General features: G+C 41.7%; 389 protein-coding genes, 1 tRNA gene, 4 pseudogenes and 1 riboswitch (2 of these 395 only partly in view). Of the genes and pseudogenes, 305 read left to right on the top strand and 89 right to left on the bottom strand.

Annotated features, from left to right (window positions below; all coding sequences use genetic code 11):
* The 4 genes from IMZ31_RS17740 to IMZ31_RS17725 all read left to right on the top strand — a co-directional run.
* On the top strand, positions 1-36 hold the 3' portion of the coding sequence (locus tag IMZ31_RS17740; protein ID WP_207528568.1) for an AimR family lysis-lysogeny pheromone receptor. Its footprint begins 987 nt before the window's first position; only the last 36 of its 1,023 coding nucleotides appear in the window; the start codon falls outside the window, past its left edge; its stop codon occupies positions 34-36.
* Between the two features lie 982 nt (positions 37-1,018).
* Complete coding sequence (locus IMZ31_RS17735) at positions 1,019-1,462, top strand: YwiB family protein (protein WP_207528567.1); 444 nt, start codon at positions 1,019-1,021, stop codon at positions 1,460-1,462.
* Positions 1,459-3,129, top strand: a complete 1,671-nt coding sequence (argS, locus tag IMZ31_RS17730; protein WP_207528566.1) for an arginine--tRNA ligase — start codon at positions 1,459-1,461, stop codon at positions 3,127-3,129. Before IMZ31_RS17735 ends, argS begins: the two co-directional genes overlap by 4 nt.
* A gap of 134 nt (positions 3,130-3,263) precedes the next feature.
* The gene (locus IMZ31_RS17725) at positions 3,264-3,443 is read left to right on the top strand and encodes a XapX domain-containing protein (protein WP_207528565.1); all 180 of its coding nucleotides are present in this window, start codon (positions 3,264-3,266) and stop codon (positions 3,441-3,443) included.
* Here IMZ31_RS17725 and uvsE read toward each other — a convergent pair whose 3' ends face one another.
* Together uvsE and cls are read right to left on the bottom strand one after the other, a co-directional pair.
* Positions 3,444-4,397 carry a UV DNA damage repair endonuclease UvsE gene (uvsE, locus tag IMZ31_RS17720; protein ID WP_207528564.1) on the bottom strand — a complete coding sequence of 318 codons (954 nt, stop codon included), beginning with the start codon at positions 4,395-4,397 and terminating at the stop codon, positions 3,444-3,446. It lies immediately after the preceding gene.
* Between the two features lie 15 nt (positions 4,398-4,412).
* Positions 4,413-5,603, bottom strand: a complete 1,191-nt coding sequence (gene cls, locus IMZ31_RS17715) for a cardiolipin synthase (protein WP_207528563.1) — start codon at positions 5,601-5,603, stop codon at positions 4,413-4,415.
* Positions 5,604-5,838: 235 nt separating this feature from the next.
* Here cls and IMZ31_RS17710 point away from each other — a divergent pair, with 235 nt between their 5' ends.
* From IMZ31_RS17710 to IMZ31_RS17665, 10 genes are all read left to right on the top strand, one after another.
* Positions 5,839-7,965 carry a (Fe-S)-binding protein gene (locus IMZ31_RS17710; RefSeq protein WP_207528562.1) on the top strand — a complete coding sequence of 709 codons (2,127 nt, stop codon included), beginning with the start codon at positions 5,839-5,841 and terminating at the stop codon, positions 7,963-7,965.
* A 244-nt stretch (positions 7,966-8,209) separates the two neighbouring features.
* Entirely contained in the window at positions 8,210-9,397 is a 1,188-nt protein-coding gene (locus IMZ31_RS17705; protein ID WP_207528561.1) for an acetyl-CoA C-acetyltransferase, read from the top strand.
* Positions 9,398-9,417: 20 nt separating this feature from the next.
* Positions 9,418-10,269 (top strand): 3-hydroxybutyryl-CoA dehydrogenase, encoded by an 852-nt coding sequence (locus tag IMZ31_RS17700; RefSeq protein WP_207528560.1) that lies wholly within the window; start codon positions 9,418-9,420, stop codon positions 10,267-10,269.
* An 11-nt stretch (positions 10,270-10,280) separates the two neighbouring features.
* Positions 10,281-11,423 (top strand): acyl-CoA dehydrogenase, encoded by a 1,143-nt coding sequence (locus IMZ31_RS17695; protein WP_207528559.1) that lies wholly within the window; start codon positions 10,281-10,283, stop codon positions 11,421-11,423.
* 15 nt (positions 11,424-11,438) lie between these two features.
* Positions 11,439-12,581 carry an acyl-CoA dehydrogenase gene (locus IMZ31_RS17690; protein ID WP_207528558.1) on the top strand — a complete coding sequence of 381 codons (1,143 nt, stop codon included), beginning with the start codon at positions 11,439-11,441 and terminating at the stop codon, positions 12,579-12,581.
* 13 nt (positions 12,582-12,594) lie between these two features.
* Positions 12,595-13,548 (top strand): methylmalonyl Co-A mutase-associated GTPase MeaB, encoded by a 954-nt coding sequence (gene meaB, locus IMZ31_RS17685; RefSeq protein WP_207528557.1) that lies wholly within the window; start codon positions 12,595-12,597, stop codon positions 13,546-13,548.
* Positions 13,512-14,165: a TetR/AcrR family transcriptional regulator gene (locus IMZ31_RS17680; RefSeq protein WP_207528556.1), complete on the top strand. Its 654-nt coding sequence runs from the start codon at positions 13,512-13,514 to the stop codon at positions 14,163-14,165. The genes meaB and IMZ31_RS17680 overlap by 37 nt, the downstream gene beginning before the upstream one ends.
* 16 nt (positions 14,166-14,181) lie before the next feature.
* Positions 14,182-17,424 carry a fused isobutyryl-CoA mutase/GTPase IcmF gene (icmF, locus tag IMZ31_RS17675; protein WP_207528555.1) on the top strand — a complete coding sequence of 1,081 codons (3,243 nt, stop codon included), beginning with the start codon at positions 14,182-14,184 and terminating at the stop codon, positions 17,422-17,424.
* A gap of 289 nt (positions 17,425-17,713) precedes the next feature.
* Positions 17,714-18,292, top strand: coding sequence for a DNA-directed RNA polymerase subunit delta (gene rpoE / locus IMZ31_RS17670; RefSeq protein WP_207528554.1), 579 nt, complete (start codon positions 17,714-17,716; stop codon positions 18,290-18,292).
* Between the two features lie 189 nt (positions 18,293-18,481).
* The gene (locus tag IMZ31_RS17665; protein ID WP_207528553.1) at positions 18,482-20,080 is read left to right on the top strand and encodes a CTP synthase; all 1,599 of its coding nucleotides are present in this window, start codon (positions 18,482-18,484) and stop codon (positions 20,078-20,080) included.
* A 163-nt stretch (positions 20,081-20,243) separates the two neighbouring features.
* Here the strand turns inward: IMZ31_RS17665 and IMZ31_RS17660 are convergent, their stop codons facing one another.
* Entirely contained in the window at positions 20,244-20,756 is a 513-nt protein-coding gene (locus IMZ31_RS17660) for a DUF2529 family protein (protein WP_242705730.1), read from the bottom strand.
* 201 nt (positions 20,757-20,957) lie between these two features.
* Between IMZ31_RS17660 and IMZ31_RS17655 the strand changes: the two genes are divergently transcribed.
* The 13 genes from IMZ31_RS17655 (at position 20,958) to IMZ31_RS17595 (ending at position 32,803) form a co-directional block, all read left to right on the top strand.
* On the top strand, positions 20,958-21,317 hold the full coding sequence (locus tag IMZ31_RS17655) for a response regulator (RefSeq protein ID WP_207528551.1): 360 nt from the start codon (positions 20,958-20,960) through the stop codon (positions 21,315-21,317).
* Positions 21,318-21,505: 188 nt separating this feature from the next.
* Positions 21,506-22,369 carry a class II fructose-1,6-bisphosphate aldolase gene (gene fba, locus IMZ31_RS17650; RefSeq protein ID WP_036780048.1) on the top strand — a complete coding sequence of 288 codons (864 nt, stop codon included), beginning with the start codon at positions 21,506-21,508 and terminating at the stop codon, positions 22,367-22,369.
* Positions 22,370-22,540: 171 nt separating this feature from the next.
* Positions 22,541-23,179 (top strand): fructose-6-phosphate aldolase, encoded by a 639-nt coding sequence (fsa, locus tag IMZ31_RS17645; RefSeq protein ID WP_188650594.1) that lies wholly within the window; start codon positions 22,541-22,543, stop codon positions 23,177-23,179.
* Between the two features lie 77 nt (positions 23,180-23,256).
* Positions 23,257-24,543, top strand: coding sequence for a UDP-N-acetylglucosamine 1-carboxyvinyltransferase (locus IMZ31_RS17640; RefSeq protein WP_188650592.1), 1,287 nt, complete (start codon positions 23,257-23,259; stop codon positions 24,541-24,543).
* Positions 24,544-24,655: 112 nt separating this feature from the next.
* Positions 24,656-25,624, top strand: a complete 969-nt coding sequence (gene glpX / locus IMZ31_RS17635) for a class II fructose-bisphosphatase (protein ID WP_207528550.1) — start codon at positions 24,656-24,658, stop codon at positions 25,622-25,624.
* Between the two features lie 361 nt (positions 25,625-25,985).
* Complete coding sequence (gene rho / locus IMZ31_RS17630; protein WP_207528549.1) at positions 25,986-27,278, top strand: transcription termination factor Rho; 1,293 nt, start codon at positions 25,986-25,988, stop codon at positions 27,276-27,278.
* Between the two features lie 187 nt (positions 27,279-27,465).
* On the top strand, positions 27,466-27,711 hold the full coding sequence (locus IMZ31_RS17625) for a type B 50S ribosomal protein L31 (RefSeq protein WP_036780038.1): 246 nt from the start codon (positions 27,466-27,468) through the stop codon (positions 27,709-27,711).
* A 209-nt stretch (positions 27,712-27,920) separates the two neighbouring features.
* A complete protein-coding gene (locus IMZ31_RS17620) occupies positions 27,921-28,538 on the top strand; it encodes a thymidine kinase (protein ID WP_036780035.1) in 618 nt (205 codons plus the stop codon).
* Positions 28,539-28,772: 234 nt separating this feature from the next.
* Positions 28,773-29,198 carry a putative periplasmic lipoprotein gene (locus tag IMZ31_RS17615; RefSeq protein WP_207528548.1) on the top strand — a complete coding sequence of 142 codons (426 nt, stop codon included), beginning with the start codon at positions 28,773-28,775 and terminating at the stop codon, positions 29,196-29,198.
* Positions 29,199-29,413: 215 nt separating this feature from the next.
* Positions 29,414-30,484: a peptide chain release factor 1 gene (prfA, locus tag IMZ31_RS17610; protein ID WP_207528547.1), complete on the top strand. Its 1,071-nt coding sequence runs from the start codon at positions 29,414-29,416 to the stop codon at positions 30,482-30,484.
* Position 30,485: 1 nt separating this feature from the next.
* Positions 30,486-31,349, top strand: coding sequence for a peptide chain release factor N(5)-glutamine methyltransferase (gene prmC, locus IMZ31_RS17605; RefSeq protein ID WP_207528546.1), 864 nt, complete (start codon positions 30,486-30,488; stop codon positions 31,347-31,349).
* Positions 31,350-31,603: 254 nt separating this feature from the next.
* Entirely contained in the window at positions 31,604-32,308 is a 705-nt protein-coding gene (spoIIR, locus tag IMZ31_RS17600) for a stage II sporulation protein R (protein WP_242705604.1), read from the top strand.
* Between the two features lie 66 nt (positions 32,309-32,374).
* Entirely contained in the window at positions 32,375-32,803 is a 429-nt protein-coding gene (locus IMZ31_RS17595; RefSeq protein WP_207528545.1) for a GNAT family N-acetyltransferase, read from the top strand.
* Between the two features lie 135 nt (positions 32,804-32,938).
* On the opposite strand, the gene IMZ31_RS17590 is transcribed toward IMZ31_RS17595, so the two are convergent.
* On the bottom strand, positions 32,939-33,355 hold the full coding sequence (locus IMZ31_RS17590; protein ID WP_305849397.1) for an organic hydroperoxide resistance protein: 417 nt from the start codon (positions 33,353-33,355) through the stop codon (positions 32,939-32,941).
* A 157-nt stretch (positions 33,356-33,512) separates the two neighbouring features.
* Here IMZ31_RS17590 and IMZ31_RS17585 point away from each other — a divergent pair, with 157 nt between their 5' ends.
* The 11 genes from IMZ31_RS17585 to IMZ31_RS17535 all read left to right on the top strand — a co-directional run bounded on the left by IMZ31_RS17585 (position 33,513) and on the right by IMZ31_RS17535 (position 45,182).
* Complete coding sequence (locus IMZ31_RS17585; protein ID WP_242705603.1) at positions 33,513-34,556, top strand: L-threonylcarbamoyladenylate synthase; 1,044 nt, start codon at positions 33,513-33,515, stop codon at positions 34,554-34,556.
* A gap of 64 nt (positions 34,557-34,620) precedes the next feature.
* Positions 34,621-35,175: a manganese efflux pump MntP gene (locus IMZ31_RS17580; protein ID WP_207528544.1), complete on the top strand. Its 555-nt coding sequence runs from the start codon at positions 34,621-34,623 to the stop codon at positions 35,173-35,175.
* Between the two features lie 236 nt (positions 35,176-35,411).
* The gene (locus tag IMZ31_RS17575; protein WP_207528543.1) at positions 35,412-36,188 is read left to right on the top strand and encodes a sulfite exporter TauE/SafE family protein; all 777 of its coding nucleotides are present in this window, start codon (positions 35,412-35,414) and stop codon (positions 36,186-36,188) included.
* Positions 36,189-36,210: 22 nt separating this feature from the next.
* Positions 36,211-37,332, top strand: a complete 1,122-nt coding sequence (locus IMZ31_RS17570; protein ID WP_207528542.1) for an MBL fold metallo-hydrolase — start codon at positions 36,211-36,213, stop codon at positions 37,330-37,332.
* A 105-nt stretch (positions 37,333-37,437) separates the two neighbouring features.
* Positions 37,438-38,838: a WG repeat-containing protein gene (locus tag IMZ31_RS17565; RefSeq protein ID WP_207528541.1), complete on the top strand. Its 1,401-nt coding sequence runs from the start codon at positions 37,438-37,440 to the stop codon at positions 38,836-38,838.
* Positions 38,839-38,964: 126 nt separating this feature from the next.
* On the top strand, positions 38,965-39,579 hold the full coding sequence (locus IMZ31_RS17560) for a low molecular weight protein arginine phosphatase (protein WP_207528540.1): 615 nt from the start codon (positions 38,965-38,967) through the stop codon (positions 39,577-39,579).
* Between the two features lie 20 nt (positions 39,580-39,599).
* The gene (locus IMZ31_RS17555) at positions 39,600-40,922 is read left to right on the top strand and encodes a methyl-accepting chemotaxis protein (protein ID WP_207528539.1); all 1,323 of its coding nucleotides are present in this window, start codon (positions 39,600-39,602) and stop codon (positions 40,920-40,922) included.
* Positions 40,923-40,927: 5 nt separating this feature from the next.
* A complete protein-coding gene (gene rpiB / locus IMZ31_RS17550; protein WP_036780007.1) occupies positions 40,928-41,365 on the top strand; it encodes a ribose 5-phosphate isomerase B in 438 nt (145 codons plus the stop codon).
* Positions 41,366-41,450: 85 nt separating this feature from the next.
* Positions 41,451-42,020, top strand: coding sequence for a TIGR01440 family protein (locus IMZ31_RS17545; RefSeq protein ID WP_207528538.1), 570 nt, complete (start codon positions 41,451-41,453; stop codon positions 42,018-42,020).
* Positions 42,021-42,054: 34 nt separating this feature from the next.
* Positions 42,055-43,290, top strand: coding sequence for a serine hydroxymethyltransferase (gene glyA / locus IMZ31_RS17540; RefSeq protein WP_207528537.1), 1,236 nt, complete (start codon positions 42,055-42,057; stop codon positions 43,288-43,290).
* 593 nt (positions 43,291-43,883) lie between these two features.
* Entirely contained in the window at positions 43,884-45,182 is a 1,299-nt protein-coding gene (locus tag IMZ31_RS17535) for a globin-coupled sensor protein (protein ID WP_207528536.1), read from the top strand.
* Positions 45,183-45,298: 116 nt separating this feature from the next.
* Here IMZ31_RS17535 and IMZ31_RS17530 read toward each other — a convergent pair whose 3' ends face one another.
* Positions 45,299-45,745, bottom strand: coding sequence for a GNAT family N-acetyltransferase (locus IMZ31_RS17530; protein ID WP_207528535.1), 447 nt, complete (start codon positions 45,743-45,745; stop codon positions 45,299-45,301).
* Between the two features lie 263 nt (positions 45,746-46,008).
* Between IMZ31_RS17530 and upp the strand changes: the two genes are divergently transcribed.
* From upp to IMZ31_RS17400, 26 genes are all read left to right on the top strand, one after another.
* Complete coding sequence (gene upp, locus IMZ31_RS17525) at positions 46,009-46,638, top strand: uracil phosphoribosyltransferase (protein ID WP_207528534.1); 630 nt, start codon at positions 46,009-46,011, stop codon at positions 46,636-46,638.
* A gap of 22 nt (positions 46,639-46,660) precedes the next feature.
* Positions 46,661-47,815, top strand: a complete 1,155-nt coding sequence (wecB, locus tag IMZ31_RS17520; RefSeq protein WP_207528533.1) for a non-hydrolyzing UDP-N-acetylglucosamine 2-epimerase — start codon at positions 46,661-46,663, stop codon at positions 47,813-47,815.
* Positions 47,816-48,043: 228 nt separating this feature from the next.
* Positions 48,044-50,227 carry a S8 family serine peptidase gene (locus IMZ31_RS17515; protein ID WP_305849396.1) on the top strand — a complete coding sequence of 728 codons (2,184 nt, stop codon included), beginning with the start codon at positions 48,044-48,046 and terminating at the stop codon, positions 50,225-50,227.
* A gap of 633 nt (positions 50,228-50,860) precedes the next feature.
* Entirely contained in the window at positions 50,861-51,079 is a 219-nt protein-coding gene (locus IMZ31_RS17510; RefSeq protein ID WP_036779991.1) for an AtpZ/AtpI family protein, read from the top strand.
* Between the two features lie 2 nt (positions 51,080-51,081).
* The gene (locus IMZ31_RS17505; RefSeq protein ID WP_207528532.1) at positions 51,082-51,462 is read left to right on the top strand and encodes an ATP synthase subunit I; all 381 of its coding nucleotides are present in this window, start codon (positions 51,082-51,084) and stop codon (positions 51,460-51,462) included.
* Positions 51,463-51,485: 23 nt separating this feature from the next.
* Complete coding sequence (gene atpB, locus IMZ31_RS17500; protein WP_207528531.1) at positions 51,486-52,208, top strand: F0F1 ATP synthase subunit A; 723 nt, start codon at positions 51,486-51,488, stop codon at positions 52,206-52,208.
* A gap of 53 nt (positions 52,209-52,261) precedes the next feature.
* Positions 52,262-52,474, top strand: a complete 213-nt coding sequence (gene atpE / locus IMZ31_RS17495) for a F0F1 ATP synthase subunit C (protein WP_188650544.1) — start codon at positions 52,262-52,264, stop codon at positions 52,472-52,474.
* Between the two features lie 183 nt (positions 52,475-52,657).
* Positions 52,658-53,191, top strand: a complete 534-nt coding sequence (locus IMZ31_RS17490; RefSeq protein WP_207528530.1) for a F0F1 ATP synthase subunit B — start codon at positions 52,658-52,660, stop codon at positions 53,189-53,191.
* On the top strand, positions 53,188-53,733 hold the full coding sequence (locus IMZ31_RS17485) for a F0F1 ATP synthase subunit delta (RefSeq protein WP_207528529.1): 546 nt from the start codon (positions 53,188-53,190) through the stop codon (positions 53,731-53,733). The genes IMZ31_RS17490 and IMZ31_RS17485 overlap by 4 nt, the downstream gene beginning before the upstream one ends.
* An 18-nt stretch (positions 53,734-53,751) precedes the next feature.
* Complete coding sequence (gene atpA / locus IMZ31_RS17480; protein ID WP_207528528.1) at positions 53,752-55,260, top strand: F0F1 ATP synthase subunit alpha; 1,509 nt, start codon at positions 53,752-53,754, stop codon at positions 55,258-55,260.
* Between the two features lie 84 nt (positions 55,261-55,344).
* Positions 55,345-56,205: a F0F1 ATP synthase subunit gamma gene (locus IMZ31_RS17475; RefSeq protein WP_207528527.1), complete on the top strand. Its 861-nt coding sequence runs from the start codon at positions 55,345-55,347 to the stop codon at positions 56,203-56,205.
* A gap of 42 nt (positions 56,206-56,247) precedes the next feature.
* Positions 56,248-57,663, top strand: coding sequence for a F0F1 ATP synthase subunit beta (gene atpD / locus IMZ31_RS17470; protein ID WP_207528526.1), 1,416 nt, complete (start codon positions 56,248-56,250; stop codon positions 57,661-57,663).
* Positions 57,664-57,726: 63 nt separating this feature from the next.
* Positions 57,727-58,128: a F0F1 ATP synthase subunit epsilon gene (locus IMZ31_RS17465; RefSeq protein WP_207528525.1), complete on the top strand. Its 402-nt coding sequence runs from the start codon at positions 57,727-57,729 to the stop codon at positions 58,126-58,128.
* 485 nt (positions 58,129-58,613) lie between these two features.
* Positions 58,614-58,844: a DUF1146 family protein gene (locus tag IMZ31_RS17460; RefSeq protein WP_036779967.1), complete on the top strand. Its 231-nt coding sequence runs from the start codon at positions 58,614-58,616 to the stop codon at positions 58,842-58,844.
* Between the two features lie 270 nt (positions 58,845-59,114).
* Positions 59,115-59,702, top strand: coding sequence for a YwmB family TATA-box binding protein (locus IMZ31_RS17455; protein ID WP_207528524.1), 588 nt, complete (start codon positions 59,115-59,117; stop codon positions 59,700-59,702).
* A gap of 32 nt (positions 59,703-59,734) precedes the next feature.
* Positions 59,735-61,051, top strand: a complete 1,317-nt coding sequence (gene murA / locus IMZ31_RS17450; RefSeq protein WP_207528523.1) for a UDP-N-acetylglucosamine 1-carboxyvinyltransferase — start codon at positions 59,735-59,737, stop codon at positions 61,049-61,051.
* Positions 61,052-61,366: 315 nt separating this feature from the next.
* On the top strand, positions 61,367-62,392 hold the full coding sequence (gene spoIID, locus IMZ31_RS17445) for a stage II sporulation protein D (RefSeq protein ID WP_371825461.1): 1,026 nt from the start codon (positions 61,367-61,369) through the stop codon (positions 62,390-62,392).
* A gap of 112 nt (positions 62,393-62,504) precedes the next feature.
* Positions 62,505-63,437: a stage II sporulation protein SpoIIQ gene (locus IMZ31_RS17440; RefSeq protein WP_207528522.1), complete on the top strand. Its 933-nt coding sequence runs from the start codon at positions 62,505-62,507 to the stop codon at positions 63,435-63,437.
* A gap of 289 nt (positions 63,438-63,726) precedes the next feature.
* Positions 63,727-64,755, top strand: coding sequence for an AimR family lysis-lysogeny pheromone receptor (locus IMZ31_RS17435; protein WP_207528521.1), 1,029 nt, complete (start codon positions 63,727-63,729; stop codon positions 64,753-64,755).
* A 408-nt stretch (positions 64,756-65,163) separates the two neighbouring features.
* Complete coding sequence (gene spoIIID / locus IMZ31_RS17430; protein WP_188650521.1) at positions 65,164-65,445, top strand: sporulation transcriptional regulator SpoIIID; 282 nt, start codon at positions 65,164-65,166, stop codon at positions 65,443-65,445.
* 149 nt (positions 65,446-65,594) lie between these two features.
* A complete protein-coding gene (locus IMZ31_RS17425; RefSeq protein ID WP_207528520.1) occupies positions 65,595-66,596 on the top strand; it encodes a rod shape-determining protein in 1,002 nt (333 codons plus the stop codon).
* 21 nt (positions 66,597-66,617) lie between these two features.
* Complete coding sequence (locus tag IMZ31_RS17420; RefSeq protein ID WP_207528519.1) at positions 66,618-67,448, top strand: flagellar hook-basal body protein; 831 nt, start codon at positions 66,618-66,620, stop codon at positions 67,446-67,448.
* Positions 67,449-67,462: 14 nt separating this feature from the next.
* A complete protein-coding gene (locus IMZ31_RS17415) occupies positions 67,463-68,290 on the top strand; it encodes a flagellar hook-basal body protein (protein ID WP_207528518.1) in 828 nt (275 codons plus the stop codon).
* A 42-nt stretch (positions 68,291-68,332) separates the two neighbouring features.
* Positions 68,333-68,665 (top strand): DNA-directed RNA polymerase subunit beta, encoded by a 333-nt coding sequence (locus IMZ31_RS17410; RefSeq protein WP_207528517.1) that lies wholly within the window; start codon positions 68,333-68,335, stop codon positions 68,663-68,665.
* Between the two features lie 14 nt (positions 68,666-68,679).
* Positions 68,680-69,117 (top strand): 3-hydroxyacyl-ACP dehydratase FabZ, encoded by a 438-nt coding sequence (gene fabZ / locus IMZ31_RS17405; protein WP_207528516.1) that lies wholly within the window; start codon positions 68,680-68,682, stop codon positions 69,115-69,117.
* Between the two features lie 617 nt (positions 69,118-69,734).
* The gene (locus tag IMZ31_RS17400; protein ID WP_207528515.1) at positions 69,735-70,034 is read left to right on the top strand and encodes a hypothetical protein; all 300 of its coding nucleotides are present in this window, start codon (positions 69,735-69,737) and stop codon (positions 70,032-70,034) included.
* 170 nt (positions 70,035-70,204) lie between these two features.
* Here the strand turns inward: IMZ31_RS17400 and IMZ31_RS17395 are convergent, their stop codons facing one another.
* Entirely contained in the window at positions 70,205-70,387 is a 183-nt protein-coding gene (locus tag IMZ31_RS17395; RefSeq protein ID WP_207528514.1) for a hypothetical protein, read from the bottom strand.
* A 190-nt stretch (positions 70,388-70,577) separates the two neighbouring features.
* Between IMZ31_RS17395 and IMZ31_RS17390 the strand changes: the two genes are divergently transcribed.
* The 4 genes from IMZ31_RS17390 to IMZ31_RS17375 all read left to right on the top strand — a co-directional run bounded on the left by IMZ31_RS17390 (position 70,578) and on the right by IMZ31_RS17375 (position 76,891).
* Positions 70,578-71,057: a competence protein ComK gene (locus tag IMZ31_RS17390; RefSeq protein WP_207528513.1), complete on the top strand. Its 480-nt coding sequence runs from the start codon at positions 70,578-70,580 to the stop codon at positions 71,055-71,057.
* 657 nt (positions 71,058-71,714) lie between these two features.
* A complete protein-coding gene (locus IMZ31_RS17385) occupies positions 71,715-72,593 on the top strand; it encodes a TetR/AcrR family transcriptional regulator (RefSeq protein WP_207528512.1) in 879 nt (292 codons plus the stop codon).
* A gap of 27 nt (positions 72,594-72,620) precedes the next feature.
* Complete coding sequence (locus IMZ31_RS17380) at positions 72,621-73,802, top strand: efflux RND transporter periplasmic adaptor subunit (protein ID WP_207528511.1); 1,182 nt, start codon at positions 72,621-72,623, stop codon at positions 73,800-73,802.
* On the top strand, positions 73,802-76,891 hold the full coding sequence (locus tag IMZ31_RS17375; protein WP_207528510.1) for an efflux RND transporter permease subunit: 3,090 nt from the start codon (positions 73,802-73,804) through the stop codon (positions 76,889-76,891). The genes IMZ31_RS17380 and IMZ31_RS17375 overlap by 1 nt, the downstream gene beginning before the upstream one ends.
* A 724-nt stretch (positions 76,892-77,615) precedes the next feature.
* On the opposite strand, the gene murJ is transcribed toward IMZ31_RS17375, so the two are convergent.
* The 3 genes from murJ to csaB form a co-directional block, all read right to left on the bottom strand.
* Entirely contained in the window at positions 77,616-79,145 is a 1,530-nt protein-coding gene (gene murJ / locus IMZ31_RS17370) for a murein biosynthesis integral membrane protein MurJ (protein ID WP_207528509.1), read from the bottom strand.
* 483 nt (positions 79,146-79,628) lie between these two features.
* Positions 79,629-80,807, bottom strand: a complete 1,179-nt coding sequence (locus tag IMZ31_RS17365) for a glycosyltransferase family 4 protein (RefSeq protein WP_207528508.1) — start codon at positions 80,805-80,807, stop codon at positions 79,629-79,631.
* A gap of 194 nt (positions 80,808-81,001) precedes the next feature.
* Positions 81,002-82,153: a polysaccharide pyruvyl transferase CsaB gene (csaB, locus tag IMZ31_RS17360; protein ID WP_242705602.1), complete on the bottom strand. Its 1,152-nt coding sequence runs from the start codon at positions 82,151-82,153 to the stop codon at positions 81,002-81,004.
* Between the two features lie 123 nt (positions 82,154-82,276).
* Between csaB and IMZ31_RS17355 the strand changes: the two genes are divergently transcribed.
* The 11 genes from IMZ31_RS17355 (at position 82,277) to IMZ31_RS17305 (ending at position 96,951) form a co-directional block, all read left to right on the top strand.
* Positions 82,277-83,554, top strand: coding sequence for a nucleotide sugar dehydrogenase (locus tag IMZ31_RS17355; protein WP_207528507.1), 1,278 nt, complete (start codon positions 82,277-82,279; stop codon positions 83,552-83,554).
* A 12-nt stretch (positions 83,555-83,566) separates the two neighbouring features.
* Positions 83,567-84,280, top strand: a complete 714-nt coding sequence (locus tag IMZ31_RS17350) for a WecB/TagA/CpsF family glycosyltransferase (protein ID WP_207528506.1) — start codon at positions 83,567-83,569, stop codon at positions 84,278-84,280.
* Between the two features lie 58 nt (positions 84,281-84,338).
* Positions 84,339-85,358 (top strand): GNAT family N-acetyltransferase, encoded by a 1,020-nt coding sequence (locus IMZ31_RS17345; protein ID WP_207528505.1) that lies wholly within the window; start codon positions 84,339-84,341, stop codon positions 85,356-85,358.
* 19 nt (positions 85,359-85,377) lie between these two features.
* Entirely contained in the window at positions 85,378-86,268 is an 891-nt protein-coding gene (locus tag IMZ31_RS17340; RefSeq protein ID WP_207528504.1) for a PIG-L deacetylase family protein, read from the top strand.
* Positions 86,265-87,365, top strand: coding sequence for a glycosyltransferase (locus IMZ31_RS17335; RefSeq protein ID WP_207528503.1), 1,101 nt, complete (start codon positions 86,265-86,267; stop codon positions 87,363-87,365). Before IMZ31_RS17340 ends, IMZ31_RS17335 begins: the two co-directional genes overlap by 4 nt.
* 106 nt (positions 87,366-87,471) lie before the next feature.
* Complete coding sequence (locus IMZ31_RS17330; protein WP_207528502.1) at positions 87,472-88,863, top strand: O-antigen ligase family protein; 1,392 nt, start codon at positions 87,472-87,474, stop codon at positions 88,861-88,863.
* Positions 88,864-89,262: 399 nt separating this feature from the next.
* Positions 89,263-90,402, top strand: coding sequence for an S-layer homology domain-containing protein (locus IMZ31_RS17325; protein ID WP_207528501.1), 1,140 nt, complete (start codon positions 89,263-89,265; stop codon positions 90,400-90,402).
* Between the two features lie 14 nt (positions 90,403-90,416).
* Complete coding sequence (locus IMZ31_RS17320; protein ID WP_207528500.1) at positions 90,417-90,872, top strand: hypothetical protein; 456 nt, start codon at positions 90,417-90,419, stop codon at positions 90,870-90,872.
* 32 nt (positions 90,873-90,904) lie between these two features.
* Positions 90,905-94,339 carry an immunoglobulin-like domain-containing protein gene (locus IMZ31_RS17315; RefSeq protein WP_207528499.1) on the top strand — a complete coding sequence of 1,145 codons (3,435 nt, stop codon included), beginning with the start codon at positions 90,905-90,907 and terminating at the stop codon, positions 94,337-94,339.
* A 127-nt stretch (positions 94,340-94,466) separates the two neighbouring features.
* Complete coding sequence (locus tag IMZ31_RS17310) at positions 94,467-95,222, top strand: hypothetical protein (protein WP_207528498.1); 756 nt, start codon at positions 94,467-94,469, stop codon at positions 95,220-95,222.
* A 328-nt stretch (positions 95,223-95,550) separates the two neighbouring features.
* Positions 95,551-96,951, top strand: coding sequence for a CAP domain-containing protein (locus IMZ31_RS17305; RefSeq protein ID WP_207528497.1), 1,401 nt, complete (start codon positions 95,551-95,553; stop codon positions 96,949-96,951).
* A gap of 118 nt (positions 96,952-97,069) precedes the next feature.
* Here IMZ31_RS17305 and IMZ31_RS17300 read toward each other — a convergent pair whose 3' ends face one another.
* Together IMZ31_RS17300 and IMZ31_RS17295 are read right to left on the bottom strand one after the other, a co-directional pair.
* Positions 97,070-98,881 (bottom strand): NPCBM/NEW2 domain-containing protein, encoded by a 1,812-nt coding sequence (locus tag IMZ31_RS17300; RefSeq protein ID WP_207528496.1) that lies wholly within the window; start codon positions 98,879-98,881, stop codon positions 97,070-97,072.
* 314 nt (positions 98,882-99,195) lie between these two features.
* Positions 99,196-101,013, bottom strand: a complete 1,818-nt coding sequence (locus tag IMZ31_RS17295) for an NPCBM/NEW2 domain-containing protein (protein WP_207528495.1) — start codon at positions 101,011-101,013, stop codon at positions 99,196-99,198.
* 325 nt (positions 101,014-101,338) lie between these two features.
* On the opposite strand from IMZ31_RS17295, the gene IMZ31_RS17290 reads away from it, so the two are divergent.
* The 3 genes from IMZ31_RS17290 (at position 101,339) to katG (ending at position 105,008) form a co-directional block, all read left to right on the top strand.
* Positions 101,339-102,049 carry a hypothetical protein gene (locus IMZ31_RS17290; protein ID WP_207528494.1) on the top strand — a complete coding sequence of 237 codons (711 nt, stop codon included), beginning with the start codon at positions 101,339-101,341 and terminating at the stop codon, positions 102,047-102,049.
* A 72-nt stretch (positions 102,050-102,121) separates the two neighbouring features.
* Entirely contained in the window at positions 102,122-102,388 is a 267-nt protein-coding gene (locus tag IMZ31_RS17285) for a hypothetical protein (RefSeq protein WP_207528493.1), read from the top strand.
* Between the two features lie 403 nt (positions 102,389-102,791).
* On the top strand, positions 102,792-105,008 hold the full coding sequence (gene katG, locus IMZ31_RS17280; protein WP_207528492.1) for a catalase/peroxidase HPI: 2,217 nt from the start codon (positions 102,792-102,794) through the stop codon (positions 105,006-105,008).
* Positions 105,009-105,175: 167 nt separating this feature from the next.
* Here the strand turns inward: katG and IMZ31_RS17275 are convergent, their stop codons facing one another.
* A complete protein-coding gene (locus tag IMZ31_RS17275; protein WP_207528491.1) occupies positions 105,176-105,661 on the bottom strand; it encodes a competence protein ComK in 486 nt (161 codons plus the stop codon).
* Positions 105,662-106,110: 449 nt separating this feature from the next.
* Here IMZ31_RS17275 and IMZ31_RS17270 point away from each other — a divergent pair, with 449 nt between their 5' ends.
* The 16 genes from IMZ31_RS17270 (at position 106,111) to IMZ31_RS17195 (ending at position 123,991) form a co-directional block, all read left to right on the top strand.
* Complete coding sequence (locus IMZ31_RS17270) at positions 106,111-106,629, top strand: sigma-70 family RNA polymerase sigma factor (RefSeq protein ID WP_207528490.1); 519 nt, start codon at positions 106,111-106,113, stop codon at positions 106,627-106,629.
* Between the two features lie 208 nt (positions 106,630-106,837).
* Complete coding sequence (locus tag IMZ31_RS17265; protein WP_207528489.1) at positions 106,838-107,593, top strand: YveK family protein; 756 nt, start codon at positions 106,838-106,840, stop codon at positions 107,591-107,593.
* Complete coding sequence (locus IMZ31_RS17260; RefSeq protein WP_207528488.1) at positions 107,583-108,281, top strand: CpsD/CapB family tyrosine-protein kinase; 699 nt, start codon at positions 107,583-107,585, stop codon at positions 108,279-108,281. The genes IMZ31_RS17265 and IMZ31_RS17260 overlap by 11 nt, the downstream gene beginning before the upstream one ends.
* A gap of 206 nt (positions 108,282-108,487) precedes the next feature.
* Entirely contained in the window at positions 108,488-109,264 is a 777-nt protein-coding gene (locus IMZ31_RS17255) for a tyrosine-protein phosphatase (RefSeq protein ID WP_207528487.1), read from the top strand.
* Positions 109,265-109,696: 432 nt separating this feature from the next.
* A complete protein-coding gene (locus tag IMZ31_RS17250; protein ID WP_207528486.1) occupies positions 109,697-111,559 on the top strand; it encodes a polysaccharide biosynthesis protein in 1,863 nt (620 codons plus the stop codon).
* 140 nt (positions 111,560-111,699) lie between these two features.
* Positions 111,700-112,815, top strand: a complete 1,116-nt coding sequence (locus IMZ31_RS17245) for a DegT/DnrJ/EryC1/StrS family aminotransferase (RefSeq protein ID WP_207528485.1) — start codon at positions 111,700-111,702, stop codon at positions 112,813-112,815.
* Entirely contained in the window at positions 112,815-113,450 is a 636-nt protein-coding gene (locus tag IMZ31_RS17240) for a sugar transferase (protein WP_207528484.1), read from the top strand. The genes IMZ31_RS17245 and IMZ31_RS17240 overlap by 1 nt, the downstream gene beginning before the upstream one ends.
* Complete coding sequence (locus IMZ31_RS17235; protein WP_207528483.1) at positions 113,443-114,426, top strand: ATP-grasp domain-containing protein; 984 nt, start codon at positions 113,443-113,445, stop codon at positions 114,424-114,426. The genes IMZ31_RS17240 and IMZ31_RS17235 overlap by 8 nt, the downstream gene beginning before the upstream one ends.
* Positions 114,419-115,090, top strand: a complete 672-nt coding sequence (locus IMZ31_RS17230; RefSeq protein ID WP_207528482.1) for an HAD family hydrolase — start codon at positions 114,419-114,421, stop codon at positions 115,088-115,090. Before IMZ31_RS17235 ends, IMZ31_RS17230 begins: the two co-directional genes overlap by 8 nt.
* 27 nt (positions 115,091-115,117) lie before the next feature.
* Positions 115,118-116,290 carry a glycosyltransferase gene (locus IMZ31_RS17225; RefSeq protein ID WP_242705601.1) on the top strand — a complete coding sequence of 391 codons (1,173 nt, stop codon included), beginning with the start codon at positions 115,118-115,120 and terminating at the stop codon, positions 116,288-116,290.
* A gap of 40 nt (positions 116,291-116,330) precedes the next feature.
* The gene (locus IMZ31_RS17220; protein ID WP_207528481.1) at positions 116,331-117,488 is read left to right on the top strand and encodes a glycosyltransferase family 4 protein; all 1,158 of its coding nucleotides are present in this window, start codon (positions 116,331-116,333) and stop codon (positions 117,486-117,488) included.
* Between the two features lie 62 nt (positions 117,489-117,550).
* Positions 117,551-118,663 carry a glycosyltransferase family 4 protein gene (locus tag IMZ31_RS17215; RefSeq protein ID WP_207528480.1) on the top strand — a complete coding sequence of 371 codons (1,113 nt, stop codon included), beginning with the start codon at positions 117,551-117,553 and terminating at the stop codon, positions 118,661-118,663.
* Between the two features lie 47 nt (positions 118,664-118,710).
* Positions 118,711-119,976, top strand: coding sequence for a hypothetical protein (locus tag IMZ31_RS17210; RefSeq protein WP_207528479.1), 1,266 nt, complete (start codon positions 118,711-118,713; stop codon positions 119,974-119,976).
* Between the two features lie 84 nt (positions 119,977-120,060).
* On the top strand, positions 120,061-121,263 hold the full coding sequence (locus IMZ31_RS17205) for a lipopolysaccharide biosynthesis protein (protein ID WP_207528478.1): 1,203 nt from the start codon (positions 120,061-120,063) through the stop codon (positions 121,261-121,263).
* 74 nt (positions 121,264-121,337) lie between these two features.
* Entirely contained in the window at positions 121,338-122,342 is a 1,005-nt protein-coding gene (gene galE / locus IMZ31_RS17200) for a UDP-glucose 4-epimerase GalE (RefSeq protein WP_207528477.1), read from the top strand.
* A 263-nt stretch (positions 122,343-122,605) separates the two neighbouring features.
* Entirely contained in the window at positions 122,606-123,991 is a 1,386-nt protein-coding gene (locus IMZ31_RS17195) for a UDP-glucose dehydrogenase family protein (protein WP_207528476.1), read from the top strand.
* 1,047 nt (positions 123,992-125,038) lie between these two features.
* On the opposite strand, the gene IMZ31_RS17190 is transcribed toward IMZ31_RS17195, so the two are convergent.
* Positions 125,039-125,548: an acyltransferase gene (locus IMZ31_RS17190; protein ID WP_242705600.1), complete on the bottom strand. Its 510-nt coding sequence runs from the start codon at positions 125,546-125,548 to the stop codon at positions 125,039-125,041.
* 232 nt (positions 125,549-125,780) lie between these two features.
* On the opposite strand from IMZ31_RS17190, the gene galU (IMZ31_RS17185) reads away from it, so the two are divergent.
* The 7 genes and pseudogenes from galU (IMZ31_RS17185) to IMZ31_RS17160 all read left to right on the top strand — a co-directional run bounded on the left by galU (IMZ31_RS17185) (position 125,781) and on the right by IMZ31_RS17160 (position 136,003).
* On the top strand, positions 125,781-126,665 hold the full coding sequence (gene galU, locus IMZ31_RS17185) for a UTP--glucose-1-phosphate uridylyltransferase GalU (RefSeq protein WP_207528475.1): 885 nt from the start codon (positions 125,781-125,783) through the stop codon (positions 126,663-126,665).
* A 327-nt stretch (positions 126,666-126,992) separates the two neighbouring features.
* On the top strand, positions 126,993-128,228 hold the full coding sequence (gene istA, locus IMZ31_RS17180) for an IS21 family transposase (RefSeq protein WP_207528474.1): 1,236 nt from the start codon (positions 126,993-126,995) through the stop codon (positions 128,226-128,228).
* Positions 128,225-128,983 (top strand): IS21-like element helper ATPase IstB, encoded by a 759-nt coding sequence (istB, locus tag IMZ31_RS17175; protein WP_207528473.1) that lies wholly within the window; start codon positions 128,225-128,227, stop codon positions 128,981-128,983. Before istA ends, istB begins: the two co-directional genes overlap by 4 nt.
* Positions 128,984-129,143: 160 nt before the next feature.
* Positions 129,144-129,293: pseudogene (locus tag IMZ31_RS24500) on the top strand (MerR family DNA-binding transcriptional regulator); the annotation flags it as partial.
* Positions 129,294-129,341: 48 nt separating this feature from the next.
* Positions 129,342-130,460 carry a restriction endonuclease-related protein gene (locus IMZ31_RS24785; protein ID WP_371825511.1) on the top strand — a complete coding sequence of 373 codons (1,119 nt, stop codon included), beginning with the start codon at positions 129,342-129,344 and terminating at the stop codon, positions 130,458-130,460.
* Entirely contained in the window at positions 130,444-133,716 is a 3,273-nt protein-coding gene (locus IMZ31_RS17165; protein ID WP_207528471.1) for a hypothetical protein, read from the top strand. Before IMZ31_RS24785 ends, IMZ31_RS17165 begins: the two co-directional genes overlap by 17 nt.
* Positions 133,670-136,003, top strand: a complete 2,334-nt coding sequence (locus tag IMZ31_RS17160; RefSeq protein WP_207528470.1) for a pPIWI_RE module domain-containing protein — start codon at positions 133,670-133,672, stop codon at positions 136,001-136,003. Before IMZ31_RS17165 ends, IMZ31_RS17160 begins: the two co-directional genes overlap by 47 nt.
* 273 nt (positions 136,004-136,276) lie before the next feature.
* Here IMZ31_RS17160 and IMZ31_RS17155 read toward each other — a convergent pair whose 3' ends face one another.
* Positions 136,277-137,083 (bottom strand): hypothetical protein, encoded by an 807-nt coding sequence (locus tag IMZ31_RS17155; RefSeq protein WP_207528469.1) that lies wholly within the window; start codon positions 137,081-137,083, stop codon positions 136,277-136,279.
* Positions 137,084-137,360: 277 nt separating this feature from the next.
* On the opposite strand from IMZ31_RS17155, the gene IMZ31_RS17150 reads away from it, so the two are divergent.
* The 10 genes and pseudogenes from IMZ31_RS17150 to IMZ31_RS17105 all read left to right on the top strand — a co-directional run bounded on the left by IMZ31_RS17150 (position 137,361) and on the right by IMZ31_RS17105 (position 144,262).
* A complete protein-coding gene (locus IMZ31_RS17150) occupies positions 137,361-138,191 on the top strand; it encodes a hypothetical protein (RefSeq protein ID WP_207528468.1) in 831 nt (276 codons plus the stop codon).
* Positions 138,192-138,215: 24 nt separating this feature from the next.
* Positions 138,216-139,469: an Ig-like domain-containing domain gene (locus tag IMZ31_RS17145; RefSeq protein ID WP_207528467.1), complete on the top strand. Its 1,254-nt coding sequence runs from the start codon at positions 138,216-138,218 to the stop codon at positions 139,467-139,469.
* Between the two features lie 196 nt (positions 139,470-139,665).
* Positions 139,666-140,190, top strand: a complete 525-nt coding sequence (locus tag IMZ31_RS17140; RefSeq protein ID WP_207528466.1) for a hypothetical protein — start codon at positions 139,666-139,668, stop codon at positions 140,188-140,190.
* Between the two features lie 18 nt (positions 140,191-140,208).
* Complete coding sequence (locus IMZ31_RS17135; protein WP_207528465.1) at positions 140,209-140,403, top strand: hypothetical protein; 195 nt, start codon at positions 140,209-140,211, stop codon at positions 140,401-140,403.
* A 124-nt stretch (positions 140,404-140,527) separates the two neighbouring features.
* Positions 140,528-140,716, top strand: a pseudogene (locus IMZ31_RS17130) (IS21 family transposase); the annotation flags it as partial.
* Positions 140,717-140,996: 280 nt separating this feature from the next.
* Positions 140,997-141,707: a hypothetical protein gene (locus IMZ31_RS17125; RefSeq protein ID WP_207528464.1), complete on the top strand. Its 711-nt coding sequence runs from the start codon at positions 140,997-140,999 to the stop codon at positions 141,705-141,707.
* A gap of 205 nt (positions 141,708-141,912) precedes the next feature.
* Positions 141,913-142,113: a cold-shock protein gene (locus IMZ31_RS17120; RefSeq protein WP_026801633.1), complete on the top strand. Its 201-nt coding sequence runs from the start codon at positions 141,913-141,915 to the stop codon at positions 142,111-142,113.
* A 686-nt stretch (positions 142,114-142,799) separates the two neighbouring features.
* A complete protein-coding gene (locus tag IMZ31_RS17115) occupies positions 142,800-143,360 on the top strand; it encodes a DUF7686 domain-containing protein (protein ID WP_207528463.1) in 561 nt (186 codons plus the stop codon).
* Between the two features lie 196 nt (positions 143,361-143,556).
* Positions 143,557-143,718: a hypothetical protein gene (locus tag IMZ31_RS17110; protein WP_207528462.1), complete on the top strand. Its 162-nt coding sequence runs from the start codon at positions 143,557-143,559 to the stop codon at positions 143,716-143,718.
* Between the two features lie 34 nt (positions 143,719-143,752).
* Positions 143,753-144,262 (top strand): GNAT family N-acetyltransferase, encoded by a 510-nt coding sequence (locus tag IMZ31_RS17105; RefSeq protein WP_207528461.1) that lies wholly within the window; start codon positions 143,753-143,755, stop codon positions 144,260-144,262.
* A gap of 345 nt (positions 144,263-144,607) precedes the next feature.
* On the opposite strand, the gene IMZ31_RS17100 is transcribed toward IMZ31_RS17105, so the two are convergent.
* Entirely contained in the window at positions 144,608-144,835 is a 228-nt protein-coding gene (locus IMZ31_RS17100; RefSeq protein ID WP_207528460.1) for a hypothetical protein, read from the bottom strand.
* Between the two features lie 461 nt (positions 144,836-145,296).
* Here IMZ31_RS17100 and IMZ31_RS17095 point away from each other — a divergent pair, with 461 nt between their 5' ends.
* From IMZ31_RS17095 to IMZ31_RS17080, 4 genes are all read left to right on the top strand, one after another.
* Positions 145,297-146,076, top strand: coding sequence for a transposase (locus IMZ31_RS17095; RefSeq protein ID WP_207528459.1), 780 nt, complete (start codon positions 145,297-145,299; stop codon positions 146,074-146,076).
* Between the two features lie 161 nt (positions 146,077-146,237).
* Positions 146,238-147,707, top strand: coding sequence for a YifB family Mg chelatase-like AAA ATPase (locus IMZ31_RS17090; protein WP_207528458.1), 1,470 nt, complete (start codon positions 146,238-146,240; stop codon positions 147,705-147,707).
* 120 nt (positions 147,708-147,827) lie between these two features.
* Entirely contained in the window at positions 147,828-148,091 is a 264-nt protein-coding gene (locus IMZ31_RS17085; protein WP_207528457.1) for a DUF4160 domain-containing protein, read from the top strand.
* A gap of 15 nt (positions 148,092-148,106) precedes the next feature.
* On the top strand, positions 148,107-148,406 hold the full coding sequence (locus IMZ31_RS17080; RefSeq protein WP_207528456.1) for a DUF2442 domain-containing protein: 300 nt from the start codon (positions 148,107-148,109) through the stop codon (positions 148,404-148,406).
* 695 nt (positions 148,407-149,101) lie between these two features.
* On the opposite strand, the gene IMZ31_RS17075 is transcribed toward IMZ31_RS17080, so the two are convergent.
* Positions 149,102-149,440, bottom strand: coding sequence for a hypothetical protein (locus IMZ31_RS17075; RefSeq protein ID WP_207528455.1), 339 nt, complete (start codon positions 149,438-149,440; stop codon positions 149,102-149,104).
* Between the two features lie 579 nt (positions 149,441-150,019).
* Here IMZ31_RS17075 and IMZ31_RS17070 point away from each other — a divergent pair.
* The 4 genes from IMZ31_RS17070 to IMZ31_RS17055 all read left to right on the top strand — a co-directional run bounded on the left by IMZ31_RS17070 (position 150,020) and on the right by IMZ31_RS17055 (position 153,933).
* Positions 150,020-150,445, top strand: coding sequence for a hypothetical protein (locus tag IMZ31_RS17070; RefSeq protein ID WP_207528454.1), 426 nt, complete (start codon positions 150,020-150,022; stop codon positions 150,443-150,445).
* Positions 150,446-150,608: 163 nt separating this feature from the next.
* Complete coding sequence (locus tag IMZ31_RS17065; RefSeq protein WP_207528453.1) at positions 150,609-151,166, top strand: metal-dependent hydrolase; 558 nt, start codon at positions 150,609-150,611, stop codon at positions 151,164-151,166.
* A gap of 12 nt (positions 151,167-151,178) precedes the next feature.
* Positions 151,179-152,819, top strand: coding sequence for a helicase-associated domain-containing protein (locus IMZ31_RS17060; protein ID WP_207528452.1), 1,641 nt, complete (start codon positions 151,179-151,181; stop codon positions 152,817-152,819).
* Positions 152,809-153,933: a hypothetical protein gene (locus IMZ31_RS17055; RefSeq protein ID WP_207528451.1), complete on the top strand. Its 1,125-nt coding sequence runs from the start codon at positions 152,809-152,811 to the stop codon at positions 153,931-153,933. The genes IMZ31_RS17060 and IMZ31_RS17055 overlap by 11 nt, the downstream gene beginning before the upstream one ends.
* Positions 153,934-154,023: 90 nt before the next feature.
* Here the strand turns inward: IMZ31_RS17055 and IMZ31_RS17050 are convergent, their stop codons facing one another.
* From IMZ31_RS17050 to IMZ31_RS17035, 4 genes are all read right to left on the bottom strand, one after another.
* Complete coding sequence (locus IMZ31_RS17050; protein ID WP_098353075.1) at positions 154,024-154,260, bottom strand: DUF2188 domain-containing protein; 237 nt, start codon at positions 154,258-154,260, stop codon at positions 154,024-154,026.
* 287 nt (positions 154,261-154,547) lie between these two features.
* Positions 154,548-155,003: a hypothetical protein gene (locus IMZ31_RS17045; RefSeq protein ID WP_207528450.1), complete on the bottom strand. Its 456-nt coding sequence runs from the start codon at positions 155,001-155,003 to the stop codon at positions 154,548-154,550.
* The gene (locus tag IMZ31_RS17040; protein WP_207528449.1) at positions 155,004-156,059 is read right to left on the bottom strand and encodes a hypothetical protein; all 1,056 of its coding nucleotides are present in this window, start codon (positions 156,057-156,059) and stop codon (positions 155,004-155,006) included.
* On the bottom strand, positions 156,046-156,981 hold the full coding sequence (locus IMZ31_RS17035) for an MvdC/MvdD family ATP grasp protein (RefSeq protein ID WP_242705599.1): 936 nt from the start codon (positions 156,979-156,981) through the stop codon (positions 156,046-156,048). The genes IMZ31_RS17040 and IMZ31_RS17035 overlap by 14 nt, the downstream gene beginning before the upstream one ends.
* Positions 156,982-157,283: 302 nt before the next feature.
* Here IMZ31_RS17035 and IMZ31_RS17030 point away from each other — a divergent pair, with 302 nt between their 5' ends.
* From IMZ31_RS17030 to IMZ31_RS17000, 7 genes are all read left to right on the top strand, one after another.
* A complete protein-coding gene (locus tag IMZ31_RS17030; protein ID WP_207528448.1) occupies positions 157,284-157,664 on the top strand; it encodes a hypothetical protein in 381 nt (126 codons plus the stop codon).
* A 24-nt stretch (positions 157,665-157,688) separates the two neighbouring features.
* Positions 157,689-158,804: a Wadjet anti-phage system protein JetD domain-containing protein gene (locus IMZ31_RS17025; RefSeq protein WP_207528447.1), complete on the top strand. Its 1,116-nt coding sequence runs from the start codon at positions 157,689-157,691 to the stop codon at positions 158,802-158,804.
* Positions 158,797-160,275, top strand: coding sequence for a hypothetical protein (locus IMZ31_RS17020; protein ID WP_207528446.1), 1,479 nt, complete (start codon positions 158,797-158,799; stop codon positions 160,273-160,275). Before IMZ31_RS17025 ends, IMZ31_RS17020 begins: the two co-directional genes overlap by 8 nt.
* A 3-nt stretch (positions 160,276-160,278) precedes the next feature.
* Entirely contained in the window at positions 160,279-161,034 is a 756-nt protein-coding gene (locus IMZ31_RS17015) for a DUF6063 family protein (protein ID WP_207528445.1), read from the top strand.
* On the top strand, positions 161,018-165,517 hold the full coding sequence (locus IMZ31_RS17010) for a hypothetical protein (protein ID WP_207528444.1): 4,500 nt from the start codon (positions 161,018-161,020) through the stop codon (positions 165,515-165,517). The genes IMZ31_RS17015 and IMZ31_RS17010 overlap by 17 nt, the downstream gene beginning before the upstream one ends.
* A gap of 135 nt (positions 165,518-165,652) precedes the next feature.
* Positions 165,653-165,931 carry an ATP-binding protein gene (locus IMZ31_RS24780; protein ID WP_371825460.1) on the top strand — a complete coding sequence of 93 codons (279 nt, stop codon included), beginning with the start codon at positions 165,653-165,655 and terminating at the stop codon, positions 165,929-165,931.
* Positions 165,816-166,250, top strand: coding sequence for a magnesium chelatase subunit ChlI family protein (locus IMZ31_RS17000; protein WP_371825459.1), 435 nt, complete (start codon positions 165,816-165,818; stop codon positions 166,248-166,250). Before IMZ31_RS24780 ends, IMZ31_RS17000 begins: the two co-directional genes overlap by 116 nt.
* A gap of 522 nt (positions 166,251-166,772) precedes the next feature.
* Here IMZ31_RS17000 and IMZ31_RS16995 read toward each other — a convergent pair.
* Positions 166,773-167,897, bottom strand: a complete 1,125-nt coding sequence (locus IMZ31_RS16995; RefSeq protein WP_207528441.1) for a L,D-transpeptidase — start codon at positions 167,895-167,897, stop codon at positions 166,773-166,775.
* Positions 167,898-168,186: 289 nt separating this feature from the next.
* Between IMZ31_RS16995 and IMZ31_RS16990 the strand changes: the two genes are divergently transcribed.
* Positions 168,187-168,966 (top strand): SMI1/KNR4 family protein, encoded by a 780-nt coding sequence (locus IMZ31_RS16990; RefSeq protein ID WP_207528440.1) that lies wholly within the window; start codon positions 168,187-168,189, stop codon positions 168,964-168,966.
* Between the two features lie 93 nt (positions 168,967-169,059).
* Here IMZ31_RS16990 and IMZ31_RS16985 read toward each other — a convergent pair whose 3' ends face one another.
* Both IMZ31_RS16985 and IMZ31_RS16980 read right to left on the bottom strand, forming a co-directional pair.
* On the bottom strand, positions 169,060-169,380 hold the full coding sequence (locus IMZ31_RS16985) for a hypothetical protein (RefSeq protein WP_207528439.1): 321 nt from the start codon (positions 169,378-169,380) through the stop codon (positions 169,060-169,062).
* A gap of 16 nt (positions 169,381-169,396) precedes the next feature.
* Complete coding sequence (locus IMZ31_RS16980) at positions 169,397-171,466, bottom strand: hypothetical protein (protein ID WP_207528438.1); 2,070 nt, start codon at positions 171,464-171,466, stop codon at positions 169,397-169,399.
* 334 nt (positions 171,467-171,800) lie between these two features.
* Between IMZ31_RS16980 and IMZ31_RS16975 the strand changes: the two genes are divergently transcribed.
* The 3 genes from IMZ31_RS16975 to IMZ31_RS24775 all read left to right on the top strand — a co-directional run bounded on the left by IMZ31_RS16975 (position 171,801) and on the right by IMZ31_RS24775 (position 174,498).
* Positions 171,801-172,580 (top strand): transposase, encoded by a 780-nt coding sequence (locus IMZ31_RS16975; RefSeq protein WP_207528437.1) that lies wholly within the window; start codon positions 171,801-171,803, stop codon positions 172,578-172,580.
* 163 nt (positions 172,581-172,743) lie between these two features.
* Entirely contained in the window at positions 172,744-174,273 is a 1,530-nt protein-coding gene (locus IMZ31_RS16970) for a YifB family Mg chelatase-like AAA ATPase (RefSeq protein WP_207528436.1), read from the top strand.
* Positions 174,274-174,333: 60 nt separating this feature from the next.
* Entirely contained in the window at positions 174,334-174,498 is a 165-nt protein-coding gene (locus IMZ31_RS24775; protein WP_207528435.1) for a DUF4160 domain-containing protein, read from the top strand.
* A gap of 204 nt (positions 174,499-174,702) precedes the next feature.
* On the opposite strand, the gene IMZ31_RS16960 is transcribed toward IMZ31_RS24775, so the two are convergent.
* Positions 174,703-176,261, bottom strand: a protein-coding gene (locus tag IMZ31_RS16960; RefSeq protein ID WP_207528434.1) for an IS3 family transposase whose coding sequence is annotated in 2 segments (ribosomal slippage) — positions 174,703-175,628 and positions 175,628-176,261 — 1,560 coding nt in all. Because the reading frame shifts where the segments join, the coding sequence is not laid out codon by codon here.
* 461 nt (positions 176,262-176,722) lie between these two features.
* On the opposite strand from IMZ31_RS16960, the gene IMZ31_RS16955 reads away from it, so the two are divergent.
* The 3 genes from IMZ31_RS16955 (at position 176,723) to IMZ31_RS16945 (ending at position 182,612) form a co-directional block, all read left to right on the top strand.
* A complete protein-coding gene (locus IMZ31_RS16955) occupies positions 176,723-181,006 on the top strand; it encodes a S8 family serine peptidase (RefSeq protein ID WP_207528433.1) in 4,284 nt (1,427 codons plus the stop codon).
* Between the two features lie 137 nt (positions 181,007-181,143).
* Entirely contained in the window at positions 181,144-182,208 is a 1,065-nt protein-coding gene (locus IMZ31_RS16950) for an Ig-like domain-containing protein (protein ID WP_207528432.1), read from the top strand.
* Between the two features lie 203 nt (positions 182,209-182,411).
* The gene (locus IMZ31_RS16945) at positions 182,412-182,612 is read left to right on the top strand and encodes a cold-shock protein (RefSeq protein WP_026801633.1); all 201 of its coding nucleotides are present in this window, start codon (positions 182,412-182,414) and stop codon (positions 182,610-182,612) included.
* A gap of 176 nt (positions 182,613-182,788) precedes the next feature.
* Here the strand turns inward: IMZ31_RS16945 and IMZ31_RS16940 are convergent, their stop codons facing one another.
* The 3 genes from IMZ31_RS16940 to IMZ31_RS16930 form a co-directional block, all read right to left on the bottom strand.
* The gene (locus IMZ31_RS16940; protein WP_207528431.1) at positions 182,789-184,504 is read right to left on the bottom strand and encodes a hypothetical protein; all 1,716 of its coding nucleotides are present in this window, start codon (positions 184,502-184,504) and stop codon (positions 182,789-182,791) included.
* 128 nt (positions 184,505-184,632) lie between these two features.
* A complete protein-coding gene (locus tag IMZ31_RS16935; protein ID WP_207528430.1) occupies positions 184,633-185,514 on the bottom strand; it encodes an MORN repeat-containing protein in 882 nt (293 codons plus the stop codon).
* 231 nt (positions 185,515-185,745) lie between these two features.
* Positions 185,746-186,462, bottom strand: coding sequence for a DUF6904 family protein (locus IMZ31_RS16930; protein WP_371825510.1), 717 nt, complete (start codon positions 186,460-186,462; stop codon positions 185,746-185,748).
* 180 nt (positions 186,463-186,642) lie between these two features.
* Between IMZ31_RS16930 and IMZ31_RS16925 the strand changes: the two genes are divergently transcribed.
* The 3 genes from IMZ31_RS16925 (at position 186,643) to IMZ31_RS16915 (ending at position 189,510) form a co-directional block, all read left to right on the top strand.
* The gene (locus IMZ31_RS16925; RefSeq protein WP_207528428.1) at positions 186,643-188,046 is read left to right on the top strand and encodes a trypsin-like peptidase domain-containing protein; all 1,404 of its coding nucleotides are present in this window, start codon (positions 186,643-186,645) and stop codon (positions 188,044-188,046) included.
* A 298-nt stretch (positions 188,047-188,344) separates the two neighbouring features.
* Complete coding sequence (locus IMZ31_RS16920; protein ID WP_207528427.1) at positions 188,345-188,506, top strand: hypothetical protein; 162 nt, start codon at positions 188,345-188,347, stop codon at positions 188,504-188,506.
* A 284-nt stretch (positions 188,507-188,790) separates the two neighbouring features.
* Positions 188,791-189,510, top strand: a complete 720-nt coding sequence (locus tag IMZ31_RS16915; RefSeq protein WP_207528426.1) for a hypothetical protein — start codon at positions 188,791-188,793, stop codon at positions 189,508-189,510.
* A 197-nt stretch (positions 189,511-189,707) separates the two neighbouring features.
* Here the strand turns inward: IMZ31_RS16915 and IMZ31_RS16910 are convergent, their stop codons facing one another.
* On the bottom strand, positions 189,708-190,853 hold the full coding sequence (locus tag IMZ31_RS16910; protein ID WP_207528425.1) for an amidohydrolase: 1,146 nt from the start codon (positions 190,851-190,853) through the stop codon (positions 189,708-189,710).
* 199 nt (positions 190,854-191,052) lie between these two features.
* Here IMZ31_RS16910 and IMZ31_RS16905 point away from each other — a divergent pair, with 199 nt between their 5' ends.
* From IMZ31_RS16905 to IMZ31_RS16855, 11 genes are all read left to right on the top strand, one after another.
* Positions 191,053-191,514, top strand: a complete 462-nt coding sequence (locus IMZ31_RS16905; protein WP_207528424.1) for an Lrp/AsnC family transcriptional regulator — start codon at positions 191,053-191,055, stop codon at positions 191,512-191,514.
* 166 nt (positions 191,515-191,680) lie between these two features.
* Positions 191,681-192,529: a M55 family metallopeptidase gene (locus IMZ31_RS16900; RefSeq protein ID WP_207528423.1), complete on the top strand. Its 849-nt coding sequence runs from the start codon at positions 191,681-191,683 to the stop codon at positions 192,527-192,529.
* 21 nt (positions 192,530-192,550) lie between these two features.
* Positions 192,551-193,477, top strand: a complete 927-nt coding sequence (locus tag IMZ31_RS16895) for an ABC transporter permease (protein WP_207528422.1) — start codon at positions 192,551-192,553, stop codon at positions 193,475-193,477.
* Positions 193,478-193,479: 2 nt separating this feature from the next.
* Complete coding sequence (locus IMZ31_RS16890; protein WP_207528421.1) at positions 193,480-194,424, top strand: ABC transporter permease; 945 nt, start codon at positions 193,480-193,482, stop codon at positions 194,422-194,424.
* Between the two features lie 12 nt (positions 194,425-194,436).
* On the top strand, positions 194,437-195,456 hold the full coding sequence (locus IMZ31_RS16885; protein WP_207528420.1) for an ABC transporter ATP-binding protein: 1,020 nt from the start codon (positions 194,437-194,439) through the stop codon (positions 195,454-195,456).
* Positions 195,456-196,415, top strand: coding sequence for an ABC transporter ATP-binding protein (locus IMZ31_RS16880; RefSeq protein WP_207528419.1), 960 nt, complete (start codon positions 195,456-195,458; stop codon positions 196,413-196,415). Before IMZ31_RS16885 ends, IMZ31_RS16880 begins: the two co-directional genes overlap by 1 nt.
* A gap of 13 nt (positions 196,416-196,428) precedes the next feature.
* The gene (locus IMZ31_RS16875; protein WP_207528418.1) at positions 196,429-198,033 is read left to right on the top strand and encodes a peptide ABC transporter substrate-binding protein; all 1,605 of its coding nucleotides are present in this window, start codon (positions 196,429-196,431) and stop codon (positions 198,031-198,033) included.
* Between the two features lie 61 nt (positions 198,034-198,094).
* A complete protein-coding gene (locus tag IMZ31_RS16870) occupies positions 198,095-198,448 on the top strand; it encodes a DUF3899 domain-containing protein (protein ID WP_207528417.1) in 354 nt (117 codons plus the stop codon).
* Positions 198,449-198,531: 83 nt separating this feature from the next.
* Positions 198,532-199,074 carry a 3-dehydroquinate synthase II domain-containing protein gene (locus IMZ31_RS16865; protein ID WP_207528416.1) on the top strand — a complete coding sequence of 181 codons (543 nt, stop codon included), beginning with the start codon at positions 198,532-198,534 and terminating at the stop codon, positions 199,072-199,074.
* A 252-nt stretch (positions 199,075-199,326) separates the two neighbouring features.
* A complete protein-coding gene (locus IMZ31_RS16860; protein WP_207528415.1) occupies positions 199,327-200,550 on the top strand; it encodes an Ig-like domain-containing protein in 1,224 nt (407 codons plus the stop codon).
* Positions 200,551-201,053: 503 nt separating this feature from the next.
* Positions 201,054-201,527: a Pycsar system effector family protein gene (locus IMZ31_RS16855; protein ID WP_207528414.1), complete on the top strand. Its 474-nt coding sequence runs from the start codon at positions 201,054-201,056 to the stop codon at positions 201,525-201,527.
* A 230-nt stretch (positions 201,528-201,757) separates the two neighbouring features.
* Here IMZ31_RS16855 and IMZ31_RS16850 read toward each other — a convergent pair whose 3' ends face one another.
* The gene (locus tag IMZ31_RS16850; RefSeq protein WP_207528413.1) at positions 201,758-202,243 is read right to left on the bottom strand and encodes a hypothetical protein; all 486 of its coding nucleotides are present in this window, start codon (positions 202,241-202,243) and stop codon (positions 201,758-201,760) included.
* Between the two features lie 592 nt (positions 202,244-202,835).
* Between IMZ31_RS16850 and grpE the strand changes: the two genes are divergently transcribed.
* The 10 genes from grpE (at position 202,836) to IMZ31_RS16800 (ending at position 220,267) form a co-directional block, all read left to right on the top strand.
* Positions 202,836-203,876, top strand: a complete 1,041-nt coding sequence (gene grpE, locus IMZ31_RS16845) for a nucleotide exchange factor GrpE (protein WP_207528412.1) — start codon at positions 202,836-202,838, stop codon at positions 203,874-203,876.
* A gap of 53 nt (positions 203,877-203,929) precedes the next feature.
* Positions 203,930-205,597 (top strand): Hsp70 family protein, encoded by a 1,668-nt coding sequence (locus IMZ31_RS16840; RefSeq protein ID WP_207528411.1) that lies wholly within the window; start codon positions 203,930-203,932, stop codon positions 205,595-205,597.
* Positions 205,598-205,615: 18 nt separating this feature from the next.
* Positions 205,616-207,706: an Hsp70 family protein gene (locus tag IMZ31_RS16835; RefSeq protein ID WP_207528410.1), complete on the top strand. Its 2,091-nt coding sequence runs from the start codon at positions 205,616-205,618 to the stop codon at positions 207,704-207,706.
* Between the two features lie 101 nt (positions 207,707-207,807).
* Positions 207,808-210,813 (top strand): zinc ribbon domain-containing protein, encoded by a 3,006-nt coding sequence (locus tag IMZ31_RS16830; protein WP_207528409.1) that lies wholly within the window; start codon positions 207,808-207,810, stop codon positions 210,811-210,813.
* 72 nt (positions 210,814-210,885) lie between these two features.
* On the top strand, positions 210,886-212,100 hold the full coding sequence (locus IMZ31_RS16825; protein WP_207528408.1) for a TRAFAC clade GTPase domain-containing protein: 1,215 nt from the start codon (positions 210,886-210,888) through the stop codon (positions 212,098-212,100).
* A gap of 8 nt (positions 212,101-212,108) precedes the next feature.
* Complete coding sequence (locus IMZ31_RS16820) at positions 212,109-214,712, top strand: GAP1-N2 domain-containing protein (protein ID WP_207528407.1); 2,604 nt, start codon at positions 212,109-212,111, stop codon at positions 214,710-214,712.
* A gap of 32 nt (positions 214,713-214,744) precedes the next feature.
* Positions 214,745-216,853 (top strand): TRAFAC clade GTPase domain-containing protein, encoded by a 2,109-nt coding sequence (locus IMZ31_RS16815; RefSeq protein WP_207528406.1) that lies wholly within the window; start codon positions 214,745-214,747, stop codon positions 216,851-216,853.
* Between the two features lie 39 nt (positions 216,854-216,892).
* Entirely contained in the window at positions 216,893-217,333 is a 441-nt protein-coding gene (locus IMZ31_RS16810; protein ID WP_207528405.1) for a hypothetical protein, read from the top strand.
* A gap of 360 nt (positions 217,334-217,693) precedes the next feature.
* Complete coding sequence (locus IMZ31_RS16805; protein ID WP_207528404.1) at positions 217,694-218,590, top strand: HNH endonuclease; 897 nt, start codon at positions 217,694-217,696, stop codon at positions 218,588-218,590.
* Positions 218,591-218,680: 90 nt separating this feature from the next.
* Positions 218,681-220,267 (top strand): WD40 repeat domain-containing protein, encoded by a 1,587-nt coding sequence (locus tag IMZ31_RS16800; protein ID WP_207528403.1) that lies wholly within the window; start codon positions 218,681-218,683, stop codon positions 220,265-220,267.
* Positions 220,268-220,957: 690 nt separating this feature from the next.
* Here the strand turns inward: IMZ31_RS16800 and IMZ31_RS16795 are convergent.
* Positions 220,958-222,358 (bottom strand): Ig-like domain-containing protein, encoded by a 1,401-nt coding sequence (locus IMZ31_RS16795; protein WP_207528402.1) that lies wholly within the window; start codon positions 222,356-222,358, stop codon positions 220,958-220,960.
* A gap of 514 nt (positions 222,359-222,872) precedes the next feature.
* On the opposite strand from IMZ31_RS16795, the gene IMZ31_RS16790 reads away from it, so the two are divergent.
* The gene (locus IMZ31_RS16790) at positions 222,873-223,763 is read left to right on the top strand and encodes a hypothetical protein (RefSeq protein ID WP_207528401.1); all 891 of its coding nucleotides are present in this window, start codon (positions 222,873-222,875) and stop codon (positions 223,761-223,763) included.
* A 202-nt stretch (positions 223,764-223,965) separates the two neighbouring features.
* On the opposite strand, the gene IMZ31_RS16785 is transcribed toward IMZ31_RS16790, so the two are convergent.
* Together IMZ31_RS16785 and IMZ31_RS16780 are read right to left on the bottom strand one after the other, a co-directional pair.
* Entirely contained in the window at positions 223,966-224,142 is a 177-nt protein-coding gene (locus IMZ31_RS16785) for an SE1832 family protein (RefSeq protein ID WP_207528400.1), read from the bottom strand.
* A gap of 100 nt (positions 224,143-224,242) precedes the next feature.
* Positions 224,243-225,652, bottom strand: coding sequence for an outer membrane protein assembly factor BamB family protein (locus IMZ31_RS16780; protein WP_207528399.1), 1,410 nt, complete (start codon positions 225,650-225,652; stop codon positions 224,243-224,245).
* A gap of 332 nt (positions 225,653-225,984) precedes the next feature.
* Between IMZ31_RS16780 and IMZ31_RS16775 the strand changes: the two genes are divergently transcribed.
* From IMZ31_RS16775 to IMZ31_RS16755, 5 genes are all read left to right on the top strand, one after another.
* Positions 225,985-227,745: a polysaccharide deacetylase family protein gene (locus IMZ31_RS16775; RefSeq protein WP_207528398.1), complete on the top strand. Its 1,761-nt coding sequence runs from the start codon at positions 225,985-225,987 to the stop codon at positions 227,743-227,745.
* Positions 227,732-229,015, top strand: a complete 1,284-nt coding sequence (locus IMZ31_RS16770; RefSeq protein ID WP_207528397.1) for a glycosyltransferase family 2 protein — start codon at positions 227,732-227,734, stop codon at positions 229,013-229,015. Before IMZ31_RS16775 ends, IMZ31_RS16770 begins: the two co-directional genes overlap by 14 nt.
* A 361-nt stretch (positions 229,016-229,376) precedes the next feature.
* Positions 229,377-230,363: a glycosyltransferase family 2 protein gene (locus tag IMZ31_RS16765; RefSeq protein ID WP_242705597.1), complete on the top strand. Its 987-nt coding sequence runs from the start codon at positions 229,377-229,379 to the stop codon at positions 230,361-230,363.
* A gap of 4 nt (positions 230,364-230,367) precedes the next feature.
* A complete protein-coding gene (locus tag IMZ31_RS16760) occupies positions 230,368-230,781 on the top strand; it encodes a GtrA family protein (RefSeq protein ID WP_207528396.1) in 414 nt (137 codons plus the stop codon).
* Positions 230,778-232,244 (top strand): ArnT family glycosyltransferase, encoded by a 1,467-nt coding sequence (locus IMZ31_RS16755; protein WP_207528395.1) that lies wholly within the window; start codon positions 230,778-230,780, stop codon positions 232,242-232,244. Before IMZ31_RS16760 ends, IMZ31_RS16755 begins: the two co-directional genes overlap by 4 nt.
* 99 nt (positions 232,245-232,343) lie before the next feature.
* Here the strand turns inward: IMZ31_RS16755 and IMZ31_RS16750 are convergent, their stop codons facing one another.
* Positions 232,344-233,969, bottom strand: a complete 1,626-nt coding sequence (locus tag IMZ31_RS16750; RefSeq protein ID WP_207528394.1) for an L-lactate permease — start codon at positions 233,967-233,969, stop codon at positions 232,344-232,346.
* A gap of 33 nt (positions 233,970-234,002) precedes the next feature.
* The gene (locus tag IMZ31_RS16745) at positions 234,003-234,956 is read right to left on the bottom strand and encodes an L-lactate dehydrogenase (protein ID WP_207528393.1); all 954 of its coding nucleotides are present in this window, start codon (positions 234,954-234,956) and stop codon (positions 234,003-234,005) included.
* 610 nt (positions 234,957-235,566) lie between these two features.
* On the opposite strand from IMZ31_RS16745, the gene IMZ31_RS16740 reads away from it, so the two are divergent.
* From IMZ31_RS16740 to IMZ31_RS16705, 8 genes are all read left to right on the top strand, one after another.
* On the top strand, positions 235,567-237,051 hold the full coding sequence (locus IMZ31_RS16740) for a methyl-accepting chemotaxis protein (RefSeq protein ID WP_207528392.1): 1,485 nt from the start codon (positions 235,567-235,569) through the stop codon (positions 237,049-237,051).
* Between the two features lie 367 nt (positions 237,052-237,418).
* Positions 237,419-237,796, top strand: coding sequence for a YbaN family protein (locus tag IMZ31_RS16735; RefSeq protein ID WP_242705596.1), 378 nt, complete (start codon positions 237,419-237,421; stop codon positions 237,794-237,796).
* 417 nt (positions 237,797-238,213) lie between these two features.
* Entirely contained in the window at positions 238,214-239,422 is a 1,209-nt protein-coding gene (locus IMZ31_RS16730) for a M20 metallopeptidase family protein (protein WP_207528391.1), read from the top strand.
* Complete coding sequence (locus IMZ31_RS16725; protein ID WP_207528390.1) at positions 239,415-240,716, top strand: amidohydrolase; 1,302 nt, start codon at positions 239,415-239,417, stop codon at positions 240,714-240,716. The genes IMZ31_RS16730 and IMZ31_RS16725 overlap by 8 nt, the downstream gene beginning before the upstream one ends.
* A complete protein-coding gene (locus IMZ31_RS16720) occupies positions 240,697-241,980 on the top strand; it encodes a M20 family metallo-hydrolase (RefSeq protein ID WP_207528389.1) in 1,284 nt (427 codons plus the stop codon). The genes IMZ31_RS16725 and IMZ31_RS16720 overlap by 20 nt, the downstream gene beginning before the upstream one ends.
* Positions 241,931-243,244 (top strand): hypothetical protein, encoded by a 1,314-nt coding sequence (locus IMZ31_RS16715; protein ID WP_242705595.1) that lies wholly within the window; start codon positions 241,931-241,933, stop codon positions 243,242-243,244. Before IMZ31_RS16720 ends, IMZ31_RS16715 begins: the two co-directional genes overlap by 50 nt.
* Before the next feature lie 88 nt (positions 243,245-243,332).
* Complete coding sequence (locus tag IMZ31_RS16710) at positions 243,333-244,874, top strand: AbgT family transporter (RefSeq protein ID WP_207528388.1); 1,542 nt, start codon at positions 243,333-243,335, stop codon at positions 244,872-244,874.
* Positions 244,875-245,346: 472 nt separating this feature from the next.
* A complete protein-coding gene (locus IMZ31_RS16705; protein WP_207528387.1) occupies positions 245,347-245,682 on the top strand; it encodes a hypothetical protein in 336 nt (111 codons plus the stop codon).
* A 27-nt stretch (positions 245,683-245,709) separates the two neighbouring features.
* Here the strand turns inward: IMZ31_RS16705 and IMZ31_RS16700 are convergent, their stop codons facing one another.
* On the bottom strand, positions 245,710-245,904 hold the full coding sequence (locus tag IMZ31_RS16700) for an aspartyl-phosphate phosphatase Spo0E family protein (RefSeq protein ID WP_207528386.1): 195 nt from the start codon (positions 245,902-245,904) through the stop codon (positions 245,710-245,712).
* Between the two features lie 248 nt (positions 245,905-246,152).
* Between IMZ31_RS16700 and IMZ31_RS16695 the strand changes: the two genes are divergently transcribed.
* Both IMZ31_RS16695 and IMZ31_RS16690 read left to right on the top strand, forming a co-directional pair.
* Positions 246,153-247,763 carry an ATP-binding protein gene (locus tag IMZ31_RS16695; RefSeq protein WP_207528385.1) on the top strand — a complete coding sequence of 537 codons (1,611 nt, stop codon included), beginning with the start codon at positions 246,153-246,155 and terminating at the stop codon, positions 247,761-247,763.
* A gap of 21 nt (positions 247,764-247,784) precedes the next feature.
* On the top strand, positions 247,785-248,993 hold the full coding sequence (locus IMZ31_RS16690) for an alanyl-tRNA editing protein (protein ID WP_207528384.1): 1,209 nt from the start codon (positions 247,785-247,787) through the stop codon (positions 248,991-248,993).
* Between the two features lie 124 nt (positions 248,994-249,117).
* Here IMZ31_RS16690 and IMZ31_RS16685 read toward each other — a convergent pair whose 3' ends face one another.
* A complete protein-coding gene (locus IMZ31_RS16685; RefSeq protein ID WP_207528383.1) occupies positions 249,118-249,576 on the bottom strand; it encodes a DinB family protein in 459 nt (152 codons plus the stop codon).
* 237 nt (positions 249,577-249,813) lie between these two features.
* Here IMZ31_RS16685 and IMZ31_RS16680 point away from each other — a divergent pair, with 237 nt between their 5' ends.
* The 5 genes from IMZ31_RS16680 (at position 249,814) to IMZ31_RS16660 (ending at position 254,860) form a co-directional block, all read left to right on the top strand.
* A complete protein-coding gene (locus IMZ31_RS16680; RefSeq protein WP_242705725.1) occupies positions 249,814-250,590 on the top strand; it encodes an SDR family oxidoreductase in 777 nt (258 codons plus the stop codon).
* Positions 250,591-250,631: 41 nt separating this feature from the next.
* Positions 250,632-252,116, top strand: coding sequence for an FAD-binding oxidoreductase (locus IMZ31_RS16675; RefSeq protein ID WP_207528381.1), 1,485 nt, complete (start codon positions 250,632-250,634; stop codon positions 252,114-252,116).
* 5 nt (positions 252,117-252,121) lie between these two features.
* The gene (locus IMZ31_RS16670; protein WP_207528380.1) at positions 252,122-253,555 is read left to right on the top strand and encodes an FGGY-family carbohydrate kinase; all 1,434 of its coding nucleotides are present in this window, start codon (positions 252,122-252,124) and stop codon (positions 253,553-253,555) included.
* A gap of 147 nt (positions 253,556-253,702) precedes the next feature.
* Positions 253,703-254,410, top strand: coding sequence for a MurR/RpiR family transcriptional regulator (locus tag IMZ31_RS16665; protein WP_207528379.1), 708 nt, complete (start codon positions 253,703-253,705; stop codon positions 254,408-254,410).
* 120 nt (positions 254,411-254,530) lie between these two features.
* Positions 254,531-254,860, top strand: coding sequence for a DUF2628 domain-containing protein (locus IMZ31_RS16660; protein ID WP_207528378.1), 330 nt, complete (start codon positions 254,531-254,533; stop codon positions 254,858-254,860).
* A gap of 175 nt (positions 254,861-255,035) precedes the next feature.
* Here the strand turns inward: IMZ31_RS16660 and IMZ31_RS16655 are convergent, their stop codons facing one another.
* The 4 genes from IMZ31_RS16655 to IMZ31_RS16640 form a co-directional block, all read right to left on the bottom strand.
* Complete coding sequence (locus IMZ31_RS16655; protein WP_207528377.1) at positions 255,036-255,443, bottom strand: hypothetical protein; 408 nt, start codon at positions 255,441-255,443, stop codon at positions 255,036-255,038.
* Between the two features lie 73 nt (positions 255,444-255,516).
* Positions 255,517-256,320, bottom strand: coding sequence for an Ig-like domain-containing domain (locus IMZ31_RS16650; RefSeq protein ID WP_207528376.1), 804 nt, complete (start codon positions 256,318-256,320; stop codon positions 255,517-255,519).
* Between the two features lie 161 nt (positions 256,321-256,481).
* Positions 256,482-257,930, bottom strand: a complete 1,449-nt coding sequence (locus IMZ31_RS16645) for an Ig-like domain-containing domain (protein WP_207528375.1) — start codon at positions 257,928-257,930, stop codon at positions 256,482-256,484.
* 214 nt (positions 257,931-258,144) lie between these two features.
* Positions 258,145-260,139, bottom strand: coding sequence for a S9 family peptidase (locus IMZ31_RS16640; RefSeq protein WP_207528374.1), 1,995 nt, complete (start codon positions 260,137-260,139; stop codon positions 258,145-258,147).
* 607 nt (positions 260,140-260,746) lie between these two features.
* Between IMZ31_RS16640 and IMZ31_RS16635 the strand changes: the two genes are divergently transcribed.
* Positions 260,747-261,724, top strand: a complete 978-nt coding sequence (locus IMZ31_RS16635) for a nuclease-related domain-containing protein (RefSeq protein WP_207528373.1) — start codon at positions 260,747-260,749, stop codon at positions 261,722-261,724.
* 584 nt (positions 261,725-262,308) lie between these two features.
* On the opposite strand, the gene IMZ31_RS16630 is transcribed toward IMZ31_RS16635, so the two are convergent.
* The 8 genes from IMZ31_RS16630 to IMZ31_RS16595 all read right to left on the bottom strand — a co-directional run bounded on the left by IMZ31_RS16630 (position 262,309) and on the right by IMZ31_RS16595 (position 270,670).
* The gene (locus tag IMZ31_RS16630) at positions 262,309-263,142 is read right to left on the bottom strand and encodes a CHY zinc finger protein (protein ID WP_207528372.1); all 834 of its coding nucleotides are present in this window, start codon (positions 263,140-263,142) and stop codon (positions 262,309-262,311) included.
* A 22-nt stretch (positions 263,143-263,164) separates the two neighbouring features.
* A complete protein-coding gene (locus tag IMZ31_RS16625; RefSeq protein WP_207528371.1) occupies positions 263,165-264,571 on the bottom strand; it encodes a TcaA NTF2-like domain-containing protein in 1,407 nt (468 codons plus the stop codon).
* Between the two features lie 443 nt (positions 264,572-265,014).
* Positions 265,015-265,344 (bottom strand): EamA family transporter, encoded by a 330-nt coding sequence (locus IMZ31_RS16620; protein ID WP_207528370.1) that lies wholly within the window; start codon positions 265,342-265,344, stop codon positions 265,015-265,017.
* On the bottom strand, positions 265,334-265,681 hold the full coding sequence (locus tag IMZ31_RS16615) for an EamA/RhaT family transporter (RefSeq protein ID WP_207528369.1): 348 nt from the start codon (positions 265,679-265,681) through the stop codon (positions 265,334-265,336). Before IMZ31_RS16615 ends, IMZ31_RS16620 begins: the two co-directional genes overlap by 11 nt.
* Positions 265,674-267,410, bottom strand: coding sequence for a DUF6020 family protein (locus IMZ31_RS16610; protein ID WP_207528368.1), 1,737 nt, complete (start codon positions 267,408-267,410; stop codon positions 265,674-265,676). Before IMZ31_RS16610 ends, IMZ31_RS16615 begins: the two co-directional genes overlap by 8 nt.
* Complete coding sequence (locus IMZ31_RS16605) at positions 267,403-268,347, bottom strand: glycosyltransferase family 2 protein (protein WP_207528367.1); 945 nt, start codon at positions 268,345-268,347, stop codon at positions 267,403-267,405. The genes IMZ31_RS16610 and IMZ31_RS16605 overlap by 8 nt, the downstream gene beginning before the upstream one ends.
* A gap of 214 nt (positions 268,348-268,561) precedes the next feature.
* Complete coding sequence (gene galU, locus IMZ31_RS16600; RefSeq protein WP_207528366.1) at positions 268,562-269,443, bottom strand: UTP--glucose-1-phosphate uridylyltransferase GalU; 882 nt, start codon at positions 269,441-269,443, stop codon at positions 268,562-268,564.
* 102 nt (positions 269,444-269,545) lie between these two features.
* The gene (locus tag IMZ31_RS16595; protein WP_207528365.1) at positions 269,546-270,670 is read right to left on the bottom strand and encodes an acyltransferase; all 1,125 of its coding nucleotides are present in this window, start codon (positions 270,668-270,670) and stop codon (positions 269,546-269,548) included.
* 235 nt (positions 270,671-270,905) lie between these two features.
* On the opposite strand from IMZ31_RS16595, the gene IMZ31_RS24675 reads away from it, so the two are divergent.
* The gene (locus IMZ31_RS24675; protein WP_256438012.1) at positions 270,906-271,040 is read left to right on the top strand and encodes a hypothetical protein; all 135 of its coding nucleotides are present in this window, start codon (positions 270,906-270,908) and stop codon (positions 271,038-271,040) included.
* 203 nt (positions 271,041-271,243) lie between these two features.
* On the opposite strand, the gene IMZ31_RS16590 is transcribed toward IMZ31_RS24675, so the two are convergent.
* Both IMZ31_RS16590 and IMZ31_RS16585 read right to left on the bottom strand, forming a co-directional pair.
* Entirely contained in the window at positions 271,244-272,068 is an 825-nt protein-coding gene (locus IMZ31_RS16590) for an alpha/beta fold hydrolase (RefSeq protein WP_207528364.1), read from the bottom strand.
* A gap of 17 nt (positions 272,069-272,085) precedes the next feature.
* Positions 272,086-273,129, bottom strand: coding sequence for an SDR family oxidoreductase (locus tag IMZ31_RS16585; protein ID WP_207528363.1), 1,044 nt, complete (start codon positions 273,127-273,129; stop codon positions 272,086-272,088).
* Positions 273,130-273,425: 296 nt separating this feature from the next.
* Here IMZ31_RS16585 and IMZ31_RS16580 point away from each other — a divergent pair, with 296 nt between their 5' ends.
* The 7 genes from IMZ31_RS16580 to IMZ31_RS16550 all read left to right on the top strand — a co-directional run bounded on the left by IMZ31_RS16580 (position 273,426) and on the right by IMZ31_RS16550 (position 284,414).
* Positions 273,426-273,791 carry a hypothetical protein gene (locus IMZ31_RS16580; RefSeq protein WP_207528362.1) on the top strand — a complete coding sequence of 122 codons (366 nt, stop codon included), beginning with the start codon at positions 273,426-273,428 and terminating at the stop codon, positions 273,789-273,791.
* A gap of 283 nt (positions 273,792-274,074) precedes the next feature.
* The gene (locus IMZ31_RS16575) at positions 274,075-275,706 is read left to right on the top strand and encodes a M4 family metallopeptidase (RefSeq protein ID WP_207528361.1); all 1,632 of its coding nucleotides are present in this window, start codon (positions 274,075-274,077) and stop codon (positions 275,704-275,706) included.
* Positions 275,707-275,964: 258 nt separating this feature from the next.
* Positions 275,965-279,558, top strand: a complete 3,594-nt coding sequence (locus tag IMZ31_RS16570) for a chitobiase/beta-hexosaminidase C-terminal domain-containing protein (RefSeq protein WP_207528360.1) — start codon at positions 275,965-275,967, stop codon at positions 279,556-279,558.
* Between the two features lie 156 nt (positions 279,559-279,714).
* Positions 279,715-280,650 carry a VanW family protein gene (locus IMZ31_RS16565; RefSeq protein WP_207530443.1) on the top strand — a complete coding sequence of 312 codons (936 nt, stop codon included), beginning with the start codon at positions 279,715-279,717 and terminating at the stop codon, positions 280,648-280,650.
* Positions 280,651-280,877: 227 nt separating this feature from the next.
* Positions 280,878-281,534 (top strand): hypothetical protein, encoded by a 657-nt coding sequence (locus IMZ31_RS16560; protein WP_207528359.1) that lies wholly within the window; start codon positions 280,878-280,880, stop codon positions 281,532-281,534.
* Positions 281,535-281,557: 23 nt separating this feature from the next.
* Positions 281,558-282,898, top strand: coding sequence for an efflux RND transporter periplasmic adaptor subunit (locus tag IMZ31_RS16555; protein ID WP_207528358.1), 1,341 nt, complete (start codon positions 281,558-281,560; stop codon positions 282,896-282,898).
* Positions 282,899-283,445: 547 nt separating this feature from the next.
* Complete coding sequence (locus IMZ31_RS16550; protein ID WP_305849395.1) at positions 283,446-284,414, top strand: LCP family glycopolymer transferase; 969 nt, start codon at positions 283,446-283,448, stop codon at positions 284,412-284,414.
* A gap of 182 nt (positions 284,415-284,596) precedes the next feature.
* Here the strand turns inward: IMZ31_RS16550 and IMZ31_RS16545 are convergent, their stop codons facing one another.
* The 11 genes from IMZ31_RS16545 to IMZ31_RS16495 all read right to left on the bottom strand — a co-directional run bounded on the left by IMZ31_RS16545 (position 284,597) and on the right by IMZ31_RS16495 (position 297,841).
* On the bottom strand, positions 284,597-286,621 hold the full coding sequence (locus IMZ31_RS16545; RefSeq protein WP_207528356.1) for a methyl-accepting chemotaxis protein: 2,025 nt from the start codon (positions 286,619-286,621) through the stop codon (positions 284,597-284,599).
* Positions 286,622-287,065: 444 nt separating this feature from the next.
* On the bottom strand, positions 287,066-288,091 hold the full coding sequence (locus IMZ31_RS16540) for an ABC transporter ATP-binding protein (RefSeq protein ID WP_207528355.1): 1,026 nt from the start codon (positions 288,089-288,091) through the stop codon (positions 287,066-287,068).
* Complete coding sequence (locus tag IMZ31_RS16535; protein ID WP_207528354.1) at positions 288,088-289,035, bottom strand: C40 family peptidase; 948 nt, start codon at positions 289,033-289,035, stop codon at positions 288,088-288,090. Before IMZ31_RS16535 ends, IMZ31_RS16540 begins: the two co-directional genes overlap by 4 nt.
* Positions 289,036-289,056: 21 nt before the next feature.
* On the bottom strand, positions 289,057-290,151 hold the full coding sequence (locus IMZ31_RS16530; protein WP_207528353.1) for a mandelate racemase/muconate lactonizing enzyme family protein: 1,095 nt from the start codon (positions 290,149-290,151) through the stop codon (positions 289,057-289,059).
* A 24-nt stretch (positions 290,152-290,175) separates the two neighbouring features.
* On the bottom strand, positions 290,176-291,093 hold the full coding sequence (locus IMZ31_RS16525) for a S66 peptidase family protein (RefSeq protein WP_207528352.1): 918 nt from the start codon (positions 291,091-291,093) through the stop codon (positions 290,176-290,178).
* A 90-nt stretch (positions 291,094-291,183) separates the two neighbouring features.
* Entirely contained in the window at positions 291,184-292,848 is a 1,665-nt protein-coding gene (locus IMZ31_RS16520) for a peptide ABC transporter substrate-binding protein (RefSeq protein WP_207528351.1), read from the bottom strand.
* A 21-nt stretch (positions 292,849-292,869) separates the two neighbouring features.
* Positions 292,870-293,862 carry an ABC transporter ATP-binding protein gene (locus IMZ31_RS16515; protein ID WP_207528350.1) on the bottom strand — a complete coding sequence of 331 codons (993 nt, stop codon included), beginning with the start codon at positions 293,860-293,862 and terminating at the stop codon, positions 292,870-292,872.
* Between the two features lie 6 nt (positions 293,863-293,868).
* Positions 293,869-294,837, bottom strand: coding sequence for an ABC transporter permease (locus IMZ31_RS16510; RefSeq protein WP_036783077.1), 969 nt, complete (start codon positions 294,835-294,837; stop codon positions 293,869-293,871).
* A gap of 1 nt (position 294,838) precedes the next feature.
* Positions 294,839-295,771 (bottom strand): ABC transporter permease, encoded by a 933-nt coding sequence (locus IMZ31_RS16505; protein WP_207528349.1) that lies wholly within the window; start codon positions 295,769-295,771, stop codon positions 294,839-294,841.
* Positions 295,772-295,784: 13 nt separating this feature from the next.
* A complete protein-coding gene (locus IMZ31_RS16500; protein ID WP_207528348.1) occupies positions 295,785-296,609 on the bottom strand; it encodes a M55 family metallopeptidase in 825 nt (274 codons plus the stop codon).
* Between the two features lie 269 nt (positions 296,610-296,878).
* A complete protein-coding gene (locus IMZ31_RS16495) occupies positions 296,879-297,841 on the bottom strand; it encodes a bile acid:sodium symporter family protein (RefSeq protein ID WP_207528347.1) in 963 nt (320 codons plus the stop codon).
* A 248-nt stretch (positions 297,842-298,089) separates the two neighbouring features.
* On the opposite strand from IMZ31_RS16495, the gene IMZ31_RS16490 reads away from it, so the two are divergent.
* The gene (locus IMZ31_RS16490) at positions 298,090-298,938 is read left to right on the top strand and encodes a fumarylacetoacetate hydrolase family protein (RefSeq protein WP_207530442.1); all 849 of its coding nucleotides are present in this window, start codon (positions 298,090-298,092) and stop codon (positions 298,936-298,938) included.
* 95 nt (positions 298,939-299,033) lie between these two features.
* Here IMZ31_RS16490 and IMZ31_RS16485 read toward each other — a convergent pair whose 3' ends face one another.
* The 3 genes from IMZ31_RS16485 to IMZ31_RS16475 form a co-directional block, all read right to left on the bottom strand.
* Complete coding sequence (locus IMZ31_RS16485) at positions 299,034-300,083, bottom strand: SEC-C metal-binding domain-containing protein (RefSeq protein ID WP_207528346.1); 1,050 nt, start codon at positions 300,081-300,083, stop codon at positions 299,034-299,036.
* A gap of 260 nt (positions 300,084-300,343) precedes the next feature.
* Entirely contained in the window at positions 300,344-301,174 is an 831-nt protein-coding gene (locus IMZ31_RS16480) for a FixH family protein (protein WP_207528345.1), read from the bottom strand.
* A 37-nt stretch (positions 301,175-301,211) separates the two neighbouring features.
* Positions 301,212-301,775: a DeoR family transcriptional regulator gene (locus IMZ31_RS16475; RefSeq protein ID WP_207528344.1), complete on the bottom strand. Its 564-nt coding sequence runs from the start codon at positions 301,773-301,775 to the stop codon at positions 301,212-301,214.
* A gap of 299 nt (positions 301,776-302,074) precedes the next feature.
* On the opposite strand from IMZ31_RS16475, the gene IMZ31_RS16470 reads away from it, so the two are divergent.
* The gene (locus IMZ31_RS16470) at positions 302,075-302,620 is read left to right on the top strand and encodes a transposase (protein WP_207528343.1); all 546 of its coding nucleotides are present in this window, start codon (positions 302,075-302,077) and stop codon (positions 302,618-302,620) included.
* Positions 302,621-302,742: 122 nt separating this feature from the next.
* A complete protein-coding gene (locus tag IMZ31_RS16465; protein ID WP_207528342.1) occupies positions 302,743-304,089 on the top strand; it encodes a DUF2252 domain-containing protein in 1,347 nt (448 codons plus the stop codon).
* Between the two features lie 148 nt (positions 304,090-304,237).
* Here IMZ31_RS16465 and IMZ31_RS16460 read toward each other — a convergent pair whose 3' ends face one another.
* Positions 304,238-307,513, bottom strand: coding sequence for a DEAD/DEAH box helicase (locus IMZ31_RS16460; protein WP_207528341.1), 3,276 nt, complete (start codon positions 307,511-307,513; stop codon positions 304,238-304,240).
* 273 nt (positions 307,514-307,786) lie between these two features.
* Between IMZ31_RS16460 and IMZ31_RS16455 the strand changes: the two genes are divergently transcribed.
* Positions 307,787-308,536, top strand: a complete 750-nt coding sequence (locus tag IMZ31_RS16455; protein ID WP_207528340.1) for a hypothetical protein — start codon at positions 307,787-307,789, stop codon at positions 308,534-308,536.
* Positions 308,537-308,655: 119 nt separating this feature from the next.
* Here IMZ31_RS16455 and IMZ31_RS16450 read toward each other — a convergent pair whose 3' ends face one another.
* From IMZ31_RS16450 to galU (IMZ31_RS16435), 4 genes are all read right to left on the bottom strand, one after another.
* The gene (locus IMZ31_RS16450) at positions 308,656-310,449 is read right to left on the bottom strand and encodes a glycoside hydrolase family 66 protein (RefSeq protein ID WP_207528339.1); all 1,794 of its coding nucleotides are present in this window, start codon (positions 310,447-310,449) and stop codon (positions 308,656-308,658) included.
* A gap of 193 nt (positions 310,450-310,642) precedes the next feature.
* Entirely contained in the window at positions 310,643-313,681 is a 3,039-nt protein-coding gene (locus IMZ31_RS16445; RefSeq protein WP_242705592.1) for a glycoside hydrolase family 31 protein, read from the bottom strand.
* 441 nt (positions 313,682-314,122) lie between these two features.
* Positions 314,123-315,541, bottom strand: coding sequence for an APC family permease (locus IMZ31_RS16440; RefSeq protein ID WP_207528338.1), 1,419 nt, complete (start codon positions 315,539-315,541; stop codon positions 314,123-314,125).
* Between the two features lie 251 nt (positions 315,542-315,792).
* Complete coding sequence (gene galU, locus IMZ31_RS16435) at positions 315,793-316,674, bottom strand: UTP--glucose-1-phosphate uridylyltransferase GalU (RefSeq protein WP_207528337.1); 882 nt, start codon at positions 316,672-316,674, stop codon at positions 315,793-315,795.
* Positions 316,675-316,980: 306 nt separating this feature from the next.
* Between galU (IMZ31_RS16435) and IMZ31_RS16430 the strand changes: the two genes are divergently transcribed.
* The 3 genes from IMZ31_RS16430 to IMZ31_RS16420 all read left to right on the top strand — a co-directional run bounded on the left by IMZ31_RS16430 (position 316,981) and on the right by IMZ31_RS16420 (position 320,466).
* Positions 316,981-317,463, top strand: a complete 483-nt coding sequence (locus tag IMZ31_RS16430) for a VanZ family protein (RefSeq protein WP_242705591.1) — start codon at positions 316,981-316,983, stop codon at positions 317,461-317,463.
* Between the two features lie 70 nt (positions 317,464-317,533).
* Entirely contained in the window at positions 317,534-317,674 is a 141-nt protein-coding gene (locus tag IMZ31_RS16425) for a hypothetical protein (protein WP_207528336.1), read from the top strand.
* 197 nt (positions 317,675-317,871) lie between these two features.
* Positions 317,872-320,466, top strand: coding sequence for a phosphodiester glycosidase family protein (locus IMZ31_RS16420; protein WP_207528335.1), 2,595 nt, complete (start codon positions 317,872-317,874; stop codon positions 320,464-320,466).
* Positions 320,467-320,566: 100 nt separating this feature from the next.
* Here IMZ31_RS16420 and IMZ31_RS16415 read toward each other — a convergent pair whose 3' ends face one another.
* Positions 320,567-321,928, bottom strand: coding sequence for a S41 family peptidase (locus IMZ31_RS16415; protein ID WP_207528334.1), 1,362 nt, complete (start codon positions 321,926-321,928; stop codon positions 320,567-320,569).
* Positions 321,929-322,067: 139 nt separating this feature from the next.
* Here IMZ31_RS16415 and IMZ31_RS16410 point away from each other — a divergent pair, with 139 nt between their 5' ends.
* On the top strand, positions 322,068-322,313 hold the full coding sequence (locus IMZ31_RS16410) for a hypothetical protein (protein ID WP_036783037.1): 246 nt from the start codon (positions 322,068-322,070) through the stop codon (positions 322,311-322,313).
* A 68-nt stretch (positions 322,314-322,381) separates the two neighbouring features.
* Here the strand turns inward: IMZ31_RS16410 and IMZ31_RS16405 are convergent, their stop codons facing one another.
* Together IMZ31_RS16405 and secA2 are read right to left on the bottom strand one after the other, a co-directional pair.
* The gene (locus tag IMZ31_RS16405; protein WP_207528333.1) at positions 322,382-323,305 is read right to left on the bottom strand and encodes an accessory Sec system S-layer assembly protein; all 924 of its coding nucleotides are present in this window, start codon (positions 323,303-323,305) and stop codon (positions 322,382-322,384) included.
* A 24-nt stretch (positions 323,306-323,329) separates the two neighbouring features.
* The gene (gene secA2, locus IMZ31_RS16400; RefSeq protein ID WP_207528332.1) at positions 323,330-325,699 is read right to left on the bottom strand and encodes an accessory Sec system translocase SecA2; all 2,370 of its coding nucleotides are present in this window, start codon (positions 325,697-325,699) and stop codon (positions 323,330-323,332) included.
* Between the two features lie 272 nt (positions 325,700-325,971).
* Here secA2 and IMZ31_RS16395 point away from each other — a divergent pair, with 272 nt between their 5' ends.
* From IMZ31_RS16395 to IMZ31_RS16380, 4 genes are all read left to right on the top strand, one after another.
* Positions 325,972-327,147 carry an N-acetylmuramoyl-L-alanine amidase family protein gene (locus IMZ31_RS16395; RefSeq protein ID WP_207528331.1) on the top strand — a complete coding sequence of 392 codons (1,176 nt, stop codon included), beginning with the start codon at positions 325,972-325,974 and terminating at the stop codon, positions 327,145-327,147.
* 380 nt (positions 327,148-327,527) lie between these two features.
* Entirely contained in the window at positions 327,528-328,577 is a 1,050-nt protein-coding gene (locus IMZ31_RS16390; protein WP_036783028.1) for a glycosyltransferase family 4 protein, read from the top strand.
* Between the two features lie 122 nt (positions 328,578-328,699).
* Positions 328,700-330,262, top strand: coding sequence for a phytoene desaturase family protein (locus IMZ31_RS16385; protein ID WP_207528330.1), 1,563 nt, complete (start codon positions 328,700-328,702; stop codon positions 330,260-330,262).
* 201 nt (positions 330,263-330,463) lie between these two features.
* Positions 330,464-331,963 carry an N-acetylglucosaminidase gene (locus IMZ31_RS16380; protein ID WP_207528329.1) on the top strand — a complete coding sequence of 500 codons (1,500 nt, stop codon included), beginning with the start codon at positions 330,464-330,466 and terminating at the stop codon, positions 331,961-331,963.
* A 57-nt stretch (positions 331,964-332,020) separates the two neighbouring features.
* Here IMZ31_RS16380 and IMZ31_RS16375 read toward each other — a convergent pair whose 3' ends face one another.
* Entirely contained in the window at positions 332,021-333,067 is a 1,047-nt protein-coding gene (locus IMZ31_RS16375) for an LCP family protein (protein ID WP_207528328.1), read from the bottom strand.
* Between the two features lie 4 nt (positions 333,068-333,071).
* The gene (locus IMZ31_RS16370) at positions 333,072-333,722 is read right to left on the bottom strand and encodes a YigZ family protein (RefSeq protein ID WP_036783021.1); all 651 of its coding nucleotides are present in this window, start codon (positions 333,720-333,722) and stop codon (positions 333,072-333,074) included.
* A gap of 172 nt (positions 333,723-333,894) precedes the next feature.
* Between IMZ31_RS16370 and IMZ31_RS16365 the strand changes: the two genes are divergently transcribed.
* From IMZ31_RS16365 to IMZ31_RS16295, 15 genes and pseudogenes are all read left to right on the top strand, one after another.
* A complete protein-coding gene (locus tag IMZ31_RS16365) occupies positions 333,895-335,031 on the top strand; it encodes a sensor histidine kinase (protein ID WP_207528327.1) in 1,137 nt (378 codons plus the stop codon).
* Between the two features lie 176 nt (positions 335,032-335,207).
* Entirely contained in the window at positions 335,208-335,903 is a 696-nt protein-coding gene (locus IMZ31_RS16360; protein ID WP_207528326.1) for a response regulator, read from the top strand.
* A gap of 311 nt (positions 335,904-336,214) precedes the next feature.
* Positions 336,215-337,057 (top strand): DegV family protein, encoded by an 843-nt coding sequence (locus IMZ31_RS16355; protein ID WP_207528325.1) that lies wholly within the window; start codon positions 336,215-336,217, stop codon positions 337,055-337,057.
* A gap of 335 nt (positions 337,058-337,392) precedes the next feature.
* Positions 337,393-338,811: an ATP-dependent helicase ComFA gene (locus IMZ31_RS16350; protein WP_242705590.1), complete on the top strand. Its 1,419-nt coding sequence runs from the start codon at positions 337,393-337,395 to the stop codon at positions 338,809-338,811.
* Positions 338,812-339,477: a ComFC family protein gene (locus IMZ31_RS16345; RefSeq protein WP_207528324.1), complete on the top strand. Its 666-nt coding sequence runs from the start codon at positions 338,812-338,814 to the stop codon at positions 339,475-339,477.
* A 77-nt stretch (positions 339,478-339,554) separates the two neighbouring features.
* Entirely contained in the window at positions 339,555-339,956 is a 402-nt protein-coding gene (locus tag IMZ31_RS16340; RefSeq protein ID WP_207528323.1) for a TIGR03826 family flagellar region protein, read from the top strand.
* Between the two features lie 82 nt (positions 339,957-340,038).
* Positions 340,039-340,302, top strand: a complete 264-nt coding sequence (gene flgM / locus IMZ31_RS16335; RefSeq protein WP_207528322.1) for a flagellar biosynthesis anti-sigma factor FlgM — start codon at positions 340,039-340,041, stop codon at positions 340,300-340,302.
* A 16-nt stretch (positions 340,303-340,318) separates the two neighbouring features.
* A complete protein-coding gene (locus IMZ31_RS16330; protein WP_207528321.1) occupies positions 340,319-340,816 on the top strand; it encodes a flagellar protein FlgN in 498 nt (165 codons plus the stop codon).
* A gap of 18 nt (positions 340,817-340,834) precedes the next feature.
* A complete protein-coding gene (gene flgK, locus IMZ31_RS16325) occupies positions 340,835-342,373 on the top strand; it encodes a flagellar hook-associated protein FlgK (protein WP_207528320.1) in 1,539 nt (512 codons plus the stop codon).
* Positions 342,374-342,390: 17 nt separating this feature from the next.
* A complete protein-coding gene (flgL, locus tag IMZ31_RS16320) occupies positions 342,391-343,269 on the top strand; it encodes a flagellar hook-associated protein FlgL (protein ID WP_207530438.1) in 879 nt (292 codons plus the stop codon).
* A gap of 49 nt (positions 343,270-343,318) precedes the next feature.
* Positions 343,319-343,876 (top strand): DUF6470 family protein, encoded by a 558-nt coding sequence (locus tag IMZ31_RS16315; protein WP_207528319.1) that lies wholly within the window; start codon positions 343,319-343,321, stop codon positions 343,874-343,876.
* Between the two features lie 53 nt (positions 343,877-343,929).
* The gene (gene fliW, locus IMZ31_RS16310) at positions 343,930-344,379 is read left to right on the top strand and encodes a flagellar assembly protein FliW (protein ID WP_207528318.1); all 450 of its coding nucleotides are present in this window, start codon (positions 343,930-343,932) and stop codon (positions 344,377-344,379) included.
* Positions 344,363-344,590, top strand: coding sequence for a carbon storage regulator CsrA (gene csrA / locus IMZ31_RS16305; protein ID WP_207528317.1), 228 nt, complete (start codon positions 344,363-344,365; stop codon positions 344,588-344,590). Before fliW ends, csrA begins: the two co-directional genes overlap by 17 nt.
* A 133-nt stretch (positions 344,591-344,723) precedes the next feature.
* Complete coding sequence (locus tag IMZ31_RS16300; RefSeq protein ID WP_207528316.1) at positions 344,724-346,154, top strand: flagellin N-terminal helical domain-containing protein; 1,431 nt, start codon at positions 344,724-344,726, stop codon at positions 346,152-346,154.
* A gap of 319 nt (positions 346,155-346,473) precedes the next feature.
* A pseudogene (locus IMZ31_RS16295) lies at positions 346,474-346,587 on the top strand (flagellin); the annotation flags it as partial.
* Here IMZ31_RS16295 and IMZ31_RS16290 read toward each other — a convergent pair.
* Positions 346,579-347,547 (bottom strand): hypothetical protein, encoded by a 969-nt coding sequence (locus IMZ31_RS16290; protein ID WP_207528315.1) that lies wholly within the window; start codon positions 347,545-347,547, stop codon positions 346,579-346,581. The pseudogene IMZ31_RS16295 and the gene IMZ31_RS16290 sit on opposite strands and share 9 nt — an antisense overlap.
* Before the next feature lie 172 nt (positions 347,548-347,719).
* Between IMZ31_RS16290 and flaG the strand changes: the two genes are divergently transcribed.
* The 22 genes from flaG (at position 347,720) to IMZ31_RS16180 (ending at position 372,706) form a co-directional block, all read left to right on the top strand.
* Entirely contained in the window at positions 347,720-348,082 is a 363-nt protein-coding gene (gene flaG / locus IMZ31_RS16285; RefSeq protein ID WP_242705589.1) for a flagellar protein FlaG, read from the top strand.
* A 15-nt stretch (positions 348,083-348,097) separates the two neighbouring features.
* Positions 348,098-349,645 carry a flagellar hook-associated protein 2 gene (locus tag IMZ31_RS16280; protein WP_207528314.1) on the top strand — a complete coding sequence of 516 codons (1,548 nt, stop codon included), beginning with the start codon at positions 348,098-348,100 and terminating at the stop codon, positions 349,643-349,645.
* Between the two features lie 20 nt (positions 349,646-349,665).
* Positions 349,666-350,064, top strand: coding sequence for a flagellar export chaperone FliS (fliS, locus tag IMZ31_RS16275; RefSeq protein WP_207528313.1), 399 nt, complete (start codon positions 349,666-349,668; stop codon positions 350,062-350,064).
* Positions 350,064-350,417 (top strand): flagellar protein FliT, encoded by a 354-nt coding sequence (locus tag IMZ31_RS16270; protein WP_207528312.1) that lies wholly within the window; start codon positions 350,064-350,066, stop codon positions 350,415-350,417. The genes fliS and IMZ31_RS16270 overlap by 1 nt, the downstream gene beginning before the upstream one ends.
* An 8-nt stretch (positions 350,418-350,425) precedes the next feature.
* Positions 350,426-350,809 (top strand): DUF8042 domain-containing protein, encoded by a 384-nt coding sequence (locus IMZ31_RS16265; RefSeq protein ID WP_207528311.1) that lies wholly within the window; start codon positions 350,426-350,428, stop codon positions 350,807-350,809.
* A 726-nt stretch (positions 350,810-351,535) separates the two neighbouring features.
* Entirely contained in the window at positions 351,536-352,087 is a 552-nt protein-coding gene (gene hpf, locus IMZ31_RS16260) for a ribosome hibernation-promoting factor, HPF/YfiA family (protein WP_036782956.1), read from the top strand.
* 676 nt (positions 352,088-352,763) lie between these two features.
* A complete protein-coding gene (locus IMZ31_RS16255; protein ID WP_156969129.1) occupies positions 352,764-352,925 on the top strand; it encodes a hypothetical protein in 162 nt (53 codons plus the stop codon).
* 327 nt (positions 352,926-353,252) lie between these two features.
* The gene (gene secA / locus IMZ31_RS16250) at positions 353,253-355,775 is read left to right on the top strand and encodes a preprotein translocase subunit SecA (protein WP_207528310.1); all 2,523 of its coding nucleotides are present in this window, start codon (positions 353,253-353,255) and stop codon (positions 355,773-355,775) included.
* Positions 355,776-355,851: 76 nt separating this feature from the next.
* A protein-coding gene (gene prfB, locus IMZ31_RS16245) for a peptide chain release factor 2 (protein WP_207528309.1) occupies positions 355,852-356,953 on the top strand; the annotation gives its coding sequence in 2 pieces (ribosomal slippage) (positions 355,852-355,923 and positions 355,925-356,953; 1,101 coding nt in all).
* A gap of 399 nt (positions 356,954-357,352) precedes the next feature.
* Complete coding sequence (locus IMZ31_RS16240) at positions 357,353-358,216, top strand: YitT family protein (protein WP_207530436.1); 864 nt, start codon at positions 357,353-357,355, stop codon at positions 358,214-358,216.
* Between the two features lie 54 nt (positions 358,217-358,270).
* Entirely contained in the window at positions 358,271-358,690 is a 420-nt protein-coding gene (locus tag IMZ31_RS16235; RefSeq protein ID WP_188652984.1) for a c-type cytochrome, read from the top strand.
* 286 nt (positions 358,691-358,976) lie between these two features.
* Positions 358,977-359,663, top strand: a complete 687-nt coding sequence (ftsE, locus tag IMZ31_RS16230) for a cell division ATP-binding protein FtsE (protein ID WP_036782944.1) — start codon at positions 358,977-358,979, stop codon at positions 359,661-359,663.
* Complete coding sequence (ftsX, locus tag IMZ31_RS16225) at positions 359,653-360,546, top strand: permease-like cell division protein FtsX (RefSeq protein ID WP_207528308.1); 894 nt, start codon at positions 359,653-359,655, stop codon at positions 360,544-360,546. Before ftsE ends, ftsX begins: the two co-directional genes overlap by 11 nt.
* 35 nt (positions 360,547-360,581) lie before the next feature.
* Complete coding sequence (locus IMZ31_RS16220) at positions 360,582-362,036, top strand: murein hydrolase activator EnvC family protein (RefSeq protein ID WP_207528307.1); 1,455 nt, start codon at positions 360,582-360,584, stop codon at positions 362,034-362,036.
* Between the two features lie 272 nt (positions 362,037-362,308).
* On the top strand, positions 362,309-362,983 hold the full coding sequence (locus IMZ31_RS16215) for a haloacid dehalogenase type II (RefSeq protein ID WP_207528306.1): 675 nt from the start codon (positions 362,309-362,311) through the stop codon (positions 362,981-362,983).
* Between the two features lie 272 nt (positions 362,984-363,255).
* Entirely contained in the window at positions 363,256-364,770 is a 1,515-nt protein-coding gene (locus IMZ31_RS16210; protein ID WP_207528305.1) for a S41 family peptidase, read from the top strand.
* A 621-nt stretch (positions 364,771-365,391) separates the two neighbouring features.
* Positions 365,392-366,582: a PDZ domain-containing protein gene (locus IMZ31_RS16205; protein WP_207528304.1), complete on the top strand. Its 1,191-nt coding sequence runs from the start codon at positions 365,392-365,394 to the stop codon at positions 366,580-366,582.
* Between the two features lie 521 nt (positions 366,583-367,103).
* Positions 367,104-369,014: an N-acetylglucosamine-specific PTS transporter subunit IIBC gene (gene nagE / locus IMZ31_RS16200; protein WP_207528303.1), complete on the top strand. Its 1,911-nt coding sequence runs from the start codon at positions 367,104-367,106 to the stop codon at positions 369,012-369,014.
* Between the two features lie 51 nt (positions 369,015-369,065).
* Positions 369,066-370,250 (top strand): N-acetylglucosamine-6-phosphate deacetylase, encoded by a 1,185-nt coding sequence (nagA, locus tag IMZ31_RS16195; RefSeq protein WP_207528302.1) that lies wholly within the window; start codon positions 369,066-369,068, stop codon positions 370,248-370,250.
* Positions 370,247-370,972, top strand: coding sequence for a glucosamine-6-phosphate deaminase (gene nagB, locus IMZ31_RS16190; protein ID WP_207528301.1), 726 nt, complete (start codon positions 370,247-370,249; stop codon positions 370,970-370,972). The genes nagA and nagB overlap by 4 nt, the downstream gene beginning before the upstream one ends.
* Before the next feature lie 21 nt (positions 370,973-370,993).
* Positions 370,994-371,719, top strand: a complete 726-nt coding sequence (gene phnF / locus IMZ31_RS16185; RefSeq protein ID WP_207528300.1) for a phosphonate metabolism transcriptional regulator PhnF — start codon at positions 370,994-370,996, stop codon at positions 371,717-371,719.
* A gap of 153 nt (positions 371,720-371,872) precedes the next feature.
* On the top strand, positions 371,873-372,706 hold the full coding sequence (locus IMZ31_RS16180; RefSeq protein ID WP_371825509.1) for an aldo/keto reductase: 834 nt from the start codon (positions 371,873-371,875) through the stop codon (positions 372,704-372,706).
* Between the two features lie 137 nt (positions 372,707-372,843).
* Here the strand turns inward: IMZ31_RS16180 and IMZ31_RS24670 are convergent, their stop codons facing one another.
* Positions 372,844-372,978 (bottom strand): hypothetical protein, encoded by a 135-nt coding sequence (locus IMZ31_RS24670; protein ID WP_256438011.1) that lies wholly within the window; start codon positions 372,976-372,978, stop codon positions 372,844-372,846.
* 96 nt (positions 372,979-373,074) lie between these two features.
* On the opposite strand from IMZ31_RS24670, the gene IMZ31_RS16175 reads away from it, so the two are divergent.
* The 3 genes from IMZ31_RS16175 (at position 373,075) to IMZ31_RS16165 (ending at position 376,561) form a co-directional block, all read left to right on the top strand.
* Positions 373,075-374,034 carry a LacI family DNA-binding transcriptional regulator gene (locus tag IMZ31_RS16175; protein ID WP_207528299.1) on the top strand — a complete coding sequence of 320 codons (960 nt, stop codon included), beginning with the start codon at positions 373,075-373,077 and terminating at the stop codon, positions 374,032-374,034.
* A 65-nt stretch (positions 374,035-374,099) separates the two neighbouring features.
* A complete protein-coding gene (locus IMZ31_RS16170; RefSeq protein ID WP_207528298.1) occupies positions 374,100-375,155 on the top strand; it encodes a HEAT repeat domain-containing protein in 1,056 nt (351 codons plus the stop codon).
* The gene (locus IMZ31_RS16165; RefSeq protein WP_371825458.1) at positions 375,143-376,561 is read left to right on the top strand and encodes a glycosyltransferase family 2 protein; all 1,419 of its coding nucleotides are present in this window, start codon (positions 375,143-375,145) and stop codon (positions 376,559-376,561) included. The genes IMZ31_RS16170 and IMZ31_RS16165 overlap by 13 nt, the downstream gene beginning before the upstream one ends.
* A 336-nt stretch (positions 376,562-376,897) precedes the next feature.
* On the opposite strand, the gene IMZ31_RS16160 is transcribed toward IMZ31_RS16165, so the two are convergent.
* Positions 376,898-380,083: a hypothetical protein gene (locus IMZ31_RS16160; RefSeq protein ID WP_207528297.1), complete on the bottom strand. Its 3,186-nt coding sequence runs from the start codon at positions 380,081-380,083 to the stop codon at positions 376,898-376,900.
* 286 nt (positions 380,084-380,369) lie between these two features.
* Here IMZ31_RS16160 and IMZ31_RS16155 point away from each other — a divergent pair, with 286 nt between their 5' ends.
* The 41 genes from IMZ31_RS16155 to IMZ31_RS15955 all read left to right on the top strand — a co-directional run bounded on the left by IMZ31_RS16155 (position 380,370) and on the right by IMZ31_RS15955 (position 427,002).
* The gene (locus tag IMZ31_RS16155) at positions 380,370-382,757 is read left to right on the top strand and encodes an immune inhibitor A domain-containing protein (RefSeq protein ID WP_207528296.1); all 2,388 of its coding nucleotides are present in this window, start codon (positions 380,370-380,372) and stop codon (positions 382,755-382,757) included.
* A 149-nt stretch (positions 382,758-382,906) separates the two neighbouring features.
* Positions 382,907-384,526, top strand: coding sequence for a GGDEF domain-containing response regulator (locus IMZ31_RS16150; protein ID WP_207528295.1), 1,620 nt, complete (start codon positions 382,907-382,909; stop codon positions 384,524-384,526).
* A 12-nt stretch (positions 384,527-384,538) separates the two neighbouring features.
* Positions 384,539-384,913 carry a response regulator gene (locus IMZ31_RS16145; RefSeq protein ID WP_207528294.1) on the top strand — a complete coding sequence of 125 codons (375 nt, stop codon included), beginning with the start codon at positions 384,539-384,541 and terminating at the stop codon, positions 384,911-384,913.
* Complete coding sequence (locus IMZ31_RS16140) at positions 384,906-388,145, top strand: ATP-binding protein (RefSeq protein WP_207528293.1); 3,240 nt, start codon at positions 384,906-384,908, stop codon at positions 388,143-388,145. Before IMZ31_RS16145 ends, IMZ31_RS16140 begins: the two co-directional genes overlap by 8 nt.
* A 141-nt stretch (positions 388,146-388,286) precedes the next feature.
* Positions 388,287-389,861: a peptide chain release factor 3 gene (locus tag IMZ31_RS16135; protein ID WP_207528292.1), complete on the top strand. Its 1,575-nt coding sequence runs from the start codon at positions 388,287-388,289 to the stop codon at positions 389,859-389,861.
* A gap of 295 nt (positions 389,862-390,156) precedes the next feature.
* Positions 390,157-392,136, top strand: a complete 1,980-nt coding sequence (uvrB, locus tag IMZ31_RS16130; RefSeq protein WP_207528291.1) for an excinuclease ABC subunit UvrB — start codon at positions 390,157-390,159, stop codon at positions 392,134-392,136.
* 8 nt (positions 392,137-392,144) lie between these two features.
* On the top strand, positions 392,145-395,021 hold the full coding sequence (uvrA, locus tag IMZ31_RS16125; RefSeq protein ID WP_207528290.1) for an excinuclease ABC subunit UvrA: 2,877 nt from the start codon (positions 392,145-392,147) through the stop codon (positions 395,019-395,021).
* Positions 395,022-395,189: 168 nt separating this feature from the next.
* Positions 395,190-396,740 (top strand): hypothetical protein, encoded by a 1,551-nt coding sequence (locus tag IMZ31_RS16120; RefSeq protein ID WP_207528289.1) that lies wholly within the window; start codon positions 395,190-395,192, stop codon positions 396,738-396,740.
* Positions 396,741-396,861: 121 nt separating this feature from the next.
* Positions 396,862-397,209 carry a YojF family protein gene (locus IMZ31_RS16115; protein WP_036782888.1) on the top strand — a complete coding sequence of 116 codons (348 nt, stop codon included), beginning with the start codon at positions 396,862-396,864 and terminating at the stop codon, positions 397,207-397,209.
* Positions 397,210-397,233: 24 nt separating this feature from the next.
* Complete coding sequence (bshB2, locus tag IMZ31_RS16110) at positions 397,234-397,896, top strand: bacillithiol biosynthesis deacetylase BshB2 (protein ID WP_207528288.1); 663 nt, start codon at positions 397,234-397,236, stop codon at positions 397,894-397,896.
* A 184-nt stretch (positions 397,897-398,080) separates the two neighbouring features.
* Entirely contained in the window at positions 398,081-399,193 is a 1,113-nt protein-coding gene (locus IMZ31_RS16105) for a DUF4097 family beta strand repeat-containing protein (RefSeq protein ID WP_207528287.1), read from the top strand.
* Between the two features lie 15 nt (positions 399,194-399,208).
* A complete protein-coding gene (locus tag IMZ31_RS16100; protein WP_036782880.1) occupies positions 399,209-399,559 on the top strand; it encodes a phage holin family protein in 351 nt (116 codons plus the stop codon).
* 253 nt (positions 399,560-399,812) lie between these two features.
* A complete protein-coding gene (hprK, locus tag IMZ31_RS16095; protein ID WP_207528286.1) occupies positions 399,813-400,775 on the top strand; it encodes an HPr(Ser) kinase/phosphatase in 963 nt (320 codons plus the stop codon).
* On the top strand, positions 400,762-401,598 hold the full coding sequence (gene lgt, locus IMZ31_RS16090) for a prolipoprotein diacylglyceryl transferase (protein ID WP_207528285.1): 837 nt from the start codon (positions 400,762-400,764) through the stop codon (positions 401,596-401,598). Before hprK ends, lgt begins: the two co-directional genes overlap by 14 nt.
* Before the next feature lie 12 nt (positions 401,599-401,610).
* Entirely contained in the window at positions 401,611-402,564 is a 954-nt protein-coding gene (locus tag IMZ31_RS16085) for a nucleoside recognition domain-containing protein (RefSeq protein ID WP_207528284.1), read from the top strand.
* The gene (gene ppaX, locus IMZ31_RS16080) at positions 402,539-403,180 is read left to right on the top strand and encodes a pyrophosphatase PpaX (RefSeq protein WP_036782868.1); all 642 of its coding nucleotides are present in this window, start codon (positions 402,539-402,541) and stop codon (positions 403,178-403,180) included. Before IMZ31_RS16085 ends, ppaX begins: the two co-directional genes overlap by 26 nt.
* A gap of 4 nt (positions 403,181-403,184) precedes the next feature.
* Positions 403,185-403,712, top strand: coding sequence for an acyltransferase (locus IMZ31_RS16075; protein WP_207528283.1), 528 nt, complete (start codon positions 403,185-403,187; stop codon positions 403,710-403,712).
* 141 nt (positions 403,713-403,853) lie between these two features.
* Entirely contained in the window at positions 403,854-404,402 is a 549-nt protein-coding gene (locus IMZ31_RS16070; protein WP_207528282.1) for a glycerol-3-phosphate responsive antiterminator, read from the top strand.
* 190 nt (positions 404,403-404,592) lie between these two features.
* Complete coding sequence (locus IMZ31_RS16065; RefSeq protein WP_207528281.1) at positions 404,593-405,432, top strand: MIP/aquaporin family protein; 840 nt, start codon at positions 404,593-404,595, stop codon at positions 405,430-405,432.
* 25 nt (positions 405,433-405,457) lie between these two features.
* Entirely contained in the window at positions 405,458-406,948 is a 1,491-nt protein-coding gene (gene glpK / locus IMZ31_RS16060; RefSeq protein WP_207528280.1) for a glycerol kinase GlpK, read from the top strand.
* A gap of 310 nt (positions 406,949-407,258) precedes the next feature.
* The gene (locus IMZ31_RS16055; protein ID WP_207528279.1) at positions 407,259-408,923 is read left to right on the top strand and encodes a glycerol-3-phosphate dehydrogenase/oxidase; all 1,665 of its coding nucleotides are present in this window, start codon (positions 407,259-407,261) and stop codon (positions 408,921-408,923) included.
* 71 nt (positions 408,924-408,994) lie between these two features.
* Complete coding sequence (locus tag IMZ31_RS16050) at positions 408,995-409,801, top strand: hypothetical protein (protein WP_207528278.1); 807 nt, start codon at positions 408,995-408,997, stop codon at positions 409,799-409,801.
* 622 nt (positions 409,802-410,423) lie between these two features.
* On the top strand, positions 410,424-411,056 hold the full coding sequence (locus IMZ31_RS16045) for a biotin transporter BioY (protein ID WP_207530433.1): 633 nt from the start codon (positions 410,424-410,426) through the stop codon (positions 411,054-411,056).
* 257 nt (positions 411,057-411,313) lie between these two features.
* Positions 411,314-412,486, top strand: a complete 1,173-nt coding sequence (locus tag IMZ31_RS16040; protein ID WP_207528277.1) for an ATP phosphoribosyltransferase regulatory subunit — start codon at positions 411,314-411,316, stop codon at positions 412,484-412,486.
* The gene (gene hisG, locus IMZ31_RS16035) at positions 412,479-413,099 is read left to right on the top strand and encodes an ATP phosphoribosyltransferase (protein ID WP_207528276.1); all 621 of its coding nucleotides are present in this window, start codon (positions 412,479-412,481) and stop codon (positions 413,097-413,099) included. Before IMZ31_RS16040 ends, hisG begins: the two co-directional genes overlap by 8 nt.
* Positions 413,100-413,112: 13 nt before the next feature.
* Positions 413,113-414,390 carry a histidinol dehydrogenase gene (gene hisD / locus IMZ31_RS16030; RefSeq protein WP_207528275.1) on the top strand — a complete coding sequence of 426 codons (1,278 nt, stop codon included), beginning with the start codon at positions 413,113-413,115 and terminating at the stop codon, positions 414,388-414,390.
* Positions 414,387-414,980, top strand: a complete 594-nt coding sequence (gene hisB, locus IMZ31_RS16025; RefSeq protein ID WP_207528274.1) for an imidazoleglycerol-phosphate dehydratase HisB — start codon at positions 414,387-414,389, stop codon at positions 414,978-414,980. Before hisD ends, hisB begins: the two co-directional genes overlap by 4 nt.
* On the top strand, positions 414,981-415,622 hold the full coding sequence (gene hisH / locus IMZ31_RS16020; protein ID WP_207528273.1) for an imidazole glycerol phosphate synthase subunit HisH: 642 nt from the start codon (positions 414,981-414,983) through the stop codon (positions 415,620-415,622).
* Entirely contained in the window at positions 415,619-416,353 is a 735-nt protein-coding gene (gene hisA, locus IMZ31_RS16015; protein WP_207528272.1) for a 1-(5-phosphoribosyl)-5-[(5-phosphoribosylamino)methylideneamino]imidazole-4-carboxamide isomerase, read from the top strand. Before hisH ends, hisA begins: the two co-directional genes overlap by 4 nt.
* A complete protein-coding gene (gene hisF / locus IMZ31_RS16010; protein ID WP_207528271.1) occupies positions 416,353-417,111 on the top strand; it encodes an imidazole glycerol phosphate synthase subunit HisF in 759 nt (252 codons plus the stop codon). The genes hisA and hisF overlap by 1 nt, the downstream gene beginning before the upstream one ends.
* Entirely contained in the window at positions 417,108-417,737 is a 630-nt protein-coding gene (hisIE, locus tag IMZ31_RS16005; protein WP_207528270.1) for a bifunctional phosphoribosyl-AMP cyclohydrolase/phosphoribosyl-ATP diphosphatase HisIE, read from the top strand. Before hisF ends, hisIE begins: the two co-directional genes overlap by 4 nt.
* Positions 417,738-417,833: 96 nt before the next feature.
* Entirely contained in the window at positions 417,834-418,850 is a 1,017-nt protein-coding gene (locus IMZ31_RS16000; protein WP_207528269.1) for a tetratricopeptide repeat protein, read from the top strand.
* Between the two features lie 91 nt (positions 418,851-418,941).
* Entirely contained in the window at positions 418,942-419,889 is a 948-nt protein-coding gene (gene trxB / locus IMZ31_RS15995) for a thioredoxin-disulfide reductase (RefSeq protein ID WP_207528268.1), read from the top strand.
* Between the two features lie 532 nt (positions 419,890-420,421).
* The gene (locus IMZ31_RS15990; RefSeq protein ID WP_207528267.1) at positions 420,422-420,886 is read left to right on the top strand and encodes an 8-oxo-dGTP diphosphatase; all 465 of its coding nucleotides are present in this window, start codon (positions 420,422-420,424) and stop codon (positions 420,884-420,886) included.
* Positions 420,887-420,904: 18 nt separating this feature from the next.
* Positions 420,905-421,789, top strand: coding sequence for an RNase adapter RapZ (rapZ, locus tag IMZ31_RS15985; protein ID WP_207528266.1), 885 nt, complete (start codon positions 420,905-420,907; stop codon positions 421,787-421,789).
* Between the two features lie 3 nt (positions 421,790-421,792).
* A complete protein-coding gene (yvcK, locus tag IMZ31_RS15980) occupies positions 421,793-422,749 on the top strand; it encodes a gluconeogenesis factor YvcK family protein (protein ID WP_207528265.1) in 957 nt (318 codons plus the stop codon).
* A gap of 43 nt (positions 422,750-422,792) precedes the next feature.
* A complete protein-coding gene (whiA, locus tag IMZ31_RS15975; protein ID WP_207528264.1) occupies positions 422,793-423,737 on the top strand; it encodes a DNA-binding protein WhiA in 945 nt (314 codons plus the stop codon).
* 153 nt (positions 423,738-423,890) lie between these two features.
* Positions 423,891-424,145 (top strand): HPr family phosphocarrier protein, encoded by a 255-nt coding sequence (locus IMZ31_RS15970; RefSeq protein ID WP_036782278.1) that lies wholly within the window; start codon positions 423,891-423,893, stop codon positions 424,143-424,145.
* A gap of 232 nt (positions 424,146-424,377) precedes the next feature.
* A complete protein-coding gene (locus tag IMZ31_RS15965; protein WP_207528263.1) occupies positions 424,378-425,331 on the top strand; it encodes an ABC transporter ATP-binding protein in 954 nt (317 codons plus the stop codon).
* Positions 425,328-426,104, top strand: coding sequence for an ABC transporter permease (locus tag IMZ31_RS15960; RefSeq protein WP_207528262.1), 777 nt, complete (start codon positions 425,328-425,330; stop codon positions 426,102-426,104). Before IMZ31_RS15965 ends, IMZ31_RS15960 begins: the two co-directional genes overlap by 4 nt.
* Before the next feature lie 511 nt (positions 426,105-426,615).
* Positions 426,616-427,002, top strand: a complete 387-nt coding sequence (locus IMZ31_RS15955) for a UPF0715 family protein (protein WP_207528261.1) — start codon at positions 426,616-426,618, stop codon at positions 427,000-427,002.
* 47 nt (positions 427,003-427,049) lie between these two features.
* Here IMZ31_RS15955 and clpP read toward each other — a convergent pair whose 3' ends face one another.
* Together clpP and IMZ31_RS15945 are read right to left on the bottom strand one after the other, a co-directional pair.
* Positions 427,050-427,637 carry an ATP-dependent Clp endopeptidase proteolytic subunit ClpP gene (gene clpP / locus IMZ31_RS15950; protein WP_036782288.1) on the bottom strand — a complete coding sequence of 196 codons (588 nt, stop codon included), beginning with the start codon at positions 427,635-427,637 and terminating at the stop codon, positions 427,050-427,052.
* Positions 427,638-427,849: 212 nt separating this feature from the next.
* Positions 427,850-428,260 (bottom strand): hypothetical protein, encoded by a 411-nt coding sequence (locus tag IMZ31_RS15945; RefSeq protein WP_207528260.1) that lies wholly within the window; start codon positions 428,258-428,260, stop codon positions 427,850-427,852.
* 119 nt (positions 428,261-428,379) lie between these two features.
* On the opposite strand from IMZ31_RS15945, the gene IMZ31_RS15940 reads away from it, so the two are divergent.
* Together IMZ31_RS15940 and IMZ31_RS15935 are read left to right on the top strand one after the other, a co-directional pair.
* Positions 428,380-428,455: transfer RNA gene (locus tag IMZ31_RS15940), tRNA-Arg, on the top strand.
* Between the two features lie 202 nt (positions 428,456-428,657).
* Positions 428,658-428,804, top strand: a complete 147-nt coding sequence (locus tag IMZ31_RS15935; RefSeq protein WP_207528259.1) for a hypothetical protein — start codon at positions 428,658-428,660, stop codon at positions 428,802-428,804.
* A gap of 510 nt (positions 428,805-429,314) precedes the next feature.
* Here the strand turns inward: IMZ31_RS15935 and IMZ31_RS15930 are convergent.
* Positions 429,315-430,454: an SIR2 family protein gene (locus tag IMZ31_RS15930; protein ID WP_207528258.1), complete on the bottom strand. Its 1,140-nt coding sequence runs from the start codon at positions 430,452-430,454 to the stop codon at positions 429,315-429,317.
* A gap of 252 nt (positions 430,455-430,706) precedes the next feature.
* Between IMZ31_RS15930 and IMZ31_RS15925 the strand changes: the two genes are divergently transcribed.
* From IMZ31_RS15925 to eno, 10 genes are all read left to right on the top strand, one after another.
* Positions 430,707-431,792, top strand: coding sequence for an SAP domain-containing protein (locus IMZ31_RS15925; protein ID WP_207528257.1), 1,086 nt, complete (start codon positions 430,707-430,709; stop codon positions 431,790-431,792).
* Between the two features lie 777 nt (positions 431,793-432,569).
* Positions 432,570-432,716: a hypothetical protein gene (locus IMZ31_RS15920; RefSeq protein WP_207528256.1), complete on the top strand. Its 147-nt coding sequence runs from the start codon at positions 432,570-432,572 to the stop codon at positions 432,714-432,716.
* Positions 432,717-432,882: 166 nt separating this feature from the next.
* Positions 432,883-434,157 carry an RNA polymerase factor sigma-54 gene (rpoN, locus tag IMZ31_RS15915; RefSeq protein WP_207528255.1) on the top strand — a complete coding sequence of 425 codons (1,275 nt, stop codon included), beginning with the start codon at positions 432,883-432,885 and terminating at the stop codon, positions 434,155-434,157.
* A gap of 6 nt (positions 434,158-434,163) precedes the next feature.
* Positions 434,164-434,412 carry a glutaredoxin family protein gene (locus tag IMZ31_RS15910; RefSeq protein ID WP_207528254.1) on the top strand — a complete coding sequence of 83 codons (249 nt, stop codon included), beginning with the start codon at positions 434,164-434,166 and terminating at the stop codon, positions 434,410-434,412.
* 149 nt (positions 434,413-434,561) lie between these two features.
* Positions 434,562-435,590, top strand: a complete 1,029-nt coding sequence (locus IMZ31_RS15905) for a sugar-binding transcriptional regulator (RefSeq protein ID WP_207528253.1) — start codon at positions 434,562-434,564, stop codon at positions 435,588-435,590.
* Positions 435,591-435,631: 41 nt separating this feature from the next.
* Positions 435,632-436,639 (top strand): type I glyceraldehyde-3-phosphate dehydrogenase, encoded by a 1,008-nt coding sequence (gene gap, locus IMZ31_RS15900; protein WP_036782300.1) that lies wholly within the window; start codon positions 435,632-435,634, stop codon positions 436,637-436,639.
* A gap of 280 nt (positions 436,640-436,919) precedes the next feature.
* Positions 436,920-438,104, top strand: a complete 1,185-nt coding sequence (gene pgk / locus IMZ31_RS15895; protein ID WP_207530432.1) for a phosphoglycerate kinase — start codon at positions 436,920-436,922, stop codon at positions 438,102-438,104.
* Between the two features lie 16 nt (positions 438,105-438,120).
* Complete coding sequence (gene tpiA / locus IMZ31_RS15890; protein WP_207528252.1) at positions 438,121-438,882, top strand: triose-phosphate isomerase; 762 nt, start codon at positions 438,121-438,123, stop codon at positions 438,880-438,882.
* The gene (gpmI, locus tag IMZ31_RS15885) at positions 438,875-440,422 is read left to right on the top strand and encodes a 2,3-bisphosphoglycerate-independent phosphoglycerate mutase (RefSeq protein ID WP_207528251.1); all 1,548 of its coding nucleotides are present in this window, start codon (positions 438,875-438,877) and stop codon (positions 440,420-440,422) included. Before tpiA ends, gpmI begins: the two co-directional genes overlap by 8 nt.
* Before the next feature lie 17 nt (positions 440,423-440,439).
* Complete coding sequence (gene eno, locus IMZ31_RS15880) at positions 440,440-441,726, top strand: phosphopyruvate hydratase (protein ID WP_207528250.1); 1,287 nt, start codon at positions 440,440-440,442, stop codon at positions 441,724-441,726.
* Between the two features lie 261 nt (positions 441,727-441,987).
* Here eno and IMZ31_RS15875 read toward each other — a convergent pair whose 3' ends face one another.
* The 3 genes from IMZ31_RS15875 to IMZ31_RS15865 form a co-directional block, all read right to left on the bottom strand.
* Complete coding sequence (locus tag IMZ31_RS15875) at positions 441,988-443,109, bottom strand: NADH-dependent flavin oxidoreductase (RefSeq protein ID WP_207528249.1); 1,122 nt, start codon at positions 443,107-443,109, stop codon at positions 441,988-441,990.
* A gap of 130 nt (positions 443,110-443,239) precedes the next feature.
* Positions 443,240-444,250 (bottom strand): oxidoreductase, encoded by a 1,011-nt coding sequence (locus IMZ31_RS15870; protein WP_207528248.1) that lies wholly within the window; start codon positions 444,248-444,250, stop codon positions 443,240-443,242.
* Positions 444,251-444,359: 109 nt separating this feature from the next.
* A complete protein-coding gene (locus tag IMZ31_RS15865; RefSeq protein WP_207528247.1) occupies positions 444,360-445,016 on the bottom strand; it encodes a CPBP family intramembrane glutamic endopeptidase in 657 nt (218 codons plus the stop codon).
* 68 nt (positions 445,017-445,084) lie between these two features.
* Here IMZ31_RS15865 and IMZ31_RS24770 point away from each other — a divergent pair.
* A pseudogene (locus IMZ31_RS24770) lies at positions 445,085-445,875 on the top strand (alpha/beta hydrolase).
* 67 nt (positions 445,876-445,942) lie between these two features.
* Here the strand turns inward: IMZ31_RS24770 and IMZ31_RS15855 are convergent.
* Positions 445,943-446,380 (bottom strand): hypothetical protein, encoded by a 438-nt coding sequence (locus IMZ31_RS15855; RefSeq protein ID WP_207528246.1) that lies wholly within the window; start codon positions 446,378-446,380, stop codon positions 445,943-445,945.
* Positions 446,381-446,938: 558 nt separating this feature from the next.
* Positions 446,939-447,310 carry a thiol-disulfide oxidoreductase DCC family protein gene (locus IMZ31_RS15850; RefSeq protein WP_207528245.1) on the bottom strand — a complete coding sequence of 124 codons (372 nt, stop codon included), beginning with the start codon at positions 447,308-447,310 and terminating at the stop codon, positions 446,939-446,941.
* Positions 447,311-447,503: 193 nt separating this feature from the next.
* Between IMZ31_RS15850 and treP the strand changes: the two genes are divergently transcribed.
* The 3 genes from treP (at position 447,504) to treR (ending at position 451,386) form a co-directional block, all read left to right on the top strand.
* Positions 447,504-448,907, top strand: coding sequence for a PTS system trehalose-specific EIIBC component (gene treP, locus IMZ31_RS15845; RefSeq protein ID WP_207528244.1), 1,404 nt, complete (start codon positions 447,504-447,506; stop codon positions 448,905-448,907).
* An 83-nt stretch (positions 448,908-448,990) separates the two neighbouring features.
* A complete protein-coding gene (gene treC / locus IMZ31_RS15840) occupies positions 448,991-450,661 on the top strand; it encodes an alpha,alpha-phosphotrehalase (protein ID WP_207528243.1) in 1,671 nt (556 codons plus the stop codon).
* Between the two features lie 32 nt (positions 450,662-450,693).
* Complete coding sequence (gene treR, locus IMZ31_RS15835) at positions 450,694-451,386, top strand: trehalose operon repressor (protein WP_207530431.1); 693 nt, start codon at positions 450,694-450,696, stop codon at positions 451,384-451,386.
* A 558-nt stretch (positions 451,387-451,944) separates the two neighbouring features.
* Here treR and IMZ31_RS15830 read toward each other — a convergent pair.
* Positions 451,945-453,255, bottom strand: a complete 1,311-nt coding sequence (locus IMZ31_RS15830; RefSeq protein ID WP_207528242.1) for an aspartate aminotransferase family protein — start codon at positions 453,253-453,255, stop codon at positions 451,945-451,947.
* Between the two features lie 223 nt (positions 453,256-453,478).
* Between IMZ31_RS15830 and IMZ31_RS15825 the strand changes: the two genes are divergently transcribed.
* Both IMZ31_RS15825 and IMZ31_RS24485 read left to right on the top strand, forming a co-directional pair.
* Complete coding sequence (locus tag IMZ31_RS15825) at positions 453,479-454,099, top strand: YdcF family protein (protein ID WP_207528241.1); 621 nt, start codon at positions 453,479-453,481, stop codon at positions 454,097-454,099.
* A 229-nt stretch (positions 454,100-454,328) separates the two neighbouring features.
* Positions 454,329-454,583, top strand: coding sequence for an aspartyl-phosphate phosphatase Spo0E family protein (locus IMZ31_RS24485; protein ID WP_242705585.1), 255 nt, complete (start codon positions 454,329-454,331; stop codon positions 454,581-454,583).
* Positions 454,584-454,622: 39 nt separating this feature from the next.
* Here IMZ31_RS24485 and IMZ31_RS15815 read toward each other — a convergent pair whose 3' ends face one another.
* The gene (locus IMZ31_RS15815; protein ID WP_207528240.1) at positions 454,623-455,816 is read right to left on the bottom strand and encodes a NupC/NupG family nucleoside CNT transporter; all 1,194 of its coding nucleotides are present in this window, start codon (positions 455,814-455,816) and stop codon (positions 454,623-454,625) included.
* Between the two features lie 170 nt (positions 455,817-455,986).
* Positions 455,987-456,088: riboswitch (purine riboswitch) on the bottom strand.
* 523 nt (positions 456,089-456,611) lie between these two features.
* On the opposite strand from IMZ31_RS15815, the gene IMZ31_RS15810 reads away from it, so the two are divergent.
* The 3 genes from IMZ31_RS15810 to IMZ31_RS15800 all read left to right on the top strand — a co-directional run bounded on the left by IMZ31_RS15810 (position 456,612) and on the right by IMZ31_RS15800 (position 459,967).
* Entirely contained in the window at positions 456,612-458,540 is a 1,929-nt protein-coding gene (locus IMZ31_RS15810) for an endonuclease MutS2 (RefSeq protein WP_207528239.1), read from the top strand.
* A gap of 91 nt (positions 458,541-458,631) precedes the next feature.
* Positions 458,632-459,381 (top strand): (S)-benzoin forming benzil reductase, encoded by a 750-nt coding sequence (locus IMZ31_RS15805; protein WP_207528238.1) that lies wholly within the window; start codon positions 458,632-458,634, stop codon positions 459,379-459,381.
* Positions 459,382-459,391: 10 nt separating this feature from the next.
* Positions 459,392-459,967, top strand: coding sequence for a thioredoxin family protein (locus tag IMZ31_RS15800; RefSeq protein WP_371825457.1), 576 nt, complete (start codon positions 459,392-459,394; stop codon positions 459,965-459,967).
* 104 nt (positions 459,968-460,071) lie between these two features.
* Here the strand turns inward: IMZ31_RS15800 and alr are convergent, their stop codons facing one another.
* The gene (gene alr / locus IMZ31_RS15795; RefSeq protein ID WP_371825456.1) at positions 460,072-461,235 is read right to left on the bottom strand and encodes an alanine racemase; all 1,164 of its coding nucleotides are present in this window, start codon (positions 461,233-461,235) and stop codon (positions 460,072-460,074) included.
* A gap of 133 nt (positions 461,236-461,368) precedes the next feature.
* Positions 461,369-461,373, bottom strand: the final stretch of a protein-coding gene (gene ald / locus IMZ31_RS15790; protein WP_207528236.1) for an alanine dehydrogenase. 1,126 nt of this gene lie beyond the right edge of the window; 5 of the gene's 1,131 nt are visible here — the last part of the coding sequence; its start codon lies beyond the right edge, outside the window; its stop codon occupies positions 461,369-461,371.

Here is a 461,373-nt window from a genome sequence, read left to right as displayed (position 1 = left end):
GCTAGAATTCCGTTAAGTGAACTGAAGAGATTATAATATGCAACTTTTACTGTGGAAGACTCGCTGATGCCGGGTCTTTTTTTATTGAACAGTTTTCTTGTGGGGAGAGCGTCGAGACGCTGGGGGAAAGTGTCTCGACGGTAGCGCAGAGTGTCTGGAGGCGAGGAGATTGCGTCAGGACAAGATGTGAAAGTGTCAGGATGCGCGTGGATAGTGGCCGGACAAAAGGCGGAAGTGTCGGAACGGGAGTAGGTAGTGTCTGGACAAAAGGCGAAAATGTCAGGACGTGCGACAAAAGTGTCCAGACTCCGTCCCCCTGCGCTTTTCTGGATCCAGCTCCGGCGGGGAGGGCCTAGCGAGATAAGCAATCTACTTCCAGTCTGCTACGCAGACCTACAGTAGCTCGCTTATCCGTACGGCCCTAACCACCCCGCCTGCGCTTTTCTAGATCTAGCTCCGGGGGCTAGAGGCTAGCGAGATAAGTCATCTTTTTTCCAAAGGCTAACGCCTTTTCCAAAAAGCTGTCTTATCCGTACGCCTCTGGGCAAGCCCCCTGCGCTTTTCTAGCTAGATCTAGCTCCGGCGGGGAAGGGCTAGCGTGATAAGCAATCTACTTCCAGTCTGCTGCGCAGACTTCCAGTAGCTCGCTTATCCGTACGCCCTTGACCACCCCGCCTGCGCTTTTCTGGATCCAGCTCCGGCAGGGAAGGGCTAGCGTGATAAGCAATCTACTTCCAGTCTGCTGCGCAGACTTCCAGTAGCTTGCTTATCCGTACGCCCTTGACCACCCCGCCTGCGCTTTTCTGGATCTAGCTCCGGGGGCTAGAGGCTAGCGAGATAAGTCATCTTTTATCCAAAGGCTAACGCCTTTTCCAAAAAGCTGTCTTATCCGTACGCCTCTGGGCAAGCCCCCTGCGCTTTTCTAGTAATCATCTATTGAGTTTTTCGTCTGGAATTCTTATAATGGTTAAGTTAAGAAGATCGGGATTGACGACTGGTTAGAAAGAAGAGGTGACGTATGATGGCGGAGGATCGTACTCTTGTACGTGTTCGACTAGAGACAGAGATTAAAGATGAAGATCAGAAGCAAAACATTGTTGTAGACGAGCCCGGGGATTATGTTCAGAAAGGGGATACTCACATTATTCGTTTCACAGAGAAGACAGAGGATGAGACGAAAGTGGATAACCTTGTAACGATTCACCCGGACAAAGTCATCATTCGTCGGACGGGTCCTGTACGAATGAATCAGGTATTCCGTGAGAAACAAAGTACCGAAAGTGTGTATCACCACCAGTACGGAAAGTTTCATCTGCAAACGACAACGAAAACGATATCCTTCCAAGAATCTAAAGACGTCTTGAAGGGCATGCTGAAAATAAATTACGACTTAGAAGTGAACGGACAACAGAAACAACGTCATCGTTTATCCTTACGATTCAAAGAGGAGGGCCAATCATGAATATTGTTGAACAGACGGAACAAAAGTTAAAGAATGAGATTATTCAAGCCGTATTGAAAGCCGAATTAGCAAGTGAAAGTGAATTACCCCCTGTTGTATTAGAAACGCCAAAAGATAAGAGTCACGGCGACTATGCGACGAACATGGCGATGCAGCTAGCTCGTGTTGCACGTAAAGCGCCACGTCAAATCGCGGAAGATATTGTGGCGAATTTTGACCAATCGAAAGCATCCATTAAACAAATGGAGATTGCAGGTCCTGGTTTCATAAACTTCTTTATGGACAATCAGTACCTGACAGACCTTGTCCCAACCATCCTGAAAGCAGGCGAAAGCTATGGTTCTAGTCAGGTTGGCAACGGCCACAAGATTCAAGTTGAGTTTGTATCAGCAAACCCAACAGGTGACCTTCACCTTGGCCACGCGCGTGGCGCATCTGTAGGGGACACGCTTTGCAACATCTTAGACAAAGCAGGATACAACGTGACTCGTGAATACTATATTAACGACGCCGGTAACCAGATCAACAACCTGGCTACATCCATGGAAGCGCGCTACATGCAGGCGCTTGGCGAAGATTTCCCAATGCCTGAAGACGGGTACAACGGGAAAGACATCATCGAGCTTGGTAATAGCCTTGTAGAGGAATATGGTGACAAGTGGAAGCACACATCAGAAGAAGAGCGTCTGAAGTTCTTCCGCGAATACGGGTTAAAATATGAACTAAAGAAAATCGAAGACGACTTAGCGATGTACCGCGTTCCGTTCGATGAGTGGTTCTCTGAAACATCTCTATACGATTCTGGAAAAGTCCAACAAGCTGTTGAGACACTAAAGGAAAAAGGCTACGTTTACGAACAAGACGGTGCTACGTGGTTCCGCACCACTGACTTTGGTGATGATAAAGACCGCGTTCTTATTAAAAATGACGGCAGTTACACGTACCTGACGCCAGACATCGCTTACCACCAAAACAAATTAGAGCGTGGCTACGAAACGCTCATTAACATTTGGGGAGCAGACCACCATGGATATATCCCGCGTATGAAAGCGGCGATCCAAGCGCTTGGTAATGATGAGGGTACACTTGAAGTGGAAATCATCCAAATGGTGAACCTGTTCCAAAATGGTGAGAAAGTGAAGATGAGTAAGCGTACAGGTAAAGCTGTCACACTACGTGAACTTATGGATGAAGTCGGAATCGACGCCATGCGTTACTTCTTCAGCATGCGTTCTAGTGATTCTCACCTTGACTTTGATATGGACTTAGCGAAGTCTGAATCAAACGACAACCCAGTTTACTACGTTCAGTACGCGCACGCACGTATTTGCAGCATGCTTCGTTCTGCAAAAGAGAAAGGCTTCGAATTCACACAAGAAATCGATGGCACCCATCTTTCTTCAGAAAAAGAAGAAGCATTATTGAAGCGTCTGGGTGACTTCCCACAACTAGTGGCTGATTCTGCTGAGAAGCGCATGCCTCACCGCGTGACGCAGTATGTATTCGACTTAGCATCTGACTTACACAGCTTCTACAACGCTGAGAAAGTGTTAGATACAGAGCAAGTAGAGCGCACACAAGCACGTATGGCGCTTATGGAAGCGACTCGTCAAACAATCGAAAACGCACTGAAACTAATTGGGGTATCCGCTCCAGAAAGAATGTAAGTGTATAGAAAAAGGGATCTTCTCCATGAAGATCCCTTTTTTAACATACATGACGATACATAAATCATCTTGATAACAAACTTAAAAAAAGACTATACTAAAACCAACCTATAACAACAAAGGGGCACATCTTTATGAAAGTAATTCTTCTTTCCATTATTACAGGATTTTTAGTTGGCTTTATATTTGCTCTTTTTAAACTACCCATTCCAGCGCCACCGGCTTTAGCAGGTGTAACGGGTATTGTAGGCATTTACCTGGGCTTTAAAGCCTACGAGCAGGTAAGTCCATTAATTGAATCTTGGTTCAAATAATTAAAACTCAATTTCACCACCACGCACACGTTTCACACCACGGATCGCGCTTAAATCCTCCACAATCTGGAGGAGGGCGCGATCTTTTTCTTTTGCTTCAATCATTACATCAAGAACGTCGGTTTCTTTCTTACATGCTTTTAAAAACGGAAGCGCATATTCTGGATCAACGAAGTCCGCATGAGCCCGGTACTTCTCAGTTGATTTAGGTGAAGAAATGTGAACTTTAGGCGGATAGCCAGTACCTGACCAGGTCTGAAACAAACGAGGGAGGAGAGATTCATAATCCTCCGCACCAGGGTTCGCCATTTCATGGTGGTAGTCAAACATAACAGGAAGACCAGCTTGCTCAGCAGCTTCGAGCGTCTCTGAGGTCGTATACGTTTTATCGTCATTTTCAATTGTCATCCGTTTACGGACTTCATCTGGCATCTCATAAATGTTTTGGTGGAATCGGTCTAAAGCAGACGTTTTATCCCCGTAGGCTCCGCCAATATGGATGTTGATGAACCCTTCTTCTTCAAGACCCATCGCTTTGAGCATCTTATAGTGGTATACCATGTCAGTTACTGCATTTTCTGTAATGTGTGGCTTATCACTTGTGAATACCGTAAATTGATTTGGGTGAAAGCTAATCCGCTGACCACCCGCTCTTACAAGATCACCGATCTCTTTCCAATCTTTTTTAAAAGGGGTGACGAAATCCCAGGCTACTTTAGGATGAGTGGCCAAAGGCACAATTGATGAAGAGAATCGGTAGAGCGGAATTTCAGCTGCCCTGCTAAACCAGAGTGCACGCTTCGTATGGTATAAATTTTTAGCTGTAACCTCTAATAGTTTATCCTTGCGCTCATCCTGTGTCATGGCGGAATAGCGTTTAAATGTTAAAGTCTTAGCAGGGACCGCCTCCCACAGAGACAACGTGTGGGAAACAAATCCAAAGCGTATGCGCATGAATGTCATCCTTTCTTAAAGTAGGGGGCGGAACAAGCGAGCGATTCCTATTTTGATTTTTGTTCGAATGGTAAAGAGCTGGATCAGGTGATCGTTGAGGGGTTGGCTGTCCTGTACGTCTCTTAAAAAGGCCAAACGCAGATCCATCACAAAACGCGGGTTATGAATAATTGTGTTGACTTCTTTATTTAAAAACAGACTTCTACGGTCAAAGTTAGCTGTTCCAATATCACATAATTGTTGATCCACAATAACCACTTTGGCGTGATAGAAACCTTGATCAAACATATACACCTCGCCACCTGCATCGATGAGACGCATCATATAAGGAAGACCTGCTTCTTTCACAAGCGGATGATCGGCCTTCATAGGCACGATTACTTTTACATTGACCCCGCGCTCTAGAGCATCAGTCAGGCATTTAAACAAACGTTCGCTCGGAATGAAATAAGGTGTACCGATGAATATTTCCTCTTTCGCCTGACAGATTAAGCTTTCAAAGACATCTTCAAGTTGCACACCATCTGTTGCGGCTATTTCAATCCATTTTTCTCCTTCCGTTTCAGTAGGGACCGGCTCTTCATCATGGTGACCCGTCGCTAGGTACCAGTCATCGAAAAACGTAGATTGAAGGTGCTGTACAATATCTCCGAGTAATCGAAGGTGATAATCTCGCCATTTGCCAAGCTCAGCATCCTTACCTAAGTATTCTCGTCCTACATTAAAGCCTCCTATGTATCCTACATCACCATCAATAATTGTAATCTTGCGGTGGTTACGCCGTTGTGACCGGTAGAAGAAATAAGGGAATTTTGGTTTTTCGCTATAGGCAAACTCGATTCCTGATTGGTTTAAATCCTTAATGACTTTTGAATTAATGCGATAGCTGCCAATCCGATCAACGAGTAAGCGAACTTGTAAACCTTCTTCTGCCTTTTGTTTTAAGATCTCCAACAATTCTTGGCTAATCTCATCGGTCTTGATGATAAAGAACATCATATCGATCTTCTTCTTAGCGTGCCTTAGGTCTTGGAAGAGGTCTTCGAACAAAGGGTCACCGTTTGTGTAAATTTGATAATCACCTGTTGTACTTTGGAAATCGAGAAAGCGTACGTTTTTTCTGTGATGTTTTTTTCCTAATGAGAAATCTAATAATAGTAGACCGATTAATATAGCAATGGCTGCAATAATATATATAAAGATCATAAACGGAGATAAGCTCCTTTCAAGGCTTTCAAATAAGTAAGCATACTTCTATCTTTCCCTGAATTATATAAAATTGAACATAAATAAGAAGGAAAGATGTTGACTGAATGTTCATTCATTCTGTAATATAAGGATATAGATGTCAGAATATTTTTGTTGTTTTCTTGTTTATGTCCAAAAGGGGTTATGGAGAAGGTAGAAGAAAACACGCATATAAACAAAGGGGGCGCAGTGAATGGATTTACTGTTATTAAATTGGATTATGTTTTTAATTGTAACCGCTTACGGTTTGTATTTGTTTGTACGAGTTGTTAGAACGCGTATTGCCTACATTCAACTTGGCAAGAAAATGGATTTTGATCTGCAGTTAAAAGAACGTCTGAAGGATATTTGGGTCTATGTGTTCGGCCAGAAGAAATTATTGAAAGATAAGAAATCGGGCGCCATTCACGTCATGATGTTTTATGGCTTCATCTTAGTTCAATTTGGTGCCATTGATTTTATTATTAAAGGTCTTAGTGAGGAGGGTCATTTACCGCTAGGTCCGCTCTATCCTGGGTTCACATTTTTCCAGGAACTTGTGACCTTAACGATTATTACAGCCGTGGTTTGGGCGTTTTATCGTCGTTACATCGAGAAGCTCGTTCGTCTGAAACGTGGCTTGAAAGCTGGTCTAGTCCTAATCTTTATCGGTACATTAATGGTGTCTGTTTTACTTGGAAACGGGATGGAGATTATTTGGCACGGGGAAGAGTTAACATGGTCTGAGCCAGTGGCTTCAGGGATTGCCTTTCTATTTAGCTGGATTGGCGAAACGGCAGCTGCCGCCATATTCTTTATCTCTTGGTGGGTCCACTTATTGATTTTACTTACATTCCTTGTTTACGTACCACAATCCAAGCACGCTCACTTACTCGCAGGTCCTGTGAACGTGTTTATGGCGCAGGATAAACGTGCAGGGAAGCTTGAAAAGATCGACTTCGACATCGAAGGGGAAGATGAAGAAGAAGTAACATTTGGAGCAGGCAAGATCGAAGACTTTACTTATCTGCAAATGATTGATCTATATGCTTGTGTAGAATGTGGACGTTGTACAAACGCTTGTCCGGCTTCAGGTACAGGCAAGATGCTAAGTCCTATGGATTTAATCATTAAACTACGTGATCATCTAACAGAAAAAGGAGCCGCCGTAACAGGTCAGTCACCCTGGGTACCAACTTATGCATTCTCAAACACAAACGGGAATCAACTGGCTCAAATGGCGAAAGCTTCTCAAAATGAAACAGCGGCAAGCTTAGAGAATGTTGAAACATCTAGCTTAATCGGAGACGTCATTACAGAAGAAGAGATCTGGGCTTGTACGACGTGCCGTAACTGTGAAGACCAGTGTCCGGTTATGAATGAACACGTTGATAAGATTATCGACCTTCGTCGTTACCTCGTGCTAACGGAAGGGAAGATGGACCAAGATGCTCAACGTGCCATGATGAACATTGAACGCCAAGGGAACCCTTGGGGGCTTTCTAAGAAAGAGCGTGAGAACTGGAAGAAAGAGAACGAATCTGTTCGCATTCCAACCGTTAAGGAGCTTCAAAAAGACGGAGAAGAATTTGAGTATCTGTTCTGGGTAAGTTCAATGGGCTCTTACGACAATCGTTCACAGAAGATTGCAATGTCATTTGCTCGCTTGTTAAATGAAGCGGGTGTGAAGTTTGCGATACTTGGTAACAAAGAGCGAAACTCAGGGGATACAGCCCGCCGTCTAGGAAACGAATTCTTATTCCAGGATCTTGCCGAGAAGAACATTAAAGAATTTGAAAAAGCGGAAGTGAAGAAGATTGTCACGATCGATCCGCACGCTTATAACGTATTCAAACAGGAGTATCCGGACTTTGGTTTTGAAGCTGAAGTGTATCATCATACGGAGCTATTAGCCGAGCTTGTGAAAGATGGTCGCTTACAGCCGAGTCACGAAGTAAAAGAAAAGATTACGTACCATGATTCTTGTTACCTTGGTCGTTATAACGAAGTGTACGAACCACCTCGCGATATCCTGAAGCAAATTCCTGGGGTTGAGGTCGTTGAAATGCAGCGTAATCGCCAAAACGGAATGTGCTGCGGAGCCGGTGGAGGCTTAATGTGGTCAGAAGAGAAAACAGGGAACCGCGTGAACGTAGCCCGAACAGAGCAGGCGTTAAAAGTAGAGCCAACGACAATCTCTAGTGGCTGTCCGTTCTGCTTAACAATGCTTAGTGACGGAACAAAAGCGAAAGAAGTAGAAGAAGATGTGGCAACAGAAGATGTAGCAGAAATCTTAGCTCGTTCCATTTTCGGTTCAGAAAAAGAGGAACAAACGGCTTAATTGTCGAAATAGAGTGACTATAAAGGATGTGTGGCGTCCACTGATTTGGACGCCTCCTCATTCTGTTCAAAGAAAGCCTTGATTAGTGGTTCATAAGGGACAGGTTCATTTTGGTTGGAATCCTGATAAGTTCTTTTATGCATGTATGTTGAACGAGCGTTCAATCAGGGTGGAGTAACGTTGTCGAAAGAAGAAAAGTTGTTGGGAATTTTGAAAGCGTTATCAAATAAGGGAGGAATAAAGTATGGCGAAGACAGTGATTGTAGCAGGAGCAAGAACACCTTTTGGTAAATTGGGAGGATCAATTAGTTCGTTAACGGCATCACAACTTGGTGGTACGGCGATTAAAGCGACACTAGAGCGAGCGAATTTTAAACCAGAAGACGTGGGCGAAGTCATTATGGGAACCGTTCTACAAGGTGGGCAAGGGCAGATCCCTTCCAGGCAGGCTGCTCGTCACGCTGGCATTCCGTGGGAAGTAAAGACAGAAACCATTAACAAGGTATGTGCATCTGGTATGCGCTCCGTCACGCTTGGCGACCAACTTATTCGCTTAGGAGATGAACAAGTCATTGTGGCCGGAGGTATGGAAAGCATGTCGAACGCACCGTATTTCCTACCGAAAGCACGTTGGGGCTTCCGGATGGGCGACCAGCAAGTGAAAGATATGATGGTGCATGACGGTCTGACGTGTTCATTTGAGGGCGTTCATATGGGGAACTACGGCAACAATACAGCAACGAAGTATGAGGTGAGCAGAGAAGCACAGGATGAATGGGCTTATCGCTCCCATCAGAGAGCCGTTAAAGCAATGGAAGAGGGCAAATTGGCTGATGAAATTACCAAAGTTGAAGTCCCACAGCGCAAAGGCGACCCAGTTGTTGTCGAGCAAGATGAAGCGCCTCGTAAAGACACATCCGTTGAAGCTCTAGCGAAATTACGTCCGGTATTTGATCCGACCGGAACGATCACAGCAGGAAACGCACCTGGTGTGAATGACGGTGCAGGTGCCATGCTTCTGATGTCAGATGAGTATGCAAACGAGAACGGATACACACCACTTGCTACGGTAATCGGTCATGCAGAAGTGGCAGTTGAAGCGCAGGATTTCCCAGAAACACCGGGACGCGTCATCAACGCCATCTTGAAGAAAACGGGCAAATCCATTGATGAAATTGATCTATTTGAAGTGAATGAAGCATTTGCTGCTGTGTCCCTTGCGAGTGGGAAGATTGCTGGATTAGATGAAGAGAAAGTAAACGTAAATGGCGGTGCTGTAGCTTTAGGTCACCCGATTGGCGCGAGTGGAGCACGCATTATTTTGACCCTTATGTATGAGTTAAAACGTCGTGGAGGCGGAACGGGAATTGCGGCAATTTGTAGCGGTGGCGGTCAAGGCGATGCCATCATGATTGAAGTACCGAAACAGTAACACGGGGGAGGACACGAGATATGAATGTGAAAACAATGATGGTCATTGGTGCTGGACAAATGGGAGCCGGCATCGCTCAGGTCTTTGCACAGGCTGGGTTTCAAGTGAAATTGAACGACCTTTCAGAAGACGCTCTTGAGAAAGGGAGAAGCGGGATTGAGAAGCGACTCTCCCGAGCTGTTGAGAAAGAACGGATATCTGAAGGGGAAAAAGCAGCAACATTAGAGCGTCTTCAAACAACGACAAAGCTTGAAGATAGCTATGACTGTGACCTTGTGATCGAAGCGGTAGTAGAGAATATGGACGTTAAAACGAAAGTATTTCAAACACTAGACGAACATGCACCATCTCATGCCATTTTAGCTTCTAACACATCTTCTTTACCGATTACTGAAATCGCGGTAGTGACCGAGCGGCCATCTCAAGTGATTGGGATGCACTTTATGAATCCTGTCCCGGTGATGAAGCTTGTTGAGATCATTCGTGCACTGCAAACGAGTGATGAAACCTATGAAGCGATTGAGACAATTACGAAGCAGTTAAGTAAAACACCTGTAGAGGTTAATGACTTCCCGGGCTTTGTCTCGAATCGAGTACTGATGCCGATGATTAACGAAGCGATTTATACCGTGTATGAAGGCGTGGCAACACCTGAAGCGGTTGATGAAGTGATGAAACTTGGTATGAATCATCCGATGGGGCCGCTTACGCTTGCTGATTTTATCGGTCTAGATACGTGTTTATACATTATGGAAGTCCTTCATGAAGGATTCGGTGACAGCAAATACCGACCATGTCCGCTTCTCCGTCAGTATGTGAAAGCAGGATGGCTTGGTAAGAAGTCCGGACGAGGGTTTTACCAGTACAGCTAGGAGGTTAAATCATGAACCTACAATTTACAGAAGAACAAGAAATGATGCGCAAAATGGTCCGTGACTTTGCCGAACGTGAAGTGGCTCCTGCTGTGGAGCGAATGGAACGAGAAGATCGTTTCCCGACAGAACTCATTGAGAAAATGGGAGAACTGGGGTTGATGGGAGTTCCGATACCTGAGCAATATGGCGGTGCAGGAATGGATTTTACTTCTTACATCATTGCCATTCATGAACTGTCCCGGGTAAGTGGCTCCGTTGGTGTCATATTATCCGTCCACACGTCAGTCGGGACAAATCCAATTCTTTATTTCGGAACAGAAGAGCAAAAGAAAACCTATATTCCAAAGCTAGCTAGCGGTGAATACATCGGCGCATTCGCTTTAACAGAACCAGGCGCAGGTTCTGATGCCGGTGGACTTCGCACGCGAGCCAAGAAAGATGGCGATCACTACGTGCTGAATGGGTCCAAAGTGTTTATTACAAACGGAACGGATGCCAACACATTTATCGTATTCGCAAGAACTGATCCTGAAGCCGGGTCTAAAGGAATCTCAGCCTTTATCGTCGAGCGAGGAACGCCTGGATTTGAGGTAGGAAAGAAAGAGAAGAAAATGGGCATGCACGGGTCAGGTACGGTGCAGCTTAATTTCGACCAGTGCCATATTCCTGCAGGGCAGCTTTTAGGGCAAGAAGGAGAAGGGTTTAAGATTGCCATGGCCAACCTCGATGTTGGACGAATCGGCATTGCAGCTCAATCTCTCGGCATTTTAGAAGCAGCGGTTGAGCAATCTGTTGCCTACGCGAAAGAGCGCGAGCAATTTGGTAAGCCAATCGCACAGCAACAAGGTGTTTCGTTTAAATTGGCGGATATGGCAACGTCCCTTGAAGCTTCAAAACTATTAACCTATCATGCCGCATCTCTTAGATCCATTGGTATTTCTTGTGGCAAAGAGGCCTCTATGGCAAAACGCTATGCGTCAAAAGCAGCCATGGATGCAGCCATTGAGGCTGTGCAGATTCATGGGGGTTATGGATACACAGAAGATTACGACGCAGAGCGCTTATTCCGCGATGCGAAGGTATGTGAGATTTACGAAGGTACGAACGAGATTCAGCGTATGGTCATTAGCAAACATTTACTAGCTAAGTAACGGAGGGGAACGAGGATGAATTTTCAATTAACAGAAGAACAAGAAATGCTTCGTAAAATGGTACGTGACTTTGCGAAGAACGAAGTTGAACCAACAGCAGCGGAGCGAGATGAAGAGGAACGTTTTGACCGTGAAATTTTCGATAAGATGGCGGAACTTGGACTAACGGGGATTCCGTGGCCGGAAGAATACGGAGGGATCGGATCTGATTACGTTAGCTATGTAATTGCGGTAGAAGAACTCTCGCGCGTTTGTGCTTCAACAGGGGTAACACTCTCTGCTCACATTTCCCTTGCAAGCTGGCCGCTATATAAATACGGAAACGAAGAACAGAAGAAAACATACTTAGCCGAACTAGCACGAGGAGAGAAGCTTGGTGCCTATGCGCTCTCTGAACCAGGGGCAGGGTCTGATGTGGCGTCCATGCGTACGACGGCGAAGAAAGACGGAGACCACTACGTATTAAACGGAAGCAAGGTATGGATTACAAATGGCGGCGTCGCTGATACGTATATTGTCTTCGCCAAAACGGATGTAGACGCAAAACATAGAGGGATAAGTGCCTTTATCGTAGAGAAAGGAACACCTGGATTTACTTTCGGTAAGAAGGAGAAAAAGTTAGGCATTCGTTCCTCTCCTACAACAGAGTTAATTTTTGAAGAGTGTAAAGTTCCGGCGAAAAATAGGCTTGGAGCTGAAGGAGAAGGGTTCAAGATTGCGATGACTACGCTTGATGGTGGTCGTAATGGGATTGCCGCGCAAGCACTTGGAATTGCGCAAGGAGCGCTTGATGCATCCGTCGGTTACGCCAAGGAACGAGAACAGTTCGGTAAACCGATCGCCCAGAACCAGGGAATTTCTTTCAAACTAGCCGATATGGCAACAGAAGTAGAAGCAGCGAGACTTCTTACATATCAGGCGGCGTGGCTTGAATCAGAAGGAAAGCCTTACGGGAAAGCATCCGCGATGTCGAAACTATTCGCAGGGGACGCGGCCATGCGTATAACTGTTGAAGCGGTGCAGGTCTATGGAGGCTATGGGTATACGAAGGATTATCCGGTCGAGCGCTACATGCGTGACGCGAAGATTACGCAAATCTATGAAGGCACCAACGAGATTCAGCGTCTCGTTATTGGACGGATGTTGACGAAGGAATAGAAAGGAAGGTTCGATGCACGAGCTAGCTGAACGCATTCAGGCAGGAGACATCAGGGCGATGGCGAGGGCCATTACGTTAGTCGAAAATAACCATCCTGACAAGTTGGCCCTCCTTAGTGATGTATTTTCGATAAAGAAACAGGCTCATTATATTGGCATTACAGGCTCACCTGGTGCGGGGAAGAGCTCGCTCGTTAATCGTCTGTTAACGCATTTACGGGAGCTTGGGTTAACAGTAGCGGTCATTGCTGTTGACCCAACAAGTCCGTTTAGCGGAGGGGCCCTTCTTGGAGATCGAATCCGCATGCAGCAGCACTTTACAGACCCGGGTATCTTTATTCGGAGTATGGCAACGCGTGGCAGTCTTGGAGGGTTATCAAGGGCTACGAAAGATTCCATACGCATTTGCGATGCATACGGATTCGATGTCGTCCTCGTTGAAACAGTAGGAGTTGGCCAGTCGGAACTCGATATTATGAAAGTGGTCGATACGACGGCTGTTGTGCTCACACCGAACAGTGGAGATGTCTTGCAGATTTTTAAAGCAGGCATTATGGAAATAGCGGATCTATTCGTGTTGAATAAGGCGGATCTTCCTGGTGTCCGGAAGCTGAAGGTGCAACTTGAAGAATTGTTGATGATTGCAGGACACACCGAATGGGTGAATCCGATCATTGAGACGATTTCAACGGAGAACAAAGGAATTAACGCGCTTTGGCAAGAGTTCGTTCAGCATCGCACGTATTTAGATGAAACCGAAGCGGGCAGGAAAAAGCGGAAGGACCAGCTTGAGCTTGAGGTCTATGACCTGATGCGAGAGGAATTGTGGAAAGACGTGCAGACATTCGTAGAAGCGGATGAGGCAAAGCAGGAACAATTAAAAGAAGACAATCTTGATCCGTATGAACAGGCAAGTGCCTGGCTGGAAGAATGGAAGAAGCAGCGGGGAAGGATGGGGAGTTCGTGACGAAGAAGGTGCCATCATCCATTAAAGATGAACGATTGATTAAGAAGCGGCGCGACCAGATGATCAAAGGTGCCGTTGCCTTGTTTAAAGAGAAAGGCTTTCATAAGACAACAACACGAGAACTGGCCAAAGCATCTGGCTTCAGCATCGGAACGCTTTATGAATACATCCGAACGAAGGAAGATGTATTGTTCCTCGTTTGTGACTTCATCTATGAACATGTTAAAGAACGAATGGAAGCTGTCATTGATATGAATGAAACGGGGATGGACAGTCTTGAGCGCGCGATCCGATCTTATTTTCAACTGATGGATGACATGCAGGATGAGGTCGTCGTGATGTATCAGGAAGTAAAGTCTCTTCCAAAAGATGCACAAGATTATGTTTTGCAAAAGGAGCGGGACATGCTCCATATGATTGAATGCGTCATCGAGAACTGCCTTCCGGAACCGATTCATGAGAAAGACCGCAAGCTTTTGGCCAATAACATCTTCGTTCAGGGACAGATGTGGGGATTCAGGCGCTGGGTGCTCCAGAAGGAATTTACCCTGCAATCGTACACAGAACGACAGATGCATTTTTTGTTTCAAGGATTATCACTGTCAGAGCCTATCTAAGTAGGAGGGAAATGAAATGGAACAAGCACAAATCTATCAGCCGAAGAACGCCGTTCGTTTTGTAACGGCTTCTAGTTTGTTCGATGGTCACGACGCATCGATTAATATTATGCGCCGGATCCTTCAGGCGAGCGGGGCTGAGGTTATTCACCTCGGACATAATCGTTCAGTAGAAGAAGTGGTAAATGCGGCCATTCACGAAGATGCGCAAGGGATTGCCATCTCATCTTATCAAGGTGGTCACGTCGAGTATTTTAAATATATGGTGGATTTACTGCAGGAAAAAGGGGCCGGTCATATCCGCGTTTACGGAGGCGGGGGTGGGGTTATTATCCCACGAGAGATTAAAGAACTTCATGAATACGGCGTTTCAAGGATTTTCTCACCGGAAGACGGCCGCCAATATGGACTCCAAGGTATGATTAATAGAATGCTTGAAGATTGTGATTATGTCACACCTCTTGAATTAGATGAAGGGCTTGCGAGTTTAAAAGATGGCAGTCCTCAGGCCATCGCCCGGTTTATTACGTATGTGGAGAACACCGACAACGCAAATGAGGAAGTGGCTTCAGCTGTTGAGCAATTGTTGGCCGAGAAACCTTCACAGGCGCCGATTCTTGGAATTACAGGAACAGGAGGAGCAGGAAAGAGTTCTCTTACGGATGAATTAATCCGTCGTTTCTTAAATGAGATTCCGGACAAAAAGATAGCGATTCTTTCCGTCGACCCCACAAAGAAAAAGACCGGCGGGGCGCTGCTCGGAGACCGCATACGTATGAATGCGATCTTCTCGGACCGGGTATACATGCGTTCACTTGCAACACGTGACTCTAGAAGTGAACTGTCGAAATCGATTAAAGAAGCGATCGATGTTGTGAAAGTGGCTGGTTTTGACCTGATTATTGTTGAGACGAGCGGCATTGGTCAGGGAGATGCGGCGATTACGGATGTAACGGACCTTTCCATGTACGTCATGACAGCAGAGTTCGGCGCGCCGTCTCAACTTGAGAAAATCGACATGATTGATTTTGCTGACTTTATCGTCATTAATAAATTTGAACAAAAAGGATCCGCTGATGCGTTAAGGCAGGTCCGGAAGCAGTATGAACGAAGTCACGGTTTGTTCCACCAGGACCCATCAGCATTTCCAGTGTATGGGACGATTGCGAGTCAGTTTAATGACCCAGGCACGAATACGTTGTTTGCTGCGATGGTTGATAAGCTTAATGAAACGCATCATTGGCAGGAAAGCACATCTTTTGAACGGGTAACAGATGTTGAGAAGCAAAATCTGATCATCCCACCAGAGCGACGCCAATACTTACGTGATATTGTGCAATCTGTTAGAGGGTACCACGAAGAGGCTCACAAACAGAGTGAAGTGGCCAGGAAGTGGTATCAGCTAAAAGGTGCCGTAAGTGTCTTAGAGAATGAAGACTTAAGGGAACAAGTGGATGAAATGGCAGCCTTCTATGAGAAAAAGCTTGAACCAGATTTCAAGAAGATGCTAGAAGATTGGGATGAGACGAAGGAACGCTATGCCCAGGATAATATGACATTTAAAGTCCGTAACAAGGAAATTACGATGGACTTAAATACAGAAACTTTGTCAGGATTAAAGATCCCGAAAGTCGCGCTCCCTCATTATCAAGACTGGGGCGACCGGTTATTGTGGATGCTAAAGGAAAACGTGCCAGGCGCTTTCCCATTTACAGCCGGAGTGTTTCCATTTAAGCGTAAAGGGGAAGATCCGACTCGTCAGTTTGCTGGAGAAGGAACGCCAGAGCGCACAAATCGCCGCTTCCACTACTTATCAGAAGGCGAGCCAGCTAAGCGTTTAAGTACAGCTTTTGACTCGGTGACGTTGTACGGGGAAGACCCGGATGAGCGTCCGGATATTTACGGGAAGGTCGGCGAGAGTGGCGTTTCCATCTGTACGCTTGAGGATATGAAGAAGCTGTATGACGGGTTTGATTTATGTCAGCCGACAACGTCTGTGTCCATGACCATTAACGGACCTGCTCCAATTATTCTGGCCATGTTCTTTAATACAGCGATCGATCAGCAGCTAGAGCAGTTTAAGGAGCGCGAAGGTCGACAGCCATCCGTTGAAGAACGTGAGAGGATCAGGGAAGAGACGCTATCAGTCGTCCGCGGAACCGTTCAGGCAGATATTTTAAAAGAAGACCAGGGACAGAATACGTGCATCTTCTCGACAGAATTTGCTCTTCGGATGATGGGGGATATTCAGCAGTACTTTATCGATCATGAGGTGCGAAACTACTATTCTGTTTCTATATCTGGGTACCATATTGCAGAAGCTGGAGCGAACCCGATTTCGCAGCTTGCCTTTACTCTGGCTAATGGATTTACGTATGTGGAGTATTACTTAAGTCGTGGCATGGATATTAATAAGTTTGCTCCGAATCTATCCTTCTTCTTCTCAAATGGACTGGATCCGGAATACACCGTTATTGGGCGAGTCGCCCGTCGCATCTGGGCCATTGTTATGCGAGATAAATACGGGGCAAATGAACGAAGTCAGAAGCTGAAATATCATATTCAAACGTCAGGTCGCTCCTTGCATGCGCAGGAGATTGACTTTAACGATATTCGTACAACGCTTCAGGCGTTAATCGCCATTCAGGATAACTGTAACTCGCTTCATACGAACTCATATGATGAAGCCATTACAACACCGACTGAGGAATCGGTCCGCCGGGCAATGGCGATTCAGATGATCATTAATAAAGAATTCGGCCTTACGAAGAACGAGAATTCCTTGCAGGGATCATTCGTTGTGGAAGAGCTAACCGATTTAGTTGAAGAAGCGGTTATGCAAGAGTTTGAACGGATAAACGACCGCGGCGGGGTACTTGGCGCGATGGAGCGTCAGTATCAGCGTGGTAAGATTCAGGAGGAATCACTCTACTATGAAGGGAAGAAACATAGTGGTGAGTTACCGATCGTCGGCGTCAATACGTACCTGAACCCGAATCCATCATCAGAGGATGACATCAACTCTATGCAGCTTGCCCGAGCGGCGAAGGAAGAGAAGATGCATCAGATTACGTCTCTACGGGAATTCCAGGGAAAACATCAAGGGGTTACAGAAGAAGCACTGAAGCAACTGAAGGAAGTCGCCGCAAGCGGTGGCAACATCTTCGAAGAGCTCATGAACACCGTAAGAGTCGCAAGTCTCGGCCAAATCACCAACGCCCTATACGAAGTCGGTGGCCAATACCGCCGCAACATGTAACAAAAAGGGGAACCTATGTGGTTCCCCTTTCTCGCGCTCTGATGAGGTAGAGAGATAAAGCGTGCCAGACACGCTGTAGTGCAGTAGAGGGGTGAAGGGTGTCTGACACCCTGTTGTGCTGTAGTGTGTTAAAGGGGATCAGTGGGTTCTTGTGAAAAAACTCGGCGAAACTCTAGCATAAACAATATTCAATTGTTTATAATGTATGATATGGTTGAAAGCGAGCAACGTAGAATTTATACTATTATGTTATGATGAGTAAATATTTGATATAAAGGGAGTGCTGTACGTGAGCTTTAAAAACTATAGCCACGACGAAATTGCTGAAATGTCTATGCTAGAAATCGCGCATGAGATCCTACTTGACGAAAAGCAAGCGCTAGATTTTCAAGACCTATTTAATAAAATTAGCGAGATTAAAGGACTTTCAAAAGAAGAGAAAACGGACCGTATTGCACAATTCTATACGGATTTAAATACAGATGGCCGTTTCCTTACCATTGGTTCTAACATGTGGGGACTAAAGCGTTGGTACCCAGTAGAACAAGCAGAAGAAGAAATTCAAGCTCCAGTTAAGAAGAAAAAGAAAGCTGCTCCTAAGAAGAAAAAAGCAGCAGCAGCTCCTGTTGAAGAAGAGGAAGACATCGAAGAGGAAGAAATTGAAGACGATCTTGACCTTGACGACGAAGAACTTGACCTCGACGAAGATGGAGAAGAGAATAGTGGCTTAGATGAAGACTTCGACTTAGCAGAAGACGAAGACACAGATCCAAGCTATGATGACGATGAGGAAAAGAATGTTTATGATGGCGACGATGAAGAAGATGATGATGAGGAAGAGGAAGAAGAAGAGAACAAAGATTTATAAGCGTTCTTGACTTTCTTACCCTGAGTCAGTATTATTTTATTTGGGCTCTCTAAAAGAGATCGGAATTAATAAGCGCTCCCGTTAGATTTAACGGGAGCGCTTTTCTATTTTATAAAAAGATAATGAAATGTGTAGCATATAAGTATCGAAGACCTCCTAAGGATTAAATAAAGGAAGAGGGATGACGAAATGGCAGAAACGAAATATATCTTTGTAACAGGTGGGGTTGTTTCTTCGCTTGGTAAAGGGATTACAGCAGCATCACTTGGTCGTTTATTAAAGAACCGTGGAATGAAGGTAACGATTCAAAAGTTTGATCCATACATTAACGTAGACCCAGGGACGATGAGCCCATATCAGCACGGTGAAGTTTTCGTAACAGAAGACGGAGCTGAAACGGACTTAGACCTTGGTCACTATGAGCGTTTTATCGATATTAACCTTAGCCAATACAGCAACGTTACAACAGGTAAAATTTATTCTACTGTCATCAAGAAAGAGCGTCGCGGTGATTACTTAGGAGGAACGGTACAGGTTATTCCTCACATCACAAACGAAATTAAAGAGCGCGTTTTCCGTGCTGGTAAAGAAACGAACGCAGACGTAGTCATCACAGAGATCGGCGGAACAGTAGGGGACATTGAGTCTCTTCCATTCTTAGAAGCCATTCGTCAGATCAAGAGTGACATCGGCAAAGAAAACGTGATGTACCTACACTGTACGCTTGTGCCATACATTAAAGCCGCAGGAGAAATGAAAACAAAACCGACGCAACACTCTGTAAAAGAACTGCGTTCACTTGGAATTCAGCCAGACGTGATTGTTCTTCGTACAGAGAGCGCAATCAGCCAAGATATGAAAAACAAAATTGCACTATTCTGCGATATTAATGAGAACTCAGTTATTGAAGCTGGAGATGCAGAGACACTTTACGACGTACCACTTATGCTTCAAGAACAGCGTCTTGACCAAATTACGTGTGATCACTTCGGATTAAACTGCGGTGAAGCGAATATGACAGAGTGGAACGGACTTGTAGACCGCGTGAAGAACTTAAAAGCGGAAACGACAATTGCACTAGTTGGTAAATATGTTGAACTTCCGGATGCATATATTTCAGTTGTTGAAGCACTAAAACACGCAGGTTATGCCTTTGATAGCGATATTAAAATTGACTGGGTGAACTCTGAAGAAGTGACACCTTCAAACGTTGAGGAAAAACTTTCTCACGCTGACGGTATTTTAGTGCCAGGCGGATTCGGTGACCGCGGCATTGAAGGAAAAATCGAAGCCATCCGCTACGCTCGTGAAAAGAAAGTACCATTCCTTGGTATCTGCTTAGGTATGCAACTAGCAACAGTAGAATTTGCCCGTAACGTACTTGGTTACACGGGTGCACACTCTGCTGAAATCGACCCAACAACGGCTCACCCAATCATTGACCTTCTTCCTGAACAAAAGGACGTAGAAGATATGGGCGGAACGCTTCGTTTAGGCGTATACCCTGCGAAGTTAACGGCAGGTACTCGTACAAAAGAAGCATACGGCGAAGAAGTGATTTATGAGCGTCACCGTCACCGCTACGAATTTAACAATCAGTACCGTGAAGAAATGGAAAACCAAGGCTTCCTATTCTCTGGTACAAGCCCAGACGGTCGCCTTGTTGAGATCATTGAACTTCAAGATCACCCTTGGTTCGTCGCATCTCAGTTCCACCCAGAATTCAAATCACGCCCGACAAACCCACAAAGCCTATTCCACGGCTTCATCGGAGCATGTCAGAAATAAGCAAAAAACGATACCAAAAAAGCCTGCCAGACCCCTGGCAGGCTTTTTCTATAGCACTAGCTTTAACACAGTAAAAGAACAAAGGGTGTCAGACACCCTGCACTGCGGTAGAGCACTAAACGGTGTCTGGCACGCGCCATTACTTTATAGTGGTAAAGCGCTGTTAGTCGATGTCGTACTCGTCTGTGATTTCTTTGACGGTGACGAAGAGGGCTTGGTGGACGTACAACATTGCGATGGTGCTCGGGAATCCGACGCGGTCCATTTCAAATGGAAGAAGCGGTCCGTTTGCTTTCGTGTCGATAAAGAAATCAGCCTGGTCTTTCGCTGGATTCTTTTCCTTCGTTGCTGCAGCGATCAGGATCACTTCTGCACCCTCATTTTGCACCTTTTGAATATAGGATAGAGCCGCTTCATCATCTGCAAAACGAGCCGCAACAATAACCCGGTCTAAGTGGCTTAACTGCACAGATGGTTCGTACACATATTGTTTCGGTAACGGTTCAGGACCCGAGCGCACTTCTGACTCAATGGCTTCCATCTCCCCGAATCCCTTCACATAAATGGATCCATCTCCAACAATAGCTTGAGAGAGGGAACGTGCGACATCTTCTATTTGAAACTCTTCCTTTTCATGAATACCTCTGAAAAGGCCGGTAATTTGAGTAGCTAACATTTTAAGCACCGGCATGCCCTCCTTTTGCGTGAACTCGCTCATATTGTAACGAGTTTTTCGCCTTGGGTAAAATAATTGGTAAAAAGGGAATATAAGGGTTTTCTAGAAAAGAGGGAGGAATTAACCATACTATGGGCGAATGTACATAACGTAGAGGCCGTACATATAAAAATAGATGAAAGATTCGGATGGAGGGGTACTATGACGAAAACAGTATTGGTGGTTGATGACCAACCTGGAATACGCATGCTATTACGAGAAGTCATTAAAACACTAGAATATAACGTAGGTGAAGCTAAAACTGGGCAAGAAGCAATCGATTTCGTCAAAGAACAACATCCAGATCTTATGTTACTGGACTATAAATTGCCGATAAAAGATGGTCTTGAAGTACTAAATGAATTACAGTCGGAAGACTATCAAGTTCCAGCAGTACTTATGAGCGGTTTAGCAGAGGATGACCTGCAGGGGGCTCACACCCATTCTCTTGTAAAATCAGTTGTTGGAAAGCCTTTTGATGTACAAAAGATTAGAGAGATTATTTTGAATATTTTGCGATAAACAAGAGGTTGCGGGAAATTTTTATATGTAAGCGTTAACGTTTGATTGTGTTGTTGCACCAGTGGTACGGACTTGGTATGCTATACATGGAAAAGGTGTTAAATTCCTATATCAGAGAATCGGAACGTATGTGGGTGTATACACTATACGTTGAGATTCTGTGAAAGTATATAAAGGAGGACTAGTCCATGCCGCTAGTATCAATGAAAGAAATGTTAGAAACGGCTAAAGAAAACCGTTATGGTGTTGGCCAATTTAACCTAAACAACTTGGAGTACGCTCAAGCGATTCTTCAGGCTGCTGAAGAGGAGAAATCTCCAGTAATCTTAGGTGTATCTGAAGGCGCAGCACGTTACATGGGTGGCTTCAAAGTTGTTGTATCAATGGTAGAGGCACTTATGGAATCTTACGGTACTACAGTTCCAGTTGCGATTCACTTAGACCACGGTTCTAGCTTTGAAAAATGTGCGGAAGCGATCCACGCTGGTTTCACATCTGTAATGATCGATGCTTCTCATGATCCTTTAGAAGAAAACATCGCTGTTACGAAAAAAGTTGTTGAATTAGCTCACATTCACGGAGTATCTGTTGAAGCAGAACTTGGCCGTGTTGGTGGTCAAGAAGACGATATTATCGTTGACGATGCTGAAGCAGCATACGCAATCCCATCTGAGTGTAAACAACTTGTTGATGAAACAAACGTTGACGTATTCGCTCCAGCACTAGGTTCTGTTCACGGCCCTTACAAAGGCGAACCAAACCTAGGCTTCGACCGTATGGAAGAAATCATGGGTCTTGTAGACAAGCCTCTAGTTCTTCACGGTGGTACTGGAATCCCAACTGATGACATCAAAAAAGCAATCTCCTTCGGTACTGCTAAAATTAACGTAAACACTGAGAACCAAGTATCCCAAGGTAAAGCGATTCGCGAAGTTCTTGCTGAAAAGCCAGACCTTTACGACCCTCGTAAATACATGGGCCCTGGTCGCGATGCGATTAAAGCAACTGTAATCGGTAAAATGCGCGAATTCGGTTCTTCTCAGAAGGCATAGTAAACAAAAGAGTAACCGCCGTGTAAATCGGCGGTTTCCTTTTATATACAATGAAAACGTTTTATCGTTCGAAAGTACTAGTTCATTCGAGCTAAAAGAAAGACCTTTTCCACGAAATGGCGCGTGGACAAGGAAAAAACAATGCACACATCATTAGGGGAGGAAATCGACATGAAATTTTTTATTGATACAGCAAACATTGACGAAATCCGTGAGGCAAACGCATTAGGAATCCTAGCAGGAGTTACAACAAATCCTTCACTAGTTGCCAAAGAGAAAAACGTTTCGTTTCATGACCGTTTAAAAGAGATTACAGACGAAGTAGAAGGCTCTGTTAGCGCAGAAGTAATGGCAGAAGATGCAGAAGGAATGTTGCGCGAGGCAGAGGAATTAGTGAAGATTGCAAAGAATATTACCATTAAGGTTCCAATGACGCTTGAAGGGTTAAAAGCTGTTAAAAAATTATCAGAAAAGGGCGTCAAAACAAACGTCACGCTGATCTTTAATGCCAATCAAGCGCTTTTAGCTGCGCGTGCGGGTGCAACATACGTATCACCATTCTTAGGTCGCTTAGATGATATCGGTCAAAACGGCATGGACTTAATCGCGCAAATCGCAGAAATTTTCGACCGCCACAGCATTGATTCAGAAATTATTGCTGCCTCTGTACGTCATCCAATGCACGTAACAGAAGCCGCTTTACATGGGGCTCATATTGCCACCATTCCATTGAAAGTCATTAATCAATTAGTGAAACATCCATTAACTGATCAAGGTATTGAAAAGTTCAACAACGACTGGAATAAATAATTCTTGCATGAACTTGGAAATATTGTGCAAAATAAGCCTATTAAAAATTAGGCTTTACTGAAAGAAGGGAGTCCGTCATGGAAAAATTACTTGTTGAAGGAGGTCACTCGCTCAAGGGCCAGGTACGTGTCAGCGGTGCAAAAAATAGTGCAGTAGCTTTATTACCTGCAGCTATATTAGCTGAATCGCCTGTTACCATTGAGGGGTTACCGAATATATCTGATGTTGACACTCTAAGCCACTTGCTGCAAGAAATCGGAGGACGCGTTTCTAAGCGTGGCCAAGATATCTATATTGATCCTTCAGACATGATCTCTATGCCCCTGCCAAACGGACGAGTAAAGAAGCTTCGTGCTTCTTACTACTTTATGGGGGCGATGTTAGGTCGCTTTAAGAAAGCTGTTATCGGTTTACCTGGGGGATGTCACTTAGGCCCTCGTCCAATTGATCAGCATATTAAAGGATTTGAAGCACTCGGAGCTCAAGTGACAAATGAGCAAGGTGCGATTTACCTGAGAGCAGAGGAATTACGTGGAGCACGCATTTACCTCGATGTCGTAAGTGTAGGAGCTACCATAAACATCATGCTTGCTGCTGTAAAGGCAAAAGGACGAACCGTTATTGAAAACGCGGCAAAAGAGCCGGAAATTATAGATGTCGCGACCCTGTTAACGAGCATGGGTGCAAAGATTAAAGGTGCAGGTACAGACGTTATTCGTATTGAAGGCGTAGACCATTTAAATGGTTGCCAGCATACAATTATTCCGGACCGAATTGAAGCAGGTACTTACACAATTATGGCTGCTGCTAAAGGTGAAGAAGTCATTATTGATAATGTCATACCGCTTCACTTGGAGTCCTTGATTGCCAAGTTAAGAGAAATGGGCATAGTGGTTGAAACGCGTGATGACCAGCTGCTTGTCAGGCGTTCAAACCCTCTTAAAAGTGTGGATATTAAAACGCTTGTCTATCCTGGTTTTCCGACGGATCTCCAACAGCCGTTTACTTCACTGTTAACACAGGCAACTGGGACAGGCGTTGTAACCGATACGATTTATCAAGCACGATTTAAACACATTGATGAACTGCGTCGTATGAACGCAGACATTAAAGTCGAAGGTAGTTCGGCCATTGTGAATGGACCGATTACCCTTCAAGGGGCAAAGGTAAAAGCTAGTGACTTACGAGCAGGCGCTGCTTTAGTCGCAGCTGGTTTAATGGCGAACGGCGTAACAGAAATTACAGGTCTTGAGCACATTGACCGAGGTTATGAGAATTTAGTTGAGAAGCTATCTGATCTTGGCGCTGTGATCTGGCGTGAAAAAATGACTGAAGCCGAAATCGAACAATTTCAAAATTCATAAAGTGTGTTCCATGGAGATGTGGGAAATAAGCATCGCATAAACGTGAAGGAGGAGCTCTTGTGGGAGGGAGCTTCTTCGCCGCTCACGTTTACAAACAAGGGGAGGAATTACCATGGAAAGAAGTTTAACAATGGAATTAGTACGCGTAACGGAGGCTGCTGCCCTAGCATCAGCTCGTTGGATGGGAAGAGGAAAGAAAGACGAAGCGGATGACGCGGCAACAAGTGCCATGCGTGACGTCTTTGACACGATTCCCATGAAAGGTACTGTCGTAATTGGCGAAGGGGAAATGGACGAGGCTCCGATGCTTTATATTGGAGAGAAACTCGGAAATGGATACGGACCACGTGTTGATGTAGCGGTCGATCCTCTAGAAGGAACGAACATTGTTGCTCAAGGAACGTGGAATGCTCTATCCGTACTCGCCGTTGCAGATCATAGTAAACTTCTTCACGCACCAGATATGTATATGGAAAAGCTAGCCGTAGGTCCAGAAGCTGTCGGCTCTGTCGATATAAATGCTTCTGTAGAAGAGAATTTAAAAGCTGTCGCAAAAGCGAAGAACAAAGATGTAGAAGATGTTGTGGCCATTGTGCTAAATCGTAAGCGACATGAAGGTCTGATCGAGGAGATTAGACAAGCTGGCGCGCGCATCAAGCTTATATCAGATGGAGACGTAGCAGCTGCAATCAATACGGCATTTGATCATACAGGCGTTGATATTTTGTTCGGAAGCGGAGGAGCACCTGAAGGCGTTTTAGCAGCAGCCGCTCTAAAATGTTTAGGTGGAGAAATTCAAGGGAAATTACTCCCGGAGAATAGAGAACAAGAAGAGCGTTGTATGAAGATGGGTATCGATAACATTCACAAAGTGTTACATATGGATGACTTTTGTGGTGGAGACGACGCCATATTCGCCGCAACAGGCGTAACGGATGGGGAGTTGCTCAGAGGTGTGCAGTTCAAAGGTGTACACGCAACGACTCAAACGATTGTTATGCGAGCGAAGTCTGGAACGGTTCGTTTCATTGACGGTGATCATTCTCTGAAGAAGAAACCAAATCTAGTGATTAAGCCATAAATCAAACCAGTAAATGAGGATAGAATGAGCGACTGCTTCATCAAGTATGGGTAGTCGCTTACCTATTCATGATCCCTTCTTTAGATCCTCTTACATCAAAATCATTTTGCTCCTAAAAAGGGTGCAGTCATTTTTTTTAATCTAGAGTTGAATAAACAGATGGATTAGGGTTAAAATGATAGTTGTTTAAAAAGCATCCATAGTTTATTCGTTTTTTAAACCCCGTTGGCAAACTTCTATTCTAGCTTCTAAAGACTTCCTTCATTTAAAAAGATCCATTTATTACCCATTACAGAAGCTATATTCGAACTGTTTCCTTTCATAGATTATAAAAATAAATAAACGTAGGTGTGGTGATATTGTGTCCGTTTCACTATCCATATCGCATCTAGAGACATTGAATCTTAAGGAATTATACTCCTTAGCTCGTGAATACAAAGTCTCTTATTATGCGAAGTTAACGAAACGAGAATTAATCTTTGCGATCTTAAAGGCGCAAGCCGAAAAAGATGGCTTCCTATTCATGGACGGAATTTTAGAAATTATTCCTTCTGAAGGCTTTGGTTTCTTGCGTCCAATTAATTATTCTCCAAGTGCAGAAGATATTTATATTTCAGCGTCACAAATCCGTCGCTTTGATCTTAGAAATGGCGATAAAGTATCTGGTAAAGTACGTCCACCAAAGGAAAATGAACGATACTATGGCCTTCTTCACGTTGATGCGGTAAATGGGGAAGACCCAGATTCAGCAAAAGAGCGTGTGCACTTCCCGGCCTTGACGCCTTTATATCCTGATCGTATGATGGGGCTTGAAACTGAGACTAAAAAGCTATCAACTAGAATCATTGATCTCATGACACCGGTTGGCTTTGGGCAGCGTGGCCTTGTTGTGGCACCACCAAAAGCCGGTAAGACAATGCTTTTAAAGCAAATTGCAAACAGCATTTCTAAAAATCATCCTGATTCGAAATTGATTATTCTTCTTGTGGATGAGCGTCCTGAAGAAGTAACAGATATTGAGCGTTCTGTGCAGCCTGATGTGGATGTTGTAAGTTCAACGTTCGACGAAGTGCCAGAAAATCATATCAAAGTATCAGAGCTTGTATTAGAGCGTGCGATGCGCCTTGTAGAACACAAGAAAGACGTTATTATCTTAATGGATAGTATCACGCGTCTCGCTCGTGCGTATAACCTAGTCATCCCACCAAGCGGTCGTACACTTTCTGGTGGTATTGACCCTGCTGCGTTCCACCGTCCGAAACGCTTCTTCGGGGCGGCTCGTAACATTGAAGAGGGTGGCAGCTTAACAATCTTAGCGACAGCACTTGTCGATACAGGGTCTCGTATGGATGATGTTATTTACGAAGAGTTCAAAGGTACTGGTAATATGGAACTTCACTTGGATCGTTCCCTTGCAGAACGCCGTATCTTCCCTGCAATCGACATCAAACGTTCAGGTACGCGTAAAGAAGAACTGCTATTGCCGAAATCACACCTTGAGAAGATCTGGGCAATCCGGAAAACGATGGGTGATCAACACGATTTCGTTGACCGTTTCTTACGTCGCTTAAAATCTTCTAAGAATAACGACGAATTTTTCCAACTCATGGATGAAGAGATGAAAGGGAAGACAAGCTCACGTCGTTCCAACTAGGATTTTTAGCTATTTTAAAGAAAAAAAGCAGCCGTTTTAAGTATTTTAATGGCTGTTGCATTTACCAAGGGCTACTGTTATAATCTTTTTATGTGAGTTTAAGTTCGGCTGGGTCGATCCAGCCAATTAAAAGCTCTTGGAATAACTCTGTTTCCAAAGGATTCAGGGCAAAAAGGAGTGGAAAAGCATGAAGGAAGGAATTCATCCGAATTACCGTAAGGTCGTATTCTTAGATACGAGCTCTGACTACAAATTCCTAACGGGTTCAACGTTACATTCCGATGAAACAGTTGAATGGGAAGATGGCAACACTTACCCACTAATCCGTGTGGAAATTAGCTCAGCTTCACACCCATTCTACACAGGTAAGCAAAAAGCTGACAAAGCTGGTGGCCGTGTAGATCGCTTTAAGAAAAAATACAACCTTGGCTAAGTTACGATTCGTCGCTTAGTTTTTGGAGATAAAAAACAGGCAAATTGTCTAACCTTTTGCCTGTTTTTTTATGCCATGAATAGCTGTAAGGGTGAATATTCGACCAAATTATAGGCGATTTCCCCCTTTTGACCATAGAGTTTTAATAGTACACACGAAAGTGGTACAAGATAAAAAAGGAACGAGGAAGAGAAGGGAGAGACCGGCTTGTGCATGTGATGAAACACAGCGGGTGGATTGAAGTGATTTGTGGGAGTATGTTTTCAGGGAAATCAGAAGAACTAATCCGCCGCGTCCGCCGTGCTACATACGGAAACCTTTCCGTAAAAGTATTTAAACCAGCGATTGATAACCGTTATGCAGAGGATTCCATCGTAAGTCACAATGGAACGTCTGTCTTAGCTCGACCACTGGAACATTCAACGGATATTCTTGATGTTGTGGATGAAAATGTAGATGTTGTAGGTATTGATGAAGTGCAGTTCTTTGATGAGCATGTAGTTGAGGTTGCTCAAACCCTTGCTGATCGAGGTCACCGCGTCATCGTAGCCGGTTTGGATCTAGATTTTCGTGGAGAACCGTTTGGATGTATGCCAACCTTTATGGCAGTCAGTGAATCCGTTACAAAATTATCAGCGATCTGCCCAGTATGTGGCTCCCCCGCAACTCGGACGCAGCGCTTAATTGATGGACGCCCAGCTTCATATGACGAACCGATTATTCTAGTCGGAGCTTCCGAATCATATGAACCTCGTTGCCGTCATCACCATGAAGTACCCAACAAACCCAGGCACGTCGTAAAAGCGACCCAAACCCAAAAATCCTAACCAAAAGCCCTTTCCTGCTGTGCAGGAAAGGGCTTTTTAGCTTTAGCACTGCAGAACAATGAAGGGTGTCTGACACGCTTTCGCGCGGTAGAGCAGTACAGGGTGTCTGACACCCTTCAGTACGTTAATAAAGAAAAGTTACCTTTTCTTCCTCGATTTACCTACTGGAGATGTATCATAGTCTTTTTGCTTATGGAGAAGCTAAGAGAAACAAGCCGAGAAGGAGGTTTCTCCATGAGAGCAGCTTTAGTGTCAGTAGGTTTAGCCGCAGCAACGTTGTTAAGTGCTTGTGCCTCAAACCCACAAGGAACAGATGAAGTGCGTGATGTTCAGTTCTTTGCAAAGAATACGGATTCATTAATGGAACACGAGCCCAAACGCTCCCGTAATTTACAATCCGACAATCCAATGCAGATCAACCAAGTAGGCGAAACTTGGGGACTTAAGAAAGATAAGGAAAAAGTTTTTGAAGCAGTAGATACACTAGAAGGCGTAACGGTTCGGCGTGTTACATTCAACAAAGATGTTGTCCGCGTTCGAGTTACAGTTGAAGAGGAGATCAAGAGCAACGATGAACGAATGGTAAAAGCTAAGAAAATCAAAACCGCCATTCAACGTGCACTCCCTCGATACAACATTCGCGTCAAGATCGTCGATTAACTTTAGTAAACTAAAGGGTGTCAGACACCGTGTAGTACTTTAGAGTGGTAAAGCGGATTATGGAAGATCAGCTGTTTTGTGGCTGATCTTTTTACATAGTAAGAGGAAGGCAAATAGGGGAGGATTAAAAAAATGTGCGTTTATGACTTCTTTTGACTCCCATTATCGCCTATACTATAATTAGAATGTTATGGACAAAAAAGAGGTGGATGCAAGTGTTAGATAGACTTCAAACCTTAGAAGATCGGTATGAAAAACTAAATGAATTGCTTAGCGACCCGGAAATCGTGAGCGATTCAAACAAACTACGTGAATACTCGAAAGAGCAAGCGGGACTTGAAGAAACGGTTCAAGTTTACCGTGAATACAAAGATACTTCAGAGCAGCTTGATGAAGCTAAAGCCATGTTAGAAGAAGATCTTGATGAAGAAATGAAAGAAATGACAAAAGAAGAGATCTCTGAGCTCTCCGATGAGAAAGAGAAGATGGAAGAGCGCCTGAAAATTCTTCTTATTCCTAAGGATCCAAATGACGAGAAGAACGTTATTATGGAAGTCCGCGGTGCTGCAGGTGGAGACGAAGCTGCTTTATTCGCTGGCGACTTATACCGCATGTACTCTCGTTATGCGGAAGCACATGGATGGAAGACAGAAGTCATTGAAGCTCATGAAAGTGAAGTAGGCGGTTATAAAGAGATTATCTTTATGATCAACGGAAGTGGCGCATTCTCAAAGCTTAAATTTGAGAACGGTGCACACCGTGTACAACGTGTTCCTCAGACGGAATCTGGGGGTCGAATTCACACATCTACAGCGACTGTTGCCTGCTTGCCAGAAGCAGAAGAAGTAGAAGTGGATATCAATGAAAAAGAAATCCGCGTTGATACGTTCGCATCAAGTGGACCAGGAGGACAGAGTGTAAACACCACTATGTCTGCTGTTCGTCTAACGCACGAACCAACTGGAATTGTTGCTTCTTGTCAGGATGAAAAATCCCAGATTAAGAACAAAGAGAAAGCGATGAAGATTTTGCGTGCTCGTATTTATGAGAAATTCCAACAGGAAGAACAAGCGAAATACGATGAAAACCGTAAATCCGCTGTTGGTTCTGGTGACCGCTCAGAGCGTATTCGTACGTACAACTTCCCGCAAAACCGCGTGACGGACCACCGCATCGGTTTAACGATTCAGAAGCTTGATAAAATTCTCGAAGGAAACTTAAACGAGATTACAGAAGCGCTTATTTTAGAAGAACAGACAAAAGCGCTTGCTTCGATCGGAGAATAAAATGGCGAAACACACTATTTGGGAAGCCCGTCGATGGGCTTCCTCTTTTTTAACGGAATACAAGCGAGAAAAGAATGTAGCGGACTTGTTACTGATGCATTATTTAGAGTGCGGTCGAGCTCAGCTTTTAGCTAATGCGAAGGATGTGGTAGACGAAGAGATCTTTAATCAGTTTCAGCGAGACATCCATATTCACGCTGAAAAAGGCGTTCCCGTTCAGCATTTGATTGGACTCGAGGAGTTTTACGGACGTGATTTTAAAGTGAATCATCACGTCTTAATTCCGCGCCCTGAAACGGAAGAACTGATTGTCGCTGTCACCGAGCAATTGAGAAAAAAAGCTTGGCACGATCGAAACTTGAACATGGTGGACGTAGGGACAGGCAGTGGAATTATCGCCATTACATTAGCACTTGAGCTAACAAATGTAGAAATGCGAGCTGTCGATCTGTCCCCAGATGCATTGCACGTTGCAAAGCAAAACGCAGCAACACATAAAGCTGATATCGGATTCTATGAAGGGAGCTTTCTTGAACCGATTATGAAAGCCGGGGACAAGATGGATGTGATCGTCTCCAATCCTCCTTACATTCCAGAGTCAGATCGCTCATCCCTATCAGATGTAGTCGTAAACCACGACCCTGAATTAGCGCTGTTCGCAGAAGATAACGGCTTAGCCGCTTATCGTACCATTGTAAGTCAAGTGCCACACGTGAAAGCGGAAGAAGCTCTCCTTGCTTTTGAAATCGGCCATAACCAAGGAGAAGCAGTATCGACTATCATTGCCGACACCTTCCCAAATGCAACAATTCATGTCCTACAAGACATCAATCAAAAAGACCGAATCATCCTAGCCTGGCTCTAAACGAGCCAGGCTTTTTCTATCTCCCCATGCTTTAAAGCACCACAGCGTGCCAGACACCCTTCACTTTAGCACAGCACCAAAGCGTGTCAGACACGCTTCACTCTAGCACAGCACCAAAGCGTGTCAGACACGCTTCAGTTTGCTAAAGTAATAGTTTTTATTTTTAGTAGATTTGTGTGTATAGGGTTGGGGCCCGTTGTTCATACTGTTTGTAAGAGAAAAGGACGAAGCAAAACGAAAAGGGGACGGGGGATATGAATATGTTGAAGAAGGTGAACGTGAAGAAGGCAATTGGCGTTGTGTTGTTGGTGGTCCTTTGTGCAGTGTTATTTCCTTACACGCTTGAAGGATATAATGAAGCACCAGATCGTGGGACAGATATTCAAGTCATTCCAGATCAAGCGATTCGTTTACGCATTCTAGCAAATAGTGACGGGGATAAAGATCAGGCGATTAAGCGTAAAGTAAGAGATGCTGTGAACGCTGAAATCACTGTATGGGTAGAAGAGTTAACATCTATTGAAGCAGCTCGTGAGCTAATCCAAAGTCGTTTAGGTGAATTAGAAGAAATTGTGGATAACGTGTTGAAAGAAGAGGGCATTAAGCAAAGCTACACTGTGGATTATGGAAAACAAGTGAAGTTCCCAGCTAAACTATACGGAACTTATTTATACCCTGCTGGTGAGTATGAAGCCATTCTTATATCGCTAGGAAAGGGAGATGGCGCGAACTGGTGGTGTGTTCTATTCCCGCCGCTTTGCTTCCTTGATTTCAACAACGGTACATCAGTAGCTGCAGAGGCAACGGACCAACCAGAGCAGTCACAACAGCCAGCCCAACCTGAAGAGTCTAGCGATCCGGAAGAAATCGAAGAGACTGAAGTAGAATCAAGTGCAGAAGCTGAGCGAGAAGAAGTGGAAGTGAAGTTCTTCTTGAGTAAATGGTTCAACTTTTTATAGAAATCTATCATAACCTCTCTAGTACTTCATATAGATGGTAATAAGAACGCTAGGGAGGGAATTAAAATGATTGAACTAACTCATATAAAAGATTATGAACAATCCACAATGGAAGACTTCTTTGGGGATAAAATGGAGGAACTTACCGACCGGGAAAGACTAATGGAACATGGCCATATCGTAACATTGAATGGAGAACAGCAAGGATTTGTAGCTCTTGTTCCTGTTGAAGAAGGCTCGATTTGGCTAAGGTCACTCTACTTTCAGTCTGGTGTACGACCAGAGCTTGTCCTGACGCTTTTTGAAGTGCTTCAGCAGCATGTAGAAGAACAAGGACTTGGTAAACTCTTTGTGTTCAGTCACCAAAGGACGCTCGAGCCTTTGCTTGAAACGTATCAATATCAACAGATCGACTCATCCGACGTCCCCGTAAAAGATGAAGATCGACCAGCCCAAACAGGGAACTGGTGGTGTTATACATCAAAAGCTATTTAGTTATTCACACCTGTGGATAAATGTTGTTAATAACTTGTGCAAATATGTGGATGAACCCCCCTTTTATTCACATTTGCTATATAAAAAGAGGCTATCCAAAAGGATAGCCTCTTCCTGCGTTCCTTAAAGCCTGCTTTACACAGCCTTCGTTTCTAGTGATACTTCAATGTTGCCGCGTGTCGCACGTGAATAAGGGCATACATCGTGTGCTTTATTCACAAGCTCTTCTGCTTTAGACTGATCCACACCGCTGATCTCAACATGGATTTGCACCCCAAGACCTAATCCGTCATTGCCTTTACCAATGTCGACTTTCGCTGTTACCGTGGATTCAATGTTTTCACCAGACTGGTCCGCAACAAGATTTAACGCACCATCGAAGCACGCTGAATAACCACAAGCAAATAGTTGCTCAGGGTTCGTACCTTCTCCACCTGGGCCGCCAAGACCTTCAGGGGTAGACAGGTTATGTTCAACTTTATTATCTGACGTGGAGACCGAACCTTCACGGCCACCTTTTGCTGTTGCTTCTGCTGTATAAAGTACTTTCATGAAAAATCCCTCCATACATTTGTTTTGCTTCACAATTACACTCTACCCGTTTAATCTAGATCTTACTCATAAGAATAGGTAGAGGACTTGCGGAAATGGGCTAAGAAAGCTCATAATAAGAGAATAATGTTGGCAAACAAGAAAGGATGCTCGACAATTGAGTACAACCGAAACGAAATTTTGGACAATCGACCCCAGTAACGTCGATTCATTACAAATAGAAGAAGCAGCGGCACTTCTGCGAGATAACCAAGCGGTAGCTTTTCCGACAGAAACCGTTTATGGGCTTGGAGCGAATGCGCTGAACGAACAAGCGGTTCAAGGGATTTTTGCTGCTAAAGGCCGTCCCGCGGACAATCCTCTTATTGTTCACGTGGCGAATAAAGAGCAGATTGAAGAAGTAGTAACACATATTCCAAAAATGGCTCACAAGTTAATCGATGCCTTCACGCCAGGCCCATTGACCCTTATTTTGGAAAGTAACGGTTCGTGTGCCTCTAATGTAACGGCTGGTTTATCCTCAGTTGGTGTCCGTATTCCTGATCACCCAGTAGCGCGCGCCTTGTTACAAACTTGTCGTCTGCCCCTCGCTGCACCGAGTGCAAACCGGTCAGGTCGTCCGAGTCCAACTTCAGCTGAGCACGTTTATAAAGATTTAAATGGCCGTGTAGCTGGAATTGTAGATGGTGGCCCTACAGGTGTTGGTGTGGAGTCGACTGTAGTTGACTGCACAGGTGATCGCCCGGTGATTTTAAGACCAGGCGGAATTACGAAAGAGGACCTTGAGGAAGTTGTAGGGCCGACGGATTTTGATCCAGCTTTAATCAATCAAGAGGAAAAGCCGAAGTCACCAGGGATGAAATATACCCACTATGCCCCAGAAGCTCCTCTGTGGTTAGTGGAAGGCGACCTAGCTTTTCTGCAGCGCCAGATTGATCAACTTCAGCAAAATGATAAGCGTGTTGGGGTGATTGTAAGCCAAGAACACGCAGGTCATATACAAGCAGATGAAATTCAAATCTGTGGTTCCCGTGACCATCTAAATGAAGTGGCCGTCCACTTATATGGCGCGCTCCGTTCGTTCTCAACCGATACGATTGATGTCATACTATGTGAGAGTTTCCCCGAATACGGAATGGGCTATGCGGTCATGAACCGACTCAAGAAAGCGGCGACACAAGTGATCACTCAAGATGAATAGATTCTTCTAAACTCCTCCTCAGTCGCATATGCTGAACTAGCATGTCCCGAGGGGGAGTTTTTATATGGATTCGGTATCGATTATGGGGGAAATGATTACCCTCGCCATGATGGCGATCGCACTAGGAATGGATGCTTTTTCAATAGGACTTGGCATGGGAATGATCCCGCTTCGCCTTCGTAAAATAGGGACCATTGGGCTCACAGTAGGCATGTTTCACGTGATTATGCCTTTTGGTGGAATGGTGCTCGGGCGATTCTTATCTGCTCAACTAGGTTCAGTAGCCACGGTGGCCGGTGGCGTTTTGCTTCTCATATTAGGCGCTCAGATGTTTTATTCTTCTTTCACCAAAGACGAAACTCCTGCCTTCACACCTGTTGGCTTTGGCCTCATTATATTCTCCTTAAGCGTTAGTTTAGACAGCTTCTCAGTCGGGCTAAGCCTTGGTATGTCCGGGGCCCGAACGCTCGTTACGTTAATTCTATTTGGTCTTGCAAGCACCGTACTGACATGGGGCGGACTCTTATTAGGTAAGAAAGTACAAGGCCTCCTCGGTACATACTCCGAAATGTTCGGAGGCAGCATCCTCTGCGCATTCGGACTCCAACTCATCCTATAAAGCTGCGCGCTTCTTTAGCACTGTAAAGACCCACAGCGTGCCAGACACCCTGCACTGCTCTAAAGCAAAGAAGCGTGTCAGACACCCTTCATTGCTCTAAAGCGGTGGAGGGTATTTTTAGGTTTTGTGAGTACATGTGGTGGTATAGGTATTGTGATCGTAATTTTAAGGATAAAAAGTGGATAGGGATTGCAGACTAAGAGAGAAGCTGTGGCAGGTAAAGAGGTGCTAGTTGTATGGAATGGTCATTATTGATCACGGTTTTTGTTATTGGACTTGTAGGTTCTTTCGTGTCTGGTTTAGTTGGTATTGGCGGCGCCATTGTCAACTATCCTATGGTGCTTTATATCCCGCCACTTCTCGGTTTTGCAGCATTTAGCGCTCATGCGGCTGCTGGCATAGTGGCTGTTCAGGTTTTCGTGGCTTCATTTGGAGGCGTATGGGGGTACCGAAAAGGGAACTACCTTCACAAGAAGTTAATTCTCTACATGGGTATAAGCATTCTCCTCGGTAGCTTATTAGGAGGATTTGGTGCCTCTTACTTATCTGAAAAAGTCGTTAATATTGTCTACGGCATCCTTGCCCTCATAGCCGTGGCGATGATGTTTATCCCTACTCACGAAGAAGAAGTGGGGAGCGATCATCCGGACTTCAACAAATGGGTCGCCTCTATTTCCGCCTTTCTTGTCGGAATTGGAGCCGGGATTGTCGGAGCAGGTGGGGCATTTTTGCTCGTCCCGATTATGCTAAGCATCCTTCACATACCGACCCGGATGACGATCGCTTCCTCACTGGCAATCACATTTATCTCATCCATCGGTGCTGTGACGGGCAAACTGTTCTCTGGTGATGTCCCGGTCTTGCCTGCGTTGGCAATTGGGATCGCGAGCATCATCACCTCACAACTTGGAGCGGAAGCTGGGAAAAAAGCCAATACGAAAGTGCTACAAACGATTCTTGCAGTACTCATTATCGGTACAGCCATCAAAATCTGGTGGGACATTCTTTTCTAAATTATGAACAGGAGGGGTTTAAATGGCACTACAACCATTAACAGTTGATGTATTAGCTAAGAAGATCTTAAACAATGAAGAAGTGTTTTTATTAGATATTCGGAAAGAAGAAGATTACGAAGGGTGGGCCGTTGAAGGCCGCAATGTTCGAAGTCTGAATATCCCTTTCAAACAGCTCGAGAGCGACCCAGGTGATGTGAAAGAAAAGCTACCAAACGATCAGCCTGTATACGTAGTTTGTGCGCGTGGCATTTCTTCACAAAAAGCAGTCGACCTTCTAAAAGAAGCAGGTCTTGAAGAAGTAACGTATCTTGAAGGAGGCATGACTTCTTGGAGTGAACACCTTGAACCCGTCAAAATTGGCGACCTAAATGGAAAAGGTGAACTGTATCAATTCCTTCGCCTAGGTAAAGGTTGCTTGTCCTATATGATTATCGCAAATGGAGAGGCTGCTGTAGTAGATGCGAACCGCATGACGGGTCAATATGAAGACTTCGCTAAGAAGCAAAATGTCACCATCAAACATGTACTTGATACACACTTGCACGCTGACCATATCTCAGGCGGTAAAGAGCTTGCTGATCAAAACGGAGCCACGTATTGGTTCCCGAAACAGGATGATGTCGGAGTTGAGTTCTCTTATAGCGCTCTAGAAGATGGCAAGGAAATCTCAGTCGGCGATGTAACGATTGCGGCATTTTATTCTCCGGGCCACACAATCGGAAGCACAAGCTTCATCGTCGACCAGGAATACCTGTTAACGGGAGACATTTTGTTCGTTCAATCCATCGGACGTCCTGACCTTGCAGGGAAAGCGGAAGACTGGGTAGAAGACCTTCGCCAAACGCTTTACAGCCGCTATAAAGAGGTTTCCCAGAACCTAACCGTGCTCCCGGCTCACTTTGGCAAGATGGAAGAAATCAATGAACAAGGTACCGTTCAAGCTAAGCTTGAAGACCTTTATAAGAAAAATGATCGTCTCCAAGTTGAGGACGAAAGTGAATTTCGTCATCTCGTAACGGATAATCTACCGCCTCAGCCGAACAGTCACGAAGAAATTCGTAAAACGAACATGGGTAAAAAACAACCAGACGCAGACGAACGACGCGAAATGGAAGTCGGTCCAAACCGCTGCGCAGTATAATGTATGAAGCCGTCCGAACTAGTTTCGGGCGGCTTTTTTATCGAAAAAACACCCCACTTCCTGCTACAATAGTAATAGATATAGGAAAATTGTGGAGGTGAAGTGGTGGGAGAATGCAAGAACTGTGGCGCCCCGATTGAGAAGGGGGAGTCGTGCGAGAAATGTACACAGCACCAAGAATACATACAAAACAAAAACGAAGAATCGATGTTCGATTTTGAACCGCAACAGCATACATACGAAACACCTAAAAAGGGGCAGGAAGAAACAAGTCCAGAACCATCACACGAAACAACGGTAGAGAGTGTGCCCACTATCCCTGTTCGGCAAGAAGCGGAGTCAGAAGACCCGTTTTTATTTTCGGAGAAAACGGAACGAAAAAGCTTCAAACGGCCAAAGATAACATGGCTCATAGCCGGAATTCTCATTGTTCTTATGAGCGCTGCATTTTTCATTTATAGTCAGATTACTTCAAAGGACACGCTTTATTTTACAGTCGGTAACAAGATTGAGTTAGGCTTTATTAACGGGGTAGGCGAGATGGTTCTTGAAACCGATTATGATAGTTTCTATCCGTTATATAATATTCAACAAGAGTCAGGTATAAATGGTCGGGGGCCGCATCATATTGTGAAAGGGTATCACTTCACAGAAGACCTGTATCCAATTATGCAGGGAGACGCAGGTGAAACGCAGCAATATGGATTTATCAATAAGAGCGGAGAGTGGGTTATTGAGCCAACCTATGAACAAGCCCGTGCTTTTTATGGCGAACGTGCTCTTGTAGTCAAGAATGGGGCTGCTGGGTTTATTAATTATGAAGGAGAGCTGGTCATCCCCGCTCAATATCCTTCTGCTAAAGATTTTAAAGAAGGCTTCGCTCCTGTTTACCAAGATAATCAATGGGGCTTTATTGATATAAATGGTGACATGCTAATTGATCCTGCTTTTGATGAAGCTTTTCATTTTAATGAGGGCATTGCTCTTGTCGTTAAAGATAGGGAATACCAATATATTAATACCAATGGAGAGCAAGTAATGGACAGAACATTTGAGAAAGGGTATGCCTTCTCTGAGGGACTGGCTCCTGTCGAAGTTGATGGGAAATTTGGCTTTATCGATAAAGAAGGCAACATGAAAATTGATCCTCAATATAAGCGTGCTTATCCATTCCACGAGGGCGTTGCTACGGTTTGCCTGGATGAGAAATGTGGGGTTATTAACAAAGGGGGCCACATGGTGGTTGATGCCGAATTTGAAAAAATTGGCTGGTATGTGGATGGATTGGCATATGCCATTACAAGTGAGAAATCCGGTTATATTGATACAAAAGGAGACTGGAAAATCGGTTTTGAAGGGCGTACCGAGTATGCGTTTCCTTTTTATGAAGGGCTGGGCCTCACTGTTAGAAGAGTAGAGAATCCTTCTCGAGGAGATGGACTCACCAATATATTTGAATACCGAAATAAAAACGGAGAGATTATTCATCAATTTAAGCCTTTTTAACAAACCAACACTCCTTTACTCAACAAGAGTAAAGGAGTGTTATTTATAAGATTTCTCTCACCGACGAGAGCCGGATGGATATGTTATAATGCAGGTAAGATAAGCACAAGTAGTGGAGGATTGAGAATGAAGCATATTTTGTTTGTGTGCACAGGGAATACGTGCAGAAGTCCGATGGCAGAGGCATTGTTAAGAGAAAAGCATGAAGACATTGAAGTGAGATCTGCTGGGATCTTCGCTCATAAGGGCTCGAAAGCTTCGAAAGGTACAGAAGAGGTGTTGAAGAAGAAAGGAATTTCTTTAAATCATGAATCGCAGCCTCTTTCTGAAGACCTAATGAGATGGGCAAATATTGTCCTGACGATGACAGCTCAGCACAAGCAAAGCGTCGTGATGGAATATCCACGCTATGAAGATAACGTGTTCACGTTAAAGGAATATGTTCTTCAAAATGATCATAACCAATGGCAGCAACTGAAAGAAGCCTATTCTACGTTAGAAGATAGAAAGGCCGTCTTTTTACAAAAAAATCGTGAAAAATATAACTCACCACAAGAGCTTGAACAAGCCCTTATCCAACATTTAAATGAAGAGATTTCACTTATTCGTGAAATCGAAGCCAACCTCCCAAATTCAGACATCTCTGATCCATTTGGAGGAGACCTAGATACGTATGAAAAAACGCTTACAGAAATTGAAAAACATGTTGAACTTCTTATCAAAAAATTAGACAATAAGTAGGACAAAGGATTTGTAAGGGGATGGCAGGTTTGGAGGAGAAAAAGAGGTATCGGTTTAGTCTTCGGTTAAAGCTCGTTGTATTCATTACAACGCTTGCGGTGATTACGTATTCAACGAGTGCTTGGTTTATCTATGTACTCTATGATCGGATCAAGGATACAATCGGCATTTCTGTCGTTCCTTTTACGTTGATCACCTTCGCGTTAGGCATTCTCTGGTCAGGCATCCTTGCCTATGTGGCGGCAGGATTTATCACAAAGCCTCTCCTTAAATTGGAACAGACTGCAGCCAAAGCAGCTCTTGGGGATATCACGGACGAAGTCGCTGTATCTAAATCAGACGATGAAATCCGCTCCCTTGGTACGGCTTTTGGAACAATGATGACCAATTTGAGAGGCATGGTACATAATATCGATCACAATTTTGGCGAAACGAACAAGTCTGTCACAGCCATTAAAGAGGCGACCGAGCAAGCGACGAACCAAGCGCGGCTCATTTCGGAGACGATCGATGAAATCTCTGAAGGCTCTGAGAGCTCTTCTGTCGCGATTCAGCAAACCGCTGAAGCGATCGAAGAAACAACAGAACTTGCAACCAAGGTACAGCACAAGGCCAAGCTCTCTCAAGATATGTCCACTCACATGATTACGACATTGAATGATAGCGAGAAGGTCGTGTATTCTCTTGTTGAAGGCATTCAGTCGATTGCAGAGGAACAAGAACTGTCATTAGAAGCGGTTGAACGTATGGAGACGAACGCGAAGAAAGTAGAGGACATTATATCCCTTGTTGGAAACCTCGCCGAGCAGACGAACTTACTCGCTTTAAACGCTTCAATCGAAGCAGCACGAGCAGGAGAACATGGGAAAGGTTTTGCTGTTGTAGCAGAAGAAGTAAGGAAACTCGCAGATGAGAGTGGAAAAGCAGTCAAAGGGATATCAGACCTCATTCAAACGATGCAAAAAGACGTCTCCAAGGTCGTTCATAAAATAAACGATCAGGTTCAATTCGCTCGCCAGGAAGCAAACAGAGGCGAGGAAACAAACAAGACGATCGCGGATATGTCTACGTCTGTAAATGAAGTAGCACTAGCAGTTCAAGAGATTTCTGCTCTTGTTGATCAACAGCTCGCATCGCTCCAATCGACAGCCATTCAATCTCAGGAAGTCTCAGCCATAGCAGAAGAAACCTCAGCCGGAACGCTTCAAGCCAGCTCCACCGTACAGCATCAGACGGAGCTTATAGAATCAATTGACCAGATCGCTCATGCACTGGGCGAACAAGCGGATGGATTAAGACAACAAATCCACCGATTTCGAATTAGAGATATTGAGAAGGGATGATCACCATGAAAGTAATCGTAGCATCAGATCACGGAGGCGTGAACATTCGTAAAGAAGTAACGAATCTATTAGAAGAAATGAACATTGAATTTGAAGATATCGGCTGTGACTGTGAAGGTTCTGTTGACTATCCAGACTACGGAATCCCAGCAGCCGAGCGCGTAGCAAATGGCGAATTTGATCGTGCGATTTTAATTTGCGGAACAGGCATTGGTATGTCCATTTCTGCCAACAAAGTAAAAGGCGTACGCTGTGCACTTGTTCATGACTTATTTACGGCTAAAGTAACGCGTGAACACAATGATTCTAACGTGCTAGCAATGGGTGAGCGTGTCATTGGGCCAGGCCTTGCGCGCGAGATTGCAAAGACTTGGTTAAGTGCAGAATTTGAAGGGGGACGCCACGCAAACCGCGTCTCTAAAATTAGTGAATACGAAGCATAATTGAGAAAAGGGGGAAGAAAAGCATACGTGTTTTTACTTCTCCTTTTTGTGCTTCTGATATCCTACTAAAGGGAGTGATTCTTCCATGGCTACAACTGTTAAAGAGGACATAAAGCATATTGTCGATGAGTGGATCGACAGTTCATACTTAAACCAGTGCGACATGTTCGTTGTGGGCTGTTCCACAAGCGAAGTCGCAGGAGAACATATCGGAACAAGCGGAAGCGCACGTATTGCTGAGGACCTTTTCGAAGAACTCATGCGTCTGAAGGAACAATGCGGGATTCACATAGCTTTTCAGTGCTGTGAGCATCTCAATCGAGCGCTCGTTCTAGAACGAGAGGTCATGCGCGAACACCGCTTAGAGGAGGTGTCTGTCATACCGGTCCGTTCTGCAGGCGGTTCGATGGCGACACATGCGTATCATCACCTAAATGACCCGGTCGTTGTTGAAGAGATCACAGCCAACGCCGGCATCGACATTGGAGACACATTCATTGGCATGCACATTAAGAAAGTGGCTGTACCTGTCAGGTTTAAGCAAAAGAAGATCGGAGAGGCTCACGTAACATCCGTGAGGTCACGTCCGAAGTTAATTGGTGGCAACCGGGCAGTTTACACAATAGAACAACAATCGTCCGTAACCTGTGATTAGGAAGGGCGAAACGAATTTAAAGGGGGACGTACACATGAAGCACGTAAAACAAGTTGATCCAGAGATTATGGAGGCCATTCAACTCGAAAAAACGCGTCAGCAGGAGAAAATCGAACTGATTGCATCAGAAAACTTTGTTTCTGAAGCCGTTATGGAAGCACAAGGGTCTGTATTAACGAACAAATATGCAGAAGGTTATCCTGGTAAACGCTACTACGGTGGATGTGAACACGTAGATATCGCCGAGAATCTTGCCCGCGACCGCGCGAAGAAATTGTTCGGAGCAGACCATGCCAATGTTCAGCCACACTCTGGTGCTCAGGCTAACATGACTGTCTACTTTGCAGTATTAGAACCAGGCGATACAGTCCTTGGGATGAATCTAAATCACGGCGGCCATTTAACACACGGCAGCCCTGTCAACTTCAGCGGCAAACTGTACAACTTTGTGGACTACGGCGTTGACCAAGAAACAGAACAAATCGACTACGAAGCGGTACGTGAGAAAGCGCGGGAAGTACAACCAAAGCTAATCGTAGCCGGTGCTTCTGCGTACCCTCGATCCATTGAATTTAAGAAATTCCGTGAAATCGCAGACGAAGTAGGAGCTTACCTGCTTGTAGATATGGCGCACGTAGCTGGACTAGTGGCAACAGGCCACCATCCGAATCCTGTTCCATATGCCGATTTCGTTACAACCACAACGCACAAAACCCTTCGCGGCCCACGCGGTGGAATGGTGCTTTGTAAAGAAGAGTACGCTAAGAAAATCGACAAATCTTTATTCCCAGGCATGCAAGGTGGCCCGCTAATGCACGTCATCGCAGCCAAAGCCGTTAGCTTCCAAGAAGCGCTCCAAGATGATTTCAAGGACTACTCCGAGAAAATCATCAGCAATGCCAAGCGTCTCGGCGAATCCCTGCAAAAAGAAGGCGTTCGTCTAGTATCAGGTGGAACAGACAACCACTTGCTTTTACTAGACCTGCGTCCATTAAACCTAACTGGAAAAGTCGCTGAAAAAGCTCTTGATGACATCGGTATTACCGTAAACAAAAACACAATCCCGTTCGATCCTGAGAGCCCATTCGTCACAAGCGGCATCCGTATCGGAACAGCAGCCGTTACGTCCCGTGGCTTCAAAGAAGAAGAAATGGATGAGATCGCATCCATCATCGCCTTCACCCTGAACAACCACGAAGACGAAGGCAAACTAGCCGAAGCCCGCGAACGCGTGCTTGCCTTAACATCTCGTTTTGAACTATATGCTTAATTTATTGAACCGCCTCTTCCTTTTGGGAGAGGCGGTTTTTTTAGTATTGGAGAGTTACAGGGTCTTCAAGTTACTGAAGAGGATGGAGCAGTAACGAAAGCAGGGGGGAGAACTTGCTAAAGGGAGGTTGGAGTTACTAAAGAGGTGATAGAAGTTACTAAAACGAGATAGAATTTTCTAAAGAGGTCCTGGAAGTTATGAAAGGGTTGAGAGAAGTTACGAAAGTTCTTATAGAAGTTACCAACACCTCAAGAGGAGTTACTAAACAGACGTAGCACTTACTAAAGCGAGTGCGGATTTCCTAAATAGGACCTCGAAGTTACCAAAAGTCGAGAGAAGTTACGAAATCTCTCATAGAAGTTACCAAAACCTCAAGAGAAGTTACTAAACCAGGAGAAGAACTTACCAAAGCGAGAGCGAAGTTACGAAAGAGCTCCCCGAATTACCAAAAATCAAAATACTTATCATCAAAAACCTCAACCCACTTTCACAAAAATGCCCAGACGCAGGTACAACAAACCAAATGTGCAACGATGATTAAGATTCGCCTCCCTAAAGCCGATATAAGAAGAAGGAATAAAGGGGGAATCACGATGAGTATTTTTACAAAAAAGAGACAACTGCCAAGGTTTGAAGCGGTTCATGCCTATTCAGAAATGGGCGAGACCGTAAAAGTAGATGATCAAGATTTAACTGGGCGTTTAAGTTATATGAGCTTAACAGATAAACAACTTGCTACGTTGAAGGAAGTAAAACCAAGTGTATTAGCACTCAGTGATCAGCTTTTAGATAAGGTGTTGGAGCATTTGTATGCCCATCCTCGGCTTAATGCGATTGCTACGAATCATAGTTCTCACGATAAGCTAAAGCAAGTATTCGTTGAGTATTTTGACAGTGCCTTTTCCGGAAACATTGATGAAGCGTATTTGAACATGAGAAAGCGGATCGGGCGTACTCATGGTGGGGTCGAACTTCCGGTGGCGTGGTTTTTGGCTACCTATTCGGCACTGAGCAATCTACTTATTCCAAAAGTGGTTGAGTCGTATCAGGACCAGCCTCATAAACTTTCTGATATCCTAGTGGCCGTAACAAACATTATGAACCTAGACAGTCAACTCGTCGTAGATCATTACCTGGCTGTAAAAGCGGTAGAAGCGAATGAAGCGAACGATCGAAATGAACTTCTTCGCAGAGAACTCGTTGCGATCAGCCAGGAAGTAGCTGCTTCTGTGGAACAGACAGACGCATCGATGAATGAAACCTCTGAGAAAGCAGACCGTATTCGTAAGGACACAGAGAATACACAGAAGAGTAGTCAGAACCTGATCTCGTTAACGGAAATGAACGACAATAAAGTCAATGAAATGCTTGCTTCGTTCCAAACTGTTTTGGAGCAGTTTAATAACAGCATGGCAACGATGGAGAAGCTGGATCATCTTTCCCAACAGATCACGTCGATTACGAACCAAATAGAGGGCATTGCCGATCAGACTAATCTCCTTGCCTTAAACGCTTCAATTGAAGCAGCTCGTGCTGGAGAGAGTGGGAAAGGGTTTGCTGTCGTAGCCGAAGAAGTACGCAAATTAGCTGAGAACTCCAAGCAAATGAGTAATCAAATTAATACGATTACGAACGAAAGCAACGAAAACATTCAAACGCTCCAAGCTTCCATGCAAGAGATGAACGCCTCTACGAAACAATCTCAAACAGACATGAAGCAAGTAACGAATGGCTTGGCGACTGTGAAGATGGAAATGAACCAGTACGTGGACATGTTCAATCGAAATAAAGAAGACCTCGATCAGATTGTCGATGCCATCCAAGATATCCATGGCACAACCGACAACCTATCAGGCCTGGCGCAGAAACTATTAAACAAAACAGAAGAATAAAAAACGAGAAGCACTCCAATTCCTGTAGAGTTGGAGTGTTTTTAGTTGCTCATTATGAGAAAGGGGAGGGTGTTGATGTCATTCCCTTAAGCGCTTGGTATTTTCTTGAGCGTTATCTACTTCCTCATAAATAAAAAGACAGTTTCTTCTCGTGGAAGCTTTTCTTCTTTATAACCTACATAGCCAAGCCTTTCATAGAACGTAATATTCTCACGGCTCTTACTTCCTGTGAACAGTTCGAAAGTGCAGCCTGCAAACAGACGTTCAATCTCGTTCATAAGCGCACGTCCGATGCCCTGTTTTTGGTAATCAGGGTGAACCATGACTTTTCCAATGTGACACGTTCCTCCCTCTTTCTTAGCGCGAGCAGAACCAATCACTTGATTGTTATGTACGTACTTGAGAATAAAAGCCTCGTCAAAATCGGCCCTTACTTGATCAAGCGTTTGAGTAAGGGGTTGTATAGTGTAGTCGTTATACCGTTTGGCCTCTTGAAGATAGGCTTCTTTTTGTAAACGTAAAATGGCTTCTGCATCTTGAGGATTAGCTTGAGTAATTGACATCCATTTCTCTCCTTTTTATTCCTAATTCTATTACAAAATTATAGAGGAACCTTTTCGCTCATGAAACAGTAAACCTTGTGGTAAACTAAAAAGGGATATGTATCGCCTATATAATAGAAGAAAAAATTCACAAAACCGTCACAAATGCCAAATGACTTTTAGAATATTTTGTCGAGAGATTGTATGATTCACCTTGAAACGCATCCCATAATTCAGTACAATTTTAAGGATGCAAACTATTCATTTAAAGGAGAGATCGGCTCATGGGTAAGGTATATGTATTTGATCATCCTCTTATTCAGCACAAACTAACGTACATACGGAAGACAGAAACAGGAACGAAGGAATTCCGTGAACTTGTCGATGAAGTAGCAGCTTTAATGGCGTTTGAAATAACACGTGATTTACCACTAGAAGAAGTAACCATTCAAACACCCGTTTCAGAAGCGAAATCTCAAGTGATTTCAGGTAAGAAGATTGCTATCATCCCAATTCTCCGCGCAGGACTAGGAATGGTAGACGGTATTTTAGACCTTATTCCAGCGGCGAAGGTAGGACACGTAGGACTATATCGTGATCCGGAAACACTGAAGCCAGTTGAATATTACGTGAAGCTTCCAAGCGACGTTCAAGAACGTGAAATGATCGTTGTAGACCCAATGCTTGCTACAGGTGGTTCTGCGATCGAAGCCATCCACTCTCTTAAGAAGCGTGGCGCTAAACAAATCCGCCTGATGTGTCTAGTAGGCGCGCCTGAAGGTGTAGAAGAAATTCATGCAGCACACCCTGATGTAGACATCTATCTTGCAGCAATGGACGAGAAACTGAACGAAAAAGGTTACATCGTACCAGGTTTAGGTGACGCAGGAGACCGTCTGTTCGGAACGAAATAAAGTTTTGTTTGGAGTGAACGACATGAGCCAACGAATTAAGGTAATGACGATTTTTGGGACAAGACCAGAAGCGATTAAAATGGCGCCTCTTGTTTTGGAACTAAAAAAACGTTCAGACCAATTTGAACCAATTGTAACCGTGACAGCCCAGCATCGCGAAATGCTTGACCAAGTGATGAATATCTTTGGTATTGCCCCTGATTATGATCTAAACATCATGAAATCGCGTCAGACTCTAGCAGAGATTACAACGCGTGCGCTTGAAGGTTTAGACAACGTGATGAAGGAAACAAAGCCAGATGTGGTGCTTGTGCATGGTGATACAACAACAACATTTGCAGCAAGCCTTGCCGCTTACTACAACCAGATTCCAGTCGGGCACGTAGAAGCAGGCCTGCGTACGTGGAATAAATACTCTCCATTCCCAGAAGAAATGAATCGCCAGCTAACAGGCGTTATGGCCGATCTTCATTTCACGCCAACGAATCAATCCAAGCAGAATCTATTGGATGAAAATAAATCTGAAGACAGCTTGTTTGTTACAGGAAATACAGCGATTGATGCGCTTAAAACAACCGTTAAAGATGATTATGCACACGAGATCTTAGAGAAGACGAGAGATAAGCGTCTTGTCCTCGTGACGGCTCACCGTCGTGAAAACTTAGGTGACAAAATGCGCGGCATGTTCAAAGCCATCAAGCGTTTAGTTGATACACATGAAGATGTTGAAGTGGTTTACCCGGTTCACTTAAACCCAGCGGTTCAGGAAGCAGCCAACGAAATCTTAGGCAGCGATGACCGTATTCATTTAATTGAACCACTAGACGTCATTGACTTCCACAACTTCGCGTCAAGATCTCACCTGATCATGACAGACAGTGGTGGCGTTCAAGAAGAAGCGCCTTCTCTTGGTGTACCGGTTCTTGTCCTTCGTGACACAACCGAGCGTCCTGAAGGAATTAAAGCAGGAACATTGAAGCTTGCCGGAACAGATGAAGAGAACATCTTCTCCATGGCAAACGAATTGCTATCAGACGATACAGCATACGAAGCAATGGCCAAAGCCTCCAACCCATACGGAGACGGCCAAGCATCCGCTCGCATCGCCGAAGCCATGCGCTACTTCTTCAACTACCAAGAAGAAAAACCACAACCATTCACAACCAAAGACGACTAACTCAAAAAAGCAAGAGGCCCCCGCGCCCCTTGCTTTTTTCTTTACCCCAATAAAGCGTGCCAGACACCCGGCGTCACTGTACAGCGCTAAAGCGTGTCAGACACCCAGCGTCACTGTACAGCACTAAAGGGTGTCAGACACCCAGCACTACTGCACAGCATAAAAGTGTTTTTGTATGTATGAAGGGGAGGGTTCTTTCAGAAGATAGGGTAAAAGGGTGGTGGTTTTGTGAAGAAGGTTGTTGTGGTTTTAATGCTTGTGGGGCTTTTTATTATAAATGTTCCAGGCGAGGTTGCTTCAGGAAAGCGCGAGCTGGAATCGATTATTATAGAGGTCGAAGATGATGCACACAAGTGGAAAGAGTATATTGAAAAGTACCACCCTCGTGTTGAAGTCATTCATGTGTACGATACGCTTCTTCAAGGATTAGCACTTAAAGGAACAGTCCGTGATTTAGAACGGGTAGAGAAGTCGGATTTCGTGGAGCATTCTTTCCCTGAGCAAACGTATCAGGTACATATAAATGAAAGTGTCCCTTTCGTTTTAGAAGATAAGGATCCATTTCGATCAACGCCATACACCGGTAAAGGGGTTAAAGTTGGGGTGATTGATACTGGCATTGATTACACGCATCCTGACCTGAAGAAGAATTATAAGGGGGGCTATGATGTTGTGGATCTTGATGAAGATCCGATGGAAACACTAGAAACGCAAGGGGAGCCAACGCTTCATGGCTCGCATGTTGCAGGTATTATTGCAGCCGATGGAAAGCTTAAAGGAATGGCCCCAGATGCTGAACTGTATGGGTACCGCGCACTTGGGCCGGGTGGAGTTGGTTCATCTGTTCAAGTCATTGCAGCGATCGAGCAGGCTGTTGAAGATGGAATGGATATTATCAACCTCTCCTTAGGAAGTTCTGTGAACGGTCCAGACTGGCCTACAAGTATTGCCGTTAATCAAGCTGTAGATATGGGAGTGGCCATGGTCATTTCAAACGGCAATTCAGGTCCTGGCGAATGGACGGTCGGTTCTCCCGCGACAGCAGTTAAGTCCATTGCAGTCGGAGCTTCGACGCCTCCCATTCAAATCCCCTACCTGTACGATTCTCTTTCTCGTAAAGCGATACCCGTTTCACCGATGATGGGCTCAGTTCCGTGGGATCTTAGAAAAACGTACTCCGTTGCTTCAGCCGGTATCGGCAAGCAAATCTCAACCAGTGTTCGTGGCAAGATTGCCTTACTTGAACGCGGAGAGATCACGTTTACTGAAAAAGCCATGATGGCTCAAAAAGCCGGAGCCGTAGCAGCTCTCATCTATAACAATGAAGACGGGAAACTACAAGGGGCAATCGAAGGAGAAGTTAACATCCCTGTCGCTTCCCTAACACAGCAACAAGGCAAATGGCTGAAGAAGCAAATTGCAGATACGAAAAACTGGTTAGAAACGAAGTACCAGACGCACCAGGATACAATGGCAAGCTTTAGTTCAAAAGGACCTGTGACATGGAATTGGGACATTAAACCTGACATCGTTGCGCCAGGAGTCGCCATTAAAAGCACAGTGCCTGGAGGCTATCGTGACCTTCAAGGAACGAGTATGGCATCTCCTCATGTCGCTGGAGCGCTAGCATTACTTAAAGAGGCGCACCCTGAATGGGGCCCTGAAAAACTAAAAGCAGCACTCCTTTCTACTGCTACTGTTTTAAAAAAAGAGAACGGAGAAAACGTTCAGCCGATTTCACAAGGGATGGGTCGCATTGAACCACTAGAAGCCATAAAGCCTTCATCGATTTTGTACAATAGTCGTTTAGCTTTCGGCCGAATACTCGATGATACAGAAACGCGGGAAACCACAATCACCGTGGAAAATGCTAGTGACGAAACACAAGATTACCGATTCACCATTCCGAAACAAGAACGAGGCGTGCGTTTCCAGCTGCCTATGAGTTTTGTACTTCAACCTGGTGAAAAAAAAACCGTCCCCATATCATTAGCCATCCACCAGCGAAATTTACAAACGGAAGAATCATTTGTTCAAGGATGGCTTGAGTTAAGGGATAATTACAAAACCTATCAACTCCCTTACTTAGCTCTAACAAAAGAAGCAACGTTTCCACGCGCCATGGGACTAGAGTTCTCACTTAAGCCATTCTCAGATGAGGAGTATCAGTACAAACTCTATCTCCCATTAGCAGCAGACGTACTAGAAGTGGACTTGTATGACCCAGAAACGCTTCGCTACATTAGAACGCTATTTACAAACGAAGATGTTGAACGAGGCGTAGTAGAAGGAACGCTTAATAAAAAAGAAGTCGGGCAAGACGGAACCTACCTCGCCGTTGTAACAGTTAAAAAAGACGGAGTAACACAGTCATTCGAAACACCGATCACGATTGGCCAAACCATTCCTTAAAAAGAGGGGAGGGGAAGTTCTTCTTTAGTTAAGAAGGCCTGAATTCTGACTGAACGGCTCTTACCTAGTTGAGCACGGCTTAAAAGCAAGGCGTGACGGCCTAAGTCCAGTCAGGCACGGCACAAAATCACGCGTCGACAGCCTAAAAGGCCCAAAAGCCCATCAAGCATGTCCGACCAATATGCTTTCTTGTTACAAAAAGAACTAAGTGAGATTTCACAACAAAATTCGCCTGATTCTGACGTGTTTTAACAGAAAGACATAGGTCCTATAAAAAGAGGCTGTTCTAAAAGTTTGTAACGTAACTTTTAGAACAGCCTCTATTAAAAAAATTCACAAAAACTTCATAATTGAAACGAAGTTGAATGATTTAAGTGAGTAAGCGTTTAATAACCAAAAAATACTTTTGATTTCCGCAAGGGATTTGTGTACAATACGGGTGCACTTGTGAAATAATGAATTTGTGATATTAAGAATTATGTTCTCACATATTTTTACAGCGATGACTTTTCTTCACAAACGGATTGACAATAGAAAACCCCTATTGTATGCTAATTTAAGCGGAATGATAAGGTTTTCATAAATCGACAAAATTTTTAAGATTTCTATGAAAACTTGGTGGGAGCTGTTTTCATGGCCTCGAACGATAATCCATTTAAAGCAATGGCATTAACGAGTGGGATCTTATCCCAACTATCCGGATGCACATTAGTAGGAATTTTTTTTGGACGTTGGCTTGATAACCAGTTTACCACATCACCACTCTTTTTAATCCTAGGTCTTTTCACCGGACTAGCCGCAGGTACATATGGCACGATCTATTTAGTGCGAAAATACACGGGAGAAGATTAAACATGCCACAACAATTCCAACAGATGATTACCCGCCAAAGAAAATGGATGTTATACCTTCTCGCATTGATTGTACTCGGTGCTGGGTTTACGGACTACCAGGTCATTTTTTTGAGCTTGCTCCTTGGAGCTGTTATTAGTTTTTTTAACCTCTGGCTAATGCAGCGTAAGATTAATCATATGGGACAAGCTGCTTCAGAGAACCGAACTAGTCGGGCTTTAGGAACCTTTTCAAGGTTTGCTGCTGCAGGTCTAGCCATTCTTATCGCACTTCAATATTCACAACATTTCCACTTAATTGCAGTCGTTATTGGATTAATGACAACGTACGTTGTTATTATGATAGAATTTTTATTCTCTAGATTTAGAGATACACAAGATTAGCCCAAGGAAGAGAGGTGAAGAATTTGGATCACAAACAACCTATGGTTACAGATGTACTTGGCATATCCTGGCTGGATTTCAACATGTCCAACGTGCTAATGATTATTGTCAGCGCTGTTATTGTTTTCATTTTGGCTGTGTCAGCAACGTCCAGCTTAAAACGGAAGCCAACAGGGATGCAGAACTTTATGGAATGGGTTATTGATTTCGTGAAGGGGATCATTGGAAGCAACATGGACTGGAAGACAGGGAAGCAATTTTTACCTTTGGGATTAACTTTGCTACTGTTCATCTTTGTTTCAAACATGCTTGGGGTTATAACAATGATTAGTGTGGATCACACGATTTATTGGAAATCTCCAACTGCGGATCCTGGATTAGCACTTACACTAGCCACAATGGTAGTTGTGCTTACACACTACTACGGGATCAAGATCAAAGGGGTGAAAGAGTACGGGAAAGACTTTCTCCGTCCAATGCCTTTCTTGGCCCCACTCAAGGTTATTGAGGAGTTTGCTAACACCTTAACACTTGGACTCCGTTTATTTGGTAACATTTATGCTGGTGAAATTCTTTTAGGTTTACTAGCAGGATTGATGACCTCTGGTATAGGAGGATTCTTTGGCGGACTCATTCCGATGATTGCTTGGCAAGGATTCAGTGTGTTCGTCGGCGCAATTCAGGCCTTTATTTTTGTTATGTTAACAATGGTTTATATGTCTCACAAAGTGAGTCACGACCATTAATTTATAAAATTTAAGTAATGCATTATTTAATATCTTAGAGGAGGAATTTTCAAATGGGAGCTTTAGCAGCTGCAATCGCAGTAGGTCTAGCAGCACTTGGTGCTGGTATTGGTAACGGATTAATCGTAAGTCGTACGGTAGAGGGGATCGCTCGTCAACCAGAACTACGTAGTGCCCTTCAAACAACAATGTTCATCGGTGTTGCACTAGTAGAGGCGATTCCAATCATCGGCGTTGTTATCGCATTTATCGTAATGGGAAGCTAATAGTCTTTGAATCAAATGGCGGAGTACGACCAGTATTGTCTTCGCCATTCCTTATACCTTTAAAAAAATGAATAGAATAAAAGATACATAGAAAACTCCGACTTTTCACCCTTACGGGGAGTGAAAAGCCGAGTTTTTCTAATGTAATGCCTGTTACAGATAAGTGTGAAAGGAGTGAATGGTGTGCAGTCATTAACTGGATTTTTAATTCTAGGCGCTGAGGCAGAAGCTACCGGCGTTGCATGGGGAGATATGGCCACGCTTCTTTTCACGTTCATTATCCTTTTAGTCCTTCTTCGCATATTTGCTTGGGGACCTTTAATGAACGTTATGAAAGAACGCCAAGATCACATTTCCAATGAAATTGATACGGCTGAAAAGAACCGCCAAGATGCTGAGCGTATGTCGAATGAAGCTCAAGAAGAGCTTAAGAAAACGCGTCAAGAAGCACATCAAATTATCGAAGATGCTAAGAAAACTGCCAAAGAGCAGGAACAAGATATTATTACAGCTGCCCGCACTGAGGGTGAGCGTATTAAAGAATCAGCTCGTCAAGAAATCGAGACTGAGAAAGAAAAAGCGATTCAAGCCCTTCAAGACCAAGTGGCTTCCTTGTCCGTACGTATTGCAAGCAAGGTAATTGAGAAAGAATTATCTGAGCAAGACCAAGAGAAACTAATCAATGAGTACATTAAAGAAGTAGGAGAAGAGCGATGAGTAACGAAGTAGTGGCAAAACGCTATGCAACGGCTCTTTTTCAACTCGGACAAGATAAATCGAAACTCGAAACATTTGAAGAAGAACTTCGTACGATTCGAGAAGTTTTTCGTAACAATAAGCAACTAAATTCTTTCCTGAAGCATCCGCGTATTAAGAAGGACAAGAAGAAACAGCTTCTTAGCGAAGTGTTTCAAGGGTACTCCGAAGAAGTGACGAACACGCTTGAGATGTCAATCGATCGTCACCGTGAGGAAATGATTCCGGCTATGGTTGATGCGTTTATTGAGCGAACCAACGAAGCGCGCGGGATTGCAGAAGCGGAAGTCTATTCAGTTCGAGCGTTAGGTCCAGATGAAGAGAAAATGGTTCAAGACGTTTTCTCTAAAAAACTTAACAAACAGTCTCTACGCATCCACAACGTGATCGATCCTTCCTTACTTGGTGGCATAAAGCTACGCATTGGGAACCGTATCTATGACGGAAGTGTGAGCGGCAAGTTAGAGCGAATCGAGCGGAAATTGGTTTCTGCGCACAAATGATGATAGGGGTGAAATTGCATGAGCATCAAAGCTGAAGAGATCAGTGCGCTGATTAAGCAGCAAATTGAAAATTATGATTCTGAAATTGAAGTCAACGATGTAGGTACAGTCATCCAGGTTGGTGACGGTATTGCTCGTGCCCATGGCCTTGATAACGTCATGTCTGGTGAGCTCGTTGAATTCGCAAACGGCGTTATGGGTATGGCCCAGAACCTTGAGGAAAACAACGTCGGTATCGTTATTCTTGGTGAATTCACAGAAATTCGTGAAGGTGACGAAGTTCGTCGTACTGGACGTATCATGCAGGTACCAGTAGGGGAGGAACTACTAGGACGTGTTGTTAACCCACTTGGACAACCTGTAGACGGTAAAGGACCAGTTGAAACAAGCAAAACTCGTCCAATCGAATCTCCAGCACCAGGTGTTATGGACCGTAAATCCGTTGACGAACCACTTCAAACAGGTATCAAAGCGATTGACGCTCTTGTACCAATCGGTCGTGGTCAGCGTGAGTTAATTATCGGAGACCGTCAAACGGGTAAAACAACGGTTGCCGTTGACTCCATTATTAACCAAAAAGATCAGGATATGATCTGTATTTATGTAGCGATTGGTCAGAAGGAATCAACAGTACGTGGTACGGTTGAAACACTTCGCAAGCACGGAGCGCTAGATTACACAATTGTTGTAACAGCAAGTGCTTCACAACCAGCTCCACTTCTTTACCTTGCTCCATATGCGGGTGTATCTATGGGTGAAGAATTCATGTACAACGGTAAGAACGTTCTTGTTGTATATGATGACCTTTCTAAACAAGCGGCTGCATACCGTGAACTTTCCTTGCTACTTCGTCGTCCTCCAGGTCGTGAAGCATTCCCTGGTGACGTATTCTACCTTCACTCTCGTTTACTTGAGCGTGCAGCGAAGCTTAGTGACGCAAAAGGTGGCGGTTCATTAACAGCCCTTCCATTTATCGAAACACAAGCAGGCGATATCTCAGCTTATATCCCTACAAACGTAATTTCCATCACAGATGGACAGATCTTCTTGCAATCTGATTTGTTCTTCTCAGGTGTACGCCCAGCCATTAACGCTGGTCAGTCCGTATCCCGAGTTGGTGGTTCTGCCCAGATTAAAGCGATGAAGAAAGTTGCAGGAACCCTTCGTCTGGATCTTGCATCCTTCCGTGAGCTTGAAGCATTCGCCCAGTTTGGTTCTGACCTTGATAAAGCAACACAAGCCAAACTGAACCGTGGTGAGCGTACGGTAGAAGTACTGAAGCAGGGTCTTCATAAACCGCTTGTTGTTGAGAAGCAGGTTGCGATTATTTACGCACTTGTTAATGGTTATCTTGATGATATCCCAGTAGACAACATCCAGCGTTTTGAAGATGAACTTCAAACTTGGATCGGCAAGAACAATCCAGAACTTTATGAGCATATCCGCACAACAGGAAAACTTCCTGAAAAAGAAGACTTCAACAGCGCGATCGAAGGCTTTAAAAAGACATTCGTCGTATCTGAATAATATTTTAATCGGTCTTTAAAGTGGCCTATGAGGCTGCTTTAAAGATCAGATAAGCAACCTTTGAAGAAAGGGTGGTGAAACAGCGTGGCATCCCTTAGAGATATAAAGAATCGGATCAGTTCTACGAAGAAAACGAAGCAGATCACAAAAGCAATGGAGATGGTTTCAGCTTCTAAATTGAATCGGGCTGAGCAAAACGCAAGGTCGTTCAATCCTTATATGGATAAGATTCAAGAAGTTGTGGCTTCGATTGCAAATGGTGGTGGTGATGTGAGTCACCCGATGTTAAACACACGTCCTGTTAAGAAGACAGGTTACCTTGTGATTACATCAGACCGTGGTCTTGCAGGAGCTTACAACAGTAGCGTGCTTCGTAAGGTGTATCAAAAGGTTCAAGATACACATAGCTCAAAGGATGAATATACAGTCATTCCAATGGGACGTGTTGGTCGTGATTTCTTCACAAAACGCGATATGCCGATTGAGCGTGAGATTACAGGAGTTGCGGATCAGCCAGCGTTTGCTGACATTAAAGATGTTGCAAGCGAAGCAGTCCAGCTTTATACCGACGGTGTTATTGATGAACTGTATATTTACTACAACCATTATGTAAGTGCAATTACGCAGGAAGTACAAGAAACGAAATTACTTCCATTAACAGATATCTCAACAGAAGGTAAGAAGCTAAGCTCATATGAGTATGAGCCAGACCAGGATCAAATCTTGAAGTCACTTCTTCCTCAATACGCTGAAAGTTTAATCTTCGGAGCCTTGTTAGACGGTAAAGCCAGTGAACATGCTGCTCGTATGACAGCCATGAAAGCTGCAACAGATAATGCGGACGATCTTATCGGAGATCTTACATTATCCTACAACCGTGCACGTCAGGCATCCATAACCCAGGAGATCACCGAAATTGTCGGTGGAGCTGCAGCCTTAGAATAGGCGAGCCCTGGATGAACGTGAAAGTAAGTTAGGAGGGAAATCATGAGTAAAGGACGCATTACACAGGTAATGGGACCCGTTGTAGACGTTCAGTTCGAAGATGGCCATTTGCCTGAGATCTATAACGCCTTAACGGTCCATCACGAAGCAAAAGATGAATCCGAAAGTAGCGTAGACCTTACGCTAGAAGTAGCACTTCACCTTGGAGATAATGCGGTTCGTACAGTAGCGATGGCTTCTACAGAAGGTCTGACTCGTGGACTAGGAGTCGTTGATACAGGTGCGCCAATCTCCGTTCCAGTAGGTGACGTTACACTTGGACGTGTCTTTAACGTATTAGGTGACAAAATTGATTTAGACGAACCACTTCAAGAAGGTATTCGTCGTGACCCAATTCACCGCGCGGCACCAACATTTGATCAACTATCTACAGAAACTGAAATTCTTGAAACAGGAATTAAAGTTGTAGACTTACTAGCTCCTTACATCAAGGGTGGTAAGATCGGTCTATTCGGTGGTGCCGGTGTAGGTAAAACCGTATTAATTCAGGAGTTAATCAACAACATCGCTCAGGAGCACGGTGGTATTTCCGTATTCGCAGGTGTTGGAGAGCGTACTCGTGAAGGGAACGACCTTTACTACGAAATGACAGATTCAGGAGTTATCAAGAAGACAGCCATGGTATTCGGTCAGATGAACGAGCCACCAGGTGCACGTATGCGTGTTGCGCTTTCTGGTCTTACAATGGCGGAATACTTCCGTGATGAACAAGGTCAGGACGTACTATTCTTCATCGATAACATCTTCCGCTTTACACAAGGTGGTCTTGAGGTATCCGCCCTACTTGGTCGTATGCCATCAGCCGTAGGTTACCAGCCAACTCTAGCAACAGAGATGGGTCAACTTCAGGAGCGTATCACATCAACTGAAAAAGGTTCCGTAACCTCTATTCAGGCGATTTACGTACCTGCCGATGACTACACGGACCCGGCACCAGCCACAACGTTCGCACACTTAGATGCGACAACAAACCTTGAGCGTAAGCTTTCTGAGCAAGGTATCTACCCAGCCGTAGACCCACTTGCTTCGACATCTCGTGCCCTTGACCCAGCTGTTGTTGGTGAAGAGCACTATGAAGTAGCACGCCAAGTACAAAGTACATTACAGCGTTACAAAGAGCTTCAGGATATTATCGCGATCCTTGGTATGGACGAATTATCTGATGAAGATAAGATGACTGTATCCCGCGCGCGTCGTATTCAGTTCTTCTTGTCTCAGAACTTCCACGTTGCTGAGCAGTTCACAGGTCAGAAAGGTTCTTACGTGCCAGTTGCTGAGACTGTTACAGGATTCAAAGAAATCCTAGAAGGTAAGTATGATGACCTTCCAGAGGACGCATTCCGCCTAGTTGGACGCATTGAAGATGTAGTTGAAAAAGCAAAATCAATGGAACAATAATAAAAAAGCGGCATTCTGTTACCAACAAATGCCGCTTCATTCCAGCCCAAAGGGGGGGTAATCTTGAACACACTAACTGTGAGTGTTGTCACTCCTGATGGCCCGGTTTTAGAAGACTCATTTGAGATGGTAAGTTGTAAGGCGGAAAGTGGCGAGTTAGGGATTATGCCAGGGCACATACCACTAGTTGCACCATTAGCAATCAGTGCAGTACGCCTAAAAGGTAGCAAATCCACTGAGATGATTGCCGTAAGCGGAGGTTTTGTAGAGGTTCGTCCTGATAAGGTAACAATCCTTGCCCAATCAGCGGAAACTCCAACAGACATCGACGTAGACCGTGCTCGCAAAGCGAAAGAACGTGCTGAACGCCGTAAGAACTCCAAACAAGATGACGTCGATCTAGTCCGAGCCGAGTTAGCACTAAAACGTGCCCTCAACCGATTAGATCTATTAGAAAAGTCTTAAGCTGACAAGATGTTAGCTTAAGACTTTTTTTGTGCTCCCTGGTCCTTAACTATAAAAGTGGTAGGGCAGGCTTGGGGACAACTCGCTTTCCTGCGGGGAGCTGGGAAGCCTCCTCAATCGCTACGCGCTTTCCGGGGTCTCCCCTAGGCTCCTTATCCCGCGGGAGTCTCGCAGTCCCCAAGCCTGCCCTCGCGTAAATTAGGTGAACGGACCTCGTAGTATAGGTGCTCTGAAGCCCTTACCTCCAACCCATACACCAAAAAATGCATAAGTCCTTTAAAGTAAAAGCTCCCATAAACTTCAAAATCTTAACATAACACCCGATAGTAAAAAAAGGAATTAACTTTTCTTGAGCCTAATAGGTTTAGTGGGCTTCAGAAAGAGGAATGGTATACCTAGTCGCGCCCCTGGATTGACAATTTTCATTGCGAATGTCACAGTTTAAATGACAAAGCATTGAATGGTCTTGAAAGGTGTGACGACAGATGGATTTAGTAGGATATCAATCGCTTACGAACATGATTTCTCATATTGTTTTTATTTTGATTACTTGGCGTCTTTTACAAGCAATTAACTTAGATGGCATAATCAAGAAGGGAAGGATATTCGAAGCGCGAGTGCTTCTTATGTTTCTTACGATTACGATTGGAACAGCTGTAAGTAACTTCTTCTTAGATTACTTGCAATGGTCTCAGAATTTAAAGTTTTTATTATAAGAAGAACTGCCGCATTAGGCAGTTTTTCTCTCGAGAACTGTCGAAGGGTTTCAAGTATGTTTTCCCCCTCTCCTGTTGATACTGGGAATACGATTTTTTCCAAGGGGAGAGGTAGAAATGCTAAACAAAACGAAACCATTTTTTATTGTGATATTATTGGCAGTTACACTGAACTCATATGTTTCTCAAATAAGTGCTGGCGGGAGACCCCAGACGCCATTGCAACCACTCCATGATATATCCACATTCATTTCTGAAGAAGGGCTTTCTATGACACATTGGGAAATTGTCATGAAGGAACAAATTCAGGAGAAGAACCTTCCTACGCTTATGAAACAACTAAAAGAAACAGAACCTAATTTTACAATTTCAAAAGAAGACACGGAGACTGCAAAGAAAACAGTCGTAAAGAACCATCAAAAAACAATGGTTGAATCCGAACAGTTTATAGTGATTGTATCTAAAGAGGCAGCCCCATATGCGGAGATCATTTATAAAATGAGTGGCCATACATGGGACGAAGACACAGCTGAATTCGTAAAACGTCGACTAAATCAGACTAAAACGGCCTATTTTCAAGAAAATACCACAATTTTCACTTGTGTGAAAGCGGATAAAAATGATAAAATGAATGGTGTTTTACTGCTTGAAAAATTTAGTACAAGACTAGAAATCGAGAAATTACAAACAATAACAGAACCAGGTTTTATTTCAGTAACCGGATTTACAAATGAATGGAATCAGGCGCTTCCTTACTCGGACAATGGGGCGATGAATGTTCAGTATGCCCTTCGGCAAGGAATGGGCGCAAAGACAACCCTCATATTTGGAACGCCGATAATAACGAGTGAATATTAATATAGAGAAAATGGACGCGGAGGGGAATGACCTTGGAAAAAATCATCGTCCGCGGTGGCAGCAAGTTAACAGGCACTGTAAAAGTTGAAGGTGCAAAGAATGCTGTTCTGCCTGTCATCGCAGCAGGTTTAATCGCTAGTGAAGGAAAAAGCATCTTAAAAGACGTACCCGCTCTTGCTGATGTTCATACAATTAGTGAAGTTTTACGATATATGAATGCTGACGTAAACGTAGAAAACAACACTGTTACAATTGATGCATCAAGAGAGCTGACAACAGAAGCGCCGTTTGAGTATGTTCGCAAGATGAGAGCTTCTGTCCTTGTATTAGGCCCATTATTAGCACGCTATGGGCATGCAAAAGTAGCACTACCAGGAGGGTGTGCAATTGGTTCTCGACCAATTGATCAGCACCTAAAAGGGTTCGAAGCTATGGGAGCAAAAGTAAATGTCGGAAACGGCTTCATTGAAGCATATACCGAAGGTCGCCTACAAGGCGCTCGTATTTACTTTGATGTTCCTAGTGTTGGTGCAACGGAGAACGTTATGATGGCCGCTGCTTTAGCAGAAGGCAAAACCGTTCTTGAAAACTGCGCCAAAGAGCCAGAAATCGTTGACTTAGCTAACTACCTGAATAAGATGGGAGCTAAAGTTATCGGTGCAGGTACAGAAACGATCCGCATTACAGGTGTTGATAAGCTTGTAGGCGCGGAGCACAACATTATTCCTGACCGTATTGAAGCAGGAACATTTATGGTTGCTGCTGCGATTACGAAAGGTAACGTACTCGTAAAAGGTGCTGAACAAGAGCATCTAAGGTCCCTTGTGGCCAAAATGGAAGAAATGGGTGTCATTATCGAAGAGGAAGACGAAGGTCTGCGTGTTATTGGACCTGAGAAGCTAAAAGCCGTTGACCTTAAGACAATGCCGCATCCAGGCTTCCCAACAGATATGCAGTCACAAATGATGGCCCTTATGCTGCAAGCAGAAGGCACAAGTGTCATTACAGAAACTGTCTTTGAGAACCGTTTCATGCATGTGGAAGAATTTCGTCGCATGAACGCGAACCTGAAGATTGAAGGCCGTTCTGTTATTGTAGAAGGCCCTTCATCCTTGCAAGGTGCAGAAGTATCTGCTACAGATCTTCGCGCAGCCGCTGCTCTTATCGTAGCTGGTTTAGTAGCGGACGGTCACACACGCGTTACCGACTTGAAGCACTTAGACCGCGGCTATGTCGACTTTGAAGGCAAATTAGCAGCACTTGGTGCAGATGTTGAACGCATTGATGACGAAATTGATGAAGAAGAAGAGCATCCAGAAACTGACGTTAAATCATCATTATCTTCTTAATTAGATATCAAATCGCTAAGAGACTACCTCACTTGTTGAGGTAGTCTCTTTTTATTGTGATGAGTTCTATGCTCTGGTGGCTTTCTGGCGTGCCCGCATGCAATTCGGCAGTGATAATCCATAAACTTTCCGAGACCGCTCGTAATTCAGCCACCCCTCTCGAAAATCAATCCATGCCAACATCATTGCTTCACCTTATTCAACCTTAGCTCAATTCACCACATAAACTTGTAGCTTTTTTTATAGGTGTTGTTCTACTAAAGGCAAAATGTGTATAGATTAGATAGTAGAGTAACTAGAAAAGGGGGCTTCTTAATGAAGATGTGGAAGGGGCCGAGTTTTTTATTCATAAGTGCATTAATTCTTATGATCCTCGTACTCCCGACGTTAATTGTCGTACCATTTATCCAACATGAACCTATGGAAGTAGCCACAGACCAAACTGCGTCGACAGAAGTAGTAGACGAGTACAATTTGGAGGGTAACCCGGCCTTCGTCGTATCGGTCCTTCGCAATCAAGCCAATCAAGTTGAAGAGGTACCGCTCGAACTGTATGTTTCGCGAGTAGTAGCCTCTGAAATGCCAGCAGACTTTGAACTTGAAGCATTGAAGGCACAAGCCCTGGCGGCACGAACCTATATTGTACGTTACCTTGTGGAAGGTGAAGAGAAGCTACAGGGCGGAGCGGACGTCACAGACACCGTCCAGCATCAGGTTTATAAGAATGATGCAGAATTGCGCCAAGTATGGGGAGCAGACTACGACTGGAAGATGTCTAAGATTCGTCAAGCAGTAGGAGAAACGATGGGCGAGATCTTAACATTTGAAGGAGATCCAATTTTTGCTGCGTTCTTCTCAACTTCTAACGGGCAAACGGAAAACTCTGAAGATTACTGGCAAAATGAAATCCCTTATTTACGGAGTGTTGCAAGTCCGTGGGATGAAACATCACCGAAGTATCTAGATCAGAAGGTGTTCTCAGAAGCACAAATGGAGCAGCTGTTAGCCGTAACAATCGATTCTTCACAGCCTGTCTTAGCAAATGTTGAGAAAACAGAAAGTAATCGCATTTCAAAAGCAACGATTGGTGACAAAACCCTCACTGGCAGAGAGATCAGAGAATCCCTTGATCTTCAATCCTCTGATTTCACTGTTGAACATAAAGATGGTCACTTCGTCTTCACGACAAAAGGCTATGGCCATGGTGTAGGCATGAGCCAATTCGGAGCAAACGGTATGGCGCAAGAAGGCAAGTCATATAAAGAGATTGTAACCCACTTTTACAAAGGCGTAGCCATAGAAGAAGTGGATTCTTATTTGCCTAAAATGGCTTCCAAATAAAAAAAGCGTATAAGATTTTCAGTTTGTCGAAAAATAAGTTTAAAAAATTTTTTATAAAAAATGTATAGTTCTTCCTCTTTCTGATCAGAATGATTCCTGAGGTGATGATGAAATGAGAGAGGAAGAAAACAAAAACGTTTCAAAAAACAATTGGAAACGTGTTTTCCGCAAAAAATGGTTTTTCCCAAGTGTTTATCTAGTTGCTGCAGCTTTGATTTTGACAGGTGTACTTGTTTTCCAAAGTATGAACACAGATGTTGATAACGTACAACCTGAAGAAGGCCAACAAGAAGGTGGCATTGAGTACTCTTACGAGGATGACAATTCCGTACCAGTAATGGATCTGAAAGAGAACTTAAACATGCCAGTTCTAAACCAGGACCAAGCTGTCATCAAAACAAAGTTCTACGATCATGACAGCAGCAGCGAAGAGAAAGAACAGGCCATCATTCAATTCAACAACAAATTTTACCAAAGTAACGGAATTGACATTGCAAGAGAAGATGGCGAATCTTTTGATGTAGTCGCTTCTGCAACTGGAACTGTAACGGAAGTAAAAGAAGATGCACTATATGGCAAATACATCGAAATCACTCACGAAGATGACATTAAAACTCGTTACATGAGTCTTGGTGATGTGCTTGTAGAAGTAGGCGCCAAAGTTAATCAAGACGATGTTATCGGAACATCTGGACGTAGTCTAGCAGGACAGGCAAGTGGCCTACACGTACACTTTGAAGTACGTAACGGCGACCAAGCTCTTAACCCAGAAGATTACTTCTTCCAACCACTAAGCAAACTTAAAGATAGCGACCAAACGGACGCTGATGCTGAAGCGGACAAAGAAGAAGGTGCTGAGGTTGAAGGCGAAGGCCAAGAGCAAGGTGAGGACCTAGAGCAAGTCGAAGAGCCAGGTCAAACTGAAGACGGTTCTGAAGGTGAAGAGGATGGAGAATCCACTGACACTGACGAAGACAAACAACCTGAAACAGAACAACCAAACCAAGACGACGAAGAATCCTCAATCTCTATGACAAACGCATAAAGAACACAAAAAACCACCATTACATGGTGGTTTTTTTGCATTACCGCACTAAAGGGTGTCAGACACGCGCTGATGCAGTAGAAGACTAAAGGGTGTCAGACACGCTCTAGTGCAGCAGAGAGCTAAAGGCAGCCTGTTATATCAGCCAAAAGGGGTGGTTGAAATGGAGGTTTTGTCGATTTAGTACTTGTTTTGTAGAAAGGGTATTAATTAATCTGAAATTTTGGTAATTTTAGTTTGACCTTGTTTGAGTGTGTCGTAATCTGTACAGAATGGAGGGGGTATATCAGTGACTGCTAAAGTGATTATCAATGAATTGTCTTCACAAAATGTTTCCTTACATATGTTAAAGAATACGTTGTATAGGATTCATGGTAGAGATTCTGCACTACATATCCTTAAAGAAATTTGTTTGGAAAGGAAAACCCCTGAAACTCGCCAACATGGGATGGAATTTTTGTTCGTTAACGACTTGATTACTGAGCTAAAATGGTTAATCAACGAAAATAAGCATTCTACCGATATTATGGATCGATCATGGGGGCAGCTGTATGATGTTTACCTCAACTATAAACTACAGAAAATAAACGTTTCCCAAGCTTTTGAACATTTAAAGTCAGTTGTACTGGTTACAGGGGAACAGGAGTGTTATGTCGATTTAATTCAATCGATTCTTTATTTTGATTCTCATCGTTTTAGTATGTTTGCTGTATACATAGACCGCTTTAAAGACAAATTGAGTGAGTTAGAACCTTCTCTTTTGAAAGATTACCTGGATGTACGCCATAAATATCTGTTATTCCGTTATCACTGGAGGAATAACGAGTTAATCATCGCCCGTAAATATGCCTTTAAAATTCTACAAGAAGACCTTTCGCCGGAACGAATAGGGAAAATTCATTCATCCCTATCCCTTACCTACCTCTTTGAAGGGTATGACGCCGCATTTTATCACATTGCCGAAGCGCAAGCGGTTGCAGAAAAATATAATATTAGTGCACTCAAATTTGCATTAGAGAATAATAATATCCCATTCATAGCAGCAGAAAACGGAAGAGTTGAAGGGATCTCTACACTAGACTCCTCAGAAATAGCTCATCTGGCAATAGCTCGAGGTGAGAAGGATAAAGCTATTAGTATTTTAGAACGTATTCAAGACCCTTCTCCTTTTCAGCAGTATTACCTTGGACTTGCGAAAGAGGACAAGTCTATATTGTTAGATTCATATTTTAGATTTGTAAATGAACAGAGTCATTACTTCTTCGCAAGACTTCCTCTCAGAGCAATGAGTGATCTTGATATGGAAATTGTACAATAGTTCATCTACTAAACCGAACATCGGTGGTTTCGCCACCGATGTTCGGTTTCGTTTTGTCTTCAACACTTTAACAAACAGCAGGGTGCCAGACACGCGTTAGCACATTACCGCATGAAAGCGTGTCAGACACGCTTTTGTGCTTTAAAGGGGTGGTTTTGGGTGATTTGTGAAAGAAATGTGGCTAAAGTCCTTGTCCGTTGTGATGTTTTAAGCATAAAGGGTTTTTGTGAAACATATTCTGTTACAAACCGAGTTATAGAAAGGTTTGGGGTGAGAGTCTTTAGAGGTTTATCTTAACGGACATAGAAGAGCCTGCATCTTAGAAGCTGCATACTAAACATATACTTATAACCTAGTGCCTTGTCTCATTTCACACCTTTGACATCCAATCATCAGGAGGCGAGTGGTGTGCACGATTACATCAAAGAGCGAACAATCAAGATTGGGAAATATATCGTGGAGACGAAGAAAACCGTCCGTGTCATTGCTAAGGAATTTGGAGTGTCTAAGAGTACTGTACACAAAGATTTGACGGAGCGGTTGCCGGAGATTAATCCTGAATTAGCTAGTGAGGTTAAGGGGATTTTGGATTATCATAAAGCAATTCGTCACCTTCGTGGAGGGGAAGCGACGAAGAAGAAGTATAAAACGAAATCAAGTCAGGAAGAACCGGCAAATACGGCCGGATAAAAGTGTGGTCCTCCCAAAGTCCTATTTCTTTTGGTATGGAAACTTTTTTCTCTAATTTTGACTAAAAATGTGGAAATTTGTGATAAAATATATCATTAGAAGAAATCTGTTTTCGGAAGTATCAGAAGAGCAGGGAGGATCAATATCTCATGTTTGCAAGAGATATCGGAATAGACTTGGGTACGGCAAACGTACTCATACACGTAAAAGGTAAAGGTATCGTACTTAATGAACCATCCGTTGTAGCGATGGATCGCAATAGTGGAAGAGTGTTAGAAGTTGGGGATGAAGCCCGTCGTATGGTTGGGCGTACTCCTGGAAATATAGAAGCGATTCGCCCGTTGAAAGACGGGGTTATTGCTGATTTTGACGTAACAGAAGCAATGCTTAAGCACTTTATCAATAAGATTAATGTACGAGGATTCTTGTCTAAGCCTCGTATGCTCATTTGCTGTCCGACGAACATAACGAAAGTGGAGCAAAAAGCCATTAAAGAAGCGGCTGAAAAGAGTGGCGGAAAGCGTGTTCTTCTTGAAGAAGAGCCGAAAGTCGCTGCAATAGGGGCCGGCATGGACATCTTCCAACCAAGCGGTAATATGGTAGTAGATATCGGCGGTGGGACCACAGATATCGCAGTTCTATCTATGGGCGACATTGTCACCGCCTCATCTATTAAAATGGCCGGAGATAAATTTGATCATGAGATCCTTCAATACATCAAGCGAAACTACAAACTCCTCATTGGTGAGCGTACGGCAGAAGATATTAAAGTGAATATCGCAACGGTCTTCTCTGGATCCCGTAAAGAACAGATCGACATTCGTGGCCGTGATATGGTTTCTGGTCTGCCACGCACCATTACGGTGTACTCAGAAGAAATCGAAGGGGCGCTGAAAGAATCGGTTACAGTCATCGTTCAATCAGCTAAACAAGTGCTAGAACGTACTCCTCCTGAACTATCTGCGGATATTATCGACCGTGGTGTTATTCTAACAGGCGGTGGAGCTTTACTTCACGGACTGGACCAACTGCTAGCTGAAGAGCTTAAAGTTCCTGTTCTTGTGGCAGAAGAGCCAATGAACTGTGTAGCTAAAGGCACAGGCATTATGCTTGAGAACATCGATAAATTACCGAAAAACAGCATTGTCTAAACCTAAAGGAGGACAAGTCTCGTGTTAAGAGGATTCTATTCAGCAGCTTCAGGCATGATCGCTCTCAAGCGTCAGCAAGAAGCGCTCTCCAATAATCTAGCCAACTCGACAACACCTGGATATAAGGCCGATCAGTCAACGATGCGTGCTTTCCCAGAACTATTAATGCAAAAGATGGGCAGCAAAGAGATCCCTACGCAATCTGGTGGTCTCAATCTACCTATGAACCAGGATATCGGAAGTATGAACACTGGCGTTTACGTTCAAGAAGAGATTCCGAATTTTGCTCAGGGCGATATTAGAGAAACAGGAATCCTCTCCGACATGGCGCTTGTAAACGGGGACCTCCCTGATGAGACTGGGGCGCTATTCTTTACCGTTCAAGGTTCAGACGGTGAACAGCGCTACACTCGGAACGGGAATTTTACCGTGGATGGACAAGGCTTCCTGACTACTCAGTCGGGAAACTACGTGCTCGATTCTAACAGTAACAGAATCCAGACTGGCGGTATGGATTTCAATGTTACTGAAGATGGCGTGCTAGAAGCGGGTGGACAAGTTACACCACTCGGTATTACATATACGAGAGATATGAACCAAATGGTCAAAGATGGCGGCAACTTATTCCGGTTTGAAGGAGAAGAGGGTCAGGTTGTTCAAAATGCACGAACAACAAATGGCGTTACCTTCTCTATTCAACAAAACTTCCTGGAGCGGTCCAACGTGGATACCTCCGAAACGATGGTGGAGATGATGAATTCCTACCGTCTATTCGAAACGAATCAGAAAGTACTGAAAGCCTATGACCAAAGCATGGACAAGGCTGTGAATGAAATTGCGAGAGTTCGTTAGGGGGATCTCAAGATATGCTAAGATCGTCAATGCAAGCGGCTGTCACGATGGGACAACTTCAGCAGAAGCTTGATTTAATCGGAAATAACTTAGCCAATATGGAAACACCAGGGTACAAAACACGAAACTCCGAGTTTGCCTCCCTTCTCTATCAACAGATCGATAACATTGAAGATGAAGGTGAAAATCCGAATCGTTTAACACCAGATGGACTGCGCATGGGTTCAGGTGCTAAACTGGCACATACGGATATTGATCTGTCGCAAGGTTCCATTAAAGAAACAGACCGGGCGTTAGATATAGCTCTGCAAGATGAGAAGCATCTATTTCAAGTTCAAGTAACCGTTAACGGACAGACGGAGACCCGTTATACTCGTGACGGTTCATTCGCATTCTCTCCAGCAAACGACGGTGAAGTCATGCTTGTGACGTCAAATGGGAATCCTGTTCTTGGTGAAGATGGTCCCATTGTGATGGACGATACATTTGAAGACATGACGATACGAAAAGACGGTTCCATTGTCCTTACTCAAAACGGTGAGCAAAATGAAGCAGGACGTTTAGCGATTGTAAACGCAGAACGTCCCCGTTTATTAGAAGCTGCCGGTCAAAATGTGTTTCGGATTCCGCAAGAGGGAATAGAAGATATAACAGTAGATGAAATCGTCGCAGCAGTCGCTCCTGAAAACACGAATACAAGACAAGGAGCACTTGAAACATCCAACGTAGACATGTCCAAGCAAATGACAGATATGCTTACGATGCAACGCGCTTATCAGTTTAACAGTCGTTCCATCGCCATGGGCGACCAAATGATGGGACTTGTGAACCAGTTACGTTAAACGCGTAGTAGCGCCAAACGAATGGATAAGGAGTCTGTAGGTATGCCAGAAAAGAAGCAAACAGAGCCAACCAGTCGCGGTGAACGACGCGATCTACAAAAACAACAACAGAATCAAGAAAAGACGAAGAACCAAGCCTCGAAAGAGACCGACAAAGTAAAAAAGCAGGACAAAGAAAAGAAGTCTGAAAAACGCTATCGTCGTCGTATCTTCCCAATCTGGTTGCGAATTATTGTCGTTCTGGTCATTAGTGCAGCTGCTCTTGTTGGTGGCGCAATGATTGGATACGGTGTAATTGGAGATGGAACTCCAACAAACGTCTTGAAACTTGAAACGTGGGAACATATTATAGATATCGTAACGAAAACTGAATAGGAGGCTTCCTATCTATGCTAGATATCGAACAAATTAAAGACATCATCCCGCACCGTTACCCTTTTCTTCTAGTCGATCAGATTACTGAACTAGAAGAAGGCAAACGCGCTGTCGGGAAAAAGAACGTAACAGCGAATGAACCCTTCTTCCAAGGCCACTTCCCAAGCTATAACGTCATGCCAGGCGTTTTAGTTGTAGAAGCCCTTGCTCAAGTAGGCGCAGTGGCGATGCTAAAGAAAGAAGAAAACCAAGGCCGCCTTGCATTCTTCACAGGCATCGACAAATGTCGTTTCAAACGCCAAGTCCGCCCTGGAGACACGCTCGTACTAGAAGTGGAAATCATCCGCGCTAAAGCAAGCATCGGCAAAGGAAAAGCCACAGCCAAAACCATCGAAGGTGAAACGGTGTGTGAAGCTGAAATCATGTTCGCCCTAGGCGACAAAGAAGACTAACCCCAAAACGCCCCAGAGTGTAAACTCTGGGGCGTTTTGTTTTGAGGAGAATGTTTCCGTTAACGTTGATTGAGCGTAAGGTGGGCCGGGAAACCACTCGCTTTCCGCGGCGAGCTGGGAAGCCTCCTCAGTCGCTTTGCTCCCTCCGGGGTCTCCCCTGGGCTCCTCCTGCCGCAGGAGTCTCGCAGTTTCCCGGCCCACCTTTTCCATATTGGGAGGAACGGAAACATGCCCAGTGTGGTTGCATTGAACTCTGTGAAAACCTTGCTGGGTCCGTTCAACTTTCACACGGAAGGGCAGGCTTGGGGACTGCGAGACTCCCGCGGGGTAAGGAGCCTAGGGAAGACCCCACAGAGAGCGTTAGCGAACGAGGAGACTTCCCAGCTCCCCGCAGGAAAGCGAGTGGTCCCCAAGCCTGCCCAAGCACATATATCATAACGGACCATTCCAAGTTGTATCACCATCCAGTCTTCAGAATAAGGTAAAAAACAAAAACCCAATAAGTGTAAAAACCGATGTATACTTTTCCAAAATACGCTCATTCTAACAAATAGTACAACGGCCCTTCTGGCAGAGCTTCTGCTCAGGAGCGTCCACTATACTTAGGAGGAATGAACATGAAGAAGAGTTGGTTATTTAAACTAGGTGCTTCGGCGCTGGCACTTTCACTGATGGCGGCTTGTGGTGATACTGAAGAGGAAACGCCTGAAGAGGAACAGCAGCAACAAGAAGAACAACAGCAAGAGGAAGAGCAGATGGAAGAAGAGAAGAACAAAGATGAAATGGAAAATGATGAAGATATGAATGAAGAAGAGAACCAAAATGAAGAAGAAAACATGGAAAAAGAAGATGAAAACATGCAGCAAGGCGATAAAGAAGGCGAAACAAACAACACTGATGAAGATATGAACGAATAATAGAAGAAACCACTACCTTGAAGGTAGTGGTTTTTCCATCTCTGGCGCCCAGCAACTAGTAGACATCCCTCACCTCCGTTCGATCGGTCAACATCGATTCACTTTCGCTCTTCGTGTTTCCTTGATCTCTACTCAGGTTCAGTCCAGTCTATACGTTGCTAAACGGGCCCCTATGCTTTTGTGTCAATAACGGCGCCGAGGGTTGGGTGTTCGGGCTCGCGCAGCGATTCCTCCACCATTTTTACTTCCTCAGAGCCTTTTGTCTCCATACGAGTTAACGCTCGGTCCATCAATGAAAGATTGGCTTGGCGCTTCACTCCGTATGTACCAATGGCAGGACGCATCTCCCCCATGTCAGCAATCCCTCCCAATAAATGGTGTTTAAATTATATCAGATAAGAGTCTAAAACGACCGAAAAATGAATCTAAAATACTAGCTATGTAAAATTTTTCGTAAATTGAACAAAAAATTCTAAAAATTGAAGCCTTATTCCGGTATAATATAATCACATAAATGTAAAAATATTCTATAAGGAGGAAGTAATGGGGGAAGAAATAAGAGAGGATTATATAATTAATGCTAATACAATGGGTGTCTTCTCTAATCTCCATCCAACGCATCTATCTAAAATCCTTGAACCAAACCGTGTGATCTACTGTACGAAAACGCCTAAACAGATTATATCCGAGTCCTGTTTAACAGGCGGATCCACGTTTGTTGGAAGACAGTTAGCGATGGAGAAGATACTACAGACAAAGAGTAAGCTTCCGATACCTGTAAACCCGAGTGAAGGGACATTTATGTTTCCAACAATGTCCCCCAGAAATATGTACTGTGGCTGGATCTCGTTCTACCACGTTAAGCAATACGAAGAGAATAAAGGAGAAGGTGGGAGTAAAGTTGTCTTCACAGATGAGTCGATCATGGACATTGCCACATCAGGCTACTCCATTAAGCGCCAAATGCAACTAACCGGCCTAGCCATCGCCACCTTCTCCCGTCCCTTATACTTAAAGTCCTAGAAAAGCCTGCCCCTAGCAGGCTTTTCTTTTTGGGCTCGAAACTGAGATACCTTAGTATGAATGGTGCCGTTACGTTTATGGAGAGTAGGGGTGGCTGGTGAACGACTCGCTTTCCACGGGCGAGCTGTCGAGCCTCCTCGATCGCTAGCGCTCTCTGTGGGGTCTCGTCGACCTCTTTCTCCCGTAGGAGTCTCCCCGTTCCCCAGCCACCCCTTGCAGTAGTTTGAGAACGGCCCCGCAGCTTAAGTGTAGGTAGGCCTCCCCCACATACGGCATGTTTCCGTTTATTCATATATGGCAAAGGTGGTTCGGGAAATTGCGAGACTCCTGCGGCAGTAGGAGCCTAGGGGAGACCCCGGAAAGCGCGTAGCGATTGAGGAGGCTCCCCAGCTCGCCGCGGAAAGCGAGTGATTTCCCGAACCACCTTACTCTCAACCCAAGCAAACGGAAACAATCCTCTCACACAAAAACGAATCCTCTCAAACATTCCCGCACATACTAAAAAAGACCATCACAATACGCGCTCGAACGGTGGAAGGTATTGTAAAACCATCTCGAATATAGTATAGTATCCATGGCGTGACTGACCAGTCATGTCCGACCCTCTATCTTACCCCGACAAGGGATGATATGCTAGAGGGAGAGAGGATGAAGCACATGAATGAAAAGAAACAACGCATCATTGAAACCGGAATGAAGCTATTCGCAACAAAAGGCTTCCATTCGACATCCATACAAGAAATTGCCGATCAAAGTGGGGTCTCAAAAGGGGCTTTTTACTTACATTTCTCCTCAAAAGAAGACCTTACCTTACAAATTCACCACTACTACTATAACGATCTCGTTGAGCGGATTGCTGAAGTGCAAAAGCTAGCGCTGCCGCCTAAGGAATCACTAGCCCGCCAGATTCAAGTGTACATTGAAGCGTTTCAAGATAATAAAGAATTCATCATTATGCACATGCGAGATAACGTGGATATAAAATCAGAAGCCAATAGCTTTATGATGGAAATGCGCAAGCAGACGTTCAGATGGAGCAACGAGAACCTTCTTAATATTTATGGCGATGCCTTAATGCCAAAGATGGTTGATGCATCGATTCTTTTAGAAGGCTTGATGCACAGCTATTTCAAATGGCTCGTCATTGATAACCTGCCGCTAGATTCAGAACGTTTGTCTCATTTCATCGTGCGACGCGTTGACGACGCTATAAAAGGCATGATGGAAGAATCGGATGCTCCACAAATTTCAAGAGATCAAGTGGAATCGATTTCGATGGGGTTCAGTACTCCTTCAAAAGAACGAACGATTCAAGATCAGCTAAGCGATATGAAAGAAAAAGTAGCCGCTTTACCACTACATAAAACACGCATCGAAGAACTGACGCACGCACTTGAAATTATAGAGACAGAAGTAAATAAAGAAAAGCCTGAAAGAGTTGTAATCCAGGGCATGCTTGCCCACTTTAAAGACCTGCCGGAAATGGAACAGGACTGCCAGGAGATCGCGGATCACCTGAACATTTCCTTATTGTAAGAGACAACAGAGGGGAGTACGAGAAGAATGAACAAGAAAGTATTAGCCGGGGCGTTTGCTGTACTTACACTCGTAATGGGAGCATGCTCAGACGATTCATCAGAAGACACAGAGTCACAGGTAGAGCAAGTCACACCTGTTGAGGTAGCGCAAGTAGGTAAGGGAGACCTCGTCGTTGAGCGAGAAGTATTTGGACGAGCGGTACCGAGTAAGAACGCTCCAATTTTGCCGAAGTCGACGGGTGAACTAGTCGAAGTGAACGTCTCAAAAGGGGACACTGTGCAACGAGGAGATGTTATAGGCCGAGTTAGCGCATCAAACGTGAATGATCAAATTCGCATCCAAGAAATCTCAGTTCAATCAGCAGAGAAGCAGCTAGAATCTGCCCGCAATCAGCGCAATACAGCTGAAGAAGCCCTTGCGAATGCGCGTGACCAGCTAGAAGATGCGAAAGAACAACAAAAAGGGCTGTCAGGAATAGCGAAAGAAAGCGCCGAACAAGCCGTACGCCAAGCGGAAGCCGGAGTGACACAAGCAGAATCTCAACTAGAAAGTGCGGAAGTCGGTGTCGAACAAGCACAATTACAAGTCCAACAAGCCCAGGCGCAGCTTGAACAAACAAGAGGACAACTGAATAACGCAGCTATTGTAGCCACCGTCTCTGGCGAAGTCACTTCTGTAAACGGCGAAGTAGGGGACATGGTGTCAGGTCAACAGCCATTTGCCACGATCGTTTCCATTAGTCCAATTAACCTGCAAGTATCTGTTACAGCAAAAGAACTCTCTCTTTTTGAAAAAGACCAAGAGATTCCTGCTTATGTGAGTTCACTAGAGAAAGAAGTGACCTCTAAAGTATCTTATATTTCTTCTATAACTAACGACAGCGGTTTGTATCCAGTTGAGGCAACCGTTACGAATGCAGATGGGAACATCAAACCTGGCATGATGGCGAAGTTACAGCTTCCAGAGATGACTGTTTCCGATCATATCCTCGTTCCGACCTCTGCTGTCGTGGAAGAAAATACAGAAACCTATGTGTATGTCATTGAAGAAGAGCGCGCAATGAAGATAGCTGTTGAAGTGGTACGAGCACAGTCTGACTTAACAGCGATCAAAGGCGACGTAACGGAAGGAGATCAAGTCGTTACAAAAGGGCAGCTGACTCTGTCTGATGACAACAAGATCCGCATCATGAAGGAGGTAGACTAGTGAAACTCGTCGAAACCTCCGTCAAACGGCCTGTTGGCGTATTTATGATCGTCGTGGCGATCGTCGCTTTAGGGTTTGTCTCCCTTAGAAACTTGACGATCGACCTCTATCCAGAAATTGATCTTCCAATCGCAGTCGTTTCGACCAGCTATCCAGACGCCGCTCCTCAGGAAGTGGAGGAGCTCATTAGCCGACCCGTCGAATCGTCCGTCAGTTCAATAGAAGGAATTAATACCGTTCAGTCTCAGTCACAGCCGGGCTCTTCACTTGTCATCCTGATGTTCGAGAACGGAACGAACTTAGACAATGCCCTTCTAGACGTCAGGGAAAAAGTTGACCAGATTAAAAGCATCTTACCAGAAGATGCAGGCGACCCGAGCATTCTGCGCTTTGACCCGCAACAGATCCCAGTCATGTGGGTTGGCTTATCTGGTAAAGACGCCTCAAGCCTTCAAGGCATTGCAGAAGACAACATTGTCCCATACTTTGAACGACAAGGCGGCGTTGGTTCTGTCAGCATAGAAGGAGGGCGCACGCGTGAGGTGCAAGTGCAAATCGACCGCGCCCAAATGACTCAGTACGGCTTAAACAGCCAGACGCTCGTTCAGGCCATTAACGCTGCCAACCAATCGACCTCAGCCGGGGTACTTGAAAAAGGGGATCAGGACCTCCAAGTACGGATTCAAGGCGAGTTTGAGTCGATTGAAGATGTAAGAGAAACCATAATCACATCACCAACAGGCGCTCAACTCGAACTGCAAGACGTGACGACCGTTGAAGATACCTTCAAAGACGTCACAACGATTTCCCGTGTAAACGGACAGCCCTCTGTCGTGCTGTCTGTCTTAAAGAAATCGGACGGGAACACCGTTGAAGTAGCAAACAATGTAGCATCAGCGATGGATGATGTAGAGGAGGACTTACCAAGCGATGTAAGCATGGATATCGTCTTTGACACGTCCACCTTCATTAAACAGTCGATTCGATCTGTTGTACAAAACATTATTCTCGGTGGCATATTCTCCGTGCTCATCTTGCTCTTATTCCTGAAAAGTGTGCGCGCAACGATTGTTATCGGGATATCGATTCCAATTGCGATTATATCCACGTTCACGCTCATGTACTTTACAGGCAACACCTTGAACGTCTTAACGATGGGAGGGCTCGCCCTCGGTATCGGAATGATGGTCGACAGTTCGATCGTTATTTTAGAAAATATAGTCGCCTACAGGCAGCAAGGATATTCGTTAAAAGAAGCAGCGAAAGAAGGGGCATCAGAACTAGCCCCAGCCGTTATTGCATCAACGACGACAACGCTCGTTGTATTCTTGCCGATCGTATTCGTTGAAGGAATCGCATCAGAACTGTTTACGCCGCTCGCGTTAACCGTATCGTTCTCTCTGATTGCCTCACTCATCGTTTCGATTACGCTCATTCCAATGCTGTCATCGAAACTATTAACCAAAGCAATGAAAGATAACGGCCGACGCTACTGGTTCGACCGATTCTTGGATAAGGTCAACAATGGCTATCGCTCCATGCTAAGAGGGGTGTTAAGGCATCGCTTAATCACCGTCATCGTCACGATTTTAGCCATTGTCGGGAGTGGATTCCTTGTACCTCAACTGGGAACAGAGTTCATACCCCCTTCTGATCAAGGTCAGATCGAGGTAACAGTTGAAGCACCATCTGGCACATCATTACAAGGAACCGAATCGATTACGAAACAAATTGATGAAAAATTAGAGCCATATGAAGAGATTATTTCATCGAATTACTTAAGCATCGGTGGAGGAGGTTTTGAAGGATTTTCATCCACTTCAAACGAAGCATCTTTCACCATTCAGCTCATCCCGCCAGAGGAGCGAGAGAGAACAACGTCGACCGTGATGCAGCAAATCGATGAAGACCTCTCCGATATTGTCGGAGCTGAAATTACCGTTAGTGAAATGTCTGCAGGACTTGGTGGCGGATCACCAGTCCAGATTCAGCTGAATGGAGAAGAATATGAAGTCCTACGAGAGCTAGCTGATCAAATCGTCTGGACGATCGATCAGGTGGAAGGGGTACACAATCCTGAATCATCAGCATCAGAAGGACGCCCTGAAATTCAGGTCAATGTGGATCGTGACAAAGCGGCTCAATACGGCCTTTCCTATCAGCAGGTCATGAGCCAGGTGCAGCTTGGCTTTAGTGGACAAACAGCTACTAGGTTCCGTGAAGCGGGTGACGAAGTAGATGTCCGCATCATTCTCCCTGATGAAGAACGCCGTACCATTAGTGACTTAGAATCAATGAAAATTCAAACCGGTACTGGTGATATGATTCCATTAGCAACCGTTGCTGAACTTGAACAAGTTCAAGGACCAGCAACATTGCTACGTGAAAATCAACAAAAACAAGTCAACGTCTCAAGCGAAATTGTAAATCGCGACCTTGGAAGTATCACAGAAGATGTCCGAGCAGAACTTGAACGGATTAACTTCCCTGAAGGCTATTCCTACTCTATTGGTGGTCAGGCAGAAGATATGGCCGACTCATTCGGAGACCTTGCATTAGCCCTGATCTTCTCGATCTTCCTAGTCTACGCCGTTATGGCCATTCAATTTGAGAACTTCCTGTACCCATTTGTCATTATGTTCTCCATGCCAGCGACCATCATCGGAGTACTAGGCGGCCTGTACATTACAGATAAACCAATTAGTGTACCAGCCATCATCGGGGTCATCATGCTCGCCGGAATCGTAGTAAACAACGCGATTGTGCTCGTGGATTACATTAACATCGTCAGACGAAAAGGTGTCGACCGCTACGAAGCGATTTTAGAAGCGGGTCCAAGCCGACTGCGTCCGATCTTAATGACCACCCTCACAACCGTACTCGGGATGATTCCTCTAGCATTAGGGCTAGGCCAAGGAGCAGAAGCACAGCAGCCGATGGCGATTACGATCATATTCGGACTCACCGTCTCAAGCTTCTTCACACTCCTGCTCATTCCAGTTGTCTACACGTACTTCGACGACCTATCACAGCGCATTGTTCGTCTGTTTAGTAGAGGCAACAAAAAAGCAGCAAAAACTGAATCATAACCAAAAAGGACAGGCCAAACAGGCCTGTCCTTTTTAGAGTGTTTAAAACTGAGTATGGAGAGGCCGTTACTGAAATTGAGTGGTTGGGGTGGCTGGGGAACGACTCGCTTTCCACGGGCGAGCTGTCGAGCCTCCTCGGAAAACCCACCCTGCGGGGTCTCGTCGACCTCTTTCTCCCGTAGGAGTCTCCCCGTTCCCCAGCCACCCCTGGCTATGTTTTGTGCTAACGGCCCCGATAGCTAGAGCGTGGCAGAGAAAATGCAGCTCCCTCGCACTTATATGGCATGTTTCCGTTCCGTCTATAAATAGTAAAGGTGGTTAGGAAGTGTTGGTATGTAGTTCGTCTACTTAACAAGAGGTTGTGCTACGAAGCTTCTTCCGAGAAGATGCCTAATCTCGCATGCTCCACTGTAGCTTGGATAGGCCCTCCTACTATTGCATTAGTGTTTTTGTTTAATCCAATTACAGCAAAGATGTGCCGGGGAAAATGCGAGACTCCCGTGGAAAAAAGGGCTTCCGAGATCCCGCAGAGAGCGTAGCGAACGAGGAAGCTCATAATAAAAAGAGGAAGTTCGACTAAGATCGTCACGTCCTGTGACAACGTCGAACGACCCCACGTCGTGTGGGGCCGCAGGAAAGCGAGTGTTTTCCCCGGCCCATCTTACTCTCATCTTTAGCAAACAAAAACACCTCCCGCATAAGCGGAAGGTGCATAGTGTATATATTAGCCTTGCTTAATACTCTTGCGATCGCGCACTAGGCGCATGAGCTGGCCGAAGCCTTCGCGGTAGAAGATATAAAGACCAACTACGTAAAAGACAACTCCAACTGGAATGAGAATAAGAAGTTCCCATAGGGCATAAAGCGACTCAATATCTGTGAATGTTTGAATTAAGTAAATCGGAATCGCCATGATAATCGTAGGAATCAACACTTTAAAGAACAGCGCTGGAACCTTCATCAATTCACCCTTATCATAATCCTGATACACCGCATACGTAACGGCCGATACGTAATACACCGCAACAACAGAGCTTGATAACGCAAGTCCTGGGTAGCCCATTGGCTGGATGAAGACATAGTTCAGCACAGCATTCAAGATAATCGTCGTTGAGCTGATGCTTAGTAATTTCTTCGTTTTCTCCTGGGCATATAATCCCTTCACCCCAATAACAAGGAGACCCTGTGTCAGGATGATCGGAATGTATAGTTGCAGCACATAATACGTATTCGCTGTATCTTCTGGTGTGAACTTACCACCTTCATAAATAAAGGAGATCGCCGCTTTACCAACGAGGAATGTCCCGACAGCAATCGGTAATAGGGTCATCATTCCGATTTGGTACCCCATATAAAGGGTGTTTTTGAACTTTTCTTTTTGCTGAGCTTGTTCAGATAACAGTGTAAAGATAATCGCAACAATCGTTGTTGTAAAGATTGTACTCGGGATACTCATAAGGAGCGATGCATTGTTCAAATACGTCGTTGCTCCTGTATCAATACGAGCGGCGAACATTTTGTTCACGAACACGTTAATGTGACCGACGGATGAGTGAAGGAGGGCAGGGGCTAACAAGATTAAGAAATTGCGCCCAAACTCTTCATCAAACTTTAAGCTCGGCGTCCATTTGAATCCGCCTCGCTTTAAGGAAACAAACTGAATGACAACACCAAGGAATGTACCAAATACAAATCCGTAGGCCATGCTGTGAATGCCCCAGAGATCTGCGAAGAAGACCAAGAAGAGTGTGGCCATGAGTGTTCCCATAATCTTTGAGATCTGTGTCGGAACGAAGATGCGTCGTGCCTGTAAATAAGACTCGAGCACACCACTTAAAGCGATCACGACCATAAAGATAAAGAACACTTGCGTCAGTTCGATCGTAATCTCTAACGTTAACTCTGATCGGTCTCCGTATAAGAACGGAACGATATAAGGCGCAAGGAAATACGCTGCCACCGATCCGATTAGGAAAAAGATCGTCGTATAGTTTAATATGCTGTTCGCATTTCGTTCAGCTTTCTCTACATCTGACTTACGATGCTTCACGTAATGGGGGAGGAAAACGGAATTAAATCCGTTTGCAATCAGCGCTAAAATCAGCGTGACAAAAGTAAAGGAAAGCAAGAAGCCGTCGGTGCTTTCGCTTACACCAAATTCTCTGGCCATCATGCTCTCCCTTACAAACCCTAGTAATTTCAACAATAGTGATAGCATCGTAATCCAGATTGCGGTTTTCTTTAATCCAGACATGTTGAATACCTTCTTCTTTCTTCATATACTTGTTATTTAACGCTTGGGCCCGTCGCCAAATGAGCGGAGCCGGGGAGGAGGGAGTTACTCGCTTTCCATGGACGAACCTTCGAGCCTCCTCGCTTCGCTGTGGGGTCTCGAAGGTCCGTTCTTCCATAGGAGTCTCGCAACTCCCTCCTCCCCTCAGCCAAATGTGGATAACGGGCCCCCTAGAAAGGGAGCGTTCTTTAGAACTTAAGGATAAGACGCTTTTTAGTAAAGAGCCGTAAATACTTTAACGTACATTAAATAGCCGGGAATAGCCGGGCCTTTAACAAGAAAATAGCCCGGGGTGTCTGGGGAACGGGGAGACTCCTGCGGGAGAAAGAGGTCGACGAGATCCCGCAGGGTGGTTTTCCCGAGGAAGCTCGACAGCTCGCCCGCGGAAAGCGAGTCGTTCCCCAGACACCCCTACCACTCAATAATCGTAAAGGCCCTACCCACTTAAGCGTACTGCAATATCTTTTCGTAAATGCTTGAGTAGGATGTGGCGGCTGATACGTGAGAATATTCTTGTTCGATTTTTAGACGAGCTTGTAACGCGATGCGGTCTCCGAACGTCGGATTGGATAATAGGTTAATGACCGCATCGGCGAGGGCTTCGGTGTCTTTTTCGGGTACGAGTAAGCCGTTTTCGCCGTGTTCGATAATTTCTTTTAGTCCGCCTACTTTAGAAGCGATGACGGGTACGCCGCTCCCCATTGCCTCAAGGGCTGAGATGGATGTGGCTTCTTCAACTCCTGCTGAGTGGACAGATGGGATGATGGTGATGTCACTCATGGCATAATAGTCTTTCATAATCTCATGAGGAATGTCACCGAGAAAGTGAACATCGCTTTCTGTACCGCCGGCTTTAGCCGCGTCTCTTACAGCTTGTTCTTCTTCGCCGCTCCCGGCGTAAATGATTTTAGCCTTAGGGAACGATTGCTGAATACGAGATAGAGATTTTGCTGGGTAAATGACCCCGTTTTTCTTCGTTAAACGGCGTGGGATGAAGATGAGCTTGTCCTCTTCTCTGAAGCCGAACTTGTGCCGAAGTTCTAGCTTACGATCTGTTTGCGGAAGGAACTGATCGACGTCGATGAAATTGTGCACACGAATCCCTTCTACACCAGCAAGGTCACGTACATAGTTGCGGATGCGGTAGTCTACGGTGATGACCTGGCGCGTCTTTTGGTAGGCTTCCGTTTCCTTCAACTGTAAAACTTTTGCTTCTTCGCTCTCTGACTTAATGGATCCACGGCTAATGGCCTCGAACGTCATGTAACCATGAACCGTTGTGACGGTATTTAACCCGGCCTCAAGAGATGCGAACGTGGCGTATATATCCTGGGCGTTCACTAAATCATAGGGATTCTGCTCATGCTTTTTCTTAATCATTTCCTTCAGCATGTTTTGGCGTAATTTATGTCCAAGCAAAATACCCTTCCCAGGAGACATCCGATTCATAAAGAAACTAGGCCCTTTTGCGAAGAGTTGTTGCTTATAATAAGGCAGGTCGCTAAAGGACAGCGTCTCCACGTCATGTCCTAAAGCTTGAAGCCCTGATTGTAAAGTTGTCATATGTGTTGATAGTCCCCCTGTGTGGGGGTAATTGAATACTGTTGCGAGTAGAATACGCATAATGTTCCTCCGAGTCAACGAAATCACGTGTTGGTCTGTATACAAAGTGTAAAAAGGTAAAGAGGGCACTTTACCTTTTGAACCGTTCACTATCTATTTCTTATAAAATATCAATTATGTAAAGTTTTGGCCTACTGTTATTGTAAGCCATACACGAGCAAAAGAAAATGCCTAAGCTTTAGAGAGGAACCAATCTACACGAAATGCTTCTTCATTAATGCCAGGTTTTCAAGCGCTGCATCCCGTAACAATTGACGCTCAACATCTAACGTAGCAACTAATCGCTCACGATCATCTAAGAGCTGAAGCACGTTCGGGTAGAGATCTTCAGCTGTGAAATCATCAAGTGTCGTGGAATACTCCCACATCCCGGTTCGTTTCGCCAGACTCTCAACCTTTTTATCGTAACTAATTCCGGCATAGGGGACTGATGCAAGCGTTGCAAAAATCAACGAATGAAGGCGCATCCCAATCACCGCACTACATTCTTTCATAAACTGTAGATACTGATTCGGTGTGAAGTCAGAGCCTAACACAAAGGTTTGTTCACCGTGTTCCATCAACGCTTGAATCTGACGAGATACAGCTGCATCGTGTTCCCCTTCCATAGGAATAAACACAGGTGTAACGCCTCTCTCCTTGATCAAACGATCGACCAAGACAGCCATTTCTTTCTGATAAGACGTTTCACCAAACCAGGGGCGGACGCTAATGCCGACGATCGACTGGTTCTCTTCTATAGGAAGAGACTCGATGCAAGAGCGGTCCTCTTGTCCGCGATAAGCAAATACAATATCAGATGTGACAACCGTCTCAGGACGCGTGACGCCGAGCTCTTGAAGGTAGTTCTTGGAATAATCATCTCTTACCGTAATAAAATCAGGCAGGTTACCGAACAATTTCATAAGAAGCTTACCGTATGTGCTTGTGACTGGACCCACTCCTTGAGAGAAGAACATCACTTTTGTGCCACAAAGCTTGGCTAATAATACAATAAGTAAATAATATGGAAGAGGTCCGAAAATAATACGAGTAGGATATGTATCTTGAAGGAGGCCACCACCGCCGCTTAATAGAAGGTCAGCTTCACGTAATGCACGCACCTTCTTCTTAAAATCATGGCGCCAGCCTCTGTAAATACTTGTTACTGAATGTTTAGTTGCGGTTTCGTCAGGGGATAGGGAGAAAACAGTGAGGTCAGGGTCATCGAGCGATGATCGTAAGTTGTCAATCATAGCATCAAGGATGGCTTCATCTCCTGTATTACCTAATCCATAAAAACCGGAAATCACAATTTTCATAAGTTCATTTCCATTCCTTTTCTGCTTTAAAAACTCAATTTTCATAGTAGCACCTTTTGTCAGAAAATGAAATAAACATTCGCGATTCAGACGCAAATAACTATTCGCAAAGGTTGGAATTGTTTGCTATACTCTAATCAAATAACAAAGGAGAAAGAAGAGACCGTTATGACTAAAATTTGTGTAATCGGCCTAGGCTACATTGGGCTTCCGACGTCAGCTGTGTTCGCAAAAGCTGGCTACGATGTAGTAGGCATTGACGTAAATAAGAAAGTAGTAGATACATTAAACGAAGGAAAGATTCACATAGAAGAACCAGGCTTACCGGAAGTCGTGAAAGAAGCGGTTGAGTCCGGGAAGTTAACAGCCTCAACTGAAGTGCAAAAAGCGGATGTATTTATCATTGCCGTGCCAACCCCTGTCCATGAAGACAAGACAGCTAATACGGACTATGTGGCTAAGGCAACGGAAACCATTCTACCTGTTCTTGAGAAAGGCAACACGATTATTGTGGAATCGACGATCCCACCACGTACAATTGATGACGTCGTTGCCCCTGTTCTAAGAAATGCAGGCTGGAACTTAGAAGACAATGATCTATACGTTTCCCACTGCCCAGAGCGTGTCATTCCAGGTAAGATCATGGAAGAACTGATCCATAATACACGCGTTGTCGGCGGGCTAACGCCAGAAGGCGCGAAGAAAGCGGCAGACGTATATCGTTTAGTTGTTCAAGGTGACATCCATGAAACAACAGCCGTTACAGCGGAGATGTCTAAGCTAATGGAGAATACGTTCCGTGACGTGAACATTGCCCTAGCCAATGAACTCGCGAAAGTATCCGATAAATTAGACGTGAACGCACACGAAGTGATTAACTTTGCCAATATGCACCCACGTGTAAACATCCTGCAACCAGGACCAGGCGTAGGGGGGCACTGTATCGCAGTTGATCCTTACTTTATTATCGAGAAAGCGCAAGAAGAAACGCCACTGATGCAAACGTCTCGCCAAATTAATGACTCCATGCCTTCATTTGTTGTGGAGAAAATTGAAACGTTAACCGAGAACGTTCAAAACCCTAAAATCGCCGTATTTGGCTTATCCTATAAAGCGAACGTAGACGATGTTCGCGAAAGTCCGGCCGTGACAATTACAAGAAGCCTTCAAAGTCATAAGAAAGGCTTTAACGTAGCGGCGCATGACCCATTTGTAAAACAAGACATGACAGATATCCCGCTACACAGCGTGGAAGAAGCCCTGCAAGATGCAGACGTTGCGCTTGTATTAGCGGATCACCGTCAGTTTAAAGAAATGGATGCAAGCTTGTTCGCTCAATATATGAAAACACCGGTTGTCTTAGATACCCGTAACTGCGTACCTGATCACCAAGACATGACGCTTTACCAAATTGGACACTTAACCGGACTAAAGCCAATAGACTAAGAGGGATCATCAATGAAGAATGAACAATACATGGGAGTGGAAGTCTCCCCTCTGTCCTATGACGAGATTACAGATCAACTGAAGACACGCGTTCAGGCAGGAGAACAATCCACTATTATTGCGGTTAATCCGGAGAAGATCATGAAGGCGCAGGAAGATGCGACCCTTCGTGATCTTATTAACGGTTCAACCTTCCAGATTCCAGATGGGGTAGGCGTATTGCTCGCCTCCCGTTTAAAAGGAGGACAAGTTCGCTCCCGTGTTACGGGTGTGGATATGATGGACCATCTGCTGAAACTCTCAGCCGATCAAGGGTATCGTGTGTTCTTTTATGGAGCGAAGGAAGAAGTGGTCTCAAAAGCGATCGAAAACATTCAAGCCAAATACCCAGCCATTCAGGTGGCCGGTTATGACAATGGCTATGTACAAGACCAGGAAGCACTAATCGAGAAGATTCAAGCATCTAAAGCGGACGTCATGTTCATCGCCCTTGGTTCCCCGAAGCAGGAACTGTGGATTCGCGAGAACAAAGACCGACTTCCGGTTAAAGTGTTCCAGGGTGTTGGTGGAAGTTTCGACGTTTTCGCAGGTCATGTGAAACGCGCGCCAGCTCCGTTTCGTAAAGTAGGGATGGAATGGTTTTACCGTTTAGCGACGGATCCGAAACGTTTCAAACGCCAGCTTGCTTTGCCGAAATTCCTCTTTAAGATCGTAACGAAGAAATAAATCGCGAGGCTTGGCAAGCGGTCAGGCCTCTTTGCACTTTATAAAAAGGATGACACTTATGCCAATCAGAACGTACCAGCCAGGAGATGAGCCCAAAATCCAGGCTTTATTTACGAAAGTTTTTCACAAAGAGCGCTCAAACGAAGAATGGGAATGGAAGTTTCTCCAACACCCTAACGCTCATAATCCGTGGATTCTCATCTTTGAGGAAGAAGGGGAGGTCTTAGGTCATATTTCCCTTTGGATCGCGGATGCTTGGATCAATGGGGAACGAAGAACAGTTGGTCTTCGTGTGGATACGATGGTAGACCCCGATGCCAGGGGCAAAGGGATCTATAAGAAACTAAATGAAAAGCTGTTAGAAGAAGCGACCGAGCAAGGAATCGATTTCCTCTACGGCTTCCCAGCTGAAAAAGCGAAAGAACTGTTCCTGCGCTATACAGGCGCAACTCATCTTACGGATATGCCGCGTTATGTTCTTATGCAGCGTCCGGTGGCACTCCTGTCTAGTAAGCTCGCGCCACTCAAGTTGTTCAAAATACTTGATGCACCAATATCGAAATGGCAGACTCGTAAGCTAAAGCCGCATGGCGGCAGAATAGAGGACGTCTCAGAATTTGATCAAACGTTTGACCAATTGGCTGAAGAAACAAAGCACCAGGCACAGGCTCACCTTATTCGCAATGCCGAGTACTTAAACTGGCGCTATAACAAGCATCCAGAGAAAACGTACCAAACATTCGCCTATTACAAAGAGCAAACACTAAGAGGGTACCTCACGTACTCGATTGAAGAGAAACAGGACTACACCAATGGTTTTATCATCGATTGGCTAGCACGTGAGGAAGAAGACTGGGACATGCTACTAAAAGAAGCAGCACAGCGACTGAAAGATGTAGATGTCATTCAGACATGGTCCTTAAAAGCAACACCTTCTGCCAAGGCGCTCGAGAAACATGGTTTCATCCATAAAGACAGTCCGATGCCCCTTGTTGGGAAGGACATCAGTCAAGACACGACCCACCTTCAGCGTGATGAAGCGTGGTACATTACCCCGGGAGACATAGACTCGTTCTAGGTTAAAGGAGATTACATTTATGAAGCGAAAGATATTACAATCGATCTCACCGATCATCCATCCGATTACAGATCTTGTGTTGGAACGCTATTATAAAGGTCAGCTCGAATGTGCTCCCCTTAAGGAGGAGCGTGTTTTGTTGTTGGCTCCACACGTCGATGATGAAACGATTGGCGCCGGGGGTACCATTCATCAGCATATTAAAAGCGGTGCCGAAACAACTGTAATCTTCTTAACGAACGGAGCCGGAAGTGTCTCTGATTTAGATCAGTCTGAGCTCATCGAGCGTCGACGTAAGGAAGCCTACAACGTACAGGAGCTTCTTGGAATTCAGGACATTCGTTTCTTTGATGAACCAGACGGGGAGCTAGCCAGCACCAACAGCTTACAAGCTCGTCTGAAAGAAGTGATGGAAGAGTTACAGCCGGATGTTGTCTATGCGCCTGTTTTCGTGGACTGCCACAGCGACCATATCGAAACGGGTCACCTGCTTCGCGATACGCTTCAACAAGTACCTCAAAGTCCCAAAGTACGTTTGTATGAAATCAACACGGCGCTTCCGAAAGAGGAGATCAACTGCGTTGTGGATATCACAAAGAGCTTTGACGTAAAGACAGAAGCGGTCGACATATTCAAATCTCAGACAATCGACTTTGACGGCTTTCTCGCACTAGCCCGTTACAAATCCCGGCTCGTCGAACAGCCTAATGTTGAGGTCGTCGAGACGTTCTTAGAACTCGACCAAGAGACATTTACGAATCGCTTCGATGCGGTGTATGGCCAATATGCCTACTCCGAGTATTTCAAGCAAGTGAATAAAGCGGCAACCTTACTACTTGCCCTTTTCAAAAACTTAAGTTTCAAACAACGTGTCTATCAGGAAAGTAAAGGAGGCACTTCGTCATCATGAGAGTCGTTCACTTAATCTCCGGTGGGGAAACAGGCGGGTCGAAGAACCACCTCCTCACATTACTCTCCCAATTTAATAAAGAAGACGTTTCCCTTTTGGTTATGCAAAAAGGGGCTCTATACGAAGAAGCGCTTGAGAAAGGGATCGACGTTCATCCTCTTGACCAGAGCTCGCGCTATGACGTGCGAGTGATCAGTAAGCTGAAGCGGTTCCTAAAGAACGGTGGGTATGACTTATTACATACGCATGGCCCAAGAGCGAACCTATATGGAGCCTTGATCAAACGTTCGACCAATATTCCGTGGATCACAACGATTCACAGTGATCCGAAGCTCGATTTCTTAAAGGGTGGCATAAAGGGGAAGGTCTTTACGAAAATCAATCTGTGGGCGATTAGCCGGATTGATCATTTTTTTGCCGTTTCAGAACGATTTAAAGAAGATTTGATATCTTTAGGTATCTCAGGAGAGAAAATCACAACCGTCTATAACGGAATTGATTTCTCTAAAGGGTCTTATGCAAAAGGGAACCTAACCCGTAAAGAGTTGAACCTGAACGAATCAGACTTCGTCGCCTCAATGGTGGCCCGTCTTCATCCGATCAAGGGACACGAAGAAGTGTTTCAAGCTGTAAAGTCTTTACAAGATTCTTCATTCCAATTACTCTTGGTTGGTGGAGGACCCGAGGAAGAATCCTTGAAGAGTCGCGTGAAGGAACTAGGGATCGAGAACCAGGTCCACTTTCTTGGCTTCCGAAGCGACGTGCCGGATATCTATCAGATCTCAGACGTTGGGCTGCTTGCTTCGTATAGTGAAAGCTTTCCACTCGCTTTACTTGAAGCAGGACGCGAAGACACGCCTGTTATTGCGACAGACGTCGGTGGCGTCCAGCATATGGTGAGCGACTATGGATGGGTTGTTCCGATTAAAGATTCAGAGGCTCTGAAGAGTGCCTTCACAAGAGCGATCAATAAGAAAGAAACGGGAGAGCTCGCTCCCATGGGTCGCCAGTTCCACGAATATGCCTCTAGTAACTTTTCTTTAGAACAACTTGCTGAGGCAACCGAAAAAATGTATAAAACATTTCTAGAAGCGTGAAACTTTAGAGAAGGGTTTCGTCTGTACGATCTGGATGAAGCCTTCTCTTTCTTTGTTTCCTCGCTTATGTACGAATTGCAAAATATAAAGAGGAGTGTACCACCACATGGCACAGAAACATTCAATAACGTTTTACCTGGTGCTCTTGCACCTAATCATCATGCCACTTGTCCCATTAAAAGTGTACGCAGGACCCTTGCCAATCTCTGCTGAAGTTGTGCTAATCCCGGTCCTAACCATTGTTGTTGCGTATGAATGGTATACAAAGCGCATTAAACTAAACGACGACCTCTCTATGAAAACATTTATGGTCTTATTCGGCATTTTCTTCTTCATTCAAGTCATTTCCTTAACCCAGGCAGAATCCTTATTCCCGGGTATTAAAGAGATGGTTCGTTACCTATCCTATGCAGTCCTTTTCTATATCGTCACGAAAGTAAACTTCTCAAGGAGCGAGTTCAAGACAATCGGAGTTACATTCTCAGTCGTCCTTGCGCTCGTTGGAATATGGGGAATTTTAACGTACGTTTTCGCTATCAACCTAAACACAGCAGGCGTCTACGCACTTGAAGAAGCTTACGGACGCGTCATGGCAACGATGGGGAACCCAAACTACTACGCTGGCTTTATTAACTTTGTCATACCAGGCATCATGCTCGTAGCCGTTGCGTATTTCAAAGAGCGAAAATGGCAGCTGATGTTCTTTGGTTTATTCGGAATTTACGTCATCAACCAAATCTTCACCTACACACGTTCAGCATGGCTCATTATGGCGCTAGCGATTATCTTGACGTCACTCCTTGTACCGAAGCGTTTCTACAAGAAGCTATTTACGATCCACATGATCGTCGCAAGTATCATTCTTGCAGTCGTTGTGTACAACCTTCCAGATGTGCAAGACCGAACGAAATCGGCCATGTTTGTTGTTCAGTCGTTCTTCCCTGAAGACACCCAATCACCAAGTGGTGGTTTAGATCGTGATGGTGATGGAGTGGAAGATGACGATGGCGGCAAATTGAATGAAAAGGATGAGAAGAACAAATCCTTCACAAACAAAGCCGTTGTCTCAAGAACAACCCTTTGGAAAACAGGGTACTATATGTATAGAGACAACCCAGTCCTTGGTGTAGGAATCGGGAACTACGATGTGCGTTATAAAGAGTATGTAACGAAATATCCTCAACTTTATATCGGTCACGATCAGTACTCTGTACACAACTCTTATCTAAAAGTCGCATCCGAAACAGGAACGATCGGACTCTTAAGCTTCCTGGCCATCTATGTGTACTATTACATCTTTATGGTGAAGCAATATATAATACACCGCGAAGATCTGTTGAAGAAGCTGTTGCTTGTTGGACTATTTGTAGGTGCAGGCACCTTTGCCGGCCAGAACATTGCTAACAACCTTATCTTTATTCCACAGATAAACGTCTTATTCTGGTTAATTTCAGGGCTCGTCTTTAATTATGTGCATACGAAACACAGTCATGCATAAGAGTTGTGGTGCAAAAGGTACATCACAAATGCAGGAAAAAAATACTTGTCAGGGTAAAAAATACCATGATATACTGAATAACGTAATTGCAAGAAAACTTGCAAAATAAGAGAGGGAAGTAGGACTACTTCTCTCTTTTTTATGACAAATTTCTTAGTCTTTTAACATGATTGTAAAAATACATACAATTATTTCATTTATTAGTTGAAAAAAGTAGCAGATTTGTTAGAATGACTAATGTGAGTATTTCCATTTTAGCCAAACTTTTCTACTAATATCAGATTAGTACATAGTTTGTAGTTTTGTGTGAACAAGGGCTTGTAGATGGTAAAAAAGTAGTCTACTAGTCTCATATATAACCATGTACATTTGTACATAATTTAAGGAGGAAAATTTTCCATGGCATTTCAACCAAAGTCTTATCGTAAGTTTGTTGTTGCATCCGCATCCGCAGCTCTAGTAGGGGCAGCAGTGGCACCAGCATCTGCAGGCGCAGCAGAAGCTACTACAGCCGCTGACGCATTCTCTGATGTAACAGTAGACACGCCGCATTACGAACATATCAATGCACTATATCAAAAAGGTATCATCAGTGGTTTCGAAGACGGTGAATTCAAACGTGATGAGTACGTACCGCGTAGCCAAGCAGCTGAAATGATCTTCAACGCACTTGGTCTTGAAGAAGTAGATGATCTTTCTAGCTTCACATTCACAGATGTAAACGATCGTCTAAAAGGTGAAATTCAGGCACTAGTAAACGAAGAAGTATTTGACGGTCATTCTGAGACTGACTTCGGTTATGGTGAAAACCTTACTCGTGAGCAAATGGCTAAAATCATTGCAGAAGCATTTGATCTTCCGCAGAAAAATGTTCCTGATGCAGACTTCACAGACCTTATGGATACAAAATTATATCCATTCATCAACGCAGTAGCAGCAGCTGGTGTTGTTGACGGTTATGAAGATGGAAGCTTTGGTGTAGGTGACCCAATTAAACGTGGAGACTTCGCTAAAATGCTTCACAATGTACTGCCGGATCCAGTTCCTCCACAAGATACATTGGAAGACGTTGAAGGATCAGTAGATTCTACACTTCCGGGAGTTTACTCTGTAACAATTCCACTAACTAACCTTAAAGATGCTACGAAGGATTCAATGGTAACGCTAACAGTTGGCGATGAGACTATTGAACTTGCTTATGATGAAGAACTTGATGCATTCGCAGACTTCCAGGTATCTGGTTATGAAGTTGAAGAACTGAAAGCTGGGATTGTAGATGTTGAAACTCCAGAAGTTAAGACCGTTGCAGACTTGAATGGTGGGATTAACTCTACTCTTCCGGGTGTCTTCACAGTAGATATCAGCTTCAATGAACTTCAAGCCGAAGGTGTAGCGAAGGAAGATACAGTAACTCTAATGATCGGTGAAGATTCTGTAGCAGAGTTAACATATGATGAAGAGCTTGATGCATTCGCAAACTTCCAGGTTTCAGGTTATTCAGAGGAAGAATTAATGGGCGCTACAGTTACTTCTAACTAAGAAGGGTGAAATGAATGAAGCGATCGACTAAATGGATGTCTATATCAGCCATTGCAGCGTCTCTAGCAATCACTCCTGTCTATGCAACGACAGTAGACGCAGCAGATGTCTCTATTGAAAATCTATCATTCTCTTATGATGGTCAAAACCTTTATAAGTCTTACAATGATTTTTCAAGAGCTCTCATTACAAAGAATGGTGGCATGTACAAATTCGTGACTGAGAAAGAAATGTCAATCCAAGCTATTGGACTGGCTGATGATACGTATGTTAGCTATACCAAATTCGCTAAAAAAGTCATTACCACGGACAAGGATCCAATGACAATTTTAGATGAACTTTCTCAAGATCCTGAAAGTACTGTTCCAGAAAACGAGGTTTCGAATTATAAGGAAATCACAGGATTTGATCCTGAAGGTAATCCTTATACAGATGAACCAGTCGTACCTGAAGTAACAGACATTTACTAAATTTATCAAGATTCCAAGGAGGATTTTTAACCATGAAGAAGAGCCAACTAAAAGTTATGACGTCAGCGGCTTTGGCAGCAGCAGTAGCAGTACCGGTAGCAGTACCGGTAGCAGCAGCAGTACCAGCAACAACAGTTGATGCAGCAGAAGTAACTGTAGAGTATGTAGCAATCGAAGTAGACGGCACTGTAGAGGTTGTAACATACGATAATCTTGCGAGACAAATGGTTAAAGGTAGTGGAGACGTATACGACCTACTACAAGAAGGCACAATCGTATCCGTAGGCGTTAATAAGGATACATTTGTAAGCTATGAAGCACTAGCTAAAGCTGTTGTAACTACAGAAGATAAAGATACGTTCGAAATTCTAGCAGAACTAATGCTTGATGAATCAAAACTAGTTGATTCTAGCGATTACCCGATCCCTGGAGTACCTAAAGAGGATACTGAAGCACCAGAATTCTTATACAAAGGTACAGCTACTATCCAAGTAGAAAATGGATCTGAATTTACTGTTCCTGAAATCTCTGCTTTAGATAACGTTGACGAAGACGTTGAAGTGAATACTGAAATTACAAAAGACGGAGAGACAGTAGAATCTATCGATACTACTGTGGCTGGGGAGTATACTGTAACTTATACTGCTGCGGACGAAGCTGGTAACCAAGCTGAGCCATTAGTTATAACTGTGGAAGTAGCAGAAGCACCTGATACAGAAGCGCCAGTTCTTACGCTAGATGGTGAGTCTACTATTTCTCTTGAAAATGGAGAGGAATTAACTCTACCAACAGTAACCGTTACGGATAACGTAGATGAGGAAGTAGAAGTAACTTCTGTTATCACGGATTCTGAAGGCAATGCTGTAGAAGAAATTGATACTACAGTAGCTGGCACATACACAGTTACCTACACAGCAACAGATGCAGCAGGCAACGTATCTGCGGAAGAAGTTGTAACAGTAGAAGTTGCTGAAGCAATCACTGTTGACTCTGTAAGTGCACTTGACGCTACTACACTAGAAGTTACTTGGTCTAACGGTGAGACTACTGAAGTAACTCTTGAAGAAGCTCTTCTAGACGGTGCTACTACAGTTACATTCTCTTACGATGGTGAAGAGTACACAGATGTAGAACTTTCTGAAGCTTATGTAGCTCCTGATACAGAAGCACCAGTTGTAACAGTAGACGGTCTTACAACAGACTCCACTGTATTTGGTTCTTCTCTAACATTCTCTGTTGATGCAACAGACAACATGGACGAAGAAGTAACTCCAGTAGTTATGTTCGGTGACGAAGAAGTTGAAATGAACGAAGATGGCACTTACACTGTTGAACTTACAGAGGGCGAAAACACAATCTCTGTTAAAGCAATGGACGAAGCAGGTAACGAAACAGAAGTTCAAGACTTCACTGTAAGCTATGATGCTTCTGTTACAAATGCAACTGAAGCGGTAGTAGCTTTCGAAGATACTTCAATTGAGACATTCGCTGATGTAGCTACAGCAACAGAAGCTCAAACCTCTGCAGAAGAAGCGATTGCTCTTGTAGCTGATGAAGAAGTACAAGCTGAACTTCAATCTCGTGTAGATGCTCAAGTAACTGCTAACGAAGAAGTTCTTTCTACAGTAGTAGAAGACGTAACATCTGCTTCTAACCAAGTACAACTAAATACAGCTCTTCAAGGATTCTTCACAAACGTTGATGCGGATCTAATTGCAGACTATAGCACTGCTATTGACGGTTCAGAAGAAACTGTAGAAGAAATCCAAATGGATGTATATACAGTTAACGCTGTAAACGATGTTGAGGATGCAGATACACAAGTTGAACTTTTAGCTGCTCTTCAAGCTGGTGAAGAAACTGGAGTATTCTCAAACGTTCGTGAAGAATACATTGAAACTTATGATGCTAATATTGTGGGTGCAGACCTTACTGCAGAGGATATTCAAGAAGCAATTGATGGTGCAGTTAATGATGTAGTTGATACTGCTGTAACTGCAGTTGAAGAAGCTGAAGCGGACCCAGCTAGTGACGTAGAGTTACAAGAAGCTCGTGAAGCTATCGCAACTGTCCCTTCTGATTTAGTAGATGAAGAAGGAAACAATATTCTTGAAGGACTTCAAGAACGTCTAGAGAGTGTAGCAGTTGTAAATGATGTGTTAGCTGCTGACACTGTAAGTCAAGTTCGTCTATTGGCTTCATTAAATGATAACGGCTTTGAAAATGTTAACGCTGACCTAATTGCTCAGTATGATACAGAAATTGATGGTTCTGTAACTGTAGAAGAGATTCAAACAGTTGTTAACCGAGTAAATGCAGTAGATAGTGTTGAAACTAGCTTAAATGCATTAACTACTACAAATGATGAAGACGCGACTGTCCTTGTAGAGGGCGTGACTCAGGGAGACATTGACTCAGTTCAAGAGCAGATTGAAAACTTGGAATCTGAATATTCTTTAGAAGTTGCTTCGTATGAAAGCGAACTTAATGAAGCACAAGAATTGTTAAACATTGAAGAAGCTGCAGCTACAATTGATTCATTAACATCTACAAATGATGAAGATGAAACTATCCTTGCTGAAGGCGTAACACAAGAAGATATTGACGCAGCTCAAGAGCTACTGGATTCTACGAGCTATGATTCTGAAGCGGATGCAGCAGGTTACCAAGCCGATCTAGAAGCAGCACAAGATTTGCTTGACGCACTTAACCTTGAAGAAGCAACAACAGCAATCGACGCATTAACAACTACAAATGACTCGGATGAAACTGTACTTGCTGAAGGTGTAACTCAAGCTGATATTGATGAAGCACAAGAGTTATTGGATGCATCTGCGTACGATACTGAAACAGATAGTGAAGAATACCAGGCAGCCATTGCTGAAGCACAAGATCTGCTTAACGCAATTAATCTTGAAGAAGCAACAACAGCAATCGACGCATTAACAACTACAAATGACTCGGATGAAACTGTACTTGCTGAAGGTGTAGCTCAAACGGAAATTGACGCAGCTCAGGCTCTATTAGATGCATCTGCATATGATACTAGTGCAGATAGTGAAGGGTACCAAGACGACATTGAGTTGGCTCAAAACCTATTTGATACTGCACAAATCAATGCAGCTACTACTGTAAGTGACCTAGAGCCACTACTTGTTAACCTAGACCTTGATGCTTATAACAATTTAACATCAACTCAACGTCTAGAAGTAGCAGAATGGTTCCTTGCGGGTGACGATGAATTCGATAGTACTGCAGAAGTTAAAGCTGCACTTACTTTAGATGTTTCAGAATATGAAGCGGGAATTGCTACAGTTAATGATTTATCTGTTAACACTATCTCTGGTATGGATGAAGTATTAGATGAGCTTAACATTGAAGAATACGAGTCCTTATTGCTTCACAGCAACTTGTTGCTGCTGAGAATGTTCTTAACAACAGAACAGATGCAGATGAAGATGGTGTAGGAGATTATTCTTCTATCACTCAAATCGTTAATAACTTTTAATCTGAGCTCACTATAATAAACTATAATAAGAAGAGCCAGCCTATAGGCTGGCTCTTTTATTACAATCTATTAAAGGAGGGAAAAGCTTGATTACACTGCCCGTCTTAAATGGAACTTTAGCAACAGAGGAAATCATGCACGTTAATTTTGCAGAGGATATGACAATAACAGCCACTTCTTATGTTGACATTTGCGACTCAACCTCGCAGTTGCTAACAGCATTAAAAAATGATTCTAAAAAGCTTAACATGGAACAAATCAAAGTTATAGAAGAACGCTTGCAATGCTTTTCTAATAAGACAGAAGAGTACTATGAATGTATGTTTTTGATAAAAGCACTGAAAAAAGGATGCCAAAACTACCCGGTGGAGTTTTCAGAAAGTAATTTAAATGGGGGGATAAATGATTCAGATGAAAATCAAGTGGATTCAGTGGAGACATATTTAATTGATAAGAGATATAAAAGTTATATAAATCTAGGAGATAGTGGAAGAAAACTAGTCGCGAGAAGAATGTCTACTCTAGATTTTAACAATGAAGATAGACTTGAAGATTTACTTAATAATGAAATTAGGGCTCTTAATGAAAAAATAATTGAACTAAAAAATGCTGGGAATGCTGATGATTTCTATCAGGTGGGATATGCACTCGGATTTGACTGGGCCAGCAGTGGGGATGAAATTCTTCTTAAAGCTTATAAAATTTGGACGGAATCTAATAAAGAAGATTTAAAGACACTAACTCACGTATACAGTCGATTAGAAGAGGTTATTAATAAAGTAAATGAAGATGGATTCAGTAGCCCTACTATTTCTGAGAACCTATACTCTAGAGTTAACTAAAAATTAATGATTTAATGCAAAGTCTTGTGAAGGGAGAATGTCTTTACAAGGCTTTTTTACTGTAAGTATTTATTTTGTTTATTTGTTTGAGTATTACTTTTTTAATTAGTAAGAAGATGAAAGTCTTAAATCAGTTCTTGTATCTTTTTTGTAGTAAAGTAAGTATTAACTGAAATTGATCATTTTGCGTTTGTTATGTTGCAATATGGATGGTTTGTAAAATAAAGTAAAACAACGCTTGAAATTAAGGGTTACGACCCGATATATATTATGTAGCTTTGAAGAGCTATTCAATTAAATTAGATATATTGGTGGAGGTAAGCGGGTTATGAAGATAATGAAGTATGGTGTATCAATGTTTACGTTTATAGTTTTCTTTTTATTGGTTTCAAGTAACAGTAGTGCATCTACTAACTTTATATGGGTCAAGCCGGTAACTGAGGTTAACCCGTATAAGAATTGGACGATACAATTCAACACAGAAATGGATAGATCGACTTTTAATAATATAAGAGTTAAGGATTCAACTGAGGATGAGGTTGATGTTGTCGTTTCAGTGAGTAATGATGATAAAAGAGCTATTGTTGAAGCACCAAATGGAGGATATATAGGTGGGGAGACGTATACATTAATAATTAACAAGGGAGTTGCATCAGTAAGAAATAAGCAGTTACAGGAAGAAGTGCGTATGGATTTTACCATCAAGATAGGTCCAGAAATGATCAATACAAAAGAGGAGATCATGGCGAAGTGGAATCTATACAAGCCCACATTTGAAGGTAATCCCTTCTCTTCGTATCCTAGCATATCTTTTCCATACGAATTAGGCGGAATCAAGCAGGGATTTTTAGAAGATGGTTTGAATATGACTAATTTTATGAGGTATCTGTCTGGCTTACCTGATGATTTAGAACTCGATCAATCTCTAAACCAACAAGCACAATATGGTGCTGTTTTATTAGCTGCGAATGGTTTATTAAGTCATCACCCACCAAAGCCCTCTGATATGAGTGAAGAATTTTTTAATATTGGTTATAGGTCTACCTCACGTAGTAATTTGCATGTATATTATAGGCATGAAAACTATAATTGGGCATATGAAGTGGAAGATGAGATTCAAATGGGAACGTTAGAAGGCTCAGTTTATAGCTATATGATGGATGAGGATTCTAACAACATTGATAGCGTTGGTCATCGACGGTGGATATTAAATCCTCCGCTAAAAAATATTGCGTTCGGATTCGCAATGAACAATGATATTGATGAGAATTTCCACTATACTTATTCAACCATGCAAGTTTTTGATAAAAGCAGAGAGGATAAGGTGGAGTATGACTTCATAGGTTGGCCTAGCAGTAATAGATATTTTCCAAATGAATTCTTTAAAAGTGATGCACCTTGGTCAGTGTCTCTAAATCCCCATAACTATCAACTTCCAAGTATGGATGAAGTAGAAGTTCGATTAAAGAGGTTATCAGATGGTGAAATATGGACGCTTGATAAGAAGGATAATTATTTTGATGCGAAAGAGCGTAACGTATCTGGAGAATATTTTAATGTGAACAGTCGATTGATGGGGGTACGTTATTGTATTATATTCAGGCCTGATCCACTGGAAGTAAAGGAGTATAAAGGCTTATATGAAGTTACGATAGAAGGATTGAAAGATCGTAATGGAAATGATAAGACTCTTCAATATACTGTTAATTTCTTTGATATGTTTAAATAATTTAACTGCTAAAAATCATCGTTCCAAAAGTAAGGGTGATTTTTGTTTACAAACTTTCTCACTATTATATATGAAAGAAAAAAGAGGTAACTGAATTCAGTTACCTCTTTTGGTTTATTTATTTTTCAATAACAAAATCCATTTTCACGTTTTCACCAAGCACAATACCATTAGTGCCCTTTATATCTTTCATCCAAAGCGTATATTTTTGGCCTCTTTTGTACTCATTCACAGGTGAGATCGTTAGTTTTGTAGCATTGTCTTTGCGGTCAATGATGTAAAGCATCGGAACAATCTTGTTATCTTCGTTTACGATGTACACGTTCTTCTCGATGATTGTTTCTATATCCATAGGGACATTAAACTCTACATTCCAATCTTTATCAACGTCTACATCTGTTTTCTTTCCCCATTCTTTGTATTCACGAATGTCTTCCTCAGGGTTGCTGTTGGTTAAGATAGGAGATGAGAAAATGATGGCGTGATTATCTTCACCTACATCACTCCGACCTCTGTCAGGCATACTTGCTTTTAAACGTAAGTATTTGGTTCCTGGTGGAATGCTTACCTCTATATCATCCTCTGTCTTGTTATTTGTGAATTCTTCACTGTAAATAACTTGATCATCAGCAAGGATTGAAGCTGTAGTAGTCCCAAGATCACCGGTGAGGTATTTGGAATCTAGGCTGATTTTTGTTCTTAATTTTGAATACGTATAATCGCTTATATAAAAATCAGCGTACATATTACTAGGCTCACCGTAAGTAGAAGGTTCAAAGCCATAACCATCTGAAATCAATTCACCATCTACTTCAAAAGGGCTAGAATACCAATCTCCGTAATGAACGTCATCCGGATCGTTGGTCTTTGAGTATCCTATGGATGATAGTGATAAATAATCTCCTATGGATATAAGGGGGAGTTCATTTGTAAGTAAAGGGTTTTCGAATAATACACCATGATTCCCCTGTTCTCCTTCGTCCTGCACTACATAAAAATAAAGATAATTTGTATCCTTTGGAATTTGTACTTTTACATCCTTAGAAGAAGTTGTGTTTTTAAACTGCGCGCTATAGATTTCCTTATTGTCAGCATAAATAATAGCTTGGGTTTTACCTAAGTCACCTTGTGACCATTTCTTATCGATGGAGATTGTTGTCTCCAGAGTCGTGTACGAATAGTCTTCGATATAAAAGCTACTATACATTCTATCTTTATTTGAACTATAGGCACTAGGTTCAATACCATAGCCACGAGCTAGAAGACTCCCATCACTTTTCTGAAACGGAGCATTGTACCATACCCCATAGTGAGTATCGTCGCTGTCTGATGATTCAGCAATACCGATGGTAGCTAAGCTTAATTGATCTTTCTTAACAGTTGAAGCTAATGAGTTAGTAAGCCTTGCATTATCATAAATTAGCGCGTGGTTACCTTGAGTCCCGGCATCCTGTATAGCATATAAAGTAATAGAATTTGTGCCTTTAGCGACAGGAAGCTTTATAGTCTCCACTCCCGAAGTGTTCGTGAATGTCTTAGAATAAATTTTTTCATCATCAGCATAAATAACAGCTTCAGTAACTCCGTTATCTCCTGTAGTCATGGATTGATCCAGTGAAATGGTAGCTTCAAATGTAGTGAAGTCTTGCTCTTGTATGTAGTATTCAGCGTACATTCTCTCATCTGAATTTGAGTAAGTACTAGGTTCAAAGCCAATGCCATTGGTTGAGCTCTTACCGTTTACTAGCTCAAACGGTTCTTCATTCGACCATCCATTATAGAACACGTCGTCAGAGTCACTAACCTTACTTTCGAGGCTGGAATTCAATAGAACTGAATTAGACGCTGCATTTGTGTTACCAGATAGTGTCACAACAGTTAATAAAATCAGTAGACTTACGAAAAGTCCTTTTAAAGAATTTTTAAACAAGGTTCCTACACTCCTTTTATATGGTTGGTTTACGCTTGTGCTCCCCCTTTCTAGGAATTAAGACTTATAGTCGTTTCTATAAGAATAGTTAAAATCCTATCAAATGGCAACCTTTAAATGGAATTATTTCTATATTAATCTAATTATTTTGGTTGAATTATATATAGATTGAAAGAAGGATTTGGGTATGCGTCTAATTATCTCCCATGCAAATATTTGATGGAAGAGGAGTTGAAAGCGTTAATTATGACTATATACCTACAAACATGAGCACTAAAAAGAGGCAACTGTGTCAGTTGCCTCTTTTAATTTATTTATTTCTCAATCAAAAAGTCCATTTTCACATTTTCACCTAGAACAACACCATTGGTACCTTTGATATCTTTCATCCAAAGCGTATACTTCTGGCCTCTCTTATATTCATTAACAGGTGAAACCGTTAGTTTTGTAGCATTGTCTTTACGGTCGATAATGTAAAGCATAGGAACGATCTTATTATCTTCGTTTACAATGTAAACGTTCTTCTCAATGATTGTGTCAATATCCATTGGAACATTAAACTCTACGTTCCAATCTTTAACAACGTCTACATCTGTTTTGGTTTCCCATTGCTTGTATTCACGGATATCTTCCTCTGGATTGCTGTTCGTTAAGATAGGGGAGGCGAAAATAATAGCGTGATTGTCTTCTCCTGCGTTATTTCCGTCACCACCGGTCATACTAGCCTTCAAAGTTATGTTTTTGGTTCCTGGCGGGATCGTTACTTCTACGTTATCTACAGTTCTGTCATTTGTGAAGTCTTCGCTGTAAATAACTTGACCATCAGCAAGGATTGAAGCGTTCGTAGTCCCAAGGTCACCAGTGAGGTATTTAGAATCAAGACTAATTTTTGTTCTTAATTTTGAGTATGTGTAATCTCCTATGTAAAATTCAGCATACATATTGCTGGGTTCACCGTACCTATCAGGCTCAAATCCATACCCGCGTGAGATCAGTTCTCCGTCTATCTCAAAAGGTCGGTTATACCTCCAGTTCCCTTTATGAACGTCTTCGTAATCGTACGTGTTGGAATATCCTATTGATGATAATGCTTTAAAGTCTCCAACAGACATAAGAGGTAGTTCATTTGTCAGTACAGGGTTCTCGAAAAACAAACCATGGTTATGTTCCCCGCTCTGTTGTACGACATAAAGATAAAGATAAGTTGTATCTTTTGGAATTTGTACTTTTACATCTTTAGCTGATGTAGTGTTTTTAAACTGTGCGCTATAAATTTCCGTGTCATCAGCATAAATGATAGCTTGCGTTTTACCACGATCCCCTTTTGTCCATTTCTTATCAATGGAGATGGTCGTCTCAAGAGTAGTATAAGAATAGTCTTTTATATAAAAGCTTCTATACATTCTGCTTTCGTTTTCACTATATCTATGTGGTTCAAAACCATAACCGCGGCGTGTAAGACTGCCGTCACTTAGCTGAAATGGTAAATTAAATTTAGACCAACTACCATAGGAAGAATCGTCATAATCAGACGATGAAGCAGTACCGATCGTAGCTAAGCTTAATTGATCCTTTTTTTCTGTTGGGGCTAGTGACGAAGTAAGTCTTGGGTTATCATAAATGAGGCCATGATTCCCTTGGTTTCCTGCATCCTGTACAGCATATAGAGTGATGTACTCTGTGCCTTTAGGAACAGGTATCTTGACTGTTTCCACCCCTGATGTGTTCGTAAATGTCTTGGAGTAGATCTTCTCATTATCAGCATAGATGACAGCTTCTGTAATTCCGTTATCTCCTGTAGTCCATGACTTCTCTAGTGAAATGGTAGCCTCAAATGTAGTGAAGTCATGCTCTTTTATGTAGTATTTAGCGTACATACTCTCTTCTAATTCAGAGTATCTATGAGGTTCAAACCCAATACCATTCGCTGACTTTTTCCCATTTACCAATTCAAAAGGGTGTTCGGATGACCATACATTATAGTGAACATCGTCGTAATCACTTACTCCATCTTGGAGATTAGAATTCAATGGTATTGTATTAGATGCTGCGTTTGTATTTGTGGATACTGTAACAATAGTTAGTAAGATAAGTAGACTTGCGAAAAGTCCTTGCAAAGATTTTTTGAACAAGTTTTCAACACTCCTATTTTATGTTTGATTGGTTTTTACTTCTCCTCTCTGGTTATTTAGACTTATAGTCAACTTTATAAGAATAGTTAAAATTCACTCAAAACACAACCTTTTAGTGGAACTATTTCTATATTAAACTAATTTTATTAATGTATGGGAACAAACCTAGATTAAATAGAGTTCGATTACCCAAATAATTGAAATTTAGTATGCGGTAAGGCGTCCTTCTTTATAATAATTGGAAATCTACTATTACATAAATCTCCCACATGTTATACTAGAATTTAGCATGTAAAGAATATTTAAGAAGTAGGAGGAGTTAGCATTGCTAAGGAAGTTCTTAACCCCGATGCTGTTAACATTAACGATTATTGTAGCGGGATGCAGCTCTGATAGTAGTGAAGAAGCAGAAGAAGCTGGCGAAGCTGGAGAAAGTACCAAGGTAGGTACTGAAAAAGATACAGAACAAGATACCCAAAAAGATAGCACTAATGAAGGTGAGAATAAGGAAGATCAACAAGATCTGGACAATGAATCTTCTGATGAGGATCAATCAGAAGGAGAGGAAGGGTCTGTAGAGAATAAGGATGATCAGGGTTCGTCCACATCTAAAGAAAACGACGTAGAATCTTCTGAATCGGATCAAGGCTCAGATTCTTCTAGCACTGATGAAGATTCTGAAAATGATACTTCCGTGTCCAGTTCTTCAAATTCTAACGATCAAAGTAAGGGTAAAGAAGATGAGAAATCTAATGACGCTAAAGAAGATTCCAAAGATAGCTCCTCGGAAGTCAAAACCTATACATTTTCAGAGGTGAAGGGTAATGCTGAAGAAATATTGCCTGGCGTTACTGGTGTAGAGGTTAAAGTGAAAGAGCTAAAAGGTGCTACAAAAAAATCTAAAGTTTCTTTAGAAGCTGATGGCCAAAACATAGAACTTACTTACGATAAAGAAACAAACAGCTTCTTGAACCTTCAAATAACAACAGTAGAATTAGCTAAGATCAAGAAATCGAAAGTCCTTGTGAAAGGCTAAGTGAAGTATTGAAGACGGAAGTATTTTCTTTCATAATAGAAAGAAGAAACATAACGTTAAGGGGGATTCAACATGAGTGTAACGGTAAAAGATCACAATCCGGTTGTTAAAAATGTAGCGGGAATTGCGCAAGCTTTAAAAATCGACGCTTCCTCGCTAGAAGAGTTAAAAGGTGTAGAAAACTTATACTTAAGCATGGACTTGGATGGACAGGAAAAGCTAGTCAAGCTGGATTATGATGAGGAAGTGAATGAATTTCACGCACTTCAAATTCCGCTAGTCTTCTCAGAAGAAGATATTGTAAACGCTCAGATTGTACAAGTTCAAATTCAGGATTAATCAAGCATCACTTTAATATACGGTTATTAGAGGGTATATTCATTCTGCAAAAAAGATACAATTACAAGATCATTAAGTTTCATATAAAAGACGTTCGCATCTAGCGAACGTCTTTTATTATGCTCATTTAATAGAATGAAAGCCAGGAAGAAGTGACCCCCTAGAACATTGGGGCAGGGTGAGGGTGACGACAGCAGTATGTCACTCCTGCTCGAGTACGGATTGTTGTATTTAAAAAAGCCTCACAAGTACGATGATATAACTCGTTTTGTTTATCTGAATGTTATCTTTCAAAAAAGTACTGAATTTTACTAGTTCTAACTTTTAATCTGCGAAGTTATTTATTATAATTATAATCTAAGAACATATTTAATTTTTTCACAAATAGAAAGGAGCATCAATTATGGACAAGAATGAAATGCAACACAGCCAGGCAGAAGGGTGCCCGGTTACGGGAAATGGACAGGTTAAGCAGGAGGAAACGAGTGCAATTACTCCGGTTAAAGTGGGTACGAAGAACAAAGATTGGTGGCCGAATCAGCTGAACTTGGACATTCTTCATCAGCACGACAGCAAGCCGAACCCTATGGGAGAAGACTTCGACTACCGAGAAGCGTTCCAGAAACTTGATTTCAATGCGGTGAAAGAAGATTTGAAAGAAGTGATGAAGGACAGTCAGGATTGGTGGCCTGCTGATTATGGACACTATGGCCCGCTTTTCATTCGCATGTCCTGGCACGCGGCTGGTACATACCGTACCGCTGACGGCCGTGGTGGTGGCTCTACAGGTCAGCAGCGCTTCGCTCCATTGAACAGCTGGCCGGATAATGGCAACTTGGACAAGGCACGTCGCCTGCTTTGGCCCGTTAAACAAAAGTACGGCAATAAACTATCCTGGGCAGATTTACTTGTCCTGGCTGGTAACGTTGCGCTAGAAGACATGGGTCTTGAGACGGTCGGATTCGGCGGAGGTCGCGAAGACGTTTGGCACCCAGAACACGACATTTACTGGGGAAGTGAAACGGAGTGGCTGGGCAATGACCGTTATGAAGAAGGACGCGAGCTTGAGCAACCCCTTGCTGCTGTGCAGATGGGCCTGATATATGTAAACCCTGAAGGTCCAGACGGCAACCCTGATCCCCTTGCGAGTGCCAAAGACATCAGGGAAACGTTTGGCCGTATGGGCATGAACGATGAGGAAACCGTTGCCCTAACAGCTGGTGGTCACACATTCGGTAAGGCCCACGGTGCAGGGGATCCAGTCGCTCATGTCGGTGCCTCACCGGAAGCTGCGGACATGGAAGACCAAGGTTTTGGTTGGAACAGTACGCACGGAAGCGGCAAGGGTCGGGATGCAATCACAAGTGGGATTCACGGAGCGTGGACGCCGACACCAACGAAATGGGACATGAGCTACTTCGATCTTTTATTTGGCTACGAGTGGGAGCTAACGAAGAGCCCGGCTGGCGCTTACCAATGGAAAGCGGTAGATATGAAAGAAGAGCACATGGTACCGGATCCTGAAGATCCTTCTAGAAAAGAAGAGCCTATGATGATGACAGCGGACTTAGCGCTGCGCGAAGATCCGGTGTACGAAGAGATCTCTCGTCGCTTCCACCAGCGCCCAGAAGAGTTTGCCGACGCGTTTTCGAAAGCTTGGTTCAAGCTGCTTCACCGTGACATGGGACCGAAATCTCGTTATCTAGGACCAGAAGTACCGAAAGAAGATTTTGTCTGGCAGGACCCTATTCCAGACGTTAATTATAAGCTGACAGATTCCGAGATTGAAGACTTGAAAGCTCAAATCCTCGCCTCTGAACTGACGGTGAGTGAACTCGTCAAAACCGCCTGGGCTGCAGCGAGCACGTATCGCCAGTCTGACAAACGTGGTGGAGCGAACGGTGGACGCATCCGTCTATCTCCGCAGCGCAACTGGGAAGTGAACGAGCCGGAACAGCTTGAGAAGGTTCTCTCTGTCTATGAAAAGATCCAAACGAACTTTCATAAAAACGTGAGCCTTGCTGATTTGATCGTGCTTGGTGGTTCAGCGGGGATTGAAAAAGCTGCAAATAAGGCAGGGGTTGAAGTGAAGGTTCCATTCACCCAGGGCCGCGGAGACGCCACGCAGGAAATGACAGACGAAGAAAGCTTCGAATTTCTTGAGCCGATGGCCGACGGATTCCGAAACTACGAGAAGGCAGAATATACGCTCAGCCCTGAAGAGATTCTCGTCGACAAATCTCAGTTACTCGGCCTGACCGCGCCTGAGATGACGGTCCTCGTCGGTGGTATGCGCGTGCTTGGTGCTAACTATAGGAATAAAAAGCATGGGGTATTCACAGACAACGTCGGAACACTTTCTAGCGACTTTTTCGTGAACCTATTAGACATGGGTATTAAGTGGGAGCCGGTTGATTACAACGAATACGAAGGTCGCGACCGCAAGAGCGGCGAACTTCTTCGTACAGCGTCACGTGTCGATCTTGTCTTCGGCTCCAACTCCATTCTTCGCTCCTATGCGGAAGTGTATGCGCAAGCCGACAACCAAGAAAAGTTTGTGCGTGACTTTGTAGATGCATGGGTGAAAGTAATGGACGCGGATCGTTTTGATGTGAAATAAGGGTGATGAGTAAAAGGCTATAAGTGGTCCTTTGGCTAATCACGAATAAGGAAGGTGCTCGCGAATCTGGCGAGCACCTTTTTAAATAGAACGGAAACACAGAAAGCATCGGGCTTTCTGGCTCAGAGGAAGGGGGATGAAGCGGAGATGATGCTTTTAGTACGTCGCTACTGCTCGGCTACAAATTTCTTGTATTTAAAGAAAGCCTCACACGTACGCTGGTATTGTTTGTTTAATACATAATAGGAAACAGGAAAGTCCATACGATCCCCGTTCAAGAAGATGATGTACGAACCATGCTTGTCTCCGCCCTTTTTCCATACGTGCCAAGGAAAGATCCAAATGCATCCGAATTGCTCAGGTGACATGGTCGGAAAGGCGAAGATGTTCAACTCGGGTTGGATTGCAAGTGGTGCTTTCTTGTGATAATCCAACTGAAACTTCATCGCCCTCCGAATCCCCTCAGGTGACGTCATCCAGTGCAGACAAGACGTTTCAATAATCTTAGACGGTCTTTCCTTAGAATAGATTTCTCCAGCATAGCGATCCAAAATTCTGGCTTGATACCATTCATGATGATGAGGCGCAAGCACCATTGTCGATGGAGTGACGATGTCATTCTCCAGTGTAAGAATCCCGTTATCTTTATTCATATATTCCGTTCCCCCAACATTTATTTTCTATAAGCCTACTCATTACACGGTGTCTTATAAAAAGCAACACCGATCCTCCTCCCGTCATTCATTGGTCACTCACATCTGTGTTCGCCAGAGGTCAATTACTAGAGAGATTCTGAAGGCCTTTCATCATGGGGAATAGAGCACTCACCTCAACATTACCTATATTATAGTTATATAATTCCAAATATTTCAACTGTAAATGTCAAAATACCCATAAAAATTACATTTAATATACAAAATCAATGAATTTATAGGGTAACAGGAAGAACCCGTGTCCACTTTTGACGTTTCAGGGTGGGAAACGTAACGTTTGGGCGAATGAACGCAACGTATGTCGAAGTGATGGAATATTCATCTCGTTATATGATTCTCTTACCGGCGGAATACATGGAAAAAGCGCGCTTTTTGGAAACGAGGAAAGAGTGGTTAGAGAAGATTTAGAATTTGAGGGAATGATGGACCAGTTCACACCGATGATCCATCACATCATTCATAAACTACGCATTCGGGATCCTTACGGGGAGTTTTATCAGGAAGGGGTTCTGGCGCTGTGGGAAGCGGTCCAATCGTTTCAAGAGGACAAAGGGAAGTTATCGTCCTATGTGTATTTTATCGTACGCAATCGACTCATCTCTAAGATGCGTAAGGACAACCGACTCGCAGAGAAAGATGAGCAGTGTGCTCTTCTTTTGGAAGAAGAAGCTGTGTATTATGACCAACTATCGTTTAATCTCATCGATCCTTATGTATATCAAGAAATCAGCCGTGCCTTAACGGATAACCAGCTCAAATGGTTCGATGGCTTTATTCTGTGCGAGCAAACGTTACAAGAAATCGCAGATAGGGAGAACACGACCTTGAACGCCGTCAAGAACTGGGGCAGGCTTGCTAAGGAGAAGTTACGAAACTCTCAAGCTTTGTTAGACTACCTCACCGCGTAGCGATTGACTAGCAAAGAAGTAGACATAGGACTAAAGATTTAAATTATGAGAAAGGCTGTGCCTCTATAGTTCCATGGGGCCCGGCCTTTCTTCATTTTATCGACAAAATTATGTAAAGATCCTTTAAACATTACATTAAAAAAAGTAGGATTATGCTATAATATGTCCATGTGTAAAGAAGTAGATACAATATCAGGGGGTAATACGAATGGAAGAAACGATTTCTATTAAGGAAATCTTTGAGGTGTTGAAGAAACGAATCTTACTCATTCTTTCGATCATTGTGATGGCAACTGTGATCAGCGGAGTAATTAGCTTCTTCTTCTTAACACCAATTTATCAATCTAGTACGCAGTTTTTAGTCAATCAAGAGGAGAAAGCAGCTTCAAACAGTACGTATAACGTAAATGATATTCGATTAAATGTTGAAATGATCAATACATATCGAGACATTATTAAGAGTCCAATCATATTAGATGAAGTGATTGATGACATGAACCTTGATCTTAGCACAGATCAATTAGCTCAGAAATTTCAGCTATCAAACGGTCAGGACTCACAGGTTGTAACGGTAACCGTAACAGACCCATCTCATGAGAACGCAGTGATGATTGCCAATACGGTAGTCAAAGTGTTCCAGGATAAGGTTCCTGACATTATGAATGTTGATAACGTTCAAATTCTCTCAGAAGCGGAAGAAGTTATAAATCCGTCCCCGGTTAAACCAAATCCTATGCTGAATATCGCAATCGCATTTGTTCTTGGAGCGATGATTGGTGTTGGACTGGCCTTCTTACTAGAGTACCTGGATAACACGATTAAGGATGAACAAGATATTGAGAAAACACTTGGCCTTCCTGTCCTTGGTGTCATCTCACAGGTGAAGCCTGAAGACGTATCGAATCCTCATTCATCAAGAGCGCGGAACAGAACGAATTCAAGGAGTGATTCCATTGGCGCGTAAGAAAAGACAAGTATTGCAAAAAGCCGCAAGAACCCTCATAACCAATCTAAATCCTAAATCACCGATTTCAGAGCAATATCGAACCATCCGTACCAATCTCCAATTCGCATCAGTCGATCAAGAGATTCGTACGATGCTTGTTACATCCTCTGGTCCTTCTGAAGGGAAGTCCATGACTGCCTCAAACGTCGCGACCGTATTTGCTCAGCAAGGAAAGAAAGTCCTTCTGATTGACGGGGACTTACGTAAACCAACGATGCACTATACGTTCCGCGTAGGTAATCTGGTAGGACTCAGTAGCTACCTGGTTGGACAGAATAAACTATCTGGGGTTGTTTCTGAGACGGAAGTAGAGAACTTAAGTATCATGCCTTGTGGTCCGATTCCACCTAATCCGGCTGAGCTTCTTGGTTCTGATGCGATGAGTAGGTTGATAGAGGAAGCCAAAGAGACGTATGACATAGTTATCTTTGATACCCCTCCTGTTCTGGCCGTAACGGACTCGCAAATTCTTGCTAACGCTGTAGACGGTGTGTTGCTCGTGGTTCGTAGTAAACACACACAGCAAGAAGCCTCTCAGAAAGCTAAGGAACTTCTCGATAACGCACATGCGAAGTTACTAGGAGTTGTTCTGAATGGCAAGAGCGTGAAGGAGAGCCAATATTACTATTATTATGGTGAAAAATAGCTAACATAAATAATCGCCTCTTACAATAGAGGTGTTTATTTTGAAAATTTAATAGGAAATTTAGACCATTTTGCAAAATGGAAGAATTTTCGACAATGTTCTCTGTTTTCAAAAGGATAAGCCCTTGGTATAATTAGTAAACGCATCAATTATAACCATCTGTGCTAGGTACATAGTATAGGTGGTGTAGAGGAAGGGTGAGACTTTTGATCGATATCCATAGTCATATCTTACCTGGTTTGGACGATGGCGCCCAAACGATGGAAGATAGTATCGCAATGGCTCGAGCAGCTTACAAAGATGGAATTCGAACAATAGTAGCCACTCCCCATGACCAAAATGGGGCTTATGAGAATACGAGAGAAGAAATTCTTCAGGCTGTAAAAGATTTAAATAAAGAACTACAAGAACGTGATCTGCCGATTACGATTATCCCGGGACAAGAAACGAGAATTCATGGTGATATGGTAGATGATATTACAAAAGGTCGCTTGCTTCCGTTAAATGAGACAAGCGGATATGTCTTTGTGGAACTTCCGTCGGACCAAGTTCCACGATACACAAGTCAATTGTTATTTGATTTACAAGTAGCTGGATATAAGCCGGTGATCGTTCATCCAGAACGAAACCGTGAACTAATCCAACATCCGGATCAGTTATACCGATTTGTGAAGAACGGGGCGTACACGCAAGTGACCGCTGCAAGTGTGGCTGGAAAATTCGGTAAGAAGATAGCGAATTTCACCTTTGATATGATTGAAGCGAATCTAACACACTTTGTTGCTTCTGATGCACATAATACGACGAACCGTGCTTTTCTTATGAGTAAGGCGTATGATGCGATCGATAAAGAGTTTGGACAAGATATGAGTTATCAGTTTATGGATAACGCTGAACTTCTGTTAGAAGGGCAAGTTGCTTTTATGGACGTTCCTAGTCGGATTAAGCAGAAGAAGTTTTTGGGGATTTTTAATAAGCGTTAATCCTTTGAATATTATGATGGTGTCTCGGCTTTGAAATAGTGGGAATCGCCATATCTTTTATCCTATCAAAACGGGTGTAGCACCTTTGGCTCGTTTTGATAGATCTATTCCTATGTAAGAAGACCCTTACAAAGTAGGCCGAATCTATGATAGCATCGAAGGAACTTGCTAAATAACATGAGCGGGAATGAACACTTTCCCGTACTTTTTCATGTTCATCTTTGTATAGAACTTACACCACTACAATGTTTTGCCATAAATGCAGGTTTATGGACATGATACATCAGTGAGCAGCCCGTAAACGTGTACTTATTTCGAATAAACCGTCATATTAACGAGAGGAGGTCAGTACGTGAGTCAGTTACTCAGTACAAATGGTTTCATGTCAAAGCCATCTAAGAACAAGCGTAAGGAGAGAAGAGGTGTTGTTGAATGACGTTTGGTAAACGATTACTTCTACTAATAGCCATTGATTCCGCTATCGTATCCTTCTCCATCTTTATGTCGCACTTTTTCCTTAATCCTTATACAAACGTATTCGATACAGAGATGATTCTTGCGTCCGTCAGTTTACTCATTACCCACCATGTATTTTCTGCCATCTTTGGTTTATACAGAAGGGTATGGCGCTATGCCAGTGTACCAGAGCTAGTTGGAATTGGAGGAGTTGTCACCCTCTCCATTTTAAGTACAGCCTTTATACAGCTCCTAGTTTTCCAGAATACATATGAACGAGCTCTTGTTGTCACTTGGATGCTACATATTATCTTAATCGGTGGTGTCCGATTCGCCTGGAAGTACTATAAAACATACGGCTTTCACTTTTCACTCTCTAAACTAAAAGAGTCCAAAGAACCGTCCGTTCCTGTTGTCGAAGGACAAACGAGGACACTCATTATCGGAGCCGGATCTGCTGGACGCATGCTTGCCCGCCAAATGCAGGAGAACGAGGCGGCTAACGTTAAAGTAGTTGGCTTCGTCGATGATGACTCTACAATGAGCCGTCTAAAAGTTACCGGTCTACCTGTGTTCGGAACACTTGATAAGCTTTCTACTGTGGCGGAGTACGAACAAGTGAACCATATTGTGATCGCAATGCCATCCGTAGATAAAGCACGCATTAAAGAAATCGTAACTGAAGCCCAAAGTGTTGTGAAAAACGTGCAGATCTTGCCGATGATTGAAGACCTTATTATGGGTAACATCTCAGTCAACCAAGTGCGTGACGTATCCATTGAAGATTTACTCGGTCGTGAACCAGTCGAACTCGAAATGGAAAGCGTTTCTGATACGCTCACCAACCGCACGATTCTTGTCACTGGTGCAGGTGGCTCAATCGGATCTGAAATTTGCCGCCAAGTATGTAAGTTCGAACCGAAACGAATCGTTTTACTAGGTCACGGTGAAAACAGTATTTATACAATTGAAATGGAATTACGTAACCTGTATAAAGATAGATTTGAAATTGTTACTGAAATTGCGGATGTCCAACATAAAGAAAAAATGATGGACGTCATGGCGAAACACCAACCGGACGTTGTCTACCATGCTGCTGCTCATAAACATGTTCCATTAATGGAGCGTAACCCTGAAGAAGCAGTGAAGAACAACGTCATTGGAACAAAGAACGTTGCAGAAGCATCTGATGCACATGGAATCGGTACCTTTGTCATGGTCTCAACCGACAAAGCCGTAAACCCAACGAGCGTAATGGGCGCTTCGAAGCGTATGGCTGAGATGATTGTTCAGGATATGGATAAGCGAAGTAATACCCGTTTTGTTGCGGTTCGCTTTGGTAACGTACTCGGATCCCGCGGTAGTGTAATTCCTCTATTTAAGAGGCAAATTGCACAGGGTGGACCGGTTACGGTTACGCACCCGGATATGATTCGTTACTTTATGACGATTCCGGAAGCATCTCGTCTAGTGATTCAGGCTGGGTCCCTTGCGCAGGGTGGAGAGATCTTTGTGCTTGATATGGGGGAGCCTGTTAAGATTACTGATCTGGCTGAGAACCTGATTAAGTTATCTGGGTTTGAAGTTGAGGAGATTGGAATTGAGTATACGGGGATGCGTCCTGGGGAGAAGATGTATGAGGAGCTTCTTGGGGATGATGAGGTTCATGATGAGCAGGTATGGCCTAAGATTTATGTGGGGAAATCTGTTGACTTAGACATTCGACAGATTCATGACTGTATACTCGATTATCCAGACTTAGACGCTGATCGGCTACGTGGTCGAGTGCTCTCTATTGCAAAAGGTGAAGTACCTGAGTCCTTAATGGCAGTAAAATAACAAGGGTGCTTATAAGGCTTTCTTTTTCAAGGAAGCCTTGTAAGTAGCCTAAATAGAAGATTTATTTACGTTTTAATTAAATACATATTATATAGAAGAAACTCGTTCAATCTACATATAAGGGAAGGAAGACATCAACTATGCCAGAGCGGATTTTCCTTTCATCTCCACATATGAGTGATGAAGGTTATGAAAGACAATTTGTACAAGAAGCGTTCGACACAAACTGGATCGCTCCACTAGGTGAGAACGTTAATAAATTTGAAGAAGAATTAGCTGGAAAAGTAGGATCAAAAGCCGCAGCAGCACTTTCTTCAGGTACAGCAGCGATTCATCTTGCGCTTAAAGCAGCTGGAGTAGGGGAGGGAGACATCGTCTTTTGCCCATCCCTCACATTCTCAGCAACAGCGAATCCAATTATCTATCAAAATGCAACGCCTGTATTTATTGATAGTAATGAAGAAACGTGGAATATTTGTCCTGATGCGTTAGAAGAGGCATTTCAGAAATACCCGGAAGTTAAAGCGGTTATTGTGGTTCACTTGTACGGGTTATCTGCTGATATGGATCGTATCATGGACATCTGTAATCGATATAACGTTACAGTTATTGAAGATGCAGCTGAATCCCTTGGTGGTTACTATAAAGGTCAACAGACCGGCACATTCGGTGACTACGGAATCTACTCTTTCAATGGAAATAAAATTATCACTACTTCAGGTGGGGGTATGCTTGTTTCAAACAATGAGGAACGAGTTCAAAAAGCACGCTTTTGGGCGACACAATCTCGTGACAAGGCTAGGCATTATCAACATAGTGAGCTTGGGTTTAACTATCGTATGAGTAACGTTGTTGCCGGTGTAGGTCGAGGTCAGTTGAAAGTATTGGATGAGCGTGTGGAGAAGAAGAGGTACATCTTCGAGACTTATAAAAAAGAGCTTGGTGATCTTGAAGGTGTTAACTTTATGCCGGTGAATGATTGGGATGAGCCTAACTTTTGGTTGAGTGCGATGACGTTAACTGGGAATGTTCGACCTGTTGATGTGATGGATGCGCTTGAGGAAGAGAATATTGAGTCGAGACCGGTATGGAAGCCGATGCATATGCAGCCTTTCTTTGAGGAGTATGATTTTGTAGGGGCTGGTGTTGCTGAGCGGTTGTTTGAGAATGGGGTTTGTTTACCTTCTGATACGAAGATGGCTGATGAAGATTTGAAACGAGTTATTTCTATTATTAAAGGATTGTGGAATGCATAATGAGAGGCACTGTTTATAACCGTTTTGTTAAAAGACCCATGGATTTTGTATTGTCCTTAATAGCTATTTTATTATTAAGTGTCGTCTTTCTAGTGGTGGCTGTATTGGTCAGATGGAAACTCGGAAGTCCGATTTTGTTCAAACAAGAGCGACCAGGATTAAATGAAAATGTGTTTAAGATGTACAAATTTAGAACTATGACAGATGAAAAGGATGACAATGGTGAACTTCTTCCAGATGATGTACGGCTTACGAAGTTTGGGAAGTTCTTAAGATCATCTTCTGCGGATGAATTGCCAGAGCTTTTTAACATCCTGAAAGGTGATATGTCATTTGTAGGACCAAGACCTTTATTGATTCAGTATTTATCTTTATATAATGACCATCAAAAAAGACGCCATGAGGTTCGCCCAGGCTTGTCTGGTTTGGCTCAAATTAGTGGCCGGAATGCTATTAGTTGGGAAGAGAAGTTTAATTTGGATGTTTATTATGTAGATCATGTGAGTTTTTTGTTTGATTGGAAGATTATTTTTTCTACCGTGAAGAAAGTTTTTGTTAGAGAAGGGATTAACTCGGAGACTGCTGCTACGATGGAGTACTTCGAGGGAAATAAGGGTGAGGATAAAGATGAATGAAATTAATATTTTAATGCTTAGTGCAGGTAGAAGAGTCGAGCTAGTGCAGTGTTTTCAAAACGCTGCAAAGAAACTAGATGTAAAGAGTAATGTAGTGGCTGCTGATTGTTCAGATACAGCTCCAGCTCTTTATTTTGCAGACAAAACTGTAAAAGTCCCCCGTATTGATCATCCTGAATACATTGAGTCTATTATTAAAACTTGTAAAGATGAGTATATTTCCTTGGTCGTTCCAACTATTGATACGGATTTGCTGTTACTTGCTGAAAATAAAAGTTACATTGAGGAAAATACGGATGCGAGAGTACTAATCTCTAACCATAGCGTTATTAGTATTTGTAGAGACAAAATTAGTACTCAGAAGTTTATGGAAGATAACAGATTTGGCGTTCCTAAAATGTATAGTGCTGACGAATTAGAAGATGAAAGTCTAACTTTCCCATTGTTTATAAAGCCTAAATCAGGGAGTTCTAGTGTTAATACTTTCAAAGTGAATAACAAAAAAGAATTATCTATTTATAAGGAATTAATTGACTCTCCTATGGTTCAGGATTATATGGAGGGAGAGGAATATACAGTTGATGTCTTTTTAGACTTTGAAAGTAATGTGATCTCTGTAGTCCCTCGTTTGAGAATAGCGACAAGAGGTGGAGAAATTGCAAAGGGGAGAATTGTAAAAGATAAGCAAATTATTAATGACGTTATTAAACTAATGGAAGTACTTAAACCTATTGGACATATTACTGTCCAATTAATGAAAACCAAAAATGGGATTGAATATATAGAAGTTAATCCTCGTTTTGGAGGTGGAGCTCCAATGAGCATACAGAGTGGTGCGGATTCTTGTGAGTATTTGTTTCGTTTGTTAATGGGTGAGGAACTCGACTTTAAAGATAATTACAAGGAAAATATCACGTTCTTAAGGTTTGATCAAAGTATTATACTGAACAAAAATATGGAGATTAATCATGATTAAAGCGGTAGTTTTTGATTTAGATGACACCTTAATTTCTGAGATGGATTATGTTAGAAGTGGGTATCAGCATATATCTCAGATAATAAGTGATAAGTATTTAAAAAAACAAAGCGAAGTTTACGATTTATTAATAAAACTCTTTAATGAAAGTTCTAAAAATGTTTTTAATAGATTGCTAGATAACATGGATATATCATACTCAGAATCAGATGTTAAGAAGCTTGTTGAGGAGTACCGCAATCATTTTCCAGACATAGATTTTTTTGAGGATGTTGTGCCATGTTTAAATATGTTGAAGTCTCATGGGATTAAAACAGGTATTATTACGGATGGATATGCAAGTGGACAACGTAAAAAGTTGAGTGCTATAAGTGCTGATGCTTACTTTGATGAAATTATAGTGACAGACGAAATAGGTAGGGACTATTGGAAGCCCCATCCTAGAGCATTCGAACTTTTAGTAAGGAAATATGATATTTGCTTTAATGAAATGGTGTATGTTGGTGATAATCCGGCTAAAGATTTCTTTATATCTAGTATTTATCCCTTAAAAACAATTAGAATCTATCGTAATAATGGAATGCATGTAAATAAGAGTTATTTATACAATATAAAAGAAAGTGAATCAATATTTACCTTGAAAGAACTAAATATACAAATGTAAGGATAGAAAAATACTGGGAGAGTATATATGGCGATAGAGATACTATTCAAGATTATATTTTATTTAAGTGGTTTTATTATATTTTGGGCGATGGTTGGATATCCATTATCATTAAAATTTATAGGGGGAGCTTATAAGAATAGGCGAATAAAAAAGGATTATTCTCACGTTCCAACAGTCACTATTATGGTAGTCGCTCACAATGAGGAGCAAGTGATAACGGATAAGCTTAATAATATTATTGAGCTGGACTATCCTCAAGATAAAATTGAATTCTTGATAGCTTCAGATAACAGTACAGATAAAACAAATGAACTTGTAAAACAATTCATAAAAAGTCATCCTGAAAAGAGTATTTGGCTATATGAAGCGAAAGATAGAAAAGGGAAAACAAATGCACAAAATGAAGCTCAAAAGGTTGTTACTACTGAGTATTTAGTGATGACTGACGCAAATTCAATGATGAAAAACAATTCTGTAAAAGAATTAATGGCTTCTTTTACCTCAGAAGATATTGCGTACGTAACGGGAAAACTCACATACGTAAACAATCAGACAACTGATGTAAGTAATGTTGAGTCAAATTATTGGGACAGTGACTTAGAAATGCGTGAAATTGAAGGGAGAATTCAGACAATTACTGCTGGAAATGGGGCTCTCTATGCATGTAGAAGGAAAGACTACTACGATTTTAATCCAATTCAAAGTCATGACACTGCAATGCCTCAACTATTTGCACTAATGGGAAAAAGAGCTATATCTAACCACGAGGCGATCGTTTATGAGAAAGCAGGAGAGGTTATTGAAGATGAATTCAGACGTAAAGTCAGGATGAATAGACTAATTTTAAAACATATTCTCCCGGATTTACGAATTTTGAATTTTCCTAAGTACAAATGGTTTTCTTACTTTTATTTTGGTCACAGAACTTGTCGATATTTACTGTGGATTTCACACCTTTTAATATTTGTATCCAATTTCCTTTTAACAACAACTTCGTGGATATATATATTAACATTTAGTCTACAGGTGTTATTTTATTTATTAGCAGTTGTAAATGTATTTACCAGAAGCAATAATAAATATATGGTGTTGATTTATTACTATTGCTCGACTATTCTCGCTCAATGGGTAGGAGTATTTAGCATTCTCTCTGGGAAAGCGAAGCCATTTTGGGAAAAAGCTGGTAGTACTAGGTAGAAAGTTTTCAAAGTCTATAAAGTGTTTTGGGAGTGACATTGTGAAGAAAATATATGTAGCGACAAAAGGAAGAGGTTTTCTAAAAAACCTCTTTAAATCTGAATTGAAGCATCATAAGTTCATTTATGAAGAAAACAAATTTCATGAAGTGAACTCCACGAAAAAGAAAATGATGGCTAAGATTGCCAAATCCCGTATTGCAGACTACTTAGGTTTAATTCAAAGAATTAAGGTTAACGATGAATCTTGTGATATTGTTTTTAGCTATAATAGATTTTTGAAGTCAAACAAAAACTATGTGATATATTTAGAAAACCCCTTAGCGTTAGTACATTATTCAACAAAAAGGAATAAAGCTCTAATTAGTAAAATCAAATTAAATAAGTATTTAAATGATACTAAATTAAAAGCAATCATATGTATGTCTAAGGCATGTCAAGAGACGATCAGGGATTTCTATGAAATACCTGATAATGTTGAGATTAAACAAATTTACCCCCTGGCTAAAGCTAACGTTTTGACTAGTGAAGAAAGCGTCAAATTAAGTTGTAGGGAACCTGTTATTCAATGTTTGTACATTTCTTCCGATTTTAATTTGAAGGGTGGAAAAGATATATTAGAGGCATTTAACAAGTTGTGGGGGTTGGGGAAAAAAAACATAAAGCTTAATATAATAACTCCTATAAATAAATTGGATAAAGAAACTTTTGAGAAAATTGAAGATAATGATAACGTGAACGTGTTTGATTTTAGATTTAGTAAAGAGGAGCTGTATGAGTTTTACAACACCTCTTGCATTGTGTTAAATCCTTCCAGACAAGACAGCTTTCCACTTGTTATTTTAGAAGCTGTTAAATCAGGTAATGTAGTTATTACCACCGATATATACGGGCTACCAGAAATGGTGGAAGATAATTATAACGGATACTTAACCCAGCCGAGATATAGATTCTTCAATTATAATAACCTTCCAAACGAATTGGTGTGGAATAATCGAGACAACACAATATACTCAGATTATTTAGATGAAAATATTATAGAATTTTTAGTAGATAAGTTAATCTTTTTAGATGAAAATAGAAGTGAATTAGAAAGAATGGCGCTGAATTCTTTATTCAAAGGTGAAAACGGTGAATTTAATGAAGAGTATATTTTAGATAAATGGTCTGAAACCTTTAGTTATGTAGGAAGTGAATAAAATAGCATAAGTGTGAAATATAGCATGGAAAGTTGATAGGCAAGATACAAGGGGTGAGCGAAGTGAATGTTTGTCATATATGTTCAAACTATGACAGTTTTTATATTGATTTTATGGAACAGCAATTATTAGAAGGCTTAGATTTTAGGGTTTTCTACTTTCGTGCGAAAGAGAGAGGATTACCTAATGTTGAAGCTTCCTACTTGGATGTGAGGCTAAATTACAGAAATTGGCATAGGTTGTTATTTCACTTAAAAGAGAGGATCGTCCTTAAAGATTTCTTGAACTTATATGAAAATACTGACTTTGACCTCTACCATGCCCATACATTATTTTCGAATGGCTACATTGCTCTTGAAGCAAAGAAGCGTTGGAACAAACCTTATATTGTTGCAGTTCGTGATGTGGATGTTAATGTTTTCTTTAAATATCAAATCCATCTAAGAAGTTTAGGTCTACAAATTCTAAATGAAGCTGAAAAAATCGTATACCTTTCAGAATCTTATTTAGATCTTATGAATTCAAAATATATTCCGGAGAATTTGCAAGCTGAATTTTCTTCTAAAAGTAGTATTATACCTAATGGTATAAATTCTTTTTTCCTAAAAAACAAATACTATAGGGATGAGTTAGATGAACAGAGCTCCCTAAATATTATTACTGTTGGGTATTTGAGCAAGAGGAAAAATCAACTTGCAGTGTGTGAAGCCATTAAATCTTTAAATGAGTCAGGGATAAAAACAACTTACACAGTTATTGGAAAGGTCTTGGATGAAGATATTTTAGATAAAATAAATGGCTATCATTTTGTGAAATATATTCCTTTTTTATCACGTGAAGATCTTATAAAGGAATATAGAAAAGCAGATATCTATGTAATGCCTTCTATGACAGAAACTTTTGGGCTTACTTATGCGGAGGCGATGACTCAAGGGTTGCCAGTTATATATACAAAAGGGCAAGGGTTTGATAAGCAATTTGAAGAAGGAGTAGTTGGTTATAGTGTAGACGGGAAAGATATTTTTGATATAAAGTCACGTATATTAGATATTAAGAGAAACTATAAAGATATTTCATATAATAGTTATAAGCTTTGTGATAAATTTAATTGGGAAGATATCACAAAGGAATATATGGATATATACAGTAATGTTAAATATGCTAATAAAAAATAATTTGAATGATTAGTAATAGGCTCTTAATGAGAAGGATAGTGAGTCAAATGAATAGTATAAAAAAAGTGATATTATGGCAATTTATTGCAGTATTAGGGTTGAACCTAGCCTATGCTCTTGTTATATCAGATAGATTCAGTTACATGGGTTTTACTTATACTTTTAATTTCCCAAAATTATTAATAGGAACTGTTATTTTAATATTAATGCTTCTATTAAATTATTTCATAAAAGATAAGTTTATTTTTGCTGTATGGAATATTATGTTTACTTATTTATTTGCGGGAGAGGTAATATATTACCAGTATTCGGAGAATTCAAGTATCGTGCAACTCTTAACTATATCTATTACATTAATTTGTTTAATATTAGTTTCTAGGTCAAAGAAAGTATTTACTGACAACAAAAAAATAAATCGTGTTGACCGAATTTTAACTCCTTTGAGTTTAATACTAATTTCTCCATTTATTATACTTTATTATAAGTATATTGACTTAAAAAATTTGTTATTAATAGATGTATACCAAACCCGAGCTCTATTTAGAAACATAAGTATACCATTAACGGGATATATATATGCCCCATTAGTTAGAATTATTTTACCAGTTTTAATTGTGAGGAATATAGAATATAGAAAGTGGTTAAAAGTAACGCTGTTTTTTTCAATGATTGTTTATGTTTATTTATGCGGTGCTTTAAAAAGTGTGTTTATTGGTTTGTTCGCATTGCTACTATTTTATAAGGGGAATTATACGCAGAAAGTTGTTAATTTTCTTAAGTCAATCAGCTTTCTCTCATTTTTTGGCATTGCTTTGGAGGCGATTCTTGGGAATGTGTTTTTGTTAGATAGCTTTATTAGAAGAGTGTTTTTTGTACCTCCTTTTCTAAATAATATATATATAGATCATTTTACAGGTAACCATACATACTTATCTCATTCGCCACTTGGGCTCGGCTTAGTAGAGGATAAAATAGGTGGTTCGCTGTCAATGTATGTCGGTGAAGTTGTAATGGGCTTAGAAGGACTCAACGCAAATGTTGGGGTATTTACTGAAGGGTATGTTTCATTTGGAATACCAGGAAGCATCTTCTTTTCAGTGTTAATTTGTGGAGTATTCTTATTTATAAAAATGATTAAAATATCTCCTAAATACTTTGGTATTGTTTTTGTTTATATATATTATCTAAATACTGCTTTTTTATCTACTTTGTTACTAACACATGGTTTATTTTTCTTTTTAGTATTTAGCGCTTTATTTCTTAGAGAGGGTAATGATAATAAAGAGTTTAATTCGAGTCTAAAAACCTCATAGTATATATTCCACAGCACCAAATTACTGTACTATCGTATAGATAGTTTGCTAATACAACCTTAAATTAGTGGAAGAGGAGCAAGTATGTATAAAAAAATATTATCAGACTCAATATTAAATATTATTGCTGCAGCAGTGCCAATACTTCTGCTTCAACTGATTATTCTCCCTGTAGTTGGTGGGCGTCTAGGTGAAGAAGAATATGGTATAGCAATAACGGTGATTAGTATGGCGACGTTGTTTAGTTTGCCATTCGGAAATGTGTTAAATAATATTAGGTTACTAATGAACCAGGAGTATAAAAAGAATGATGCTGTTGGGGATTTTAAAATACTCTTAACAATAAGCATACTACTAAATACAACAATTATGATTATTGGAACAATATATTTTGAGAAGGGATTCTCTTTTATAAGTGTTCTGTTAGTAATATTATTTTCTGGCCTTAATCTATTAAGAGAGTATTTAATAGTAAGTTTTAGAATAACGATAAATTATAAAGCTATTTTAGTTAACAATATTGTATTAAGTTTTGGCTACTTAATTGGTGTATTATTTTTTTATTTCATCGGGTTTTGGCAATTGATTTATGTTTTTGGAGCAAGTTTTAGCTTGATATATATTATAAGAAACTCTAATTTGATTACTGAACCTTTTGCAATAACAGGTTTATTTAAAAAAACTACATATAAGAGCGTGGTTTTATTTCTGTCCGTACTAATGAAAACTATATTAATGTACGCAGATAAACTGTTGATATTCCCACTACTTGGACCGGCAGCTGTTTCTGTATATTACTCTGCGACATTGATGGGAAAAATAATATCTATGGCTATAACCCCAATAAGTGGAGTTATATTAAGTTATCTTACTAAAGTGGAGAAAGTGAATAATAAAAATTTCCTGATAATAATGTTATTAACCGTAATCATGAGTATTGTTGGTTATGGAATAATTATATTTATTAGTGAGCCTATCTTAAATTTATTATATCCTAAATGGGCCCAAAGTTCGTTGGATTTAATTTATATAACAACGGCAACAGCAATTATGGGAGTAATTAGTTCAATAATACATCCGTTCTTACTTACATTCCAGCATATTAATTGGCAATTATTTATTAACGCAATTAACTTAATAGTATACATAATATGTATAATGGTATTTTATAACTTGTACGACTTAATTGGATTTTGTATAGGAATGTTAATAGCTAGCGTGATAAAAATATTAATAATGCTAGCAGTTTACTTTATGAATACTTTACCTATAAGTGAAAAAGTGTAATAGGTTCATTATTTAAAAATAAGGGATAAATAGAGTTTTTGTAAATTACACCTAGTTTTGAAAGGGGCAAGAATATGAATATTTTAGTTACAGGTGGAGCAGGATTTATTGGATCTCATACTTGTATTTCCCTATTAGAATCAGGGTATTCTGTAATCGTAGCAGATAACTTCTGTAACAGTGAGTCCAAAATACTTGAGAAGGTTATGGAAATTACGGGTAAGAGAGTAATAACCTATGAGATAGATGTTACAAATGAAGAGCAGGTTAATTCAATTTTTAAAAACCATCAATTAGAAGCGGTTATTCATTTTGCAGGCTACAAAGCAGTAGGGGAATCTGTTAATAAACCTTTAGACTATTACTATAATAACATTTTGAGCACCTTGGTAATTGCTAGAGCTTGCCAAATGTATAGTGTAAATAAAATTGTTTTTAGTTCCTCTGCCACAGTATATGGAGATCAAAATTCTCCTTTTGTAGAAGATATGAACTTACTCCCTACCACTAACCCTTATGGGGAAACAAAAGCTATGAGCGAAAGAATACTAATGGATATGTGTGTTTCAGATTCAAGGTTTTCTGTAGCACTTCTCCGATATTTTAACCCAGTAGGGGCTCATTCTTCTGGTTTGATTGGGGAAGAGCCGAGAGGGATTCCAAATAATTTAATGCCATATATTACAAAAGTGGCAAAAGGTGAATTAGAAAATCTAAATATTTTCGGTGACAATTATAGTACTGTAGATGGTACAGGAGTTCGGGATTATATTCATGTCATGGATTTAGCAAAAGGTCATGTAGCTGCTCTCCAAAACAAAAAAAATGGGGCCCATGTTTACAATTTAGGAACTGGTTACGGTACTAGTGTATTAGAAATGGTTAAGGCTTTTGAAGAGGTCAATAATATTAATATTCCATATAAAATTGTTGATAAAAGGTCGGGTGATATTGGAGTGTGTTATGCAGATGTGACTAAAGCTTCAAGGGAATTAAATTGGGAAGCACAACAAAATATAAGGGATATGTGTCGAGATGCTTGGAGATATGAGAAATACCGTAGTAGCGTTAAAGTATAGAAGGAACTAGTATAGGTAGCCTTTTTTTCAATTTGAAGCTAATCTATTGGGCTGCTTGTCCTAAAGAAAACCTAAACTGATATATGACTGATGTTTAAAGATGTTTTTTAAAAATATCAAGATTTTTGAGGGCAAACATTAAATTTTTTTCATTATATTTGTTGAAACTTGATGGTTAATAATTAATCTATTATTTATCAACGTTCAATAAGTGTGAATTAATATAATATTATTTATTTGAAGTTAAGGAAGGAAGTTAGTATATGTTTAAAATTGCTGTTGCTGGAACTGGTTATGTTGGCTTGGTCGCAGGAGTTTGCTTTGCTGAAATGGGACACCAAGTTAAGTGTGTGGATGTAGATGAAGAAAAAGTCCAAATGATGAAGACAGGAGTTTCTCCCATATATGAAGAAGGGCTACAAGAGTTGATGGTGAAAAACTATGCTGCTGGGCGTCTAGAATATACTACAGACTACCAGTATGCCTACCAAGATGCGGATGCAATTTTTATTGGTGTAGGAACACCAGAGAAAGAAGATGGGGCCGCTGATTTATCGTATATCGCTACAGTAGCTCGCCAAATTGCAGAAAATGTTGAAAAAGACTGTCTTATAGTCGTTAAATCGACTGTACCTGTCGGCACAAATGACAAAATTGATCAGTTCGTAAAAGACTTTAAAGCTGAGAACGTCCATATCGAAGTAGCATCAAACCCCGAGTTCTTAGCACAAGGATCAGCTGTGCGTAATACGCTAGAGGCAGAGCGTATTGTCATCGGTACCGAGAGTAAATGGGCAGAAGATCGTTTAAGGGCCATATATGCACCATTCCATTTGCCAATTGTATCAGTTAATCGTCGATCTGCTGAAATGATTAAGTATGCATCTAATGACTTTTTGGCATTGAAAATATCATATATGAATGACATTGCAAATCTTTGTGAACTTGTTGGTGCGGACGTTCAAGATGTGGCGCAAGGGATGAGTTTTGATGAACGAATTGGTAGCAAGTTTTTGAATGCCGGGATTGGCTTTGGTGGCTCTTGCTTCCCTAAGGACACAAAAGCACTTAATTATCTTGCAGAACAAAATAATTATGAACTGAAAACGGTTCGTGCTGCTATTGATGTGAATAAAGATCAGAAAACGAAATTATTTAATAAAGCAAGCAATAGACTCATTACATTTAGTGGACTAAAAGTTGCTGTTCTTGGATTAACATTTAAGCCAGGAACTGATGATTTACGTGAAGCCCCGTCACTTGCAAATGTTTCATTGTTGTTAGAACAAGGAGCAGATATTTACGCCTATGATCCTGTAGGTATAGACAACTTTTCGAAAGTTTTCCCAGAAGGTCGTATCTCAAAAGGGAGTATTACGTATGTAGGTGATCCTAAGGAGGCATTAGAGGGTTCTAATGTATGTTTTTTGCTAACAGAATGGGGAAATATCAAAGAAATTATGCCAATTGAATTTGCAAGGTTGATGAGCACACCACTAGTGTATGATGGAAGGAATATACATGAATTAGAAGCAATGGAGGAAGCGGGGGTGGAGTATCATTCTATCGGACGTAATGCTGTAATTAGAAAAGTACAAAAAGTAACTCAAGAAAAGCAGGGGAGTGTAGAAGTAGCTACATCATATTAATTTTATGTAAGGAAATAGAGCGGGAGTGTGCACCAAAACTGAGTTGATTTATTTCTCTAATGTGATAAATGGATCAACTGTCACTTTATGTTTCGAAGAATTCGCCCCCTCCAGTATTCATTATGGGTTATTATGAATGTAGGAAGAGTGTTGTTCTGATTCAAGGTTTATAGGCTGCAAACGAGTGATGTAGTTATATCGCCAGCTTTCGTTTGCAGTCTATATAACAGTCAACCAGATAAGTTCTTTTGCTTTTTCATCTTAAGATTACTTGTCAAAGACCGTTACCATCGTAGCCTTATAGAAGAAAATGCTTGAAAGATCAAGGAAGAAATGTGGATAACTTATAATATAAAATAGGGAATAGGTTTATCCTACATCAACAAAAGATGCTCTGATTAGATCTTATTGATTAAAAAGTTAAAGCACAATGACTACCTTGATAGAAGATTTAGAGCAATTAGAAGTTCGTTAAAGGTGAAAAGAAAAAGAATCTTAATAAATCATATATAATTGCTAACTGAATATACTGGAAATTTCAGTAGCATTTCCACTTTTATATTTTGCAAGCTCCAAAAACACAATTCTCCAATAAAACAAATTAGTATTCTGGATATTGAAGAACTTGGAAATTGGCATGAAAAAGTCCACTTGCTAATTAATGAATTCAGGTATATTAGCATTGTTTATTTTTTTTGATTTAACAGATTAAAAGTTAGTTAGTATCTACCCGAATAATAAATTATTTATACAAATAAAGAAAAAACACACTTAGGAAGCTCCTATGCTAGTAACTACGATTCCTTAATGAAATAGGTTAACATTGTTGCCTCAAACTTCATTATTATAATTCTTTATACAAATTTTCTTCAGAATATCCTGTATGTCTTTTAGAAGGCTACAACGCATAAATTTACTTATAAGTGTTGTGCCTCATAACTTAAAGTGCGCTGTTTTCCAAAAAAGATTGATTTATCGGATCAATCAGAAATCGGAAGGAATAATAACTTGTTACTTTAAAAAAAGATAGTTATAGCACTTGTCTTATCAATTTAAATCTCGTATTCTCTTGGCTGGCAACCCGGCGTATAGTCCGTTCGGTTCACAGTCTTTGGTAACTAAAGATCCAGCAGCAATTATACATCCATCACCTATTTTGACGCCTGGGAGTATATTTGCCCTAGCGCCAATCCAGCATCCATCTCCAATTTCGATTGGTAATTGCACTGTTTCTCCAGCTCTTTTAAGGCTATTCCCAATATCATGCGTAGATGTACATAGAAGTACTTCCATACCAAATGCACAGTTTTTACCTATCTTTATTCCTGCAGCATTATCAAAGTAACATTTGTAATTAATAAATGTTCCTTTACCGATGTAGATGTTAGGACCGTTAAAAAGACAATTTGGTCGTATTCTAACAGTATTAGTTTTCAAACCCGCCACTCTGTATATGACATACCTCAGTGGAGGTGGAACAAGAAAAGAACCACCTATCCAGTTTACGATTGTATCGTGTACTATTCTTTTAGACATTTCTATTATTCTTTTTTTCACCCAAATATGCCCCCTGATGCATATGTAATAAATTTAAATTTACCACTTAATTATAGTAAATTCAAGAGGAGGCAAAGCACGAGAACGATGCCTCCGCCGCATCCTTTCTCAAAGATGTACTAAAAATGGCATGTGGCGTCCCGTTAATTAATAGACTCGGAAGTTTTTTTAGCATTGTTTATTAATAACTAAATAAACTATAACCAGATATAATTTGAGAGGAGTAAGGAAGATGGAAAAAGTAAAAAAGGCGATTATACCTGCTGCAGGTCTTGGAACACGTTTCCTCCCAGCGACAAAAGCGATGCCTAAAGAAATGCTACCCATAGTAGACAAGCCAACTATACAATATATAGTAGAGGAAGCAATTGAATCTGGAATTGAAGATATCATTATCGTGACGGGGAAAGGTAAACGCGCTATCGAGGATCATTTCGATTTTACATTTGAGCTCGAAGATAACTTAATAAAGAAAGAGAAGTTCGACTTACTTGAGAAGGTGAAAAAGCCTTCCAAAGTAGATATCCACTATATTCGTCAAAAGGAACCAAAGGGTCTTGGCCACGCGGTATGGTGTGCACGTAAGTTTATCGGAGACGAGCCGTTTGCTGTATTACTTGGTGATGATATCGTTCGTTCCGATAATCCAGGCTTGAAACAGTTGATGGATCAGTATGAACAAACCCATTCATCTGTAATAGGTGTACAAACCGTTCCGGATGAAGAGACCCATCGTTATGGTATCATTAACCCCGAGAAACAAGAAGGCCGCCGTTACCAGGTGAGTCACTTTGTAGAAAAGCCTGAGCAAGGTACGGCACCTTCTAACCTAGCCATTATGGGACGTTATATCCTAACACCAGAGATTATGTCGTTCTTAGATAAACAAGAAAAAGGCGCTGGTGGAGAAGTGCAGTTAACGGATGCAATTGAGAAGTTAAATGATATCCAGCGTGTATTTGCTTATGACTTTGAAGGTAAGCGTTTTGACGTAGGGGAGAAGAGTGGATTTATTAAAACAACAATTGAAATGGCACTTGAGAATGAAGAATTAAAAGATGACATGCTTGCTTTTATGGAGGAGCTTGTTCAAAAACATTCGAAGGTGAATGTGTAATAGATAAAGAAGCGCAGAGACAATTTTTGCGCTTCTTTTTTATGGGAGGAAGCTTCTTTTCTAAGTGAATTGTTTTGAATAAAGCGCTAGAACCGTACTCGCCTCTCCTTTCTGTTTAAAATGATTTAGATTAAATACAGAATACCTATCTGGAAGTACCACGGGGAAGGGTCCCTTGGCACACATCGTGAGGGGGAAGTGAACCCTTTGTGGTGGACTGGTGGCAAGTGTTAGCAACGGTGATAAAATCCCTAATAACAACGGTTTCAAATTCCCCACTAATAACGGATAATCATTCTATATAACATAGAGATGGAGTGTAGAGTGATGGTCCAGATTGGGGAGTTTTTTATGATTAGGGAACTTTATCAAAAAGGTTGGTCAATTACAGCAATATCTGAGGAGACTGGATTTGATCCAAAAACGATTAGAAAGTACATAAAAGCCGATAGTCTTCCCGAACGAAAGGATAGATCAGCTAAAAAGATCAGTAAGCTAGATCCTTATAAAGATTACTTAAGAGAAAGAATTAAAGAAGGAACAACGAATTGTTCGGTGTTATTTGAAGAGATTCAATCCTTAGGTTATACCGGCAAGATGACGATTCTTAGAGACTTTGTGAGACCATTTAGGTCTCAGCCTAAAAAACAAGCAACGATAAGATTTGAAACATCTCCTGGGAAACAAGCTCAAATGGATTGGGGTCACGTAGGGAAATTTGAAGTTGATGGAGAGATGAAAGACATTAGTGCATTCACAATGGTATTAAGTTATTCACGAATGAAGTATATAGAGTTTACGGATAATATGAACCTAGAAACATTGATGAAATGTCATATGAATGCATTTGCTTACTTTAATGGTGTTCCCGAACAGATACTCTATGACAATATGAAAACAGCTGTTATTAAACATAGTCCAGTAGAGATCCGTTTCAATAGAAAGTTTGAAGAGTTTCTAGCTTATTATGGAGTGGCTCCTAAAGCCTGTAAGCCTTATAGGCCTCAAACTAAGGGGAAAGTAGAAAACGTAGTGGGCTACTTGAAGAAGAATTTTATGCAGCGAAGATTGCCTAAAAGTCTTGAAGGATTAAATAATGAGGTAAGAAAATGGTTAGATCGAACAGCTAATCGAAAGATTAATCAAACTACACAAGAAGCACCGGAGATACGCTTTCAACAAGAACAACGTTACTTAGCTAAATCAAACACTAAACCTTTATTCCCTATTAATCACTGGGAACTTAGAACTGTTAGTAAAGACTGCTTTGTCTCGTATAAAGGTAACCGTTACTCCGTACCTTTCAGGTACGTGGGCCAAGAAGTAAAAATTAAAGAAACTTTAGATCATCATCTGGAGATATTCGACTCAAACGAACGTATTGCAAGCCACCCAATCTTAGATGGAAAAGCAAAAGAACATATTCATTTTGAACATTATAAAGGACTGAAAACGACCTCTGTTGGTTTGGCGACCCACAGTCGTTTACAGCCCTCAAATCTTGAAGTAGAGCAACGCTCTCTTCAAATTTATGATCAACTAGAGGATGGTGATCTAACATGAACACCACAGTCTTAGTTGAACGACTCAAGCAATTAGGGTGGTCCTACACAGCTGACCAACTAGACGGAATCTTAGAAGATTCATCTAAAGATAATGTATCATATTCTACCTTCCTATACACGCTTTTATCTAAGGAAATTGAACACAGGGAAGAAACAGAGTTAAACAAAAGGATTAAAAAGTCCAAACTTCCCTATATAAAAACCATTCACGATTTTGATTTTGCCTTTCAACCAAGTATAGACGAGAAACGTATTAAAGAAGTTCTCACCGGACGATACATACATCATGGTGAGAATATTATCCTCCTAGGGCCTCCTGGTGTAGGGAAAACGCACTTAGCCATATCTATGACAGTAGAGGCCCTCACACAAGGTCATACAGCCCTTTATATCACGGCAAATGACTTTATAGCAGAATGCCAAAAAGCCAATAAACAAGGGTTAATCCAACGGATTATTAAGAGGTATTGTAGACCAGATATCTTGGTTGTAGACGAAATAGGTTATTTTGGTTTTGACGAATTAAGTTCACATACATTCTTTCAGATCATCTCAAAAAGGTATGAAACCGGAGCAATGATCCTAACTTCCAATAAGTCTTATGTAGAGTGGGGTAAGATTTTTGGGGATGAAGTATTAGCAACTGCAATTCTAGATAGGATTGTTCATCATTCTTCAACCTTTAATATAAGAGGTGACTCTTACAGGCTTCGTGAAAAGAAAAAAGCAGGCATACAGCCCGCTCAATTATGACGATATTAGGGAATTTTATTCCGTTGAAATTAGGGAAATTTAAACCGTTATTGACACCTGCCGCTTTTCTTGTTTTTATATAGTCTTATATACCTATTTGAAATAAATCCTACCAAAACCTATATAAATGTGTTAAAAATAAAAATAGGAGGTGTCTAAAATTTCTGAACACTTAACAATCGGCCAAGCTGCTAAAGCCATCGGGGTTACCGTACCCACACTGCGTAACTGGGACATGCAGGGAAAGCTTAAGCCATCGTTTAAAACGAAAAGTGGACATAGACGATATTCTTTAGAGGTTTTGGAGGATTATCTATCAGATTCCTCTTTTACTAGTCCCTCAACATCTGCTTATGACATGGAAGATGCTATTAGGAAGTATGCGACCTCACTCGTCATCATGGAGAAATCGATGAAAGATGGGAAGCTCCATGCCTTTCCATCTCTATGGAGAGAAGCGACGGCGATTTTACGAAGTTATTCGGTGGAACAGAATCTACTAGAATTTCCGGATACGCTTGATCTTCAGCTTCGTTATATGAAAACTCCTTTGAATCAGTGGGGGTATCCTGAACTTTCAACATTATTTATGGAAGACTACTTCTATGATGAAGAGCCTATTTTATACGAAAACGGCGTTACAGAATTCTGCCATGAGCTGGCAATCCCACTGTCTGAAGAAGAGGACCCTAGACGTTACTTAGAAACAGAGTCATTCGTGAATGCCATGAACGTGGTAGAGGACGAAGAGTATGTTCAGTTACGTTCTTTTCCTGTTCACTATCCCGTGCTTAGTCAGAAAGATTGGCTGTTGGGGAAGAAAAAGGTTCCTGAAGCGTTCATTAACACTCTTCTCCGCATGTATGAATCGATACCAGAAGAATGCATAGATGAACAATCTATCTATCTTTGTCCCTATTGTGGATGGACCTTACATCGTAAGCGCGGAGAGTGGAGCTGTAATAGGGAGAAGTGTCGGGATTTTATTTTCCGTCTGAATCGGAAATGGGAACCGAAAGCGGTGCCGTATACGCGGGGGATGCAGCGAGTTAAACAAGGGGTGTTGCAATTTCTCGTGATTCCAGGGATCCCGGAGCATCGGATTTATAAGAAAGTACAAGAGTATGCCATTGACGATGTGCAGCTATATCCTAATAAAGATGAAACCGATACTTTAATTACGTGGAAGTCAGGAGAGCGATGGGCAATCGATGCGAAGGACTGGTACAGCCATTATGACCTCATGACCCATCTTAAACAAAAAGATCCGTTCTCCAAATTAAATGTAAAGGTGAAGCGTAAAATCATTCTCATTCCAAGGCACTACCCTGCAGAATACGTCCGTGCTGTTCAGAATTTCCTGGAGGGAAGTGTCGAATATGAAATTCTGCATGAGAAGAAGCTTTATGAAAAGATGAAGTCGTATCAGACATATCAAAAAGCAGTAGAGGTGAGTAGAGATGCGCCAAACTTTTAGTCAAGTATTCAGAGCGCCAATGAAAGAGTTGATAGGAGTCCTCTCTGATCATTCCTCTTCTGCAGAAAAGGAACGTGATGCTGCTTCGATCTTAATCTTAGAAGCTTCTGTATGGTTCTTGAAAAGGATATGGCCTGAGGATAAAGAGATTGAAGTTAGAAAGCTCCATCACTTATTTGCCTCCCCGATTATGCCCTCCTTCCCTAAACTAGAAGTAGAAACCAAAGAACAGCTCGATCGATTCAGGGAAATGACTGGGGCAAGGTGGAAGAGTTCCACCAAGTTTGCAAGCATTGTGAGGAAGTATAAAGATCTTGAGGGGTTCGAAAAGGCGGTGGAGATTAAGTTTAATGGAAATATAGAGACCATTATATGGATGGGGACGACCACTTCTGAACGCTCTCGTTTATTTGAAGAATATTTTCAAGAGCTTCTAAAACACCAGGAACGTCCATCAAAGTTCGCGAAAGAGGGAGTGTACGAATTTCAGGATGGTGAAGAGTGGAAGACGCTTTCTCTATCAAAACCTTTTCTCCAATCAACATCAAACAATCGAAAAAGGATAAGTCCGGGAAGCCAACGTCCCCTCTGGCTGCCTAAAGATAAGTTGCTAGAAGCAGCAGATGAAATCGATGCGATCTTGCAAAAGAAAAATGAGCGGTCTGTAGATATGCGGCAGCGAATCGAAAGAATTGTGATGGAATCTTTTGATGAACATCATGAGCAAATGGAGAAGAAGGAAGGAGTCTACGTCAATGGGATGGAAAACGTGGCAGGTCCTCTTTCTGTTGGGAAATCGACCCTCATGCAAGTCGTTGCGTATCAGCTTTCGAAAGAACACTCCAAAAAACGAACGACTCTTGTGGTGAAAGATGTTACAGAAGCTTTAAAGCTCGTAGATTTCTTCGGTCGTTTAGGTGTGGACGCCGTTCCGATGTTAAGTGGAAATAATCGTAATAATCACGTCAGCCAATACTTATCTAGTTTAACTGAACAAGACCAATCTACTCTTCTTTTTGATGTCTATAAACGTAAAGCTTTTCGTTACCTGTCTACTAGCTGCCCTGTAAGAGATAGCCAGCATGAACCAAGCGACAAGCATTTCAGTCCTCCTCCGTGTCAGTCACTCGTCCAGAAAGGGGAAGACCGCAAGAAAGCAGAGCGAAAATGGTGCCCGTATTTTCAGCAGTGTGATTACCACAATGCCTTTCACGACCTAGAAGGTGCGGATGTAGTGGTGAGTACGATTGAGAGCCTTGTTTACATGAAGCTGCCACAGCCATTGTTTCAACAAGAAATGTCGCTCCTTGAATATGTTACATCGACTTCCGATTTAGTGATGGTGGATGAGGCGGACCGTGTTCAACAACGTCTCGACCAAATATTTATACCAAACACCAAAATCAGAGGGAAGAAAAATCATTGGCTTAACTCGATTCATCAAGCGGTTATGGAGCGTATACAAAGCCAACCTCGTCTCACAAAATACGAAAATATTAATAGTTGGCGGAACCACTTATCCGTTGCTACCCATTGTGTGGACAATATGATTCATCGAATGGAATCGATAGAGAGGCGCGAAAGGCTGAAGGGTTTAGTAGGAAAGCAAACATTTAATTCATATACACTCCTTAGAGTGATTAGTGCCAAGATCGCAGGAGTTAAGAAGTGGGAGGACGCTTCTGAGGACAAGGCACACTTGGCGGGGGAAGTATTTAGGGCTATGGAAAGGGCTTCTTCGCATTACAAACAAGACCTTGATTTGGATTCCGATTTTGATTTGGCCTTTTGGGAGGCTGTGGAGACCCAGGATGAAACCATGAGAAAGCGTAAAATCGAGCGTTTTATGAAGGTACTTGAGGAGGAGGTTTCACTCTCTTTTGACAGTACTCCACCCCTGGAGTGGCTTGATTTTGCTTTTTATACGTTGAATGTCGAGAAGAGATTAGCATTATTGACTCGACATTACGGGGATATCCGGCAAGAAATGAGGATACAAGAACTTGAAGACAGTGCGCTCTTTAGTGATCGCTTAAGAGAATACGAGGGCGTCGTTCCTCTGCCGCCCATCGGGTTCCAATTTGGCTTTCGTTATCATGAGGACACTAATTTGAATGGGGAAGGTTCTTTGCAGCTTCTAAGATATATTGGGGTAGGACGCTATTTACTTACGCACTTAGATCGGCTTTTCACGTCGTACGATCAATCAGGTACAAACGTTATGTTGTTAAGCGGTACCAACTTTGCTGAAGGAAGCTCTCGTTACCATATTGATCTTCCGGTTTCTCACCTTTTATCCCTGAAAGAAGAGGAGCCTTCGAAAGTCACTTACCGATTCATGCCTCTTGAGAAGGTTTCAGGGAGGTATGGGAACGAGAGAGAACAAGCACTCGAGCGCTCCGTTTCAACATTAGTTCGCAGAGGCTTTTTCCCCCGTCTTTTTGAGGAGCTAGATGCAAACCGAAAAAGAATCGTTCTGATTGTGGGCTCTTACGTGGAAGCAAAGAAGGTAGCGAGTGAACTGAGAAAGAGCACAATGTTTGAAGATGGAGAAGTTGCTGCCTTGTCCAATAGAACTGAGGAAAGCTCGGCAAGTGAAGAGTACTTTTTTGAACGACAGAAGCTTGATCAACTGAAATCAAGTAGAATAAAGGTCCTTGTTGCCCCGTTATTATCTATGGAGAGAGGCCATAACATTTTGAATCATGAAGCTGTGGCCGCCTTTGGTGCTGCGATCTATCTTGTTCGCCCTTACCCGGTCCCTGACGATATTACGGCGCTGGCTTACAGGGTGAACGCTGCCAGCTTAAACGCCTACCAGGATAAAGATTTAGCCGCGTCTACATTAGGTGCTGAGTTTGGTAGTATACGAACAACGGCCTATGCCAGGATGACGAAGTACTTGTCTAACCAATATGGATACATAGCGTTAGATGACAGAGAGAGAAAAGAAGTGTTAATGGAAACGAATACGGTCTGTCATCAATTTGAAGGCCGGCTTATTCGAGGGAATGTAAGTGCCATTGTGATCTATGCGGATGCCAGTTTCTCACCAAGGGAAGCCATGGGGGAACGGGATACGTGGAAGACGAGTATGCTTGTAGGATGGAAAAAGGAATTAAACAGGTTAAAAAAAAGCAATCCAGATATTATGGACGTTCTATACCGGTCACGTATAGAAGGATTAAATCAATTAGAGGTGATGAGCATTGACGAATACATCCAAAACGCTAAGACTAAACTCTATACCACTTGAAGGAGATTCCATCCACATCGAGTGTAAGGTTCTTTATTTTCCGAAAGAAGTCTATAAGGCGATTCGTATCGAAGCTAAATCGACCCAAAAAATCAATAAACCGCTTAAACAATTGGCTGATTTCATACGAGTGGTGCATCCCGATGTGCTGCACATCAATTATATAAATGAGCGTACCGTGAACGAACCATGGATCTATATAGAGGGCGAGGTCAGTCAGGAGTTACTGGCTGATTTAATAGAGACCTGGTTTTCCATTGTATATCCCCGAATTACGCTTCCTTCGTTTAACCTTCACATAGAATCATTTGCGGAGGATGTTCCATTAATAGAAGGGGATCAGCCTGCTCATTTAAATGATAAGTACCATGTGGTTCAGAATCATTTTATCAACCAACTTGAGGGGAAGCGTTTGGTCATTGAAGATTGGGAGAATGACGGGGGCCATATTTATGAGAGCTTTTACCTGAAGAAGGTTCATACAAAGCAAGGGCCCAAGTTAATACAAGACGGTTATTTTGATTATAGGGGAGAGAAATGGTCTTATGAAATCAATCTAAGTTTAGAAACCATCCCCTATGAGAGAACCTACTTCTTGCATATCCACCCTAAAGTCAAAAGGTGGGCGAAGAACATCTACACAAGGACCCAGGGCCAAACCGTGCACCCTTACGTTCAGTTCCCGGAAGGTATTTTAACGCTTAAAGAAAGCCCGCTTATTCAAACGGATTTTAGATGGGATAAGGGCTGGGATCGTCTTTTAGTAGAGCTTCTAAGGAAATACGGATTAGATGAACAATTGCCGGCTAAGGAAGAGTTGAATAATGATCCTTATAGCTTCTTAAGTGTAGATGAGGGATGCTCTGTTTTCGTGCCGTATGGAAACCATTTAAAGAAAACGACGAACGTAAAGCCTGGTATGAGTATGAAAGAGAGGTTGCAGATCAGTGAACAAATCCGTGACGAGTTACAATCTCACTGGAGCGGTTTTGGTTATTTTCCTGAGTTTCCAAAGGCCCTTAAACAAATTCGGAAGGACATTGTCACGAAAGAGGTGGATGTCCACGGGGAGTGGCAGCTAGAAGTCTATTATAAAGATGAGTTAACGAAAGATTTGGTCGTGAATATGCTAGAGGAGCAGCCGACGACCAAGGTCGATTTCATGTATCGATCCCCGTCCGCCATCAAGTACGTGCAGATCAATGATCAATGGGGAGAAGGGGCATTCCATTTACCAGACCGGGAAGCTTTAGTAGACATGAACCGTACTATTGGACAAACGTTAACTGGCGAGGCGATCCCGACTTTGGCTTTATTCGAGATTCAGCCGAAAGAAGAGTTTCAAAATAAAATCGACCCCAAAGATCACTTGCGAAAGATCTACGCTGAGAATGGCCGCTTGACTCAATTCATTAACCCAAAAGAGCCAAAGAAGACGACTTCGTTTTACGAGAGTAAGGTGAAATCAGGCTTACGTGATCTGATGCGTCAACTTGGCGTATCCAAGTTAGAACTGGGCGATCCTTTTTCTGATTTATGCTTAGTAGGAATCCGCATCTTCAAAAGTAAGGGACTAAAAATTCCTGTACTAACCGCTGTGACTAAGGATGCTATGCTGATCAATGTCCCTTCCTTTAAATCAGGATGGCTGGATTATAGAGAAGGATTATTACAAATGGTTGGCTTCAACTTAAACAATCGCATCCACCAGGTGAAAGAAGAGCACATCTATCGTGAGATTGAAAAGATTCCTGATATCAAAAACATGCAAGTGAACATCATGATGGAAAAGCAGAACTGTAGCGACGTCATGAAGTCTTTCCATAATAACAAAGTACACAGCGGGCATAATGCCCATTCAGAAACTCCGGATAATTGGACCTTCATTCAACTAAGAGCTGGCGACCAAACCCCGTCCTGGTCTGTAAAAGAAGATCCAACAGCCACCATATCAGGCATCTTTCAGTTCAATGGGCATACGTACATCTCAATCGTGAGTAAGCCAGCTACCATGAAAGAAAGCAATGGCATGAAGGTGACCCGTCATTCCTCCAGAGTAGGTAAAAACACCATGTTCAGACAAGAATCCGCTGTCGAAGTGTTCGTGCCAAAGGTGTCAGACCAACAATCGATCCAAGAAGTCGTGCGCCATACGCATTTGCTGAGGGAAAGTAACATTCAAACGGACGATCATACCCTGCTGCCTTTGCCGCTTCATTTGGGTAAGTTGTCGGGGGAGTATTTTGTTTCGATTAATGAGGTTGAGGAGAGTGGTGGGTTTGTTTAGGGGATGGGTAACTTTTTATTGACCAAACGTTTGATCAATATTTGGACCGGGGCAAGGGGATAGGTTCCTTGTCCCGTGGGTGGTTAAAGTCCCACGGGGACGGGTCCCTTGGCACACATCGTTAGCGGATGTGAAGCCTTGCGATGGTCTGGTGGAAGGAAGCACAGGGACGTTCCCGTGCTTCTTTTTAGAATTATTACTTTCTTTTAGGTAAGCTCCAGAACCGTCCCCGAGCTTCCACTGTGAATTGCCGCTTGTTGGTTTTTTGCTTTATTAATGTATTGAAACCTCCTCATATTTCTCCTGTTTGCTTTGATAAGCAGTTGTATCAAAACCCAAAAACGTATTTAATAAACTGATCATATGATCACTAATTTCAAAGTTAGAGGATACTAGTTTATTTATAAGGCTTTCTAACTCAGCTGTATTCTTTAATAGTGAGTGAGGTAGATTACAAGCTGAACAAAATTCCTTCATATAGTCAAACTTCTTCCCAGTTAACCTGTTAGCATTCCCCTGCTCAATAATAGATTTTTCATATAGAATGGCTTTTACTTCTGCGGGAATATCTTTAGAGCTACATACTTTCTCCAGTACTGATTTTGCTTCCATTTCAAATGCTTTTTCTCTTATATGCGGAGTGATACGTGTGTCGAGAATGTACTGGTTAATAGTCGCCATAGTAAAATTAGCTTTTCTGGCAATCTCCCTTTCTGATAAGTCATAGTCTTGTTTTAATTTCATGACATGCTCGTTTTTGAAAAGCCAGCTTGTTCCTTTATCCAAAGGAATACTTACTTTAAGGATATGAAGAAGTCGTTCTTCGTCGCTTGTACCTGGATAAACAAGACATGGTACTCGAACTTCAGGTTGAGCTTTCAATAGCGCAGAGTAATATGTAAAATTCTCAATCAGTACATATTCCCCTTTAGCTACTTCCTCGGCAACCAATGGAATAATTCTATTTTTTCTAGCCCTTTGTGCTTGGACTATTTTTTTTGCCCTCTCCTCATTCCTAATTTCATCCTGATAATAGGTAACGATATTTTTTGGGCATATCAGCATACTCCTAGTTGTCATCACCCTCACCTCAGTTAAACATATGCGGTCTTCTGATTGTCTAATTCGTACACATTTTTCCTTTTTATCACAATTAAGGGTCCAACTTAAGAGGTGCAGGGACGGTTCCCGTGCTTTTTTGTAGATTTATTATTTTCTTTGAAGAAGCGCTAGAACCGTCTCTGTGCTTCTAGGGTATGAATATAAATAATAGTTGGAAATTTAAGAGAAAACAGTTAAACTAATACTGGTTCGATTTTCCTATATATATACATAAAAAAGTATGGAGGTTTTGAAATTGAGCGTAAGTAAAAATTGGTTTGCAATGTTGGTGGTAATTAGTGCTCTAATGATCTTAGGCGCATGTGGAAATGAGGAGGCTAATTCTAAGGAGGCACCTATACAAGATGGCCAACAAGATTCCTCCCCAAAAGAATTAATGGCAATGAGTGAAGGACTTAAGGAATATTCTGTTTGGTTTAGAACGAGTAATAATCCAAGCAAAAATTCTAATGTGAGTGACGTATATATTTTTGGGGACGGGGAAGTGAAGAGGTATAGTAACTTTTCAGATCTTTCTATCGAGGAGATTATTGAGCTTTCAGATGAGGATATAATTCATTATGTAAATGAAAATGCAGAATCAAAAGAAGAAGGACAATTTACTTTGGATATTTCACTTGATAAATTAGGGCAAAATACAGAAGAAATGAAAGTTGCATTGGTAAGTGGTAAAAGTGTCAGGACGTTTGATTTAGAGGCTGCAGCATCTGAGCATTATCATACATACTATGGCGAAGGTTCTGATGAATTTTTTGATATGTATCCGGAGTTTAATACGTATCTATCGGCAGTGAAAAATGGTGAAGTAGAGTTACCGAAAAATTCTGATGCACAAACAAATGAGATTGATGGCGATAAAGTCATCGCTACTCAACCAATCGAGTTTGGGAATCTAGTTACTTTTCAACCACAGATCATTCATCAAACTATTTTTGATACAACTTTCTCTGGACTAAAAGTGAGTGATAATTACAGCCTACTAACGCGTGTAAATAGTTCGTTTGTTGGTTTTAAGGTGGATGATCCAAATACCAAAAGTAAAAACGTAACTATTGAAGGGGAGTAATGAGGAGGAAGAGGGAGATTTATTATGAGAAAGATGAAAAACAAATGGACATTTATTGTCTCAAGGCTTGCAATGAATTTAGCTTTAATAGCACTTAGTTTTTTTGCTACATCAATCTCTGTGTCCGCAGAAAGTATAGTTAAGAATGATAAAGTGTGGACCGTTCAATTTAACAAGGTTATTAATCCTATCAGTGTAAATGACGCTACGATTTACATCGTAGATAACGAAGGTGAAAAGATTGAAACCGTTGATGTTAAGATGAAGAAGATGTTCAACGATGGCAACGATGAGCGTCTTATGGACTGGTATTCTACGGTGAAATTAACCAATTCTCAAAAGTATCAACCAGGTACATATACTATTCATGTAACTGATGGTGTAAAGGATCTAGCAAACCGTTCTATCAGCAATCCGCAATCACTAGACTTTACTATCGAAGAGCAAGTAGAGCATGAACCAGTTCCAGAACCAGAAGTAGATTATAAGAATATGACAGTAAAAGAACTAGAGACGCATTATGGTACTCACACTAAAATTGAACGTCTTCAATTCTTACCCGCTGGGGAAGACATTATTGTTACAAATCTCGTTGAACAATATAAGAAATCAATGGATTGGATGGGAAGTGAAGACTTTCCACCATTTGAGGAGTGGTTAGAAGAAGAAAAAGTGGAATTAAGAAGAGACTTACTCTCAGAACTTAATACTTTTTATCCACAATACGAGTTGATCTCATTTGATGGACAAGCTTATTATAATTCTCCTATATTAAATGATGAAATCCTTAGGCCTACATCCATTGGGATGGAAGATCTTCATAAGGAGTTACCTCGCCAACCCAAAGGTAAAGATGAGTTTTTACTAGATTTTCAATTATACAGTAAAGACTTTGCCGTTTATCTCAATGATCAAGTCGTTATGTCAAATTTGCTTGAGAAATCTTTTGTAGATGATTCAACTCTCTATGCTTCTCCTAAAGGGATGTTCTCCAAGGTAGAGGACATTGTGATTTCAGAAAATCAAAGCAGCTTAAGTTATAAGAACAATACTATTGAATGGGAAGTTGAAAAACCAGTTATTACTGTAAATGGTGAAGAAACATTAATTTCTAATATGGTTAAATCTGTGAATGGTGTAGTCATGATCCCCGTAAAGGAAATATTATCATATGCGGGATTAAATTATAGAGTTAATCCTCTAACAGAACATGTTCAAGTAGCAAATTTTGAATTAGAAACAGATCCGAGAATATGGGATGAATCGTGGGTGAAGTAATACCATTTCTGACCTATTAAAAAGAAAGCTGCTTATCGCATAATAGAAGCACAGGGACGGTTCCCGTGCTTCTTTTTAGTGCTTGAAGGGAGCACTAGAACCGTCCCGGCGCATCTTTAAAAATTCGGCTACATTTGTAGCCAAATATGTCTGAGTTTTTTATGAAAGGTACTATAGAGATAGGAGGTGTTACTAATTGGAAAAAGAAGAATTTGAGTGTTTGCGAAATGTGCAATTTAAAGGTAAACCAATTATGGATTACATTGAAACAGTAAAAGCATTAGCTGATTCTATAGTTAGTTATATTGAGCCAGAAATTATGGACAAAATTACTTTTCAAAGATTATTAGTAACTAAGTTCGTCTATAATTCTTTGATTAAGCAACTTCAAGTAATCTTCGAAATGGAGCAATCCGAAAAAGCATTAACAAAATTCAAACGGAAAAATTATAGGGGGAGTAAATTACTACAAGTCCATGACTATATAACAACAAAGATAGCTGAGAATAATGAAAAAATCAGGATCTTTAATGACTCACAATACCAATTGCCTGAAGGCGCTATATTTTTGGTGGTAGCTGAAACAGATGAATGGGTAGAAGTACTAGAACATTTTGAACTAACATGCCTCAATAAGTTTAGTAACAAAAATTTGGTCTCAGACCATAGTTATTCATCTGTTGAAACTTATGTAGAGATCTTTTTCAAAAAAGAAAAATAGAAAGAGGGGTTGTATAGCATGAATGAAGAAAACACAATAACTAATATATTTGACAAATTATCTGAAAGAAATAAAGGAACTATTGTTACTGGTGTAACATTCGTTTTAATTGGATTAGTGGGAGCAACATATATGGCTATATATAAAAATAATAGTGTTAGCATAGAATTTGGTCAATTCAAGTTCAATACTAATCACAATCGAAATGATTAATAGCGTGAAGCACGGGGGCGGTTCCCGCATGAAGCACAGGGACGGTTCCTGTGCTTCTTTTTAGAATTATTATTTTCTTTGAAAGAAGCACTAGAACCGTCCCCGTGCTTTATATGAAGAAGTAGAAGATCCTCATCGCAAAGCTAGGAAGTTAGATCCATATCGGGATTGGATTATTGCATGAATGGAAGAGTATCCTCATTTAAGTGCAGCTCAAATTAGGGATTGGTTACTGGAGCGATATCCTTATATGGAAGTTGGAGAAAGCACAGTTCGGTCTTATGTAAGAGAATTGCGTGAAATCTATCAGATTGTTAACAACGGTTTCAAATTCCCCGCTAATAACGGATAATCATTCTTTATAACATAGAAATGGAATGTAGAATATGTTGGTATGCCAGTTATACCAGAAATACCACTGCTTGCATGATTTGGAATTAGAAAAATCTATCTGTTAAACCGGGAGGGAGGATGCAGCGACAAAGCACCTTGGCCAGAACAGTTGAATAATAATATTGAGAGGCACCTTTGTGGGTGTCTTTTTATGCAGGAATCCCTAAATAATTGTCGAAAAGTTTGGTGGGAGGTGTTTTATGAACGATAAAATCATTAAATTAAATTATATTTTTATTATCTGGCTTCTTATAACCAGCTTTATTGGAGGATTAGCTTTTTTTAATAATGATGCCATGATCAATATTGTTTCAATCTCTTCTGCGCTAATATCGATTATTATTGGTGTACTTGCTATATTTATATCACTTTATCAAAGTCTTTCTGAAAAAACGAGTATTCAAAAGTTAGACGAGTCAGCTAATAGGATTCAATTTATCACAAGAGAATTGGAAAAATTCGATTTTGAAAAAGTCAAAACTGATCTAAATAGCATAAGAAAAAAAGTAGATACAGTTTTTTCGACTGAAAATTCGGATTATAATGATATGAATTTCGATGAAGATACTTATAAAACAATGATTATTAGTTCGAGAGTGAACCAAGTTATGAGTTATTTTATATTTAAATTCAATGAAGCAGGAAAAGAAACTATTAAAGTAGCTGATATAACAGAGATTCAAGTGAATTTGTTTGGAAAATATCATGAAGAACGTTATGTTGGCGGGACTCTTCAATATTTCCATATTTTAAATATGACAGGAGCATTAAAAACCTCAAATGAAATTGAAAACGAGTTTAGAATTTTAAAGTTCAATGATAATTATCAATCTGCAATTAGGGGAGAGGTTGAAAAAATAGAGGAGCGCTACCCAAATATCAATAAAAATGTTATTGAAAAAACTTATTGAGTGGAGGAAGTACAGAGACGGTTACTGCGCTTCCTAGTAAAGTAAATCTAAGCACGATGATTCATATCGTTTCTTCCAAAGCTATGATAAAGTTGTAATCAACTAATTGTTGTTCGGAATAATAAACATGAGAATGTGAATCATCTTAAGAAATGGTAGAGCAAGAATGGTAATAGTCGTGCAAACAGCACGTGGAGGAATTGAAATGAATAACGGTACAGTAAAATGGTTTAACGCAGACAAAGGTTTCGGATTTATTGAAGTAGAAGGTGGAGACGACGTATTCGTTCACTTCTCTGCAATTAATGAAGAAGGCTTCAAAACGCTAGAAGAAGGTCAAGCCGTTTCTTTCGATACAGAAGAAGGAAGCCGTGGACCACAAGCAGCTAACGTTGTGAAAAAATAAATCATACTAAAAGCTCTTTCCTATAGTAGGGAAGAGCTTTTTTTGGTTCTAGGAAACGTGGGGGGGATTCTTTTTCATTTAAAGAGCTACCTATTTGGAGGACTGAGCAAGTGAGGCTTGTCATTTTTAGCGAGGACTGGCATTACATCATGCTGGGATAACCCAAATTTTCATTATGTCTCAGGGAAACACGGGGACGGTTCTCGTGCTTCTTTTTTTATGGACTTTTAAGTTTTAATTAAGCACTAGAACCATACCAGCGCTTCCTGCTTTTCCCTTCTTGAATAACAGACTAACAATAATAGGTTGTATATGTAAAAAATATGTAAGTATAACTACTTTGTTGTGAGGGTTTATAGTAAAATGGTTGTGTGAATAAAAACCTATGCATTTTACAATAACGAATAGGGAGTGTGTGAATCTATGCTAAATAGTACATTAAAGAAAGAAGCTGTAGAGAAACTCAAAAAGGCTTTTCATCAATACGAAAAGTCTTCTAAAGGAAGCACGGGGACGGTTCCCGTGCTTCCTTTTAGAATTAATATTTTCTTTTAAGGGAGCACCAGAACCACCCCCGAGCTCCTCAAAAACATAAAATTTTCCACAACCCCCTGCATGGTATAATGAGTACGACCAAATATAGGGATATGTTCTTTGTCCTTGTTTATAATGGGGGAGGAATAATATTGATTTTATGTGATCGTTGTGAATATAGAGAAGCTACCATCGTCATAACAAGTGATCGTCAGAAGGAATTTTGTGGATCTTGTTATAACGAGATGGTTTCTGAAGAAATGGGAATTAAGCTAGAGGGGATTCCTGAAGAGGTTGTTGCCCGTGATTATTGTGACACCAAAAGGACCTTTAACGTTCAACAGCGACTATATCCGAATGGTATATTCTTAGAAGCTGCAGAAAATAGAGAATATGGTTATCAGTTTGCTGTTCATGGGGAGTTAGAGTGTAATCATAGTGAGTTATTTCAGAGACTTATAGATAAAGTGAAACGTGGTGTAGCTACACAATGGATTGAGGAAAAGGAATTTCCCAATGGTCAACAATACCACTCACTCATTGAAGATCAGGCAGTTGGATTTGTTGATTATAATGGGGTGAGTTCTTCTGGACCCATGTTGGTTATAGATGGACGTCCCTATACTTGGGAACAGTTTGGTGAGATAGTAAAGACTTATGAAGGATCTCAATTTGTAATGAAGTTCTTTGATGAGACAGATGATGTGGACTAAGTAAAAAGCGGTTTGGTGCTTTTTACTGGTCTCCAATCCTCCTCAAGCTTCAAGGTTTTTGGCTAATGATAATAGGGAAAAATAATAGAAAGGAACCCAAGCTGTCTGTTAGAATGTGGTATTTTTTTCTTGATGTGGTCTATAGAAGAGTGATACTATTCAATATATAAGTCCTTACAATAAAGGAGGGCGTGTGATGAGCTTATTTATGAGAGATAAACCCAAGTTAAGTAAGATGGCTCAAGATAAGTTTATGAGAAGAAAAAAGCTCGTAGAATTTCAAAGAAAGAAAAGAGTAATTGATAGAGTAAATGGTAATGCTGAAGAGAGAAACGCAGAGGATCTAGTAAGAAATTAGATATCTTAAATGTCGTTAAAGGTTGAGGTAGTTAATGCTTAGTCATTTTGTAATTGAGCCCATAGAATCCTTTTATAACGATGAAAGTGATTGGATGATTCTTCAATCTTTCCTTTCTACAAATACTTCAATAGACAACTTCTTAAGGCAAGAAGCATACTATAAGTCAATTGAATTTCAGGGGAACACAAGTTTACTACTTTCACCTAAGAAAGATCTGATTGGTTATTTTACACTAGTAGATAGTACGATTGAGTTTCCTGATTTAGTTGTTCCATGTATTGAAGTAGCTAAACTAGCTGTGCAGGAAGATTACCAAGAACAAGGAATTGGTACGTACTTGTTAGAGGAAATTGCGCGTGTTGCAAGACAAACGAATCATAGGTATTTAACACTAGACGCTCTCTTTTTACACTACATGTGGTATCAAAAGAGAGGGTTTTTTTGTTTAGATCCCGACGAGGTAGATAATCATTCTGACCTCATTTACATGTGCCATGACTTGTATGACGAGGATGTAGTTTCTCACTTTTTAGAAGAATAGAAGTATAATAGGTGCTTGCTTTTGACCATAATGGTTACCAAAAAGAGGTGTACCTTATGCCGCTATTCAAGCGAAAGAAACCTAATCTTACTAAAAAAGATGAGGAACGATTCTTGGAAAAAAAGAAAAAGAAAGAAAAGAAAAGGGAAAAAAATAAAAAGTCAGGTGAGTAATGGTGGAGCACGGGTGTAACCGGGCTTCTTTTTCATTTTGTGGAAGCACAGGCACGGTTCCCGCGCTTCCTTTTCTATTGACTCTGTTCAAGTTTATTGTTGATATAAAAAAGGGGCTACCGTTAAATCTACGCACCCCTTCTTACTATTTGTTTTTACCTAACTTAAAAACCTAAATTCCGCCAGAACCTCCTCCAAAAGGACCGCCAGCTCTTCCGATACCCTTTTGAGTTTCTGCTTTATTTTCAGCATCTTGCTTTTCGGCTTTCATCTCTCTGTCAGACTTCCCTTCCCACTTTTTCACAGGATTAGCTTTGTGTTTTTTATAGTCTCTAAACTTAACAACTCCGATAACTAATACAATTGTAGCAATTGAAATAATAGGTATTATACTTTCCATAATTTACATCCCTCTTTGTTCATCATATCGCTCTTACGTTAAATAAAGTCAATCATTACCCTGAAAATTTAGACAGCCTGATTGTATCATATGTTTCTTTGTTTGGAATTAAATTTCCTTTTTAGGTGAACTAATTGATCCTGAAGAAGCACTAGCACCGTCCCCCGCGCTTCTTGAATCACAAATTTAGCGGAGAAACGTGCGGAATCGTATCAGAGTCAGCGATTAATCGAATTACCATTTTGACTCAATACATATGGTCGATTTTGCTTTTTTGCTAGACAGAACTTCAAAGATATCCTCCTTATTCTAAGCCATGTTTGAAAAATGGAAATTCGCGCTTTGTTAGCCAAAAGTATAAACTGGTTTCATTCAATCGAAAAGAAAGAGTTGGTCTGAGAGCTATGAGCAGAAGGGGGAGGAGTTCTTAATCGAAACGTGCCAATGATCGAGGTGATAAATTGCCACGAAGGAGAAGAAGGAAGAGTCGAAATGGAATCTATCATGTCATACTGCGAGGTGCGAATAAACAAGAGATATTCCACTGTGATGAAGATCGCCATCGATTTTTAAACACACTGCTGAAGTACAAGATCCGTACTGAGATGCAAGTATATGCCTGGTGTCTGATGGATAATCATCTTCACCTCCTAGTGAAAGAAGGAGACGAAAGCATTTCACTCGTTATGAAGCGGATTGGAATCAGTTATGCGCAGTACTATAACTGGATGTACCGAACGACAGGGCATTTGTTTCAGGATCGGTTCCGCAGTGAGAAGGTGGAGGATCTTCGTTATGTATTGGCAGTGACCCGCTATATTCACCAAAATCCGGTCAAGGCAGGGATGGTTCAATCTCCTGACGAGTGGGAGTGGAGTAGCTGCAGGGGGTACTACGGGAGATCGGTCTCTCCGTCCGGTCTTTTAAATGAACGGTTTGTACTGGGGATGTTCTCTGAGAGTAAGCCATCACCACGTGAAGCGTTTCGAGAGTTTAACGAAAGAAGTAATGAAGACAAGTGTCTAAAGCCCTTTGAAAGAGAGAAAAAGCGGTTAACAGACAAAGAGGCACGGGTAGAGATTCTTCAGATCCTAGGTGCGGTATCCATCCCGCAAGTGAAGAGCTTGCCAAGGGAAGAGCGAAACTATTTGTTGAGGAAAGTTAAAAAGATTGATGGAGTATCACAGCGGCAAGCTGCGAGGATCCTCGGTGTGTCTCCGAACTTGTTATTTAAAGCTTGAATTCCGATATTAATAACGTAAGAGATGAAGAGGGATTTTTATTATAGTTTTGCGTTCTCTAAGCTAGATTTTTGCTATTGATCAAACGTTTGATCAATTTGGAAGAACCCCTATTATATAAGGAAGCACGAAAACCGTCCCGTGCATGAGGAGGTGGAGCGATGGCAGTAGCCATTCAAAGTATCGGACTAAAAGGAATAGAAGGCTACCCTGTAACAGTGGAAATAGAGAAGCTGGACGGGGTGGAGTCTGTTGTCGTTGTAGGTTTGCCCGGTGCTGCAGTAAAGGAGTCAAAGGAGCGAGTTCTTGCTGCTCTCAAAGGTTTTGGCATTAATTTTACCGATCGAAGAGTCATCGTCAACTTGTCACCCGCCGAGGAGAAGAAACATGGGCCGATGTTTGATGTGGCCATGGCCATTGGCATTCTCAAATGTTTCGGTACACTGAAGGGCGTTATTCCAGATGATACAGCCTTCATTGGTTCCCTGTCGCTGACCGGAAAAGTTCAGTCAATCAGAGGGATACTTCCTGCGATTATGTCAGCAAAAAAGTTAGGGATCAAACGTCTTTTTGTCCCTTATAATTGCAATGTGCCAATACAGGAAATTGAAGGGCTTGAGATTATCTACGTTGAATATCTGATGGAGCTCGTCGATCATTTATCCGGAGGAGGCGGTTTGTCACTTGTTCCTCCTAAGACGGAGTTGGCTTTGGACCAATGTTCTTTTCCTGGTGTTGATTTCAAAGAAGTCATAGGACAGGAGAAGGCGAAGCGTGCGCTTGAGGTTGCGGCAGCTGGTGGTCACAACGTTATGATGATTGGTCCGCCCGGTTGTGGGAAGAGCTTGTTAGCCGAGGGTTTCCCGTCGATTATGCCAAAGCTAGAACTAGAGTCACAGCTTGAGAATGTAAGTTTATATGAACTCGCCAATACCTCATTATCCTCGCTAGGAAGACCACCCTTTCGCTCCCCACACCATTCCGCATCCGCTGTTTCCATTATTGGAGGCGGCTCTAATCCAACACCTGGTGAAATTTCGTTAGCCAATCATGGTGTTCTTTTCTTAGATGAATTAGCCGAATTCCCGAAGAAAACGCTCGATATGCTACGTCAGCCGCTCGAATCCGGACGCGTAACCATCAGTCGTGCCCAAGCCACCGTTACCTATCCTGCCAAATTCCTGCTTTTATCCGCCATGAACCCGTGCCCATGCGGCTACCTTGGCGCCACGACCCATTACTGCACCTGCTCCCCCAAACAAGTACAGGCTTACCAGAACAAAGTATCAGGCCCTGTTCAGGACCGCATTGATATCATTCTTCATTTAACCCCGGTGAATCTCCAGCAAGAAAGAAAAGAAGACGCCCCTAGTTCCTCAGATATTCAGAAACGGGTTCAAGTAGCGCGTGATCTTCAGTATAAAAGGCACGGGAAAGTGTGCTGTAATGCTGAATTGTCTATAGAAGAAGTACGTACGATGATCCCTTTAACAGAGGAGCAGAAGTCGTTTCTTCAAAACAGAGCGGTGAAAGAGAATTGGAGTAATCGTGTACAAATGAAGATGCACCGTCTGGCCAGGACCATTTCTGATCTGAGAGGTGAGGAAGCGGTGTCGGATGAGGCGTTGTAGGAGGCGGTTACGATGAGGAGGGGGAATAGTGGATTGGTTAAGAAGAAGGTGGTTAGGTGAGGATGTCTTCATCGAATTATAAACATCATAAATAAATTGAAGTAAAGCAGGGATGAATGTATGCCAACCATTAGTCATTTTGGAGGGATTGCAATACATTTATATTATAATGATCATGATCCTCCTCATTTCCATGTTAATTATTCCGGATTATTGACAAGAATAGAAATAGATACAGGTGAGTATGTAAATGATGATAGTCCTTTACCCCGAGGAAAGGAGAAAGAGGTCTTAAAATGGCTGGACATTCATAAGGATGATATGATGAAGGCATGGAATGATTGTAGACATAACCAAGTGCCGGACAAAATACCACCCTTATAGTAGGAGGTGTTTTCTATGATTCTTATTCATAAGGCAGCGGTGATCCCAGAATTAGAAGGTTGGTTGCTCATCGATTTTTCAGATGGATCCAAAAAGTTTGTGGATATAAAACCACTTATGAAAGGTGTTCTTGAAAAACTAAGAGAACCAGACGTTTTCCATCAAGTCTATGTAGACCCTGATTTAAAGACGGTCACCTGGCCTGGGGAATTAGATTTAGATCCGGATCAGTTGTATAAAGAAGGCATTGATGTGAAAGAAATTAAAAAGCTATTTGAATCAGCACAAGATAGAAATTTATTAGAGAGAGCTTAATGGAAGCGCGGGAGAGGTCCTGGACGGGACATAGGGACAGGTTCATTGTCCCTTTTTTAAGAAGTACGAGAATAGTGGTGTGGTATTAATGAATGACGCACTCACATAAGATATTTTGTTTGATATAGTTAGTAATACTCAATAAACTTAGGTTTGAGTATTTTTCCTCGGAGGGTTTATGATACTACTAATTTATTTAGGATTTATACTAATTTCTTTGCTTTTATCATTATTTACATCAATTACAACCTATAAGAAGATAAACAACTTCAAAGCTGCTTTTACTATTGGTGTGGGGCAAACTTTTACAATGTTTGCAGTCGCGTTTATTTGGTGGACAAATATAGAAGATTCATTCATTTCTCAACAAAATGGATCAATTTACTATCTTGTTTCAATTGTCATTACTGTCGGTTTAAATTATTTTGTAATTAAATACTTAAATCAAAAAGAGCAGACATAAAAGAGGTACAGAAAAACCACTAAAAATTTTTTAGTGGTTTTTCTGTTGGGGGAAAGCTTGGGACGGTACGGGACTGATGATAAGTACTTAATTTGTTAAAGCTCCGCACACTGTCATCAAAATATAAGTACCACAGGGACAGGTCCCTTTGCACATGATTGGGGGTGCCAATGGACCCGTCCCCGTGGTACTTATACCTGTGGTACTTCTGGGGGTGGTACTTCGGGTACATCTATAATTGAACAGGATCATCTTTTGAAGGAACGTCCTTCACTAGCAAATCTGCCCGCTTTCTCATTAAGTTGTTTGCATCGATTTGCGCTTGATACATAAACAGAAGTATTCCTCCAATTATAGTTATTCCGCTCAAAATAAAGTAAGCTGTGGCTTGCGTTCCATTAATAATGTAGTTATATGCATCTCCGCCGACATATACATTTACAAACTCTTCCTCATCAGCATATTCACTTTCTGGGTTGCTGTACTGAGTAAGCTTGTTGAAGCCAAAGAATAGAAACACCAGCGAGAAAAGCAAAAGGATCACAGCAATTGATTGTACGGGTTTTAACATAAAAATACCTACTTTCCTAATTTTTATTTTTAAAATCATAACTGCCTATAAGTATATTAGACTACATTTTGATCGAAAAAAGTACCAAAAAAATATATAATATAAACTTTTTGGAAAATTAATTGAGAAGCACAGGTGCGGTTTTCGTGCTTCTTTTTAGCATTAATATCTTCTTTGTAAGCACCAGAACCATTTTCGCGTTTCTTAAACACCAAATAATACATAATTTTGCAGGAATCCTTTTGAGTACCTAGAATTATATAAGGGATAGAAGGGGGGGGGGCATATGGAATGGATGATGAGATACGCTGAAAAAGTAACGGAAAATCACTTTGATTTGTAGATAGTAGAAAAACAATTAAGCCGATGTGAGGTTAATAATTATATTTAACATATCTATATTACATAAAAATACAAGCTTAATATTAACGGGCACCTTACCTGCAAAGAGCAAATACCTTCGGTTGGGTTCACTGTTTCTTCCAATCATATACCTAGTGACCCGTCCCCGTGGTACTCCAAACATAGATGGTAAAACGTTAGAAAAGTTGAATCAATCAAGATTAGGAGGAAAGCTTAATGAAAAGACTAACAATTATTATATTTAGTGTGCTGCTACTTATAACGCTATTTACCGGATGTAGCTCCAAGCTAACATCCTCTGAAAAGCAAGTACCGGACTTAACTGGAGAATGGAAGCAACTAAACAGTAACTCTGAAGATTCTTATCAAGCCGCTACAATAAGTGATGATACTATCGAAATTTACTGGGTAAGTGATAACGGAGACACAAAATCACTTTATTGGGCTGGCTCTTTTATCGCTCCGACAACTGCTGACAAATCTTTTACATGGGATTCAAAAAATGACCATAGTAAAACTGATAGTGCTATGCTTGCATCTCAGGATGACACTAAAACCATGACATATCAAAATGGAGTATTAAGTTATGAGGTTTCCATTATGGGAACGACTACAAAAGTTAAACTCGAAAAACAAAAATAATGAAAGGAAGCACAGGTACGCTTCCCGTGCTTCCTCTTTCAGTGAATTTTCAGTTTGAATGAAACACTAGAACTGTCCCCGCGCTTATCAAGAAATAAAAAGTTCTATCCATATATAACCAAGCATATCCATTAAATAAATTCATATGGGGAGCTTGGTTATTTTGCGTTATAAAACACACATCGTAAGCTCATTAACAGCAGGTGCTAGTTTATCGATTATGTTAAGTTATCCTTTTCATATTGGATATGTAATTGGGATATGTTTCGGTAGCTTACTGCCGGATATTGATGAACCACAATCTTTTGTTGGTCGTAGATCCTTTGGTCTTTCTAAGCACGTTAAAAAAAGATATGGTCATCGAGGCATTACACATAGTTTATTCGCCTGGATGCTTGTATCAGTTGTTATTATAATCTATCCATCTTTTTTTACAGTTGGTATTTCATTAGGCTATCTGTTTCATTTAATTGGAGACTTCTTTTCAGTAAGCAGCATTCCTATTCTTTCCCCATTTAAATCAGTTCGTCCTAAACTCCCCATTACATACAAAACAGGTAGTTTTACAGAAGACATATTACTCTATATTTTTACTTTTCTATTATTTTATCTTGTTTTTGTGAATGAAAACCTCTCCTTTTATTTAATACAATCAACCTCCGAGTTAGTTTCTTCAATTATTCATATATTAATGGATTACCTAAAGACAATATCTAAATGAGGAAGTGGAGAAGTGTATAGAAAACCATTGGTCATTCATCCTGACAGCAGGAATATTTATTTGTTGGAAGGTTTAGATGAAAAGGGAGAAATCGGTCAGGAATTAATTGAATTCGCAGATTTAATTCAAGCACCCGAGAAAGTTCATACATATGCTTTAACTCCATACGCGTTATGGACTGCAAAAGCAAAAGGGGTAGAAGTAGACTATATTATTCGCTTCTTAGAGCAACAATCTCAAAATGTAGTACCAACTTCGTTAAAAGAGACTATTAAACAGAATATGAACCATTTTGGAGCATTACAATTTTTCATGGATGATGATCGGTTGCAATTACAGGCAAGAACGGAAGAGTTAATAAGCGAAATTAAAGCCATTGAGGGAATTCAAAGTAAAATCGTAGGTCATCCGGATCCGAAGACTTTATTGTTTAAAGCTCGGTACAGAAAAGAGGTTAAGAAACTACTCTTTGAGCATGAATTATTTGCAAAAGATATTGTATATGAAGTTGGAGAGGAATTAGATATTACCAGCATAAACCTTCGTCTATTGGATTACCAGCATGCTGCAGTTGAGTCGTATTTAACTTTTAACCACCAAGCTGGTGGTGGAGGAACGATAATTATGCCACCGAACTCAGGGAAGGTCCGAGTTGGAATTAAAATCATTGAGGCATTAAAAACATCAACACTAATAATTGTTGAAGATAAACATAGGGCAGAGAAGTGGAAAGGTGAACTTATCGAAAAGACAGACCTGTCTGAGAGCAATATTACAATCTTTAGTAAGGAAGGCAAAAGCTTAAAACCAATTACAATTGGAACATATGAAATTCTTGCTGATCACGTAGAGGATTTGGAGGGATTTGGTTTTGTGATATATGACGATGCTCATAAACTTCCAACTCCAACGCATGAAAGAACAGCAGATATTCAATCAACAAATAAATTAGCTTTAGCATCAACTCTTGCAAGATCTGATAGCAATGGTCATCTTGTTTTAGCATTAATTGGACCAAGGTGGTATGAAGTACTGCACCGAACCCTAGTAAACAGAGGATACCAAGTTCCAGTGAGGTGCGTAGAAGTTAAAATCCCTTTGCCTCCAGATGAGCGGCGTGAATATATAGCTAGAGATCCTAATAAGAAAGTAAATCCGGACACTTTAAATTCTAACAAATATAAGGCGTTATCCATTTTATTAAAAAAAGAGAAAGTAAAAAGATTATTGGTTGTTTCTTATTTCAATGAGGTTACAACAGCATGTAGTGAACAAATTGAAATAGATACATTGACGAATCAGTTAGGTGAGGAAAAGCAAAAATACCTTATAAGTTCTTTTAACAGTAGAGAGATTGATAAATTAATAACATCCTCAAAACTTATTGAAAATATGCCACTTTCCATGGTTGAAGTGATGATTGCCTTATCCCATCAGCAAGGGTCTGAAAGGGAAGAATATCTTCGGCTGGGGAAATTACTGCCGGCAGAAAAGTGGAAAAAAGATGCCGTATTGTACTCTCTCGTTTCATTAAATACGGATGAGGAAAGACATTATTCCAAAAGAAGACGAAGACTTATCAATTATGGGTTTCATTATCGAATTCTTACCTTTGAGGAGTTAGTGGATAGGGGGGAATTTTTTGAATCATAGAGAAGCCCTATTGCAGTTAGATGAAGAACATTTAGATGATATCTTGAACAAATTAAAAATAGAACCTTTTAAAGATGCTACGAAATCATGGATTGCAAAGGATATCGCAGCATTTTATCAAGATTCAAAAAAATTTCATCGTGTAATACAAAGCTTTAGTGAAAAGACAATATATGATTTACTACTTTTTGCACATATTCAAAAGCCAATTACTGATGAACAAGCACAGTTCTTCAATGAATATGGAATACTTGTTGAGAAAGAGCTTCCAGGTGATTTGAAAGATAATTTAATCCAGTGGTCAAGATCGATGTTTGTTATAACTTTTTCATCAATTAGTGAAGGTACTAACCATAGCTTTTTCTTAAAGTGTGTTTTATTACTTAATTACTTTGAAAGAGAACAGAATGTGAAATTAACGCAGAGAAAAAATGATCGTAATGTTCGTCTTTTGACAGAAGAGTTAATCATGGACAAGGAAACAGTTTGGAAAGTAATTAATACGTTAGTTAATTATGGATTGATCCAGAAAACTAAACATCTATATGAACTTAATATCTCAGCTTATACTAAATGGAAAAAGCAAACTGTAGACAAGGTTTTAGAAACATTTTATGGGAAGCAAGTTGGGAGGAGGGGAATTTTATTTTTACAAAAAATCTCCAAATATCAGCAAAATCCAGATGAATGGGTTGATATGACTGTTATTTCAGACACGGCTATGGAATTTGACCAAACAAGGCAATTAGGTTTAATACAGGTTCATAGGGAGTCAGGAAAAACATATGTTCAATTGATGCCTGAGGGCTGGTATCTTACTAAAAAGCAAGTTCATCCGTTATGGAATCAAGAAGCATTGTTAGTATCAGCTTCATTTGAAATTTTTGTACCTTATCATTACGATCCATTTATACTATTTGAACTACTGCCAGTATGTAGAATGAAGGATTCACATTACTTTTTAGTATTTGATATTGAACTGGATCAGATAATGAAAAATAAAAAAGTCACACAAGAATTTCATTACACTTTAACTGGATGCGCTTCAGCAATTCCAGATGTAGTAGATTATGAACTTAAAGTAGCAATAAATAAATTAAAAGAAGAAGTATAAAGATATCAAAGGAACCCACCGAGTTGATGTATAGGATTCTATACGGATACTTGGTGGGTTATTTCTACTTGGCAGCTCCGGATATGCTGGCTAATGCTTTTTATCTTTTGGTGGGTTTGGGTCATTCCCGTAGCTGTCAGAATCTCGAAACTTACCATTTTTCCCTTGAATTCTTAATTCTGAACTGTTGCTTTTGGCCCGTTCTCTTCCGTAACTTATAGCATCCCTTTGAGTATCGAATGTTTTTGCTACCCTTGATTTGTTTTCACCACGAACAGCCCATTTATCTCCATGTCTTACAACGTACTGATTATCTTTGTTTGCCATTATTACACCTCCTCTCTTTTACAAAGTTCAACAAATTTGATAATAAACCTTCTATTATATGGAATTTTCGGTAAACTGAATTTATTAGAATTCGCCAGGTTATTTTGCTAGAGACTGAGGAAACTGAGGAAGCACGAGCACGGTTCAAGGTTAGTGAATAATTATTATTCTTAATATAGTAATAGGAACTTAGGGTACTTACAAAAAAACCATCGTATCTCTGTGTTACGATGGTTTTAGCAGTGCTTATAAAAGGTTGGTTACATACAGTTGTGTAGAAAGTTAATTTATATGATGGGATATTCGTCAGGGTCTGTTGCTTCTAGAGTCTTAGTAATACGAGTAGAATCAGGGCCCATTAGCATTTCATCTTCATCATCATTTTCAACTACAAAAGTTTGTCTAGTAGTTGGTGGACCGAGTTGACATTCAACGTCGTCTCCGTTTTCTACGGTTTCACTAAGTATAGTTGTATCTGGCCCTGCAAATTGATAGTTATCTTCATCAGTGTCTTCTAAGGTAGCAGTTGCTCTTGTAGTATTAGGCCCTGCGTAATTTTCTTCATCATCACTATTTTCAATAACTCTTGTTTCAATGGATTTATCGCGAGGTCCAAAAAATGCAGCGTGTACAGTTTTTTCTTTATCCAAGTAATTTACTTGAGTCAAATGGTCATATACCAAGGTAATATTCTCTTGTATTGGGTACTCTTCAGCATATAGGCTAATATACGGCTTCTTCATCTAATCCTCCTCAATTACTATAACTGAAATCATTTGCGTGTTGGTATCTCTTAATTCTATTATATCAGCAGATCCGTCATTATACATATCTAGGAATTTCACTAAAGCTGAGAAGCTAGAAGTTTCGTCATTATACAAAATTATTAGCTTATCAATATTGCTGTATAGCAATCGATTTTTTATGTTAGTAAGCTCTAAATCATTAATCTTCAGAAAATCACCATTAGACTGGGGCTCAGTTAAATGGATAAGGGTCGATGGTGAACTGCTTTTTTCTATATCTATACTACTGTGTACTTTTGAAATATGTTGTTCAGCAGTATGAGCAGCAAGAAGGAAAACGCTAATTAAGACAAAATATATCATATACTTTTCTATATTTTTAATTAAAGTGACTTGAAAATTACTTTCACCTTTAATAGTGCGCCACTCGTAATAGAGTAACTCGGTAAGTTCTTTCAATGGTGTATCAGAGTTCCGGATTGTGCTAAATAGGGTTCTATTATATCCTCTGACTTTCATAAAGTCATTGAAAAATAAGAGTAAATTAACTAGAACATAGGCGAGAGCAACTAAAAATAATAGCTTATAGTCATCAGTGAGATTATGAAGTTTCCCCAATTGTGTCCCGTATAGCGGCAATATCAAAGCAATTATTGCTATGTAAGCAACATATTTATTAAATGTCTTATTCTTTGTGCCTTCCAACTGGTTAATTTTGTACATAAGTGCTTCTTTGTGAACTAAAACTTTGTCATCACTAACTGTCTCAAGTTCTACCTTATAGGTATCATAAGCTTCATCTGCTTCATCGTTGGGATAATTACACACTTCCTCTAATTTAATTATTTTTGAAATTTTTATTTCCTTAGTGGCAGAGCAAAAAGTGATTAAATGAACGATCCTCTTACCCCAATTAAAACTTAGGAAAGATATCCTTAATCGCCCTAGGGAACTTTCTTTAATTTCTCCAAATCGCAAATCATCAGATATTCTTATAATGGGACTATACGATAAAATCTTGCAAAGGAATAATATTATTTTATTTCTCATCATTCTTATCTTCTCCAGTTAAGTACTCCACAATTTTATCTGCAATACCTAGATTCAGCTTTTCCTCAAGCCATTGCCACTGACCATTTGCATTTAGTTCTAAGAAGACATAATTTTGTTTGTTTACTATGAAATCAAATGCAGCAAAATGTATGTCGAGCTTGTCCATCATTTCATAACATTTATTTTCAATATCCTCTGGAACTTTAATTTTACTGTAGTGTACTTTGGCATCTTTTTTACGCCAGTCAACATTGTTCGAAGATTCCACTTTAACACCAAAACATACACCTTGCACAATGGTTAATCGTACTTCATAATCTTTCTCCATATATGCCTGAAAATAGGCAGGTGAAAATTCAAGTCCTTCGATATTTCCTGTATCTTTGACTATATTTGTTTGAATGAAATTAGCGGTCTGGCTTGTATTAACTCTTCCAACTGATATAGGTTTTACAATTGAGCTTTCTTGAGTTGCTACAAATTCTCGGGCCGATCTATTTGAATTGGTAAGTAGAGAGGGTGGAACCGTAAAACCAACTTCTTTTGCTATCTGTATTTGAACAATCTTGTTATCAGCTTTTTTAAGAATTGAAGGTCTAGTTAATGCTACTTTTCCAGCATTTTCTGCTATTCCTTCTATTATAGTCATCATTTCTTTGTACATTAGATTCCTATATTTAGCATCAAAACCTTGGAGATCCGGTAAAGTAATCTTTCTATAATAAACCCCATGACAATCATTAATATTAACTGAAATGTTTGTTATTGTATTTGAAATAACTGTATCGACATTAGTAACCTCTATATCATAGTCATTAAATTTATCAGTATTAAAACGAAAAAAACAAACCTTTTCACTGAAACGATGGATAATACTATCGACGGTAAGGTCCATCGAATTCGTTATTATTAAAATGTACATACTTATTTCCTCCAATAGTAACTTAACAATTCCTTCTAATCTTCCGATCTTTTAGACAATTATACAGTATTTAGTAATTAAATAGTTTATTGGTTAAGTGAAAACTTAAAGAGAAGTATTAGTCCACTATCGAAATAAACTTTTATCTAAAAAAGTAGTACAGCTTATTAAATTGTATTTATTGGAAAATATTTCTTGACCGGTGTTGTGTGAGTGTAAGATAATTACATCAATAATACTTTTAGTATTCTTTTAAACAATATTATATATATTATCTTAAGGGGTAAGGGGAGAAGTCAAAAATGAGTTCAATTGAAAAATACGTAAATGAACGTGTAGCAATTTTGGAAATAGAAAAGATACCTAAGCCAGTAAAGTTTTCAGTGTCTATAGAAAATGAAACGAATTTTCGTTTACAGTATATCGCTAAACAATTAGAAACTAGCAGAGCAAATTTAGCTGCTGATTTTATCCAACTCGCTATCGTTGAAGCCGAAAAAACACTTGGACTTAATCCATTTGATTTCGAAAGTGAATATGGAAAGGCCTACTTAAAGAATTGTGGGGGAAACTTTCATCATGATGAGACAGGCTATTATCGCGTTAATTCAAATGGAGAAAAGGTTAAAATTACAGATCCGACGAACGAGGAAGAAGTAGATTATAGTTCAAAGTCGAAATAAAAGAGATAAAAGGTGGTAAAGCTTTTGGAGAAAGAAGGTGAGTGGCAAATGAACAAAATTGAGAAAATGAAGGATTTAATAACCGCCTACTTAAATCAACATAAAAACGTAGAGTTCAATATTTTAGATCTGGAGAACTATATTATTGATAGATATGACAGCCTTAATGATTACCAGGATGATGTAGGATATGAATTATTTTACACCACCATAAATGAACTAAGTTCCTCCTTAAAGATTAAACCAATGAAATCTCATATCAAAACAACTAATAACCGTAAACCGCCATTACCAATAAGGTGGAGAATCATTAGAACAAAGGCTATTCCTAAATGGACCCAAGAACAAATTTTCCAAGTGTCAGATCGGTTAGATATTAGTTATTTTATCACCAATCCTGAAAAGCAGAATGTATCAACCTGGGAGAACATATTAAGCATTTATAATTTTTTAGGGGAAAAGGATAAATGGGAGTGGGAATCTAAAGCGAGTCGGTCCTATCAATTATTTAAGGATGAGAAATTCCTTAATGAAGAAGGTGTACACCTTTTAGGTAGATTAAAATTAACTGAGCACGATTTGAAAATTGAGAACTATGGTGAGCCATTCTCATATTTTGTACATCCTAGAGTTAGCAGTTTTACTGAAATTAAACGTATTTTAATCATTGAAAATTTATCGTTTTTCCATGCTTGTAGAAGATTATTTAGAATGTACAAACCAATTGTGGGCCTGGAATTAAATATGATTATATACGCAGAAGGAACACATATCGAATCAAGCATTAAATACATAAAAGACATATTAGAGCACAGCGATTTTCATTTTCTTTATGTAGGTGATATGGACCCATCAGGATATTCCATATATGCTCGTCTGAAAATTAATAACCCGGAGTTTGACATAACTTTAGCTAAACAAATTTACTACAAGATGGTGGAGGAATGCCATTGTCCGACCACTATAAAAAAGGATCAGCAGAAAAACAACGATCATTTTAACTATTTCTTGGATGAAATGGGCCGGGATAATGAAGACTTCACTGCGATTGCTTATCAAATTTGGAATGAAGATAAGCGTATCCCTCAAGAAGTCCTACCAATTGACCTACTATTAAAAGGGGAAGGTAATCATGCTTAATGAGGATATATGGATTGGGATAGAGAAAAGAAAAAGGTCGTTAAACCCTATCTTCTTGTTTGGTGCGGGTATGAATCTGGGTGAGAAACTAAATCCTTATGTTCGTGATATATTGCTAAATGTTTTGTTGGAAGTCTATTATCGAGAGCTGCGTGATGATGAAGCTAGAACTAAGGATGATATATATGAGGTTGTGCGTGAAATTCTTGAAACTTTTAAACTAGGCTATGAAGAAGATGATGCAATCCGGTTAGGGAACGGAATCTTTTATCAAGGTGATAGTAAGCGAATGGATTCCTTTAAAGGTCATTATTATAATCGTGAAAAACAGATTTTTGTGGAGCAACGCTTTTCTTACTTAGAACAAGATCGCGAATATACGAAATTAAAAAAAGGTACAGTCGTTTATAAGTTGACCGATGAGAGCATCCGATTGATTTTAATGTCTCGAGAATTCGAAGAAGAAATGGATATGAGCGTTGAACAGCTATACACGTTACAACTCATTAGAGCCGGCAGGGTTAACAAAGCTGTTGGTGTATTGGACGCATTAACATTGAGAATAAGACGTTTATTAGCAAAAGAGAAGGATTATAGATACGAACTAGAGAGAAATCCAAAGGTGTTATTAACTAATAGGGAAGTTAGAAAAAAATCTAAAGAAGATGTTCGGACCCAATCAGAAGAAGCGCAGGAATTATACAAAAAGATGTTAGCAACTTTAAAAATGATTGAAAGAGGAAACGAACTATCACGATTGGAACACTTAGAGCTAGAAAACAAAATATTTTCTACTTCGAAATTACACCTTAGTCTAACGGACGAGGTTTATAAAAATATTGCCATTGAATTAGATATACGCAAAAACAATCCATTAGCCCTTGTTTATAGGAAGACTGCTAATTTCCATCAGGAATTATGGGAAAAGCATATGTATAAGGATGGTATCCCAAGTGAAGATATATATGATTTGATATTAGGTCCATTGTTCTCTCCAAAACAAGATGTCATTTTTCCAATGGAGTGGATATGGCAGGAACAAGAATTAGTACATGAACAAGAACTGATAGAATCGGACTTCAAAGAAGAAAAAGAAGAGCCATGGCATAAGTATGTGCATGAAGTCAATTGGGATGTAGTAGTAGATCGTTGGTATCCAATATTTAAAGAGTTAGCTAGTACTGGTGAATTTCTTGCAAAGGATATTAGTTCTTTTGAGCGGTGGAGTCGTGATGCTATTGACTTTTGGCCACTATTTGCTCAATCTGAATTGTCTGTTGGGGAACTACATGAGAATAGAAAGTACAATGATGAACGGTTTACACTATTACAAAGGATGCTAAAAATAGATGGTGATATCAGGTTCTTTGAAGGAAAAGTAATTTATGGAACGTATGAACCTGGAGAGAAAATCGTGACAGAAGATATTCAGATGTCTTCCTACGTACTGCGATATAAAAGGGGAGTATAATGAATGGCCGCAGAAAAAATAAAAATGGCAACAGATATTTATGCTAAGTTGATGAAGCATAAAATGGTTGATCGAAATGAAAGTGTCATAAGGTCTTACTTTGATGACACTCAGGTACATGACTTGGTTCAGCAAATCGCAAGAAGTTTCGGAACGATTATTTTAGAAGGACACGAAAAGCTCCAACTGATATCCGATGGGAAAGAGTCTATATTTGCTACATCTTTTACCCATTTAAAGGAGAAATACAGTGATATTGAAAATAAAAAAGAGTTCTATTTGTTATGTAATATATTAATGATTTATCTTAGTGAAATTGATGGTGACTTATCTGTGAAATCGCGCTATGAACTACGTGGTTTATCCTTTTATAGACTAGAAGAGCTTATAACTAATGTGTTTAGCTATTGGAAATATAAGGTTGAAACTGACGAGGACTACGAAAAGAAGTGGGCAATGAACATTAGGGAACAAGTGGAGTTCTGGTTAAGTAAAGATTTAAAAGATGATAGTAATAAGATAACCCCTTCTATGAAAAATAAATTTAGCATTATGAAAAAAGCATTAAATCTATTAGAGAATGACAATTTATTAAATGTCATCCTAGAGGGAGACGAACATATTGTCTATGCGTATCCAGAATTATATGAAAGAATCGAGGGCCTTTTCCATAATTATGAAAGGTATTCTATGTTACGAGATGCCATAGTAGAAGCTAAACAAAGGAAGGAGGATGAGGTTAATGACAGCAATAAATAAATACCGAGTGGTTGGTCCACGTTACAAACAACAAACTAGAATTTACAAAGATGAAGTATTACACTTTAGCTCTGATGAAGGACCACAAAATGCAATCATCACAGCGAAGAACACGTTTGGTAAAGGTGTTCTCTTGCAGCTGTTATTTCAACCTATAATTCCGAAGACTGCTTGGAGTCGTGGTAAGAATAAAGTTAACCACTTTTTCTATGCAAAAAATGGTCAATTTAAGCCCTATACATTTTATAGTTGTATAGACTTCCATTTAGATTTGGACAGGCACTTGTTGGTTGGAGTAGCTATGACTTCACAATTAAATGAAAAAAATGATAGTGAACCTCTATACACATTATTCGTAAGAGAGTATGGGTACAGTTTATATGATCCATTCACAATTGATAATATTCCACTATACAACAAAGAAAAAGGCACACCAAAGCCTTACGGTGAATTTTTAGAGTATCTGAGGGAAAATAAAAAAGAATTTCTTACATTTAACGAAAATTCTAAGTCGAAATTCTACAGCACTTTGGATAGTTATGGGGTCATAAAAAAGGATTGGGAACAATTAATTGACATTAACCAATATGAGGGCGGAGTAGCAAATTACTTTGAGGATAAGAATGCCACAACGAATCATGGCCTTTTCTCTAAAATGATCATTCCAGCAATTGAGGCTAGATTAAATGAAAAAGGTGAAGAAAATGACCTTATTACTTTGTTTAAAAATATCGCTTCAATAACTAAAAATCTTCCTGAATTGAAAAAGAATGCTTCCGCATATGCTGAAATTAAAAACCATAATGAAGAAGTTAATTTAAGTTTGACTGAGCTTATAAAAGAAAGAGAAAAATTTGATATACATATAGACGAAGGGCGTTCTATATTAACTGCCTTAAATAACGAAAACTCTTCATTGGAAAAGGAGATTATTGACCATAGAGAGCAATTAGAAGAGCTAAATAAACTAAAGCAAGAGCTGGATTGGAAGCAAAGAAATCTGCAATATGTAATTAAATATTATGAGTTAAATGAACTCAATGCATCCCTCCTATCTTATGGACAAATACAAAATGATAAAGAACAAGAAAAGGTGACTTTAACAAACCAAAAAGATGAAGCGGAACTTCAACTACAGTTAAAGAAATGGGATGAGGTCGAACAGGAACTTCAAAATTTTCGTAGAAAAATAAATGCCATTGAACAGTCACAAGATTATCGTGAATCAAAAGAACTGCAAATTCAGCTTGAAGTTGAAATTGAAAGTGAATGGAATGCAATACTTATGGAAATCAACAGAATAAGTACGGAAAGTGAAGCTTACAAAAACTATATTATTGAATTACGCGAAACTATAAACACACAAGTTAGGTCGTTTACTGAGCAGCTTACGAAATATGAAGTTGAAAAAGGAGTCATTGAAAAGTCGATTGAAAAATTCAAACTGGAACTTGATAAACAAAAAGAAATATATGGCGAATATTTTTATTACGATATCGACAAAATTCATTCGCAAAAAAGTAAAGAGTTAAAAGGCACTGAAAAAAAACATGCAAAATTAACTAAAGAGCAAACTGAAAAAGCGGATGAAAAAACTATATTAGAACGTAGACATGCAACTTTAGAAGCGGAAATAATATCAGAAGAAAAAGAAGTAAAGAGAATCAAACAACAACGGGATCATCAAAAAGAAAAAGAGCATGCGATCATGCAAAAGGTATGGAATATTCTTCGCATGAATCCTGTTGAAATAGAAGATTTTCGTAAATGGTTGAATGAGGAGATACCTGTTTTAAAAAACAGAAAAAGTGAGTGGGAACTTACTCTAAATCAGTTAAACATTCAAATATATGAAATAGCATTTGAAGTGAAACAAAATGATAAACCTTATTTAATTCCGAGTGAGGAAGTTTATAAAGTGAAATCCCTACTAGATGAAAAAGGAGTTCCTGTTTTATTCGGAGATGAATACATAAAACAACAAGAGCCCGAAAAACGGGAGGAGCTTAATAAATATCATCCCCTTTTAAAATACGGGTTAATAGTGCCCAATCAAAATAAGGCATATGTTGATGAAATTAAAAAGCTCAATAAAGAGTTTTTCCGTGTCCCTATTCCTATTTTTGGGGTTAATCAATTAGAAAAGCCAAGTGATATGCAGTTTGTTATTTTAGATCAGAGGGCAGCAGAATTATCCATCCATGATGGCAATTTGTCAGAACATAAACAGGCTTTATACTTAAAAAGCGATGAAGTTAAATCAGAGATTGAGAACACGAAGGAATATATCGATAAACTTACAACAGTCGTTGCAGAACTAGAATCCTTTGACCATAGTATTACCGCTATTGAATTAGAGAAACAATATCATACTCTTCAAACACAGCTGGTTAAAAAAATAAGAGAAAAACCTGAGGTAGAAAAGCAAGTAGAGCTCGTTAAAGCAGAACTAATAGATATATCAGATGCACTCGTCTCCTTTTCAAATGAAATAGAGAGTTTGAAAAAAGAAATAGAAAGCCTCAAAACTTGGTTAGAAAATAAGAAAATATACGAGACCGAAAAGCAAAGAGAATATGAGCTGTCACTTAAGATTCAAAGCATGAACAGTAAAATAAGTTCTAAACAAAAGGAACTCGGTACACTAAATGATAATTTTGAGGATTGGAAAGATTCTTATCGTGACTGGAAGGATAGTAAGAATAATTTAGTTGATACAGTCAAGGAAGTGCTTCCTATGGTCAACGTTGAAGATGTAAGAACAGAAGCTCTTTGCGATGTTCAACCTAATTTTTCTATGGATGCAGATAACCTAAAGTCCCATACATACAAATGGAAAGCTGTGCAACAAGAAATGGAAAGTCGTAATACTGAGTTAGTGAAGTTAGGAGTTAAACTAGAACTTTCTCAAAAGGCTGTAAATAAAGAAGAGAAAGCACTATCCCGATTAAATGGGGAGTGGAAGAACTATGAAGTACCACAAGAACCCATGCTGGTATTAGAGAAAAGGCTTGAATTAAAGAAACAAAGTGTAAAAGAAATTGATGACGAGCTTCTTCTATTAAAATCGGATATGAAACATGCTAACTCTCAGAAAAATAAATTGGAAAATGAATTGGGTGACATGAAAGCATCTATTATTAAAGACTGCGGGAAACAACCTGAAATGTGGCAGTCAGATGATTTTTCTAAAATGAAAATTGAAATACAGAATTTAATTGATGAAAATAAAAGTGATATAAAAGATGCAAATGATATTATTAGGGAATTGATCGATAAGCTGAGTGGTTTTACCAGCACCTTGCAAAAAGTTAGTGCAACTCTAAATACACTGAATATTAGCAGTGGTTTAAATCCTGTATCTTATTTGCAGGAACTAGTCAAAAAGGATCCTATCAAAACTGGTGATGATTGGATTAATACATTCAAGACATCACAAAAAAATGTAAATACTAAAAAGTCGGCCGTACAATCAATCCATCGAAAGAAGAAAGAAGTTTTTGAACGAAGTGAGTGGGTTTTAGAAATTAAAGATGTTGCCTTAAAAGTATATAGTGATATGGACTTTGAAGAATTACAGGAAGTAAAGGCATCTATCGAAGGTTTAGATTTATTGGCAAGTAATGAAATTGCTGAAGCTGAGGAAGAAAGAAACACAGCAGAAGAAGCTAAAAAGGAGTGGGTAGAACACGCTTGTAAATATGCACTTCAAATTGTAGAGCACTTACGAAAAATGATTAAAGCAATGCGTATTACAAATAAAAGCCGGTTAACATTTCCGCTTGTAAAATTAAAAAGGGATAATTTACTTCCAAGGGAAACTGAGCAAATAAAAGGTGCTATTGATGATTTGTTTGACAAGGTTATTACAGAGATATTTGCTGATTTTCAAGATGTAAACGATGTTCCGCAAAGGGTGTTAAAAGAAAAGATCAGTACCAAGAATATCATCTTATCTGCATTTAATTACCAATATCCAACCTTATGGCTATATCGTTTACACGAGGAGAATAGCTTTTTGTATGAGCCGCCAAAGGAAGAGTTCTATACAGAGTGGGAAACAATTAATGAATCTTCCAAAACAGATCCTGCTGGAAGTGGTGGACAGCTATTTAGCGCAAGGACATTATTATTAATGATGCTTACATCGTTTAAGCGAACAAATGAAGATAATAGCAACTGGAAGATTTTAATAACAGATAACCCGTTTAGTGTAGCTGTTAGTGATCATATCGTTGATCCAATTTTGGCTATCGCTGAAGAGTTGAAGTTTCAATGGATTGTTGTAACACCACCTGAGTTAGTTAAAGTGGAGTTACTACAAAAATTTGATATGTACTATCAACTAAGTGCAGAGCCTATAACTTCTGGAACAGACCAAGTTGTATCTGAAGTACAATATGGTTTCAGAAACTATAAGAAGTCAAACAGCATTTTAAAAGAAGATAAAGCAGTTTTGCTTTCTGGTGAGCAAGATAATTAGAGTTAATTATATATAGAAGAAACTCGTCATAAGTGGCCTACTACCTTAATTGGTGGGGGCTTTTTTATTGTTCGAAGCAAGAATAGGGCAAGATATTATCTATTTATATATTAAAATTTTTATCCATACGTCCTCATGGCGATGCTGCGTCAGCCGCACGAATCCGGGCGTGTAACCATCAGTCGAGACCAAGCCTCCGTTACGTATCCTGCTAAATTCCTGCCTTTATCCGCCATGAACCCGTGCCCATGTGGCTACCTTGGCGCTACGACCCATTACTGCACCTGCTCCCCTAAACATGTTCAGGCTTACCAGAATAAAGTATCAGGTCCTGTTTGTTCAGGATCGAATCGATATCATTCTCCATCTAACCCCAGTGAATCTCCAGCAAGAAAGGAAAGAAGACGCTCCTAGTTCCTCAGATATTCAGAAGCGGGTTCAAGCATCGCGTGATCTTCAGTATAAAAGGCACGGGAAAGTGTGCTGTAACGCTGACTTGTCTATAGAAGAAGTTCGAACGATGATCCCTTTAACAGAGGAGCAGAAGTCCTTTCTTCAGAACAAAGCGGTGAAAGAGAATTGGAGTAATCGTGTACAAATGAAGATGCACCGTCTGGCAAGAACGATTTCTGATTTAAGAGGTGAGGAAGTGGTGTCGGACGAAGCGTTGTGGGAGGCGGTTGCGATGAGGAGGGGGAATAGTGGGTTGGTTAAGAAGAAGGTGGTTAAGTGAAGATGTCTTTTATTAGGAGATAACCACCATAAATAAAATGAAGTAAAGCATATGGAAGGTTTTCTTGAGAACCAGTGGTCCAGTTCCCCGTGGTATTATTAGGTTGAACCACAACAGCTCCTAATTTGTTTTAGACACTTTCTTGTCTATAAGGCGCACAGTCATAATAGTAAAAAATACAATCCCTCCTATTAGACCAGACCGAACAAGGCCTGGTGGAACAAATAAGACAATCAAAATAAAGGGAATGAGATATAAAATGATCGACAACAGTATTCGTTTGCTGTGGTTCATATAAAGTGAATCCTCCCTTGGACTAAAAGATATCATTGAGCGGAAGCATAGGGGCGGTTTCTGTGGTTTTTAGTTGAATTTTTTGTTTCAACGTCTAAAGGTGAAGGAGATCCAAGTAGTTTGGGGTCTCCCGTTAGATGTATAAGATTGATCAAACGTTTGATCAAGTAAGAAGACCCCCTTTTTACAAAGAAGCACGAGAACCGTCCCCGCGCTTCACTTCCTTTTTTAATGCTTCCAATGGAAAGCGGTCTCAGGAGAAGATTCTGTATGCATAGGGGGTCCAGTCATAGAAAAGGGGATATCCTCCTCCGTTAAAAGCGGAGGTTTCGCAAGAGGTAGAACCTTAAACGGGGTGCCGAGGGACACAAGGGGATAGAGGGCTTCAATGTCTGCATTTTCGAAGCGCAAGCATCCTTTCGTGACACGGGATCCGATTTCACCTCCGTCGTTTGTGCCATGTAATGCATAGTCATCATGCAAAACAAGCCCTCTTGTTCCGAGAATGGTATCGCCTCCATTGGGATTCACGACGCGTTTTAAGACAGAGGACTCCTTGAACGGAAGGGGCGCTGTGCCCGAGGCAACAAGGAATGCCAACAAAGGGGTTCCGTTGTGAACCAAACCTAAAGCATTTGCCTCTTTGTCAAAATGGAGTTCCAGTCGTTCTTCAGAAGCTCCTTTCAATTCGTAATGAAAGCCCCCTTCGACCAGAAAAGTGTGATGCCCCGCTTTCTCTATTTTGATGGAGGAAGGGATGGAACTGAGGTAATTAGAAGGATAGAGAGACACAAGCGTATCCAAGGAAGAGGGATAGAACCCGTGAAGATCACGGTACTGGTTTAATGAATTGGCGACCACAAGAAGGTGAAGTTGTTCTTCGGGATCTACTTCAGAAAACGGATACACATCGTGATGGAATGTCTGCGTCGTGTAGATATGTTCTTCGGTTTGGTGAACATAGAAACGTTCCTTGAAGAAATAGAGAGCTATGAGAAATAATAGCAGGGCGAATCCTAAAAGGGTGAATAGATAAGCCCTCGAAATCCATTTTTGACGGTTTCGTTCTTGTTCAAGCTTGAGAGCTCTTTTTGCCCGATTGACTTTCTCTGTTTCCTTGTGCTGCCGAAGAATTTGAAGGGCACGATAACTCCCTTGTGAAGCAGCGCGTTCGAACCATTTCATCGCCTTTTCGTTCTCTCCTTTTTCGAGGAGGGAGTCGGCATACTCTACTACCTTCTCTGTGTCATCGGGGTAAAAACGTAAATATTTTTCCAAATAGTTCGGGTCGCTCTTGGAAACATAAACGCCGTTTCTCAATCGAATTAAATGCGTCTTCATAAAATTCGTCATCATGATCACCTCTTTATATCTTTCAATCTATGAGGGAGCAATTCTAGAAAGAACCCGCTGGTAGGAATTCTGAAAAAAGAGGAAGCACGGGGACGGTTCCCGTGCTTCTTTTCTATATGAATATATTGGTTGGAAGGATGCATTAAAACCTTCCTCACTCTTCACGTACAAAGTGATCGCTACCTTTATATTTTAGGGGTATTTTGTAAATAAGTAATTCTAATTAGTGGAAGGTAATGAAAAATCTATATCGAAAATATACTTATAACATTTAGGAGGATTATTATAGATGATGATATGGGATATAGAGAATAATGAAGAAGACATTTATAGATTATCTCCAATTACGGTAAACGGGTTAGAAGAGATAGAAAATACCTTGAGCAAACAGTTACCCACGAGTTATAAAGATGTTCTTTTAACTCAAAATGGGGGCTATCTAAAACATAATGCAGTGATTTTAGATAATGAAGAAGACTATTTGGTAATAGATCATATTTATGGAGGAGGCAGTCCGGGTATATTAGATTCTTCTTATTTAAGTAAAGAGTGGGGGCTTCCTCATAACTTAATAATTTTTAGTGGAGAGGGAAACCAATGGTTTGCGCTTGATTATCAATATAAAAATCCTATTGTTATATATATTGATCAAGAACTTGAAGAGATCATCCAAGTTGCTGAGAATTTTGATGAGTTTCTGCAGAAACTTAGAACTTTCAATTTTGAAGTGGAGAATGGTGAGGAAAATCCCTCATGGACGATTGAAGAGGCAGAGGAAATATTTTTAGGTGAAGATAATCAACTTATTGAAGAGGTTTTAATCAGCTTTCAGTACACGGATAAAATCACATGGTACTACAAAAAATTGTTAGAGCTTTCTAATTACTCTAGCCTTTTAGTGAGGGAGACTGTTTTAAGTATTATCAGGGATAATATAGGAGATATATTGAATGAGGCACCTGCAAGTTCACGAAAATTAATTAAGGATACTATAAGTAATCTAGAAAAAGATTCGAACAAAGATATTGTGACTGAAATTAATGAAATAAAGGATATGTACAACATTTAATTATTAGTAAAGCATAGGGACGGTTCCTATGCTTCTTTTTAGTTTAATAAAATATTACGTAGGAAGCACTACAACCGTCCCCGCGCTTCTAAGTTACACCAAACCATCAGTGATCCCATTCCCGTCTAAATCCACATTCAGATCATTTATATCATTCATTCCATCATGGTCCATATCAAACTCAACGTCGTACTCATCGTGAATCCCATTTTCATCGAAGTCTAGCGTGATGTCATTGTGATCCGGAACACCGTCTTTATCTAAATCTAAAGTTACTTGGTGCTCATCAGCCATGCCATTTTGATCTAAGTCTTCAAATAGGTCGTGTTGGTCAGGGATATGATTTTGGTTCATATCAAGGAAAGGGTCTGTTTGTTGCCATCCTTCTGGTCTAAAGGGATTTCTATTGATCATCTTCATTCCTCCTCCATTATTCAAGCAGTTGCTGCTGTTCTTGATTTTTTACCATAAGACTCTTTAAGATGTCATTTAAATAGAGATCTTCCTGTAGATCTAACGGGAAGTGTTTCAACGCATATGCATCTGTGAGTTTGTTGAAAATGATTTGCTTCCTCGTTTCGAGATTAGTAATGCTTGCATTTAAGATAAAGGGAACGTTCTTCTTTGTAGTCTGATAGAAGGACTTGCTAACTTGTGCCACATAGTAAGGGAGCATTGTTTCGACTAGGTGATCAAAGGCATCAAGTGCTTGATGTAGGTGGAAATCGATCTTTAGCTGATCGCTCTTTTCTTGGTGCTGTTTCTTCTTTTCTTTTTCTCTATTAGATTGATATGTGTTGTAAGCCGTAATTGCGGCTGCTACATACCCTAATCCGCCAGTGGCAAGCCCAAGTCCTCCCAAAGCTAGAGATGTTCCATAACCTTTCTTCTTGTAAGGATCGTACTCATCTATTTCTGCTTTTGGAATAATAGCAGAAGATAGAGGTCTCAAAGCCGATTGGACTTCAACTAGATGACGACGATATTGGGATGATAGAGCTAATAAACGAGACTGGAGTTGCTCATATTGTTCAATTGGGACCTGGTTCGAGAGACTCTTGTCCTCATGGAGAACCTTTTCAGGGAATTCAACTGAAACCCGATCGATGAAGCGCTTTTGTTCTGCCATGCCATAGTATAGTAAGTGTAAGAGCTGTTCCCTTTTGGTCGATGAAGAAAGATTCTCATTCTTTTGGATGCCATGGATTTCTCTTTGAAGGAGGACTAAGCCGCCAAAAAAGTGATAGAGCAGGAGGTCATTCATGTGCCTGCTCCAGCTCGTATATAAATCATTTAGAGTAGCCTTCGATAACAGCGGTAATTTGGAATCTCTATACTGGGCCCGTAGCAACGTTTGTGCTTGATTGGGTGCACATTCTAGTTGGATTGTCCTATTCACGATTAATGGTCGGAGTGCAACTGGTGCAATGGTGACGGCTACTTGTTCTCTTGGTGCTGTTGCTAGATCTTGGTGAGAGTAGCAATCGATTTTTAAGGCTAAACGGGTCTCGTCTGGCTGTCTTTGGACCTTGATTTCTCGAATATCAGAATAGGGGATCTCATGATAAGAGTCCGTCGACTGAACCAATACCCATCCTTTTTCTTCCTTAGTTACTTGATAGGGTTGGTTTTGAATATATATGAGATCGGTTCCCGTATCATGGTCTAAATCTTGTATCAAATCCATCCCTTTAGGAGGGAGTGTGACTTTCATGAAAGATACGTTTCGGTCATTAGAAGTAACAGCGAGCGTTACATTGTCTCCTCTTTGGTCGCAAATGTGTAGCTGGTCGAAGTGGTATCTGTAGATCTCATGATAATCCTTAATAAATAGAACCTCTTCATCCCTAAAAAGGATGCTCACCTGAAGATTTTCCATTTTTTCAGTACCTAGAGATCCATTTAGTAAGCAAGTATTATGGAAATAGATATTGTGATTAATGGTAAACATGCTTAAGTCCAATGGGATAGAATCTTCTTTAAATTCTATATAATAGGGGGATCCGATGTAGTCAAAAGCTAAAAGGGTATTTCCACTCTGATATAGCGTTTTAGAAGTATTAAGCACAAAAAGTGTTTTCTTTGTCTCAAAGGATTTCACCTCTAACATGGTATCACTGTTTGTAACAGACTTCTTTATTTCTACTTCCATCTTCTCTGCGTTTTCACCGGCCCCTTTTATCAATCTTCCTTGATTTGATTCAGTTGAGAGTCCGACATCTTGAATAAATGTATGACGCACCTTGTCATTTGAGATAATTATGTCTATCTCATCTATAAACTGCTCTTGTTGATAGAAAGAACCTTTCAAACAGCACCCTGCAGAAGAGTTCACCATTTCATCGATGGAAGATATAGGGATGCGATTCCATTCAGCATGGGTGAGGTAAATATAGCCGTTTTCCACAGAAAAAAACATAAATTCAGAATGTTTCAGTTGGGGAATGGAGACCATGCATCTTCCTTGGATCTTTTTACTTGGGGGTTGAACATAACTCATAAAAAACGCTCCTGACAGTAATGTAAGTTAGCTTTAGATTAAATGTAAGCATATGATGTAAATTTTACCATGGTTTTAAGAAGCACAGGGACGGTTCCTGTGCTTCTTTTTCATTTCAAGAGCTATTTATATGAATTGTTGAGCAAGGGGATCTCGTTAAATTCTTCATTTTGGCTCGTGATACTTGGATATTTTTGTTTTTTTGCTAGGCGGAATTCCAAATTAGTCCTCCTATTTCGATCCTAAATTCAAATAGTGTACATTCGCTTTCCCAAAGGCAAAGGAGTAAACTATCGATAATACATTAAAGGTTCTTCTAATAGAAGGTGATCAATTGCCCCGAGGGAAAAGAAAGAAGAGTCGGAATGGAATCTATCATGTAATCTTACGCGGAGCAAATAAACAAGAAATCTTTCATAGTGATGAAGATCGCCATCGATTTTTAAACACACTGCTGAAGTACAAGATCCGTACTGAGATGCAAGTATATGCCTGGTGCCTGATGGATAATCATCTCCACCTCCTATTGAAAGAAGGAGACGAAAGCATTTCACTAGTTATGAAGCGGATTGGAATCAGTTATGCTCAGTACTATAACTGGATGTACCGAACGACAGGGCATTTGTTTCAGGATCGATTCCGCAGTGAGAAGGTGGAGGATCTTCGTTATGCATTGGCGGTGACCCGGTATATTCATCAAAATCCAGTCAAGGCAGGGATGGTTCAATCTCCTGACGAGTGGGAGTGGAGTAGCTGCAGGGGGTACTACGGGAGATCGGTCTCTCCGTCCGGTCTTTTAAATGAAGGATTTGTACTGGAGATGTTCTCTGAGAGTAAGCCATCACCACGTGAAGCGTTTCGAGAGTTTAATGAGAGAAGCAATGACGACCAGTTTCTCAAGCCCTTTGAAAAAGAGAAGAAGCGGTTATCAGACAAAGAGGCACGGGTAGAAATTTTGCAGATCCTTGGTGCGGTAGCGATCCCTCAAGTGAAGAGCTTGCCAAGGGAAGAGCGGAACTATTTGTTGAGGAAAGTTAAAAAGATTGATGGAGTATCACAGCGCCAAGCTGCGAGGATCCTTGGTGTGTCGCCGAACTTGTTATTTAAAGCTTGAATTCCAACACTAATAATGTAAGAGATGAAAAGGGATTTTGTATTATAGTTCTGCGTTCTCAAGCTAGATTTTTGCTATTGATCAAACGTTTGATCAATTTGGAAGAACCCCTATTATATAAGGAAGCACGAAAACCGTCCCCCGTGCATGAGGAGGTGTAGCGATGGCAGTAGCCATTCAAAGTATCGGCCTAAAAGGTATTGAAGGCTACCCCGTAACAGTAGAAGTAGAAAAGCTAGACGGCGTAGAATCTGTTGTGGTGGTTGGCTTACCCGGTGCTGCGGTGAAGGAATCGAAAGAACGAGTCCTTGCCGCTCTAAAAGGTTTTGGTATTAATTTTACCGATCGAAGAGTAATCGTGAACTTGTCACCCGCCGAGGAGAAGAAGCACGGCCCCATGTTTGATGTGGCCATGGCCATTGGCATTCTTAAATGTTTCGGTACACTGAAGGGCGTGATTCCAGATGATACAGCATTCATTGGGTCCTTGTCGTTGACCGGAAAAGTTCAGTCAATTCGAGGCATTCTTCCTGCGATCATGTCAGCAAAGAAGCTAGGAATCAAACGTCTTTTTGTCCCTTATGATTGCAGTGTTCCGATACAGGAAATTGATGGGCTTGAGATTATCTACGTCGAATATCTGATGGAGCTCGTTGATCATTTATCGAGAGGAGGCGGTTTGTCACTTGTTCCTCCTAAGACGGAGTTGGCTGTGGACCAAGCTTCTTTTCCTGGTGTTGATTTCAAAGAAGTCATAGGGCAGGAGAAGGCGAAGCGTGCGCTTGAGGTTGCGGCTGCAGGTGGTCACAACGTCATGATGATCGGTCCGCCCGGCTGTGGGAAGAGTTTATTAGCCGAGAGTTTCCCGTCCATTATGCCAAAGTTAGAACTAGAGTCACAGCTTGAGAATGTAAGCTTATATGAACTCGCCAATACCTCATTATCCTCGCTAGGAAGACCACCCTTTCGCTCCCCGCACCATTCCGCATCCGCTGTTTCTATCATTGGTGGCGGTTCGAACCCAGCGCCTGGTGAAATTTCGTTAGCCAATCATGGCGTTCTTTTCTTAGATGAATTAGCCGAATTCCCGAAGAAAACGCTCGATATGCTTCGTCAGCCGCTCGAATCTGGACGTGTAACCATCAGTCGTGCCCAAGCCACCGTTACGTATCCCGCCAAATTCCTGCTTTTATCCGCCATGAACCCTTGCCCTTGCGGCTACCTTGGCGCCACGACTCATTACTGCACCTGCTCCCCAAAGCATGTCCAAGCTTACCAGAACAAAGTATCAGGTCCTGTTCAGGATCGAATCGATATTATCCTTCATTTAACCCCGGTGAATCTCCAGCAAGAAAGGAAAGAAGACGCTCCTAGTTCCTCAGAGATACAGAAGCGGGTTCAATCAGCGCGTGATCTTCAGTATAAACGGCACGGGAAAGTGTGTTGTAACGCTGACCTGTCTATAGAAGAAGTACGAACGATGATCCCTTTAACAGAGGAGCAGAAGTCGTTTCTTCAGAACAGAGCGGTAAAAGAGAATTGGAGTAATCGTGTACAAATGAAGATGCACCGTCTGGCTAGGACGATTTCTGATCTGAGAGGTGAGGAAGCGGTGTCGGATGAGGCGTTGTGGGAGGCGGTTACGATGAGGAGGGGGAATAGTGGATTGGTTAAGAAGAAGGTGGTTAAGTAGGTTGTCTTCCATCCAGTTATAAACATCATAAATAAATTGAAGTAAAGCAGGGATGAATGTATGACAACCATTAGTCATTTTGGAGGGATTTCAATACATTTATATTATAATGATCATGATCCTCCTCATTTCCATGTTAATTATTCCGGATTATTAATATGGGGAGACGTTAATGAGCACGAATGGGGATCCAAATGTGGATGGATATACCGTAGAAATCATTGATTACTACTAGATTAGGGATCTGAGAGCACAATTATGATTGTTATTGTGCTCTTTTTTTAATGTTTGAAAAGAAAACTAGTTTAAGAAGCACAGGGGAGGTTCTTGTGCTTCTTTTTGATTATTTAGAAATTAATACGTAAAGTAAAAAGGTCACAGATAGTGAAGTGCCCCCTGTCAAGTAGACAGTGGAAATAATATAAAGACTTAAGCGGCTTTAGCTCTATATTCCATAGGGCTAAGGCCGTTTAATTTTTCTTGGTATCTTTCATGATTGTAAAAGTATATGTATTCCTCAATGGCTGAAGATAATTCTTCGTACGTATCGTACTTATGTAAATAATACTTCTCACATTTAAGTGTTCCCCAGAAGGATTCCATTGGTCCATTATCTATACACCTACCCACTCGAGACATGCTTTGGTAGATTCCTGCTTGATCTATCTTTCGTTTAAACCCATGTGAAGTATATTGAAACCCACGATCACTATGGATTAGGGGGGACTCGTCGTTTAAACTTGTGATCGCATTATCTAACGTTTCAAACACGAGATCATTATTATTGGAATGCCCAAAAACATAACTTATAATAGATCCATCATAAAGGTCACGGATCGCACTCAAATAAGCTTTTTTGGAGTGACCATACTTAAACTCTGTGACATCCGTTACCCATTTTTCATTTGGTTGTTCAGCCTCGAACTCTCTATTCAGAACGTTTTCTGCTACATGGTCTGGTGATGAACGTTTATAGACTTTCTTTTTCACTCGTGTGACAGAACGCATTTTAAACAGCTTCATTAAACGGTAAATTCTCTTGTGATTAAGTGTCTCTTCAAATTTTCGATTCATTTGAAGGGTCATTTGACGATAGCCAAAGATTCCATCTACCTTCTCTTGAAGGTTCTTCATTTCCTTAAGAATTTCCTCATTCTGAAGTTCTCGCGGAGTAGGAACTCGATCTTTCCATTTATAATAAGCTGCTCGTGAAATACCAGCGGTGTCACAAAGTAATTGGATACTCATGTTCTCTTGTTCGTGAAGCTCTTGGATAGCGACATACTTATCCTGAAAACGAATTTGGTTTAATTTCGCCCCCTTTCGATCTGCTCTAACTTTTTTAAGAATAAGTTTTCAGCACGTAACCGTTCATTTTCACGTTCGAGTTGCTTCTTCTCTAACTTGAATTTTTCTTCAGGTGTTAACTCGGTTTTACTCTTCTTTTTACCTCGTTGATCTTGAAGAGCTTCATCGCCTCCACTTTCATATTTCTTCACCCATTGATAAACCTGTTGATAAGAGACAGAGTAGTCCTCAGCTGCGCTCTGATAGTCTTTCCCATTCTTAATGCAGTTCTGTACAATTTCAATTCGCTCTTCCCAATTCGTCTTACGCCCTTTAGTCATAGAGTTCTGCCTTCTTTCTCCTTTGGATTTCCATACTCTATGACCATTATAATCATTCACCCAGTTTCTTAAAGAGGAATAACTGGAAACCCCATATTTCCTTGCCACCTCACGCATCGAGTACCTTCCTGATAAATACGCTTTGACCGCATTCAGCTTAAACTCTTTTGAGTAGGATGTGTTTGATTTTGCTTCTTCAAGTCCAGCTTCTCCAAGAGTTTCAAACTTGTGTATCCAGGATCGAATCGTAGCCCAACACACGTTATACTTAGAAGCAACTTCATTGATGGGATAATGTTCGTTACGAATAAGATTAATAATAGTAAGCTTCTCCACAGGAGAAAAAGAACTTCTCGACATACAAAAACCCCCTAAGATAAACAGTTTTATTTTTATACTGTCTACCATAGGGGGAGCATCTCATAGGCGTATCTGTGACCTTTTTTGTGGTTATAGGGATAAGAAGGTCATTGATTAGCCTAATCAATGACCTTTTGAAGTTACACTTTTGTTAAAGGGTGAGAGGTCCATCTGTTCTCTGACCTTTTAGCGTTCATACTCTGGTGAAATGTAAGGGAGGAAGCACGGGAACCGTCCCCGCGCTTCATGGTGAAATGTAAGGGAGGAAGCACGGGAACCGTCCCCGCGCTTCAAGCTTATGTAGGTAATTGTAACATACTGACAAAGATTGTCGATTTCTTACAGTTAATCAGGTATATATGGTATTATTACAATGTTTTCACAAAAAATGTTTTTTCCGAAAAAAAGGGGGCCTAAATTGTAGATTATTGCATAACCAAAATTGAAAGGGGATAAGGGTATTGAATGTTAAACGTATTATATCCGTAATATCGATTCTTCTGTTAGCGTTTACAAGTTTCTTTACAAGCGTTTCTCCGGTAAGTGCAAATAGTTCCAAAAATTTGAACCTGAACACCAAACAGACATACGAAAAGTTGCAACCGGAACGATCTATTTCTGAAAACCAAAACCAAAAGAGTTTAATGAGGAAAATGGATAACAACGTTCGAGTAATCGTTGAAATGGAGGGGGATTCCCCTATTGAGTATGCCACCAAGCGTGGTATGTTATATAAAGATTTGTCAGAATCCAAGAAACAAGAATTAGAACAAGAAGCTAAATCTATTCAAAATAAAGTTCAAGAGAAAATTCAATCTGAAAAAGTGACGCTAGACGTGGAAGAAACGTTTACAACCGTCATTAATGGATTTAGTGGACAAGTGAAAATGAGTGAAATTGAACAAATTCGAAACCTACCTAATGTGGAAGATGTGTACATATCAACTAAGTACAACAGACCTCAACTTCCAGACATGGATAAAAGCCATGATTTTATTCAATCCTACCAAACGTGGGGAGATGCGAAATTCAAAGGTGAAGGACAAGTTATTTCCGTCATTGATAGCGGAGTAGATCCTGAACATAAGGACTTCAACATCACATCACCAGACGATGTCTCTCTAACTCAAGAAACTACTGAAGCAATTGTTTCAGAAAACGACCTCCCTGGAAAATACTACAATACGAAAGTTCCATATGGATATAATTACTACGATAAAAACGACACAATTCTAGATGTAGGACCAAATGCTAGTATGCACGGCATGCACGTTGCTGGTACAACGGCTGCTAATGGTGAAATTAAAGGGGTAGCTCCTGAAGCACAAGTACTAGGTATGAAAGTATTTAGTAACGACCCTAATTTCCCTTCTACTTGGGAAGATATCTATTTAAAAGCAATTGATGACTCTATCAAACTAGGTGCAGATGTGATCAATATGAGTTTAGGTAGTACGGCAGCTTTCTATGAATCTGAAAATATTGCAGACAAAGCCATTACGAAAGCTGTAGACAACGGCATCGTCGTTTCTGTTTCAGCAGGTAACTCCGGACACATTGGTTATGGTTGGCCAACCCTACCACTAGCTGATAACCCAGACATTGGTGTAGTCGGGTCGCCTGGTCTCTCCAAAAACAGTATTCAAGTAGCAGCTACAGGGAACTACACGTACTTGTATGAAACATCCATTACAGTAGGAGACGTAACAGCTACTGGTTATGGGGCAGATGACTGGGATGACTCTTTTGAAGCTACGGAACTTCCAATTGTAAGCATTGGAGGAAAAGTGGGTCATCCTGAAGATTATGAAGGTGTCGATGTAGATGGAAAAATTGCTCTTGTACAGCGCGGGGAGCTTTCTTTCTATGATAAGTCGGAAAATGCCAAAAAAGCTGGTGCTGCAGGGATTATCGTATATGACCACGGTAATGGTCCCTTCTATAAGGATCAAGGAGGATGGGACATTATCCCGTTCATGATGATCTCAAAAGAAGATGGAGCGGCTATTGAGGCAGCCATTTCAAATGGTGCTGAGAATGTTTCGTTCTCCACGGCAAATAAAAAAGAAGGACCTGAAGTAGGGCAACTAACAGAGTTTAGTTCTTGGGGTACAACACCAAGCCTTGAGCTGAAGCCGGAAATCTCAGCGCCAGGTGGCAACATCTACTCTACGCTCCAAGATAATGAATACGGCGTAAAGAGCGGTACTTCTATGGCTGCTCCTCACGTTTCCGGTGGTTCAGCTCTTGTGATGCAATACCTTAAAGAAGAATTCCCTGATCTTGAAAATGGACAGCGTTCTTCCTTTGCAAAAGTCTTATTAATGAACACGGCAGATGTCATCTTTGACGATTCTGAACAACCAGTCTCACCACGTCGCCAAGGTTCAGGAATGATGCAAACCTTTGCGGCAGTAAACACACCAATTTCAGTAACAGAAGAAGATTCTGGGGAAGCAAAAGTGGAATTAAAAGATTTCACAAGCAAGAAAATCACCTTCTCTCTAGAAGCGGAAAACCATAGTGATGAATCAATCTCGTATTCTATTGATACATCCGTTTTAACTGATACTGAAAAAGATGGTAAGAACCTGTTAATTGCTGGGGATACAGGTGCTGATGTGAAAGTGAATAACCCTAATTATGAAGATGGCGTACTAACGATCCAGCCAAACAGTACAGAAACGATCGATGTCACAATCGACCTATCCAATGCAACAATGCCAGGAACCAGTGAAGACCTAAGAGAAAACAGTTTCATTGAAGGATTCGTAACATTAACGAATGAAACGTATCCAGACATCTCTGTTCCATATGTAGGTTTTTATGGTGAATGGGATGAGCCGGACATTTTCGATGGAAATGTTGATTTAGGAGAAGAATCGTTTTATGGATTTGCAGGCATGTTGGATCAGCAAACAGCATTTATGACGCCAAACGCTGATGATGAGTATGCCGTTTCTCCAAATGGTGACGGATACAATGATGCTGTAATTCCATTACCTTCTTTCCTAAGAAATGCTAGAACAGTAGAATACAATATTTTAGACGAAAACAAAGAAGAGTTACGTACCATTCGTGAAGACAATTATGTACGTAAAAACTATTACGATGCAGGAAATGGCTCCTATTACTCTTTCGATCCTAATCGCCTTTGGGATGGAACCGTTCAATTCAATCAGGTGGAAGATGGAGAATATTTCTATGAAATGAAAGCAAAAGTGGATTATGAAGATGCTAAATGGCAGACGAAACAGGTTCCAATTGTCATTGATACAGTGAAACCAGAAGTCGATGTAACATTTGTAGAAAAGGACAATAAGATTACTTGGGAAACGACAGAAGAAGGCTCAGGTATTCGAGGGTATGACGTATATGTTGATGGCGAGAGTGTATTAGAAAGTCTTCTGACAGAGAGAGAGTACACGTTGACAGGAAGTGAAGAAGGAACTGCCGTATCCGTTGTAGCTGTCGACTTTGCGATGAACATTGGTGAATCTACCATTTTTCCTTACGACGATAACATTCCAGTTATCAGTCTAACATCACCTGAACCACTAACAGGCTATGGTTCAAAAGAGATCCGTGTAGCGGGTAACGTAACAGATGCTACTGAAGTAAGTGATTTTACAGTGAATGGTCAATCTGTAGAGATTGTTAAAAATGAAGAAACTGGGGCATACGATTTTGAAACAATGGTTACGTATCAAGAAGATGGTGTGAAAGAAATCACAGTAAGTGCGAAAGATGTGAAGGGGAACGACATTTCCATTACCCGTACCATCTTCGTAGACAGTACCCCTGGTGAGATTGTCGTGAACAGCGGTACACCAAGTTATGTTGAATCGTACGTATCCAATTATGAATTGGATGTTACGTTAAAAGATAACTATCGCCAAATGGATTTCTACGTGAACGATAACCATGAGTACAATATCGATTTTGATGTGCCTCTTCGTATGGACGGACATGAAGAGAACATGCAACTAGATTTACCGTTAAAACAAGGTGAAAATAGTTTCTTATTACGCTTAGAAGACCTAGGTGGTCATGTTACTACAAAAGAAGTGAACATTTACAGACTTGCTAAAGGGGAAGAGCCACCCCAAACAACCATAGAAGAATTAACAGTAAGCTCTACTGAAAACGTAAGTCAAAACCGTCCTGTAACCATTACGGGAGCAGCTTCTTCTGCCATGGAATGGGATGTAAGTGTAGTAGACCCTGAAGGCGAAGAAGTAGCCACGTATGAAGCAGAAGGAGAAGGTTTTGAAGGTGTATTCACTCCTGGGGAATTTGCTTTAAACGGGGAGTACACGGTTAAAGCAACTGGAACGGATGAACGTGGCGACAAAGTAGCAGAAAAATCTGCAACCTTTACCGTTTACAATTACTCTACGAAGATTCATAACATAAAAACACTGAATGGTAGTGGGGAAGAACAAGTCTCCTTCTCATCAAACGGCACGGCAAAAATTAAAGCAGAGATTACGAACTTAGAAGACTTCTCTGTAAGCCCGATGCTTATTATTCAAGTATTGGATGAGGACGATCAAGTAGTAAGCAATAGCTTTATGATCATGGATGAATTATATGCCAAAGGCACAAATGGACTAGGATATGAAGTGGATCTAGATGATCTATCTGCAGGCACATATACGGTTCAGTCTTATGTGTGGGGTGGATGGGACATGACACCACTAGCTGCTCCGGTTAAATCTGGTGTTACATTTGAGGTCAAATAAAGAACGATGGAGGTAGAGGGGCATAGAGCCCTCTACCTACCTTATTTTAAGGACATAATTAAAAGCAAGCAAGGAACCCCATTCAAACATACGTACGTCTAGACTTTGTGAAAAAATAAGGCAGGAGGAATAAGAACATGCATAAAAAGCAAGCTTCATGGTTCTATCGAATCATAGCATTTGTCTTTCTTCTAGTAACCGTCTTACCAAGCACGACATCATCGGCAGCTGAACCCCAAGACATGTCTGGAATAAGCACCGGCCCCGTAGTAGAGGTGGATAAAGAAGAATATACAGCAGGAGAAACGGTTAGCATCACTGGAATTGTATACAATGAAGGGAACCCTCAGCGGAATGCCGTTGTAGCCCTTAGGGTTTTACAAGACGGTAAGACAAAAAGAGTAGATCAGATGGTTACGAACAAGGAAGGACACTATCAAAGCAGTTATGTTGTATCTGAAGACGATAAAGAAGGAACTTACAGCATAGAAGTGAACGCAATCGGTCAAAAAGGTACCACAACCTTTACCGTTTTGCCTTCAAAGGAAGATGATAATGGTGAAGGCGGGGATGACGACGGAGATGAAGGTGGAGGAGACGACAACGATCATGGTGGCTCCACTACACCGAACAAAGTAACATCAGAAGTCATTTCTAAAGATGATAAAAAGCAAGTCAACTTGGAGCTTGATGGAGCTGGGGACATCTACTATACGACCAACACGTCGCTAGTAGAATACCTGAAAAACGGTAACCAAGAATCCTATCAATTCGCTGAAGATCAAAATCAGCTACAAAAATGGGAGAAATACACGGAGCCTTTTGAAATTGAGAAAGACGAAACGGTATTTGCTGTAGCCATGCATCAAAATGAAACAGGGCCTATCACAAAAGCCGCGTCACCTGCCGTGAAGAAGTGGGAGAGCATGACTGATATCCCAAGAGATAAGCAATTTACTATTGAGTTTAATGAATCCTTACAATCTTCCACTGTAAACGAAGATACGGTATATGTAACGAAAGAGAATGGATCGAAAGTAACCATAGACGTTGCGTTATCAGAAGATGGGAAAACGATTGTGGTTGATTCGAAATATGGATACTACCAAGGTCAGACATACACGTTACACATTTCGCAACATATTAAAGCTGAGAATGGATATTTCCTCAAACAATCTGTGGAAATGGAATTTTCAAGATAAATGGAAGCACGGGGACGGTTCCCGTGCTTCATGGGAAGATGAATATGAGCACAATTGTTCATATCGTTTGTTCCACAGCCATGATAAAGTTGTAATTAACTAATTGTTGTTCGGAATAATAAACATGAGAATTTGAAGCATCTTTAGAAATTGTTAGAGCAAGAATGGTAATATTCGTGCAAACAGCACGTGGAGGAATCTAAATGAATAACGGTACAGTAAAATGGTTTAACGCAGACAAAGGTTTCGGATTTATTGAAGTAGAAGGTGGAGACGACGTATTCGTTCACTTCTCTGCAATTAATGAAGAAGGCTTTAAAACGCTAGAAGAAGGTCAAGCCGTTTCTTTCGATACAGAAGAAGGAAGCCGTGGACCACAAGCAGCTAACGTTGTAAAAAAATAAATCATTCAAAAGCTCTTTCCTATATTAGGGAAGAGCTTTTTTTGATCTGAGAGATATGGTGATTGGCTCTATTATTTCTTTTTTGGGGTTGTGGTAGGAAGCACTAGAACCGTCCCCGCGCTTCCACTGCTGAAATGTAAGTGAGGAAGCGCCTGGATCCGTCCCTGCGCTCCGATTCACTCATAATCCCCCACCGTCTCCCAAAAAGCCTCAGGATCGCCTTCTTCATTATCAAAGAAATCAACAACTTTCCCATCCACAATCAAGTAAGCGTTAAGAGTAGTCAAAAGGCCGCTTCCAAGGTCTGGGGCTAGTTCAACCACGTATACATTTTGTTGAAGTTTACTCACGATCAAGTCTTCTGTTGAACCTTGATAGACTAGATCAGCTATAAACTGTATCGCATCGTCTTTGTTCTTAATATTCGCTTGTGGTTGGGTGGTTTGCTCTTTTGGAGTTGAGTTTACGTTGGCGACGTCTGTTTTGCTCTGTCCATCCGTCCATAAAGCCACCGCTTCATCTTTATTGTTTATAGTGAAACCTCTTGCGACTGATTTTAAGTCTTTCACATCTACACTTGCACGTTCTGCGGTGTTGTACGTCTCGTATGCCAGAGATTCCACCTCGTTAGTCAAAGATTCAATATCAGCCATCTGTTCTTCTAATTCTTGCTGTAATTTCATTAGCTTTTCATCTTTTGAATCAGTTAAGAGATTGACGACGCCATGAAGGAAATTCTCTCTTGAGTCTACGGCTTGTTGTTTCTCTAATACTTCAAAAGGTTCGTCCGCTTCAAAACGGTTGTCCCAAACTCTGTTTTGAGCCGTCTCCCCGTAAAAAGAAACGAGGCCGTTAAAGACTCTGTTAGCGTTGACTCCAGAGGATGAGGATGTATCTTGGATTTTATCGACCAGTTTTTTTGAATCCCTGATTTCGTCGGATAATCCAATGGATCTATCGTGATAATTCTTTCCTTGTTTAACAAGCTCCTTTACTCCCTCTTGCTTATCAAGAAAAAGGTCTAAGTCCGAGAACGATGTGCCTAGTGATATGGCTTTTTCTATATCGGATCTAAAACTCTCAACGACATCATTTGATTGATCTAAGTATTGAACGGCCTGCTGGTGAGCCTGGTCTCGCTTCTTCAAGAAACGTAATACTTCTTCCGGGTTGTCCTGGTTGTAAGGCTCGTTGAAGATTTCATTATTAATATAATAAAATTCGTCGGCCCAGTGTGATAGAGCATTTTGCTTGAGGAAGATCGCGACTTTAGCTAATCCTCGTATAGCATATAAATCTCCGGAGTTATTCGAATATTGAATGCCGTCATCAGAGGTCTGTAGGGCAGATGTATAGTCATGCTTCATTAAATGCTCGAGCGAGTCTCCTGTGTACTTTTGAGCTACTTGCTCTTTTCCTTTGTTTAATGCCATTTGGGCATCTTCAAAGTTCTTTGTGTCATCTTCTATAACGTTTGACAAGGAGGCGATGGCGCCTTCATAATCTTCTTGCTCCATTAAAGCAGATCCTTCTTTATAGGATTGATCGGATGCGATTAGAGCGTTTGTTGTATCAATGATTCGGCTGGATGAGCTGTTAGAGAGAATGTCTTCTGATTGATTGGCATATTGGCGTGCTTCTTCATACTCTCCCTTTGTAATGGCCTCTTCGGCTAAAGCAATGACTTTCTTTTGCTCCACTCGTTCTGGACTAGTTTCATAGATATATGTACTAGCGGATATAGAAATGATCAGAATAAGTCCATACTGAAGCAGGACGTGACGTCGCTTTTTGGATTTTCCCCACCATAAAACGAGTGGGGGCTTAATGATGCCGATGATGATAGCTAAAAATGAAATAAGGGCTAAAAGAAAGAAAAGATTTTCAAGCAATAGTAGTCAACTCCTGTTTTCTTATGTAATTAAACTAAATAAAGAACTTCTCTTACCTGAGGTTATACTGCTGATACGTCCTGGAAGAGGTGAGGCATCCTTCTGCTTATGTTTTCGAGGATCGTACTTTAATCCATAAACTCATCTTCTTCCCATTCTCCTTCTTGCACTTCACCATCTGCTAGCACGGCCTTACCATATCCATGTCTCTCAAAGTCCAAAACCTCACCGGTGTAGGTTTCTCCGTTTGATAGAGTCATCTTACCAAAGCCTTGGGGACGATCATTTACCCATTCTCCCTCATAAATGTTGCCACTTCGGTCAACAAAATGGCCATTCCCTTCACGATTTCCGTTTTTCCATTCTCCTTCGTACTTTGTGTCCATCCATAAAAATGAAATCACACGTTTTCCTTTTCCGTGCTTCTTGTTGTTCTTCCATTGCCCCTCATACTCAATATAGAGGAAGCCCCAATCTGTTACTTCTCTACCAAAACCGTTTCTTTTCCCATGTTCCCAGTTCCCTTTGTAGGAGATTGTTTGGTTGCTTAGTTTTCCGTGACCTTGCTTTAGTCCGTCTGTATATTTTCCATCATAAGTCCCGGCCACTATATTGGGATCGTCTTCTGTTATCTCTGTTAAAAGGTTCGCTACAGAGATTAGAGCTACAAATGTGATCAGGAAAGCGGCGCTATATTGTAGGAAGATGTTTTTTCTACTATTTTTTCCTAAGGTCTTTGTTAGGGAAGGGCGTATCATCCCTGTCACCAGGGCAAGGAAGAAAAATACACCTGCAAAAAGAGTGAAGGATAGTAAGGATATGTGCCAGTTAAAGATCAAACCTAGTAGAGCTATGGTGATACTAGCTATTGCAGTGGTGAATAGTTGGAACACTCTAAATCGAGTCCTTTTAGAAGGAGCGGCCAGGGGGAGTGCCCACTTTGGTTTGAACAGTCCTGTAAGGAAAGCGAGTAAGGTGGTTATGAGTAGTATTATGAGTGTGAAAATCATTAAATCCCTCCGTGGAATTAAGAGAATGGTTTTTATATGTTTAGTTTTTATCTAATTTTGTGAGATTCGTTCATAGGTGTATATCGGTTTGATTGGTAATAGTTGAAGACTTTATACCTATTTTTGTTCTGGGGGAAGGGCAAAAAAGGGTCCTGTGCTTCACTTTTAGTTAAGGTGAGTGATCAAAGGAAGCGCCAGAACCGTCCCCGCGCTACACCTGTCCCCATGAACTTACCAATCAATACTCTCTGGATAGTCCTCTTTTAATCTAATCTCATCTGGGTGACACTGATGTTGGGCAGCTGCTTCATATACTTCTTCTTCTAGCTGTTGATATTCTTTCCCTCGTTCTGTTAGTCGTTTCGCCATGATGGATAGATTTTGCTGCCGTTTTTCAGCATCCCATTCTAAATAACGCAGATTTAATAGATCCACGTACTGGGTGCGGAAGTTTGAAAAGCGATAATGAGGACCTGTGAGCGCTTGAGCAGCATTCCGGAACTTTTGTGGGGACAAGACTTCTTGTAAACAATCCTTCACACAAGCATGAAGATACTGAACGAGAATGGTATGTTTATTAGATGGGAAACCTGTGCGTGAACGAGAGAATCCCTCTATGAAAACATTAAGCACAGCGGTGATATAAAGCATTTCAGGGTAATACATGGCAAAGGAATAATGCACATTTTGATTATTGCTGATGATTTCATGAAACTTCATCTTCTCTTGTGTCATATGATTATGGACAAATTCAATGTCCCGATTTCCTTGCATGGCATGCCTTATTTCATAGCAAAAACCAAGAACCCGCGTTCTCGAGCCTTCAAAGCTTGGATCCTCTCCCTCATTAGGAAGGATTGAGTGAAGGGCGTCATAAATTTCCTCTAAATCTTGAGGATCCCCGCTAATCTTCAGGCCTGCTAATTTTGGTGTGTTCGTTACACGAATGATATGATCATCTCCTAACTATCGATATCCCCATGATAAAGCAAAATGGCATAGTGAGCACGGGGGTATGTCCCATGCTTCTTTTTATTTTTGTTTAACTCCATCATTTTCATTTCTTATCGTTCTAAATAACTACTATAAGGTATAATATGGTTATGATATAGACAGGGGGAGGAGCTTATGAAGTGTCCGAACTGCCAATCTCAAAATATCCAACAAGCCCGTTTTTGTGTGAATTGTGGGTATTCGCTTACAAGTATTCCAAAACGAAACAACAAACTGTTGTGGGTTTTTGGTAGTGTGTTGGTTCTTTTTTGTGTTATTTGGACAGCGGTGATTTTTATATATCTTCAAGGTCAAGAAGAAAAGGAAGTCGTGAAGTCGAGTGTGGAAAAGGCTGCAGTGCAAGAGGAACCTCCTTCTGAAGAGGAGAAGCCGGAGGTAGAAAAGCCCCTGCAAGAGAAGGAGGAGACGGTTGCCACTCCTTCTAAGCAAGAACCCGAAACAAAAGAAACGGAAGTAAAAGAAGACAAAGTCAATAAGAAAGAACTAATTGACCAGGCGCTTTCCAAAGTGTATACCGTTTTAACGAATGATGGTCAAGGTTCAGGGTTCTTGTACCGGGATAATGGCAAGGTTGTGACAAATGCGCACGTTGTTTATGGCTACTCAGACGTCATCGTACAAAATCGTAGCGGAGTCCGGTATCCTGCGAGGGTTATAGGGGTATCAAATGAATATGATCTTGCTTTACTATCTGTCGATGGTTTAAAAGGAGAAAAGCCTCTTCCTATTGAATTAGAAAAATCCATGACTGGAATGGAAGTCATTGCTCTAGGCAGTCCGCGCGGTTTACAGAATACAGCTTCAATTGGGTACCTGACAGGTGTAGGGCGTCAATTTGATGACCCTCAGTATGCCTATGAGAACCTATACCAAATTGATGCTCAAGTATCTCCCGGAAGCAGCGGTGGCCCGTTGCTAAGTGCAGAAAACGGGAAAGTGATCGGAATCAATTCGGCGATCCTCTCGGATGACCAATCCATCGGTTTTTCCATGCCTATGTATACGATGGTGGACCTTCTGAACCAGTGGTCCCAATCGCCTATGACAGCTGCAGAGGTCAATGGAGTATTCGGATATGATCAAGGATACGCTACGTCTGGTTCTTATGATACGTACGAAGGTGAGTATAACGATGAATCAGAAGGGGACTATTACCCTGATGTAGAGAGAGAGTTGTCCGATTTTATTATTAGTTTTCGGAATAGCTATGAACAGGCTTTGGATTACCAGGACTTCTCATATATTGAAGGTTTCTTAGAGTATGAGGGTGAAGCTTATTGGGAGCTTTATGATTACATTGAGGACACGAAAGGGAAAGGAATGGAGTTTGATTTTACTTCCAACGAGGTCACAAATGTGGTGGTTGAGGGCGGCTATGCGATTGTCAGCACGTATGAAGTGTTTGATTTCATGAATGCTGCAGGTAATTGGAGTGTCTATGAGCGGGTTAAGGATTATACGGTTGTTGTGGATGAGTATGGGTATTATGTGATTTCTAGTATAGAGATATACCATTAGTGGTACAGGGGGGACGGGTTCATTGTCCCAGCGAGTGTGACATTGATTGTTTTCTTCTGTACTTAAGAGACCGAACAAAAGGTGTTGTAATTTAAGAACCCCTTCTTGATCGAATGTTCATTCAAGAAGGGTTTTCTTATTGTAGAATTTCAAAAAGAGAAGAGGGTCAAGGTACCCGTCCCTTGTGGAAGGTTTTCGTTTTAGGATTAAGTGGGGTGGGAAGGGTCTGTGATTGATCTTATCCTAAGACGAATGTATACTCCAAGGGTGTAGAACAGAATTGCAAAAGGAGTTTGTTATGGAAGATCATCAAAAGCAAGAAGCGCTGAAAGCTCAGGATGAAATGATGGAAATAGCGGATCGGTTATTCCAGGAAGGGAAGTCAGAAGCGGAAGTAAGGAAATTTCTTTCTGAGTATCTTGATCAAAAACGGGCTGAGGTGCAGAAGAATAAGGGATAGGAAGGTTGCTAATGCCTTATTCATATAGTAGATTACCAAATAAAGCAGGAGAGCTATGTAATGCACGTAGCGATCTTGCTTTATTTTTGTATGGATGAGTAGGAGTCATAAGTGCGGTCATGTACTGAAAAGCATTTTAGTGAGCATTCCCCCCTTGATCAAACGTTTGATCAAGGGTGATCGCTTAATGCCTGGGTGCTTACCTGTAAATTGGAAGTTAAGTATAGCTACTTCTCCTGTTATACTTTATGTAACGAAATTATCTTATAAAGGTAGGATTCCATTTGAGTAAATCTGAAAAGATCAATTACTTCGATCGTGAACGAATTACAAGACATGAGAAGCTTCAGCGAGCTAAAGAGCTCTACATTGATTTCTTAGAGCAAGATCATCATACAAGGTTCAATTCCTTTAGTCCCGCTGCGAATAACTATATTAAGGACACGTTCCATAAATATCATCCGAAGGAATTGGCGGCCTTTCGGAAATATGTTGGCATTAGGAAGAAAGCTTCTGCCAAGACCAAGAAGCCTACAGCAAGCAGAAAGAAGACGAATCACAACCTTCATGCCTTCGCTCAGCTAGGTGTGCGCTTTGAATCGAAAGTGAAAGAAGTGCTGCTTATGATTAACCAGCATAAATCAATGGATTTCCAAGTGTCGATACCGGTGAAAGGACATGATTCCAACACGCATTTTCTACGTCCTGATATCGTCATCAATGATGATATTTGGATTGACTGCAAATTGTCTGTTGATAGCAATATTAAAGAAACAGCATTAAAGTACGAGGGACACTGTCGCTTGTTAGAATTTTACCTGCTGATCGATGATGAAGTTGGATACGGCGTGCATGAGGGGTCTGGTCAGATCGTTCGTTCGATATGGAATGTCATTGATCGTGGAAAGAAGCGCTTAGGGGAAGAATTAACCGAGCATTATAATAGAGAGTTTAACCAGTTAAGAGAAGAGTACTTGACTTTAAAGGAAGAAAATACGGGGTAAACAATTGCGGGGATATGTACCGGTGCTGGCTTATTTATTTTATGGTCTAATGCAAATCATGAAACGAAAGATTAAATTATTGTTAAATAGTCAAAGGTTAATGAGCCATTGAAAAAAGGCATGTAACGAGTGCTCGTTACATGCCTTTTTTTATAGGGCTATTTTAGAAAATAGTAATCTGTTTTACACGAGACAGTTTAATCTAATGCATAAACCTCTTCTCCATTCACAAATGTCCTCAACACATAACTACTCCCATTAAACGGGTCATCGTTCCAAAGCACCACATCGGCATCTTTTCCTGCTTCTAAAGACCCGACGCGCTCATCTACTCCTAAATGCTTAGCCGCATTTAACGTAATCGATCTCCACGCATCTTTTTCTTCTAAGCCATGATTATGAGCTTGAATCGCGCTCATCCGTAAGTACTCAATACCAACCACAGGGTGATCGGTAGTAATGGAAACAGAGACCCCAGCTTGGTTTAGGATGCCTGCTGTTTCCCAGCCTTTGTCGCTTAGTTCTACTTTGGAGCGAGTGGACATCGTAGGTCCGATGGCTGCTGGGAAGTTAAATTGGGCAATGTAATCGGGTATTTGATGGCCTTCCGTGCAATGCTCGATACTGATGTCTAGGTCAAATTCCTTAGCCAGTCTAAGGAGGGTCACAATATCATCTGCACGGTGGGCATGGGCACGGAGCGGAATTTCTTTATCCAGGACTTTGCCCAAGTTTTCAAGGCCAAGATTATCCTCAACGTTCTCCCTGCGCTCGAGCTTTTGCTTATATTGTTGTGCTTTTCTTAACTGTTGGCGGAACATAGCTGCGATCCCCATACGCGTTACTGGTGCATGGCCTTTTGAGCCGTGAAGGCGTTTGGGGTTTTCACCGAAAGCGGCCTTCATGCCAGAAGGTCTGCGGAGCACCATTTCATCTACAACGTTCCCACTTGTCTTAAGTGTCACCATTTCACCTCCGATGACATTCGCGCTTCCTGGTAACACCTGAACGGTTGTGACGCCAGCCTTTCGTGCATCATCAAACCCCTTGTCACGAGGGTTAATACCATCTAGCGCTCGAATTTCTGGGGTAATAGGGCTGCTTGTTTCGTTAAAATCTTGCCCAGGTTGTCCGATCCCTTCTTCATGTACGCCCAGGTGCGTGTGCACATCGATAAGCCCTGGTGTGATATAGAGTCCGGTTGCATCGATGACCTGTTCAGGCTCCTCGCCAAGCTCAACTTCTCCAACTTGAGTTACTTTTCCACCTTCAATGAGTACACTCGCATTCGTAAGCGTCTCACCATTTCCGACGATAATCGTTCCGTTCTTAATTAACTTCATTAAAATCACCCCTGAATAAAAAATGTATAAATTGGTAAAAATCTCTTGCGTTAATTTAACTGAAAATTTATACTATTAACAAATTTACAATTTCGATACTATACGAAATGGATAGAGATGTAAATAGGGAGCTAATTCGAAATAAAGGTTCGGATTAGGTCTAATTTCATAGAAATTATACTGAAAGGCGGAATGGAGTATGTCGTCAGAGGAATTCGATTCTGTAATCGACGAATTGGATAAAGGCATTATTAAACAATTGTCGAAGAATGGGCGCATGTCTTTTGCAGAAATCGCAAGTGAGCTGGACGTAACAGAAAAGACCGTTCGCAAACGCTATAACCAATTGGTTGATAACAATATCCTGGAGGTTGTAGGAGTCGTAAACCCTATTACATTAGGGATTAAGATTGGTGCTATTGTACAGGTTCAAGTTGTTCCACAACACATAGATGAAGTCATTACATCGTTAACGAATATCCCGGTGATTCGCTATGTTACGACACTAACGGGGGAATACCAATTGCTTGGTCAGGTTAATGTCAGAAGCTATGAAGAACTCAATGAAACGGTCAAGAAGATCTATCAGATTCCACATATCCAATCGACTAACGTCCTAGTTCAAATGGATGTCCATAAAAATACATTTGAATATTTATAGATATATTTTTTTAAACATACATGTTTGAAAATTCAGTTAAAAGGGAGGCTGGCGACAAAGGGACAATTAATCTGTCCCGGAGGAGAAGGTGTGGGAACGATTCCAGTCGCGATGTGGAATTGCTGAGTATTTAAAGAATGAAAAATAAGATTTCAGGAGGATCCATATGAAAATTTTTATTTCAGCAGATATTGAAGGAATTTCTGGTGTGGCCACAAATGTGCAACTGAAGAAAAATGATGAGTACCAACGTTTCCGGAAGCTTATGACCGAAGAAGTAAATGCAGCTGTGCGCGGTGCCTTTAACGGAGGGGCGACAGAGGTGGTTGTGGCAGATGGGCATGGGAATATGTCGAACATTTTAATTGAAGAGTTCGATGAACGGGCTCGCCTCATTTCAGGGAGTAACCGCGTGATGTGTCAGTTAGAAGGCCTTGATGAGACGGTTGATGGCATGATGTTCGTGGGTCATCACGGTCGTGAATCAGGTTCTGAGCGAACCACCATTAGCCACACGTTAGCGGGCATTTGTGTGAAAGAAATGAAAGTGAATGGGAAAGTAGTTGGTGAAACGGAATTGAATGCCGGGGCGGCAGGATTTTACAACGTCCCATCAATTTTCATCTCAGGCGATGATGCTTACGTTGATGAAGTGAAGGAAACGTTGCCAGATGTCGAGAGTGTAGTGACAAAGCGCGGAATCGACCGCTTTGCTGCTGATCTTCGTTCACCTAAGCAAGTTCATAAAGAAATAGAAGAAAAGTCGGAGGCTGCGGTACAACGACTGGATACGTTCACGCCATATGAAGTACCCGGTCCAATTACATTCGACCTAACGTTTAAAGGATCTCAACAGGCGTTGATGACAACAACCATTCCTACAGTTGAAATGACGGGGACAGAAAGCGTTCGATTTACTTGTCAGGATTACATAACGGCCTATAAGCAAATGTGGGGGCTTGTCATTATTGCGATGTCTGCCACGAATGGAGTACTTGGCCACGTGAATGCATAACAGAAAGAAAGGAGGAAGAAGATGTACATTCTTAAGCGATTCCTAACGATGATTGTGACGATTTGGGTCATTACAACGTTGACGTTTATTATCATGCATTCTATACCGGGGGATCCTTTTGCCTCGGATGCTGACGTACTCCCGGAAGAAGTCGTTGAGAATATGAGGGAGAAATACAACCTCGATCAGCCCCTTCCCGTTCAATATCTTCTTTATTTAAAGAATCTCGCCACCTTGGATTTAGGACCTTCCATTGAATCAAAAACGCGGGATGTGAACACGTTGATTGCGGATGGGTTTCCGGCATCTGCGTTACTCGGCATACAAGCTCTTGTGATTGCCATTGTTTTTGGCCTTATATTAGGAATCGTTGCGGCGCTTAATCACAACGGCCTACTGGACTACCTCTCCATGGGGGTAGCTATTATAGGGATTTCGGTGCCAAGCTTTATTCTGGCGCCTCTCTTGATTAAATATTTTGCCGTAGATTGGGGGCTTCTTCCTGTAGCTTCGTGGGGAACTTGGGAGCATACGGTGTTACCGTCGGTTGCTTTAGCAACAGCCCCGCTCGCCATCGTTGCTCGCTTCATGAGGTCGAGCATGCTTGAAGTGATGAATCAGGATTACATAAAAACCGCAGATGCAAAAGGGGTCAGTACGATCGGGATTGTGATCAAGCACGGTATTCGTAACGCGCTCATTCCCGTTATATCTTTTATCGGCCCTTTAGTGGCGTTTCTTCTTACAGGAACGTTCGTCATTGAGAAGATCTTTGCCATACCAGGGATTGGGAAGTATTTCGTCGATAGCATTTTCAATCGTGATTTCCCTGTCATCCTAGGCACGACTATCTTCTTCAGTGCGATTCTCATTGTGACCTTGTTTATTGTGGATATTTCGTATCGATTAGTGGATCCAAGAATTAAATTATCGAGTAAGGGGGAGTAGAGATGATCGAACAGAGAAATGAAGAAGATTTATTTCACCCCGTAGACCGCAATCGGTTCAAGCAAAATGAGATCGTCAGGCCGAGTGTCGGTCAGTTCAGGGAAACCGTGACGAACATTTTACGAAATAAGCTTGCCGTACTTGGAATGTTTATTTTGGTAATCATTACGTTCTTCGCAATTTTTGGGCCGGGCATGGTTCCTTATAGTTATTCGGATCAGAACTTAGAAGCGAAGAACCTGGCCCCAAGTGTTGAGCATTGGTTTGGAACGGATTCACTTGGGCGAGATATGTGGGCGCGTACGTGGTACGGGGCCAGAATCTCTTTAACAATCGGAATTGCAGCCGCGTTAATTGACCTCATTATGGGCCTTGTGGTTGGAGGTATATCAGGTTATATGGCTGGTCGAGGGAAATTGGGGGACCGAATTGATGGCTTCCTCATGCGAATTGTAGAGATCTTATATGGTATACCGTATTTGCTGGTGGTGATCTTACTACTAGTTGTTATGAAACCTGGTTTATGGACCATTATTCTCGCTTTATCCATTACAGGTTGGGTCGGCATGGCGCGGATTGTAAGGGGGCAAATTCTTCAGTTAAAAGAGCAAGAATACGTAACGGCTGCTCAGAAACTTGGTACCTCTCATGGAAAGATTATCTGGCGTCATTTGTTTCCGAATATGATCGGCATTATTATAGTGAACCTGACATTTACGATTCCAAATGCCATTTTCGCAGAGTCCTTCTTAAGTTTTATCGGTTTAGGGGTACAAGCCCCGATTGCAAGCTGGGGAACGATGGCCAATGATGCATTAGGTGTCATCTTAACCGGACAGTGGTGGCGTTTGTTCTTCCCTGGTTTCCTCATCTCGTTAACGATGTTTGCATTTAACGTATTTGGAGATGGATTACAAGATGCGCTCGATCCACAATCAAGTGATTAAAGGAGGGGTGAGATGGAACGTTTATTAGAAGTTGAAGACTTGCACGTATCGTTTAAGACCTATGGCGGGGAAGTGCAAGCTGTACGCGGTGTGAACTTCCACGTTAATAAAGGAGAAGTACTAGCTATTGTGGGGGAGAGTGGTTCTGGTAAGAGTGTGACAGCAAAGACGATTATGGGATTGTTACCGAAGAAAGTCAGCCGCATCAGCTCAGGAGTGGTCACTTTTGAAGATGACGACTTGCTAACGTATTCCAAGAAGGAAATGCAAAAAGTAAAAGGATCTAAAATTAGTCTTATTTCTCAAGATCCAATGACATCTCTAAACCCTACGATGAAGATCGGTTACCAGATTGACGAATCCTTAAAACTGCATACGAACTTATCTAAAACGGAACGAAAAAGCCGCGTGCTGGAGCTTCTGACCTTAGTCGGTATTCCGAATGTGGAGGAGCGCTATAGCCAGTATCCGCATGAGTTGAGTGGAGGAATGAGACAAAGGGTTCTTATTGCAGTTGCCCTTGCCTGTGAACCTCAGCTTATTATTGCAGATGAACCAACAACAGCGCTTGATGTAACCATTCAGGCTCAAATTCTTGACCTGCTTAAAGACCTTCAGAAACGCTTGGATACGTCTATCTTAATCATCACCCACGATTTAGGAGTGGTCGCTGAAGTTGCGCAGCGTGTGGCGGTCATGTATGCGGGCGTGGTTGTGGAGAGCGGTTCGGTTGAAGAAATTTTTGCGAATCCAAATCATCCTTATACGTGGGGGCTGCTCGGTTCCATTCCAAAACAACGACAAGATGGGGCGCGAGAACGTCTAATCCCGATTGAAGGGACACCTCCTGACTTGTTCTCTCCACCGAAAGGGTGCCCGTTTGCGGCTCGGTGTGAGTATGCGATGGATATATGTGTAGAGAAAATGCCGGAGTCTACGTACTTGACCAGCGATCATGCCTCTAAATGTTGGTTGAATGATTCTAGAGCTAAGAAGCCGAAGGAAGTCGCAATGGCGGGGAGGAGTAGATAATGTCAGAGTCACTCGTAGACGTACAGCAGGTGAAAAAGCATTTCCCAATTGGAGGGAACCAAACGCTTAAAGCCGTTGATGATATCAGTTTCTCCATTCAAAAGGGAGAAACGTTAGGGCTTGTAGGAGAAAGTGGAAGTGGAAAGTCAACGCTTGGTCGCACGATTGTAGGACTAGAAGGTGCTACTTCAGGATCCGTTACGTATAAAGGAAAAGACGTATCGACTCTTGGGCGTAAGGAAGCTCGTGAAGCGAACCGAACGATGCAGATGATTTTCCAGGACCCACAAGCTTCTCTGAATCCAAGAATGAAGGTCATGGATATTATCGCAGAGGGAATTGATGCGCATGGCTTATTAAAAGGCAAGAAGCGTAAAGAAAGAGTCTTTCAGCTTTTAGAAAGGGTCGGGCTTCAGGCGGATCATGCCAAAAGGTATCCTCATGAATTTAGTGGAGGGCAGCGTCAACGGATTGGAATAGCGCGGGCGTTGGCTGTAGAGCCTGAATTTATCGTAGCGGATGAGCCGATCTCAGCGTTAGATGTCTCGATTCAAGCACAAATCGTTAACTTAATGGAAGATCTAAGACAGGACTCGGAGCTGACGTATTTGTTTATTGCTCATGATCTAGGGATGGTGCAGCATATCAGCGATCGTATAGGAGTCATGTATCTCGGTGGGATGATGGAGCTTGCTGATAGTGATCAATTGTTCCAAGAACCCCTTCACCCTTACACGCAGGCCTTGCTATCCGCTAATCCAGTCCCGGATCCGGCGGTGACAAACAGTCGAGAGCGAATTCTGCTAGAGGGGGATCCCCCTAGTCCTGTTAATCCGCCATCCGGATGCCGTTTCCGGACAAGATGTCCGCATGCAATGGGTGTTTGTAGTGAAGTAGTTCCTGAATGGAAAGAACAGCAAGCGGGTCATTGGGTCGCTTGTCATCTATATAATGAATAGGAGGATGAGAGAAATGAAGAGAATGTTCTTTGGAGTACTGTTTGTGCTTGTACTTGTACCCATGCTTGCTGCGTGTGGTGGTGATGCATCAGGAGAAGGTGAAGGTGAGTCGGAACAATCGATTACGGTGAACGCGAAGAGTGAACCACCATCCCTAGACCCAGCACTTGCGACGGATACAACGTCTGGATGGGTTTTGGACCACTTATACGAAGGTCTTTATACAGAAAATAAAGAAGGCGAAATTATTAAAGGGCTTGCTGAAGAAGTAGAAGTATCTGATGACAAAACGACCTATACGGTAACCATTAAAGAAGACGCTAATTGGTCAAATGGTGATCCTATTACTGCTGAGGACTTTGAATATTCCTGGAAACGTGTCCTAAAGCCTGAAACAGGTAGTTCATTCGCCTTTTATATGTACTACATAAAAGGGGCTGAAGCGTACAACAAAGGTGACGGTTCGGTTGAAGACGTAGGTGTTACTGCAGTTGATGAGAAGACGCTTAAGTTTGAGCTTGAGAAGCCGACTGGTTTTATTGAGAAGCTGCTTGCGTTCTGGACGTACTACCCAGTTAATAAATCAGTGGTAGAAGACAATGAAGACTGGGCTGCTGAAGCAGACAACTATGTCAGTAACGGCCCTTACTCCCTTGATAGCTGGGATCATGATAGTCAGCTTATTGTGAAGAAGAACGGAGAGTATTGGAACAAAGAAGATGTGTCCATGGAGAAGATTACATGGGAAATGGTGAATGATGCGAATACGTATTATCAAATGTACAAATCAGGCGAGCTTGATATGATTGATACACTGCCAACAGATGTCATCGCCCAAGAAAAAGGAAGCGAAGACTTCAAGATTACGCCGTACTTCGGAACGTACATGTACATGTTCAACGTGGACAAAGAACCATTTACAAATCCGAAAGTTCGAAAGGCCTTTACGATGGCAATCGATCGTGAATCGATTACCGAAAACATCTCTCAAGGCGGCGAAGACCCTGCCTATGCCTTCGTACCTTATGGAGTAGACACACCAAACGGAGATTTCCGTGAACAAAAAGAAGCCTATTTCGAAGAAAATTATGATGAGGCGAAGCAACTAATCGAAGAAGCGAAACAAGAAGAAGGATGGGACGAACTCCCAACAGTTGAATTGATGTACAATACATCAGAGAACCATAAGAAGATTGCAGAAGGCGTTCAAGAAATGTTGAAACAGAATCTTGGTGTGGAAGTAACCTTGAATAACCAAGAGTGGAACACTTACCTTGATACAACGAAACAAGGGAACTACCAAATGGCTCGTATGGGCTGGATTGGCATTTATGTTGATCCAACGCCGATCCTTGATTATTATCTTGGAGATAGCCCAAACAACCGTACAAACTGGGTAAGCGAAGAGTACGACTCTTTAATGGCTGAATCAAAAGGAATTCAAGATCCAGCGAAACGAATGGAGAAGCTTCATGAAGCAGAAGATATCTTGATGGAAGAACTTCCATTTATGCCTGTATACCACTATTCTCAAAACTATTTAACTTCACAAGATTACAAAGGAATTGTGTATCCGGTAAACGGCATGCCTTACTTGCAATGGGCTGAAAAGAAATAATGTAAAGAAGAGCTGACCTTAGGAAAGAGGTCAGCTCTTTATATAAGAGGAGAGTGAAGAGATGTTTTTTGTTATTCCAATGGCGTTGTCGGCAATCATTCTTGCCCTATGTTATGGACTGGGGGATTTTGAATTAATACATATGGTGAACACAGCATTTTACTGGGGATTGATTAGTCTGACCATCGGAACCTTTCTTCACATTATTCAAACCGGCTTTTTTCGGTTGTTTACGAGTGGCTTTAAACAGCTGAAGCGTCGAACAAGGTCTGCTGAACGGGTGGATCGGAGATTGAAAGAGGATAGAGAGTTGCAGAGTTGGAAGAGAGGCGTGTCTGATAAGAGCAGGGTTATGTTTTTAGGGATTGGGATAGGATTGATCCTATCGGCTTTTGGTGGAGTGTTGATGTTGTGAGAAGATAGTTTGGCGGGACATATCGTACACTTCTACTGGAGTGTCATAAAGGTTGCAAATGGTTCTGTGTTAGGAGTGCAAAAATGAAGGGACAAACTCAGTACTTTGAAGTAACAAAGATTATAGAAGTAGGAGAAGGCATGAGAGTGTGTTTAGATTTTACTGATATCTTGGCACCTGCAGAAGGTCTTTTTGTAGGCAACACGGGTCACGGGTATGTGCACGTTCTCTCGGAGAATCGCGAAACAGGGGATTATCCCGCAAGACCGTTTCGAATTAACTGTGGTGCGTTTCATCAGTATTTACATCAAGGTGATCGAATGCTCTACCTTCATGAGGTAACACCAGGAGAACCTCTTACGCTTTCTAGCCTTGAGGTGGAAATAGATCGGTACGTTGGGAGAGTGAAGATTGAGAAGCGTCCGTTTGTAAGAGTGGAGTGTGAAGGTCAGGACGGAATGATTTCTGCCACGCTTCAGAATTCTTCTAGTGTTTTTGTTCGGGAAGAGAGTGAAGGGGAACTATCGGTTCAGGATCTAACCGTTGGGCAGCGGATCTTGTGTCTTCCGGATGAGCCTGGGCGTCATTTGGGTGAGAGGATTGAGGAGACTATTTTTGAGAAGTAAGAAGTACGGGATTTATCTACCGTGCTTCTTTTATTTTTTCATAGATTTAGACTGTTGATAGAAAGAGAATTCAATACTTCTTATGCAAATCTTCTAATTGAATTATAATGAAGGTTTTGAAATAATATCCAAAAGGACGTTTTTAATTCGGGTGAGCTATTTGAGTAAGATTGAGGCAACTACATAATCTATGAATCTATTCATTTTTATATACCTAGAAACGTCTTAAATAACGGGAGAGGTTGAAAGCATATGAGAGCCATGAAATGGTTGATCGTTTCATTTATGTTGGTGCTAGGTCTTACAACATCTGTATCAGCAGAGGAAGAAACCTATGAAGAATTATCAGTCGAGGAGAAACACAAGTTACTGACTGAGATTGCGATTGAGAAAGATATACCGCCTGAAATTTTAAAGGCGATTGCTGCCGGGGAAAACAATATGATGCAGTTCAAAGAAGATGGTACCGTTCAAATCGTTGAAGATGGTGGCATTGGGATCATGCAAATAACGAATCATGACCTTACGGGTGTAGATAAAACTCGTTTGGCTACTGATACGGAGTACAATATTAGGGTAGGCGCTGATATTTTAAATCAGAAGTGGGATTACTTTGCTTCAAATCCTGCTTTGCCTATCATAAATGGTGCTAGTAACCGCCATATTTTAGAACAGTGGTACTTTGCTATTATGGCTTATAATGGGTATTCAAATTTGAATAACCCTGATAGAGATTATGAAAATGGTGAAAAGCCCTATCAAGAAAAGGTATTCACCAATATAAAAAAATATAGTGGAGTTTCAATAGCCGCGATACCTGAAGACTTTTCTTTCGATACTGAAGATGGCTTCAAATCAGAACAAGGTGAATATAGTTGGAATGGAGCAAATTCATATACTACTCAAATGTTCCAACCTGGAGATCAAGTGTATGTAATGAATAACTATGATTTGAGTGACAACTATGACTATGGAAATCTAAGAACCAATAAATCATTTACGAGTAGTCCGGTTGATCGAGTTCCATATTACTCGGAACTGGAAATTGTAAGCGGTCCTTATTACCCAACAGAGTGGATCTATCGACATTTTGTAGCTTATGAAGTTAAAAGCGATCACTACAATGGATACGTAGCTTCAGCTAACTTAAGGAATATGGAACAAAAGGAAAAGGAATTTGATCCAAAAGGTGAGCAGATGACGGAAGTGTCTTTGGATAAAACATGGAAAATTGAAATGAATACTGAGATTGACCCAGCAACAGTAAATGAGCGTAATGTCTACATTGTTTCCGATGATGGAAAAGGTGTACGTATCGATTTATCGTTATCCTCTGACCAAACCATGATCACAGCAACTCCTGAGGGTGAGTATGACAAAGACACGGAATATGCGCTGTATGTGAAGGGGTTGAAGTCTACTGAAGGGGAGCCTTTAGGGACGAATGTATTTAGGGAGTTTAAAACGGTTAAATAGAATTACTAAAATTGCAGTGGGACAAGGGGACAGGTGCATTGTTCCGAGTATGTTATTAATGTAAGGTAGAAAAATAAAAGGATCAAAGTACTCATTGGAGTACTTTGATCCTTTTTAGTTCGCTCTCGTTTTTGGATATTGAGAGACAACGGGACGATGTACCTGACCTATAATTTGTTCTCCATGAATCTTTCAGACCAACCTTGAACATTCCAACTGGCATCACTGCATGCAGATCTTACATCGCCTTTAGTAAGAAGCACGGGGACGGTTCCGATGCTTCTTTTTTTAGTGAATTTTCGGTTTGAATGAAGCACTAGAACTGTCCCCACGCTTCCTAGAATTTATTATCTTTGGTTTGCAAAAGGACAGTGTGCCTATCCCCCTGATTCATAAAGTTTCGTTTAGCGTCTAGCAAAAGAAGGTCATTTACGTTTTGAAGAAGAAAGTCCTAGTAGTAGGACTTAAATTTCGAATTAAAAATATAGTCAGGGGTTGGGAGTGTGATCGACATCGCATCCTTCGAAAAGAGAATAGAGTTCATTAAGAGTGCTTTGGAACATGCTGAGCGTCGTATTGAAATTCTAGATCAAAAAGCCAGTATTCTTATCGCTATTCAGGGTGGTTTTCTTGTTTTAATTCTCGCTTTATTCAAAGATTATTTTGGAGGTTATGTTCAACTCTTTGAACAAGCAGAACGTTATCGAATATTGTCTAACTTGTTTGTCTTGATCAGCTTATGTCTTACATTCTACGTTATGATTCTATTAATTCTTACTATAAGACCTAAGTTGAAGTTCTTTTCTTCTTCCATGCCGTATGCTCCAATCGATGCAAGTCGCTATATATTTTGGTTCGATAAGAGAGCGGGGAACTTGGTTACGCACGTTTATGAAGATGCTGTTGATGGGATGAATTATCTTATAATATGGAATGTGCTTGGAGTATTATTCCTTCTTATTTTCACCATGTTTTAATAGCAAGAGGGGAGGACAGGGGAAGTTTCGGTACCTATGCATTCCATTTACACATTAGAATTCAGATCAAAGCAGGGAAGCTTAGTTGATAACTTAGCTTCCCTGCTTTATTTTTGTTTGGAAAAGAAGATGAACAACACCCTTTTGTTAGTAGTACTTATCAGCATTTTAATAATCTTTCCATCTTGTTCAAATGTTTGATCAAGAGAAATGGTTTAATGCAGGTAGCACTATAACCGTCCCAGTACTTTTTTTAGTTCTTTATCTTTAAAGTATTTAAAAATAATTTTAGAAATTAACATAGAATTACTGAAGTAGAAAGGGATATATAAAGGTATACCGAAAGCACTTATACTTGTTAAACCGGGAACTAGGCCAAACAACTTCCAATGAACGGAAATTATTATCAAGAAAGAAACTATATAAACCGATATGCCTGCAATCCAAATCCTAACTTTAATATCTTCAAAATTGTCTTCTTTCATAATATGAATGAGTGATGAAAATTCCTCTTCTTCACTAGCTCTTTCATTCTTCATCTCTTTAAAGAGCGTATAAATACCGAAGATGAACGTAAACCAAGTTATGTAAGTAACTGGAGATTTATAATTGAAGAGGTCTAATTCAGGAAACATATACACATACAAAAAATAAAGAAACAATAAAATTGTAGTCCAACGAATGATTAATTCAAAAGTTTTTAGAATGTACTTCATACTGAAACTCCTACATAAATTTTTCTAAGATTCTTTTTTGTATATCACCAAGATACTTTATTCTGCATAAACCTTTTAATGATGAACTGGTATCACTGCAATTGGTTCTTACAAACAGAAATAAATGTTGAATGGAAGTGACGTGAAAAGTGTGTTTTAAAAAGATTTTCAGTTCAATAGTAAACATAAATAATACATATACTCGCTCTCAACTTTCTTAGATATAACTCATTTGGCATTTGTTAACTCACTTCATTTTTTAAGTAGTTTAATTGTCGCAGAATAAAATGTACCACGATTTTGGTCGAATGCAAGTTGTTTATTGAATTATTCCTATATTTCTACTTAATTCTAATTAGGCCTTAGGCGGCCCATGGGCTTACGAGCTCGCTACTTTTTTATTGGTTATATACTCTCCCTAATTTTCTTCATCCAATCAACTAATTAATTGGTAATAAAAATGCTGTATTTACAATACTAGTAATAAAGTGTGAGAAATGTAATTTATAACCTACTAAAGACTTCAGTATTATAGTACAATGATAGTCGTTTAGTATGAGTTCGATCTTTACAATTAAGGGAGGAAGTACTTTTGAAAGAAAAAGGTGGAAGATTTAAATTCAACCCTTTCAATAAACAGTCCGTGGAAAGAGATGAAAGGGAGCCTGTACCTAGTCATGCAAGGCAATCAGAAGGAGAACGAAACATATATGATCAGGAACAAAACCTAACTCCTGAAGAAGCAAGCTTACATAATAATTTTACTACTGAAGCGACGAATGAATCTAATGAACCAAGTCTATATAACTATGAAACGGAACAATTAGAAAATCCGAAGGCGGAGACCGAAGAGGTTTCATCTACCACTCATGTGGATCTAAGTGAACCAGATTCGAGTGAAGCGATCTTGGATCAACAAGACCTTTCTGAACTTACAACGCACAGTGAGAAGGATGAACGCATACAAAAGCTCCAGGATTACATCGAAGAGCTCAAACTCGAAAATAGCATCATTCCAGGCTTGAAGGCAGATGTAGCAAGCCTTAAGGAAGAAGTTCAAGAGCTAAAACAACCTTCAGAGCAGCATGCCGCGACACGAGAAATTGGCGCAGAAGATTTAACGCAGATGGTCTATGAAGGCTTCACTAAGCTTGAGAAGCAGTTTGAAGGTTTAAGTAGAGAATTCACATCTAAGGTTAAACAAGATGAGAGCAAAGAAAAAGTAATTGATAGCTTACATAGAGAATTACAGACATACAAAGAAGATCAAATTAAAGATATTATCAAACCCGTTATCAACGATCTGATCTTGATGGCAGATCGTACAAAGAAACAAGTTGATCGCCTTTCTAAAGAAGATGAATTAAATCCACAGAAACTTCTGCGTGCGCTAGATGATTCAGTTTTAGATGTTGATGACATTCTTTATCGTCAGGGGATCGAATCCTTCACGCATACTAGTGAAACCTTTGATAGCAAGAAGCAACAGATTGTTAAAACCATTAAGACCGATGATGAAACGAAAGATAAGCAAATTGCAGAAGTCGTAGGTAAAGGCTACGAATGGGACGGTAAAGTATTTCGTAATGAAAAAGTGAATGTCTTTGTCTACGAAAAGCCAAAGAATTCATAACACATAGTCTTAAATTTTTCGAATATCTAAGTTAGATACAAAGGAGCTATACAATGAGTGATATTAAAAAAGTATATGGAATTGACTTAGGCACAACGTATTCATGTATTTCCTATATGGATGAACACAATAAGGCGGTTGTCTTATCAAACTCAGAAGGGGAACGTATTACGCCTTCAGTTGTATATTTTGAAGACATAGGAGAAGACAAACCGAATGTTGTGGTAGGTACAGCAGCAAAGGAAAGTTCAAAACTTTATCCGAACGATGTTGTTTCGTTTATTAAACGCCAGATGGGTACAGATATTCCATTTTATCATGGAGATGAGAATTATCGCCCTGAAGAGGTGTCTGCTTATGTGTTGAGGAAGCTTGTTCAGGATGCTGCTGAGAGCACGGGCGAAGATATTGAAGATGTGGTTATTACCGTACCTGCATACTTTGGTGTGAATGAGCGCGAAGCTACAAAGCGTGCCGGTGAAATAGCAGGACTTAACGTAATTGGATTAATACCAGAGCCGACAGCAGCGGCAGTGGCATACGGAATGACGAAAGAAGACGATAAGAAAGTACTTGTATATGACCTTGGCGGAGGAACATTTGACGTTACCTTAATTGACATTTCACAAGAGTCAATTGAAGTAGTTGTTACTGGTGGAGACCATAACCTTGGAGGGAAAGATTGGGATGATGCGATCATCTCTTACTTAGTTGATCAATATAAAGAACAAACAGGTTCTGATGAAGATATTTTAGAAGATGAAGAAACAGCTCAACAGCTACAACTAAGTGCTGAGTCTGCTAAGAAGACATTATCTTCACGCAATAAAGCACCAATCCGCTTCAATCACGGAGCTGAAAGTGTTCGTGTTGAGCTAACTAGAGAGAAGTTTGAAGAGATTACTGAGCATTTGCTTCAACGTACCATCGAACTGACGAACCTCATGTTAGAAGAAGCGAAGAAAAAGGGAGAAGGCGCTGACCAGGTAGATGAAATTATTCTAGTCGGTGGTTCTACTCGTATGCCTCAAATTGAAGCACGTCTAACTCAAGAATTTAATGTTCAATTAACCGTTTTTGACCCGGATGAGTCGGTAGCGAAGGGCGCTGCATTATATGGCATGCAACGATCTCTGCAGGACTGGGTCAAAACAAGAGCGCAAGAAATTAACGAAAGCACGGGCGGAGGTTCAAGTGAAGATACCGCCAAAGCAGAAGAGCAGGCTATAGACGAGCTTGCGAATATTGCTCCTGCTATAGGACCAGGATCAATTGAAAGCAATATCAAGCGTGCCATTAAAAATGTAACAAGTAAGAGCTTTGGTATTATTGCGATTGTAGATGGAGAAAGAAAAGTCGTTAACCTCGTTAAGAAAAATGATTCTTTGCCAAGTGTAATTACTCAAAGTTTCGGAACGCTTGAAGCTGATCAGGAAACAGCGTTGCTAGAAGTTATGGAGAATGAACTATCTGATGAAAATGTAGAGATTGATAACGCGGTAAATATAGGAGAAGCAGTTCTTGAGTTGCCGCATGGATTACCAGAGGGGGCCCCAATTAGCGTGAAGTTTGTGTTAAATGAAGATGGACGCTTAGAAGTTACAGGGGTAGAACTTACAAACAACGGACAAGTGAATGCGACACTTGAAACCTCTTCCATAATTACTCTTGAAGAAGTGGAAGAAGCAAAAGTTAGAAGTAGTGCGTTACAAATAAGTTAAAGGCGATGGGGGCTCGTGATGAGTTATACATTAGGGATAGACTTAGGGACAACATATTCAGTCATGGCTATTGTAGATGAATCCGGAAGTCCGGTCGTCTTAAAAAACAGTGAGGGGTCTAATCAGACCCCTTCAGTAGTTTATATAGAAGATGAGCCTATTGTTGGTGAGTTAGCGAAAGAATATCAAGCTTTCGGAGAATCGCAGGTAGCGGCATTTTTTAAACGCTCAATGGGAGATCCGGATTTCTTATTAGATTATGGTGGAGTAGAATACGACACGATCTCTCTTTCCTCGCTTGTGTTGAAAAAAATGAAACAAGATGCAGAGAAAGCTCTTGGTGGCCCTGTAAAAGATGCTGTTATTACCGTTCCAGCATATTTCAATAACAGCCAGCGTGAAGCTACGGTGAAAGCAGGAGAACAAGCAGGTTTGAATGTACTGAGGATTATTAATGAACCGACAGCTGCGGCAATTGCCTATGGAATGGACCGGAAAAACACAGGCAAGGTCCTTGTCTATGACCTCGGAGGAGGAACGTTTGACGTCACACTCGCTTCAGTCACAAGTGCTACGATTGACGTTATGGCGACAGATGGTGACCACGCACTAGGCGGGAAAGATTGGGATGATTGTCTGGCCATCTACCTTTCTGAACAGTTTCAAGAACAATTTGGGGTGGACCCAATGGAAGATGATGATGCCTTTCATTCTATTTTGGTCAGTAGCGAAAAAGCGAAGAAAAAGCTTACATCTCTAGATCGGGCTGTCGTTAAAGTAGTCTATGACGGACATGTTGGACAATATGAAATCACAAAAGACATCTTTGAGGATGTTACACAGCATTTGTTAGAACGAACGTGGAACTTAGCCAATCAAGTCATGCTAAATGCAAAAGTGAACTGGTATGAGGTTGATGAAGTCATTCTTGTCGGAGGTTCTACAAGAATGCCAATGGTTGCTGATTTTCTTGAAGAGCGAACTGGCAAAAGACCAAAAGCAAGTATTAATGTGGATGAAGTCGTAGCCTGCGGAGCAGCAATCCAAGCTGCAGTAGATCAATCTGCAAAAAAGAAATCCAAACCAGCTTTTGCTATTGGATCTGTAAAGAAAGTCCAAGACGTAATGAGTCACAGTCTAGGAATGGTTGCCATTAACGATGACCACAGCCGGTACATAAATTCAACGATTATTCACAAAAACACGCCCATTCCGGCTACGAAAACGAGACCTTATCGAATTCAAACGTCTGCTGCATCCCCGAATACTCTTGAGGTGTATGTCACACAAGGCGAAAGTGAACAGCCCCTTGAATGTGATGTTTTAGGAAAATATGTCATCTCGGATATTACTCATGTTCAACATGATCAAGCCATCATTCATGTGGCTTATTCTTATGATGCAAATGGAATTGTTCAGGTGACCGCCACAGATGAGAGTACAGGTAACGATCTTCCTGTACGTATTGAGTCTGTCCCAGAAGACTTAGCGTGGCTTGATGAGGAACCGGTGCAGGAAGAGGAAGTGGTTGTTGAACCAACGTCAGTGATGATGGCGATTGACCTGTCTTACAGCATGGCAGGTGATCCATTACTAGAAGCACAGAAAGCAGCTAAAGAATTCGTGAAAGAAATGTCTTTAGAACACTCATCCGTTGGGGTTATGGGGTTTGCAGACACTGCAAGAGTGACCCTTCCCCTTATTAGTGACTACAGAAAACTCATGAACGGAATTGACGCACTCACACCTTTATTTATAAACGGAAAGCTAGGCTATTCAAATAAAGGAGAGCCTTTCACGGAAGCTCTCCATTTATTGAAGAAACAAACGGGTCGGAAGTTCCTTATTGTGTTAACAGATGGATTATGGGCGAAACAGTATGAGGCTGTTCATTTAGCTGGGCAGTGCCATTTTGAGGATATTGAGGTTATTGCCATTGGTTTCGGCTCTGTTGACAAGAACTTCTTAAAGCAGATTGCAACAACCGATGAGAATGCTTTGGCCACAGATCTCACACAAATCGTCAGCTCCTTCTCAAAGATTGCGCAAGTCTTAACTGAAAGCCCTAAATCCCAGAGTGGGAAAGGGGCTTTGCAATTCTTTAAATAAGTAAAAGAAAGTACCAGTCGTGTAGAAAGATCGTCTCTGCACACTGGTGCTTCTTATGAAAGATCTTTAAAACGATGGAAAGAGGTGAGCGGTTAAACAAAATGGAAAAGCAAAACTATTACCTTCTACTAGAACTACCGTATGACCCACCTACGCACGATTACGACGTGATTAAGAAAGCCATACAGAAAAAACGGTCCTCATGGACAAAGAAACTATCAAACGCTAAGTACAAAGCTCAAGCGCAAGAGAACCTTAAATTATTTAAAGAGATGGAGGTTGATCTTAAGGATTATAATTTTAGACAAGATGAAGCTCGTGCTGCGAAAGAATTTAAAGAGAAACAAAGAGTACAAGAAGAGAAGGCAAGAAAAGAGAAGTTAGACCGGGCCATTCTAATTCTTTCTACGAAAGGTTTTATCCTAGAAAGTGAAGTCGAGCAGATTCAAAAGGACTTAAAATTTTCTGAGGATGACATCCTATCAAATGTAGTTAATGTTCCAATCAAAAAAGATCAAGAGAATTCTAAACGAAAGAACCAATCAGCTAGTGCAAGGCCTTCTCTTACGAAAGAAAAGATGAAATTGATAGCTGAACTTCTTACAGATCTTGTTGAAGAACCTAAAATTGGGCAAACCAAAAGTTTATATGATTTGCTTGAGCTCTCTGATGCTACGGGGGAGAAAGAACTATACGATAAAGCGAATGCCGAATATAAAACGATCATGAGTATGGGGAAGATATCACCACAACTTGATATGAAGAGAAATGCGCTATCCCATGCTCTGACTGTTTTCAAAGATCAAGAGACTAGACTAAAATACGATGAATCTTTACGCATTAGTCGGTTTGAACGTATTCATGAATACATAAAAATTGCCGGAAGTTCAGGTGAGATTGAAAAAAGCACATTTGAAGAATTGAAGGTCCAAGCGATGAATGAGGGACTGACCTCAGCTGATGCAGAGCTTAGACTAAAAGAATTCTGTGAGGAAGAACAGATATCGATTCAGTCGAAGCAACCAAAACAGAAGCCAACTCTTGAGGTGGAACAGTGTGGGTACTGCGGGCTCGTTAATAAAGCGAAAGGCTCTACCTGTACTGGGTGTGGGCAAACTTTGCAGGTACATTGTAATAAATGCCAAACCGTTTCGTCTTCTTCTAGCCAGCATTGTTCAAACTGTGGATTCTCTTTTTTGAGCATGTATTATCAAGAGAAATATCTGAAAGATGCAGAATGGTCCATACTCAAGAAAGATTATGCCAACGCACAAGAGATGGTGGGTAAGGCTTCTTTCTATTGGAAAGGGCATGAAAGAATTCAACCCATTTCAAATGAGATCTCCCATAATCTTGGCATGATTGAAAAGCAAGAGAATAAAGTGAAGGTAGCAATTGATGATGGCAACTTTTTCACAGCTGAGCGTGAATTGAATGTACTAAAAAAACTATCCCCTATGCATGACGATCTAACAAACTTTGAGCGCACGATCCAGAGACAGCTTAATAGTGCAGAAGCTTATCTTCAAAAAGCAAAGGCAGCTGATAAGGATAAGGACAAGATTTCCTTTCTGTTCGCTGCGCTTGATGAATGTGCTGATTTTACTGCTGCTCATACGGAATTAAGCAAGTTTCCGCCAGAACCTCCAAGTCAAATTCGTTCTGGGCTCACAAACGATGCAATCAAATTAGAGTGGATCTCTCCTTATACGAAAGATACTGTCACATTTGAAGTGTATCGTCAGGAAGGGAGTTCACCTGCCGAGAAGGTTACCTCAACTACGAACAATGTGTTTCACGACAAAAAGGCGGAAGCTGGGAAGGGATATCGTTATTATCTCCACACTCTTCGGGGCAATAAGGTTTCTGATAAAAGTTCTATTGTGGGCCCCCTTACGAAAACTTCTGAAGTGGACCAATTGCGAGCAGTAATGACAGATGAAGGGATTCAATTGTCATGGAAGTCACCAGGCAGGACAAGAATCGAAGTTTGGCGTAAAGAAGGGGGACTACCAAAAGAAAGAGGAGATGGTACTAAATTAAGTGCTGTTAAACAAAATGGCGTATTAGATAAAAACGTTGAATTAGAAAAGGAGTACGGCTACGTAGTCTTCGTGCAATATGCGGATGATCAAGGTATGCCATTCTTTTCAAATGGTTCCACATTAAAAACCATTTATTCAACAGACACAGTACATCCCATCTCCGTAACAGAAGAGAAGGAACAGTTTTACTTTAACTGGACTCAAAGTAGCGAAGAAACAGGGGAAGTGGCTCTGCTTTATTCTGAAATCCCGTTTGATACGTATCAGGAAAAGGAGTGCTGGCCTTATGCTTCTCTTGAACGTGAAGCAAATGGTCAAGTCATTCGTAATCTATCATCGGTAACGGCTATGAAAGAACGTGACTTTAGCGGCATTCTGTATATTCTTCCTGTTCGGGTCATCGGTGACTACGCCCTTGTTGGAGAATCGGTTGAATTAAAATCAATCCAGCCGGTATCACAATTAACCGGAAAGCGGGTTCAAGGTGAGCTTATTCTAAAGTGGCAATGGCCAGAGGAATCGCAAAAGGTAACGATCAGGTACAGTCCTATTGGATTCCAGGATCCTAATGCTGAAGAGCGAGAATGCTCCAAGTTTTCTTATGAGAATTTCGGCGGTTATAAATTAGATTCCTTTAGTGAGGGCGAAGATGTTTTTGTCACCATTTATGTAACGGAAGAGATTAATGGGGAAAAGATCTTCTCAAAACCAAAGACTTTCTTGTTCACAGAAAGGGAGCCAATGGAAATTAGGTACTCGCTCTCCGTTCAAAGAAAGATGCTCTTTAAGAAGGAAGCTCAACTGAAAATCAAGGTTCCGGAGTTTGGCATACCAAATCTTAAATTAGTGAAACAGAAAGGTCGTACACCTAATCGTGTAACGGACGGTGAAGCCATTCAATTGATCGAAAGTACTCAAGAACATGATGGCGAATATATTATTGAGAACCTAACTGAGTACATAGAAGACGATTGTTATGCCAAGCTCTTCTTTGAATCAAAAGAAGACGCTCAAAACTTTAGAATTGTTTCAGAGCCTGGAACCACCCATCAACTTTCATAAAAAGGAGTTGGCTACGTAAATAGAAGCTTTTAATCGTTGGCAGCTCCTACTCAACTCAAAGGAGGAAATCGAGTGGCATTATTAAAAAGAAAGTATATTTGTCCATACTGCTTCACAAAGCATAAAATCCATGAAGTGAAATTCCGATGTTCGAACGAGAATCATCGGGAGCAGGACGAAGTGTATGGAGATTACTGGGGGTATCATACAGCCCCGATTGAACAAAAGGTTCTTCCTACACCAGAAAAGTCAGGCATGGCTATGATTAAACCAACTATGCCAAGCTCCACAAATTGCATGGAGTGCGACACGAACCCGTCAACACGAATTCGAATATGTCCGACTTGTCATTCTGCACTTCCGTCTTCAATCGCAGATTATGAAGACTATATTTTTGCGGTTATTGGTGGGAAAGAGACGGGGAAGAGTCATTATATTGCCATGCTAATTGAACGCATAAATAATGAAATTGGCAACACATACAACTGTTTCTTACAACCGGAGAATGATGAGACGATCCGTCGGTATAAAGAAAGTTTCTATAACCCTCTTTTTAGAGAGAAGCGGACCTTGAACGTTACGGATTCAGCTAATTCGAATGAAGACGTAAAACGTCCACTTTTGTATACATTGTCCATTGATGGTGGAGTACGAGGGAAGAAAGTCATTACGTTAGCCTTCTTTGACACAGCGGGGGAAGATTTACATAACGAAACCAATATGCTGAAGCATAACCGCTATATATCCAACTCTGCTGGTGTTATTTGTTTATTAGATCCTACGCAGCTTGAGTCTGTGCGTGAAGAAATTCAAGAGAATAAGTTAAACGTTACACTGCCTCAGGATAATCCAAATGGAGATGTAAACGATATCCTATCACGTACCACGAACATGATTCGGAATATGTTGAATATCAAGGTTAGTAAGAAGATATCAATCCCGATGGCTTTAAGCTTCTCAAAAATTGATGCCATTCAGCCACTGTTAGATCCTTCTAGTCAATTGAATCAAAAAGGTCAACATACAGAAACGAATGGTTTTGATCTTGTAGACTTTGAAAATGTGAATCGTGAAATGGAAGGGCTTGTTCAAGAATGGACAAAAGGAAACATTCCTAACCTGCTCAAGCACAATTATAAAGAATTTGCTTATTTTGGGTTGTCTGCATTAGGACACGATCCTAGAAATGGTCCAGGATTTAGCGAGTTAAATCCTTATCGAGTCGAGGACCCGTTCTTATGGTTATTGTATAAGAATCAAATTATCAAAGGCGTGAATAGAAAGTGAGGGAATCGATGAAGATTGAACAGCTGTATTATACATCAGCCAAACGAGGTATCGGAAATGGATCTGGCTTTCAGGCTTATAACATGTCTGAAGGAATCTCCTCATCAGAGGTTTCAGAAATAAAAAATCTAGTCGGTTATGTTCCTCCAAGTACGTTGCCATCTCAACCTACCCCAGAAGAAATAGAGGGGCAGTTCCCAAAGTCTTTTACATTCTTTAAGCTCAGCACAGGTCGATATGGCGTGTTCCAATCCACATATGTAGGTAAAGACTACTCTGAAAGGTATGGGAATTATTTCTCTCATGTACTGGTCTTCGATGGAGCTTCATTGCCTGATTATCCGATGGCCTACTATCAGTCTCCTATATTTAAAGAGAAGCTGACGACAGATGAGGAACATAGTGAACAAACTCCGGAAACCTTGCCGACTCTACAGGACCTGCCGAAGAATCCCGATCTCTCTTTCTCGCGTGTTGCTCAGTTTCTAAAAGAAGGAGATCGAATGACGCATTTTAGAGCGATGATAAGCTCATTAGTAACGAATCCAGAGGCAAGGAAAAGGTTCATGATTATGGATGAACCAGAAACGTTGCCTTTTTGGTTTGCGGCCATTCATTATGCCCTTCCGCTTAAGCTAGCACACCACGTTACACTAACAACCTATACTCATAATCCTGATAAGAATCCAGCCCTCTTAAATTCTACATGGGAGTCGGGTACGCGCTTTTCGACAGGACCGGCGTCTCAACACCCTTATTATCTTTTTGATTTTGAGAATAGCAATGTACTGCTTATGGATAACGATGCCCCCTATGCAACGTATGTGGCTGACAACATAAGACGAGGTAAATCGCTCCATGCTCTATTTGAATTGTTAAACCAGAGTGGGGTTACGACTTTAGACTCCAGGTTAAATGCGGCAGTACCAGTATTGCGCTTAATGGAAAGAGGCATATCAGACTTACAGAAAGATGAGCTCGTTCAAGCTATGGATTTTGTACGAGAACATGGTGATGAGCAATTGTTTGCTCAAGTTTTAGATAAACTGAGTCAGTATTGGTTTAATGAAGATCACTTGAAAAGCGATGTTCTTGAGTTGTCGTTGAATCAAGCCCATTCAATAGCCTTATTTTTGCTAGAAGGAGCACAGAAAACGAAACAATCCGAGCATATGTATGCAGTTTATGCGTTTGTTCTGACTACATTAGACCAAGCCCTTGTAGATGCCCATAAACCCGACGATATTCAAAAAGCCCGCCACTACTATCAAGATATAAATAGCAGGTTGGGACGCTCAACTAGCTTCTCAGAAGCTATTGTTCTTCATGACCGTATTTCCGAGCTAATTAATTATTTAAAGACAGAGCCTAACGAAAGCAAAATTGCGTTCTATCTTAATCAGATTTTGGATCATCTTCTGGTACTCAGAAGAGATTGGGAATCTATGGAGCTTCCTCAAAAACAAATGGTTTATATGCTGTTCTTATTATCATCTAAGAATCAATCCACAAATAAAGTAGCTGTGTTACAGAAGATGTACGCTCTTCCTAGCCTGTTTGTTCATACAGTTTCTAAATATTACACAGATTGTATACATAACAACACGGCTTATAAAAAAGAGATCGAACACGCTTTTCATGAGTTTCTACTTATTCTACATAAAGACGTGCAAGCCTCTGTGCGTCCGATAGAGATTCTTGCACGGGAAGAAAACGGAAAGCCACTTATTCTAAATGGCATATACCACAACTTGGAGGCGTCAAATCATCCAGTTCAACTTTTGGAAGATTCATATAAGAATCTATTTACAAGAATACAAGTCCTAAATAATGATTACAAAAAGCTAGTTAATCATGTGTTAAAGCAAGTGTTACATAGTACTTCACCTCAAGAACAGCTTGTTCAATTCTTTATGAGTAGATATGACACGAAGGTTGGGGAAAAAGAGCTACGAAATGCTATAGAAGTATATGATAATTCGCTCCGTTTTACAGGGATAAATGAAAAACAAGAGAAGGTAGCCACACTCGTTAAACAAATCAACTATGATCGCCAACTGAAAGCAAACTTGATCACGATTCGTTTAATTAGTGCAACTTCAGCCATAAGTGAGAAGGGTGTAATTGAAGCCCATGCACTGGATGAATCATTCATAAAAATACTGAATGATTTGTCAGTAGAAAGATATAAGAGTTATTTGGATTGGAGTCTCCCCCTTTATTTTGAGCGGGAAATGACGGAGGCCAATCGTTTTGGTGTGTTGGAAAAGGTTTGCATACCTGAGAGAATTGACATATTTTTTGAGTCTCTTTCAGGTCATATTAAACTTTCTAAAAACGCGAAAATGGCAACAATTCATACCTTCCTACTTCATTATTTCTCAAAAAGAAGAGTTGAGTCGAGGGAAGAGTTGTATCAGAAGCTAGATCAAGACCTAATTGGATTCTTTCAGCAAAACAAGAGTGAATTCAGGAAAGCGAATGAGTATATCCTTAAGCATCCTAAATATAAGAAGAGTGAGACGTTCCAAAGCAAATGGGGTGTCATTCAATCTGGTGCATCAGAGAAGAAACGTTCATTGCTTTCAAAAATTAAAAACCGTTTTAAATAATAAAAATGTAATGCATGAAGGGAGGAGAGGCCATGAAGTCCATGAAGAAACTATTAAACCATCGTACTATTTTAATCTTAGATGTCATCATCATTGTATTTGCGCTTGCGGTTTGGCAGTTTAAGTTCGAACCACTTCTGTTTAATGTAATTATAGGAGTGGTCGTTCCCTCGGTCATAATCCTAAAGGAGCACTGGAAGGGCTATAAGAATAACGCAGTGACGCTCGGCCAAACGAGTTTTTGGACCTTCTATGCTACATTAGCAGGCATCACACTTTGGCCGCTAGGGAATCTTCAAATAACTGAAAACGTTGTAGGGCTAATTTTGGCTGCAGTTGTTGCTTTTTCCTTAAAGCCTACAATTGAATTTTTAACTGGATTACTCTTTAGTTTTTGGATAGGCTTTCTATTTAGTTTCATCCAGTATATGGACGGGTGGAAGAATGTTTTTTCTACTCAGTTCCTTAATGATATCGTAGTGTTCACTTACAGTTCTGAAGGTATTGGATACCTCGTGTCTCAGTACTGGTGGGTCTATGTTTCAATAGGGTTTCTTTTGAGTCTAGCCGTCACATTCGTTTATGAACCACACAAAAAGAGTCGCTTTTTATCCATTGTAGGAGTCGCTATTTTCCCTGTAGTAAGTGTTTATATGGTTATCTTCGGAAGTATTTATGCTGTGTTTCGTACTTTTAAAGTGTATGTTCGGCAGGTATGGCGCGAGATTGAGAAAGAAGGGTCTCATCACCATAGCAACATACAACCAGCCAAGAAGAGCTATTTAACTTATAAGGCATTCTATGATTGGAAAGCGTCATTATTGAAAAGCTTAGAAGAGCAGATCGATATGGCTGGATTATTTACTCGGAATGTTAAAAACCACACAACCTATTATGGTTGGATTCCCTTGGTGTACTCGGCCTTTTTCTGGTTTCCTGCAAGCGGTGTGGCTTTTATCGTGGGGAGCACCCTCATAATCCTCGCTTCTATTGTCCATTTGGCTCTAGTTGGGCTATTTGCTTTACCAATCTATACAGTGCAGTTCGCTGTATGGAGCATGGATAAAGGGTATAGGAAGTGGAACAAGGTTAAAACGTTATGCCCTAATTGTCACCATACATCAGAGTTACCCAGCTATGTGTGTAGTGGTTGCTCAAGGGAACACACATTGCTTGTACCAAGTGCGTATGGAATTTTTAAGAGAACGTGTACATGTGGAGAGAAACTGCCTACTGCTTTTTTTAATGGAAGAGCAAATATGGAAGCAAAGTGTTCCGGGTGTAACGCCGGCCAACAAAGTCGAGAGTCTACGCCAATCTCGATCCCAATCATTGGAGGTCCTTCAGTAGGGAAAACATGCTTTATGATTTCTGCTACAAAAGAGATCATGGATGGGGTGGCTCCAAGACAAAGTTGGGGCATCCGTTTTTTGAATGATCGTGAGAAGCGAAACTTCGATTCTGTTTCTTCTAATTTAGGTAGAGGGATGTTGCCATCTAAAACCACTAATGGGCCATTAACAGCCTTTAATTTCTTTATCTCCCATCAAAAATGGGTAACGGATAAAATGGTATATTTGTACGATCCAGCAGGAGAATCATTTAATGAATTAAATAGTTTAAAGCAGCATGATTACTATGAGAATAATCATGGAAACGTATTTATTATTGACCCATTCTCTATTATAGACATTGCAAAACAATATCAAAAGGAACAGAATTACTATAACCAAATCAAGCCAAGTGATGCACCATCAGAGGAGATTCTTGATCGGTTAATGGTTTACTTCAGTGAGCGTTATGGCATTAAGCCTCACAAGAAGATTCATCAGCCTGTTGCATTTGTTATTAACAAAGTGGATGCCTACAATCTAAAAGAAAAAATAGGAGAAAAAGCAGCCGGAGAGTTACTTTCTGCAAATCCTTCTTTAAAGACTATCGATGGAGCCATTCACCAATTATGCTATAACATGCTCAAGGATGCCGGGATGAATAACTTCTTGAGAAAAATTGATGACAAGTTCTCGAACTATCGTTTCTTCGCGAGTTCCGCTATTAATAGTAATGAACTGACGAGCGCGGACAAACCAATCTTATGGTTATTAAGTCAAGCAGATAAAGATATAAAAGTCAGTTCATAGAAAGGAGGATTTACTCTGAAGTTCACAAAAGATAATAAAGTGAGTGCAATTGCTGTTATACTTACTGCTCTTGTTATCCTTATACCTGGCTTCCTCTTTAAGGATGATCTTAAAGCTCAAGCTAATAAGGGATGGTCCTTCTACAATGAACAGGCAAGTAATATGACTGGACGTGTAGAGGCTTATAAAAGCTCTTCTATTTTCAACGATGAAGATGAGGCAGACGTGGCCTCTGACAAAGAGAGAGATCCCCTGGGGACGATACGTGTAATCACAGCTCAAGCCAACTTGCGTTATTCTCCGGAGATCCCGGCAAATAACTCAGGAAAAAATATCGCCTATGTAGCCGATGAAGGGATAGAAATGTACTACTTCGACACTTCAACAGCCGATAACGGTGTTACCTGGTACATGGTCATACACTCTGACACCAAAGAGGAAATATGGATAAGTGGTGTGACGGTAGAAGAATTTGATTAAGGAATATGGTTAGTTAGAGGCTGGAAGTCGACATGCTTCCGGCCTTAATTCGTTTCATGAAGTAAGTCTTCAAATGCAGCGATAACACTATCATATTTTGTATTTATTTCTATAAAGTTGAAAAACTGGCATGAAAATATGGGGAAGTATGCTAAAATAATCCATAGGTTATGGTACATAAGACTCATTAGTTTGATGTTTGGCTGAGAAATACTTTTAATATAGAGAGGGAGGTGGACGAACTCTCGAAAAGTTTTCATAGATTACTGTAATGCAATCTGTCAAAACAAAAGGTATCCGAACGTAAACTTTAAAATGGTAAAGGGAATTCTAGACTGGAGTTACAAGGGGAGAAAGGGATTGGATGTATTTCGTAAAGTAGGAAAGGGTGTTGGGACAGTTGGTGGTGGCGTAATTGGTGGAGCTGCTAAGGTCGCCGGTAAAGCTGTCGGTACAAAGTGGAAACGAACTGGTGAGTGGATGGAAGACGTTGGTGGTAGTGTTGAAACAGCATCTAAAACAGCGTTGGACAATGCTGGTCAGTTTATTGATGGTGCTGTTCAAGGGACTTATGGTGTAGTTAAGAAAGATGAATATTACAAACAAAGAGGTTGGCATGATTTAAAGGATTCATCTGGAAGAACGATTAAAGGAGTCAGTACTGCGGCAAAATATACAGCACAAAACGTAGGGACTGCATATAAAGGAATGAGGAGCGGGAATTGGGAGCAATCTGCCGAAGGTCTGAAGAATGTAGGTAAAGTGGTTGCAGTATCCAGCTTGGCTATTGGAGTTGTTGATTTTGTGGACGGGCCAGATGCACTTGAAGCACAAGAGTTAGATACAAGGAATGATGCGCTTATTGGTGCAGATCATCCAGAAACAGGTGTGCCATTTGCTCAACATGAGGTTCAACTATCGAATGGAGAATGGGTCGAAGGGACATTTCCAGTATTTGAATCAGATTTTGAAGTCATTATTAAAGAAGAGCTGTACTTAGCAAGTGATGATGTTCATTTTGATATTGCTAACGAGACACTGTTACAAGCCATACAAGATAATCCTGGGTTAGCTCAGGATTTAAATTTAAGCCAATCGAACGTTCAGGTTCTCGCCCAGGGACAAACCCCGGAAGGATACACATGGCATCACCACGAGCAGCCTGGAGTAGTCCAGCTCGTTGATGAAGAAGTTCATGAGCAGACTGGTCATACTGGAGGTAGATCTATTTGGGGTGGAGGAAGTGAGTATCGGTAAGTTTGTATAAATCTATGCTTAACGTATATGAATCTTTGAAAGGATATTTATTTATTCTCAGTATAAAAGATTATAAAGGGGAAATGTGACTTGTATTTAAATCGAATTTTGAAAGCTTTTATTGGAGTCGTATTACTATTTTTACTAGGAAACCAAACTGTCTCTGCTCAGTCTGAAAATGTAACGATTCCTGTGTGGAGTGCAGTCGAAATGGAAAATGCTATATACTCGATGGATTTATCACCAGATGGGAATACGGCAGTAGTTGGAATAAATGGTGATGCAATAAAGTTTTATGACACAACTACAGCTCAATTAGTAGATGAGGTTGATGCAGGGGGAACTGCAAAAGAGGTCATCTATAGTCCGGATGGGTCAATGATCGCTTCCCGTTATTCGTATAAAGATGGGGTAGATCTATGGGATGAAAATTCAAAAGAGATCATTATGAACGTAGGCTCTGAACTTTCTGTAGGAAAAATAAAGTTCTTATCCAATGAAACGATTCTCACTACCTCAAGGGAAACACTGTACTTTTGGGATGTACAAACGGGAAAAAAAGTAAATACAATGAAATTCGACTCTCATATTAATTCCTTAGCAATTAACTCAAAAGATAATGAGTTGGCCGTTGCTACTAAGAATAAAACAATACATATTAGAAATACGGAAACAAGTGAACATGTTAAAACAATTTATGATCTTGAATCATTACAGTATGGTTATGATGTACAAGTATCCTATACTCCAAATCAGACTCAGTTGATTGCTTCGGTTACTGACTATAATCCATTTATCTTTGATGTGGAAGGAGATTACAACAAATTGAAAGAGGCTCCTTCTTTTGAAGCAATCTATGGGAACTCCTTAGAGAAGCATTTTGCTCTAAGTAATGAAGGTCGTTTCTTTGCTATGATTGGCGACAAGAATACGGCAAACTTAGGATCGGATATCTTTATCTTTGATTATAGTACAGGTGAGTTAATTTCTTCAGCTAGAGGTGTAGATTCACTATACTTCACTCCTGACAACGAAAAAATAGTCGGGTATGATTACGACACCTTATATTTTTTGGATTCATCTGAATTAAACAACATTCAGCATCTTGATCAGATTGAAGTTACCCCTGTTCCTCCTCTTACATTAAATGATTCATACGAGCTACAGCTTACAGGGCATAGTGGTGGGGAAGAAGTAATGATTCCTTCAGAAAACGTGCAATGGGAAACTTCCAACTATAACGTGGCTTTTGTTGATGAAGGTAAAATTCATACAAGAAGTCAAGGGGAAGCTATTATAACGGGGAATTATCAAGGTATAGAATTTGAAACAAAAGTAACGGTGACAAGCTCTGTTCCGGACAACGCTGAAGAGTTTAAGGTCTGGAACTCTCAGTACAATGTTAGCCCTGAAAAAGTGTGGGCAGTTGAATATAATATCCCTATAGACATCTCGACAATAACAGACAAGAACATGTTTATTACAAATGAGCACGGGGAGATTATTTCGGCTCTCTATATTATTGATCGTTCCAGAGATTCTAGTAAAATTTCTATGAAAGCCATAGAATCCTATAACAAAGGCGAAAATTACACGCTATGGATCAAAGATATCAAAGGGGAGAATGGAAAGGTATTGAAGGAAAACGTGAAAATGGATTTCTTTATTGCTGATTGATTCTTCCTGCGAATAGGGAAAACGCATGGGATAGAGGATCAAGTGAATTGTCCCGTTTATCCAGAGATATAAAGGTTAAAGCAGCAAAGCACTCAGCGGAGTGCTTTGCTGCTTTTTGTTGATTTGAAGAATAATACTAATGGACGATATACCTGTGTATTTAGTAAGCATCACTTCTGTCCTCGTGCTTATTTCGGAGCCCATTGACTTCCGCATTGCATACAGCTGTTTTTCAAATTGTTCCTACCTTTTAACCCATATAACAAACTAACTGGCAGTGCGGATATAAAGCACATGTAGTATACAATAGGGAGCGCAGTGGTGAATAAAAGATAGAGAACTTCTATCTCCATTAGTAGCGTACTTAATGTAGTTTTCAGTAAATTACTAATGATTAAGATTAATAGACCTATACCACTCATAGTTATAAACATCTTCCCTGTCTGTTTGAAACTGTACCCTTTTTTGTTACCTGTAATCTGATCAGATCGACACTTAGGACAACGTACTATTCTTTCACGGCTTAACTCTGGTTGCATAAGTATTCCCCTCTTAATATGTATTTATATTCTTATAATCGACATGTTTATTAGAATGTAAAGGAGAGATCCCAGAGAGGCAAGGGGCCAATGTACTTGTTCCCTTCCCCCTGTAGAGAAAACCTCCCCCTAGTTTGGGGGAGGCTTTGTTTTAATACGAGATTTGTAATAGTTTTGAACTCTTAATATATTGTACTCTGCGCTCTGATGAGAAGACCTCTAATTGGGAGTTTCCATAGTCAAGGTCAGTAATTAGCTCTTTTTTCTTTTCGCCCGTACTAAGATTGTAGATGCTGATAACATCGTTGTTAGGTTGATCCCATCTTCCGTAATCTAAACCGATATATTCGTTATTATCTGTATCTACTGCAAGGACCTTTTCGAAACCTATACTGTTTAATAGTGTTTCGGATTTCGTTTCAAAATCATAATAATATTTAACAGATCCTTCATCGGTATAAGTTTCGTAAGTAATGCCATTCGACCCAACTGTGTAATTACTCACGCCACAAGCGTTATCCTCATATAATTCGCCTTTAGTCGGTAATTCTTCTTGATTGGATCCATCTAGATCCATAGCATGTAATGTTTGCTCATTTGTATAATAGACTTTATCGCCTTGGATCCAGAAATTATCAATTTCTTCTAAGAGTGTAACAGCATTTTCTCCGTCTAAGTCAGTTTTCACTAACTCATAGTTACTCATGCCTTTATCATTCACTCTAGCGTAGTAGACTGAATTGTTAATGATGGTGAACGGTTCTTCGACAATAGAGGAAATGTAATCTTCGGATACTTTAGTTGATCCATTATCTCCATCTAGCTTAAATAGTTGATAGAATTCAGCGCCGCCACCGCCGCAACTTCCGCCAGTAGCAAATCCTTCGTATTGATATTCAGTATAGTACGCTTCAGTTTCATGAGCCTGTACTTTTCCGATCATTCTTTCTTGATACTCAAAATAGCTAGGTATCCCATCAATTTCATTACGGTTAGCTTCTTCGTCTAACAGTAGATAAGAGCCCATGTCTTCAAACGAGGCCAGTCCTTCCTCAGCATTTCTAACAGTATGAATAGGCTTGTGATATTTAATGTTTCCGTTCTGGTTGTATTCAGCTGAATAAAAGATTGAATTTCCATCTGTGTAAATGAGAGGTGAGTTTACAGGGGTAGGTTCAGAATCCCCGCTTATTGTGAAGGGTTGGGTGACTTCTTCTTTTAACTTCCCACCGTTTTCAAAGACTACTTTTGGTGTGATATGTAAAGTGTATGATTCTCCCGTTTTGTAACCTTTCTTGCTTTGGATGAGAATCGTTTTAGGTGATTCAGCTGATAGAGTTGTGCTTACTTTTGTTCCGGATGGGTGTGTTACGTAGATTTGTTCATCAGATAACTTAGATGAATCAACTGCAATATTAAAGTCGATTCTCCATTCTTTATTAGGTTGTACCTCTTTTGAATCCATCTCTTTTGCGTGAGTGTGAAGAGGATTCGCTACAAACGATAACATAAGCAACAACGCAAGTGTTCTTACCATTTTCGGAATATTCATGTACTCTCTCCCTTCTTATTATAAAACGAAACTATTATACCATAAAAATTACAAGTTAGGTATTTTTATCTAATAAAGGGAGGGTATAAGGATGGGTTTATTGCCCTAGTGAGAGGGGCGAGGGTACAGTCCACACAGGTACCTTGTCCCCAACGAAGAAGAATTTTTTGTCGAAGGGGAAAGCTGCTCTTCGTTCGCTTGTCAAAATGAAACACAAGCAACGCGACAGGTTTGGACGATCCTTCTTTTTTTGATCAAACGTTTGATTAATTTTTTTCTTGTAAGAAAGTATTGAAATAGGTGACATTTATCCGAAATAAGGTATATAGAACTACAACGAAGAGATAGTTAAGTTGAGGGGGAGAGGTTATCGCACTAGGGTGTCACATTTGGGCAGGTGGGGGAACTCACGGGGACACTGATACATGGCCCCAAGTCCTTTTGCAAGAGCAATTCTATTAATTTCATCCCCAAACTGCTAATTAATGAAAAAATGAAACGAAGGAGTTTTCACGTGAGCAAAGCCGAAACTATACAGCAGATTAAAAACCTTTTACCACTAAAGGAAAAAGAAGAATCGCTAATTGAAATAACGAAAGATCGTCCGAAGCAAAACCCCAAGTTATACATCCCGAGTGACATCAAACAGCTAAAACAAGAATACATGAAGATGGGGATGGAGTTTGAAGATCTTCGGGAACCCCAAAAGTTCAGAAGCATTAAACTGCCTGCCAAAATTCTCGGCGTTGTCGCTTTCCTTTGGTTGCTAACCAGTTTGCCGAGTTCTGGTAAAATGGTTCTTTATTTCGCTCCATTCGCCATAGCGCTACTTTTTGTCTTCATATATATAGATAAGGTTGATCACAAACGGGAAATGGATCATCAGGAAAAGGTGAGACGAACCAAAAGCAAGCATAAAGCCAAAGTCATGAATACTTTAAAGAAGGAAAAGCAAAAGGCGTTTCAAGCATTAGAAGCGCAGAACCAACAAGAGTTAAAGCAAAGAAAGGATCAGTATGTTCCGGAGATTTTCGCTATTCGAGAACAATACGCGGATTTTTCTTTGCCTGCTGACAAGTACTCCTACAACCAACTCACGATTATCAAAGATCATTTGGAATCTGATCGTGCAGAAGATTTCAAAGAAGCGGCACAATTGGTTTGGTATGATGAAAAGGAAGCCCAAAAACAGCAAGCGTACAAACAAGAATTACAAAAACATCAACAAAAAATGAAAAAAGAAATGGACTTCCTGCAGGCGGAACATGAAGAAGAAATGAGTGTGATGAAAAACAAAATGAACAATGACGCCAGGAAGAACGAACGTCAACTTGAGGATCTTAATAGAGATCTGAATAACCTTGACGATAAACTATATAGGAAACATAACTCGAGCATTCTTTAGTCCAGTGTTGATATGGGAGTGACGGGTACGCCGTCTAGGCTAGTGGTGAAGCAGGAGAGGTTCCTCGTCCTTAGAGTGCCGAAATAAAATGAGCGTGTAAAATAAATAATTAAAAAGCAGAAGGAAAACCAATTAGACCGGGATTTCATTCTGCTTTTTTTTGTTGATCAAACGTTTGATCAATTTGTGCAACGACTATCCATTAAACCTTAGCCAACTGATTATTTAGTTCCGACAACTCATCTTCCAACTGTTTCAATTGTTTCTCCAATTTCTCCGTATTCCCACCAACGGATTCCATCTTTTCTAAATCTCCCTGGATTCGTATGTAGTCTGATTTTACAACATTAATTTGGTCTTCTAGCTCTCTTTTTGTCATACCAGCAAAGCACTCCTTTTCAATTTTTGTTATCTAAAGTATAAATCAAGTAGGGGAATGATGGCTACTATAGGGACGAGGTACCTGTCCCTATATCCCCCTACTTCTTCCATTTCCTTACCCCATAAATGCCTAGAGCTAAGACAACGATAGCTCCAACAACGATAGAAATAATCCAGTTAGATGAGTTTGTGACATCTGTTTCTTGTTCTACCGAGTCCTCTCCGCTTTCGTCTTTCTCTTCATCAATCCCAGTAATGTCACCCGTTGGAATCACGTACACATTTGAATCCTGGCTGCCTGTGATGAGGTGATTATTCATGAGTACGGGTCCGGATGGGGCTAGTGTACCGCCCAACTCTTGTTTTCCTAATAATTCACCGTCTTCTGTGTTAAAGGCATAGACAAAGCCTTCTGCATCTGTGAAGTAGACAACATCTTGATCGGCTACTGGGGGTGCTTTATTGATGTTACTTTCATGGGACCATGACTGCTCTCCGCTCTTGGCGTCATACGCGTAGAAGGTTCGGGTGATCGGGCTTCCTACGAATATTTTATCTTGATAGATCATAGGAGCGCCTGATTTATTGTTCTTTACCATTTCGCCTGAGCCGAAGCTTTCTTTCCAGACCACTTCTCCCGTTTTAAGGTCCATTGCATACATGAAGTGTTCTGGATAGTCTTTACCCTTATCAGATGGTTCTAAGGCTGTGGTGATTACGAGATCATCTTTGTAAATGGCAGGGGGTACGTCATCGAGTCCTGCGTATACGTTATCGAACTCGGTTTTCCACAATACTTCTTGAGCTGATAAGTCTATAGCGAAAAAGGTGTAAGGCGTGGGTCTTCCTGCGCCGACATACAGAATCCCGTCCTTAATATTGGGGGAAGACATACTGACAACATGTCCTAATTTAAGCTTCCATTTCTCACTACCATCTTTAGGATCGACCGCGTAAAGGTGATCATCCCCGGTTGTGATATATACGGTCCCGTCATGATAAGCAGGTGTTGGCATGACTTCACCTTTTGTCTTGAAATTCCACAAGACTTCTCCCGTTTCTGGGTCAAGGCTTAACATGCCACTTTCCCCTGTGCCTCTCACTCCGTTAGGGCCACCAAAACGGTTTCCATAACCGACGAATAATTGGTCGTCTACGTAGATCGTCTCAGAGTGAATCCAGTTCGGTGCCTGAGCTTGCCAGTTCATCTTTTCTTCCATCAAATTATAGGAATAGATATCGCCTGTGTTGTGATTTCCTATGTATACATTATCCCCAACGATTACGGGGGTGGAGCGAATCTGGTCGTTAGTATCAATAATGTTCTTCAAACGTTCCTCAAACTCATTGTGGAAGACAGGATTGTTCTCTGGATTCATTCTGTATTGCGTCCACTCGGATGGACCGAAGTCTTCTGCTGAAACGAAGTTTGTAAAACTTAACGCAGATATTACGGCCATCGAAACAATGAGTAAAAGTCGAATAGGTGCTTTGAATAGTGTTCTCATATTGATCTCCTTCCTTTAGCTTATAAGTTTAATTGTATAACTGCGACAATTATAGCAAATATATGTAAGTTGTCTATCTATCAGTTCGAGCGAGTGAGAGAACTGTCCAATTGCTTCTTTCTTAGCCTGTATGGGGAGGCGATGAGACGACTTATTATTTAAACGAAGGGGCGAGGTGCCTTTCCCTCTGCCCCGCAGTTTTCCCAAGTAGACCTTCATTTTTAGTTTACTCCGGTTCTCGGTTACATAATTGTCCCAAGTTTTATGTCTATTTATAGGTATAAAGGAATAGGTTCAATAGTGAAGAGGAGCATATAAGGAGTGTGAAGTGGATGGTTAAACACCGGTTTAAAAAAGTTTCCTCATTAAGACAAGTCTTGCTCATCACCCTTGCTGTGATTCTATGGCTTACAAGCAATCCTGGCATTGCGAGTGCTGAGAATGATAGAGATCATATTAAGGTGCTGATTATTTATACAACACCGGACGGGCAGGTGACCCAACACCAACGAATGCTTGATATGCTAGTTGGTCATTTTACTAAGGATATTACTGTAATGAGTAGTGAATCTGTCGTGGAAAGAGATGTGGAAGGGGTTACTCACTTATTTTATTTTGGTGAGGTGAAAGGAGTTGTGCCGAGTAGAGTTCAATCTATTTTTGATCGCTTTAATGGTCATAAATTTGCGATGGGTCACAATACTTCCAAATTAGGAGATTCATTTAATTTTTTTGAAACGGAAGAATCTTGTCAAATTGATGAGCTGCAGATTGGAGAAGGGGAGAAGGTGCTCATTGATAGTAAGATGATTCAACACGTAATCTTAAAGAAACCTGACACTCGTGTATGGATATCCGCCTCTCATAAAGGGAATCCTATTCCACTGTATATCCAGAACGAGAAATCGTTCTACTTTGCAACGCCCTATATAGATAATATTTTCTCTCCTTATTTAGCAGAAGTTCTCCATGACTTTTTCCAAGTGCCTCATACCCACTTGCATCCCGCTTACCTCCGCTTAGAAGATATCCATCCAATGGTTGACCCAGAAGAACTAGAAAAAATAGCAGATCTATTAAGTGAAAAAGGCATCCCCTACATGATTTCTGTCGTTCCAGTCTATCGCAACCCGGAAACGCAGCGTGAGATTCATCTATCCGATTCACCGAAGCTTCTGAATTTGCTCAAAAAGATGCAAAAAGAAGGCGGAAGTATCATCATGCACGGTTACACTCATCAATATCGAGATGATGAAACAGGGGAAGGATTTGAGTTTTGGGACGTGGAAAATAATATGCCGATTTCTGCTCCTGCTACAGAAGAAGTGACAAAGAAGGAGGAGAGTGACTTTGATTCAGAGGAAGAATACGAGGAGTATGTAAACAAGGTTAAGGAGTTTGAGACCGATTATATATCGACGAAGATTGAAAAAGGTATTCATGATTTAGTGAGTAATGGTCTTTACCCATTAGCATTTGAACCTCCGCACTACACGATGAGTCAAAATGGGTATGGGATTGTATCAAATTACTTTTCTACCTACGTAGGTCAGTTGCAATTAAGTGATGAGGACTGGAGAATTATGAACCCGTCTCCGTCCATTTCGTCCCCTTCTTTCCTTAATGGGATGACGTTCCTTCCTGAAACATTAGGGTATATTCCTCCTGATGATCCGGAAGCGATTGAGAGAGTTAAGTCAGCTGTAGAGTCCCAGCAAATTGTTAGAGATGGTGTGATGGCTGCCTTTTATCACCCTTTTATAGGTGTGGAACCCTTTAAAGAACTAATGGCTACTATGGAAACCATTCCAGATATCTATTGGATTGATTTGAAGGAGCAAGGAGATGCTGCGCAAACGGATCATATACGTATTGCCTCTTCTGATGGGAGGGTAGACGTGGATGTTGATTATGGACAATTGCTATTCTCGAGTCCGGAATTTTATAAACCTCTTGTAAAGAATGGGGCTAATACGACTCTGTGGATCATCGGGGCTTTGTCTATGATGATGGTTACACTATTCTTCATCTATATCTATACCTTCTCTCGTAAGCGGAAGCGAATGGAGGCGAGTAGCCATGATCACAGCTGACTTTTTATTTTATGTCGCGTTATTTCTTATCTGGTTTGTCCTCGTCTACCACATGTTTTTAATGCAGGGTGGCGTATTATTTGTCTTGAAGCAATCGAGGTTGGAAGTGGAAAAGGGGATCACTGATGAGAACTGTCCAACGGTAAGCGTTTTGATCCCCGCTCATAATGAGGAGGTTGTTATTGAAGATACACTTAAAGCCATGGTCGAAATTGAGTATCCTAGAGATAAACTAGAAGTGATTCTCATTAATGACAATTCCTCTGATCGTACGGGAGTTATTGCGGATGCCTATGCTTCACAATATCCGTTTCTGAAGGTGCTTCATAATTCCCCTTATGAAGCTGGAAAAGGGAAGTCAGGTGCTCTTAATCAAGGGCTTAAGATTGCAAAGGGCGAGTTCATTGTCGTCTATGATGCGGATAACAGGCCAGAGAAGGATGCCGTTTATAACCTTGCTTCAAAATTGCAACAAGATCCCGAAGCAGGAGCTGTAATAGGGAAATTCAGGGTGATGAATGCGGAGAGAAATTTGTTAACGCGTTTTATTAATATCGAAACGATAGGATTCCAGTGGTTAGCCCAGGCGGGGAGATGGTTTTGGTTTAAGTTGGTCACCATACCAGGCACTAACTTTGCGATTCGAAAGAGTATTCTTGAAACGTTAGGTGGATGGGATGAGAAAGCTTTATCGGAAGATACGGAGTTAAGCATCCGCGTGTATAACTTAGGCTATTATATAAAATTCTCCCCTGATGCTGTAACGTGGGAACAGGAGCCAGAAACATGGGACGTTTGGTGGAAGCAAAGATTAAGATGGGCCAGGGGCAATCAGTATGTAATCGTAAAGTATATGAGACAATCGTTTAAGTTGAAACGTAAGAAAGTGTTCTTGGACTTATGCTATTTATTTTTCACATATTTTATTTTTATGGGAAGCATCGTACTCTCGCATGTATTATTTCTACTGAATTTATTTAAAGTAATCGATATTTCTGCAGGTTCTGTCTCTATATTCTTACTCCTACTAGCTTTTGTTGTCTTTCTTTTGGAGAATTTACTAGCGCTAAGTCTAGAAGAAGGGCAATTAACGATTCGAAATGCCTTTAATGTGACCAGTATGTATTTCACCTATTCTCAAATTTGGGTATTGCTCGTCGTCTTCTCCATGTTTTTAGAAATCAAAAGAGTACTCTTGCATCAAGAAGTGAAGTGGTACAAAACGAAGAGGTACGGGACGGATGGACACGTCCCTCGCCTGCCGAAATAAATGAGGGATAGTTTAGAACTTTTCAATAAAAGCAGGCTCATATTAGAGCCTGCTTTTTTGTGGTTTGGGTTAGGAAAGTTCATAAGGGGGACAAGGGGTTTGTCCCCCCTTTGCCCCTATTATACATTTTATAGGAAATATGTTATGATTCAGTAGTTTTGTAATGATAGATCATAGAAAAAATAGTTGTGAGACTTTCGTTCATAAAGTGAAAGTGGTGCTATAATATTGAAGGATAATCCTCAAATATCTGAGGTTTTGTGAAGCTGTTATGGACTTTGCCGTTGGAAGTTTAATAGAATTGGCGGGGTCTGTTATAACAGATAATAGAATGATTAAGAATTGTGAAAGGAAGATCGTTGTGAAGACTATAACGATTATGGTCCCTGCATATAATGAAGAAGAATCACTTCATTATTTATATGAGCGACTTTTTGGTGTAGTGGATGGCCAGAAGGGTTATTCATTTGAACTATTATTCGTAAACGATGGGAGTCAGGATCAGACGCTCCCGATCATTAAAGAATTGAGAGACATGGACAAGCGTGTGTCTTTTGTTGATTTGTCTCGAAATTTTGGTAAGGAAATTGCCATGATTGCCGGATTGGATCATGCCAAGGGAGATGCGGTTGTGATTATGGATGCTGATCTTCAGGATCCACCTGAACTAATCCCTGAGATGATTGAGTACTGGGAAGCAGGATATGACGACGTTTTTGCAAAGCGTAGAAGTCGTGCGGGGGAAAGCTTGGTGAAGAAGGCGACCTCTACTCTTTTCTATAAAGTACTTGAGAAGATGTCAGATGTACCGATTCAAAAGGATACGGGTGATTTTCGTCTGTTAGATAGACGTTGCGTAGAAGCCCTTAAAAAGATAAGAGAATCACAGCGTTATACAAAAGGGATGTTCAGTTGGGTCGGTTATAACAAAAAGGAAATTCTCTTTGACCGTGACCCGCGTGTTTCTGGTGAAACGAAATGGAATTATAAGAAATTAACAGACCTGGCGATCGAAGGGATTACATCATTCACGACAGCCCCGCTTCGTCTTTCTTCTTTCTTAGGCATAGGTGTGTCGTTTTTTGCGTTCCTTTATATGGTATGGATTATTTCTAAGACGCTCCTGTACGGAGAAAGTGTAGCGGGATATCCGTCACTCATGAGCGCCATTCTTTTCTTAGGCGGTATTCAGCTCATCGTTCTTGGCATTATTGGCGAGTACCTTGGGCGCGTGTTTAATGAAACCAAGATCAGGCCGCTATATTTTGTGGATGAATATAATGAAGAGAAAGTGACCAATCGATCTGACTTGGTTCAACATTCCGCTCAACACGGGGGCGAAAGGTAGTCTTATGGGTAAAAAGAAAGAACTGTTTCTGTATTTAGTGTTTGGTGGGTTAACGACCCTTATTAATATTATTGTTTACGCCGTGCTTGAAAGCGGGCTTGGTGTAGATTACAAATTAGCGACGACTGTGGCATGGGTCGCAGCCGTTGTTTTCGCGTTTATCACGAATAAGCTATTTGTCTTTCAGAGTAAGGACACTTCTGCCCGGACTAGCACACGCGAATTCATTTTATTTATCTTCTTCCGTATCCTTTCATTAGGAGTCGATCTTGGAACGATGATTCTGCTTATTGACGTTCTGAGTCAAGATAGCTTGCTTTCTAAAATCGTGGCGAATGTCTTCGTGGTGATCTTTAATTATTTTGCAAGCAAGTACCTGATCTTTGCTGAGAAACAAGAAAAGGAGGTAAAGGCATGAGCAAATTCTTATCTCTTTTTCAGCGTTTTTCAGTCATTGTGATTTTACTTGTAGGGGTCTTGTTTTTCTTCTTTGGATTTCTATCAAATCTCACAATGATCGAAGATGTTTATTCCTTGAGGGACTTGATTCTCTTCATGCTAGTAGGAATCTTGATTTTACTTATAGGAGTAGCCTTATTGAGGTTACCAATTCCTAACCTTGCCTTTGTGCCCCTTCTGCTGGTTGCGGCATTCATTATACGGCTTGTTTGGGTTCTGAATGTTGATACATCGCTTCTATCGGATTTTGCTAAGTTGTACAATGCATCCGTTAGTGCTTCAAATGGCGACTTTTCTTTTTCAGAAAATGCTTATTTTACAAGATGGGTTTATCAAGTAGGGTTTGTTATGTATCAGTCGGTCATTATCTCTGTATTTGGTGAGAATATTATGGTCCTTAAGATGCTCAATGTAGTATTCGGGACCGCTACGGTATGGCTTGTATACTTAATCGGGAGATCCGTCTTCAACGAAGTAGCCGGTCGGATTGCAGGTTCCCTCTATGCGATCTATCTTCCGTCGATTGTGATGACGTCTGTCTTAACGAATCAATACTTAGCAACCTTCTTAATCTTTGCTGGCTTGTATTTGTTGGTAGAGCGTTTTGAGGTCAGTAAGTGGAGCTGGATTGGTATTGGAGTTCTATTGGCGTTTGGGCACATCATCCGTCCGATTGGTCCTTTTGTACTGCTAGCGGTTGGGATTTATATCTTCGTCGTGTACCTGTTAAAAGGTGACCATAAACTAAAATCTCTTGGGAAATTAGCGGGGATAATAGGTTTGTTTTTCATCATTCAATTCTCCGTGAGTCAGGCCTTTATGTCTTCTGGAGTTACAGATTATCCGCTTGAAAACCGTGATCCTCTATGGAAGTTCGTGTTAGGGCTAAACCATGAAACGGACGGAACGTATTCTGGTTCTGATGTTGAAATTCTTGCTCCTTTAGATGAAGAAGAGCGAGAACAGAAGCAGCGGGAACTGATTGAGGAAAGGCTCTCTGACCCAGGTGAAGTGCTTGTACTCATGAAAAATAAATTCCAAATTATGTGGGGAGAGGAGCACGATTCATCTTTCTACTGGGGCTTAACAGGCATCGAAGCTCCAAATTTAAAGACGCTCCTTTATCAGATTGATAAGGTAATGTTTACTCTTTTCTTCGTGTTTGGAGTAGTAGCCAGTGTGAGGTTGCTGTTGAGCAAGCGCTCAGAGATTCCAATGAAATCTCTTCTTTTTGTACTGCTCGTGATCGGATATGCCATGATTCATTTGATTATCGAAGTGCAAACGAGATACCGCTTCTTCGCCATGCCAGCCCTCATTATGCTACAAGGTTACGGCATCTACCTCGTTTCAGAACGACTAAAGCTACTGTTTAAGCGGGACGTGAGGACAGTTTCGTCGTCCCTTCGAGAGACGAAATAGTTGGTGGTAGGATAATAAGTGCTTTCAAACGCAGGCTGATAGATCAGCCTGCGTTTTTTGTGGGCCAGGGGTACAGTTCACCCGTCCCCCTGGCCCGGCTCAAACTCCCATCAAAGAGAGAACAAACGTACATACACAAACAACAGCTAGTAGCCCAAGGCTATAGTAGAGCGTCTTCTGGAATAGGGCAGACTCCTTACCCGTTTGCTTAACGGCAGCAGTCGCGATGGCGATTGATTGAGGAGAAATGAGTTTGGCCATAACGCCTCCGGCTGTGTTTGCTGCGAGCAGTAGGGCTGGGTTGGCTGTGATTTGTTCAGCTGTTACGACTTGTAAGTGACCGAATAGGGCATTGTTACTTACTACTGAACCTGTAATGAAAACACCGAGCCAGCCTAAGATTGGGCTGAAGAGCGGGAACAGGTCGCCTGTTTTAGATAGCGCTAATCCAATGGTAGAGCTGAGGCCTGCAAAGTTTGATAGATTTGCAAAGCCCATGACGAAGCAAATCGTCAGAACCGGTACCCATAATTCTTTTACGGTTAGCTTTAAAGAGTTCATTCCTTGCGGTAATGTAATCGCAGAGCTGAATAATCCTGTTAGCATTACAGCTACAAGGATCGCGGTCCCTGTTGCAGAGATGATGTCTAATTTGAATAATGCATCTAGTGCGACCGTTTCTGGAGAGATCGGTGGTGCTTTCATAATGGTCTCATGCAGAAACGGCATCGGTATCATTTTTGTCGTGTTCGCTAAAAGCCCGTCCTCGCTGAATAACGCTTTAAAAGCAGGTAAGCTCCAGATCGTAATCGTTGCGGTTAAGATATAGAACGGAGACCAAGCTTTCACAATTTCCTTAAGAGAATAGGTTTCCATTTGTGTAGTCTCTGGTGCATCGCTTTCACGGTAAATCGTTTTTGGTTTCCATTTTCTTAAGAATAGAGCAAGTCCCGCCATGCTTAGAAGCGCTGCTAAAATGTTAGCTAGTTCAGGTCCTAAGAATAAAATAGTGAACAATTGAGTTCCTGTATAAATTCCGCTTACGACAAGTAGAGCCGGAAGTGTTTCTTTAATTCCCTTCACACCATTCAAAATAAAGACGAGTAAAAATGGGATGGCAAAAGAAATCATAGGTAGCGTAAATGCGAGCATTCTAGATAGTTCCATCGTTTCCAAGTTGCCCATCTGTGCCCCAACAATGACGGGGATCCCGATGGCTCCGAAAGCGCCGGATGCGGCATTGGCGATCAAACATAGGGCGGCTGCTTTCAGTGGACGGAAGCCGAGTTCAACGAGCAGGGCTGCACTGATCGCAATCGGTACACCGAAGCCGGCAGCCCCTTCAAGAAAGGCGTTAAAACTAAAACCGATTAATAATAGCTGTAAGCGTTGGTCTTCTGAAATATTTGCGATGCTAGCCCGTATTACGGTGAATTTACCGGTCCGGACAGCAATTTTGTAAAGCCAAACGGCCATGATGACGATGTAACCGATCGGCCATAACCCCTTCGCGACGCCTAATACAGAAGCGGATAGGGCTTGGGCAAGCGGCATATCAAAGAATAGGACAGACACGGCCACACTCAAACAAAGAGTAAGAAAGGCAGCGAGTATGCCTTTCATTCTAAACTTTGTTAAGGCGAGAAAGAAAAACAAGATTGGTAGAAATGCGATAAATGCACTGATTAATTCGTTTCCAAATGGATCGTACTGTTGTAACCACATCGGATATCATCTCTTTCTACTACAGAATAATCGTTATGCTTCAAAATTTTGTTCTAAGATGTCTTTCAATACGCGAGCACTATGGCTGAATTGCTCTGTTTCCTCGGCATTTAAGCTCACTTCCACCACATTGCGAATCCCGTTACGGTTAATCACAGCTGGAACCCCGATATAGACATCTTCTGTGTTGTACTCCCCGTTCAAGTAGGCACTCACGGTCATGATGCTGTTCTCATTGTTTAGGATCGCTTTTGTAATTCGAGTTAGTCCCATTGCAATGCCGTAGTAGGTGGCGCCTTTTTTCTCAATGATGTGATAAGCGGCATCGCGAACGTTTGTGAAAATCTCGTCCAAGTCTTCAAGTTTATAGTCAGGGCGTTGTTTCATCATTTCTAAAACGGGTACGCCTCCTACGGTCGCATGACTCCAGACAGGTAGTTCTGTGTCACCATGTTCACCGATGATTGTGGCGTGAATATTAGATGGTGCTACTTCGAAATATTCGCCAAGCATGTATCGGAAGCGGCCAGAATCAAGGATTGTACCACTGCCAATCACGCGCTCTTTTGGCAATCCGCTGAATTTCCATGTTGCATATGTTAAGATGTCGACTGGATTGGTAGCGACAAGGAAGATCCCATTGAAGCCACTAGCCATCACGTTCGTTACGATTGTGTGGAAGATAGATAGATTCTTCTTCACTAAATCCAATCGAGTTTCGCCTGGTTTTTGGTTGGCTCCTGCACAGATGCACACAATATCGGCGTCTTTACAGTCGTCGTATTGTCCGTACCATGTTTTTGTAGGGTTAGGGGCGAATACTTTTCCATGATTTAAGTCCATAGCGTCACCCATCGCTTTGTCCTCGTTTAAGTCAATGATTACTAATTCTTCTGTTACGGCTTGGTTTAACATGGCAAAAGCATAGCTGCTCCCTACGGATCCTGCTCCAATTAGTGCCACGCGGTTTACATTTTTAGTTGTCATTTTGAATTCCTCCGTAGAAAAATGTTTTATGTGAATCTCTTCACAATCTTATTGTGCACTTTCTTGAATATGGAATCAATACCATATGTGAAACTTTTCACAAAAAGAAACAAAAGACACTAAAAGAGCGCTTACATGTTCACGGTTTGTTCACAAACTGATGGGATGAGGGGACAGGTTCCTTGTCCCAGTTGGTGGGCCGGAGGGACAGGTACAGTGTCCCGGCAGTTTATGATTCTCTTTTGTTGACCATAATGGTTCTAAAAGGGTCTGGGAGGGGGAGCTTGAATGGAGGAAGAAGGAAATTTCTTTAAAGGCTTTTTGTGGGCATTGGCACTTAGCGTACCAGTCTGGGCAGTCATTATAGGCGTCATTCGTTTGGCTGTTTAACTAGTAGAAACATAGAAAATCTAAATTATTCATAAGCCTCTGTCTAATTGATCAAACGTTTGATCAACTAGACAGAGGCTTATTTTATAGGCGTTGAGAGGAGGGGGTGGGGACAATGTACCTGTCCCTTTGTCCCGAAATTAAGGAAAAATTATAAAAATTATAGTAATATTATAAAGTGGGCTATTTTGCCTAAATAAGCTTCAGAAGGGACAGTTTCATGGAGAAGGATAAAAAATTATCGTTATTAAACGATCGTAACAAATTAATTATTAAATTATCTTGGTTTTCTATTGTATTGAGTCTTTTAACAAACTTCACAAGTCATGCGGATTGGTTGATTGCAGGGATTATTGTGGGGATTGGAGGTACTTTTACAACAATAGGTACAATCTTAACTTGGAAAGAAATTGGCGTTAAGTATGTGATGTACATAGTCATGTTCAGTCTTACATTAATCACCTATTTTATGGTTGAAAGCAACCCGCATATGATTTCATACTTAATGGTTTATTATAATTTAGCGGTGATATCCGTTTATCAATTAATGAAACCAATTGCAGTCATTTCCTCTTTGCAAATAGCTTTAACCGTTCTGTTTTATTTACAATTTGGCACGGAGATGTTCCCGAATTACGGAGTGGAAGGTTTAATTTCTCTTATTCTATACATCGTGTTAGTGACGGCTTTTCTAATGTTCCAGGCAAGGCTGAATACGAAGCTTCAGGAAGAGTCGAGTGTGAACGAAGAAGAAGCTCTGTCAGCAAAGCAGCGTGCTGAAGAGATGGTTACACAAGTACAAGGTTCCTTAGAAACGCTTAGTAACTTTAGTGATAGTTTAAAGGGTAATATAGAAGTAACAGGTCGTGTATCTTCTGAAGTGACCAAAACTTTTAATGAAATGGCCTCAGCCATTGAGCACCAAGCAGCGGGTGTTATGGATATCACTAGCCTTGTTGATCGAAGTAAGTCAAATGTAGATGATGTGAATGTAAGTTCAAACTCCATGAAGGAAAATACCGAAAAATCGGTTGAAGTAGCAAATAAAGCATTTGATCAGATGAATCATTTGAATGGGGAGATTGGAAGCGTGAATTCCATCATGATGGAAGCGGAAGATTCAATGCACCAACTTCAGGAAGAAGCAAATGAAATTAGCGATATCATCCTTGTCATCAATAATGTTTCTGAACAAACAAACCTCTTGGCTTTAAATGCTGCGATTGAGGCCGCCCGAGCGGGTGAACATGGTAAAGGCTTTGCAGTTGTAGCGGATGAAGTTAGGAAACTAGCTGAGGAGTCAAAAGCCTCTACTGTTAAAATCGCTTCTATATTAGAAAAGATCCAAAGCAATATTATTGGTTCAGTAGAGAAAGTTACAGAGGGAAGAGTGGCGGTGACTTCAAGCCAACAGAACTCATTGGAGATTAAAAATGTGCTAGAAATCATTAAAGAAAATGGCAACAACGTGGTCGCTCAATCTCAGGCCGTTGATGGAATCATAAAGCAATTACTAGAATCGTCTGAACGAACAAGTGATCAAATCAATGAGGTATCTTCTATTACTCAACAGACGGCAGCGGGTGTTGAGGAAGTTCTGGCTAGTGTGGAAGAACAGAATACGAAAGTGAATGAAATCGTTGAGGATTATTCTACGCTTGAAGAGTCTATCCAATCGTTTGTGAATGTTGTGAATCGTTCATGATGTGGGATGGAGGGACAGGTTCCTTGTCCCGGCGTGTTAATGTGGAGAATTATGATAAGAAACCCTTTCTTGATCAAACGTTTGATTAAGAAAGGGTTTGTAGATCGCCTGGTGCATAAACGCTAGCCCCTTGGAGCTCATAGCAATAGGATTACTGAGAAAGTCTTCTCTTGATGAGGAGGCTTTCTTTTTGTTTTGCGGGGTATTGTGTCGGACGCATAAGGGGAAGAACTCCGCTGAAATTTTTGTGAAGTTCACCCAATTGTAATCTTATATCATTACAATTCATCTCATTTGTCGTACAATTTATTTGGGTTATAGAATAAGAATAATGAGTGAATACAATTCGTTTATGAAATAAAAGGTGATGACTATTAAACATATAAAAAATCTTGTCTTTGCTTTATTAGGTATCCTTTCACTTGGTGTAGGCATTGCAGGTACCATCCTCCCTGTACTCCCGGGCGGCCCTTTCTATTTATTTGCGGCTTTTTGTTTCTCAAAAAGTTCAAAGCGTATCGAAAACTGGTTTCAAAACACAACGGTTTATCAAAAATATGTCTTAGCCTTTCTGCAAAAGAAAGGCCTGACGAAGAAAGAAAAGATCCGGATTAATATTATTGCGGATAGTTTTATTATCGCTTCGTTCATTATGGTAGATATTCTAGTTGCTAGAATCTTTATGGTCGTACTCGCTTTGTATAAACATTATTACTTCATTTACAAAATTGAAACGATTGATTAGGAGCGGGGGAGGGCAGGTACCTCGTCCCTTCGCCTTTCGAAATATAAAAGAGTAACGATCAACACAGAGGTCCTTCTTTGGAAACGACTTCTGTGTTTTTTTATTTGTTATAAATGATGAATGTAGCATTGCGGTCTATTAATAAATGACCTTTTTCTACTCTATATCATGCAAAACGTCAGAGAAAGAGTCCATAGCCGAAAGAGCTTTCTGCAAACAGATATTTTGTTATGCAAAGGGACAATGTACCTGTTCCACCGGCCTACGGAAGTGTCTCCCCAGCCCCCTTCTGTTCTATAAAAGTATCTGAATTCTCAAATATTAACATGGACAGATCGTCTGATTTCCCTTATAGTGTTATATAACATCAATTTAAGGAACATTTATGGAATATGTCCTTAATTAAGGAGTGTCGGAATGGTTGCTACGTTTCAAGAAATAACAAAATCAATTGAAAACGATATCATTGAGTTTCGTCGATATTTACACCAGAACCCTGAACTAAGCACACAGGAATGGAATACATCACGTTTTATCCAGGATCAGCTTAAGGAATACGGTATTCCGTTTAAAGCGGGCTATGCGGATACGGGTGTGTTAGGCATTATTGAAGGGCAGCAAAAGGGGAGAACGGTAGCTTTACGAGCGGATATCGATGCTCTTCCTATTACGGAACAAACGAATCATGATTTCCGGTCAACAAGAGACGGAGTTATGCACGCATGCGGTCACGATGCCCATACGGCTATGTTACTTGGTGCAGGTTATGCACTGAATCAACGTAAGGATGAGCTAGCTGGTACTGTGCTACTTGTGTTTCAACCGGCTGAAGAGAATTCCCCCACAGGAGGAGCGGCTCAGATGATGGAAGACGGTGTGTTTGATGACTATGAGCCAGATGTGATTTACGGACAACACGTTTGGCCAAGTCTTCCTGTAGGAGAAGTTGGAATTCGTGATCAAGAAATGATGGGAGCATCAGACCGATTCACGATCACCGTTAAAGGTAAGGGTGGACATGCTAGCATGCCTCATGATGGAAATGATGCGATTATTATTGCCAACCAAATCATCACAAGTCTCCAGACGATCGTTAGTCGAAACGTTAACCCAATTGAATCGGCCGTCGTGACGATTGGTAGCATTCACGGGGGATACGCCCACAATGTGATCGCAGATAAAGTCACCTTAGAAGGAACAGTTCGTACGTATCAACCTTCCGTTAAAGAAAAGGTGAAGCAACGTTTTCACTCTATTGTGGAACACGTTACGGAAGCTTTCGAGGGAGAAGTGGACATTACGTATTTAGATGGGTACCCTGCTACCATTAATACACCGAAATGGGCCGAAGTTGCTCGTAACTCCACGCAAAAGATTCTAGGTCCAGAGTCAACGCCAACCGTCGATCCTGTATTAGCAGGGGAAGACTTTTCCAGGTTCCTAAATCGATACCCTGGCGCCTTCATCTGGTTAGGAACGCAAATTGACTCAAAAGAAGATCAAATGGGACTTCATAACCCAGGCTTTATGTTAAACGAAAAGGCTCTCTCTTCAGGAAGTGCGATGCTAGCACAAGTAGCTAGTGACACACTCGTTCATCTGCAAGAAGGTGAAGCAAGTGAATGAGGAATCATTAAAGACCATTCTAAAAAATTGGCGGCGCACGCTCCATCAGCAACCTGAACTTGGCTTCCTCGAATATCGAACCACTTTTACAATCGGAAAAGAGCTAGAATCACTTGGCTTCACTCTACACATAGGACAAGACGCACTACGTTCTGAATCTCGTAAAGGCGTTCCTTCAAAGCTAGAATTAGAAAAGCATGAAGCCGAGGCTATAGAATGGGGAGTTGAACCTACGTGGATGGAACTCATGGAAGGCGGACACACAGGGCTCGTTGCTACTTGGGATACCGGAAAGCCTGGTAAACATAGCGCTTTTCGCTTCGACATCGATGCCCTCCCGATCCAGGAAACACATGATTCGACACACCTTCCTTCTAAAGAAGGGTTCCACTCGAAGGTAGACGGAGCCATGCATGCTTGTGGTCATGATGGACATACGGCAATAGGGATCGCGTTGGCTCATTTTATTCGTAAAAATAGCGAATCCCTATCAGGTACATTTACCCTTCTTTTCCAACCAGCAGAAGAGGGAGGAAGAGGGGCGAAAGCGATGACGGACAAAGGATGGTTGCAAAATGTGGATGAGTTTTATACCGGCCACATTGGAATACATTCTATGCCGGTAGGGACGATTGCTGCTTCTGTCGAGGGCTTTTTAGCCTCTTCGAAGTTAAACGTAACGTATAAAGGTCGCTCAGCTCACGCCGGAATGAATCCTGAAGAGGGGAAAAATGCTCTCTTAGCTGCAGCGACAGCATCTACTCAGCTCTACACCATTCCGCGACACAGCGCAGGGGCCTCAAGGATCAACGTTGGTAAACTGCAAGCTGGAGCAGGCAGGAATGTTATTGCTGATCGTGGCTATTTAGAACTTGAGACAAGAGGCGAAACAGGGGCAATTCAAGATTTCGTCTACGCTGAAGCGACTCGTATGATTCGATCTGTTGGAGACCTATATGATGTTGCAACGGAGGTTGAAGAAGTTGGAGAAACGTCCTCCTTCGAATGTAGTCAAGAAGCTGTGGATGCCGTTCAAGCAAGGTGTATTGGGAGTCCGGTCATTCAAGAGATTCTTCCTGTTACAGCTGTATCCGGTTCTGAAGACGCGAGCTTTATGGTGAATGAGGTGCAACAACAAGGTGGCGTCGCTACGTATATGTTGTTTGGGACACGGTTAGCCTTCGGTCATCATCATCCGTCTTTTGATTTTGACGAAGAGGTTTTACCTGTAGCTTTAGAGACATACATCAACATTGTAAAAGGGGGTCATACATGTGCAGGCTTGGTTAGATGATACGTTAAAGAAATTGAACACGACAAGTGACATGAATCAACCGAATGGATTTTCAAGGCTGAGTTATAGCCCTGAAGAAGCTAAGGCTCACGAAGCTTTCCGAAGTGTTGCAAAAGAACTTGGGCTTACAGTAGAGCAAGATGAAGCCGGGAATCAATGGGCAACGTGGGATGTGGGAGAAGATGTACCGACGATTGCAGTAGGCTCACACCTTGATACCGTCCATGGCGGCGGAGGATATGACGGGGTCGCAGGCGTTCTGACAGGGTTAGCGGCTGTGAAGCAAATGAAAGATCAGGGCGTCACACCTAAGAAAAACATTGCGGTGATCTGCTTTGCCTCTGAAGAATCCGCCCGATTCGGTGTATCTACAATAGGAAGTAAAGCGGTGTCCGGATTGTTTGATAAAGAGGGGTTAGCCAATGTTCCCGATCAAGATGGGCATACAGTCAAAGAAGTTTGTGAGTCGTTTGGGTTGAACTGGGACACGATCGATCAAGCAGAGAAACCATCTTCCTATTTACAAAGCTTCTTAGAACTCCACATTGAACAAGGAACACAAGTGGAAGACCATAACTCGGATGTTGGCATTGTAGAAGGTGTGGCTTGTCCCATCCGTTTGAAAATAACCGCTCAAGGAATGGCGAACCATACGGGTACAACGCCAATGCACAAGCGCCAGGATGCTCTTGCGGCAGTAGCTCCTCTGATCTCTTATGTGGAAGAAGAAGCTCTGAAACGAAACGACGCAAGTAAGAAACAACTCGTTGCAACGGTTAGTACATTAAATGTACAACCAAATGCGATGAACGTAATCCCAGGAGAAGTCCAGGTCGGCATTGATATCAGAAGTGTAGATGACGTGGCGAAGCGAGCTCTTGCAGAAGATATCGGGGAGTATTGTAAACACATCGAAGCTACACGCAATGTTAATTTCCGTGTAGAAGTCGCTGTCGATAACGATTCTGTTACTTTAGATGAATCCATGCAACAACAACTGCATTCGATTTGTCAGTCTCTAGACTATAAGGCGATGAGCATGGATAGTGGGGCGGGGCACGATGTCATGAATATGGCGTTAAGATGGCCTTCAGCACTCCTGTTCATTCCGTGTAAAGAAGGGATTAGTCATCATCCTGCAGAATATGCCACTATGGCCGATTTAGAAAAAGGAAGCCATATTATAGCAGAATACTTAAAGGTAGAGACAGGTGATGAATGTGAAAACCAAGATCGGAGTCATCGCGCCATCGGACTCTCTTGAGCAAATTTTATATGTAACAGATGAATTTGAAGGAATTGAAGTCGTTTCCTATACCTACAATCAATTATCTGATGTGGAAGCCATTTTATCGGCACATCGATATGAAGTGGATCAATGGTTTTTCTCCGGAATTCTCAATTATACGTATGCTTATGAAAAAAACTTGATTACGCCAGAAGAGGGAAGTTATCCACCTCTACATGGTTCTAGCTTTTTCGGGATCTTACTAGAAGCGCAGCTTACGAGTAAGAAAGTCTTTGAGAAAGTGAGTATTGATACAATTACGGATGAAGAAATTGATAAGATTCTTTCGTATTATGATCTTCAATCGCTGACGTATTACAACCATCCATTTGAGGGGTATCAGTACTCCAATGAACTAGTGGACTTCCACGCTACTCTGTATCAAGAAGGCAAAACAGAAGTTGCGATCACTTCCATTAAGACCGTCTACAGGCAGTTAAAAGAATTAGGGGTACCGGTGTTCAGAGTAACGCCTTCCTATTTATCTATTAAACTTATCCTTCAATTTTTAGAAGAACGGGCCCAGTCGAAGCGCTTGCGCAATGCACAGGTAGCTACAATCGGGTGTCGGATTGACTTCGAATTGGATAAGCTCGAAGAACTTCACTATTCGTTTCGGATGAAACACCAGGAGCTAGATTTAAGAAGGTTCCTGCTCAGTATAGCCGAGAAAACAAATGGTTCACTGATGCAACTAGGCGACGGTTTGTTCTTCATCTTTACGACCAGAGGGCAGATGGGGCCAGAAGTGGAAGAGGAACTATTTACCCTCATTCAAAACGTTGAAATGCAAACCTCTAGTCAGGTGAACATCGCAATTGGTATTGGAGAAACTGTGTCACAAGCGGAGCAAAACGTCCGACTAGGCTTTAGAAATTATAAATCTTTTGAAGAGCCTACGCTTTTAATTGTGGATGAATATCAAGAAATCACACTCAAACAACAAGGAGCTAAAATTTCCTATCAAACGGTAGGGGCTGGTCATGAGTGGGCCGAGAAGTTAAAAGGTGCGCCACTTAGTCCTGGTGTTGTTTCAAAAATTATCTCTTATGTACATCACTACCAAAGACCGACCTTTACATCGCAAGACCTTTCTCGTTGGTTGCAAAGTACAGAACGAAATGGTCGGAGAATTCTTAATGAGATGGAAAAGGTCGGACTTGTTGAACAAAGTGGTGAAGCTCAATCCGGCGAGCGGGGAAGGCCAAGAAAAGTCTTTTCCCTTGTCCAAAATGTATAAGTACGAGGGGGAACGCCCCCCTTCTTTCTATTCCTATTTACGGAAGAATAAAGGAATATAACCATTAAAAACGAGAAAGGGTGGGTATATGTCATTACCAGATACAAATGTCTCACAAGAAGAGAAAAAGGAGTCTAAGTTTTTATCTAAGTTTTTGAATGTTATTGAAAAAGCAGGGAATAAGCTTCCAGATCCATTTATGTTATTTGTGTATCTCGCTCTCTTTATGATTTTACTTTCCTGGGTCGTTTCTTCATTTGGGGTTTCCGTGGTTCAGCCAGGCTCTGGTGAAGAAGTAGCGATTAAGAGCTTGTTGTCTGCTGAAGGTATTCAGTACATGTTAACTTCGATGCTTGAAAACTTTACAGGCTTCAAACCTTTAGGTCTTGTTTTGGCGATGATGTTAGGAATTGGTTTAGCTGAAAAGGTAGGTCTCATTGAGACAGCTATTAAGAGTACAATTCTCAAGGCGCCAGCCAGCCTAACGACATATGCGGTTATTTTCGTCGGGATACTGGGGAATTTAGCCTCTGACGCAGCGTTTGTAATTGTTCCACCTCTAGCAGCTATGGTCTTCTACACACTCGGTCGACACCCACTTGCTGGACTGGCAGCCGGGTTTGCTGGGGTAGGTTCTGGATTTACAGCGAACGTGGTTGTTGCGGGTACAGACGCATTGTTATCAGGGATCTCTACGGAAGTCATGCAGGGCTTGGATCCTAACGTAGTCGTAACGCCAGTGGATAACTATTACTTTATGGTCGTTTCTGTTATTGTTCTATCCATAACAGGTGCACTTGTAACCGAGAAAATCGTTGAACCTCGTCTTGGTAAATATGAGGGAGATCTGAAGAAAGAAATGAAGGCTTCAACTCCTTTAGAGAAGAAGGGGTTAAAGAATGCTACGATTGCACTTGTTGTCTACATTGGGCTATTGCTTGTTGCTTTATTCTGGCCGAATTCTCCGTTACGTAACGAAACAGGAGGCATGATTCCATCCACATTCTTAGATGGAATCATTCCGATTATCCTATTCATGTTTATTGCCGTTGCGGTAACGTACGGAGTTACGGTTAATAAGATTACGAAGACGAAAGATATCTCCACATTTATGGGAGAAGCCATTAAAGATATGTCAGGATTCATCGTCTTAATCTTCGCTGCAGCTCAGTTCATTGCTTACTTTGATTGGACAAACATTGGCACATGGATTGCTGTGAGTGGAGCTGGATTCTTGGAATCATTAGGTTTAACAGGAATACCTGTCATTATTGGTTTCGTATTCTTAACAGCCCTTATGAACCTTCTGGTCTTCAGTGGGTCAGCTCAGTGGGCACTAGAAGCACCGATCTTTATTAAAATGTTCTATATCTTAGACTATCATCCCGCTTTCATTCAAGCAGCTTACCGTATTGCGGATTCATCTACTAACATTATTACACCAATGAACCCGTATATTATTATCGTGTTAGCGTTTATGAGAGAATACGATAAGAAGGCTGGACTTGGCACGCTTATTTCCTTAATGCTACCGTACAGCATCATCTTCTTATCCGTCTGGATTGTATTACTACTAGCTTTCGCACTCATAGGCATCCCATTCGGTCCTGGCGTGCACATGTATCTATAGAGGGATGAGGGACAGGTTCCGCGTCCCTTCGCCTCTTGAAGTAATAGGTTAATACCAACACAGAAGCTCCTTATATCATAAGGAGCTTTTGTGTTTTATTTATAATAACGTTAAGCCGGTAATTTACTGATTTTTAAGAAAAAGGTCACAGAGGGAGGGTCTCTGTGACCTTATAAAGAAGTAATTATATAAAAAGTCATTGATTTAATGGTTCTGTTACATTTTAGAGGGGTACATCTACGAGAACGTCACAGATCGGCATCTTCTCTAACCTTTTTAGGTGATACATCCAGTAAAGCGTCAGAGAAGGGCCCTTCTTGAGCTAGAAAGGCTCAGTAGGGATGACATGGGGATAAAGTACCTGTCCCCGTAACCCCAGTCTCTAGAAGGAAAAAAGGATTTTGGCGTGTAATTTATACTCGGAATGTCAATCATATTCTTAACTAGATTGATCCTGCTAGGAAGAGGTGTGGTGGAGATGTTAAGTGCGGTGTTGTTGGTGTTATGTGTAGGGTTAGCGATTTATATCTACAAGTATGAAGAGCCCGATGAACTTTCGGTAGTGTTCCAAACAAAAGAATCAGGAGTAGGTCTGGCTCAGGAACTATATTGGTTATTAGAAACGAATCAAGTAAAACCCCACTATTCCATCCCGTATAATAAGCGAAATCTCTTCGAATTTGGTTACCATGAATGCGAAGTCATCATCGAAGTTCCTAAAGAACACTATCACTTTGCCGTGCAGTTAGTTGAGAGGTATAAGAGGGACCCAGGGACAAGGTACCCGTCCCCATGCCGCGAATTATAAAAGCCCAAAGCATTTAGCTTTGGGCTTTTACATAATTGGATTATAACTACGCTTTTGGATCTCTGTAATATATCGATCTAATTTCTGGCTAAGTTCAATCGTCTTATCATGGCTTAAACCATGAGTAAGTCCTGTTTCAATCATTGTGGATCGCAAATCCGTAATTTTCGTTTTTAGTTCTTCAGTTGACGTATGTTCCTCTATAAAATACTGGAATTCCATATTGAATCTCCCCAATATCTGTGTTGGTAGGATGTCTGACATGTCGACATAAGTTCTACTTGAATTATAACACGTTAGGATATAAATGGTAATATATTATTACTAAAAAAGTATTTAATTCCATACTTTTTCCTTTTATAGCACTGAATTTGTCGTTAGGTCCTAGTTTTGAGATCTATTTTATTATTGGCATCTTATCTGTGATACAGTTATGACAGAGAATTGTATAGACAGATAGGGGGGAGAGGATGGGTTTCAATACATATATTGAACAATCAAAAAGAAGATGTGAAGAAGACTATCGGTTAGAGCCGACAGAGGCTCCTGCCTTGCAAATAGAATTAACAGATGCAGAACTTGAGGAACGCAAACAAAAGTTAGAAAATGCGCTTCCTGTTATTCAGCATTTTATGGAGAAAGTCATCTATTATATGAACGGAACTCCAATTATTGTATCTACTACCGATGAAGAGGGATATATGATCCATAAGTTTGGAGATCAGAGTATGATGGAGATGATTGATGCGTTCGGTATACATAACGGTGTTCGATTTCGGGAAAGAGTTGCAGGGACAAATTCCATTGCGCTCTCTCTGCTTCATGAGGAACCAATTGGCCTTGTTGGAAGAGATCATTACCATGAAGCTTTGCACGGCATTGCTTGTTATTCAGCTCCTTTTCATTACGGGGAGGATGCTCGAATTTCAGGAACGATATCCATTATGACAACCTTGGATTATGAAAGTCAGTTTCATTTAGGACTCCTCTCATCAGCGGTCGACTCCATTGAACGGGAACTTCGACTTCAGGAGAAGAACAATAAACTTGAGATTTTAAATCAGATCATGATTAACTCAACGCCTCTTGGTATGATTATGACAGATGAAGAAGGGTGCATCACCGATTACAATGCTGCTTTGGAAAAGTTAGTGGAATATAGTATGGAAGAGCGTCTTGATAAAGGGGACACCAAAACATACGTCATCAAACCGTATGTGGATCATGTCCTATTGACGGGGGAAAAGCTCGAGAATAAGGAAGTCACCCTTTCGTTTGATGATGGGCAGAGGGAGAAAATTTGTCAGCTTGATGTCCTTCCTGTATACGACGGGGACGAGGTGATTGGCACGTTCGCTCAATTTCGTGACATGACGAACTATTACGAACTTCAAGAGAAGCTTATAGAATCCGAGAAGCTGTCGACCCTTGGCAAATTTAGCGCAGGACTTGCCCATGAGATTCGCAACCCACTTACATCCATTATTGGATTAACACAATTGTTGAAAGAAACCAATGCTCAGAATAAATATTTAGAAATCATCACATCAGAGCTCGATCGAATGAAGAACCTTGTTAACCAATTTGTTCTACTTGGAAAGCCATCATCCGTTCAGCCAGCTCCTTGTAATCTTCATGATCTTTTAGAGGAAACAATCGAACTAATGAAAAGCAGCGCTCGGCTTCAAAACGTAAGGATCGAGTTCGAATCCAACCAAAAAGATCTTGTGATGACAATTGATGAGGCCAAGATGAAACAAGCATTCATCAATTTCATTAAGAATGCCTTCGAATCTATGGAAAACGGTGGTGTGGTCCAGGTTCGTTTGGTTCACCGTCTAGAAAGTAACGAGGTGGAGGTGACGATTGAAGATGAAGGGGAAGGGATGACCCCGGACCAAGTCTCGAATATAGGAACACTTTTCTATACCTCTAAGGAAAACGGTCTTGGAATGGGTCTTTCTATCTCTCTTGAAATTATTAAGGCTCATCACGGTAAGGTTGAATTTGATTCTGAGAAAGGACGAGGGACCAAGGTGGAGCTTCGTTTTCCGGTTGAATCAAGAAACACGAGTTTTTAAACGAAATGGGAGGTTGTAAGCGTGACAGAGAAACTATTTTATAGGGATGCCTATCAAACAGAATTCACAACAAAACTTGTTAAAGCAGATCAAGATGAAGGTGGTCGTCCTTATGTCGTGTTAGAGGAAACGGCTTTTTATCCAACTGGTGGTGGACAGCCCCATGATACGGGTAGCTTGAATAACGTTAGAGTGATTGACGTAGAAGAAGTAGGTGGGGAGGTTCGTCACTATGTCACTCTCCCAATCGAAGAAGCGAGTACGGTAAATGGTGTAGTGGACTGGTCAAGGCGATTTGACCATATGCAACAGCATACTGGTCAGCATATCCTGTCTGCTATTTTGCAAGACGAGTTTAATTTGGCAACTCTAAGTTTTCATCTCGGAAAAGATACCGTCTCTATTGATCTTGACGGAGAATCCCTCTCGGAGGAAACGCTACATAAAGTGGAACAACGTGTGAACGAAGTGATTCAAGAGAATCGATCGATTGAAACGAAATGGATGACGGTGGATGAGGCGAATCAATACCCACTCCGTAAATCACTCTCTGTTGATGAAGCGGTACGGCTTGTCATTATCCCCGATATTGACTACAACGGCTGTGGAGGCACGCACCCACGTTCAACAGGGGAAGTACAGATGATGAAGTTGCTCGGATGGACGCGTCAGAAGAGAAACGTGCGTCTCGAGTTTGTATGCGGCAATCGTGTACTCGAGCAGTTGGAAAAGAAACACAGTTTCCTAACCGGAATCAAAACGTTAATGAAGCGTCCGGAAGAAGAATTGGAGCAGGAAGTATCTTCTTTAATAAAAGAAAGTAAGGCAAAAGATAAACAACTAGCTGAACAGACAGCTCAACTTCTCGAGTACGAAGCGCGGGATTTGGCAGCAGCACCTCAAGAAACGGGGGATGTGTCGATCGTTCAACGAGTCTTTCAGGACCGAACGATTAAGACGTTGCAGGACCTTGGAAAGAAGGTTGTTGAACAGGCTCCTAATGGGATCGTTGTTCTTGTCAGTGAGCAGAAAGATCAACTTCAGTTTGTCCTCGCGCAAGGATCCGATGTTTCAGGAAATATGAAAGAAGCATCTCAACACGTCATGCCTCTCATTGAAGCTAAAGGCGGCGGGAAGCCAGATTTCGTGCAAGGTGGCGGAACAAAAGCTTTAGAAGCTGAGGAGTTTGCGAAAGCGTTGAAGGAAGCAGCCTTAGAAACAATGAAATAAGAGAAGATTTAAAAGCCCCTCTTTTATTAAAAGAGGGGCTTTTTTTAGGGATGAAGGGACAGGTACCTTGTCCCGTCAAGTATTTCGAGGGGCGAAGGGAGAATGAACCTGTCCCCATGGCCCATTAGTCAGTCATGTTGCCCTTTAATGATTTAATCGTACCGGTATGTACCCCTTCATGATACAACGAGAAGTTGAGAATTTCCCCAACCGTTTGAAGAGATAAGAAGTCTCCGGTTGACTCATCATCCAGTTGTCCTGTAAGAGCCTCTTTTAATCTAGCTGGCTGTTCCTCAAGTTGCTGCTTTAGTTCAGCAAGAGAAGGGACGTCTCCCTGCCAATCGGAAGGTGCTGTTCCTGGTGCGAAAAGTTTAAGGTAGCGGGATGGCGTTTCGATTGACTTGCCTCCGTACTTAGCAATCAAGGCATTTTGCACAACGTAAATGTGGCCAAGATTCCAGCGAATTGTGTTTTTAACCCCCTCTGGCTGCTGATCCGCCTGCTCTTCTGTAACACTATCTAATTCTTTTAATGTTCCTTTTCTTACTAGGTTTACTTGTTGAAAAATTTGTTCTTCGTTCATGTAATCCTCTCCCTTCTTATCTATCATTCTATCTTTTCATATTATCTGCCTCAACCATGGACAGAGGGACGAGGTACCTGTCCCTCTGTCTTGAGAAATTTCTCTATAAAATATAATTAAACACATTAAAAGAGAAATTTCTGTTCAAAATGGTTGCTTTTCACGTAAGAGTCGTTTTACAATGAGTTCAGAAAAATCAACCAAAAAGAATGGCGGGATAGAATGAGCGCCGAGAAAATGGATATTACGGATTTTACGATGCAGTTCTTTCAACTACACGGAAAAGTGGCGCTGGTTACGGGTGGAAACTCTGGACTAGGTCAAGGCTTTGCCCTTGCACTTGCGAAAGCTGGAGCAGATGTCTTCGTTGTAAGTATGATTGAAGATGAAGAAACAAAACAATTAATCGAAGCTGAAGGCGTTCGGTATCACTTAATGATTGCGGATATTACTGAAGACGGGGCTTGTAAGAGAGTAGTAGAAGAGTGTGTTCGTGTATTTGGTACGGTGGATATTCTTCTCAATAATGCTGGCATTGGTTTAAACGAGCCGGATGTAACGAATTTCACTCGGCTTCAGTGGGACAAAATGGTGTCCGTGAATCTGACGGCTCCTTTCGATTTAGCTCATGAAGCGGCCAAATATATGATCCCTAACCGTAGCGGTAAGATTATTAATACGTGTTCCTTATTTTCTTACCTTGGAGGTCAGTGGTCACCAGCTTATGCCGCAACAAAGCATGGGTTAGCTGGATTTACGAAGGCGTACTGTGATGAGTTAGCTCAGTACAACATACAAGTTAACGGAATTGCACCAGGTTATTTCGCAACGGATGTGACGAAAGCAACCGGAGCTGATGAGGAGAAGAACAAACGAGTTCTCGACCACATACCAGCTAACCGGTGGGGGAATATTGTCGACCTAATGGGAGCGATCGTATTTCTGGCCTCAGACGCATCCAATTATGTAAATGGAACGTTGTTAAATGTTGATGGTGGTTACTTAGTTCGATAGAAACATAAAATGATAGATTTTTTATAAAGGAGATTGATTGTATGACAATGAAAACAAATCAAACCGTTGAGGAATTAAAAGACCTATTACCAGAAGATCAAATTGTAACGGACGACGAAGCGTTATACGACGCATCCGCTGATCGTTATAAAAAATATCCGAAGTCGAAAAATGTACTTGATGTTCCAAAGCCGCTAGCGATTGTGTATCCACATTCTCCAGAAGAAGTGAAGTCACTGCTTATGTATTGTAACGAAAATCTGATTAACGTCATCCCAAGAAGCGGTAAAACAGGTACTGAGGGTGGACTTGAGAACTGGAAACAGAAAACGATCGTCATTGATGGCTCTAAAATGAATGACATCATCGATATCGATACTTATAACATGCAAGCGACGGTTCAATCTGGTGTGAAACTGCAAACCCTTGAAGACGAACTGCGTAAAGTAGGGTACACAACTGGCCATTCTCCTCAGTCTAAACCAGTCGCTCAACTTGGCGGACTTGTGGCAACGAGAAGTATCGGCCAATTCTCTACTCTATACGGCGCTATGGAAGATATGCTGGTTGGATTAGAGTGCGTCTTCCCGGAAGGTAACATTTCGAAGATCAAAAACGTTCCAAGAAGATCTGGAGGACCTGATATTCGCCATATCGCACTTGGAAATGAAGGGGCGCTGTGCTATATCACTGAAGTAACGGTGAAGATCTTTAAGTACACACCAGAGAACAATGAGTTCCATGGTTATTTAATTGAAGATATGGAAACAGGCATTAGTATCCTGAGAGAAGTGATGGTCAATGGATACCGTCCATCTGTTGCTCGCTGTTATTCGGAAGAGGATGCGCGTAACCACTTTGGGCACTTTTATGAAGGAAAGTGCGTGCTCATTTTTATGGCAGAAGGTGCAAAAGGCATTGTAAAAGCAACGAGTGAGGCAATCGATGAAGCAGTTGAGAAATTCCAATCAGGAATTATAAAACAGGTCGATTCTTCTCTTATTGAGGACTGGTTTAATAACTTAAATTGGGATCAGAGTAAGATTGATGCTGAAATCGAAGAAATGGTGAAACACGACAAGCATGACGGCTTCACAACAGAAATTTCGGCAGATTGGGAAAGTGTTATTAAGATTTATAACAACGTTATGGCTCGTGTGAGGAATGAGTTTGACCGTGCAGAAGACTTAACGATGCTTGGAGGCCACTCTTCCCATAGTTACTTGAACGGAACGAACATGTACTTCGTGTACAATTATGAGATTAACTGTGCTCCTGAAGATGAGTTGCTCGTTTATCATCATCCGATCCACCAAATCATCATTGAAGAGACGTTGAAGCAAGGCGGCTCCATGTGTCACCACCACGGCATCGGTAAGTATCGCTCAGAATGGACAAAAGAAGAGCACGGTTCTGCTTACTACATGCTTGAGAAACTTAAAGAAGCGTTCGATCCAAACGGGATTATGAACCATGGAACTATCTTCCCTCAACCAAACGAAGTGAAAAAGTACATCAGAGGGTAATGACCATGAGCGCTCAGTATATTATGGGAATCGACAGCGGTTCACAGAGTACAAAAGTCGTCATCTTCGACTTAGAGGGAAACGAAATGGCCTATGGTTCATGCGCTCTTAAAGAAACACTATCCCCTGAACCTGATGTAGTTATCCATCCTGATGACGACTTGTGGGACAGCTTGTATGACGCGGTTCAACAGTGTCTGGATAATTTCGAAGGGGACAAGAGCGCCATTACTGGAATCGGACTTTGTACCATTCGCTGCTGTCGCGTTCTTTTAGACAAAAACGGCGAATTGGCCTATCCCGTTATTAGCTGGATGGACGCCAGAATGTCGAAACCATATGAGCATAAAGATGACAAGGTTCACTATGTCACGACAACTTCAGGGTATCTTGGTTTGCGCTTAACTGGTGAATACAACGATACAGCTGCCAATTGTGAAGTGTTTTGGCCCGTCGACCGTGAAACGCTTGATTGGTCAACGGATGATGAGGACATCAGAGCTCAAGGACTAACGAGGGATATGTTATTTAACCTCGTAAAGCCTGGCGAGAAGTTAGGAATTCTCCGCGGAGACCTTGCAAGTGACCTTGGGTTAAAGGAAGGTATCCCTGTTGTGGCAACTGCGAATGATAAAGCGGTGGAAGCATTAGGATCAGGCATTAATCAAGAGCGTTCCATTATGATTTCTCTTGGCACGTTTATTTCATCCATGCTCATCCGCGATCAGTATGTGGAGAATGCAGAGAATTTCTTCCCAACTTTCGCTTCCATTCCATTTAAATATGCCTATGAATCGAACGGCATTCGAAGAGGGCTTTGGACAGTAAGCTGGTTTAAGAATCTGATTGGAGAAGAGCTGACGACAGAAGCGAACAAAAAAGGCGTATCTGAAGAGGCGTTCTTAAATGAAAAAGCTAAAGAAGTCCCTGTCGGAAGCGATGGCTTGTTCACGATCTTAGACTGGTTAGCTTCTCCTGATCAACCTTATCGAAAAGGGATGATGATCGGATTTGACCAACGCCACACACGCTATCACATGTATCGTTCCATTTTAGAAGCGATTGCTTTTAATATGAAGAACAATATCGATGATATGCTAGAGGAAATGAAGATTGGACTTGATGAACTCGTTGTTATCGGGGGAGGGTCAAAGAGTGATGTTATGATGCAAATTCTTGCTGACCTATTTGGATTACCCGTCCACCGAAGAGCAGGCAGTAGCAGTGCGTGCTTAGGAGCAGCAATCTGCACGACTCAGTATTTGGGCGTGTATCGTGATTTTGAATCGGCGGTACAGGAAATGGTAGAAACAGAAACTACGTTCTCGCCAAATGATTCGAATCATGAGTTCTATACGAAGGTAAATGAAGAAGTCGTGAAACATATACGTCCTTATACGGATGAGATCAACAAGCGAATCTATCCACTATTTAATTAAAGTTGTAGAACCGTTGCCATTTTAGATAAGCAGTCGAAATGGTAATGGTTCTTTTCTTTACAAGTTCGGGTCTTCTTGCGTATAAAAGGGATGTATGGTTAATTAAGAAGTGTTGATTCGTGGAACAAAGAAAGGGGTGGAAAGTAGATGTTAAAGTTAGATACGGATAAATTAACGAAGCTTGAAAAAGAAGTGCATCAAAAAGTATCTGAACTTGTCGCAGAAAATGATAAGTTAAAGATCATTGAGGCTGCGGAGATATGTGAAGTAGCCCCTTCTAAAGTATCCACACTCGTTCGGAAGTTAGGCTTTGATAACTTTAAGCAGTACAAACTCTATTTTAGCGGTCATCAGATCAAGTGGGAAAGCAATCAAAGAACGGAAGAAATACAACGCTTAATGCTTTTCTTAGAAAACTTTGATAAAAAAATCGTGGATGATTTTGTATCGATTTATCACAAATATAACAAAATTATTATATATGGCTTAGGCCCCTCCTTTATCAGTGCTGAGTACTTTGCATACAAACTTGATATTGTTTCGGATAAAAATATAAAAGTGACCCATAGCGAAGATTACGCAGAACAAATGGTGGATAATGAGACGTTATTGATTGTTTTATCTGTAACCGGTAAATTCTCTTCCTTTGAAACTCTGTTTCAGAAGTCCAAGGACAAAGGCGCTGAAATTATGCTTATTTTAGAAGAGTACGTGAATACTCAAAACTCCTTGGCTGATTACGTCTTCCATTTGTCTAAGTTTAATCAAAGCGATGCATTGCTTCCATTTGAAAAAACAAGAACGATTTTCTTTATATTTATGGAAGAAATTGCGACGAAATTGAAATATGGGTGAGTGCACTCCTGGTATTTGTACCAGGGGTGTTTTTTTGACTAAACGAACCTTCTTCAGTCATATGGCATAAGCCTCCTCAATATAATAAGGGGTACTTATTTTCCACCAGGAGGCGACAGTATGCAGGTGATGTTAAAAAACGATGCGGGTTTGGTGAAAGAAGTGAAGTTGGGGTTCAGTTGGACAACGTTTTTCTTTGGATTTATTCCTGCATTAATTCGAGGAGATCTGAAGTGGGCGGTCATTATGTTCGCTCTTGCTGCGGTTGCAGGTGTCTTTACGTTTGGTTTAGGTGCTTGGGTTCCGGGTATTATATTCTCGTTCGTCTACAACAAGATCTTTATTAAGGAATTGTTAGAAAAGGGGTACCGACCTGCCACACCTGAAGAAGAAGCCAAGCTACAGGCTGAGGGAATTGTAACTCCTGGGCCTAGTTCTGTAGGAGCATAACTAATACGAAACTTTTATAGGCCTCTCTTCTGTATTCTAAAGAAGAGGGGCCTCTTTCATAAATAAGGTAGTAAGACGGCCAATTTAACCGTTGATCAAACGTTTGATCAATTTTAAGGGCTGAGAGGAAAGAGGGGATAGCATGAGAGCAAACCTTGTTTTATTCTTGACGTTGTTAACCAAGCAAATCGAGTACCATTTCTGATATTCGGTGTCTTAGGACTAATTGTGTCTTTCGTATTCTTTCATCTTCGCTCTTCAGATCTTCAGCTTGTTCTTGCCAGGGTAATCCTGTTTCTTTCTCTAACTTGATAACTTCTTTTTCAAACCATGAACGTGACTCATCGTAAATGGCTAGAGCATAATCGTGGTTTAAGAATTCTTCTGGTGTCCTGAAGTGAAGGTCATTTAGCCATTTTTGGAACCCCTCTACTCCCATTTCTGTCAATCTGTTTTCAAAAACGAGGGTGAGTGATTCAATTACCTTCTTATCCATCTTATCTTTTTCCATCTTTAGTTGTAAGTTGGTTAAAGTGATGTTATGGGTGGATCGGTCCTTCTTACTCAACTTTTTAAAAACCATATCGAATCCCTCCAATCATTCTAGTTAACTACCAAAACACTCCTAACCATATAGTGGGCCTATTTCTCGAAGATTACTTCATAATAAATAAATGTGTAATAGGAGACGATCGTTCTGTTGTTTCTAAAAAGGCCACGAGTCTTCTCTCTGAATTAAGAGGGTAAGCTAGCGTGTAGTGTCCGGGGATGTCGAGTTTATTTTCTAACCCTTTTTTCCCCATAACGCTAATGAGGTCTTCGATATGAAGGGACTTATCTGCAATGCTAAGAGACGCGCCTGTTACGACATCATCAATGAGTGTGTAGGAATAGTCCTCTTCATACTTTCCTTGGAACGATAAGACTGTTCCGCTATTCGACTTCCGAGAAATAAGTGTACGACCCTCTGCCTCTGTAACCTCTTTTTTTGAAGAACCGATCCCTGCTTCCATTCCTTTTAATACGCCATACTCAAGCTGTGAAAGGAAAGATTCATCAAAGTAAGAAGATGCTACTTGAGTTGTTTTTGTCGTAAAAGGTAAAGAGAAAGAATCTGATGACTTTACTCTTGATGTGGACGAGACGCCTTTATTAATATGTAGCGTATAGGTAGTACCAGGCTTGTATGTCCCTTTCAAAGGGGAAACGATTATTTTCTTTCCCTTTATTAATACATCAGTAGGGATGGTTGAGCCGTCTATGTCTGTAACATAAATGTTTTGTTTGTTTTCTGTAGTGGATTGAAGGGGAGTGTTGTAGATGATGGTCCAGGATTTATCCGTCGCCACATTGGTCTTTTGCCCCCACCTTTTGGCAATGTCCGTTGAAGCCTGAGCAGGAACGATGAGTATAAGAGCAAAGATACTGGCTAGCATAAAAATTCTAAGAAACGGTCGCATTATTGAATCATGCTCCTTTGTGGGTATGTTGTCGATTAGTGGGGCTATCTGTATTTAAGTGTATAATGATTATACAAAAAATACAATTAGAGGGGAGTTTTATATTAAATTTAGGTATAAAAAAAGGTGCAGCTTATTCGCTACACCTTTTGTGTCTAGTATTACTTCTTAATTATATTCATGCGATCTAAGTAACTGTCTCCCGATTTGCCTTCTAAATAGAAAAAGGATTTATATTCGTTTTCTGGTCCTGTGAAGTCATACCTTAACACATAGGCATCTTCTTTTTGGAAGACCCCTTCGTATGTAAGGGGGCCAAGAACGCTTTTTACATCTTCAGCTGTAAAGGTGGATTCTTTAAACGTTTTATAGATGACCTGAATAGTGTCCTTAGTTTCGTAGTTCAACTCATGTCCGTATGCAAAGCTCAAGTTATCATAGAAAGCAACCATAGATCCGTTGTATCCTATTTCATCTTTGTCCCCGAAAAGCTGTTTAACATCATCCATAGAGTCTCCGATTTGGAATGGTACGTGTTTAATCTTCCCGGTTTGTAGAGCTTGGGCAAACTCTTCATCAAAGTATGCTGCGCCACTGTCATTCATATAGTAGACATTCTCATTATTCATAAGATTGTTCTTCCATTTTAGAATCGTTTTTGGAAGATGGTCAGCATGATTTTTATCTGTAGTAAAGTAGAGGATACCTTCTTCACTCATGTAATCGCCTGCTTCAACATTCCCAAGCGTTGCTGCATAGATCTCACCATTATCGCTTTTTACCACGATGCCATTCATTGAATTGACGACGCCACGGACGAATCCGCTGTAAGCTTCGCCGCCAAAGTCGTCTGCTACATCTTCTTGCGTTACAACCTGGAACGAGTCTGTGAATAGGTTGTAGTGATCTCCAACTAGTGATTTGAATGCTTCATTTTCAGAATCTGTGAAAAGGCCAACTTCCACAAAACGAGGTGTAGTATCCGTTGTGTCTCCTTTTGTGTAATCTCCGGAGAACACCACCCCGGCGCCGCCATACCAAGAACATTCATCAGTTTGGCTAACTGTAATGGTGTCTCCTGGATTCGTAAAGGTGAGTGTACAACCTTGCTCGTCGGAGTATGTAGCTTCTTCTCCTGAAATGGTTGCAGTGCCTTCAATCAAACCAGTGTGAGCACCTGAAACGGCGTTTAGCGTGAAGTCAAACGTTCCATCCGTCACTTGTTTTACATTCAAAAATGCTTCATTGTACTCCGTATTTCGCGTCCATTCACCAGCTTTAAATGTGTAAGAATCCTCTGTTGTGAAAGGCATGGTCACCGTTTTGTCTGAAGGAATGCCTGAAGTTGAGGAAACGCCCTCTTCGATATGTAACGTATATGTGGTGCCCTCGGCATACTCATTTTCAGGAGGGCCAACGGTTATTTTGTTTTCATCAATAGTGATGTCGTTATTGATCTCGGTGCCACTCTCATCAGTGACGTAAATAAACTCTTCGTTTTCCTCATTAGATTGAATGCTCGTGTTAAATTCAATTGTCCATGTTTTATCTAGTGGTACATCGTTCTTTGTTTCCCATTCTCCATCTTTCGCCTCGGCTGAAGCTTCCATCGGGAGCTGTAACATCAGTGTAAGCAGGGTAAGTAAGGTAGCCAAAACTATTTTGGTACGGATAAGACATGCTCCTTTCATTTCTTTAATAGGTCGTTCATTGAGAATTAACCCAAGCTTACTCTTAATTTCTACTATATTCAAATAATAGGTATTTATGGATGTGCTTTAAATGAGAAAAGTAGATTCCTTAAGGAATCTACTTTTCAATATTTTATGCCTTATAATCCTCAAACCAACCAACAATTTGGTTCAATCGCTCAACTCTTAGGTTCGGTAAACCAGTTCTTGAGAGGTTGTGATCCGATTCTGGGAAGCGGACGAAGCGGGTGGTTTTGTTTTGGTTTTTCAACGCGACAAACAACTGCTCACCTTGTTCGATTGGACAGCGGTAGTCATTCTCGCTATGAATGATTAAAAGAGGTGTCTCGATTTGGTCCACGTACTTAATCGGAGAATGGTCCCACAATTTCTGTGGATCTTCAGTGAAGTGATTCCCAATTTCCCATTTCGTAAAGAAGTGCCCGATGTCACTCACTCCGTAAAAGCTGTGCCAATTGGAAATCGAGCGTTGCGTAACAGCTGCTTTGAAGCGGTTGGTCTTTCCGACGATCCAGTTCGTCATAAAGCCACCATAGCTACCACCTGTAACAAACAGTTGCCCCTCGTCAAGGAATGAGAACTTCTCAAGCGCTGCATCTACTCCTGCCATTACATCTTCGTAGTCGCCTCCGCCGTAATCTCCCCGGCAAGCATCCACAAACGATTGCCCATAACCTTGGCTGCCTCGAGGATTCGTGTACAGAACCGCATATCCTTTTGAGGCTAACAGTTGAAATTCATGCATAAACGAATTTCCATACATCATATGAGGACCTCCGTGAATCTCGAGGACAAGCGGATACGTTTTAGAAGCATCAAAATTCGCAGGTTTCATAAGCCAGCCCTCAATCTCAAGGCCATCTTTGCTTTGATAAGTGAACGATTCAGGTGCAACGATTTCGTACGTGTCTTGGAACGAATCGTTGCTACGTGTAATCTGTTGTTCCTGCTTGTTCTTTAGAGAAACTGAGAAAAGATCCCCGATATGCGTTGGATCACTTACTCCGATAATCGCTTCACCGGTGTCTTTGGCATAATGGAACGCGTAAATGTGACGATCCCCGCCAATTACTTTAGTCACTTCACCAGCTAGATCTGAATGGTAGATTCCTGTATTGCCATGCTCGCTACCTTGAAAATAAAGGCCTTGTCCATCCTGTGTCCATACTGCACCAGGAGAAGGGTTGGCCCAATGTAAATCAGAGATCAATACATCGCTACATTCTAAATCCACCGATTCTGTCAGGCATTTCGTCTTGTTGGTATCGAGGTTTGTGACCCATACTTTCGCCAACGTCGCACCATCGTACTCGTACCCGTGTCCAAAATAGGAGAGTGATTTGCCATCAGGAGAAAAAATTGGCTTCGCAAATCCGCCACTTTTCTCGTTGAGGCGGTAAGGTTGTTGACCGAGTTTTTGAATATAAAGATCAGCTAACATGTAACTTCCTGGCTGATCATCTTGGGGCCGGACATACGCAATCGTCGATCCATCTGGCGACCACGACGGATCAGAGTGGTCATAAGGCCCGGACGTAATTTGCTCAAGCTTTCCCGTTTGGCTGTCATACAGCACGATATGGGAACGTTTATCGTCAAGTAAGCCCTTGCCGTCTGCTTTATAATGCAGCTGATCAACGATGTGAGGCTTCAACTCTTCGTCTTTTTTCTCGTCTTCACTGTTATGAAGATCATCGCCTTCCTCAAGGGACGTCTGAAACATTAGCTTTGCTTCACTAGGGTGCCAGACCGGATTCGCGGCACCATTTTTCAATGTCGTCACCTGATGCGCCTCACCACCAGCAGCTGGCATCACATAGAGCTGATTCTTACCAGATCGATTTGAGATAAAAGCAATCGACTCCCCATCTGCCGACCAGCGCGGCGATTGATTGCGCGATTCCCCGTGTGTCCATTGGGTAGATTTATTCGTTGTTCGGTCATAAACGAATAGGTGAGAATCATATTTCTTCTTATTATTAATGCTCGTCGTCACATAGGCAATCTTGCTCCCATCTGGAGAAACCTGCGGATCTCCGACAAACTGTAAATCATAGAGCGTTTCTGAATGAATCTCTTGCTTCAACGTTTGAGTTGAATGGGTCATGTTTGGTCACTTCCTTTAGTTTAGTGTTTGTATGTACTTGATATCAGTATGAATATTCTGTTAATTATTTGCAAGGGATCTGCGTAATCTGGAGAGGGAGTGGGCGAGCGTGTTAAGTGTCCGGACTGGGGTAGGAGAGTCGGGACGGCGTGCTGAAATGTCTGTATAGGAGTGGAAAGCGTCGAGACACGTGCGTAAAGTGTTCGGACCGGGTTGGCGAGCGTCGTTATGCTGAGCCCAAGCGTCTAGACTGGATCAGAAAGCGTCGGGACAAGTGTGGAAAGTATCCGGACCGGGTTGGCGAGCGTCATTATGCTGAGCCCAAGCGTCTAGACTGGATCAGAAAGCGTCGCGACAAGTGTGGAAAGTGTCCGGACCGGGTTGGCGAGCGTCGTTATGCTGAGCCCGAGCGTCTAGACTGGATCAGAAAGCGTCGGAACAAGCGTGTTAAGTGTCCGGACTGCGGAGTAGAGCGTCGAGGCGGCGTGTGTAAAGTGTCTAGACAGCATCGTGACAAGCGGGGCGGTTCTAAAAAAGAACTATTTTGTTGCATTAATGCTTTTCTTATTTTATCTTTGTTATATTCTTACATTAAAGGAAGTGATAGATGTTGAAGATGAAACAAAGACAAGTCCCATTAGTGCTCAGGCAAGAGGAAGCATTACTTCGCAGGTTGCCATATCAGCATACTAAACGAAGAGAAATAGAGGACTCCATAGGAAAAAGGTGGGCTGGTTATAGGGGAGAGCAGGCGCTTGATTATCACCTAGATTTACTTCCATACCATCAATTTCGTATTTTACATGATATCCGATTGCGTACTCTTCATAAAAACTTTCAGATTGATACCCTCATTTTAACTCCACAAGTCGGCTTTATTCTAGAAGTAAAAAATATTGCAGGCACTCTTCACCTGGAAAATGAATCAGGTCAATTCGTACGTACCCTCAACGGTGTGAAAGCAAGATATTCTAATCCACTTTCCCAAGTAAAACGTCAACGTGAATTACTGAAAAATTGGCTACATCTAAGAGGTGTATACGCATACCCACTGCATTGTCATGTTGTTATTAGTAACCCTGAAACCCTGCTAGAATTTGAGAATGAATTTTCAATTCCTATCACCATGTTAACGGAAACAGTTGATCGCTTAAAAGAGGTCGTTGACCACTATAAAAATCGAGGAACCTTCAATATGAATACTATGGCTCAATCCCTCATTAGCGAAGATGTACCATACCATCCAAATATTTTATCATCTTACTCAGTGCCTACATCTCAGGTACTAAAAGGTGTTATGTGTATTAAGTGTAAGGAGTATTCTATGTTTAGAGTTCGGCAATCTTGGGAGTGCTCCTCATGTAATGATCGATCTCGAAAAGCGCATCTTTTATCTTTGGCAGACTATTTTCTATTATTTGGATCCACTCTAACAAATAAAAGATGTAGAGATTTTTTAGGCCATTCTTCTGCTGGTGCTGTTTCCAAAATGTTATCTCGAATGGAGCTTACTTATACAGGTGCTACAAACACTCGTACGTACATGATGCCAGATAACATTGAAAAGTGGTTGCATCCTTCATGATGAAATGCCCATAAAAGGAGCTTAGACATAAAATGGGGTGTCAGGACACCGAAGCGTCCGTATGAAAGCTAGAAGTGTCGGAACGTCCGGACGAGCGCCACAAGTGTCAGGACAGCGCGCCGAAGCGTCCGGACGAGCGCCAAAAGTGTCAGGACACCGCGCCGAAGAGTCCGGATGAAAGCCAAAAGTGTCAGGACACCGCACCGAAGCTTCCAGATGAATGCCGGAAGTGTCGGAACGCCGCGCCAAACGTCCTGACGAGCGCCAAAAGTGTCAGGACAGCGCGCTGAAGCGTCGGGACGAGCGCCACAATTGTCAGGACACCGCACCGAAGCGTCCGGATGAATGCCGGAAGTGTCGGAACGCCGCACCGAAGCGTCGTGACGAGCGCCACAAGTGTCGGAACGCCGCACCGAAGCGTCGGGACGAGCGCCACAATTGTCAGGACACCGCACCGAAGCGTCGTGACGAGCGCCACAAGTGTCGGAACGCCGCGCCGAAGCGTCCAAACGAAAGCCAAAAGTACCCCACCCACAAAAAACCTCCTATATCAGCCCAAGGCCAACATAGAAGGTTTCTCACAATCACCAAACGCCAAACCCTCCTAATTCATCAATAAAAGTTTTAAAACGATTATAGACGAAAAGAACGGCAATCCCTGTTGAAGTCAGACTTGCTAGTACCGCCCAGTAAAAGGCTTGTTGAGACTTTGCGCTTCTTAAAGAGTAATGGTAGATAAAGAGACTCGGGATCAGAGTGACGACGAGCATTAAAGACACAACCAGTAAAAATACAGCCAATTTTACAGATATTCCAGTAAGGAAAAGAAGCAGTGCCACTCCGTTCAAAGCTAACAATGGAGAGAGAAGATTTCCGAACTTTGAAAGGGAGAGCTTTAAGGATTGACCGTTTTGCAGGATCATATTAAAGATGGCAATAGAGCCAAGTGAGGCCGCTAAAAGCACGGTAATGAACAGCAATCCAGGCTTTGCTATTTCCCAAAATGGCAACGATAATTCAGCGCTCCCCTCAATTAACCAGAGATCCTCTGCTGGAATAAGGGAAAGAAGGAAATTATCTGCTCCAACATATATACTCATCACAAACAAAACCACATATAGCCCAATCGTCACAAGACCATGACCAAACTGACTCTCCGAAGCGGAGAAAGCTTTGTTCGGCTGCTTCACATACCCCATTACTTCTTGAAAATACCCTTTCGAGAAGGCTTTGGCTTTTTCTACGTTTTCGTTTGGGGGTGGGGGTGCGGTTCCAGCTCTTGCTGTTGAAGCAGGAGAAGACGTAGGGACTGGCTCAATACCTGGTGTGGGCGAAGTGTCTCCAGCACTTAGTTCAAATCCACAGTTCCCGCAAAACTTTCCACTCTCCTGCTCGTGGTTACAGTTTGAACAGATCATCGCGTTCATCCTTTCCATAACTTTATAAGTCTTTTCGGATCGTATCGTTTATAAGGATCTTTTGAATCTTATAAGAGCCATTTTCAAACACCACCATGTAACGTTTCGTTCTGTCATAGCGGGTTTGTTCGCCAAGATGGTTCGTGAAGATAAACATTTCTTCCATATCTACTTCAACTAACTGCTCGCTCACTTTTTTCGCCTGAATGACGTTGTTTTCTCTGAAATCATAGGTGTAGACGGATTTTTCAAGATCTACTATATAATCATATAGCTCTTTCTCTGCATGACTGCCTTTTTGTAAGTAGGAGGCCATTAAGCTGAAATTGTGTTCATTCAATGCACGTTCATAGGCGCTTCGAAAGGCAATGACATGATCTGCTGCGCCGTCTGCGGTTGCTCCTGAATCAACATGATCGGTCTCTGCTTGTTCTTCTTGAACAGCCTGTGTCTCTGCCGCTTCTCTTGGTTTATGAATTTGTAGTTTAATTTGATCTCCTTGAACGTATTGGGTATCGATGACTTCGGATTGAATGGTTTCACCACCATGTGAGATCCACTGGGCATGGATTTTTAAAGGAGCTTCAAGTGGGACAGGGCCGATTTCGTTTAACTCAACTAAAGGGAGTCCTGTACTCTCCCCGTTAATAAAGAGAGTGGCGCCCATTTCATTGCTCGTTAGGGAATAAGTCTTGTAGTTGAATGGAAACAAGATTTCTTGTTTACCTGATGGATGTTCGATTTGTACGTCAAGTTGATTAGAGAACGTTCCGAACCTATTTTCGGCTTCCCCTTCTAATGTGTGTATTCCTGGATAAGCTTTTGCGAGATTATAGAATGTATTTGTGCTTGAGATTTTAGCGGAATGGTCCTCGGTTGTGATGGTGGATGGAACGATATCGGAGCTAACTGTGATGGTCGCGGGAATGGCTTTGATATCGTATGTATAGTAGAGTTTAGGAACGATGGCACGTTTCTTTACAAGGAAAATAGCGTTTCCGGTATCATCTGTGACTTGCTTGCCTGTTCTGTTGGCCTCGTTTGAAGTAATGATGGTGGATAATTGCTCTTTCATCGTCGTCCATCCTGCCTCAGTAAGGTAGGTGAAATATTCATTTTCGTTCAATAAAGCATTGTTTTCTAGGGTGATTTCATTTAAGAACGCGGAGGCATTGTTCGTTTTCATCGCTTGATCCATGGCTTGGATTTTTTTCGTTGGGTCAAAAATTGTAGAAAGGGTAAAATGAGCAATCAACAAGACAGCAGCTAGGATTCCTAGTGAGGTGAGAGTCCGTTTCTTCTTTTTCGACATAGGCGGGTTCCGCTTGTAACGGGCTTCGGGGATATTAGTAAGAAATTTTGCACCACAAGCGGTACAAAAGTCCTGACCTTCACCCATCGACTCACCGCATTCTGTACAAAAGCGCATGTCTTCGACTCCTTTCTAAAAAGGTTAAAACGCACAAAACTATCTTATTAGTTAATGAAGTCATTTATGTCTAAAGCTTTGGACAGGAGAGGTGAGCAAACTGCTTTCCTAATAGGTCTTTTGTTCTTATATACTAAAAGTAAGGTAATATATTTTAGGGGGAGATAGGAATGTTCGAACAGCTTAAGAAGCTATTCAAACCTAAGCAATGCGTTATCTGTAAACAAAAACCCCAAGCTCCGAGGAAGTATTACAGCGATTGGGGAGAAGAAGTGCTCGTGTGCGAGAAGTGTGTTCCGTATGCAGAGCGGAGGGCTTTGCGAAAGAAAGTGTGATAGAGAACCGCGAAAAAGAGCTCACCCGCCATACGGATGAGCTCTTTTTCTTTAACACGGTGAAACAAGAAAGGGTGCCAGACACCCTTTACTCTGATAAAGTTCACGCTAGAGTACGAGTAGGACGGATCCTGCTGATATGAGGAGGACGCCGATTCCTTTTTTGATGGTAATGGTTTCGTTCAGGAATAGGCTGGATAGGATCATGGTCCAGATGTAGGTGACTGATGTGATCGGGTATACCACGGTGTAAGGCAGGAGCGTCAATAGATAAATATTGAGAATGGCTCCGGCCAGGTAAAACGCTCCGCCTGTGCCAAGCTTCATAATAAAAGGCGTATTAATGCCTAATGGGTGATCGCTTGCTTTTTTGAAAAAGAAGCCTCCAAGCGATCCGAATAGTGTCATAAATAGAATTAATAGAAGTTTAATGATCACCACCTCCAATGAGAACCACGCCTCCGATTATGAGGAGGACGCCTAGTACGTGAACGGTCTCAATGGTTTCTCCTACGAGGAAGACCCCGAGGAAGAGGGCGAATACATAACCTAAGCTTAGAAGCGGATGGAGTACCGATAAGCTTCCGAACCGGAAGGATAGAATCATCAGCACGGCTCCCAGGAAGTAAAAGATGAAACCGCCAATAAGCTCTGGGTTAATGCCGGCTCCTGAGAGCTTCCAAAACATTTGTCCTAAAGATGTAAGGAAAGCTGCAAGAGTCATCAGCAGAATGCCTTTGCGGTTCTCTCGTATCGATTGTTTGAATCTACTCATGTGATTGCGTTGTCTCCTCTCGACCTATCCAAACCATTGCTACCAGGAAGAGAGCAAGAGGTACGTTAGAGAACAGGTATCGGAAATCCTGCGCCGGTAACGTTGCTGCGACAGATCCTACGCTTAACAGAACTGGTAAGGAAATGAGCCATACACTTCCACGTTTTCCGTATTTCAAGAAGGCAGTGTACGTAAGGAACAAAATCGCTAACAAGTAGCTCGCTGGTCTCCAAATTGTCGTAAGGAAATAGGTTTCACTTTTGTCCAAGTACCTTTGCGTAGCCACGGTAGCTTTAGATGAGATTACTTTATTTTCTAGGCCATATTCATTGTTATAAAAGATGTTGGTCACAAAATTCGATGTGTAACCGGGTTCTTCTGGTTCGTGCATTTGCCATACAATCGAAGCTTCTCGAAGGAAGGCCTCGACGGCTAGTACTGGGTTATTAGCAACCATGCCGCTCCACATCTTAAGAAACTCACCCATATCTTCTGCGATCACCGTATCATTAAACTTACCAGAGAACTTAATGGGATCGACTTTGTAAGGATGATAGTATTTCTCCCAATCTTGAAGAGGCATAATGCGAGATACATATGTTTCTTGTTCTTCCGTCAGATCTCCGTTAATGACGATATTGGCGATCTGTTGGGTTGGAATGCCGACTGCTTCTTTCGTTTCCGTTGGTCGGACGTCTAATGCGGAGAAGATCGGTCCTGTTACCACCAAGTAAATTGCTAATACAGCTACAAAGTTAGCAAGAAGTGGCTTCCACTGTTTTCGAAATACAAGCGATAAGAAGACTCCCATAACAAGAAAGACAGGGAATCCATTGTGACGGAAGAAAGCGACTGCTAAAGATGTGATGAATAAGAGGAGTAGGTTACGCTTTCGATGTAGCCATGCTCCTTTAGAAAAGACCATCTTAAACATCAAGATGCAGAATAGGAAGAGAACGGCGCTGTAGAGGACATCTTTCCATAAGCTGATGGAATAGATCCCAAGTACAGGCCAGGCTGCTACTACAATGGTGAAAAGGCTCAAGCCTTTGTACGAAACGCCGTATTTTTCAATCGACTTCATACCGTATGCCCAAATCAAGGAGATGACTGTAATTTGAAAGAGGGCCAGGATGCCTGGTGAATCCCAAATTTGAACAAGGACGGTCAGTACCCATGTATGCACAAGGGGATGCCAATTGCTCCATTCAAAGGAATGGGCCTGTCCCCACTGAGATAGGGAGTCAGGGGTCATCGTAGCCGGGAAGAAAGCAATAAAGTATACCATCCAGGCTATAAAAGGAATGGCAAAATAAAGTACAAAACTATATGGGGTGGCTGTTCCTTTTGGATCAAATTGAAAGAGAAACTCCATCAGGGTCAGGGTAAGGCAGACGTACAAAACATATGTAAGGAGATAAATGACGACAATCATCAATCTCGATTCTATATGGGATTGGTCTGGTGCAGAGCTGGCCATTAGAAGCATTGGGAACAATAATGCAAAAGGTAGCGTCCATTTCTTGTATGAAGATTGTAAGATTCCGTGAAAACGATTCGCATTACGCGCTAATCGATAGAAAAGAAGAGTAAACAGAACAAATAAAAAGAGCCCGATCCCAAATGTTAGAGAGTAGAAGGGCTCGTAGAAGGAAATGAGGGCTCCAGTAGCAATGAAACTAGCTACTGCAGCACTTATCCAAGTTAATAGAGCATTACCGTTACTCATCTTCGTTCCTCCTTATGCGATCATAAAGGTGGTTGAGTTCTAATTCATATTGTTTGCGATACGTTGCTGTCATGACATCTAAGATGAGTCCGCAAGCAAATATGAGCACACCGAGAATCATAAATCCAGTTGCGAGTATGGCTGATGGAACTTTTGATACAAATCCTGTATTTAAAAATTCTGTTATAACAGGGATACCGACAGCTAACCCTAACACAATGGAAAGGAGCGACCATAGTGAGAAGAAGAGGAACGGCTTGTACTCTTTAAATAAGGTGAAGATCATTCGTAAAACTTTAATACCATCTGAGAAGGTGTTTAACTTCGACTCACTTCCTTCTGGACGATCTCTGTAATCGATCGGAACTTCTTTGAGTAGAAATTTCTTATCCAGAGAATGAATGCTCATTTCTGTTTCAATCGCAAACCCAGAACTCATAACCGGCATAGACTTGACGAATAACTGATCAAACGCACGATATCCCGTCATGATGTCTGTAATATCGCTCTTATATAATCGATTAATTAAACCTTTAACGAGTCGGTTGCCAAATCCGTGGAACTGTCTCTTGTTTTCATCATAGTACGTTCCGTTACTAAGGCGATCGCCAATCGTCATGTTGGCTTTCTTATCTCGTATCGGCTGAATAAGGTCATGGACATATTCTGGTGGATACGTATCGTCCCCGTCTGCCATCACATAAATATCGGCATCAATTTCACGAAACATGGAACGGACCACGTTTCCCTTCCCTTGTCTCCATTCTTTCCGAACAACAGCTCCATGAGATTCAGCAACCTCTGAAGTGCGATCAGATGAGTTATTATCATAAACATAGATCGTAGCGTGGGGAAGTTCTGATTTAAAGTCATCAATAACCTTCCCGATTGTCTGTTCTTCATTATAGCAAGGAAGAAGAACGGCAATTCTCTCCATAGTGGCACCTCTATCTTCGTTTATTTTTTCACAGACGTAAGTAGAACTAATAATGTATGTTCTATCTTTCTTAATAGTGAATCATTCCCGAAAAGGGAGCAATTCATGCTTCGAATTGTTCGTGTTGTCTAAGTTAACGCAGTAGGAGAAGGTTTTCAGAACGCGAAAAAGAGCAATCAGTTGAACTGATTGCTCTGAGTCGCTTCCTAGTATGTTAGGATTTCACGCTTTTTTCCTGAACGAGTTCTTCCATGAACTTCAATAATTCCGGTTGTAGTTCTCCGCGTTCAAGTGCGAGTTCGATTGTTGTTTTAATAAAGCCTAATTTCTCTCCAACATCATAGCGGCGGCCTTCAAATTCATAGGCAAACACACGATGAATTTCATTTAAATGTTGAATCGCATCTGTTAGTTGGATTTCGTTGCCTGCTCCGTACTCTTGCTTTTCTAGGAATCTCATAATCTCTGGTGTTAGAATGTAGCGTCCCATAATCGCAAGGTTCGATGGTGCCTCGCCTTGTGCTGGTTTCTCTACGAACTTACGCACATGGTGGAGATTATTATTATTTTGTCCATCAGGATCAATGATTCCGTAGCGATGAGTTTCTTCGTCAGGGACAGATTTAACCCCAACAATAGATGAACGGGTTTCTTCATATTGGTCGATCATTTGTTTTAAGCAAGGTGTTTCCGAACGGACAATGTCATCACCAAGCAAAACGGCAAATGGTTCATCCCCAATGAATTTACGCGCACACCAAACAGCATGTCCAAGTCCTTTAGGTTCCTTCTGACGAATATAGTGAATTTCTACTTTTGAAGATTGCTTCACTTCTTCAAGAAGGTCAAGTTTGCCTTTTGTCATCAAGTTATCTTCAAGCTCAACAGCATGGTCAAAGTGATCCTCAATCGCACGCTTTCCCTTACCGGTTACAATGATGATGTCTTCAATTCCAGATTCAATTGCTTCTTCAACAATGTATTGAATTGTTGGTTTGTCCACGATTGGAAGCATTTCTTTCGGCATAGCTTTCGTAGCGGGCAAGAAGCGCGTTCCTAGTCCAGCCGCTGGAATAATGGCTTTTTTAATGGTCATGCCTTTACTCTCCTTTATACTCTTATGATTGGTCTATTATACTACTAAAATGAGCGGAACACCAATTATTCCCTAATAGATAGACTCATTGTCTTTTTTCCTTCAGGACGAAGGAGCATGGCTTTGATCTACAGTTTTGCCATGATGTGATTTCTTAGGCAATGCAGGCAGTTTCCCGAACACGATTTGGCTAAACGGAATGAACTGATGGAAGATTCGAATAATCAAATAACAGATTCCAACAGTTAGAAGATATCGTGCACCAATCTCCAAATGAAACAGGTAGTTAGAATGTGTTGGCACCCATCTGGCCACTTCTTTTAATACAAAGGGGTGTATGAGGTAAAAGCCAAATGAGTAGCTAGCTACGTGATTAACAAAATTCAATTTAGGTTGTGATAGGCGTTCACTTAAACGTTCGGCAATCCTAAAGATGATATAAGCCCCTACCATTAAATAAATGAAAGATGGAATGGTGGCTAAGAGTGGAGGCATGTATAGTGTATCTGCCATATACATATAGTAATGAATTCGTACAGATATTACTCCTGCTATTAACGCAACAATTCCAATAGGGAAGGTCCACTTGCTCTTAGATTTTGCCTTTTCCTTATCGTAGTTGATGCCAACCCAACCACCTAATAGAAATGGTCCGATTAAGCTTAAGAATACCGGATAGGTAATCCAGTCGACGTTCACTTTGAGTAGGAAGAAGGCTAAGTGAATACCCCCACCGATGAGCCACATATAGTTTCTGAACCACTTCATCTTTTGGGAGAACCATACAAGGAGTGGTAACACAAGATAGAACTGTACGATTAGGAAAATAAAGTGAAGGTGATAATAAGAATCTCCTTCAAGAATACGGATAAGGGACTCTAGAGGAGCCAGATCACGGTATCCTATATATAATCCATACACTTCATAAAAGACTGCCCACATGAGATAAGGTATTACAATAAATGTAACTCGTCTCTTGTAAAAACGCTTTAAGACCTCTTTAGTCATTTCTTGTGCATAATAACGATAGAAAAACACAAGGCCAGTCATAAAGATAAATAAACTTGCTTCAATTCTTACGATTCGGTTTAGGAAATGATATTTCTGAAAAGCGTCTCCGCCTTCTGGTAGAGTGCTAATGTACGTTCCTGTTGCGTGTACAAGCACTACGCAAAGCATAGCGAAGAAACGTATAAAGGAAATGGATCGTATCTTTTTGTTACGCATTATTTCTCAAATCCAATCTATTAAAGGTTGATCTTCATTCCCTAGTGTATAGATTCGAGGGTTAAAAATCTATGGGGAATTTTAGGAGGCAATCAACTAGAAGGTCTATTGTAAATGAAAAACGAAACCCCGTTAATAAACACCAAATGTTTCCTTTTGACAATTTCTATTACGCTTCTACGACAATGTGTGATATATTATACATATTATGTAAAACGGCGAGGGGTTTTTAAAGGTGAATGAACAATCTCAATGGATTGAATTAATGAGAGAAGTGATCCAGCGAACAGAAGGATCTTCAGAAACGAATGCACACGATATTATTGAACTTATGAAGCAGCGTTTGCAGAATTCAGTGGTCACGGAGTAATTGATCAAACGTTTGATCAATACATAGAAAAGGTAGAGATGCGGAGTGCATCTCTACCTTTTTTAATTGAATAGCGACTTATATGGTACTTGAAGCTGAGAGAATCTTTCCGTTAGCTTGATTGGGTGTAAGGTGGTTCGGGAAAGCGAGTCGTTCCCCAGACACCCCTAGCTCTCAATACCATATGGCCCCGTCGGTGCTAATTAAGATATCTCAGCATAGGCAGATTCTGCTGAGATTCCGCTAATGAAATTGAAGGCGACTTGGTTGAATTCGGCTGCTTTTTCAAGGTTGCAGACGTGTCCGCACTTCTGGATAATGTGAAGCTTGGCGAGAGATTCGCGTTTTACGTGGTTGGTAATTCCCTGTATAAACATATGGTCTTCATCGCCGGAAACGTAGAGCTTTGGAATGTTATTGGTTTTATCCTTAAGGCGTTCATAGGTCTTGTACGAATTTCGGATCACGTTTGCCCAACTTAGGTAGGCATACCGGCCAAGCTTCTTTGCTTCTCGAATAAATATATTTCTAGATTTGCTGTGATTAGATTTTGGCAACACAATATGCGCGAAGACTTTAAAGGGCACCATATAGGGCAGGAGGTGACTGAATGGAAAAGATATGGTCACCCTGCCTAATAACTCTCCCCATTTCAGCCATTTACCGGCGGCTCCTGCTAGCGTCATCGATTTTATACGATGAGGCTGTGTCATGGCGATCGATTGCATGATGATGGTGCCTAGTGAGACTCCGAGAAAGTGAGCCGATGAAATGGAAAGGCTGTCCATAAGTGTAAGGACTTTCTTCGCAGTATAAGATAATAAATTTTTTCTGCGCTTGATCAATGGGCTTTTCCCGTGACCTGGCAGGTCTATAAAGAGTAGGTTAAAGTGATCTTTAAAATAGTCAATTTGCTTGTGGAAGATGTTCCAATCTCCCCCAAGGCCGTGTAAAAACACGACCCAATCTTTTGAAGAGTCCGTTACGAAGGTCTTGTAGCTTAAACTTGAATCGTGGAGTATCTCCATAAGTTCCTCATTTCTTCTTATCTATTTCCATAAAGGATGCGTTCAATCATCTCGATGTTCATATCTAGGTGGGCAATCCCATTTTTGCGAAGTAAGCTTTGAGTATTGGTGTCATCAAACGTAAGCAACTTGTTCCAATAAGGGCGGAATACCTTCATTGGCTCGTTAAATTTCAATTCTTCTTTTGAAAGCTCTCCTTCGTAATCAGAAGGAACCATTTCGATATTAGGGAAGTCTAATTTTTCTTTTACCATATCAAATAGCAATCGATTGGTTGGTGGGTTTGGATTTGTGATGTGATAAATTTGGTTTGGCTCAGGCGTTCTGAGAGCTGCGATTAGAACGTCTACAACATAATCAACCGGGATGAAGTTTTGTGACGTTTCTTCCGTGCAAAGAAACTTATATACTTTATCCTGTTGATCCTTTTTGCGATCGGTACGTTTTTTTAGAATCTCAAGTCCTCGGATGACTCCGTATAAAGCAAAACTTGTGTCTGCCTCGCCCGTCTCTGAGTCGCCAATTATGATGGAGGGGCGGAAGATATTCACATTGAGAACATCTTTGTACTCCCATACAAGGTGTTCTGCATGACATTTGCTTTCTTCGTACGCATTCACAAACTCCTGATCTACAGGATGAAGCTCCTCTTTGGCATACAGTTTGGTTCCGAGTGTGTAGGCTGTGCTGATATAGGAAAAGTGTTGAGCGTTAATTTCCTGCGCCAAATCAAGCATATTCTTGGTTCCGCTTACATTTATATGAAATGTTTTATCTCTTTCACTATCGTCAAACGATAGGTAGGCTGCACTGTGATAGATCGTATCAATATGGTTCGTTAAGGAGGCTAGGTCTGTAGAACTGACGCCAGCTTTATCTTGCGAGAGGTCGCCTTCAATAATGTGGAGATTGGCTTGAACCTCTTCTGGAAGGGCTTGTATAAGGCTGCCTGCTTTTCGTGGATTTCGTGCAATGGCATAAACCGAATGTCCTTCATCTAGTAATCGTAGCGTAAGCTGTTTACCTAAAAAACCAGTCGCCCCTGTTAATAAGATATTCATGTTGGCTTAACTCCTTCGTTGCTCTTCTTTAATATTATTATGGTTCATTCAATTTATAAATATTTTATCATTTTCACTCCTCATCTAACCATAACATAGATAGCCGGAGGGATTTGTGAAAAAATATGTACGCCCAGTGTTTTGCTTCCATTTTAACTACATAATGGGGATTAATGTAGGTCATTGGTTACATTGCCTTATAGGCGGATTCAGCTAAAGGCATCTTTTATCAAAATACGGGTAATACTCATTGAATGAGGGAAAGATAGATACAAATTGGGAAGGGACTGAAGCAAGTGAATTCATTAACGGATAACATTAAGAACTGGGCGAAAGATACGGCTGGAAAAGTCAAACAAAGGCTCGAAGATCACGCTGCATACAGTAAAATGAAAGTAGAAGAGGTAGCAGTAATGGTGGTTAATCATGAGAGCACAGAGCATAAGCGTCATGAGTACGTGGGGGTTGTTCTTCATGATTACCACTTGCGTCTCGGGGATACAGATCTGATTTTAGAGACCAAGGGAGACAAGGAATTATACATATTAGAATGTAAGGTTGTACAACGGGGACATATCATCGGAGAGTTCCAGTCTTGGGATAAAAGGAAAAACGTACTTGATTCTATGCGTGTTCCAGCCTTTATTAAAGAGCGGGATTGAAAAGTATATAGATATGACAAGGTACGAGCCTCTTAGATGAGGCTCGTTTTTTATTTCGAAATTAAGAGGAGCGAACGCATGTTTTTTTCGGCTAGAATACCTGCCTTTTTCCTTAGAATTAAAATCTTACGACAATTTCCTGGTTCTTTCGTCATGTTTTCGAAAATGACTCTGCAACATACGGACTGAATTTCGGTTTTTCGTCTTCGTTTTCTCAAAGAATTTAATAGAGTCATCCGATACAATAAAGGTAGATTCTATAGAAAAGGGAGATGAAGGAACGATGAAACAACACTGGAAAACAATCGCGGGAGCGGTCACATTAAGCGCAGGGTTACTTATTGGTAGTGGAGCTTCAGTGAATGCAGAAGCGGATCCGGCATGGAAACTGAAGCCAAAAGCGGATATTCAATTGGATCAGTCGGTTTTAGAGCAAGCGCCCTCTTTTATCTCTGGTAAACTATCATCTCAAAAAATTAATAGTAAGCAAGATGTAGATAAATTTTTTAAAGAAAATAAAGATGTGTTCAAGAAAAATCCTAAGTCTCAACTTGAACTTAAAGATGTCAAAACAGATGAGCTTGGTATGAAGCATTATGTTTATCAGCCGGTTGTACATAATGTACCAATCGATCAGTCAAGGGTAATTGTACACGTGGATCAACAAGGTGAAATCGCGGCTATTAATGGAGAATTTCATCCTGATGCTCCTGAGAAAATTAAACAGAAGCGTGAGTTGAATAAGAAGGAAGCGCTTGAGGCGGCATGGAGCCAGATTGATGTGGAACGCTCTGAAGCGGATATAAAGAAATCAGCTCCAGGAGAAAAGGCCTTTAACAATTTAACAGAAAAGTCAGAGCTTGTGGTCCTTCCGCAAGATGGAGAGTACACATTGGCTTACCATGTGCAGCTTCAATTTGCTGAGCCAACTCCAGGAAACTGGCAAATCTGGGTGAACGCAGAGGATGGTTCAATTGAAAAGGCTATGAATAAAGTTCATAAAGCTACAGGTAGCGGAACTGGCGTGTTAGGTGATCAGAAATCTCTTAATACGTATTACGCCAACAGCACGTACTATTTATATGATGTGACAAAGCCAATGAGTGGTGTCATTGCCACATATGACAATAATAATGGCGGACAGTATAGTTTGCCAGGTTATTATGTAACAGATTCTGGTAACACGTTCTACAGTGAGCGCCAAAAAGCAGCAGTAGATGCTCATTATTATGCTGGTGAAGTGTTTGATTATTATTATGATAATTTCAATCGTGAAAGTTACGATGGCAATGGCGCTGATATTGTGTCTTCTGTTCACTTTGGAAGCAACTACAATAACGCGGCGTGGGTCGGGAATCAGATGATTTATGGTGATGGAGATGGATCAACGTTTACGTATCTATCAGGAGCGAACGACATTGTCGCTCACGAGTTAACACATGCCGTGACAGATACAACAGCTGAACTTGTCTATGAAAATCAGTCAGGTGCACTAAATGAATCCTTCTCAGACGTGTTCGGTTACTTCGTCGATAATGAGGACTGGTTAATGGGTGAAGATGTGTATACACCAGGTGTTGCAGGAGATGCATTACGCAGTATGTCCAACCCAACCCAATATGACCAACCTGCTCATATGGACGATTATCAAGACTTGCCAAATACCGAGCAAGGAGACTGGGGCGGGGTTCACATCAACAGTGGTATCCCGAACAAAGCGGCTTACTATACCATCAACTCGATTGGACAGTCTAAAGCTGAGGAGATCTACTACCGTGCCCTTACTGTTTACTTAACACCAAACAGTACATTCTCTGACGCTCGTCAGTCTCTTATCCAATCTGCACAAGATCTTTATGGCTCAACAACAGCCAACTCCGTCGCTTCTGCCTGGAACAACGTAGGAGTCTACTAAACTATTTTACTAACGGACTCGCTTTTGGCGAGTCCGTTTTTTAATGAAGTAAAGGAATAAAGGGTGTCAGGCACACGGCGTTGCTTTAGAGGACTGAAGGGTGTCCGGCACGCTATAGTTCTTTAGATGGGTGAAGGGGGATTTTGGTGTGTGAATTTTGTCTTATTTTGCAAGAATTTAGTGTTTTTTTTACATGGAGTTAATGTTTTGCTGTTAAATTGTGGTTAGGATTTATTATTCGATAAGGGAGATGGGGATGTGAAGAATCGTAGTGTGAAGAAAGGGCTAAGTTTAGCTTCGGCAATGGCGTTAACGATTGGGGGACTTACACCTGCTGCCGTTGTGAGTGGGGAAGATGTCAATACAGACGGACTCATTATATCTGAATATGTTGAAGGTGGCGGCTATAACAAAGCGATTGAGTTTTTTAATGGGACAAGCCAGGCGGTTGATTTAAGTCAATTTGATCTGCAAGTGTTTTTCAATGGGAATGCCAAGGGTGAATCGGTTGATTTAACTGGAGAAGTAGCTCCTGGTGAAACGTATACGATTGTGAATGATCAGGCTTCGTCTGCTTTCTTGAATGTAGCGGACCAAACAAGCGGTTCGGTTAAACACAATGGAAACGATGGGTATGTTCTATATTTTAACGGGGAGATCGTAGATTCGTTCGGTCAACTTGGAGATGGCAGTGACTTCGCTAAAGATGTGACGTTAGTCCGTCAATCGTCTGTTACTGGAGGAGACCTGACTTTTGATGACGCCTACGATACTAGTGAAGAGTGGGACTCTTTTCCAAAAGATACAGCTGACTATTTAGGAACTCACACGATGGATGGGGTGGACACTTCAGACGGTGAAGAACCAGGTGATGAGGATCAAACAGATGAAGCTGTTCCCATTACGTCTATCGCTGACGTTCGAGCAGGAGGAACGGGACAAACAGATGTAACGATTGAAGGGGTAGTCACGACAGACCTTGGTTCTTGGGGAAGCAAGGGCTTCTATATTCAGGACGGGACAGCAGGCATTTATGTATATCAAGATTTATATAACAATGAGGACATTCATAAAGGCGATGTTATTCAAATAACAGGTAACACAACAGAATATGATGGTGTCTTTGAGCTAGTGAATGTATCAAACTTGAACGTGAAAGATACAAGTGATTTACCTGCTCCGCAAGTGGTTTCTCCATCTGAGGTATCAGAAGTTAATCAAGGCAGCCTTGTTGAGCTAGAGGGCGTGACGATTAGTCAAATTGAAGAGGCCAACAGGTTCGGAACTCTAGAATTTTTGGCTAGTAAAAATGGGGAGAGTGTTTCGGTTCGTGTGGATAATCGGACGGGGTACTCCTATGATGATTTTCCTTATGTTGAAGGCATGGAGTTAAATGTTACGGGCATTTCATCAGAATTTAAAGGAACGTTTCAAGTAAAACCACGTGGTGCTGAAGACCTTGAATTTGTTTCAAACGGAACAGCAGACCCAATACAGGCTATGCCGGCTTCAGGTGGCGTGCAAGCTGGTTCAACGGTTACCTTGTCGGCATTTAGTGAAGGAGATATCTACTACACGACGGATGGTTCGGAGCCGACTGTAGAAAGTACGAAATACACAGGGCCGATTACGATTACAAAAGATACAACCATCAAGGCCGTTCAGGTGGGCTCTGAAGGAACGTCTTCGGTTGTAACTTATTCCTATCAGGTGCTTAAAGCTGATGGTGAAGTTCGAATCCATGACATTCAAGGTGCTACACATAAGTCTTTATATGCTGGAGTGAATGTATCTGGGGTTGAAGGAATTGTGACTAGAACGACTGGCGGTAATGGGTTCTATATGCAAGAGCTACCGGGGCAAGCTGATGAGGATTTGAAGACGTCTGAAGGGATTTATGTTAATAACGAGGATTCTTTAGATGTCGAGGTTGGCGATCGAGTGTACGTTTCTGGAGAGGTAACGGAAAATACTCAAGACAACTTCCTATGGTTCGACTTTTCAGATGATCTAACGCTTACTGAAATTACCGACGCAAGCGTGAGTGTTCAAGAAAGCGGTGTTGAACTCCCTGAGGCTGTTATTTTAGGAGAAGACGGTCGCCAAATTCCTTATAACGTCATCGATAATGACCAGTTCTCTTTATTTGATCCATCAGAAGATGCGATTGATTTTTATGAAAGCTTAGAGGGTATGCGCGTTTCTGCACCAGATGCGACGGTAGTGATGCCGCGAGCGGAATACACAAACTATGATGAGACGGCTGTTACGGTTCCGAACGGTTCTGATAAAGTACGCACGCCGGCTGGTGGTATTATTGTCGAACCGAGTCTGAATCCAGAGCGAATTATCATTGATGATTATAGCCAGGACATGGCGCCGGTTAAAGTCGGAGATACATTCGAAAGCCCGGTAACAGGTGTGCTTGGCTATGAGTTTAGCAATTATAAGCTTGAAGTGGATGGACTTCCGGAGGTCGACCCAGGTGATTTTGAGCGTGAAACGACTACACTTCAGCAAGATGAAGAAAAATTATCGGTTGCGACTTATAACATGGAGAACTATTACGCCACGGACTCTGAGAACCCAGAGAAAACGGACGAAATTGCTGAATCGATTGTAAACCGCTTGGATGCTCCTGATATTGTAGGTCTCGTAGAAGTGCAAGATAACAATGGAGCGAGTGAAGGAGATACAGATGCGAGCGCTAACTATCAAGCACTTATTGATGCGATTGCTAAGAATGGTGGGCCTGAATACGAGTACACAGATATTGCTCCTGAAAACAATCAAGATGGCGGGCAGCCTGATGGTAATATACGAGTTGGATTTATTTATAATCCAGAGCGCGTTTCCTTAACGGATCAGCCTAAAGGGGATGCGACCACAGATGTTGGAGTATCGGAAGAAGGGAATCTAACGCTGAATCCAGGTCGTATTGAGCCGACAAATGAAGCGTTTGAAGATTCACGTAAACCACTAGCTGCAGAATTCGAATTTAATGGAGAAAATGTCATCGTGGTGGCGAACCACTTCAACTCTAAAGGCGGGGATGATGCTCCATTTGGTAGTATTCAGCCTGCTCAATTAGGAAGTGAAGAGCAACGCCTCCAACAAGCAGAAGTCGTTAACGGTTTTGTGCAGGAAGTATTAGAACAAGATGAAGATGCTAATGTTGTTGTTCTCGGTGATCTTAATGACTTTGAAGATTCAGCACCGCTTGAAGTGCTTGAAGGGGGCATCTTGGCTAATATGATTGAAGAGCTTCCTGAAAATGAGCGTTATACGTATAACTATCAAGGTAATTCACAAACCCTTGATCATATCTTGGTTGCGGATCATTTGAAAGACCAAACAAAAGTAGATATCGTTCACCTAAATGCTGACTTTACAGAGGAGCAAGGTCGAGTAAGTGATCACGACCCAGTGTTGGTGCAGATGGATTTAAGTGAAGTTAAGAAAGCACCTGCGATGCAGCAAGAGTGGAGAGTCATGAAAAAACCTGTAGCATATGTTACGCGTAAAGGTGATTTGTCCACAAGAAGCCAAGGGGTAACGCAAGTCACTCTTACAGATGATTCAGGAGACAAAGAAAAGCAAACGGTTCTAATTGCTTTTGGAGATGATAAAAACTGGGGTAAGAAGAATGGAAAATCAAAAGGGAAGAAGAAGCTTATTGAAAACCATTCTGTTCAACTTCTGAATGAAAACGGAGATGTGCTTCCAGTCGAAGTCTCTGTAAATGGAAACAAACTAATCATCCCTTCTTGGGAAGGTATACAGCCTGGAACGTATTCAATCTCTATTGAAGGTGCAGGGAAGAACAGCGCCTTATCGTTCAAAATCCAATAACCAATGCAAAACGAAGAGCCCCCTTTGAGCTCTTCGTTTTTCTTTAGCAAACTAAAGGGTGTCAGACACGCTTTAGTTAAGTACAGTGGCAAAGGCGTGAGTTATGCACATGAAACGGGTCTTCGTTATCCATACTATCAGGAGGAGGGTATGGATATGAAAATGGCCTTATTAAGTTTATCTTTATTGTTTGGAGGGGGAATTGGGGCGGGTGATGAATCATCGCTTTCTATTCTTCATAAGGGTGAGGAGCTAGAGAGAGTACGAGTTGGTGAATTTGTGCATGTGGTTGGTAAGCCATTTATGAATCTAGAGGCTATAGAGAAACTCAGTCGCGAGCTTAGTGAACAAGTAGGAAAACCACCTGTAAACGCGAAAGTTGGGGAATCTGGAGAGATTGTCCCAGGTAAGTCTGGATCTAAGTTGTATCAGGAGAAGTTCCGAGTTGAACTCATTGAGGCTTTGTATCACCCTGACCAAAAGAAGCTTAGCATTCCTATGATGACCGTTCATCCTAAAGTAGACAGTGAGTTAATTGCACACATTCGCACGCAGCAAATTGGACAGTATGCTACGTATTTTAATTCCAACAATGAGGAGAGAACGCACAATATTCAGCTATCCTCTGACGCAATCGATAACCATGTCGTGTTTCCCAATGAAGTCTTTTCTTTTAACGATGTGGTCGGAAAACGGACAAAGGAAAAAGGATATAAGCCTGCGCCTGTAATCGTAAAAGGAGAGGTAACAGAAGGGATAGGGGGAGGCATTTGTCAGGTTTCCTCAACTCTATTTAATGCTGTCGATCATGCAAGGATTAAAATTGTAGAGCGTTATTCACACAGTAAACAAGTGCCGTATGTTCCTCCGGGAAGAGATGCAACCGTTAGCTGGTGGGGTCCTGATTTCACCTTTAAAAACAACTATAATGAACCCCTCTTAATCCGGTCCAATGTGAAAGGCGGAACGTTGCGTATCGTGATCTACTCCGCAAGTGGAGTAGATGTGAAGCCACGAGACATACCGGATGCGTCAAGAGAACTTCCTGACGAGATTCATATCGATGATCTGGGAGGGTGGAAAAATGAATAGGAGCTGGTCAATAGAAGCCACCTCGGAAATATGAGTATTTCCGAGGAAATTTTTATGCAGAACGTTGCTTTCGGTCGGGAATTGTTGAATTTTAAAATATATTACTATCGCCATCTATAAAAGTGAGCTTCATTTGTGATAAAATGTGGTACATGATGATGTATGCCATATTTTACATATCATCTATCAGAATATGTATCTTCGAATTCAAAAAAAGGATGAGGTTGATGTATCAAGTTCGTGTGGCACCTTTATTTTTCAGGCGCGAAAATACTTTTTCTCGTATGTATCATGCTGAGAAAGTAGACCATCTTTGGCGCCGTGTTTTTCTTTTCATATTTCTTACTATGCTCGTTTACATAAGTAGTGCCTGGTTTGGACTTGGAATGGATGTAATCTCTACTCGGGCGACTTCTCTTACATTCGAAGACTATGAAGTTCGGAAACTATTCTTTTTGTTTGGACGAGCATTATTTGGATTGATTTTCGCGATCCTGATTTTGTTTGGCAGTCCGTTCTTATTATGGATGTTCACAGGAATTCCGTATCGGAAACTAATAGCCTTACACCTTCCGATTTTAATGGTCCTTTTAATAGAGAGAATCTTTTGGATTGTAGTGCTTGTAAATACTGGACTTGATTGGTATGTCTCTCCAGTCTCGTTTGGCATTATCACTTCATATTTTACAGACATTCCATGGATTATTTATTTCTTTGGTGCGATTTCAGTGGTTCAGCTTTGGATCGTTTGGTTTAAGATCAAAACTGTTCATTACTTTACGAAGTGGAAGAGATGGCAAGCATGGCTTCTAGTTATTATGTTACATATGATTTATTGGTCTGCCACAGCCGCAATCGCGCACGTTGATGTATATTTTCTATAACATAGGAATCGCGAGGTTTTGAAATGAAGACAAAAACAAAGGTATGGACGGTCAGTTTGGCCACAATTTTACTGGTAGTAGCGAATATTATTTTAGTCGTATTATCAGAAGATGAGGTCGAACGGAAGTCTTACATATCAAAATGGGATACGCCATTTACCGCTGATTTAGAAAATGCTATTACGGAGGAAGGTGTGTTTCAGCCTTCTTCTGAAGAACATGTTTATTTCGATAAAGACCTTGGAAGCTTCAAACAATTCCTTGTAGAAGAAGGAGAAGAGGTTGAGCTTGGGGACCCGCTTTTCTCGTATGTGATTAGGGATTATTGGGGAACCGTGACTCAACTTGAAAGCCAAATCTCTGGTTTAGAAGAAGAAGTTGAAGCATTAGAGGACTATGTCGATGACGTTGAGGATATTGAAGTTCCAGATACTGAAGAGCCTGACGCGCGTCCATTTGCAGATGCTGAAGTAAACAAAGATCAGGCTGAAGCAGAAGCAGAGAAAGAATTAGCGTTAAAAGAAGCACAGCTTGAGGCGCTTGAGGATGAGCTGGATGAAGTAGAAGAATATGGACAAGTGATTGAAGTAACCAGCCTCTTTGATGGAACGATTAAAGAGCTGGACTACTCCCTTGAAGACCCTGCTGTTACCATTGCTCGGTCGGATCAACTAATTTTGGCTGGGGATATTGATGAGCAGAATCGCGTGGACATTCAAGAAGGAATGAAGGCGCGTGGAACGATTGATAAGCTCGAACAGTCATGGGAAGGTCAAGTGGGATCAGCTGATGAATTCCCAATTAAAGGCTCAAGTGAGCTAGGGGATAGCTCATATCCTTATGTAGTTGAGTTGAATGAATCCATTGATGGGGTTTTGCCAGGGTATCATAGTACGGTTTATCTAACAGTTGAAGAGGTACAGAATGCGATCACCGTTTATCAAAATTGGATTCATCTACCGATTGATGGGATGGAAGACTTTGTATCTGATGAGAAGTTAGAAGATGAAGTGCTAGAAGAAGAAAGTGAAGAAGTGCAAGAGGAAGGACCAGATGACTCGGAAGAAGTAGAGCAAGTAGAAGATGAGGTAGTTGTGGAAGGTCCTTACGCATGGGTGATGAATGATCTTGGTTTAGTGGAGAAGCGCTATTTAGAACTAGGGATGGATGAGTACAACCTACAAGAAGTTCAGGAAGGTTTAACGCTCGAAGAATGGGTGGCGGATGAACCTAATGAAGAATTCTACGAAGGCACCTCATTCCTCACATCGCTTCAAACCGAGCGCATACACTGGAGAGACGTGAAGTCTTTGAACAAAGGTGTTATGTGGGAATACGCCAAGATGGGTCTACTCATGCGCTGATCCTAATAATATAGACGGCTGTTACCTATGTAATGGCCGTCTTTTTTTGAATCTTTCGCTTTACTATGATAAAGGGTGTCAGACACGCGTTGTTACTTTAATGTGATAAAGTTCTTGAACGAAGAAGAAGCCGACCTAAAGTTATGAAAGGGTCGGCTTCAGCAACAGCAATAGCAATTGTGACTCTTATAGTCAGGGCACTCTGACTATTTCATCCTAAGTCCTGTTAAGACGGTGAGTATTTCCAGGTCCTTAAGGGAGTCAATTGGCTATGACTATATAATACGATGATAAAATAGATTTGTTGAGGGTTCTATAAGAATTGTTTTTAGTTTCTTTAATAGGATTTTTTAAACAGTTTTCTTGTGGGGTTAGTTGTTCTTTAAAAGTTTGTTATAGTGAAATTTAAGTGGGAATCATATGTGATTATGAGAACAAGCAATGGTTAAGAAGATATTTGTTTTAGGAAATAATAGGTAGCGCCCAATTAGAGTGGTCTATGGTAAAATGTGGAGAGTTACATGTTTTAAGAAGGAGCGAGCAAAGAGTGAGTAGCAGGCAAGATAGAAAGAAAAAGAAGAAAAAAAGCCGTTTATTTAAAATTAGTATGATGATTTTAGCTGTCCTCATTGTAGGAGGATTGGTTTATGCTTATTCAATCTATCAATCTTTTCAAACTACGATGGACCAAGTGTATGAACCCCTAGAGGGGGACACGGACAAGCGTGTTGATGTGGTTTCAAAGAAAGATGATGTGAAAGACGCACCTCCATTTTCCGTTCTGTTACTAGGGGTTGATGAAAGAGAGAGTGATTCAGGTCGATCGGATACGATGATTGTATTGACGGTGAATCCAGCTAAAGAGTCTATCAAGATGTTAAGCATTCCTCGTGATACGAGAACAGAACTTGCTGGTCGAGGAACGGTTGAAAAGATTAATCATGCGTATGCGTGGGGGGAAGTCCCTATGGCTGTTGATACAGTTGAGAATTTCCTGGACATCCCGATTGATTATTATGTGAAAGTGAACATGCAAGGGTTCCAAAAAATTGTGGATGCCGTTGGTGGTGTTACGGTGGACAACCCTTATGAACTTTCGGAGAATGGGAATACATTCCCTGAGGGTGAAATTACGTTAGATGGGGAAGAGGCATTGACTTATACTCGTATTCGTTATGCAGACCCGCGTGGTGACTTTGGTCGACAGGATCGCCAGAAGCAAATCATTCAAGCAGTTATCGATAAAGGTGCTCGCGTGCAATCCATGTGGAAGTTCGATAGTCTATTTAATGCGGTCGGTGAGACGATTAAGACGAACTTAACCTTTGAAGAGATGGTAAGCATCCAAAAACGTTATAAAGGAATGCAGCATAACATCGATCAAATGAGATTTGAGCAAGGAACAGGTGAACGTATAAATGGCTTGTGGTACTACTTGCCATCTGAGCAAGAATTAAATGACCATACCAATACGCTTCAAGACCACCTCGAAGTAGACGGACAACAGGATAATTAATTCAAAAAAGTGATGCCTGGTTCATAAGGCATCACTTTTTTGAATTGTCTTCTGGGAGCTTTTGTACGGTAAAGTAGTTCAGGGTGTCAGACACCGAGCAGTGCTTTAAAGCTATAAAGGGTGTCTGGCACCCGGTGGTTCTCTAAAGTAATAAAGTGCTGTCGATAGGATGCCTTTTTAGTTTAGTTAAATTTAAATTTCTTCATTTCTTGGTCGAGGTGTTGTGATAGGTCTTGTAAGCCTGTTGCGTGCTTTGCGAACTCTTCCATGGTTGCTGAAATTTCTTCTGATGAAGCGGATACTTCTTCGGATGAGGAAGCGGTTTGTTGTGATAGGGCTGATATGTTTTGTATTTCGCCAAGCACTGCTTCTTTATTTTCCTGGCTTATGACTACGGACTCTTTTACAGTGCGGGCTTGAGTAGCAACCCCGTTTAAGGCAGTAACGATATCGGAGAAGATGGTTTTCGTTTGTTTGACTGCGTCTTCTTGGTCCTCGACGATTCCGTTTGTCTCTCCTACTGCTTGAACTGCTTGGTCTACAACGGTTTGAATCTTTTCTATAATGCTCGTTACCTGATTAGCGGAGGCTTTAGATTCTTCTGCTAATTTACGCACTTCTTCAGCTACGACCGCGAAACCTTTGCCATGTTCACCGGCTCTGGCTGCTTCTATTGAGGCATTTAAAGCTAGTAAATTCGTTTGTTCTGTAATGTTTGAGATAGTTGTGACAAAAGCATTGATCTCCTGCATATTTGAATCGATCTCCTCCACAATCGATCCTACTGTTTGAGAGGAGTCTTTTGTTTCTTGAGATTTTTGAGTCAAAATTTCAACTTGTTTCAGTCCGCTCGTTCCAAGATCGGCCGAGTGGGTGCTGACTTGATTCATTTCCTCTGTTGCTTCAGCTATTTGGTCCAACTGGTTGGATAACTCACTCATTTCTTCTGAGCTTTTTTGAGAATTCTCAGCTTGAGAGGAAGCTCCTTCTGCGACATCTCCAATTGCAGAAGCCACCTGCGTTATGGAAGCTGATGTCTCTGTTGTGATGGTAGAAAGGTACGTAGCGGTTTCAAGTGTTGTATTAGAAGAGCTTTCTACTGAACTCAATGCACTTGATAAGTCATCCATCATTTCATTAAAGCTATGCTCTAGATCTTTGAACTCGTCATTTGCTTTCAAGGATACACGAGTAGTCAAATCTCCCTCTGCTGCTTGATTAAAGGAACTTCGAACCTTGTTAATATTTTTAGAGATTTTTTGACTGACGATCCAGGCTGTAAGTAAGGCAATGATGACAAAGACGATGCACATAACAAGCGTAATGGTTTTAATACTACTTGTTCGTTGTGCAAATTCACTGTTTTCTAGCGTGGATAGAACTTTCCAGCCTGTTACTTCATTTGTTGTGAAGACAGAGGCCTTGTGTTCTTCGTTATACGTATACTCTTTTGTTCCTTCTACATTTTGACTGAGGTGAGCCCAAATCCCGATCTCTTTAAGGGTATCTGATCCGATTAAAGATGTGTCAGGATGAGTGATTAATTGCCCGTTGTTGCCCACAAGGACCACGTAGCCTTCATGCCCAATTACGATATCATTTGTCATTTTTGCGATATCGGTAAGGTTAATATCAATGCCGATTACTCCGGCGACCTTGCCTTCTTTTTCAACAGATTTGGATAGGGTTACAATTGTGTTACCGGTTGATTCATCTTGGTAGGGCTCGCCAATAATAAGCTCTCCTTGCTGTCCGACAGCGTTTTTGTACCAAGGACGACTGGTTGGATCAAAGTCATCTGGTAGAGAGGAGGAAGCTTCTTTAGGCGCCATGAGCAAATCTCCGCGGTCGGTTGCAAAATAAACGTGCTTATAATCTTCTCGGGTATCACGTGTCCCTTGTAGTAAATAAGAAGCGTAAGTACTGTTATTTTCATTGCTGTAATAATCGGTGAAATTTATATTGCTGGCCAATAAATTCATTTGACCCTCGATGCCTTCAAAAAGGTTTGTCAGACCATTATCTACTTCTCTCACAACCTGAAGAGATGATTCTTTCACTTCATTTTTAATAATCGCTTCTGTTTTCATAATCGAAACAATTCCTAATGTAAGAAGAGGGATGATGGCTAAAAGGGACATTACGACGATCATTTTTGATTTTACGGTGTTAAGTTTAAACTTTCTTGCTTTTTTTGATTTCTTCAAGTTTGGCCTCCTGATGGTGTGAATATAACGACGCTACGATGATTTTGTTCTATTCTGATTAATTCTTCTGATGTGCATAACTCCCGTAGCAATTGTTCAATTTCCTCTTTGCTAAATGGTTGTAAATCTAAATTGTGGTAAATGCTTGTCCTCCTAATGCACAAAGAGTAATCAGCCTTGTTTAAGGTGAGGTGAATAGTCATGCCTAGGAACAATGGCCGACTTACTGTTTATCGGAATATATTAGGAATGTTTTAACATAAAATTTTTAAACTTTTAGTAAAAGGAAGAAAAGAATCAATGCGTTACTCTGGTAGAGAAGTGAAGGGTGTCAGACACCCTTCAGTGCTTTAGAGCAAAGACGGGTGTCTGACACGCTTTAGCGTAGTAAAGCGAAAGGGCGTTAAAAAACCGGCTTCCTTTTAAGGGAGCCGGTTTTTATGGTTAGCGGATGTTTACTGTCATGCCGCTTTTTGTGTCGTTGATTGGGGTTTTGTCTTCGATGTCCTCGTTGTAGAGGTGGCAGGCAACGTAGTGGTTTTTCGTAACTTGTTGCCATTTTGGTACTGTTTCAGCGCAGGCTTCCATGGCCATCGGGCAGCGTGTACGGAAGACGCAGCCGCTTGGCGGGTTAATCGGGCTTGGCAGTTCGCCCTCTATAACGATCTGCTCTCGTTCGTCCTCGATATCAGGGTCCGGTATCGGGACGGCAGAGAGTAGGGCTTTCGTGTAAGGATGAAGCGGGTTTTTATAAAGCTCCTCAGCATCTGTTAGTTCTACCATATTGCCAAGGTACATGACGCCGATACGGTCGGAGATGTGCTGAACCATCGACAAATCATGGGCAATAAATAGGTACGTCAGTCCTTTTTCTCTTTGGAGCTTTTCTAATAGATTCACAACCTGAGCCTGAACGGAAACATCAAGTGCTGATATGGGTTCATCAGCGATGATGATTTCAGGGTCTAGTGCAAGCGCTCGTGCAATCCCAATTCGCTGTCTTTGTCCGCCACTAAATTCATGCGGATAGCGGTTTGCGTGATCGCGGGTTAAGCCGACTTCTTCAAGAAGCTCATAAATGCGCTTCATTTTTTCTTTTTGATCCTTATAAATACCGTGAACTTCTAGCGGTTCTGCGATAATTTCAGCAACCGTTGAACGGGGATTTAAAGACGCATAGGGATCCTGGAAAATCATCTGCATGTTGCGCTTCAGTTCAAATTCTTCTTTCCCTTGAAGCTCGTGAACGTTTTTCCCATTATAGAGAACTTCACCGTCCGTCCGGTTGTAGAGCCCCATAATGGTACGTCCTGCCGTTGATTTCCCACAGCCTGATTCTCCAACAAGGCCAAATGTTTCACCGTTGTAGATGTCAAAACTAATGCCATCTACTGCCTTCAATACCTGTCCGCGCCCAAGATCAAAGTGCTTTTTAATATCTTTTACTTGTAAGATTGCTTCGTTTTTCATACGTCTTCTTCTTTCTCCTCCCAATAGCGGCGCGCGCTGCACAGTTCTTTTTCATAGATCGTGTCTTTAAGGTCAATGATCTCGATGTTTTTACCTGTATTAGGGGAGTGAAGCATTTTCCCATCTCCGTAGTAAAGGCCGACGTGGTGTAACTTGCCTTTTCCTTCATCATAGGCAAAGAACAACAAGTCACCTGGCTGTAGGTGATCAAGGTCTACCTGTTGGCCACTTTCGGCTTGGTCGTGCGCGTCACGAGGGATTTCGTACCCTTGAGCTTTGTGCATGTTGTAGGTGAAACCTGAACAATCGTAACCAAACGAACTCATGCCACCCCAGAAGTATGGGAGGTCGACAAATACCTCGCCAGATTTCAAGATATCTTCACCTGTCCCTTTTGGAATATCTTCAAGGGAAGGGTAGACCGCGACCTCCTCAACAGAGAAATAGCCACCTCCGTGTGGACTTAATACGCCAACGAAATCTTCTTCTTTCGTTTGCACCGGGAGTGTCGTTAAATAACTCACATCAAGGAAAGGTTTCTTGTAGGGGTCGTATAAAGTAGCTTGTCTTGTTTTTACAACAGCCACTCCATTACCTGTCCATGATTCACTTGGCAGTTCTCTTAATTGGGTGAGAGGAACCCAGCCAGGGTAGCCTCGTTCATCTTTTCTGGAGGGTTGGGTCGGAACAATGATGTGTGCCCACTCCCCTTGGATATCGACTAGTAAAACCTCTTCGCCGTATAAAAGCTGGGATTGAATTAAGTTTTCGTCACTTAAGGCAAGCCTAGGCTCGTACGTTAGACTGGTGTGCCATTGTTGTAAGTCGATCGGATTTGAAATGCCTGGTGCATCAATTTCACGTGGGGATTCTGGTGATGTCCATACGGTTGCAACGGGTACTTGGACGACCCAGGTCGTGCTTGTTACTGTCTCTTGACTCATTTGGATTGCCTCCTTATGGGTTTAGGAAAGAACTTGATCAAGGTTTACAGATGTGATGCCAAGACCAGCGCCTTCTGAAAATGTTATATGGCGACCGTTATACATGACGCCGCCTTCAATCGAATCGTTCAAAAGCATGAGTGGCGCATCAAAGTCTACGAAGCGAACATTTTTTTGACTGGCGGCAAAATGAGCTGCAGCTGTAATGCCGATCTTCGTTTCAATCATGCTACCAACCATACAAGGAACGCCGTAACTTTCTGCTAGTTTATTAATCTGCATGGCTTGATGAATACCGCCTGATTTCATGAGTTTAATATTAATAAGATCAGCACTTCTCGTCTCTAGCACTTGTTTCGCCTGATGGGGGGAGAAAACGCTCTCATCGGCCATAATCGATGTTTGAGTCCCATCGGTTACTCTCTTTAGCCCTTCGATATCATGTGCTTTTACAGGCTGCTCAACAAGCTCAATTCGTAGGTCTAACTCTTCCATTCGTTGAATCGCATAAGTAGCTTCTTTCACTGTCCATCCTTGATTCGCATCAAGGCGAATGGTGGGTTCATGGCCAATCTTTTCTCGAATCTTTCTGATACGCTCAATATCTTTTTCAATTTCATCTTTGCCCACTTTAACTTTTAAAACATTAAAGCCATCTTGAATATATTGTGTGGCATCAGCAGCCATTTCCTCTGGGTCATTCACGCTAACCGTATAGTCTGTCTCGAGTTCTGATTTGTATCCGCCGAGCAACTGGTAAAGGGGCAGTCCACATGCTTGAGCGAAGCAATCGTGAAGCGCCATATCAACAGCGGCTTTTGCACTTGTATTGCCAACCATTGATTGAGCTAAGGATTCGAATAGCGCTTCTCTGTTCAAGAGTGATTTCTCAAGTAGTAGAGGTTTTATAATATGACTAATGGCATATTCGATGCTTGCGACACTTTCACCTGTAATGACATGAGTTGGTGGTGCTTCACCCCAACCAATGATTCCATTATCGCACGTTACTTTTACATATATACTTTCTGCAACCGTTACTGTACGAAGAGCAGTCTTAAACGGCTTCTTCAGGGGTTCAGCAACAGGGTACGTTTCGATCGATTTGATCTGCATGGTGTTGTTCATCCTCTCGAAGTGTTAATACACGCCTGGTTCAATAGTAAGGGTCTTACTCGGAGTAGACAGGGTCCCCTTCGTCCCAAAAGGGATTGCGAAATGGGGGAGGCAGTGTCCGATTTTAAATCCTGATAGAACAGGTTTGTTTAGATTGGCAAAATAAAAATGCAACACTTCATCTAAGGAGAGGGAAGCTTCTTTCTTCGGGTCTGATTCTGAAAAATCCCCTACAATCACTCCGGCAGCATCTTCAAATTTTCCTGCCTGTCTTAATTGGTTTAAAAAAGAGTCAATCCGATATGGCTCTTCACCAATATCCTCGATAAGTAACAGTTTCCCTTTTGTGTCAATCTCAAACGAAGTTCCGATGGAGGTAACGAGTAATGAAAGGTTACCGCCGACGATTTCACCCGAAGCTTCTCCTTTTGAAATCATATGTAAAGGGGAGAAGGATTCGTCGTAGTTAAGCGTTTGAGGAGAGAAAAGTTGGTCAAACATCGCTCTTGATTGGTCGTCGAAGGTTTCTTTCCCAATGTCAGATCCAAGCATAGGACCGTGGAACGTTGTAAGTCCGGTTTGTTGCCTGATAGCTGTATGTAAAAATGTAATGTCGCTATACCCCCAAAAGATCTTAGGGTTGTTTCGTATTAAATCATAATCAATCAAATCTGCGATGCGGGCTGTACCATATCCACCGCCTGCACAGATGATGCCATCAATGTTTGGGTCTTGAAAGAAATCGTGCAGATCCTTTAATCGTTCTTCATCTGTACCGGCTAAATGTCCGTATGTACGAGATACGTTTGGTCCTAATTTGACGTTGAGTCCTTTTTGTTCGAAAAAAGGGATCGCCTTTTTCACATTGTCTAAGTTGGGAGGGCTGGCTGGTGCAATGACGCCAATCGTGTCGCCCTTTTTCAAGCGTTTCGGTATAAGCACTAGCGTTCTTCCTTCCTTATGTAGGATGAAAAGAGGCTTGCCCGGAATGGGAGCCTCTTTTCGATCAAATTATATTCTTGTTTATGTGCGTTATTCTTTAGAAGCCCACTTCAGTTCTAAATAACCAACTGGGTGGCGGATGATATCTGATACATTGTCTTTGTTAAGGAACACGTGGTTATAGAAGTGAACCGGGAAGATCGGCATTTCTTCAAATAATACTTTCTCAGCCTCATACATCAATTCCCAGCGCTTCTCATTGTTTGATTCAGCTTTAGCATCTGCAATGAGTTGGTCATACTGATCATTCGACCAGCCTGTACGGTTCATAACAGAGTCAGATGTGAAGCTTTCTAAGAAGTTGATTGGATCACCGTAGTCAGCAAGGAAAGAACTACGAGATAGTTGGTGTTTCAAGTCTTTTTGGTCTTGGAGGAACACGTTCCACTCTGTATTTTCAAGGCCAATTTCTACATCTAGAACAGTCTTGAACTTCTGTTGAAGCGCCTCAGCGATCGCTTTATGTGATTCGCTAGTGTTATACGTAAGGGTTACTTCAGGAAGCTCATCATAGCCTTCTTCTTTCATACCTTCTTCTAGTAGCTGTTTTGCTTTTTCTGGATCTGTTTCAAGCATGTTACCGTTTTGTTCACGGAAGTCGTTCCCAGATGGGTCCTGGAATCCGTAAGAAACGAAACCATAAGCTGGCTGTTCTTTATTCTTCGTGACAAATTCAACGATTTCCTGCTGGTCTACAGCAAGAGCGAATGCTTTACGGATTTTTTCGTTTTGGAACGGTTCTTCTGTTACGTTAAAGCGGTAGAAGTACGTACCAGCTTGTTCTGTAATGGAAACCGCATCGCTATTAATTAACTCCTCAGACATTTCTGAAGGGATTTCAGAAACATCAAGGTCACCACTTTCAAATAGCTGGTATTCGGTGTTGGTGTCGTCTACCATAGCGAAGTGAACTTGATCTAGAGTAACGGTTTCAGCGTCCCAGTAGTTTTCGTTCTTCTTCAGAAGCATATCTTTATCTTTATTGTATTCAGCAAGGTTAAAAGGACCGTTTCCTACGAATGTGTCAGCTTCAGCGAACCATTCAGGGTTTTCAGTTGCAACACTTTCGTTAATTGGGAAGAAGGCTGGGTTTGAGATGACATGAGTGAAGTAACCAGTTGGCGCTTCAAGCGTTACTTTTAACTCTTTTTCACTCACAGCTTCTACCATGACGTCTTCTTTAGAACCTTCTCCTTTGTTGAATGCTTCGCCGCCTTTAATAAAATAACCTAGGAAAGCTGCTGGAGAAGCCGTTTCAGGATCTAGAAGGCGTTTCCATGCGTACACGAAGTCACCTGCAGTAACATCGTCACCATTTGACCATTTCGCGTTGTCGCGAATCATGAACGTGTAAACGGTACCGTCTTCAGAAACCTTCCAGTCTTCAGCTGTAGCTGCTTCTGGAGTGTGTTCTTTACCAAGACGAGTAAGACCTTCCATTAAGTTGTTCAATACGTTCCAAGAAGCTGAATCGAAACCTTTTGGAGGATCAAGCGATGTTGGGTTTTGTCCGTTGTTTAGATTGAGCGTTGTAACGTCATCGCCGCTCGCTTCCTCGTTTGTTTCACTGCTGTTGTCTTCGCTTTCTGTTTCTGTCTCGTCACTGTCTCCGTCACCAGAGCTGTCTGTTGCTGTACAAGCAGCCAGGGTGAAAGCGAATAGGACTGTGAGTAGAAGCATTAACCATTTCTTCATACTAATTTCCCCTTTCGATTTTTATGTAGCTATATATTTTTTTGCTCGTTCATCCTGAAGCCAGCAATCCACTTCTTGCGTCTCGCTAAGCTTCGTATGAACGGGGTACACGTTTTCACACACTTCCATGGCTTTTGGACACCGTGCTGTAAAAGGACACCCTTTTGGGGGTGAGAATAAGTCTGGCGGTGTACCGTTGATGGGAATTAATTCATCGCCCCGCTGATCAAGGCGAGGGACAGAATTCAATAATCCTTGTGTATAGGGATGTTGTGGACTATAAAAAATTTCTCTTCTGGTACCCACCTCGATGACTTTACCGGCATACATTACGGCAATTCGATCAGCGATTTTTGCAACGACACCAAGGTCATGCGTAATTAATATAATGGATACGCCCGTTTGCTCCTGAATTTTATTAAAAAGCTGGAGAATTTGGGCCTGAATCGTAACATCAAGAGCTGTAGTTGGTTCGTCTGCAATTAATAGCTCTGGCTCGCAAATAAGCGCCATGGCGATGACAATGCGTTGTCTCATGCCACCACTAAATTGGTGCGGGTGTTGCTTCATGCGTTCTTTTGGATTTGGAATTCCAACTAGATTCAGCATTTCAATGGCTTGTTCATTCGCCTCATTTGATGAGATCTTTTTGTGTTGCTTAAGCCCTTCAGTAAGCTGATCACCAACTGTTAGGGTTGGGTTGAGCGCGGTCATAGGGTCTTGGAAGATCATTGAGATATCTACGCCGCGAATCTTTCTGATGTCTTTATTGGACATCTTGGTCAGGTCCTGATCCTTAAAATGAATCGAACCCTTTGTGATTTTTCCGGGCGGGGAAGGGATGAGCTTCATAATGCTGTTGGCGGTTACACTTTTCCCGCACCCTGATTCTCCAACGATGGCGAGTGTTTCTCCTTTATGAAGGTCCAGATTGACACCGCGAACGGCTTGGACTTCGCCTCCATAGGTTGTAAACGAAACGTGGAGGTCTTTGATATCGAGTATTTTTTCCACTTGAGGTTACCTCCTTAACTTCGGATCGAGTGCGTCCTGTAGTCCGTCGCCTAGTACGTTAAACGCAAACATTGTGGCTGAAATAAAGAATGCTGGGAAGAAAAGTCGCCACCAATCTCCTGATAAAATAACGCCTAATGCATCGTTTGCCATAACACCCCAGCTTGCGAATGGTGACTGTATGCCAAGGCCCAAGAAGCTAAGGAAGGCTTCTGCGAAAATGGCTGTTGGAACAGTTAGCGTCATTTGTACGATAATTGGTCCCATCGTATTTGGAAGTAAATTTTTTCGAATGATACGGCTCGTCTTTGTTCCAAATGATTGCGAGGCGAGTACGAATTCATTTTGTTTGATTTGTAGCACTTGTCCTCGGACAATTCTGGCCATTCCGACCCACCCTGTTACGGTTAGGGCAACGATAATCGTAAATAAACTTGGGCCTAATACAACTAGTAGTAAGATGACAACGAGCAGGTACGGAAGGCCGTACAAGATTTCAATGATTCGCATCATGACGTTGTCCGTGCGTCCTCCTTTGTAGCCGGCAATTCCTCCGTAGGTAACTCCGATAAAGAAGTCGATAATAGCAGCCATAAGGCCTACGAATAAGGAAATGCGTGCTCCGTACCATGTTCTTGTGAATACGTCGCGGCCAAGGTTATCTGTGCCAAACCAGTGGTCGGCAGATGGGGGCAAGTTCTGTTCGGGCAAATTCCCCTGACTTACTGTGTAAGGGGAGAAAATCGGACCAAAAATCGCCATAAGGCCAAGTAAAATTAGAAAAACGAGTCCTGCCATAGCGAGCGTATTCCCTCTTAAGCGTCGCCAAGCGTCTTGCCAATAGGAAAGAGAGGGGCGGACCACGGTCTCGGCGCCCTCGGCGTCTTTCTCTTTCGGTTTAAACCATTCATCTGGAATTTCCGAAGAGGTGGAGGGTGTGTGTTGGTCTTTGGTTTCTTTCGTTTCAGTGAGCACCCTATTCTCCTCCTTTTTTATGCAATTTGATACGAGGGTCTAAAACGCCGTACATGATATCGACTAGGAATAACATCAAGACGAGAAATGTACTGTAAAAGACGGTTGTACCCATAATGACAGGGTAATCGCGCTGGTTGATGCCCTGGACGAAATATTTACCCATGCCAGGGATGGCGAAGATTTTCTCAATAACGAATGTCCCTGTTAAGATCCCTGCGAGTAAGGTTCCAAGTATGGTGACTACAGGCATAAGCGCATTTCGTAGCGCATGCTTCACGACGATTTTAAAAGGAGATAATCCTTTCGCGCGTGCGGTTTTTATGTAGTCTTGAGTCAGTGTTTCTAGCATACTTGAGCGGGTCAGCCTTGCAATGATGGCCATCGGTCCTGTTGCGAGCGCGATAATAGGCAAAATCATGTGCTGTGGGCTGTTCCATGTGGCAGCTGGTAGTAGCTTAAGATCTACTGCAATGACTTGGATGACAAGCGTTGCTAACACAAAGTTCGGTATGGAAATTCCAAGAACCGCTATCGTCATGGCAGTATAATCGATTAATTTGTTATGCCGTAGTGCAGCGACGACGCCTAGAGTGATTCCTGATACGAGTGCTACAAGGATGGTCCATATTCCGAGTTCGGCTGAGATTGGAAACCCTCGGCCAAGCAGGGAGTTTACTGTTTCTGTTGGTTGTTTAATAGATGGTCCGAAATCAAAAGTAATGATGGATTTAAGGTAGAGTACATATTGGACTGGAAGTGGTTTATCTAGGTTGAAGTGTTTTTCTAAGTTTTCTTGAACGACGGCATTGCTCGTTTTCTCTTCATTAAATGGTGACCCTGGTATGGCGTTCATGAGAAAGAAAGTTAAGGTTGCAATGATAAAGATCGTTAGGATCATGAGGAAAAAACGTTTCACAATGTACTTGAGCATAGTTGTTTTCCTCCTAACGGAATTTGGTTTGCATCGCGAGTTCTGTCATGACGAGCATGGCTTGATAAGCTTCAAGCATGTCTTTCGCCTGGAATTTCACTGTCGTTGAATTGGGCTCAAGTTCTGTGCCAGGCATTAAGTTTGCCCATTCGGCTTCTCCGTAGTTGGTGAACTCAATTCGTAATGTAGGTTGTTTAGGTGGAACGAGTGGTTCTACGTTGTGACGGTTTTGAAGTGCTTGTGTTGTCTTTTGTTGAAGTAGTTCTCCTGCTTTTATAGGCGTTAGACTCTTTACAGAAGAGCGAGAGATCGTTTCTTTCACTGGAGCAGTCGTTATGTTTGGAATAAGTGCTTCTGCTTCCTGCGCTGCCTGGTCGTCGCCGGCTACCATTAGTACAGGAACCCCGTAATAGCCTGCTAGATATGCATTTAAACCAAGTTCTCCCACGGCAACATCATTTATGTAGAAATTACGTACACCGAAAATCATGGAATGAGACATCACGCCTTTTTGTGCAGCTCGGGCGTGGTAGCCTACAAACATGGCTCCTTCGTATGAGTCATCAAGTCCTTGCATCATCGAGAACGGTTTAACGTCACCTGTGATAAGCTTTGCTTCGGGATGGAGTTCTTCTATGAGAAGGTTGTCCATTTTGGAGTGGCTGTCATTTACGAGTATTTCTTTCGCATTGTTGTCGAACGCTGACTGAATGACGTAATTTGTCTCTTCGGTCATAATTCTTCGTCCGCGCTCATAATTATGCTTTGCCGAGTCAATATACGTAATATTCGGCAAACCTGTGATTCCTTCCATATCCACTGATAGGTAGAGCTTCATAGGTGTGATCCTCCTCTAGTAATCTAGCATTAAGAATTTTATAAATTTTCATATAATTTTATCAATATTTAGCAGAAAAGGCAAGAAAACACCTGAAATGGGAATATTGTCATGCTTTAAAGGAGAGAAGGGTGCCAGACACGCGGAAGTGCTTTAGAGTGGTGAAGGGTGTCAGACACGCTTTAGTGCGGTGGAGTGTCGCAGGGTGTCTGGCACGCTGTGAGTCTGTGATGTAATAAAGCGCCCTCTGTATAGAGAGGGCGCTTTGGTTAGGCGGATTTTGTTAGGTTTTGCTTGGTTTCGCTTTTTTCTTTTTGCTTACGGTAAAGGGTGGCGATAATAGGTCCTGAGATGTTGTGCCATACGCTGAAGATGGCGCTTGGTACAGCGGCAAGTGGGCTGAAGTGCGCAGCTGCTAGTGAGGCACCTAGACCTGAATTTTGCATGCCAACTTCGATAGACACAGCGCGTTGTTTGGATGGATCCATCCCCATAAGCTTTGCGATCCCGTAGCCTACACCGTAACCGAGTACGTTGTGTAGAACGACAATCGCGAAGATCAGCGCTCCTGTCTCAGCGATTTTAGCCTGATTCAAACTTACAACAGCTGCCACAATTGCAACTATGGCAACTACTGATACGATAGGCATTGCTTTAATACCGGCTTCGCTCTTTTTGCCTAGCGCGGCTTTAACAATTAGTCCAAGAACGATTGGGACGATGACGATTTTTACAATCGATAGGAATAAAGAACCTGCTGACACTGGTAGCCACTGGCTTGCAAATAACAAGACAAGCACTGGAGTTAATAGTGGTGCTAATAAAGTAGAAACAGCTGTGATTGCTACTGATAGAGCTGTATCTCCTTTTGATAAATAAGTCATTACGTTTGAGGATGTTCCTCCAGGACAACACCCAACCAGGATTACCCCTGCAGCTACTTCTGGTGAAACAGGAAGTAGCATCGCTAGTGCAAATGCGAGTAATGGCATGATGGTAAACTGAGCAACCACACCGGCTGCTACGTCTTTAGGCCTCTTAAACACTTCGGCGAAATCGGATTTCGAAAGCGTCAGTCCCATACCGAACATGATAATTCCGAGAAGCGGCACAATGTAAGGAGCGATCCAAGTGAAACCTCCAGGGAAAATAAATGATAAGACCGCGAATAATATAACCCAAATGGCAAAAGAACTCCCCATAAAACTACTGATTTTCTCTAACATCTTCATTCTGTTTCACTCCTCACAAATCGATAATAAGGGAATTCTACACCCGTCACCTTGAAATCTGAACCTTTTATTCATTCTTTTCTCAAAATTTTGTTATTTAGTGGAGTGAAGGGTGTCAGACACCGTTTAGTGCTTTAGGGCAGTAACGGGTGTCTGGCACGATGTATTACGATAGAGTGATAAAGACTACCTTTTTTAAGGGGAGAAATGATAGAATGAGTGAAATCTTATTGAAGGAAGGGTTTCTCATGAAGTTTGTTACGTTTGAATTAAATGGCTCAGATACTTGGGGCGTAGAAGTGGATCAGCGTGTCCATTTTTCTAGTGAGTGGACAGAGCGGTATCCTAACTTGTTAGAATTTATTCGCTCTGGCGCTCGGATTGATAGGGAAGAAGTATTAGGTTGGGAGAGTGTGGGATATGAGGATGTACAAGTAAAGGCACCTTTTCTACCACCCAAAAATATCATATGCGTAGGGAAGAACTATAAGGAACATGCGTTAGAAATGACGCAGCAAGATCCTGGCTCAATACCGGAAGATCCGATTTTATTTACGAAACCAGCTACGTCAGTGGTGGGGTCCGGTGAAGTTGTAGAGGTGCATGAAAAGCTTACGAGTCAGTTAGATTATGAAGGAGAGTTAGCTGTCATAATTGGTAAAGAAGGGCGTGACCTTACACAAGAAGAAGCGAAAGATTACATATTTGGTTATTCCATCGTCAACGATGTAACAGCTAGAGATTTGCAGAAGAAGCATAAACAGTTCTTTAAAGGGAAATCTCTTGATACTTCAGCTCCATTTGGTCCTGCAATTGTGCCGGCGGAAGATATAGATGATCCACAATATTTATCTATTAAAACCTATATAAATGAAGAGATCCGTCAAGATGGAAACACGACGGATATGATCTTCTCTATTGCTGAGCTTATAGAAATCATTTCGGCAGGCATGACTTTAGAGCCTGGGGATGTGATTGCCACTGGCACGCCGAGTGGTGTAGGGAAAGGAATGAACCCACCCCAATATTTAAAATCCGGAGACACAATGACTATTAGTATTGAAGGAATTGGCACGTTGGAAAACCAAGTTAAATAAAAACTGGCACCCTTTAGTTAACTAAAGGGTGCCAGACACCATGTGGTTCTTTACAGCGCTAAAGAGTGTCTGACACCGTTTAGTGCTGTAAAGTATTATTGTGCTGCTTCTTGTAGGGTTTCGTGTGCTTCGTCGATCACGTCGGATAGGGCGGTCGTCATATCGCGGTATTTTGCTGAGATGCTTGTACCGGATGTGCCGTATTGAGCTGCTGCGTCTTTTTGAGAAATTGGTGTCCACTCATTTAGGTGAGAACGCAATGTATACTCAAGAGCGCCAGCATATATTTCTGGTTTACGGATTGTTGGTTCCTGACGTTTGCAGTATAGGTACCAGAAGAATGTTGCTGTTTCTTCTTCTTCTTCAGTAATTTCGTTCATACCTTCTGATTTCAGGAATAGATCAAGGACTTCTTTTTGCTTGTCGTCTTGCCAGCTAATACGTTCCGATGCATCAACTGTATTATACAATCCTGCTGTTAGTTTAATAACTTCAGGGAAGGATTCCTTCAGCGCTTCAGGGTTTGCCTTGAATGTCTCTACATCTACTTCTGACATGAATTTCTCTTCAAGCTGAGGCTGTACGATAAACGTAACAAGGAAGAATTCATAGTAATCACCTGTTAAGATCGGAAGGCCTAATACAAGGCTGTCCTCATCAGGTGTGCTGTCTTCTTCAAATAGGACGTTATAGGTTTCGTTTGTGAAGACGTCCGTTACTGTACTAACTTCACTTGTGATAGGCTCGCCAACTTTGAATACAGAAGGTGGATTCTGCCCCCACGTGCTTAATAGATCACGTGTTTTTTGGCGTTTTAATTTGTTTCCATTTTTCTCTACATACCATTGAAGGGCTGTTTTCTCTTCCTTAATAGGGGAGTAGATCATTACCCAGGATAAGTAAAGGTTCGTGAGGGTTTCTTTCAAGTCCTCTACATCTTCCATTTCAGCCTGGAAGTCAGCCATTAAAATCTGCAATTCTGAAGAGAACCGGTCTACAGAAAATTGCATGATTTGATTTTGAACGGTATTTAATTCTTGGCGAATTAAGTTCGCATTTAGTTCAGTTGCATTTTCTTTCCCGCAACATTTTTTATATTTTTTACCGCTACCGCATGTACATGGGTCATTTCGATTAATTTTCATGATGTATACCTCCGATGAATATTTCCTATATTTCCGTCATACCAAAACACTATTATAAAAGATTTCAACCCCTTCTGTCACCCCTTTCGCGTACTATAGTACCAAATGTAGTCATAAACGCTTTAGTGTATTGCAGAATTAAAGGGTGTCAGACACCGTTTAGCGCTGTGAAGTAACAGAGGGTGTCAGGCACCCTTTGGTCTGGTGGTGTGGTAAAGGGATTAAAAAGGCAAGCCTTCTTGAGGCTTGCCTTTTTAGTGTTATTGGACGTTGATTGTTTTTTCTTTGTGGTCGTGCATGTCGTCTTTTTTGTAGTGGAGCTTGACGTGATAAGTAGCGGCTTCATCAAATGTATATGCCGCTTGATATTCTCCGTCTTTTGGCTCAGTAGCATCGACATAGTTGTGCTTCTCGCTGTCCTCTTTCCAAATCTCAAACTGAACTTCAGCGCCTTTAACTGGTGCTTCGTCTTGTTGTAAATGACCTGTAAGGGTTACTTCTTTGCCTGCTTTCACTGTTTGTGGAAGCATGATGTGTGCCATGACATTCGTTCCATGACCGTGCTGATCGTGGCCAGCTGATTCATCGCTGTTGTGATCATCATGCCCTTCCTCAGACTCAGAATGGGAATCTTCTCCCTCAGCATTTTCTTCTATTTCATCAGGATTTACATCACCTACAACAATTTCTTTCTGAGGCATGTTATGCATACCGCGAGCAGTGACGTGTGAAATGACGTAATATACCCCTGGTTCTTCTACTGTTTTCTCCAGGACATAGTTTCCGTTTTCGGTGAACTCGGCATCAACTTCTTCGTGTTCTTCGCCCTTTTTCCAGAATTCAAAACGAACTTCCTCGGCGTCATTAACTTCTTCTTCGCCATAAGTAACAGCAGCTTGAATTGTGAAAGGTTCTCCAGGTTCTACGTTTTCGCTTGTTGGATCTGTGGTTAGATCTACGTTTAGCATCTTAACCTCTTCATCATCAGAGGAGGATTGGCTATCGTTGTCTCCGTTGCTTTGTCCCCCGCATGCTGCAAGAAGCAAAAGGGAGAACGTAAAGAAAATAAGTCCAAATTGTCGTCTTCTCATATAAATACATCTCCTTAAAATAGTTATAAGATAGGCTTTAATGACAGCCGCCCATTTTAACGTGTATGACTTCGAGCGCTTCATCAAATGAACACAGTTTGCCTCCAAATCCTTTTTGAAACTTTAGAGCATGTTCTTTCGTTTCAAATGGTAAGACCTGTGGTTGACAACATCGCAAAGGTAGCTCGGAATCCACAATATAAGTAGCATTAATGGCACTAATTGTGGTTTGAAGCAGAGTGTCTCTGCACAGAATTTGTGTTACCTGGTCCCGCGTGTGCTCGTATCTCAAAAGTCCGCAATGCATACAGCACGTCTTTTCCATAGGTTGATTTTTCATGAAGAGTTGTACGGATTGTTGTTGTCCATTATGTTTGTGACAGAACGAACAATACGTTGTGTCTGAATGGAATGGCGACGGAGGAGCTAATGCGAAACCGTTTGAAGTTTTCACAACCTCTTTACGATCGAGTAAAGGCTTTAAATCACGGTATATGGTCATCTCAGAAACCCCTAGTCTCGTGCTAATATCACTAACCCTGAGCGATTCTTCTTTTTCTAGCCACTCTTGGATCTTCTTCAATCGATCAACAGGTAGCATAGCGATCCTCCTTTCTTTAGCATCTACCTTAAATCATAGTGATGTGATGATTGAAATACAACCTACCTCATGATGAAAAATGTGACAAAATGATGATTATTAACAAAGTTGACACAACCGCTGTGTTCTTATAAAGCGCTGAAGCGTGTCAGACACCCTTTAGCGCAATGCTGAAACAAAGGGTGTCTGACACGCTTCAATTATTTAGTGTATTAAAGCTTGTGTTTTTTTTAAGGGAGGGAGGATTTTTGTTTGTGGTTGGTTAATGTAGTTAGGTGTGAGAGAAGGGAGGTGAAAGTATGGGACGTAACAATCGAACTTGGCATTCTGGTGCGATGTATCACATAACAGCTAGGGGAAATAGAAAACAAGAGATATTTAGGGATGAGCGTGATCTTAAACAATACATGCGTTATGTTGCGGTGGCGAAGGAGTCATATCCATTTCATTTATATGCCTACTGTTTAATGAACAATCATGTTCACCTTTTGATTGAGCTAATAGATGTTCCTCCTGGTGTAATCATGAAGTCGATCCAAAGTAGATATGCCCGGTATTTTAACGATCGGCATGACGTAAGCGGTCATTTATTTCAAGGAAGGTATGGATCGGAGTTTATTGATTCAATTTTTTATTTCCTCTTCTGCAGTCGCTACATTCATAGGAACCCTGTAGAGGCGAACCTCGTAAGTTCCCCTGAAGACTACCGATGGAGCAGCTATAATGCTTACATCACGCAGCATAACCCCTATCAAATTAACACTTCTAAAACGCTAAAATACTTCCAAACCCCACATTTAACTTACGAACAGTATGTAACCCAAAAGCCGCCTGATAAGCTTTAGTAGGATAAAGCGTGCCAGACACCCTTTAGTGCGTAACAGTGGCAGAGTCGCCAAGTTTTGCCTAGTTTTGGTTTACGGGGTGAGGGGAATGACTCACAATAGGTTGAAAAGGAGGTAGCGGTATGGTTCAACATTCTGGTGAACGTATTAAAGATACAAAGAAATATTTACGCAAGCAGACGTTGCATACGATTTTGGAGCAGTTTGATGGCTATTTGATGAACTTAAGTAAAACGGATCGTAAGGCAAAGTATAACAAGATGAAGCAGGATCCTTATAGCTTTTTCAGAGGTAGTGCGTACTTGTTTTACTATGACGTAACAAACATTCCGTTTAGCTATCATACTCCTGAGGATAAGCCTACTTGGATTATGGGGGACCTTCATTTTGACAATTTCAGTGCTTTCCAAAATGAGAGCGGTGAAATTGTTTTTGACGTAGATGATTTTGACGAAGGGTACCTTGGTTCCTACCTCTACGATGTATTACGCATGGTGGTCAGTATCCGCCTGTTTGCTGAACAGCAAGGTTTCGACAAGGAATCTCAAGATGATCTCGTGGAGAAATACTTGAAAGCTTATTACAAACAGATGAATAAGTTCGTAAAAGGGGATGAAGATCCTGTTACGACTCGTTTCACTGTTGATCATACGAAGGGGCCGATCAAGAAGGCTCTTAAGAAGCTTGAGGAGCGACAGGCTACGCATGAATTAGATAAACAAACAACATTTGATGCTGAGGGGAATCGTGTTTTCGACCGTGAAAAAACGAAGCTCGACTCTGTGTCGAATAACGAATATAAGGAAATTGTGAAGATATGGAATATGTACTTGGAGAGTCTGGCAGAAGAGAGCTTTCAAAGTAACGAGCACTATGACATTAAGGACATCGTGAAGAAAAAAGGTGCCGGTATTGGCTCCACCGGATTGAAGCGTTTCTACATTTTAATCGAAGGTCAGCATGATAATGAGCATCATGATGACATTATTTTAGAGGCAAAAGAAGCGCGGGCACCGATTCCAGCTTATTTCTTCCCGTATGATGAGGATTTCTGGCAATCCCATAAACAACAAGGGAAGCGGGTCATCACTACTCAACAAGCGATGCATCACATGTCTGACCCGTATTTAGGTTACTTTACGATGCAAAACCGGGACTTCTATGTGCGCGAGCGCTCCCCTTATGAGAAAGATCTGAAGGAAAAGCACTTGCAAGAGCATAAAGAAGTGAAGAGAACGGTTAAAACAATGGGTAAAATATCAGCAAAAATCCACGCTCGAGCAGATACCGACCTTGAGCACGGGTTCTTAGATTATCACAGTGAAAAAGCTATAGTGAATGCAATTGGTGAAGATTTTGATGGCTTTGCTAAAGAACTTAACATTTGGTCTGAGTTCTACAAAAACCGTGTCTACGATGACTTTGAATACTTCAAAGAATGGTTAGACGAATACTTCTATAAAAAATAAAACAAAAGGCCTGTCGCACTCATTCGTGAGTGCGACAGGCCTTTTCTAATTCACCGCACTGAAGGGTGTCAGACACCGTGCGTTGCTTTAGAGCGTTGAAGGGTGTCAGACACCATGTGTTGCTTTAGAGTAATAAAGCGCCGGTGGCTTAGATGGATAGGATTTCGCGGATGTCGTCTTCGGATAGGGCGGTGAGGTTGCCTTCTCCGGACTGGATCAGCGTGTCGAATAGGTCTTGTTTTTTCTCTTGCAGGGACTGGATCTTCTCTTCGATGGTCCCTTGAGCGATCATTTTGACGACTTGGACAGATTTTTTCTGCCCTATGCGGTGGGCGCGGTCTGCAGCTTGTTGCTCAACAGCTGGGTTCCACCATAAGTCGTATAGGACGACTGTATCTGCACCTGTCAGGTTTAGCCCGGTTCCTCCTGCTTTTAGCGAGATAAGGAAGACGTCGTGCTCCCCTTCGTTGAAGCGGGTGGCCATTTTCACACGATCTTGTGATGGTGTGGAACCGTCTAGGTAAAAGTAGGTGAGATTCTCTTCCTCAACTACTTTAGCAATTAAGCCAAGCATCGATGTGAACTGCGAGAAAATGAGCATTCGTTGGCCGTTAGCATGCGCTTCTTGAATGAACGTTCGTAGTTCTTCAAGTTTTCCTGAGTCCCCTTGATAGTTTTCCATGAATAAGGATGGGTGACAGCAAATCTGGCGCAAACGTGTTAAGTTGCTCAAGATTTGCATGCGATTTGCTTGGAAACCTTCGCCTTGTAATTGAGACTTCGTCTGACGCTGCACCTCGTTCAGATACCCTATATAAAGTTGGCGTTGTTCTTTTGTTAACTCTGTATAGCGCACTGTTTGAATCTTGTCTGGAAGTTCTTTTAGCACTTCCTTCTTCGTTCGGCGCAATACAAATGGCGTGATCTTCTTCTGTACCATACCTTGATGAAGGTTCTTGAATGTTTTTCGGTCATACAATAACCCTGGCATGACGACAGAGAAGAGGGACCATAACTCCTCAGCCCGGTTCTCAACAGGAGTACCCGTTAGAGCGAAGGCTGTTTCAGCTCGAACCCCTTGAATCGCTTTATACGTTAAGGACGTATGGTTCTTGAATGACTGCGCTTCATCAAGAAGCATCCCTTGAAAGTAATAGGGCTTGTATTGCTCCACATCTCTTCGAATCATCGAGTACGATGTAATGATTAAATCGACCCCGCTTAAATCCTCAATGATGGCATTACGCTCCTGCTTAGAGCCCGCCACTACGCGTATATTTAGATCTGGTGTGAACTTCTTCGCTTCTTGTTCCCAGTTATAAATGAGAGAAGCTGGCGCGACAACAAGAAACGGATGGGCGTCAGGACGCTCTTCTCGGCCTGCTACGATATAAGCTAGTCCTTGAAGTGTCTTCCCAAGCCCCATTTCATCTGCTAGGACACCACCAAAACCATGGCGAGACAAGGCGCGAAGCCATTGAAAGCCTCGAAGCTGATAATCACGAAGGTTCGCCTGTAACTTGTCTGGTGGTGTTTCATTTAACGTTTCTGGACTTTTCACGGTTTCAATTAATTTTTGGAACGCTTCACTTTGTTTAACCCCTATTGAAGTGTCCACCTGAAGTGCACGATATTTCGGTAAGTGCATCACGCCGTCCTGAATATCATTTCCATCAAGATCAAGGTCTTCAAAAAGGCTGCGCGTGTTATCCCATGCATCGTCCTCAAGCGACAAGATCTTCCCGTTGCTAAGCTGATGATAGTCTTCTTTTGCCTTCAATGAATGGAATAATTGTTGAATGTCAGCGTCACTTAAGTCGTCGGTTGGAAAACGTACTTCGAACCAGCCGTAGTTCTCATCAACGTCGAGTGAAACAGGTACCTCCTCAGGAAGGCTGCTGTACATTTCGTCAACTTCAGGTGCCTTGTACACATCTGCGCGCTTCTCTAACTCAGGTAAGATGCGGTAGAAAAAGCGCCCTAGGTTTTGACTGCCGCTTAAGGAAAGGACAGACCCATTCCAGTGGAAATTCGCTTGTTCAATTAGGTTCATGATCTGGCGTTCTTTTTTCATATTCCGGGATAAAAGTTGTTCGGAGTCCTGGCGTCCACCAGTAAATGGATTAATCGTTTCATCCCCATAATGGAACTCAAGATCAGCACGTAAGCTTCCGTCTTGCTCATTTAAATACATAACGGGCGCCAGGTCATAGCGTTTTATCTGACTCGTTATTCCGTTGTCCACCTGGAGGAGATTGTGAGCTTCCAAAATGGGAAACACCGTTCCTGCGAGTTGCTCAATATGCTCTCGGTCAAAAAGCTGGCGATTGGAGCTTTGTTCGCGTAAATGGTGGAAAAGCGGAAGAACCGTTGGGCGTAAAGAGTCGCTAACTTTATGAATAAGCTCATCCTTATATAGGTAAGGAGCCGTTCCGATTGGTTGCGCTAAGAATCCATTATCAGCTATGGAAAGGGAGAAGTTTTCACCTTCTTTTGATAAGAGGAAATTTTCAGGGAACGTATTGTGCACAACTTTAAACGGAATCTCTGACTTATGGTGTTTCAGGACAACTGAGTCACATTCTTCAAAAAGAGTCAGTAGTTCTGTAAGGAATTGATCTGGTATTCGGATCGTTTTCTTTGAGCTGCTGGAACGGTAAAAGTCATTTTCAGCGTACATTTGTTGGCTCTTAACTAGAGGATATAGCTTCTCTAAGACAGCTGCATCCTCCGGGGCCATAATTTGCTGTTCCGGATCGTACGTATAATATTGCGTGAAGTAGAGGGGGGCCTGCTCGTACCACGCATCAATGAACTCAGCAAGGTCTTTGACGACGTAAAGCCTTGATGTTCCTGCTTTCATGGAAAGCTCAACGCTGTCTCGCTGTGCGAAGCGGGAAGCGATATTCTCAAGCTCAAACTGCAGATAGAGGGGTTCTTTAGAAGACTGGAAGAGACCAGCTTCGTCCTCTTCACTCGCCATGTAGTCCATGAGTTCATCGACAAAAGATGAAGCAAGGTTCAGCTGCTTAGCCGTGTCTGTTGCAGATGGCTGAGCAAAAATCCCACGGTCTGTGAGAGAATCATTCTGTTTATTCCACACGGTGGTGTTATTCGTGTAACGATCGATTGTCTCAAGCAAAGCTGCGACCATATGTTTACACATGGCCTGTCCATCTGCGTAAGCCGGACAAGTACAACGACCGCGCTCGTAGTTTCCATATTGGGTGGAAAACGTGAGATGAACTTCATAATCCTCTATTCGGCTACCTTCTATAGTCGCATGAACGAAGGTACGATTTGGGTCTGTCCCTACATAACGATTGATATACTTCACCAATCCATCCTGATAATAATTCGCACCACGCTGATAGGTTAACCAACCGCTTAGTTCCAACACTTCCGTCGATGTAATATCAATCATCAAAAAGACTCCCTTTCTAACCATAAACGTACTTATACAATACTGCCATTGTACCGCACAACCCACCCCCAACACAAAACTCCTCTCTCTACTATTGTGTGGTAAAGCAAAGAAGCGTGTCAGACACCCATCAATGCTGTGCAGTAGTAAAGGGTGTCTGACACCCTCTGATTGACTAAAGGACTAAAGCGCGTTTTTCTTGTTCGGCTGTTAGGTATGTGTGTGGGGGAGTTTGGCTAGAATGGGTGGTAAAAAGGTAAAGGATCGATGTGTATGAGGCCGCGATTTGGGAGGTCCCTGTTTAGTCTGGCGCTACTGTTGTTTTTGGCTGGTATTATGATAAATGAAGATTTTTGGACACGCTCTTCTACAGGTGAAGACGAAAATGTAACAGAAGAGGAAACAACTGAAAGTCAGACGCGCTCATATAGTCATGATTTTCCTGAAGTGAGTCCTTTAGATATTGAAGACGATCCAGGGATGGAATCGGATGCTTTGTCGGTCGTAGTGATTCAAGATATTAATGAACAAAAAGCAAATCTTGCGCTTTTGTCTTATAAACCGAATCAGCATACTGTGTTTGTCTCTAACGTGGAAGAGGTTGCTGCGCAGATATCCACATTGGATATGATTGAAAGCTTTGAAGAACAGGTTGGGGAAAGTGTGGATTACTATGTTCGCGTCGATCAAGAAGCTATGAAGGATATGATGGATCAAACGATGGAAAACCCAGCAGTTCAAGAGGTTATGGCGAAAATAGCTGATGAAGGTGTCTCGTTAGAAAATCCAGAGAGTGTAGATGTGGCAGGGGTGATGAAGAATATGACCCAAATGTCATTCCTTACGCTTCTTTCTTTAAAGCAACTCGCAACTGATTTGACTAAACAAATGGATACGAACCTTTCGTTAGCAGAACTGCTAACCCTTCGTGATGAAATTGGGATGGACAACTTATTAAAGCCTTTGCAAATCAAAGAAGGACCTTCTCTTGAATCCATTCCAACATTCAACCAGCACTTATAGAAAAAACGGTGCCTGACCCCTTTAGTGAGATAAAGGGTGTCAGACACCGTTTCTTGCGTTAACGCTGTAAAGCAACGGCGGGTGTCAGACACGCTTCATTGCTTTAGAGTGTTGCTGTGCTAGTTGTATTCCAGAACGACCATGTCCCAGTATTTGATTTTTGGGATGGTGAGTGTTAGTTCGCCGTTTTCTTGGGTGAAGTTGAGTTTGGTTGGAAGGCCTTCATTCCAGTCTGGTGAGGCAATCCATACTTCGTCTACTTCTTTCTCTTCCTGAAACGTGACAGTAAGATCGCCTTTCACGGAAGGTTCCGACTGCGTGCCGTTTGTATCACGCCAGTTCATGTGAGTTGCATCAAAGTAGTTCAGAAAATGGACGATTTTACGGTTGTCCTGCTCTTTGGCAAAGGTGTAAATTTGTCCTTTTTCAGGTTGAGAAGTTAAGCGAACCCAGTTCTCCGTGGTGATCTCTAACGGAGCTGATGTGACACCATCGCGCAAGACGTTTTCGTAACCCACCATGAAGTCGTAATAATTGACCATTTTGTTCTTGAGCTCGTCAGACATCTCCAACTTATTATGAGGGAAGTATTCCTTCGAAAGCATGTGCTCTCCTAATTCCAAATGAGCACCGCCCTGAGCGAAAATCAGTGCATCTGTGTAAAGAATACCAGGTGTGTTAAACGTTCCTTCCTGGTCAGACTTGTCGTAGTTCATATAAGCTGCTAACACAGTGTTTTTCTTACCTTCAGAAAGCTTTTCGTTTTCTTTTAATACCTTGTTCAACTCTTGGTATGATTTAAACGGATTCCACAACTCTGTATATAAGAACGGTGCAGAGGAGTTGGCGATTTGCTTCTGGCCAAACTGATTCACAGCGTTCATGACAAGCTGTTTATCTTCGAATGTTTCATCCGCATTTTTCAAGAAACCCTTGAATGCTTCGTCGAGAGCAACTGGATCCCCATTGTAATCATACACATCGCCTCTTGAGCCGAGCTGGTCGATGTGCCATCCATCAAATGTTAAATGATCAAAAACGGTTTGTTGCTGATTAAAAATATAGTTTTGCCAACTTCCATTAGCAGGGTTCGTTAAGTAAATATCGCTTTTCCAGTCATCAGGAAGTTCGTGAACGGCGTAGTTCTCCTGTTCCTGGTCTTTGTATAAACGCCATTCTTTCTTCACCCCATCTTCTTCAGCTTCGGAGAGGGTGCCGTAAAGCAGGTTGTAAGACATCGCCATCATACTCTTGTTATGAGCTAAATCAATGTAGGATTGGACCGTTCCATATGAGACGGGTTGGTTGGCGATATTTGCCCATGAGGAAAGGGGCTTGTCATCTTCTAGCTTAAGAGGCTGGTGATGCTCGTCATGCCAATCATAGAACTGTAAGCCATTAATATGGTATCGGTTGAGTTGGTTGATGATCGATTTTTGCTCTTCTTCAGGCTTCTCGGAGAAATCAGACAAGAAACCGTAACGAGGAAACTTGTCCCATGAAGAGGAAACATCAAGTCCAATTGTTGAATTGCCTTCTTGGTTATGAAGAGGACTTACTTCAACATAATAACCTGTAAAGTCTTCTTTAGGAGCTGTCCACTCCCAGCTGATCTCTTTTTCATCAACTTGGATGATCTTCTCATGGACAACGTCGTTGAGATGATAATATGTGATCTTCATGTCTAAACTGTTCTTCGGTTTCTCAGAGAGTACAGCATCAAACTTGATTGATTGGCCAGGTTCATACCTTGCTAAATTGGTTTGAATCGTGTCTACTGTAATGTCCGTAACTGGGGATTTTTCATTAGGGGGTTCAAATGTTTCGTCTTCGGACCATAGGAATCTTGCCGGTATAAGTAAAAGGATAAGAACACCTAGAAAAATAAGCGGCAAATAGAGTTTCTTTTTCATCCCATTCCCTCCTTTATGTTCAATTTTTTTGAAAGAAAAAGACTAACAGGAAGGCCTGTTAGTCTTAAGATGGCTTTTACATTAGCATGATATGCTCCCTATAACACTTTACCATTTTTCAGATGTGAGTGGTACAGGCAATCCTTATACAATTCGCAAGTATTTGCAAGGGTAAGGGGGTGCCGGTACTTTTTTATCTGTTAAAAATGTTAAAGAAAGTGAAGCTATTGTTATCGCCACTGAATTTGAATTTAAATTGCTGAATACGTTCTCTAAACGTGCTGCGACGCTCTTCAATGCGTTCTTCTATTTGGTCACGTTTATCTTCCCAGCTTGTGTGGGTAGCGTTCCAATCATTACTGTTTTCGTCATCTTCGTGATCTTCTTCTTCACGTTGCTCGTCACGTTCGTCATCTTCGTGATCTTCATCTTCACGCTGCTCGTCACGTTCGTCATCTTCGTGATCTTCTTCTTCACGCTGCTCGTCACGTTCGTCATCATCGCGCTCTTCATCTTCACGCTGCTCGTCACGTTCATCATCATCGCGCTCTTCATCTTCACGCTGTTCGTCACGCTCGTCATCATCGCGCTCTTCATCTTCACGCTGTTCGTCACGTTCGTCATCATCGCGCTCTTCATCTTCATGATCCTTGTTGCCACCTAAGATCTTCACTTTATGATCTTCATTAGCAGGGACGTTTACATAAAGTGTGCTTGTTTCTTCATCAAAGAAGTACGTTTCTTGCTGTGCTTTTACTTCTTCTACAGAAGAAACTTCAGCGTATTTCGCTCGAGCCGCTTTGATTTTCTTCGGTGCTTTTTCATTATTTAACTTAAGTGTGTAAGAGTCAAGCTCACTGTCATAGCCGGTTGCTTCTTTCTCTTGCGTAAATTCGATGTGCTTCCCTTTACGGACCACATTTAGGTTTGTAATGTTATACTCACCGTCTTTGTAATCGATTGTCGCGCCATCATCTTCATAGAAAGAGTAGCTTGCTTCTTCATCTAGGTACGTATCAAGTACTAGGTTCTCGAGTGGTTTTTCATCCGTGTACTGTTGTACTTCGCGTGTAGGGATCATTGCATCCTTCTTCACGTAAATTGGCAGGTGGTCAAGTTCAGCTGCCGTGTGAATCGTTTGGCCGCCTTGATACTCTTTTCCAGTCCAATAATCTACCCATTTTTCACCTTCAGGAAGGTAAACATCACGCTCTGTCTGTCCTTCTTTCACAACAGGAGCAAGCATCATTTCTTCACCGAACATGAACTGATCGCTAATGTCGTACGTATTCTCATCCTCTTGGAACTGATACACAAGTGGCTGTTGAACAGGGGAGCCTGTTTCAGCTGCATCTACGAACGTATTGTATAGGTAAGGCATTAGCTTATAGCGCATTTCAATGTATTTCTTACTGATGTCCTCAACTTCTTGACCGAATGCCCAAGGCTCTTGTCCTTGTTTAACCGCTGCTTTCGCATCACTGTCATAGTGTACGCGGGAGAATGGCAGGAATGCGCCAACTTCAATCCAACGAGCGTACATTTCAGCGTCTGGACGATCTGCGAAACCACCAATATCGTTACCTACGAATGGCTGACCGGAAAGACCAACGTTTGCGTTCATTGGGATGGACATTTGAAGGTGATCCCATTGGCTTACGTTATCACCTGTCCAAAGAGCTGCGTAGCGCTGTGTACCAGCATACATGTCGCGAGTTAGAACGAATGGACGCTCTTCAGGGTTGTGCTGCATCGCACCTTCGTACGTTGCTTCTGCTTCGTCATGACCATAAAGGTTGTGGTACTCTGCGTGTGTACGCTTGTTCTCACCTTCGCCGAATGTAACATCTAGTGGAGCTGTGTGATATGGACCATCGAATACAGCAGGTTCGTTCATGTCGTTCCATATTCCGTCAATGCCTTGATCATAAAGGATTTTAGAGTGATCAGCCCACCAGTCGCGAACTTCTTCTTTAGAGAAGTCAGGGAACACAGAGTCACCAGGCCAAACTTCGCCTACGAAATTCGTACCGTCTGGATTTTTCGCCCAGTATTCGTTCTCTGTTCCTTCATCGTACATGAAATAGCCAGGGTCTTTCTTAACAGCTGGGTCATTGATTGCGATTTTGTGGAAGTTCATATTGTCTAGGTTGTTATGAAGTTCTTCGCTTGCGTAATCATCAGCCCATGTATATACGCGGTACTCATCCATGTAGTCGATGTCAAAGTGCATCGTATCTAGTGGGATTTCTTTCTCGCGGTATGTTTTGGCAACATTCTCAATTTCTTCAGCTGTATAGCCCCATTTACTTTGATGCAGGCCAAGAGTCCACTTCGCTGGTTTCTCCATTTTTCCTGTAAGTTCTGTATAACGATCTAATACATCCTGAATTTCAGGCCCGTACATGAAGTAGTACGTTAATTTCCCGTTATCTGCGTAGAAGTAGTAGTAATCGTCGCTTTCACTTGCCATTTCAAAATAAGAACGGTTGGTGTTATCGAAAAAGATTCCGTATGCTTTATCATTTTTCAGGCCCATGAAGAATGGGATTGAAGTGTAAAGATACTTCGTGTCTGTCTGATAAGCATAAGCATCTGTGTTGAACATCCCGATGCTCTCACCGCGTTGGTTCACGTTAAGGCCAGCTTGTTCACCGAAACCATAGAAAGCTTCGTCTTTGTTTGTCTTCTTGTAAACGTAAGGCTTGTCGTTATCGTAACCAGCCCCGTTTTGCATGTAATCTTCGTTAATGACGTTGCCTTCTTTATCTAGGAATTTAACGCCGAACGGCTGCTTTTTAATCTTAACCGTAATTTCATCAGTAGAAAGGGTTACAACATTTCCTTCATCCTCTACGTCAAAAGAAGGAGCGTCCCATTCTTTCTTTGCAATTCCTTCAGAGAAGTACTCTTCTTCACCTTGCTCAAGGATCGAAACCTTCGCCATATCTTCAGCGAATAAACGTATGTAGGCTTCTTTCTGGTCAGTTAATGTTAATTTCACACCGTCTTCTAGTTGCTCAACGGATTGAACTTCCATTTGCTTCTTAACATTTTCTTGATTTAGCTCTTGGTCGGGATGTGGTTGTGTCACGGCTAGAACGTTAGGTGCAGCTGCAGTGAATACCGTTGCAGCAATTGCCGTTGTAGCGAATAAGCGGGTCAGGCGCTTAGATGGTTTGTACATGTGATCTGTCACCTCATAAAAGTAGATTTTTTTGTGTAGATTCATTGTGCAATCGATTGCCTCCTTAATATAGCGGGGTTTTACAAGTGTTGCAATGGTTGTAATCGTTCTGAAACATAGGGGTATAAAGGACTATGAGCTTGTACTGGCAAGGATGGAACCGATTGCACTGACAAAATGATTATTTTAGTAAAAATTACAAAATCATCACAAAGACTCAAATGTAAACACCCATTAACAAAAACAAGGACAAAAGAAGCAAATCCCGTAATATATACCCTCGACCGCCACAAACCTCACTGTATTAGAGAAGTGAAGCGTGCCAGACACCCTGCAGTCTATTAAAGCACTGCAGGGTGTCTGGCACGCTGTGATTCTTTACAGAGCTGAAGGGTGTCTGACACCGTGTGGGGCTTTACAGTGGTAATGTGTTAGAGAAATGAAAAAGCCAACCGCTGAAAATGTAGCGGTTGGCTTTCGTTGGTTTTATTTGTTTTGCGGGATTTCTTCTTTTTCTGTGATCAAGTAGTTCAATTCTTTACGTGGTATAGCGTTGTATTCTTTCTGTTTAAAGAGATAGAAGAGAAGTCCTAGCCCTGCCCAAACAGCTAATGCGATATAGGATGGAGCAGATAGAGAAGAATCTAAGAACCACATTGTTAGTAAGAAGAAGAATGTAGCGGCACTGATAATCCCTAAAGTGGCAAAGGTCTTCTGAACTTTTGATTTCGACATACGGAATGCTGTTGCACAGCAATAGAAGTATGCAATGGTTACACCAATGGATGACATATCAACGATCCATAACAGTACTTCGCGTCCAAACCAAGGAGCGATTAAGCACAAGATCGAAGTAAAGATAATTCCAACGTAAGGTGTGTTGTATTTTGGATGTAGACGGTGGAACATTTGTGGTAAAACACGAGCACGTCCCATCGCAAACATTAAACGACTTGAGGATAGATAGAATCCGTTTAAGCCTGTGAAAATACCCATAATTAATGCTGTAGCGATAATAAATATGCCAAGGCGACCGAATATGCTGTCAATAGCGTCACCCGTTGCCCACGCAGAGGCTGATCCGGCTAACTCTTGCCAAGGAGCTAAACTAGAAACGGTAAGCACCATAACAGAATAAGCAAGTCCTGCAGCAAGCAATGCATAGACGATTAATTTAAAGGCCTTGTTAGGAGGAAAATCGAATTCCTCTGCAGCCTGCGGTATATTATCAAAACCAAGATATGCCCAAGGAGTGATAGCTACGATGGCCAAGATCGATGCGATAGCTGGTTTACTTGGAGCAACGAGTGGCTGCATATTAGAAGCAGTCGCTTGATCGCTTACAATCGCTCCGATAGCAAGTAAAATGACTCCAGATAATAAGACCATTGTGAAGATAAATTGAGAACGCCCAGAAAAGCTGGCGCCTCGGATATTTAAGAAAGCAAAAACGATTAATGTAACAGTAGAAATAATGATTTCACCGAGGTAAACGTCCCAACCTGCAATGGTATAAAGGGGGACGACTTTCACAATGCTCGGGAATAAGAACTTACCTAATAAGGCAAGAGCCGAGGAATTTAATGCAACTGTACATATGTAACCAAGCGTTAAGAACCACCCTGCAACGAAAGCATGGGTTCGGCCAAAACCAATATAAGCATAAGCGAATTCTCCTCCTGATACAGGGAATTGTTTAATGAGAAATCCGTAGCTTACACCGATTACTGTCATTAGTATAGCTCCCAACAAGAAACCAATGACTACTGGTAATGGTCCATTGCCCGCAAGCCAATCTGTCGGTAGTACAAAAGCACCCCACCCAACGGCGGAACCGAATGCAATTGCCCAAACCCAGTGGGGCTTAAGGGTCTTATCTAATTTCTTCCTCTGTGGTTGTCCCATTTTCTAATAAAAGCCTCCTAATAAAATAGCGTGCTTAATATTATACTCGAATCATTCCGATGTCTGTCAATCAATGTATAGGTTGTTTTTAACGAAATATATTCAGTATAGTATCTTCCCTACCATTAACCTAGTTTTTTCTTAAATAAACTAAAATATTAACATTTAAAATTCTTTTTTTGAAGATAAAAACACGATGAGTTATTTTTATGGAAAAAAGAAAACCGGAGGTAGGTCCCCCGGTCGGCATTTTAATAATGATCAAGTTTATAACGCTCTAACGTCTTATCCATGAAAGTGAGGAGATCATCTCGCAATTCCTCTCTTTCTAAAGCGAGTTCCATCGTTGTTTTAATAAAACCAAGCTTCTCGCCTACGTCGTAGCGATCTCCTTGGAATTCAAAAGCAAAGACACGCTGAATCTCATTTAACTTCTGAATAGCATCTGTGAGCTGAACCTCACCACCTGCGCCGAGTTCTTGTTTGTCCAAAAACATCATGACTTCAGGGGTTAGAATATAGCGACCCATGATCGCTAGGTTTGAAGGTGCCTCACCTTGTGCAGGTTTTTCAATAAACTGACGAACGTGATAGCGATCGCCGCTGTGGTGATCGGGATCAATAATTCCATAACGATGAGTTTCTTCATCCGGAACACTCTGAACACCTACAATGGATGTTTTCGTTTCTTCATATTGTTGAATGAGTTGTTTCAAGCAAGGTGTCTCAGCTCGAACAATATCATCACCAAGAAGTACGGCAAACGGCTCGTTTCCGATAAACTTACGGGCGCACCATACAGCGTGACCCAGTCCCATTGGTTCTTTCTGTCTTATGTAGTGAATTTCAACTTTAGATGGTTGCTTTACTTTTTCAAGGAGGTCGAACTTTTCTTTACTTATGAGATTATCTTCAAGTTCAGGTGCATGATCAAAATGGTCCTCGATTGCCCGCTTCCCTTTTCCGGTTACAATAATGATATCCTCAATTCCGGAATCAATTGCTTCTTCCACAATATACTGGATGGTTGGTTTGTCCACAATGGGCAGCATTTCTTTTGGCATCGCCTTCGTGGCTGGTAAAAACCTTGTCCCAAGTCCAGCAGCTGGAATGATTGCCTTTTTAATCGACATTACACTACAACCCCTCTCATTATCATACTTCCATTATAATCCCAGTATCCACCAAAATCCAACTCCTAACCATCCTTTCCCCATTTAAAGCCATGCATGGTGTCAGACACGCTTTAGTGCTTTACCAGGAAGCATGGTGTCAGACACCATTTAGTGCTTTACCAGGAAGCATGGTGTCAGACACCCTTTAGCGCTTTACCAGGAAGCAGGGTGCCAGACACGCTTTAGTGCTTTACCGATAAGCTTGGTGTCTGGCACGCTTTAGTGTTGTAGTGTGGTAAGATAGGCGGGAAAGGGGGGGTGTTTGTGAGGTATTGGTTGTGGCCTTTGGTGTGGATGGGGGTTATTTTTTATTCTTCTTCGACGCCTTATGAGGAGCAGGATATTAAACCGTTTATGAGTGACGTGTTGGACTTATCATTTTTGGCTCCTATGCTTGATTGGATTCAATTTACGTATCATCATTCTGAAGTGAGCGTGAAGGTCCTTGGTGTGAATGGTCTTGTGGAATTTTTCATTCGAAAAGGGGCTCACGTGAGTGTATTTCTACTATTATGTGTGTTCTTTTATATTGCGCTTCGCAAAACTACGAATCTAACTTGGGGTAGGTCTGCCTTAATGAGCCTTTTGTTCACGTTTTTGTATGCCGTGTTCGATGAGATTCACCAGGGATTTACTCCGAACAGAACGCCGTATGCGGGCGATGTTTTGCTTGATACAGCAGGAGCTCTACTCGCATGCGGTTTGTTTTGGTTAAGGCATCGCTTAAAGAGGCCATCCTCTTTGTAAAAGGCAAGCCTAATTTTGTATCACATGGACACCGACCACCGTATCATGTAAAAAGAGAGAGGTGGAAGGTATGAATTCACTAACACAAGAACGTTTGCGAAGTATTTTGCAAACGATTATAGATGATACAGAGAAAGCTTCCATTGCAAATACAGATCAGCTAATCCAACAGCTTATAAAAGAAATTACGATGGTTCGAGGAGATCACTAAGTACTCGCTCTTTATGGACCATATTTTTTGTGTGGACAAGTCATCAAAAATTACGAAATAACTACTTTTTTAGCATTTGTCTCCCTTTTTTCGTCAAAATCTATGAAAATCCTACATAAGTCTATTGAGAAAATGTCTTACTAAACTGTATTATTTTAGTAGTTTGGTTTTTTTACAGACATATAAGGGGGAGACGAATGTTACATAAGGATACGAGACAGCTTTGGTTTGTTCGCGTTCTTTCTTTAATGATGATCTTTACAATCATAGGGACGGCTTACAATATACCAATGCTAGACTGGACTGCAGAATCGCCGAGTGTTTCTGCTGCCAGTTATCAAGTGAAAGAGAATAATGAGGTTGCTCCGGGAGTGACTCATAGAAAAGAGCAAATGGATTCCGGATACTTAGAAGAGACGACTAATATTATGGAAGTGGATGTATCCAAATCTTATAATACTGTTCAGATGAATTATCCTGTTCCATTTCCGTCATTGAGTCCTGTGACGACACAGGCAAAGTCCATTAGTAAGGAAGGAAATCGCGTCCTTGGTTCCATTAACGGCTCGTTTTTCCACACGAATAATGCCCTTCCGGCTTATCTCGTTTCGGAGGACCAGTCGATCTTTAACTTAGGAGCGATCTCGTCTGATTCGAATGGGTATATGAGCATTCCTACTGCATTTGGAATGGATGATAATGGCCGTGCACAAGTTGGCGAATTTTATTTTGATATGGAATTTGAGCATGATGGAGACAGGGTAAACGTTGACTCTGTGAATAAGGACCGTGAGGCAGGGGAGATCATCGTCTACACACCGTCCTACCGTTTCGATTGGACCAAATCAAATAAATACGGAATTGAGATCACCGTGGACAATTTAGATAAACCACTAGATAGTTCCGAAGTTGATTTCGGCGAACAAGTAACAGGCAATGTTACAAAAATTCGACTATATGGAAAAGAAGGTCGAACGCAAGTACCTGATGATGGCTTCGTGTTATCCATCCAAGGTGGTGCGCTTGCTTCAAGGTATAGTGATATTGAAGTTGGTGACGATCTATCCTTAAGCATTGATATCCCATCGGCATGGAAGGATACGCAGTATATGCTAGGTAGTGGTCCAATGCTTGTACAAAATGGACAAGTTGATATTTCGATGAATGAAGATAGCTATCGTGCAAGTGAACGTCATCCGCGCACGGCGGTTGGAACTAGTAAGGACGGTTCTAAGGTTTATTTTGCCACCGTGGATGGTCGCCAAAATGGATACAGCGATGGCATGAACCTTACTGAGTTTGCCGAATACTTAGAAAGTAAAGGAATCTATCAAGCTATGAATCTAGATGGCGGAGGCTCTACAACGATGGCTGTACGTCAGCGTGGGAATACATTGCCGAGTGTTGTAAACTCTCCGTCAGACGGATGGCAGCGCTCTGTTTCCACAACCCTTCATGCCGTCAATACGGCTACAGATGGCCAGCCGACTCACCTGGAAGCTCAAAAGGCGAGGGAAGGGAAGATTATGGCCGGGTCATCCGTTGAGGTAGAAGTGGGTTCGTTATTTGACCAATATAATTATCCGATTTCTATAAATGAAAGTAATATCCGTTACTCTGTGAACGGCAACGTTGGCCGTATGGAGGGGAATCGCTTCGTGGCTGATCGTGAAGGTTCAGGGGCTATTGTTGTGACATATGGCACTGCAACAAAAGAGCTTCCTGTTGAAGTAGTAGAGGACGTGGATCGGTTTACGATCTCTCCAAGTGATGTACGACTTGGGACAGATACAAAGCAGGATTTTCATGCTAATGCGTATTTAGATAATGAAGAACTTATCTTTGACAAAAGTACGGTGGAATGGTCAACTGAAGGTTCGATCGGGACCATTAATCAGGATGGAACCCTTTCTGCAGGTAATGAAGCTGCCAAAGGCTCAGTTGTAGCAACGTTAAACGGAAACGAGTATAAAACTTCTGTAACCGTTGGAGGAGAAGCGCAAGTTTTAGACGAATTCACAAGTAATAATGCTTGGTCCTTTGATGCAGTACGGTCAAAAGGGGCGAATCGTTTGAGCACAGGTTTTGAACCTCTTGTTGCGGGTGACGCATCTATGCGATTTGAGTACGATTTCGTAACGGGACAGACCGGGACAGCCGCTTCTTACATCGCTCGAAAGAATCCAATTTCTATAGATGGCCGTCCAGACCATATAGGCATGTGGGTGTATGGGGATGACCATGATCATTGGCTTCGTGGGAAATTAATCGATGGTAACGGTAAAACGGTTACAATCAGCTTCACTGAACAAGGAGAGCTCGACTGGAGCGGATGGCAGTATGTGACCGCAGAGATCCCTGACACAGCAGCGCTCCCATTATCAGTAAGCCGGATCTACATTGCAGAAATAGACGAGGACAATAAAAATAGAGGTGTGATTTTCTTAGACAGACTCCGCGCTTCATATGATGATTCTGAAGATACGGAAATCGATGAACCAGCGGACTACGAGTACGTTCGAGACAATAAAGGGTGGAGAGTCGAATTTAATACCACACTACTCGATTCCTCTGTTTCAGGAGAATCTATCTATGTAGTCGATGCTAATGGAGATATAGTAGATCGCATTGAAGTTCGTCTTAGTAGTGATCAAACTAAAGTTTATGTAGAAGCTCCAGAAGAAGGGTACGAAGGGGTTCAATTTTACAAGCTCCTCATTACAGATGAAGTCACTTCTTCAAAAGGGGTCCACATGAAGGAAGAGGTTTATAAAATCTTTCAGGTAGAATAAAAAAAAGGCTGTTTCTATAAATAGAAACAGCCTTTTTCATTGGTTTTGTAAATGTTTCGTGTTGATTATGTTTTCCATATAAGCATAGAAAGGGTGCTTTCTATGGATGTACGGAGATGGGCTGCAGAATCCCTTTAGTAGAAGAGATGCCATTCGTTCCCCTCCACCCAGGCTCAATCAGTAACCGATATGTTTGATTTAATTCCAGGTCCTGATCTGGATCTAACACGAAGGTATCAGCATCTTCTTGATTTAATGTGAAAGGCAAGTCGGTACCGCCTAAAGGAAATAGGTGAATAGCAGCTTGTAATTCTTCCATGTTTACAGAAGTGTTGGTGTTAATGGTAAATGTTTTATCCCGATCTACTGAGAGTTTATTAAATCTATCATAGCTTAGCTCCTTTAAAGCCTCTGAATGAGCATCTAGTAATGGGGTGGACGTAGGGATGTCTGGTTCAACACCAACTTCATTAATGGTGTTGTGCTGTGGAGTAAAGAAACGGGCGATGGAGAGCTTAACGCCACTGCCATCACTAAATTCTTTTAGCTCTTGCATTAACCCTTTTCCAAATGTAGTCTCTCCGTAAAGAGTAGCGGCTTTGTAATCTTTTAGAGCACCCGCCACAATCTCAGAAGCGCTAGCACTATTTTCATTGATTAATAGAGATGTCGGATGGTCTAACTTATACGTGAGATCCGATGCGCTATATTGGTATGTATTGTCTCTAAACTGGGCGTGCATAGCGGTTTTTACACTCGGAAATAACCCCAAGACTTGTTGAGCGGCTGTCAAATATCCACCTGGGTTGTTGCGGAGGTCAATGATCCAATGACTGACATTGCCCATGGATTGAGATAGGCGTTCGAGCTCAGCAAGTGTCGAAGAACTAAACATATGAATCTTGAGGTACCCCGTTTTTCCTCCGATTCGTTTTCCTGTAACAGCTGGCAATTGAATTTCTTCCCGTGTTAGCGTTAAGGTTTTGGTTTTAGAATCTTGTAATACGGTTATCGTCAAAGTAGAATCGGGTTCACCTGACAGATGTGCGATCGATTGTTCCAGATCTTCCCTTTTCAAAATGATCCCATTAACTGATAAAATAATAGTACCTACTTTTATACCAGCTTTTTCTGCAGGAGTATGTTTGTAAACTTCAGAGACTTGGAGGCCTTCGTCATGGGCTGCAACTGCAATCCCGATTCCTACATATTTTCGATTGATTCTGTTCTTGAAATCTCTTAGTTCTTCTTTTGAGAAATACGTAGAATACACATCTAAATGATTTAAAATCGTAGGTAGGTCATGCTCTAGTAGAGTAGGATCTAGTTCATCTACGTATTCGTTTTTTATGTATTCCTTCATTTCTTCCTCGTTATCATTCGCTTGAATGATAGATGGAAGGAAGGAGAGAGCTAAGAAAGAAACCAAGGTTATGACCAGAATTCTGAGACGGCTTTCCACGTATACACCTCCTTTTCTATTTTTTTCTAGTATATCATGAGAGAATTCGTGGAGAGAGGGTAATTCGAGGTTTGGTAGGACGTGAGACTCTTTACAACAATAAATCACAATTTTATGATTAGATGAGGAGGTCGTTGTTATGGCTAAGAAAAAGATAAGTGTTTCTGTTGAAGAGGACTTGTTTAATAAAATAGATGAAAAGACACAAGAGCTTGGAATTAGTAAGAGTGCGTTTCTTTCTTTTTCTGCTAGCTTCTTTCTTCATCAACTAGAAAGTACAGAGCAATCCGTGGGCAATCCAAACATAAGTGTTTACCAGTTAATCAAGAGTAACATTGAAGCTCTTGAAGAGGCGAAACAGCTTAGTAAAGAGCAAAACAAGTAATCTACTTAACCGTGTTCTAAACAAAGAAAGCTGAACTTCTCATTGGAGAAGTTCAGCTTTTCTTGTTTCTATTGCTGATTTTGTAAGGGATAGGCTTTCCAGGTGCTTAAGTCAAGCTCTTCCGTTTGAATGATCGATTTCGGGAAAATAAATGTCCATGGCTTACTCGTGTTTGCCGAAACATTGAAATCTTGTAGCTTGAATCCACCTTTAGCAACAGGAACTCCACTCGCATCTTCGAATTGAAGAGGAAGTTGTTGGAGGTTTATGCCTTTAGAACTTCCGTTACGAATCAACATCGTTACGTGTAAGTCCCCGTTGTCTGTCTCATGAGCACGCAATCCCATAAAGTTCACCTCACCTGGCTTAGGGGGTGTAAGGGACTCTGTATAATCTTTCAGTTTCTCATACTCTTCACTGGCCATTGATTCCTGCCAACTGTCGGCTAATTCGAGCGTATGCTTTTGGGAGGATTTCCTCATCTCGAAAGCAAGCTTCCAATCATCAGCTGGAACTTCTTCAATTGGGACAAATAAGTCCTTTTTGTCAAATAAGAAGAGGTGAGGGCGACTGGATCGCGCCGGAAGTTCCCCTACTTCAGATAAGTCAAATTGCTTTCGCCCAAGCTTTGTTCCATCGTTTTTCATCAGAAGGATGGTTGTACTATTAAATGTGATTTTCTTATTAAGAGAGCTACGGACAAACGCCCCAGCAGCGATCATATCACCCTCTAATTTCTTTAGCTCAAAGGCCGCCAATGACAATTGGTTAGGCAGAAGAGGAGGGTTTTCGTTGTTCATGAAACGGTAAACGTAGATATCTTCTTCCCCTAACTTCCAATTAGGGTTGATCGACAGTTCGGTTTCTACTTCTTCAGAGGAAGAATCTGATTCCACCCCATCTAATAAGTCCTCAGCATCTACGGTAGAATCGTTAGAAGGCTTTTCGGAGTCTTCTTGATTTTTCTTGTTGCGTTTTAAAAAATTTAACACGGTAGTTAGATCCTCCTTTTGTCGTTATTTTTTCTTACCGTTGTTGATTCCTTGTACAAATCTAGAGAGCTGAAGCACCATCTCTCGTTTCATTTCAAACATGGTGTGATGGAACACATCGAGCCCTTCGTTCTGGTACAGGCGCAGTGGATCTTCTTGTTGATACTGGCGCATACCAATTCCTTCACGAAGACGGTTCATGATCTCTAGGTGACGAATCCATTGACGGTCAATAACAGCAATAGATACTTGTTTCAAGCGATTCTGAAGCATTATATTTTTGCGTAACACATCAATCTTAGATGTATATTCTTCTGCTACTTTCTGAACATACTCCTTCACATCTTCCATACTTTCGAAGGATTGCTCTGTCATGTTCGTTTCGATTAAAGGAGCTGCGCGGTTCACTTCTTCTTCTAGATGACCGATATTCCATTTTTCAGGTACGATGGTTTCCGGACATTCTTTCTCTACGATCTCAAGAAGATAGTCTTTTATATAAGGAAGGATAAATTCTAAGGAAGTATTGGACTCTAGAATTTGGTTACGCAATGTGTAAATGACTCCGCGTTGGTCGTTGATCACATCATCGAGCTTTAAGTTAAACTCTCGAATATTGAAATTGCTTCCTTCTGAAATTCGCTGAACGGTATCAATGAACTTGTTCATATCTTTATTTAAAACGAGCCCGTTCTCATCTGTTTTAAGTGATTTCATCTTGCGTTCTGTTTCTTCTTCAGCGAAGCGGTGCAACATGTCATCTTCCATTGAAATGATGAACTGTGTCGAACCAGGGTCCCCTTGACGGCCTGAGCGACCTTTAAGCTGGTTGTCGATACGGCGAGATTCGTGGCGCTCTGTTCCAAGCACGTGGAGACCACCTGTTTCAGCAGCACCTTCTCCAAGCATAATATCTGTACCGCGCCCGGCCATATTTGTCGCAATTGTAATTTGACCTTTCTGACCTGCTAGTGAAATGAGACGAACTTCCTGCTCCACACTTTTCGCATTTAGCAATTCATAAGGAATATTTTCCTCATCTAAATAGTTTGCGACAGTCTCAGATTGCAAGATTGATGTTGTTCCAATTAAAATAGGTTGGCCTTTGCTATAACGGTCTTTTACCTCGTTAACCATAGCTTCATATTTCTGTTCTTTCGTAGCGTAGATCAAATCTTCTAAGTCCTCGCGAATCACAGGTTTATTCGTTGGAATCTGTATGACGTCCATGTGGTACGTATGTTGGAATTCCTTTTCTTCTGTTTTCGCTGTGCCCGTCATTCCTGAAAGGATCGGGTACATTCGGAAGTAGTTTTGGATGGTAATGTTGGCTTGTGTCTTATTTTCTTCCGTAATTTCAAGCCCTTCTTTAGCCTCGATTGCTTGGTGAAGGCCATCAGAAAGCGTGCGCCCTTCCATCATACGTCCTGTGAACATATCAATTAATTTAACTTCACCTTCGTCGACAATATAATCGACATCACGCTTGAACATGACATGTGCGCGAACGGCCTGGATCACATAGTGATAAAGCGTTTGGTGCTCTAAGTCAAATAGGTTGTCTATGCCAAATGCACGCTCAACTTTTGTGATTCCATCCTCTGTTAAGCTTGTCGCTTTGGTCGTTACGTCAAAATTATAATCAACCTCAGCCTTGAATGATTTTGCAAGCTTAGCACAAACGCGGTGTAGCTGCGCACTTGCCATCATCTTTCCGGCAATAATAAGGGGAGTCTTTGCCTCATCTACTAAGACACTATCAATTTCATCGACAATGGCATAATGATAGGGGCGCTGGACTCTTTGGGAAGCTTGCTGTGCCATGTTATCTCGCAAATAATCAAACCCGAATTCTGTTCCTATTCCATATGTAATATCAGCCTGGTAGGCCTGTTTTTTCTCATCAGGTGACATTTGGGTAATATTGAGCCCGACAGTAAGTCCTAGAAATTCGTGAATCGGTCCAATTAATTCTCGGTCGCGCTGAGCCAAGTACTCATTAACTGTGATGACGTGTACACCTTTTCCTTCTAAAGCGCGCAAGTAACTCGGCAAGGATGCGACCAACGTCTTTCCTTCACCTGTCATCATCTCAGCAATGTTTCCTTCGAATAATACAAGTCCACCAATTAATTGGACGTCATAATGACGCATCCCTAATATACGTTTGGCAGCTTCCCTTACAACAGCAAAAGCTTCTTCTTTAATTGATTCTACGCTTTCTCCTTCTGCTAACCTCTCTTTAAACTCTGTCGTTTTAGACTGTAATGCTTCATCTGAGAGTCTTTCTATTTTATGTTCCCATTCATTTATCGTTTCGACATTCTTTTCATAGATTTTCAACTGACGCTCTGATTTCTTATCTCCATAATATTTCCTGATTGTCTCAAGCATACTATACGCTCCTCAATGTCTGTAATTACCGATTATTAGTATATCACGAAATTTCAGGATATTCATCATGGTCTTACTAGATTTGGAAGGAGGATGGAGATTGAATTCTAGTTATATTTTCATTTGTAAAGGGTCAATAGTATGTGGGTAAAAATCGACAAAGTTATGTAAATAATTCTATATTTTTACCTTAATTTATCAAAAAGGATAGAATTTTCCTCGTTTTTCATGATATTATCTATGCTAGATAATGATGAATTGGGGGAGCTTAGATGACAACAAGAAGAATCGTAGGGGCACTTCTAAGTTTAATTGTTTTGTTTTTCGTACCGGTGATGACTCAAGCAGAGACAGTGTGGGAAGAATTGCCGGAAGAAGCAGACGTAGAACCGGATAAGACATGGACAATCGAATTCAATACACCAATCAATCAAGCAACGTTACAAGAAAACATTTATGTTCAAACATTAAACAATGGAAAGTACATCCCTTCGTATGAAGTAAGTGAAGATGGTAAAAAGGTAGTCGTTCATCCACCAGAGGATGGATACGTTAGTAGTGGGTATTATGAACTTGTAGTAGAGAATGACATTTCATCTGATAAAGGGAAGCAGATGGATCAGGGTTACAGGAAGAACTTTAGTATTAAGTCTTATGAAGAGCCTACTATTGAGGACAAACCAGTACTATCTACTGGAACGGTAACAGCGGATGTTCTAAATGTGAGAGCTGAACCGAATGCTAGCTCTGAGAAGTTAGGAAGTCTTTCGCGGGGTGACGTAGTTGATGTATATAATTTTGAAGATTTTTGGACTGAAATTGAGTTCAATGGTCAAAAAGCATATGTACATAAGACATACATGAAGCTTCGGAAAGTAGGCGGCACAGCTGTGGAAGGACAACGTATCGTCATTGATGCGGGCCACGGTGATCATGACCCAGGAGCACAAGGTGGGGGAGCTCAGGAAAAAGAAATTAATCTCGATGTTTCTCAAAGAGTGGCAGAACGATTAAAGGCACGTGGAGCCACACCAATTTTAACTAGAGATGCAGATGAGTTCTTAACTCTTCAAGGGCGCGTAGACTATGCTCAGGAGGTTAAGGGTGATCTCTTTGTGAGCATTCATACAAATGCAGCTTCTCCAGGTGCAAGAGGTTCAGAAGTATTCTATGATTCAAGGAAATTGAGTAATGTGGAAGAAGGTCGCGCGTTGGCTGGATACATCCAGAGGAAACTTGTCGACATTGCAGGTATGTATGACCGTGGTGTGAAGGATAATAAATTTTACGTTATTCACTACAACACATTGCCAAGTGTACTAGTTGAACTTGGGTTTATTACAAATAGTGGAGACTACGAAAAGCTTACATCCAATTATTACAGAGATCTTTATGCTAGAGCTATTACAGAAGGAATTGTTGATTATTACGAAGCCGAAGTGAACTAATGATAGGGCATCCTTATTTACTTAAGGATGTCCTCTATTTTTAAATACCCACAACAGTCATAAATGAAACGGATCCTAACGAAATTTATTTATTATACTTAAGAGTGAAACTTTTATAGCCTGCTTTTCGTCTAATAACATAAAGATTAAACCCGTATTTAAACTGGATTTATACATACATTTGGGAGAAATGTCGTTTGAAGTCGACAAAAAAAGGTAAATAAAGATGTAAATCCGATATTCTAGACGAGGGCACGTTGTGTTATAATCCTAATGGTAGTTTGCTCAGAAAAGTGGAATGGTATACATGAATTTGGAAAGTAATAACTGCTTCTTGAACATTAAAGTTGGACATACTAGAACCGAGGAGGGTCTTTTAAATGGAGTTTAAGGCCTTATTATTATGTTTCATTGCTTCAATCCTCATCACACCCGTTGTGAAGAAGTTAGCTGTGAAAATTGGAGCGACGGATAAACCGAATGAACGAAAAGTACACCAAAAATTAATGCCACGTTTAGGTGGCTTAGCGATATTCTTAAGCTTTGTTGCTGGGGTTCTCTTATTCTTCCCAGATTCAGGATACACATGGCCTCTTGTAATCGGAAGTACGATTATTATTGTCACAGGTGTTCTTGATGACATGAAGGAATTATCCCCGAAATGGAAAATTGCTGGTCAACTTGCCGCTGCCCTTATTGTGGTTCAAGCTGGTAATGTTAAAGTTGAGTACATTAACTTACCATTTGGAGATACGCTGCAGTTTGGTTGGATGAGTGTGCCGATTACGATCCTATGGATTGTGGGCATCACGAATGCGATTAACTTAATTGACGGACTTGACGGTCTTGCAGCAGGGGTATCTTCGATTGCTTTATTAACCATCTCAGGTATGGCGATTGCAATGGGTGACTTCTTTGTATCCATCATCGGGCTTATTACACTGGGAAGTACGCTAGGATTCTTGATCTACAACTTTTATCCAGCAAAGATCTTTATGGGAGACACAGGAGCTTTATTCTTAGGCTTTATTATAAGTGTCCTCTCATTGCTTGGATTTAAGAACATTACGTTATTCTCGTTCATTATCCCGGTTATTATTCTAGGCGTTCCAATTTCTGATACAATCTTTGCTATTGTGAGAAGGTTTGTTCAGCGCAAACCGTTATCATCTCCAGATAAATCACACTTGCACCATTGCTTATTGCGATTAGGGTATAGCCACCCTGAAACAGTGCTTATGATCTATGCAATGGCTGCTCTGTTTAGTTTAGCAGCAGTTATATTCTCCCAAGCCACTATGTTTGGATCCGTATTTGTCATATTTACCTTGCTCATCTTAATTGAACTAGTCGTTGAAGTGACAGGGTTAATTAGTCAAAATTACCGTCCAATCTTAAACTTAATTCGTGATTATCGTACGAAACGATAAACGATTGAAGCACCAGAATCTTCTCTATGTAGATTCTGGTGCTTTTTTATGTGCGCAATTTTGTTTATCTTCTCTTAGTGGTGGTATTGTTTAAGATCATTTTTAAGACAGTGAGGGATCCTATGGAAAATGTAGATGCAATCGTAATTGGTAGTGGTCACAACGGTTTGATATCAGCTTTCTTGTTAGCTGAAAAAGGGTGGAGGGTTCTTGTGCTGGAAAAAGCTGATACCCCAGGAGGAGCTTCGAAATCAGCCACTTCAAACGGATTCACCCACGATTTGTATGCCATGAATATCGGTCTTTTCTTAGGCTCAGATTTCTATGGGGAGTATAAAGAAGAGCTTTCTGAGAATGGATTTGAACCGGTAGTCAGTGATCACCCATACGCAAGTGTCTTCCCGGATGGAACTGGAATCGGAGTGCACCAGGATCGTGATAAAACGTATCAGGCTTTATCTGCTCTTTCTCAGGAAGATGCAGATTCATGGTCCAGGTTAAACGATTACTTTGATCGAACGGCCCCACATTTTATGCCGCTTATGAAGATGGAACTGCCTTCCTTTGAGGCGGGAAAGCAGTTCTTTAAGATGTATAGGCATTTCAAGATCAGTGGTCTTCTCCAGCTTGGTAGTCAGTTGCTGCAGTCCCCTAGGGAGTTCGTTGATCGCTGGTTTACGGATAAGAAAGTGAAATCTCTTATTGTACCCTGGGGATTTCACCTGGACTTTGCCCCTGACGTTTCAAATGGAGCCGTCTTTCCATTTTTAGAATCCGTTCTGAACCAGCGCAACGGTATGGCCTTCTCAAAAGGAGGGATTCAGCAGTTGATTAACAGTTTAATCAAAGGGATTGAGAAAAGAGGTGGAGTGGTTCGGACAGGGACTGAAGTAGATGAAATTCTAGTGGAGCAAGGGAAGGCTGTTGGTGTAAAGCTCACCTCAGGTGAAATCGCTTATGCAAAGAAAGCCGTTATTGGTAACATTACACCTACTCAGCTAATCTCACGACTACTTGACCCTGAGACCCTTCATTCTTCTTATGTCGAAAAGGCAGAGAACTATCAGTATGGACCTGGAACGATGATGGTCCACCTTGAGCTCAATGCGCCGCTAGAGTGGGCGGCTGGGAAAGAGTGTAGCGAGTTTGCTTATATTCATATTGGTCCTTACGTAGAAGACCTTTCGCGTACGTACACACAAAGTTTAAATGGGACTCTTCCTGATAGTCCTCTTCTGGTTGTCGGCCAACCGACAACCATTGATCCATCTCGCTCTCCTGAAGGAAAGCATACGATTTGGATTCAAGTGCGTGCCTTACCAGCAGAAGTGGATCGGGACAGCTTGAACGAGATTGAACCCGGGAGCTGGAGAGAGATGAAAGAAGCCTACGCAGAACGTGTTCTTGATAAGCTCGCTCACTATGCGCCTAACGTCCGTGATGTGCTTTCTCAAAAGGTAGTGTTGTCTCCAAAGGATCTAGAAGCAGACAATCCAAATTTAGTTGGCGGGGACAGTGTAAGTGGAAGCCATCATCTTCATCAGAATTATGCTTTTCGTCCTGTTGCAGGATATTCAAAATATCATACCCCGATTAAAAACCTCTATATGGTAGGTGCCGCAACCTGGCCGGGAGGAGGGCTTAATGGGACATCAGGTTATTTATTGGCCAACAAGCTAGGTTAGATCTTTCCGTCGAAATATAGCAAAAGAGCTTTTCCCGGGAAATATTCTGTCTAATGGTTAGAATATTTCTCGGTATTTAGTCTTAAAAAATATTAAGGTTCTACAAATTAATCTCAAATATTCCCTAAACTTCTATGAATCTAGGTCGATTCTAATTATAATAGATGGTAGATTATAAGAAATCAGGAGGGGAATACTGAGATGAGAAAGGGAATAGTTTGGGTATTTAGTTTGGTTTTCCTGCTAACGTTGCTCGGGACAACGGAAGTAGCGAAAGCTGAGTCGATATGGGAAGAGTGGGAAGAGGTAATCAACATCCCATCTGATAAAGTGTGGACGATTGTTTTTGACACTGAGATCAAACAAAAGACCATTACAGAAGAGAATATATATGTTGAAAATCAATCAACAGGGGAACGGCATCCTGTGGAATTGAAACCCTCTCAGGATGGGACTACGATTGAGGTCCATCCAGCAAAGGACTATACAATCGGTGACTCCTACAAACTACATGTTAATCAAGGTTTGCGCTCTGAGAAAGGTAACAAAATGATGGAAACGTCTATTAAGAAAACATTCCACGTATCAAAAGAATATCAAATCGCACAAATGCATTCGGTTGAATCTTATACATATGGCATTTCCTTTGATTCATTTGAAGAAGCTAAGAATAAGGCGAAGAAAGATGGGACGGAAGTGCTCTTTCAGAACGGTGAAGTGATTTGGATGCCTGAGGGGCAGGCTTATACGAAACATTATACGCTTCTCTATCCAGACGAACGCCTGAAAGATCGCACTGCGGTGAACTATGTTAGTGGAGGTAGTGAAGTAGAGTACATGGAAACTAATCCGAACGGAGCTTTGAAGGTCCGTTTATCAGGGAAAGTTCTGTATGCAAAGCCTAGTGACATTCAACTAGTGCCTACACCATTTATTAGTAGTCAGTCTTATTATGTCAATAAGGGTGGAGATTTGTATCACAAACTTCGAAGCTATTATGGGCAATATCGTTATGGGAAAGCACCAGAATGGATGGATGAAGGGGAAAAAATTTATAAACCGGATGGTAGTTGGACATTAGGTAAAGAAGATACGCCTCTTTTCAACTATCTATCCTTATTAACGAAATCAGACTATACAGCTGAAGAAATAAATCAATACATGGATCAGTACTCTCCTGTCGATAATAGCGTCTTATCCGGCCACGGGGAATCATTTATTAAAGCACAAGAGAAATATGGAGTGAATGCTTTGTATTTGATGGCTCATGCTATTCATGAGAGTGCGTGGGGAAATAGTTCAATCGCAAGAGATAAAAACAATTTATATGGGTTAAATGCAACGGATGATAACCCTTATGGGAACGCCTTTGAATTTAATTCAATAGAAGACAATATTATGTTCGCAGCGGAGTTTGTTTTAGAAGGCTACCTAACTGGAACAGGTTATAAGGCTAATGGGGACTACCTTGGAAACAAAGGAGAAGGCATGAACGTCAAATACGCATCTGATCCATATTGGGGTCAAAAGATTGCAGGACATATGTACCGTGCTGACAATGCGTTGGGGAATAAAGACCTCAATCTTCTGACGGGAGAGCCTGAACCGGTTGAGGACGAAGAGCAATCTGAAACGACGGATGAGCAGCCAGAAGAAGATTCTACTCAAGAATCCGAGCTGGATGTTGAAACTTCGAAGTAAGACTAATGAAATAAGAAGCTGGATGAGAGATTCTGATCTCTCATCCAGCTTTTTTAGTTACAGTTCTTCATCTTTATCTTCTGATGTAGGTTCTTGTTTCTTAGCGTACGTGTCCCCGTCTTCTTTTTCATCTATTGTATTATTTGTACCATTTAGATCAAGGTGAGTTTGCAGTGTATTTTGAATGGATGTGAGACTTTTATCGTTAACCTTGAAATAATACAAATCGTTAATGAACGTTCCTTCTCCGTCTAATTGCATCGTTTCAAATGAAATATTTTGTTTCAGTACATAGTTGTGTAAGGCACTCATCTCATCAAAACTCATGTTTGTTTTCATATTGTTCCCGATTGAATCAATTAAAGAACCATACTTCGTAACGGACTTAACGTCTGAAGCTTCATCGAAGATCGATTGCAAGATCTCCATCTGACGTTTACCACGAGCCTGGTCACTGTCATATTGGCGGGAACGGGCAAGGGCTAGTGCTTCTTCACCTGTGATTTCCTGTGTACCTTCATCAAGTTGAATAGCTCCGTCCCTATCTTCACTATTTTTCTCAGATAGATTGAACGGTACGTTATATTGTATACCGCCAAGTGTATCAACGGTTTCTACAAAGGCATTGAAGTTAAGGCGAACATAGTAATCAACAGGCACGTCGAACATATTCTCAACAGTCGATACGGCGTAATCGACTCCTCCGTAAGCATGGGCGTGTGTAATCTTATCACGCTGATCCATTTGAGGGATATAGGCATAAGAGTCACGCGGGATGCTTACGAGTTTGATAGACTTTTCTTCTTCATTTAACGTGGCAAGGACCATAGCATCTGAGCGTGCATGACTGTCAAAGTCTCGCTTTTCGCTATCATCCACGCCCAATAATAATATAGAGATGTTATCCTGGTATGGATCGACCTTTTCATCGCGCTTAGCGGACATATCGCCTCGCTTCAGTTCTAACTGAGCACTATTGGTGGCGTTTTTTGCTTTGTCGGTTAAGTAAGCTCCGTATCCGGAAGCTACTCCGGCTCCTAGTAAGAAAAGAACAATAAAGGACCAAAGAAAAAGCTTTTTCTTGGATGTTCTTTTACGCTTCATGAATTTAGTCTCCTTTTTCAGTCGTGACATCCGTTTCCATATAGGAAACTTCCTCTTGAGTGATCTCAGCCTGGCCACTTGTTAAGTCGACCATCCAAGATGTAAACACATCTTCTTCACCTTCGACTACATATACTTCTAATTCCACATGTTCAAGGTAATTAATCCCCTTCAAAGCATATTGGCTGTTTCGGAGCTCATTTTCGACCTTGCCAAGAAGTGTATAGTCTGCAGTTACTTTCATTGTGCGCATCAACTGGCGCCTAACAATACCAGTTGTTTCAAGAGCTTGAGATGTCGCGCCTGAATAAGCGCGAATTAATCCCCCTGCACCAAGTTTAATTCCCCCGAAGTAACGGGTAACGACTACGGCAGTATCTTTTAATCCTTTTTTCTTCAAAACATCTAAAATGGGCACACCAGCGGTTCCACTAGGTTCACCGTCATCGTGTGCTTTTTGTATTTGATCGTGTTCTCCCACCATATAAGCAGAGCAGTTATGAGTGGCATTACTATGTTTTTTCTTGATTTCTTGTACAAATGCTTTAGCTTCTTCTTCTGTTTCTACACGCTTTACATACCCAATAAAACGAGATTTCTGGATAACAATTTCTTCAAATCCTTCACCATTTACTGTAAGATAATTGTTTAGCATCTTGCATTTAACCTCCTAAAACTTCATTATAAAGATGTAGATGTCGAACGGCAAACGATATTGACCGTTATTGCCAAAATATAGATGAATTTCAACTTTTTTAAGAAATACCCCCAAAAATAGACATGGGTCAAACGAATGAGTATGTGAACATAGATGGAGGAGACGTTTTATGCCGGAGAGTAAAATTGGTGAAAAAGCACTTGATTCCATCATCCAAGAGATGATCGATACTGTGACGAATAGTAAAGATGAAATATTTCAAATCGGCGAGCAGTCCCGAAATGAGTTCGAACAGCTTGATCGTGAACTGAAAGACACGAAAACACAAGTTGTTGAAATTATAGATGCGGGAGATACGCTTGAACGACAAGTGCGTTTCTCAAGAATGCGATTATCGGAAGTTAGTAAACATTTCGACCGTTACTCTGAGCAGGAAATTCGCGAAGTGTATGAACAGACGCATCAACTCCAAATGCAGCTTTCCGTTAAGCGTGAGCAGGAAAAACAACTTCGGCAGCGAAGAGATGAATTAGAACGTCGCTTAAGAAAACTTGAAGATACGGTCGAACGTGCCGATGCATTAGGTGGGAAGATATCAGTTGTTCTTAACTACTTAAATGATGACTTTAGACAAGTGTCAGAGGCATTGGAGGATGCGAAGGAAAAGCAAGCGTTTGGTCTTCAAATTATTGAAGCTCAAGAAGAAGAGCGTCGTCGTTTATCGAGGGAAATCCACGACGGTCCCGCTCAAATGCTTGCAAACGTTATGCTTCGTTCTGACTTAATCGATCGTACTTTCAGGCAGAGAGGCGTTAATGAGGCTCTTAAAGAAATTAAGGAAGTGCGTGGCATGGTTCGGTCTGCGCTTTATGAAGTGCGTCGCATCATTTACGATTTAAGACCGATGGCCTTAGATGATTTAGGGTTAGTGCCAACGCTAAAAAAATACTTAGGCACCATTGAAGAATATAATAATATGGAAATACCGTTCACAGCTTATGGAGAGGACAAACGTCTTGATCCTAAATATGAAGTTGCACTATTTCGACTCGTACAAGAGGCTGTGCAAAATGCTGTGAAACACGCAGAAGCTTCTAAGATTGAAGTGAAATTCGAACTGAAGCGCTCCCTTGTTAATATTATTGTAAAAGATGATGGACAAGGATTCGACACAAGCCAAAAGAAAGAAAAGTCATTTGGTCTTGTTGGCATGAGAGAAAGGGTAGAGATGCTAGACGGAGAGATTTCAATTGATTCTCAGCTAGGATCCGGAACAGTCATTATGATTCAAGTTCCTTTGAACTAAATAGAAAACTATATTCTACCAACCTTTTGTATTATAATAGAAAAAAAGTAATGGTTACGAATAAGTGATTAGTATTCCCACCCGAGACGATTGTGTGACGCGGCAGGTATTGTTTAAGGATAATAGTTTAATGAAATAGTAAAATAAATGGATAATGGACACGGGAGGCTCGAGCCATGAATACGAATATAGTATTAATCGACGACCATAAATTATTTCGTGAAGGTGTAAAGCGAATTCTAGAATTTGAACCATCCTTTAATGTAGTTGCTGAAGGAGACGATGGTGAATCTGCGGGAAGCTTAGTAGCAGAACATCGTCCGGACGTAGTGCTAATGGACATTAATATGCCACAAATGAACGGTGTACAAGCAACAGCTGAATTAATTGCAAAATACCCAGATATGAAAGTCATCATTCTATCGATTCATGATGATGAGAACTATGTAACGCATGCTCTAAAGACAGGTGCCCAAGGTTACCTTCTAAAAGAGATGGATTCTGATGCCCTAATTGAAGCGATTAAAGTGGTCAGTGAAGGTGGTTCTTACCTACACCCACGAGTAACGCACAACCTTGTTAAAGAATACCGTCGTTTATCAGAAGAAGGCGGACGCGGCAGCGCAAGCGGCGGCCAGCAAAGCCGTACGATTGAATATCGTAAGCCACTTCACCTACTTACTCGCCGTGAGTGTGAAGTTCTTCAACTGCTAGCAGATGGTAAGAGTAACCGTGGCGTTGCCGAGTCCTTATATATTAGCGAAAAAACGGTTAAAAACCACGTAAGTAACATCTTACAAAAAATGAACGTAAACGACCGCACCCAGGCTGTTGTTACAGCTATTAAGAATGGTTGGGTTGAGGTACTTTAATTATAGAAAGTGCAAGGAAGGCTCTGGAACCTAGACGGTTCCAGAGCCTTTTATCGTTCTCAGAGGAGTTTCACGCTTTAGTGAAATGAAGGGTGCCAGACACCGTTTAGTACTTTAGCAGATTGCAGGGTGTCTGGCACGCTGTGATTCTGTGCTGTGGTAAAGGGGGGAGAGTCTTTAATTTAGAGGGTGCAATGGGTGTTGAGTTAAGGTAGAATGAGGGTAGTTATACCGTTTTTTCATAACGACAAGACAACCTTCATAGGGTATACATAATTGATATTATTTGAATAAAAAGGGAGTTCGATAAGATGAAAACAGCGATCTTAACCGACAGTACGGCTTACATCCCTCAGGAAGTTCGGGACCGCTGGAACATTCATATGGTTCCCCTGAGCGTGACAATTGGTGGTGAAACGTACCGGGAGGAAGTTGATCTGTCTACTGGTGATTTCTACGAAATGGTACGTGGTGCTCAGGAGTTACCGAAAACGTCCCAGCCTTCTATAGGTGTTGTGACGAATAAATTGGATGAGCTATCTGCCGAGTATGATGCCGTTGTGGCGATTACACTTTCAAGTGGCATCAGTGGAACGTACCAGGCGATTGCAAGTGCGGATGATATGGTTGATTCTATCGACCTTCACGTCTTTGACTCTGAAATTAGCTGTATGGTTCAGGGCTTTTACGTATTAGAAGCTGCCGAAATGGCTGATAATGGTGCGACACCAGAACAAATTCTAACGCGAATGAACGAGATGAAATCTTCCATACGTGCTTACTTTATGGTAGATGATTTATCTCACCTGCATCGCGGCGGGCGTCTGAATGGTGCTCAAGCGATTGTGGGGAGCTTACTTCAGGTGAAGCCAGTACTTCATTTTGTGGACAAGGTTATTGTTCCGTTTGAGAAGATTCGTACGCGTAAGAAGGCAGTGAAGCGTGTGAAGGGCTTATTTGAAGAGGTTGCTGAAAAAGGTCAGCCGATGAAGGCGACGATTATTCATGCGAATCGTGAAGAGGATGCTCAGGAGATTTTGGATGAGCTTCAGGAGAAGTATCCGCATGTTGAGTTTGGGCTTAGTTATTTTGGGCCTGTTATTGGGACGCATCTGGGTGAGGGTGCGCTTGGTATTGGGTGGTTTGAGAAATAGAAGTAGCCGTTGCTTTTGTTGAGTGCTTGGGGTGGCTGGGGAACGACTCGCTTTCCGCGGGCGAGCTGTCGAGCCTCCTCGGGCAAAAAGCATGCCCTGCGGGGTCTCGTCGACCTCTTTCTCCCGCAGGAGTCTCCTCGTTCCCCAACCACCCCTGGCTTTATTATGGTTAACGGCCCCCTCTATCTTTCAAACCTTATTGAGATTTAATAATTAAAAGACTCCTCTAACTACAATCTTCATACCCCCCTCGTTGATCTATTCCAACCAATGCTTAAAAATCATATCTTTTACTTTATAACTACAAATCCCTTTATATAAAAGGAGGAATTCTCTTGATCAAACGTTTGATCAATTGGTGGGATGGGCGGTTTGAGAGGCGATTTTCTGCTGTTTTTCCACCTAACATTAATAATCCTCATGATGAAATATCTCCTTATGCTTTATCCCTCTCTGGTAAACTTCTGCTTGATCATCAGCTTCCTGATGATCATCATACTCTTCTTGAAAATAAGCATTTAATCAAATTCCCTGCTATTACGAAGAAACATTTCGATTATGCGTGTCATCGTTGTGGGAATAGGAAGCAACGTTTTTTTGCTTCTTGGCCTTGTGGGTGTGGTTCGTCTTGTGTGTATTGTCGGAAGTGTGTGCAGATGGGGCGGGTGGCTTTTTGTTCGTCGCTTTATATTTGGACGGGACCTGGGGCTTTTTTTCCTCGGATAAGTGAGGCTTGTGCTTGGGAGGGGGAGCTTTCTCGGTATCAGGGGGTTGCTTCTGAGCGGATTTTGGAGGCTGTTAATGGGCGGTCTCGTCTTCTTGTTTGGGCGGTTTGTGGGGCGGGGAAGACGGAGATGTTGTTTGCTGGGCTTGAGAAGGCGTTTGCTGATGGGAAGCGGGTGTGTCTTGCTACGCCGAGGGCTGATGTGGTGAGGGAGTTGAAGCCTCGGTTTGAGAGTGCTTTTCCTGATGTTTCGATCGTTGCCCGTTATGGGGGGAGTGAGGAGGTGGATGAGGGGGCTCAATTCCTCTTGGCTACGACTCACCAGTTGCTCTATTATGCTCGGGCTTTTGACGTGATGATCATTGATGAAGTGGATGCTTTTCCGTACCACGCTGATCCTATGCTACCTTACTCTACCGCAAGGGCTCTTAAGCCTGATTCTACCCTTATTTACCTCACTGCTACTCCTCGTTTAGACCTTAAAATTCGTTCTCACCTTAAACTCCTTCCTACCGTTTTTGTTCCTCAACGATTCCATGGTCATCCTTTGCCTGTTCCAGTCTTTCGCGCCAGTTTTGATCTTAAGAAGCGAATCATTCCAAAAGCTCTTAAAGCTTGGCTTAATGAGAAGAAAAAAGCGGGGCGTCGTGTGCTTCTTTTTGCCCCAACGATTGAAAAAGCAGAGAAATTGAAAGGAGAGTTACCTGGTAGCATATCCGCTCATAGTGGAGATCCGGATCGGGAGGAGAAAATTAGGCGCTTTCGAGAAGAAGAAGTGGATCTTCTTATTACAACGACGATCCTTGAGAGGGGTGTTACGTTTCCGTCTATTGATGTGGCTGTGCTTGATGCTAGTCATGATGTTTTTGATGAAGCGGCGCTCGTTCAAATTGCTGGGCGAGCTGGGCGGAGTCCTCAAGATCCTGATGGAGATGTTGTCTTCTTTCATGACGGGGTATCTGATGCGATGGTGAATGCTCGTGATTCGATACGCAGTATGAATAAACTTGCTGAGAGGGGAGTGAAATAGATGCACTGCTTGTGGTGTGACCAGGAAATTATTAAAGAATTAAACTGGAACAATCTTTTTCAACTTCCGAGGGATGAGGTGCTATGCCAGGACTGTAAGGAAGAGATGCACCTCCTTAAGGGTCCTTGTTGTCCGAAGTGTTCGCGTGAGACGGCTGAAAGAGAGATCTGTCATGACTGTGCGCGCTGGGGCGGAGCGCCTCTTGAGAAGAACACGTCCCTTTATCGGTACGACTCATTTTTAAAAGAAGTGGTCGCAAAATGGAAGTATCGTGGGGATTATATTCTAGTTCATGTATTTAAAGAAGATTTCATGAAGCGGTTCAAGGCTCTCAAGATCTCTAAGGAAGCAGTACTTGTTCCAATTCCTCTATCTGAAGAAAGGTTTGCGGAAAGAGGCTTTAATCAGTCTGAAGCCTTAGCTAGATTGTTACCTCTCGAAACAGCAAATCCGTTATATCGCGTTCATTCTGAAAAGCAATCGAAGAAGTCTCGTTATGATCGGATGACGACAGATAATCCTTTCACAATTACAACTTCCATTACTCAACCAATAGTACTTATAGATGATATCTACACAACTGGACGAACGCTTCAGCATGCTGCAAAGCTTCTAAAAGAAGCGGGAGCACCAAGTGTAGTTTCTTTCACGTTAATACGTGGCTAACTAAAAAACCCCCTTTCGAATCTCAAGAAATTGTCGATATAAAAACTACACAGAGAGAAAAAGGGAGGACTACGGTTATGGGAGAGTTATCAAATTGCACGCGCTGTAATGCGCTATTTGTAAAAAATGTGAAGGATATTTGCCAGGATTGCTATAAAGAAGAAGAGGCACAGTTTGATCTGGTGTATAAGTATGTACGGAAGCAAAAGAACCGGACGGCCACGCTTGACCAGGTGTCGAATGCGACTGGAGTAGAGCGGGACCTTATTATGAAGTTTGTGAAAGAGCAGCGATTACGGACATCGATGTTTCCGAATTTGGCTTATCCGTGTGAGCGGTGTCAAACGTTGATAACAGATGGTAAAATATGTGGTGAGTGCTTACAAGACATTCAGGGTGATTTAGATCAGGAAGACAAGGTTGAAAGTCTTACTAAGCGCAATCAAAAAGTTGTAACGTACTTCAATTTTAAGAAATAAGACTCACTTAACAAATCCGTTTCTATACCGATATAAAGGGTAGACTCTTTACACGGATCGAAATAAGAAAGAGGTGAGCGGAATGAAAATTAATGGACCAAATCATTCAAACTTTAACCCTTACAAAAAGAACATTCAAAATCAACACCAAGCATCGGAGACGACCGCTAAAAAAGATAAAATAGAGATTTCAAACGAAGCGAAGCAAATGCAGGAACATCAGAAGGCTCAAGAGACTCGCAAACAGCACATTGAAGCATTAAAGCAGAAAGTAGATTCGGGTGAATACCAGGTTGATGCGAAACAAACGGCAGAGAAGATGATTAACTTTTGGAAGAATCGCTAAAGGAGGGGCATGATACGTGTCCGTACAACCTATTTTGGAAGTGATGAAAAAGCACTATGCTTTACATGAGAGTCTACTAAACCTCTCAAAGAAGAAAACAGAAGCGCTGAAATCAGACGACATTGATACGCTTCAAGGGTTGCTTGTAGAAGAGCGAAAACATATACAAGGCATTAATGGGATTGAGAATAAGCGTGGTCAATTAGTGGAGGAGTGGTTTCGGATCCACTCTCCACAAGCTGAAGAAAAAACGGTTTCTACTATATTGGCAGTGTTACCGGATGGCAGTGAGAAAGATGAGTTAGCGAATCTATTTGAATCATTCGTAACAGTTCTTGCTCAGTTAAAAGAACAAGAGCAGCTCAATACAGAATTAACGAAGCAGTCGCTTCAGTTTGTAGACCTCACGCTTAATATGATTCAGCCTCAAGCAAAAGATATGAATTACGGTAATCCAAAGGGACAGCAAGCGAAAAGCGGATCAAACCGTTCGATGTTTGATTCGAAAGCATAAGGGGAGAGGAGAAAGGCAATGGGTTCGACTTTCAATGGAATAGAGGTCGCCAAGCGCGCCATGTACGCGCAGCAGTCGGCTTTATATACAACAGGTCACAACATCTCAAACGCGAACACGCCAGGATACTCTAGGCAGCGCGTTAATTTCGAACAAACAGCCCCGTACCCACCAGCATCACGGAACCGTCCTGAAATTCCAGGACAGGTAGGATCGGGTGTTGAAGCGGGAACGATTGAGCGTGTTCGAGAAAGCTTTCTAGACGCCCAATTTCGCGGCGAGAATACGAAAGCAGGGTACTGGTCGACGAAGGCAGAGGCTCTGCAGAAGATGGAAGAGATAATGAATGAACCGTCTGAGAATGGGCTTTCGAAGACGATGGATCAGTTTTGGCAGTCGCTTCAGGATCTTGCGGTGAATCCGGAAGACTCAGGTGCACGCTCTGTGGTGCGCCAGCGCGGGGTAGCGGTAGCTGAAACGTTTAACTACTTATCTAGTTCCTTAAAAGGAATACAGAGTGATTTTAAAAATCAGATTGATGTAACGACTAAAGAGATTAACTCGATTGCAACGCAGATTAATAATATTAACAATCAGATTGGTGAAATCGAGCCTCATGGCTACCTTCCGAATGATCTATACGATGAACGTGACCGTTTAGTGGACGAGCTTTCAACATTAGTTGATATTAAAGTCACGCCTGTAAGCAGTGGAGAATCTTCTCTTAAAATAGCTGAAGGCAAGTACAAGATCGATATTGTAGGAAATGATGGAAAAGACTTATTTAGCGGTACGCCTTTAGTTGATCCAAGTTCCGGTTCGGTTAATGCATTGAGCTTAACAGAAGATGGTGTGAAAGATTCTGTAGACACGATCTCTCTTGGTGGGACTACTATAGATGCAGATAAATTCACTTCTACCGGGAAGTTTCAAAGTTTGGTAGAGGCTCACGGATATGAGGATGAGAATGGAAATGAAGCAGGCTTGTATCCTGGTATGCTTACAGAATTAGATAACATGGCTTATACATTTGCGGAAGAATTTAATAAAGTACATAAAGGTGGAGAGAGCCTTCACGAGATTGATAATCCCGCTGCTTCGGATATTCCTTTCTTTACAGAGGGAATGGCGCGAGAAGGCTTTGCAAGTAATATGGAAGTCTCTAAAGACATCATGGGAAGTGTCAGCAAAATAGCTGCCTCGACATCTGGATCTAAAGGTGACGGAGATAATGCTCTGAATCTTGCTGGTGTTGGATCAACAAATCTTGATTACGACAATGCAGGTAGTGCCTCTGACTTTACGAGCTACTATGAAGGTGTAATCGGAGAGATGGCGGTACAATCTCAGGAAGCTCGTCGTTTAGAAGGAAACTCAGAAACGTTGAAACAATCAGTGGAAGAGCGCCGTCAGTCAGTAAGTGGTGTTTCGTTAGACGAAGAGATGTCTAACATGATCAAGTATCAGCACGCTTATAACGCAGCTGCGCGTAACTTAACAACGATTGATGAAATGCTAGATAAAGTCATTAACGGCATGGGCCGAGTCGGAAGGTAGGTGAGTGATGAATGACAATTCGTGTGACGCAAAGTATGTTAACAAACAACATGTTGAGCAATATGAGTAAAAGTTATGAGCAGATGGGGAAGTATCAGGAGCAGCTTTCTACTGGTAAGAAGATCAGTCGCCCTTCAGATGATCCGGTTGTCGCTATGAAAGGGATGAACTATCGTACTCAGTTGACGGAGATTGAGCAGTTTCAACGTAATATTGGGGAAGTTCATAATTGGATGGATAACTCGGATGCGGCTCTTGATAAGACGACCAAGGCTCTGCAACGGTTACGTGAGTTAGCTGTACAAGCTAGTAACGATACGTATGAGACTGGCGAGCGAGAGAATATCGCTGAGGAAGTGAAACAATTAAGGGATCATTTAAAGGAAATGGCTAATACAAAGGTCAACAACAAATACATCTTCAATGGGAAAAATACTACGGAGCCACCAGTGACAGTGGACCAAGCAGATGGGAGTTTGAAAAAAGAATTTAACACAGCAGAAGTAAACATCGAAGTGTCAGCAGGCACTAAACTAAACGTGAACGTAGACGGAAGTAAAGTGTTTGGAGGTAATCTTTTTTCTGACATTGATGAATTTGTATCGAACCTGAGCTCAGGAGATAACCTTGATCAATCCATTGCAAAGATGGATGAAAATATCAACAACGTCGTCAATACTCGTGCAGACCTTGGGGCGCGTATGAATCGGGTTGAACTCGTTGAAGATCGTCTATCGAGCCAGGAAGTGATGGCGAACCGTATTCTTTCTGATAACGAAGATGCAGAATTAGAAAAAGTCATAACGAAATTAAAGACGCAAGAAAGTATTCACCGAGCTGCACTAAGTGTAGGGGCACGTATTATCCAGCCTACATTAATGGACTTTCTTAGATAAGCTATCTGTTCACCAGATAGCTTTTTTATTCTAATTAGAGGTGAAAATCATGCAAACTCCTCAAATTCAAATACGAACAACTCCTGCCAAGATAGGTTTAACGATACAAAATGCCAAGCATACATATAAGCAACCACAAGCAGAACAACAGATCCAACAGCCCGGGGCAAATCTATCTATTAAGCAAGAGCCTCCTAAACTATCCATTGATCAAACAAAAGCTTGGCAAAATATTGGTTTGAAGAGCGTGTTTGTGCGAGCAGAAGAATACGCGAATCGTGCTAAGCAAACAGGACTAGAGCACATAGCCACAATAGCTCAAGAAGGTGATGAATTGATGAGGATTGAAAACGGAGGGAATCCTATTGCTTCGCAGGCGAAGAGGGTAGTAGATGGCCTTTGGCAATTTACTATACAAGCTGGTGGACGCCCTGCTTATGATTTGGTTGATCTCTCATTTGAAACAGGTGGAGCTAAAATTGATGTTCAGCGAAATGAACCTATTCTCAAAGCAAATAGAAGAGAGCCTCAGTTTCAATATGAGCGTGGCCAAGTAACGAGCCGTATGGAACAGTATTCAAATGTGGAAATTGATTTTAAAATTTGAAGTATCAAGGGTATCGATTTGAAATGAAACTATAAATAAAGAAGTGGTGAGTTATGAACATACAAACAAAGTATTTCGGTGAAGTGGAAGTGAAGCAAGAAGACGTGGTTTATTTTCCTAATGGATTGCCCGGTTTTGAAAGGGAGATGGAGTTTGTGATTCTCCCTGTTGATGAAAGTGGTGTATACCAATCCTTGCAATCTATTCAATCTGCTGAGATGTCGTTAATAGTGGCGAATCCATATGTCTTTTTCACTAATTATGAATTTACGTTAGAAGATCAAACTCTAGATCTTCTCGGAATAGAAAGTCCTGAAGAAGTGTCTGTTCTTTCTGTTCTAACTCTGCGTGAACCTTTTCAGGAAACAACAGCAAACCTTCAAGCTCCTATCATCGTGAATACCAGAACAGGTATGGCGAAGCAATTGATTTTAACAAATACATCCTACAAGACCAGACATCTTATAGCTGAAGGCGGTGACCGTGATGCTCATACTGAATAGAAAGAAAGACGAGTCCATTCAAATTGGGGATGATATTGAAATTAAGGTCATTGCAGTTGAAGGGGAGCAAGTGAAAATTGGGATTGACGCTCCAAGGTCAATGGATGTGTACCGAAAAGAGATCTACATAAAGATTCAGGAAGAGAATAAAGAAGCCAGCGCTGCCTCAGATGAACTTGTTAATCTACTAAAAAGTTTCAAAAAAGAGTAAACCTTTGTCAACTCCTGCCGATAAAAGGTGTAGAAGGTTAAGGAATAAAGGCGGCCGACTTTAGACTTTAGCCACAATACTTAATTAAGTTTCACAGGGACGTGAAGCTTTATATTCAAGGAGGAAATTTTAAATGAGAATTAATCATAATATTGCTGCGTTGAATACTTATCGTCAATTAGGAGCGGCAAACCAGGCAAATTCAAATTCAATGCAAAAATTATCTTCAGGTCTTCGAATTAATAAGGCGGGAGATGATGCTGCAGGATTAGCAATTTCAGAGAAAATGCGAGGTCAAATTCGTGGTTTGGAGCAAGCGCAGACAAACGCTCAAGACGGTATCTCTATGATTCAAACTGCTGAAGGTGCGCTTAACGAAACTCATAGTATTCTTCAGCGTATGCGTGAACTTGCAACACAAGCATCCAACGATACTAATACTGAGACAGATCGTGGTGAAATACAAAAAGAAATTAACCAATTAACATCAGAAATTAATCGAGTAGGTAATACTACTGAATTTAACACCCAAAAACTACTTAATGGTGGAGAGCAGCCAGCCGATCTAACTGCTAGTACTACAGGAACGGGCGGAGTAACATTAACTGATTCTGCTGAAGAAGTTACAGGTGAATGGACTGTTTCTGTAGATACAGCATTAGGTAATAGTGAAACAGCTACGATTGCCGGCGTAAAAATTGATGGAGCAGATGGTGGTGGGGAAGAGATTAATACCACTACAACCACAACGAAAGCTGGACAAGCGACAGCAATCGCCAGCGTATTGGCAAACGACAGTACGTTTAGTGAAACATATACAGTCGCAGATAATGAGGATGGAACAATTACAATTCGTGAAAAGGCTGGCCAAGCCAAGGGTACTGATATTACAAAATCGGGAACTCAAGCTGGAAACTTTACAATTACACAGGATACAGCTAGTACTGCAGAAGCAGATCCTTCGTTAAAAGTAGATACAAAATTTGTTGCAGGCGATACTCTAACAGTAGGGGATAGGACGATTACGTTTGGTAATGATTCTTCTAATTTTGATGTTGATGCATCTACTGACAGTGATAAAGGTGCTCAAGCTGATGCCATTGCTAAGATATTAGCAAAAGAAGGCGGAATTGATACAGCAGTTTCGGATGGAACTGATAAAGTTACCATTACTCAAGAAGGCGGAAAAGGGTTCTCTGCGAGTTTCCAAGTTGGAGCTAATGAAGGTCAAAGCATGTCTATTAAAATAGAAGACATGAGAGCAAATGCTCTTGGTTTAACTGGTCAAGCTGGTTCAGGCAATTTCACGACAACTAACACGGTTACTGATGGTACTGATAACACGGCTGTTGAAGCAGCATTAGACGTATCAACTCATGAAGGTGCCTCAGCAGCAATTACAAAAATCAATGACGCTATTGAAGATGTTTCTGCACAGCGTTCTAACCTTGGTGCATACCAAAACCGCTTAGATCACACAATTAACAACTTAGGTACATCTTCTGAAAACCTAACAGCTGCGGAATCTCGAATCCGCGACGTGGATTATGCTTCGGCTGCTTAAGCAGTGATGAAGCACAGTCGTCCTACCTGGTAACGGTTAGGATTACAATCGGGTGAATTGCTGGAAACCCCTTAGAGCCTTTTATGCGACAACGGAGCTGGAAACGGCAAACGTGAACGTGGAGAAATAAAAGGATTGGGCAATCAGCAGCCAAGCTCCTGTTCCGAAAGGATGGAGAAGGTTCAACGACTAGGATAAACCACCGTTAAGGGTGATGAAATCCGTAGGGAGGTTAAACTCTTCCGAAGTGCCCGACCCCTACTATTATATAAGAGGGTGAAGATATAGTCTGGTCAATCATGAGAGTGATTGTGGCACGATGGCCAAAGAAATGATGAACCAAACGAAGCAAAACATCCTTGCTCAGGCTTCTCAATCAATGCTTGCAAAAGCAAACCAACAGCCTCAAGGAGTACTTCAATTATTACGTTAATTTTAACCAGAATGGTCGCCTCATTAGAGGCGACCGTTTTTTTTGTAAGTAACAAAGATAGGTGGCTTCGCCGTATTGTCTTCCTGTTATTCTTTTGAACGATTTTAGATCATCAACTAGATCGCCAGGGAGTTTAACTTGGTAACTGTTACGTACTGAGTTAGTATTACTTTTTTCACTTTGTAATATAGTATAGATCTTGTAATAAAAGGAAGGGGTTCTTAAGCTTCTATTGATCTCCTTTAAATGGTGTAATAAATCTTTGAGTTCAGAAGTAGGGTTAACTAATTTAAATGTGTCCGGAAGATAAATGGTAGTTCTTAGTGCATTGGGGTGTTTAGTTTCTTGAGAGGTTAGAAATATATCTTTTCGTTCCATACAAGGTGATAAATATGGCCTAATCACAGTTAAAAAATAGTAAATTGAGGGCTGGTCATATAAAAGGAGACGATTTTGTCCATCAATATGAAACTCCAGGGAGTATATGTCTTTCAGTAATTCTTGTAATTTTTCAACGTCTTTATTGGAAAAACTATCAGTAGACAAAATCACTTTTTGAGGTGTACTTTTAGAGACTTTCAAATGTCCATCATCCTGGTACCAGGTAGCGAGACAGAAGGGTGAGAAGTAGTTTTTTATAAAATTTATAGGAACAATTTTTTTGTTATCTCTATACCATAGCTCTTTTAAATCGCTCATTCCTTCTGATGATTTGGATTGGACATAGTATTGCCTATAGTAACGATTCGTTCTTTTATCAAATACTCGTCTAAAAACAGGTGGGGGTGTTTCTATGGTTTGTTGAAGAATCTGATATCCTTTTACAGCCCACTCCCGATCCGCTATTGTATGGGCGAAGCGGAATCGTGGGGTTCTTCCATCTTGAATTACAATGTTCCCATCTCCTAAAAGCTTCCCAGTTATAAACTCTAAAAATTGATCACTATACTGAGTATGCATGGGCAATGATTTCACCTCTCTTCTAAAATAAGGGCCGAACGATCCTCATTACACTATACCCTTAAATGAACCATTTTGTTTCCTTTCCTCATAATTAAAATAGCTTTCTACTTAACAATTAATAGATACAACCGATATAAAACATAAAGATGTGAAAAGGAGCTGGCTGCCAGTGAAAGTGGGTAACATGGTCCATGAATCCCTACTTCTGCAACGGGCTGAGCGCACCTATGTAAATACAACATCGACAGAGGGTTTGGTTGAGGTTAAAGAATCAAACGTTCCTTATCAGGAAACAGAAAAGGCATTAAACAAAGAAGAGGCTCAAGAAATTATTCAAAGCATGAATGATTTTATGGAGCCTGCACAAACAGAACTTAAATTTCAATTCCATGATAAATTAGAAGAATATTACGTAACGCTAGTAAATCCAGAGACGGATGAAGTGATTAAAGAAATTCCGCCTAAGAAGCTATTAGACATCTATGCTTCTATGGCAGAGTTTCTAGGATTTTTGGTGGATCGAAAAGTATAAGGTGGTGACCTGTGAATGAGTGATATGCGAATCGGGGGATTAGCTACTGGAATGGACATTGACAAAATTGTCGGTGATTTAATGAAGGCTGAGCGAATCCCGCTAAATAAGATGGAGCAAGAGAAAACGTGGCTGACGTGGCAGCGAGATGCTTATCGTGATATGAACAAAAGCTTTGACGAGCTAGAGCGTATGGCATCAGATATGAAGTTCTCCAGTGTCTACAATACCAAGTCTACTAGTTCAAGTATGTCTGATGCTGTAACCGCAACAGCTGACCCAGCTGCTAGTAACGGGAGCTATAGTATTAAAGTGGATCAACTAGCAACGGCTGCGATTAACACAAGTAAAGAAAAGATCTCAGACGGAAATGGACTTGATTTAAATACGTCATTAAAAGACATGAACTTTAAAAACGCTTTGCCAGCTGATCTTTCTTTCACAATCGAAACGTATAACGAAGATGGTACAGCGAATCCTCAGACGTTTAATATTACAGAAGACATGACGTTGAATCAGGTCTTTTCTGAAATTAATAACTCTGATTTAGGTGTTCGAGCCTTCTACGATAAACAAGCGGATAAAGTCGTGTTAGAGCGTACGGAGACTGGTAACTTTAATACAGACTCAAGCCGGTTTAGAGGCGCTGAAATCGGATTTGATGGGGGTACTGCAGCCTTTTTAACGGATACCCTTGGTGTTTGGAATAGTAAGAAAGATGAGGATACAGGTAAGTGGGTGAAGGCTGAAGTTGGTGGACAAGATGCTAAGTTCACCTACAATAATGCTCTTACTATAAACTCTCATGATAATTCCTACAAACTAAACGGCATAAACTTCCAATTCAAAGATCGAACAGACGGAAAAAACGCCTCTATTACAGTAAACAATAACGTCGACCATGCCGTTGATAAAATAACGAAGTTCGTTGCCAAATACAACGAGATTATCGAGAGTGCTAACGAGCAAGTGAGTGAACGGAAGAATCGTGATTACAAGCCGCTGACCGATAAAGAGAAAGAAGCGATGGAAGAAAAAGAGATAGAGCTTTGGGAAGAACAAGCGAAGAAGGGCTTGTTAAGCAATGATTCGGCTATTGAGGGTACGCTTTTTTCGATGCGAAATCAATGGTATGAATCTGTCGAAACAAGTGGTTCTTATGACACGATCACTGATATTGGGATTAAAACATCCTCTAATTATAGGGATGGAGGCAAGCTTTTAATCACGGAAAGTAAACTGCGTGAGGCTTTACAGGATGACCCTGAATCTGTTTATAAGCTTTTTTATGGTGAAGGGGATGAGAAAGGGATTGCTAGAAAACTCGAGGAATCTCTTAGCAATGGCATGAAGCAAATTGAAGGCAAAGCTGGGAAATCTACGAGTGTTGGCAGTAACTTCAGAATCGGGAAAGAAATTAACTCTATAAAAGACGAAATGAATGATTTTGAAGACCGCCTGAACCAAGTAGAAGACCGCTACTGGGCGCAGTTTACCGAAATGGAAAAAGCCATTCAAAAGCTAAATTCACAATCGGCTCAGCTTATGAGTCAGTTTGGATAATAAAAGGAGTGTCTACGGATATGTCTACACAGGCTTATCAAGCATATCAAAACAATTCCGTTGAAACAGCATCACCGGGCGAATTAACACTGATGCTGTATAACGGGTCCTTAAAGTTTATGAAACTAGCAAAAAAAGGCATTGAAGAAGGGGATATTGAGCTTCGCAATACGAATATCCAAAAGGCTCAAAAGATTGTGCAGGAGCTTATGGTGACAATGAACCCGGATTATTCCATTACGCAGGAAGTCATGCCTCTTTATGATTATGTGAATCGTCGTTTAATGGAAGCGAACCTGAAGAATGACTCTATCATTTTAAATGAAGCATTTGAGATCATGACAGATTTTCGTGACACGTGGAAAGAGGTTGTGAAACAAACTCGTCAGCAACAGTTCGGCGCCGGTGGAAATGCGTAATGAGCCAGGTTGACCAACTTCATGACATCACATCAGAACTGTATGAGTTAGCAAAAACGCCCCCTAAAGCAACAGAACGAGAAGCGTTTGTCGAAAAGCTAACAGAATTACTCGAGAAGCGGGACAAGATGATAGAAGGATTAGAAGGCCCATACACAGATGAAGAACGCCAAAAGGGACAAGAAATCATCCGGATGAACAGCGTAGTAGACGAGCGCGTAGCTATTCATATGAAACAACTAAAAACAGAAATTGCTCATATGAAGAAACGAAAGACATCGAATCAGAAATATACCAATCCGTATCAAAGCGTCTCCACATACGACGGCATGTTTCTAGATAAGAAAAAGTAGGTGACAGTATGGCAGAACTAACAGAAGAGAAAGTCCAATTCTTACAACAGTACGACCAGCTCCTTCACACCATGAGTGAAGGATTCGATTACATAGAAGAGCACCTGGATGAAGAAGCACCACCCGAAGTCGACCAAGTCTTCAGCGACCTCGTCCAAGCCATGCAACAGCTCCACCAAGGCAACCAACAACTCGCAGCCTTCATTGGCGACACAGAACAGCTGAAATACCAGATCGTCGACTTTCAAGAAATCGTAGAAATGATGTCAGAATGGTTCGAGAAACCAACAAACCTCGACAAGAAATCACTCATCAGCGGAAAAGTCGCCCCGAACTTTGAAAGTTGGAGACTGAGTATGCACCAACTATTAAAACCGTATATTCAACATTAGACTCGTTACCTGCTTAGGTAGCGGGTTTCTTTTTATAAATCGACTATCTAAGTAAGTTGCTGCCCCCCCCTTGTCTGCTTCTGTGTCTGATGGTATGGGATCTAGTTCTTTCTCAGGGGGCCGTTATCCACTTAAGATCAGGACAGGCTGGAGGACTGCGAGACTCCCGCGGGATAAGGAGCCTATCTAGTTCCGGCGTGGAGGACCTAGCGAGACAAGTCATCTTTTTTACAAAGGCTTAACGCCTTTTCCAAAAAGCTGTCTTGTCCGTACGGCCCTGGGCACCACGCCAGAACTTTTATACTAGGGGAGGCCCTGCAGAGAGCGTTAGCGAACGAGGAGACTTCCCAGCTCCCCGCAGGAAAGCGAGTTGGCCTCCAGCCAGTCCAACCACTTTTAACGTAACGGACCATTCTATCCGTCACACTTCCTCCACAGAAAGTTCACCAATTCGCCAAGCATAATACGTCTCAATCTGCATAGTTCTGATGTATAATAAAAGTAAGGGAAGCCCTTACAAAAGCTGTTGTCGATTTTCAAAAGAAAAGTAAGAATCGGCAGTTTAACCAGCTCACATAAAGGGGAAGTATCCCTAATAAACCATCCTTATCCTATTTTCCAACAATTACTGACACAAAGTATTCAAAAAACTCTAAAAATTATAGCAGGTATTCTAGTAGTTGTGGTAGAATAAGTACACATAAGGATGAAAGGAGGACACTTTCTATGAAGTACAACATTCGTGGTGAAAATCTTGAGGTAACGGCGGCGATTAATGATTACGTCGAGAAGAAGATTGGTAAGTTAGGCCGTTACTTTGATGAGGAGCCTACATCAGAGGTACATGTCAATTTAAGTGTCTATAATGATGAGCAGCAAATCGAGGTTACAATTCCAATGAAAAATCTCTTACTCCGTGCTGAAGAACGGCACGTGGACTTATACGCTGCCATTGACCTTGTGGTAGGGAAGTTAGAACGACAAATCCGCAAGCACAAAACAAAAATTAACCGTAAATTCCGCAACGAAGGCGCACCAAAATACGTTTTCGCGGAAATGGAAAAGAGCTCACAGCAAGCTGATCCTTATGATGATGAAGATATTGAAATTGTTAAAAACAAGAGATTTGATCTAAAACCAATGGACTCTGAAGAAGCCGTTCTACAAATGGATATGCTAGGCCACAGCTTCTTCGTCTTCACAAACGCAGACACGAACAACACGAACGTAGTGTATCGTCGTCGCGACGGCAAATACGGTCTTATCGAACCAAATTAATAAAGAATAAGGAAAAGCTGTCTCCTATTTAGGAGGCAGCTTTTTTGTATGGGGAGGGCCGTTACGTTTGTTGAGCGATAGGGGTGACTGGGGAACGACTCGCTTTCCGCGGGCGAGCTGTCGAGCCTCCTCCCTCACTTCGTTCAGTCCGGGGTCTCGTCGACCTCTTTCTCCCGCAGGAGTCTCCCCGTTCCCCAGTAACCCACTTGATTTGATTTGGTCTAACGGCCCCCGCTATATAAGGGTAATAGGCACTTAACCGATACTACCCAGCAGGTGGCATATTTCCGTTAATTCTAATATGGCAAAGGTGGTCCGAGAAATTGCGAGACTCCTGCGGCAGTAGGAGCTCGTAAATAAAAGAGGAAGTTCGACTAAGAACGTCACGTCCTGTGACAACGTCGAACGATCCCACGTCGTGTGGGGCCGCGGAAAGCGAGTGATTTCTCGGACCACCTTCCTCTATCTACAGTTAACGGAAACACTCCCCTTAAAAATTTCCTCACATTTCCTCGAAAAAGAACAGTTTTTAGCCCGCAGCTTACCAAAATTAAAAAACTGCAACCAGAAACCCTAATTTACCGGGATTCTTCGTTGCAGTTTTTCAATTTCTGTCGTTGGCCCTCTTAAAAGCTCTCATGGTATAAATTAGGTAACGATGAAAGGAGGCGTGCCTATGAAGAAAGATGAGCTTTCCTATACTGAACTGTATCACAAAGTTAAAAAGCAGGAAGAGCTGATCACGCAGCTATTGGAAATCCTCGCTGTAACCAATCGAAAGGTTAGCGAACTGGATCAACGACAGCGTCGCGTCGAGCTTCATCACCTTCAAGTTTAAACCCCCGTTTTTGCAGCCTCACCTCCCTCGCACGATTCCTCGCAAGTTCCTCATTTAAAAGGGCAGCTCATCCTCGGGCTGTTCTTTTCTTCATTATAGGGGATAGTAGTCCAGCTCCGGCGCCTACCACCTCGAGGTCTTAAGGCAAAACGGGCTATAAGTAAAAAGCAACTTATAGCCCGTTTTGCCTTAAGCTTATCGGTGGTGAGCAAGGCGCCTGCGCTTCCTGATAGTAAGTTGTCACTTCCTACCTAAAAGTGTTATGATTATTGTCAGATCTAACTAATAATTAAGTAACGGATTTCTATAAATAGGGGAGCGTTATACATGCGTGCTTTGCTGAAAAAAGTATTTGGAGACGATAACTCACGCCAACTTAAGAAGATGCAGCGAGTTGTCGATCAGATTGAATCTTTAGAACCTCAATATGAGAAGTACTCAGATGAGGATCTTCGTGCGAAAACAGAAGAATTTAAAGAGCGTTATCAAAAAGGTGAAGATCTTGATGATATTTTACCAGATGCCTATGCGGTCGTTCGTGAAGGAGCGAAACGTGTATTAGGATTGCGCCCTTACCCAGTTCAGTTATCAGGTGCAGTGGCCTTACATGAAGGGAACATTGCTGAGATGAAAACGGGTGAAGGTAAAACGCTAGCCTCTGCTTTACCAGCCTATTTAAACGCCATCACTGGAAAAGGCGTTCACATTATCACCGTCAACGATTACTTGGCGACACGTGACTCTAGTGAAATGGGTCAACTACATGAATTCCTTGGTCTAACTGTCGGTTTGAACTTAAACGGCATGTCGAAGGAAGAGAAGAAAGAAGCTTATCTTGCCGATATTACGTATGGTACGAACAACGAGTTTGGGTTCGATTACCTGCGTGACAATATGGTGTTATATAAAGAACAAATGGTACAGCGCCCACTTCACTTCGCGATCATTGACGAAGTGGACTCCATCTTAATTGATGAAGCGCGTACGCCACTTATTATCTCAGGTTCTGCGCAAAAGTCTGCGAACCTTTACCATCAGGCAGACCAATACGTGCGTACCCTTACTCAAGAAGAGGACTATACGTATGATGAGAAGACAAAAGGTGTTCAACTAACAGAACAAGGGATTAACAAAGCAGAACGCTTCTTCAATATCGAGAACTTGTATGACCTTCCAAACGTGTCGATTACTCACCACATTAACCAGGCGTTAAAAGCGCACACGTCTATGCTTCGTGACCAGGACTACGTGGTGCAGGAAGAAGAAGTTGTGATCGTTGACCAATTTACGGGTCGTTTAATGAAAGGTCGGAGCTACAGCGATGGCTTACACCAGGCGATTGAGGCGAAAGAAGGCCTTCAAATCCGTAACGAAAGCCAGACGCTTGCAACGATCACATTCCAGAACTACTTCCGTATGTACGATAAGATCTCTGGTATGACCGGTACAGCGAAAACGGAAGAAGAAGAGTTCCGTAACATTTATAATATGAACGTTGTTGTGATTCCAACGAACAAGCCAATTGCTCGTGATGACAAAGCGGACATGATTTATAAATCAACCGATGCGAAGTTCTTAGCTGTCGTAGAGGACATTAAAGAACGCTATGAAAAAGGACAGCCTGTTCTAGTCGGTACTGTTGCGGTTGAAACGTCCGAGCTCATCTCAAATTACTTGAAGAAAGCGAAGATCCCGCACAACGTCTTAAACGCGAAGAACCACTTCCGTGAGGCAGAAATCATTGAGAACGCAGGTCAAAAAGGTGCCATTACGATTGCGACGAACATGGCCGGCCGTGGTACAGACATTAAGCTTGGCGATGGTGTTCGTGAGCTTGGTGGATTAGCTGTAATGGGTACAGAACGCCACGAATCACGTCGTATTGATAATCAGCTTCGTGGTCGTTCCGGACGTCAGGGTGATCCTGGTGTATCTCAGTTCTATCTTGCGATGGAAGACGAATTAATGCGTCGTTTCGGTTCTGATAACATGCGTAACATGATGGACCGTCTCGGTATGGATGATTCTCAGCCAATTGAGAGTAAAATGGTCTCTCGTGCGGTTGAATCCGCGCAAAAACGCGTAGAAGGTAATAACTTTGATGCTCGTAAAACACTTCTTGCGTATGACGATGTGCTTCGTCAGCAACGTGAAGTTATTTACAAGCAGCGTTACGACGTTTTAACCTCTGAAAACTTGCGTGAGATTATCGAAGAGATGATGAAATCAACGGTTGAGCGTCAAGTTGCTCTCCACACTCAAGATGAGATGGATGAGAACTGGGAGCTTGATGCGCTTGTCACGTATCTAAACGCCAATATCCTTGAAGAAGGCGACGTTTCAGCGTCTGACCTAAATGGGAAAGACCCTGAAGAGATGATTGAACTCATCATGGAAAAAGTGAAGGAACGTTATGATAAGAAAGAAGAAGAACTAACGCCTGATCAAATGCGTGAGTTTGAGAAAGTTATCCTTCTTCGCACAGTTGATACAAAGTGGATGGATCACATCGATCAGATGGATCAGCTGCGTCAGGGTATTCACCTGCGTGCTTATGGTCAGAACGATCCGTTACGCGAGTATCAGTTCGAAGGATTTGCGATGTTTGAGAAGATGATCGCGGCCATTGAAGAAGAAGTTTCAAAATACGTGATGAAAGCTCAAATTCGTGAGAACCTGCAGCGCCAGGAAGTAGCCAAAGGAGCACAAGCTGTTTCTGGCGGACAAGACGAACAAGAACAACAAAAAGAGAAGAAACGTAAACCTGTTGTAAAAACGGACCACGTGAAGCGCAATGACCCTTGTCCTTGCGGTAGCGGTAAGAAATACAAGAACTGTCATGGTCAGTAATAGGTGAGGGCACGCTCTTTTCGAAGAGGGTGTCTTCCCTATTTACAGTGGTTTTAAAATTAGATGAGGTGATGTCATGGAACTAGTAGATATTAAGCAAGAGATTGACAAAATGGCTAATCGTTTAGCGGACTTCAGGGGGTCTCTTTGACCTCGATACAAAGAAAGAGCGCATTGCTGAACTAGAAGAGCAAATGTCTGACCCGAGTTTCTGGGATGACCAGGAAACGGCTCAAAAGGTCATTGGTGAAATAAACGGCTTAAAAGGATACGTGCACAAGTTTGAAGAGCACGTCGAGTCCTTAGAGAACCTTGAGGTATCCTACGAGCTTGTAAAAGAAGAAGGCGACGAAGAGCTTGCTGAAGAGCTTGAAGAAGACATGAAAAAGCTAGTTGAAGCACTTAATGAATTTGAGCTGCAAATGCTTCTTAGTGAACCGTATGATAAAAACAACGCGATCCTTGAACTCCACCCAGGTGCTGGTGGTACTGAGTCTCAGGACTGGGCAAGCATGCTTCTTCGCATGTACACACGCTGGGCTGAAGAGCGTGGCTTTAAGGTTGAAACGATGGACTACCTTCCAGGTGAGGAAGCTGGTGTGAAAAGCGTAACGCTAAACATTCAAGGTCATAACGCTTATGGCTACCTGAAAGCGGAAAAAGGGGTTCACCGTCTCGTGCGTATTTCCCCGTTCGACTCAGGAGGCCGTCGCCATACATCCTTCACGTCTTGTGAGGTCATGCCAGAGTTTAATGATGAGATTGATATTGAAGTGCGTTCAGAAGATCTTAAAGTAGACACGTACCGTGCAAGTGGTGCCGGCGGTCAGCACGTTAACACAACAGACTCCGCTGTCCGTATTACGCACACACCAACGAACACGATTGTAACGTGTCAGTCTGAACGTTCTCAGATCAAAAACCGCGAACAAGCCATGAAGATGCTGAAGTCGAAGTTATATCAACAAGAAATCGAACGTCAGCAGCGTGAACTGGACGAAATCCGCGGAGAACAAAAAGAAATCGGTTGGGGAAGCCAGATTCGTTCCTACGTCTTCCACCCATATTCCATGGTTAAAGACCACCGAACGAACAAAGAAGTCGGAAACGTACAAGGTGTCATGGACGGAGACCTAGACCCATTCATCGACGCCTACCTGCGCTCCCTCATCAACTAATACAAAAAAAGCCTGCCCACCCGGCAGGCTTTTTTGCGCTTTACAGAACCAAAGCGTGCCAGACACCAAGTGATGCACTAAAGCACTAAAGCGTGCCAGACACCAAGCGTTGCTCTAAAACACTAAAGAGTGTCAGACACCCTGCACTCCTTTACCGCGCTAATACGTTATTTCGGTGTCGTTTACACCTTCAGGGTTTGGTGCTATACTCCATATCGGACTTTTACGAAAATGAATACATATGTGAGTGAACTCGTCCTCAAATGCACACAATCAAAGAAAGGACAATCAGGTTCGCTTTCACACTTTACCGTAACAGCGAGTGCCAGACACCCTTTACTCTGTTAAAGGGTGTCTGGCACTATGTAGTGAGCTAAAGGAAAGGGGTTTTTGGGGATGATGAAGAAGTATCGGAGAGAGCCGATGCCAGAATGGCTACGGCATATTATTGAGTACACGTTAGTGATTGTGGGGTCAGCCTTTGTGGCTACCGCGTTTAATATTTTCCTACTACCGAATGAGATTGCCTCTGGTGGTGTGGCTGGAATCAGTACCATAACGAAAGGGCTGTTTGGCTGGGATCCGGCGTATGTTCAGTGGGCCCTTAACATTCCGCTATTTATATTAGGCGTTATTATTCTTGGCAAGAACTTTGGTGCTAAATCATTAGTTGGGACACTGGCGTTGCCATTTTTCGTTAAGCTGACAAGTGGAATTGAACCGGCTACAGAGAATGCACTTCTTGCCGCAATATTCGGAGGCATGGGTGTTGGAATAGGGTTAGGTATTGTGTTCAGAGGCCGCGCTTCAACTGGTGGAATAGATCTTATTGCTCAAGTTATTCATAAATACACCCACATACCACTAGGACTTTGTGTAGCTATGGTAGATGGGTTAATTGTTACAACGGCAGCCATTGTGTTCGACATTGAAAAGGGTCTATTTGCTCTTATCGGTTTATTTGCTACTTCCCGAACAATCGACCTTGTGCAGGTTGGTTTAAATCGTTCAAAAAATGTCATGATTATTTCGAATGAATTAGAAGAAGTGAGGCAAGCTATCATCAAGGAAATTGATCGTGGTGTAACCGTGTTAAACGGTAAAGGCGGTTATACGAATGAAGATCGCCATATCATCATGGTCGTGGTGGAGCAGAGTGAATTCACCAAATTGACACAAACCGTTAAGAGTATTGACCCCTCAGCTTTTGTTATTGCAATGGATGCAGCTGAGGTACTTGGGGAGGGTTTTAAAACTTCCTGAATTGGTTATAATATCCTTGATGGAAACTACACTACTTCGTTAGGGGGAAGTAACATGAAAAGCAAACTGTTAGCCCTGTTATTCGGATCCGCTCTTGTACTTAGTGCATGTGGTGGCGGTGGCGATGATGGTGGAGAAGATGCCACTACTGACAATGGCGAAGACACACAAACAGAAGAAGGAACAAATGGTGACACGGGTACCGATGGTGGCGAAAGCACTGAAGGCGAAGGTGGCGGTGAAGGTGCTGTTGATACAGCAGCTGCTGAGAAGATTTATAAGCAAACATGTGCTGGATGTCATGCAAACGATCTATCTGGTCAAGTAGGTCCATCTCTTCAAACAATTGGTTCAAAGCTAGACAAGAGTCAGATCGCAGATATTATCAAGAATGGTCAAGGCGGTATGCCAGCTCAGAACCTGAGTGAGGAAGAGACCAATACCGTTTCTGCTTGGTTAGCATCTAAGAAATAAGGACTCATTTACCCGAACATATGTAATGAAAAAGCTCAAAGTATTCAATACTTTGGGCTTTTTTCTTGTGGATTTTCCAGTACGGTGACAAATTTCTTGTGCTTCCCTAGCAGATTTCATAATATGACAACATTTGAAATGAAAATGTAATAAAAATATGTCTAAAAAAATAGAAAATAGATGTTATAATGAGTAGGACAAAAGACGAAGTGAATTTTAGAAATGTAGACAGAATATGGACAAACAGACAATCAAGATTAATCATACATGTACAGGTGGTTTGCTAATGATTGAAATGAAAGACGTGTCGAAAACATATCCGAATGGGGTTTCTGCTCTTAATGAAGTGAACCTCTCAATTGAACAAGGTGAGTTCGTTTATGTCGTTGGACCAAGTGGAGCAGGTAAATCAACACTTGTCGGCATGATGTATAGAGAAGAAAAGGCTACTGGCGGCTCCATTTCGATTAATGGAGTTTATTTAAATAAAATGAAAGAACGTAAGATTCCACACTTAAGAAGAGATATCGGCGTTGTATATCAAGACTTTAAATTGCTTCCAAGATTAACAGTCTATGAAAATATTGCTTTTGCATTAGAAGTAATTGAGGAAACACCAAAGAATATCCGTCGCCGTGTTATGGAAGTCCTTGATCTTGTAAACCTCAAACACAAAGCTCGTCATATTCCTGATGAGTTATCCGGTGGTGAACAACAGCGAGTTTCGATTGCAAGAGCCATTGTAAATCATCCGAAGACGGTGATTGCAGATGAGCCAACAGGAAATCTAGACCCGGAAACGTCTTGGGAAATTATGAGGATTTTCGAAGAAATTAATGCACGTGGAACAACCGTTATTATGGCAACACACAGCAAAGACATCGTAAATACCATGAAGAAGCGCGTTATAGCAGTCGAAAATGGTCGAATTGTACGCGATGAGCATCGAGGTGAATACGGTTATGAAGCTTAGAACGGTAGGTAGGCATATACGTGAAGGCGGAAAGAACATCTACCGAAATGGTTGGATGACAGTAGCATCCATTGGTGCTGTAACGACAACTCTACTATTAGTCGGGATTTTCGTTGCACTGATGTTGAACCTAAATCAGATGGCGAACAATGTTGAAGACGACGTAGAAATTAGAGTTCTTGTTGATTTAACAGCCCAAGAAGAAGATATTCAAAAAATTGAAGCGAAAATTAGAGATATCACTGAAATATCAAGTCTCCAATTCTCATCTAAGGAAGAAGAGCTTGAGAGCCTAATGGAGACAATGGGTGAAGATGGCAAGCAGTGGGAGTTATTTGAGCAGGATAATCCTCTCAATGATGTCTTTGTAGTAAAGACAGCAGATCCTGTCGATACATTTGATGTTGCAGACGAAATTGCCACGTTTGATAACGTCGACGAAGTTACATACGGGCAACAGGTAGTTGAGAAGTTGTTGAAATTCACCCAATACGCACGTTACATTGGGATCGGACTTATTGCAGGATTAGTATTTACAGCTATATTCCTCATTTCAAACACGATTAAACTTACCATTACAGCAAGAAGCAAAGAAATAGGTATTATGAAACTCGTTGGAGCAACGAACAGCTTCATTCGCTGGCCGTTCTTCATTGAAGGCATGTTACTCGGAATCCTGGGATCACTTATTCCAATTGGAGTAACTTTAGGAGCCTATTACTATGTGTATAACAACTTAAGAGAGAAGATAAACTTCTCATTTGTGGAGATTATTCCATTTGATCCACTAGCATGGCAATTAGCATTAATCTTACTTGCGATCGGAGCGTTCATTGGCGTATGGGGAAGCGTGATGAGTGTCCGCAAGTTCCTAAAAGTATAAAACAGCACTTAGACAGGGAAGGGGAAAGGCGGAATATGAGAAAGATAGTAAGCATGTTTTCGATCTTTGCACTTTTATTAGCAGGAACGTTTGCAGGTTCTGCTGAGAAAGTGATGGCGAAATCTTCTTCAGAATTACAACAGGAAATTAACGAGTTGAAAAAGAAACAAGCTGAATTAGATGAAAAACGAGCGAATGCGCTTGAAAATAAAGACGAAACAGAATCAGAGCTTAGTGAAAATATTGCAAAACAAGAAAAAATCGATGCACAGATGAAAGAACTTGATCAAAAAGTTTCGAATACAGCAAGTGACATTAGCGCAAAAGAAGAACAAATCTCTAAAACAAATAACGAAATCGAACAAACTGAAAAAGAAATTAAACAGCTTAAAAAAGAGATTAAAGAATTAATTGCAAGCATTGCGCAACGAGAGCAGCTTTTGAAAGATCGCCTTCGTACCCTTCAAAAAAATGGCGGAGACATTAGTTATTTAGAAGTGATTATGGAATCAAAAGATTTCGGTGATTTCTTAAATCGCACATCAGCTGTAAATAAGATCATGGGCCAGGACCAAAAGATATTAGATACGCATCAGTCTGAGAAAAAGGCTTTAGAAGAAAAGAAAGTCGAAGTAGAAGACAAGAAGAAGCAGCTTGAAACGAAGAAGTCCAACTTAGAAGATCAGAAGAAGCAGTTAGAATCTCTTAAAGCTCAACTTGACGAGCAGCTAGACCAAAAGCGTGAGCTAATGGATAGTTTAGAGCAAAAAGAGCAAGAGCTTCATGATAAGAAAATGGAATTCTCGGAACAAGCAGAAATCCTTCAAGGCCAAGCAGCAGCTATTAAAGCTGAACGCCAACGTACGCAACAATCTAAACAAGAAGCTGAAGAACGTGAAGCAGCGGCAGCACTTGCAGCAAAGCAGAAGAGAGAAGCGGAACAAAAAGCAAAACGAGAAGCCGAACAAAAAGCACAAAACAACAACTCTTCTAGCAACAACTCTTCTAGCAACAACTCAAGTAGCTCTAGCAACTCATCAAGCAGCAGTAACAATGTAAGTTCAACACCAGCACCGTCTGCTCCAAGCTCAAGCGGATTTATTCGCCCGGCAGCTGGACCTGTTACATCTACTTTCGGCCCACGTTGGGGAACACAACACCCTGGTATTGACTTAGGTCGCGCAGGTGCATCTAATCCAATTAAAGCTGTAGCGTCAGGGACGGTTATTAAATCCTATTATTCTTCAAGTTACGGTAACGTTGTATTCCTTTCTCACTTAAAAGGAGGACAAGTTTATACAACGGTTTATGCGCACATGCAAAATCGTGCCGTTTCAAGTGGACAATCGGTTCAGCAAGGCCAAGTCCTTGGTGAAATGGGTAATACCGGATACTCCACTGGAACACACCTACACTTTGAACTTCACGTTGGGCCTTGGAACGCTTCGAAGACCAATGCTGTAAATCCATCAAGGTATATTAACTTCTAAAACAATAGAAAAGTTCAAGGTAAGAGCTACACCTCTCGAGGTGTGGCTCTTATTTTCGTATGTGTAAGGTTTGACATTTCTCATATCCTCGTAACTATAAAGCTAGCATACTATGTCTTCTAACAAAGCTTATCCAAACGGTCCCCGTGAGATTATGATGATCAGGTGAAGGGTAAAGAATGGAAGAAGACTTTTATGGAGAGATTATATGGCATTAGAACCACTAGATTCATAAAAGGAAACGTCTAGCACTAGGAAGGATGAAGCCATAAATGACGAAACCAATTAAAGCTTATATCTTTGATGTATACGGTACACTCTTTGACGTACATACCGTAAAAGAGAAATGTGAAGAATTTTTCCCGGAAAAAGGTGAAGCGATCAGTCAGTCCTGGAGGCAGAAACAGCTTGAGTATTTCTTCTTATATCAGGTCATGGGGAAATACCGCCGATTTCCTGTTGTTACGATGAATGCACTTCATTACGCGGTGAAGAAACATGGTGAGGAAATGACGCAGGAACAAAGTGATGCCCTTATGGATGCCTACTTACATCTAGATCATTATGAAGAGGTGGAAGAGGTGCTTGGAAAACTTGAGAACTATGAGCGCGTAGTCTTCTCAAACGGAACCCCTGAAACGCTTACTCCTCTTCTTGAACATGCAGGATTAACGAATTATGTTGATAAGGTATTAAGTGTTGATGGTGTTAAACAATTTAAGCCTTCCCAGGATTCATATCTGTATGCCCTAGATCAGCTTGGCGTGAAGCGAGAAGAAGTCCTTTTCATGTCGTCAAATGGATGGGACATTTCAGGTGCGAAAAACTTCGGTTTCCAAACGGCTTGGATTAATCGCAACCGCTTACCAGTCGAGGAGCTAAACTTAGAACCAGATAAGATTTATGAGGACTTAAATGGCATCTTAGAGTGGATTGAAGATAAATAAGAAGGAAGACCGACATTCATCACGCCAGAATGTCGGTCTTGCTATGTAAAAGATGTATGATTCATATTATATTTAGGTTACATCTTTTGTGGCTCCAAAAAATGGTGTACACTAGTAGGTAAGGAATTAGGAGAAAGCTTTTCTTTTTTATCGTGGACATGTCGGGTTTGTTTCTGGCATATAGTAGGAATATAAGGCATCTCACAAGGCGGTGTGATGCCCATTTGTGTAGCATTTTCGGTGCGAAAATCGATTTATTCGAGGTGAAAGGTATGAACCTAAGAAAACGGTATCTGGCCGTCTTGCTCGTTGCTTCTATGGTATTAGGGGCAATCATTACGTATGCGGGCGTCCAACTCGTTGAGCCTGGTGAAGGACAGGCTAAGAGCGAAGTGACAAACAGCGAGAGTCAGGCTTCTACAGATGAAAATCAAGGTTCAAAGGAGTCGCTCGGGGATATCCTCGATGGATTGAAAGAAGATAATAATGGTGAGCTTTCCAAAGTGAACCGTGCTTATTCTTTAATCCAGGACAAGTATGTTCAGGACATTGAGTCTCAAAAATTAGTAGAAGGCGCGATTCAAGGCATGCTCGATACGTTAGAAGATCCATACAGCGTGTACATGGACCAAGAAACGATGGAGCAATTCAACAACTCCATTTCTTCCTCATTTGAAGGAATCGGAACAGAAGTAAGTATGGTTGATGGAAAAGTAACGATTGTATCTCCGTTTAAAGGTTCCCCTGCTGAAAAAGCAGGCCTTAAGCCAAAAGACCAAATTTTAAGTGTCGACGGGGAAAACATCGAAGGCTTAGATTTATATGACGCTGTTTTAAAAATCCGCGGAGAAAAAGGCACAACGGTTACCCTAGAAATTGAACGTCCAGGCGTTCAGGAGCCACTAACGATTGATGTTGTGCGTGACACGATTCCAATTGAAACGGTTTATTCTAGTGTAAAAGAAGTGGACGGCAAAAAAGCAGGTGTCATTGAAATCACGTCTTTCTCTGAAAACACAGCGAAAGATTTTAATACACAGCTTAAAGAGCTAGAAGACAAAGGAATTGAGGGACTTGTTATCGATGTTCGCGGAAATCCGGGCGGTTTATTCACATCGGTTCAAGAGATATTAAAGAACTTCATCCCGAAAGATAAGCCAATGGTTCAAGTAGAGAATAGCGAAGGCCAAAAAGAACGCTACTTCACAGAACGAGAAGGCAAAAAAGAGTACCCTATTACTGTTTTAATCGATGAAGGTAGTGCATCTGCTTCTGAAATTTTAGCAGGCGCGATGAAAGAAGCGGGTGACTATGAACTGATCGGGAATCAAACGTTTGGTAAAGGTACTGTTCAACAACCTCTTCCAATGGGCGACGGCAGTAGTATGAAGCTAACCGTTTATAAATGGCTTACTCCAGATGGCAACTGGATTCATAAAGATGGAATCAAGCCAACTATTAAAGCGGATTTACCTGATTATTTCTATACCAACCCAGTTCAGATTAAAGATGAACCACTATCGTTTGACCAAAATAGCGAAAAGGTCGCTAACGTTCAGAAGATGTTAGAGGGGCTTGACTATAAACCAGGACGTAAAGATGGTTACTTTAGTCAAGAAACCGTTCAAGCGGTGAAGGCCTTCCAAAAGGCAAATGACCTTAAATCAACGGGTGAAGTGAACAAAGAAACAGCTTCTCAAATTCAGGCTAGAGTCATTGAGAAAGTTCAAAACAAAGAGAACGACACCCAATTGAAAAAAGCTCTAAACGTATTGTTTAGTGAATAAGGTAGCAGGAATTTAACGATTCGTATCGAATTAAATCCGTAGCATATCGCTACGGATTTTTTTCATGAATAGATGTTAGGGTTGGGGGAGAGTGAATGAGGCTTTTGCTTGCTGTGTGTGGCTTGCGCATTTCGCTTGTGCAGACACTCGGTACATAAGTCAATCAGCTCCGTGAGGGAAGAGCACCTCACTGCGCTGCTTGACTTATGACTGCCGTGTCTAAACGCGGCCCTCAGCATTTCATTAGTGTCCAGCTTCGGCGGGTAGGGCCTAGCGCGATAAGCAATCTGACTGCAGTGGGACAAGCCCACTTCCGTCATTTTGCTTATCCGTACGGCCCTGGGCGACCCGCCTGCGCATTTCGATTTGTCCAGCTTCGGGCCGCAGACACTCGGTACATAAGTCAATCAGCTCCGTGAGGGAAGAACACCTCACTGCGCTGCTTGTCTTATGACTGCCGTGTCTAAGCGCGGCCCTCAGCATTTCATTGTCCAGCTTCGGCGGGTAGGGCCTAGCGAGATAAGACAAGCCACTGCAGTGAGCAAGCTCACTTCCGCGTCTTGTCTTATCCGTACGGCCCTGGGCACCCGCCTGCGCATTTCATTATAGGAGGTTTACATCATGATTTCTGATTGGTTTTTGGAACTTGGGAGAGGGTTTGGGCGGTTGTTTTTGCAGCCGATTGTTTATTGGACCGTGTTGCTTTTGCTATTGGCTTCTGTGAAGCGGATTAAGCGGGAGAGGCGGGATTTTGGGAGTAAGATTTTTAATATATTTGCGGAGTTGCGTAAGACGATTGGGTTAAGTTTATTATTTGGACTTATATTATCGATTGTTTCTATAGCAGTTGGTTTTTCCCTTCCTTATCCTGTTGTCTTATTGTGGTCGGCTGTTGTTATTCTTCTTACTTTGTCTCTTCGGTTTTACTGGATTTCTCCGGCTTATACGTTAGCACTAACTGCAGTGCTTTTATTATGGATCCCGGAGTTCAGTGGATCGTTCCTTCCTGACTCATGGGTAAGTGTTTTAGAAGACACGAGTTTATCAGCTTTAGCGCTATTACTTGGGGTATTATTAATGGTTGAAGCGATTATGTATCAACGATTTCAGAATAATGATTCCTTCCCGCAATATGTAAAAGGAGGACGGGGTAAGTTAATTGGTCAGCATCGTTTGAAGCGACTTGGTTTTCTTCCTGTTTTCTTCTTAATTCCAGGAGGAGCGATTGAGCCTTTTGTTGAGTGGTGGCCGATGCTTGCTGTTGGTGATGAAACATATGGCTTAATGATGGCGCCGATTCTATTAGGGTTTGAACATGTGGTCCGTGGTGTGTCTCCGAGACACGCAGCCCTAACGATGCGTGCATCAATGGTTGTATTATCGATTGGTGTGATTGGCTTGGCTGCAGCAAGCTTCTATTATCCAATTCTGGCACTTGTCGCTGTGCTCGTTGCACCTGTTGGGCGAGAGATTAGTTCATTTTTACTAAGATGGCGGGACCAGGGGAGAAACCCTTATTTCACACCACGTTATGATGGACTGCCGATTTTAGGTGTAATACCTGGTTCTCCTGCTGATGATATGAACTTAATTGTAGGGGAAACGATTGAGAAGGTGAATGGTTTACATGTTACGAATGAGCAGGACTTTTACCATGCTGTTCAGTCCAATCTCGCTTATTGCAAAATTGCCGTTCGTGATACAGCGGGTGAAATTCGCTTTGCTAAACGTGCGATGTATGAAGATGATCATTATGAACTGGGGTTAGTTTTTGTTAAGGATCAGTACGCGAAGCAGAAAAAAGCAAAATAGATTGTATTTAAAAGGAGAGCGAAAAGCTCTTCTTTTTTTGTGTCTTGAGGTTTGGGCCGTTTTGCGGGTGTCCGGATTACAGAGCCAAGCGTCGAGACGAGCGCTAAGAGTGTCCAGACGCGGCTGCCAAGAGTCGGGACGAACGCCGAAAGTGTCTGGACGCGGGCGCCAAGTGTCGAGACGCCCGCGCCAAGCGTCGAGACGAGCGCCGAAAGTGTCCAGACGCCCGCGCCAGGTGTCGGGACGCCCGCCAAAAGTGTCGAGACGCCGGCACCAAGCGTCGAGACGCCGGCACCAAGCGTCGAGACGAGCACCGAAAGAGTCGAGACGCCCGCCCCAAGCGTCGAGACGCCCACCCCAAAGTGTCACAACCAGCCCCAAAGCATCCCGACAACTCAAAAACATAATATAGCAACATTCCACCCATACTATAACTGGTATAGACAACTAGATATCTGGGTGGTATTCTATACGTAATAAAAAGCGTTTTCATTGTTATTATGATCTTAAGGAGGGAGCTTATGCTCAACTTTTTGCAACGCATTGGGAAGTCTTTAATGTTTCCAATTGCGACACTTCCTGCTGCTGCGTTACTTGTGCGGCTTGGGAAGGAAGATATGCTGGATATTCCGTTCATTACCGCTGCGGGGAACGGAATTCTGGGGAACCTTGCTATTATTTTTGCTATAGGAATTGCGATGGGGTTATCTCACGATGGAAGCGGAGGAGCAGCGCTTGCTGGTGCGATTGGCTACCTTGTTTTAACAGAGGGCGCTCAGTCGATTGACCCTGATATAGATATGAAGGTGTTTGGTGGTGTGATTGCCGGTATTGCTGGTGGTTTGCTGTACAACAAGTACTACAATGTGAAATTTCCGGATTGGCTTGCTTTCTTTGGTGGGAAGCGGTTCGTCCCGATAATTACGTCGCTCGTGATGGTCGCGACGGCGTTTGTGCTAGGGTTTGTGTGGCCGCCTGTACAGGATGGGCTTGATGCACTAGGGAATTGGATTTTAAATGCTGGTACAGCTGGTGTTGGGATCTATGGGGTCTTAAATCGTCTCTTAATCCCAGTAGGGCTGCACCACGTTATGAACGCTGTTATCTGGTTTGATTTCGGTACGTATACAACAGCTTCAGGTGAGGTGTTCCACGGGGAGATTAACCGCTTCTTAAACGGAGATCCTGAAGCGGGTTATTTCTTGGCTGGATTCTTCCCAGTTATGATGTTTGGTTTGCCGGCAGCTTGTGCGGCCATGTATGTGGCAGCGAAGAAAGAGCGTAAAGCCGCTGTTGGGGGCTTGCTGTTTAGTATTGCATTTACATCTTTTTTAACAGGTGTGACAGAACCGATTGAATTCTCTTTCATGTTCTTATCGCCTTTGTTGTACGTTGTTCATGCGCTCTTAACGGGTGTATCTATGATTGCGGCCTACTTACTTGATATTCGACACGGATTTGGATTCTCGGCAGGTTTAATTGATTATCTGTTGAATTTTACATTAGCTCAAAATCCGTTGTTACTAGCTGGTCTGGGACTCGTGATGGGAGCGATCTACTTCGTCATTTTCTATTTCCTCATTATTAAGTTGGACCTCAAGACACCAGGTCGTGAGGATGAAGACATGGAGGACGAACAAATCGAGACGGAGAAGGGCGACTATGATGCGGTTGCTTATCACTATATTGAAGCCCTTGGTGGTATGAACAATATCGAAAGTCTTGATTACTGTACGACGCGCTTACGTATGCAGATTACGGACCAAGACAAAGTAGATGAGAAAAAGCTTAAACGACTCGGTGCTCGTGGAGTCATGAAAATGAGCAAGAAGAATCTTCAGGTTATTGTCGGAACAACAGTTGAGTTTGTTGCTGATGCAATGCGGAAGCGGATGGATCGTGGAGATACAGAAGCACCAGATGAAACGGTTGATGGTGAAGAGCCATGTGAAGAGACGGCGTCTGAGAAATCCTTAGCTGGAGAAGATTTTGCCTTGCCGATTGAAGGTCGTGTGATGGAGTTGTCTGAAGTTCCGGATGAAGTGTTTGCTCAAGGAATGATGGGGCAGGGCTTTGCTATTGATCCGAGTGGGGATACCTTCACTTCTCCTGTAGACGGGAAAGTTGTGAACGTATTCCCGACTAAGCATGCGATTGGACTTGAAACAGAGAGTGGTATTGAGGTTCTCATTCATATTGGACTCGACACAGTGAAACTTCAGGGAGAAGGATTCGAGCTTCTTGTTGAAGATGGGCAAGCGGTGACGAAAGGGACGCCTCTTATTAAAGTTGACTTTGATAGAATCCGTGACAAAGTGCCTTCTATCGTAACGCCAATTGTATTCACGAATCTGGATGGTGAGTCCTTAACCCTTCATAAGACGGGAGTTCAGGATTCACAAACCACGAACATCGTAACGATACAAAAATAAATCAAGAAAAAGGAGAGTCCAAGCTCTCCTTTTCTAATGAGGAGGGCTGATATGTCTAAGATTTATATGATTAAGGACGTGGAACTTTTATTAGAAGACGGAACCGTTCAAACCGGCCATGTTTTCATTCAAGACGGGAGAATTCAAAAGATAGTTACTGAAATCCAAGATGAGGCTGAGGTCTTGATCGATGGGGCGGGTCACCAGCTTACTCTGTATCCCGGCTTTATTGATGTGCACATTCATGGAGCAAATGGCTGTGATGTGATGGACGGAACGGAAGACGCTTTAGAGGAAATGAGTCGCGTGCTGCCGAGAGAAGGAACAACAAGTTTTCTTGGGACGACGATGACACAGTCTCATGAGGCGATTGAAGTGGCTGTTGAAAATGCAGGTCGTTATGTTGGCCGTCAGAAGCCAGATGGTAGGGCTGAAATGCTAGGTATCCATCTAGAAGGTCCTTTTATTTCAAAAGATAAAGCAGGAGCTCAGCCGCTTGAGCACATTGTGTCACCGAAAGTGGATCTCTTTCAAAAATGGCAAACGAAGAGCGGTGGACATATTAAGCTCGTTACGCTTGCTCCTGAAGAGGATGGGGCCCTTGATTTTATTACGTATTTATCAGATGAAGGTGTGGTGCCTTCAATTGGACATTCGAACGCAACGTTTGATCAAGTGAAAGCAGCTGTCGCGCATGGAGCGAAGCATGTGACTCATTTATTTAACCAGATGAGCGGTCTTCACCACAGGGAACCGGGAGTAGTGGGAGGAGCGCTGCTGCATGATGAGCTGATGACAGAGATGATTGTAGATGGAATTCACGTTCACCTTGATGCAATCCGCCTTGCTTACAAGCAAAAAGGCTCTGATCACACCATTTTGATAACAGATGCGATGCGCGCCAAATGTTTACCTGAAGGAGTTTATGACCTTGGTGGCCAAGACGTCCATGTAAAAGACGGTGAAGCCCGACTTAAGGACGGGACATTGGCAGGGAGTATCTTGACGCTTCAAGGAGCGGCGAAGCGTATGAAATCCATTAGTGATTTGACGAAGCATGAACTGGTTCAAATTACGTCAGAGAATGCGGCGAAGCAACTTGGTGTATTTGACCGAAAAGGAAGCATAGCAGTCGGAAAAGACGCTGATTTTGTATTGATGGATGATGCGATGAACGTGGTGGCGACGATCTGTAGAGGAGTTATTAGTTACCGTAAAGGAGAGGAGCTTTCATGAAGATCATCGTAACGAAAGACGATCAAGAAATGAGTCAAAAAGCAGCAGATCTGTTACAACAATGCATGGAAGAGAATGAGGAGAGCGTGCTAGGGCTTGCGACAGGTGGAACGCCTGGAGGGACCTATCAGGAGTTAATCAGACGATACAGAGCAGGTGAACTGGACTTCTCTCGTGTGACAACTTTAAACCTGGATGAATACGTCGGGGTTGATAAAGATCATCCGCAAAGTTATCACACGTTTATGAAGGAACAGCTATTTCAACATGTTAATATGGATATAGAAAAAGCTCATATTCCAAACGGTCAGGCGTCGAATTTACAAGAGGAATGTGTACGTTATGAGGCGTTAATTGAGCAGGTGGGACCGCCTCACATTCAGCTACTCGGGATTGGCCATAATGGTCATATCGGTTTTAATGAGCCTGGAAGTTCGTTTAAGAGTGAAACGCATGTTGTAGATTTAGCGGATTCGACAAGAGATGCCAATGCGCGTTTTTTTAAATCGAAAAGTGATGTGCCAAGTCAAGCGATTACGATGGGGATTCAATCCATTATGAAGAGTAAGAGAATCGTTCTTATTGCGAGCGGTGAGAAGAAAGCGGAGGCGATCAGAAGGCTTCTCTCTCGGGAAGTGAGTGAGGATTTCCCGGCCTCAGCGCTTCATTCCCATCCTGATGTGACGCTGATTGTGGACTTGTCTGCTTATCAGAAGATCTAAGATTAAGAGGAGGGGTTTTTCATGTTGGATAAACGTTCCCCAATGCCGATGTACTACCAGATTGAAGAGCAGATTAAGCAGCAAATTCAACAAGGGGAGTTTGCGCCTGGGGATATGATTCCGTCTGAACGAGAATTGTCTGAAACCTATGATGTGAGTCGGATGACCGTTCGCCAGTCGATTACGAATATGGTGAACGACGGGATTTTGTATCGGGAAAAAGGTCGTGGGACATTTGTGGCCGAGCAAAAGATTGAACAAACGTTACAAGGAATGACGAGTTTCACAGAAGATATGAAAGCACGGGGAATGATGCCAAGCAGTCGTTTGCTTCATTTTGACGTCGTTCCAGCTCAAGCGGATATGGCTGGTAAGCTTGGGATCCAGCAAGAAGAGGAGTTATTTTTGATTCAGCGTATACGTTTTGCAGACCAAGAACCGATGGCTGTTGAGACGACGTTTATACCGGCAAAATTGGCTCCGGGATTAAATCAGGATAGTGTGCAAGGTTCTCTCTATGAATATATGGAGACGACTCACGGATACCAAATTGGAAGAGCAACGCAGGTGATCGAAGCGACAATCGTGGATCAGCAGGAAGCAGAGTTGCTTCAGGTTCCACTCTCTTCACCAGTGCTTGTGATCGAGCGGAATTCAGTATTAACAGATGGAACCCCTTTTGAAGTCGTGAAATCAGCGTATCGTGCGGATCGTTACAAATTTAGCAGTGATATCACTCGGAAGTAGAGGCGGAATGCAAGAAAAAGGGGCTCGTGGTCAGGATCACACTCTGAACAAATGTTTGATAGCTAAGCTGAAATTTTTGTATTTATGCCTATGGTGATGATACGCTAAAAAACAGCTGAGCACATGAGCTCAAGAACTACCCGAGGGGGAGTAATAATCATGAACAGTTTACAAGATACAATCAAGCTAAATAATGGTGTAGACATGCCTCGTTTGGGGTTAGGCGTATTTAAAGCAGAAGATGGCGAAGAAGTCATTAATTCTGTTAAATGGGCATTAGAACACGGATATCGTAGCATTGATACAGCTGCGGCTTATAAGAACGAAGAAGGCGTGGGTCAAGCGCTTAAGGATTCTGGTTTAAGCCGCGATGAGATTTTTGTTACATCTAAACTTTGGAACTCAGACCAGGGTTATGAAGAAACGCTACAAGCATTTGAGACGAGCCTTGAGAAGCTAGGTCTTGACTATTTAGATCTATATTTAATTCACTGGCCTGTTGAAGGGAAATATAAAGAATCTTGGAAGGCGATGGAGAAGCTTTATCATGATGGTAAGATCCGCGCGATTGGCGTAAGTAACTTCCATCCTCATCATTTAGATGATTTATTGAAGGATGCGGAAGTAACACCTGTCATTAACCAAGTTGAACTTCATCCTAAGCTTGCTCAACAAGAAGTGCGTGACTACTGTGAGAAGCATGACATTGTTGTGGAAGCATGGAGTCCGCTTATGCAAGGTCAAATTCTAGAAGAGCCTGTTATTCAAGAGCTCGCTGAAAAATACAACAAAACCGCTGCGCAAATCGTCATTCGTTGGGATCTACAAATCGGGATCGTAACGATTCCAAAATCAACAAAACAACATCGCATTCAAGAAAATGCGGATGTATTCGACTTTGAACTAACAGACGAAGAAGTGGTGAAAATCACGGAACTTAACGAAAACCACCGCGTAGGACCAAACCCAGACAACTTTGATTTCTAAATAATAGTTCAACCCAGGAGGTACCTGTCCCAATCGGACAGGTACCTTCTTTACGTTAATACAGTAAAGGGTGCCAGACACCCTTCAGTTCTTTAAAGCGTGAACGGGTGTCTGGCACCCTTTATTGCTTTAGTGTGTTATTCTTCATGGAAGTCGTAGAAGATTGTTTCGTAATATGTTTGTGGTTCTTGTTTGTTTTGGTTGTGAAGGTAGTGGACGATTCCCCATTCGAATAGACATAGGAGGATGAGGGTTAGGATTCCGATCATCATAGTAAATCTTCCTTTCTTTTTGATTGGTTTAAATTTACTATAGGGTATGAAACGCGTTTCATAGCAAGTTTTTTTACATATAGATGAGGTGAGGGTATGGCGAATATAAGAGATGTGGCGAAACAGGCTGGGGTGTCGGTGACGACGGTATCGCGTGTGTTGAATAATCATCCTTATGTCACAGAAGAGAAGCGGCTGGCGGTAGAGAAGGCGGTGGAGGGGCTAGGGTATTACCAAAATATCAATGCGATTCATTTATCTAAAGGAGAAACAAGGTTAATAGGTGTTGCGGTTCCGTTTATTAACCATTCCTATTTTTCTACGTTGCTTAACGGAATTGCAGACCAGGCGCTTGTGCGTGATTACAACCTTGTATTTTATCAGACCAATTATCAGGAAGAAGAAGAGAGCAAGGCATTAGAAGCGTTGAAGCGTAAGCAAATAGACGGTTTAATTATCCTTTCTCGTACGAGTGACTGGAGCTCGGTTGAGGGATACCAGGGATTCGGGCCGATTGTGGTGTGTGAGTCATCGGAGCACACTCGTATCCCTTGCGTATCGGTCGACCATTATGAAGCTTTCCGATATGGCATGCGCTATATCATAGGCAAAGGTCATCGACACATCGGTTATTGTATTGGACGAAGGAATGGGACGAATAGTAGTCTAAGAGAAAAAGCATACTGTGAAGAATTGGAATACATAGGTGAAACTTATCGAAAGAATTGGGTATTTAACAATTGCTTAACGATTGAAGATGGGAAGCGCGTGGTGAATGAGTATGTTTCACTTAAAGAGAAACCTTCAGCCTTGCTTATTACAAGTGATCAGGTAGCTGCAGGATTTAGGATGGAAGCCGAGAAGCAGGAGATTCGTGTTCCTCGTGATGTTGCGATTCTTGGGTTTGATAATCACCCTATTGCTGAAGCCCTGGATCTGACGACAATTGAGCTTCCTCTTCATGAAGTGGGAATGTCCCTTGTCGAGAAAGTTAGTAGTAAGAATCCTACATCTGATATCTATCCGTTTGAACTAGTCGAGCGCGGAAGTGTGTAAAGTTCTGAAGGGATTATCCATATACTGCCATGTGCATTATTCATTTAAGGAAGGACGTATCATTGATGGATTTTTCGATCATTTGGATTGCGCTTTTTGTCCTTGCATTAGCGCTTGTATTAATGGGGTTCCTTATGTTTCTGCTCCTTCAAAAGAGAAGAAACATTCGATATGAAAGAAGGAAAAAATCTTATAAAGAGAAATTAAAGCCGGTCGTCCAACAAGTTGTCTTATCAGGAGAAGAAGGGCATTCAAGACTTATCCAAAATGAACAAATCGTTTATGAGGTTCTTGCTGAGTTGCTTGAAGAACTGACTGCCACGTTAAAAGATCCTTTTGTGAAAATGCGGGTGAATTCGTTTGCTCAGTGGACGATGAAAGATTACTATACACGTTTGCTTCACCACCGACGGTTTAGTTTACGTATGAACGCTCTTTATCAGATAGAAGATTTTAAAGTTCAAAGCTTTCAAGAAATGTTGTGGCACCGATATAAAAATAAAACGTATAGAAATATAGCAGAACACTACCAACTGGTACGCACACTTAGCGCACTTGGTTCTCAAGAACTTATTTATGATCTTCTAGGTACCCACGAACGTTATCCTAAATTTTTGTACAAGGAAGTACTGCGCAGGCTTCCTAAAGTAGACACGGAGGGCTTTATTGAACAGTGTGATACTTTACCTCTATCGTTCCAACAGGCTGTTGTAGAATGGATCGGAGAGACGAGAGATTACAGCCGAATCTCTTTTTTAGAAGAGCGCCTTGAAAGTGACTCTTTCGAACTTCGGATAAGCTTGTTAAAGGTGCTGGAAACATTCGGTTACGTATCACGTCATGACGCTGTTCTTGCTCTTGCCACATCAGACTACTTCCAGGAACGGATGATGGTTGCCAGAATTGCTAAAGTGACCGAGAAGGAAAGGTATAAGTTTGTCCTTGTAAACCTGTTGTCAGACTCTAATTGGTTTGTTCGACAAGCAGCTGGGGGAGCGTTAACCGTTTATCAGGATGGCGATATGATTTTAGCGCACGTATATGAAACGAGCGAAGATCCTTATGCCCGGGATATGGCGTATCAATGGTTAGAAAGTGAGGGGGCTGTATGGAAATCATAGGAGCAGTGATGCACGTTTTGTTTCAGCTATTTACCTATCTTTTTGCCGCCTATATGATTGTCGTCATTGGGTTTTATTCCGTCATGCTTGTTATTTCTTCAAGACAGCTTCGGGAGCAGTATGGCCTGAACCAAAAAGAACCTTATGAAGACTATTTGGATAACATTGATGCAAAGCCTGTGTCTGTTATTGTACCTGCTTATAACGAGGAAATTGGTATTTATAATAGTGTTCGAGCGCTTTTAAGTATGAATTATAGTGAGTACGAAATCATTGTTGTTAACGACGGATCTAAAGATCAGACTGTCGATATTATGATTGATAAATTTGATATGAAAAAGATCCCTCGCGTCGTGCGGAAACAATTGGATACAGAAACCATCAGGGGAATCTATCAGTCTTCTATTCACAGCAACGTATTCATGGTTGATAAAGATAATGGTGGCAAGGCTGATGCGTTAAACGCAGGGATTAACGTTTCTCGATATCCATATGTCTGCTCGCTAGACGGGGACTCTATACTAGAACGAGATGCTTTCTTGAAAGTCATGAAGCCTATCATTGAATCAGATGGGGAAGTTATAGCAGCCGGGGGAAGCATACGAATCGCGAATGGGTGTCGTATTGAACGGGGCGAAGTTATGGAGATTGGGTTATCGAAGTCTCCTCTAGTAGTGATGCAAGTGATTGAGTATTTGCGGGCCTTTCTTATGGGAAGAATCGGACTTAGTCGCCACAACCTGTTGCTGATCATATCAGGAGCGTTTGGCATATTCCATAAAGAATCCGTCATACGCGCTGGTGGCTACCGGAGAGAAACGGTAGGGGAGGACATGGAGCTTGTTGTTCGTCTTCATCGTTTAATGAAAGAAGAAAAGGAGGAGAGTCAAATCGTTTATGTGCCTGATCCTGTTTGTTGGACAGAGGCACCTGAGGATACCACGATGTTAAAAAGGCAGCGAAGCCGCTGGCACCGAGGGTTATTTGAATCTCTTTGGCATCATAAGCGCATGTTGTTTAATCCGCGATATGGCAGCATTGGACTGATCTCTGTTCCTTATTTCGTCTTCATCGAACTTATAGGACCTGTGATTGAGTTGCTTGGTTATATTCTAGTACCTATAGGTATATTAACAGGACTTATTAACGTACAAGTTGCGATACTCATGTTTTCATTAGCACTTCTTTACGGTTCGATTCTTTCTATGGGGGCTGTCCTTTTAGAGGAGTGGAGCCTAAGGCGTTATCCGAAAGAGAGTCATATCATTCGGTTGTTTTTCTATGCCTTATCGGAGACGTTTTGGTATCGTCCGTTGACTGTTTTCTGGCGTATGCTTGGGCTTGTTCAGGTTGTGAGGAAGCAGCAAGGATGGGGTGAAATGAAGCGAAAAGGGATATCGCAGTAAAGAGAATTTGGATGGTCCGTTACGGTGAAAAGTGCTTGGCCAGGCTTGGGGACCACTCGCTTTCCTGCGGCCCCACACGAGGTGGGGTCGTTCGACGTTGTCACAGGACGTGACGGTTTTAGTCGAACTTCCCCTTTCTTTTAGAGCCTCCTCGTTCGCTGGCGCTCTCTGTGGGGTCTTCCCTAGGCTCCTTTTCCCGCGGGAGTCTCGCAGTCCCCAAGCCTGCCCTGACTATTTTGGAGACGAACGGACCGAGCATATATTTTGATATCAAGATTACTGCCTTATACAAAAAAAGACCCTCAATCGATTACATAATCGATCGGGGGTCTTTCATTAATCTGCTTTTTCAAATGCGTCTTTCATAATGTCATAGGATTTCTTTAAGCGTTCTTCTGATTTTGGTTCGTTCCAGTTCTCCCATGTGTAAGGGAGGAAGTTGGTTTTTGAGTTGATTTTATCGCCTTGTTTTGTGTAGGCCATAATTGAAAGATTCTCGAAGTTTCGAGATCCTTTTAGTCCTTCTTTCCACAAGTCTGTCATTTGTTCTTTTTGACTTGGGTCTTTGATGTTTAGAAGTTGCCATGGGATTCGGACTTCTATAACTTGATCGTTTTCTCCGATGGCATAGTCGGTTAAGGCGTTGTAATCTTCAGATTCTGGGTTTGCGTTTCCGTGTTGTAGCTTCCCTGTTTCATAGGAGGAGAACGGAATGGTTTCATTTGTCGTTGGAATCTTTAATTCCTTGTTTAGGGCTAATCGAATCGGGTGAAATTCTCCGTTATTCTTCGTACTAGCGTATGATTGTTGCTCAATAATGGAGAGTGATTCTCCGTATTGATAGTAAAAAGGATCGTAGTAGCTATCGACAAGGAGTTCAGCTTGTTCTTTGCCGTTCATTTCTAGAAGGAAATCGACACCTTTGTCTGTCGTTAGCTCATCGGTAAACGTTGTGATGCCTTGATCATGGATGGTATCGAAAGCGACTCCGAGCGACTGATCTTTAAAGTTAAAGCTCTTATCCATTTCTAAACGAAGGTAGAGGTACCGTTCGTCGTGATCTGTTGCTATCGATTTAATCTTTCCGTCTCCAGATGAAGGAAGTTTAGCCTCTTTCCATGATTCTCCTTTTCCATCCACTGTTCGTTTTAAGCGGTCAAAGGATAACAGTCCAAATTGTTGTTCATTGGTCTGTGCATTTGACCAAAATGGACGTCTGTTTGGATTATCAAGTTCCATTGTGTTCCACGTTCGTTTGAACCACTCATCCTGCCACGTGAAGACGAGTCCTCCGAGTGTGCCCTCAGCGACAATGTCTTCAAATAAGCGCTTATTGATTTCACCTTGTTGTTGTTCAGAATGGTGACCCTGGTCCCAGCCAAATGGGTTGCCGTGTGTCTTCCCGCGAGATCCTGGTACTCCAAATTCGGCAACAAGAATAGGCATATCATGCTGGCTTACGAGGTCATTCAAGTATCCGGCGTAGCTATTGTTCTCTCCGCGCTGATCTTTGTAGGAGAGATATTCTTCGTCATAGTTTAAGAAGTCAGGGTAATACGGATAGACGTGATAACTCGCAAACATACCGGGCTTAAATGTATCTTCGTTTGTGTGAATAACATTTGGATTGACGCCAACAAGATCTTCATCTTCAAGAGGTTCTGATGGGTGCTCGAGAAAATCAGTCGTTGGCCAGTTCGTGAAGCTAATCGGGCGTTGCCAGTTATATTGGTCCATTTCATATTGAATGGTGTAGTCCATCATTGATGCCAGCCAATGTTCAAAGGGCTGTGCATCCTCCGTGTAGACATATTCTCCTGAGTAATCGCCCATATCTTGATGATTTTCATTTGTCTTCTCGACCATCTCAGGGAACCACTCAATTCCGATAATCCAGCCAATGACGTATTCAGAAATGTCAGCGTTGTATACGCCGCTCGCATGACCTGGTTTTTCTGGAACTTCAGCATTGCCATGAATGACGTCCACTAAGGTAGAGATCTCTCGTTTAAACGACTCTGTATTTTCCTCATGGAAACTGTCTAAATGACGTTCGAGCGGCTCTTCTTCAACCCAAGCTCCGTGGAAGACGTAGATGGGTTCATCAGTTTCTTCGTTATAGTTCTTAAGCGCTCTATAAAAACCAGGCGGGTGAAGCGTGTATACACGTATAGCATTTGCATTCATCTCGCCGATTTGTTCAAACCATTTAGCGTATTCGCGCTCTGTAATGGATGCCTCACCTGGGAATGCACCTGGTTTCCCCATGCCAATATTTACACCTTTCATAAGCGCAGGCTTCCATTCTCCGTTTTGATAGATTTCAAAACGCTTTTCGCCAACCCTTGTAGGATAAGATACCCCGTCTTCATGGGCTACTTGTTTCTTTGTCACTTCTTTTTGTTCCTGTGGTGACGTTTTTGCCTCTTTTAAAATATCTCTTAGCATTGGTACGTAGGTCTTCCAGTAGAATGGTTCAGGATTTGACGGATCATCAAACGAGAACCATTTGCGAAAGTTTGCTACGCCTTTGTATTGATAGAAGGGAGGCAGCGATTCCATATCAGCGTAATCACCTGCAAAGTAGTATGCAGGATAATCATTCTTCGTTGTGCGTGTTACAGCAGGGAACTGATTCGGAATATTGTGCTTGCTTAGCTTTTCTTTCCCTTGTTCGGTTAGGTCCCAGTCATAATAAGCCATCACATTGCTGGAATCATAAGGCTTCACAATATCAAACCAATATGCGTAATGAGGGCTCTCTTTTAATCCGAATTGTTCTTCCCCTTGATTTGTAAAGGTAGCTCGAATGCCTTCGCCAGATACGTGCTCATCTTCTTCTAGCACCACGATGGTGTTATCTCTATGAACGAGTACATAACCTGCTCCCTCGAATGACCAGTCTTGTCCTTGTTGTTCTTCATAATCGCGTACGGCCCATTTAGGGATTTCGCTACCTGAGTCTTTAGATAAATCTTTGAAATAACGCCCTGACCAGCCTGAATCTTCAATGTCTAATAGATTGGTAATCGTTTGACGCGCGTCACCCCTGGTAGGGCTTGAAAATGTATTAAATTCCGCGATCAAGGTGGCTGGATTCTCATAAAGGGAAGCTTCAATTTGTTCGGCTTCTTCCTTCGTTAATCCTCCAGTTACTTTGGTAGACTTCTCACCGTCGCTGTTATCTCCCTTTAGATCAGCGTCATAAACGCCATATGTATCAGCGAGGTAAATCATTTGGTAGGTGCTTAAGTCTTCTGGTAAAGAGGATGTTTCAGGTTTTTCTCCAGGATGATACCCTACGTAATCTTTCTTTGTTTCATAGGCATCCCCGTCAGCTTTCATATATTTCTCATAATTTAATAGCCATGTTAGACCTTTGTGCTCTCTATATGAATCATTTGGGACAGTTTTATCCACTATAAGTGTTTCTAACGGCTGCTTAGGCTCTAAGAGCCACCATATAAAAGGGAATGCTAGTATAAGCAAAAATCCCCCTAGTACAAATGGCCACTTCTTCATCCCATTTCCCCCTCTGTAGAAGTAGTAGGTATATGTATTATCTCATATCCTGATCTTTAACACAGTATTCTCTATTTCTGGATCATTTTGTGAGTGGGTCGAAGCGATTAATTAGTGAAATGAGGCGAATGGACTACCTAAAACGTGTCGATAGGTGTCGATAAAACCGGTCTAAACGCTCATTTTGCCTTTATTTCGAGATGAAGTGTTGTTCTAAACTATAAGCCTGGTTTATAGTAAGAATAATCCAAATAACGAAAAATTCAGAAATTTAGGGGGATGACGGATGAAGAAGGGTAAATTATTAACATCGGCTTTAGCGCTGACGCTGGCGATTGGACCAGTGGCGAGCGTTAATGCTTCTATGCCTTCACCGAGTGAGGTTGGCAAAAGCAAACACGTTCATCATGAAGGAGGATCACCATTTGATTTAGCCATCGCAAACGATGAGCGCTTAATTCAAATGTTGAAAGAAAATGGAACGATTGCGAAAAATGCTTCACCGGCAGAAGCTCAGGAGAAGTTAAACCAATTCTTGCAGGCTAAGCAAGAATCAGCTAATAAAGAAGTGGGAGAGCTTCATGATGAAGAGGAAACTACTAAAGATAAGCTTAAAGGGCAAATGGAAAACAACAGCTTGACTAACGGTAAAGGAAACAAACTTGGACAAGCGAAGAAGAATGCTCCAGAGGGTGTTGAAGAGAAAGCGTATAATGGTGAAATGCGTACGGACAAGGTCCTCGTATTGCTAGTGGATTATCCGGACAAGCCTCATAACTCTATGACAGCTGATGAAACGGATATGTATTATGAAGGGGAAGATGCGTACTCCCGTGCACATTATCAGGATATGCTGTTTGGTACAGGTGGCTGGACAGGTCCAGACGGGAAAAACTATGTATCTATGAAACAGTACTACGAGCAGCAATCTGGTGGAAGCTATTCTGTTGAAGGGGAAGTTGCTGGATGGTATACAGCTAGTCAACCGGCGGCAGCTTATGGTGGCAACTATCCGACTGAAGATGATAGTGATGTAAATGCTCGTGGTCTAGTAAAAGAAGCCTTAGAGGCAGCTGCAGCAGATCCGACAGTAAATATTGCTGACTACGACAATTGGGATCGATATGACTTAGACGGTGACGGAAACTACTTAGAAGCAGACGGCTTAGTGGACCATCTGATGGTTATCCACTCTGGTGTGGGTGAAGAAGCAGGTGGCGGTAGCTTAGGATCAGACGCAATCTGGTCTCACCGTTGGAACCTTGGGGCCGTAACTCCGATTACGAAAACGGAAGCAACTGTTCCATACTGGGGCGGATCTATGGCTGCTTATGATTACACAATCGAGCCTGAAGACGGTGCGGTTGGTGTAATGGCGCACGAATTCGGTCATGACTTAGGTCTTCCGGATGAGTATGATACGCAGTACACAGGTGCAGGTGAACCGGTAAGCTATTGGTCAATCATGTCTAGCGGAAGTTGGGCAGGAGATATTCCTGGTACAATGCCTACTGGATTTAGTCCTTATATGAAGGAAATGCTTCAAGAATCTGCTGTTGTAGATAATGAAGGAACAAAAGGGAACTGGTTAACTGGATCAGAAATTGATTTAGAAGATGTTACTAGAGAAGGTACGGAGTTCTTGCTTGATGAAGCTGTAACTAAAGGAACAAATAATGACGTAGTAAAAGTAAACCTTCCACAAAAAGAAACAGTAATAAATGAGCCTTTTAGTGGTGAGTATGAGTACTTCAGTGGAAGCGATGATAACTTGCATACCTACCTAACGAAGAAAGTTGATCTTACAAATGCTACTTCAGCAGATTTCAAATTCCAGACTTGGTACGATATTGAAACAGACTGGGATTACGCCTACGTAACCGTTAACGGTGAGCCAGTTGCATCAGATGTTACAACAAATACAGACCCACATGGATCTAACTTAGGTAATGGTATCACAGGTTCTTCAGACGGCTGGATCGACGCATCATTCGACCTTTCTGCTTACGCTGGTCAGGAAGTAGAAGTGGCAATTGAGTACGTAACCGATGCCGCTGTAAGCAACCCTGGTTTATATGCAGATGATCTTTCGATAGTTGTTGATGGGGAAGAAGTTGTATTTGACGATGCTGAAGGAGAAGCTGAATTTGGTTTAGATGGCTTTACAAAAAATGACGGTATCAAGAGAAGCGATCACTACTACCTCCTAGAATGGAGAAGTCATAACGGCGTTGACGAAGGCTTAGCAAACATCCGTCGCGGTGATAGCCTAATGACCTTCGATGATGGTCTAGTAGTATGGTACGTAGATAAGCAATATAGTGAAAACTGGACAGGCATTCACCCGGGTGATGGTTTTGTCGGAGTTGTCGATGCGGATCAGAAGACGCTTAACTGGAGTGATGGAAGTGTAGCTTCTACACGTTATCAGGTTCACGATGCTGCGTTTAGCCTAGATAAAACTGAAAAGATGTATGTGGATCATACAGCTCTTTATGGTATTACTCTTAAAGATAACCATACGAAGCGTACTCCATTATTCAGCGACTTTGCAGACTACTCCAACCCAGGTTTAGTTGATGCAGGACGTAACGTCCCTGAATACGGATTAAACTTCAGAGTAACAGGGCAAAGTGATGACGGTACAGTAGGAAAGGTTCTAATCTTTAAGTAAGAATGCTTAATAAAGAAAAGCTACACTCACATTAAATGGGTGTAGCTTTTTTTGCATAGAACAAGCTTTTTCTACAGCCAACTTCTTCCTTTTATTATCCATATATAAGATAATAGAAAGATAGACTTATACGACAAGGAGAGAGACATTTGCAAAAGTATCAGACCCTATTTCTGAAGCGAACCCGTTCCACTCTCCAAAGCTGGGGGGAGCATCGTTCGATTACGAACGGAGCGATGTACCAGTTTTTGCATTCATTAAAGGGAACGGCTTCATCCATTGGTTTACCTTCTATAACAGAGGTGGCAACGAATCTCATGCAACAGTTGCCTGCGTCTGTTGATTATGAATGGAAACAAGAAAGGTGGCAGTCTTTCTTAAGTCCACTTACAGAAGAATTACAGAAGCATTCAACCGTTGAAGTTCTCGCAGAACCCTTGATTGAAAAAATAAAAGATGAGACTCCGAGAGGCTCGTTAGTGTTGCTTGTTGGGGATCAAATTGATCGTATATCAAATTTGAAAGATATGCTTGAAGAACATTATGCGGTGATGGTCGCAGCAAATGAGTCGAAGGCCGTTGAAGTGTTCTATAGCCAGAAACCTGATTATGTCATCATTGATTTACATCAAAAAGAGGACCACGGGTTTCACGTGCTTTCAAGTATTGCCAATAAGGCTAGACATAGTTTTGTACCTACACTGCTTGTGGAAGATGCGCCTCATACGATGTTACGGAAGAAAGCGTATGAGGCTGGGGCATTTGATATTGTTCATTCCCCTTTTGATAACGAGGAAATGCTTGCTTTAATCCAGAATCGTTTAGAGCTTAAGCGCGTTCTTCAGGCTCAGATCTTGTTAGATGAATTAACGGGCGCATATAACCGCAAGTTTTTACAAGAAGAGTTGCAGCGCCAATGGGCAGAATTTGAGCGTTATGAGACAACGTTTTCCGTTGCGATGCTTGATTTAGACCGTTTTAAACGGATTAACGATACATATGGCCATGATACTGGTGATCTTGTTCTAAAGCAGTTCGCCGAAACGATTATGAAGAATAAACGTCAAGGTGATTACTTTATCAGGTATGGCGGAGAAGAATTTATGTTGATTATGCCGAAGACAAACAGAGAACAAGCGCGCATGATTGTGGATCGCCTTTTACAAGTCTTCTCGGAGCAACCATTTGAAAAAGATGGTACGACATTTACATGTTCCTTTTCTTCAGGGGTGGCTTCTGTTCACCACCGGATTAAGCATACGGATGAAATCATTTCGCATGGGGATCAGGCTCTCTATATGGCGAAACGAAATGGTCGTAATCAAGTGCAAGTCTATGATGAGCAGAAACGGGACCTTGCGCAGAATCTTGATGTGATCCGCATCGGTATTATTGATGATGACCCTATTATTCATGAACTGCTGCAAGATCATTTAAGGAAGCTAACGTTTAAAGGGCATAAAGTGGAGCTAAGAACCTTCCGGGAAGGGGAAGAATTCTTTGAGTCAAAATGGTACCAACAAGATGGCAAGTTTGTCTTATTGTTAGACGGCGTAATGCCCCGGATGGATGGACTTGAAGTGTTGCGGAAGCTTCGTGAAGAATGTTCCGTGGATCAGTTCGTCATTATTATGCTGACCGGAAGAAAAAAAGATCAAGATATCGTAAAGGCATTAGACCTCGGAGCCGATGATTATATTACGAAGCCATTTAGCGTTTCAGAGCTAGAAGCACGAGTGAAGCGGCTGGCTCAGCGGTTACTTTTTTAAGGGGGAATGGACGTGAAGCGTATTTTAATTGCGGACGACGAGGAAGTCTTGCGTATGTTAATTGTCGATACGTTAGAAGAAGAAGGATATGAACTTGAGGAAGCAGAGGATGGGATTGAGGCTTTCGAGAAGGTTCAGGAGAATGAATACGATCTTCTTATATTAGATTACATGATGCCAGGGATGACAGGGATGACAGGGATTGAAGTTGCTGAAAGAATCAAAGCGTTAAACGGGAAAGAGCGCATGAAGATCATGATGTTAACAGCTAAGAATCAACAAAAGGATGTCGATGCATCAAAAGCTGCTGGCATCCATTACTATATGGCTAAACCATTCAGCCCTCTTCAATTAATTGAACTTGTGGAGGATATTCTTGATGCGTGACTTTTTCAGGAAAAGCATTCGCAGGCAATTTCTATTTATAATGATGGCTGTCTTTTTTCTCGCCCTAATTGGCATATCTATTATTCTAGCGATTCAAGCTCAGGTGAAAGAAAGCTATTTAAAAGAGAGAGAAACGCTTTCTAGGCAGACAGAAATCGCAGAGAATATTGAGCAAGAATATAACGAGATGATTATGCGGGCGAGAGGGTATCTTGCTTTTTTGAATGAGGGTGAATGGGAGTTGAGCCAGGAGGCCCACGCGAACTTAGTTGTTTTGTTAGATGAGTTGAAAGAATATGAATTGACGAATGAAGAAGAGCTTGTCTATGCGGACCTTTCTGCATACGTTGAGGAATATTGGGATCTGCTCTTGCCAGCGGCTGTTGCCTATGCTGAAGATGGAAATTATGAAGAGCTTGTAACTATTTCACAAGATACGAGTGGTACTTCCCGTATTAATAGTTTTCTCTTAAGGAATAAGCAGATTGTTGCAGCAAATGAGAGGGAATTAGAAGCGGCTCACCAGGAGTTTATAGAAAGGACCAACCGGATTACATACGCATTAGGTGCACTGATTGTGATGTTGTTTGTCATCATCAGTCTTGCTACGAAACGGATGTCTAAGAGTATAGGCCAACCCCTTAGCGAGTTGTCTGATGCTTCTGAGCAGTTAGCGCTTGGGAAAGAGGTGTCGTTTCCTACGGTTCGACGTCAAGATGAGTTAGGGACACTGACCAATGCTTTGTCTTCGATGGCTCATGTCATCCAGGACCGCGAAGCTGATCTGCAAGCTCATAATGAAGAGCTCCAAGCCCAGCAAGATGAACTAACTGAACAACAAGAGCGATTAGAGAATTCGGTTGTAGAGATTAAGAACTTGAATATGGCCATTAACGAAGCAACCATTCTATCTGTAACAGACACAAAAGGGTTTATTACAGATGTGAATGATAAGTTCTGTGAAGTGTCCGGGTACTCTTCTAAAGAAATTATGGGTCACTCGTATTCAAATTTATTCGCAGAAGAACAACCAGAATTTTATGAGAATATGATTCGCACGTTAAGAGAAGGGCGGATTTGGAAAGGCGAACTGAAGAATAAGGCGAAAGATGGAACGTACTACTGGGTGGATTCTACCATTGTTCCTTATAAAAATGATTATCAGGGCATTGAACAATATTATATTATTCAGTTCGAAATCACGAAGATGGTGGAAGCTGAACAAGAATTGAAACACCTTTTAGAAGAAACGAACCGAACGAAACATACGCTAGAACATTACAACGAACTGAATCATGCTTTATCGATCACATTAAATATGGAAGAGTTATTGGAGACGGTCTTGTTCCAGCTTCAGCAGATTTTCTCGTTCAATAAAGGGATCTTACTAGTCCTTGATAGTTCGGATTATGCGAGTATTAGTATTTCAAATGAAGCGGGTGCGCGGATGAGAGCTCATATTGAAGAGCAGGTTGTTGTCCGTCTTCAGGAGACGAAAGAGCCTTATGTTCTGAAAAGAGAGGCGCTCGAGGGAGAGCAAGGGTACCACGAAGAAACTCTGTATAGTTACGATGTTTTTGCTCCTGTATTTGATGCGAAGGGAGAACTTCAAGCCGTGTTTGTCGGTACAAGGATTGGGCTTTCCTTTGATGAAGAAGAAACAAAGGAGCTTGAGGGAATCCTGAGTCGAGTATCCTTGTCACTTGAGAAATTGTTTTTATATGAAGAAACAGAACAAAGTCGTCAGTTAAATCAAGATATTATTGATAATGTGAATGAAGGCATTCAATTTATTGATGAAAAAGGGGCACTTATCCAATATAACAGCCAGTTGTGTAGCTTTATGGAAGCGGATAATTGTGAGGATTGTTTGAATCAGCCTTTCTCGTATTGGGTTACCTTCTTCAAAGAGCGCGTAGAAGATCCTGAGGCTGTTGTCGCCTTTTTCGAGATGGCAATTTTTCAATCTTCACAGAAGAGTTCGCAATATCGTTATGAGGTGGCTGGTCCTGATCGCAGAATTATTGAGGTATATGCAGAACCGATCTACCGCAGAGAAGAGCGTCTTGGAACGTTATTTGTTCACAGGGATATTACTTCTCAATACGAAGTGGATCAGATGAAGTCAGAGCTTGTGAGTACCGTTAGTCACGAACTCCGGACACCGTTAGCAAGTGTGCTGGGGTACACAGAGCTCATGTTGAACAGGGAACTGAAGCCTGAGAAACAGAAGAGGTATTTAAGTACAATTGAGAAAGAAGCAAAACGTTTAACGAATTTAATTAATGATTTCTTAGACTTGCAGCGCATGGAATCAGGGCGTCAAGTCTACGAGAAAGAGTTGATTCAGGTCGAGGAAGTCGCTCAGGAAGTAATCGATTCCTTCCCGTATTCACCTCAACATGAAGTGTACTTAAACAACCACTCAACTCATCTGCCTGTCTTAGCGGATCGGGAGAAGCTGATCCAAGTGTTTACGAATCTCATTAGTAATGCGATAAAATTCTCTCCTGATGGAGGGAAAGTTGTCGTCACGATGAACGGGAATGATCAGGAGTTATTTATCCACATAGCTGATGAAGGGCTTGGTATACCTGATCAAGAACTTCCGAAGTTGTTTAAGAAGTTTCACCGTATTGATAACTCAGAGCGAAGGAAAATCGGTGGTACAGGACTTGGATTATCCATTGTTAAAGAGATCGTTGAAGCTCATGGTGGTAAGGTTTCAGTTCGATCAGAGGCAGGAAAAGGGAGCGTCTTTACGATCATTTTCCCGCTTGCTCAACCGAAATCAGAGGGCAATGGTGTAAGTTTAACGCCTGATTTACCACTCATTATGGTTATAGAGGATGACCATAGTTTGGCGATGTTAATTCGGGAAGAATTGAAAGGGACGGGATTTAATGTCCTTCACTATGCAAGTGGTGAATCTGCCGTACAGGTGCTTGATACTTATGAGCCAGATGGTTTTGTCATTGATCTAATGCTTGCTGGCGAATTAGACGGCTGGGACGTTATCCAGGAAATTAAGAAACGCCCTCAATTGGAGCAGATCCCTATCTTTATTTCGACCGCTCTTGATGAGCGTTCCAAAGGTGAAGAACTTGGAATCGAACATTATTTAACGAAGCCGTATCCACCGAACAAGTTGTCGACGACGATTTTGCGTACGCTGCTACAAAATGAAAAGAATGGTCAAATATTAGTTGCAGGAGATGAGGAGGGAAATTGACTTGTCTATCTTATCGTGCTATGTTTGATAAAATTAAGAGATGACGAAAATGTATAGGCCGCTCCATTTGATCTTTAGATCAAGGTGTGGCCTCTATTATGTAAAAAAAGAGTAGTTCATCATGTGATGGGAGAATGAACAATGAGTGTACAAAACGAAATGAAAAAACGCCGGACGTTTGCGATTATTTCGCACCCGGATGCTGGTAAAACAACGTTAACAGAGAAATTTCTATTATTCGGTAACTTAATTCGTGAGTCCGGTACCGTTAAAGGGAAAAAGTCCGGGAAGTTTGCGACTTCTGACTGGATGGATATTGAGAAGCAACGTGGAATTTCTGTCACGTCTTCTGTTATGAATTTCCCTTATAAAGACTACCAGGTTAATATTTTGGATACACCAGGGCACGAAGACTTTAGTGAAGATACGTACCGTACGCTGACAGCTGTTGATAGCGTAGTCATGATTATAGATGGAACAAAAGGGATTGAAGCGCAAACACTTAAGCTATTTAAAGTTTGTAAGATGCGTGGTATTCCGATCTTTACGTTCATTAATAAACTAGATCGTGAAGGCCGAGATCCATTTGATCTATTAGATGAAATTGAAGGAGAGCTTGGCATTGAAACATATGCCATGAACTGGCCTGTTGGGATGGGCAAGCGTTTTAAAGGAATCCTGGATCGTCAAAATGAACAATTCGTTCAATTTACAGGAAATGAGACCGAAACGTCTATTCCGTATGATGAAATTAACGATCATCCTGAACTAGCTGAAGATGAGACGTTTGCAAGTGCGTTCGAAGAGCTTGAGCTGCTTGATGGAGCTGGTGTTGAGTTTTCTATGGACGCGGTTCAACAGGGAGAACAAACGCCTGTATTCTTCGGTAGTGCCCTTGCCCCGTTCGGCGTTCGCACATTCTTTGAGGAATTCATTTCTATGGCTCCACAGCCTGCTCCGCGTAAGGCTTCTGGGGATATGATTTCACCTGATAAGGAAGAGTTCTCAGGCTTTATCTTTAAGATTCAGGCGAACATGAACCCAGCGCACCGTGACCGTGTAGCGTTTGTGCGTGTTTGCTCAGGGAAATTCGAACGAGGTATGAACGTTACGTTAGATCGGACAGGAAAGTCTATTAAATTAGCACAGACCCAGCAATTCGTTGCTTCCTCAAGGGAGACGATCCAAGAAGCCTATGCGGGTGATATTATCGGAATTTATGATCCGAACGTATACCGTATTGGCGATACGCTTGTCGAAGGGAAAGAGACATTCCACTTTGAAGAGCTGCCGCAGTTCCCGCCTGAAGTATTTAAGAAGGTTGTTGTGGAGAACGTTATGAAATCGAAGCAGTTTAAGAAAGGACTTGAACAACTCGTGCAAGAAGGGGCCATTCAATTGTTCCGCAGTCTTCGCAGTGACGAATATATTATCGGGGCAGTCGGACAACTTCAGTATGAAGTGTTTGAGTACCGTATGAAGAATGAATACAACGTAGGCGTTCGATTTGAAGATATCGGGGAGCGAATTCCTCGCTGGTTAAAATCAGAACAAGTCGATCGTTCCAAATTCGATGACCGAAGTCTTCTAGTGAAAGACCGTGAAGAGAACTACCTTGCTCTCTTTAAGAACGACTTCTCCTTACGCTGGTTCCAAGACAAAAATCCAGACATTGACCTCATCGACTTGTTTGAAGTCAACCAATATAGCCAATAATAGAAACAAAAGCTGGTGGCCCCCACCAGCTTTTTCTTATACATAAAAAACCTTCATGACTTTAGAGAGAGAAAGGGTGTCTGACACCTGGTTACACTTTAAAGCGCTGAAGAGTGTCAGGCACGCGTTAGTCCTTTAGAGTGGTAACGGGTGTCTGGCACGGTTTACTGCTCTATCCGCCTAAAGCGAGTAGTTGAGCATAGCGGTCGAATGTTTGTTCGCATGTATGTTAGAATGATGAGAGATTGTGGTAAACTACGGTTATAAGAGTGAATGGATGAATGGAGGTTGCATCTTGGAGAACAAATTTGAATTGGTATCCCAATACGAACCGCAGGGGGATCAACCTGCAGCGATTGAAAAGATTAAGCAAGGTATAGACGAGGGGAAGGTGCATCAAACCTTACTTGGAGCCACAGGGACAGGTAAAACATTTACAATGTCGAACGTAGTGAAAGAGATTAACAAGCCAACGCTTGTTATTGCTCATAACAAGACACTAGCCGGTCAGTTATATAGTGAATTTAAGGAATTTTTCCCTAATAACGCGGTTGAATATTTCGTTAGTTATTACGATTACTATCAGCCGGAAGCTTATGTTCCTTCTACAGATACGTTTATTGAGAAGGACGCTAATATCAATGATGAGATCGATAAGTTGCGCCACTCTGCGACATCTGCTTTATTTGAACGCCGTGATGTTTTAATTGTTGCCAGTGTATCTTGTATATATGGTTTAGGTTCACCTGAAGAATATCGTAACCTGGTGCTCTCTATTCGTTCAGGCATGGAGAAAGATCGTGATGAGTTGCTACGTGATCTTGTCGATATCCAATATGCGCGTAATGATATTGACTTTCAGCGTGGTACGTTCCGTGTTCGGGGTGATTCAGTTGAAATCATTCCAGCTTCTAGAGAAGAGCATTGTATACGGGTCGAGTTTTTCGGTGATGAAATTGATCGAATCCGTGAAGTCGATGCATTGACGGGTGAAATTATAGGGGACCGTGAACATGTTGCTATTTTCCCAGCATCCCACTTCGTAACCCGCGAAGAGAAAATGAAAGTAGCGATTAAAAACATAGAACGTGAACTACAAGAACGCCTAAAAGAATTAAAAGATCAAAATAAATTGCTAGAAGCTCAGCGCTTAGAACAGCGTACAAACTACGATTTAGAAATGATGAAAGAAATGGGCTTCTGTTCAGGCATTGAAAACTACTCAAGACACTTAACGCTTCGAGATAAAGGAGCAACACCTTATACATTAATCGACTATTTTCCTGACGATTTTCTTATTATTGCCGACGAGTCACACGTATCCATACCGCAAATTCGAGGCATGTACAACGGAGACCAGGCGCGTAAACAGGTCCTGGTTGATCATGGCTTCCGCCTGCCTTCAGCTTTAGATAACCGCCCACTTCGTTTTGAGGAATTTGAGAAGAAATTAAATCAAATTGTCTATGTATCGGCAACTCCTGGTCCGTATGAACAAGAACACTCACCAGAAATGGTTGAGCAAATTATTCGTCCGACAGGCTTATTGGATCCGAAAATTGAAGTTCGTCCAATTCAGGGTCAAATTGATGATTTAATTGGTGAAATCAATATGAGGAAAGAACGCAACGAACGTGTTCTTGTCACAACCTTAACGAAGAAAATGTCAGAAGATCTTACCGACTACTTAAAAGAAATCGGCATTAAAGTTGCTTACCTGCATTCTGAGATTAAGACATTAGAACGAATTGAAATTATTCGCGACCTTCGAAAAGGAAAATACGACGTTCTTGTAGGGATTAACCTTCTTCGTGAGGGTCTTGATCTTCCAGAAGTCTCCCTTGTTACGATTTTAGATGCGGATAAAGAAGGATTCCTTCGCTCTCAGCGTTCTCTCATTCAGACGATCGGACGCGCGGCTCGTAATGAAAACGGACAGGTTATTATGTATGCAGATAAGATGACTGATTCTATGAATATTGCGATTGAAGAAACGAATCGTCGCCGAGAGAAACAGATGGCCTATAACGAAGAGCACGGCATTACACCAACAACAATCAAGAAGGAAATTCGCGATGTGATTAGGGCTACAACAGAATCAGAAGAAACACAAGAGACAGACGACCGTCCAAATGTTTCAAAAATGAGCAAGAAGGAAAAAGACAAGATGATCGAAAATATGGAGAAAGAGATGAAGCAGGCAGCAAGAGACTTGAACTTCGAACGAGCTGCTGAATTACGAGATCTTCTCTTGGAACTTAAAGCGGAAGGATGATCCAACACATGAGCCAGAAATCGATAAGTGTTAGAGGGGCTCGTGCCCATAATTTAAAAAACGTCGATATTGATATACCGAAGAATAAATTAGTCGTGCTAACGGGGCTTTCGGGTTCAGGAAAGTCTTCGCTTGCCTTTGATACGGTTTATGCGGAAGGGCAACGTCGTTACGTTGAATCTCTCTCAGCCTACGCACGTCAATTCTTAGGTCAAATGGATAAACCGGATGTAGACTCTATTGAGGGTCTATCCCCGGCTATATCCATCGACCAGAAGACGACGAGTAAAAACCCTCGGTCTACTGTAGGAACGGTAACAGAGATTTATGATTATCTGCGCCTACTGTACGCACGTGTGGGGCACCCAACTTGTCCAAACCATGGAATTGAAATTACTTCTCAAACCGTTCAACAAATGGTCGACCAGCTCCTTGAATATCCTGAGCGTACAAAAATGCAAATACTTGCTCCGGTGGTTTCAGGGCGGAAAGGTCAGCACGTAAAAGTCCTTGAAAACTTAAAAAAAGAAGGGTACGTACGCATACGCGTTGACGGAGAAATGCGTGAAGTAACAGAAGACATCTCTCTTGAGAAGAATAAAAAACACTCTATTGAAGTAGTCATTGATCGTATTGCAATTAAAGACGGCGTTTCCGGACGTCTGTCTGATTCTGTAGAAACAGCGCTTCGTTTAGGTGAAGGACACCTTATCGTTGACGTTGTGAATGATGAAGAGCTTCAATTCAGTGAGCATCATGCGTGTCCGATATGTGGGTTCTCTATTGGGGAACTTGAGCCTCGTATGTTCTCCTTTAATAGTCCATATGGAGCTTGTACACGCTGTGACGGCCTTGGCACACAGTTAGAGGTTGACTTAGAACTAGTGATTCCGGATTGGAGTTTAACGTTAAACCAACATGCCATTGCACCATGGGAGCCGAATAGTTCGCAGTATTATCCACACCTTTTAAAAAGTGTCTGTGATCACTACGGGATTGACATGGATATTCCGGTGAAAGATATTCCGAAGTATCAGATGGATCGCATACTTTATGGAAGTGATGATGAAAAGATTTACTTCCGTTACGAGAATGATTTTGGAAAGGTTAGAGAAAACCATATCTATTTCGAAGGCGTCGTATCAAACGTAGAGAGAAGGTATCGTGAAACAACTTCTGACTACATCCGCGAGCAAATGGAAAAATATATGGCCCAAAAGAAGTGTCCTAAATGTAAAGGGTACCGTTTAGATGAGAAACCGTTAGCCGTTCTTGTTAACGGCAACCATATTGGAGAAGTCACAGACCTTTCTGTGCATGATGCGTATCATTTCTTTGATAATGTAGAGCTATCGGAGAAAGAAGAAACGATTGCCAGAATGATTTTAAAGGAAATTTGTGATCGGTTAAACTTCCTTATTAATGTCGGATTGGACTATTTAACGCTTTCTCGTTCTGGCGGTACACTATCAGGCGGTGAGGCTCAGCGTATTCGTTTAGCTACCCAGATTGGTGCAGCATTAACGGGCGTATTGTATGTTCTTGATGAGCCTTCTATCGGTCTTCACCAACGTGATAATGATCGTCTTATTTCTACTCTTCAGAATATGAGGGATTTAGACAACACACTGATCGTAGTTGAACATGATGAAGATACGATGCTCGCTGCTGATTACCTTATTGATATTGGCCCTGGAGCAGGAGCACACGGGGGACAAATTGTCTCAAGTGGTACGCCTCAAGAAGTGATGGAAGACAAAGGCTCTTTAACCGGACAATATCTATCAGGTGAGAAGTTTATTCCACTTCCTCAAGAGCGTCGTAAGCCTGATGGGCGTTATGTAGAAGTCCTTGGGGCCGAAGAGAACAACTTGAAGAAAGTAAATGCCAAGTTGCCATTAGGTATTCTAACGGCAGTAACTGGTGTATCAGGGTCTGGTAAAAGTACACTTGTGAACGAGATTCTACACAAAAGCTTGGCACAGCGACTTCATAAGAGTAAGGTGAAGCCTGGTAAGCATAAAGAAGTGAAAGGTATTGATCATTTAGATAAAGTAATTGACATTGACCAATCACCAATTGGAAGAACACCACGTTCTAACCCTGCTACGTATACAGGAGTTTTTGACGACATTCGCGATGTGTTCGCGCAGACAAATGAAGCGAAGATACGAGGGTACAAAAAAGGTCGTTTCAGCTTTAACGTTAAAGGCGGACGTTGCGAAGCTTGCCGAGGCGACGGGATCATTAAAATTGAAATGCACTTCTTGCCGGATGTCTATGTACCGTGTGAAGTTTGTGACGGAAAGCGATATAATCGAGAAACGCTTGAAGTAAAATATAAGGGTAAGAGTATTGCAGATGTTCTTGCCATGACGATTGAGGAAGCATATGATTTCTTCGAAGCGATTCCTAAAATAAAACGTAAGCTGTCTACTATTTTCGATGTAGGGCTTGGGTATATTAAACTCGGTCAACCGGCCACAACTCTTTCTGGTGGTGAAGCTCAACGTGTGAAACTAGCAAGTGAGCTCCATCGCCGTTCGACAGGACGTTCATTATACATCCTCGATGAACCAACAACAGGATTGCACGTAGATGATATTTCAAGGTTACTAATGGTTCTTCAGCGTCTTGTTGATAACGGTGACACCGTTTTAATTATTGAGCATAATTTAGATGTGATTAAAGCAGCTGACTATTTACTCGATCTAGGTCCTGAGGGCGGAGCTAATGGAGGTCAGATTATTGCGACTGGTACTCCCGAAGAAGTTGCAGAACAAACCCAATCTTATACAGGCCATTATTTAGGGCCTATATTAGAAAGAGATCGTAAGCGCATGGAAGAGAAGATACAGAAACGCGAGAAAGTTTCAAAATCATAACGGGGAGAGAGGCAGAGCCATAATCATGGTTTTGCCTCTTTTTTTATAGATGTTTAAACCAACTTTCTTATAAATGGAAAAAATAGACTGATGACTTGATGCATGTACCCTTACACTTTTAGGTTCACTCCATACAGTAATATATAAAAACAAAGGGAGTGAACCTTGATGTCTTTTGATAAAGATTGTCGAATAGTTGAGTTAGAAGCTGAAATTGAAAAGCTAAAGAAACAAATGCAAAAACAACATCAGGAACAAGAAAATGAATTAGATAATGAAATGGAACAAGATCAGGAACAAGAGCAAGATCAGGAGCAAGATCAGGAGCAAGAGCAAGAGCAGGAGCAAGAGCAGGAAAACGAACAAGATCAGGAAAACAAGCAAGACCAGGAAAATGATCAAGAAAACGAACAAGAGCAGGAGCAAGAGCAAGATCAGGAGCAAGAGCAAGAAAACGAACAGGATCAGGAAAACAAACAAGACCAGGAAAATGATCAAGAAAACGAACAAGAGCAGGAGCAAGAGCAAGATCAGGAGCAAGAGCAAGAAAACGAACAGGATCAGGAAAACAAACAAGACCAAGATCAAGAAAACGAACAAGAGCAAGAAAACGAACAGGATCAGGAAAACAAACAAGACCAGGATCAAGAAAACGAACAAGAAAACGAACAAGAGCAAGAAAATGAACAGGATCAGGAGAACAAACAAGACCAGGATCAAGAAAACGAACAAGAAAACGAACAAGAGCAAGAAAATGAACAGGATCAGGAAAACAAACAAGACCAGGATCAAGAAAACGAACAAGAGCAAGAAAACGAACAAGATCAGGAAAACAAGCAAGACCAGGAAAATGATCAAGAAAACGAACAAGAGCAAGAAAATGAACAAGACCAGGACCAAGAAAACGAACAAGAAAACGAACAAGAGCAAGAAAATGAACAAGATCAGGAAAACAAGCAAGACCAGGATCAAGAAAACGAACAAGAGCAAGAAAATGAACAAGACCAGGACCAAGAAAACGAACAAGAAAACGAACAAGAGCAAGAAAACGAACAGGATCAAGAACAAGAGACAGAACAAGATCAAGAGCAAGAAACAGAGCAAGAACAAGATCAGGAACAAGACCTAGATAATGATCAGGAAAATGAACAGGAGCAAGAGCAAGAGACAGAGCAGGAACAAGATCAAGAGCAAGAAACAGAGCAAGAACAAGATCAGGAACAAGACCTAGATAATGATCAGGAAAACGAACAGGAGCAAGAGCAAGAGACAGAGCAGGAACAAGATCAAGAGCAAGAAACAGAACAAGAACAAGATCAGGAACAAGAACAGGAACAAGACCTGGATAATGATCAGGAAAATGAACAGGAGCAGGAGCAGGAGCAAGAGCAAGATTTAGACAATGATCAGGATTTAGATCAGGATCAAGAACAAGAAACAGAACAAGAACAGGAACAAGAAACAGAACAAGAACAAGAACAAGACCAACGCAATCGCCAATACAACCAAGATGATCTAACCCTTGAAAACATCGGTAATCCAAACATTCGTATCTATAATGATAATAATCTGTATCTTATTCTTGCTATTTTAGCTTTTATGTTTAATGGGAATGGAACTGGTAGTACTGGAAGTGGATCAACTTGTGAGAGTACAGATGGATTATCGAGCCTTAGAGGTTTAGTTGAATTATTGCGTGATTTAAAATCAGAGTTATAAGCTAAGCCGTTAGGAGAGAGAGTCCTTTCTCTCTCTTTACATAAATGTAGATTCTTTGACGATTGTGCAGTATTTTGGGTATGGTATAGAAAGACATAAGTTCTAGAGAGGGGTCCGTCGTATGGAAACGATCCAAATCGATCACGTCCAAAAAGCGCTTGAAGATTTAGCGCATAAAGATGTATATATTCATTTAGAAACCACGAATGGTGCTTATGCGCGCCACTTTGACTCTAACGCATATAATGTAGGAGCATTTATTCGTAATGCCCAAGTAAAATATACGCAAGCAAAAATTATTGGTCATGAATCCTATCGAGTGGGATTAAAGACGCAACTTGGTTGGATTTATGCAGAAGGTTTAACAGACTGGGAGCTTGATGATCAAGGTCGTTTGTTAATGGCTGGCCACGATAATGAAGGCCGTTTAATGGTTGCTTTAGAAATTAGCGAGACACCGTTTAAATAATAAATGAAAGTGAGGGAACGTAACATGGGTCAACATGTCGCCATAATTTTACCGCACCCTGATGATGAAGCATTTGGGTGTTCAGGTACGATTCTTGAATTCAGGGAAAAAGACATTCCTGTAACCTATTTCTGTGGAACATTAGGAGAAATGGGTCGCAATATGGGAAGTCCGTTTTTCGCTAATCGTGAAACGTTGCCTGAGATTCGTAAAGAAGAATTACAAGATGCTTGTAAAGAGTTAGATATCAACTTGGAAATGCTCGGTTACCGTGATAAAACGTTAGAGTTTGAAGATCGTACTGAGGTTGCAAAGGATATAAAACAGCGTCTTGAGGAAATCAACCCAAGCCTTGTTATTACGTTTTATCCTGGGCATGCTGTTCACCCTGATCACGATGCAATGGGAGCAGCAGCGATTAAAGCTGTTGAAATGATGGATGAGTCTAAGCGCCCTGAAGTTTGGGCGAAAGCCATTACGCATAATCGTCGTGAGTTGCTGGGTGAACCTGATATCGTACGGGATGTTGAAGATTACTTTGAAGGTAAGATGAGAGCCATTGAAGCTCATCGCTCTCAGGCAGAAGGCATGATGAAGCAATTCCGTGATAGTCCAAACCTGAAGGAAGTTAATTCTGAAGGGCGTAAGCTGTTGAAGTACGAAGAATTTTATAAGTGGACGTTTTAATGAATTCCCCTTGTTTTTCTGATGAGAAGCAAGGGGTTTTTTGTTTGTTTTGATTTTAACAAACCCATAGTTTTATAGAGGGAATTATGTAGAGAATCAAGAAAGAGGAATAAGTGAATGGATGTTGAAACGTAATGATCATTTGATGCGTATAAAGATAAGGAAGACAAAGGAGAGATGAACCGTGCAGGAAGAGCGAAAGAGAATTTTAACAATGCTTCAAGAAGGAAAGATCTCAACAGAGGAAGCAGAGGAGTTACTTGATGCTTTAGCGTACGCGAGTGATGTTAAAGAGGCTGAGGGGCAAGAAGGGAAGTCAACGGACCTTTCTAAGAAAGTGGATTGGGATGCGCGACAAGATCACAAGTCCTACAACTCTGGTTCAACAAAGCAACGTTTCAAAAGTTTAGTAGGGGAAGCCTTTAAGAAAATAAAGAATGTAGATTTAGATTTCAACTTTGGTTCTTATCAAAGTGTTCATCATATTTTTCAACATCAGGGAGTAACGTTTACTAACGTATATATTGATGTGGCGAATGGAAATGTAATGGTGAAGCCATGGAAGGAACAAGATATGCGCCTGGAGTGTCAGGCTAAAGTGTACCAAGTTAATAATCAAGATGAAGCTCGTGAGCGATTTATGGATATGAAGAACTTTACTGTAGATGACGAAGTTCTTAGGTTCGAAGTGAAATCGAAAAAGGTCAAGACGGATGTAACGCTTTGGGTGCCAGAGAAAGCGTATGAAGACGTTTCGCTTCGTGTCTTTAATGGGAAAATAGAAGCAGAAGGGCTTCCTGTTCATGACTTAGACGTGAAAACATCCAACGGAGACATTATCCTTCATAAGATGGAAGGTCATGAGTGGGAGTTAAGCACCTCAAATGGATCGATTACTGCCGAGCAAGTAAAGTGCGATGATTTAGAAACCGAGATGATGAATGGGTCTGTGAAACTGGCGGGAGACTTTGGCAAAGTTGATGCGCAAGTTATTAACGGAAATATTAAGTGTACGTGGCAGGGGGATCGTGGACATACCGGTTTCTTTAAAACCACTACCGGGAATGTTGATCTTATCGTACCTAAACCTGTACGGTTAAATGGCAAGATGTTCACCAATCTTGGAAGCCTCCACTGCCATTTGCCAGATTTTAAAACGATCTCCGAGCAGAAAGAAACGCTTAAAAAAGAGTTGAAATTTGAAACAAATCCTCACCTGGATCACATTTTGCATGTTGAAGCGGAAACGAAAACTGGTTCCGTTAAGATACAGGGTGATGAAGGGGGAGGCTTATAAAGGAGTGATAGGATCATGAATTGGCTTTTTAGTATTATTCTAAATGCTGTGGCTATTATTGCCGTTGATCAATTATTTGATTCAATATACTTAGCAGGGATTGGAACGGCTATCTTAGCCAGTTTCATTCTTTCAATTTTAAACGTTATTGTACGTCCAATTTTAGTTGTCCTAACCTTGCCGATTACCGTTTTATCACTTGGATTATTCCTATTTGTAATCAACGCGATTACGCTAATGATTACGCAAGGCTTACTTGGAAGTAGTTTTGAGATTGAAGGATTTGGCATGGCGATCCTTGCTGCCATTATCTTATCTATCTTAAACCTAATCCTGAACCAACTCTTCAAAGACGCTAAGAAATAAAACTGATCCCACGCGGATCAGTTTTTTTATTGCATTATATTTTGGTGCGATGTAGTACTTTAGTGGAGTGAAGGGTGTCAGACACGCGTTAGTGCTTTAGCGAAATATAGGGTGTCTGGCACGGTGTAGTGCTTTAGAGCGATGAAGTAGGGTGTGTTTTTTTGTTTGGGTTGTTTTGTTTCCACAGAGTTTTGTAAAAAATGCTACAATAGGGGAAGTGATTATTGAGGATAACCTACAGGGAGGATTACATATGTCGAAAGTTCGAACCCAGGATTTGTTGGATCAATTTAATCTAGAAATTGTCGCTGGTGAGGATGGCGTTCACCGTGAGATTTCAACAAGTGATATCTCTAGACCTGGAATGGAAATGGCGGGCTATTTTAAATATTATCCGTCTGAGCGTTTGCAATTGCTAGGCAAAACGGAGTTGTCGTTCTTTAACGAACTCAATCAAGAAGATAAGAAGGAACGTGCTGTTAAGTTATGTACAGATATTACACCAGGTATTGTGATTACACGTGGAATGGAAGTACCTGATGCACTTATAGAGGCAGCATCTGCGGCGGGTGTGCCAATTATGCGATCTCCGCATAAGACGACTCGTGTTATTAGCCGGTTAACCAACTTCTTAGAAACGAAGTTTGCACCTTTTACAGCTATACACGGCGTTCTAGTGGACGTTTATGGCGTAGGTGTTTTAATAACAGGACAGAGCGGTGTTGGTAAAAGTGAAACAGCTCTTGAACTAGTCAAGAGAGGTCACCGTCTTGTAGCTGATGATAGTGTAGAAATTCGTCAGGAAGACTATGATACATTAATCGGAAACTCACCTTCTCTTATTGAACACCTATTAGAGATTAGAGGCTTAGGCATTATTAATGTAATGACTTTATTTGGAGCTGGGGCCGTTCGCAGCTTTAAGCGAATTACATATTGCATTAACCTCGAGCTATGGGAAAAGAACAAACAATACGATCGCCTCGGTTTAGAAGAGGAAACGATGAAGATTATGGATGTTGAAATTCCTAAAGCGACTGTACCTGTGCGACCAGGCCGAAACCTTGCTGTTATTATTGAAGTAGCTGCGATGAATTTCCGTTTGAAGCGCATGGGTGTAAATGCAGCTGAAGAATTCTCCCACCGTTTAACCGGTATGATTGACGAGAATAAAGCTGGTTCACCGAAAGGAGGATTCCCAGGTGCAGACGTGTAGTCCAGATCCTATAAGTCGAGTTTTTCTAGACCTGGGGCCTTTCACAATTTATTGGTATGGTGTCATTATTGCCACAGGCGCTTATCTAGGGCTATGGCTTGCTATGCGGGAGTCAGAACGGCTTGGTTTTAAGAAAGACACGTTTGTTGATTTAGTTGTGTTTGCGATTCCAATCGCTATTATTTCAGCTCGTATCTACTATGTTATTTTTGAATGGGAACGGTATGTGAATGGTTCCTTAGTCGATATATTTGCGATTTGGGAAGGCGGTATTGCCATCCATGGTGCATTAATCGGTTCTGTTGCAACAGCCGTTGTATTCGCTCGCGTTCGAAAACTTCCATTTTGGCAGCTAGCTGATATTGCAGCACCTAGTATTATTTTAGGTCAAGCCATTGGGCGCTGGGGGAACTTTATGAACCAGGAAGCTCATGGTGGCCCTGTTTCAGAGTCGTTCTATCAGAATGTGATGCAATTCTTACCAAATTTCATCAACCGTCAAATGTGTATTGAGGGTGTTGTGTATCACCCTACCTTTTTATATGAATCCGTGTGGAACATACTCGGCTTTGTATTCTTATTGGTGTTGCGCAGATTCAATCCACGTCGCGGTGAAGTATTCTTAAGTTATGTCATTTGGTATTCATTCGGACGCTACTTTATTGAACAAATGCGTACAGATAGCCTTTATATCATTGGCTCGCTTCGTACAGCGCAAGTAATCTCCATTGTACTAATTCTAATTGCATCGGCTCTCATTATGTACCGACGCAAAACAAATAAAGCAGATCGAGATTATGAAGGCAATAAACTGAACAAGTAAGGAGGGTATCCCTTGCCTGGTATATTGCAAAGAGGGTTGAGACAAGGATTGAATGTAACGTGGGCTCTTGGAAAAGTCATATTTCCAATCACGTTACTCGTAACTGTTCTCCGGTTTACTCCTGTCTTAAAGTGGATTATGGAATGGATTACACCACTCATGAAGTGGATCGGACTGCCAGGTGAGGCGGCAATTCCGCTTGTTTTAGGAAACTTTTTAAACCTCTATGCTGGGATTGGTGCCATTGTCTCATTTGATTTCAGTGTAAAAGAGGTATTCATTATGGCCGTTATGATGTCGTTCTCTCATAACTTGCTGATTGAATCAACAGTGGCATCGAAAGTGGGAGTGAAATGGTGGTTTGTTGCAGGAATTCGCTTATCACTTGCCTTTCTTTCAGCCATACTAATAAATGTCTTCTGGCAGGGCGGTTCTGAATTGGCCCAGTATGGACTCATTACCCAGCAACCTGATCCAGAAGGCTATGGTGCAATTGCGTTGCTTGGTGTTCAAACAGCCTTAATGAGTGTTGTACAACTTGCAGCTATTGTAATCCCTCTGATGGTTGCGATGCAGTGGCTAAAGGAAAAGAATTGGTTAAACCTCTTCTCGAAATGGCTCGCCCCTTTCACGCGTGTATTGGGAGTAGAGCGCAACGCATCCATGACCCTTGTGGCGGGACTTGTTATTGGGCTAGCTTATGGAGCTGGTCTCATGATTCAAGCTGTAAAAGAAGATGGGGTGTCGAAAAAGGACATGTACTTGTCGCTTATATTCCTTGTCTCCTGTCACGCGGTTGTAGAGGACACATTGATTTTCATACCGCTTGGAATTCCGGTTTGGCCACTGTTATTGATTCGTCTGGTAACAGCTATTGTCCTAACAGCTATTGTCGGTTTCGTTTGGAACCGAACTACATCAAAAGGAAAGGAAGCCACATATGACCATACGCACTCTTCTATTTGATTTAGATGGAACATTAATTAATACAAATGACTTAATCATTGCATCGTTTCTTCATACGACAGAAACGTATGCCCCGGGGAAATATAACAGAGAGGACGTTCTGAAGTTTATTGGTCCTCCACTTGAAGAAAGCTTACGTAAAATCAATCCAGATGCAGATGTGGAAGAAATGATGAACACGTACCGTACCCATAATCATGAGAACCACGACCGTCTCGTAGAAGCTTACGATGGTGTTGTTGAAACGTTAGAAAAACTTAAGCAAGCAGGGTTTAAGCTAGGTATTGTTACAACAAAGATGCGCCAAACGGTAGACATGGGGATTGAACTTACCCATATTGCTGATAAATTTGAAACGATTGTAACTTTAGACGATGTAACCCATGCTAAACCTCACCCAGAACCGGTCGTTCGTGCAATGAAAGAACTTGATGCGAAGCCAGAAGAGACAATCATGGTAGGGGATAACACACATGATATTGAATCAGGACAGAATGCCGGTACCAAAACAGCAGGTGTAGCTTGGACGGTAAAAGGGCGTAAAGTATTGGATGACTTAGAACCAGACTATATGCTTGAACATATGAGTGATATTTTAAAAATCGTGATGGAGTGATCCTATGAGAAACACTGAGCGTCACCGGGTGAAAGAGGCCAATTCACTCTGGCACGTCTATAAGACAGTTCCTTTTTGGAAGGTCGTCAAGAATTTTGTCGTCATTCAACTGGCTCGTTACACGCCATTTTTGCCGGTGAAAAATTGGCTATATCGTACATTTCTTCGTATGGATGTCGGTGATCAGGCGGCTTTTGCTCTTATGGTGATGCTCGATGTGATGTTTCCGGAAAAAATCTCTGTTGGACGGAACACGGTGATCGGTTATAACACGACCATTTTAGCGCATGAATACTTGATTAAAGAGTACCGCTTAGGTGATGTTAAGATCGGCAGTAACGTCATGATTGGTGCAAACTCAACCATATTGCCAGGCATAACGATTGGAGATGACGCGATCGTTTCAGCTGGAACGCTCGTACATAAAGACGTTCCACCGGGCTGCTTTGTCGGTGGCAATCCTATGCGCGTCATCTATGACCAGGAAGAAATGTCTCGACGTCAGACAGAAGACGCTTTTTTAAAGGACTAGCTCACCACTAGTCCTTTTTACTTGCACGTGCGCTTTCGCGCTGTAAAGTACAAACGGGTGTCAGACACCATTCAGTATGGTAATACAGCATAGTACTAAAGGGTGTCTGACACCCTTTAGTTGATTAAAGGAGGTAAGGGTATGGAGTTGCCGAAGGGGGTTTTGTCGGCTGTTAAGAGTATTAAGCATTTTGAACATTTACTTGAGAGTGATGAGGAAGTGATCATTCTATTAGAAACAAGGTTGTCGTTGCTGCCTAAGTTAGTAAGGAAAGCCAGAAAGCATGGGAAGAAAATTCTTGTTCATACCGATTTAATCCAAGGGTTAAAAAATGATGATTATGGTTTGGAGTTCTTATTTCATGAAGTGAAGCCTCACGGGGTTATTTCGACAAGGTCCAATGTAATCACAGCTGCTAAGAGGCATAATATATTAGCGGTTCAACGTTTATTCCTCATAGATAGTCAAGCGCTTGATCGGAATGTAGCCATTATGAAAAAGACCCAACCAGATTACGTTGAAGTCCTACCAGGATTAATCCCCTCCTTTATATCTGAAATTAAAGAAGAGCTGGGAATTCCGATTATTGCCGGCGGTTTAATTAGAACGAGAGAGGATGTTCAATCAGCTCTAAAAGCAGGAGCTCATGCTGTTTCTACATCCAGGAAAGAATTGTGGGAAATAGAATAGTGTTGACAGCGTTTTCATCAGGTAGTATATTAGACTTCACAAGTTAACATTAGTGGCGGAGAGTAGGAGAACCACACGCACTTGTAGGACTTTCGATGTGAGAATGTCCCTAACAAGAAGCGTGTGGTTTTTTATGTGTCTAAAAGTGGTATAGCTATCTAAGCCAGCACCTAATGAAAGAAGGTATATTATGACAGAATTTATAGGCGAATTGATCGGCACAATGATCCTGATTATCTTTGGAGGTGGTGTCGTAGGTGGCGTTGTGCTTAAAGGATCGAAAGCTGAAGGTACCAGTTGGGTATTAATCTCTTTTGGTTGGGGCCTTGCTGTAATGCTTGCCGTCTACGCTGTTGGGAAAGTCAGTGGAGCACATATTAATCCAGCTGTAACACTAGGCTTTGCTATGGTGGGAGAGTTCCCGTGGAGCAAAGTTCCGAAATACTTAAGTGCACAGTTAGTAGGTGCCTTCATCGGGGCAATAGTAGTTTTCTTTCACTATTTACCTCACTGGAAAGAAACAGAAGACCAAGGGGCGAAGTTGGCGGTGTTTTCAACCGATCCAGCGATTCGAAGTCCTTTATCCAACTTTGTAAGCGAAATTATAGGAACATTCATGTTAGTGATGGGACTATTATTTATTGGTGCCAATGATTTTACACAAGGATTAAATCCAGCGATTGTAGGACTTCTCATTACCGCAATTGGTATGTCACTTGGTGGTACTACAGGGTATGCGATTAACCCTGCTCGAGATATTGGACCTCGCATTGCTCACTATGTTTTACCGATTCCGGGTAAGGGAACTTCAGATTGGAGATACGCTTGGGTTCCGCTCTTTGGACCCATAATTGGTGGGATCTATGGAGGTCTTTTCTATAAAGCTATCTTTGTGAACGATCTCATGGTAGCCTTTTGGGTATTTACTGTAATGATTTTAGCTATCTTTTTAACAGCTGCACGCAAAGAGCTAAAAGAAGCAAATAGTGAGAGTGACGAGGGTGTTCAAGCATCCCGTGTGAATGCATAATTTAAGGTAAAGGGAGATGAGAGAAATGGAAAAATATATTCTATCTATTGATCAGGGGACAACAAGTTCCAGAGCGATTTTATTTAATAAAGAAGGGGTTATCGTTGAAACAGCTCAGAAAGAGTTTCAACAATTTTTCGAAAAGCCAGGTTGGGTCGAACATGATGCGAATGAAATCTGGACGTCTGTATTAGGGTGTATTGCAGATGTACTTAGAAAGTCGGAGGTTGAGCCGAACCAGATTGCTGGTATCGGTATTACCAACCAGCGTGAAACGACAGTTGTGTGGGATAAGAATTCCGGTCGTCCAATCTATAAAGCCGTTGTATGGCAATCACGTCAAACAGCTCCAATCTGTAATGAACTTCGTGAACAAGGATATAACGATACATTCCGTGATAAGACAGGTTTACTTCTAGATCCTTACTTCGCAGGTACGAAAGTGAAGTGGATCCTTGATAACGTAGATGGAGCTCGTGAGAAGGCTGACAATGATGAGTTGATGTTCGGTACGATCGATACGTGGTTAATCTATAAACTCTCTGGTGGTAAAGCTCACGTTACCGATTATTCCAACGCGTCCCGTACTCTTATGTACAACATCTACGACCTGAAGTGGGATGATGAGCTTCTAGAAATTCTAGGCGTGCCAAAATCAATGCTGCCAGAAGTTCGCCCATCTTCAGAAGTTTATGCAGAAACAGTTGATTACCACTTCTTTGGAAGTGAAGTTCCGATCGCTGGGGTAGCAGGAGATCAGCAGTCAGCCTTATTTGGTCAAGCATGCTTCGAAAAAGGCATGGCGAAGAACACTTATGGTACAGGTGGATTTATGTTAATGAATACGGGTGAAGAACCTGTGAAATCTGACCATGGACTTTTAACCACAATTGCTTGGGGACTTGATGGAAAAGTAGAGTATGCGCTTGAGGGTAGTATTTTCGTTTCTGGGTCTGCCATTCAGTGGCTGCGTGATGGTATTGAAATGATTAAAGATGCTCCTCAAAGTGAGCAGTTAGCGGGCGATGTCGATTCTACAGATGGTGTTTACGTTGTTCCTGCGTTCGTGGGACTTGGAACGCCGTACTGGGATAGTGATGTTAGAGGAGCTGTATTTGGTCTGACTCGTGGTACAAAGAAAGAGCACTTCGTACGTGCTACACTTGAATCCCTTGCCTATCAAACGAAAGATGTTCTAAACGCTATGATTAGCGATTCTGGACTAGACTTAAAGACAATGCGTGTAGATGGCGGAGCTGTTAAAAATAACTTCCTTATGCAATTCCAAAGTGACATGATCGACACCCAAGTTGAGCGTCCAACAGTTAATGAAACGACTGCGTTAGGTGCCGCTTATCTTGCAGGTCTTGCGGTTGGTTACTGGGATAGCAAAGATAAAATTGAAGAGCGTTGGCAAAAAGACCAAACCTTCGAACCAGAGATTTCTGAAGAAAAACGAGAAGAATTGTATGAAGGCTGGCAGAAGGCTGTTAAAGCAGCACAAGCATTTAAATAAGTCAATTTAAGCAGAATGGTGTGCAAACCTTAAAATTCTGTTATAATAAATGTACAAGTTAACACGATTCGGTTGGAGAAACGGAGAGACCACAAATCCTTTACGGGAAAGCTGTAAAGGGGTTTGTGGTCTCTTTTTTTATACCTACTTATGCTCTCGAGGTCTTGAGTGAGTCGGAGGTGAGCAAGGGGCCTCCGCTTTTGTGGGTGGCACATTAGTGTAAATTCTCTAGCGTACGTGCGGTGATTCTTGGGTATACCATAATTGTAGGCAACTGAATCGGAGTATTGGAAAAAGGAGCGAATATGATATGAAGACATTTTCTAGTTTACAACGTAATGAGATCTATAATGAGATGGAGAAAGAAACCCTTGATGTTTTAGTAATTGGTGGTGGGATTACAGGTGCGGGGATTGCGCTTGATTCTGCTACGAGAGGGTTAACAACAGGTGTTCTAGAAATGCAAGACTTTGCTGCTGGTACATCGAGTCGTTCAACGAAACTCGTTCACGGTGGTCTACGTTATTTAAAACAATTCCAAGTGGCTATGGTAGCAGAGGTAGGGAAAGAGCGTGACATCGTTTATCAAAACGGGCCTCACGTTACGACACCTGAGTGGATGCTACTGCCATTCCATAAAGGCGGAAACTTCGGACCTCTTTCTACAAATGTAGGTCTACGTGTCTATGATTACTTAGCCGGCGTTAAGAAGAGTGAGCGCCGCAAAATGCTTTCAACTAAAGAAACGCTAAAGCGAGAACCGCTTGTAAAACGTAATGGTCTTAAAGGCGGTGGGTACTACGTTGAGTACCGTACAGATGATGCGCGTCTAACGCTTGAAGTTATGAAAAAAGCTGTTCAAAAAGGAGCCCATGCTCTTAACTATGCAAAAGTGGTAGATTTCCTTTATGAAGAAGGAAAAGTAACGGGTGTTGAAGTGGAAGACCAACTAAGTGGTGAACGTCGTCACTTATATGCAAAGAAAATTATTAATGCTGGTGGCCCGTGGGTAGATACGCTTCGTGAGAAAGACGGCTCTAAGAAAGGGAAAACGCTGCAACTGACTAAAGGGGTGCACCTTGTATTTGATCAACAAACATTCCCTCTTCAACAGGCAATCTATTTTGATACACCAGACGATCGTATGGTCTTTGCAATCCCTCGTGATGGTAAAACATATGTGGGAACAACTGACACGGTATATGAAGGTGAAATATCTCACCCTAAAATGACAGTTGATGATCGGGATTATATATTAAGTGCAATTGATTACATGTTCCCAACTCTATCGATTACAGCAAACGATGTCGAATCAAGCTGGGCAGGTTTACGTCCATTAATTCACGAAGAAGGAAAAGACCCTTCTGAAATCTCTCGTAAGGATGAAATCTTTGAATCTGAGTCTGGGTTGATTTCGATCGCTGGTGGTAAGCTGACTGGTTACCGTAAGATGGCAGAGAATGTGATTGACCTTGTAACGGATCACTTCAAAGAAGAAAACGGTAAAAACTATCCGAAAAGCCAAACAAAAGAACTGCCGGTCTCAGGTGGTGAAGTCGGAGGAGCAAAAGGCTTCCAGAAATTCAAGGAACGTAAGACAGGTGAAGGCATCGCTTACGGTTTAACGGAAGAACAAGCACGTGGGCTTGTACAGCTGTATGGTGCTAACGTTGGTAAAGTCTTCGAGTTCTATCAAAATAATAAAGATGAAGCTGAACGTGAAGGTTTAGATCCGCTTGTATTCGCGATGCTTAAGTATGGAATAGAGTATGAACTAACGGCTAAACCAGTCGATTTCTTTATTCGTCGTACGGGTGCATTATTCTTCGATATCCATTGGGTTCATAAGCACAAAGAATCCGTTATTGCTTATATGGCAAGAAGATTCAATTGGACCGACGAGCAGATCGACATTTACATTTATGAACTTATTGAACTATTAGAAGAAGCTGTTACACCAGTTCCTGCTCAATAAAGTGAAACCTTTACCCTCTTCTATTCGTAAGTATAAGTAGAATAGTTGAAATGGGTGAGAGTATGCAAAATATGCAAGAACTATTGCGAACTGATGCGAAACGCCAGGTGAGACTGGGGGGTATCTTTCTGGGGATTACACTCCTCGTGTTTCTATCTCCTTTTCTTTTTTCATTTAACACCTTGAATTTCTTTGTTATTGCCTTGCCATTTTTCTTTATTGGGATTGCGATGATGAGGAATGCTGCAAGGGATTTTCGTTTTTCGAAGCTAGCTGAACAGCAGCCTGAAATGGTAAGCCTGTCATGTACTGAAGGATGGCCAATGAAAATGTACCTGAGTACAGAAGTGACCTTTGAACATACAGGAAGTCTGTATGATTTGCACGGGGATTTCTATTCTTATTTACAAGAGGAAGGACCTTGGTATTGGAAGGTCGCTTCAGGTCTGGCTGCAGTCCTTGGTGCTCATCCTTTTGCTCCTAGATGGTTTGCTTATTATGATACAAAGGATCAAATGAAGTATAAGGTTGAGAAAAAAGGCGGCATAAAGGCACGCTATTATGTCAAAACACCTAATGAAGCCCTAGCTTATTATATGGAAGCTGTATGGAGAAAAGGTGGAGGGTTAACGTTCTACATGTATGAACAAAACCGTCTCCTTTGGCAAGCAACTACTGACAAATTTATGGACTCCATTACAGTGTTAGATCCCGAGCAATTAAGTGTAGTCGAAATGAAAAAAGATGCAATCCCACTCGAAGCCGCCGATCGGTTTGGATCCAAATCAGGATTTCTCTTACAACGCTATGATCAAGATCCCATGCCCGAATCGTTGCAGCTGTTCTTGTATATGATTAATCACCGACGAAGCATGTAAAAACAAAAAGCCTATGAGCACTGTCTTAACGATAGTGCTCATAGGCTTTTTTGTCTGGTAGTGGTTGCTTTTCTTCATTTGCCATTAAGAGAATGCTTCCGTTTGATTAGATTTAGAGTGAGGTGGTTCGGGACTGCCTCGCTTGGGTGTTTCTAATACCTAATTAACTCTACATGTGGCTTGTTTCCGTATCTCTCAACATGGAAAAGGTGGGCCTGGAAACTGCGAGACTCCCGTGGGCAGAAGAGCCAGTCTAGCTCCAGCGTGGAGGACCTAGCGTGATAAGTCATCTTTTTTCCAAAGGCTATTCGCCTTTTCCAAAAAGCTGTCTTATCCGTACGGTCCTAGGCACCACGCCTCCGCTTTCTAATCTAGGTGAGACCCCGGAGGCCGGCTTGCCGGTTGAGGAGGCTCACCAGCTCCCCACAGGAAAGCGAGTGGTTGCCAGGCCCACCTTACGCTCAATTAAAGTTAACGGAAACATTCTCTCAGCTCCGATTCTTCAACAACATTTCCTGATTTTTGAACAAACAAAGTGATTCAAAAAAGAACATAAATTTTATAATGAATTTTCTCCCAATCTATGATACTCTATTTTTAAATGTTAACCAATAACGGAACAATGTTAACGAAAAGGGAGGCAATAAAAGTGGTAAAGAAGAAATGGACAGCTTTAGACATCACAATGGGGAGCTTATTTGTGGCCATGATGGCGGTGGGGGCTAACATAACAAGTATTGCTCCATTTATGGTAATCGGTGGGGTGCCGATTACGCTCCAAACATTCTTCGCGATCCTGGCGGGGCTTGTGCTTGGTAGTCGGCTAGGAGCCTTTTCAATGCTTGTATACATGTTGCTTGGATTAGCAGGGACGCCTATATTTGCACAATTTAAAGGTGGGGCAGGAATGCTAATGGGCCCTACGTTTGGCTTTATTATATCTTATATCGCCGTTGCGTTTATAGTAGGTAAAATGGTTGAGATGAAGCGTACGCTACCAATGTATATAGCTGCTGCCCTGACAGGGATGGCCATTAACTATATCTTCGGTACAAATTGGATGTATGCAGCGTATGTTCTATGGTTTGATGCACCAGAAGGATTTACTTACACAATGGCATGGGGGTGGATGATGGTTCCGTTGCCAAAAGATGTGATACTAAGTGTTGTAGCTGGTTTCCTAGGAATGCGTCTTGAGAGAAGTGTACTAGCGAACAGCCAGTTCAGGCGGGAAAGACGTAAATCAGTAGCTTAATCATAGGTTAAGAATCTTCCATCTAACATCAAGAGGCGAACCCAATAGGGTTTCGCCTTTTTTTATTGCTTATAATCCTGTTTCTCCCGTTTCCTGCTCAATATAAGCTTTGCTCTCTACACATTTGGGGAAGATAGAACATATGAGAGAAAATTTGATTCGTTGACGTTCTTTCTTTATCGTGTTATCGTATTAGCACGCTAAAGGATTTTGATTATTTTACTCAAATCAACGGAAATAGAGAGGGGTACATTGTTTTGGCAAATCGTCTTATGTTCGAAAAACCACTAGGAATGCGCGATACGCTTCCTTTTTTCTATCAACAAAAACGCAAGGCTCGTGAAGCAGTTTCAAATAAAATAGAATCGTGGGGATATCAATTTCTAGACACCCCAATGATGGAATACTTAGAAACGGTTGGAGAGGCTAGTGCGATTGAAGAAACACAGTTGTTTAAACTGTTGGATCAACAAGGGCATACGTTGGTACTACGCCCAGATCTTACATCGCCGATTGCTCGTGTAGCTGCGTCGCAATTAAAGGAACAGGGTTATCCGCTCCGCTTAAGCTATGATGGCCCTGTATTTCGTGCTCAACAAATCGAAGGAGGAAAACCTGCTCAATTTGAACAAGTTGGTGTTGAATATATCGGTGAGAACTCGATTTACGCCGATGCAGAGGTTATTGCTTTACAGATTGAAACACTAAAAGCTGCCGGGCTCGATGAGTTTCAGTTAACGGTAGGACATATTGGGTACGTTAAAGGCCTCTTAAAAGAAGTCTTTGGGGATGAAGAAGAAACGCAAGAAGAGTTTCTGCGATATTTATATAGAAAGAATTATGTTGGTTTCCGAAAAGCATTGGAACAAGTAGCACTGTCTGATGAGAACAAGGGCCGGATGAAGCAATTGCTTTCTCTTAGAGGACAGAAAGATGTGTTAGCTACTGCTGAAGAGATTACCACGAATGGCGCTTGTCACCGTGCGACGAAAGAACTGAAACAGCTACAAAACCTCCTAGAATCATACGGCGTGAGTGAGTACGTTTCATTTGATCTCAACCTCATTAGCCATATGAGTTATTATACAGGGATTTTGTTTGAAGGGTATGCTCCTCACTTAGGCTCGCTTCTCTGTAATGGAGGGCGTTATGATCAGTTGCTTCCTTCTTTCCAATCCATAGCTTCCGCTACAGGATTTGCGATTCGAGTCGACCGTTTAGTCGAAGCCATGGAACAACATGCTGAGCAAGTAGGGCCCGTTCTTGTCATGTACGAGCCGCATACATTTGATCAAGGTTTACAGGTTGCACAAGAACTTCGCGCCGAAGGAGAGCAGGTCATTTTGCAAAACAAAGCGTATTACGAAGAAGGGCAAAACAGTTACAAACAAGTGATTGACGTGACGGAAGGGGGCGCTTCTGTTGAATAATTGGTTAACCATTGCGATGCCTAAGGGCCGAATTTTTGAGGAGGCGGCTGAACTTCTTCAGAAAGTTGGCTATGATTTTACAGATGTAGAGGATTCCAGAAAGTTAATCTTAGATTTTCCTGAATATAAGGTGCGTCTTATGATGGCAAAGCCTATGGATGTGGTAACCTATGTTGAATATGGAGCTGCTGACTGTGGTATTGCTGGGAAAGATGTATTGTTAGAACAAGACCGCGATGTCTATGAGGTGCTTGATTTACAGATCAGCGGCTGTTATTTGGCGGTGGCTGGTTTACCAGACAAACCTCTTAGCAAGATTGCGCCGAAAATTGCAACGAAATATCCTCGTGTTGCCTCGGAATATTTCCGTGAGCAGGGTGAGCAAATTGAGATTATCCCACTAAATGGATCGATTGAACTTGCTCCTCTTATTGGATTAACGGATCGCATTGTCGATATCGTATCTTCTGGCCAAACGCTACGTGAAAATGGTCTTGTAGAGTATGAAAAGATTGCAGATATTACGTCTCGTTTTATCGTGAACCCAGTTAGTTATCGGATAAAAAATGAACAACTTGACCCGCTCATTGAAGCCTTAAGTGAGTACGTCTAAGGAGGGCGAATCCATGAAGATCATCACACCTAAAGAAATTGATGCATTTAAAAGAACGGTAGATGGGGGGACAGAAGCTCAGAGATCTACTGTTCAATCCATCATTTCAGATGTTAAAGAGAGGCAGGATGAAGCCGTGCTCTCTTATACGAAACAACTGGACGGGGCTGACTTGGAAAGGTTAGCTGTGACGGAAGAAGAATTTGCTGAAGCAAGAAGGCAGCTTGATCCGCAGGACGTAGCTGTGCTCGAAGAAGCGTGCGCAAATATTCGTTCCTTCCACCAGAAACAAGTTCGCAACTCCTGGTTTGATACGGACCATGATGGAACCATGCTAGGACAGAAGATGACACCACTTGATGCGGTCGGGGTTTATGTTCCAGGAGGTACAGCAGCTTATCCGTCATCCGTATTTATGAATGTAATGCCAGCCATTGTAGCCGGTGTGGAACGGATCGTCATGGTATCACCTCCATCTGAAGAAGGGACATTACCAGCGGGTGTACTTGTTGCAGCAGAGATTGCAGGGGTTAAGGAGATCTATAAAGCAGGAGGCGCACAAGCAGTTGCGGCGCTTGCGTATGGAACAGAGTCGATTCTGCCTGTTGATAAAATTGTAGGTCCAGGAAATGTCTACGTAGCCCTTGCCAAACGAGAAGTTTTTGGGGATGTAGACATTGATATGATTGCTGGTCCGAGTGAAATTGTCGTGTTAGCTGATGAAACAGCATATCCAAGAGAAATTGCGGCAGATTTATTATCACAAGCAGAGCATGATGCCAGGTCATCAAGCGTTTTAGTTACACCATCACAAGAACTTGCCGAAAAAGTCGCAAGGGAAGTGCAACAACAACTTGAGGATCTCCCGCGTAAACGAATAGCTGAAGAGAGTGTTAACGACTACGGAGGAATTGTAGTGTGCGATAACTTGTCACAAGCGATCGACGTAGTGAATGAATTAGCGCCGGAACACTTAGAAGTTCAGACGGAAGAGCCGTTTATGTTATTAGGGAAAATCAAGCATGCAGGGGCTATCTTCTTAGGAAGGTATAGTTCAGAACCTATTGGAGACTATTTTGCTGGCCCGAATCACGTATTGCCAACAAGCGGGACGGCCCGCTTTAGTAGCCCGTTAAATGTAGACGACTTTGTGAAAAAATCAAGTGTGATTTATTACAGTAAGGCGTCTTATGATAAAAATGCTGATAAAATTGCTCGCTTTGCAAGATTAGAAGGGTTAGAAGCCCACGCTCGTGCAGTGGAAATGAGAAAGGGGTCAGGTGAAGAATGACAGAAGAACGAGTAAGTCGAGTTGAAAGAGAAACAGGAGAAACGAATATATCGCTAGCTTTCGCCGTAGATGGGACGGGGAAAGGGACGGTCGATACACAGGTCCCTTTTCTGACTCATATGCTTGAGCTATTTAAGAAGCACGGCTTCTTTGACCTAACCGTTGAAGGAAAAGGTGATGTGGAGGTGGATGATCATCACCTGACTGAAGACATCGGTATTTGCTTGGGGCGAGCGCTCCGGGAAGCTTTATTGGATAAGGCGGGTATTAAACGGTATGGATCCTTTTCCCTTCCTATGGATGAAACGCTTGTAACGGTTGCCGTAGACCTGAGTGACCGTCCACACCTCGAATGGAAAGCGAATTTGCCGGCTGCTAAAGTGGGCACATTCGATACAGAGAATGTTCATGAGTTCTTCTGGAAGCTTGCTCTCGAAGCTCGTATGAATTTACATATCGTTGTCCATCACGGGACAAACACGCATCATATTATTGAAGCGATGTTTAAAGCGACAGCCCGTGCACTTGATGAAGCTACGCAAATCGATCCCCGTATTCAGGGCATTATGTCGACGAAGGGGAGTCTGTAAATGATTGGTATTATTGATTACGGGATGGGGAATCTATTTAGCGTTTCCAAAGCGCTAGAACGTTTAGACGTTCCGTATGTTCTAACAAGCGATCCGGAGCAACTCGCTCAATGTGAGGGTCTTATTCTTCCTGGAGTAGGAGCTTTTCCTGACGCAATGAAATCTTTATATGAAACAGGTATGAAGGATTTTGTCTTGTCTAAAGCAGGTGAAGGGATGCCGCTACTTGGTATTTGTTTAGGGATGCAACTTTTGTTTGATGAAAGTGACGAAGGGGGCATGACAGAAGGATTAGGTTTGTTACCAGGGAGTGTAGTGCGATTTAAAGGAAGCGATTCAGAAGGGAATCGTTTTAAGGTTCCTCATATGGGCTGGAATCACCTTGATCAGCACCAATCTAATTCCCCTATTCTTCAAAATATAGAAGATGGTTATGTTTATTTTGTTCATTCTTATTATGTACAAGCCAAGCAACGTGAGGACATCATCGCAAGTGCTCAGTATGAAACAGAAGTGCCGGCAGTCGTAGGTAGAGCGAATGTGTTTGGGGCACAGTTTCACCCGGAGAAAAGTGGGGACACTGGCATGACGATTTTACGAAACTTTTGTGACCTGGTCAGTAAGGGAGGAGTCGAACTATGAGTCAATTTACAATATATCCAGCAATCGATATGAAAAATGGGAAATGCGTGCGTCTTGAACAAGGAGATTTCGATAAAGAAACGATCTATGGTGATTCACCATTTGATGTAGCGAAAGGCTTTCTAGATCAAGGGGCTGAATGGATCCATATGGTGGACTTAGATGGCGCGAAAGAAGGGAAGCGGATCAATGCGGAGCACATCCTTCGTGTTGTTGATGAGTTGTCTGTAAACGTTCAAATGGGAGGCGGCATCAGAAACAAAGAAGATGCAGCGTACTATTTAGACCGTGGAGTAGATCGCGTTATCATTGGCAGTTTGGCGATTTCGAACCCAGAATTGACGAAAGAACTAGTAGCAGAGTATGGCAGCAAGATTGCAATTGGATTAGATGCGCGTGATGGATACGTGGCGACTGATGGTTGGTTAACGAAATCAGACCGTACAGCGATTGAAGTGGGGCAATACTTTGCTGAAGCGGGTGTTGAGACGTTTATTTATACGGATATTTCAAAGGACGGTATGATGAGCGGGCCAAGCACAGATCAGATTGTCGAACTAGCAAAACAAACAGGAAAAGAAGTTATTGCCTCTGGTGGTGTTCGTAATATTGAAGACCTTATAGACTTAAAGAAATATAGTGATCAAAATGTAGGTGGTGCCATTGTCGGAAAAGCGATCTACACAAAAGAACTTCCTCTTAGAAAAGCGCTAACTGAGGTGAATCAATAATGCTCACTAAACGTATTATCCCTTGTTTAGATGTGAAGGATGGACGGGTTGTAAAAGGGATTCAATTTGTGCAAATCCGCGATGCAGGTGATCCAGTCGAGTTAGCTACGGTTTATGATGAACAGGGGGCAGATGAGCTTGTATTTTTAGATATCTCAGCTTCTCATGAAGGGCGTAAGACCATGATTGAAGTCGTTCGTGAAGTTGCGGGTACACTGGCGATCCCATTTACAGTCGGGGGAGGCATCGGTTCTCTTGAGGACATGCGAGCAATTTTACGAGCAGGAGCTGATAAAGTATCTTTAAATTCAGCAGCCGTACGCAAGCCTGAATTGATTACTGAAGGATCGGACTTTTTTGGGGCGCAGTGTATTGTGGTGGCAATCGATGCGCGTTTCGATGATTCAATCGGTTCTTGGCGTGTGTATACCCACGGAGGTCGTAATGCTACAGAATGGGAAGTGTGCGACTGGGCTAAGCATGTTGTAGAAAGAGGAGCAGGTGAAATCCTGTTAACTAGTATGGATCAAGATGGTGAGAAAACAGGCTTTGATCTTGATCTTCTAAAGGCCGTTCAACGAGTTGTCGATGTTCCCGTGATTGCTTCAGGAGGAGCTGGCAATGCTCAGCATTTCATAGATGTTTTCAAGGAAGCGGACGCAGATGCCGCACTCGCAGCTTCAATCTTCCACTATAAAGAAACGTCCGTACAGAGTGTGAAAGGTGAACTAAAAGAAAACGGGGTGCATGTGAGATGAATGTAGACACAATACAATTTGATGAAAAAGGACTTGTTCCAGCGATTATACAAGATGCACGTAGTAAAGAAGTTCTGACTCTGGCTTACATGAATGAAGAAGCAGTTAAAAAGTCAGTGGAATCAGGAGAGACGCACCTTTATAGCCGTTCTCGTCAAGAGTTATGGCATAAAGGGGCGACGTCTGGGAATACTCAATTCATCGAAACGATGAAGTATGACTGTGATCAAGATGCTGTATTACTGCAAGTGATTCCTCAAGGACCTGCTTGTCATAAAGGGGACTATTCTTGCTTCTCTGAAACGGTATATGGGAAAGATACAGAATCCAAAAACCATAGATATCAAATTCTGGACGATTTACAAAGCACGTTGGCTGAACGTTTAGCTACTCTACCAGAAGGTTCTTATGCATCTCAGTTATTCCAAGAAGGCGTGGATCGGATTCTTAAGAAAGTAGGCGAAGAAGCAGGCGAAGTTATTATTGCAGCGAAAAATAATGACGCTGAGGAGTTAACCTGGGAAACGGCAGACTTACTATTCCATACGCTTATGCTCCTGACTGAAAGAGGCGTTCCATTCGATGATGTGCTTGGAGCTTTAGAAGGCAGACGTAGCAAAAAGTAAGGCGTATGGATAAAAACGGAATCACTCCTATAATCCCCTTTACAAATGTGGTATACTGCTAAAGGAATGTTACGGTTCGAAGATAGGAGGACCTACATGCATACTTCAAACAATAATACTGGAGGAGCTGTTGTTGATAATATAATTCCGTTCACACCTGAAGGGGAATTTTACTTCAACAAAGGTGTTCGTGCTTTCAGAAAGCGTGAATTTGAAAAAGCTTCAAAATGGTTACGAAGAGCGGTTGAATTGTCACCAAAGCAACCGGTTTATCAGTGCCAGCTTTCTGTTGTGCATACAGAGACAGGTGATTACCATACAGCGAACCAGATTTTAATGAATGTATTAGCAGATTTTGGCCATGAATATGTCGATTGTTATTATCTTATTTCGAATAACTATGCTCACTTAGGGTTATTTCAGGACGCTAAGAAGTACGCTAAAGAGTACTTGAATAAAGCGCCTGAAGGTGATTTTAAAGAAGAAGCAGAGCAATTAGTCTCTGTGCTGGATATAGAAGAAGAAGAGGATGAGGACGACGATTGGGCATTTGAAGAAGAAGATGAATTAATGATGCACCAAGAGTCGGCTTTTTATTATATGGAACGACAACAATGGAAGGAAGCGCTACCCATTTTAGAGGAAATGATTCGTCTCTTTCCTAATTTTGTTTCGGCTAAGCATGATTATGCCGTATGTCTCTTTTTCGCGGGTGAAGAGCAAGAAGCAATAGAGCTAGAGGAACAGTGGCATGAGCAAGAACCACTATCTCTTCATTCGATGTGTAATCTGGCTGTGTTCTATTTCCATCAAGGAAAGGCTCAACAAAGTCAGGGGCACATACAAAAACTTCGAAATGTGTATCCTATAGGAGAGCAACAAAAACTTCGTGTAGCTGCTACTTTAACCCAAGTTGGGGAGTACGAAGCAGCGTATGATCGTTTTTGCCGGTTGGAAAAAGGTAAGCTAAAAGGGCACTTATCTTATTATAAATGGTTTAGCATAGCTGCTTACCATACCGGAGAGCCTTCTAAAGCGTTAAGCTTATGGGAAGAAGGATGCACCAGACACCCAAATCTAGCAGAACAAGGCGGACCGTGGCAACAAGGATAAAATACCCTCATGAGCATATCAATAGACGCAATTAGACAGATTTTATACCATGAGATTACAGCAAAAGAGAATGGAAAAGGGGTTGAGCGAAGTGAGCGAAGAAATGATCTACGATGTAATCATCGCAGGTGCTGGCCCAGCAGGTATGACGGCAGCTGTTTACACTTCTCGTGCAAACTTAAATACACTTATGATTGAACGCGGAATTCCAGGCGGACAAATGGCGAATACCGAAGAAGTTGAAAACTACCCTGGGTATGAGCACATTTTAGGTCCGGATCTTTCAAATAAAATGTTTGATCACGCTAAGAAATTCGGTGCGGAATATGCATACGGAGATATTAAAGAGATTATTGATGGTAAAGAATATAAAACCGTTAGAGCTGGAAACAAAGAATATAAAGCTCGTTCCATTATTATCGGAACAGGAGCGCAATATAAAGCATTAGGTGTACCTGGTGAATCTGAACTTGGTGGCCGTGGTGTATCATACTGTGCCGTATGTGACGGTGCATTCTTCAAGAACAAAGAACTAGTTGTTGTTGGTGGTGGTGACTCTGCTGTTGAAGAAGGAGTTTATTTAACTCGTTTTGCAAGCAAAGTAACCATTGTTCACCGTCGTGATTCCCTGCGTGCACAGCAAATTCTACAACAACGTGCCTATGACAATGAAAAAATCGATTTTATTTGGGATACTGAGGTAACGAAAATTAACGATGAAAATGGTAAAGTAGGAAGCGTTTCTCTTGTAAATAACAAGACGGGCGAAGAATACGACAAACCAATTGATGGTGTGTTTATCTATATCGGTATGATACCTCTAAGTAAACCATTTGAATCCATTGGCATTACGAACGAAAACGGCTATATCGAAACAAATGAAAAAATGGAAACGAAAGTGCCAGGAATCTTCGCAGCCGGAGATATTCGTGAAAAGGAACTTCGTCAAATCGTTACCGCTACAGGTGATGGTAGTATTGCAGCTCAATCAGCTCAACACTACATCGAGAACTTGTTAGAGGAAATCGGCGAAGCATAAGCGTTCCATGCAAGGTTCAGCCGCAATTGTAAAGATGCCTGTTACTAAACGTAACGAAACGTAATAGCATTTTAATTGTGCTGTAACACGCATGAAACAATTATGGGGTATAATATAATTAACTAATTGACCCCCTTTTAATAAATATATTTGGCACAGGCAAATTCGCCTGTGCCCCTTTTTTTGTCTAAATGGAGGAAGGGCGTCTGCTTTTTTGGTGTCTAGCTCCGGGGGCTAGGGGCTAGCGAGATAAGCAAACTACCTGCAGTGGCTATCGCCACTTCCGGCATTTTGCTTATCCGTACGCCCCTGGGCGAGCCCCCTGCGCTTTTCGATATGTCTAGCTCCGGCTCCTAGCCCCTAGCGTCATAAGCAATCTAACTACAGTGGCCTTCTGCCACTTCCGTTAGCTTGCTTATGCGTACGGGGCTGAACAGTCGCCTGCGCTTTTCAATACGCTTTTCTAACAATAAAAACCATAGTATAATAATAAGGAGAATGCCTCTCGCATTTTTAAAATGAGGTGAATAGTATGCAGCGAGTTACAAATACAGTTTTGCGTAAGAACGATGAAGTGTTAATGCTTCAGAAGCCACGCCGGGGTTGGTATGTGGTTCCTGGTGGGAAAATGGAGCCGGGCGAGCATATTAAGGAAACGGCAGCACGTGAATACAAAGAAGAAACAGGGTTAACGCTTAAAGATCCGCAACTTCGTAGTGTATTTACCTTCATTATGAAAGACGGAGAAGAGGTAGCTCATGAATGGATGATGTTTACTTTCTACAGTGAAGATTATTCAGGGACGTTAAAGGCAGAAAGTCCTGAAGGAGAACTGGAATGGGTTCCTGTTGCAGAAGTTCTTCAAAAACCTATGGCAGAAGGTGATCAGCATTACCTTCGACATATATTAAACCATAACTCAATATTATATGGCACCTTTACGTATACACTTGATTTTAAGTTATTAGACGTTACGCTTGATCCAATGAATCCATAAAAAGGGAGAGATGGAAACATGGTAGATCAAACACAAGAAACCCAACTCGTAATCATCACAGGAATGTCTGGTGCCGGAAAAACAGTCGCAGTTCAAAGCTTTGAAGATTTGGGCTTCTTCTGTGTGGATAATTTGCCACCTGCGCTACTTCCAAAGTTCTTAGAATTAATGAAGGATCCTAAGAATAATATACAAAAAGTCGCCCTTGTTATGGATTTACGAGGTAGAGAGTTCTTCGATACGCTTTTCGAAGCGCTAGATCGATTGTCAAAAGAAGACGGCTTAAATGAACACATTCTTTTCCTTGATGCTGAAAACCAATCACTTGTTTCACGTTATAAGGAAACGCGTCGCTCCCATCCTTTGGCTCCAGAGGGACTACCAATGGAAGGCATTCAGCAAGAACGTCTTATGCTTGATGAACTTCGTGGTCGTGCGCAACAAATTATTGATACCACTACATTGAAGCCTCGTGAACTTCGAGAGCGCATTTTGGAATCTTACGCTGAGAAAACACAACAAGTGTTCTCTGTGCAAGTTGTTTCTTTTGGTTTTAAATACGGATTGCCCATTGATGCGGACCTTGTATTTGATGTTCGCTTCTTACCGAATCCACACTATGTGGAACAGATGCGACCATTAACAGGGTTAGATGATGAAGTATCAAAATACGTATTCAAGTGGACAGAAACCAATCAATTTTTAGAGAAGTTGTTCGACTTGTTAGGGTATATGTTGCCGCAATATAAGCGGGAAGGAAAGAGTCAGCTGGTGATTGCGATTGGTTGTACTGGAGGGCAACACCGATCTGTAGCCATCGCAGAGCACATTGCAAACCACTTCTCCCACGATTACGTGGCTCATGTCACCCATCGAGATGTCGATAAAAGAAAGGGAAAATAGACGATGCCTAAAAAACCTTTACCTCGAGTAGTTGTACTTGGAGGAGGGACAGGGATGCCGGTATTATTACGAGGCTTAAAGTCTTTCCCTATAGACCTGTCAGCGATAGTTACTGTTGCTGATGATGGGGGAAGCTCTGGACGTTTGCGTGAGGAATTGTCGATGCCGGCCCCAGGTGACATCCGTAATGTTATTGCCGCATTATCTGATGCAGAGCCGATGCTGTTGGATCTTTTCCAGCATCGGTTTCGGAACGGCAACGGGTTATCTGGACATTCCATGGGAAATTTACTTTTAGCTGCGATGAATTCCATCACTGGTGATTTCTTTCACGGCATTAAAGAGATTTCTCGTGTCTTAAATGTAAAAGGAAATATTTTTCCTATTGCAAACCAAAATATGTTCCTTCATGCTGAAATGATGGATGGATCTGTTGTTTCAGGCGAATCCAAGATTCCTGCATCAGGAAAGAAAATTAAACGAGTCTTTCTAAGCCCTGAGCCCGTTCAACCTCTTCCTGAAGCTGTAAAAGCGGTTAAGGAAGCAGACCTAGTTGTCATTGCTCCAGGGAGTTTATATACAAGTACCTTACCCAATATGATTGTTTCTCAAATCGGAGATGCTTTACGTGAGACGCAAGGTGAAGTTGTCTATGTATGCAACGTGATGACTCAACATGGAGAAACAACTGATTACACTGCATCTGATCACGTCCAAGCCATTCAAGATCATATTGGAGAAGGATGCCTTCATTCGATTGTCGTCCATAATCAAATTATTGATGATGAGGTTCGAAAAATGTATGCAGTTGAGCATGCATCACCTGTTATTAATGACCAAGATCGGTTACGAGAAATGGGCATTAACGTTATAGAAGGCGATATTATTGATCCAAATCAAGCGTCACTACGTCACGATACAACAAAAGTCGCCAAGTTGTTATATTCTATGCTTGATTAAGCATGTACTTTAATAATCACTAGGTGAAGAGGAGGTGAGAGGGTTGTCATTTGCTTCTGAAACCAAAAAAGAATTGACCGGCATTGAAGTGGAACCATGTTGCATGGAAGCAGAATTAGCAGCATTAATCCGTATGAATGGCTCCATCTCGTTTTCCAATCGGAACTACATTCTAGATGTTCAAACGGAAAATGCAGCAATTGCCCGTCGGATTTATACGTTAGTCAAAAATCTATACCAACTACCAGTAGAGCTATTGGTTCGTAAGAAGATGCGTTTAAAGAAAAACAACGTTTATATTGTTCGGATGAAAGAAAAGGTTCGTGATTTATTGCAGGATTTAGAGATCTTAGAAGAGCCTTTTACTCTAATTCGGACGATCTCAAAAAAGTATCAGCAAAAATCATGCTGTATGCGTGCTTATTTACGAGGAGCCTTCTTAGCAGGAGGATCTGTAAACAATCCAGAAACGTCTTCTTATCACATGGAGATTTTCACTTTTTACGAAGATCACAATGAATCCCTGTGTGAACTTATGAATCAGTTTGATCTTCATGCCAGAGCAATTGAGAGAAGAAAAGGGTATATCTGCTATTTAAAAGAAGCCGAGAAGATTACAGAATTCCTTAATATCATTGGTGGTCACCAGGCCCTATTAAAATTTGAAGATGTCCGCATTATGCGTGATATGCGAAATTCCGTAAATCGACTTGTAAACTGTGAAACGGCTAATCTGAATAAAACAATTGGAGCTGCCTTCCGTCAGGTTGAGAATATTAAACTTATTCAAAGTACAGTTGGATTGGAAGCATTGCCAGATAAATTACAAGAACTAGCCGTTCTTCGTGTGCAGCATCAAGATGTTACTCTGAAAGAACTTGGCGAGCTTATGTCGCCTACTATTAGTAAATCAGGCGTAAATCATCGACTACGCAAAATAGACGAATTTGCAGATAAGCTTCGCAAGGGGGAACTTGCGCTTAAATAATAGATATCCATTCCTTTTTTATGAGGTTCATGATATAATAATCTTAAAATTTCGACGCTTCTTATCGGGAGCGTTTTTTTACAATTTTGTGATAGCGCTTTCGAAAACGATGGTAATACAATTTAAATAGATGACACAGAGAGGGGAATGGGATTGATCGAGCGGTCTGTAACAGTAGAATTAAGTACCGGATTACAAGCAAGGCCAGCTGCCTTGTTTGTTCAGGAAGCCAATCGTTTTTCGTCCGATATCTTTTTAGAGAAAGAAGGAAAACGGGTGAATGCTAAGAGCATCATGGGACTCATGAGTGTTGCCGTTGGACCAGGAGAAACAATTACACTTCAAGCAGAAGGAACAGATCAAGACAGCGCTATTGATAAGCTAGTTGAGTTTGTGACTAGCCAGTAGGGGATACTTATTTTTTGTCCTAATTGTGAAGAAATGAACAACAAAGCTCGAGAATCGATATGGAATCGATTCTCGAGCTTTTTATGTGGTTAGGGGTATGTTGATTTGGGATCGCTTTGGAAAAGGGATTAAAGTTCCGTCTTGAGGCTGAGTAAAGTCTCCCCTTAGGTAGGAGGAGGAATATGGATATTATTTATATAATAGGTAGTAGATAAGGAAAGAGGAGGATTATATGGAAACGATTATTGAAGTAAATGGTATTCGAAAAGGATATAAAAAACGAAAGTCTAAAGAAGAATTTATTGCTGTGGATGGTATTTCATTCTCAGTCCGTAAAGGGGAAATTGTAGGATTACTTGGGCCTAACGGAGCGGGTAAAACGACGACAATTAAAAGTATTTGTGGACTACTTGTACCTGACCAAGGTTCGATTAAAATTAACGGGTATGACAGTGTGAATGAACGCAACAAAGCTTTACGTCATATTAGTGCGGTATTAGAAGGAAACAGAAATGTGTATTGGCGTTTAACTGTAGAGGAGAATCTCGAGTATTTTTCAGGTAATCGTGGAATGAAGAAAAGAGAGTCCAAAGAGCGAATTGATCAACTCCTAGAACTTTTTCGCTTAGAAGACAAACGTAGTGAGATTGTGAATAATCTCTCACGTGGTATGCAGCAAAAGTTGGCGATGGCTGTTGCATTAATGGCAAATACAGACGTGATTCTACTCGATGAGCCAACTCTTGGCTTGGATGTAGAAACGAGTTATGAAGTTCGTTCCTTATTAAAGCATATTGCAGAGCACGAAGGAAAAACAATTATCATTAGTACTCATGATATGGCCGTTGTGCAAGACCTTTGTAAACGAACGGTAATAATAAACAGCGGAAAGGTTATTGCCGATGAGGATGTCCAGCACCTCTTAAAGCTCTTTGAAACAAGTGCCTATGAAATTCAATTAAAAGAAACGCTCACCGAAGAACAACTCAACAAACTCCAACATCAGTTCCCGATTTATAACCTCGATGACCTCACCTTAGAAGTTAATCTAGAACATGAAGAAGCCATCTATCAAATCATGAATATACTTAGTCTTAATCAAACGGGTATTGAAACAATTAATCGAACTCAAGTAAATTTTGAGCAAGTATTTAGAAGACTTGTAAAAGAGGAGGCTGTATCATGAGTACCTTCCTACAAGTTTTACGAGTGAATACAAAGAAAGAATTTATAGAAATGAAGCGTTACTTACCCAATACATTAAGCTTATTAGCCACATTCTATATTATTTTTCTAGCCCTATTCTTTGGGATTCAAGTAGTAGGTGATCCGGCTGAAGCTTCTTCAAATACTCAATATATTATTGTGAACTATGTATTTTGGTACTTTGCGATGATGACGCTTCAATCTACTGGTGGCGCCATCACAATGGAAGCGATGCGAGGAACGTTAGAACAGTTGTATATGTCACCCGTTTCAGCATGGCGTATTCTTTTGGCGCGTGTGTTTGGTATGGTAGCCATCCACCTAAGCATTATGGTTGTACTTATTTTTGCTTCAATGGTAACGACAGGAGAATGGTTGCATTTAAATATAGGAGCGATTATACCGATTCTCTTACTGACCATTATTAGTATGATTGGCGTTAGCTTTATTATTGCTGGTATATCCGTCATCTTTAAACAAATCGATGCGTTCTTGCAAATCTTGCAATTTATTCTAATGGCATTTGCATTTGTCCCACTCTCCGTCGCCCCTTACCTCGTTTTTGCTCCATTTGTAAAGGGAGTGGATATGATGCGTCACGTTATGATTCATGGCTATACCCTTGTGGACTTTACGTGGGTAGATTACTCCTGGTTAGTTGGGAATGGGGTGTTTTACGCCATTGTTGGCGTCATCGTTTATCGAAGTTGTGAACGCTTGGCGATGAATAAAGGGTTGTTGGGTCATTATTAAATTATGAAGTGACGTTTCCGTGCTTTAATGGAGCGAAAGGTGGGCCTGGAAATCACTCGCTTTCCGCGGGCGAGCTGTCGAGCTTCCTCGTTCGCTACGCTCTCTGTGGGATCTCGTCTAGCTCTCTCTCCCGCAGGAGTCTCGCAATTTCCAGGCCCACCTTTTCCGAATTGGGGGAGACGGAAACGTGCCATGTATAGCATGCAAGGGGGGGGATCACTTACACTACTATAGCAGTCCGTACCACCATTCAATATCAGGGTAGGCTTGGGGACTGCGAGACTCCCGCGGGGAAAGGAGCCTAGGGGAGACCCCGGAAAGCGCGTAGCGATTGAGGAGGCTTCCCAGCTCCCCGCAGGAAAGCGAGTGGTCCCCAAGCCTGCCCTAGCCTCCATGCGGTAACGGACACCTCCTTACCTAAATGACTCTTGCTTGAATTAGGAAAGAAAAGGAGAGTTTTTATCTGGTGTTGAGAGGGAAATTGAGTGAGTGAAGTCAAAGAGGTGATTGGATGAATAAGCGGAACCTGGTTATTATTACGCTTGCGGCGGTGTCGATGACATTCTTTTATATGATCGTAGAGCTCAGTTTTATGGCGGATGTTTCAAAAGGGTTGATCTTTGCGATATTCTTAGTCTTTGCCGTTTTCTTTGCCCTCTATATTATATTTGCCCTTCCTATTCTTATCTATTTGCAAAGAAAGGTGGGCGATCGGGATTATAGCATGAAATACTTTGTTGCCTTTTTAGGGGGATCTTTCTTTGTTCATCTCTTGATAAACCCTGTATTGAATGAGTATCAATCGCCATTTTTTACTCCTCTGTGGTACGTTTATGTCGTGAGTACAGCGCTGTTTATTTGGCTGTGGGATTCTGCGAAAGTTAAAGTTTATGCATAAAAAAACCGCTCTGATTAGAATCAGAGCGGTTTTTCGTAATGGTTGAATTAACCTTGACTACGTTCGAAAACGTTGTCGATCAGGCCGTATTCTTTTGCTTCTTGAGCTGTCATGAAGTTGTCACGGTCGGTGTCGCGTTCAATTACAGATAGGTCTTGACCTGTACGCTCAGAAAGGATTTGGTTTAGTTTCTCACGCATTTTGATAATGCGTTTTGCGTGAATTTCAATGTCAGATGCTTGACCTTGAGTTCCGCCAAGTGGTTGGTGAATCATAACTTCACTGTTTGGAAGAGCAGAACGTTTGCCTGGCTCACCAGCAGCTAGAAGGAAAGCACCCATAGATGCTGCCATACCTGTACAGATTGTTGCTACATTTGGCTTAATGAACTGCATCGTGTCATAAATCGCCATACCAGCTGTAATGGAACCACCTGGAGAGTTGATGTATAGAGAGATATCCTTCTCTGGATCTTCTGCTTGAAGGAATAGCATCTGTGCTACGATTGAGTTTGCTACGTTATCATCAATAGCGCTTCCAAGCATAATAATGCGGTCTTTCAGAAGGCGTGAATAGATGTCATACGCACGTTCACCGCGGTTCGTTTGTTCAATAACTGTAGGGATTAAATTCATGAAATTCTCCTCCTTTAAATCGTGTTCTAACACTAAGTAAGTACCGAATTAATTTTATCATACACGCAAGGTCAAAAAAGGTCAAACGAAAGGATTGATGTTTTCTTACGAACTATGTAAAAGACCTTTCTTACCTTATATGTATATGATGATCCGGCTGCACATACAAACATTTTTTCCCCATTTCAAGAAAGCTAAACGTTTTGAAAATGTTATTTTCTAAGTGCTCTAATTTGCCAGATCGCCTGATGAATATTCTTCGACAAATCCCTCTCCCTTACCTCCCACACGTTCCATCCATTTCGAATTAAAAATTTAGACCTTTTCTTTAAGCGTCGCTTCTTTACAGGGTGTAGGAGATCTTCTGGTTTGTAAAAAAGAATAGCTACTTTGACATCTAACAAAGCGAGGTCAATTTTCACCCTTCCGACTTTTACATGTGTATACGGAAGAAAGCCATAACACCTAAGAGAATAATAGGTCTTACGAAGCCCGGGTGAGTGAGAAGGAGGTTCATAAGAATCTTGTTGTAAGCTAGGGATTGGATAACGAAACAACCCAAGTCCACCTATAATTATAAACGAAAAAATTAAGCATACCCAAACGCCAATAGCTACAGACATAGAGCATCACCTCGAAGCTAGCATTTCCAAAAGCACGGGTGCTCATACTCAGTGAAATGGGTCTTGAATTTTAAAAAAAGGAACCGTATAATGGAAGTTGTTCTTATTATAACTAGCATGCGCTCGTAGCTCAGCAGGATAGAGCGGTAGGTTCCGGTCCTACGTCTGTCGGGGGTTCGAATCCTCTCGAGCGCGCTTGAAGCAAATAAACGTTGATATGACGGGAGATAGACGCTAATTACTTTGCGATTTTCGTAGCGTTAGTTGCACGAAAAGGCGCTGAATAATGAAAAGCTCCCCTATCATTCTCATATCAGTTCGGGTGCGTCAATCCCGACCGTTTACGTAGCCTCTCGATTTCTTAACGATATTAGTTAAGATTTCAGGAGGTTTTTTTATGCGCAAAATTAGGCGTACAGGCGTTGTGAAGCGTAGAGAATCAGGAGTGAAATATGAGGTTCAACGAGTTCATTTATCGTACGAAAAGGCTACTGAACGCATTACAAAGGTTTGCGAATCGGAAAGTTACCGTTATAGAACTTGAAAAAATCGCCTTAACGCTTACTAATCGAATATTCACCGTCACGGGGGCAAGTCTCGAATGTTTAACAAAGTCGTAATGTAACGTCTAAAATCGCCTTTACGTAATGCTAACGCTCTTTACAGTAGACTATCATCGAAAGGATTAAATGCATTGGAGATTGAAGGCGTTGATTTCGATAACAAGGTGAAAGTTAGAGACAACTTAAGAAAACGATAAATTCATTTAGTTGAAAGTACATCAATTAAAAAGGCTAGTGTGCTTATACGGTGCTAAAAAAACTCATCTGTCATTAAATGACGACAAGGGTGAACTCAAGGTGGAAAACTAATGAAATGAGAAACACGCAAGCAACAAACGGTATTCAGCAACGAAGAATTAGCTGATTTAAAAGCTCGAACAAGAGAGGGCTACATTTGGAAACGTAACTCCGATATATAACAACCAAGGTGAAACGAGTGAAAAGTTTTAATATGAAAGGGCACCCAATATTAAGGGTGCCTTTGTTTAAAGTCAAGAATCATTTTGCACAAATTGTGATATTGCATTCGCACCTTCGAAAATAACCCTTTCATCTCCATAAACAAATCTGTTGCTAGTTCTGGGTCCGAGACTTAGTTGCTTATTTATATCGTCTATAAATGCTTTCTTTTCGTCATCGTCAGTTTTAAAGTCACATATAACTAGTTTTAAATCCCTATCTTGTGTTCTTGATAGTTTTAATCTTTCAGAAATTGCTTTATTTATGTGATCATCTCTAAAACTGTAACCTATGATGTATAATTCATCGCATAGGTGATTGTTGTCTACCATCACTTTTGTAAACTCATTATAATAAAAATGGAAAGGGTTATCCTGTACTTTGACACTTTTACCTCCACCTGTGATTATAGAAGGAACAATATTCATAGCGAAAATATTATCATATACGTTATTATCTCTAAGCGCTTCAGTGGTAATTTTGAATGTTTTAGCAGTTTTAATATCTTTGAAACTAGATAAAGAGCCGTGTAAATGATGTAATCTTATTCTCGAATCCCCTATCATTCTAGATACAGAAGGGCTAAAGAAATATCTTTGATTACCGTTAATTACCTCCCATGGTCTATTCTCAGGTCTATGAAAATCTATAAAACCTCCAGGTCCTCTTATGTCTAACAAGATTGTCTCGAGTAACAAATCAAAATTAAGTGTAAATAAGTCAACTTCATTTGTGTCACCTATTATCTCTTCAAGCCAATCCACAAAATGTTGTAGCTTATCATGTATTTGTGGTTTCCTCACCTGATTATCTATCAAATCAAGTATTGATGCAGTGTACTCATAGATTATACTTTGAACTGCTTCTATGTGTTTTTCTAGTTCTATCTTCTCCAAGTCATACGCTTGCATAAATTTCAAACCATTATCTTCATCATTTAAAAAGTCGTAATAATTCTTTAATGAATCGTATGTTTGCTCAATAGAAGAAATTGCTTTCTCAAAGTCTCTTTGGTCATATGTACCCTCCTGCAATCTTTCCATATGGTGTTCAATAAAATCTTTATGTTCATCTGGTAGTCTTTCAAAAAACCTTCTAGTTATATTCTCTAGTGCAAAGCTAGCATTCAAACCAACTGACAATCCGTTTCCAGTTAAAACAACCTTTTGCATCTTTACCACTCCTAAACTTGTTTACTAACTACTTCTATAGCAGTTTCAATAACCCTTTATTTACCATTTGGTTATTTCTTTGAATAGAATATTCCTGTAAAAAGGAAATAAATGAAGGCTTATAGAAGTATTGACATAAATCAATATGTTTTTAAGAAAGAGGTGAATTAGTTGGGAATCATTAGCTTTTTGAGAAAGAAGTTAAAGGAACCCGAGAAACAATCGGCACCCCAAGAGGGACTTTCGAAAACTATGAAACCTTCGTCGACAACAGGAAATTCTCCACGTTCTAATCCGGCGCCTAAAAATGTTCCTGAATACGATATCGATTCGGTATACAAGAAGAAACTAAACAGCGGATTACTTCCTGGTGAAATCATTTTAATCGATTGGATTTCGGGAAAAACGTCAGAAGCACAATTTCCTCGTTATTTTGAAACAACTTACGGCATTAATGCGAAACATTCGTTAGGTAAATTGATTGATGAGGGTTATGTCGCAGAAGGAACACTGATTGAATCGCTCAACTCGTTTAAAATACCTCAACTAAAAGAGGCTTTAAAAACGAAAGAATTAAAGGTGAGCGGAAAGAAAGCGGATCTCATCTCGAGAATCAAGGATCATTTTACGGAGGGAGAAATCGAGTCATTTGTCGATTACAACGTATATAAGGTGACGACAAAAGGGGAAGAAGTGTTAAACCAGTATTATTACATCGTTCCGGCGCACAGGAAAGACACTAAGGACGGAATCTATAACGTTGCTAATGCTATAAGACACGTAAAAAAGTTTGACTACAACAAATCAAACGCTGATATCTCTTGGGGGTTATTTCAAGAGGCCTCTCTAGAGTATGCTAAAAAACAAAAATACGGGTTAATGAGAAATGTGAACCTTCATAAGGCAAGGCAATTGAAACGTGAAGAAAGGTTTAATAATGCGTTATTTCAATACCTACGAGTATTTATCTCAGAGACAAGTGGAATGTGGAACGGTAATAGAGTTTCGTTACCTAAGCATATGCTGTTAGAAAGCTTTCAAACGGAACAAATACGAGTGTTAATGGAAACGTTGGAAATGGACGAAAAAGACCTGCGGGAATTATTCGAATACACTTGGGACAGAACCCGAGGAGAGTTACCGTACCATTACTTAACATTCGAAGAGTGTTCTCGTTGTCTATTGCTTTCGATGGAAGAAAACGAAAAAGAAATCGAAGTGTTATTTTATGACGCATACAAACGTTTAAATGAAAAGTATGACGATGATTCATTTTACGAGGAGTTTGGGGTGCATATTCCGTATGACCACCAGGAGATATTAGGTCTAAACATGTAAGCTTTAATAACGGGGGTAGTCCGTTTACTCCGCCGCAAAGAAATTCTCTCAACTGGAAAATTGTCGATTGCAATATAACATTAAAATACGATATCATATCTCGTTGAAACACTTCCGTTCTTTAAACGCGAGCAATTTGTGTCTCATGTTTTTCGTTCCGGAAGGTTGACCGTTAAGAAATCGAGCAATGCCGCGGCTTGAGGGTGTTTGGATTCCTGCTGATTCCGGTCCTACACCTGTCGGGGGGCTCTCGAGCGCGCTTATATAAAACGCCTTACCCTTACTGGGTAAGGCGTTTTTACTTGAATCTAGAATGCGCCTATCTTGTAGGATCTCCCCTAGGCTCTTTTTCCCGCGGGGTTCACGCAGTTCCCCTGCAAGCCCTGACATTAAGCGGGGGGAACGGATTACATAAAATGCGCACAAGCTTGATCTTCTTCCATATATGGCAGGTTTCCGTTACTTCTGATTTGGTAAAGGTGGGCCGGGAAACTGCGAGACTCCTGCGGGAGAAAGAGGTCGACGAGACCCCGCAGGGTGGTTTCCCCGAGGAGGCTCGACAGCTCGCCCGCGGAAAGCGAGTAGTTTCCCGGCCCACCTTACGCTAATCTAAAGCTAACGGAAACCTTCTCTCGCACTAGATTATTCAAGGGTAATGTCTGATTCTTGCTCGTCTTGCAACAGTTCCTATACTCGTTGTGAGGTTTAGTTTATTCCTTTTAAAGGAAATAGACTACTGTAACCCCAATCTAGCAACACAGGAAGGTGGAAAAGATTATGTTCAATCGATTTGATCAAGGACGTCACTTAACACCTGAGCAGAAGGAAGATATGTTAGATCGTAAACGTAAGAAGATTATCGCTGAAGATGAAGCGAAACATAATTTAGAAGAAGATCCTGATAAAAAGGAAGAAGATAAGTAGTTTATACTACGTAGAGTCTTAAAGTTGTTAAGCAATTTTAAGGCTCATTTTTTGTGTGCTGTCATTTTATAATGGTTTCTTATGGTAGGTATTCTTCGTGACTTCCTTCTATTATTAAAAGTTTGTTATAATTGTTTGTAAACGTTTTCTGGGGGAGAGGGTCTGTTTGAAGCATCAATTAAGTCAGGAGCAGCGGTTAACGTGGAGGATGACGCAGAGATTAAGTCAAGCGATTGAGATGTTAGCCTATAATGGACAAGATTTGATTCGCTTTCTTCAGGATCAAGCAGAAGTAAATCCTCTCATAGAACTGAGTGTGTCTTCAGCTCTTCCAAAGGGAGGGCAAGCTGAGGCGAGTCAAACCGTTCAATCATCTAAAGAGAAGTCCTTCCGTGAACATTTACAAGATCAGCTAATAGAGAGTAGGATCCCTTCATCGTTACGTCATGTCGTTCAGTATGGAGTTGATTCATTAAATGACCATGGTTACTTGGATACAACGATTGAAGAATGGAGTGAAGTGTGTGCTGCATCGATAGCTGAAACGGAAGAGGCGTTGTCGTTTATTCAATCTTTACATCCTGCTGGTGTTGGAGCGAGATCGTTACAAGAGTGTATTGCGATTCAGTTAAAACGAGAAGAACATCCCATGTATATGATTCAGCTTGTTTATGATCATATTAACTGGGTTGCTGAACAAGATATTGAGTCCATTCAAGATGAGTACAACATCACAGCCGAAGCTGCACAAAATGCAATTGAAACGATCCAAACGTGTCACCCGAGGCCGGGTATTCAATATTCGTCTGTACAAGAAGACTATATTGTTCCGGATGCGGAAGTGTTTAAGAAGAATGGAGACTGGGTTGTTAAGCTTTCACCATGGAATACGCCAAAGATTGTCGTAGATGAGGACATGTATGCCTTGTCCCATCAACATCAAGAAGCATCAGCGTATTTGGAGGAGAAATACCAACACGCAAAATGGCTTCAAATGGCAATCGAACAACGGAAACAAAATATGAAAGCCATAATGGAAGAGATCGTTAGAAGACAAGTTCCTTTTTTTGAAGAAGGCGCTCATCAAAAGCAGTCGCTCAGAATGAGAGAGGTTGCTGAAGCAATTGGAGTTCACGTATCAACCATAAGCCGTGCGGTACGTCATAAGTATGTTCAGTCTCCGAGAGGGATTATTCCTCTTAAGGATTTCTTTCAACAAGGTTTGAAGACGAGGAATGGTCAAGAAACCTCCGCTGAAGCGATCAAGCACTTATTAAAGGAAACCATACATAGTGAAAATAAGCACAAGCCCTACTCAGATCAAAAGTTAAGCCAATTATTATATGATCAATTTGGTATTTACATTTCAAGAAGAACCGTGGCAAAATATCGGGAAGCACTATACATACCATCATCTACAAAACGAAAGAAGAGGGGGTAGCCGCATATGGCAACGGAAATTATTCTGTATACGAAGAAGGACTGTTCTTTATGCGAAGAGGCTAAAGAATTGATTGAAACACTTGCATATGATTACGAGTTTGTCATTCGGGAAAAGGATATTTATGAAGAAGATAAGCTAATTGAACGATACGGTCTCATGATCCCAGTAGTAGAAATTGACGGTGTAGAGGTCGGTTATGGGAAAATCGATCTTTTTTCTTTAAGTAACCGTTTACAAAAGAAAAAGGGCTAGTATGTCTGTTGCAAGGGGTTATGGGGACTGATACAATATAAATGTAAGCTTGCCGTTGAGGTATTTTTTTGGCCCAAGCGGGACAGAATACGTCAAGGCGGGACGAAAAAGCTCCCGCTGCAGCTTACATACAGCAAAGGAGCTTTTCCATGAGGGCACTAATTGACTTACAGAGTAAACTATTCCCCGATTTGCTATCAATTATGCAACGAAGGTATGAAACCCTGACATTGATTCAGCTAATGGAACCGATTGGACGAAGAAGTCTTGCTGATCATTTAAACATTGCAGAACGAACCGTAAGAACAGAAATTGATCTTTTACATGAACAGGGATTAATTGAAGTGACGACAAAAGGGATGCATGTGACGAATACTGGCAAGAATGTAATCGTTCAGCTAGAGGCCTTCATGAATGAATTAAGGGGCTTTAAAGATTTGGAGCAACAAGTGAAGCAACGTTTACAACTCGATCACGTAGTCATCGTACCTGGGGATAGCGATGAACTCTCATGGGTGAAACAAGAAATGGGTAAGGCTTGTGTACGTTATATGAAGGAGATTCTTCGTAGTGATGACACAGTGGCTGTAACCGGAGGAGGAACCATTGCAGCTGTGGCTGAGATGATGACTCCACTTGAACAAGCAGGGAACTGCTTATTTGTCCCGGCCCGGGGTGGACTTGGAGAACAGATGGAGAATCAGGCAAACACCATTTGTGCTGAAATGGCAAAGAAAGCAAATGGAACGTATCGACTTCTCTATGTACCAGATCCGCTTAGCGAAGAATCCTATCAGACCATTATTGAAGAACCTTCTATTAAAGAGGTGCTAACCATCATTCGTGGAGCTGGTGTTGTTGTCCATGGTATTGGTGATGCCACTACAATGGCAGAACGACGAAAAACTCCACAAGAAGTTATAGACACCATTCAAGAGGGTAAGGCTGTAGGGGAGGCTTTTGGTTATTATTTTAATGAAGAAGGTAGTATTGTTCACAAAGTGCGAACAGTAGGAATTCAATTAGAAGATTTACAACATACTAATTGTGTTATAGCTGTCGCAGGTGGCAAATCAAAGGCAAAAGCGATTTCTTCATATTTTAACCTGGGACAATCCAATGTACTCATTACCGATGAGAGTGCAGCAAAAGAGCTAATAAAGGGATCTTCCCTTTAGATAGAAAATAAACACCTATATACCTTAAGGAGGAATTTTTCATGGCAATCAGAATTGGTATTAACGGTTTCGGACGTATCGGACGTAATGTATTCCGCGCGTCTCTTAAAAACGACGAGGTAGAAGTAGTAGCGATTAACGACTTAACGGACGCTAACATGCTTGCTCACCTTCTTCAGTATGACTCTGTACACGGTCAACTTGATGAGAAAGTAACAGTTAACGGATCTAACCTTGTAATCGGTGGTAAAGAGATCACAGTTCTTTCTGAACGTGACCCTGCTAACCTTGGATGGGGAGATCTTGGTGTAGATATCGTAATCGAATCTACTGGTCGCTTCACTCAGCGTGACGATGCTAAAAAACACATCGATGCTGGCGCGAAAAAAGTTATCATCTCTGCACCTGCTAAAGGCGAAGACCTTACAGTAGTTATGGGTGTTAACGAAGATTCTTACGACCCAGCTAGCCACCATGTAATCTCTAACGCATCTTGTACGACAAACTGCTTAGCACCATACGCTAAAGTTCTTAACGACAAGTTTGGTCTTAAGCGCGGTATGATGACTACAATCCACTCTTACACGAACGACCAACAAATCCTTGACCTTCCACACAAGGACTACCGTCGTGCGCGTGCTGCTGGTGAGAACATCATCCCAACAACTACAGGTGCTGCACAAGCAGTAGCAAAAGTAATGCCTGAAATGGAAGGTAAACTAACTGGTATGGCTATGCGTGTTCCTACACCAAACGTATCTCTAGTAGACCTTGTAGCTGAGCTAGACACAGATGCTACAGCAGAAGAAGTAAACCAAGCGCTTAAAGAAGCTGCTGAAGGTGAGCTTAAAGGTATTCTTGGTTACAGCGAAGAAGAGCTAGTTTCTAGCGACTACAATGGTAACCCAGCTTCTTCTACAATTGATGCTGCTTCAACTCTAAGCATCGAGAAGAACATGGTTAAAGTTGTTTCTTGGTACGATAACGAGAGCGGCTACTCTCACCGTTGTGTAGACTTAGCTGTATACCTTGCTAAAAAAGGTCTTTAAGTTTTCGTAAATAGGCAGGAAAACAACTCCTGTTAACCGTATAAATTATGAGTGTCCATCGCAAAGAGCAGGAGGAGAGCAACCTCCTCCTTTGCGATGTTTGTTTGATAGAACCATGAAAAGAATGGAAGCCCACCACATTTTTACCATTTGACTCTTTTTATGAATTCAAATCAAACCCTTGTAACACGTTTGTCTTCTTGAAAATAAGGAAACGTACATACAGGGGAGCTAGACACATTCCAAGGAAAATTTTAAAGGAGGTCCTCATCCCGTGAACGTGAATGAGAAAAAAACCATCCAAGATGTAGAAGTAAAAGGCCAGAAAGTATTCTGTCGCGTTGATTTCAACGTACCTATGCAAGATGGTGAAGTAACTGACGACACGCGCATCCGTGCAGCGTTACCAACAATCCAGCATTTAACTGAACAAGGTGCAAAAGTAATCTTAGCAAGCCACCTTGGTCGTCCAAAAGGGGAAGCCGTTGATGAACTTCGCCTTGATCCAGTAGCGAAACGTCTAAGTGACTTACTTGGTCAAACCGTTACGAAAACGGATGAAGCTTACGGAAGTGAAGTGGACAAAGCCATTTCTGAAATGGAAAACAGCGATGTACTTCTTCTTGAAAATGTTCGTTTCTATCCGGGTGAGGAAAAGAACGACGCAGAACTTGCGAAGGAATTCGCTAATTTAGCAGACCTTTATGTGAATGATGCATTCGGTGCAGCTCACCGTGCGCACGCTTCAACTGAAGGAATTGCTCAACACCTTCCAGCAGTAGCTGGCTTCTTAATGGAAAAAGAATTACGCGTCCTTGGTAATGCGTTAAAAGACCCTGAGCGTCCTTTCACTGCTATTATCGGTGGTGCGAAAGTTAAGGACAAAATCGGCGTTATCGATCACCTGATTGACAAAGTTGATAATTTAATTATCGGCGGCGGTCTTGCTTACACGTTCGTGAAAGCTCAAGGCTACGAAATTGGTCAATCTCTTCTTGAAGAAGATAAGATCGATCTTGCTAAGCAATATATGGAAAAAGCTAAAGAAAAAGGCGTTAATTTCTATATGCCACAAGATGTAATCGTTGGCGACGATTTCTCTAACGATGCAAACACACAAGTGGTTAACATCGATAGCATCCCAGCTGATTGGGAAGCAATGGACATCGGTCCAAAAACGATTGAATTATACTCTGATATCGTGAAGAACTCTAAGCTAGTCATTTGGAATGGCCCAATGGGTGTATTCGAGCTTGAAACATTCGCTAATGGTACAAAAGGCGTTGCAGAAGCTCTTGGACAAACAGAAGGTTATTCTGTAATTGGTGGCGGTGACTCTGCAGCTGCTGTTGAGAAGTTTGGTTATGCAGATCAAATGGACCACATCTCTACAGGTGGCGGAGCATCATTAGAGTTTATGGAAGGTAAAGAACTTCCAGGCGTAGTCGCATTAAACGATAAATAATAGGTGAGGTGACAGTATGCGTAAACAAGTCATTGCAGGTAACTGGAAAATGAACAAGCTAATGGGCGAAGCTACACAGTTCGTTGACGATGTAAAAGGTCAAGTACCTTCTTACGATCAAGTGGAATCTGTTGTTGTAGCACCTTTCCCTTATCTTCCAACGCTTGTTCAACAAGCAGAAGGCACAGATCTTAAAATTGGTGCGCAGAACATGCACTTTGAAAGTAGCGGAGCATTCACAGGCGAAGTTAGTCCTGAAATGCTTAAAGACCTTGGCGTAACGTACGTTGTTCTTGGTCACTCTGAGCGTCGTGAAATGTTTGCTGAAACAGACGAAACAGTAAACAAAAAGACACACGCTGCATTCAAACACAACCTAGTACCAATTGTTTGTGTAGGTGAAACAGATGAGCAACGTGAAAACGGCGAAGCTGAATCTGTAGTAGAGACACAAGTGAAAGCTGCTCTTAAAGACCTTACAAATGAACAAGTTAAAGATGTCATCATTGCTTATGAGCCTATTTGGGCGATCGGCACTGGTAAAACAGCTACAGCTGAAGATGCAAACGCAATGTGTGCTTCTATTCGTAAAGTTGTTAACGAATTTGCAGGCAGTGAGCCAGCAGAAGCGATTCGTATTCAGTACGGCGGTAGCGTAAAACCAGCTAACGTTGACGAGCTTATGTCTCAGTCTGATATTGATGGTGCACTAGTAGGTGGCGCAAGCTTACAACCTGATTCTTTCTTATCTCTAGTGGAGGCAGGTAAACATGAGTAACCAAAACCTAGCAGCTCTAATCATCTTAGATGGTTACGGCATGCGTGACGAGGAATACGGTAATGCTGTAAAACAAGCGAACACGCCAAACTTTGATCGTCTTTGGGAACAGTACCCACATACAACGCTTACGGCAAAAGGTGAAGCGGTTGGCCTTCCTGAAGGTCAAATGGGGAACTCTGAAGTAGGTCACTTAAATATTGGTGCAGGTCGCGTTGTTTACCAAAGCCTAACTCGTGTAAATATGTCCATTCGTGAAGGCGACTTCTACGAGAACGAGCGCTTCATCGAGGCAATGGAACATGCGAAAAAGAATGATAAAGCTTTACACCTATTCGGCCTTCTATCCGATGGCGGGATTCACAGCCATATTGAGCATTTATATGCGCTACTTGAAATGGCGAAGAATCGCGGTGTAGAGAAAGTCTATGTTCACGGTTTCCTTGACGGTCGTGACGTAGGTCAGAAATCTGCAAAACAATATATTGAAGCCCTGCAGAACAAAATGGATGAACTAGGTGTCGGTGAGATCGCGACTCTATCCGGCCGCTATTATTCCATGGACCGCGACAAACGCTGGGACCGCGTGGAGAAAGCCTACCGCGCAATGGTTTACGGTGAAGGTCCAACGTACCAGGACCCAATTGAGCTTGTAGATGATTCTTATGCAAATGATATCTATGACGAATTCGTTCTTCCATCTGTTATGACAGACGATGCGGGTAACCCTCGTGCAACTGTTGAAGATGAAGACGCGATTATTTTCTATAACTTCCGTCCAGACCGCGCCATCCAAATTTCACGTACCTTCGCAAACGAAGACTTCCGTGAATTTGAACGTGGTGACAAAGCACCGCAGAACACTCATTTTGTTATGCTTACGAAGTTCAGCGAAACAGTCGACGGTTTCGTTGCATACACCCCTGTTAACCTGGATAACACAGTAGGGGAAGTATTAGCACAGAACAATATGAAGCAGCTTCGCATTGCTGAGACGGAGAAATATCCACACGTTACGTTCTTCATGAGCGGTGGACGTGAGGAAGAATTCGACGGGGAAGAGCGAATCCTTATCGATTCTCCTAAAGTTGCAACGTATGATGAACAACCTGAAATGAGTGCTTACGAAGTAACAGATGCTCTTCTACAAGAGCTTGATGCAGATAAGCACAATGCAATTATCTTAAACTTCGCAAACCCTGACATGGTCGGTCACAGTGGTATGCTAGAGCCTACTATTAAAGCGATCGAAACAGTGGACGAATGTTTAGGTAAGATCATTGATAAGATCACGGAAAAAGGTGGACATGCGATCATTACAGCTGACCACGGTAACGCTGACGAAGTTACGAATTCTGAAGGTAAAGCGATGACAGCTCACACAACAAATGATGTACCTGTAATCGTGACGAAAGATGGCCTTGAGCTTCGTGAAGGCGGAATCTTAGGTGACTTATCCCCAACATTATTAGACTTATTACAAGTCGATCAGCCTAAAGAAATGACAGGCGAATCTTTAATTAAAAAATCTGATCAATAAAAAGGAGAGAAATAACCATGCCATATATTACGGACGTATACGCACGCGAAGTCTTAGACTCCCGTGGTAACCCAACAGTTGAAGTAGAAGTATATACGGAATCTGGTGCTTTCGGTACAGCACTTGTTCCAAGTGGTGCATCTACTGGTGAATACGAAGCAGTAGAACTACGTGACGGTGACAAAGAACGCTACCTTGGTAAAGGTGTATCTCAAGCTGTTCAAAACGTTAACGAAAAAATCGCTCCAGAACTTCTTGGTTTCGATGCAACTCGCCAAGTAATCATTGATGAACTAATGATCGAACTTGACGGTACTGAAAACAAAGGTAACCTTGGTGCGAACGCAATCCTTGGTGTATCAATGGCAGTAGCTCGCGCTGCAGCTGACTACCTTGGTATTCCTTTATACCAATACCTTGGCGGATTCAACGCGAAGAAGCTTCCAACACCAATGATGAACATCCTTAACGGTGGTGAGCACGCAGATAACAACGTGGACATTCAAGAGTTCATGGTTATGCCTGTTGGCGCTCCAACATTCAAAGAAGCTCTACGCATGGGCGCTGAAATCTTCCACTCTCTTAAGAAAGTTCTTAAGAACAAAGGTTACAACACTGGTGTAGGTGATGAAGGTGGATTTGCTCCTGACTTAGGTTCTAACGAAGAAGCACTATCTACAATCATTGAAGCAATCGAAGAAGCTGGTTATAAGCCAGGCGAAGAAGTTCAACTTGCAATGGACGTTGCATCTTCTGAAATTTATGAAGATGGCAAGTATAACCTTAAAGGTGAAGGCGTAACTCGTACGTCTGAAGAAATGGTTGACTGGTACGAAGAGCTTGTTAACAAGTACCCAATCATCTCAATCGAAGACGGCCTAGACGAAAACGACTGGGAAGGTACAAAACTTCTTACAGAGCGTATCGGCGACCGTGTTCAACTTGTTGGTGACGACCTATTCGTTACAAACACAAACAAACTAAGCCGCGGAATCTCTGAAGGCATTGCAAACTCAATCCTGATCAAAGTGAACCAAATCGGTACACTTACAGAGACATTCCAAGCAATCGAAATGGCGAAAGAAGCTGGTTACACAGCAGTTATCTCTCACCGTTCTGGTGAAACAGAAGACTCTACAATCGCTGACATCGCTGTTGCGACAAACGCTGGTCAAATCAAGACAGGTGCTCCATCTCGTACAGACCGCGTAGCGAAATACAACCAACTTCTACGCATCGAAGACGTACTAGCTGGTACAGCAGTTTATGCTGGTAACAACGCATTCTACAACCTAAACAAATAATAGGTTCTAAACAAAAATCCCTTCATTCGGCCGAATGAAGGGATTTTTTCTGCTTTATACGATAAAGTAATAAAAGACTAAAGGGTGTCAGACACACAGTAACACTGTAAAGGAATAGAGCGTGCCAGACACCCTTCAGTGCTGTAGAGGGGGAAAGGGTGTCTGGCACGCTTTATGACGATATAGTATTAAAGTGGATATCATATTAAAAGAGCTGTCTCCTGATGGGGGACAGCTCTTTGTTGTGAAGGATATTACAAATTATTCTTCTTCTTTAGGGAACCAATTTGGTACGTTTAAGATTTTAGTCCACATTGGTTCTGGTATGGCTAGTTCTTCTTGTTGATTCAATTTCATCGCTGTACGGATTTGGTCTTCCTCACCTTTAGCAACTTTTTCAACCCAATCAGGTTCCATTAGCATTTCACGTCCTAGCGAAATCATTGGAACTTTTGCAAGGGCTCCTTCTACATCATCTGCTGTATGGAGGCTACCTACACCCATTACAGGAACAATGCTGCCAACTCGTTCTTGGATTAAGTCGATACGAGGACGTGTGTCGTTTTCGTCGCGCATAGAACCTTGATTAAAGCTAGATAGAGATATATGAAGATAATCTAGGTCTTGTTTAGCCAGGACGTCTACAAGTTGTAGCGTGTCGTCCATTGTAATTCCAGGTTCTTCTCGCTCTTCTGGAGAAAGACGATAACCAACTACGAACTCACCCTTAGCATGTTCGGCGACAGCTGACTTCACAGATTCAACTACGGCAAGAGGGAAGTTCATGCGATCTTCCACTGAACCGCCCCACTGGTCGTCACGTCGGTTAGAGTGAGGAGAGAAGAACTGTTGTATAAGATACGTATTCGCTCCATGAATTTCTACGCCGTCGAATCCAGCTTCAATCGCGCGACGTGTCGCTTCACCGAAATCAGTAATCGTTTGCTGAATTTCTTCTTCTGTCATCTCTCTTGGAGTTGGAGAATTTGGACGAAGGGCAGCTACGGCACTTGCACTGACCACATCTTCATTAGGAATAAGGTGTGGAGGGCACATACGGCCACCATGGAAAATTTGTAGAATCGCTTTGGAGCCTTTTTCGTGAATGGCATCGGCCAATTTACGAAGACTTGGAATCAGATCGTCACGGTGAGCACCGATCTCACCATCAAATCCTTTTCCGTATTCATTCACATTTGCACAAGCCGTAATGACTGCGCCCACGCCTCCCGAACGACGTTTATAATATTCAAGTTCTTTATCGGATACACTTCCATCATCATTTGATAAAAAGTTTGTCATTGGTGCTAATAGCACACGGTTTTTCAACGTTACGCCTGATGGTAACTGATAGGATTCAAATATATATTTACGATCACTCATGATTTTGCCTCCTTGTTCGTTCCTGTTTATTTGAGATTCTCAAATTAAGAACATGATCAGTTTATCACGTGGCAAAAAGCGTTGTCTTTCAAAGTGCATCAGCTAATGGGCCATGAAGAATATAGCAAAGTTAGGACGATTGCAAGATATCCTCGATGATTTGGATAACGTTCACACCTTCTTGTCCACTAACTGGGACCTGATTTCCGCTCCGAATCGATTCAGCTAACTGCTTATAGTAGGATTCATAGCACCCTTTTTCTGTTGGTACACGTACCCCATCTGGGTGTTCGTCATTCGTTAATATACCGTAATTCTCTTCAGAATCAACACCCCATCCGAACTGATTCGGTAACATTCCCTCTTTAAGCTGACTTTCTTGAGGATCTGTCCCATATTTAATAAAGCTTCCTTTTGTACCGTGCACTTGAAATTTGGGTCCAGTTGCTCTAACGAGAGAACTGGAGTGGAGAATAACCTGTAAAGGATTATAATCTAATAATAGATGAAAGTAATCATCCACCTCTGCTCCTTCACGTTGAGCTCTAGCAATCCCTTGGACTTGTTCTGGTGAACCAAATAGATGAAGAGCCTGATCAATTAGATGAGCGCCTAAGTCATACAAAATACCAGCACCAGGTACATCTTTCTCTCTCCATCGGTCTCGTACATGTGGGCGATATCGGTCAAAGTGAGCTTCGTAGCTAGTAACGTCTCCAAGAGCATTGCCTTCAATCAATTTCTTCACCGTAAGAAAATCATTGTCCCATCGCCTGTTATGGAAAGGGCTGAGCACTCGATTATTTGCTTTGGCAATCTGAAGTAATTCCTTGCCTTCCTGTCTATGAACGACGAAAGGTTTCTCAATAACGACGTGTTTCCCAGCTTCGAGCGCTGCTTTTGCAAGAGGATAGTGATACTCATTTGGAGCAGTAATGATGATGAGCTCAATGTCGGTATCTTGTATTAGATTATCAGGCGTAGGTGTAATGTGGATATGCCCAAGGTCTTGTTCTGCTTTCTCCTGTTTAGATGTAGATACGGTTGTAAGTTCAAATTCCGGCAAAGATTGAAGGAAAGGGGCGTGGAAAACTTGCCCTGATAGACCATATCCAATTAATCCGGTTTTTATAGGTTTCATAGTAATCGACTCCAATTTATATAGATTTCCTATATACTCTAGCACATAAAAGTGACAGTGTGGAAAGGCTATAAGGTTTTGATGGTATGGTGTTTTTCGTTCACGTGTACTAGTACCAACCAAAGGCATGTAAGGCTACCATAATAATAGCTATATCAGCAATTATATGGACGATCCATGAACCTTTGTAGGTACCCGTTCTCTCTGTTAAGAAGCAGAAGATCAAACCGATAGTGAATAACCCAATCAAGATGAGGGCCGTTAGAGGAAACGAGAACCATCCTTGGATACTAGCAAGATGGTACAAAGCAAAAAGACTGGAAGAATATAAATAACCAAGATGTTTCTTTCCGCGAGATAAAAGATTTTGAAAGATAAATCCCCGGAAGAACCATTCTTCTACCCAAGAATTTCCGAGTATAATGTAAACTCCGACAGCATAAATGGTGACAGGTGTTATACCAAGATCCATTTCGATATAAGTTTTAATTTCAGTGAAGTTAACCCTATCATTCGTAAGCCAGTAGGCAATGAGGATTGTGAAAAAAGATACAGTTGCAAATACCAATGGATACTTCCAAGGTTCTTTTCTTCCTTTTAGGTGAGGAGGAGAGGAATACTTATAAAAGAGTAAAGGAAGTCCGATAAATAAAACGAGCTTACATGCTGTTTTAACAATGTAAGGAACACCTATCCCTTGTTCTAAGCCATATAGAAATAGACAGACAAGGAACGTGGATCCAACAATAACCTTAGCTTGATTCATTACACCACTCCCGAAAGTAACATTTTACACTTTTGATGTTATTTTAACCTATACTGTCTCATTTAACAATGGTTAGTCAGTTGTGTGATAAGCTAGATATAAAACATCACAGAGTAGGTGAAGGGATGAGAAAATGGAAGTGGTGGCAAAAGGTTCTGCTTGTTGTCGGGGGATTATTGGTAGCGATCGCAATAACAGGCTATGTTTATTTGCAACCGTATGAACCGAGCGAAAGGGCTCTTCAAGCGCTGACGACAGATGAAGGAATCGAGATGAAGGATAAGAGTGACTGGATATCTTTTATACCAGAACAAATGAAAGAAACAACGATCCTCTTCTATCCGGGAGGTTTAGTAGAGCCAAAGAGCTATGCACCTCTTGCTCATCAATTAGCCGAAGAGGGGTATCCGACTTATATTCTTAAAATGCCCCTGAACTTGGCGGTACTGGCACAAGATAAGGCGAATGGAGTGATTCAACAAGATGCTAATCGCTCCTATGTTATTGGAGGACATTCGCTTGGCGGTGCTATGGCAGCTAGATATGCTGCCGAAAATGGAGAGGTTTTAGATGGCGTTTTCTTATTAGCTGTTACCCAGATGAAGTGGGGGACCTTAGTGAATTAAGTTTGTCATTCTTATCAATAACAGGTGGAAAAGACGGAGTGATTAACCGTAAGAAGTATGAAGAGGGGAAAGCTTATGCTCCCGAAAATCATCAATATATAGAACTCGACGGAGCCAACCACGGACAGTTTGGAAGCTATGGGTTTCAAGAAGGGGATCAGAAGGCAACAATTACAGCGGAACAACAACTTGATGAAACAACTGAACTTATCACTGAATGGATTTCTAAATAAAAACGGTGCGTGCTTCTCTTTTCTGTTGATAAAGAGAAGCACGCACCGTTTGTTTTTGGCAAAGAATCTATTGACGATTGAAACCTTCTTGTTCAAGGTAGTCTGTTGCTGCTGCATAGGTTGGGAAAGTACCGTCTAGCATGTCACCAGCATAGATATTCCATAGGTCAAAATCGAAGACAAGCGCTAATGTATGTCCTTCTTCGTTTACCCACGTTTCTTGGTCAGGTTGGGATAGAGAGTCAATAGCATCACGAACAATTGCTTTGATGTCTTCTCTTGAGAAGTCGCGAATGTTCACCATACCGCGGTCATCTGTCTCAACACCATCAATATAATAACCGAATACAAAGCCGTTTCCATTAGGGTGTAGGTGATAAACCACGTTTTTCTTGTCCATTACGCTTTCTTCATAGTGGAAATTCACCCGTCCAAGGGATACGTCGTTTCGCGTTAATTCGGGAAAAGATTCTATAATCTCTAGTTTTTCTTCAAATGTAAGCATAAAGCCTCCAGGTATTCTTTTATTGTTATACGTGTCATTATAACATTCTATAAAAGTATTGTGCCACCGGGGGTTGTCGTCATTCATGCAAGCCTCGGAGTTGAGGCACTTTTTGTAGATGGAGCCATTATGTTTGTTGAGTGGTTAGGGTGTCTGGGGAACGACTCGCTTTCCGCGGGCGGCCCCGCACGAGGTGGGGTCGTTGGACGTTGGCTATTGACGTGACGGTTTTAGTCGAACTTCCTCTTTCTTTTTAGAGCCTCCTCCTTCACTTCGTTCAGTCCGGGCTCTCGTCGACCTCTTTCTCCCGCAGGAGTCTCCCCGTTCTCCAGACACCTCTGGCTTTAAATATAAACGGATAAGCATGTTAACGGATCGTGAACTTTTATGCGGATTCTTTTTACATATTCCACAAAAAAACGAAGCGTTTCTCCGCGTGCGTAGAAAAAATTGGAATTAAATGAAGCTGAAAGAGGGAGGGTTTTCTTAATTCCCCTCCCGTCATACATCAAGTTTTTTGTTTTATTGTTCTCTTAAGTGAGGTATAAGGTAATGGTTCTAAGCATAACGTGGCTCATCATACTGTCCAAACCACTGATAGCGGTGACGGGAGAACCATTTATAAAGCGGTGAACCAATCCGGTCTGCAAATGGAATATAAAGAAGCAGACTAACTGGAACTGTTAGGGGCAAAGCAGCAAGTAAGCGGCGAATGGCGTAATAGCCTTCTTTTAAACTACCCGAAGAGGTCAGCATATGAATTTCGTCATAAATATCCCGATATTGTAAGTACGGATACTGATCTGGATTTTGGTCAACCTCCTGAACCGATACCCAATCCACTTTTTTGAACCAGTCTAATTTCCTTAGCACAAGCTTCACATGATAACAAAATGGACATTGCGCATCGTAGAACACTAGATGTTTCATATAATCATCTCCTTTTTAATAAATTTCACCCGTTCTCTTAATCGTAAACTTACGTATTTGTTTCTACAAATAAAAAATTCTGAAAATAAGCAGATGTATATACAAATCGATTTGCATGCGCTATCATGTATATACAAGTTATTAAGAAAGCGTTTTTATAGATGAACAAATTATAGTGGGAGAGGGGATCACTATGAACTTAAAAAAGCAAGCTCAACAGATTATCGAGCACGTAGGTGGGCAAGAGAATATACAAGCAGCTACACACTGTGTGACTCGTTTACGTTTGTCTTTGTATGACGAAAGCAAAGTCAATCAAGAAGAATTAGAGAAATTGGAAGCGGTTAAGGGATCGTTCTCAACGAATGGGCAGTTCCAGGTTGTCATTGGACAAGGGACTGTAGATAAGGTTTATAAAGAAATGGTTGGATTAGGCGTAGGCGAAGCGAGTAAAGATGATGTGAAACAAGCTTCTTCTGAAAAAATGAATCCGCTTCAACAAGCGATTAAAACGCTAGCAGATATCTTTATCCCAATCTTGCCAGCGATTGTAACAGCTGGTCTTCTAATGGGGATTCACAACATTCTTGCGCAAGCCGGAATCTTCTATGAGGATCAGTCTCTTATTGAAGTTCATACACAGTGGGCGGACCTTGCGAGTATAATCAACTTAATTGCAAATACCGCCTTTGTCTTCTTACCAGGTTTGATTGGTTGGTCAGCGGTTAAGAAATTTGGCGGTAATCCGCTACTGGGTATCGTACTTGGTTTAATGCTTGTTCACCCAGAGCTTTTAAATGCTTGGGACTACGGAAATGCTGTTAAAGAAGGAAGAGTTCCAACTTGGAACCTATTAGGTCTAGAAGTTGAAAAAATCGGGTATCAAGGTCAGGTTCTTCCGGTACTATTAGCTTCTTATGTATTAGCGAAAATCGATGTATTCTTACGTAATCGCATTCCAGATTCTATTCAGTTGCTTATTGTTGGCCCGGTTGCCCTACTTGTAACAGGGTTCCTAACATTTATCGCAATTGGACCGCTAATGTTTGCACTAGGTAACACGATTACAGATGGTTTAGTTTGGACGTTTGATCAGTTTGCGGCTGTTGGTGGTTTGTTATACGGAGCGCTTTATCCGTTACTAGTTGTAACCGGAATGCACCACACGTTCCTTGCAGTAGACGTTCAATTAATTGGTAGCACAGGATCTACATTCTTATGGCCGATTCTTGCACTATCCAACATTTCACAAGGTTCTGCGGCATTTGGGGTATGGCTAGCTTCAAAGAACGAAAACTTAAAAGGACTGTCCGTATCTTCAGGTGTTTCAGCTTGGTTAGGAATTACGGAACCTGCGCTGTTCGGGGTTAACCTTCGTTACAAATTCCCGTTTATCGCAGCACTTGTGTCCTCTGCAATAGCAGGTATGTATATTACAATCCAAAGTGTACGAGCGAACTCAATCGGAGTTGGTGGCGTTCCGGGGATTGTATCGATCCAAAATCAGGACTGGATCTCATTCATTATTGGAATGGCGATTGTCATCGTCGTACCATTTGTAGTAACGTATTTACTGGCAAAACGAAAAAAAATATAACACTAACCAGTTAGCAGCCGACCACACCCGGTTGCTATTGGTCTTTCTAGTGATATCACATCAAAGATAAGGAAGGTGCTCACATGACACAGCCATGGTGGAAACAATCAGTTGTCTATCAAATTTATCCGAAAAGCTTTAACGACACGACAGGAAACGGGACGGGAGACATTCAAGGGATTATTGAAAAATTGGACTACTTGAAAACCCTAGGTGTTGATGTCATTTGGCTAACTCCTATTTATTCATCTCCACAAAAAGATAACGGTTATGACATTAGCGATTATTTCAATATTCATGAAGAATACGGAACGATGCAAGACTTTGAGCGTCTTTTACAAGAAGCTCACGATCGTGGTATTAAAATCATTATGGATATCGTTGTGAATCACACGTCAACCGAACATGAATGGTTCCAGCAATCGAAACAATCTAAAGACAATCCTTACCGCGACTATTACTTCTGGAAAGACCCGGTTGAAGGTGAAGCCCCAACAAACTGGGAATCGAAGTTCGGTGGGAACGCTTGGGCATACGACGCCGATACAGAGCAATACTACCTGCACCTTTTCGATGTAACACAAGCAGACCTGAACTGGGAAAACGAAGCTGTTCGGAAAAGCGTCTATGATATGATGCATTTCTGGCTTCAAAAAGGGGTCGATGGTTTCCGTTTAGATGTAATTAACCTAATTTCTAAAGACCAGGCCTTCCCGAATGATTATAAGGGAGATGGACGTCGCTTCTATACGGACGGACCGCGTGTTCATGAATTTATGCATGAAATGAATCAAGAGGTATTCTCTAAATATGAAATGATGACAGTAGGTGAAATGTCTTCTACTACGATTGATAATTGTGTGAAATACACACACCCAGACCGTCAGGAACTTGATATGACATTTAGTTTCCATCACCTGAAAGTGGATTACCCGAACGGGGAGAAATGGACCGTTGCGAATTTCGACTTTAAAGAATTGAAGAAAGTCTTATCTGAATGGCAAGTTGGTATGCAAGAAGGCGGAGGCTGGAACGCGTTGTTCTGGTGTAACCACGATCAGCCTCGCGTTGTGTCACGTTTCGGAAACGATACCGTTTATCACAACGAGTCTGCTAAAATGCTTGCGACAACGATTCATATGATGCGCGGTACGCCTTATATTTATCAGGGTGAAGAGTTCGGGATGACCAATCCTAAATTCGATACGATTGAGGACTACCGCGATGTTGAATCCCTTAATATGTATGAGATTCTAAAGGAGCAAGGGAAAACGGAGACTGAAATTCTTGCTATACTCGCTCAGAAGTCACGAGATAATTCAAGAACACCGATGCAGTGGAATGGTGGGGAGCAAGCTGGTTTCACAGCAGACACTCCATGGATTCCTGTTGCAAAGAATTACAAGGAAATCAATGCAGAAACAGCTGTAAATGACGAGAATTCTGTGTTCTATCATTATAAGAAGCTGATTGAGCTTCGTAAGCAATATGATATTATTACATCAGGAGACTACGAACTCTTAAGCTATGAGGATGATCGAGTGTTTGCTTATGCTCGTCATGGCGAAGGCGAGAAGTTGCTTGTTGTGAATAATTTCTATGGTGATGAAACGACGTTTAACGTGCCGGAATCGATTGACCTTGAATCATTCGGGAGCGATTGCATTCTTTCTAACTATGATGAATCACAGAACGTAAGTCGTACACTTAAGCTGCGTCCTTACGAGTCCGTAGTGTATCATTTAACGAAATAAATGAGTGGTGCTATGTGAAGCAGAATAAATTTATGGGCATTTACGAAGAACTTGTTGATGCGATTAAGATGAACGTGTATAAGGAAGGGCAGACCCTGCCGTCTGAGAATGAATTAGCAGAAACCTTCGGGACTTCGAGAGAAACAATTCGGAAAGCTTTAAACTTGTTATCGCAAAATGGATTTATTCAAAAAGTGCGTGGCAAGGGATCCGTTGTTTTAGATGTAGATAAATTCAATTTCCCAGTCTCAGGTCTTGTTAGTTTTAAGGAAGTTTCTAAAGCTATGGGCGAGGCGACCAAAACTCACGTGAATGAACTTTCCCTCATTCATCCAGACCCGTACATTCAAGAAGCGATGCAGCTAGAGGAAGAGTTCCTAGTTTGGTATGTAAGTCGTTCGCGAGAAATCAGTGGAGAGCGGATCATTTTGGATAAAGATTACCTTTACTATGGCAGTGTTCCTCGCTTAACCCGAGAGATTTGTGAAAACTCCATTTATGCATATCTCGAAGGAGAGATCGGTCTAACCATTAGCTTTGCGAAGAAAGAAATTACGGTAGAAGAACCGACTTCTGAAGATCGTACGTTATTAGATCTTGAGGGTTTTGCTAACGTAGTGGTGATTAAAAACTACGTTTATCTGGATGATGCAACGCTTTTCCAGTACACAGAGTCAAGGCACAGACCAGACAAGTTTCGATTTGTAGACTTTGCCCGTCGTTAACGAGTAGAGCGAGTGTGACATCCATGGATGTCACACTCGTTTTTTGTTTGCTGATGAGAATGTTTCCGTTAGCTTAGTGTTAAGTGTAAGGTGGTTCGGGAAATTACTCGCTTTCCGCGGCGAGCTGGGGAGCGATTTCTCGCCACGCTCGAGATGCGGGTCCGTTGGTACTATTTCTGGTATGGGGTGGCTGGGGAATGGCGAGACTCCTTCGGGAGAAAGAGGTCGACGAGACCCGCAGGGCATGTTTTGGTCCGAGGAGGCTCGACAGCTCGCCCGCGGAAAGCGAGTCGTTCCTCAGACACCCCCAAGCACTCACAAGAGTAACGGTCCCATCCTAACTACTGTGTCTCATCTTCAAGTATTTAAGATTACTTTCCTTTTCTTAAAAAAGCATAATATATACTAAAAAAACACCGTTCAGCAAAGGATGCTGAACGGTGTTTTTATATGAGACCATCATAGATAAGCCATATGAGCTTTGTCGATGCTTCCGGCCTACAGGGGTGTGGTCATGTAGTACCGGTTGGTCGACAACGGAAATGTGGTAATAGATGATCAGAATACGCTGATGGATGCTTCGTATTCAGTTAGGGCTTCGTCTAATATGGCCATTCCTTCGTCAATTTGAGCTTTTGTCATGGTAAGTGGTGGGATTACCCGGATGACTTCCGTTTTATTGCCACAGAAATAGAAGAGTGCTCCTTTTTCTAAGGCAGATTGTAAGATGGTCATTAGCCCTTCGCTGTCTCCTTCTCCTGTAACAGGGTTAACAATTTCAAGACCAAGCATTAGACCGACCCCGCGCACGTCTCCGACAACGTCATGCTTAGCGGCTAATGTTTGGAGTTTTTCGTATGCATAGGCGCCGACTTCTTTCGTATTGTCTAGCAACTTTTCTTCTTGGATCACGTCCAAAACAGCAAGTGCAGCGTTACAGGCAATCGGGTTTCCTCCGTATGTCGTGGCGTGGGATCCGACAGGCCATTTTTTCATTAGTTCTTTAGAGGCGACTGTGGCACTTAATGGGAGTCCTGATGCCATCGCTTTGGCTACAGCCATAATATCTGGTGTAACACCAAACGTATCGGCGGCAAACCATTCTCCGGTTCTGCCAAACCCTGTTTGAACCTCATCGAAAATAAGCAAAATGCCGTGTTGGTCACAAACCTCGCGAATTTTTTTTAGCCAAGCTTGAGGAGGTATGATATAGCCTCCCTCTCCTAAAACAGGCTCTAGAATCATGCAAGCTACTTCATCAGGAGTTACCTGGTGCTCAAATAAGGTTTGAAAATCTTTCTCTAGTTGTTTCACGCAGAATTCGCCAACATCTTCGCCTTCAGGGCATGCCTTCGGGTTAGCGTACGGAATTTGATAGGTTAACCCGTTTGGTTGCATGAATTTGCGATATTTACTTTTAGAGGTGCTTACTCCCAATGAGCCTAATGTTCTGCCATGGAAACCTCCTGTAAAGGAAATAACATATGGGCGTTCTGTTGTATGTTTAGCCAGTTTAAGTGCTCCTTCTACAGCTTCCGTCCCGCTATTAGAGAAGAAAAAGCAGTCTAGATTTCCGGGCATGATTGTAGCTAATTGATCCGCTAATGTAAGAAGTGGTTCATACATAATAACGCCTGACGGTCCGTGAGTTAGATGGTCCGCTCCATCTTTAATCGCTTGAACGACTTTAGGGTGCCGATGCCCTACATTTGTCACAGCAATGCCAGAAGAGAAATCGAGATATTCTTTTCCATCAGTGCCGTAATAATAACACCCTTCCTCTTTTTCAACAGGAAGATTGGGAAAGTCTTTAGCCATTGTTGGAGCTAGGCGGTCGTGTATTGATTCGAGTAAATGCGTCCATGTCATTTTTGTTCCCTCCGTTACTACGTTCGGATGATTATATTAATAAATATACAATAAATTTAATTTATATACAATATGCATAAATGAAATTCCCACATATTTTTTAAGTAGGCTTTTGCATTTTAAATCGTAGTTACTCTTCATGACTTTCGAACGGTTGCAGAATAGAAGAGACCTGTTATACCCTTAAAAGGTGCTAGAATGCTAGTAAGAAGGGGAACGAACATTGAAAAGATTATTTATGTTACTATTCTGGATCGGCTTTCTTTACGTTGCCTACATAGGGTACTCGATTTGGACATTTGAGGGTGAACAACGACTCGAATCTACAGATGCGGCTATTGTACTTGGGGCAGCAGCTTATCATGATAAGCCATCACCAGTTCTAAGAGAGCGCGTGAATCATGCAGTGAAGCTATATGAAAAGGGAGATGTAGATCATATCATCTTTACAGGTGGAAAAGGAGATGGTGCTCCGTTTGCTGAATCTGAAGTAGCGCGTGACTATGCGGTGGATATGGGCATTCCAAAGCAGAATACGTTTGTGGATATGACCTCTAAGATTACAGAAGGGAATATCATCAACGCTAAGCTTATTGGACAAGAGCAGGGGTTTGAAGATTACACCCTTGTCAGTGACCCACTTCATATGAAGCGATCCATGGCAATTGCTAATCAAATAAACCTTGATGTCGAAGCATCACCGACTAAAACTTCGGCCTATCAATCATTAGAAACAAGGGTTCCTTTCTTTTTAAGGGAATGGGGTTTCTATTTTCTCTATAAAGGCAGTCTCGTTATCCCTGACAACTGGAAACCAGATGACTGGGTCCCAGTAAACCGATAAACACTCCTGCTTTAGCAGTGTAAAGACCTGCAGCGTGCCAGACACCCTTTAGTGGTTTATAGCGGTGAAGGGTGTCTGGCACGCTTTCGTACGTTAATGTGGGCAAGGTTTATAGGGCTATAGAAGTGAATGTGTATTCACTTGTCATAATTAGACATCAGACTATTTACTTTTTGTAAAAGTGGCATTAAAATATAGTGTAAATAAGTATATTAGAAGAATCTTTCGTGTGAATATTCACGCAATTCAGTTTGAACATCCTAGAGTAGACATGCTAATTAAACCTTCATTAGGAGTGGACAACTTGAATGCAACTTTATCAACGCCTAAGTTAGTTGGTATGGAAATTGAGAAGAAGCGTAAGGAAATGGTTGATAGTGCAATTCAACGTGGGTTCAATGACGAATATACGTTGCAATTAAGCCAAGAGTTAGATCAGTTACTTAATAAGTGGAACACCATAAACACAATTACCTCGAATTAAGAAAGCACATGCATATGAATGCATGTGCTTTCTTTTATACTATATGAACATTCCTACAAAGACAGCTGTAATAAAACTTGCTAGCGTTCCTCCGATAATGGCCTTTACACCAAGCTGTGCCACCTGACTTTTCTTAGAAGGTGCTATAGAGCCGAGTCCTACGATTAACTGACCAATCGAAGACAGGTTAGCAAAGTTACATAGAGCTACCGTTAGAATGGCCATCGTTTCTGGCTTTAAGTTTTCCTGTCCATCAAGAACCATGTTAAAGGCGATTAATTCATTGGCTGCAATCTTGGTACCGATAATGGAAGCAGCTTGAAAAGCATCGCTTACTGGAATTCCGATTAATATGGCAAAAGGATAGAGGGCATAGCCAAAGATTGTGGCTAAATCAAGGTCAACAATTCCTAGTACTCCGTTCACTAATGCCAAGATGCTTATGAATGCAATCAAGAGCCCTCCAATATTCAATGCGAGCTTCACGCCGCTCACGGCTCCATCAGAAATTGCTTCTAACACATTTACTTGTTCCGGTTTCTCCATGATGATCTCTTCATTTAGCTGAGACGTCTCGCTCTCAGGTTCTAAAATTTTAGCAATGGTAAGAGACACAAATGGAACGCTGAATATTGAAATGAGCAGGTATTTTACATCAATCCCCATCCCTGCATAGGCCACAAATATGGCACCACTGGCCGATGCAGTTCCACCAACCATAATGGCAAACGTCTCAGAGCGAGTCATTTTGCTTAAATAGGGTTTAACAAGAAGGGGAGCTTCTACAACCCCAAGCATTGTATTTCCTACAGCACTAAAGGATTCTACCTTGCTAGTCCCTAATATTTTACCAACAATAAATCCAATGCCACGGACAATAAATGGGATAATACGTAAGTAATAAAGTGCAGCGATTAGAGACGATATAAAAATAATGACAGCTAGTACATTAATCGCAAACACAAATTGAATATTTGTACCTTCTCCAAACAATCCCCCAAAGACAAAGTTAATTCCCTCGCTACTAAAGTCGATCACGTGCTGGACGCCTTTAGCTGCGACATCTAGCATTTTTTGTCCAAAGGGAACTTTCAGCATAAAGTACACAAATAATCCTTCGAGCAAGAGCCCGACCGCAACCGTTCGCCATTTAACCAATGTTTTATGGCTGCTCAACAACCAAGATAAAAAGATAATTCCTGCTAACGAACCTATTCCGAATAAAATGTCCATTCTAATCCTCCTATAAAATCAGTGATGTCCATTCATTCAAAACCTTATACGTATTTGGATGTATGACGTCAGACCTCTTAAGGGGTATAAAAAAAGCACCCACGGTCTTTGTCCTACAAAGAAAGTGGATGCATGTACGTAGACGTAACCAAATGAAGATCATTCGGCTTTTATATGCAGACTTTCCTTATAGTCCGGCAATTTACGGTTGCCAGGTAGAGACTTATGGACCCTATTTCCATAGATATATAAGGTGTTTGTATGAAGTTGAATACGAGTAATATAGCAAACTCCTAAGTTGGTGACAATAGATATCCGAGATGTCTGAAGATGGAGAATAAATAGACTTTTTGTCAGGAGGTTTGACAGTACGGTATGAATCGTTTACATTATATTATATAAACGAAGAAATCATTCAATCGAAATCACTCTTGAAGGAGTATGTTTTATGAAGGTCGTTGTTCTTAACTAACCGTTAACTTAATACGGACCAGAAAAGGTTTGAAAAAGCTTGCAATCAGGCAAGTTTATTTTTCTATACACTTTTTTGGGAGTTAAGAACAATGAATCATAGCATAACTAGCAAGGTGTACGATAGGGCTATGACACATGTGTCATAGCCCTGTTCTATTTTATGTACACATCTGCACTCGATTGAATGATGGAATCGAAGGTTAGCTGCAATGATTACACTCATTGCAGCTTTTTTAATATAAACACTTTACTTGAATAAAGCGTGCCAGACACCCTTTAGTATGATAAAGCGAATCTGGCGTGTTGAGGAGGATATAGAAGTTGAATCAGAAGACGTTTGAGGTATTGGATTTTTATACAATTTTGAATGAGGTAGCGCGGTTTGCGTTTACAGAAAGAGGGAAGGAAACGATTCTCTCATTAACGCCATCTTTTAATCGAAAGCAAATTGAAAGGTGGCTTGAGGAAACAGATGAAGCGAAGGAGATATTGAAGATTAGCAGCAGTGTTCCAGTTCATAGCCTGGATGACGTGAGTCGCATGATTGACCAGGCTAAGAAAGGAATGTTTTTGAGGCCGGATCAGTTTCAGCAGTTGCAGTCGTTTCTTGATCATTGCGGGAAGTTGAAGCGGTTTATGAGTGACAAACAGTACGCTGCTCCTACTGTTGCTTTATATGCAGAGTCCATTGAAGATCTAAGTGATCTTGAACGAGATATTCAAGGTTGTCTTCGCCATGGCCAAGTGGATGACTATGCATCTAAAGAGTTGTTGAAGATCAGAAGACAGAAGCAGAATCAGCTTGCTGAAATTAAAGATCGGATAGGACGTCTAGCCAAATCCAAGAAGCTATCAACGTATATGCAGGAACATGTGGTTGCAGAGAAGAATGGTCGATTTGTTCTTCCGATTAAAGCAACCTATCGGAATAAGGTCAAAGGAACAGTGCTTGATTCATCTTCCTCTGGAGCTACTGTCTTTATTGAACCAGAAGAAGTCACACGGTTGCAGGAAGAACTCGAAATGACAAGGTTAGCTGAAGAGAGGGAAGTAGAACAAATCTTATACTATTTGACAGCACTAGTGTTAGAACAAGATCGAACGCTTCATATCGCTATGGAAACGATGCATCAATACGACATTATCTTTGCGAAAGCGAAGTATAGTATAAGCATCGAGGGGAGAGCGGCCAGGTTGAATACGGATTATAAAATCGAACTTTGTAAGGCTACGCACCCACTCATTCATGACCCTGTTCCACTTACCATGTCGCTTGGAGAAGACTACCATGCCCTTGTTATTACGGGTCCAAATACAGGCGGGAAGACAGTCACGCTTAAAACAGTAGGACTCCTAACGGTTATGACACAAGCCGGATTACACATCCCGGCTCAGGAGGGAACCAACCTTCATATTTTTCAGCAACTGTTTGTTGACATAGGCGACGGGCAAAGTATTACCGAAAACTTGAGTACATTCAGCTCTCGTCTTGTGAACATTATTGAGATACTACAGGAGACAAACGACCATACCCTCGTTCTGCTTGATGAACTTGGTTCTGGCACGGATCCAACTGAAGGGATGGGACTTGCCACAGCGATTTTGGATCAATTGTATGACAAAGGTGCGATGCTTTTAGCTACAACTCATTACAATGAGATGAAAGATTTTGCGGAATTACGGACTGGTTTCTTGAATGGTTCAATGGAATTTGACATTGAAACGCTTCGTCCGACGTACCGCCTTCTCCTTGGGACAACTGGTAAAAGCCAGGCCTTTGAGATTGCTCTAAAACTTGGCATGCACCCAGCCATCATTGAGAAAGCTCATGAGATCTCTTATAAAGAAGAGAAAAAATACGAAATGCGTGAGAATGCAGATGCTAAAACGATGGAGAAGCAAATTAAAACAAACGCTTATGCTAGAAAAACGTCTCAGAAAAAAGAGCGTAAAGAGGAGAGCATACCTCATTACAACATGGGGGATAATGTTACGGTTCTTGCTACTGAGGAGACAGGTATCGTTTATAAAGGTCCTGATGGAAAGGGAAACTATGTGATTCAAGTAAAAGGAGAGAAGCGAACTGTTAACCATAAGAGGATTGCGCTTCATATCCCGGCAGAAGAGTTGTACCCTGAGGGTTATGACTTTGATATTATTTTTAAATCTAAAGAATACAGAAAAATTCGTAAGCAATTAGATCGCAAACATGTAGATGGATTGACGCTCGATGAAGAAGATGAAACGTGATTTCAGGTTTAGGGATCGTTTCTTTTGTGAATGGGTTAAGGGGTCCGCTATACTGACATTAGAAAAGGAATAGCTATTTGGAGGGATCTTGATGAACATTGCAGTTATCACAGGTGTATCGAAAGGACTCGGTGAGTCTATTGCCGAAAAGATGATGGAAAGAGGCATACACATTATTGGAGTGTCCCGTTCGGATAATAAGAAATTAGAGAAACGAGCGGAAGCGAATGGAGTGACATATACGCATCATGCGTGTGACTTGTCCTCTCAAGAGGAGTTGCAGTCCGTGTTCTCCTCAATTGTGGAAGATGTGAAAGATCAAGCTCCTGAAAAAGTCTATGTCGTAAACAATGCAGGGGTAGTTGAACCTATTGATCGCGTAGGGTCCCTAGATCCTGATCAAGTCGTCAAACACGTTCACATCAATTTAATCGCACCCATGTTAGTAACCAACTTAGTTGTTGAACAATTAGCAACTATTGATGTGGATATTATAAATGTCACCTCTGGTGCCGCTAATCGACCTGTATATGGTTGGAGCACTTATGGTGGTACGAAAGCAGGTCTGAATTACTTTACTGAAACAACTGCGTTTGAACAAAAAGAGCGAGGCATGAAGCACAGAACAGTGGCCTTTAGCCCTGGCGTCATGGATACAGATATGCAAGCCGATATTCGCTCTTCTTCAGAAGAAGCTTTTGCTGATGTGGAAAAGTTTAGAGCGTTGAAAGAAGAAGGCAATCTTCGATCAACTTCCGTTGTAGCAGACGGTCTGATGAAGCTTCTTGATGAAGGCTTTGAAAGTGGAGAGGTTTATCGTGTTGACCAGTTATTAGACTAAATGAGGTGAAATGATCGTGCAGTTAGAAGAATGGTTTGAGAAGGGGATACGTCCTCAAGAATATGTAACCGCTATGGAGAAACACCAAGAAAACTTCATGAATGTGTATCAGTCATATCAATTACCAGATGACCAACAATTTTTTGACGATCTTAAAGTAAAACAGCTTCGGGTCATTGTTCTGACAGAAGACTGGTGTGGAGATGCGATGATGAATATCCCCATTTTATTAAAACTATCAGAAGCATCCCGTATGGATGTCCGTTTCTTAAAGAGAGATGAGAATCCAGAGCTTATGGATCAATACCTGACAAACGGTACCTCTCGTTCGATTCCAATCTTTATCTTTATGAATGAAGATGGAGAAGAAGAAGCGGTGTGGGGACCGCGTGCTGCGAAAATTCAAGAAGTTGTTGATGAAGCCCGTGAGAATATGCCAGACAAAGACCATCCAAGTTTTGAAGAGAAGCAGAAAGAAATGATTCTTTTCCTTACAAAAGCGTACAGGGAAAATGAAGAGTTCTGGCAGGAAGTTTACGCAAGCTTAAAGGAAACTCTATCCTCATTAGAAATAAAGACGAAATAGTTAGAGATAAGAGAAAGCCCCTGAGTTCAATGAACTCAGGGGCTCTTTGCTTGGGGCCTTTTCATAAATCTCCAAAAAGATGTGAGTGGAAATGCAATAGCTGGCTATAACATATTGTAGCGAATCTTCATCTGAGCAGCCTGATAAATGCGAGGCACTCGTTTCCCAATTGAGCACGTAATTTCATAGTGAATGGTTCCTGTTAATGCAGCCATTTCATCTGCTGTGGGAACGCCTTTGTTTCCATCTCCAAATACAGTAACTTCATCATCAGGTAACACTTTTCCGATACCTGTGACATCGATCATCGTTTGATCCATGCATATACTTCCGACAATGGGGACTACATGACGATGAATGGACATCGTTCCTTGATTGGAAAGAAGTCTTGGAAGTCCATCAGCATATCCGATCGGCAACGTGGCAACAGACGAGGGCCTCTCGGTCCTGAACGTGCGCCCATAGCTAATGGGGGTACCGGCTTCTAGTTTGTTCACAGCTGCTACTTTTGTCTTAAGTGTCATAACCGGTGTGAGATCGATCCATTCTTTTAGGTGAGGGGAAGGATAGAACCCGTATAAGCTAACTCCAACCCGAACCATATTTAAATGCATTTTTCTATGAGCAATCGTTGTAGCGCTATTGGCGCAATGTTTAATCGGAATATAGATTCCTTCTTCTTCAATGTCATGGACGATGCTTTGAAATTGGTCAAATTGCATGTATGTATATGTAGGGTCCTCATTATCGGCATCTGCAAAATGAGTAAAGACTCCTTCAAGTTCTACTAAAGTAGATTGATGAATAGCCTCCGCAAGGTGAATAGCTTCTCTTGATGTAGAAACTCCTATTCGATTCATGCCCGTGTTTATCTTTATATGAACTTTGGGTGTTTTATTCATCCGTTTTGCCGCGGCTTCGACTTGGTTGAGTAAGTCGTGCGTAAAGATTGTGATCGTTAAATCGTGAATGACAGCCGCTTCAATGGACCGTGGCGGCGTATATCCTAATAGTAGAATCGGTTTATGGATACCGGCTTTTCTAAGCTCGATCCCTTCGTCAATGAAAGCAACTCCAAGCCAATCAGCTCCTGCATCGATTGCAGTTTGGGCAACTTCCACAGCTCCGTGTCCATAACCATCCGCTTTTACAACAGCCATTAAGCGGCAAGCAGGGTTAGTGTGGCTTTTAAATGTATGTACGTTATGAGAAAGGGCATCCAGTGAAATATCTGCCCAAGTGTCTCGGTAACTGTGTGGATTAATCATTGGATCACCAATCTTTCTTAGTTGAAGTAAATGTTTCGTTCAGGGCATAAAAAGAGGATGCCCTCTTGTGGCATCCAAGCTTTATGCATGGAAAAGGTGCCCTTCATAGAAAGGCACCGGTTACTAGGCTTTATTAGT

The organism is Pontibacillus sp. ALD_SL1 (genome assembly GCF_017355605.1).
This window is presented reverse-complemented; position numbering and strand designations above follow the sequence as displayed.

What these genes read in the sequence shown, in the direction of transcription:
- IMZ31_RS17735 (WP_207528567.1), top strand. Translation starts at nt 1,019, where the DNA reads ATGATGGCGGAGGATCGTACTCTTGTACGTGTTCGACTAGAGACAGAG.
- argS (WP_207528566.1), top strand. Translation starts at nt 1,459, where the DNA reads ATGAATATTGTTGAACAGACGGAACAAAAGTTAAAGAATGAGATTATT.
- IMZ31_RS17725 (WP_207528565.1), top strand. Translation starts at nt 3,264, where the DNA reads ATGAAAGTAATTCTTCTTTCCATTATTACAGGATTTTTAGTTGGCTTT.
- uvsE (WP_207528564.1), bottom strand. Translation starts at nt 4,397, where the DNA reads ATGCGCATACGCTTTGGATTTGTTTCCCACACGTTGTCTCTGTGGGAG.
- cls (WP_207528563.1), bottom strand. Translation starts at nt 5,603, where the DNA reads ATGATCTTTATATATATTATTGCAGCCATTGCTATATTAATCGGTCTA.
- IMZ31_RS17710 (WP_207528562.1), top strand. Translation starts at nt 5,839, where the DNA reads ATGGATTTACTGTTATTAAATTGGATTATGTTTTTAATTGTAACCGCT.
- IMZ31_RS17705 (WP_207528561.1), top strand. Translation starts at nt 8,210, where the DNA reads ATGGCGAAGACAGTGATTGTAGCAGGAGCAAGAACACCTTTTGGTAAA.
- IMZ31_RS17700 (WP_207528560.1), top strand. Translation starts at nt 9,418, where the DNA reads ATGAATGTGAAAACAATGATGGTCATTGGTGCTGGACAAATGGGAGCC.
- IMZ31_RS17695 (WP_207528559.1), top strand. Translation starts at nt 10,281, where the DNA reads ATGAACCTACAATTTACAGAAGAACAAGAAATGATGCGCAAAATGGTC.
- IMZ31_RS17690 (WP_207528558.1), top strand. Translation starts at nt 11,439, where the DNA reads ATGAATTTTCAATTAACAGAAGAACAAGAAATGCTTCGTAAAATGGTA.
- meaB (WP_207528557.1), top strand. Translation starts at nt 12,595, where the DNA reads ATGCACGAGCTAGCTGAACGCATTCAGGCAGGAGACATCAGGGCGATG.
- IMZ31_RS17680 (WP_207528556.1), top strand. Translation starts at nt 13,512, where the DNA reads ATGGAAGAAGCAGCGGGGAAGGATGGGGAGTTCGTGACGAAGAAGGTG.
- icmF (WP_207528555.1), top strand. Translation starts at nt 14,182, where the DNA reads ATGGAACAAGCACAAATCTATCAGCCGAAGAACGCCGTTCGTTTTGTA.
- IMZ31_RS17665 (WP_207528553.1), top strand. Translation starts at nt 18,482, where the DNA reads ATGGCAGAAACGAAATATATCTTTGTAACAGGTGGGGTTGTTTCTTCG.
- IMZ31_RS17660 (WP_242705730.1), bottom strand. Translation starts at nt 20,756, where the DNA reads ATGTTAGCTACTCAAATTACCGGCCTTTTCAGAGGTATTCATGAAAAG.
- IMZ31_RS17655 (WP_207528551.1), top strand. Translation starts at nt 20,958, where the DNA reads ATGACGAAAACAGTATTGGTGGTTGATGACCAACCTGGAATACGCATG.
- fba (WP_036780048.1), top strand. Translation starts at nt 21,506, where the DNA reads ATGCCGCTAGTATCAATGAAAGAAATGTTAGAAACGGCTAAAGAAAAC.
- fsa (WP_188650594.1), top strand. Translation starts at nt 22,541, where the DNA reads ATGAAATTTTTTATTGATACAGCAAACATTGACGAAATCCGTGAGGCA.
- IMZ31_RS17640 (WP_188650592.1), top strand. Translation starts at nt 23,257, where the DNA reads ATGGAAAAATTACTTGTTGAAGGAGGTCACTCGCTCAAGGGCCAGGTA.
- glpX (WP_207528550.1), top strand. Translation starts at nt 24,656, where the DNA reads ATGGAAAGAAGTTTAACAATGGAATTAGTACGCGTAACGGAGGCTGCT.
- IMZ31_RS17625 (WP_036780038.1), top strand. Translation starts at nt 27,466, where the DNA reads ATGAAGGAAGGAATTCATCCGAATTACCGTAAGGTCGTATTCTTAGAT.
- IMZ31_RS17615 (WP_207528548.1), top strand. Translation starts at nt 28,773, where the DNA reads ATGAGAGCAGCTTTAGTGTCAGTAGGTTTAGCCGCAGCAACGTTGTTA.
- prmC (WP_207528546.1), top strand. Translation starts at nt 30,486, where the DNA reads ATGGCGAAACACACTATTTGGGAAGCCCGTCGATGGGCTTCCTCTTTT.
- spoIIR (WP_242705604.1), top strand. Translation starts at nt 31,604, where the DNA reads ATGAATATGTTGAAGAAGGTGAACGTGAAGAAGGCAATTGGCGTTGTG.
- IMZ31_RS17595 (WP_207528545.1), top strand. Translation starts at nt 32,375, where the DNA reads ATGATTGAACTAACTCATATAAAAGATTATGAACAATCCACAATGGAA.
- IMZ31_RS17590 (WP_305849397.1), bottom strand. Translation starts at nt 33,355, where the DNA reads ATGAAAGTACTTTATACAGCAGAAGCAACAGCAAAAGGTGGCCGTGAA.
- IMZ31_RS17580 (WP_207528544.1), top strand. Translation starts at nt 34,621, where the DNA reads ATGGATTCGGTATCGATTATGGGGGAAATGATTACCCTCGCCATGATG.
- IMZ31_RS17575 (WP_207528543.1), top strand. Translation starts at nt 35,412, where the DNA reads ATGGAATGGTCATTATTGATCACGGTTTTTGTTATTGGACTTGTAGGT.
- IMZ31_RS17570 (WP_207528542.1), top strand. Translation starts at nt 36,211, where the DNA reads ATGGCACTACAACCATTAACAGTTGATGTATTAGCTAAGAAGATCTTA.
- IMZ31_RS17560 (WP_207528540.1), top strand. Translation starts at nt 38,965, where the DNA reads ATGAAGCATATTTTGTTTGTGTGCACAGGGAATACGTGCAGAAGTCCG.
- IMZ31_RS17555 (WP_207528539.1), top strand. Translation starts at nt 39,600, where the DNA reads ATGGCAGGTTTGGAGGAGAAAAAGAGGTATCGGTTTAGTCTTCGGTTA.
- rpiB (WP_036780007.1), top strand. Translation starts at nt 40,928, where the DNA reads ATGAAAGTAATCGTAGCATCAGATCACGGAGGCGTGAACATTCGTAAA.
- IMZ31_RS17545 (WP_207528538.1), top strand. Translation starts at nt 41,451, where the DNA reads ATGGCTACAACTGTTAAAGAGGACATAAAGCATATTGTCGATGAGTGG.
- glyA (WP_207528537.1), top strand. Translation starts at nt 42,055, where the DNA reads ATGAAGCACGTAAAACAAGTTGATCCAGAGATTATGGAGGCCATTCAA.
- IMZ31_RS17535 (WP_207528536.1), top strand. Translation starts at nt 43,884, where the DNA reads ATGAGTATTTTTACAAAAAAGAGACAACTGCCAAGGTTTGAAGCGGTT.
- IMZ31_RS17530 (WP_207528535.1), bottom strand. Translation starts at nt 45,745, where the DNA reads ATGTCAATTACTCAAGCTAATCCTCAAGATGCAGAAGCCATTTTACGT.
- upp (WP_207528534.1), top strand. Translation starts at nt 46,009, where the DNA reads ATGGGTAAGGTATATGTATTTGATCATCCTCTTATTCAGCACAAACTA.
- wecB (WP_207528533.1), top strand. Translation starts at nt 46,661, where the DNA reads ATGAGCCAACGAATTAAGGTAATGACGATTTTTGGGACAAGACCAGAA.
- IMZ31_RS17510 (WP_036779991.1), top strand. Translation starts at nt 50,861, where the DNA reads ATGGCCTCGAACGATAATCCATTTAAAGCAATGGCATTAACGAGTGGG.
- IMZ31_RS17505 (WP_207528532.1), top strand. Translation starts at nt 51,082, where the DNA reads ATGCCACAACAATTCCAACAGATGATTACCCGCCAAAGAAAATGGATG.
- atpE (WP_188650544.1), top strand. Translation starts at nt 52,262, where the DNA reads ATGGGAGCTTTAGCAGCTGCAATCGCAGTAGGTCTAGCAGCACTTGGT.
- IMZ31_RS17485 (WP_207528529.1), top strand. Translation starts at nt 53,188, where the DNA reads ATGAGTAACGAAGTAGTGGCAAAACGCTATGCAACGGCTCTTTTTCAA.
- atpA (WP_207528528.1), top strand. Translation starts at nt 53,752, where the DNA reads ATGAGCATCAAAGCTGAAGAGATCAGTGCGCTGATTAAGCAGCAAATT.
- atpD (WP_207528526.1), top strand. Translation starts at nt 56,248, where the DNA reads ATGAGTAAAGGACGCATTACACAGGTAATGGGACCCGTTGTAGACGTT.
- IMZ31_RS17460 (WP_036779967.1), top strand. Translation starts at nt 58,614, where the DNA reads ATGGATTTAGTAGGATATCAATCGCTTACGAACATGATTTCTCATATT.
- IMZ31_RS17455 (WP_207528524.1), top strand. Translation starts at nt 59,115, where the DNA reads ATGACACATTGGGAAATTGTCATGAAGGAACAAATTCAGGAGAAGAAC.
- spoIID (WP_371825461.1), top strand. Translation starts at nt 61,367, where the DNA reads ATGAAGATGTGGAAGGGGCCGAGTTTTTTATTCATAAGTGCATTAATT.
- IMZ31_RS17440 (WP_207528522.1), top strand. Translation starts at nt 62,505, where the DNA reads ATGAGAGAGGAAGAAAACAAAAACGTTTCAAAAAACAATTGGAAACGT.
- IMZ31_RS17425 (WP_207528520.1), top strand. Translation starts at nt 65,595, where the DNA reads ATGTTTGCAAGAGATATCGGAATAGACTTGGGTACGGCAAACGTACTC.
- IMZ31_RS17415 (WP_207528518.1), top strand. Translation starts at nt 67,463, where the DNA reads ATGCTAAGATCGTCAATGCAAGCGGCTGTCACGATGGGACAACTTCAG.
- IMZ31_RS17410 (WP_207528517.1), top strand. Translation starts at nt 68,333, where the DNA reads ATGCCAGAAAAGAAGCAAACAGAGCCAACCAGTCGCGGTGAACGACGC.
- fabZ (WP_207528516.1), top strand. Translation starts at nt 68,680, where the DNA reads ATGCTAGATATCGAACAAATTAAAGACATCATCCCGCACCGTTACCCT.
- IMZ31_RS17400 (WP_207528515.1), top strand. Translation starts at nt 69,735, where the DNA reads ATGAAGAAGAGTTGGTTATTTAAACTAGGTGCTTCGGCGCTGGCACTT.
- IMZ31_RS17395 (WP_207528514.1), bottom strand. Translation starts at nt 70,387, where the DNA reads ATGGGGGAGATGCGTCCTGCCATTGGTACATACGGAGTGAAGCGCCAA.
- IMZ31_RS17390 (WP_207528513.1), top strand. Translation starts at nt 70,578, where the DNA reads ATGGGGGAAGAAATAAGAGAGGATTATATAATTAATGCTAATACAATG.
- IMZ31_RS17385 (WP_207528512.1), top strand. Translation starts at nt 71,715, where the DNA reads ATGAATGAAAAGAAACAACGCATCATTGAAACCGGAATGAAGCTATTC.
- IMZ31_RS17380 (WP_207528511.1), top strand. Translation starts at nt 72,621, where the DNA reads ATGAACAAGAAAGTATTAGCCGGGGCGTTTGCTGTACTTACACTCGTA.
- murJ (WP_207528509.1), bottom strand. Translation starts at nt 79,145, where the DNA reads ATGTCTGGATTAAAGAAAACCGCAATCTGGATTACGATGCTATCACTA.
- IMZ31_RS17365 (WP_207528508.1), bottom strand. Translation starts at nt 80,807, where the DNA reads ATGCGTATTCTACTCGCAACAGTATTCAATTACCCCCACACAGGGGGA.
- csaB (WP_242705602.1), bottom strand. Translation starts at nt 82,153, where the DNA reads ATGAAAATTGAGTTTTTAAAGCAGAAAAGGAATGGAAATGAACTTATG.
- IMZ31_RS17355 (WP_207528507.1), top strand. Translation starts at nt 82,277, where the DNA reads ATGACTAAAATTTGTGTAATCGGCCTAGGCTACATTGGGCTTCCGACG.
- IMZ31_RS17350 (WP_207528506.1), top strand. Translation starts at nt 83,567, where the DNA reads ATGAAGAATGAACAATACATGGGAGTGGAAGTCTCCCCTCTGTCCTAT.
- IMZ31_RS17345 (WP_207528505.1), top strand. Translation starts at nt 84,339, where the DNA reads ATGCCAATCAGAACGTACCAGCCAGGAGATGAGCCCAAAATCCAGGCT.
- IMZ31_RS17340 (WP_207528504.1), top strand. Translation starts at nt 85,378, where the DNA reads ATGAAGCGAAAGATATTACAATCGATCTCACCGATCATCCATCCGATT.
- IMZ31_RS17335 (WP_207528503.1), top strand. Translation starts at nt 86,265, where the DNA reads ATGAGAGTCGTTCACTTAATCTCCGGTGGGGAAACAGGCGGGTCGAAG.
- IMZ31_RS17330 (WP_207528502.1), top strand. Translation starts at nt 87,472, where the DNA reads ATGGCACAGAAACATTCAATAACGTTTTACCTGGTGCTCTTGCACCTA.
- IMZ31_RS17325 (WP_207528501.1), top strand. Translation starts at nt 89,263, where the DNA reads ATGGCATTTCAACCAAAGTCTTATCGTAAGTTTGTTGTTGCATCCGCA.
- IMZ31_RS17320 (WP_207528500.1), top strand. Translation starts at nt 90,417, where the DNA reads ATGAAGCGATCGACTAAATGGATGTCTATATCAGCCATTGCAGCGTCT.
- IMZ31_RS17315 (WP_207528499.1), top strand. Translation starts at nt 90,905, where the DNA reads ATGAAGAAGAGCCAACTAAAAGTTATGACGTCAGCGGCTTTGGCAGCA.
- IMZ31_RS17305 (WP_207528497.1), top strand. Translation starts at nt 95,551, where the DNA reads ATGAAGATAATGAAGTATGGTGTATCAATGTTTACGTTTATAGTTTTC.
- IMZ31_RS17285 (WP_207528493.1), top strand. Translation starts at nt 102,122, where the DNA reads ATGAGTGTAACGGTAAAAGATCACAATCCGGTTGTTAAAAATGTAGCG.
- katG (WP_207528492.1), top strand. Translation starts at nt 102,792, where the DNA reads ATGGACAAGAATGAAATGCAACACAGCCAGGCAGAAGGGTGCCCGGTT.
- IMZ31_RS17275 (WP_207528491.1), bottom strand. Translation starts at nt 105,661, where the DNA reads ATGAATAAAGATAACGGGATTCTTACACTGGAGAATGACATCGTCACT.
- IMZ31_RS17265 (WP_207528489.1), top strand. Translation starts at nt 106,838, where the DNA reads ATGGAAGAAACGATTTCTATTAAGGAAATCTTTGAGGTGTTGAAGAAA.
- IMZ31_RS17250 (WP_207528486.1), top strand. Translation starts at nt 109,697, where the DNA reads ATGACGTTTGGTAAACGATTACTTCTACTAATAGCCATTGATTCCGCT.
- IMZ31_RS17245 (WP_207528485.1), top strand. Translation starts at nt 111,700, where the DNA reads ATGCCAGAGCGGATTTTCCTTTCATCTCCACATATGAGTGATGAAGGT.
- IMZ31_RS17240 (WP_207528484.1), top strand. Translation starts at nt 112,815, where the DNA reads ATGAGAGGCACTGTTTATAACCGTTTTGTTAAAAGACCCATGGATTTT.
- IMZ31_RS17235 (WP_207528483.1), top strand. Translation starts at nt 113,443, where the DNA reads ATGAATGAAATTAATATTTTAATGCTTAGTGCAGGTAGAAGAGTCGAG.
- IMZ31_RS17230 (WP_207528482.1), top strand. Translation starts at nt 114,419, where the DNA reads ATGATTAAAGCGGTAGTTTTTGATTTAGATGACACCTTAATTTCTGAG.
- IMZ31_RS17225 (WP_242705601.1), top strand. Translation starts at nt 115,118, where the DNA reads ATGGCGATAGAGATACTATTCAAGATTATATTTTATTTAAGTGGTTTT.
- IMZ31_RS17210 (WP_207528479.1), top strand. Translation starts at nt 118,711, where the DNA reads ATGAATAGTATAAAAAAAGTGATATTATGGCAATTTATTGCAGTATTA.
- IMZ31_RS17205 (WP_207528478.1), top strand. Translation starts at nt 120,061, where the DNA reads ATGTATAAAAAAATATTATCAGACTCAATATTAAATATTATTGCTGCA.
- galE (WP_207528477.1), top strand. Translation starts at nt 121,338, where the DNA reads ATGAATATTTTAGTTACAGGTGGAGCAGGATTTATTGGATCTCATACT.
- IMZ31_RS17195 (WP_207528476.1), top strand. Translation starts at nt 122,606, where the DNA reads ATGTTTAAAATTGCTGTTGCTGGAACTGGTTATGTTGGCTTGGTCGCA.
- galU (WP_207528475.1), top strand. Translation starts at nt 125,781, where the DNA reads ATGGAAAAAGTAAAAAAGGCGATTATACCTGCTGCAGGTCTTGGAACA.
- istA (WP_207528474.1), top strand. Translation starts at nt 126,993, where the DNA reads ATGGTCCAGATTGGGGAGTTTTTTATGATTAGGGAACTTTATCAAAAA.
- istB (WP_207528473.1), top strand. Translation starts at nt 128,225, where the DNA reads ATGAACACCACAGTCTTAGTTGAACGACTCAAGCAATTAGGGTGGTCC.
- IMZ31_RS24785 (WP_371825511.1), top strand. Translation starts at nt 129,342, where the DNA reads ATGGAAGATGCTATTAGGAAGTATGCGACCTCACTCGTCATCATGGAG.
- IMZ31_RS17165 (WP_207528471.1), top strand. Translation starts at nt 130,444, where the DNA reads ATGCGCCAAACTTTTAGTCAAGTATTCAGAGCGCCAATGAAAGAGTTG.
- IMZ31_RS17155 (WP_207528469.1), bottom strand. Translation starts at nt 137,083, where the DNA reads ATGACAACTAGGAGTATGCTGATATGCCCAAAAAATATCGTTACCTAT.
- IMZ31_RS17145 (WP_207528467.1), top strand. Translation starts at nt 138,216, where the DNA reads ATGAGAAAGATGAAAAACAAATGGACATTTATTGTCTCAAGGCTTGCA.
- IMZ31_RS17135 (WP_207528465.1), top strand. Translation starts at nt 140,209, where the DNA reads ATGAATGAAGAAAACACAATAACTAATATATTTGACAAATTATCTGAA.
- IMZ31_RS17125 (WP_207528464.1), top strand. Translation starts at nt 140,997, where the DNA reads ATGAACGATAAAATCATTAAATTAAATTATATTTTTATTATCTGGCTT.
- IMZ31_RS17120 (WP_026801633.1), top strand. Translation starts at nt 141,913, where the DNA reads ATGAATAACGGTACAGTAAAATGGTTTAACGCAGACAAAGGTTTCGGA.
- IMZ31_RS17110 (WP_207528462.1), top strand. Translation starts at nt 143,557, where the DNA reads ATGAGCTTATTTATGAGAGATAAACCCAAGTTAAGTAAGATGGCTCAA.
- IMZ31_RS17105 (WP_207528461.1), top strand. Translation starts at nt 143,753, where the DNA reads ATGCTTAGTCATTTTGTAATTGAGCCCATAGAATCCTTTTATAACGAT.
- IMZ31_RS17100 (WP_207528460.1), bottom strand. Translation starts at nt 144,835, where the DNA reads ATGGAAAGTATAATACCTATTATTTCAATTGCTACAATTGTATTAGTT.
- IMZ31_RS17090 (WP_207528458.1), top strand. Translation starts at nt 146,238, where the DNA reads ATGGCAGTAGCCATTCAAAGTATCGGACTAAAAGGAATAGAAGGCTAC.
- IMZ31_RS17085 (WP_207528457.1), top strand. Translation starts at nt 147,828, where the DNA reads ATGCCAACCATTAGTCATTTTGGAGGGATTGCAATACATTTATATTAT.
- IMZ31_RS17080 (WP_207528456.1), top strand. Translation starts at nt 148,107, where the DNA reads ATGATTCTTATTCATAAGGCAGCGGTGATCCCAGAATTAGAAGGTTGG.
- IMZ31_RS17075 (WP_207528455.1), bottom strand. Translation starts at nt 149,440, where the DNA reads ATGTTAAAACCCGTACAATCAATTGCTGTGATCCTTTTGCTTTTCTCG.
- IMZ31_RS17070 (WP_207528454.1), top strand. Translation starts at nt 150,020, where the DNA reads ATGAAAAGACTAACAATTATTATATTTAGTGTGCTGCTACTTATAACG.
- IMZ31_RS17050 (WP_098353075.1), bottom strand. Translation starts at nt 154,260, where the DNA reads ATGGCAAACAAAGATAATCAGTACGTTGTAAGACATGGAGATAAATGG.
- IMZ31_RS17045 (WP_207528450.1), bottom strand. Translation starts at nt 155,003, where the DNA reads ATGAAGAAGCCGTATATTAGCCTATATGCTGAAGAGTACCCAATACAA.
- IMZ31_RS17040 (WP_207528449.1), bottom strand. Translation starts at nt 156,059, where the DNA reads ATGATGAGAAATAAAATAATATTATTCCTTTGCAAGATTTTATCGTAT.
- IMZ31_RS17035 (WP_242705599.1), bottom strand. Translation starts at nt 156,981, where the DNA reads ATGTACATTTTAATAATAACGAATTCGATGGACCTTACCGTCGATAGT.
- IMZ31_RS17030 (WP_207528448.1), top strand. Translation starts at nt 157,284, where the DNA reads ATGAGTTCAATTGAAAAATACGTAAATGAACGTGTAGCAATTTTGGAA.
- IMZ31_RS17020 (WP_207528446.1), top strand. Translation starts at nt 158,797, where the DNA reads ATGCTTAATGAGGATATATGGATTGGGATAGAGAAAAGAAAAAGGTCG.
- IMZ31_RS17015 (WP_207528445.1), top strand. Translation starts at nt 160,279, where the DNA reads ATGGCCGCAGAAAAAATAAAAATGGCAACAGATATTTATGCTAAGTTG.
- IMZ31_RS17010 (WP_207528444.1), top strand. Translation starts at nt 161,018, where the DNA reads ATGACAGCAATAAATAAATACCGAGTGGTTGGTCCACGTTACAAACAA.
- IMZ31_RS24780 (WP_371825460.1), top strand. Translation starts at nt 165,653, where the DNA reads ATGGCGATGCTGCGTCAGCCGCACGAATCCGGGCGTGTAACCATCAGT.
- IMZ31_RS17000 (WP_371825459.1), top strand. Translation starts at nt 165,816, where the DNA reads ATGTTCAGGCTTACCAGAATAAAGTATCAGGTCCTGTTTGTTCAGGAT.
- IMZ31_RS16995 (WP_207528441.1), bottom strand. Translation starts at nt 167,897, where the DNA reads ATGACGAATTTTATGAAGACGCATTTAATTCGATTGAGAAACGGCGTT.
- IMZ31_RS16990 (WP_207528440.1), top strand. Translation starts at nt 168,187, where the DNA reads ATGATGATATGGGATATAGAGAATAATGAAGAAGACATTTATAGATTA.
- IMZ31_RS16985 (WP_207528439.1), bottom strand. Translation starts at nt 169,380, where the DNA reads ATGATCAATAGAAATCCCTTTAGACCAGAAGGATGGCAACAAACAGAC.
- IMZ31_RS16980 (WP_207528438.1), bottom strand. Translation starts at nt 171,466, where the DNA reads ATGAGTTATGTTCAACCCCCAAGTAAAAAGATCCAAGGAAGATGCATG.
- IMZ31_RS16970 (WP_207528436.1), top strand. Translation starts at nt 172,744, where the DNA reads ATGGCAGTAGCCATTCAAAGTATCGGCCTAAAAGGTATTGAAGGCTAC.
- IMZ31_RS24775 (WP_207528435.1), top strand. Translation starts at nt 174,334, where the DNA reads ATGACAACCATTAGTCATTTTGGAGGGATTTCAATACATTTATATTAT.
- IMZ31_RS16950 (WP_207528432.1), top strand. Translation starts at nt 181,144, where the DNA reads ATGCATAAAAAGCAAGCTTCATGGTTCTATCGAATCATAGCATTTGTC.
- IMZ31_RS16945 (WP_026801633.1), top strand. Translation starts at nt 182,412, where the DNA reads ATGAATAACGGTACAGTAAAATGGTTTAACGCAGACAAAGGTTTCGGA.
- IMZ31_RS16935 (WP_207528430.1), bottom strand. Translation starts at nt 185,514, where the DNA reads ATGATTTTCACACTCATAATACTACTCATAACCACCTTACTCGCTTTC.
- IMZ31_RS16925 (WP_207528428.1), top strand. Translation starts at nt 186,643, where the DNA reads ATGAAGTGTCCGAACTGCCAATCTCAAAATATCCAACAAGCCCGTTTT.
- IMZ31_RS16920 (WP_207528427.1), top strand. Translation starts at nt 188,345, where the DNA reads ATGGAAGATCATCAAAAGCAAGAAGCGCTGAAAGCTCAGGATGAAATG.
- IMZ31_RS16910 (WP_207528425.1), bottom strand. Translation starts at nt 190,853, where the DNA reads ATGAAGTTAATTAAGAACGGAACGATTATCGTCGGAAATGGTGAGACG.
- IMZ31_RS16905 (WP_207528424.1), top strand. Translation starts at nt 191,053, where the DNA reads ATGTCGTCAGAGGAATTCGATTCTGTAATCGACGAATTGGATAAAGGC.
- IMZ31_RS16900 (WP_207528423.1), top strand. Translation starts at nt 191,681, where the DNA reads ATGAAAATTTTTATTTCAGCAGATATTGAAGGAATTTCTGGTGTGGCC.
- IMZ31_RS16895 (WP_207528422.1), top strand. Translation starts at nt 192,551, where the DNA reads ATGTACATTCTTAAGCGATTCCTAACGATGATTGTGACGATTTGGGTC.
- IMZ31_RS16890 (WP_207528421.1), top strand. Translation starts at nt 193,480, where the DNA reads ATGATCGAACAGAGAAATGAAGAAGATTTATTTCACCCCGTAGACCGC.
- IMZ31_RS16885 (WP_207528420.1), top strand. Translation starts at nt 194,437, where the DNA reads ATGGAACGTTTATTAGAAGTTGAAGACTTGCACGTATCGTTTAAGACC.
- IMZ31_RS16880 (WP_207528419.1), top strand. Translation starts at nt 195,456, where the DNA reads ATGTCAGAGTCACTCGTAGACGTACAGCAGGTGAAAAAGCATTTCCCA.
- IMZ31_RS16875 (WP_207528418.1), top strand. Translation starts at nt 196,429, where the DNA reads ATGAAGAGAATGTTCTTTGGAGTACTGTTTGTGCTTGTACTTGTACCC.
- IMZ31_RS16870 (WP_207528417.1), top strand. Translation starts at nt 198,095, where the DNA reads ATGTTTTTTGTTATTCCAATGGCGTTGTCGGCAATCATTCTTGCCCTA.
- IMZ31_RS16865 (WP_207528416.1), top strand. Translation starts at nt 198,532, where the DNA reads ATGAAGGGACAAACTCAGTACTTTGAAGTAACAAAGATTATAGAAGTA.
- IMZ31_RS16860 (WP_207528415.1), top strand. Translation starts at nt 199,327, where the DNA reads ATGAGAGCCATGAAATGGTTGATCGTTTCATTTATGTTGGTGCTAGGT.
- IMZ31_RS16850 (WP_207528413.1), bottom strand. Translation starts at nt 202,243, where the DNA reads ATGAAGTACATTCTAAAAACTTTTGAATTAATCATTCGTTGGACTACA.
- IMZ31_RS16840 (WP_207528411.1), top strand. Translation starts at nt 203,930, where the DNA reads ATGAGTGATATTAAAAAAGTATATGGAATTGACTTAGGCACAACGTAT.
- IMZ31_RS16835 (WP_207528410.1), top strand. Translation starts at nt 205,616, where the DNA reads ATGAGTTATACATTAGGGATAGACTTAGGGACAACATATTCAGTCATG.
- IMZ31_RS16830 (WP_207528409.1), top strand. Translation starts at nt 207,808, where the DNA reads ATGGAAAAGCAAAACTATTACCTTCTACTAGAACTACCGTATGACCCA.
- IMZ31_RS16820 (WP_207528407.1), top strand. Translation starts at nt 212,109, where the DNA reads ATGAAGATTGAACAGCTGTATTATACATCAGCCAAACGAGGTATCGGA.
- IMZ31_RS16815 (WP_207528406.1), top strand. Translation starts at nt 214,745, where the DNA reads ATGAAGTCCATGAAGAAACTATTAAACCATCGTACTATTTTAATCTTA.
- IMZ31_RS16795 (WP_207528402.1), bottom strand. Translation starts at nt 222,358, where the DNA reads ATGAATATTCCGAAAATGGTAAGAACACTTGCGTTGTTGCTTATGTTA.
- IMZ31_RS16785 (WP_207528400.1), bottom strand. Translation starts at nt 224,142, where the DNA reads ATGACAAAAAGAGAGCTAGAAGACCAAATTAATGTTGTAAAATCAGAC.
- IMZ31_RS16780 (WP_207528399.1), bottom strand. Translation starts at nt 225,652, where the DNA reads ATGAGAACACTATTCAAAGCACCTATTCGACTTTTACTCATTGTTTCG.
- IMZ31_RS16775 (WP_207528398.1), top strand. Translation starts at nt 225,985, where the DNA reads ATGGTTAAACACCGGTTTAAAAAAGTTTCCTCATTAAGACAAGTCTTG.
- IMZ31_RS16770 (WP_207528397.1), top strand. Translation starts at nt 227,732, where the DNA reads ATGATCACAGCTGACTTTTTATTTTATGTCGCGTTATTTCTTATCTGG.
- IMZ31_RS16760 (WP_207528396.1), top strand. Translation starts at nt 230,368, where the DNA reads ATGGGTAAAAAGAAAGAACTGTTTCTGTATTTAGTGTTTGGTGGGTTA.
- IMZ31_RS16755 (WP_207528395.1), top strand. Translation starts at nt 230,778, where the DNA reads ATGAGCAAATTCTTATCTCTTTTTCAGCGTTTTTCAGTCATTGTGATT.
- IMZ31_RS16750 (WP_207528394.1), bottom strand. Translation starts at nt 233,969, where the DNA reads ATGTGGTTACAACAGTACGATCCATTTGGAAACGAATTAATCAGTGCA.
- IMZ31_RS16745 (WP_207528393.1), bottom strand. Translation starts at nt 234,956, where the DNA reads ATGACAACTAAAAATGTAAACCGCGTGGCACTAATTGGAGCAGGATCC.
- IMZ31_RS16740 (WP_207528392.1), top strand. Translation starts at nt 235,567, where the DNA reads ATGGAGAAGGATAAAAAATTATCGTTATTAAACGATCGTAACAAATTA.
- IMZ31_RS16735 (WP_242705596.1), top strand. Translation starts at nt 237,419, where the DNA reads ATGACTATTAAACATATAAAAAATCTTGTCTTTGCTTTATTAGGTATC.
- IMZ31_RS16730 (WP_207528391.1), top strand. Translation starts at nt 238,214, where the DNA reads ATGGTTGCTACGTTTCAAGAAATAACAAAATCAATTGAAAACGATATC.
- IMZ31_RS16715 (WP_242705595.1), top strand. Translation starts at nt 241,931, where the DNA reads ATGAATGTGAAAACCAAGATCGGAGTCATCGCGCCATCGGACTCTCTT.
- IMZ31_RS16710 (WP_207528388.1), top strand. Translation starts at nt 243,333, where the DNA reads ATGTCATTACCAGATACAAATGTCTCACAAGAAGAGAAAAAGGAGTCT.
- IMZ31_RS16700 (WP_207528386.1), bottom strand. Translation starts at nt 245,904, where the DNA reads ATGGAATTCCAGTATTTTATAGAGGAACATACGTCAACTGAAGAACTA.
- IMZ31_RS16695 (WP_207528385.1), top strand. Translation starts at nt 246,153, where the DNA reads ATGGGTTTCAATACATATATTGAACAATCAAAAAGAAGATGTGAAGAA.
- IMZ31_RS16685 (WP_207528383.1), bottom strand. Translation starts at nt 249,576, where the DNA reads ATGAACGAAGAACAAATTTTTCAACAAGTAAACCTAGTAAGAAAAGGA.
- IMZ31_RS16680 (WP_242705725.1), top strand. Translation starts at nt 249,814, where the DNA reads ATGGATATTACGGATTTTACGATGCAGTTCTTTCAACTACACGGAAAA.
- IMZ31_RS16675 (WP_207528381.1), top strand. Translation starts at nt 250,632, where the DNA reads ATGACAATGAAAACAAATCAAACCGTTGAGGAATTAAAAGACCTATTA.
- IMZ31_RS16670 (WP_207528380.1), top strand. Translation starts at nt 252,122, where the DNA reads ATGAGCGCTCAGTATATTATGGGAATCGACAGCGGTTCACAGAGTACA.
- IMZ31_RS16665 (WP_207528379.1), top strand. Translation starts at nt 253,703, where the DNA reads ATGTTAAAGTTAGATACGGATAAATTAACGAAGCTTGAAAAAGAAGTG.
- IMZ31_RS16660 (WP_207528378.1), top strand. Translation starts at nt 254,531, where the DNA reads ATGCAGGTGATGTTAAAAAACGATGCGGGTTTGGTGAAAGAAGTGAAG.
- IMZ31_RS16655 (WP_207528377.1), bottom strand. Translation starts at nt 255,443, where the DNA reads ATGGTTTTTAAAAAGTTGAGTAAGAAGGACCGATCCACCCATAACATC.
- IMZ31_RS16650 (WP_207528376.1), bottom strand. Translation starts at nt 256,320, where the DNA reads ATGCGACCGTTTCTTAGAATTTTTATGCTAGCCAGTATCTTTGCTCTT.
- IMZ31_RS16645 (WP_207528375.1), bottom strand. Translation starts at nt 257,930, where the DNA reads ATGGAAGCTTCAGCCGAGGCGAAAGATGGAGAATGGGAAACAAAGAAC.
- IMZ31_RS16640 (WP_207528374.1), bottom strand. Translation starts at nt 260,139, where the DNA reads ATGACCCATTCAACTCAAACGTTGAAGCAAGAGATTCATTCAGAAACG.
- IMZ31_RS16635 (WP_207528373.1), top strand. Translation starts at nt 260,747, where the DNA reads ATGTTGAAGATGAAACAAAGACAAGTCCCATTAGTGCTCAGGCAAGAG.
- IMZ31_RS16630 (WP_207528372.1), bottom strand. Translation starts at nt 263,142, where the DNA reads ATGATCTGTTCAAACTGTAACCACGAGCAGGAGAGTGGAAAGTTTTGC.
- IMZ31_RS16625 (WP_207528371.1), bottom strand. Translation starts at nt 264,571, where the DNA reads ATGCGCTTTTGTACAGAATGCGGTGAGTCGATGGGTGAAGGTCAGGAC.
- IMZ31_RS16615 (WP_207528369.1), bottom strand. Translation starts at nt 265,681, where the DNA reads ATGAGTAGATTCAAACAATCGATACGAGAGAACCGCAAAGGCATTCTG.
- IMZ31_RS16610 (WP_207528368.1), bottom strand. Translation starts at nt 267,410, where the DNA reads ATGAGTAACGGTAATGCTCTATTAACTTGGATAAGTGCTGCAGTAGCT.
- IMZ31_RS16605 (WP_207528367.1), bottom strand. Translation starts at nt 268,347, where the DNA reads ATGGAGAGAATTGCCGTTCTTCTTCCTTGCTATAATGAAGAACAGACA.
- galU (WP_207528366.1), bottom strand. Translation starts at nt 269,443, where the DNA reads ATGACCATTAAAAAAGCCATTATTCCAGCGGCTGGACTAGGAACGCGC.
- IMZ31_RS16595 (WP_207528365.1), bottom strand. Translation starts at nt 270,670, where the DNA reads ATGCGTAACAAAAAGATACGATCCATTTCCTTTATACGTTTCTTCGCT.
- IMZ31_RS16590 (WP_207528364.1), bottom strand. Translation starts at nt 272,068, where the DNA reads ATGGAGATACTCCACGATTCAAGTTTAAGCTACAAGACCTTCGTAACG.
- IMZ31_RS16585 (WP_207528363.1), bottom strand. Translation starts at nt 273,129, where the DNA reads ATGAATATCTTATTAACAGGGGCGACTGGTTTTTTAGGTAAACAGCTT.
- IMZ31_RS16575 (WP_207528361.1), top strand. Translation starts at nt 274,075, where the DNA reads ATGAAACAACACTGGAAAACAATCGCGGGAGCGGTCACATTAAGCGCA.
- IMZ31_RS16565 (WP_207530443.1), top strand. Translation starts at nt 279,715, where the DNA reads ATGAAAATGGCCTTATTAAGTTTATCTTTATTGTTTGGAGGGGGAATT.
- IMZ31_RS16560 (WP_207528359.1), top strand. Translation starts at nt 280,878, where the DNA reads ATGTATCAAGTTCGTGTGGCACCTTTATTTTTCAGGCGCGAAAATACT.
- IMZ31_RS16555 (WP_207528358.1), top strand. Translation starts at nt 281,558, where the DNA reads ATGAAGACAAAAACAAAGGTATGGACGGTCAGTTTGGCCACAATTTTA.
- IMZ31_RS16540 (WP_207528355.1), bottom strand. Translation starts at nt 288,091, where the DNA reads ATGAAAAACGAAGCAATCTTACAAGTAAAAGATATTAAAAAGCACTTT.
- IMZ31_RS16535 (WP_207528354.1), bottom strand. Translation starts at nt 289,035, where the DNA reads ATGAGTCAAGAGACAGTAACAAGCACGACCTGGGTCGTCCAAGTACCC.
- IMZ31_RS16530 (WP_207528353.1), bottom strand. Translation starts at nt 290,151, where the DNA reads ATGCAGATCAAATCGATCGAAACGTACCCTGTTGCTGAACCCCTGAAG.
- IMZ31_RS16520 (WP_207528351.1), bottom strand. Translation starts at nt 292,848, where the DNA reads ATGAAGAAATGGTTAATGCTTCTACTCACAGTCCTATTCGCTTTCACC.
- IMZ31_RS16505 (WP_207528349.1), bottom strand. Translation starts at nt 295,771, where the DNA reads ATGCTCAAGTACATTGTGAAACGTTTTTTCCTCATGATCCTAACGATC.
- IMZ31_RS16500 (WP_207528348.1), bottom strand. Translation starts at nt 296,609, where the DNA reads ATGAAGCTCTACCTATCAGTGGATATGGAAGGAATCACAGGTTTGCCG.
- IMZ31_RS16495 (WP_207528347.1), bottom strand. Translation starts at nt 297,841, where the DNA reads ATGAAGATGTTAGAGAAAATCAGTAGTTTTATGGGGAGTTCTTTTGCC.
- IMZ31_RS16490 (WP_207530442.1), top strand. Translation starts at nt 298,090, where the DNA reads ATGAAGTTTGTTACGTTTGAATTAAATGGCTCAGATACTTGGGGCGTA.
- IMZ31_RS16485 (WP_207528346.1), bottom strand. Translation starts at nt 300,083, where the DNA reads ATGAAAATTAATCGAAATGACCCATGTACATGCGGTAGCGGTAAAAAA.
- IMZ31_RS16480 (WP_207528345.1), bottom strand. Translation starts at nt 301,174, where the DNA reads ATGAGAAGACGACAATTTGGACTTATTTTCTTTACGTTCTCCCTTTTG.
- IMZ31_RS16475 (WP_207528344.1), bottom strand. Translation starts at nt 301,775, where the DNA reads ATGCTACCTGTTGATCGATTGAAGAAGATCCAAGAGTGGCTAGAAAAA.
- IMZ31_RS16470 (WP_207528343.1), top strand. Translation starts at nt 302,075, where the DNA reads ATGGGACGTAACAATCGAACTTGGCATTCTGGTGCGATGTATCACATA.
- IMZ31_RS16465 (WP_207528342.1), top strand. Translation starts at nt 302,743, where the DNA reads ATGGTTCAACATTCTGGTGAACGTATTAAAGATACAAAGAAATATTTA.
- IMZ31_RS16460 (WP_207528341.1), bottom strand. Translation starts at nt 307,513, where the DNA reads ATGATTGATATTACATCGACGGAAGTGTTGGAACTAAGCGGTTGGTTA.
- IMZ31_RS16455 (WP_207528340.1), top strand. Translation starts at nt 307,787, where the DNA reads ATGAGGCCGCGATTTGGGAGGTCCCTGTTTAGTCTGGCGCTACTGTTG.
- IMZ31_RS16450 (WP_207528339.1), bottom strand. Translation starts at nt 310,449, where the DNA reads ATGAAAAAGAAACTCTATTTGCCGCTTATTTTTCTAGGTGTTCTTATC.
- IMZ31_RS16445 (WP_242705592.1), bottom strand. Translation starts at nt 313,681, where the DNA reads ATGAATCTACACAAAAAAATCTACTTTTATGAGGTGACAGATCACATG.
- IMZ31_RS16440 (WP_207528338.1), bottom strand. Translation starts at nt 315,541, where the DNA reads ATGGGACAACCACAGAGGAAGAAATTAGATAAGACCCTTAAGCCCCAC.
- galU (WP_207528337.1), bottom strand. Translation starts at nt 316,674, where the DNA reads ATGTCGATTAAAAAGGCAATCATTCCAGCTGCTGGACTTGGGACAAGG.
- IMZ31_RS16425 (WP_207528336.1), top strand. Translation starts at nt 317,534, where the DNA reads ATGAATTCACTAACACAAGAACGTTTGCGAAGTATTTTGCAAACGATT.
- IMZ31_RS16420 (WP_207528335.1), top strand. Translation starts at nt 317,872, where the DNA reads ATGTTACATAAGGATACGAGACAGCTTTGGTTTGTTCGCGTTCTTTCT.
- IMZ31_RS16410 (WP_036783037.1), top strand. Translation starts at nt 322,068, where the DNA reads ATGGCTAAGAAAAAGATAAGTGTTTCTGTTGAAGAGGACTTGTTTAAT.
- secA2 (WP_207528332.1), bottom strand. Translation starts at nt 325,699, where the DNA reads ATGCTTGAGACAATCAGGAAATATTATGGAGATAAGAAATCAGAGCGT.
- IMZ31_RS16395 (WP_207528331.1), top strand. Translation starts at nt 325,972, where the DNA reads ATGACAACAAGAAGAATCGTAGGGGCACTTCTAAGTTTAATTGTTTTG.
- IMZ31_RS16390 (WP_036783028.1), top strand. Translation starts at nt 327,528, where the DNA reads ATGGAGTTTAAGGCCTTATTATTATGTTTCATTGCTTCAATCCTCATC.
- IMZ31_RS16385 (WP_207528330.1), top strand. Translation starts at nt 328,700, where the DNA reads ATGGAAAATGTAGATGCAATCGTAATTGGTAGTGGTCACAACGGTTTG.
- IMZ31_RS16380 (WP_207528329.1), top strand. Translation starts at nt 330,464, where the DNA reads ATGAGAAAGGGAATAGTTTGGGTATTTAGTTTGGTTTTCCTGCTAACG.
- IMZ31_RS16375 (WP_207528328.1), bottom strand. Translation starts at nt 333,067, where the DNA reads ATGAAGCGTAAAAGAACATCCAAGAAAAAGCTTTTTCTTTGGTCCTTT.
- IMZ31_RS16370 (WP_036783021.1), bottom strand. Translation starts at nt 333,722, where the DNA reads ATGCTAAACAATTATCTTACAGTAAATGGTGAAGGATTTGAAGAAATT.
- IMZ31_RS16365 (WP_207528327.1), top strand. Translation starts at nt 333,895, where the DNA reads ATGCCGGAGAGTAAAATTGGTGAAAAAGCACTTGATTCCATCATCCAA.
- IMZ31_RS16360 (WP_207528326.1), top strand. Translation starts at nt 335,208, where the DNA reads ATGAATACGAATATAGTATTAATCGACGACCATAAATTATTTCGTGAA.
- IMZ31_RS16355 (WP_207528325.1), top strand. Translation starts at nt 336,215, where the DNA reads ATGAAAACAGCGATCTTAACCGACAGTACGGCTTACATCCCTCAGGAA.
- IMZ31_RS16345 (WP_207528324.1), top strand. Translation starts at nt 338,812, where the DNA reads ATGCACTGCTTGTGGTGTGACCAGGAAATTATTAAAGAATTAAACTGG.
- IMZ31_RS16340 (WP_207528323.1), top strand. Translation starts at nt 339,555, where the DNA reads ATGGGAGAGTTATCAAATTGCACGCGCTGTAATGCGCTATTTGTAAAA.
- flgM (WP_207528322.1), top strand. Translation starts at nt 340,039, where the DNA reads ATGAAAATTAATGGACCAAATCATTCAAACTTTAACCCTTACAAAAAG.
- flgK (WP_207528320.1), top strand. Translation starts at nt 340,835, where the DNA reads ATGGGTTCGACTTTCAATGGAATAGAGGTCGCCAAGCGCGCCATGTAC.
- IMZ31_RS16315 (WP_207528319.1), top strand. Translation starts at nt 343,319, where the DNA reads ATGCAAACTCCTCAAATTCAAATACGAACAACTCCTGCCAAGATAGGT.
- fliW (WP_207528318.1), top strand. Translation starts at nt 343,930, where the DNA reads ATGAACATACAAACAAAGTATTTCGGTGAAGTGGAAGTGAAGCAAGAA.
- csrA (WP_207528317.1), top strand. Translation starts at nt 344,363, where the DNA reads ATGCTCATACTGAATAGAAAGAAAGACGAGTCCATTCAAATTGGGGAT.
- IMZ31_RS16300 (WP_207528316.1), top strand. Translation starts at nt 344,724, where the DNA reads ATGAGAATTAATCATAATATTGCTGCGTTGAATACTTATCGTCAATTA.
- IMZ31_RS16290 (WP_207528315.1), bottom strand. Translation starts at nt 347,547, where the DNA reads ATGCATACTCAGTATAGTGATCAATTTTTAGAGTTTATAACTGGGAAG.
- IMZ31_RS16280 (WP_207528314.1), top strand. Translation starts at nt 348,098, where the DNA reads ATGAGTGATATGCGAATCGGGGGATTAGCTACTGGAATGGACATTGAC.
- fliS (WP_207528313.1), top strand. Translation starts at nt 349,666, where the DNA reads ATGTCTACACAGGCTTATCAAGCATATCAAAACAATTCCGTTGAAACA.
- IMZ31_RS16270 (WP_207528312.1), top strand. Translation starts at nt 350,064, where the DNA reads ATGAGCCAGGTTGACCAACTTCATGACATCACATCAGAACTGTATGAG.
- IMZ31_RS16265 (WP_207528311.1), top strand. Translation starts at nt 350,426, where the DNA reads ATGGCAGAACTAACAGAAGAGAAAGTCCAATTCTTACAACAGTACGAC.
- hpf (WP_036782956.1), top strand. Translation starts at nt 351,536, where the DNA reads ATGAAGTACAACATTCGTGGTGAAAATCTTGAGGTAACGGCGGCGATT.
- IMZ31_RS16255 (WP_156969129.1), top strand. Translation starts at nt 352,764, where the DNA reads ATGAAGAAAGATGAGCTTTCCTATACTGAACTGTATCACAAAGTTAAA.
- secA (WP_207528310.1), top strand. Translation starts at nt 353,253, where the DNA reads ATGCGTGCTTTGCTGAAAAAAGTATTTGGAGACGATAACTCACGCCAA.
- IMZ31_RS16240 (WP_207530436.1), top strand. Translation starts at nt 357,353, where the DNA reads ATGAAGAAGTATCGGAGAGAGCCGATGCCAGAATGGCTACGGCATATT.
- IMZ31_RS16235 (WP_188652984.1), top strand. Translation starts at nt 358,271, where the DNA reads ATGAAAAGCAAACTGTTAGCCCTGTTATTCGGATCCGCTCTTGTACTT.
- ftsE (WP_036782944.1), top strand. Translation starts at nt 358,977, where the DNA reads ATGATTGAAATGAAAGACGTGTCGAAAACATATCCGAATGGGGTTTCT.
- ftsX (WP_207528308.1), top strand. Translation starts at nt 359,653, where the DNA reads ATGAAGCTTAGAACGGTAGGTAGGCATATACGTGAAGGCGGAAAGAAC.
- IMZ31_RS16220 (WP_207528307.1), top strand. Translation starts at nt 360,582, where the DNA reads ATGAGAAAGATAGTAAGCATGTTTTCGATCTTTGCACTTTTATTAGCA.
- IMZ31_RS16215 (WP_207528306.1), top strand. Translation starts at nt 362,309, where the DNA reads ATGACGAAACCAATTAAAGCTTATATCTTTGATGTATACGGTACACTC.
- IMZ31_RS16210 (WP_207528305.1), top strand. Translation starts at nt 363,256, where the DNA reads ATGAACCTAAGAAAACGGTATCTGGCCGTCTTGCTCGTTGCTTCTATG.
- IMZ31_RS16205 (WP_207528304.1), top strand. Translation starts at nt 365,392, where the DNA reads ATGATTTCTGATTGGTTTTTGGAACTTGGGAGAGGGTTTGGGCGGTTG.
- nagE (WP_207528303.1), top strand. Translation starts at nt 367,104, where the DNA reads ATGCTCAACTTTTTGCAACGCATTGGGAAGTCTTTAATGTTTCCAATT.
- nagA (WP_207528302.1), top strand. Translation starts at nt 369,066, where the DNA reads ATGTCTAAGATTTATATGATTAAGGACGTGGAACTTTTATTAGAAGAC.
- nagB (WP_207528301.1), top strand. Translation starts at nt 370,247, where the DNA reads ATGAAGATCATCGTAACGAAAGACGATCAAGAAATGAGTCAAAAAGCA.
- phnF (WP_207528300.1), top strand. Translation starts at nt 370,994, where the DNA reads ATGTTGGATAAACGTTCCCCAATGCCGATGTACTACCAGATTGAAGAG.
- IMZ31_RS24670 (WP_256438011.1), bottom strand. Translation starts at nt 372,978, where the DNA reads ATGATGATCGGAATCCTAACCCTCATCCTCCTATGTCTATTCGAATGG.
- IMZ31_RS16175 (WP_207528299.1), top strand. Translation starts at nt 373,075, where the DNA reads ATGGCGAATATAAGAGATGTGGCGAAACAGGCTGGGGTGTCGGTGACG.
- IMZ31_RS16170 (WP_207528298.1), top strand. Translation starts at nt 374,100, where the DNA reads ATGGATTTTTCGATCATTTGGATTGCGCTTTTTGTCCTTGCATTAGCG.
- IMZ31_RS16165 (WP_371825458.1), top strand. Translation starts at nt 375,143, where the DNA reads ATGGAAATCATAGGAGCAGTGATGCACGTTTTGTTTCAGCTATTTACC.
- IMZ31_RS16160 (WP_207528297.1), bottom strand. Translation starts at nt 380,083, where the DNA reads ATGAAGAAGTGGCCATTTGTACTAGGGGGATTTTTGCTTATACTAGCA.
- IMZ31_RS16155 (WP_207528296.1), top strand. Translation starts at nt 380,370, where the DNA reads ATGAAGAAGGGTAAATTATTAACATCGGCTTTAGCGCTGACGCTGGCG.
- IMZ31_RS16140 (WP_207528293.1), top strand. Translation starts at nt 384,906, where the DNA reads ATGCGTGACTTTTTCAGGAAAAGCATTCGCAGGCAATTTCTATTTATA.
- IMZ31_RS16135 (WP_207528292.1), top strand. Translation starts at nt 388,287, where the DNA reads ATGAGTGTACAAAACGAAATGAAAAAACGCCGGACGTTTGCGATTATT.
- uvrA (WP_207528290.1), top strand. Translation starts at nt 392,145, where the DNA reads ATGAGCCAGAAATCGATAAGTGTTAGAGGGGCTCGTGCCCATAATTTA.
- IMZ31_RS16120 (WP_207528289.1), top strand. Translation starts at nt 395,190, where the DNA reads ATGTCTTTTGATAAAGATTGTCGAATAGTTGAGTTAGAAGCTGAAATT.
- IMZ31_RS16115 (WP_036782888.1), top strand. Translation starts at nt 396,862, where the DNA reads ATGGAAACGATCCAAATCGATCACGTCCAAAAAGCGCTTGAAGATTTA.
- bshB2 (WP_207528288.1), top strand. Translation starts at nt 397,234, where the DNA reads ATGGGTCAACATGTCGCCATAATTTTACCGCACCCTGATGATGAAGCA.
- IMZ31_RS16100 (WP_036782880.1), top strand. Translation starts at nt 399,209, where the DNA reads ATGAATTGGCTTTTTAGTATTATTCTAAATGCTGTGGCTATTATTGCC.
- hprK (WP_207528286.1), top strand. Translation starts at nt 399,813, where the DNA reads ATGTCGAAAGTTCGAACCCAGGATTTGTTGGATCAATTTAATCTAGAA.
- ppaX (WP_036782868.1), top strand. Translation starts at nt 402,539, where the DNA reads ATGACCATACGCACTCTTCTATTTGATTTAGATGGAACATTAATTAAT.
- IMZ31_RS16075 (WP_207528283.1), top strand. Translation starts at nt 403,185, where the DNA reads ATGAGAAACACTGAGCGTCACCGGGTGAAAGAGGCCAATTCACTCTGG.
- IMZ31_RS16070 (WP_207528282.1), top strand. Translation starts at nt 403,854, where the DNA reads ATGGAGTTGCCGAAGGGGGTTTTGTCGGCTGTTAAGAGTATTAAGCAT.
- IMZ31_RS16065 (WP_207528281.1), top strand. Translation starts at nt 404,593, where the DNA reads ATGACAGAATTTATAGGCGAATTGATCGGCACAATGATCCTGATTATC.
- glpK (WP_207528280.1), top strand. Translation starts at nt 405,458, where the DNA reads ATGGAAAAATATATTCTATCTATTGATCAGGGGACAACAAGTTCCAGA.
- IMZ31_RS16055 (WP_207528279.1), top strand. Translation starts at nt 407,259, where the DNA reads ATGAAGACATTTTCTAGTTTACAACGTAATGAGATCTATAATGAGATG.
- IMZ31_RS16050 (WP_207528278.1), top strand. Translation starts at nt 408,995, where the DNA reads ATGCAAGAACTATTGCGAACTGATGCGAAACGCCAGGTGAGACTGGGG.
- IMZ31_RS16045 (WP_207530433.1), top strand. Translation starts at nt 410,424, where the DNA reads ATGTTAACGAAAAGGGAGGCAATAAAAGTGGTAAAGAAGAAATGGACA.
- hisD (WP_207528275.1), top strand. Translation starts at nt 413,113, where the DNA reads ATGAAGATCATCACACCTAAAGAAATTGATGCATTTAAAAGAACGGTA.
- hisB (WP_207528274.1), top strand. Translation starts at nt 414,387, where the DNA reads ATGACAGAAGAACGAGTAAGTCGAGTTGAAAGAGAAACAGGAGAAACG.
- hisH (WP_207528273.1), top strand. Translation starts at nt 414,981, where the DNA reads ATGATTGGTATTATTGATTACGGGATGGGGAATCTATTTAGCGTTTCC.
- hisA (WP_207528272.1), top strand. Translation starts at nt 415,619, where the DNA reads ATGAGTCAATTTACAATATATCCAGCAATCGATATGAAAAATGGGAAA.
- hisF (WP_207528271.1), top strand. Translation starts at nt 416,353, where the DNA reads ATGCTCACTAAACGTATTATCCCTTGTTTAGATGTGAAGGATGGACGG.
- hisIE (WP_207528270.1), top strand. Translation starts at nt 417,108, where the DNA reads ATGAATGTAGACACAATACAATTTGATGAAAAAGGACTTGTTCCAGCG.
- IMZ31_RS16000 (WP_207528269.1), top strand. Translation starts at nt 417,834, where the DNA reads ATGCATACTTCAAACAATAATACTGGAGGAGCTGTTGTTGATAATATA.
- IMZ31_RS15990 (WP_207528267.1), top strand. Translation starts at nt 420,422, where the DNA reads ATGCAGCGAGTTACAAATACAGTTTTGCGTAAGAACGATGAAGTGTTA.
- rapZ (WP_207528266.1), top strand. Translation starts at nt 420,905, where the DNA reads ATGGTAGATCAAACACAAGAAACCCAACTCGTAATCATCACAGGAATG.
- yvcK (WP_207528265.1), top strand. Translation starts at nt 421,793, where the DNA reads ATGCCTAAAAAACCTTTACCTCGAGTAGTTGTACTTGGAGGAGGGACA.
- IMZ31_RS15965 (WP_207528263.1), top strand. Translation starts at nt 424,378, where the DNA reads ATGGAAACGATTATTGAAGTAAATGGTATTCGAAAAGGATATAAAAAA.
- IMZ31_RS15960 (WP_207528262.1), top strand. Translation starts at nt 425,328, where the DNA reads ATGAGTACCTTCCTACAAGTTTTACGAGTGAATACAAAGAAAGAATTT.
- IMZ31_RS15955 (WP_207528261.1), top strand. Translation starts at nt 426,616, where the DNA reads ATGAATAAGCGGAACCTGGTTATTATTACGCTTGCGGCGGTGTCGATG.
- clpP (WP_036782288.1), bottom strand. Translation starts at nt 427,637, where the DNA reads ATGAATTTAATCCCTACAGTTATTGAACAAACGAACCGCGGTGAACGT.
- IMZ31_RS15945 (WP_207528260.1), bottom strand. Translation starts at nt 428,260, where the DNA reads ATGTCTGTAGCTATTGGCGTTTGGGTATGCTTAATTTTTTCGTTTATA.
- IMZ31_RS15935 (WP_207528259.1), top strand. Translation starts at nt 428,658, where the DNA reads ATGCGCAAAATTAGGCGTACAGGCGTTGTGAAGCGTAGAGAATCAGGA.
- IMZ31_RS15930 (WP_207528258.1), bottom strand. Translation starts at nt 430,454, where the DNA reads ATGCAAAAGGTTGTTTTAACTGGAAACGGATTGTCAGTTGGTTTGAAT.
- IMZ31_RS15925 (WP_207528257.1), top strand. Translation starts at nt 430,707, where the DNA reads ATGAAACCTTCGTCGACAACAGGAAATTCTCCACGTTCTAATCCGGCG.
- IMZ31_RS15920 (WP_207528256.1), top strand. Translation starts at nt 432,570, where the DNA reads ATGTTCAATCGATTTGATCAAGGACGTCACTTAACACCTGAGCAGAAG.
- IMZ31_RS15910 (WP_207528254.1), top strand. Translation starts at nt 434,164, where the DNA reads ATGGCAACGGAAATTATTCTGTATACGAAGAAGGACTGTTCTTTATGC.
- IMZ31_RS15905 (WP_207528253.1), top strand. Translation starts at nt 434,562, where the DNA reads ATGAGGGCACTAATTGACTTACAGAGTAAACTATTCCCCGATTTGCTA.
- gap (WP_036782300.1), top strand. Translation starts at nt 435,632, where the DNA reads ATGGCAATCAGAATTGGTATTAACGGTTTCGGACGTATCGGACGTAAT.
- tpiA (WP_207528252.1), top strand. Translation starts at nt 438,121, where the DNA reads ATGCGTAAACAAGTCATTGCAGGTAACTGGAAAATGAACAAGCTAATG.
- gpmI (WP_207528251.1), top strand. Translation starts at nt 438,875, where the DNA reads ATGAGTAACCAAAACCTAGCAGCTCTAATCATCTTAGATGGTTACGGC.
- eno (WP_207528250.1), top strand. Translation starts at nt 440,440, where the DNA reads ATGCCATATATTACGGACGTATACGCACGCGAAGTCTTAGACTCCCGT.
- IMZ31_RS15875 (WP_207528249.1), bottom strand. Translation starts at nt 443,109, where the DNA reads ATGAGTGATCGTAAATATATATTTGAATCCTATCAGTTACCATCAGGC.
- IMZ31_RS15870 (WP_207528248.1), bottom strand. Translation starts at nt 444,250, where the DNA reads ATGAAACCTATAAAAACCGGATTAATTGGATATGGTCTATCAGGGCAA.
- IMZ31_RS15865 (WP_207528247.1), bottom strand. Translation starts at nt 445,016, where the DNA reads ATGAATCAAGCTAAGGTTATTGTTGGATCCACGTTCCTTGTCTGTCTA.
- IMZ31_RS15855 (WP_207528246.1), bottom strand. Translation starts at nt 446,380, where the DNA reads ATGCTTACATTTGAAGAAAAACTAGAGATTATAGAATCTTTTCCCGAA.
- IMZ31_RS15850 (WP_207528245.1), bottom strand. Translation starts at nt 447,310, where the DNA reads ATGAAACATCTAGTGTTCTACGATGCGCAATGTCCATTTTGTTATCAT.
- treP (WP_207528244.1), top strand. Translation starts at nt 447,504, where the DNA reads ATGAACTTAAAAAAGCAAGCTCAACAGATTATCGAGCACGTAGGTGGG.
- treC (WP_207528243.1), top strand. Translation starts at nt 448,991, where the DNA reads ATGACACAGCCATGGTGGAAACAATCAGTTGTCTATCAAATTTATCCG.
- treR (WP_207530431.1), top strand. Translation starts at nt 450,694, where the DNA reads ATGGGCATTTACGAAGAACTTGTTGATGCGATTAAGATGAACGTGTAT.
- IMZ31_RS15830 (WP_207528242.1), bottom strand. Translation starts at nt 453,255, where the DNA reads ATGACATGGACGCATTTACTCGAATCAATACACGACCGCCTAGCTCCA.
- IMZ31_RS15815 (WP_207528240.1), bottom strand. Translation starts at nt 455,816, where the DNA reads ATGGACATTTTATTCGGAATAGGTTCGTTAGCAGGAATTATCTTTTTA.
- IMZ31_RS15805 (WP_207528238.1), top strand. Translation starts at nt 458,632, where the DNA reads ATGAACATTGCAGTTATCACAGGTGTATCGAAAGGACTCGGTGAGTCT.
- IMZ31_RS15800 (WP_371825457.1), top strand. Translation starts at nt 459,392, where the DNA reads ATGATCGTGCAGTTAGAAGAATGGTTTGAGAAGGGGATACGTCCTCAA.
- alr (WP_371825456.1), bottom strand. Translation starts at nt 461,235, where the DNA reads ATGATTAATCCACACAGTTACCGAGACACTTGGGCAGATATTTCACTG.